A 455,842-nucleotide genomic window follows, 5' to 3' on the forward strand; every position below is an offset into this window, starting at 1 on the left:
CACGCGGTGCGCGAACCGTCGGACGTCACGGAGCGGCACGATCTGATGGCGGCCGCCGCCGTCCACCGGGAGTCGACCTGACGAGGCCCGCACCCCGGGGTCCGGGCCGGACGCCGGTCGGCCTCCGGGGAGCCGTTGACAGGCGGTGACGTGCGGACGGAGACTGCGGGCGCGCCCCACCGGGCGTGCCCGGCGGCGTGCCCCGGTGTCCACACCGGCACCGACGCGCCACCGCCCGTACGGATCCGCCCAGGAGAGACCCCATGAGCATCCGCACCGTCCGCGACGTCTACGTCGTCGACGCCGTCCGCACTCCGATCGGCAAGTTCGGCGGCGCCCTCGCCGGGGTCCGGCCGGACGACCTGGCCGCGCACGTCGTGCGCGCGCTGGTGGAGCGTACGCCGGACCTGGATCCGGCCCGCATCGACGACGTCGTCTTCGGTGACGCCAACGGCGCGGGCGAGGACAACCGGGACGTGGCCCGCATGGCGGTGCTGCTGGCCGGGCTGCCGGTGAGCGTCCCCGGGGTCACCGTCAACCGGCTCTGCGGATCCGGCCTCGAAGCCGTGATCCAGGCCGCCCGCGCCATCGCGCTCGGCGACGCCTCCGTGGCCATCGCGGGCGGGGTCGAGTCGATGAGCCGCGCCCCCTGGGTCGTGCAGAAGCCCGAGCGGTCCTTCCCGGCCGGGCACCAGCAGATGTGGTCCACCACCCTCGGCTGGCGCATGACCAACCCGCGGATGCCCGAGGAGTGGACCGGCTCGCTCGGCGAGGGGGCCGAACTCGTCGCGGACAAGCACGGCATCACCCGCGAGGCGCAGGACGCCTTCGCCCTGGAGAGCCACCGCAAGGCGGCCGCCGCCTGGGCCGCCGGCCTGTACGACGACGAGGTCGTCCCGTACTCCGGTGCGGACCTGGTGCGGGACGAGTGCATCCGGGAGGGTTCCACGCCCGAGGCGCTGGCCCGTCTGAAGCCGGCCTTCCGGACGGACGGCACGGGTACGGTCACGGCCGGCAACGCCTCACCGCTCAACGACGGCGCGGCCGCACTGCTGCTGACCGACGAGGAGGGCCTGGCGGCCACCGGCCGGGAGCCGCTCGCCCGGATCAGTGCTTCCGCCGTCACCGGCATCGAACCCCAGCTGTTCGGCCTGGGACCGGTGGACGCCGTCCAGCGGGCGCTCGCCAAGTCCGGCCGCGGGCTCGCCGACCTGACCGCCTTCGAACTGAACGAGGCTTTCGCCGCCCAGGCGTTGGGCTGCCTGGCGGCCTGGCCGGAGCTCGACCCGGCCGTGGTCAACCCGCGGGGCGGCGCCATCGCCATCGGCCATCCGCTCGGCGCCTCGGGCGCCCGCCTGGCCGGTTCGGTCGCGCACCAGCTGGCGGCCGCGGGTTCCGGCACCGGCATGGCGGCCCTGTGCATCGGGGTCGGGCAGGGCATCGCCCTCGTCCTGGAGCGCTGACCCGGACCGGTGCGGCGCGCGGGCGTCGATCGTTTCCGGTCACCGCGAGGCGTCAACTGCCCAATAACTGAACAGATGTGGAGCCTCCGGTCTGGCACGATGGCGCGTGCTGCCGCCCCCCGCCCCGCCCATCCCCACCGGAGGCCCCGCGCCATGCCGCTCCTCGATCCGACGCTCTGGCAGGACGGACCCACCCTCACCGGCGGTCCCGCCCCCGTCGTCGAACCCGCCACCGGCCGCACCCTCGCCACCATCGACCTCGCCGCGCCCGCCGACGTGGCGGAGGCCGCCGTACGGGCCGCCGCGGCGCAGCGGGACTGGGCGCGCGCCACCCACCCGGAGCGGGCGGCGGTGCTGCGCCGTGCCGGAGACCTGTTCACCGCCCACGCCGACGAGCTGCGGGGGTGGCTGGTCCGCGAGTCCGGTTCGATACCGGGCAAGGCCGACTTCGAGCTGCACGTCGCCGCGCAGGAGTGCTACGAGGCCTCCGCGCTGGCCTCGCGTCCCACGGGGCAGGTGCTGCCGAGCGAGGCGCCCCGGCTGTCCTTCACCCGCCGGGTACCGGCCGGGGTGGCCGGGGTCGTGGCCCCCTTCAACGCCCCGCTGATCCTGGCGATCCGCTCGGTCGCCCCGGCGCTGGCACTCGGCAACGCGGTGCTGCTCAAGCCGGACCGGCGCACCGCCGTCTGCGGCGGCCTCGCGCTCGCCGCGGTCTTCGCCGCCGCCGGGCTGCCGGGCGGGCTGCTGCAGGTCCTGCCCGGCGGAGCCGGTACCGGCGCCGCGGTGGTCGCCGACCCACGGGTGCGGGTGGTGTCCTTCACCGGATCCACCGCCGCGGGCCGGTCCGTCGGGGAGCTGGCCGGCCGTCACCTCAAGCGCGTGCACCTGGAGCTGGGCGGGAACTCCGCCCTCGTCGTGCTCCGCGACGCCGACGTCGAGGCCGCGGTGGCCCAGGCCTCGTGGGGGTCCTTCTTCCACCAGGGCCAGATCTGCATGACCGCCGGGCGGCACCTCGTGCACGCCTCGCTCTACGACGAGTACGTCGAGCGGCTCGCCGCACGCGCCGAGGAACTGGCCGTGGGGGACCCGTACCGCGAGCGGGTCCACCTGGGCCCGCTGATCGACCGCGCCCAGCTGGACCGGGTCCACGCCCTGGTGGAGGCCAGCACCGGGCAGGGGGCCAAGCTCGTGGCCGGAGGCACGTACCGGGACCTCTTCTACCGGCCGACGGTCCTGGCGGGGGTCGCCGACGACACCCCCGCCTACACCGAGGAGGTCTTCGGCCCGGTGGCGCCCGTACGGTCCTTCGGGACGGAGGAGGAGGCGGTGGCGCTGGCTTCGGCGGGCCCGTACGGCCTCTCCCTCGGCATCGTGACACGGGACGCGGCGCGTGGGCTCGACCTGGCGGAGCGGATCCCGACGGGCATCGCGCACATCAACGACCAGACGGTCAACGACGAGGCCGTCGCCCCCTTCGGCGGAGTCGGTGCGTCCGGCACCGGGGCCCGCTTCGGCGGCGAGGCGAACCTGGACGCGTTCACGGAACTGCGCTGGACCACGGCCCGCAGCACGCCCGCCGGCCACCCGTTCTAGACCCGCTCACCCCTGGGGGGTGTCCGCAAAGGAGCGCCGGCCGCCCGAAGGGCGTCGCGGGGCAGGCGGTCGTTTGCGGACACGACCCAGGGGCGGAATGCGCGGGGCAGGTCGTTCGTTCAAGGGAGCAGACGGCTCAATCAGGAGGTCTGGACACCGTGGCTACAGTCGAGCTCACCAAAGAGAACTTCGACCAGACGGTCAGCGAGAACCCGTTCGTGCTGATCGACTTCTGGGCGGGCTGGTGCCGGCCGTGCCTGCAGTTCGCCCCCGTCTACGAGCGCGCCTCCGAGGCCCATCCCGACCTCGTGTTCGCCAAGGTGGACACGGAGGCGCAGCAGGAGCTGGCCGGAGCCTTCCAGATCACCTCGATCCCGACGCTGATGATCGTCCGGGACCAGGTGGCCATCTTCGCGCAGCCCGGAGCGCTGCCGGAGGCGGCCCTGACGGACCTCATCCGCCAGGCCCGAGAGCTCGACATGGACGAGGTCCGCTCGAAGATCGCTGCTGAGCAGCAGGGCGCGGGCGACGGGGACGCAGGAGTGGCCCAGGCCTGACGCACGACGGTCCGCCGGGCTCGGACGAGCCCGGCGGACCGACGCCCCCCCCAGCGCCTCAGCCCGGTGTGCACACCGGCTGTGCCGGGATCCGGACCGGGAGGCTCCTGCGCTCCTCGGCGGTGAACGTCCGGTTGCCGATGGCCTTGCACAGGTCGCGCTGCCACGCCCGGGGGTCGAGCGGCAGGACACCGCCGGGGCCTGCGGGGTCGGCGTAGATCACCGTCCCCGCGTCCCTGGAGATGTCGATGAAGGAGTACGGACGCGTGGAGGCGGAGGAGAGGGGGCCGGAGTCCCCACTCGGCGGCTGACCGAATTCGTACGACTCCAGAAGGGCGCGTTCCTCGATTCCGTAGGTGCGCACGGCGTTGTTGGCGCCGATCAGGAAATGGCCGTCGCCGTCGAGGAACTGGGTGACGGTCGGCGTGGTGGAGTCCTCGGCGGTGCTGCGCAGGGGGCCGATCTCCTTGCGCAGCGGGTCGCGCCGCCACAGCTCGACGATGGAGCCCCGGCGCATCAGCCCGAAGTAGCGGCCACTCGGGTCGAACTGCACGGCCAGGACGTCCTCGGTGGTGCGGACGGTCTCGGTGACGGTGCCCGTGGTGATGTCGACGATGCGGACCGAGGGGTCGCCCCAGACGGTCACGGTCACCCTGTCCGGGGCCGGGTAGGGGCCGATGCTGGTCCGCGGCGCGGCCCCCGTGGTGGGCAGCAGGGCCTTGGCGTCGTAGTGGGCGAGTTCCCGTCCCGTACGCGCGTCCCACTGCTGGACCAGGGTCCCGGAGACGGTCAGGACGTTGCCGGCGGCGTCGAAGAAGTGCTGGAAGTCCGGTTCCGCGCCGCCGCCGCCCAGGATCGGTGCGGGCGTGCTGGTGGCCGGGGCGGGCGGCTCGGCCGCGGTGATGGTGGCCAGTCGGCGCAGGGTGGAGGCATCGAGGACGGCGACCACGTTGCTGCCCTCCAGGTCCGCGAGCAGGCGTCCGTCCTTGCTCAGCCTCAGCAGGTCGGTGCTCCCGGGTTTGCGGTACGGAGTCCGGCGCTGGGCCTCCGCGATGAGCTGGTCGTTGGCGCCCGGCGCCGAGGGCCGCACCTGCAGCGCGGATCCGTCGGCGAGCAGACTGATGGTCCTGCCGCCGTCGTGCGTGAGGATCTGCTGGCCCACCTGGAGGATGGATTCTCCGGTGGGGAGTTCGGTGTAGGTGATCAGCGAGTCCTTGAACCCGATGTAGTAGAGCCTGCCGTCGGCCGACGCCAGGTGGCGCGACCAGCGCGCGGACGGTTGGGGGACGGTGGCGAGCACCTTGTTCTGGAGCAGGTCGACCAGCCGCAGCGTGTCGTGGTGCCAGAACGCCACCCGCGTGCCGTCCGCGCTGACCGCCTGCGTGAGGCACGTCCCGCCCTTGTACCGCTCGTCCTGCTCGATGTACGGCTTTCCCTGCGGGGCGCCGTCGGAGATCCGCACCAGGCTCGACGACGTGTCCGCGCCCTGCGTGCCGCACACCACGGCTGCCGTCCGGTCCCCGGAGGGCTCGATCTCGGTCGCCCCGGCGGCGACGACACGCGACGCGTCGGTCGACGGGTCGTAGGCGAGCAGGACCGTGTCGTCCCGGCCCAGCGTGCCCCGCCGCAGCAGCAGGGTCCTGTTGTCCGCGGCGATCCACAGGTCGTCGGTGCTGCCGTCGTTCGGGTCCTTGGGCGCGCGCGTCTCGCGGGCGATGGCGCCGCTGTCCAGGTCCCACCAGACCAGGTGGTCCCGTACCCGGTGGACGATCACTGTCCCGTCCGCCGACATGTCGGGGTCCAGCCCGTTCTCCGTGCCGACGGCCGCGCCCGGGGCGGCTGCCAGCCTGTGCAGCTCGCCCATCGGCTCCGTGCGGTCGGCGTGCACCGGGAACCACGCGGCGACCCCGTCCTCCTGGACGTAGCCGGCCCGCTTCCCGTCGGCCGAGACCATCGGGTACTTCACCTGTCCGACCGAGGGAACCTGAGCGCTGCGGACGTTGCCGGTGGTGACGCCCGTGAAGAGCATCGCCCGTCCGTTCTTCGAGGTCGCCAGCACCACGTCGCCGTCACGGCTGGTCTGCAGGTCCCGTACGGTCCCCAGCAGGCCCGAGACGACCCGGCTCCTGTCCGCGTACGCCAGGTGCTGGCGCAGCAGCTGGTTGCGCGCCTCCTGGGTCGGCGAGGTCCGGTAGGCCGCGAGCGCGAGCATCACGGACTGGGCGGGGTCGGTGGCCGCGACCTCCTGTGCCGCCTGCGTCAGGGCGCGCGAGGTGGCGAGCGCGTCCCGTTCGCGGCTCTCCCGCCGCGTGATCAGGAACAGCGAGCCCAGCAGGACGGCCACGACCACGATGCAGGAGACCGCGGACCAGGCGCCGCGCACCCGGCGGGCCCGGGAGCGCTGGTGGGCCCGACCCGCGTCCAGGTAGGCGCGCTCCCCGGGGCTCAGGTCGCCGGCGCGCGCGGGCAGCCACTGCCCGGCGCCGGCGAGGGCCACGGTCGTCGGCAGCAGCTCGGACGCGTGCCCGGCCCGCTCCCAGCGGTCCATGTCATGGCGCAGGGACTCCCGCCACACCAGGAAGGACCGGTCCTTCTCGACCCATTCCGCCAGCTTCTCCCAACCGCCGATCAGGGCCTCGTGCGAGAGCTCGACCGTCTCGCCGCCTTCGGCGCTGCGGCCGGTCACCAGGAGCCGGGTGGCGGCGAGCCGCTGCGCGACGCGCCACTGCTCCTCGCCCAGGTCGCCGCGCAGGGCCGTCCGGCGGGTCGCGGCCGGTGACCCCACGGGCACCCGGATGAGCTGGGTGAACAGCCGCCGGGCCGCCGCCTCGTCGCCTTCGGGGACGTACTCGGCCCAGACCTGATCGGCGTGCCGGCTCAACGCCCCGGTGACGCCGCCGAGGTTCTCGTAGGCCTGGTGGGTGAGCAGTCCTCCGCGTTGTCGCTGCCACAGCAGGTCGAGGGTGAAGCCCAGCAGGGGCAGGGCGCCGGGCTCGGCTCCGGTGTCCTGCAGGATGCGGTCCACGAGGCCGGTTTCGTAGCGCACCGCGGGGGCGGCGTCCACGGGTGCGGTCACGACCTCGCGCAGCCGCTCGGGGCCCAGGGGGCCGAGGGCGTGGACGCGGCGGCCGATGACGGTCCCGAGCCGGGGATGCGCCAGCGCCATCTCCAGGAAGTCGGCCCGTAGCGTCGTGAGCACCCGGACCGGCTGCGGCAGGGCGTCGGCGAACAGGACGTCGGCCAGTTCGTCGACGGCTTCCGGAGCGAGGGCGAGGAGTTCCTCGAACTGGTCGACCACGACCAGCAGCCGACGGCTGCCGGACAGATCGAGTACCCGGGCCACGACATCGGCGAGGCCGCTCTGCCGCAGCACCCCGGTCAGCTCGGGGATCCGGGCGAGGCGTCGCGTCTCGGACAGCCCGGGCTCCAGCAGCGGCAGCAGCGCGGCCGCGAGGACGGCCAGGGGACTGCTGCCGTGGGTCGGCCGTACGACGATCGCATCGGCCCCCGATCGCCGCAGGCGGGGGACGACCCCGGCCAGAGCCAGGGAGGACTTGCCGCTTCCGGAGGCGCCGACGACGGACACCCACTGTTCGCCGGCCAGCGCGAGGTCCAGCTCGTCGCTCTCGGCCCGCCGGCCGTGGAAGTGCGGGGCGTCGGTCTCCCGGAACGCGGTGAGGCTCCGGAACGGTGACGGCGGGAGGGCCAGCGGGCGCAGGTCGGGCCAGGTCCGGAGGATGCCGGCCGTCGGGATCAGGTAGCTGACCGCGGGGCGGCCCGACTCGGCGACGGCGATCATGCCGACCACGCCGACGTGGTTCTCGTCCCAGACCGGTGTACCGCTGAAGCCCCGGGAGACCGGATAGCCCCCGTCGGCCAGATCCGCCTGTATCCATCCGTAGGCCTGCGACTCCCGCAGGACTCCGGAGTGCCAGACTCCGCCCGGGCGGCCCGCGGGGAAGCCGAAGGCGCGTACCGGATGCCCCCACACCCCCTCGGCCTCGATCAGCCGTACGGGGTGGGCGCCGGGCAGTGGGGCGTCCAGCCGGAGCACCGCCATGTCCCCGCCGCCCGGCTCGCGTGGCGGCTGCCAGCGTTCGACGCTCGCGGTCACCCCGGCGGCTTCCGGGGCGAAGGCGGACATCAGGGGAAGGTCGACGTGGATCCGGGAGCCGGACGCGGGCTCCTCGTCCTGCGGCGTGCCGAGTGCCGCGGACACCACGTGGGCGCACGTCAGCGCGAGCTCGGGAGAGATCAGGAAGCCCAGTCCGACGGGCTCCCCGCGAACGTCGCGGATCCGCAGCACTGCGGCGTCCAGGGCCTTCGGGCCCACGCCTTCCGATGCCTGCGGCTGCGTCACGGCGAGGGCTCCGCCGGGACGGGGCCGGTGGCCGGGTTTCCGGCAGGGCCGGCGACCTGGCCGGTGGCCGGAGCTGCCGGAGCTGCCGGACCTGCCGGGCCTGCACCGGGGCCGTCGGACGGAGACCGGGTCCAGGTGAGCGAGATCCGGAAGTTGGCCTCGGCCGCCGTACTGGAGATCACGACGTCTGCCTCGGCGGAGACGGACAGCCCGAACTCCAGGGTGAGTTCGTCGGGTGCCTGGGCCATGCCGCGGAAGCCGTCGACGAAACTCTGCGCGACCGGCCGGATCCCGGTCACCATCTCTCCCAGCGAGCGTGAGGCACGCGCCATCACCTGACCCGGCCGGGCCACCCGGACCAGGCCGTCCTCGCCGGTCTCCACGACCTCCACCCGCACCACGTCCGGCGGCCCGTCCGCCCCACCGATCGGTAACTCCACGAGATACGACACGCTTCCCCCTTTTCGCGTCCGAACCGCCCCCGCGGTGACCCCCGTTGCCGCGCGGGCGGCTCCGTTCCACGGGAACCCCCCGTCGGGACGGAGCCCAGTGTGGGCTCCCCACGCACAGGATGAAAAGTCTTTCTAGAAAAAAATCTAGTATTGGTGCTTTAGGCTGAATCCGACGAGGATCGAGGTGATCCACCGCCGTCACGAGACCGAGGACGCCTGCCCGATGCCGAAGCAACAACGCGGCGAAGCCACCGTCGAACAGGTCCTGGACGCCGCGCTCCGCATCTACGCCGCGTCCGGCGAGGCGGGCCTCACCCTCGGGGCCATCACCGGCACCAGCGCGGTCAGCTCCGGAAGCATTTATCATCACTTCGGCAGCCTGGACGGGGTGGTCACCGCCCTCGCGATGCGGTCACTGGAGCAGCTCCTGAAGGAACTGGCGGCAGCGCTGCTCCAGACGTCCGACGCCCGCTCCGGCATCCGGGCCGTGGTCCTGGCCTACCTGAACTTCGTACAGGCCCAGCCCGACGCGGCCCGCCTCATCCACTCCGTCACCGCGGATCGCGTGGGGATGGACCGCGCGCGGGAGATCCGGGACACCCAGGAGGCCCGGCTGACACCGATCACCCTCTGGATCCACGCGCACCAGGAATCGGGCGAACTCGCCCGGCTCTCCGCCCCCTTGATCGAGTCCCTCACCATGGGGCCTGTCGTCGCCGTCGTCCGGCGCTGGCTCACCGTGGGGGACGTCGATCTGGCGGAAGCCGCCCGTGAACTGCCCGACCACATCTGGCGGTCGGTCGGCGGCTGACCCGGCCGGCCCGACGGGCGCCAACGGCCGGCTGGCTGGCGGGCGGGTGAGCGGGACGGGGCCGTGGTCGCGGCGGAGCCCAGGTCCCGGGCAGGAGGGCGGCGTCACCACGCCGAACCCGGCCGTCATCCCGGGCATGTCTCGCGGAGCGCACGTAGAGTGACAGGGCATCAGTCCCCGGCCGGGATTCCCACGGGTCCTGGTGGATGCCTCTGGAACCCTTGGAAGGTGCCTGTGTCGGAAGCGGTGGAGTACGACGTAGTGGTCCTCGGCGGGGGACCGGCCGGTGAGAACATCGTGGACCGGACCCGCGCCGCCGGGCTGACCACGGCGCTCGTCGAGAGCGAACTGGTGGGCGGCGAGTGCTCGTACTGGGCCTGCGTCCCGAGCAAGGCACTGCTGCGCCCGGCACTGGCCCGGGCCGACGCCCGCCGGGTGCCGGGCCTGGCCGGCGCCGTCCAGGGACCCCTGGACACGGCGGCGGTGCTCGCGCACCGCAACTACTGGACCGGTGACTGGAAGGACCAGGGCCAGATCGACTGGGTCGACTCGACCGGCGCCCACGTGTACCGGGGCCACGGCAGGCTCTACGGGGTCCGCAAGGTCGCCGTCACCAGCCCCGAGGGTGAGCACCACATCCTTTCGGCCCGGCACGCGGTGGTCGTCGCCACCGGTACCCGGGCCGTGGTCCCGGACCTTCCGGGGATCGCCGGGGCCCGTCCCTGGACCAGCCGTGAGGCGACTTCCGCACAGGAGGCCCCCGGCCGGCTGCTGATCGTGGGCGGCTCGGTGGTGGCCGTGGAGATGGCCACGGCCTGGCAGGCCCTCGGCTCACAGGTCACCGTCCTGGCGCGCGGCCCCGGCCTGCTGCCCCGGATGGAGCCCTTCGCGGGGGAGCTGGTCGCCGACGCGCTGCGCGAGGCCGGGGCGGACGTCCGGATCGGGGTGTCCGTCGAGGCGGTCGTACGCGACGGCTCGACCGGTCCGGTGAGCGTGGTCCTGGAGGGCGGCGAGACGCTGGAGGGCGACGAACTGCTGATGGCGACGGGCCGCGCGCCGCGGACCGAGGACATCGGACTGGACACCGTCGGCCTGCCGCCCGGCCGGTGGATCGACGTCGACGACACCTGCCGGGTGCCCGGCCACGACTGGCTGTACGCCGTGGGGGATGTGAACCACCGCGTGCTCCTCACCCACCAGGGCAAGTACCAGGGGCGGATCGTGGGAGCCGTAATCGCCGCCCGCGCGGCCGGCACCCCGCTGGACACCGCGCCCTGGGGTGCCCACACGCCGACCGCCGACACCCGAGCCGTCCCGCAGGCGGTCTTCACGGATCCGGAGGCGGCCGCCGTGGGCCTGACCCTGGCCGAGGCCGAAGGAGCCGGGCACCGGGTGCGCGCGGTCGACTACGACATGTCCAAGGTCTCCGGCGCCGGTCTGTACGCCGACGGTTACAAGGGCCGGGCCCGAATGATCGTCGACCTCGACCGCGAGGTCCTCCTCGGCGTGACCTTCGTCGGCCCCGGCGCCGCGGAGCTGATCCACGCGGCCACCATCGCCGTGGCGGGGGAGGTCCCGATCCAGCGCCTGTGGCACGCGGTTCCCTCGTTCCCGACCATCAGCGAGGTCTGGCTGCGGCTCCTGGAGACCTACCGGGGGTGAGGGCCGGTCCCGGCTCCCGGAACGGCCCGGCTGTGCCATGTGGCGCAGCCGGGCGATTCCGCTGCCCGGGTGCTTTCCGGCCACGGGATCCGGATCCGCCCTCGTGGTAACGGAGTTGACGGGTCGTCACGGTACGGGAGATGGCGTGAACCAGGCGTACAGCGTTAATCGATATTAGGTTAGCCTTACCTCAGTTTCGCCGACTTTCCTGTGCCTGAAAGGTGTTCCAGTGATGCGTGCTGCCTCCCTGCCCCGTACCGCCGCCCGCGCGGCCGTCGCCGTCTCCGCCGCCGTCGCGCTCGCCGTCGGCGCGGCCGGTTCCGCCTCGGCCGCCACCGCGACGCGTACGGTCACCGACGGCGCGACCACCTTCAACCTCAGCCTCACCGCACCCTCCTCCGCAGCCGCGGCCGGCCAGAACCTCACGGTCACCGGAAGCGGCTACAACACCGCCAAGGGCATCTACGTCAGCCTCTGTGCCGTCAGCGGCGCACCGGGTGCGAGCAAGCCCACTCCCTGCCTGGGCGGTTCGGACCAGTCGGGCACCACCGGCGCCTCCCACTGGGTCAACAACGTCTTCGGCGGGACCCTGGCCAACACCTCCAAGTTCGGCACGGGCGGCACCTTCAGCGTCACCATCCACGTCAAGGCCGACCTCGGTGGCGGCCAGATCTGCGGAGAGACGGTCGAGTGCGCCATCGTGACGCGCGCCGACCACTTCAACTCCTCGAACCGCAAGTACGACGTCCACGTGCCGGTGGTCTTCAACTGAACGCCGCTCCGGGCCCGATTCCCCGACCCGTCGACGAGGAAGCCATGACACCCCGACACCCCCTCACCCCCGGTCGTACGGGCGCCGCATCCGCCGCGCTCGCGCTCGTACTGGCCGCGGCCGCCACCGGAAGTCCCGTAGCGGCAGCCGGAGGTGAGGGGGGCGACGTACCGCCGGGCACCGTCACGTACCGGCCTGTGGCGCAGTTCACCACGGTGGGCAAACCGCGGGACCTGCTGCTGCACCCGGACTCGAAGAAGCTGTACGTCGGTTCGGACGACCTGCCCGAGACCGCCGACGTCAACGAGGGCGGGCTGCACGTCCTGAACCCGGCCGACGGCAAGGTGCGCAGCACCGTCGGCCAGGCTCCCGGCCCCACCGGCACGCTCGGCCGGCGGGCGGTGCGGCAGCTGCTCGCGCCGCTGCCCGGCGACGGGGCGGTCTTCTCCTATCCGCTGCGCGGCATCGGTACCGCGAAGGACGGCGACGCCGCCGCGGCGGGCGCGTGGGTCCCGGGTGCGGCCGTCACCCACGCCACCGCCGGGCTCACCCCCTCGACGGCGCTGGTCGCGCAGGGCTCCGTACTGTCGGAGATCGACATCGCGACCGCCGCCGTGAAGCGCTCCGTCACCCTGGCGGGCGGGGACGGTTTCGCGGTCGACGCGGCACGCGGCACGGTGTGGTGCACGGACATCGGCAACCGCCGGATGTACCGGGTCGACGCGGCCGCCTTCCAGGTCGCGGCGACCGTCGAACTCCCGGCCGGCGAGGGGTTCGGCGGGTTCACGGAGGTGGACCCGGAGACCGGTGCGGTGTGGGTCGGGCTGGACTCCTCCGTCGTCGTCCACGACGCGGCGGGCAAGCGGCTGGGCACCCTCCGGGGTACGGGTACGGACATGCCCCGTGCGGTGGGCTTCGACGCCACCACGCACGAGGCGTTCGTCGTGTGGCAGGACGCGGGGGACACCTCGCAGCCGGGCAGCGACAACGACGGGGCCCTCACCGTCCACCGCACCAGTGGCCTCCAGGAGGTCGTACGGCCGGTCGTACTCCCCGGCATCCACGTGCAGTTGGGCAGTGCGGCCGTCGCCGTCGAGCCGGGTGGCGCGTCGGTCTTCGTGTCGGACCCGGTCGCCGCGAAGGTCATCCGGCTGGAGCGGGCGACCTCCCCGAAGGTCACCAGGAACCCGGCGGACCAGACGGTCACGGCCGGCTCGCGGGTCTCGCTGACGGCGGAGGCCGAGGGGACCCCGCGGCCCGGTGTCGCCTGGCAGGTCAGCACGGACGAGGGCCGGACCTGGCAGACCGTGGCGGGCGCCACCGCGCCGACGTACGCGTTCACGGCGGCGCTCTCCGACAGCGGCCGCCGCTACCGTGCGCAGTTCGGCAACGAGGCAGGCGTGAGCCGTACCGCTGCCGCCACCCTCACCGTCACCAACGCGGACCCCACGACGGGCGGCAGCGGTGACGGCGGCTCCACCACGGCCGGGTGCACCGGCGGGACGGGCTCCGCCGGCTCGGCCGGGAGCGCGGCGGGGGGCTCCGGCGGGAGCCCGGGCGGTACGGGCGCCCCGGACGGGGGGCCGGGCGGTACGGGCGCCCCGGACGGGGGGCCGGGTGGTACGGCCGGCTCGGCCGGCTCGTCCGGTACTTCCGGTACGCCCGGCAGCGTCGGCGGCGGTTCGGCCGCCGGTGCCACGGCCGGTGCCACGGGAGGCGGCGCGCTCGCCTCCACCGGAGTGGCGGTGGCCTCGCTCGCGGGGAGCGCCGTCGTCCTCACGGCGGCCGGGTGGGTGCTGATGCGCCGCGCACGGCCGCGCGGCGCCGCCTGAGGCCGGGCGGCCCGCCGCACCACGGATCCCCGGATCCCGCCGGGCGCGGGGCCCGGCGGGATCCGGGGATCCCCACTACCGGTTGGTCGCCGCCTGCCGGTAGGTACGTCCGTCACGGGTCCGTGTGAGCCGGCCCGAGGTGATCAGATAGCGCCGCAGCGCCGAGCAGTCCTCGTGCACGGTGCGCAGCGCCTCGTTCACCTCGGGCTCCGTGTAGTCCCGGTCCGGTGTGAAGAGGGTCGCCGCGAGGTGGTCGAGCAACTGCTCGCGGCGGGCCGCCTTGCGCGGGATCACGGTGAGCCGGCCGCCGGAGAAGAGGTCGGCGACGTTTCCTCGCGGCGGGCGCGGAGCGGACTGCTGTTCAGGATCGGTGCTCTCGGACATGAGGAGGAGCCTGACCGCTGGGGTCCCCCGCGGGCAACAGGATTTCCGGCTCGAAGGACCTGAGGGAGTCCTCACCGCCGGTCCACCGGACGTCGAGCTGCTGGCGGACCAGGAGCCAGCCGCGCGGTCCCCGGCGGAAGTCCCAGGCGTACGCGCCGCCCATGGAGTAGGTGGCGGCTGCCGGCCCGGACGTGGATGCCGTTCCGGGCGCGGAGGCCGTCCCGGGTGCGGAGGCCGTGCCGGACGTGGCGGCCGTGCTGGATGCGGTGAGCGCGACGAACCACATGTAGCCGATGCCGCTCGCCCGGTCCTCCTCCACCTCGAACTGCATGTTCAGGATGTGGTGCTGCATGCCCGGATAGGGCGCTTCCGCCTCCTCCACCTTCGCGCGGACGGCCTCCTTCCCGCGGGTCTCGCCCCACGGCCCGAACTCCAGCACCGCGTCCTCGGCCCAGCAGTCGCTCCAGGTCTGCCAGTCCTTGCGGTCAAGTGCCCGCCAGCCCCGGACCAGGAGCGTGCGCAGGGCCTCCTTGTCCTCCAGGATCCGCAGCCTGCGGACCAGACGGTCGTAGGCGGGGTCCGAGGGCCCGGCCTCGGCGCCGCGCTTCCCGGCGCGGGTCACCGGGCGCTCGCGGCCGGGCGGACGACGATCTCGTTCACGTCGACCTGCGGTGGCTGGGACACGGCGTAGGCGATCGCCTCCGCGATGGCCGAGGCCGGCAGTGCCACGGCACGGTAGGCCTTCATCGCCTCCCGGGCCTCGGGATCGCAGATGCCGTCCGCGAGCTCGGACTCGGTCACACCGGGGGAGACGAGGGTGACCCGGACGTCCCCGGCGGACTCCTGCCGCAGGCCGTCGGAGATCGCACGGACGGCGTACTTGGTGGCGCAGTAGACGGCGGCGGTGGGGGAGACCTCGTAGGCGCCGACGGAGGCGATGTTGACGAAGTGCCCACCGCCCTGGGCGCGCATCACCGGCAGGGCCGCGGCGATTCCGTGCAGCACCCCCCGGACGTTCACGTCGATCATGCGGTCCCACTCGCCGGTCCTGAGCGCTGCCAGCGGTGAGAGGGGCATCACGCCCGCGTTGTTCACGAGGGTGTCGAGGCGGCCGTACTCGTGGACCGCCGCCTCGACGAAGGCTCGCATGTCCGCGGCGTCGGTGACGTCCAGGGTACGGAAGGCGGCGGTACCGCCCCCCGCCGTGATCTCGTCGACCAGCTGTTCCAGCCGGCCCGTACGGCGGGCGCCGAGCAGGACCCGGTGCCCGTCCGCCGCCAGACGGCGTGCCGCGGCCTCCCCGATGCCGCTGCTCGCACCGGTGACGGCCACGGTCTTCGTCCCGGTCGTGGCGGTGTGCTTCATGTCTGTTCCTCCTCGTGGGCGGCTTCCGGCCGCCTCGCCCTCAGGAGTCTGGGCGGCGGCGGGAGGGAGGACCAGGACGGGCCGTGCCGGGGTACGGCGCACCCGGGAACGAGGCGCAGGAGAGCCTTCGGGCCGGTACGGGCAGCGGCTGGCCGACCGACCGACCTGCCGACCAGCCGCCTCGCGCCGCGCACGCGGCGCGGGCTCTCCCCGCCGGGCGGACGACACGCAACCGGCCCGTCCGGCACCGGAGTCGACCGGAGCGGACGGGCCGGGGCGTGGGGGAGCGCCGGTCGCCGGTGTCAGGGTCCGACGGTGATCTGCTGCGCCGGGTCGGTGGTGTCGGCGACCTTGTAGACCGCGTTGAAGGTGGACGAGGTCGCACTCGTCGGGCAGCCGAACCCACCGGTGACCTTGACCGGTACGGAGGCGTTGGTGAAGGTCAGGGTCGACGGGGAGCCATTGGCCCAGGTGCCGCCGACACTCGCCGGAGCCGTGGGTGCGGCGGTGACCGTACAGGAGGCGAGCCCGCTCGTCTGGACCACCAGCCCACCGACCGGCAGGCCCATGGTGGCGGTGACCGGAGCGCCGTCCTGCATCGACACCGACCAGGCACCGCTGGTGGTGACCGTGGGCGTCACTCCCCACATGCTCGACGTGCACGAGCTGTACGTGGGAGCCGAGATCGGCGCCGACACGGGCCCGGCCGGGTTGCTGTTGCCGGGGGCTCCCGGCACGCTCCCGGTGGCGACGGAGACCGTACAGGTCACCGTGACCGAACCTGCCTTGAGGGTGGCCTTCCCGCTGAGGGTGGCCTGGAACGCGTGACCGGCGGGGGTGACGGTGGTCGACCCCGCCAGGGGTAAGGGCGCCGCGGAGGCGGTGACCGAGGCGAGCGCGATGGCTCCGGCCGCGGCCGTCCCGAGGGCGAGCGCGGTGCGCGTACGGCTCATGGCTGTGCTCCTTGGGGATCGTGGTGCGGGGTGGGGGGAGGGGGTGCGGCCACGGCGGACTCCGCATTTCCGGCGCGGCGCACGGCGTACGGCTGCCAGGCGAACATCAGGCCGCCGCCGAGGATGCCGAGCAGGGTGCCGATCAGGAACCCGCCGAGGTTCGACAGGACCAGGGCGGCGGTGGCGATCAGGGTGGTGAGGACACCCGCGAGAGAGCGCTGAGCAGGGGAGAACCAGGCGGTGAGCCCGAGCACGATCATCACGATGCCCATCAGGACGGACGGGATTCCCGCCACGCCCTGCTGGAGCATGACCTTCAGCGGTGCCAGCGGCAGGACGCAGATCCACGACCCGGCGAGGACGGCGAGCAGCCCGCCCCAGAAGGGCCTGCTGCGCCGCCACCGCCCCCACCGCTGCCAAGGGCTCAGAAGCATTCCTTCTTGCCCTTGCTGATGTCCATGCCGAGCCCGGTGAGTTTGAAGGTGCCGGCGTTCGTCGCCCACGCCGTCTGCTGGAGATCGGTGATGCGGACCGTGTCCGCCTGCTGGCCGAAGAGGTCCTGCATCCCCTGGGCGTCCGCCGGACCCTTGTCGAGGGTGGAGGCGTCACGTCCGATCTCGATGTTGCTGAAGACGGCGTCACCCGAGAGCTGGGTGGCGTCGACGAACAGGTTGCTCGCCTCCACCGGGGCCTTGCGTCCGGCGGTGAGGTTGAGCGAGATGTCCCCGATCACCGGGAGCGTGGTGACCACGGACTGGCAGAGGCTGTGGAGCTTGGCCTCCCTGATGGCGGTGACGGCCACCGGGATGAGCTCCTCGCGGGCGTTGACGTCGACGCTGCCGTACTGGGCGAAGCCCTCGCCCTCCAGGCTGCTCGCCGACACCTTGAACTGCTGTCCCGACACGGCGAACGAGGCGGCCAGCACCCCCTGCGCCAGGGCGATGCCGAGGCCGGCGGTCACGGCGACGGCGGGAACGGTCAGGAGGGCGAACCGCCGCCAGCGGACGCGGCCGGAGTCACCGGGACCGTCTTCGGGCAGGGCGGACGGGTCGGATAAATGGGGAGAACCAGTCATGAGAACGTCCCTTATATCGGCTGTGCACCGTTGTTACCGACGAGTTGAATGTAAGAGTGCCAATGGGGGTTGGCAAGGTTGTGCGAGTGCACCCTTTGAGCCGACTCCTACTGCTCCGTACGCAGCAGTTCGGCGACCTCCGTATCCACCCGCCGGGCCATCGCCCGCGCGAACTCCGTGGCCACCACCTCACCGGCCACCGGCCGCAGGGCCGTGACCGCCGCCGTGATGTGCTGCAACTCAGTGGCCGAAAGTCGCTCCAGGCCCTCAGGGGTGCCCGAGCCGTCAGCGCGGCCCGAGCCGTCAGCGGCGCCCAAGCCCTCAGGGGCGCCCGAGCCCTCTGGGCGCGCGGCGCCGTCCGCGCCCGGGGCGCCGTCCGCGCCCGGGGCGCCGTCCGCGCCCGCGGCGTCGATCACGTACCGCCGGAAGAGCCCCACGAACCGGTCCGCGACCGCGGCCGCCTGCGTCTGTACGAACTCCCCGGCGTCCAGGATCTCCGTGAGCGGCACCCCCTGCCGCACCAGGGCCAGGGTCGCTTCCAGCAGCCGCCTGCTCGGGTACGTGACCAGGTCACCGTCGACCGTCACGTAGCCCAGCTCCGCCGCGCGCCGGGTGTCGGCGGAGGTCGCCGTCGGGCCGAACAGCTCCCGCAGTTCGGCCCGGGTCATGGTCACCGGCTCCTCCTGCACCCAGTCGCGGGTCATCTCCCGTTCCAGGCCCAGCAGTTGGGACAGGCCGCCGCCCTGCTCCCATGCGTCCAGGAGCTCGGCGATGCCGTTCACCGTGTAGCCGCGCCCCAGTAGATCGCTGATCAGCCGCAGCCGGGTCAGGTGATCGTCGGAGTACCAGGCGATCCGGCCCTCCCGGCGCGGCGGCGGCAGCAGCCCGCGCTCCTGGTAGTAGCGCAGGTTGCGCACCTTGACGCCGGCCGCCCGGGCCACGTCCTCGCGGCGGTAGCGACCGCCACCGCTTCCGTCCTCCACCTGGCTGTTCACGCGCCAGAGTGTAGGACGTACCGCCAGGTCACATGGGTCGTGGACGATCCTGCTTGACCGCCCGCAGGACCACGAACCGCGGCTCGCTCGCGACGACTTCGCTGTTGCCGAACAGCCGCCGCAGGTGGGTGTGGTAGCCCATGTGCCGGTTGGCGACGATCCACAGCTCGCCACCGGGCCGCAGCACCTTGCGCGACTGCGCGAACATGCGCAGCGCCGTCGCGTCCGTCGTGGCCTGGTGGGAGTGGAAGGGCGGGTTGCTCAGCACCAGGTCCACGGAGCCGGGGGAGAGCATCGCGACCCCGTCGCCGACGTGGAACTCGGCGGTGCGCCGGCCCTCGCGGATGTTCGCCCGGTAGGTCGCCCGCGCCGAGGCGACCGCCTGGTAGGACTCGTCGGTGAACACGACCTCGGCGTCAGGGTCGTGGGCCTGGACGGCCGTACCGACGACGCCGTTGCCGCAGCCCAGGTCCACGACCCGGGCGCCGTCGGTGTTCGTCGGCAGGTTCTGCAGGAAGAAGCGGGTGCCGACGTCGAGCCGGTCGGCGCAGAAGATCCCGGCGTGGTTGACGACGGACAGCCCGGAGGCCGAGCCGGCGTCCTCGTCCACCGTGTACGTCAGCGGCCACGGCCCTGCGGAGGTGGGGCGGGTCGCCCCGGGGGTGCCCGGCGTGCAGAAGATCAGCCGTGCCTTCTTCTCGGCGAGCGAGGTCTTCGTCGGGCCCAGGATCTTCTCGAAGAGGCGCAGCGTGGAGGTGTGGATCTCCTTGACCATGCCGGTGCCGACGACGACGGTGCCCGCGTGCACGTGCGGGGCCAGCCGGTACAGCTGGTCCTCCAGCAGCGCCAGACTCTTGGGTACGCGGACCAGCAGGACGTCGATCCGCTCGGGCGGCGGGTCCTGGGTGGTCAGCAGGGTCACCGTCGACTTGGCCGTCCCGATGCCGGCCCGGTCCAGGTTCGCGGCGGTGGCGGCGCGGCTCAGGGCGGAGTCGGTGATCTGCGTCGGGTGGTACGCGGCGAGCGCCGTCGTCAGCGTCCCCCAGCGGTCCCCGAGCACGACGATCCGTCCGGCGGCGGCCAGGTCCACCGGCCCGCGTTCCCCGGTACCGGAGTCGAGGTGGCGCAGCAGGTACTCGTCGGCGGCGTCCCATGCGCGGAGCCGGTCGCGCGGGTCCTCGGGGAAGCGGGTGAGCTCGTAGGAGCCGAAGGGTGTGGTGAGGCGGTTCATATGGGCCCCAGGCTATCCGAGCCGGGGGCCCGACCCCGCATGCGCGGGGCCGGGTGGCGCCCTACTCGGGGAACTCGCCCGCCATGGCGGCCGCCATCCGCAGGTACGGCCGGGCCTCGGCGGCCCGGCCGAGGCGCTCCAGCGTGCGACCGAGCATCAGCTGTGCGTAGTCCTCCACCGGCCAGCGTTCGAGGATGCCGCGCAGCTCGTGCTCGGCGCGGGAGAGCTGGGCGGAGTGGTAGTAGGCGCGCGCCAGCAGCAGCCGGGGCGCCAGCTGCTCCGATGCCTCGCCCGCCAGTGTCTCCAGGACGCGGGCGGCCGTCGCGTACTCCTTCGCGTCGAAGAAGAGCTGCGCGCGCGCCCAGCGCTCGGCTGCCGTCCCGTGCTCGAAGTACGCCGTCGGCGCGTTCATCGCATCCCTTCCGCCGTTCGGGTGGTCGATCCGCTGCATCCAACACACCTGGGGCGTGGAACATTCCGCTCTCCGCCGCCACCGCCTCGGGGCTAGGTTGTCCACATGAGCAATCTCGATCGCCAGCCCGCTCTTTCCGCCTGCGGCGGCCGCGGCTTCGTCGTGGCCGAACCGGTGCGCGAGCTCCTCAGCCCGCGCACGGTCAAGCTCGGAGAGTCCACCGAGGTCCGACGACTCCTGCCCAACCTGGGCCGCCGCATGGTGGGCGCCTGGTGCTTCGTGGACCACTACGGCCCGGACGACATCGCCGACGAGCCCGGCATGCAGGTCGCGCCGCATCCGCACTCCGGGCTCCAGACGGTGAGCTGGCTGCACGAGGGCGAGGTGCTGCACCGCGACAGCGTCGGCAGCCTGGAGACGATCCGGCCCCGGGAGCTGGGCCTGATGACCTCCGGCCGCGGCATCAGCCACTCGGAGGAGAGCCCGCGTCCGCACGCCCGCTTCCTGCACGGCGCGCAGCTGTGGGTGGCCCTGCCGGACGCGCACCGCAACGTGGAGCCGCACTTCCAGCACCACGCCGACCTGCCGCTGGTGACGGCCCCGGGGCTGACGGCGACGGTCATCCTGGGCACCCTGGACACGGCCACCTCGCCGGGCACGGCGTACAGCCCGATCGTGGGCGCGGACCTGACCCTGGCGTCGGGCACGGAGACCCGGCTCCCGCTGGACCCGGACTTCGAGTACGCGGTCCTGTCGATGTCGGGCGAGGCCCACGTCGACGGCGTCCCGGTCCTCCCGGGCTCGATGCTCTACCTCGGCTGCGGCCGCACGGAACTCCCCCTGAGGGCGACTTCGGACGCGAGCCTGATGCTCCTGGGCGGCGAGCCGTTCGAGGAGGAGATCGTGATGTTCTGGAACTGGATCGGACGGTCACACGATGATATCGCGCAGGCCCGAGAAGACTGGATGAACGGGTCGCGATTCGGTGAGGTGAAGGGCTACGACGGCCCTCCGATTCCGGCCCCAGAGCTTCCCCCAACCCACCTGAAGGCGCGAGGAAGGGTGCGTTGACCTGCTGGTTTGTGCGCGCGAGGGCTGGGTGTGGTAATTGCGCCCGGCCCTCCGGTTTTGGTTTCTCAGGGGAGGCTGTCGAATGCGGGGCGAGAGCCTTCGGCGCCGACGGTCGAGTCTCATGTGTCGCAGGCTGTAACCAGGTTTGGTCGGACGAATGCTGACCTTTTGCTGACTTTACTGACGAGTAGTTAGATCTGGTTGCCGGTTACGTCGCCGCCTCTTGGTAGTCAAGGGCGATGGTGGTCGCCGCCGGGCCGTCCCCTCCCACCACCCTGGCGGCGAACCCGGCCGGGGTCTGCGATCCATGGATGAAGGGGGGCGGGTTAGTGCGCGGCGGGTGTTGTGCACAAGTGACAAGACATTGCTCGGCCGGTCCTCTTCGCCGGGCGGAGCTGGAAACGTCGTGTGAGAGCGGGAAGCCTACGGCTCCGATGTGACGGGGCGTTCCAGTGGAGTGCCCTCTTTGAGGAATCGGGTGACCGCGTCCATGCGGTCGGAGAACCCGACCGGTGTGTGGTCCGCCAAGAGGTCGAGGTGGTCGGCGGGCCAGGCTTGGGGGTTGCCCTTCAGCAGCACGAGGCGCTGGTCGAAGGCGTAGTCCGCGCGCTCGATGCGCTGCACGAGCGACAGAGCATGCTCCAGGCCCTGCTCAGAGCCGCCGACGGCCTGCACCAGGACTGTTCGCTTGGGCAGGTTGACGCGCGCGGTGGGGCGTACCGTGGCGCCGCGGGGGAGCTCCACGGTGGGGCGCCGGTCGTAGGCGATGCGGGCATCGTCGAGGTACGCGTAGAACTGACGCACGAGCTTGCTGTCCCGGTCAGGGGCTGCGAGCCATCGCAGCCCGTCGGTGGTCAGCATCGCACTACTGATGTCCGATACGAGCGTCGCCGCCTGTTGCAGGGGCCGGCGGCCAACGATTCGTCCGTCCACTTCGCTGAGGCGGAATGCGCTGAGTGTCTCGGTCCAGGCGGTCGCTGCTCGGGTTGGGCCCCAGACGTCGACTCCAGCATCGGCCAAGCGAGAAACCATGGTGCCGCCGTCGCTGGCCAAGGCGTCGTCTCCGGACACTCGGAGAAGGACGGTCAGGCCGTCTCCGTCGGCGAAGTACGAGCGTCCTGTGAGTGCGACGGATCCCGGGCGGCCTGCCGGTGCGATGTGCCAGCAGCGCAAGTCCTCGGTGAGGCGAGGGTCGAGGGGGGAGGCGCTCATGGGTATTCCTCGAATCCCTCTAGCGTCGGGGCCGGTATCGGCGGCGTGGGCGGAACCCAAACGTAGCCTGCGGAGATGTCCATCTTGCATTCCAGGACGAAGTCCCTGACGACGCGGTCGTACTCTTCGTCCATAGAGGTCAGCGTCGCGTTGGCGATCGGGTCCGGCGCGTGACGGATGTCGTCCGGGGCGTAGACGTCCCGGTTGCCTCGCTGTTCGCTCCACCTGTGTTTGTGCGTGCGATTGATGAAGTGCTCGCCAGTTTCACGGTCGAGGTGTGTCCCCCGAACATCGAGGCGGCGGAGGACCGTGCGGCTTCCGGGGTGGAGGAGCATCAGGCTGTACTCCCACGGCTTGTCGAGGCCTATTCGGAAGCGGAGGTCGAGGCGGCAGGAGAGATCGGTGCGGACAGGAGTGTTTGCCTCGACGTGGATAGGGGAGTACGCGCGACGCGGAGCATTCTTCTGTTTCCACCGGAACGGAAGGTGGAGAGCGCCTCCGACCTTGCCCCCGAGGATCTTGTCGGCCAGGGCATCGATCATCACGTCGTCAGGGTCCATGCACTCCCCCCTCAGCATCGAGATGACGAACATAGAACCAGCACCACGGGATTGATAGTGGAACGGATCAACGTCTTGCGTCTTCCTCGAGGTCTTCGGCCACACCGCGCGCGCGAGCCTCCACCGCTCCAGCAAGCCGCCGGTGGTCTGGGCTCGGTCGACGCGGAGGGCGGTTCCTCTGTGCGTCGGCGCTGGCAGCAACTTGCCGACCGGGTTCGGAAGTCTGCGCAGTCGCCGTGACAGCCGCCGACACCAGAGAGCCGCGCCGTATGGCTCAGCAGATTCTTCGTCTGCTGGTGGTACAGCAGTTGGAATAGGGCTGACCAGGCAAAACGGTGGTTCGGGATGTCCATCCCGGCAGTATGGTCCGAGAATGGACCGGATCTTGGTCCCGGCCGACCAGACACGGGTTGCTCATCCGGAGGGCCAAGCTGCCGGGCTGGCGACGTCGTTGCAGTGCAGGATGCGGTGGGCGGTTGAGGGCGTGATCCCGGTCGGGGCGGTCACCCGCAGGGATCGATCAGGCAGCCGGTTGGCATGTCTGGTAGCGGCGCGTGGGCCGCGCGCCGCGAGTGTGTGGAGAGCCTGCTGGGGCTGGGGCTGGGGCTGGGGCTGGGGCTGGGGCCGGCCCGCGACGCGTACGGTCGGCGTCGGGTGGCGCTCGTTCCTCGCCCGGCTGCACCAACTCGGTGATCGGCACCGCCGCCAACACGGTCACCGCCTTCACCCCCGCCCGTGCGCAGCGCCTCTCCATTCCGCAGTGGGATGCTGTCGCCGGACGCCTGGCGCGCCCGGCCCTCCGAGGTGACGGAGGGCCGGGCCCAGGTCAGTTGTCCATGCCGAAGTAGCGGCTGAGGTAGTCGATGATCTCCGTGGAGTGGGGGAGGAGCTCGGGCAGCTGGGCGGCCAGGGCCGCGCGGGTGGCGGTGGCGAGGGCGCCGGTGCTGGTGGCGGCGGGGCGGACGTACGGTTCCAGGCGCTTGATCAGCTCGTAGTTGCTGTCGATGTTCTCGGCGCGCATCGCCTTCTCCAACGGCGGCGCCCCGGGCGGCGGGACGGGTGCGAGCACCCGGCTGACGTAGGTGACGCGGTGCAGGATCCGCCAGCACGGGGGCTTGGCGGAGTTCTGGCGGGTCTGCCGCAGGGCGGCGGCGTCGGGGGCGTCGCTGCCCGACAGCCAGGTGGGGTCGACGACCTTGTGGTAGAAGTCGTCGAAGTTGGCGCTGTTCTCGCCGAGGTAGAAGGTGAGGAAGCGGTAGGCGTCGACCTTGCCCGGCACCAGGACGGGCTTGCCCGCCGTGTCGTAGACGGGCTTGCCGTCCTTGTCGCGGCGCTGCAGGTCACCCGGGGGTGCGCACTGGACGTCGAGGCCGAAGGAGCGGGAGGCGTCCTTGCCCTTGGCCCGGGTGACGCTGAAACCGCCTCCCACGGAGGCCTCAAGCTGGCCGTAGAAGTTCACACCTTTGAAGCCGAAGTTGCCCCCGTAGGTGCCACCGATACTGCCGCTGAGCGCGTAGGAGCCGGAGGTGGTCTCGCTGACGGCGTCGGTGGCCTCGGTGGTCTCGGCGAAGAAGCCGCCCTGGGCCGTCCAGACGTAGGTGTTGACCAGGTCCCGGTGCGAGAAGCCGGTGGCGGCGGCGCTGCCGGCGGTGCTGCGCCCGGTCTCCTGCTGCTCGACGGACATGCCCATCGAGCGCAGGAGCGCGTTGGCCTGTCCCCGGGTCGGGTCTGGGCGCTGGGTCTCGGTCGAGACCGATTCGTAGAAGGCGTGCAGCCGCTGCTGGTCGCGGGTGATCCGGCGCTTGAGCGCGTAGGCGTCCCGCGGCTTGAAGTAGCTGTACTCGCCGTAGCCGGTGGCGGTGGGGTAGTCGGGGTCGGTGACCTTGCCGCGGTCGTCGAAGCCGACCGCGCCGTCCAGGGTGCCCTGCTTGGTGTAGCGGGGGTTGATCGGGAAGTGGATGAGGTTCCAGTCCGGCGGGATGTCCGGGTTGGGCAGCATCCGGTAGGCGACCAGGGCACCGGTGTGCGCCAGGCGCAGCGCGAAGACGTCGGCGGTCTGGGACTGCACGAGCGCCATGCCGTTGTTGGCGGGCACGTACCGGCGGCCGACGGCGGAGTTCAGCACCTTGGCGGCGTCCTCGGTGTAGCCGGTCAGGGCCAGCTTGGCCTTGCGGGCGGTGTTGGCGCCCTGGCTGACCTTGGTGTCCTCGCTCCAGGTGTTGGAGAACTCCAGGCGGCCCGTCAGGCCGACCTTCAACTGGGCGTCGGCGAGCGGGGACGCGATGCCGAAGCCGGCCGGAGCAGTGATCGACAGGACGCTGGCATCGGTCTCGAAGCCCACCGCGAAGCCGAAGGCGGCGTTGACGCTGCGGGTCTTGCTGGAGGACAGGCTCCGCACCACCTGGTTGGCCTCGGCGAACTCCACCGAGGAGGCGGCGGCGTAGCCGTCGGCCTTGTCGGTGAGGTTCTCCGAGGGCACCGGCGGGGCGCCCTCGATGTAGCCCATGAGTTGCGGGTCGAACTGGGCCTGGCCGACCCACTCGGTGGTCAGGTCACCCACCTTGTAGCCGGTGACCAGGTGCCAGCGGCCGTCGCGGACGAAGCCGTAGCAGCGCTTGAGCACACCGAGCGTCTCGCCCTTCGCGTCGTACTGGAGGTCGGCGTACTCGGTGGCGCCGGGGGCGCCGGCGATGGTGTCGTGGAAGGGAGTGCGGACGTCGGCGAGGGCCGACCGCACCTGGGCGGTGTCCGTGGACACGGGGGCGGTGGAGAGCAGGACGCGGGGCCGCTTCGCGGAGAAGGCGAGGTTGTTGCCGCGCAGGCCCTCGTCGCGCACCGAGGTGGTGCCGGGTTCGGTGGAGTCCCGGTCGAAGGGCCAGTAGCCGAGCAGGTCCCGCTTGTTCTCGCGCAGGCGGGTGAACAGGTTGTCGCTGATCTGCTCCCGGGTGCGGACGGTGCGCCAGATCCGCACCTCCTCCAGCGTTCCGGTCAGCAGCTCCGTCGGTTTGGCCCCTTCCAGGCGGGCGCCCAGGGTGAGCTGGGGATCGCCCCAGGAGGCGGTGTCCTGGGCGGTCACGGGGGCCTCGGACAGCGGCTCGCCGTTGCGGTACAGCCGCAGCGGGCTGGCCGTGGGGTCGACGTCGCGGGTCCAGCGGGCGCCCCGCAGCTTGGCCGGGAAGGAGCCGGAGACATCGACGGTGACGTTCCCGGCGTTCTCGTTGAAGGGCCAGCGGGCCAGCAGCCCCTTCTCACGCGCGGTGACCGGCTGCCCGAGCTGGACGGCCGGCCGTGCGGAGTTCCACAGCCGCACCTCGCACAGGACGCCGTGCAGCCCACGGCCGATCTCCAGCTCGCCGGAGTTGGACTGTGCACCAGGGCCGCTGTACAGGTGACTGCCGGCGGCTGCGCCGTCCAGGTAGAAGCGGATGTCCTGCTCGGACTGGATGCTCGCGTTCGCCTGGGCGGCAGCGGAGGTGTCGGGCTTGCGGCGCTGCCGCACCACGGTCACCCGCTGGAAGGCACCGACCGTCACGGCCCGGTCGGAGGTGTGCCGGACGGCTTTGCCGTCGGCCTCGGCGAAGGCGAACTCCACCCGGCCGTCGGCCAGGATGCCCAACTGGTACGGGACGCCGTCCCGGCCGCCGTCGACCACCGTGCCCTTGGCGAGCAGGCCCATCGGGGCGCCGAGCTTGTCGATCCGGACGAACGCCTCGATGGTGAGGTCCTCCAGGACGTCCAGCGAATTCTGCGGGGCCACCGACAGGCCCGCGCCGCCGTTCAGGCTCAGGGCCCAGGACTGGGCGAAGGTGGCGGCCAGGTGCGCCCATTCGTTGCACGGGAAACGCTCCGCCGAGCGCACCACCCGGTCGCCCACCCGCGCGACCACCTGGTAGCCCTTGATCGGTGAGGGCGGGCTGCTCGGCCCGTCGAAGGTCCAGTGCCCGAGCAGGCCCGGTTCGCGGCCGGAGAGCCGCTGGTGGCGCTCGGAGGAGATCTCGTGCTGGGTGCGGGCCCGGCCGAAGACGCGGACCTCGTCGATCCGGCCGTCGAGGTAGTCGCCGGTGAAGGGGAAGTGGCCCAGGATCAGCGGGCCGTTGCCGGTGTAGGCCCCGTTGGAGGTGCGGCGGGCGACCTCGACGCCGTCCCGGTAGAGGATCTGCTCGCGGGTGGCGTTCTTGTAGACCGCGGCCCAGTGGTGCCACTCCAGGTCCGGGTAGGCCTGGGTGGTCTTGAGGTCGTCGCCGTACAGCGAGAAGTAGAAGGTCTCGTCGGGGTGGACCCACAGGTGCAGGGACTGGTCGACCCGGCCGTCCGTCGCACCGTGGAACAGCAGCGGCTCGACGCGGCCCCGGGACTGGTTGCGCTTGGCCCACAGCTCGATGGTGAAGTCCCGGTTCGCCAGGTCGAGCGAGGGAGTCAGCTGGGCCTTGGTGCCGCCGACGAACTGCCAGGCCGGCAGGGCGGCCGGGGCGAGCGCCAGGGAGTAGCCCGATCCGTCCGTCCTGGCGTGGACGATCCGGCCCCCTCCGGCCTCGGGGTTGACCCAGGCCTCCAGGCTCAGGTCACCGGTCGGGGCGATGTTCTGCTGCTGGCCGGCGGGCAGGGTCAGGTACTGCTCCTTGCCGTCGAACAGGAAGGCCCGGCCGGGCATCTCGGCCCGCCAGCGGCAGCCGCGGCCGGTGATCGTCGCCTTGGCCGTGCCGTTGGGGACGGAGTCGACGCCGCCCGGGGTGAGCCCGATCAGGCGGGAGCCGGCGGACAGCAGGACCCCGGCCCGGGTGGACTCCGCCCGGGCCCAGTCGTAGCCGACCAGGCTGACCTTGTCGCCGGGCTTGATCGCGGTGCCCGCCGTCGTGAGGGTGAGCGTCTTGGCGCCGGTGAGGTTGTCGGCCTCCGCGGCGTAGCCGGTGCTGCCGATCACGAGGTGGGCCTTGGCCGGGACCGGCACGGTGGTGGCCCCGGTCAGCTCCACACTTCTGCCCGTCACCCGGGCGACCGCCCCGACCGTCACCGGCCGGCCGGGGCTCCCGGCCAGGGCGGCGGCCATCAGGTCGGCCTTGCGCGGCAGCGACCGCCAGGTCTCGGTGTCCGTCCCGACGGAGATCGTGAGGTCGCAGCGGCCGGGCGCGTCGCCGTCCGCGACCTTGATGGTGGCGCTGTCCAGGGCAACGGCCGGGTCGCGGGCGAGGAAGGTGAGCGTGCCGCCGTCCCCGGCGAGGGTCTGGGCACCGCGGACGACGCCGGTGTCGTAGTACACGGCGAAGAACTGGTTCTCGGCGCCGCGGAAGTACAGCACGACGTTGCCGGTGCCGCTGTCCAGCAGTGCGGGCCGGTCGGTGCCCCGGGCGAATTCGAGCAGGCCGCCGGACAGGCTCAGACCGGTGGAGTCCACCGCCAGCAGCGGCATCGCCACCGTCAGGTCGTCGTCCCCCCGCAGGGCGGTCGACAGGCGGGCCAGCTGGTCCCGGGCGTCCTTGAGTTCGGCCTGCTGGGCGGCCAGCACGAGCTGCAGTTCGGCGACCCGCTGTTGGGCTGTGCGCGCCTCCTGGAGGAGCTGGCGCGCGGCGTCCAGCTTCTCCTTCGCCGCGAGGTACGCCACGTCCACACCCGAGCGCATGGACAGGCGCGTCATCTTGAACAGGCCCGAGTCCGCGGTGAGGCATTCGCTCGACTGGACCAGGTGGGGTAACTGGTACGTGGAGGGCAAACCGATCGCGAGCCGGCTGCCGCGGTTGACGATGCGGACGTGCTCGCCCTCGGCGATCAGCTGGAACTGCGCGCTGACGTTGCCCGGTTCGCGGACGATCGTGCTCAGCCGGGCGGTCTCGGACGTCGAGTTGCCGGTGACGCGCAGGTCCCGGTTGCGCTCGCGGGCGACCAGGAAGTAGCAGGGCCGGCCGCCCTGGCTCTGGCCGGTGTCGTCCAACCACCAGGTCGACCGGGGACCGTTGGGGGGGACGAACTGCACTCCGGCCTCGTACTCCGAGGTGAGGATGGCGAAGAGCGACTGCGCCAGGTGGCCGCCGGCCAACTGGCGCGGTGTCTTGAGCTCCAGGCTGTAGATCCAGGAGGTGGCCAGGTCCTTCTCGGCGAGGTATCGCCGCTCCAGGTCGTCGAAGCCCGGCTTCAGCCGGTCGACTTCCGCCTGGTACTCGGCCACCCTGCCCGCGGTGCCGGCCAGCCGGGTTATCTCCGACTGAAGGGACGCGACCTCCGGCTCCAGCCGCTTGATCAGCTGCTGCAGGGCGCTGACCTGCTCCGAGTCGTGGCCCTTCGTCGGCCGCTTGAGCACCGCCGGGTCCAGCACGTCCGGCGCCTGGGCCAGCCGGCCGTCGCGGCCGACCGCGAAGTCCAGGCCCGCCAGGCAAGGGTTCTGGCCGTACCTGGCGGCGAACGCCAGCAGCACTCGGGCCTGCCGCTTGGCGGGCTTGGGGTCGGAGCGGTACCCGGCGACCACGTTCTCCTGCTGGTGGTACAGCACGGCCGACAGGCCGGACACCACCGAGCGCCCCTTGAGGACGAAGCTGTCGCGCCGCACCCCGGGGTGGTCGCCGACCGGGGCCTCCGAGCCGGTCCACTGCACGCCGCCGCCGAGGGTGCCGTGCAGCGCCCGGTCGGTCTGGTCGTTCGCGGTGCTCCCCGTGCCCTCGTCGAACCGGTAGTAGGCCACCAATCCCGGCTCGTTGCCGATCAGCCGGTAGCTCATGTCCTCGGTGAGCTCGGCGGCGGAACGCACCCGGTCCCAGATCCGGATCTCGTCGACGTCGCCCTTGAAAAGCCTGTCCGTACCACCGGAGGAGTCCTTGCCGACCAGGGTGTTCACACCGGTGGCCGGGGTGAACGGCAGCGCCCCGCTGCCGGCCGGCCTGCCGTTGACGTACAGCTTCGCGGTGGTGCCGTCGAAGGTGGCGGCGATGTGGGTGTAGGCGTCCGTCGGTACCGACTCGGTGGACAGGAGCGGCGACGGCGCGCCCCGGTGGGTGAGGCTCACCAGGCCGGCGGCGTCCACCGCCAGCAGGTACTCCCCGCTCCTGGCCAGCACCGGGCCGTCGTAGGAGGCGGGTTTGACCCAGGCCTCGATCGAGTACGCCCTGCCGCCGAACCGCAGAGCCGCCGGATCGCCCAGGTCGAGGTGGGCGTCGGTGCCGTTCAGCCGCAGCGCGGTCTCCGCCCGCCCCTCGGTGCCCGTCACCGGCACCAGCTCGCGTCCGGTGAACGGGCAGTTGCCCGGGCTGCGCTCGAACACCGCGTCGCGGTAGAGCGGGTCGGGGCTGGTGTAGAAACGGGTGCCCCGGGTGTTGAACAGGCCCTGGGCGCCCTGCTCGACGCTGAAGGAGTCGACCCGCCCGGTGGCGTCGTTGTGGGCGAACAGCTGCCAGCGCTGCACGCCGCTGATCGCGGTGGGCACCAGCACGGCGGCGAACCGGCCCTGGGTCAGGTTCCGTACGAAGGACAGCTCCTGGGTCGGCTCGTGGAAGGGGCGGCCCTCCATGTCCTCGGTGCCCAGGCTGTCCTTGGCCGACTCGGGACGGGTGGCGTGCCGGCTGCGCTTGTAGCGGACCTCCAGAACCGGCTTGAGCTTGCCGTCCACCAGCAGGAACCGGTCGCACAGCAGGGTGTCGCGCACCAGCGGCACCTTCTTCGTACCGCTGAGCACGTAGTCCGTGCGGGACGCGCTGCCCGAACAGCCGCCGCCGGTCAGCTTGTACACCGCGTCGGAGTGCGTCTCGCCGACCGACTGCCGTAACACCACCACGTACGTGCCGTCGGAGACCACGTGGAACGGGGCGTCCGCCGTCAGCCGCGCGGTGGTGGACAGGAACGGGTCGGTCTCCTGGGCCGTGGGCCGCTCGTCGACGGCCGCCTCGGCCCCGCCGCGCTTGACCGTCGGCATCGCCGTCGCGCCGACCACTGCGTACCCCACCTCGGCCAGCTCCCGGGGGAAGACCAGCTCGGCCGGGTTGTCGCTCCAGTAGGCGGTGTCCGCCTCGCCCTTGGCCGGCGGGCCGGACAGGTCCAACACCGAGTAGACGATTCGGCGGGACGCATCCATCGCGAACGCGATGGTGGTGCCCTGGTGCCGCGCCATCGTCACGTGCCGGTACGACCGGTCTCCGTAGATCTTGAGCAGGGATTCCTGCGGTGCCACTGCTTCCCCTCCCGCGAGCATGACCGCTGACCCCGGCCCTCACGGTCCGGAGCGGCGCTGAACGTGCGGATCACTCCTGACGGAGCGTCGGCCATTCTGGCACCCACAGTTACGATTGCGCGGAGGTCGTGGAGCCGCTCGGGCGGTACACGGCTTGAACACCGCTCCGGGTGGCCGGACTTCGCCGTCCGGCGACCATTGTCACGGCCGAGGGGACGCAGGCCCGGCGAAGCCGTCGGGTGGCCGCCCCGCCGTGTCGTTCCGCGTTCCACCCGCCGTCGGCACCCGTTGCGACCGGCGCCTGCTGCCGCCCGAGCGGTAGGCCGAGCGGCTCAACTCGCCCCTGCCGGAGCCGGGAAAACCGGAAACCAGCTACGACCTTGGTCTTATGGGCGTGCGCGACTGGATCGGGCACACCGGCGAGATTCCCGGCTTCACCGCGACGCTCTTCTACCACCCGGGGCTGGACGCCACTGTGGTGGTGCTGGTCAACAGCGATGTCGCGTCGGGAGGATGCCCGCCTCAGATCCCCACCTTGGCGAAGAGCCGCCGCAACGGCCCGTGCGACGTACCGGCGAACCTGATCAGTGCCGCACTCGCGGACGCCCTTGGCAAGCCCATTCCGCCGCCGCCCACCCCCTGAGAACATCCTGCGAGGCGAACGGCGACACCCCTCCGCCCGGCCGTAGCTGGAGGATCGACTTGCGCTGTTCCGCAGGGGCGCCGGCCGGGAATCTGGTCCGTGACTGGTCCGGAAGGAAGGGCTGAGCTGACCCCTTGGGTCGGTGCAGTGGTTTCACACCGGTCGGTGTCTGATCGCAAGAGAGCTCCCGGAGAGCAATCTCCGTTCAAGGAGCTCGACTTCGGGCTCTAGAAGAATCCGAGCTTCTTGGGGGAGTGGCTGACCAAAACGTTCTTCGCCTCCTGGTGGTACAGCAACTACACCTCTCCTGACCTGGTAAAAGGGCAATTGGCGTGGCTTGTTGGCGAGGGCTGGTCCGGAAATTGCCCGGATCTTGGGTCCTGGCGGTCCTGGGATGGAGGGCGTGGGGTGGGCTGGGAGGCTCCTGGCGGCCTCGCATCGGCACGGCACGGATACGGTCAAGGCCGGTCCTCCGGTACGGCGCGTGAGGCCTCCCCGGTTCGGTGGCGCCGCCATTCACGCGGTGTGACGCCGTACGTGGCCCGGAACCGACGGGTGAAGTGGCTGGGGCTGGTGAATCCGCAGCGCGCCGCCACTGCCGACACGGGGAGGCCGGCGTGCTGAGGAGAGGTCAGCAGGCGGCAGGCCGCTTCGAGTCGCTCGGATATGACCCACTGTTCGAGCCAGGGCCAGGGCATGCAGTCGTCCGAGAGCGACAGACTCTGGTCCGTCCGCGACCCCGGCTCGTGGCCCGTGCCAGGTCCGGGAAACCAGACCGAATCCCCGTCTGACTGCGCGATGTACTCGTCGATCGCTCAAGGTGTGTGGAAGCGGGGCCGCGCGAGACGGCAACACCCGCTCCGGAATCCGCCGTCGGAGGCTTCCTTGAGGACCTCGACCTTGTCGCGGATCCGGTCGACGGCGGCGTCGTCGCGGAAGGCATCCTGGTCGGGTTCGCGGCGTGTGCCTCGACGTCACATGCGCACGTACTCCTCGGTGTCCTCGGCGAAGTCTTTCAGTGCCTGGTCGGTGAGTGTGGGTCTGGTCTGGGCTATGGCCTGCAGGTAGTCCTGCGTGCCGATCGGGATGCCTTTGCGCTGGGCGACTTCGCGTTCGAAGGCGGTGGCGGCGCCCTTGCGAGCGGCGAACTCTATGTCGGCCGGCGTGAACATTGCGCTTGCCTCTACCAAAGCGTGCAGGTCGACCTGGGCGGCGGCGGGTCCGAGGTAGCGCCGCCAGATGGCCGAACGGGCCTCCGGGTCCGGCGGGCCGACGGGGATGACGTAGTCGAAGCGGCCGGGCCGAAGGAACGCCGGGTCGAGGGAGCGGACGGAGTTCGTGGCGCAGATCAGGAGGCGGTCGTCGTGGTCGCGGAAGCCGGGGATCAGCTTGAGCAGTTCGTTGGTGACTCCGTGACTGGGGTCGACAGCCGTACCGGACCGGACAGAGGCGATCTCCTCGACCTCGTCGATGAAGAGCAACACCGTCTCCAGTTCGGCCAGTTCCGTGAACACCTCCCGCAGCGAGGTCGCCAGCCCTCCCTCGTGGGACGAGGCAAGCCGGGAGGGGAAGAGTTCCACGAAGGGCCACCGCAGCCGCGAGGCGACCGCTCGGGCGAAGCTGGTCTTGCCCGTGCCCGGCGGTCCGAAGAGGATGACCGCCTTCGGCGGCCTCACTCCGTACTGCTCGGCCAGCACGGACTGTGCCAGTGGTAGCACGATCCGCCGCTCGATGGCCTCTTTCTCCCGCTCCATTCCGGCGAGGCTGTCCCACAGACCCTCCGGAAGCATCCTTCCCCCGAGTTCCGCCAGGAGGCCGGCGTCGCTTGCACCGAGGTGTTCGACCTTCTCGTAGAAGACGAGCCCGGCCCGGGGGCGGTATCCGGAATTCTCCAATGCTGCGGTTCCCGTCGCCCCCGGCGCGAGAAGCGCGCCGATCCGGCGGGCTCCCAGCGACCGCAGGCGCCGTTCAAGCTCGGCGATCAAGGAACTCCCGATTCCGCGGTTGCGCCACGTCCCGGCCAGAGCCACCACCATGATCCAACCCCGCTCGCCACAGGCCTGCGCCACGGCGACACCCACCAGCTCGTCGCCGACCACCGCCACCACGGCGGGTCCTCCGGCCCTGGCTGCGGTCACGACTTCCGAAACGGGGAAGACGGCAGGGGCCTCGTCCGCTTGCTGGTTCTGGTCCCAGATCTGGATGGCGCGGTCCAGGTCGTCGTCGTGGAAGTCCCGCAGTCGCCACGTCGGCATCGCAACCACCTTCGTGAAGGAGCCGGGGCCACCGCCGTTCCGCAGGGCAGAGAGCACGGTGCTCCCGGCAACGGATCCATGCTTCATTCTCCGTGTGCGTGCCACTTGTGTGCGCGTCGACCGATTCGGCATGGGGAGCCGCCGACAACCGCAGGCTGTCAAGTGCGCCCGCCTGCGTCGCAAGGGCGCACAGGGCGCTGCAACGTACTACATGACTACTGTGCGCGACGGTCGTCACGTCTTGTGTGTGAACAGTTCGGATAGGTCACGGACCCGAGTCGAGGGGCGCCCGATTGAGATCCGTCGGTATCGCTGTACACGAGGAGTACGGAGCCGGGCGGAAGTGTGATTTCGGTGGTGGGGTAGTCGGCCTCGGGGTCGATGCCCAGAACGAGTTCGGGGGGCAGCCTCAGGAATTCGGTCCGGCCGTCGGGGTGGCGGAGCAGGGGTGGCGGGTGTCCAGCGGTGGCGAGACGGGCGCGGTGATGGGCGAGGTCGAGCTGGGCGATCAGGCTGCTGGTGAACAGTCTGGCGTCGAGGTCGGTCAGGAGGCGGTTGGTGCGGGCGAGCAGGTCTCCGGGGGAGGCGCTTGCGGTGGCGTGCGCCTGGACAGCGGTGCGGACCTGCCCCATCAGGAAGACGGCGGTGTTGTGGCCTTGGACGTCGCCGATCGCCGCTGTGGTGGCGGTGGGAGTGTGGATGAGGTCGTAGAGGTAGCCGCCGATAGCCATGCCGTGGCCGGCCGACTGGTAGCGGGCGGCGACGTCAAGGCCGGGGACGTGGGGCAGGGCGGGGGCAGCAGGCCGGTCTGGACGGTGTGGGCGAGGGTGTGCTGGGCGTCGTAGAGGCGGGCGCGGTCCAGGGCTTGGGCGATCAGTCCGGCGAGGGAGGCGAGGAGAGCAGGTTCGGTTGGTGGGAAGGGGCGGGGCTGGTCGTAGGAGAGGACGAGGGAGCCGATGCTGTGGCCGGAGACGGTGAGGGGTAGGAAGGCCCAGGCGTTCCCGGAGGCGGAGCGGGGTGCGTCGGGGTAGGTGCGCCGGAAGTCGGCGGAGTCGGGGAAGGAGACGGCGTCGCCCGTGGCCCTCGCGTGCGCGGTCGGGGTACGGGAGGTCAGGGGCGTACCGTCGAAGCGGTTGATGAACTCCGTGCTGTAGCCGCGGTGGCCGATGACGTGCAGGCGGCCTTCGTCGGCACTCATGAGGACCAGGCCCTGGGGCTCGAAGGCGGGCACGACCTGGTCGGCAACGACGTCGGTCACGTCTTGAACGCTGTCGGCTTCGGCGAGGTGGGTCAGGTGGTACGCACCAGGGCACCGACTGATTCATCGGACTGCGTGGCCTGTGAGGTGGCCGTCCGTAGCGGGGCGGGTGTGATGTGGACGCTGATGCCAGTGCCGTCGGGGTAGAGCTGGAAGAGGAGTTGCTTGTCCGGGGAGCGCGTGGCGGTGAACGAGGTGGGCCGGCGGGTGACCGCCGCAGCTCTGTAGCTTTCCTCGCTGACCGGTGCGTGCAGCCACGGCAGTGCTTCCCAAGGCCGACGGCCCGCGAGTGAGGCGGCATCGGCGCTCTTGCATCGCCAAATGGCTCGGGGCATCACCTTCCAACCCGGCCCCATGGGTGGGACCCAGCTTGCGCTGATCTTCACCCAGCTCGTCGTGGCCGGCCCGGTCTTCTCCGGCTGGTTCGGACTGGTCCGGATGCGTAGGTCCGCCCTGCGGTGGACGTGGTGCGTGGCAGGTGTGACGAGAAGGGTTCGACAGTCGCTCACTTCTGGGCGCTGATCGCTGCCGTCTCCGGAACGGTGGGCCTCGCCAACATCGCTGGTGTCGCCGTCGCCGTGTCCATCGGGGGTTCCGGCGCGACGCTCCGGATGATCCTCCGTGGCCTCCTTGGCCTGCGATGAAGCTCGTCGAGGGACGAAGGCCAGGAGCCGGTGACGGGAGGATATTTCTTCTTCCGGGAGCTCGACTTGGCGCTCCAGAAGAACCCAATCGGGCGTGCAGAGCGCCCGCCCGCCGGGCCGCCGCGTCCCTGGCCTGAACTTCACGGGCGTGTCTGCAAGTGCCGAAGCGGCTCTGCCGCCGGACGTTGCGGCGAGGTCCCTTCTGTGCAGTGCACCCGCAGCGGGTGCGGATCGCAGGATCTGTAAATTGCAGAAATCTGCAATTTAATAGATGCTGTGATTGCTGTGTCAGTAGGTAGCCGCGGGCACGGCGCCAGGCGTATGCCCCGTTCGGGGTGGTGAGAAGGGTGCGAGACCGTGCCGGTTCCGCTGTATCAGGCGAAGGCCGAGTTCTTCCGGATGCTCGGGCACCCGGTGCGGATAAGGGTTTTGGAGCTCCTGCAGGACGGGCCGATGCCGGTGCGGGACCTGCTGGCCGCGATCGAGGTCGAGCCCTGCGCCTTGTCCCAGCAGCTCGCGGTCCTACGCCGCTCGGGGATCGTTGCCTCGACCCGTAACGGCGCTACCGTCGTCTACGCACTGGCCGGCGGGGACGTCGCTCAGTTGATGCTGGCGGCGCGGCGGATCCTGACCGAGGTCCTGACGGGGCAGAGCGAGCTGCTGGAGGAACTGCGCGAGTCCGAGGTCCCGGCCTCGTGAGCGTGAATACCGCCCTGACCGCCGTGCTCGGCCGGGTCCGCTGCGTTCTGCCCGCCCGGGCCGACTGGGCCGTCATGGCCCGCAGCCCCCGCCGGGACCTGCTGGCCGGGCTCGCGGTGGCGATCGTCGCCCTTCCCCTCGCGCTAGGGTTCGGGGTCTCCTCCGGTCTGGGCGCGGAGGCGGGGCTGGCCACCGCTGTGGTCGCGGGCGCGCTCGCCGCCCTGTTCGGCGGGTCGAACCTCCAGGTGTCCGGACCGACCGGTGCGATGACCGTCGTCCTGGTGCCGATCATCGCCCAGTACGGGCCTGGCGGTGTCCTGGCCGTCGGGCTGATGGCCGGCGTGCTCCTGATCGGTCTCGCCCTGCTGCGGGCCGGGCAATACATGCGGTACGTGCCGGCACCGGTGGTGGAGGGCTTCACCCTGGGGATCGCGTGCGTGATCGGCCTCCAGCAGATACCCAATGCCCTCGGGGTCGCCAAGCCGGAGGGCGAGAAGGTCCTGCTCGTGGCGTGGCGGGCGCTCGTGGAGTTCGTGGCCTTCCCGAACTGGACGGCGATCGGCCTCTCGGTGGGTGTCGCGGCAGTGATGCTGGCCGGGGCGAGGTGGAAGCCGACGGTCCCCTTCTCGATCGTCGCGGTCATCGCCGCGACCGTGATCGCGCAGGTCTTCCGTCTTGACGAGGCGGCCCCGATCGGTGACCTTCCCTCCGGGCTCCCCGCTCCGTCCCTGGCCTTCCTCAAGGCTTCCGAGTTCGGCTCGCTGCTGGCCCCGGCGGTCGCAGTCGCGGCGCTCGCCGCGCTGGAGTCCCTGCTGTCGGCGACCGTGGCGGACGGGATGACGGTGGGCCAGAAGCACGATCCGGACAAGGAACTGTTCGGGCAGGGCATCGCCAACCTCGCGGCTCCGCTGTTCGGCGGTGTGCCGGCCACCGCCGCGATCGCCCGCACGGCGGTCAACGTCCGCACCGGCGCCTCCTCCCGGCTGGCCGCGCTCACCCACGCCGCGGTGCTCGCGGTGATCGTGTTCGCCGCCGCCCCCTTGGTGTCGAAGATCCCTCTCGCCGCGCTGGCCGGCGTGCTTCTGGCGACGGCGATCCGCATGGTCGAGGTCGGATCGCTGCGCGCGATGGCGAAGGCGACCCGCTCGGATGCCGTCGTGCTCGTCCTGACCGCCGCGGCCACCCTGGTTCTCGACCTCGTGTACGCGGTGATCATCGGCCTCGTCGTCGCGGGAGCCCTCGCCTTGAAGGCGGTGGCGAACCAGGCCCGGATGGAGCAGGTCGACTTCCGCCCGGACCTGCCTGGCGAGCACAGCGACGAGGAACACGCCCTGCTCGCCGAGTACATCGTGGCCTACCGCATCGACGGACCGCTCTTCTTCGCCGGCGCCCACCGCTTCCTCCTCGAACTCTCCGAGGTCTCCGACGTGAAGGTGGTGATCCTGCGCATGGCGAGGGTGACCACCCTGGACGCCACCGGCGCCCTCGTCCTGAAAGACGCGGTCGAGAAGCTGAACCGGCGCGGCATCGCCGTCATGACCTCCGGTATCCGGCCCGGCCAGCGCCAGGCCCTGGACGCCGTCGGCGCCCTGGACCTGCTGCGCCTGGAGGGCCGTGAGTACGCCACCACCCCCGAGGCGATCGCCGGCGCCCGCAAGCACTTGGAGCGGGCAGGACTGCTGCCCCGTACGCACCACCGACCGCACCGCATCCGGAAGGCCGCACGATGACCGTCCCCGCCGACCTCCGCATGATCGAGGTCTCCGGCACCGAGGCTCTCTGGCTCCTCGAGGGCTCCGCCCAAGGCCGACTCGTCTACATCCAGCGGGAGGTGGCCGTCGTCCGCCCCGCCACACACGTGATGGAGTACGGACGCCTCGTCGTCCGGGCCCCCGTACAAGCCGCCACCATCCCCGGCCGGGCGCTGCTGACCTACCAGGTCGACGAGATCCGCAGCCCAGCCGGCACCGGCTGGACGGTCAGCGCCCACGGCCCGGCCGATGTCATCGCCGACCCAGACGAGGCCGCCCACTACCGGCGCACCCTGCCCGGCTGGGCCCACGGCCCCCATGACACCCTGCTGCGCCTGCACCCGCATTCCGTGTCCGGGTTCCGCCTGGCCCGCACCGTGAACGGGGTGGGCCGGTGACTGTCCAGGTCGAGGCGATGCCCCACCGGCACGTGCTGGACGTGCCGGCCATGGGGGCCGCCGTCCGCATCGCCCGCGAGACCACGGAGCTGGTCCTGGTGGAGTGCGGGGTGGGCCTTCGCCATCCGAGCGTCGGGCCGGCGCTGCTGATCGTGGCCGAGCTGGTGACCAACGCGGTCCGTCATGCCGCCGTGACGTCCCCGATGATCACGGTCACCTACGCGCACGGGCCGGGAGGATTCGCGTTCGCCGTCCACGACCGCCACCCCTACCACCCCGCCCTGTTCGGGGCGCTCGCCACCGCCCCGGGCAGCGGCTTGGCGATGGTGGTGGAGATGACGATGGAGCTCGGCGGCACCGCCGTCGTACGGGCGGATACGGACGGGCGTGGCAAGGCCATCTGGATCACCCTTCCCCTGTAAAGCCGAGGAGCTGACGATGACGATCGAATGGCGCTACACCACTCGCCAGGACCTGGGCGTGCTGTCCCTGGCCGGGTACCTCGGCGCGGACGCCACCGACCGGTTCACCGGAGCGATCGGCTGGGCGCTCGCCCGGGGCACCGGACCGGTCATCCTGGACCTGACTGGTCTGCTGGGTTGGTCGGCCGGCGGGCAGATCGCCGTCGCCCAGGCCGCCCGCCGCCTCGCCGAGAGTGGACGCCGGCTCGAGCTCGCCGCGATCCCCGCGGACGGCTCGCTCGTCCCCGACGCGACCTGCCCGCCCATGCCCGTCCACTGCGACCTCGCCGGCGCCCTGGCCGCCCACGGTGCCCCGGGCACGGTCAAGCAGTGGACCACCGACGACTGGCCCACCTCGCACTCTCCCGAGGCACCCGCCCTCACCTGAGACAGCACCACCATCCACACGAACAGCGACGAAGGACACCACCGCCATGGGCGACATCATCTTCAAGGACTCCAACGGCACCGTCCTGGAGGACGGGGACTCGGTCACTCTGACCAAGGACCTGAAGGTCAAGGGCACCTCCGAGACCCTCAAGCGCGGCACCCTGGTCAAGAACATCCGCCTCACCTCTCGCCCCGGCGAGGTCGAGTGCAACACCAAGAAGGTCAAGGGCCTGGTCCTGAAGACCGAGTTCCTCAAGAAGGCCTGACCGGCGAAGGCCCCGCCCCGGCGTGCCGAACGTCACGACGGTGCCCCGCCGGGTCCACGAGTTGCAAGGATCTGCAATTGTGGAGGTCGCAAGGTGTGAAGAGGGGCGAACGGATGCCTCTACGAAGGAACGGTTCCGGGTGGATGAGATGGGCAGTCACGACAGGGGTACCCAGGTGAGTACACCGCTGTACCAGCTGAAGGCGGAGTTCTTCAAAACGCTGGGGCACCCGGTCCGCATCCGCGTCCTGGAACTCCTGGCCGAGCGCGAGCACGCGGTCGCCGAGATGCTGCCCGAGGTCGGGGTGGAGGCCGCGAGCCTCTCCCAGCAGCTGGCCGTGCTGCGCAAGTCCAACCTGGTGGTGACCCGCCGGGAGGGCTCGAGCGTGTACTACGCGCTCACCGACCCCGAGATCGTCGATCTCCTGCGGGTCGCCCGAAGCATCCTCTCCGGCGTTCTGGAGGGCCAGGCCGAACTACTGGCCGACCTCAAGGCCAGCCGCCACGCCTGAAAGGTGCCGGCCCTGCGGGGACCGCGCCCCACGTACGCGGCCGTCTTCCGTCAGTGCGGGTTCAACGTGCTTCTGACACCGGAAGACGGCCGCTCCCTCATATGCCGAACCGCGCCGCAGGCGTTCGGGCCCACTCCGGTCCCCCTCACTTCTGGGCGTGCTGCCCCAAGTAGAACAGCAACCAGATGAACCCGGCGAACACGTGCGTGCCGAAGATGTAGAAGAAGGCCCGCATCGCAACGCCCTTCTCCTTCCACTTCTCGTGCTCCGTCGCCGTGTCCTTCTCGGGCAGGTTGTCCGTCATGACGCACCTTCCTCCTTCGTGCTCGGCTTCTCGACCGGGTGGCGGCACGGGCGGATGCGGACCTGCATGCCGTGTTCGCCGGCGTACTCGATGGCGGCCGCGACTTCGCCGGCCTCGACCGTGCGAACCTCCGACTCAGGGCCGGTTCCGAGGTAGGTGATCTTGTACAGCTGTACGGCCTTTTGGCTCCTGCTGGTCATGGTGTGCCTTCCGGCAGGATGAAGCGGACGACCACCGTTTTGCCGTGCCCGCCGGAGGAAGGCTGGATACGGATGTCGCCGCCGAACGTGCGCGCCAGGTCAGCCACCGTGCGTAGCCCCTGCCCGGAGGTCTGGCCGGCGTCGGCCAGCGCTATCGGGCGCGGGTCCAGGTCCTCGACCGAGACCACGAGCAGGTGCTCGGCCATGTGGAGAGTCACCTCCGCATCCGGGGAGTCCTGAGCGTGCCGGACGGCGTTGGTCACCAGTTCGCTGACCACCAGGAGCACGGCGCCGAAGAGGGCGCTGGAGCTCTCAAGCCCGAAGGAGACGAGGGACCGTTCGCTGCGCTCGCGCGCGGCCCGCACGGAACCCGGCACCAGCGGCACCGTCCACACGTGCTTGAGCACCTCGACGGCAGGCCGGCCGTTGGGGTGCCGGGCCATCACCGACGCCTCGGACACGCCGGTGCCACTGTCTGGTTCACCGGCCGTCTCCTGCGTCGGTGGCCATGCCGTGATCGTGGGCCACGCGCAATGCGTCCTCCAGCTCCTCTGCCGCCTGCGCCACCTCGAAGGCATCGTCAGCCTCCTGTGCAGCCTGGAGACGAGCCCGCGCCACGCGGACCCGTTCCAGCGCCGCTTCCTCGAACCCGGCCACACCGGGACCCCCGTCCACCATATCCAGAACTAGTAAATTGCATAACTCTGCAAGTCTAGCTGGTGCGGGTCCGTTGGGAAGTTCACCGGCCCAGGCTGATCAGGGCACCTTGCGCACCAACTGGCTGGTCAGCTCGTAGCGGGTGCCGACTACGGCCAGGCAACCGTCGGCGATCCGGGCGGCGAGATCCGGCTCGGCGGCAAGGCGCGCCCGGACCCGGCGGACGTTCTCGGTGACCGCCGCGTCGATCCGGGCGTCGCCCTGAAGCCGGTGGTCGATCGCCGGCCGGATCCGGTCCGCCAGGTAGCGGATGTGCGCCGGGAGTTCGCCGCCGGCCTCGGCGTGCACGGCCGCAGCGACCGCCCCGCGCCCCTGATGCCCCAGGACGACGATCAGCGGGACACCCAGTTCCAGCACGCCGTAGGCGATGGTGCCCAGGACTGCCTCGTCCAGGACTTCGCCCGCCGACCGAACGGTCAGCAGATCGCCCAGCCCCTGGTCGAAGACCAACTCCGGCGGCACGCGCGAGTCCACGCACCCGAGCACCACGGCGAACGGATGCTGCCCGCCCACCAGCGCCCGGCGCACATGCCCGGCGCGGTCCGGATGCCTCTCGTGGAACGTCCGCCAGCGCCGGTTTCCCGCCTCCAGCTCGCCCCACGCCTGCCGGGGCCCGGCAGGCCGCGGCCTGCGGACAGCTGCCTCCCCGGCCCGTGCGCCTGAGGCTGCTGACGGCCCGAACGCCAGCCCGACCCCTAACGCCAGGGCTCCGCTCAACCCCGCACGCACCATTCGGCGCCGCGCGAGGACCACCTCGGATTCGCAGTCACGATCGACACTCATGTCTGGACAAAGTAGGTGCCGGCCCTTGTCGGGCATCGGGCACAGGCCGGCCTTGAGCATGATTTGGCCCGCGCTGGAGGAGAGCGTTTCCGGGGCGGATCCGAGTTCTGTCGGGGCAGGGCGGCGAGGGCGCCGCCCTGCCGCTGTCAGCCTGTCTTGAGCATGCTGCGCATCTGGGTGATTTCGGCTGTCTGGGAGGTGATGATGTCGTCGGCCAGGGCCTTGGCGGGGCCGTAGACGCCCTGCTGCTTCTCCGTGTTGGCCATGGCAATGGCGCCTTCGTGGTGGTCGATCATCATGGTCAGGAACATGGTGTCGAAGACGTTGCCCCTGGCCTTGCCCAGCCGATCCATGTCCTGGTCGTCCATCATCCCGGGCATGCCGGATTCGTCGCCGTGGTCCATGCCGTCCATGCCGACGCCGGTGGGGACCTTCTCGCCCCACGCCTTGAGCCAGCCGGTCATGGTCTCGATCTCCGGGGCCTGCGCCTTCTTGATCTTTTCTGCGAGTGCCTTGACGTCGGGGGATGCGCCGTGGGCGGCGACCATGTCGGACATCAGGATGGCTTGGCGGTGGTGAGGGATCATCCCCTGCGCGAAGGCGACGTCCGCCTCGTTGTGCCGGTCGGCCTCCGACGGCGCCGGGGCGGTCGCGGTGGCCGGAGCACTGCCGGCCGTGTTCGTGGTGTTGTCGCCGCCGCACGCGGCAAGGACCAGTCCGGCGGCGACCGCGGTGGCCGCCAGGGCAGCCCGGCGCGGCCGGGATCGGTTCGTGTTCATGTCGCTGAGCTCCAGTGATTCGGATGCGGGAGGGGCTGGCTCTCCGTGGGCGACGCGCTCGGGCGCGTGCCACGGGAGGAGTCCCTACGTCCGCAGGACCTGGAGATCGGCGAGCGAGGGCGGCGCCCGCCCTCCGGCGGGCTGGTGGACCGGTGAGAGCGACGGTGCAGGCTGGGTAAACACGAGGCTGCCGGGCATGCTGCTGAGAGGCGTGGTATCCGGTGCGGCGACGCCGGGGGCACCGGGCAGGGCCGGGGAAGCGCACATCTGGTCCGCATGACCGGCGTCCGGGACCGGCCCCCGCTGCCCGTCGTCGCCGCACGGATACAGCGGGCCGGCGGCCGCCGCGTGGTGGGACACGTGCACCGTCACACCCGTCGCCGGCAGCGCGGCGGAGGTGCCGAGACCGTGCATCCCGAGCAACCCGATCAGGAGAGCGAGGACGAGCAGCGCTCCGAGCCGCGGCACTGGCCGCGGCTGCGGCTGCGGCTGTGTGCGGGGCTCGTGACGGGTCACATTTCCCACCGTAGGACGCACCCGCGCCTGGCGCAGCACGGCATGGGCTCGGCTAACCGGCCTGGCGATCGTCTGCGTCGGCTGGGGCCGGAGGGGTCGAACCGGGCAGGTGGAGGCGCTTGAGGGCGAGGGCGTTGACGGCGACGATGACGCTGGATCCGGACATGGACAGGGCGGCGATCTCGGGGCGGAGGATGAGGCCCGTGGCGGGCTCGAAGACGCCGGCGGCGATGGGCAGGGCGATGGCGTTGTAGCCGATGGCCCAGCCGAGGTTCTGGCGCATCTTGCGCAGCGTGCCCCGGCCGATACGCAGGGCGGTGGGGACGTCGAGAGGGTCGGAGCGCATCAGGACGAGGTCGGCGGTCTCGATGGCGACGTCGGTGCCTGCGCCGATGGCGATGCCGAGGTCGGCCTGGGCGAGGGCGGGGGCGTCGTTGACTCCGTCGCCGACCATGGCGACCTTGCGGCCGCCGCGCTGGAGCTCTGCGATCGTGGCTGCCTTGTCGCCGGGCAGGACCTCGGCGATGACGGTGTCGATGCCCAACTGCTGCGCGATCCGCTCGGCGGTGGCCCGGTTGTCGCCGGTGAGCATGACGACCTCGACGCCGAGCGCGTGGAGTTCGCGTACGGCGGACGCGGAGGTCTCCCGCGGCGCGTCGGCGATGGCGATCAGGGCGGCGGCCAGGCCGTCGACGGCGGCGATGACGACGGTACGGCCGGTGGCTGCCAGCTCGTCCCGCCGGGCGGCGAGCGGACCGAGGAACACGCCCTCGCGTTCGGCCAGCCGGAGGTTGCCCACGGCGACCCGGTGGCCGTCCACCACGGCGGTCGCCCCGTGACCGGGCACGTTCTCGAACCGCCGGGCCCGCACCTGCTCCACGCCCCGCGATTCTGCGTGGCGCACGACCGCCTCGGCCAGCGGGTGCTCGGATTCCCGCTCGACCGCCGCGACCAGGCGCAGGACCTCGTGTCCGTCACTGCCGGGTGCGGTGATCACCTCGGTGACCTCCGGTTCGCCCTTGGTGAGGGTGCCGGTCTTGTCCATGACCACGGTCTGGATGCCGGCGGACGCCTCCAGGGCCATCGCGTTCTTGAACAGGACCCCTCGCTTGGCTCCCAGCCCGGTGCCGACCATGATCGCGGTGGGAGTGGCCAGGCCGAGAGCGTCCGGGCAGGTGATGACGACCACGGTGATCGCGAACAGCATCGCGCTGCTGAAGGGCCGGTCGGTGGCCAGGAGCCAGACGGCGAGGGTGAGTCCTCCGCCGACGAGGGCGACGAAGACCAGCCAGAACGCGGCCCGGTCGGCGAGCCGCTGGCCGGGGGCCTTGGAGTTCTGGGCCTCCTGGACCAGCTTGACGATCTGGGCCAGTGCCGTGTCGGCGCCCACTTTGGTCGCCCGTATCCGGAGGGTTCCGTTGGTGTTCAGGGTGGCGCCGACTACGGCGGAGCCCGGTGCTTTGTGCACCGGCAGGCTCTCCCCGGTCACCGTCGACTCGTCGACCTCGCTCTCGCCGTCCTCCACGACCCCGTCCGTGGCGATCTTCGTCCCTGGGCGGACGAGCAGCAGGTCCCCGACGACCACCTCGGAGGTGGCGACTTCGACCGTTTCCCCGTCCCGTAGGACGAGCGCCTTGGGCGGGGCGAGGTCCAGCAGCGCACGGACGGCGTCGTTGGCGCCGCCGCGGGCGCGCATCTCGAACCAGTGGCCGAGCAGCACGAAGGACGCCAGTACGGTGGCGGCCTCGTAGAAGACCTCTCCGCCGCCCGTGAGCGTGATGACCAGGGAGTACAGCCAGCCCGCGCCGATGGCGACCGCGACCAGCACCATCATGTCCAGGGTCCGGGCGCGCAGGGCCCGGACGGCGCCGACGAAGAAGATCGAGCACGAGTAGAAGACCACCGGCAGGCTCAGCAGGAGCGCCCACACGTCCTGACGGAGCCCGAACGGCACGGGCACGTGCCAGCCGAAGACCTCCTCGCCGATCGGGGACCAGACCACGATCGGAATGGAGAAGACCAGCGCGACGAGGAAGCGGTTGCGCATGTCGGCCACCATGGCCGCCATCGACATCCCCGCATGGCCGCGATGGGCTCCGTGGCCCGTCTCCTCGTCAGGCGACGGTCCGCCCTCCGGCCCGTGCCCCGCGTGCGCGGACGGTACGGCTTCGGTCGCTTCCACCACTTCCACCACTCCGGGCGGATCCGGCTCCTCCATCGGGTCGCAGATGTGGGACGGCACCGACTGGCCCGCGCAGTGGTAGCCGCACTCGGTGACCCAGCCGCGCAGCTCGGCCAAGGAGGTCCGGCGGGGGTCGAAGACGACCGTGGCCGACTGCGCGACCGCGTTCACCTCGACGTCCAGCACACCCGGCCGGCGGCCCAGCACGGCAGCGACGGTGTTCTGCTGAGTGGCCCGGACCATGCCCCGCACGTCCAGGACCACCGTGCTGCGCTCCTTGCCCCCGTCGCGCGGCTCGTGCTTCCGCGGGTGCCGCATGCCCGTTCACCTCCCCGATCCGACAGCGGGTCCACTCGGCCAGGGCGCCTACCAGCAGCCTGTGGCCGTCGCGACCGCCGCGCAAGGGCAGGGCAGGCGCCCGGAGAGCGGGCGGTGACTGGTCCGGGCCGGGACCGCGCCGTATCGATTGCGGATCACGTGCTGCGCTGGTCGCGGGTGTCCCGGCGAAGCTGGTCCGTGTGGCGGGTGAGGGCGTCGATGCGTTCGGCGAGCTCGGCGTCCTCGGGCCGCAGGTGGGGCCGGGTGTCGGCCAGGGGGCGCACGAGGCGGGCGGTGTCGTTGTGGGCGAGGGCCTGGTTCAGGTCGCCGATGGCGCCCTCGGCGCCGGCGGGCAGGCCGGCCAGGGCGGTGATCTGGCCGGCGAGGCGGCGCAGGTCGGCGGCGCTGTCGCGGGCCCAGGCGTCCACTCTGCGGTCGGCGGCCCGGGTGTCACGGGTGGCCTGGACGCGTTCCTCGCCGGTGCTTCCGGCTTTGCCGGGGCGCATTCGGAGGTAGCGGCGTTCTGCGGCCTGGCGGCTGGCGACTCCGAGGGGGCCGGCGAGGTCGGCCCAGCTGGCGCCCTGGCCGCGGGCGGTTTCGATCAGGCCGGTTTCCCAGCCGGCGAGCTGCTCGCGGACCTCGCGGAGCATCAGCAGTGAGGCCAGGGCCGGGTGCGGGCCCGCGGCCGGTGCCGCTGCCGACGTGCTTGTGGAAGCTTGCTGCGCGTCCTTGACGGCCTGGTTGATGGTCTCCAGTGCCGCGGCGGCGGCCAGGAAGGTGACGGGTGCAGTCGGCTCTGCGGCCTCGGTCATGGCGGTCTCCGTGGTCTGTCATCCTCCAGATGACTGCTTGCTTGTCATCGTTTCGATGACATGTTACAACGGAAGCACGTTGAAGCGCATTGGCAGTTCCTGCCTGAACCAACTGGAGGTGTTTCGCGATGTTGATGCGCACTGACCCGTTCCGCGAGATGGACCGGATTGTCCAGCAGCTTTCGGGTACGTCGGGCACGTGGTCGAAGCCGTCCGTCATGCCCATGGACGCCTACCGCGACGGCGACGCGTACGTGATCGCCTTCGACCTGCCCGGTGTGAGCACCGAGGCGATCGACATCGACGTCGAGCGGAACATGCTGACCGTGAAGGCCGAGCGCCGGCCCGTGGAGAAGTCCGACGGCGTGCAGATGGAGCTCTCCGAGCGCCCTCTCGGTGTCTTCTCCCGTCAGATCATGCTGGCCGACACGCTCGACACCGAGCGCATCGAGGCCGACTACGACGCGGGTGTCCTGACCCTGCGGATTCCGATCGCCGAGCGCGCCAAGCCGCGGAAGATCGCCATCGGCGGCGACGCGGGCCGCAAGCAGATCTCCGGCTGAACCGGCCGGCACCGGCGGCGGAGGACGGGGAACCCGATCCCCCTCCGGCACCCCGTCCTCCGCACCCCTTACCCCCTTTCACCCCTCCCGCGGAGGTGATGTGAGATGTCGATGCGCCGGGAAGCGTTCCTGGACCACGTCCAGGAACGCGGCGAGTACCGGACCCGGGAGGAAGCCGAACGCGCAGCCCGCGTCGTCCTCGCCCTGCTGGGCGCCCACCTGGTCGGCACCGTGCGGGCCGAGCTCGCCGCCCGGCTCCCCGAGACCTACGCCCTGATCCTCCTCAACCCCCTGCAGGCCGCGGAGCCGCTCTCCCCCGAACGCTTCGTCCGGGCCACCGCAGCCTGGATCGAAGGCGCCACCGAGAAAACGGCCCTGTGGGACATCGGCGCGGTCCTTTCCACCGTGGCCGCCGCAGCCGGAGACACCCTGATGCGGGACGTCCTGCTCCAGCTCCCGCCCGGCTACGACCTCCTCTTCGGCCACCCCCAGCCCACCTGACCGGCCGGCGCCACCGGCCGGACACCGAACCAGCGACGAGAAAGGCAACCGCAGCACCCAGTACGACCAGCCTCGACCGCACCAGGCCCAGCCCGCCATGACGTTCGAGCAGATGCTGGAACGCGTGCGCTACGAAGGCGCCTACCCCACCCGCGAACGCGCCGAGGAATCCGTCCGCACGGTCCTCGCCGCCCTCGGCCGCCAGCTCGTCGGAGACGAACGCGTCGACCTCGCCCAGGCCCTGCCCGTCGAAGCCGCCCTGGCCCTGACCGCCCAGATCCCCGCTACCGAACGGCTCACCGGCTGGAGCTGCGCCGCACCGGTCGCCGTCGTGCCCTTCGGGTAGTCCCGGGATCCGGCTGCGAGACCCTGCTCAGCCGCGGCGGGCGGTCCGCACCTGCGAGCGCAGGGACCGTGCCACCTCCGCGTCGAACGGTTCGGTGCTGGGGGTGAGCATCGCCGCGGCGGCCGTGGCCACCCCCAGCGCGCAGGCGCTGACGGGGTCCTCGCCGGCGGCCAGCCGCGTGGTGAGGGCGGCGACCATGCTGTCTCCTGCTCCGGCGTCGCTCAGGGGCTCACCGGGCAGCGGCGGTGCGTGGAGTTCGGTGTGGCCGTGCGCGGTCGAGCACAGCGCGCCCAGCGCTCCGAGGGTGGTGACGGCGATCTCGGCGGCCCCCGTGGTGAGGAGGCGTTCGTTGAGGGATCGGGCGTCGTCGAAGCCGCTGACGGGGTGGCCGGTCAGGCTCTCGGCCTCGGTTCGGTTGCACCTGAACAGGAACACGCCCTCGGCGAGCGCTGCCGGGAGCGCCGGCCCGGAGGTGTCGAGGATCAGCCGGGATCCGGCTCTCCTGACCCGGCGGGCGACGGTCGCGTAGAAGTCGTCCGGCAGTCCGGCGGGCAGGCTGCCGCTGGCGACGACGTACGAGGGACTGCCGGCCACGAACCGCTCCAGCACATCCAGGCACCGCTCTCCCTCGCGCCGGTGCAGGCGCGGGCCGGGCGGCACGATGTGGAAACTGCGGTGCGATTGCGTTTCGAAGAGCACGAGTGCTTCGCGGGTTTCGTCGTCGATGTCGACGGCGACGTGGTCGATGCCCTCTTCGTCCAGCAGTCGGTTCAGGCGCAAGCCGACCTCGCCTCCGGCGGTGTGGAAGGCGGTGGCTCGTCCTCCGAGCCGTACGACATGACGGGCGACATTGATCCCTCCGCCCCCGACGGCCACCGACCTGACCCGCGCACGGTTCTTTCCGATGCCCTCCAGGCGATCGACCTCCCAGCAGAGATCGATTGCGGGATTCATCGTCAGGGTGAGGATCGACGGTCCGGAGGCACTCCCCGATCCCCCCGCACCGTCGGTAGTCTCGGCTGTGGAGGGGGACGGAGTCGCGGCCGTACTCATCGCGGTGCCCTGGAGGCCGCGCCGGCCCATACCTCGCGCACCACGTGCTGGGCACGGCCCCGCTCACCGCAGCCTGAGGAGACCGGGCCCTGATCCCACGCGCTGAGGTCAATCCCGACCGTGGCCGCGGCCTGGGAGAGCTTCGAGTCCTGACGATCGTGCCGACCGTTGATCGGATGAGGCATTGCCATGCCCGCTGTCCTCTCGCGCTGGCTGCCGGAGGCCGTTCTCAGCCTGGTGCTGTGGCTGCTCGGGCCTCAAGTACGGTGATCGTGAGGCCACCGGTCGGCCAGGGACGCGCTGCTGTCTTCAGCCCTCACCCCGAGGGGAGTACGGCCCGGCATCCGAATAGGCCGGAACGGCGCATGACGTACCCGTGGCCCACCCGGGAACTGGTCCGTGCGGCCGAAGGTCTCGTCCAGCTCCACTGGCCCGGCGCCGCCCGGGCGAGATCAACGTATTCACCTCCGTGACAGCGACACGTCCGACCCGGCTCCCATACTGGAACAGTCTGACGTCTCCTGCATTCCGGCTCACGGCTGGGTCTGCTCCTCGGCCGGTAGTTCTAACGGGAACATCGGGTAGCCGGTGACCGCTGCGGCATTCGGGCAAGATCCTGGTGAACTTGGTCGGACCGGTCTGGGGCGAGGCACCCTGGGACCGGGCAGGCAGCTCGGGTGGGCGCAGCGGCCATCGGCCGACTTCGCCATCGACTCGTCGACCTCGCTCTCACCCTGCTCCACGACCCCGTCCGCGGCGATCTCCGCCCCTGGACGGACAAGAAGGGGCCGGGAAGGCCATGGCCCTCGGGCGGAGCGGCGGCGCGCGGGACGATGGGGACCTTTGGTCCCGATCGCGGTCCCGGGCGGCCCTCGCCCGGGTGCGTCGGCAGTGCCAGCGTGAGTGGTGTCCCCCGTCGGCTTATCGGTTGGGAGGAAACGTGGAAAGCACCTTCCGCACCCCGGATACCAGTTCAGTGGTTGTTGGCGTCGACGGCTCGAACGCGGCACGTACGGCCGCCATGTGGGCGGCAGCAGAGGCCGCACGCCGCGACCGCCCCCTGCACATCGTCTACGGGGCCGACACCGACGGCAGGACCCTCTACCTGTCGGCGGAGATCATCGATCGGGTCCGCGCCAACGGCCGGGAACTCCTGGACGAAACGGCGAAGGCTGTTACCGACCAGTACCCAGGTCTGCGCGTGAGCACGGAGTTCAGCCGAGCCGACGCCGTCAGCACCCTCCACCGGGCCGGTGCCCTGCACGGCACCATCGTGGTGGGCAATCGCGGCCTCGGCGGATTCGACTCGCTCATGCTCGGCTCGGTCGGCCTGGACGTCGCGGCTGCCGCCATGACCCCGGTCGTCATTGTCCGGGGCCTCGACGGGGCCGAGGAGACCGGAACCGTCCTCGCCGCCATCCGTGACGAGCACGACCTCCTGTACGCCCGCTACGCCGCGTGCGAAGCCGTACTGCGCAAGGGATCGCTCCGGCTCCTGCACGTCTGGAACATCCTGCAGTTCGTAGGCCTGGTGGTCAGCATGCTCGACGACGTCGACGAGATTGCAGGGAGGCACGCGGAGGCCCTGCGTGCCGTCACCGACGCGGTCCGCGACGAGTTCCCCGACCTCGAGGTGCGGGCCGACGCCGAGAAGAGCATCTCCGTGGCCGGCGTTCTGGTCGAGGCCTCCCGCCACGCCGACCTGCTCGTCATGGGCGGCCGCCGGGTCCCCGGCGCCCTCGGGATCACCCGCAGCCTGGGCACGTCCACGCACAGCGTCCTGCACCAGGCGCACTGCCCCGTCCTCCTCATTCCCCGGACGGGCAGTGACTTCGGGAGCAGGCCATGACCGGCCGCAGGGGCAAAGACATCGTCGCCGGAATCGACCCGGCCAGGGACTGGCATCTGCCCCTCGCCTGGGCCGCCGACGAGGCGCACCGCCGTCGGCTTTCCTTGCGCCTGGTGGCGGTGGCGCCGCAGCACGACACCCACCACGTCGACGACATCACCGGCCCCGTGGACCTGCGACGGGCGGGAGCCGACAGACTCGAGCAGGCCCGCAACTGGGTACGCGACCGTCACCCGGAGGTGGACGTCACCGGCGACCTGCTCCACGGGTTCCCCGCCCCTGTCCTGGGCAGGGTGGCCAAGGAGGCCCGGCTGGTCGTGCTCGGCTCGCGACACCTGAGCCGCACCGCGGAGTTCTTCAGCGCGGGCTCCGTCGTGGTCCCCGTCAGCGCCCAGGCCAGCTGCCCGGTTGTCGTCGTGGGTGACGCGGAGCACATCAGCCAGCAGCCGCCCTACGTGGTCGTCGGCCTCGACGGCAGCGCATCCGCCACGGCCGCGCTGGCGTTCGCCTTCGATGAGGCGGACCTGCGCGGAGCAGCGCTCCGGGTCGTCTGCGTGCGGCAACCACCGCTCTTCATGTCGAACGACGAGGAAGTCGCTCTGCGAGCCCAGCGCGCATTGCTTTCCGAGGCCACCGCCGGCCTGTCGGACAAGTACCCCGACGTGCACGTCACCCACGAGGCCATGACGGGCCACCCAGTTGAGGAACTGGCGCGGGCGGCCGAGCATGCCCTGGCCCTGGTGGTAGGCCGCCGGGGTCGCGGCGGATACACCGGAATGCGCCTCGGTTCCGTCGTCCACGGCCTCCTGCACCGTGCGCACTGCCCTGTGATCACCGTGCCGAGCGAATGACGCCGCCATGACCATACGTACGACCACCACGCGGCCTGTCGGCTTCCCGGCGGGACCGGGGCTCACCCAGGCCGAAGCCGAGCGCCGCCTGGCCCGGTACGGCAGGAACGAAGTCGCACCCCCACGGTCCACGCCGCTGCACCGACGGGTGCTGGCCCAACTCCGCGACCCGTTGATCATGGTGCTCCTCGGGGCCATGGTGCTGACCATAGCGATCGGGGACCACCCGGACGCCGTCGTCATCGGCCTGGTGGTCGTCTTCAACACGACCGTGGGAGTGGCGCAGGAAGTCCGGGCGGACCGCGCTGTCGCCGCGCTCTCCGCCCTCTCCGCCCCGCACGCGAGAGTGCTGCGCGACGGCACCCCGCACGAGGTTCCGGCGGCACTGGTGGTGCCGGGCGACATCCTGCTGCTGGGGGAGGGGGACATCGTCGCCGCAGACGCCGACCTGACCGAGGCATCCGCACTCCTGGTGGACGAATCCATGCTCACGGGCGAATCCGAGCCGGTGGACAAGACGGCGGACGACACGGTCAGCGCAGGCACCGTCGTCGTCCGTGGCCGAGGGTCCGCTACCGCGACCGCCACGGGGCCGGCGAGTGCCCTCGGGCGCATCGCGGCTCTCCTCGACACGGGCCGGGACCTCACCCCGCTCCAGCGTCGCCTCGCATCACTGGGCCGGATCCTGGCGGCCGTCACCATCGCCCTGTGCGTGCTGTTCTTCGCCCTGGGCCTGGCACGCGGCCTCCCGTGGAGCACGATGGCCGTGACCTCCATCAGCCTGGCTGTCGCCGCAGTGCCGGAGTCCCTCCCCGCCGTGGTCACCCTCGCCCTCGCGCTCGGAGCGCGCCGGATGGCAGCCCGCAACGCCCTGGTCCGCCGTCTGCCGGCCGTGGAAACCCTTGGCTCCGTGAGCATCCTGGCCACGGACAAGACGGGCACCCTCACCGAGGGGCGCATGGTGGTCCAGCACCTGTGGACGCCCTCCGGCACCGCAGATGTGACCGGCAGCGGCTACGAGCCGCTGGGAAGCCTGACCCGAGAAGGGCAGCCCCTGGCGGCAGACCAGCTCCGGCCACTGCAGGAACTGCTCACGACGGCAGCCCTGTGCAACGACGCCGGCCTGCGGCCCCCCGGAAAGGGCTCGGACATGTGGACGGCTGTGGGCGATCCGATGGAGGCCGCGCTGCTGGCGGCAGCCGCGAGAGCGGGTTGCCCGGACCAGGCCGCCCTGCACCGGGACTGTCCCCGGTTCGCGGAAGCTCCCTTCGACAGCCTCCGCAAACGTATGACCACACTGCACCATCTTCCGGACGGAAACGTCCTGGTATGCCTCAAGGGCGCGCCGGAGGCGGTACTGACCGCCGAGGTGCTTGCCGCACCGCAGGAGCTTCTGGACGGGGCCCGCCGTCAGGCCGCTCTTCTGGCCGCGCAAGGCTTTCGGGTCCTGGCCGTGGCAGGAACCGAGCGACTCGTGTGGGACCGGCCGGCTCCCGAGGCCGAGCACGGACTGAGCCTCCTGGGCCTCGTCGCCATCAGTGACCCGCCCAAAGCGTCGGCCGCCACGACCCTGGAAGCATGCCGCGCGGCGGGCATCACCCCCGTCCTGATCACCGGCGACCATCCGGCGACGGCCCGTGCCATCGCCGTGCGTACCGGCCTCGTCGAGGACGGATCCGCCAGTGAGGTCCTCACCGGGCCGGAACTGGCCGCGGCCCCGGACACCGACCTGACCCGGATCCGTGTCTTCGCCCGGACCGACCCGCAGCAGAAGCTGGACATCGTCCGCGCATGGCGCGCCCGGGGCGCCGTGACGGCCATGACCGGGGACGGCGTCAACGACGGCCCCGCCCTCCACCAGGCGGACATCGGTGTGGCCATGGGTGCCCGCGGAACCGAGGTCGCCCGCCAGGCGGCGGACCTCGTGCTCACCGACGACGAGCTGTCCACCGTGGTCAAGGCCGTAGAGGAAGGCCGCCGCGTCTACGACAACATCCGGCGCTTCCTCGTCTACGCCATGGCGGGCGGAGCCGCCGAGATACTGGTGATGCTGGCAGGTCCGGTGCTCGGCCTGGCCCTGCCTCTGCGGGCAGGACAGATCCTGTGGATCAACCTCCTCACCCACGGGCTGACGGGCGTGGCCATGGGCGCCGAACCCGTCACTCCGCAGGCCATGCGACGCCCACCGCGCCCGCCCGGACAGCACATCCTGGCCGCGGGCGTGTGGCAACGCCTCCTGGTACTCGCCGCAGTTGTGACGACCTTGAGCCTGGCCGCCGGCATCGTCGCACGTGCTACGGACCTGCCCTGGCAGAGCGTGCTCTTCCTGGCCCTGCTGGCGGCCCAGCTCGGGGTGGCCCTGGGCCTGCGCGCCCGACTGCTCATCAGGCAGAACCTCTTCCTCCCCGCCTCCGTGGTGGTCTCCGCGCTCCTGGCGACGGCCGCTCTGTACGTGCCCGCACTCCAGTCCCTGCTGGACACCGAGCCCGTGGGTTGGTCCGGTGCGGGGCTCGCCGCCGCGGCCGGTCTCGGGGCGTTCATCGCCGCCCGGATCCTCCGGGGCGCGTTCCACAGAAAGGCATGATCATGAAGACGTATGTACCGGGAACCGGCGTGCACGCCGAGGTGGGCGACCAGATCGTCGTGGGCGGCCCCACCGTCGGAAAGCCGGGCCGAGACGGCGAAGTCATCGCCCTGCACCATGAGGACGGCACCCCTCCCTACGACGTGCGCTGGTCCGACACGGGTCGTACCACGGTGTTCTTCCCCGGCCCGGACGCCCATGTCCGGCACCTGCATGCGGAGTCGGGCAGGCCCCGCGGTACGGAGCAATAGCGCCGAGACCGGAAGGGACGTCCGCGCCTGCCGGTCCACCGTGGAGGTGGTCGCCCGGCACGGCCTCCGATGGCCGGAGGGCTCCTCGAAGAGCGCCAAGTCCGCATCGACGAGGTCCGGGGCACTCGCGACCGGCTGAACGGCCTGCTGGAGGCAGTCATGTCGGTCGGCCGTGAGCTCGACCTGCCACAGGTGCTGCACGGTATCGTCGAGGCCGCCGTCGTCCTCGTGGACGCCGAGTACGGCGCACTGGGTGCCAACGGTGACGACTGGAGGCTCGCCGGTTTCGTTTCGGTGCTTCGCCCAAACTGCGCTCCCGCACCGTCCAGGCCGTGGCCGAAGCCGCGGCAGCCCTCGGCTTCGCCCTGGCCCTGCGCATGGAGGGCCTCATCGACACGGACGCATCACCCGAAGTCGCGGACGAGATGCCCGCCGTCATCGGGGAGGCCCTGACGAACCACCGCCCGTCACGCCGAGGCCACCCGTTCTGAGGCGTCGATCGTTGCCGCCGACGGTGTCCTCACCGGCACCGTGCCCCCGTCGGTCGCGGGTCAGAGGAAACTGCCGCTGCCGTAGGGCGCGTACAGATCAAGCAGGCGGATCCGAGCGGCTTGTAGCCGATGGGCGAGGACCTGCCCCACCCAATGGCCCAGGGCCGAGCCGAAGGTGGTATCGGAATCCATCAGGGATCGGACCTCCACCGCGTCGAACTCGTAGGCACGGACCGGTGTCATCGCCTCGGCGCCGAGGCGCCACGTGTAGGGCTTGAACAGCCACGAGCAGCCGACCAGCTCCCCGGCCCCGAGGGTCTCGATGACAGCCGCGCGTCGACCGGGAACGTGCACGTCCAGGGTCACGGTGCCCGACCGGACGATCCAGAACCGGTCCGCACGACCCCCCTCGTGGAAGAGGCGGGTCCCCTCGTCGAGGTTGACCTCGCGGGCGAACTCCATCAAGCGCGAACGGCAGTCGGCCGGCAGCGCGGCATTGATGCGGATGGGAGAAGGAGTGCTCATGAACGGCTTCCTGATTCGGGTCCATATCCAGTTTTGGCGAGTGGGTCTGCCCGGGGTATGGGTCCTGTGGGCCCAGGCAGGGACCGAACGGCCTATGCCTGGGCGCGTCGGGAACGGGGACGCTGGAGAGCACACCGCGACCCCGCCCCGGTCCCATGGACGGAGGGTGCCAACGATGGAGAACCGCCCGGTCGGCAGCGCCGCCGTCGCTCCTGCCGGCCCTACGCCCCGGAGGCGAACGGAAGAGCTCGGCACCGAGGAGGCCTTCCGGCTGCTCGGAACCGTCGGACTGGGCCGCACCGTGTTCACCCGCCATGCTCTGCCTGCCGTGCGCCCGTTAGCCATCTCCTTGACGACGGCGACATCATCGTCCGCGTTCAGGACGGCTCGACACTGGCGGCCCTGCTCACGGCCCCGGACAGTCCGGACGTCGTCGTGGCCTACGAGGTCGACGCCATCGACCCTGATACCCGTCTGGGCTGGAGCGTGGTGGCCACCGGCTATGCCAGCGCCGTCACCGACCCGACCGAGCTGAACCGCTATGCGCAGCGCCTCAAGTCCTGGGCCGACGCACCGTCATCAGGTGCCGTTCGGATCAGACCGGGCGTGGTCACCGGCTTCAGGCTCCGGGCAGTCAATTCGTAGCTGCCCCCATCAGGATCCGCGAGAAGCGGGCGGGCTCTTTCCTTGCTTTCGTGCGCGCGGGCCGATCTCATCCCGGAGGCCGGGGGGCTCCTCGAGGACGCTCCAGGCGACCGGGCCGAGCAGGTCCGCCACCCTGCGGAAGACGTCCATGAGCAGGTCGTCCACGGTCAGCATGCCCACGACTCGATGCCCGTCCAGGACAGGGAGGCGCCGGACGCCGCTGTTGCGGAACGTCTGGTACGCCGCGTGGATGTCCTGGGCGGCATCGACGGTGACAGCCGGAGCGGTCATGACCGCTCCCACAGGATCATCGCGGTCGAACTCTCCGGCCACGGCGCGCACTGCGATGTCACGGTCGGTGACAATGCCGCGCAATACTGTTCCCTCCGTCACGACCAAGCAGCCGACGCCGTGGAGGTCCATGCATCGGGCCGCCTCCCCGATCGTCGTGGTGGCGTTGACGGACACGGCGGGGGCGGACATGTACGCGGACACGTTCATCGTCCGGCTCCTTCCCACTGGATCCATGTGGTTGACCGTAGGACGGGGTGCCGGAGTCGGCGAGGGCCGAGCGGACCCCCGGTTGTGGGACCGCATGGCCCTGTGCTGCTCCGCCCCGGCGGCGGACCATGGCATGAGGACAGACCGACCTGTTCCGAGGTGATCTGACATGGCATCCACAACATGGACCACCCCAGGGGTGTTCACCGGCTCCGGCGGGGTGCTCACCGCCGAAGCGGGATCCCTCACCGGGGAACTGACGGTCCGCACCAGCTGGGACGCAGGGCAGGCACATGTTGCCGTCCAGTACGCGGGCGCGTCGAAGTGGTGCACGCTGGTCGGCAGTCCAGTGCCCTGCCCGTCCGCCGAGGAGGCTCGCTCGGTACACCAGTGCGCGGTGGAGGCCGTGCGCACCAGGGGACCTGTCCCCTTCGCGCCGTGGCCGCTCACCCCCGCGGTTCACCGTGGAACGGACGAGGTGCCGGCTCACGCAGCCGGATGAGCGCACGTCGATGAGCCGACTTGACCGCGCATGCCTGGCCAGGGCCGGCCATGGACCGTGGGGAGATTCCACGGCCTCCTGTCGGTCCTGGATGCATGATCTTGAGCGTCGCGCAGGCGCGGCCTGCCCTTGCCTGGGGTCGGACTGCCCGCAGGGACCTGAACGCGAACGACGGCGCCGCATCACGGCCTCAGACCGGCAGTTCAGCAGCCCGTGATTGAGAGCGCACCCGGCCCGGCGTCCGAGTACAGCCGCAGCCGTGCTCTGCCGGGTGTCGCACACCAGGCCCCGTACATCCAGCACCGACGTGCTGCGCTCTTTGCCCGTCGTGTGGTGCTCAACGGGGTGTGCCATGCCCGGTTCGCCTCCGGGATGGGTTCGGCTCCGCCCGTAGAGCGGCCTGCGCTCCTGGTGAGGGAGCCGCGACGGCTGCTGCGACGCCGGGGGCCGATGGGCTCCGCTGCGGTTGGCTCTGCACCGGCAGGGGGAGATTCGGCGACTGCGGTGGTGGCCTCGCTGGTCTCGGTCCGCGACGAGGGCAGCGTGTTGTCAACCGGGTGGGCGTCGCTCCGGGCGGACACTTCTCGCATGCCCGAGGAGCAGACGGCGTCCATCCCTCCTGAACCGTTGTTGCAGGTGATCGTCAACCTGGCCCGGTTCCATCGCGAACACGAGCAGTTCTACGCACAGGCTCCGCTGCGGCAGGCGGGCGAGCTTCAGGCGCGGTCCCGGGCGCTGAAGTCGCTGGCGGACAGATGGAGTGTGACCGACGTCGGTGAGTCGGCACGGAATCCGTTCGCAGGTGCGGAGGATCTGAATGCCCCCGGACTTGTCGCGGAGTCGGGGATCCTCTTCATGGAAGGGGCGGACGAGCCCGTCGAGCTTCAGCGGCTGAAGCGGGATGTCAGGGAAATCGCGGAAGACAGTGAGCAGACCGGAATCTGGCTGGCGCACGCGATGGAGCAGGCATGGGAGGCCGTCGGCCTCTTGGCTGCATATCCAGTGCTTGCCGATCTGCTCGGGGAGCGGCACCGCATCGTCGCCAACGACTGGCAGTCGGCGGGGTTGCTGGCGCTGGTTGCCCATCTGCTGCGCCGCTCCATTGACTTGTTGGATCGGGTCAAGTTCTCTCCCGCGGCGCTGCGAGCTGACCTGGGGTCCCAGCGGAACGCCCCTGCATACCTCTTCTCGGCGTCCGAGCTGCTCGACCGGGCGGCGGACCTCCTCGCGGAATCGGCAACGCTTGTGCGCGACAATGAGCGGCGGTGGCGTGTGTTCGGCGCTCGCGTCCGCCGGCTGCGGTCCGACTGAAGCGGCTACGTCGGCTCCGTCGTGCAGCGCATCCGCTCATCTCGTAGAGACGGCAGACGATGCGCAGGCCGGCATGCGACCAGGTGTCAGGCGGTGACGACCGCAGGCCGACGTGCGGTCGACACGTTGGGCGGACTCTTGGAGCGCGGCCCCGTACGCGATCTCCTCCGGAGTCCGGGCCATGCGCTGCGCCTGGCGAGAGCGCAGCATGAGTACCACTGGCGGTTATTTTCGGGGCGCTGCCCCGGGGAGGCTCGCTGCGCGTCGGCCTGGGCCAGGGCACAGACTGGTGGGGTGGGTGCCATGGATGCGATTGAGCTCAGGGGACTGACCAAGCGATACGGGGCCGTGGTCGGGGTGGACGAACTCACGCTCGGCATCGGTCGGGGCGAGGTGTTCGGCTTCCTCGGGCCCAACGGGGCGGGCAAGACCACCACGCTCAGGTGCCTGACGGGTTTGCTGCGCCCAACCGCCGGACACGTCCGGGTGCTGGGGATGGACCCGCTCGCCGATCACCGCCGGGTGGCTGGGGAACTCGGCTATCTCCCGGGTGAGCTGCGGCTGTACCCGGAGCTCACGGGGCGCAGACCCTCGACCTCCTGTGTTCCCTCCAAGGCCGGCCCTGCACGAGGCGAGCCGAGCTGTGCGAGCGGCTGGGGCTGACGCCCGCGGTCCTGCGGCGCACGGTGGGCGGGTACTCGCGCGGCATGAAGCAGAAACTGGGCCTGGTGCAGGCGCTGCAGCACGATCCCCAGCTGGTGGTCCTGGACGAGCCGACCGAGGGGCTGGACCCTCTGGTCCAGGAAATGTTCTTCGAGTTGATGGAGCAGGCAGCGGCCGACGGCCGCACGGTGCTGTTGTCCAGCCACGTGCTGCCGGAGGTGCAGCGGGCCTGCGGACGCGTGGCGATCGTCCGGGAAGGGGATGCGCCCTTTGGGGCGCGCGGAACAGTGGGCGCCCCGCTGGGAGGGCGACCGGGTGGAGCTCCTCGTACCCCCGAGCGAGGTGGTGGAAGCACTGCGTGAGCTGCTGGCCTTGGGAGTGGCCGACGTCATCGTGGAGGAGGCGGGTCTGGACGAGGCGTTCCTGGATCTGTACCGCAACGGCCAGGCGGAGGGGGCCGCGCCGTGAAGACGCGGTGGCCCCTGCTGTGGCTGGCACTGCACCGGCGTCGGCGGATGCTGGTGGCCCTCATGGTGGGGATGGTCACCTTCGAGGCCCTGATCGTGGTGGTGGCGAACACGATCGCGCCCGGGCAGCTCTTCTCTGCGGGCGGGAAGGGCCCTCCGTCGGCGTACCGTGCGTTCAGCGGCTCGGGCGGAGACGTGTCGATCGCCAGCTACCCGGGGCTGCTCGGGGCCGGATTGGTGCATCCCTTCTGGATCGCCATGCAGCTGACCGCTATCGGGGCGCTGGCCGCGGCCGCGGTGGCGGCCGACGTGGAATCCGGGACGATCGAGCTCATCGTGGTGCGCCCCGTGAGCCGCAACCGGCTCCTCGCCGAGCGGACCGCCGCCGTGGTGATCGCCGCCCTCGCCCTCAACGCCGCGGCGACGCTGACGGTGGCGGCGGGCGTCTGGTTGTCCCCGGACATCCACCGGGACGTGCCGTTGAGCGGTGTCTTCGCGGCGGGGCTGATGGGGTGCGGCTTCGCGCTGTGCCTGGCCGGACCGGCCCTGGCCGTGTCGGCCTGGGGGAGCCGACGCGCGCAGGTGATCGGTGCGACGATCGCCATCGGGGCGGTCGGCTTCGCGGTGAACTTCATCGCGCTGGCCTGGTCGAAGGCGGCGCCCCTGCGGTTCATCAGCCCCTTCCACTACTACACACCGGGTGACGCACTGGCACAGGGACATGTGCTGTGGCCGCAGCTGGGAGTTCTGGTCGGGGTCGGAGTCGTGGGGCTTGTTCTCGGCCACGCGTTGCTGATGAAGCGGGACCTGGCCCCGTAAGGCTGACATGGCGCTTACGCAGAGGCGGGGCCTTCGAGCCGGCAGTGCACGCCGACCACACCTTCGACGGCCCGGGCGAGGCGCGTGGCCACGGGGATGAGGTGCGGGTCGCGGGTCCTTCCCGACAGGGTGACGATCCCGTGTGTGACGTCGACCGTGATGTCACGGTGCGAGAGGGGGAAGAGACGGTCGACGACCTCGCGGCGGACCTCGGCGGCCAGGTCGTCGTCGGCGCGGAGGAAGACCTTCAGGAGGTCGGCGCGGCTGACGATGCCGAGGAGGGTGCCGTCGGCGTCGACGACCGGAAGCCGTTTGATGTGGCGGTCGGCCATCAGGCGGGCGGCCTGGGGGAGCGTGGCGTCGGGGCGGATCGTGACGGCGGGTGTGGTCATCAACTGCTCGGCGCGGACCGATCCGGCCTTCGCGGTGTCGCCGAGGCGGCGCATCTGCTCGATGAGGCTCGGTCCGTGTTCGTGGAACTCCTCCTTGGTGAGGAGGTCGGCTTCGGAGACGACGCCGACGACATGGCCTTCGCCTTCGATGACCGGGACCGCGGTGACCTTCCAGCGCTCCATCGCGGTGGCGATCTCCTTGAATTCGGCGGCGGCGGTGACGGTGACGACGGTCTTCGTCATGACGTCGTTGACGGTGTACGGGGTGGAGGTCATGGCTGGTCCTCAGCGGGCGTAGGCGAGCGGCATGTCGCTGTGGTGGGGCGCGAACAGGTCGAGGATCCGGGTACGGGCCGAGTCGAGGCGACGGGCGATGACTGCGGCGACAGCGGTCGATATGCAACGGCCCACGGCGGCGTTCTCGTCGCAGAGCTTCCGTACGGCCTCGGCGTCGAATTCGAGCGCCCGAACGGGGTGGGTGGTGACGGCGCCGAGGTGCCAGGAGTAGGGCGGGACCATCCATGACCAGCCGAGGAGCTCTCCTGAGCCGAGGGTGTCGACGACGGCGGCTTTGTGGCCGGGGACGTGCAGGTCGAGGGTGACGGTGCCGTTCTCGATGATCCAGAAGCGGTCGGCCCGCTGCCGTTCCTTCAAGATGCGGGTTCCGGCGGGGATGTCCACGCGGTGGGCGTGGGCGAGCAGAGTCCGGCGTGCTTCGGGTTCCATCTCGTCGAGGAGCGTGGTCATGGCGGTCATGGTGTGCCTCCAGCCGTTCCCCTTCAGGGTCGTGCCGGTCTCTTGGGGTGCGGGAGGGCCTCGCGGGGCATACCGCAGGGCCCATACGGCCCGGGTCAGCGGACCAGGACGGCCTCGCCGGATTTGGGTACGACGGCCGTCCATCCCAGCTCGTGGTCGATGCGGTCCCGGAGGGTCTCGGCGGCGGTCTGCTCGCCGTGGACGAGGTAGGTGGTGTGTGGGGGCGGGGCGTCGCGCAGCCAGTCGATGATCTGGTCGGCGTCGGCGTGGGCGGAGAAGTGGGGTACGTCGGCCACCTCGGCGCGTACGGGGACGTACTCGCCGAACATCTTGAGGGTGCGGGCGCCGTCGACGAGGTCGCGGGCGCGGGTGCCGGCGGCGGCGAAGCCGACGATCACGACAGCGTTGCGGGGGTCGGGCAGCAGCCGGTGCAGGTGGTGCAGGACCCGGCCGCCGGTGGCCATGCCGGCGGAGGAGACGATGACCGCGGGGCCTGTGGTGCTGTTGATGTCGATGGACTCCTGGACGGTACGGGCGGCCAGGAAGGGCTCTGGGCTGAACACCGCCTCGCCCTGGGCCAGGATCTCGGGCCGCAGTTCGGGAGCGCGGGACCGCAGGGCGTCGCGGTACACGTCCAAGGCGGCCAGGGCCATGGGGCTGTCCACGTAGACGGGCACGTGGCGGGGCAGCGTGCCGTCGCCGCGCAGCTCGGCCAGCTCGTGCAGGACGACCTCGGTCCGGTCGATCGCGAATGCCGGGATGACGACGGTTCCTCCTCGCGACAGCGTTCGGGTGATCACGGCAGCGAACTCGCGCCGTGCCGTCTCGTGGTCGTGGCGGCGGTCGCCGTAGGTGGACTCCATCAGCAGCACGTCGGCGCCGGTGAAGGGCTCCGGGGGCAGCAGCAGGGGGTGCCCGGGACGACCAAGGTCGCCACTGACGGCCAGGGTGTGGCCGTCCTCCAGCGTGAGGTGGGCCCAGGCTGAGCCGAGGATGTGTCCGCCGTGGTGCAGCGTCAGCTTCGTTCCGGCCATGATCTCGATCTCGCTGCCGACCTCGACCGGGTCGAAGAACTTCAACGTGTTCTCGACGTCCGAGTCGTCGTAGAGCGGCTTGGCGGGGCGGTGCTTGGACCAGCCGTGACTGTTGGCGTGCTCGGCGGCCTCCATCTGGAGGCGGGCACTGTCGCGGAGCACGATCTCGGCGAGGCGGGCCGTTCCGGGGGTGCAGAGGATCGGACCACGGAAGCCGTGCCGAACCAGGCGCGGCAGATAGCCACAGTGGTCCAGGTGAGCATGGGTCACGACCACGGCGCGGAGGTCGGAGGCGTCGAAGCCGGGCTTGTCCCAGTTGCGACGGCGCAGGTCCGCGAAACCCTGGAAGAGCCCGCAGTCGACCAGGATGCGGGCGTGGTCGCTCTCGACGAGGAACTTGCTGCCGGTGACCGTGCGTACTGCACCGAGCAACCGGAGGAGTGCAGGTCTGGGCGAGGCGGTAGCGGGGCGCGGGGCTGTCTCGGACATGACCCGCCCTCCCTTCGGTAAGGGGATCCGGTTCTCACCATTGCACCGTGTGTAAGGGCCGACAGGGGGCCGACAGGCCCACGCAGGGGACCGACCGGCCCATGCGCGGGCGGTCGAGCCCGGTCCAGCCTGGCGGTGCAACCTCCTTAACGTATGCAAGGGAAGATGGGGAGCGTCGTGAAGACACTCGCCTTCCAGGGCCCGGACAGACGCAGCCAGCGCGATCGTCCGTGCCGACGCCGTCACCGTCCGCGGCCTCGACGAGAGCATCGCCGAAGGCGACGTGCCCGAGGTGAATTCGGTCAGGATCCTCGGCACGGGACGTATCGGCCTGGCCCCCATCGTGACCGCCGGTCTCCACAGCCCCGGCACACGTTGCCATGGTTCCGGCCACCCAGCCCTGACACCGAGAGGACGTGAAGACAATGAGGAGAACCCAGCACGGGCCGGGCGCCACAGAGGCGCCGGCCGGACGTACTGACCTCGGGCGGCGGATCGCCATGCACCGTGAGGAACTCGGCCTCACCCGGGACGAACTGGGTGAGCGCTGCGGCGCTGACGGCGCGTACATCACCTACCTGGAGGAACACGCGGCAGCGCCGGCGATCGGCTCCCTTCTGCGACTCGCCGACGCGCTCGGGACGACCGCCGCGGAACTCTCCGGCGCGACGACGGAATACCCGCCAGGCAGAGGAACGGCCGTGCGGGATGCCAAGCTGGTCGAGTTGTCCGAAGCCGAGTGCCGACGGCTGCTGTCCACGCACGGCGTGGGCAGGGTCGCCGTCTTCACCCCGGAGGGTCCGGCGATATTCCCGGTCAACTACGTGGTGGCGGGCCGCGACATCGCATTCCGGACCTCGGGTGACGCGGTGCTTGCACGGGCCGCCGGCACCGTGGTGGCCTTCGAGGTCGACCACATCGACGACGCCACGCGCCTGGGCTGGAGCGTTATGGTCGTAGGCGAGGCGGGAGGCGTCACTGACGCGGAGGAGCTCGGTCGGCTTGACGCAGTCGCGTACTCCCTGCCCTGGGCCGGCGGCCCGAGGACCCATTGGATGAAGGTCACCGCGATCCGGATCACTGGGCGCCGGGTGATCAGGCAGTGAGTCCGCTTCGAGCCGTCGTTCTGGACACCGACGGGGTCCTCCTCGATTCCGCCGCGCTGCATGCTGTTGAGTGGAAGTCCGATTTCGACAGATTAACGCCGCGGATCCGCCGGCGTGCGGCACTGCATGGACGGTCGCCGCCCGAAAAGAGCACGCGTTCACGGAAGCGCTCAGGGACGGAGCGGTCGAGACGTTCGACGAGGTCCGGCCCGCACACAACGGCGCCGCCCGGCCGCATCCTTGGGGTTCCAGGAGGCCGACGGACCACGAGAAAACCGAGGCTGAGCGCAGGCTATTTGCCGGCAACGGATATGGGCGATGACTGTGCCGGTTGCGGCTCGCTCGCTGCCTGCCCCGACAGCCCGGCGCCACGCCGGACATCCTTCGATTACTTACCGTGCATCCCACTTAACGTTGAGTAAGGAAGTGATCGATGCCCTAGGGCTGCAGAAGGCGAGAGAGATGATCGCGCGAAGAGACCTGCTCGTAGCCGGGGCCGTTGGTGGAGCGGCCCTGGTCCTTCCGGTCCCTAATGAGGCGGTGGCACTCCCGAACGAGACCGCGGTGGTTCCGGGGGCCAGGTCTGTCGGGAAATTCGCAGTCTCCACCCTGGACCCCACGACCATCCCGAAATACGTCACCAACCTGGTGATCCCGCCGGTGATGCCGAAGGCCCGGCACCCGGAGCGGCACGGCATCGATACGTATGTCATCGGCGTCCGGCAATTCAGCCAGCAGGTATTGCCTCCCACTCTGCCGTCCACCACCCTGTGGGGATACGGCTCGCTCGGGGACAACAGCACGTTCAACTACCCGTCGTTCACCATCGAGGCCAGCGTAGACAGGCCTGTCCGGGTCACCTGGGTGAACGATCTCGTCGACAGCCAGGGCCGTTTCCTCCCGCACTTGCTGGCGATCGACCCCACCCTGCACTGGGCGAACCCGCCGGGCGGAAATGCCGGGCGGGATTCGCGGCCGACCTTCACATCGACGCCGGGTCCGTACACCGGCCCCGTACCGATCGTCACGCACCTGCACGGTGGGCATTCCACCGAGGAGAGCGACGGCTACACGGAAGCGTGGTACCTGCCACGCGCGAACAACATTCCTCCGGGATTCGCCACCGTGGGCTCGTTCTACAACGAGTTCCGGGACAAGTTCGCCGATGCGCACCGCCTGAAGTGGGATCCGGGTACCGCGACCTTCCAGTACGCCAACGACCAGCGGGCATCGACCCTCTGGTTCCACGACCACACCCTGGGTCTGACCCGGCTCAACGTCTACGCCGGACCCGCCGGCTTCTATCTGCTCCGCGGCGGTGAGTGCGACCTGCCCAAGGGGGCCCTGCCCGGCCCGGCGCCCGCCTCCGGAGATCGGCCGGGTACCCGATACCACGAGATCCCCCTGGCCATCCAGGACCGCTCGTTCAATTCGGACGGCTCGCTGTTCTACCCCACGACCCGGGAATTCTTCGACGGGTTCGCGGGTCCGTACATTCCCACGACCGATGTGTCCCCCATCTGGAACCCCGAATTCTTCGCCAACACCATGGTGGTCAACGGCCGGACATGGCCGAAGCTCGAAGTCGAACCGCGTCGCTACAGGCTGCGCTTCCTCAATGGATGCAATGCCCGGTTCCTCATCCTGAAGATCGCGGACAGTCCGACCGTCAGACCGGCCCGGTCGGCCGTACCGTTCTGGCAGATCGGCAACGAAGGCGGGTTCCTGCCCGCACCAGTGCGGCTGGAGCGGCTGCTGCTGGCCAATGCGGAGCGGGCCGACGTCATCGTCGACTTCACCGGGATTGCGGAAGGTACCGAGCTGTACCTCATCAACGAGGGCGCGGACGAACCCTTCGGCCGGGGCGAACCGGGCGTGGCCTTCCCTGTGGCGGATCCGGCCACCACTGGGCAGGTGATGAAGTTCGTGGTCGGCCCTCTGGCGAGCAAGGACACCAGTGTCCCGCCGGATCGGCTCAGGCTGCCCAGGATCAGGCCACTTGGCTCGGCGAGCGTCACCCGTCGGCTGTCCCTCAACGAGGCGAACTCCAGCAACCCCTTGGTGCCACCGGGAACGCCCGTCCAGAACCTGCTCGGTACGGTCGACTCCGCCGGCAATCCGGTCTCGCTCGCCTGGGACGACCCGGTCACGGAGAACCCGAGGCTGAACGCGACCGAAACATGGGAACTGCACAACTTCACTGTGGACGCCCACCCGATCCACATCCACGAGGTGGCGTTCGAGGTGGTGAACCGGCAGCCGTTCAACGGGGCAGCCATTCCGCCGGAGAGCTGGGAGCTCGGTTTCAAGGACACCGTGATCGCCTATCCGGGAGAAATCACCCGGGTGAAGGCGCGGTTCGATCACCCCGGTCGCTTCGTCTGGCACTGCCACATCGTCGAGCACGAGGACAACGAGATGATGCGGCCGCTCCAAATCGGAGGCAGGCGCAAGGAGGGCCACTGACAGGCCGGCCGCCAGCGACTGCGGACCGGCCGCCTCGGCCGGTCCGCGTCCGGCACCTCCTTCTTCCCCCGGATGGACTGAAGCCCCGTTACGGCACTTGGGGCACGAGAATGGCAGCGGGCCCTGAGGGGTTTGGACAACAGCCCCAGGTTGCTGACCTGGGGCTCTGTCTTGGAGCGGAAGACGGGAATCGAACCCGCACGATACGCGTGGGAAGCTCTGTGCACGCTCGGCAACGGTCGGCTCGCCACGCGCGCACCCCTTCTCCCGAATAGCCCCTCCCCTTCCGCTGTACCTGCCCGGTGGACGGGCCGCGTCCGTGGCCTTGGTCGGCAGCGGTGGTTCCGCATGGAAGTCGGCCGATCAGCGGATCCCGCTCATCCGCTCCTGTCAGCGGGGGCGGCGGATGCTGCTTTGAGACGGTCCCTCACCACCGAGGTCAGGGCCTTCAACTGCGGGGAACCTGTTGGCACAGGGCTCTCGGGGCGATGGATGAGGCGTGCTGCCTCCGGCAGATCCACGAGATCAGCCTCGAAGCGGGCTCTGGCCGCGGCGAGGGTGTCGGGCGGGCCGGTCCGGCGGCCGTCCCGCATCACCGTACGGAGCAGGGGCACCGTACCGTCAGGCGGTTGCTCGTCGGACAGACCGATCACATCCGCGCAGCCGGCCGACGCGAGCATGCCCTCTCGCAGGTAGGACATCGTCACCTCGTAGAGGTCGGTGGTCGTCGTCTCGGACATACCCCCAGCCTGCACGGCCCGCAGCTTGTCGGGCATGAGCCCTTCGGTTCCCTGCTCGGCCTGCCATGGGCCGGTCGGCCCCTCCCCGGTGAGGCCCGGTCGGCCCCTTGCCGCTGCACCTCTCGGCACTGAGGCGCAGCCACCTCCCGGTGTGATCGTGGAATCCGGATACCGATGCAGGCTCCGTTCCCGTCGGAGGTGGGCACCATGCAGCGCATCCGGATCCAGTCCCGCCAGAAGCAGCCCCACAAGCTCGCGCCGCTGGACCTGCGAACCCCGTCCGGCCGCCCGCTCCCCTATTGAGCCCGGAGGTCGTCATGGCAAGCACGCGGCGAGTCATACCGTTCGCGGAACTCGGCCGGCAGGAAGTCGGCAGTGTCGGGGGCAAGAACGCCTCACTGGGTGAGATGACCGCACACCTGGCCGATGCCGGCGTGCGCGTCCCTCCGGGGTTCGCAACGACGGCCGCCGCGTACGGAGAGCTGCTGGACGGGCACGGACTCCGGGGGCGGATCGAGGAACAGATCGCGCGCCTGCACGAGGGCGCCGCGCTCGATGAGGTCGGGGCCGCGATACGGTCGATGACCCTCGCCGAGCCGCTGCCCCCAGGGCTGCGGGCCGAGATCGTCTCGGCGTACGAGCAGCTGGGGCGCGACGAAGGCCGCGCGGACCCCGAGGTCGCCGTACGCAGCAGCGCCACCGCCGAGGACCTGCCGGAGGCGAGCTTCGCTGGCCAGCAGGAGACCTACCTGAACGTGCGGGGGACCGCCCAATTGCTGGAGTCGGTGCATCGCTGCTATGCCTCCCTCTACACCGACCGAGCCATCGACTACCGGGAGCGGATGGGCTTCGACCACCTCCAGGTCGCCCTCTCGGTCGGTGTTCAGATCATGGTCCGGTCGGACCTGGCCGGTGCCGGGGTGATCTTCACCCTCGACCCGGAGAGCGGATTCCCCGAGGTCATCGTCATCAGCGCGGCGTGCGGACTGGGCGAGACGGTCGTCAGCGGGCAGGTCGACCCCGACGAGTACACCGTCTTCAAGCCGAGCCTGAAGGACCCGGATCTGGACCCGCTGATCGACGTACGTGTCGGAGCGAAGCGCCGGAAGGCGGTCTATGCGGAACATGGACTGACGCGGACCGTTGATACCACCGACGAGGAGCGCTCGCAGAGGGTCCTGAACGACGCCGAAGTGAGGCTCCTCGCCGACTGGGCGCTGACCGTCGAAGGGCACTACGGCTGCCCCATGGACCTGGAATGGGCCAAAGACGGCCTCACCGGCGACTTGTGGATCGTGCAGGCCCGGCCAGAGACCGTTCAGTCCCGCCGCGCCGCCTCCACTCTGCGCCGCTGTCGCCTGACGGCCGTGCCAGGTACGCCTCTCGTGGACGGCATCGCTGTCGGCGAGGCGATCGGCAGCGGGCCCGTCGTCGTCCTGGACTCGCCCGTCGACCTCGACCGCTTCCCGTCCGGCGGGGTGCTCGTCACCGGTATCACCGACCCGGACTGGGAACCGATCATGAAGCGGGCCTCCGCCATCGTCACCGACCACGGCGGCCGCACGTCCCACGCCGCGATCGTCAGCCGCGAACTCGGCGTCCCCGCCGTCGTCGGCACCAGCCGTGCGACTCAGGCCCTGTACGACGGACAGAAGGTGACCGTCTCCTGTGCCGAAGGCGGACGCGGCAAGGTCTACGACGGGCTGCTCGCCTACGAGGAGACCGAGACCGACCTTGCGGACATCCCCGCCACCCGGACACACGTCATGCTCAACCTCGCCGACCCCTCCGCCGCCTTCCGGTGGTGGCGCCTGCCGGCCGATGGCGTCGGCCTGGCCCGGCTGGAGTTCATAGTGGCGCACCAGGTCAAGGTCCATCCCATGGCTCTGCTGCACCCCGAGCGCCTGGATCCCGCCGACCGTTGCGCCGTCGACCAGCTCACCGAGGGATGCCTCGACCGCACCCGCTACTTCACCGATCGCTTGGCGTACGGCATCGCCCGGATCGCCGCCTCCCGGTGGCCCGCCCCCGTCGTCGTACGGACCAGCGACTTCAAGACAAACGAGTATGCGCGCCTCGTCGGCGGCCGGCCGTTCGAGCCGGTCGAGGCCAACCCGATGATCGGCTGGCGGGGCGCGAGCCGCTACTACAGCGACGGATACCGGGAGGGCTTCGCCCTCGAATGCCGGGCCCTGCGCAGGGTCCGCGACGAGATGGGCCTGACCAACGTCATCGTCATGATCCCGTTCTGCCGCAGCCTCGAAGAGGCCGACCGGGTGCTGGGCGTCATGGCCGAGGAAGGCCTCAGGCGCGGGGAGAACGGGCTGAAGGTCTACGTCATGGCGGAGATCCCCGCCAACGTCATCCTGGCCCAGGACTTCGCCGAACGCTTCGACGGCTTCTCCATCGGCAGCAATGACCTCACCCAGCTCACCCTGGGGGTCGACCGCGACTCCGAAGCCCTCGCCCACGTCTTCGACGAGACCAACCCCGCGGTCACACGGAGCATCGAGATCCTCGTCCCCCGCGCCCAGGCCGCAGGCCGCCCCGTCGGTCTCTGCGGCCAGCGCCCCAGCGACGACCCCGCCTTCACGGAGTTCCTGGTCAAGGCCGGGATCGACTCCATCTCCGTCGCCCCTGACAGCTTTGCCGCGGTGAAGCAGCACGTGGCCGCCGCCGAATCGGTCCGGTACGGGGAGGGCCGAACGGCCCCATCAGGGACCCGATGGTCTCAAGCGGAGCAGCCGTCAGCCTCGTGAAAGTGGAGGAAGACAACGTATGAAGGCGCTGATCGGGCGCCGGAACGGAGCACACCATGTCAGGAACGCACCTGGAGCGCAGGCGCAGCCCGTTCCCCGACTTCAGGGACTGGTTCGGCACCGAATTCCCACGGTTCCCGCTGTGGCGGTCGTCGTTCGACACCTTCCCGATCCCGATCGAGGTGACTAACAAGGAGGGGCAGTACACGCTGCGCGCCGAACTTCCCGGGATGGACCCCGACAAGGACATCCAGATCACGGTTGAGGGGGACACCCTCACCGTCAGCGCCGAGCACACCGAGAGCAAGGAGGAGAAGGATCACTCGGAGTTCCGCTACGGCTCCTTCCAGAGAGTTGTGCGCCTGCCCGGGCCGATCCCCTCCGACGAAGTCGAGGCAGCGTACGAGGACGGCATCCTCACCGTGCGCGTGCCCATGCCGGCCTCGCCCGAGGAGTCCCGGCGCAGCATCCCCGTCAAGCGCACCACGGCGGACGGCAAGGGAGACTCGTCATGACGTCCAAGCGCGTCCTGGTCGCCTACGGCACCAAGCACGGTGCGACCGCCGGAATCGCGTCCGAGATCGGCAGGACCCTGCGTGAGGACGGCCTCGACGCCGTCGTGGTCCCCGCCGACGACGTGAACGACGTGCGCGGGTACGACGCCGTGGTGCTCGGGGGCGCCCTGTACGCCGGGCACTGGAGCGGCAAGGCCAAGCGCTGCGTCGAACGCAACGAGCACTACCTCCAGCACCGCCCGGTCTACCTGTTCAGCAGCGGCCCCGTGGACAGTTCCGCCGAGCAGCACGACATCGCGCCGGTGCCGGCGGTGGCCCGGGAGATGGAGCGCCTCGGCGCACGCGAGCACATCACCTTCGGCGGCAGCGTCACCGCCAGTACGCCCGGCTTCATCGCCCGGGCCATGGTCCGCGCGGGCAAGGGAGGAGACTTCCGCAACCCCGAGCGGATCCGGACGTGGGCCCACCACATCAGTGCCGAACTCGCCGCTCCCCACTGAGCGGCCGGGCAGGATCAGAGCGCGGAGGTGCACGATGTCCGAGGCCGGCACGCCCGGAGACGGGCCTACGCGATCGCGCCCGGCGACGGTCGGCCGTGTGCGTCGGCTGTTCGGCGGACGTCCGAACGAGCTGCGCCGTCCGGCCGACCGGACCCGGCGCCGCTGGAACATCGCCTTCGTGCTCTCCTTCCTGATCGCCCTGTCCTGCGGGGTCGTCGTCACGACGGCCGTCTGGAACGCCGAAAGCCGCACTGCCCGCGAAGCGGCCCGCCACCGACACCGGATCGAGGCAACGACGGTCGGCGCCGTGGAGCGCGTGGAAGCCAACCGCTCCGGCGGCACCTCCCGGACGGTTGCTCCGGCCGTCTGGGAGTACCCGGCCGCTCGCCGGCACTCCGCCACGATCTCCGTCCCGTTCGGCACACCAGCAGGCCGGACGGTCACGATCTGGGTCGATGACGCGGGCAGGGAAACGCAGAAGCCGTCGTCCGAAGCCCAACGCGCCCTCGCGGCCGCAGCCGCGGGAGCCGGATCATTCGCTCTGCTCGCCCTTGCCACGGGGGCAGTGGTCCGCCTTCGTCTGCTCCGCGTCGAGGCCCGCAGCCGGGCCCAGTGGGAGGACGAGTGGGAGGCCGTGGAGCCACGCTGGTCCGGCAGGCTGAAGCGCGAACAGGAGCCCGGCGATGACTGAGGCAGCCACCCGGCCCCCCTCGCCGGCCAAGGGGCTGCCCCCGAGCCCTGACCCCCTCGAACCGTTGCCGCTCCTGAGGCGCGAACTCGGCACCGGGCCGAGCGGCCTCTCAGCACGCGAGGCGGCCCGCCGCCTCGCCGTCTACGGCCCCAACGAGGTCCGCCGCAAGGCCCGCACCTCCCTGGGCCGCGAACTCGTCCGCCAGCTCGTCCACCCCCTGGCCGTGCTGCTCTGGGCGGCTGCCGCACTGGCCTTCGTGGCGGACATAGCAGTCCTCGGCTGGGCCATCGTCGCCGTGGTCATCGTCAACGCCGCTTTCGCGCTCCTGCAGGAGCGCCAGGCGGAGCAGGCAGTGGAGACCCTGGCCCGATATCTGCCCGAGCACGCATGGGTGATCCGCGACGGCCAACCGTCGGCCGTCGAGTCGCGCGAGCTCGTGCCGGGCGACCTCATCGTCCTCGAAGAGGGCGCCAAGGTCCCCGCCGACGCACGCCTGACCGACGGCGGCATCGAGGTCGACCTGTCGATGCTGACAGGGGAGTCCGCCCCCGCCGAACGCGTCGCCGGCCCCGGTCTCGCAGGGGCTCCGCTGCTCCAGGAGCCGAACCTCGTCTTCAGCGGTACCACCTGCACCGAGGGCCAGGCCCAGGCGATCGTGTTCGCCACGGGCGACCACACCGAACTCGGACGGATCGCGGCACTCAGCCAGCGCACCCAGCGCGACCCCAGCCCCTTGGAGCGGCAGGTCAAGAAGGTCGCCTGGCTGATCGCCGCCGTCGCGGTCGCCATGGGCGTGGTGTTCCTCGTGGCAGGCGTGGCGGTAGGACTCCCGCTGACCGACTCGCTGATCTTCGCCATCGGCCTGCTGGTCGCCAACGTGCCCGAGGGCCTGCTGCCGATCATCACCCTCGCCCTCGCCGTCGGGGTACGGGCCCTCGCCCGTCAGGGGGCCGTGGTCAAGGGGCTGAGCGCCGTGGAAACCCTCGGGTCCACCAACGTGATCTGCACCGACAAGACCGGCACCCTCACCCGGAACCGCATGCGGCTCCAGACCGTGTGGACACCTGAGCACGGGACGAACACCGGCCCCTGGGCAGGCGAACTCGCCCGGACAGGCGCGCTGTGCACCACGGTCACGCGGGACGCCGAGGGCCGGCTGCACGGCGACCCGACCGAGATCGCCCTGGTCGAAGGAGCCGGCGCCCACGGCGCCCCCATCGACCTCGACAGCAGGGACGGCGGCCGCCGGGCCGTCTTCCGTTTCGACCCGCGGTTGCGCCTGATGTCGGTCGTGCAGGAGTCGGAGCCGGACGGCGCCCACGTCATCGTCAAGGGCGCGCCGGAAGCGGTGGTGGGTGCCCTTGACGGCGGGGACCCCACTGCCGCACTCGCCGCTGCGGACCGGCTCGCCCACGACGGCATGCGTGTCCTGGCCGTCGCCGTGCGCGACCTGCCGGAGGGGGCCGCGACACCGGCGCGGCGCCAGGAAGCGGAGAGCGGTCTGCGCCTTCTGGGGCTCGTCGGCCTGTACGACCCTCCGCGGCCCGAGGTCGCGGAAGCCGTCCGACGCTGTCACGACGCGGGCGTTCGGGTCCATATCGTCACCGGCGACAACGGCGCCACCGCGGCCGCTGTCGCGAGGGAGGTCGGGATCGGAGTACCAGGCCTCACGGTGGTGGCCCAGTCCGAGACGGTGGGCGACCAGGAGCTCGACCAGCTCCTGGCACACAGCGACACCGAGGTCGTTTTCGCCCGCTCCTCACCGGAGACCAAGCTGCACGTGGCCGACACCCTGCGCGCACACGGGCAGATCGTGGCCATGACCGGCGACGGTGTCAACGACGCCCCCGCACTTCACCGTGCACACATCGGGGTCGCGATGGGCCGGTCCGGCACCGACGTGGCACGTGAAGCGTCCACGATGGTGCTGACCGACGACAACTTCGCCACCATCGTCGCCGCCATCGAATCCGGGCGCCGCGTCTACGACAACGTCCGCAAGTTCATCGTCTACATCTTCGCCCACGCCACCCCCGAGGTCGTGCCCTTCCTGGTGTTCGCACTCTCGGCCGGCACCATCCCCCTGCCGCTGACCGTCCTGCAGATCCTCGCCATCGACCTCGGCACCGAGACCCTCCCCGCCCTTGCCCTCGGCCGGGAACGGGCCGAGCCGGGCGTCATGAGCCGTCCGCCGCGGCCGAGCTCGCAGGGAGTCATCTCCCGCGACATGCTCATCCGGAGCTGGGGATGGCTCGGCACGGTGTCCGCCGCCCTGGTCATGACCGCGTTCTTCTACGTGCTGTGGCGGGCGGGCTGGCACCCCGGCGACCCCACCGGCCCCGGCACACCCCTCCACCACGCGTACGTCACCGCGACCACCGCCACGTTCGCCGGCATCGTCACCTGCCAGGTCGGCACGGCCATGGCCGCACGCACCGACCACGCCGCTCTGCGCGAGATCGGCCTGTTCACCAACCACCTGCTCCTCGCCGGCATCGCCTTCGAGCTGGTCTTCACCGCGGCACTCGTCTACGCGCCGCCGCTGCAAGACCTGTTCGGCACCGCAGCCCTCTCCCTCGACGTCGTCGCGCTCATCGCCACCTTCCCGGTCCTCGTGTGGGGCACCGACGAACTCCGGCGCTGGGCCCGACGCACTCGCCGAAGCACGAACGCCTGAACCCGTCCGGAGGCTCCCATGTCACACACGGCCGAATGGAAGGTCCGCCTCTACCTCTTCGAGGAGGACCACACGACGAAGGCACGCCTGGAACTCGACACGGGCACGAACAGGCTCACGGGCCACGGCACCGCCCGCTGCGCACCCCAGGACGACGACGTCCCGGAGATCGGCGAAGAACTCGCGGTCGCTCGTGCCATGGAGGATCTCGCCCTCCAGATGAAGCGAGCCGCCTACGGCGACATGCAGGCTGCCGGAGCTCCGTCCCTGCAGGAGTCCCTCAAGCCGTACAGCGGGTGGCTGGACACCACAGGGTGACCACGGAGGAGGCCCGACCGGGACCTTTGGCCCCCATGAAGGTCCTGAGCGGCCCTCTTCCCACAGGGGCATGCGGTGTCACTGTGAGGTCAGACCCTCACTGGCCCCGGGGCGAGGAGGAATCATGGAGCACACCGTCAGCGGTTCCGAACTCGGCTCCGTCGTCGTCGGCGTCGACGGCTCCGAGCCCGCCCGTCAGGCCGCGCTCTGGGCAGCGGGAGAGGCCGAACGCCGAGGGCGTCCGCTGCACATCGTGTACGGCGCCGACACGGACGGCCGGGCCCTCTACGCATCCGTCGAGACCATCGAGCGCGTCCGTGTCGCCGGCCGCGAACTGCTCGACGACATCGCTGCTGCGGTCAAGAAGCAGCACCCCGGCCTGGTCGCCACCACGGAATTCGGTCGTGGCGACCCCGTGGCCAGCCTGCACCGGGCCGCTGGTCGTCGCGGCACCATAGTGGTCGGCAACCGGGGGTTGGGCGGATTCACCTCCCTCATGCTCGGATCCGTGGGCCTGAAGGTGGCGGCCGGTGCGAAGACGCCCGTCATCATCGTCAGGGGAACCGAAAGCGGCGCCGAGAGCGGGACGGTACTCGCCGGGGTCCGTGACGAGCGAGATCTGGACTGTGTGCGTTACGCGGCGCGCGAGGCCGAGCTGCGCAAGGCCGAGCTGCGGCTGCTCCAGGTGTGGAACGTGCTCCAGTCCGTCGGCGACGTGATGACCATGATGGACGACATCAAGGAGATCGCCGACGAGTGCGTCCGGCACCTGACCGCGCTGACGGAGCGAATCCGCCGGGAATTCCCGGACCTCACCGTGCGGGCGGATGCCGAGAAGAGCGCGTCCGTCGCCGGTGTTCTCGTAGAGGCTTCCCGGCACGCCGACCTGCTGGTCATGGGCGGTCGCAGGGCGTCCGCATACCTGGGACCCACCCTTGGGCGGCATACCCACAGCCTCGTACACCACTCGCACTGCCCTGTGCTGCTCATCCCGCGCCACCCGGACGAGCACGGGAGTGGATCGTGATGGCCACCGCCGAACGCCGCGAGATCGTCGTAGGTATCGACCCGGCCAGGGACTGGCACTTGCCCCTTGCCTGGGCGTCTGACGAGGCCCACCGTCGTGGGATCGGGCTCCGACTCGTCGTGGCTGTGCCTCCGCCGCAGCGTATGCGGCAGGTTGATGACACACCCCGCAGGACGGCTCTGCGCCAGGCGGGCTCTGAAGCCCTCGCGGCGGGTTCCGACTGGGCGAGGGACCGACACCTGGGGCTTGACGCGGCCACTGATCTGATCGAAGGATTCCCCGTTCCCGCCATCGGACGCCTGTCTCACCAGGCCCGCATGCTCGTGCTCGGATCCCGTCACCTGAGCCGGACCGCGGAACTCTTCAGCGCCGGTTCCACGGTGGTCCCGGTCGTGGCCCAGGCGCATTGCCCCGTCGTCGTGGTGGGAAACCCCGAGCACACCACCCAGGACACGCCCTACCTGGTCGTCGGCATCGACGGCAGTGAGTCCTCGAGGGGCCGGGCGGTGCCCTGGCATCAGCCGCCCTTACGAGCCCGCTTCGCGGCAGCCCGACTCGCACGGCATGCATTCCGACTCCGTCGTCGGTGACCAGTACCGGCCGGGATGGCAATTTCCACCTGGGAATGGCGGAGGGAGGTCGTCGCAGCGGGCTTCGCAGTCTCACTTAATTGGCCGGACGCCACTCCCCGCAGTCACTCAGCTTCGGCCCTTGCCGCGCTCCGGCTCGTGTTCATGGACCTGCGTGGCGATGACAGCGGCCTGCACCCGGCGCTCCACCCCCAGCTTGCCCAGCAGCCTTGAGATGTGGTTCTTGACCGTCTTCTCGGACAGGTACAGCCGCTTGGCGATCTGCGCGTTGGTGAGGCCCTCGCCGATCAGTTCGAGTACGGAACGCTCCCGCTCGGAGAGAGCGGCCAGCCGATCGTCATCCGGAGCCTTGACGGCCTCCGGGTCCCGCAGGGAGTGCATGAGGCGGGCGGTCGTCGCCGGGTCCAGCATCGACTGCCCGGTCGCCACTGTCCGTACGGCCGAGACGAGGTCGGACCCCTTGATCTGCTTGAGGACGTAGCCGGCCGCACCAGCCATGATCGCGTCGAGCAGCGCGTCTTCGTCATCGAACGAGGTCAGCATCAAGCAGGCGAGTTCCGGCATGCGCGAGCGCAGCTCGCGGCACACGGTGATCCCGTCGCCGTCGGGCAGCCGGACGTCGAGTACGGCGACGTCCGGGCGCAGCGCCGGTCCGCGGGCCAGCGCCTGCTCGGCGGTGGCGGCCTCGCCGACGACCTCGATGTCCGGCTCCGCGTCCAGCAGGTCGTACAGGCCGCGGCGTACGACCTCGTGGTCGTCCAAGAGGAAGACCCGGACGGTTCCCTCGTAGGAGGCTGCCGGTACGTCGGACATGTACGCCCCTGTGATCGATCCGCATTGTATGTTTCATGCGAATTGTCTCAGGGGACCAGGCGGACGCACCTGGGCGGCGCCCCCGGGTTCCGGGGCGGTAAGAGGCCTCAGGAGGCCCCGGTGGGCTGCCCTTCCAGTTCCATCCGCACGTCCACCACGCCTTCCACGGCACGGACCGCACGGGCCATCAGCGGCACCAGTGCGCGATCACGGAGCGATCCGCGCAAGGTGACGACGCCCTCCTTCACCGACGCCTGCAGATGTACGGGAGGAGCGAGCCCGGCGAGAACCGAGTCGCGGATCTCCTCGCCGATCTCCTCGTCCGGTCGCAGAAACACCTTGAGCAGGTCGCTCCGGCTGACGACTCCCTCCAGCATCCCCACACCGTTCACCACGGGGAGGCGTTTCACGTGCTTTCGCGCCATGATCCGGGCAGCCTCGGCGAGTGTGGCGTCGGGGTGCACAGTCACGGCTGGGCTCGACATCAGTTCCTCGGCCAGCACACCCCCTGCCTTGGAAGCCTCTTCCAGCTGATCAGGAAGCACGGGGTCATCCCGCCGGAACTCCTCCTTCGGCAGCAGGTCCGCCTCGGAGACCACTCCGACGACGCGCCCCTCGCCCTCCAGGACGGGAACAGCACTGACTTTCCACTGGTCCATCAGCTCGACGATCTCCTTGTAGGAAGCCTCGCGGCCGATGGCCACAGCCGTATGGGTCATGACGTCGCTGACGGTGTACCGGAACGCGGGCATGACGGTCTCCTCACTGCTGGCGGTTCGGGTGGACGACACCGGCCGCAGGGGATGGCTGCCACTGCCGTGCCCAAGGCGACGATGCCCGTTCGGACAATCCAGAACCTGTCCGCTCGGCCACCCCGGTAGGGCGAGTGGTCCTCATGGCGGCCTCCGGCCGATTCCGATTCAAGTCTGAGCGGCACTGCAGGCGCCGGGGATGGGCCGACCGGCCCCCGATTCCGCAGGACAGGGGACCATTCGGCCCTGGCACGGCGTGCGAGACGGAAAAGACGCTGAGTGAAGCCGAGGCCGACAAGACAGGGCCGGAGCGGAGGTCCGCGTGATGGATCACGAAACCGCCAGGAGACCGGACCACCGCCCTGCCCCGGACCCCGCGCGGTCCACGGAGCAGCTGGACCGCTCCGAAGCGTTGCGGCTCCTGGGCACCGTCTCGCTCGGCCGTATCGTCTTCACCCACCAAGCGCTGCCGGCCATCCGGCCGATGAGCCACATCGTCGACGGGGAGGACGTGCTCGTGCAGCTCGACGAAGGCGCTTCACACGCGTCGCTGGTGGCGATGCCGGGCGAGCCCGGCATCGTCCTCGCCTACGAAGCCGACGCCATCGACCCCGACACACATCTCGGCTGGAGCGTCGTAGTAGTCGGCTACACCGAGCTCGTCGTGAACCGCGACGAAGCCGAACGGCTCGCGGCCCTGCTCGATCCGTGGAGGAACGAGGCGATGCCCCGCATCCTGCGGATCCGGTCCGAACTCGTCACCGGGTTCCGCCTGTGGCCGGAACCTCGGCCGATTCCGGCCGCCGGTGAGGTCCGGCCCCGCTTCTGACACCGGGGGACGGCGTGGGCTGCGATCAGCGACCACGGAGGTGCGCGAACCTGGGCGAAATGCAGCGGAAAAGGGGTTCCGGATGGATTGGCTGGTGACGGCCACGGGCGCCGCCCTGGTACTGCTGATCCTTCGGGACGTGTTCCACACGCTGTGGCACCCGACGCGTCACGGCGGGCTGAGCCGGCTGGTCATGACCACACTGTGGCGGCTGTCCTTCGTCCTGGGCACCCGTCGCACGGCAGCCGGACTGGCCGGCCCGCTTGCCATGGTGTCCGTCGTCGCCCTGTGGGCCCTCACCGTGGCGGCGGGGTGGGCACTGATCTACTGGCCCCACATACCCGACGCGTTCGTGTACGCGGGCGGGTTGCAGCCCGACGACCATGCGGGACTGCTGGACGCGACGTACGTCTCGCTGGTCACGCTCTCCACGCTCGGTCTCGGCGACGTCGCACCTGCCGAGGGCTGGCTGCGCCTCCTCGCACCCCTGGAGGCGCTGGTCGGGTTCGCCTTGCTGACCGCGACGGTCTCCTGGATCCTCGGCATCTATCCGGCTCTGGCCCGCCGCAGGGCTCTTGCGTTGCGGCTCTCCCACCTCTCCCGTACCCACCCCTCGAAGGAACAGATCGACTCCCCGGCCGGGGCGGCCATGCTGGACGGCCTGGCCATAGCACTGTCCGTGGCAGCGGTCGACTTCCTCCAGTACGCGGAGTCCTACTACTTCCACGACGGCGACGAACGGACCTCCCTGGCCCTCCAGATCGGCTACGCCCTCGACATCGCCGATGAGGCTTCGGAGGCCGGGCACCGGGATGTCCGGCTCGCCGCCACGGTGTTGCGCTCCGCCCTGGAAGACCTCGCGGGCATCCTGGACGAGCGCTTCCTGCACACCCAGGGCCCGCCCAGGCAGGCTCTCGACGCGTTCGCGCGCGACCACGGACGGCAGGCGGGCACGGGTGATCGCGCCCTGCCGTGAGTCTCCGGCGTGGACGACCTCGCCCGTCCGCCCATCCGACGCCGCGGCGTCGAGACCGCGTTGCCTGGAAGGCGTCGTTCGTGTGCAAGCCTGTCGTTGTCGACGGCGGAGGGGTCGTGCCGCTACGGGAGTTCGTCTGGAAGCCGCCCTTTCTTACCGGCTACCGGCGTGGCTGGCTGCGATGGGACGCGCTCGCAGGTGTCACTGTCGCCGCGTACCTCGTGCCCCAGGTCATGGCGTACGCGGGCGTTGCGGGTCTGCCGCCCGTCGCCGGGCTGTGGGCCGTAGTTCCGGCCATGGCGTTGTACCAATGGTCCGGCACCTCCCGTCTGCTCTCCGTCGGCCCGGACCTGGCAGGCGTTGCCCTGATTGTGATCGTGGACCAGGTGCCCCGCCTGACCGGCGTCTCCACCACGGGCTCGGAGTTCTTCCCGCAGCTGCTCTCGTTCTTCCGGCAGGCATCCCAGGTGTACTGGCCAACGGTGTTCCTCGGTGCGGTCGGGCTGGCTCTGCTGTTCGCGTTGCCGCACGTATCGCGACTGCTGCCGGGCCCGCTGCTCGTTCTCGTGCCGGCGGCCGTTGCTGCCTTTGGACGCGAGGACGAGCACGGCATCTCCGTGATCGGCGCGGTACCCGCGGGCCTGCCCGCCCCCGCGCTTCCTGCTCTCGTGGACGTTCCTCAGCGCCAGTCGCACGGCCCTCGGCGACTCGGTGAGCGCGCGCAGCCAGGTGTACTCCCTCGTCTCCGCCGCCTGCGTGCTGACCGTCCTGCTCTTCCTCGGTCCACTCCTGGCCCACACCCCGAGCGCGATCCTCGGCGCCATTGTCGTGTATGCCGCCGTACGTCTGGTGGAGCTGAGCGAGTTCCGCCGCCTTGCCGCGTTCCCGGCGACGCGAGCTGCTCCTGGTCCTCGGCTGCACCCTCGGTGTCCTCACTTTCGGCATCCTGGCCGGAGTGCCGGTGGCGGTGGCTCTGTCCGTCGCCGAGCTGCTGGTACGGGTCGCCCGCCCGCACGACGCGATCGAGGGTCTCGTTCCCGGCGTAGCCGGAATGCATGACGTTGACGACTGTCCCCAGGCGCGAACCGTCCCCGGCCTGCTGATCTACCGTTACGGTTCGCCGCTCTTCTTCGCGAACGCAGAAGACTTCCGCCGTCGCGCCCTGGCCGCCGTCGACGTACAGTGCGAGCCTGTCCAGTGGTTCGTGCTGAACACCGAGGCCAACGTAGAGGTGGACATCACCGCCCTCGATGCTGTCGACGCCCTTCGCCGTGAGCTCGAACGCCGGGGAATCGTCTTCGCGCTGGCCCGGGTCAAGGAGGACCTGCGCGACGACCTCGACGCGTACGGCCTCACCGCGTCCATCGGAGCCGGCCGTCTCTACCCCACGCTTCCGGTGCCCTGTTGATCGGAGGGCCAGTGCCGAACGGTCCCCTTCCACGGCTGTCAGTCCCATGGTCGGCCTCAGAGCCTTGGTGCGCCGTCCCGCACTCGGTACCGCGCCATACGCCGTTTGCCCCGCGGCACAGGACCTCGTCCCGCTAGCAGGGCAGGCTGTGCCTGGAGACGCCCGGACAAGGAAGTGGGTACCTGTGAAGCCCCTCGCCGGTACTGCGGTCATCGGGATCGGAAACGAGTTCCGGCGCGATGACGGGCTGGGGTGGGCCGCCATCGCCTTGTTGCGCGCACGGAAAGCACAGCGACCTCTCCCGTCCGGCACTGACCTCGCACAGTGCGACGGAGACCCCGGCCGACTGATCGGCCTCTGGGAAGGCAAGGCCCTCACCCTCGTCGTCGACGCCTGCTTCCCACCTGCGGCTCAGCCCGGGCGAACACATCGGTGGTGTGTGGCTCCCGGCGAGATGCCGCACCCCGCTGCCGCAGGCAGGCAGAGCACCCACGGGCTGGGGCTCGCCGAGGCCCTGTGCCTCGCCGACCGCGTCGGGCGCGGCCCCGGCCCTCTCATCGTGTACGCGGTCGAGGGCGCGGACCGCTCGCTGGGCACGGGGCTCACACCGGCGGTGGCGGCCGCCCTGCCGCTTCTGGCCCTGCGTATCGAGGCGGATGTCCGCCGGCACGACGAGCGGACTCGCCGGACCGGGTTCGAACCCCGGAGCCCGGAGGTCTGACATGCTGCCGAATCCAGGCACGTGGAGACCGAGAGGTGCACCATGACCGACGCTTCGGATGCCGGAGCCGTCCTCGACCACCAGGCCGAGGCGGTTCTCGACCGCGAAGGTCTGGACGCGCTCGTGCGTGTCCTGAAGCGGCGCAGCCGCACGGTGATCGGCCCGACCGTGCGCGACGGTGCGATCGTCCTCGACGAGCTGGACTCCGCAGACGCACTCCCCTACGGGTGGGGGGTCGAACTGGAGGCGGGGCGGTACCGGCTGCGCCGCCGCGAGGACGGGGCGGCCTTCGCGCACAGTGCGGGACCCCAGTCATGGAAGTCGTTCCTGCACCCGGAGCGCGTCCGTCAGTGGTCCGCGGACCGCGGCACGGACGGTGCTCCGGTTGTCCGGGAGGAGGAGCCGGAGAGCATCTCGTACGCGTTCCTCGGCGTGCGGCCCTGCGATCTGCGTGCCATTCAGATCCTGGACCGTGTGATGAGCGGAGGCAGGTACCGGGACCCCACCTACCTGTCCCGGCGGACGGGCGCCTTCCTGATCGCAGCCGAGTGCACCGAGCCGGGTGCCACCTGCTTCTGCGTCTCGATGGGGAGCGGGCCGGCCGCCGACGCCGGGTACGACCTCGCCCTCACCGAGGTCGTGGACGATGCCGGTCACCGCTTCCTGTGCCGGAGCGGGAGTGAGGAGGGAGCCGCCGTCCTCGCGGAACTGCCGGGGCGGAGCCCCGATCGTTCCACCCGAGCGGCTGCGACCCAGGCCGTGAGCGCCGCCGCCGAACGCATGGGCCGCTCCATGCCGCCGGTGGACCTGCGCGCGCTGATGCGGGACAACCTGGAAGCGGAGCGCTGGGACGACGTCACCGCCCGGTGCCTCAGCTGCGGCAACTGCACCATGGTCTGCCCCACCTGCTTCTGCACCACCACCGAGGACGTCACCGACCTGACCGGCGATCACGCTGAGCGCTGGCGCCTCTGGGACTCCTGCTACGACCTGGACTTCTCGCTCCTCCACGGCGGTCCGGTCCGGTCCACCCCGCGCAGCCGGTACCGCCAGTGGCTCACCCACAAGCTGGGTACCTGGCACGACCAGTTCGACAGCTCGGGGTGCGTCGGATGCGGCCGGTGCATCGTGTGGTGTCCCACGGGCATCGACCTCACCGAGGAAGCCCACGCCCTGCACCAGGAGGCCACGCAGCGGGAGAACACACCGTGACCCCGCATCCGGGTGGGGCACCCGGTGGGAGTGTGCTCGCTGCTCTGACGGCGGAGCAGCACGGGAAGCTGATGACCCTCGCCCGGGACGTCGCCCTTCCGGCCGGCACGCGGATCTTCGAGGAAGGAGAGAAGGCCGACCGCTTCTGGATCATCCGCTCGGGCACGGTCGCGCTCGACATCCACATGCCCGGTCGGGGGCGAGCGGTCGTCGAGACCATCGGCGCGGGCAGCCTGCTCGGCTGGTCATGGCTGTGCCCACCTCGGCAGTGGCACCTGGCGGCCGAGACCCGGGAACCCTTCCGCGCCTGGGAGTTCGATGCCGTCGCCGTCCACGACCTGTGCGCCGAGGACACGGCGCTGGGCCTGTCACTCGTCACCGCCGTCGCCGAGACCATCGGCGAGCGGCTGCGAGCCACCCGCACCCGGTTGCTCGACCTCTACGGACCGCCGGGACCGCAGGGGAGCGGAGCAGCACCATGACACCTGCACCGCTTTCCTATCGCGTGGTGGACCGCCGCGACGAGACGCACGACACGGTCACGCTCGTACTGGAGCCTGGCGGGGACGCCCTGGACCCCTTCGCACCAGGCCAGTTCGCGATGCTGTACGCGTTCGGTGTCGGCGAGATTCCGGTGTCCGTGTCCCGGCTCGGAGACGGGCACCGGCTGACGCACACGGTCCGCGCCGTCGGGGCCGTCTCCCGCGCATTGTGCGGCCTGCGGACCGGCGGGTGGGTCGGCGTGCGCGGCCCCTTCGGTACCACCTGGGACGCAGCTGCAGCTCATGGCAGCGACCTGCTCGTCATCGCCGGCGGCATCGGGCTCGCCCCGCTGCGTCCCCTCGTCGACACCGTTCTGGCCAAGCCCCACGCGTTCGGGCGGCTGAACGTCCTCGCGGGTGCGCGGACCCCCTCCGATCTGCTCTACACGGACGAGTTCCCCGCCTGGGAGAAGCCGTTCGGCGCCGTCACGGTCGACCGGCCGTCCGGCGGCTGGACCGGCCGGGTCGGAGTCGTCACCACGCTGCTTCACGAGGCCCGGTTTACACCGTCGGACACGGTCGCCTTCGTCTGCGGTCCCGAGGTGATGATGCGCGCGACCGCGCGGGCACTGATTCATCAAGGGGTACGTCCCGACCGCATCCAGGTCTCCCTCGAACGCAACATGCGCTGCGCCACCGGCCACTGCGGACACTGCCAGCTCGGGCCCCTCCTTCTCTGCCGCGACGGCCCGGTCGTCGGCTACGACCAGGCCGAGCCCCTGCTCACCGTCCGGGAACTATGAGATGAGCACCCCCGCCCCACCCCAGCCTCCCGCCCGCCCACGCCTCGGCGTGTTCAAGTTCGCCTCCTGCGACGGCTGCCAGCTCACCCTCCTCGACTGCGAGGACGAACTGCTCGGCATCGCCGCCGAACTGGAGATCGCCCACTTCCTGGAAGCGTCCAGCGAGCCCGTGCCCGGCCCGTACGACCTCGTCCTCGTCGAGGGCTCGGTCAGCACACCCGAGCACGTGGAGCGCATCCGGCGCATCCGCGCCGATGCCCGGCACCTCGTCACCATCGGCGCCTGCGCCACGGCCGGCGGCGTGCAGGCACTGCGGAACTACGCCGATGTCGACGGCTACCTGGCGACCGTCTACGCCCGCCCCGAATACATCGAGACCCTCGCGACCTCCACGCCGATCTCCGCCCACGTACCCGTCGACTTCGAACTGCGCGGCTGTCCCATCGACCGCGGCCAGCTCGTCGAGGTCATTACCGCCTTCCTCGCCGGGCGTAAACCCGCCATCCCGAACCACAGCGTCTGCTTCTCCTGCAAGCGGCGCGGCAACGTCTGTGTCACCGTCGCCCACGGCACGCCCTGCCTCGGCCCCGTCACCCACGCGGGCTGCGGAGCCCTGTGCCCGACCTACGGGCGCGGCTGCTACGGCTGCTTCGGGCCGGCCGGAACCACGAACCTTCCCGCGCTGGTCCCGCTCATGCAGCGCGACGGGATGAGCGAGGAGGACATCGGCAGGTACCTGCACACCTTCAACGTGACCGCCTTCACCGCCGTGGAGGAGCAAGGACAGCCCGGTACGACCGAAGCGGAAGGCCCCGGATGAGCGATCCCACGCCCCGGTCCCAGGAGCTCCGCATCCCCTCACTCGCCCGTGTGGAGGGCGAGACCGCGCTGCACCTGAGGATCCACCACGGCACCGTCATCGAGGCGCGGCTCAAGATCTACGAGCCACCGCGGTTCTTCGAAGCCTTCCTCAGGGGCAGGGCGCACACGGAGCCACCCGATCTCACCTCCCGCATCTGCGGGATCTGTCCCGTCGCCTACCAGATGAGTGCCTGCCGTGCCGTCGAGGACGCGTGCGGCGTCGTCGTCGACGGACAACTGGCCGCCCTGCGCCGCCTGCTGTACTGCGGCGAATGGATCGAGAGCCAGACGTTGCACATCCACATGCTGCACGCACCGGACTTCCTCGGCGAAGACGACGTGATCGGTCTGTCCCGCTCCCATCCGGAGCACGTCAAGCGCGGACTGCGCCTGAAGCAGACCGGCAACGCCGTGGTCGAACTGCTCGGGGGCCGGGCCATCCACCCCGTCAACGTCCGGCTCGGAGGTTTCCACAGAGCCCCGACCCGCGCCGAACTCCGCCCCCTGGAAGAACGGCTGCGCACCGCCCTCGACGACGCCTGGGACACGGTGCGCTGGGTTGCCGGTTTCGAATTCCCGGACGCCGAGTGCGAAGCCGACCTGCTCGCCCTCGCCGAGGAGGACACCTACGCCATCGAGTCCGGCGTGCCCACCGTGCTCCGGTACGGCGGGACGCTCCCGCCGCACAGCTTCCCCCTGCGGGATTTCACCGACCACGTGGCCGAGGAGCAGGTGTCACACTCCACAGCCCTCCACTCCCGGCTGGACGGCCGAAGGCATCTCACCGGCTCCCTCGCCCGCTGGGCGGTCAGCGGTCACCTGCTGTCCCCGCTGGCCCTGCAAGCGGCACGGGAGGCCGGGCTGGGTGCCCCCCCGTCGCGCGCAGACGGCGGGCGGGGAGAGGTTTGCAGGAACCCGTACCGAAGCATCCTCGTCCGTGCGGTGGAAGTCCTGTACGCGGTGGAAGAGGCCCTGCGGATCATCGCGGAGTACGAGCGTCCAGCCCGCCCGTACGTAGAGGTGCCGGCCCGGGCCGGCACCGGGCACGGTGCCACGGAGGCGCCGCGCGGCCTGCTCTACCACCGCTACGTGTTCGACGGCGGCGGCCGTGTCACCGAGGCCTGCATCGTTCCGCCGACCGCCCAGAACCAGGGCGCCATCGAGGAGGACCTGCGTCGGCTGGTCCAAGCCGGGCTCGATCGGGGTGAGGGCTCCGAGGCCGAGCTCAGCCGGCTGTGCGAGCGGGCCGTCCGCAACCACGACCCGTGCATCTCGTGTTCGGCCCACTTCCTGGAACTGGACATCGAGCGCACCCACTGATCCCGCCCAGGTGCTGCTCGGGTGACATGCGACCGTGTGCTCGGCGCGTTGGCGTAGTTGCTTCGGCGAGTACCGCCTACGGTCGCTGCACGGCTACCGGCGCGAGCGCGGAGACGACAGGGCTCCGGGCAGGCCGGACGGATACCTCACGGTCATTCCAGTCATCTACCAGACGGAGCAGTCGGCATGGAGCCAGTCGTCACCGTGGGCCTCGACGGTTCACCCGAGAGCCTTGCCGCCGCCCGTTGGGCCGCTGACGAAGCCGCCCGCCGCAAGCTCACGCTGCGGTTGCTGCACGCGTGGCCCCTCCTCGCGCCGGAACCGCCCCACGTTCCCGCCGAGATGGACCAGAACTACTGGGCGAAGCGGATCGTGCACAACGCGAAGGCGGAGCTCCAGGCGCGCCACCCGGCACTCTCCATCGTCGGCAACCTGGTCGCCGATGACGCCCAGGAGGCGCTGCTGAAAGCGGCGGCCGAGTCCGAGATGACCGTGCTCGGTTCGCGAGGACTGGAGCTCGCCGAGAGCTATTTCCTGGGCGACATCAGCATGCCCGTCGTCGCACGGGCCGAGCGGCCGGTGGTCCTGGTGCGCGCCGAGATGCGCGAAAAGGGTCCTCAGTCCGCTCCAAGTGCCTCAGAGCGCGTAGTGGTGGCACTGAAACTGCACGGTCCGTGCGACGACCTGCTCGCATTCTCCTTCGCCGCTGCCGCGGCACGTGGCGTCCCCCTTCGAGCCGTCCACGGCCGAAGTGTGCCACTCCACGCGCACGCCCCCTGGGGTACGGACCATGGCGTGACCGAGAAGATCACGCAGGACGCGCAGAAGCTCCTGAGCAATGCTCTTCGCCCCTGGCGTGAGAAGTTCCCGACCGTGGAAGTGGCTGACGGCATCAGTCTTGAAAGCCCTACCAAGGCGGTGGTCAGGGCCGCCGAGGGTGCAGGACTACTGGTCGTGGGCAGACGCAGGCACCGCCCCGCCCTCGCGCCCCCGGTCGGTTCCGTGGCCACCGCCGCCATCCATCACGCGCGCTGCACCGTGGCCGTCATTCCCCATGACTGAGCCGGGCCACCCCGAGGAGTCGATGGGCTCGGCGCACCGGGCCGATGCGTCCGTGCTCCGGACCGGCGCCGGCCTCGATGGTCCGTGGCTTCCCCGGGCAGAGGTGTGCGAGACGCACACAGCCGTGCTGTTCTTCGTCGGTGACCGCGCCTACAAGCTCAAGAAGCCGGTCGACCTGGGGTTCCTCGACTACACGACCACGGCCGCCCGGCGTACCGCGTGCGAACAGGAAGTCACCCTCAACCGGCGCTTCGCCCCAGACGTGTACCTGGGGCTGGGGGAATTCCGCAGCCCGGACGCGGACACGCCCGAACCACTCGTGGTGATGCGCCGCATGCCGGCGGAACGCCGCCTGTCGCTGCTCGTGAGCCAGGGCGCCGACGTCGACGACGCTCTGCGAAGCGTTGCGCGTCTCCTCGCCTCCCGTCACGCGGACGCGCCCCGAGGCCCGGACATCGACGAGCAGGGCAGGCGGGACGCGCTGTCCGCACGCTGGGAAGCGAGCTTCATGCAGGTCAGGGAACTGACCGACGACGCCCAGCTGATCGACGGGGTGGAGGAGATCGAGCGCTTGGTGCGGCGCTATCTCGCCGGCCGCGAGGAACTGTTCGACGCGCGTATCGAGCAGGGGCGGGTGGTCGACGGCCACGGCGACCTGCTCGCCCAGGACATCTTCTGTCTCGACGACGGCCCCCGCGTCCTGGACTGCCTGGAGTTCGACGACCGCCTTCGCTCCGTCGACGGCCTCGACGACGCGGCCTTCCTCGCCATGGACCTGGAGCAGACGGGTGCCCCGGATACCGCGGCGTTCTTCCTGGCTCAGTACGGCGAGTATTCCGGTGACCCCGCACCGCCGTCCCTGTGGCACCACTACGTCGCCTACCGCGCGTTCGTCCGCGCCAAGGTGTCCCTGATCCAGGCAGCGCAAGGCGCCCGCGGCGCAGAGACGGCAGCGAGGCGCCTGGTCACCACGACGCTGCGCCACCTGCGCACTTCCGCCGTCAGCCTGACCCTCGTCGGCGGCCTCCCGGGCAGCGGAAAGTCCACGCTCTCCGGCGCACTGGCTGATCGCCTCGGTGTCACGCTGCTCAGCAGCGACCGCCTTCGTAAGGAGTTGGCAGGGATGCCGGCGGAGGAATCCGCAGCCGCCGGTTACGGCGAAGGGCTGTACACGCCCGAGTGGACCGCGAGGACGTACGCGGCGCTGCTCGACCGGGCGTCCGCCCTCCTGTCCCTGGGCGAGTCCGTCGTTCTGGACGCCACATGGTCCGATGCCGGACAGCGTGAAGCCGCCCTGCGCATGGCCGAACGCACCAGCGCCGACATGGTGGCCCTGCACTGCCAGGCTCCGGGAGACGTGTCGGCAGCGCGCCTGACCACCCGCGCCCCCGGGGCGTCCGACGCCACCCCTGAGGTGGCCACGGCCATGGCAGCCGCGGAGCCGCCGTGGGAGGAGGCCGTCCCCATCGACACCGGCGGCCCTTTGGAGGCCGCTGTCATCCAGGCGATGGCAGCCGTGCGCCCCTACGGCTCCGGCCAGGCCCCGGTCTTCCGCCGCCCCTATATGGAACCGGACTGAGGCGAGTGGCGACGCCGCGTGCAGCGGCGTGCTCACGGCAACGAAGGTCCTGGCGGAAGCCCGATGTCCGGTCTCACCGGATGTCCAGCACATCGGCTACCGGGCGCCGGGGCGTTGCCGGCCCCTGCGGTCCGTAGCCGAGGCGGATCACCATCTGGACATGGGTCATCGCCGAGCCCGGATCGCGCACCGTCCAGCGCAGCTCGGGCCATTCGAGCGGCTGCGAGGTCATGGACGTGACCAGTCCGTCGGCGGTGGCTTGAAGGAGAACCCGCTGCAGGGCCTGCCCCGCTCGTAGCCAGTCCTCGGGCCTGTCACCCGACGTTCCCAGCAGCACGATCTGCGGCTTCTGTTCGAAGGTGGCCCACCCACGCCCGGGAACGCGCCGGGAGCGACCGAAGTCGCGCACGAATCCACCCCGGCCCGAGGGCTTCGGACCGAGGGCGTTCACGGGAATTCCGTCGGGACGGGTCTGCTCGTCCGGTGTGCCGGCGTGTGTCCACGCCATCGTCTCTGCCACCAGTGAGGGATCCATCTCCTCACGATGCTCGGAGTCGTGCACCAGACCCAGCACGGTGTCGGTGTGCCAGGCGTCCGGTACGGCCAGGCGACACCCTTCGAGAAGAGCTGCGGCTCGCAGGCCGTCCACCAGTGCTGGAGGAACCTCCTCCTCCGCGAAAGGAAAACGGCTGGAGTGACGTCGCCGGACGGCTGGGCGGAGGGTTGCGAGATCGCCGTCCGTGGGCCCCGGTTCCCGGAGGCCGGCAGCGGCCAGCAACCACGGATCGTCCGGGTCGGGCAGCAACCGTACGTCAGCGCCCCAGCCTGCCGAGGCCGCGGACACCCGTAGGTTGAACAGAGCGGCGGCGCAGCCCACATGGAGGGCGCGGTGGTCCGGGTCGGCATGGGGCATGGCACGGCCCGGGTCGCCGTGCAGCTCGATGAGCCCGGAGGCCGGTCGGTAGAGGAACTTCCACGGCTGGGCGTTGTGCATGGAAGGAGCCATGACAGCGTCCTCGATGAGCGGAACAACCGCTGCCGGGTCCGGAAACGATGCGGTCATGAGACTTACCTGCCTGTGCGATGGGCTTCACTCGTGGGCGATGACGGCGACCGGTGCGACCGCGTGGTGCATCACGGCGTGTGTGATGGGGCCGATGTGAGCGCCGAAGGCGGAGTGGCGGATTCGGCGGCCGACGACGACGAGGGCGGCGGTGGAGGCCGCGTCGAGGATCTGAATCGCCGGCTGTCCGATGGTGGCCCGAGAGTCGACCTGCAGCGAAGTGTACTTCTCACGCCAGGGGCTGATCATCTCGTCCAGTGTGGTGGTGATGCCGTGGGCCATTTCCTGCTGGACCCCGGGGTCGAGCGCCGGTGCGTAGCTGAGGATGGGCGGTGGCGACCAGCCGTGGATGATCACGAGCGAGCAGCGGCGGTGGGAGGCCTCCTCGAAGGCGAAGGCGAGCAACTTGTCACAGGGCTGGTGGATGTCCACGCCGACCACGATGGGCCCTCGGTCGCGGGTACCGTCAGGCGGATTGCCCGCGCGGTCCACGGACCGGACCAGCACGACGGGGCGCACGGCCTCGATGACGGTGGCGGCGCCGGTGGATCCGACGAGGAAACCCGCGATGCTGCCGAGCGCGCGCGAGCCAAGTACGAGCATGTCGGAGTCCTCGGCGGCGCGGGCGAGGGCCAGGGAAGGTAGCCCGCCCACTCGGCGGGTGTCGACCTTCAGCGAAGGATGTGCGCGGTGCGTCTCATCGGCGGTGTCGCGGAGGACGGCCTCGGCCCACTGCCGACGTTCCTCGGTGGTCGTGACGGGAAGGGGTGGATTCTCCAGCCATTCCTCCGCGTGGACCAGGTCCAGGGAGGCACCGCGAAGCTCGGCCTCATGGGCTGCCCAGCGGGCTGCCGCCGTACTTTCCGGGGACCCGTCGAGGCCGACGGTCACTCGGTTCGCCATGGTCTCCATCTCCCTCTTCGTGGGTCGGCGCTTCTCCCGCTCACTTCAGACTGACTGTCCGACGGCCTCTTGTTGAGGGGCCGGTCGGCCCCCGGGGGACCGACCGGCCCGTCTCCGGTGCGGTGGACGAGAGGTCCGAGGTCCTGCTCGGCCACGCAGAGAAGCCATGTCTCCATGATCTCGCGTCGACGAGCGAGGCGCCGGGCCCGAGCCCAGACTGGAGACGGGTACGGATACGCATGTGAGGAGACAGTCATGACCACCGCACGGGACATCATGCACAGCGGTGCCACCTGCGTACACGAGACCGAGACGCTTATGGACGCGGCCCGGCGGATGAGCGAACTGGACGTCGGCGCACTGCCGATCTGCGGGCCCGACGACCGTCTGCACGGCATCATCACCGACCGTGACATCGTGTTGAAGTGCCTGGCCAAGGGCAAGGACCCGCACCACATGACGGCCGGACAACTGGCGCAGGGCAAGCCGATCACGGTCGACGCGAAGGCTGACACGAGCCAGGTGCTGCAGACGATGCAGGATCACCGGATCCGGCGTGTCCCGGTGATCGCCGACCACCGCCTCGTCGGCATGATCAGTGAGGCCGATCTCGCCAGGCACCTGTCCGAGGAGCAGGTGGGGCACTTCGTCGAGACGATCTGCGCTGCGCGGTGAGCCGCAGCACCATGCATGGGGTCGTCGCTATTCGTGCGCGATGACGGCGACGGGCGCCTTGGCGTGGTGGAGGACCGCATGGGTGACCGGTCCGATGTGCGCGCCGATCGAGCTCCGTCGGATGCGGCGGCCCACGACGATGAGTCCCGACTCGACGCCCCTTTCGATGAGCTCCGTGGGGGCGTGCCCGATGCTCGCGCGCGCGATGACGCCGACATCGGGGTATTTGTCCCGCCAAGGCGCCAGCACGTCGCGCAGAGAGGCCTCCGCGCTCATTTCGAGCTGGGCGTGGACTCTCGGATCGTACGTCGCGCCGTACCCCACCAGGGGAGGCAGCGACCAGCTGTGCAGGGCGTGGAGGGCGCATGAGCGCCGCGCCGCCTCCTCGAAGGCGAAGGCGAGCAGTGCATCACACGGCCGACTGATGTCAACGCCCACCAGCAGATCACGGGCCGCGTGCCGGCCGTCGGGGCGCGGCACCGCGTCCTCGCTCGCCCGCACCATGACCACCGGCCGCACCGTCGCCTGGATGACCGCCATGCCGACGGAACCGAGGACGAAGCCCGTGACAGTGCCCAGTCCCCGAGAGCCCAGGACGATCATGTGCGCGGCGGCCGCCATACCGATGAGCTCGGCGGCGGGCCTGCCGTCGATCGATCGGATGTCGACCTCCAGTTCGGGGTGGCTCGCGCGCAGTCCTTCGGCGGTCTCGTTCAGCAGTGCCTGGGCCCAGCGGCGGCGCACCTCGCTGGTCGGCACCGGGAGGTCGCGGGGAGATGCCCATTCCTCGGCGTGGACGAGGTGGAGCGGCACGCCGCGCAGAAGGGCCTCGCGAGCCGCCCAGTGGGCGGCCGCGAGGCTTTCCGCGGATCCGTCGAGGCCGACGACGATTCGATCGTTCATGATGGCTTCTCCCGGCAGGGTCCCGCATGGGTCGGGGAGTTGGTCGTCGCACGTGCCGAGGCTGCACGGCGGCTTGTTCAGACTGAGTTCGTGTCGTCGATGGCGTATCCGAGATGCTGGGTTACGGAGACGACGCCGTCGACGGTCCGGCAGAGGCGTTCGATGAGCGGGATGAGGCTCCTGAAGTCGACGGTTCCGTGCAGTTCGACCCGGCCGTCGGTGACGGTCACGGTGATGGCCGAGGGGCTCTGACGTACGCCGAGTTCGAGGACGTCACCCATGATCTCGTGACGGATGTCCTCGTCCGCCCGAAGGAAGATCCGTAGCAGGTCCCGACGGCTGACGATTCCGATCAGTACGTCCGAGTCGTCCACGACCAGGAGCCGCTTGACTCCTTGTGCTTCCATCAACCTGGCTGCTTCGGCGACGGTCCAGTCGGGTCTGGCGCACACGGGGGGCGAGGACATCAGCTCCTCGGCGCGCGTACCCGCGGCCTTGTCCTCCTGCCAGGCCTCCCGCTCGGGAAGTGACCGGAAGTAGTCGCTTTGGCCGGCGGACTTCGGCAGCAGGTCCCGTTCCGAGATCACGCCGAGCGGCCGGCCGGCAGAGTCGACGACCGGAACGGCCGACACCTTGTGCTCCGTCAGGGTGCGGGCGATCTCCTTGAACGGAGCGTTGCTGGGGACGGTGACGACCTCGCGGGTCATCAGCTCACGGATTTCCCGATGCTTCATGCTCTTCTCCTACCGCTCGGTGGGCGTTCGGGCGCCGACCGACACGTCGTCCTGCGCGTAGTCGAGCCGGTTGACCACGTCGACGACGCCGTCGACGCTCTGGCACAGGCGCAGCATGATGGGGACCAGGCTGCGTCGGCTTACGGTGCCGCTGAGGGTCACCAGCCCGTCGGTGACGTCGACGGTCAACGACGAGGGGCTGAGCCCGAGGGTGTGGGTCACCACGTCTTCGAGGATTTCCTCCTGGATCGCGTGGTCCCTGCGAAGGAAGAGCTGAAGCAGGTCGCTACGGCTCAGGATGCCGATCAGCCGGCCGGCGGCGTCCACCACGGGCAGTCTCTTGACCTGGCGCCCCCGCATGACTCGCGCCGCGCGGACGACGCTCCATTCGGTCCGGGCCGTGATGGCGGGGCTGGTCATGAGATCGGCGGCCGTGTTCGTGCCGCTGCCGGAGCTGCGCTTGCGGAGCAGGTCGGCTTCGGAGACGACGCCCACGGGACGTTCGGCCTCGTCCACCACGGGCACGGCGGAGATGTCGAACTCCTTGAGGAGCCTGGCGATTTCCTTGAACGGGGTGCCCCGCTGGACGCTGACGGCTGTCGGGGTCATCAGGTCGGCGACGCTGCGGTGCCTCATCGTCGGCCTCCTTCACGTGCGGACTTCGGTGTCGAGGCACACGGCCGTGACGTCCACGACGCCCGGTACGGTGCGTGCGACACGCACCAGCACGTCCTTCAGGGCCGGGTCGGGAAGGGAGCCGTCCAGATGCACGATGCCGTCGGCCACGTGGACCTGCACCATGCCGGATCCGGCGGGGATGAGTTCGGCCATGATCAGTTCGCGCAGCTCCTCGGCGATGTCGGCGTCGGGGCGGAGATAGATCTTGAGGAGGTCGCCCCGGCTGACGACGCCGATCAGGCGGCCGTCGCCGTCGACGACGGGCAGCCGCTTGAGGTGGCCGCGGGCCATCAGGCGGGCGGCGCCGGGGATGGTGGCGTCCTTGGTCACGGTGACGGCCGGTACGGTCATCAGCTGCCCGGCGGTGACCGCGCGGGACTCGTCCGCACCCTGGGCCTTGAGCAGCAGATCCGCTTCGGACACCACGCCGGCGACCCGTCCTTCCTCCGACAGGACGGGCAGGGCGCTGATCCGCCACTGCCGCATGGCCTCCACGACTTCCTTGAACGGTGTTCTGCGGTCGACGGAGATGACGGCATGGGTCATTACGTCCTCGACGGTGCGAAGGTGTTTCATGATGCCTCCAGAGCGGCGTCGTGGTAGCTACGACGCCGCGAGGTTCAATGTGGGGCGTGGTGAGAGTCGGCAGCCGGAGACAGGTCGTCGACCGCGTAGCCGAGGGCTTGGTCCACGCTGACGACACCGTCGACCGACCGGCACAGCCGTTCGACAACCGGAATGGTCGACCGCTCCTCGACCTGGCCGGTCAAGGAGACGACCCCTTCGCTTACGGTCACCGCGACGCCTCCCGGGGTCATCCGGAGGGTCCGGCCCAGTACGTCGTCGACGATTTCGTCGCGGATGGCGTCATCGTGGCGGAGCATGGGGCGCAGCAGGTCGGTGCGGCTGACGATGCCCACCAGGGTTCCGGTCTCGTCGACCACCGGCAGACGTTTGACGCCTCGCTCGTGCAGGAAGCGGGCCGTCTCGACGATGCCCCACTGCGGCCGGGCGGTCAGAACGGGAGTGGACATCAGATCGCCGGCGGTCCGGGCGCCGATGGAGGCACGGTCCGTGGACGTCGTGGTGTGTATGGGGTCGCGCCCTTCGGTGTCGGGCAGCCCGGCCTGCCTGCGAAGCAGGTCGGCTTCGGAGACGATGCCGATCGGGTGGCGACGGGTGTCGACGACGGGCAGGGCCGAGACCCCGTTGTCGTTGAGGCTCCGGGCGACAGTTTTGAGTGAGGCTTCGGGGCCCGCCGTGGCCACGTTTCGAGTCATGACGTCTGCGACAGTGCGATGAGACATGGTCGATCTCCTTGTGAAGGGGGCCGTCAGTCGTGAGCGATGACCGCGACGGGCGCCGCTGCATGGTGCAGGACCGCATGGGCCACGGACCCCAGATGCACGCCCAGAGGCGAGCGGCGCAGGCGGCGACCCACGACGACCAGGTCCGCGCTTGCCGCAGCATGGACGAGCTGCGCGCCTGTTGGCCCCTCGAACGCCTCGTGGGTGACGCTCACGGACGGGAACTTGTGCCGCCACGGCATCAGCATGTCGTCGAGCATCACGGTGACGCTCCGGCCGACCTCCCGCTCGTTCTCCGGGTCGAAGAAGGGCGCGTACTGATACATGGACGGCATCTTCCAGCCGTGGATCGCACGCAGGGCGCAGCCGCGGCGTTCGGCCTCCTCGAAGGCGAAGGTCAGGACCTTGTCCGCTGCCTCGTGGATGTCGACGCCCAGAACGATTTCCCCGTAGCGGATGGTCTGGGCCTCCTCGGGCGCGTCCGACACGTGTACGAGCACCACAGGCGTCTCGGTGGCCACCAGGGTCGACAAGCTCACCGAGCCGATGAGGAATCCGACCAGGCCTCCCACTCCGCGAGAGCCGAGTACGAGCAGCCCGGCGTCGGCCGCCTCTGCGGCCAAGGCTGCCGCGGGCCTGCCCGAGAGGCATCTCGTCGAGACGTCCAGCCCGGGATGCCGGCGTCGCACGTCCTGCGCTGCATCAGCGAGCGCTTCGTCGGCCCAACGACCGGCAGCTTCGCGGCCCGGCTGGGGTACCGAGGGGCTGATCAGCCAGTCGACGGCGTGGACGAGCCTCAGTGGCACTTCTCGCAGGGCCGCCTCCCGGGCACCCCACCGGGCCGCAGCCCGGCTCTCGGGAGAGCCGTCGACGCCGACGGTCACATGGTGCTTCATGGCGAGACCTCCTTGGGCGCCGCGGCACTGCGGCTCTCCTCCAGCGTCACCTGCGGCGCGGCGACCGAGGAGGGGCCGAGTGGCCCCATGTGGGACCGATCAGCCCCCGCTACTCCACGGACGAGCGTGAGGCGACGTAGTCCGCGCAGCCGTCCAGTGTGTTCAGCGCCGGATAGTCGGTCTCGGGCAGGGCGAGACCGGTGCGCTCGCTCAGCGCCTCGATGAAGTTGAGGAAGTCGAGCGAGTCCATCTCCAGGCGGTCCCGGAAGTTCTCGTCCTGCGAGACAGCCGCCGTGTCGGCGCCGGGAACCACGTCTGTCAGAACGTTCTTGATCAGCACGAGGGCCTCGTCACGGTTCACAGTTCCTCCGGTCGCTGGAGCAGGCGGTCGATGTACGTCAGGAAACGCGCCCCGGTCGCACCGTCGCTTGCACGGTGATCTGCGGAAAGCGTGGCCGTGACGGTCGGGTGTACCGTGAGCATCCCGTCCACGGCCACCGGCTGCTCGATGACACGCCCCAGACCGACGAGGGCGACCTGCGGCGGGTAGATCATCCCGAAGACCGCCTCCACCCCCTGATCACCGAGGTTGGTCACGGTCAGCGTCGGGTCGGCGGTCTCCGAGGCGCGCAGCCGGCCGCCGCGCGCCCGCGAGACCAGTCCCTTCAGCGTCGCCATGAGCTCCGGCAGCGACATCGTGTCGGCGTCCGCCAGCGCCGGCGCGACCAGGCCACCGCCGCGCAGGGACACCGCGACACCGAGTCGCACGGTGTCCGACGGCATGAACGCCTCGTCCTTCCAGTAACCGTTCAGTTCCGGTACTTGGCGTGCAGCCAGGGCAACCGATTTGAGCAGCAGGGCCGCCGGCACGAGCCGTTCCGCCACGGGCCTGTCGGCATTCCGGTCACGCATCCATGCCATCGCGACGGCCAGATCGATCTTTGTCGACAAGTAGTAGTGGGGGATCTCGCGGTTGGCGCGGCTCATCAGAGCAGCGATCGCCGCACGCGCCGGATACGCGGGCGCGGCCGTCGCCGAAGACGGGCGCGCCTGTGCGTGGCTTTCGACCGCAGGTGCCGGAGGGCCCGCCGCGGCGGCCCGTACATCGTCCGCCCGGATCGTGCCGCCCTGTCCGGTTCCCCGCAGGGCGCTCAGGTCGATGCCCGACGACTGGGCAAGCCTGCGGGCGAGCGGCGAGGCCTTCACCCGATGTGGCCCGTCGGCCGGCGCGTGCTCCACGTCGGAACGGGTGATCCGACCGCCCTTGCCGGAACCGTGTACCGACGACAGGTCGATGCCCTTGCGCTCGGCCAGGTGCCTCACCAGGGGAGTGGAAACAGCGTCCCCGCTCCCGGTGGTGGTGAGGCCCGGCGCGGCTTGCGGTTCGGAGGCCGGGGCCGCCGGCTGCTTCGCAGGGGCAGGGGCAGGGGCAGGGGCAGGGACGGCGGCCGGAGGCTCACTACCCGTGTCGATGACGGCCAACCGTGTGCCGACCGGCACGGTGGTCCCCGGGTCGACGAGGAGTGCACCGACCGTTCCCGAGTCGAAGCACTCGACCTCGATCGTCGACTTCGCCGTCTCCACGACGGCGACGACATCGCCCTTCGTCACATCGTCACCGGGCCCGACCAGCCATTCCACGAGGGTGCCCTCGTCCATGTCCGCGCCGAGGGAGGGCATGGTGAAGTCGGCCATGTCAGCTCACCGTCCGGCGAACGGCATCCACGATGGTCGCGGGCTGGGGAAGGGCCGCTTCTTCGAGCTGCCGGGCATAGGGAATGGGGACCTCCGCGCTGCATACGCGCTGAACGGGGGCATCGAGCTCGTAGAACGCCTGCTCGGTGATGCGCGACGAGATTTCCGCGGCCAGGCTGCCGCTGCGCCACGCCTCGTCGACGATCACGGCGCGGTGGGTACGGCCGACGGATGCCATGACGGTGGCGTCGTCGAGGGGGCGCAGGGCGCGTAGGTCCACGACCTCCGCGCTGATGCCTTCCCCGGCAAGGGTTTCCGCTGCGGCCATCGCCTTCGGCAGAGAGCCGCCGTATGTGATCACCGAGACGTCCGTTCCCGCACGGCGTACGGCCGCCGTGTCGAGATCGACGGCATCGACGGCCTCGTCCAGCGCGCCCTCCGCGTTGTAGAGGCTGCCGTGTTCGAAGATCAGTACCGGATCGGGGTCGGCGAGGGCGGCAGCGAGCATGTGGCGCGCGTCGTCGACCGTCGCGGGGGCCAGCACCCTGATGCCGGGGATGTGGGCGTACCAGCCTTCGAGGCTGTGGGAGTGCTGGGCCCCGAGCTGCCGGCCCGCTCCGGTCGTCATGCGGATCACGACGGGGACGCTCAGCTGCCCGCCCGACATGTGCAGCAGTGTGGCCGCGTTGTTGAGGATCTGGTCCAGGGCCAGGAGACTGAAGTTGACGGTCATGATCTCGACGACGGGCCGCATCCCTCCGAGCGCGGCGCCGATGCCCGCGCCGACGAATCCGGATTCGGACAGCGGCGTGTCGCGGATGCGGTCGGGTCCGAACTCTTCGAGCAGGCCCAGGCTGACGCCGAAGCATCCGCCGTACCGGCCCACGTCCTCGCCCATGAGGAAGACCCGCTCGTCCTGCAGCAGGGCTTCGCGCAGCCCCTCACGGAGGGCCTCCCGATAGGTGGTCGGCCGGGAAGTTCCGCTCGGTGCCTTCCGCTTGCTCATGCCGTGCTCCCGGTTTCGCTCGTGACGAAGCGGAGCAGGTCCGCGACCGGTTCGAGCGGGGCTTCCTCGGCCCTCCCTACGGCCTGGTCGATCTCGGCGAGTACTTCCATGTCGAGTTCTTCCATCATCCGGTCGTCGAGCTGCCCTTCGGAACGCATCAGTTCGGCCAGCCCTTTGAGGGGGTCGCGTCCCTTCCATTCCTCGATCTCGGACTTGGCCCGGTACCGGTCGGGGTCGTACATGGAGTGGGCGCGGAACCGGTACGTCTGCGCCTCGAGGAAGTGCGGTCCGTTGCCCGCGCGTACGGACTCCGCAGCTCTGAGTGCGGCCGCTTCGACCGCGAGGACGTCCATGCCGTCGACCGTCCACGCAGGCATGCCGTAGGAAGCGGCACGCATGGCGAGGTTGGTCTGGGCGTGCTCCCGGGCCAGGCTCGTGCCCATGGCGTACAGGTTGTTCTCGCAGACCAGCAACAGGGGTAGCCGCCACAGGGCCGCGAGGTTGGCCGTCTCGTGGAACTCGCCTTCGGCGAAAGCTCCGTCCCCGAAAAAACAGCAGGTGACGCGGGTGCTGCCGCGCATCCGGTCGGCGAGTGCGAGTCCGGCCGCCAGGGGCAGGCCGCCGGCCACGATCGCGTTGCCCCCGTAGAAGCGGTGCGTGGCGTCGAACAGGTGCATGGAGCCGCCGCGTCCGCGGCTGCAGCCGGTGGCCCTGCCGTACATCTCGGCCATCACGGCGTCGGCGGGAACTCCGCGAGCCAGTGCGTGCCCGTGTTCGCGGTAGGTGGAGACCACCGCGTCCTCCTCGCGCAGTGCCTGGTTGACGCCCACGGCGACGGCTTCCTCACCGATGTAGAGGTGGACGAACCCACGGATCTTCGCGCCGCTGTAGAGCTCCACGCACCTCTCCTCGAACCGTCTGATGGCAAGCATCCGGCGGAGCAGGGACAGGTGGTGCCCGGGTGCGGGATGCCTGTCGGGAGTGCCGCGGGCAGCGGTGGCGGGTCCCTTCTTGCGCCCGCTCCTGCGCGCTGCGCTCCGGGCCTTTCCTTCGTGCTGCGGGGTGGTGCTGCTCATGGTTCCGCCTTCTCTCACGAGCGGGTCAGCCCGGGTTCTCCAGCGTGGACAGATCCCCTTCGGGCAATCCCATTTCCCGGGCGCGCAGCAGACGGCGCATCACCTTGCCGCTGCGCGTCTTGGGGAGGTTCTGCTCGAACTCGATCTCTCTGGGCGCCACCGCGGGGCCCAGCCGCCTGCGTGCGAACGCCAGAAGTTCTCGCTTGAGGGACGCGTCGGGGGAGAGTCCCGGACGGAGCGAGACGAATGCCTTGACGACGGCTCCCACGACCGGGTCCGGGCGGCCGATCACGCCGGCCTCCGCGACGGCGGGATGCTCCATCAGCGCGCTCTCCACCTCGAACGGTCCGATGAGGTGTCCGGCCGACTTGATGACGTCGTCGGCACGGCCGACGAACCAGAACCACCCGTCCTCGTCGCGTTTCGCGAGGTCGCCGGTGAGGTACCAGCCGTCTGCGAAGCAGGCCCGGTAACGGGCCTCCTCGTTCAGATAGCCCCGGAACATGGAGGGCCAGCCCGGACGCAGCGCCAGCTCTCCCTCGACGCCCGCATCGGTGATGACCCGAACGCGGCCTTCCGTGACCTCGGCGCGTCCGTCCTCGCCGCGTTCGAGCAGCGCGGCCTCCACACCGGGCAGGGGGCGTCCCATGGAGCCGGGCCGGATGTCGCTGGCCGCGAAGTTGGCGATCATGATCGCTCCGGTCTCCGTCTGCCACCAGTTGTCGTGGATCGGCAGGCCGAGCACCTCCTGCCCCCACAGGACGGCTTCCGGGTTGAGCGGCTCACCCACGCTTGCGATGAAGCGCAGATCCGACAGGTCGTACGGCCCGGGCAGCTCTCGGGTGCCGTCCCTGGGGGTGGCGCGCATCAGCATGCGGATCGCGGTCGGTGCCGTGTACCAGACCGTGACCCGCTGGTTGGCGAGGATTCGGTACCAGCGGTGGACGTCGAAGTCCCCTTCGTCGACCACGACGGTCGCGCCGTGCGTGAGTGGGGCGATGATCCCGTACGAGGTACCGGTCACCCATCCCGGGTCCGCTGTACACCAGTACACGTCCTCCCGGCGCAGATCGAGCGCGAAGGCCGCCGTCGCGTGGTGGGCCACAACCGCTTCGTGCACGTGGACCGCGCCCTTCGGGGTACCGGTCGTGCCGCTGGTGAAGTGCAGCAGCGCCATGTCCTCCGGATCGGTGGGCGGCACCGCGTACTCCTCCGGGGCCTGTTCCATGAGTTCGGCGAAGGAGAGGGTGCCGGTCGGGAGGTCCGTGACCGGACCCACCAACAGAACGTGGTCAAGGTGAGGCAGGCGGTGCCTGTTCTCCTCGACCTTGCGCCGGTACAGCGCCTCGGTGGTGACAAGGACCCGGGCATCGCCCAGCTCCAGCCGCCGGCGCACGGGCTCGGGGCCGAAGGCCGAGAAGAGCGGGCACAGCACGCGTGTGCTGCGCAGCGTGCCCAGTACGGTCGTATACAGCTCGGGGCAGCGACCGAGGAGCGTGAAGACTCTCTCCTGTCGTCCCACGCCCAGGGCGGTGAGGACGTTTGCGAAGCGGCCCGTGAGGCTGCCGAGCTCGGCGTAGGTGAGGTGGGTGACGGTGTCGTCGGGCGCGATGCAGCGGAGTGCTTCCCGCCCGCCCTGGCCGGCCGCCAGGTGTCGGTCAATGGCCTCGTAGCCGATGTTCAGCCCGCCTCCGGGCAGCCCGGACAGCAGGGACCTGGCCTCGTCCCAGGTGAAATCCGCGCGCGCCCGATCGTAGTCCTGGAGCATGAAGGGGGCATCGGGTCCGGGCTGTTTGTGGATGATCAAGTGATCCATGGCCGGGTCCCTCTCCTCGCCTTGGAACCTTCAAGGAGACAGCGTCACGTCGTGTGACGGCCGCAAGCGCGGCGAGCGGTCTCCCGGCGTCCCCCGGACGGTCCACAACGGGACGGCGCGGCTACCCGGACATCCCGTAGACGCTGCGGTGGGGTGGGGTGAGCAGGGAGTCATCAAGGGTGGCTGTCAGGCGGGAGACGACTGCGACCACCCCGTCCAGCTGGCTGGTGAGGCGGATCAGGGAGGGAATCTGGCTTTGTCTCTCCAGTCGGCCTTCCAGTGTCACGATGCCGTCGACCACGTGGACGGTGACCGCCTCGGCGTCCAGTCCCATGGTGTCCACGAGTATGTCCGCGACCACGCGGTGTCGTATCTCCGAGTCCGGTCGCAGGAAGAGCCAGAGAAGGTCACGGCGGGTGACGATGCCGACGAGTCGGTCCTCGTCGTCCACGACCGGCAGTCGCTCGACGCCTCGGCGGGCCATCAGCCGGGCGGCTCCTGCCGCGGTCTCGTCCGCGTGAACCGTGACCGCCGGTGCGGACATGGCCTCACCAGCGGTGAAAGCCGCCTCCGAGGGGACTTCAGTCCCGGCCCGCCCGCCACCGAGCTCTTCACCCACCGGCGCGTGGTCGGCGGCTGCGCGGCCGATCAGGTCACTCTCGGAGACGATTCCGAGCACCCGCTCCTCGTCGTCGAGGACCGGCAGCCCGCTGATGTCGTGCTGAGCGAGCAGCTTGGCGACATCCTTGAAAGGGGTTGACGTCACGACCGAGACGACCTCGTCGGTCATCAGGTCTCCGACCTTGATGTGCTTCATGAGGCACCTCCTGCCGTCACGGCGATCCAGCCGGACGGGAAGCCGGAGGACGCCGATAACCACGATCCGCCCCGTGCCAGGAGAGGAGGAGGGCCGAATGGTCCGGAGCAGGGCCCGATCGGACCCGTGCCGCCCCCGAGGCGCGGATTGCGGAAACCAGGACCACCTGTCCCTGACAGGGCCTGAATGGCCCTCGTTACGGAGAGCCCGAAGAGTTGATCCGAGAGCCGGACCCCTGGCGGCTCCCTGAGGAGGAACCATGGAAGGCACCACGAGCAGCCCGGAACTCGGCGCCGTCCTCGTCGGCGTCGACGGCTCCGAGCCGGCCCGGCGGGCAGCGTTGTGGGCAGCGGCGGAGGCGGTACGCCGCGAGTGCCCGTTGCGCATCGTGCACGGGTCCGACACCGATGGCCGGGTCCTCTACGTCTCGGCGAAGAGCATCGAGCACGTCCGCCGGGCAGGCCGGGAACTACTGGATGCCACGGTGGCCGCGGTTACGGAGCAGTTTCCCGGCCTGCAGGTCAACCCCGAATTCAGCCGCAGCGCACCTGTCCCGAGCCTCCACCGGTCCGCGGGCCTTCACGACACCATCGTGGTCGGCAGCCGGGGACTGGGCGGTTTCAGCTCCCTCATGCTCGGATCGGTCGGACTCAAGGTCGCAGCGGGAGCGACGACGCCCGTCATCATCGTCAGAGGCACCGAGAACGACGCCGACACGGGTGTCGTGCTCTCCGCCGTCCGCGACGAGCACGACGTCGACTGCGCGCGCCACGCCGCACGCGAGGCACAGCTCCGCAAAGGCTCGCTGCGGCTGCTGCACGTGTGGAACATCCTGCAGTCCGTCGGCGAGGTCGTGACCCTGCTCGACGACGTGGAGGAAATCGCCAACGAGCAGGTCCACCACCTGAACGCGGTGGCGGACCGGGTGCGCCAGGAGTTTCCGGACCTGTCCGTGAAGGTGGACGCGGAGAAGAGCACGTCAGTGGCTTCTGTCCTGGTCGAGGCTTCGCGCCGGGCGGACCTGCTGGTGATGGGCGGCCGACGGTCACGCGGCTACCTCGGGCCCACCCTCGGGCGGGTCACGCACAGCCTGGTCCACCATGCCCACTGCCCCGTAGAGCTCATTCCGCGCCACACGGACGAGCAGGACGGGAGCGAATCGTGAGCGACGCGGGTGAACGTGAGGAGATCGTCGTCGGCATCGACCCGGCCAGGGACTGGCGTCTTCCCCTCGCCTGGGCGGTGGACGAGGCCGGGCGGCGCCACCTACGGCTGCGACTCGCCGTAGCCGTACCTCCCCAGCACGACACGCATCACGTAGACGACACACCGCGCAGCATCGCCCTGCACCAGGCGGCCTCGGACGCTCTTGGTACTGCTGCCGCCTGGAGCAGGGAGCGAGACCCGGAGGTCGAATCGGCTGTGGAGGTCCTCGAGGGGTTCCCCGCTCCGGAGATCGGTCGACTGTCGAGGCGGGCCCGCATGATCGTGCTCGGCTCCCGTCATCTGAGCCGGACCTCGGAGTTCCTCAGCGCCGGTTCCCTGGTTGTCCCGGTCAGTGCCCAGGCGCAGTGTCCGGTCGTCGTCGTGGGTGACGCCGAGCACGTCACTCAACAGCCGCCCTACCTGGTGGTGGGCATCGACGGGAGCGAATCCTCGAAGGCGGCTCTCGCGCTGGCATTCGAAGAGGCCGACCTCAGAAGGGCCAGGCTGCGTGCCGTGTCGGTGTGGGAGCCCCCGCTCCTCCTGCACCACGACGAGGAGGCCGCGCTCCAAGGGCAACGACGCATGATGTCCGAGACGACGGCAGGTTGGTCGCAGGAGTACCCGGACGTCGTGTTGACGCACGAGGTGCTGACCGGGCACCCGGTGGAGGAGCTCGCCGGTGCCGCCGAGCACGCCCTCGCCGTGGTCGTGGGCCGTCGAGGCAAGGGCGGTTACACGGGCATGCGACTCGGATCGGTTGTCCACGGGCTGCTACACCGGGCGCACTGCCCGGTGATCACGGTCCCCGTGCGGTGAGGGCTGAGTGACGACGCCTGTCGCCTCGTGCACCGAGCATCGGGGCGGCACGAAAGAGTTCAACCAGAACCCGGGATCGGACGACACTGGGCCTTCAGACGGTCGTCACCGTGGGACGGTCTGCGTGACGCGCCACAGCTTCCGGGGGAGGTCACCCTCCTCGAACGCGGCGACCTCGTCCAGATTCCAGCTTCTGGCGAGGGCGTCGACCAAGGCGCGGGGGAAGAAGTGGACGGCGAAGCCGCCGTGTTCCCAGATGTCGTCCCCGTGCCCGGTTCCGGCCCGGTAGTGGGAGTCCCCGGTGTGGCGGACGGTGTAGACGAACACTCCGCCCGGCCGCAGTACCCGTCGCACCTCGGCGACCAGGGCGTGGATCTCCTGGGTGGACAGTGCCATGCAGAGCAGCATGTGGGCGAACACGGCATCCACCGAGGCGTCCGCGAGCGGCAGAGGGTCGCGGACGTCGTGGACCGCTGTGGTGACCCGCTCCGTGACGTCCTGGGCCGCGGCGGCTTCACGCAGCTGTTCCAGACCCACTGGGCTGAAGTCGGTGGCCAACACGGAGAATCCCCGGCGGGCAAAGTACAGCGCGTCACGGCCATGGCCGGCACCCAGCTCCAGCACCTTCCGGGCGCCGGCGGCCCCGAAGACGGCAGCGGCGTGGATCGCCGGATCGGATGGCTCCTCCCCGTACATGCCGGGATGCCGGCCGTAGGTCTGCTGCCAGTGCGCACGCTGAACGTCGCCCAGCCCCTGCTCCCGCTCCGACATGCTGACGCCCTCCTCACCAAGGTCGGCGTCGCCTCAATCGGCCCGCGAGGCCACCCTAGAGGGACACCATGTCGTCACCGCGCCCACCCGCTGTGCCACGGCCGTCATTGCTGTCGGCACTCGGCTTCCGGCACAACTTCTGTGGTGAAGAGCCGACTCTTGCGGTGGCGCCCGGGGCGGGAAGCGGCCTCCGTTCGGGTCCCCGCTTTCCGTCTGGAGGCAGACACGGCCACAGGCATGGGACTATCGGCCCTGGTCGCGACCCCGACCGGCCCATGCCCGGACGACACGGGCCGACGGACAGTGAGGACATGGGGGACATGCCCTGCGGGCCGTGTCCCAGACCATCGCAACAGGAGCGTGAGCCATGTTCTGGTACGACCACGGAATGGGCGGATGGGGCTGGGTCGCCATGACGTTCACCATGGTCCTCCTCGTGGCCCTGGCCGTCGCGGGAGTCGTACTGCTCCTCCGCAGTGTCGACGGCTTCCCCTCGGGCCCAGGGCAGCCCCCGGCTGCGCCTTCCGCCAAGCAGGTGCTCGCCGAACGGTTCGCCCGAGGCGAGATCGACGAAGAAGAGTACGAACAACGTCTGACCGCACTACGTGCGCACGGGCCGGGTCAAGACCCGCCAGGATCGGGAGAGAGCTGAACCCATCCTTCCGGAAGGGTGGCAGGCAGCGACTGAGGACCTGCGGAATCTTGTTCGTCGGCTGACCCCGCTTGTGTTCATCCCCCCATCCGGGTGACGGCGTCTCAGAACGTGCAGCACTGGTTCCCGTGCCGATCAGTACGGCCAGGACCAGTCCGCGACCTCCGGGAGGTCGGTGCCGTGCTCGCGGATCCAGTCGTGGTGGCGGATGTGCTGGTCGGCCATGGCCTGGCGCAGGCCCTCGCCGCGGCTTGCGAGGCCGGGAACGCGGTCGATGACGTCCATGACGAGCCGGTAGCGGTCCATGTCGTTGCGCACGACCATGTCGAACGGGGTGGTCGTGGTGCCGGACTCCTTGTAGCCGCGGACGTGAAGCTGGGGGTGGCCGGTCCGGCGGTAGGCGAGGCGGTGGATGAGCCACGGGTAGCCGTGGTAGGCGAAGATCACCGGCCTGTCGGTGGTGAAGAGCGCGTCGTACTCGGTGTCGGTCATGCCGTGCGGGTGTTCCTCGTGGGGCATCAGCCGGGCGATGTCGACGACGTTGACGACGCGGACGGCCAGCTCGGGGAGGTGTTCGCGGAGCAGGGCCGCGGCGGCCAGCGTCTCCATGGTGGGCACGTCGCCGGCGCAGGCGAGTACGACGTCGGGTTCGCGGGAGCCGTGGTCGGTGCCCGCCCACTCCCAGATGCCGGCGCCGCGCGTCACGTGGGTGCGGGCCTCGTCGATGGACAGCCAGTCGAAGCAGGGCTGTTTGCCCGCGACGATCACGTTGACCTGGTCGCGGCTGCGCAGGGCGTGGTCGGCCACGGCGAGGAGGGTGTTGGCGTCCGGCGGCAGGTAGACCCGGACGACCTCGGGACTCTTGTTGAGGACGTGGTCCACGAATCCGGGGTCCTGGTGCGAGAAGCCGTTGTTGTCCTGGCGCCAGACGTGCGAGGTGAGCAGGTAGTTGAGGGAGGCGATCGGCGCGCGCCAGGACAGTTCGCGCGAGGTCTTCAGCCACTTGATGTGCTGGGCGACCATGGAGTCGACGATGTGCGCGAAGGCTTCGTAGGTGGAGAAGAGGCCGTGGCGGCCGGTGAGGAGGTAGCCCTCCAGCCAGCCCTGGCAGACGTGTTCGGACAGGATCTCCATGACCCGGCCGTCGCGGGCCAGGTTCTGGTCCGAGGCCTCCGTGATGCCCTGCCAGGCCTTGCCGGTGGCTTCGTACAGGCCGTCCAGCCGGTTGGAGGCGGTCTCGTCCGGACCGACGACCCTGAAGTCCCGTCGTTCAGCCGTGTCCCGCATGATCTGCGTGAGGAAGCGGCCGAGGACGCGGGTCGGTTCGTGGAGGGTGCGGCCGGGCTTGTCGACGGGGACGGCGTGCTGGTCGAGCGCGGGCAGGGGGAGCGGCCGCAGGAGGCGGCCCCCGTTCGAGTACGGCACGGCGCCCAAGCGGTGCTCGCCGTCCGGCACGCAGGCCAGGACCTGGGCCGTCGGCCGGCCGTCGGCGTCGAAGAGCTCTTCCGGCCGGTACGAGCGCAGCCAGTCCTCCAGCTGCCGCAGGTGTGCCGGGTTCTCGCGCACACCGGCGAGCGGGACCTGGTGGGCCCGCCACGTGCCCTCGACCGGGTCGCCGTCGACGGACACCGGTCCGGTCCAGCCCTTGGGCGTACGCAGGACGATCACCGGCCAGCGTGCGTACTCCCGGCCGGGGTCGGTGGCCGCCGTCCGTGCCTCTTGCTGGATGCGGGCGATGCGGTCCAGGGCGTGGTCCATCGCGCGGGCCATGGCGTGGTGCACCTGTGCGGGGTCGCTGCCGGTCACGTACAGCGGGTCGTGCCCGTAGCCGCGCAGCAGCGCGTCGAGCTCGTCCTCGGGGATCCGGGACAGCACGGTCGGGTTGGCGATCTTGTAGCCGTTCAGGTGCAGGATCGGCAGGACCGCCCCGTCGTGGACCGGGTCGAGGAACTTGTTCGAATGCCAGGACGCTGCGAGCGGTCCGGTCTCGGCCTCGCCGTCGCCGATGACGCAGGCGACCAGCAGGCCGGGGTGGTCGAAGGCGGCTCCGTAGGCGTGGGAGAGGGCATAACCCAGCTCCCCACCCTCGTGGACGGAACCGGGGGTCTCCGGCGCCACGTGGCTCGGCACCCCGCCGGGGAAGGAGAACTGCCGGAAGAGCTTGGCCATGCCGTCGGCATCGCGGCTCACGTCCGGATACGTCTCGCTGTACGTCCCTTCCAGCCAGGAGTTGGCCAGGACGGCGGGACCTCCGTGTCCCGGACCCCAGACGCACAGGGCCTCCAGCGCACGCTCCTTGACCACGCGGTTGAGGTGCGTGTGCACCAGGTTGAGGCCGGGCGAGGTGCCCCAGTGGCCGAGCAGCCGCGGCTTGATGTGCTCCGGCCTCAGCGGTTGGGTCAGCAGGGGGTTGCCCATGAGGTAGATCTGACCGACGGCCAGGTAGTTCGCGGCGCGCCAGTGGGCGTCCAGCTGCGAGATCGAGTGCGCGGTCAACGCGGTCATGTCCGCTCCTGCGTCTGAGGGTCCGGGACGTTCGTCGACGGGGCCGATACCGACACCCTGCCCCTGCTGTGGTGCGGCCGCGAGAGGAGGACCGGCCCTCGAGAAGGGACCGTTGGCCCTTCTGCGCCCCTGCCCGGCACGAGCAAGGTGAATCCCGGTGGCGCCGGTCCTTCCCCCGGCCGGTGCCGCCCATCCCCGCCGGCCGACCCCGATGCCTCTCGCATCAGTACGGAGGACAGACCTGTGAAGCGCACCCTCGTTGTCGGAGTGGACGGATCCCCGGAAAGCCGGGCCGCCGCGGACTGGGCCGCGCGCGAAGCCGTACGGCGTGACCTGCCCCTGCACGTGGTCCACGCCTGGCTGTGGCAGCCGCTCGCCGTCCCGATCGTCCAGGACCGCGACACCGAATCCCGTCGGGCCGACGACATCCTGAAGGAGGTCGAGCAGGAGCTCACCCACCGGTACCCGTCGCTCGCGCTCACCGCAGAAGTCCTGTGCGACACGCCCGTGCCGGCCCTGCTGCGCACCGCCAAGGAGGCCGAGATGCTGATCCTCGGCACCCGCGGGCACGGAGCTCTGCTCGGCTTCCTGCTCGGCTCCTACGGTCAGCAGGTGATCGCTGCCGCCGAGTGCCCCGTCGTCTCCGTCCGCTCCGCCCACGGCAGGCCTCTGGCCGTGCCGGAGGAGGGCGAGGTCGTCGTGGGACAGCAGGGTGGTGTGGAGGAGTCCGCCGAGGTACTGCGTGTCGCGTTCGAGGCGGCCGCGGCGCGCAAGGTCCCGCTCCGCGCCGTCCGGGCCTGGAACCTGCCCCCGGTGTACGGATACAGCCCCGGCTCGATGTGGATCGCCGAGCAGTTCGGCGGTCTGGAGCCGTTCGAGAAGGCCGCGCTGGACCAGGCGCTGGAGCCGTGGCGGCTGAGGTTTCCCGAGGTGGAGGTCGTCGCGCACGTGGAGCGGGGCAGCGCCGGCCACGTGCTGCTGTCGGAGGCTTCGGACGCCCAGCTGGTCGTCGTCGGCCGCCGGGTCCGCGAGTCGGCGGTGGGTACGCGCATCGGGTCGGTGGCCCATGCCGTGCTCCACCACGCGGCCTGCCCCGTCGCTGTCGTCCCGCACCACTGACGCCGAATCGACACTTGAAGCCGGGCTCGCCGTCGTAGGGCGTGTCCAGCAGTGCCTCCTCGTCGTCGAACGACGTGAGCATCAGGCAGGCCAGCTCGGGCATCCGTGAGCGCAACTCGCGGCAGACGCTGACCCCGTCGCCGTCCTGGAGCCGTACGTCCAGGATCGCGACCCGGGGGCGCAGTGCGGGGATGCGGATCAGCGCCTGTTCCGCCGTGCCCGCCTCACCGACCACGGTCAGGTCCGGCTTGGCGTCCAGTAGGTCGTGCACCCCTCTGCGTACGACCTCGTGGTCGTCGAGGAGGAAGATGCTGATGGGAACGGTCGCGCCGCGCGCGCTCGTCGCGTGGGAGTGGGCACCACTGCCGGTCATGACGCAACTCCTTCGCCTGGTTCGTCCTGAAGGCACGAAGACCGGCATCCCCCCTTCCGTACGGGCGGGACGGACAGGACCGATCGGCCCTCATCGGCCTGCCGCTGCGCGCGGCAGGGCCGGTGTGGGCAGAGGAGGAGGGACCTTCGGCCCTGTCCGAGGGCCTGCCGGGCCTTCCCGAGTGCACTCAGCACCCGATGAACTGCGGGTGCACGGGGAACGGCGCGACTCGACGGAGCCGCACGCAGCGCGGAGGACACCATGACGACCGCCTTGATCGACTTGCGGACCGTGGCACGCGACGACCGCGGCCTGAGGATGGCCCTGGCCGGAGAGCTCGACTTCCATACGGCGAGACGAGTGGAACCACGCCTCGCCGAACTCGCCGGATTCGGCCACCGCAACATGGTCCTGGACTTGTCCGGGATCTCCTTCTGCGACAGCTCGGGTATCGAACTCTTCCTCCGGCTCCACCAGCGCTGCCGTAGCGCGGGCACGCAGCTCCTGCTCCGCGGCGTACCACCCCTGCTGGTCAAGTCCATGCAGGTGCTCGGTGTCGACCGCGGCCTGCCGCTCGCCGTGACGTGATCGAGCGGGTGCCCGAATCTCGCCCCCTGACGGGGACCGTTCGGCCCTGGTTCTCCCGTGGATCGCGGTGAAAGCTGGGATGCGGAAGCCGCAAGGGCCCATCGGGGCCGGACGAAGGTAAGCAGCATGGATCACGAAGGCAACCCGCTACGGACCCGAGAGGTCGGTGACACGACAGCGCGCCGCTACATGCGGGAGCTGGACAGGGCCGAGGCCCTGCGGCTGCTCTCGACGGTGTCCCTGGGGCGCATCGTCTTCACTCAGCACGCGCTGCCCGCCGTCCGCCCGGTGAACCATCTCGTCGAGAACGAGGCCATCATCGTCCGGATACATGAGGACGGAGCATTGGCCTCCCTGGCGGCACCCGCCGATGCTCCCGGTGTGGTGGTCGCTTACGAAGCGGACGTCATCGATTCCGTCACGCACCTCGGCTGGAGCGTTGTCGTCACTGGTTACGCGAGGGTGGTGGCAGATGCCGACGAGATGGACCGGTACACGCACTTGCTTCGTCCATGGGTGGCGCACCGGATGACCAGCACCCTGAGGATCCGTCCGGATCTCGTCACCGGGTTCCGGCTGGAGGCGGACCCGACGCAGCCCGTGCCCGCGGCCCGGGGCTGACGCCCTGCCCCGGTCCTCAGCCCCCGGTGGGGAGGGGAGCCCGCCAGACGAGCCTTGTACCCCCGTCACCCGGAGTCTCGTGACTGAAGGAGCCGCCCAGGCTCCGCGCCCGCTCGTCGAGGTTGAGCAGGCCGCTTCTGCGGCCTTGAGCCGGAATACCTGTCCCGTTGTCCGAGACGGTCAGTACGATCTCGCCCTGGCCGGCCTTGAGGGTCACTCCGACCCGGGTCGCCTGTGCGTGGCGGGCGGCGTTGCTGAGCAGCTCGCCCAGCACAGCCATGACGTGGTCGGCGATCTGTGGAGGTACGTCGGTGTCGAGCAGGCCCTCCATGCTCAGACGCGGCGGGTGGCCGAGGGCGGTGGCCGCGTCGCCGACGGCACGGGCGGCGCGCGCCCGCAGCCCAGGGCCGCTCTCGCGGTCCTTGGTGCGCAGCCCGAAGATCGTCGACCGGATGATCTTGATCGTTTCGTCCAGGTCGTCGACGGCCCGGCCGACCCTCTCGGCCGCCCCTTCGTGCTCGACGAGCCGGGCAGCGCTCTGCAGGGTCATGCCGGTGGCGAAGAGCCGCTGGATGGCCAGGTCGTGCAGGTCGCGGGCGATCCGGTCGCGCTCCTCCAGGAGTGCTATCTGCTCGGCGTCCCGGCGCCGCTCCGCCAGCTCCAAGGCGAGCGCGGCCTGACCTGCGAAGGCGACGAGGGGCTCCAGCTCTCCCTCGCCGAACGCCGGTTCTCCCGCCGGGCGCGCGAGCAGCAGGACACCTCTGCTTTCGCCGCCCGCGGTGCCCAACGGGACTGCCACGGCGGGCCCCAACCCTTCCTGAATCTGGGACTCTGCGGGATAGTGCTCGTCGGCCCAGGCTTGCACCGCTGTGACGGGTTTGCCGGCCAGGTGCGCCGCTCCTGCGAGCGTGCCCGCGAAGGGGACGACGAGACCTTGCCGCTCGGCTCCGTCCGCATCGGCCGCGAACTCCACGACCAGGCCGTCGATACCCGGCACGGGCATGGCGATGTCAGCGAGGCGTGCCGCGGTGATCTCTTGTGCGCGGCGGGCGATGAGCTCCAGTACCGTCGGGCGGGAGCTGCCGGACAGCAGGCTCTCGGTGATCTCCGCATTGGCCCTGAGCCACCGCTGCTGGCGCTGAGAGCCCTCGTAGAGCCGCGCGTTGTCGATCGCGACACCCGCCGCCACCGACAGGGTGGAGATGACCGTCTCGTCCTCGGTGTCGAAGTCGATCCCGCCGCGCTTGTCGGTCAGGTAGAGATTGCCGAACACCTCCTCGCGGACCCGGATCGGCACACCGAGGAAGGTGCGCATGGGTGGGTGATGGGCCGGAAAGCCGTAGGAAGAGGAGTGCGCGCCGAGATCCGTCAGGCGCAGCGGTTCCGGGTGGTGGATGACCTCCCCGAGCAGGCCGTGGCCGGCCGGCAAGGGACCGATCTCGGCGATCTCCTCATCCGTGAGCCCCACGGTCAGGAACTGTGAGAGAGTCCGGCCGTCGGGGCCGATCACTCCCAGAGCGCCGTACTCGGCGTCGACGAGCAGGGCTGCCGCCTCCACGATCCGCCGGAGCACCTGGGCGAGATCCAGCTCCCGCCCCACCGACACTACGGCTTCCAGGAGGCTGTGCACCCGGTCCCGGGTGCCCCGCACCTCGTCGATGCGCGCTTGGAGCTCGTCCAGCAGCTCGTCCAGCCGCATCCGCGGTACCTGCGTCAACGGATCCCTCACACCCACGCGCTTCCCCTCCGACGGCTCGCTCGGTTCCCCGATCCACGGCCAGCGTATCGACACGCCCGGGCCCGATCGGCACCGTGGCGCGCGGATACCAGCCGAGGCCGTGACCGAAGCCCCGGACGACGACGGGGAGGACAGACGTCGTGGGTCTGAAGAAGGCGGTCTACGAGGACGAGCTGCCAGGGCTCCAGACGGAGCTGATCAAACTCCAGGAGTGGGTGCGCGCGGAGGGCGCCCGGCTCGTCGTCGTCTTCGAGGGCCGCGACGCAGCGGGCAAGGGCGGCACGATCAAGCGTGTACCAGCTCCTGCACGCACGGCCCAACGACGAAGCGGCTGGATGGTCACTCAACTGCAAGAAGACCGGATCTCGCTGCCGACTTCGACGGGGGCGAAGCCCCTCGGCGTGTTCTCGATGTCTGTGCCGTCGTAGAGGGGTTCGGCAGGTCGGTGTTCAGGATCGGGCCTCGAAGCCGGGCTTCTCCCGGTTGCGACGACGCAGGGCCGCGGAACCCTTGAAGCGCCTGCAGTGGACCAGTTGCAGGCGTGGGTGCTTTCGATGGGGAACTGCCCCTTCACGAAGCCGAGTCGACTCCGGCGGGGCAGGCTCTGACCACCAAGGAGGCCGCACGGTTCGGCCTCGGACGTCCGGCCCGTGACCTGGTCGCCGATTTACGGGACGCGGGGTCGGTCGCGCAGGACGGCTGCTGTACGTGCCGGTCACTGGTGGGCGGCGCGTTCCCGGGCGCCGTTACGCACGCCGCACGGCGCCACTGCCGGCCGCTCGCGGCCGTCGCACCGCACGCAGACGTCTGACCGAGGGTTCGCCCCGCCGCGTCCGGTTCCGACCGGCCCTGCGCAGGGCCGAAGGGCCCTGCGCAGCGACCGAACGGGACCTCCCGGAGAGTGCCGACCGGCCTGCCACCAGGGACTGTTGCCGCCGGGCACGAGGGGGCGCGAGTGACAGAGTTCAAGTGCTCCCCGAGGCGCCCCCAGAGGACGCCCGGCCGGGCGCACATCCCATGACGGCGCCCGTCGAGCGCACCTTCCGTCTCACCTCCGGGGGACCCCATGACGTTTCACGTCGACTCCGAGACCGGCCGGCTGCGGCAGGTCATCCTGCACCGCCCCGACCGCGAAATGACACGCCTCACACCCACCAACAAGGACGAGCTCCTCTTCGACGACGTGCTGTGGGCCAAGCGCGCCCGAGACGAGCACGACGCGTTCGCCGATGTCCTGCGGGACCGCGGAGTGCGCGTGCACCTCCTGGCGGACCTGCTCACCGAGACGTTGGACGGCATCGAGGCGCGGCAGCTCGTGCTGGACCGGGTCTTCGACGAACGCGAGTTCGGCATACTCGGCACCGACCAGCTCCGCACGTACTTCGACTACCTGGAGCCGGCCGCCCTGACCGCCTGCCTCATCGGCGGCGTCACCAAGGCGGAACTGCTCGAGCGCACGGGCCCGATACCGAGCGTACGACTGCACGCCATGGCGCCCGACGACTTCCTCCTCGCGCCGCTGCCCAACCATCTGTTCACCCGGGACACCTCGTGCTGGGTGTACGACGGCGTGAGCGTCAACCCGATGAACAAACGGGCACGCCGCCGTGAAACGGTTCACTTCGAAGCCCTCTACCAGCACCACCCCCTCTTCGCGAAGGGGGAGTTCCACCGCTGGTCCGACGGGCAGGCGGCCTATCCCGCCACCATCGAGGGCGGCGACGTCCTGGTCATCGGCAACGGCGCGGTGCTCGTCGGCATGAGCGAGCGCACCACGCCTCAGGCCGTGGAGAATCTCGCCCTGCGCATGTTCGCGGCGGGTTCCGCCCAGCGGGTCGTGGCCGTCAGCCTGCCGAAGAGCCGCAGCTTCATGCACCTCGACACGGTCATGACGATGGTCAGCGGCGACACCTTCACCCGATACGCCGGCCTCGGCATGCTGCCTTCCTCCACGATCGAACCGGGGACCGGCGGGGAGCGGCTGAGGGTCACCGACCACGCCCCCGAGGACATGGACCGGGCCATCGCCGACGCGCTGGGTCTGCCGTCCATCAACGTCCTCACCCCGAGCCAGGACCTGCGGTCCGCCGAGCGGGAGCAGTGGGACGACGGCTGCAACGTGCTGGCCGTGGAACCCGGCGTGGTCGTCGCCTACGAGCGCAACGTGACCACCAACACCCACCTGCGCAAGAGCGGTATCGAGGTGATCACCGTTCGAGGCAGCGAACTCGGCCGGGGCCGTGGCGGCCCGCGGTGCATGACCTGTCCCATCGAGCGCGAGGCCGCCTGACCCCCCTCCCGCGCCCCCGCGTCCCCGTCATCCGCCCGCCGCACACACCCCGTACACATCGAGGAGCCCGCCATGCACGACGACCTGCACCAGCGCCCGTTCGTCAAGGAACTCGACTTCACTCCCGAGGAGTTCCGCCACCTGCTGGAACTTTCCGCCTCCATCAAGACGGCCCGCCGCGAGGGACGCGAGGAGCAGCGGCTGCGCGGCAAGAACATCGCCGTCATCTTCGAGAAGACGTCGACGAGGACCCGATGCGCCTTCGAAGTGGCCGCGCACCAGCAGGGCGCGCACGTGACCTACCTCGACCCGGCCGGATCCCAGCTCGGGCACAAGGAGTCCATCAAGGACACCGCACGCGTCCTCGGCCGCTACTACGACGGGATCGAATACCGGGGCAGCGACCAGCGCCTGGTGGAAGAGCTGGCCCAGCACGCCGGCGTTCCGGTCTGGAACGGCCTGACGGACCAGTGGCACCCCACCCAGTCGCTCGCCGACGTGCTCACCATGTGGGAGCACACCGACAAACCGCTGAACCAGGTGTCCTTCGCCTACCTGGGCGACGCCAGGAACAACGTCGGCAACTCCCTGCTGATCGTCGCGGCGATGCTGGGCATGGACGTACGCATGGTCGGCCCGCGATCCCTGCACAACTCCTCCGAAGTCGTCGACCACGCGCGGCGGGCGGCGGCCGTCAGCGGTGCGCGCATCACCCTGACCGAGGACGTGGCCGAAGGCGTGGCCGGTGTCGACTTCGTCTACACCGACGTATGGCTCTCCATGGGAGAGCCGCCGGAGATGTGGGACGAGCGCATAGCCCTGCTCAAGCCGTACCAGGTGACAGCGAAGACCCTGGAGGCGACGGGCAACCCGGCGGTCAAGTTCATGCACTGCCTTCCGGCCTTCCACAACAGCGACACCACGGTCGGCGCCAAGATCGCTGCGCGGACCGGCATGACCGCACTGGAGGTCACCGAGGAGGTGTTCGAGTCCTCGCGCTCCATCGTGTTCGACCAGGCCGAGAACCGGCTCCACACCATCAAGGCCGTCCTCGTCGCCACCCTCGGCGACTGAACCGGCATCCCCTCGACCTCCGGAGAACACGTCATGCGTGTAGTCGTCGCATTGGGCGGCAACGCCCTGCTCCGCCGCGAGGAGCGGCCGGACGCCGCCGTGCAGCTCGCCAACATCCGCGCTGCCGTGTCCGCGCTCGCCCCCCTCGCGCACGAGCACGAACTCGTCATCACCCACGGCAACGGACCTCAGGTCGGCGTGCTCGCTCTCCAGAGCGCCGCCGACCGCTCCCTGAGCAGCCCCTACCCCTTCGACGTCCTCGGCGCGGAGACCCAGGGCATGATCGGCTACTGGCTGCTCCAGTCCCTGCAGAACGCCCTGCCCGAACGGCAGGTCTGCGCCCTGCTCAACCAGACCCTCGTTTCCGCAGCCGACCCCGCCTTCACCGACCCGGCCAAATTCGTGGGCCCGGTCTACGACCGGACCGAAGCGGAGCGACTGGCCGCCGAACGTGGCTGGACGGTCAAGCAGGACGGCGCCCACTGGCGACGCGTCGTACCGTCCCCCCGTCCACAACGCGTCGTGGAAACCCGGCTCATCCGGCTGCTGCTCAACTCGGGAGCGGTGGCCGTGTGCGCCGGAGGCGGTGGCGTACCGGTCATCCGTGACGAACAGGGGCAGCTGACCGGCGTCGAAGCGGTGGTGGACAAGGACCTCACCGCCGCCCTCCTGGCCGAGGCGCTCGACGCCGACGCGCTCCTGCTCCTCACGGACGTTCCCCACGTCTCGCTCGGCTACGGCACCCCCGGCGCCGAGCCCATCGGACGGACCACGCCCGCGGCCCTGAGAGCCCACCAGTTCCCCGCCGGATCCATGGGACCCAAGGTCGACGCCGTGTGCCGGTTCGTCGAGCTCACCGGCGGAATGGCGGCCATCGGCGCTCTCGAAGACGCCCGAGCCATCCTCGACGGAGCCGCCGGCACCGTCGTCACACCCAGCGGCAGCTACCGCGAAGCCCGCCACGACGGAACACAGGACCTGACATGACTCTGCAGAGCGCAACCGCATCCCCACAGCCGGCCAGAGCCAGAACGGACTCCGGCGCGCCCGACGCCCCACGGCGACGGCTTCGGTTCCCGTCCGCCTTCACCGTCCTGTTCGTCGTCACCGTCGCAGTCTGGGCCCTGACGTTCGTCATCCCCGCCGGCCGCTACGACACCAAGGACGGCAGCCCCGTACCGGGCACCTACCACTCCGTAGAACTGACCACAGGATTCTGGCAGCGGCTCAAAGACCTGTTCCTCGCCCCGGTCAACGGTCTGTACGGCGTCACCGATGCAGGGACCGGCCTCACCGCACCTGGCGGCACCGGCTCCTTCGCGGGCGCGGCCGGCGTGTTCCTCTTCATACTGGCCGTGGGCGCGTTCATCACCGTCACGATGCGCACCGGGGCACTCACGGCGGGAGTGGCGCGCCTCGCGCAGCGTCTGCACCACCGCAGGACCCTGCTGCTCGTGGTCCTGCTGACGGTGTTCTCCCTCGGCGGGACCACGTACGGGATGGCCGAGGAAACCCTCGGCTTCTACGGGCTGATGATCCCCCTGATGCTGAGCCTGGGCTACGACCGCATGGTCGCTGCGACGGTCGTCATGGTGGGAGCCGGGGTCGGCACCCTCGCCTCGACCGTCAACCCCTTTGCCACCGGAGTGGCTTCCGACAGCGCCGGCATCGGCACGGGAGACGGCATCGTCCTGCGACTGGTGATGTGGGCCTGCCTGACGGCCCTGGCAGCCGCTTATGTCGTGCGCTACGCCCGCCGCGTCACCGAGGACCCCTCCCGGTCGCTGACACCCCTCACCGAGGACGACCTCCGCATCAAGGCCGAGGGTGGCGAAGCGGCGAAGCTCACGAGTCGCCAGCGCACGGTCCTGTGCCTCTTCGCGACCACGTTCCTCTTCATGATCTTCGCCGTCGTCCCCTGGTCCGATCTGCACGTCACCTTCCTGCCCACCCTCGGCTGGTACTTCCCCGAACTCGCCGCCCTGTTCATCGTCGCGGCGGTCGCCGTGGGGCTGGTCGGCGGCCTGGGCGAGAAGGGAACGGTGACCGCCGTCACCGCCGGCGCAGGGGACTTCATCGGAGCGGCGTTGATCGTCATGCTGGCCCGGGGAGTCACGGTGATCATGAACAACGCCAGTGTCACCGACACCATCCTCGACGTCCTGCAGAGCGCGGTGGCCGACACATCCTCCGGCGTGTTCGCCGTACTGATGTTCGCGGTGAACCTCCCGCTGGCCTTCTTCGTCCCCTCCTCGTCCGGCCACGCGGCCCTCGCCATGCCCATCCTCGCCCCCCTGGCCGACTTCGCCGGAGTGAGCCGGGCTCTGGTGGTGACCGCGTACCAGTCGGCTTCCGGATGGGTGAACCTCGTTACGCCCACCTCGGCCGTCGTCATGGGAGGCCTCGCCCTTGCCAAGGTCCGCTACGACCGGTACCTGCGCTTCATGGCACCACTGATGGGTGCTCTGCTGGTGGCCGTCGCCGGATTCCTCGCACTCGGTGCGGCAGTGCGCTGAATCGCTACGGGGCAGGCAAGTGGCCGGCTGGTCGGGACACCGACCAGCCGGCCACCGTCGTGTGCCCAGCACGAGGCGGACCTGCGGGCTCCGCCGGACGGCGCCAACAGGGCCCTGGGCGCTCCTCTGAGCCGAGACCGTGAGCTCCTGCGGGGCATGGTGTCCGTGGTCGCTCAAGGTGGTGGGGCCTCATGCCCGGACAGCCGGCCTGTGGACGTGGACCGATCGCCCCGTCGCGCCCCTCGCCGCGGTGGCTTCCGCCTTTTCCACCTGGTACGACAAGCAACGCACCGACGGTCGCAGCACACCAGGAGCCCTCGTCGCGCAGTTGCGCGACGAGGGCTCCTGGTGTCAAGGGGCGACGGCGTCCGTCGGGGGACCGCAGCCGGGGTGTATCCGTCCTCGGTGAGGCTCGCGACGATCAGAGATGAGGGACGACCGCCACGGGCGTCGTGGCGTGGTGCAGCACTGCGTGGGTGACCGGGCCGATGTGTGCTCCGACCGCCGCCCGGCGTATGCGCCGTCCGACGACCAGCAGCGAGGCTTCCTTCGACGCTTCCACGAGGTGGCCCGCGGGCCGTCCCACCAGGCACTGCTCCTTGACCTCGACCTGGGGGAACTTGCCGCGCCACGACCGCAGTACGTCGGTGAGCGCACTTGCCTGGCGCAGTCCCAGCGCGACGCCGTGGCCGGGGTCGGCCGCCGCAGGGTCGTACCCCTCGACCACCGGTACGCTCCAGCCGTGCACGACCCGCAGGGTGGCCGCTCGGACAGCGGCGGCTTCGAATGCGTACGCGAGCAGCTCGTCGCACGGCCTGGAGAGGTCGAGGCCGAGCACCACGTCGAGGCACTGCCCCTTGGGGTCCCCGTGGTCGCCCGTCCCGGGGAGCGGTTCACACTCGGCCCGTTCCCCGGCCCGTACGGCGACGACCGGACGCTCGGCGTGCGCGATGACGGGCAGGGACACCGATCCGGTCAGGAAGCCGGCCAGGCCACCCAGCCCTCGTGAACCCACGACCAGGACTTCCGCCTTCTCTGCGGCGGACAGCAACACCTTCGCGGGGCGGCCGTGCACCTGCTCGACGCTGATCTCCAGGCCGGGGTACGCCGCCCGCAGCCGGTCGGACGCGTCGTGGGTGACCTGCTCGGCGTAGTGCTGAGCGGCGGTCGCCCCCTCACAGGGCGTGGTGTCCAGGCCGGTGAACGGGGCGTGGGCGAAGGCCCGTGACCAGTCCTGCCAGACGTGCAGGAGGTGCAGGGGCAGACGGCGTATCTGTGCCTCGTGGGCGGCCCAGTCCGCAGCGGCCAGCGACTCGGCCGAGCCGTCCACAGCGGCGATGACGGTACGTGACATGATTCCTCCGGGTGAGGGGTCTTCGGGTGGTTTGCGGCACTGGTCCGGGGACCGGCGGCCGGGCGCGCGGCGTCGCCCGGAACGTGCTACCGGGACGGAGTGATCAGCCCGTAGTGGCCGTCGTAGCGGTGGTAGAGGACGCAGCCCCGGCCGGTGGCCGTGTCGTTGAAGAAGACGAAGGGCAGCCCGGTGAGGTGCAACCGTGAAACGGCCTCGGTCACACTGCTCGTCGGCACGGGAACCGTGCTCACGCCGAGCAGACCGTCGACCTCCCGTTCCTGACCCAGAGGTCCCAGCGAAGCCATGCGATGCCGCCCGGTGCGGACGTCGCGGTAGACGACGCTGTCGCGCCCGGAGGCCAGGTCCGTGAAGAGCCAGAAGTCGTGGTCCATGGCCTCCAGGTCGATCACGGCGTCCTCAGGCGTCTGGTGGACCAGGCTGAAGGACTTGTGCCGCACGATCCGGCGCTCTTCGGCGGGAACGTGATGCCGGTGCGGACGGTGGTCGTGCGCTGCGCCGTCCCGCGATGTCCGGCTGGGCGTGCCGTTGCGGTGGGGGCCGCCCGCCGCATACCGCCGTGGCCGGGTGAGCCGGGCAGCCAGGCGCTCCTGCAGGAGGTCGACCGCTTCGAACATGCTGTTCGCGGCCACGTGGGCGCGAACCATCCGGCCGTTGACGTCCACCACGGCCTGAGCCGTGGCCGGGCGGTTCGCCGAAGTGTTGACGGCTTGCGTGAGCTTCACCCGCACGGTCAGCACGGGTCCGCGCACGTGGCCGATCACCGCGAGCATCTTTCCCTGGGCGTACACGTCCGCGCCATCGGGCACCTGCCTTCGGTTGCGGACCTGGACGTCGGTTGTCCGGCTGGTCTTGAGACCGCTCATGAGAACTCCTCCTCGATCCCTTCCAGCCTGTCTGCCGGCGGCCGCTCCCGGGCAGAGCCGTCCGGACCCCGCCACGGTGCCACTGGTACCGACACCACCCGAGAAACCGGGACTTCCGGTCGGCCGGGCAAGGCCGTTCGGCCTGCAGACCCAGAGACGGGTAAGTCGACGAGCCCTGGCCTGATATCGCGTGACGTGCCGGACGGACAGCACGGCTCGGGTCCGCGGCTCCGGGTTGCCGCGACCGGCCGCGGTGACCGCCGCCGCTCGGCCGACGGAACAGCCCGTGGTGTCCCGCCCTGTTGTCAGTGATCGCTTTCGCGGCCGGTTGTCAGCCGGTTCACCACACCCACCACACCGTCCACGCGCCACGTGACTCTGATCAACGCCGATGTATCGAGGGCAGGTTCGGATGACCCCACCATGGTGACCATCCCGTCGCGAACGTCGATGCGGAGCCCGTCGATGCGGTGGGCGGCCGGCGCCCGGCCGGAGACGGCATCGGCGACGTCCGCGAGGATCTCCTCGTCCGTCCTCAGGAAGACGCGCAGCAGATCACGTCGCGTGGTGATGCCGATCAGACGGTCTTCCTCGTCCACCACCGGCAACCGGTCGACGTGGCGACGTTCCATGATGCGCGCGGCGTCGGCGACGCGCTGTTCGGGATGCACGGTTACAGCCGGGCTGGTCATCAGCTCGCCTGCCGCCAGGGCGGGTCCCGCGACGGCGTGGGCGTCGGCCGGTCGCCGTGGTGTGAGCGCCATCCGATGCCACCCGGAGTCGTGCCGGCCGAGACAGCCCTGTTGCCTGGCAAGGTCTTTCCGGGAGATGACGCCCATGACCTTGTCGTCGTCATCCACCACCGGCAGCCCGCCGATCCGATGGGCGATGAGCAGGCGAGCCAGTTCTTCGAAGGAGGTGTCCGGGCGGGCCTGGACCACCTCGCTGGTCATGACTTGGCTCACCGTTCGTTTTTCGACCACGGTGCTCATCTCCACTCGTCTCGCAGGTTTCCGGATACCGCCGATGGCGCCCCGACCTCTGACTGCCCGCCGACCGCTGTGCTCAGCGCGCAGGGGGCCGGGAAGCCCCGGGTTCGTCTGCTCCTCATGCTTGCCGTTGCTTCCAGAGTGGGGCGGAGGACGGCCGGGGGGACAGAACCGGTCAGGACCCGCACGCCGGGCCGTTCGGCCCGTGACAGGCCGGGCCGGGCGGGGCCCGCCGGGGGAGAGGGCCCAACGGCCCTGGCGTGCACCCCGTTCGACCCCTGCCCGCGGCGCGACATGCCCCCCAGGCTGGCACCACTCGCATCGGCACCCAAGGGAAGGGGCGGCGGAGATGACCGTACGCATCGGAATCAACGGCTTCGGACGCATCGGCCGGAACTACCTGCGCTGCGTCATGGAACGCGCGGAGACGAGCAACGGCACCCCCATCGAGGTGGTGGCCGTCAACGACCTCACCTCCCCGGCTGCGCTGGCCCATCTGCTCACCTACGACTCCACCTACGGCCGACTCCACCGCACCGTTGATCACGACGGCGAATCCATTACGGTGGACGGTCACCGCATCGCGGTCACGTCCCGGCGCGACCCCGCCGACCTCCGGTGGGACGCGCTCGGCGTGGACGTCGTCATCGAGGCCACCGGACGCTTCCGCACCAAGGAGCAAGCGGGCCGGCACCTGACGGCAGGAGCACGCAAGGTGCTGCTGTCCGTCCCTGGCAAGGGCGTCGACGCCACTATCGTCATGGGCGTCAACGAGTCCGCGTACGACCCGCGCGTCGACCACGTGATCTCCAACGCGTCCTGCACCACCAACTGCGTGGCTCCCATGATGAAAGTCCTCAGCGAGCGCTTCGGCATCGTCAAGGGACTGATGACCACCATCCACGGCTACACCAACGACCAGGTCGTGCTCGACGGCCCGCACAAGGACCTGCGCCGCGGCCGCACGGCCGCGGTGAACATCATCCCGACCAGCACCGGCGCTGCCCGCGCCGTTGGCCTGGTGCTCCCCGAACTCGCGGGCACCCTGGACGGCATCGCCGTGCGCGTGCCGGTCGAGGACGGCTCGCTGACCGACCTCAGCCTGGTACTGGCACGGCAGGTGTCCGCACAGGACGTCAACGACGCTTTCCGGGAAGCCGCCGAGGGACCGCTGAAGGGCGTCCTGAGGGTGAGCGATGCCCCTATCGTCTCGCGCGACATCGTCGGCGACCCCGCCTCGTGCATCGTGGACGCCCCGCTGACTCAGGCCAACGGCGACCTGGTCAAGGTCTTCGGCTGGTACGACAACGAGTGGGGCTACACCAACCGTCTCGTCGACCTGACCCAGTACGTCGCCACGTTGCTCGACGCCCGGTGAGCCGGCGGCAGCCCGGGCGGCGGGCGCCGTAGAGGCAAGGAAGGCCAGGTGGTGGTGGCGCAAGCCTCTGCGCTGCCACAGCGGCCGGAGACCATCGGGCCCCGTTGAGGGACCTTCGGGACCTCAGCCGAGGACGCGTCCCGGGCAAGGCTGTAGGTGACAGGACGGAACGGAACGGGTGGCCACCCCGGTGGCCGGCCACGTGTGGCCACAGTGCCACCCACATCCAGGGAGCTTTCCATGACACAGGCGACCAGCGACCCCCGCACCACCACCGACGGCACCCCGTCGGACACGCTCATCGCCGTGAACCTCCTGGTCGACAACGCCTCCAAGGCGCTCGCCGACTTCGAGTCCTTCACGCAGGAGCAGGTCGACCACATCGTCGCCAAGGCGTCGGTGGCCGCCCTGGATCAGCACACCGCCCTGGCCCGCTCGGCGGTGGAGGAGACCGGGCGGGGTGTCTTCGAGGACAAGGCGGCGAAGAACATGTTCGCCTGCGAACACGTCACCCACAGCATGTCCCGGGCGAGGACGGTCGGCGTCATCGGCCGCGACGACATCGAGGGCATCATCGAGATCGCCGAACCCGTCGGTGTGCTCTGCGCGGTCACGCCCGTCACCAACCCGACCTCCACCACCATCTTCAAGGCGTTGCTGGCGCTGAAGACACGCAACCCCGTCGTATTCGCCTTCCACCCCTCCGCGCAGGCATGCAGCACCGAGGCCGCACGCATCGTGCGGGACGCCGCCGTCGCCGCCGGAGCGCCCGAGCACTGCGTTCAGTGGATCGAGGCTCCCTCCATCGAGGCCACGAGCCTCCTCATGCGACACCCAGGCGTCGCGCTGATCCTGGCGACCGGCGGCAACGCCATGGTCAAGGCCGCCTACTCGGCCGGCAAGCCCGCCGTAGGCGTCGGCGCCGGCAACGTGCCAGCCTACGTGCACCACAGCGCGGACCTGCGCCGGGCGGTCAACGACCTCGTCCTGTCCAAGTCCTTCGACAACGGCATGATCTGCGCGTCCGAGCAGGCGGTCATCCTGGACACCGACGTGTACGACGAGGCGCTCGCCGAATTCCGGCGCCTGCACGCGTACGTCGCCACGGCCGAGGAGAAGCGGAAGCTGGAGACCTACCTCTTTCCGCCCGACCCGGCCGGCCGGCAGGGCCGCGTCAACCCGGCCGCCGTCGGGCAGAGCCCCGACCGGATCGCCGAGCAGGCCGGGTTCACCGTACCTGCGGGCACCTCGCTCATCCTGGCCGAGGCGAGCCACGTCGGGCCCGACGAGCCGCTGACGCGGGAGAAGCTCTGCCCCGTCCTCACCGTGCTGCGGGCAGCGTCCACCGAGGAGGGCTTCGATCTCGCGGCCGACATGGTCGACTTCCACGGGCAAGGACACAGCGCGGTGATCCACACCGGGGACCCGGCCCTGGCCGAGCGCTACGGCCGCCGTATGAAGACCGTACGGATCATCGTCAACTCGCCGTCCTCGCAGGGAGCGATCGGCGGCATCTACAACCGTCTGGTCCCGTCCCTGACCCTGGGCTGCGGTTCCTGGGGCAGTACTTCGGTCTCGGACAACGTCTCGGCCGCCCAGCTGCTCAACATCAAGCGCGTCACCACCCGGCAGAACAACATGCAGTGGTTCAAGGTGCCGCCGAAGATCTACTTCGAGCCCCAGGCCATCCGCTACCTCGCCGCGATGCCCGACGTTCACCGCGTCACCGTGGTCACCGACGCGACCATGACCCGTCTCGGTTACGTGGAGCGCGTCAGCCGTGTCCTGCAACAGCGGCAGCAGCCCGTGACCATCCAGGTCATCGACGACGTCGAGCCGGAGCCGAGCATCGACTCCGTACAGCGTGGCGCCGCCCTCATGCGCGACTTCCGGCCGGACACCATCATCGCCCTGGGTGGCGGATCCCCCATGGACGCGGCGAAGGTGATGTGGCTGCTGTACGAACAGCCGGACGTCGACTTCGCCGACATGCGGCAGAAGTTCTCCGACATCCGTAAGCGGGCCTTCCGCTTCCCCGTGCTCGGCAAGCAGGCCCGCCTCGTCTGCGTCCCCACCACCTCGGGAACCGGCGCCGAGGTCACCCCCTTCGCGGTGATCTCCGACCCTGCGACCGGCAAGAAGTACCCGCTGGCTGACTACGCCCTGACCCCCAGCGTCGCGATCATCGATCCCGTCCTGACCGCCGAGCTGCCCGCGTCGCTCGCCGCCGACAGTGGCTTCGACGCCCTCACCCACGCCACCGAGGCGTACGTGTCCGTCTACGCCAACGACTTCACCGACGGTCTGGCGCTGCACGCCATCAGGCTGGTCTTCGACCACCTCGAGGCGGCGGTCACCGGCGAGGCGGCACGGCGGAGCGTGGCACGGGAGAAGATGCACAACGCGGGCACCATCGCCGGCATGGCCTTCGGCAACGCCTTCCTCGGCATCGTCCACGCGATGTCCCACACCCTGGGCGCCACCTTCCACATCGCCCACGGGCGGACCAACGCGATCCTCCTGCCGCACGTGATCCGCTACAACGGCACCGTTCCCGGCAAGCTGACGGGATGGCCCAAGTACGAGAGCTACCGCGCGCCCGAGAGGTTCCAGGACATTGCCCGTGCCCTCGGGCTCCCCGCATCCACCCCCGCCGAGGGCGTGGCCTCGTACGCCGCCGCGGTGGAACGCCTGCGGGACGCCGTGTGCATCGAACCGTCCTTCCGCGCCCTGGGACTTGACGAGGCCGCCTTCATCGGCGCGCTGCCGCAGCAGGCACTGAACGCCTATGAGGACCAGTGCGCCCCGGCCAACCCGCGCATGCCGATGCTGGACGACATGGAGGACATCATGCGCGCGGCCTACTATGCCGGGCCGCGGCCCCTTCCCTCCTTCTGACCGCGCGTAGGGCTGCGGCCCCTCTGCGGGCGGGCCGCCGAGACCGTGTGGGACCCGGGGTCCAGGGCAGCCATCTGGGGCGCGGCCGCGTATGAGGGCCATCCGGCCCTGGCCGAAGGTCCCGCTCGCACGGCACGATGCAGTGGATCCGCCGGCGGGCGGACGATTCGGCGAACTCGGAGTGTGCGATGACGGACAGCAGCGGCGGCCTCACCGGGAAGGAACCGGTCAGGGTCTTCCTCCTCGACGATCACGAGGTCGTGCGCCGCGGTGTGCACGATCTGCTGGACGCCGAGCCGGACCTGACCGTGGTGGGGGAGGCAGGCACGGTCGAGCAGGCGCTCGTCCGTGTGCCCGCGCTGCGCCCGCAGGTCGCCGTCCTGGATGTGCGCCTGCCGGACGGGGACGGCGTGAGTGTCTGCCGGGAGCTGCGCTCCCGCATGCCCGACCTCGCCTGCCTGATGCTGACGTCGTTCGACGACGAGGAGGCGCTGCTCGACGCGATCATGGCCGGCGCTTCCGGATACGTGCTCAAGCAGATCACCGGAACCGACCTGGTGAACGCCGTGCGGACGGTCGCCTCCGGCCAGTCCATGCTGGACCCCGGCGCTACGGCGCGGGTGATGGCCCGGCTGCGCGGCGGACCTCCGCAGGAGGAGCTTCCACAGGGTCTGCCCGGCCTGACGGAGCGCGAGAGTGAGATCCTCGCTCTTGTCGGGGAAGGGCTGACCAATCGTGAGATCGGTCAGCGGCTCTACCTGGCGGAGAAGACGGTCAAGAACAACATCTCCCGGCTGCTCGCCAAACTGGGCGTCGAACGGCGAGTGCAGGCCGCCGTCATCGCCACGCAGGCTCTGGCCGCCCAGGGAGACCAGAGCGGGCGGCTCGGCAAGGTGTAACGGCTGTGCCGGGATCTGAGCGCAGGTTCACGCGCCCGCGAAACGGCTGAGCGGCCCGGCCCGGCGTCCTTCTCGGACGTCGGGCCGGGCCGCTTCCGCATGTCTGCCGGAGAGGCCGGCCGGGGCCGTCCCCGAAGCGGGGCGGGGCCGTCAGGCATGCGACACGACAGCTACGGGGCAGCGGGCGTGGTGCCGGAACTGCATGGGCGACCGACCGCCCGGCGGTGTGCGGTCGTGTGGGGCCTACAGGACCCGCAGCAGGGACCTGTGGCCCCTCGGCGGGTGGGTCGTGGGCAGGCCACTGTGGAGATGCAAGGCCCTTCCCCGTTCTCCCGAGGAGCCGTTCATGTCCCGCACCGTCACCGTCACCGTCGGCTTCGACGGATCCCGTGAGAGCCTCGCCGCCGTGGACTGGGCTGCCGGGGAGGCAGTGCGCCGAGCGGCGCCCCTCCGGATTCTCCAGGTCTGGAACAAGGACGACGATCCGCGTACGCGCCTGGTGGCCCCGGCGACCGCTCAGGCGTGGGGTGAGCGGGCGCTCGGTACGGCGGGGAGGCGACTGCGCCGACGCCACCCGGGTCTGCGGACCGAGACGCAATGGGTCTGCGGTGACCCGGTGGAGGAGCTGTGTGCCGCCGGGGACGAGGCGGAGCTGTTGGTGCTCGGCTCCCGTGGCCTGGGCGGGCTGGCCGGCTTCCTCGCCGGGTCCGTGTCGCTGGCTGTGCTCGCCCGGACCCGGTGCTCCCTCGCCTTGGTTCGACCGCACAACCGTCCGGCTGCCGGGAAGGACGCGCCGGCCGGAGAGGTCGTGGTCGGCCTGGACGTGTCCGCACCCGGCGACGAGGTGCTCGCCTTCGGCTTCGCGGCGGCCGACCGGTACGGCTGCGGTCTGCGGGTACTGCACACCTGGGCCGTTCCGTCGCTCTACGGAGCCGACATGGGCGCCGCCCTGCAACTGATGTGGGCGGAAGTCGCGCAGGACGCGCGCCGGGCGCTCGACGAGGCGCTGGCCCCGTGGACGGAGAAGTACCCCGGTGTTTCCGTCGTCCGTGAATGCCGCCAGGGCCGGCCGGCGCAGGACCTCGCGGAAGCCTCGCGAGGGGCCCGGCTGGTCGTGGTGGGTCGCCGGAACCGGCGTGCGCGGATCGGCACGCACATCGGGGCCGTCACCCACGCCGTCATCCACCACTCCCTGGCTCCCGTCACGGTCGTGCCGCACGACTGACCGACCGAACCGGCCGCTACCGTGCGGCATGCCGCCCCGCTTCCCGGGACCCGACATCCACCGAAGAGACAGGCGAGCAGCCATGACCACCTATGTGTACGACTTCTCCGAGGGCGGCCGGGACATGGCCGGTCTCCTGGGAGGCAAGGGAGCGAACCTCGCGGAGATGGCGCGCATGGGCCTGCCCGTGCCGCCCGGCTTCACCGTCACCACCGAAGCCTGCCGGATCTTCCTCGCCACGGGGCAGGCTCCGGACGGCCTCGACCGGCAGATCAGCGAGCATCTCGCGGCGCTGGAACGAGCCGCCGGGAAGCGGCTCGGCCAGGTGGACGACCCGCTCCTGCTCTCCGTCCGCTCGGGGGCGAGGTTCTCGATGCCGGGCATGATGGAGACCATCCTCGACATCGGGCTGAACGATCTCTCGGTCCTGGGCCTGGCCAAGACCCCCGAGCGCGAACGCTTCGCCTGGGACTCCTACCGGCGCCTCGTGCAGATGTTCGGCAGTACGGTCATGGGCGTCGACGGCTCCCACTTCGAAGCGGCGCTCGCCGCCGTCAAGCAGCAACACAGCCTGGGCGACGACACGCAGTTGGACACCTGCGACCTCATCCGAATCGTCGAGACCTTCAAGGACCTGATCCACGAGCGGACCGGGGAGGAATTCCCGCAGGATCCGGCCGAGCAACTCCGGCGGGCGGTACTCGCCGTCTTCACCTCTTGGAACGGTGAGCGCGCACGTCTGTACCGCCGGCGCGAGCACATCGCGGACGATCTGGGCACCGCGGTCAACATCCAGACCATGGTCTTCGGCAATCTCGGTCCGGACTCAGGCAGCGGCGTCGCCTTCACCCGGGATCCGGCAACCGGCCGACCGGGCGTCTACGGCGACTACCTGCCCAACGCCCAGGGGGAAGACGTCGTCGCCGGCATCCGCAACACCGTGCCCCTCCAGGACCTGGCCGGTCTCGACCCTGCGTCGTTCGCGCGACTGCGCGGCTACATGGACCGGTTGGAGGCCCACTACCGCGATCTGTGCGACATCGAGTTCACCATCGAGCGCGGCACACTGTGGATGCTCCAGACCCGCGTCGGCAAGCGCACGGCCCAGGCCGCCTTCGCCATCGCCTCCCAGCTCGCCGACGAAGGACTGATCAGCGAGCGGGAGGCGCTGGGCCGGGTCGGCGGCGAGGCGCTCGCACGGCTGATGTTCCCCCGCTTCGCCACCACGGACTCGAGCGAGGTCATCGCGCGGGGCGTGCCCGCCTCACCGGGAGCGGCCGTGGGCGCTGTCGTGTTCGACTCCGCGGAAGCGGTCCGCAGGGCGGCCGCCGGCGAGAAGGTCGTTCTCGTACGTCAGGAGACGACGCCCGACGACCTGCCGGGCATGGTCGCCGCCCAGGCGGTGCTCACCAGCCGGGGCGGGAAGACCAGCCACGCCGCGGTCGTCGCGCGCGGCATGGGCAAGGTGTGCGTGTGCGGGGCGGAGGGCATCGTCGTGGACACCCGGCATCGGCGCTTCAGCGCCGGTGGCGTGACGGTCCCCGAAGGCACGGTCGTCTCCGTCGACGGGTCGGAAGGCGTGGTGCGCCTCGGCTCCGTACCCCTGGTCGACTCCGACGTCATGCGGTACTTCGAGGAGGGCGGCGTGCTGCCGGCCGACGGCACGGCCCGGCAGCCGGTGCGTGATGTGCACCGGCTCATGCGGCAGGCGGACGCCGTGCGGGGCCTGGAGGTCCGGGCGAACGCGGACACCCCCGAGGACGCGGCCCGCGCCCGTCGCTTCGGTGCCCAGGGGATCGGCCTGTGCCGTACCGAGCACATGTTCCTCGGCGACCGGCGCCCCCTGGTCGAGGCGATGATCCTCGCGCACGGCGACACCGAACGAGAGGCGGCACTCGCGGCGCTGCTGCCGCTCCAGAGGCAGGACTTCATCGGCATCCTCGAAGCGATGGACGGCCTGCCGGTCACCGTCCGGTTGCTCGACCCGCCACTTCACGAGTTCCTGCCGGACCGCACGGAACTCGCCGTCCGTCTCGCACGCGGCGAAGCGCTCGGCACACCGGCCGATCCGCACGACAGCGAACTCCTGGCGGCCGTCACACGCATGCACGAGGAGAACCCGATGCTCGGCCTGCGCGGCGTGCGCCTGGGGCTGGTGGTGCCGGGGCTGGTGGCCATGCAGGTACGGGCCCTGGCCGAGGCAGTCGTGGTGCGCAGGCATGCGGGCGGCGACCCTCGGGCGGAGATCATGGTCCCGCTGGTGGACGCGGTCGAGGAGCTCCACCTCGTACGGGAGGAAGTGGACCGGGTCCTGGCAGAGGTTTCGCTGGAGACCGGCGTCGACGTCACCTGCCCGGTCGGAACCATGATCGAACTGCCCAGGGCGGCTCTCACCGCCGGCCGGATCGCGAAGGAGGCGGCGTTCTTCTCCTTCGGCACGAACGACCTGACACAGACCACCTGGGGCTTCTCCCGCGACGACGTCGAAGCCGCGTTCTTCTCCGCGTACCTCGACAAGGGCGTCTTCCCCGTCTCCCCGTTCGAGACGATCGACCGTGAAGGCGTCGGCCGGCTGGTGCGGATCGCGGTCGAGGAGGGCCGGGCAGCTCGCCCGGACCTGAAGATCGGTGTGTGCGGGGAACACGGAGGGGACCCCGCTTCGGTCCACTTCTTTCACGGGGCCGGCCTGGACTACGTCTCCTGCTCGCCCTTCCGCGTCCCGGTCGCCCGCCTTGAGGCCGGCCGGGCAGCCCTGGAAGCGAACGGCACCGACGCGAGCGCATAGCCCCCGCACCGTGCTGCCCGGGGGCGCGTAGAGCCGCGTCGTCATGGACCCGTACCCGCCGCGGCTGCCGGGTTGGGCTCGTGACGCTCTGCGGGAGGGCCCATGGTCCCTCGCCCCGACGGGACCACAGGCCCTCTCCGCCCCGCTCACCGGGGCCGGTCAGCGGGCTCCGCCTTGCCTCTTCGACCCTGGCCGGCGACACAGCCGACGGGAACCATCAGCAGTGAGAAAGGGCGATCGCCCACCTCGCCTCCGTCCCGGCCCAGGAGATGACGACATGACCGTGACCGTCCAGCACCCTGCCGACCCCGGCCCCCTCGTCACCCGGTCGTGGCGTGGTTTCACCGGCGATGAGTGGCAGCGACACATCGATGTCCGTTCGTTCATCCAGGCCAACTACACGCCCTACGGGGGCGATGCCGCATTCCTCGCCGGTCCCACGGAGCGCACCCGCACCGTGTGGAAGACCGTCACCGCGCTCTTCCCGGAGGAGCGCCGCAAGGGTGTGCTCGACGTGGACACCGCCTTGCCGTCCACCATCACCTCCCACGCGCCCGGCTACATCGACCGCGACCTGGAACTGATCGTCGGATTGCAGACCGATGCGCCGCTGAAGCGGGCGATCATGCCCAACGGCGGGCTGCGGATGGTGGACAACGCGCTGCGCGCGTACGGCTTCGAACCGGATCCGTTCGTCACCAAGGTCTTCGGCACGTACCGCAAGACCCACAACGACGGCGTCTTCGACGCCTACACCCCCGAAATGCTGAGTGCCCGCAGGGCCGGCATCATCACCGGCCTGCCAGACGCCTACGGGCGAGGCCGCATCATCGGCGACTACCGCCGCGTCGCGCTGTACGGAACCACCCGGCTGATCGAGGCCAAGCGAGCCGAGCGGACCCGGCTGGACGAGACACCGTCCACGGCCGACGTGATCCGCGACCGCGAGGAACTGGCCGAGCAGATCAGGGCACTGGGCGAGCTGGAACGGATGGCCGTCTCCTACGGCTGCGACGTGTCCCGTCCCGCAGCCACCGCGCACGAGGCCATCCAATGGCTTTACCTCGGCTTCCTCGCCGCCGTGAAGGAGCAGAACGGCGCGGCGATGTCCCTGGGCCGCACCTCCACCTTCCTGGACGTCTACCTTCAGCGTGACCTCGACGAAGGAAGAATCGACGAGAGCCGAGCCCAGGAACTCATCGACGACTTCGTGATCAAGCTACGGATCGTGCGGTTCCTGCGCACACCGGAGTACGACGCGCTGTTCTCCGGCGACCCCACCTGGGTCACCGAGTCCATCGGCGGCATCGGAGAGGACGGCCGCCCCCTGGTCACCCGCACGTCCTTCCGCCTTCTCCAGACCCTGTACAACCTCGGCCCCGCCCCCGAGCCCAACCTGACCGTGCTGTGGTCCCCCCGACTGCCGGCGGGCTTCAAGCAGTTCTGCGCCCAGACATCCATCGACACCAGCTCCATCCAGTACGAGTCCGACGACCTCCTTCGCCCCCGCACCGGCGACGACACCGCGATCGCCTGCTGCGTCTCCGCGATGGCGGTGGGCAAGCAGATGCAATTCTTCGGTGCCCGTGTGAATCTGGCCAAGGCGCTGCTGTACGCCATCAACGGCGGCCGCGATGAGATGAACGGCGAGCAGGTCGCCCCGGCGACGGCCCCGCTGACCGGCGAGCAGCTCGACTACGCCGATGTGGCCGACGCGTACGACCGCACGCTGGACTGGCTCGCCGCGACCTACGTCAACGCGCTCAACGTGATCCACTACATGCACGACAAGTACGCCTACGAGCGCATCGAGATGGCCTTGCACGACCACCCGGTCCACCGCACGATGGCCTGTGGCATCGCTGGGCTGTCCGTGGCGGCCGACAGCCTCTCGGCCATCAAGCACGCCCGTGTCAGAGTCATTCGGGATGCCACCGGGCTCGCCGTCGACTACCACGTCGCAGGCGACTACCCGACCTACGGCAACGACGACGAACGCGCCGACCGCATCGCGGTCGACCTGGTCCGCTCCTTCATGGCCAAGGTGCGCCGCCACCCGGCCTACCGGGGGGCCGAGCACACGCAGTCGGTGCTCACCATCACCTCCAACGTCGTCTACGGCAAGCACACCGGCAACACCCCCGACGGCCGCCGTGCGGGTACGCCGTTCGCCCCGGGCGCAAACCCGATGAGCGGACGTGACCGACACGGGATGGCGGCATCGGCGCTGTCGGTCGCGAAGATCCCGTATGACCAGGCCCGCGACGGCATCTCCCTGACGTCCACCATCACACCGGAGGGCCTGGGGCACGATCCGGCCGAACGTGCGGAACACCTCGTCGGAATCCTCGACGCCTACACCGTCGCAGGCGGTTTCCACATGAACGTCAACGTCCTCGACCGAGCCACCCTCGAGGACGCCATGGAACACCCGGACAACTACCCCGACCTGACCATCCGCGTCTCCGGCTACGCCGTCAACTTCGTCCGCCTCACGCGCGAACAGCAACTCGACGTCATCAACCGCACCTTCCACGGTGCACGATGACCACGGGCCGCATCCACTCCTGGGACCTGTCCACCGGCGTGGACGGGCCCGGCACCCGGTTCGTTCTCTTCCTCAGTGGCTGTCAGCTGCGCTGCCTGTACTGCGCCAACCCCGACACCTGGCACATGCGCGACGGGCAGCCGGTCACCGTGGACGAAGTGGTGGGGCGCATTGAGCGGTACCGGCAGTTCACCACCCTGGCCGGTGGAGGCGTGACGCTGACCGGAGGCGAGCCTCTGCTCCAGTCCGCCTTCACCGCCGAGGTGTTCCGACGCTGCAAGGAGCTCGGCCTGCACACCGCACTGGACACCTCCGGCGCCCTCGGCACTCGCGCCGACGACACGCTCCTGGCCGATACCGACATGGTCCTGCTCGACATCAAGTCCTTCGACGCCGGCGTCTACCGGCGCCTGACCGGCGGCCACCTTGCACCCACCCTCAACTTCGCCACCCGGCTGAACCGTCTCGGCGTCCCGACCTGGATCCGCTACGTCCTGGTCCCCGGCTGGACCGACGATCCGGCTGCCATCGATGGTCTGGGCCGCTTCCTCGCGGAACTGGACAACGTCGACCGCATCGACGTCCTGCCTTTCCACAAACTCGGTACCCACAAGTACGACTCGCTCGGCATCCCCTTCCCGCTCCGCGACAATCCGGTTCCGGACGCCGCACTGGTCGAGCGCGTTCGCGACCAGTTCCGGGCGCACGGCTTGCGGGCACACTGAACCAGCCGGATGCGCGCCACATGAGAGGCCTCTTCCGGCCCGTGACCATCAACTTCTCCTTGCAGCCGCCTCCACGCTACGAGGAAGGTCATGCGCACCGAACGCCGAGTGTGGGGCGCAGCCCGGGTACACCGATGGCCGGCAACCCTGTTCGGGTGCAGACCCTGTGCCGAGCTGACACGACAGGCGCCGTTCTAGCTGCCGGACCCTTGCGGTAAGGCGCTTGTTGGCCTCCAGCGCGTTCGCGAGGTTGGTTTGGACGTCCGGCACACCGCCGCCATCCGCCCATCTCCCGTGGGTGCGCTGGCAGCGACGTGGACGCGTTCGAGCAGGTTGGGATGGCGGTAGAGAGGAATGTCCGGTCGACTTGAGCCGTGCGGGGCGAGGCCGGAGATGGTGATGTCCCCGCCGGACTTCACCGCGGCGTCGATGGCCTTCAGGACGCGCTCGCGGCGGCGGGCAGAGTCGGCCCGCTTCCCGTCGATCACGGGGTTGGCCATCCGGTAGGCCTTTCAGGGCGGAGACCTTCGGGCGGTCTGGTCCTGGGCAGGTCGCGGGAGACGACGCGGCGGGTGCGGCGGCAGCCGACGACGGGGCCGGTCTGCTCGACCGGCACGTCCCCCTCGACCCAGACCAAGCCGCGCGGCGGTTCGGCGGCCGCACGGTCGATTGGGCCAGGTCGTCAAGCTCGGTTTCGTCTCGCCGGAGGGCTCGGTGGAGGTAGGCCTCACCGGGACCGATCGCAGACTGGACCGCGTACCTGTCCGTCGTCCGCGAGGCGGTCGTGCCCCTGGCCGCGCTCCGAGAAGGCACGGCTAGCAGAGCAGTCTGCCTGGCAGTTGCGGCGCTGCCCCCTTCCTCGGCGAAGTCCGGAAGAGTCGCTTCCGCCGGCCCTGCGCCTGGGCACCGCCGAGGCCGAGCACGTCGTGTGCCGTTGCATTAGCGGCTGGCCGTTGAACCGGCCGCCGCCGAATCCGCTATGCGGCGGTGAGCCGCGTACGGGCATGGGGGCCGCCCCGGGCGGTGGTCCAGGGCCGCAGGCTGGCTGGGTGGGTCGGATTGGAGTCGAGAACATCTCGGCTCCAGTGACCACCGCGCGTCCATCGGGGTGGGATGCGGCGAGGATGTCGCGGGCCGCCCTGGGCCATGTTCCTGTCCTCCCACGACCTCACCGTGGTGACCACCGTCGTCGCCATGGCCGCCGCCGTGTCGCTCGGCACTGCACTCCTGCTGGGCCGGCAGGTCGTCCTGCGCTGCCGGGAACTGCTCACTGCGGCACGAAACTTCGGTGAGGAGGGGACCTTCACGGCTCCCGTGACGCAGGCCCCCGCCGAACTCGTGGCACTGAGTCGTGAACTGGCCCTCACCAGCGAGCGACTGGCTGCCTCTCGGGAACGCGAGCGGGCCCTGGAGACCTCCAGGCGTGAGCTCGTGGCCTGGATCTCACACGACTTGCGGACCCCGCTGGCCGGGCTGCGCGCGATGTCGGAGGCGCTGGAGGACGGTGTCGTGGCCGATCCCGGCCGCTACCACCGGCAGATGCGCGCGGAGGTGGAGCGCCTCAACTCCATGGTCACCGACCTTTTCGAGCTGTCCCGCATCCATGCCGGCGCGCTCTCGCTCAGCCCGACCCGGATCTCCCTCTACGACCTCGTGGGCGACGCTCTGGCAGGCGCCGACGCCCTGGCCCAGCACCACGGGGTGCGGCTGGCCGGAGGGGGAGTCGACCCGCTGCCGGTGGAGGTCGACGGCAAGGAGATGACCCGGGTCCTGTCGAACCTGCTGGTCAACGCCATCCGCCACACCCCGGCCGACGGCACCGTCGCGATTGCAGCCGAACGCCGGGCCGACGCGGTGGTACTCTCCGTCACCGATGCCTGCGGCGGCATCCCGGAGGAGGACCTGCCCCGCGTCTTCGACACCGGCTGGCGGGGGTCGCAGGCGCGCACCCCACCCTCGGGCGCGGGACTGGGGCTGGCCATCGTCCGGGGCATCGTCGAGGCGCACGCCGGGCACGCCGACGTCCACAACGTGCCCGGCGGCTGCCGCTTCGAACTGACCCTCCCGGCCCCGGCGTAAGCCGCTCGGTCCGGACCGGCCGGAAGGGCCGGGCCTGCCCCCATCGACAGGAACCGACGGGCCGGCCGACGACTTCGTCGGCCGGCCCGTGCTGCATCGGCCTGTGGCTGTCCGGGCGGCCTCAGCCGACGGCGCCCGCCGAGGCCCGCTGACCGGCCCGGGCGAACTCGGCCATGCCGTCCTCGAAGCCGACCTCCGGACGCCAGCTCAGTTCGTCGCGCAGGCGGGCGGAGTCGGCGGTGACGTGACGTACGTCGCCCAGCCGGAACTCGCCGGTCACCACCGGCGCGGGCCCCCCGTACGCCGAGGCGAGCGCCAACGCCATCTCGCCGACCGTGTGAGGTTCCCCGCTGCCGGTGTTGTACGCGGTCAGCGTCCCGGCAGCCGCGCCCCTGACGGCTTCCAGGGCCACGACGTTCGCCGAGGCCACGTCCCTCACGTGGACGAAGTCCCGCCGCTGCGCGCCGTCCTCGAAGACCCGGGGAGCCTCGCCACGGGCCAGGGCCGACCGGAAGAACGAGGCCACCCCGGCGTACGGGGTGTCACGCGGCATCCCCGGCCCGTACACGTTGTGGTATCGCAGCGACACTGCACGACCCTCCACGCACCGGGCCCAGGACGCCGCCAGGTGCTCCTGCGCCAGCTTCGTCGTGGCGTACACGTTGCGCGGATCCGTCGGCGCGTCCTCGCCGACCAGCCCCGGCGCGAGCTCGGCCCCGCAGTCGGGACAGCGGGGTTCGAACCGCCCGGCCGTCAGGTCGTCGATCCGGCGCGGCCCTGGTCGCACCGTCCCGTGCCGCTCGCAGGTGTAGCGGCCTTCTCCGTAGACCACCATCGACCCGGCGAGGACGAGCCTGCGGACCCCGGCGGCCGCCATCTCCGCCAGGACCACCGCCGTTCCGAGGTCGTTGCAGCCGACGTAGTCGGGGGCGTCGGCGAAGTCCTTGCCGAGGCCGACCATCGACGCCTGGTGGCATACGACGTCCACCCCGCGCAGCGCGGCCCGGACCGCGTCGGCGTCCCGTACGTCGGCCCGGACGAACTCCGTGTCGGGCAGGGCAGGGGGACCGGGGTGTGCGGCGGGCAGCAGGGCGTCGAGGACGACGGGGTCGTGGCCGCGGGCCTTGAGTGCGGTGACGATGTGGGAGCCGATGAACCCGGCTCCTCCAGTGACGAGTACGCGCATGCTCCGGACGTTACGCAGTGCCGCGCGGCTGAAGCATGTCCCACGCGTGGATGTAAGACTTCCGTCATGCAGGAGCCGCAGTATTCGTGAGTGGTGTCTCAGTGCTCGGCAGCTGTGAGTGGGATGCCATCGCTCACCGAGGCGACGGTGGCTCTTTCCGATGCACTCGCCCGGCAGGCAGAAGCGGGTGGTGAGCCGCTTCGCCGACCAGTTCCTCCAGGACGTCCTCCATGGTGACGAAGCCGATGACTCCGCCTTCCGGGTCCGCCACGGCCGCGAGATGGGTTCCGGCGGTGCGCATGGCGGTCATTGTGTCGTCCAGGGGTGTGGCCCGGTCGACAGTGGTGACGACGTGCAGAGACTCGCGCGGGAAGGGAGCGGTGCGCTCGGTGGCAGCCAGGGCGTCCTTGATGTGCAGGAAGCCCAGGATTTCGCCGCGGGGGCTGGTGACGACCAAGCGGGAGAAGCCGTGCTCGGCAGCGACTCGCTCCAGCCCGCGCGGGGTGACGTCCTGGTTGACGGTGACGAACTCGGAGCGCGGGATCATGATCTCGTCGACCGTGCGGGTGCCGAGTTCGAGGGCGTCCTGGAGGCGTTCGCTGTCCTCCGGGTCGAGCAGGCCGGCGTCGCGGGAGTCCTTGACCAGTCGGGCGAGTTCGTCGTCGGTGAAGACCGAGGCGACCTCGTCCTTGGGTTCGACCTTCAGCAGGCGCAGCAGGGCGTTGGCGAAGGCGTTGATGCCGAAGACCAGCGGACGCAGCGCCCGGGTGAGGGCGACCAGGGGCGGGCCGAGGAGGAGCGCGGTCGGCGCCGGGGCGGCGAGCGCGATGTTCTTGGGGACCATCTCGCCGACCAGCATGTGCAGGTACGTCGCCAGGGTCAGGGCGATGACGAAGGCGATCGGGTGGATGAGCGCCTCGGGCACGCCGAGGGAGGCGAAGGGCGGTTCCAGCAGGTGCGCGATGGCCGGTTCGGCGACCGCGCCGAGCACCAGCGAGGAGACGGCGATGCCGAGCTGGGCGGTGGCCATCATCGCGGAGAGGTGTTCCAGGCCCCACAGGGTGGTCTTCGCGCGCCGATCGCCCTTGAGGGCGGCCGGTTCGACCTGGCTGCGCCGTACGGAGATCAGGGCGAATTCCGCGCCGACGAAGAAGGCGTTGGTGACCAGCGTCAGCGCGCCGATCAGCAGCTGAACGGTGGTCATCGGACGTCCTCGTCGGTCTCGTCGATGGCGGCGGGCGCGGTGATCGTCACCCGGTCCGCCCGGTGATGTTCGACGTCGAGCACGGACAGCTCCCAGCCGTCGACGTCGACGGTGTCGCGCTCCTCGGGGATACGTTCGAGGCGGGTGGCGATCAGGCCGGCGAGGGTCTCGTACGGGCCCTCGGGCGCCTTGAACCCGAGCTCTTCCAGCTCATCGAGCCGCACGCTTCCGTCGGCTTCCCAGACCCGTCGGCCGTCCTCCTCCGGCGCCTCGATGAGGTCGGGGACCTCCATAGGGTCGTGCTCGTCACGTACCGCGCCGACGACCTCCTCGACGATGTCCTCCACCGTGGCGACACCGGCGGTGCCGCCGTACTCGTCGATCACCACGGCCATGGTGCGGGCCTGCCGGAGGCGGCCCAGGAGTGTGTCCACCGGCAGGGAGTGCGGCACCAGCAGGGGTTCGGTCATCAGGTCGATGATCGTGGTGAGGGGCCGCTTGTCCTCGTCGAGGGCCAGTACGTCCCGGACGTGGACGGTGCCGATGACCTCGTCCAGGGAGTCCCGGTAGACGGGGAACCGAGAGATGCCGGTGGCCAGGGTCAGGTTCGCGGCGTCGAGCGCGGTGGCGTGGGCCTCCAGCGCCTTAACGTCCACACGCGGAGTCATGACGTTCTCCGCCGTCAGCTCGCCCAGGTGCAGGGTCTTCACGAACAGCTCGGCCGAATCGGCCTCTATCGCGCCCTCGCGGGCCGAGTGCCGGGCCAACGCGACCAGCTCCTCGGGCGTCCGGGCGGAGGCGAGTTCCTCGGCCGGCTCCAGCCCGAAGCGGCGCACCAGGCGGTTCGCGGTGTTGTTCAGGTGGCGGATCAGCGGCGCGAACACGGCCGTGAAGGCCCGCTGCGGACCGGCCACGACCTTGGCCACGCCCAGCGGGTGGGAGATCGCCCAGTTCTTCGGCACCAGCTCGCCGACCACCATCAGCACGATGGTGGAGAGGGCCACGCCCAGCAGGGTCGCCGTGGTGGACACGGCCCCCTCGGGCAGCCCCAGCCCGGTGAGCGGGCCGTGCAGCAGCGCCGACACCGAGGGCTCGGCCAGCATGCCGATGACCAGCGAGGTCACCGTGATGCCGAGCTGGGCGCCGGACAGCTGGAAGGTCAGCCGCTTGGCGGCCTTCAGGGCGCTCTCGGCACCGCGCTCCCCGGCCGCGGCGGCGCGTTCCAGCTCGCCGCGCTCGACGGTGGTCAGGGAGAACTCGGCGGCGACGAACACCGCGCACGCCAACGTCAACGCGAGAGCGAGGAGCAGCAGCAGGATCTCGGTCACCGTGCCACCCCCACTCCCGGATCGAGAACCCCATGGGCGTCCAGGTAGGACGTGGCACGGCAGGGACTGGGAGGTTCACCCATGGCGGGCCGCTGCTCCATTCGCTCTCAGCCGGACCGGGTGGTCCGGACGATTGTTCGGTTGCGGACAGTATCCGCGCCCGTTTGGTCAAGGGCAAGTAAAGGGGGTTCTGCTCGCTGGGGCGGGGCCCCTTTCGGGCCGATTCCGTGGCGACGCCCCGTGGTCCCCTCGTTACTCCTATGCTTCTACATGTGTGTAGATTCTGTCATCGGTGATCTTCGCATGTCGAGCCCGTCCGTGCCTGTACAGGCGGCAACGATGGGCGGAGGTATGGCCGTTGGCGGCGCGCACGTGCCTGCTGGCTCGTATTCAGGGAGGGAAGATCATGGCTTCGATCGATCTCGGCGGAGTTCTCGACAAGGCGTGGGCGGACAAGAGCCTGCCGGAGATCCTGGCGGCGCCCGTGGACGCCCTCAAGGGCGTCAGTGAGCGGCAGGGCGAGCTGCTCAAGGAGGCGTTCGGCATAAAGACCGTCGCCGACCTCGCCGACCTCAAGTTCGCCCGATGGGCCCAGGCCCTCGCCGCACTGGACACCGCGAAGTAACACCGCACCCCGGGGATGCACCCCCACCCCGGGTGCACCCCCGAACGCCCCGGCGGCCTGCCGCCGCCGGGGCGCCGGCCTCTGTGAACCATGACTGAAGGAGTGAACGCCACGATGGTGTTCAAGCGACTGCTCGGCTCGATGGGCGTCGGCGGTCCCACCGTCGACACAGTCCTCGACCCCGTGAGCGCCGTACCCGGCGGCAGCCTGTCCGGCGAGGTCCGCCTCACCGGAGGCCGCGCGGACTTCGACATCGAGCGCATCACCCTCGAACTCGTCGCCCGCGTCGAGGCGGAGACCGAGCACGGCGAGCACGACGGCGTGGCCGTCTTCGAGCGCTTCACCGTCGACGGCGGTTTCCGTCTCCACGAGGGCGAACAGCGCACCGTTCCGTTCGCGGTCTCGCTCCCCTGGGAGACCCCCATCAGCGAGCTGCACGGTCAGGCCCTCGGAATCGTCCTCGGCGTACGCACCGAACTCGGCGTGGCCGGGGCCAAGGACAAGGGCGACCTTGACGCCTTCGCCGTCCGCGCGTTGCCCGTCCAGGAGGCGGTGCTGGAGGCTCTGGGGCAGCTCGGCTTCGGATTCAAGTCCGCCGACCTCGAATTCGGACGCATCGCCGGCACCGGTCAGCAGCTGCCCTTCTATCAGGAGATCGAGCTGACCCCCGCCCCGCAGTACGCCCACCAGGTCAACGAGATCGAGGTCACCTTCCTCGCCTCCCCGGCCGGCATGGAGATCGTCCTGGAGGCGGACAAGCGTGGCGGCCGCCTCTCCGGAGGGCACGACGCCCTCGCCCGCTACACCGTCCACCATGACCAAACCGACCACACGAACTGGAACGCTGAGGTCGACGGCTGGATCCGTGCCCTGCTCGAGGCGCACGGCGTGCGCACGGCCAACGGGGCTCACGGCCACGACTCCTACGGGCACGCCGGCGACAAGCACGACCACGCGGGCCATCGCTCAGGCCCGGGCATGGGTACGGTCGTCGCCGCCGGCGCGGCCGGACTGGCCGTGGGAGTGGTCGGCGGCATGGTCGCGGCCGAAGTCGTCGACGAGGTCGGTGACTTCTTCGAGGGCGACGAGGACGAGGGTGACGACGAAGCCTGACGAGTCGGCGGTCCGGACATGGGCTGACCCTCGGGGCGCCTACAGCCGGAGCTACTCGGAGGGGCGGAACCAAGACGTGAAGGGTGAACGTGCAGGAGACGGCCATACTCGACGGCGGTCCGGCGGAAGGGCTGCGTATGCGTGTCGCGGACCGGCCGGCGGTCGTGCAGGTGACATACCCCTGTGAGCTGGAGGGCCAGGCGACCGGAGTAAGGGCCGCGGCGCTCTACGTGTACCGCCTCGACCGCCGGGTTAAGGAGGAGCCCCTCCGGTACCGCTACGACGGTGCGAGCCCATGAGATGCCGTCGACGCGCGGCAGGAACAGCGGGGTCTGACCGGCCCCTTCACCAACGGACGAAAGAGAACTGATCATGTTCGACAGCCTGAAGGGCTTGGTCGGCAAGGCAACCGAGCTGGCCGCGGAGCACAGTGAGGTCCTGGCGCAGGGGCTGGAGAAGGCCGCCGACGTAGTGGACGAGAAGACGGACGGCAATTACAGCGACCACATTGACACCGGCGTGGACAAGGCAAAGGGCTTCCTCACAGGTCTGGGTGAGAAGTCCCAGTAGCGACCCGGCCAGGCCGCAGTCCGCAGGCCGCTGCCGCTCAGGCGGAGAACGTGGCCGCGTGCAGGATGAAGTAGAGGGTGACGGCCGCGTTCGCCGAAGAGAGGGCCGAGGCCGTCGCCCCGCCCGCCGCGGTCCAGACCGCCAGGCCGACCCGGGTGAACGCGGGCGGCCAGGCCCGGCCCACGGGCGCCGGACCCAACAGCGCTGCCACGCGTCGCGGTACCGGCCCGGCCACCGCGAAGTGCGCCGCCGCGGGAGCCGCCCCGCCGCGCGAGATCAACGCGGCCTTGCCGATGGCCCGTGCCACGGTCCGCCTGCTGCCGACCCGTGTCGCGGCCTCCTCGTCGGCCCATCGCTCGGAGGTGTAGGTCACGGCCGTGCGCAGCGGTCGCAGGAAGGGATTCGCCCGCGCCGCCAGCCGGACCACCAGCAGGAACAGGTGGTGGCGGCAGCAGAGATGGGCGCGCTCGTGCGCGAACAGGGCCCGCCGCTCGCGGGAGGTGAGCGCCGCGAGCATGCCCGTGCTGACCACGATCCGGTCCCGGCGGCCCGGCAGGGCGTACGCGTACGGGGCTTCGTCCGGCAACACCGCCACCGGCCCCGGCCGAGCCGTACGAAGGGCTGCCTCCGCATTGCGCCGTACCCGCCGGTGCCGGTGCGCCGTGACGGAACAGGAGACCAGTACGGTCAGCAGCGCCGGGATGGCGAGCCGTCCGGCGACCTCGTCGTACGGGACGGCCTCCCGGACCTCCGGGTCCGACCAGCTGTCGGGCAGGGGATTTCCCGGGAGTTGCGCCGTGCCCACGACCATGAGCAGGGCGAGGCACAGTGTGCTGCAGCAGGCCAGTACAGCGGCGATGACGGCCAACAGCCGGGTCGCGGTGCGCGGGTGGAGGTGCTGTTCCGCCAGGCGTGCGATCGGCCAGGCGGTGAGCGGAAGGACGAGCGGCAGGAAGACGAAGACCCCCATGGCGTCAGTCTCCCTCCTCCTCGCCTGCCTGGGCCAGCAGGTCGCGGAGCAGCTGCTCGTCTCCCGGGGGCAGGGCGGTGACGAAGCTGGTGAGCACCGCGTGGCGGTCTTCCTCGCCGTCCAGGACCTTCCGCATGCGCAGCGCGGCAAGCCCGGCCTCGTCGGCGACCGGTGTCCACTGGAACGACCGGCCGACCCGCCGGCGCGCCACGGCACCCTTGGCGTGCAGCCGGGTCAGGATCGTGATCACCGTGGTGTATGCAAGCTCGCCTCCCAGGCGCTCCTGGACCCAGGCCACGGTGACCGGTTCCGGAGCCTCGCCCAGAGCGGACAGAACGGCGATCTCGAGCTCGCCCTGCCCGCGCCGGCGCGGGTGCCGCCCGTCGCCGCCTGCTCTGTGCTCGCCCGTCATGCCGAATGGTCTCCATCTGCCGCGCCCCGGCCGTGGTGCCGGAGTGGTTCATCGTACTGACCTATGGCGCTGACCTCGCCGTGCGCTGCGGTTTCCCCTGTGTTGGTGAACCTGATCCGAGCGGGCCACGCATGTTTCTACATTGCTGTAGATTCCCTGGCGCAGTGGATGCACAAGCGTGCAGGGAATCAAGGAGTCGCCGTGTTCGGCATCAGCGAGATGGCCATCGTCCTGATTCTGCTGGTGCTGCTTCTCGGTGCCCGGAAACTACCCGAACTCGCGAGGGCCGTGGGCAAGTCCGCCCGCATACTCAAGAGGGAGGTGCGCGCGGCGGACAACGAGCCGGCCGCCGGACCGAAGCGGGTGATTGAGGTGACTCCCGCTGACGTGATTGACCCCCGGCCGGACAGCGGCGCTTCCCGAAGCTGAACCCACTGAGGAGACGAGTGTGTCGGAGACCTGGTTCGCGATCGGCCTGGCCTCCGTAGGAGTGCTCCTCTCCATCGTCGGCGCCGCGCTCTACGTGCTCCCCGGCCCTGGAATCCCGGTGCTCGCCGTCGGCGTGACCCTCCTCGTCGCGGGTGTCGGACTCCTTGGCGCGGACGTGGGGCGAGGCTGAGGCCCTGCCCAGGGGCTCGCGATGGCAGTGAGGGGTGCCGACAGGCAGCCGCGGGACGCGGATACCCCGTTGCCGGCGGCCCCGGCTCGCCGCCGGGGCCGCCTCGGAGGGGTGCGGTTCGGGGCCGTCCCCCGTTGGTGGGCCGAGAACCACCGACTGGTCCGATTCCTGCCCGGGGGCAACGGTAGCTGCATGTGTAGCCGCCTTGCCCCTGAACTCTCTTGTGGGTGATGGCTCCCTGAGCTCGGGCTCCGGCCGGCACGGCTGCTCCGAGCGCGGTGGCCGGCAAGCCGCAGCCCGACGGGAAGTTCGGCCGGTGCAGCCGATTGGCTGCAATATCCTTCTGCCGTGGTGAACTGGCGGCGCTCTCTGGTGCATGGGTTCTGGGCTTTGGACCGGGCCATGGGCGGGCAACGGCGTCCGACGCGGATCCAGAAGTGGGTGGCTCGGCACCGGCTCGGCACAGGCCTGTGCGTCGCCGTGCCCACCACCCTCCTCCTCGTGTTGCTGTCGCCCGAGGAGGGGCCGGATAATCCCCTGCTCGCTGTGCTGTTCGGGCTGCTCATGGGGCTTGTCTTTGGTCTCACAGCCGCTTCGGAGCGGCTCCGGCAACGTCGGCTCAAGCGTGTGGGGATATGGGACGGATCTTGAGAGGGCCGGTGGCTGCGCTGCGGCAGAGCCGGAGATGACTTCTGACTGCACCGTGGTGCCGATGGACGAGGGGACAGGCCCCCGCGTCCCGTGTTGCCGTTCGTAGCCTGGTTCAGGATACGGACCCGCTGGGGCAACTGCCGTTCTGGCGGTGCATTCTTGATCGGTGGCGAATCTCTCTCGGTCCCAACTTCATTTGCCCGATGGCTGGATGGTCGTATGCGGCGACGACGGTCTGGCCAGGCGGCTGGCCGGCGAACTCCGGGACGTGTACCGGGAGCGTGTGACGCTGGTGGTGCCCGAGGCCCGCGCGCCGCAGCCGGCGGTGGGGCGACAGTCCGGGCGGGCCCCCGGACTGCTCAGCCGCGTACCGGTGGCCAGGAACGCCCGCGTTCCGGCGACCGAGCAGCCGGACCCGCACCTGCGTGTCGTGGAAGGGGCCGAACCGGACGAAGAGCTGTTGGCCGCAGCCGGAGTTGAGCGGGCCGCCGCACTGGCGCTGGTGTACGAGGACGACGAGACCAACGTGCGCGCGGCTCTGGTGGCCCGTCGGCTCAACCCCAGGCTCCGGCTGGTGATCAGGCTCTACAATCGGAAGCTGGGGCAGCACCTGGAGGAGCTGCTCGACCAGGCGGCGATCATCGCGGAACCCGGACTCGATCTGCGGGAACTTGACGCGTCGACCACGGTCCTGTCCGACGCCGACACCGCCGCGCCGGCCCTGGCCGCCTCTGCTGTCGCGGGCACCAGCAAGATCGTGCAGGCGGACGGGCTGCTGCTCAGGGCGGTCGAGCGCACCCCGCCGGGCAGAGGTCAGGTCGCCGACCCGGGGTTGTGCACCCTCGCCCTGCTGTCGGCGACCACGGGCGACCCGGCCGGTACGGAGGGCTCGGAACACAGTGGTGACCGCGGGCCGCAGCTGCTGCCGGACGACCGGGCGGTCGCCGCCGCGACGGGCCGTGGCATCGTGGCCCTGGAAGCCGTTTCACATGCCGGCCCCGTCGTGTCGGCGGGCCGTTTGGCGGGGGCGACGCTGCCCGTCGCCTCGCTGTTCTCCCGTCGGCTGCGGTGGTCCCTGGCAGGGATCGTCGCGGCCGTGGCCGCGCTGGCGGTGGCCTCCTGGATCACGACCGGAGACCATCCACTGCACGCGGCCTACATCACGCTCCTCGACATCTTCGCGATCAACGATCCCGCGGTGGAGGAACCGGCCGAGCGCAAGACACTGCAGATCCTGGCCGGGTTCGTGGGCCTGCTCCTGCTGCCGGTGCTCGTGGCGGCGGCACTGGAGGGACTGGGGGCGTTCCGGACCGCGACCGCGCTGCGCCGGCCGGCCCGCCGGACTTCCGGCCATGTCGTGCTGCTGGGGCTCGGCAAGATCGGGACACGCGTGCTGGCCCGGCTGAGGGAGCTGGAGATCCCGGTGGTGTGCGTGGAGTCCGACCCGGAAGCCAGGGGCATCGAGCTCGCGCGCCGTCTGCGCGTCCCCGTCGTCCTCGGCGACGTGACCGAGGAGGGCGTGCTCGAAGCAGCCCGGGTCGGCAAGGCGCACTCCCTGCTCGCCCTGACCAGCGCGGACATCACGAACCTGGAAGCAGCCCTGTACGCGAGGGCGGTCCGGCCCGATCTGCGGGTCGTGATGCGGCTCTACGAGGACGACTTCGCCACCGCCGTGTACCGCACCCTGCGCGCCACGCACCCGGACGCCCTCACCCGAAGCCGCAGCGTGACCCACCTGGCGGCACCCGCCTTCGCTGGCGCGATGATGGGGCGGCAGGTCCTCGGGGCGATACCGGTCGAGCGCCGCGTGCTGCTGTTCGCAGCCCTGGTGGTGGCCGGTCATCCGCAGCTGGAGGGGCGGACCATCGCCGAATCGTTCCGGCCCGGTGCCTGGCGTGTGATCGCCCTGGACACCAGCGCACCCGAGGACCGGCGCCCCGATCTGGCCGCTGCACCTGGGGACAGCCGTCTTCCCGAGGCGGGCCTGGTCTGGGATCTGCACCCCGGGTACGTCCTCAAGGCTCAGGACCGGGTGGTTCTGGCGGCCACCCGCCGTGGTCTGGCGGAGTTGCTCGGGCGTGGCGCCGTTTCCGCTTCTGGGACGTGACGGCTGATACCGGGAGCCGAGCAGCCTGCCGGTCTCACAGGGCGTCAATTCTGGTGCACACGTCGATGCCGAGCGCGGTGTGTCCCCGACGGGTCAGCGCCTCCACGAGCCGGCCGGCCCCGCAGCCGATGTCCAGCACACGGCCTCTGCACCGCCGCAGTACGGCCCGGTCGCCGGCGTCCGCCCGCGCACACCACCGTCCGAGGTCCAGCGGCAGATACCAGCCCTCGGCGTGACGCAGTGAAAGCTCACCCTGCTGAGTACGGATCGCCGCCGCGTACGGGCCTGTGTTCCATCCTTCTCGGTCGCGGGCGGTCACCTTTCATGTGTCGCCACACGACCTGCTCGACTTGTGCCGGCCGAGGCGGATTCCACCCGATCGGATCGCGCTCCGATACCGCATGCCAGGGGCACGTCCCCCGCCGGGCCAGAAACCGTTCCCCGAGGTCGGACGGCTACCCGCATGCACCCCGGTGACCACCCTCCTGCTCAACATCTGGACATACCGGGCCACGAACGCCGCGGAACGATGGCTCGCGGACACCCCCGGCGATGCGGTCACCAGTGCCGACGCACAGTCCAGAACCCTGTACATCCATGTCCGCACCCCCGGAGACCTCTACCCGATCAAGGACCTGCTCGGCGACCTCGGTCGCGGGATGACGTTCCGACGGGACACGGCCTCGCCGGGCCGCGATGGCGCTGGATAGACACGTTGCCGAACGCGCCGCGACAGCCCTCGTACGTGCCTCGTCAGTGGCTACCGGCGAGTTCGCCGGTGAGCTTCCCGTGGAGGTAGGCGCTCGGGTTGTTCAGGCCGGTGATCTCGACGGACTTGCCGCGCTGGGCGTACTTGATCTCGATCGCGTCCAGGGCGGCGACGGACGAGGCGTCCCAGATGTGCGCCGCACTCAGGTCGATGACGACCCTGTCGGGGTCGGAGGCGTAGTCGAACCGGCCGACGAGATCGTTGGACGAAGCGAAGAACAGCTCGCCGGTGACCCGGTAGACCACGGTGCTGCCGTCGGGGTCGACCACGGCGGTGACCTCGGCGAGGTGGGCGACGCGCTTGGCGAAGATGACCATGGCGGTGACCGAGCCGACGACGACGCCTACCGCGAGGTTGTGGGTGGCCACCACGCAGGCAACGGTGATCACCATGACGGCGATCTCGCCCGCGGGCATCCGCTTGAGCGTCTTGGGCGCGATGGAGTGCCAGTCGAAGGTTGCGAAGCAGACCATGACCATGACGGCGACCAAGGCGGCCATCGGGATGTCGGACACGATCGGGCCGAACACGATGCACAGCACCATCAGGAACACGCCCGCGAGGAACGTCGACATGCGGGTGCGGGCGCCGGAGACCTTCACGTTGATCATCGTCTGACCGATCATGGCGCAGCCGCCCATGCCTCCGAAAAACCCGGTGACGATATTGGCGATGCCCTGGCCGATCGACTCCCGGGTCTTGTTGGAAGGGGTGTCGGTGATGTCGTCGACCAGCTTCGCGGTCATCAAGGACTCCATCAGGCCGACCAGCGCCATGGCGAATGCGTACGGGGCGATCGTCGTCAGCGTGTCCAGGGTGAACGGCACGTCCGGCAGGCCCGGCACCGGGAGGGACGAGGGCAGCTCACCCTTGTCGCCGACGGTCGGCACCGCGATGGCCGCGCCGACGGTGATCGCGGTCAGAATGACGATCGATACCAGCGGGGCCGGGATCACGGTGGTGACCTTCGGGAAGAACACCATGAGCCCCAGGCCGGCGGCGATCAGCGGATAGACGGCCCACGGAACGTCTCGCATCTCGGGGACCTGGGCCATGAAGACCAGGATGGCGAGCGAGTTGACGAAGCCGACCATGACGGAACGAGGGATGAACCGAATCAGCCGCGCGACACCCAGGGCGCCTAGGGCGATCTGGAAGACGCCGGCCAGGATGACGGCCGCGATGAGGTAGCCGAGACCGTGCTCGCGGTTCAGCGGGGCTATGACGAGCGCGACGGCGCCGGTGGCGGCTGAGATCATCGCCCGCCGGCCGCCGACGATCGAGATGACGACGGCCATGGTGAATGAGGCGAACAGGCCGAGCGCCGGGTCGACACCGGCAATGATCGAGAACGAGATGGCCTCGGGGATGAGGGCCAGAGCGACGACCAGCCCGCCGAGCACCTCGGTGCGCCAGACCTTCAGGTCCGAGATCCAGTCGGGCTTCAGGCCACGCAGGCGCGCAGCCGGGGACACAGCAGTGGCGGCAGAAGGCAAGGGAGACAAGACCTGTCGTGTTCGGGCGCATCCCGCTCGGCGGGGCGGGCGGGAGGACGCGGCGGTGCCGGGTCGGCACCCCGCAGGGGGCTCCGACGGGCTCGGAACCGGAACGCCGGGAAGGGGGGACGGTCCCTGCGGTGAGGGGTGCGAGGGTGTTACGTCCTGGCGCGAAGCGTCACGGTGGGCAGGCGGCGGCGTCGAACGGGATGGGCACGCGCACGCTTCTCTCCTGCAGCAATCGGAAATGGCCGGGGGCGTCGTAGGCCTGACGCGGCAAATGGCGGGACCAACCCTCGGTCGGCCCTCGCCGCGATCCACCATACCGGGACGCCGGGGCAGGGATCGGCGCCGCTCAGGTCTGCCGAGGTGGCGGAGGGTGCCCGCCCGCATCCCGACCTGCGGGGCCGTGCCCTGACGGATCACTCGTGGCCGAATTGCTCGGGCCAGTGCGCCCGCCGATCGATCCGCTGCATTTCCGTCGGCGGAGCTTGGGCGGCGCGCGGGTCCTCGGGCCAGCCCTCGACGATTCCGGCGGCCCACTCGGCCCACGAGGCGACGAGGCGGTAGTACTCGGTGAGGAAGCCGCCGACGAGCATGGTCTGAGCGGTTCGCTCGGGAAAGGGGCCCGTTCCGGCCCTGTAGGCCTCGATGGCGGCGAGATTGTCCTCGTTGCGTTCGTCGGCCCATGCGCGAGCGGCTCGGAGAGTGGCGAGGGTGTCGGTTCTGGTGCCGGAGTCGGCGAAGAAGATCTGGAGCAGCTGCTCGGATTCCAGGGCCGGGCCGGTTCCGGGCACGTGGAGCCAGGAGGCGAGTGCCTGGCGGCCGTCGGGGGTGATGCCGTAGACGGTGCGGGGGCGCCGGCCCACCGCCTCCCGGCTGGCTTCTGCCAGGCCGAGCCGGACGAGCTTCTTCGGCTCCTCGTAGATCTTGCTCTGCGCGCGGGGCCAGATCCGTCCCAGACTCCGGTCCATCTGCTGGGCGAGCTCGTACGTACTCCACCGCCGGACCGCCAGCAGGCCGAGGACGGCATAGGAGGTGGTGGTGAGCGTCGGGGTGGTTGACATGGTGCCCTCTGAGGCGTATGCCGGAAATGGTTAGTCCCTTTGGGAGTATATGTCACAGGTGGTGATCGGGATGCCCGAGGTGATGAGGGCCGATCCGGCCAACGTCGAGCAGGCCCGCGCGTGGGACGGTGACGAGGGCGCCTACTGGGCGCAGCACGCTGATGTGTTCGACAGAGCCCTGCGGGCCTACCACGATGCGTTCTTCGAGGCGGCGGGTATCGGGCCCGATGAGACGGTGCTGGACATCGGTTGTGGAACGGGGGAGACCGCTCGGGACGCCGCACGGTTCGCCACGAATGGACGGGTGGTCGGGATGGATCTTTCTGCCGCCATGCTTCGAGAGGCACGGCGCCGCGCGGTCACAGAAAATCTGAACAACGTCGTTTTCGAGCAGGCGGACGTCCAGGTTCACCCGATGCCGCGGGAGGTGTTCGACGTCGCGATCAGCCGGACGGGGACAATGTTCTTCGCCGACGTGGTCGCCGCCTTCCGTAACATCGCTGCGGCACTCCGTCCCGGTGGCCGGTTCGTGCAACTCGTCTGGCAGGAGCCGACCCGCAACGAGTGGTTTTCCGACTTCCGGGAGGCCATGGCCGCAGGGCGCACCATGCCCACACCGCCGCCGGGGGCTCCGGGCCCGTTCGCTCTGGCGGACCCCGACCGCATCCCTGCTGTATTGGCCGGCTCCGGATTCACCGACATCGTCATCCGGGGGCAGGACGCTCCGATGTGGTTCGGGGCGGAGGCCGACGCCGCGCACCGCTTCGTGATCGGCTTGCTCGGCTGGATGCTCGAGGATCTCGACGAGGGGGGACGGGCTGGTGCTCTACGCGCCCTGCGTGACTCGCTGACGCGGCATGAGCAGCCCGACGGCGTTTTCTACGCGTCGGCCACCTGGCTCGTGAAGGCCGTCCGCGAGGCCTGAGGGCGCGACCTCGATCGGTGCACTGATGTGTCCGAACGATGATCCGATCAGTGAATGTGTATCCCCCAGGTGCGAGGATGGAGCCTGAGGTAGTCCACTGCCTGCCAGGGGGCACGATGCCCCGCACTTCACCGATCGGTCCCGCCGCACCGTTGCTGGTCTTCGGTACGGTGCTGACCGCGGCCGGCCTCGTGATGTACCTGGACGCCGGGCCGGATTCGCTGCTCCTGGCCCTGACGGTGCTCGCCGGTGCCGCCCTGCTCGCTTTGTGGGTCGCGGCGCGGCAGCGGTGATCGGGCCGGGCATTCGGGGTCGCGGTTCTGGGCTCGCCGTCGCTCGTCGTGGCCCCGCCCGCCCGGCAGCGGAGAAACCGCGGACGGGCGGGCAGCAGCCTGCTACTTGAACGAGACCAGCTTCGTGCGGAACACGTGTCCGCGACCTTGTCGCCCAGACCAGCCCGTCCTCGGCGTCCCAGGGGAAGTGGACCCCGAGCCAGATCCGGCTGTCCGCGTCCTCGCGGGCGGCCTGGCTGAAGCTGGTGAAGGACTGGTGAACGCGATGTCGTCACTGTTGAAGTAGCGCTTCATCACCCCTGCCCAGGCAGCGCCGAAGGTGGCGTGTCCGGAGGCCCAGGCCGGGAAGCAGGGGTTGAAATTGATTCCGGCCCGGTTCTTGAGGAGGGGCTTCCATTCCGGGTCGAGGCCACCTTCGCGGATGGCGGAGACAGGCCGCCACAGGTCGACCGGAGTCAGGAACTTCACGTCCCTGACGGCGATGCCGGCGTCCGTCATGGCGATCGACACGAGGGCGAACAGCCGTGCGTTGACGTAGGTGTTCAGCTTGTGTGCGGTGGCGATGTCGCGGGTGGCCTGCAGGAGCTGGCCGGGCGGCTTGTAGGTGCCGTCCTCGTCGTTGGCCCAGAACCAGGCGGCCCTCCTGGTCCGGTGTCCGGTTGACGACGGGGGTGCGGGCGGTGGGCTTGTCGGCGCCGGCCGACCGGACCACTTCGACCTGCCGCTTGTAAGCGTCGCCGGCAAGGAGCTTCTCGTACGTGCCGTACAGGCCCGGAGTGGGGGGACGGAACTGGGAGCCGGAGGTGAGGGCGAAGGGCTTCATCTCGCCCCAGAAGGGGGTGACGGCCTGGCTGTGCCGGGCGCAGCCGGGGTCGTTCATGTCCGGGTAGCTGGTGGGCCGCCAAGCACCGGGCTTGTCGTCGCCGACGTACACCCGGGGATTCTCGGAGCCGTCACCGTTACGGTCGTTCCGCATCTGGGTCACCATCTTGTTGACGATGGTGAGGTCCAGGATGTCGCCGTCCTTGGGGCTGCTGCCGAAGCGCTCGGTGAATCTGTGGTCCAGGAAGGCGGTCTGGCCCGGGTAGAGGCTCAGCAGGATGTTGTAGGCGGTGCGGCCGATGACCGGTTCCTCCTCGTCCGGTCCCTCGATCCAGCCGGCGTATTGCTCGGCGTGAATGTAGGCGGCCGAGGTCATCCTGCCCTTCCACTTGAGTTGGTAGGACGACTCGGCGTCGTAGACCGCGGCGTTCATCATGGCGGCGGCCCGGGACATCTGGCCGGGGCCGCCGCCCTCGCGGCGGACGATCTCCAGCTGGACGTCGTTCCAATAGTGCACCGGGTCCGCGATGGTCTGCGGTGGCAGAGCGGCCTGGGCGGGCTGCGGGGCCGCGGTCAGTACCGTGCCGGTGGCGGCCAGGACGGTAGTCACGGCGAGGACGCGGCGCATGCGGCCGGCCCGTCGCCCGGAGGTGCGGGTGCTCTTGGACGTGGGTCAACTCCCCGCGATCGCGCACTCGTGGATCTCCACCGAGGAGGTGGCGGCGTGATCATGGCGGATAGGTTCGTACCAGCGGTGCCCTCTGCGAACACAGCGGGCGGAATGTGGGCGGCGGGTCCGCCCGTCCGTAATGCGGGCGTAATGGTTTGTGAACCCGGCATCCAGTTGAATGCGGTCGGAAGATACACCGCCCGTCGGGCGCGGAGCAGGGAGTCGTGGGATGAAGCTGGGTCGTGGGCGGCGCGGGCCGCTGGTGGCGGCTGTCGCCGTAGTGCTGACGGCCGCCCTAGCGGTGGGGCTCTACCTGTTCCAGCCGTGGAAGCTGTGGCAGGACGAGACGGTCAGTGAAGCCCTGCCCGCGGCCGCGCCGACCGCCACGCCCCCGGGGTCCGCGTCCGCCGCCCCGGCGCCGTCGGCCTCGCCCCAGACCCTGGCTGAGGGTTCCTTCATCAGCCATGAGCACGACACCAAGGGCACCGCGAAAGTCGTACGGCTGACCGACGGCTCCCACCTGCTTCGGCTGGAGGGGCTGGACACGAGCAACGGCCCGGACCTGCGGGTGTGGCTGACCGATGCCCCGGTGAAGGAAGGCGTGGCGGGCTGGCGGGTGTTCGACGATGGCACATACGCCAGCCTGGGCAAGCTCAAGGGGAACAAGGGCGATCAGAACTACGAGATCCCGGCGGAGGTGAACGTCGCCGATTACTCCAGCGTCACGATCTGGTGCGACCGCTTCGACGTGTCCTTTGGGGCGGCCGAACTCGCCTCGAGGTAGCGGCTGTTGGCATGTCCCCATTCCGGCGCCCGCGGCAGTCCGGTGTTGCGGCATGGTGCTCCGTAGAGCGCGGCTGAAGCTGAGGCCCGGCCTGCGGAGCCTGCCGGGCCCTCGAGGCCTGGCAGGCTGGTCCTCGGCCGATGACGGGCGTGTACCGGCCGGGCCAAGGTTGAGCGACGAGCAGCGGGCGACGGACGAGTGCTGGGAGGGCAGCGTGGACCTCCTGCGTGAGGCATGCGCCACCGGCCGCCGTTTCACCCGCGCAGAGTCGGACGCCCGCCGCGACGCGGGCGAACGGGCCGCCGAGTCCGGCATCGGGCTGCGGGCGCTCGTGCGAGCCCATCTGGCCTTGGCCCGTGAGATTCAACCGCGGCTCCCCATAAGCGAGATGACCTGTTTGCTGGGTGCGCTGGAGCAGGCGGTCGACGCGTTCTCGGAGGGGTACGAGCGGGCCAAGCAGCAGGCGGTGCGGCAGCAGGAAGCGGCACGGCGGGAGTTCATCGACGACCTGCTGTACGGCGGAAGCGACCTGGGCCGGCTCGCCGAGCGGTTCGGGCTGCGCCTGTGACAGGCCCACGCGGTGGCGGTGGCCCAGGGCCCGGAACCGTACGGCGACGGCTACAGCGTCGTGCGCGGGATAGAGGCGGCCGTTCCGGCCCGGTTCGGCAACCGCAGCATCCTGCTGACCACCAAGGAGGGAGGCTTGATCTGCGTCGCCCCCGGTGACCAGCCCGAGGTCCTCGCCCACTTCGCCGAGCAGGCGTACGCGGCCACCGACGGCCTGGTCGCCACCGGCCGACCCGGCCCCAGTGCCGGCGGAGTGGTGCACTCCTACGAGGAAGCCCTCAACGCCCTCGACCCCGACCGGCAGCTCGCGGCCCTCCCCGTCACCGGTGCCGGCGTGCGGGGCACCGCTCGGCGGGCCCACGAGGGTCACGTGCTCGCGGTAGACGCCCTCAAGCTCCGCAGCCAGCCGGTGGGCCAGCCCGTCGTCGCCACAGACCACCATCTGCTCGGTGGAATGCGTCTGTTGGTTGGATGTGGAGGTTGACGCTCACGCTGGGGGCGGTGATCGCGGCAGTTGCACGGACGGGTGGCGGCCTGTACCGCTCCGAGCCGTGGCACGCCGAATCCGCAATCGGCGGAAAGGCGAACCCTCACGGCGTGATCATGCCCGCCTTCGTCGCAGCGTGCATTGCCGATTTCCGGCAGCCTTTACGCGTTCTTGATGCCGGTTGCGGTGGACCGCAATCGGCATGGCACCCTTGGGCGGAGTCAAGAACACGTCAAGACTCATGGGGGAGCGCACGGTGGAGCGGACGGCTGCGGAGGAGTATCTGGCGAGATACAGAAAGATCCTGCTGGACGCCTGTGCCACCGGCCGTCGGCTCACCCGGGACGAGATCGAGGAGTTGCGGGCCGAGGGTGTGCAGGCGGCCGAAGCCGGCCTTGCATTGCGAGAACTCGTCCGCGCCCACCTCGCCGAGGCGCGAACGGTGCAGGGTGCGCTGCCCGCCAGGAGCCGCGATCAGTTGCTGACCGTCGTCGAGCAGGCCGTCGACGCGTTCGCCGAAGGATATGAGCGGGCACAAAGGCTCGCGGTGCGACAAGAGGAAGCCGCTCGGCGGGAGTTCATCGACGACCTCCTGTACGGCGGCAGCGACTTGGGCCGCCTCGCCGAACGCGCCGAGAGGTTCGGGCTGCGACTGTCACAGGCCCACGCGGTGGCGGTGGCCATCGGCCCGGAGCCGTACGGTGACGGCTATCCGGTCGCGCGCGGCATCGAGACCGCCGTCCTGGCCCGGTTCGGCGACCAGAGCACGCTCCTCACCACCAAGGACGGACGGCTCATCTGCGTGGCGCCGGGAGACAAGCCGGATGTTCTGGCGTTCTTCGCCAAGCAGGCGTATGCCGCAACAGACGGCGGCCGGGTTGCCGTCGGCCGCTCCCATCCAGGACCCGGTGGCGTCGTCCACTCCTATCAAGAGGCCCTGAACGCCCTCGACCTGGCGGACCGCATGGCACTGGACGACCCGGTGCTGCATGCCGCCGATCTGTTGGTCTACCCGGTGCTGGCGCGGGACCGGCAGGCCATGGCCGATCTGGTGGAGAGTACGCTCGGCCCGCTTCAGCAGGCCCGAGGCGGTGCGCAGCCCCTGATCGACACCCTCACCGCCTACTTCGACAGCGGCTGCGTGGCGGTGGAGGCAGCCCGAAGGCTCTCCCTCAGTGTGCGCGCCCTGACGTATCGTCTCGAGCGCATCCAGACCCTGACACACATCGACCCGGGTGAGCCGTCTCACCGCTACACCCTCCAGACGGCCGTCATCGGAGCAAGACTGCTGGGGTGGCCGGCGAAGGAGTGACGACGCGGCTCCCGAAGACGGTCGCACTCCAGCCAGTCGGCGGGCCGTGCTGAGGGGTTGCACCCGGTCGTTGTTGAAGGGGCTGAGTCGAACACAACCGGTCCCCGCCCGTGGGCGTTGCCGGAGTAGTACCGGTCGCGAAGGGAACAGACAGCCGTCAGCCGGGCGAGTTCCCCGCCCGGCCACCCTCGGGGTTGCACTCGGAGGTCCTAAGACGTCATCTCATTTGGCGACTTGGGTAGGTTGTCGGTCGTGGCGGGGATTGTTGAACGGCTGGTGCCGGATGAGTTGTGGGTGCTGTTCCAGCGGGTGGTGCCGGAGGTGCCGTCGCGGCCGCAGGGCGGCGGCCGACGTCGGCACGGTGACCGGGAGGTGCTCGCCGCGATTGTTTTCGTGGCCACGTCGGGCTGCACATGGCAGCAGTTGCCGACGGCGTCATTCGGGCCGTCGGGGGCGACAGCCCACAGGCGGTTCACCGAGTGGACGAAGGCCAGGGTGTGGGCCAGGCTCCACCGCCTGGTCCTCGACGAGCTCGGCGGACTGGTCCCGCTGCGCGATCGACTCAGTCAACATGCGGGCCCTGAAAAGGGGGACCTGACAGGCCCGAATCCTGTCGACAGGGGCAAGTACGGCTCGAAGATCCACTTGATCACCGAGCGGACCGGTCTGCCCCTGTCCGTCGGAATCTCGGGCGCGAACCTGCACGACAGCCAGGCCCTCGAGCCCCCCGTCCGTGGCATACCGCCCATCCGGTCGCGGCGCGGGCGCCGACGGCGCAAGCCCGGAAAGCTGCACGCGGACAAGGGGTACGACTATGCCCACCTGCGGAGATGGTTACGCGGACGCGGTAACAAGCACCGCATCGCCCGCAAGGGCGCCGAGTCCTCGCAGCGGCTGGGCCGCCACCGCTGGACCATCGAACGCACGATGGCATGGCTCGCCGGCTGTCACCGACTCCACCGCCGCTATGAACGCAAGGCCGAGCACTTCCTCGCCTTCACCAGCATCGCCTACACCCTCATCTGCTACCGCAGACTCACCAAATGAGATGACGTCTAACAAAGGCGTTGGACGTGTCGGTGGGTGATGAGGCAGGTGGCGAGGCCGAGGACGGCTTCGTGGATGTCGTCGCGTCGTTGCCCCGAGAATCTGTCAGCCCATCATGGCGCCGCCGAAGGCGGGCGCGGCCAGGTGCGTGAAGCTGCGGCTGTGGACGGCGGTGGCGAAGTCGTCCTCGTACAGTCGCATGGCGATCCGAAGGCCAGGTCTGACCGCGCGCGGCGGCCTCCAGGTTGGTGGTGTCGGCGCTCGTGAGGGCCAGGAGCGCGCGGCGCAGCGGTCGACCGATGAGCGGGCCCCCCGCCCCTCGACGCCTCCACCACGTGCGTCAAAGAGGCGTAAAGATTGCCGACAGCAGGCAATGTGCGACCCCGTGACCTCCTGCCAATCTGGTGTTGTCCAGCGGGAAGCAGCAGTCAGACGGGGAGGTGCGCATGGTCTTGTTTCTGGGTCTCGGCATCGGGGGGCTCGTGCTGCTCGCTGCCTCGCTGGTGTTCGACGGGGTCCTCGAAGGGGTCTTCGATGGCGTCCTGGACGGACTGTTCGACGGGTGGCTGTCGCTGCCGGTGATTGCGGGCTTCGTCTCGATGCTCGGTTTCACGGGGGCGATCGTGCTCGGGTCCACGGGGCTTGGGCAGGGAGCGGCAGCCGCCGCGGGGGCCGCGGCCGGGGCAGGCGCTGGCTGGGCGACGTACCGCTTCAGCCGGGCCCTGCAACGGGACGGCGACGGCAGCGCCCCGCACCAGGCGGACCTCGTCGGTTCGGCGGGCCGGGTGGTCACCGCCATCCCGGCCGACGGCTACGGCGAGGTACTGCTGTCGCTCGGCGGCCAGCCGCTGAAGTACGCCGCTACCGCTGACGCCCCGATAGAGCGGGGGGCCGAGATCTGGGTGACGGCCACGCCGTCCACGACCTCGGTCAGCGTCTGCCCCGTCAAGCGCTGAGCAGCGCCACCAAAGCCTTTCACCTTCCGATGCTCTTTCCATCAGCCCTTGAGTCTGCCCCCTTCCGGGAGGCAGGGGGGAACCGCCATGAGTCCTGTTGTCACCGCGGTCGTGGGAGTCGTCGTACTCCTCGTCCTGCTCGCCCTCGTCGTCGTCACCCGCTACAAGGTCGCTGGCCCCAGCGAGGCGTTCATCATTACCGGGCGCCGCGGCAAGAGCTCCACCGATCCGGAGACCGGGCGGATATCGACCGACAACACCGGCCAGAAGGTCGTGGTCGGTGGCGGCGTGTTCGTCGTCCCGTTCGTCCAGCAGCGCTACACGCTGGACCTGTCCAGCCGGCACATCCCGATCGCCGTCCGGGGCGCGGTCACGCTGCGCGGTATCAAGGCGAACCTCGAAGGCGTGGCGATCGTCAAGGTCGGCGGCAACGAGGACGCCATCCGCGCCGCCGCCCAGCGTTTCCTCCAGCAGCAGGACGGCATCGTCGGCTTCACCCAGGAAGTTCTGTCCGGCGCGCTGCGGGCCATCGTCGGCCGGATGTCGGTCGAGGACATCATTCGCGACCGCGCCGCGTTCGCCGGGCAGGTCGCGGAGGAGGCCGAGGCCAGCCTTTCCGGGCAGGGCCTGGTCCTGGACGCCTTCCAGATCCAGGACATCACCACCGAGGGTTCCTATCTGGAGGACCTCGGCCGCCCCGAGGCCGCCCGCGCCAAGCAGGAGGCCGACATCGCCGAGGCCAACGCCCGCCAGGCCGCTGAACAGGCCCGGCTGAAGGCCGAGGAGGAGATCGCGGTCGCGCAGCGCACCCTGTACCTGCGGCAGGCCGAGATCAAGGCCGAGACCGACGCGGCGACCGCCCAGGCGAACGCCGCCGGCCCGCTGGCCGATGCCGACCGGCAGCAGCAGATCCTGGCCGAGCAGGAGAAGGTCGCCGAACGCCAGGCGGCGCTGACAGACCGCCAGCTCGATACTCAGGTCCGCAAGCCCGCCGACGCCCGCCGCTACCAGGCCGAGCAGGAGGCCGAAGCCTTGCGGGTTGCCCGAGTGAAGCAGGCCGAGGCCGAGCGCCTCGCCGCCATCGCCGCCGCCCAGGCGGAGGCCGAGCGGGCCCGTCTGACGGGTGAGGGCGAGAAGCAGCGCCGCTCAGCCCTTGCCGAGGCCGAGGCCATCGAGGGCGCCAAGCGCGGTGAGGCCGAACGCGCCCGCCGTGCGGCCATCGCCGACGCGGTACGCCTGGAGGGCGACGCGGAGGCGGCGGCGATCGCGGCCAAGGGCGCGGCCGAGGCCGAGGCGATGCAGAAGAAGGCCGACGCCTTCGAGAGCTACGGCGACGCCGCAATGATCCAGATGATGGTCGAGGCACTGCCCCAGGTCGTGGCCAAGGCGGCCGAACCGCTGTCCGCCATCGACAAGATGACCGTCATCTCCACCGACGGCGCGAGCAAGCTCTCCCGCACCGTCACCGACAACGTCGCCCAGGGCATGGAACTTCTCTCCTCCACCACCGGAGTCGACCTCGCCCAACTCCTGGGCGGTCTGACCGCTGCCAAGGCGCCCGCCATGCCCGAGTCGAACTCCGCCAACGGCAAGATCGAAATTGTCGGATAGCTCGCACAACGTTGGGGCCTGCCGGGGAGCAGACCCCAAAGACGCGAGGAGAGCCAGACGCGAAGCGAGGGGGATGCCAGGTGAACTACGATCGTGAGCCGGTTTTCAAACGAAGCAAGTGGGGCACTCAGAGGTACTACTACAACCCGCGCAACCCCATCGGCCTCACCCTGATCATCATCTCCCTCCTCTTCGCCGGGACGATGATGCTCCTCATGGCGAACCGGGCAGGCCCCTTCGCACCGGACCCGGCGCCGACATGGAGTCCGCCACGGCACGAATACTCGTGGCCACCACCGGCGAGCACCCCCACACCCTAGCCGGCCCCGTAGCCCACCAGCAGGCCCTAGCCTTGAGCGGCCAATCCTCCGGGCGTGACTGCGGGAGCCGTCGGGCGTACCTACACGATGGAGCATGTTCCACCAGCGAACCATGTCCCCCGTATCGCTCTGGCCCGTGAGGCGGCAGTCCGCTGCTTGCCGCCCGATTGAGGCGATGCGCTCTACATCGCAAAGACGCACACCCGGCCATGACTTCTGGGGACGTCAGTCCAGGGCGCGCATCAGGCTGTGATGGACTGATGATCATTATTTGAAAGTGGAAGGAGCAAGAATGACAGCCCATGAGACGACTTTGGAAGGGTCGGTTCTATCAGGAACCGCACCAGAGGGGGCTGAGAAGAGGGCCCGGGACGCGCGCCGCATTGAGGGCTGGTCGATCGTCTGGATGCTCCTTGCCATGCTGATCTGGGGATGCTTCATCTTCCTCATGGTCGCCGACTACGGCCCCGAGGTGTCCTCGTACAAGGGGACCCACGCTGTGTGCCAGGGGCCGCTCGGCGACCCGTCGCCTCAGGACAGAGTCTGCCGTAGCGACGAATTGCGGCAGTGGCCCGCACTGATGGGCATCCTCGCACTGGCGTCCCTGGCGACTGTCACTGCGGCGGCAACCATGGTGTACGCCAAGGTCCTCTCCCGCCTGGCTCACAACGACGGGGCCGGCGTGCGGCCACAGGGCTGAGGTTTATCCTGGTGTCCACCCGGCTGGGCGGGGCCCGATGACAATCTCGTGGGTCCGATTGCGGCGCCAGGAGGTGTGCCGCTCGCTGCGGGCTCTCTCCGAGCCGTACTGCCGTGTCACAGGTCCGTTGCTATCCCAGGTGAGCTCGAAGACGCCGGGTACGCGCCGCACGCCTTGATTGTGCGGCCGGGACGGGAGCGATGCACTCCACCCCGGCCTGAAGCAGGGCGGTGATGTTGGAGTAGGACACCAGTTTGGAGTCGGCGACCATCAAAAACGTGTTGGTGCCGGCCATCGCCCGCCGGTCGTTCATCGCTCCGACAACCTGGCGGACCTCGGCCGCGGCGCCGTCGAAGAACCGGGAGTGGACGGGGATACCGCCGTCGGCGAGACACTGCGAGTCCGGCCTGGACCTATTTCAGGTCCAGGCGCCGGTCCTTGGGGTGCCCGGTGCGGGCGATGAGTGGGTACTGCTCGTCCTGGTCCCCGGCGGGGAGGGTGCCGTGCACGGACATGCTGGTCATGTCCCAGTGCAGCCGGGAGACGTCGATCCCGAACTCGGTGATCGCCCGCTGGCCGACGGTGCCCGCGATGACCTTCAGGCTGGGGGGATCGCGTCCAGGGCGCGGGCCGGACGGTCGTCGTTGAGCACGTCCACTGTGATGCCGAAGACTCCCTCCACCGCCCAGGTCCTCGCCCAGTCCCTGACCCGCACCAGCCGTGCGCGCGAGGTCAGCCGGTTGGCCACCAGCACCTTGATGACCTGCCCGTGGGTCAGATGGGCGCTCGCGCCGCCCGGACACACCTCGTCGACGATCCCGGCCGCATTCAGCCGGTGCAGAAACTCGGCAGCGACAGGCAGGGCGCCCAGACGCTTCTCCACCACGGACGTCACCACAACTTCAAGGCCTTGACGCTGAAACCGTGGCCGCGGGGACCGGGAAGTCATCGACACATCCGGGCCAACGTCATACGACCGGTCCGGGACGCTCCCGGACCGGTCACACCATACGAATCAACGACCCGCGAAGTACGGCACTAGAACCGTGTCGACCAAGATCACTGTCAGGCGGCGCAGCCGTACTTCTTGGCGAGCTTGGTGGCGGCTTCCCGTACCACGGCCGCATTGTTGCGGATCTCGGGGGCGTCCCGGTCGACGAGGTTCTTCCTCTCCTCTTCTCCTTTTTCCGAGGGCGCCGTGAGTGTCACCGTGATGTTCGGTGCCGTCGAGCCCATGCGGGCGGCGCAGCCGGTGGGCAGGTTGGCCTCGGCCTTGTCGGGAAGCGCCCAGCCGGTGAAGCCGGGGCCGAGGGGGACGGAGTTCTTGGGCTTGTAGTGAGGGTCGTTCCGGTTGTCTTCGATGATCAGGGTGTAGACCCCTCGGGGGTAGTCGCTGTCCGCGTTGGCGCGCAGCACCTGGCACCCCTTGAACACCGCGTGATCGGTGCTCTTGCCCTTTCTCTCCCACTCCTCCGTGCTGACCTCGCCCCCCTTGCCGTCGTCGATCAGTTCCGCCGTCTGCCGGCTGAGCGTCCCATGACACAGCGTCTGTGGTAGTGGCGGGTTCTCGTCGTCGGGCCAGAAGCTCGCCGTCACGACGGCCACCCCGGCGGCGCCGAGCGCGATGGTCAGCGGCAGCCACTTCCTGTCCATGTCTACGGTTGTCCCATCTTCTTCTGGGCGTCCTCGATGCCCTGCTGGTACCAGTTCTCGGCAGTCGTCTGGAGACCGTCCTCGTACTCGCCCGGGCTCGCGTCCAGCTCCTCGTTCGTGAGGCCCTTCTCGGTCGCCATCTTCCGCATCATGGCGTTCATCTGGTTCTCGCCGTTCTCGAAGTGGTTGACCATGTTCCTACGAGTTTCCTCGTCGACCTTGGCGTTGAGCTCGTTCATGTACCCGGCCGTGCCGGCGTCGACCGTGCGCTGGAGCGCGTCGCCGACGATGGGGATGGCCGTCAGGGGTGTGCCGATGGCGTGGTAATTCATCCTCTGGTTCCAGGCGTTGGTGTCCTTCTCCGCCTGGCCGAGGTCGTAGATGACGTCGCCGCGCACGCCGTCGAGGTGGCCGAGAACCGACGCCGACTGCTTGACCCAGGCTCGCATCTCGGGATCCTCCTTGCGGTAGGAGTCCGGCGGGAAGCCGTTCAGTCCCTCGGCGATCACCACGCTCTGCGAGTGGTGCATGACACCGAACGCCTTGGGGTCCTCGGCGACGCCGCGCATGAGACGGGTGAGGTCGCCCCGCTCGATCGTGAGGTTGTTGAAGTCGGTCGGCCCGTCCATGTTCTTGCCGAGGATCTGGTGCACGTCCGAGGCGTAGTCCCCGATCATGTTGCCCATGCTCGTGCGCATGGCCAGGGGCACGGAGCTCTGGGTCCCGTAGGTCTGCTCGCCGGTGTACTCCTTGGCGATCCGCTCGAAGATCGCGGCCTGCGCGCCGTCGTGGTGGGCGGGGACGCCGTGCAGCGGACTGCCCGGCTCACGGCCGGTGGCCGCGGCCTCCAGGGCGGCGCCGAACTCGGTGCGGGCCGAGGTGCGCTGCGTCTCCTCGGGCATCTTGAACTCGACCTCGCCGCCCGGCCACTTGCGGTCCTCCAGGAAGTACTTGAGGTTGTCAGTGGTGTTCGGGTCGAAGTAGTGCGTGGAGGCGGACGGGTTGCGGCTCATGGCGTTCATCAGACCCTTCATCGGGTCCTCCTGCGTGCCCTGCCAGTTCTTCATGACGCCGTCGTAGGCGTCGTCGTTGTCCGTCTCCCACTCGCGGATGGTGTCGCCGACCTCGTGCAGGAACGCCTCGCTGTAGACCGGGTCGCCCTTGTCCTTGTCGTACGGGGACGCGCTCTTGTCGTTCGGGTCGTACGCCTTGTCGCCGGCGTCGGCGGCCATCAGGTCCGTGAGGTCCTTCAGTGTCGCGGCGCCGCCCCCGATGGCGCCGGGGTGGCGCGTGGGCAGGCCGTTGCCGTCGCGGGCCGTGGTGATGAGCTTGTCGGTCCAGGCCGAGGTGACACCGCCGGGGGAACCTATCGAGGAGTCGGGTCCGGTGGCGGTGGCAAGGGAGCCGGAGAGGGCCTTGTAGAGGCGGGCATCGGCGGCGGAGAGCTGGCCGTCGCGGCCGCCCGACTCCAGGCTGCCGGCGAGCAGCAGCACGGCCTCCTGCTGGTCGCGGCCCCGGTAGCTGAGGTTCGTCATCAGCTGCTCGGCGAAAGCCGGCGAGTCCTTGCCGCCCTCGGCCAGCTTGAGGAGCCGCTCGCGCTCCTTGTCGTCGAGGTGCTCCCAGCGGGCGTACAGCTTGGCTGCCTCGCGGCCGTTCTCGGCCTGCTGCTTCTCCTCCGCGCGCATCTTCTTCGCGTCGGCGACACCGCCCAGGTCGGTGCTGCCGAAGTCGTTGGGGTGGTTCTTGATCAGCGCGCGCAGACCCCAGGCACACAGCTCATCGGCCTCGTTCGCCCGCTGCAGGATCCCTTCGATCTTGCCGCGCAGCGCCTCGAACTGCGCCTCGGTCGCGACCGGCTCGGTGCTGTCCTTCGACCGGCGGTCGGGGTGGACACGATGGCTGAGCACGCCGTTCGGGTAGATGGTGATGCCCGGCGGCGGGTTCTCGTACGTGGCCCTGAGGTCGTCATGGGCGGTCTTGAACAGAGTGTGGGCGTCCTGGACGAGGTCCCGTACGGATTCGGCCTCGGTGACGGCATCACCGAACTCCTTGGCCGTCTTCGTGACGAACACCTTCGTCACGGAGGCGTTCTCACCCCGCCAAGTGGACTTGTCGGCCTTGGACTTCATGGCCGACGCATCGGTCTTGAGCTGAGCCAGCTTGGCGATCATCTCCGTCCACTGGGTGACCGCGGTGTCCATCGGACCGAGCTTGGCGTTCAGGAGCTGCTCGAACGTGGGCATGGCTGTGGCTCCTTACCGGAAGAACTTGTCGATCTGCGACGCGGACACGGAACCCTCGCGGCCCGGCGCGACGGGGCCGACGATGCGCAGCTGCGCTCCGATCCACTCGTCGTTGGCCTTGCTGGATTTCTTCGTGTAGTCGAGGTGGTTGGAGATGTGCGCGACCGCCTGGAGGAGGGTCTTCACCTGCGTCTCCCAGGTCTTGTTCACCTCCGAGAGCGCGGCACCGGTGTCGAAGCCGTCACCCTTCAGGCTGCTCCCGGCACTCTCGCTCGCCGCGCTCGCGTGCTTGCCTGCGGGCTCCAGGCCGTTGAAGAGCCCGTGAGCGGCATGGCCGATCGCGCCGAGATCGTCGTCCTCGACCACGTAGTCGGCCGAGCCCGGCTTCGGCGCCGAACCGCCCGAACTGCCGGCCTGGTTCAATCTCATCGTCACGGCCGCCTTGTCCGCGGCCCACTCTTCCTCGAACGACACCGTCAGCACCCCCGTGTTACTCGTCGTAAACCGGCCACGTGATCGATCATCTGTGTGGTCTCTTTTTGTGTGCGCACCGGCCCGCGCCGACCATCTCGCGAGCCTGTCAACGTCGTCGGCACGAACCACGCCCGGGTCCGGACCGGCCTGGGCCGGTCCGGACGCCGCACCCGGACCAGATCCGCCCAACGGATCAGCCGGCATCAGCGGTCGCACAGGCTCACATCTGTCTGCTGACCGCAGTCGGCCAGGCGCTGTACGTGCTGCCCGACCCCGGTAGCCGACTGCTCGCTGTTGCCGCCTGCGTGCTGGCGGTCGTGGCGGCGGCGTGGGCGGCTGCCCCCTACCGCTGACGGTGCAGCCCTCCTCGACACAGGGCATTCCTTGATCCTCTCCACCGCTTCGCGGGACCGCATTGCCGTCGACCGGCAGCCCTTACCCCCCATTCGCTGCCGGTGAAGGACCTCTCTGCTGCTTATGGCAACCTGATCGCGCGTCAACCGGTTCGCCGACACGACGAGAACGGGGGAGTGCATGACGGAGCGGGAAGCACCGCAAGGCAGCTGACGGGGTATGTCGAGTGCCTGCGCGATGCCTGTACCACCGGGCGCCGGATGACGCGCACCGAGCTGGAGGCACGCCGCGCCGAGGGGGAGCGGGCCGCGGAGCTCGGCCTCACACTGCGCGTGATGATCTGCGAGAACCTGGCCGTGTCCAGGAGGTCCTCACCCGGGTGCCGATCCAGCAGGCAGGCTCCCTGCTCGCGGTATCCGAACAGGCCATAGACGCCTTGGTGGAGGGTACGAGCGCGCCCAGCACCAGGCCGTGCGTCAGGAGGAGGCCGCTCGCCGCGAGTTCATCGACGACCTCCTGCACGGGCGTAGTGATCTCGGGAGGCTGGCCGAGCGTGCCGAGCGCTTCGGGCTGCGCCTCTCCCAGGCCCACGCGGTGGCCGTGGCGAGCGGACCTGAGCCGTACGGAGACGGCTATCCGGTGGCCGCGGGATCGAATCGGCGGTGCTGAGCCGGTTCACGGGCCGGCAGATCCTGCTCACCACCATGGACGGGCGGCTGATCTGTGTGGCCCCCGGCGACCAGCCGGATGTTCTGGCGTTCTTCGCCAAGCAGGCGTACGCCGCCACGAGCTCGAAGACGCCGGGTACGCGCCGCACGCCCTTGATGCGGAGGCCGGCGGGGAACGGGCCCGGCGCGCGACGAGCGTCGACGAAGGCGTGGCGGCCTGACGGAAGGCGCGGCGATGTTCGGGAGTGAGGAGGGCGAGGGTGAAGCGTGGCAGAGCCCTCGTGCGTGGGCACGGCGAAGTCCTCCAGGACGAACGAAGCCCCCGTCCGGGACTGTGCTGCGGTACCGCACATGATCGTGACCTCGATGCGTCGCGAGTGATGCTCGCCGGCCGGCAGGCAGGCAGGCAGGCGGGCGGGGAGGGTAGGAACGACGCGCAGCCTCGTACGGGTCGTGCCTGCGATCCGTAGGTCCGCCATCAGCGCGCCGCTCGCGGCCCGGCTCCCAGGTGCGCCGCCGGGCACGCGGTGGCTCTGTGATCCCCGGGGCTGCCTGACGGTGTTCCGCCTGCCCGGCGCACCCGGACAGGACCACGGCCGCGAGCACGGTCAAAGTGGCGGCGTACGAGGGAAGCAGAGTCGTCTCGAATGGAACCTCTCCAACGGACGGGGTAGAGCCCGTCGCGCCGGGCTCGCATTCCCAGCCCGCCAGGCCTGCGCAGCCGTGCGGGTGGTCAGCATGACGAAGGTGTTGCCACGGCGGCAACCGCAGACCTGGCACCACCACCCGGGCAGAGCTGACCATGACATCTGCCGACCCGTAGGACATTGCCTGGCCCCGGCAAACCTGGAATCCGAAGACCGACAGCACCGCCCCTGCAGCGACCGGCCGCGTCGTCGATAGAGTCACCAGGCCGCACCGCGATCCGGCGACCGCCGTACCAGCGCAGTCGGCCCGCAGCATGCGCAGCCTCGTACCGCTTGCACACCTTGTAGGAGCCAGACGCATGAGATGGCACTGGATCGGCCTCGCTGTGTTCACCCTCACCCTGCTGCCGACAGGCCTGGCCATGGCCGTTGACCGAGTGCCGGAGCGGCTGCGCGGCAGGCTGACGCCCGTGAGGCCGCACGGTTGGTTCCTCCTGATGATCTATGCCACCGCACCCGTCAACGCGGTTCCCCGCCTGGCCGGGGCGTCCCCCGACGTCACGCTCGCCTGCACGGCCGTCGGCGGGGCCTTCGCCGTCACCGGCTGCCTGTTTCTGGGCTTCGCCACCTACACCCGTGAGCGCCGCCAGGTCGCCGCCCATCGCGAGGAGCCCTGAAACCGTGTCCTCCTCATCCCGTCGGACGGGCGCCAGGCGGCGTGAAGCCGTCTCGCTCGTCGTCTGGTGGACCGTGCTCGCCCTTGCCGTCTGGCTGCTGGGCCGCGCCACGGGCCGCCCGGTCGGCCTCGTGCCAAGCGTCGCGTCCGCCGCCCTCCTGGCTGCCGTCGGTGAAACCGGTGACTTGGTTCGCCGACGCTGGACGGCACGGCGGCATCAGCGGGAAGAAACGTCACGTCTGCCCTGAGGCCATACCGAAGCCTGTGCCACAGTGACAGGACGAGGAGGTTCCCACGCCGCTCGCGGACAGCCGGAATGCGCAGGACGCATCGCCCCGACGGTGAAGCCCCGCGATGTCCCCTAACGCGGCACTGCCGGGACACCGGAGCGTCGGTGCTGCCGGGGGCGACGCCCCCTTATGCTTGGTTGACGGTGCTCCCGCACTGCGCGCACGGCCGGATCCCGGCATACAGCGTCGCGGTCGTCACCGCCTGGTGCGGGCATCGCACGTGAGAGGTACCCATGAACAGCAACCCGGTGTACTACGCCCTCGCTCTCGTGGCAGCGACCCTGCTTCTGTTTCCCGTCGCGGTCGCCCTGCTTGCCGGCTGGGCGCCGCCCGGCCTACGTGCGCGGGAGGTGAGGAAGCCGTATGCCCACGCGATTCTGTGCCTCTACCTCCAGGCCCCTCTGAACGCGCTGCCGCGGATGGCCGACTTGCCGCAGGGCGTGGTCACGGCCTGCGCGACTTTGGGAGTCGCCTGCGGCGGAGTGGCGGTCGCCTTCCTGGTGCGAGCCCTCAGCGCCGGTCGCCGAATCGCCACGGGTGGTGCGCGTTGAACCCGGCCTTCTGTACCCGAGTCCGCATGTGGCTCCGCAACAACGGCACCGAACTCCGCGTCGGCATGCTGCTTGCGTTTGTGGGCGCGCCACTCTCGCTGGGGGGAGCCTTCCTCTACACCCTGCCAGAGCCCGCTTTTCCCCTTCTCTACATCGGGTTGTCCTGCTTGTTCACGGGGTTGGCCATGGTGGGCGCGAATACCTCTGGTCGACGTCGCCGCTGACGAGCGGTGCGCTGTCGGCCCGATGGCCGCTAGCGCCTGGTCTTCTCCGATCGGCCCGCCCGGCTGCCAGCGGCGGCCGCGGCAATACGGATCGCCCGGCAGGCGGCCCGTGGCGGCCGTGAGCACGCGTGGCCTGCTGCCTCGGCGGTCGGGTTGGTGCTGGCGTCCCTCTTCGTTCAGCCGACTTCGGAGGCGGAGGGTTTCGTGTCGCGCTGGTAGATGTCGGGGATGCCGTCGGCGTCGGCGTCGAGGTTCTCTTCTTCGTACAGGCGTTTGTAGACGGTGTTGCGGCGGCGCAGCAGTACGGCGGCCAGGACGGCGGCGGTGACGGAGGCAATGAGGACGGCAGCCTTGACGTGCTCTCCCACCGCTGCGCCGGGGAAGGCGAGCTCACCGATGAGGAGTGCGACGGTGAAGCCGATCCCGGCGAGGACCGACAGCCCCAGGACGTCGGCCCAGGCGAGGTCTGGATTGAGCTCGGCTTTGGTGAAGCGGGCGGCGAGGTAGGTGCCGAGGAAGATGCCGAGGACCTTGCCGACGACGAGTCCGATGACGACGCCGAGCGGTTCGGGGGTGGTGAACACCTCTGCCAGGGCGGGTCCGGAGATGCTGACGCCCGCCGCGAAGAGGGCGAAGAGCGGCACCGCGACACCGGCGGAGAAGGGGTGCAGCAGGTGCGAGACGCGGGATGCGGGTGACACGTCCTCGCCCTTGTCGCGGGTGGTGCGCAGGATGAGGCCCATGGCGACGCCGGCGACGGTGGCGTGCACGCCACCGTTGTACATGAGGGCCCAGATCGCGATGCCGAGGGGCACGTACCACCACCAGCCGCGGACGCGGTAGCGCTGGAGGAGGTAGAAGGCGGCGAGGCCGGCGAAGGCTCCGCCGAGCGCCCAGAGGTTCAGGTCGCTGGTGAAGAAGATCGCGATGATGAGGATGGCGCCGAGGTCGTCGACGACGGCGAGGGTGAGGAGGAAGGCGCGCAGCGCGGCGGGCAGGTGCGTGGAGATGACGGCGAGCACGGCCAGCGCGAAGGCGATGTCGGTGGCCATGGGGACGGCCCAGCCGTCGAGGCTGCCGCCACCGGCCGAGGCTGTTGCGGCATAGAGCGCGGCGGGCACGGCCATGCCACAGATGGCGGCGATGACCGGGAGGGCGGCCGTGGCGGGGGTGCGCAGCTCGCCGACGACCAGTTCGCGTTTGAGTTCGATGCCGGCGACGAGGAAGAAGATCGCGAGGAGGCCGTCGGCGGTCCAGTGCCCCACGGAGAGGTCCAGGCCGAGTGCGGGTATGCCGAAGTGGAAGTCGCGTATCGCCTCGTAGGCGCCGCTGAACGGAGTGTTGGCCCATATCAACGCGATCACGGCGGCGGCGAGGAGAACCAGCCCGCCTACGGTTTCGGTCCGCAGGGCGGAGGCGATGGCCTGCCGCTCGGGCCACGGCATGAGGCCGAAAACGATACGTGGGCGCTGGTCGCTCATGAGGGTGGCCTTCCGGGGGCGTCGGCTGGAAATGGGCGCACGGCCCCTAGGACGCCGACCAGACTTCCCGGCACACCGCGCATCGCGGGCAGCCAGCTGCCCCTTGACGCGTTCTTTACACCCTATCCCGGGTCACCGGATCCCACCAGAGGGGTTCTCACCTGCTGAAACGCAGATGAGCGGGCTCGTACACACCAAGGCGCAAGGTGTGTACGAGCCCGCTCAGGAGCCGGGCCGCCGGGGGGACGGTCAGACGGTGGTCTTCACCGGCTCCTGGTCTTCGTCCTCGTCTGCTTCGGTGTCCAGGCCGGCGTCGCGGCGGCGGACGTAGTCGAGGAAGGAGTTCAGCTCGCGCTTGACGACGGGGGCCAGCAGGTACAGGCCGATGATGTTGATGACGGCGAGCATGAAGAGCACCGCGTCGGCCATGTCGATCAGGGTCTGCAGGGTCAGCAGGGAACCGGCGACCGCGAACAGGGTGTACATGACCTTGAACGTCAGCTCACTGGCCTTGCTGCGGCCGAAGAGGTGGGTCCAGGCCTTCATGCAGTAGTAGCCCCAGGTCAGCACCGTGGAGATGGCGAACAGCATCACCGCGATGGTGAGGATGTACGGGAACCAGGGCAGGACCGTGCCGAAGGCGTCGGAGGTGATCGTCACGCCGCCGATGGACTCGCCCTTGCGGGCCTCGCCCCAGCTGGCCGGGTTGGCGATGACGATCGTCAGTGCGGTCATGGTGCAGATGACGACGGTGTCGATGAAGGGCTCGAGCAGGGCGACCAGGCCCTCGCTGGCGGGGTGCTTGGTCTTGACCGCGGAGTGCGCGATCGGCGCGGAGCCGAGACCGGCCTCGTTGGAGAACGCGGCCCGCTTGAAGCCGACGATCAGCGCACCGAGGACACCACCGGCGACACCCTCGGGGTTGAAGGCGCCCTCGATGATCGAGGAGATCGCGGAGGGGAGGTCCGAGACGTTGACCGCGATGACGACGAGGCAGGCGACGATGTAGATGCCGGCCATCGCGGGGACGAGCTTGCTGGTGACGGAGGCGATGGAGCGGATGCCTCCGAGGAGCACGATGCCGACGATCGCGGCGATCAGGATGCCGAAGAACAGGGCGCCGGCCGAGGAGCCCATCATGCCGGACTCGCCGCCGGTGACGGAGACCAGCTGGGCGTAGGACTGGTTGACCTGGAAGAGGTTGCCGCCGAAGAGACCGAAGAACAGGATCATCGCGGAGGCGAGGACGGCGAGAATCTTGCCGAGGGTCTTGCCACGGGCGCCGAAGCGCTCGGTCAGGCCCTTGGGCAGGTAGTGCATCGGGCCGCCGGAGACGCTGCCGTCGGCGTGCACCTCGCGGTACTTGACGCCGAGGGTGACCTCGACGAACTTCGTCGCCATGCCCAGCAGGCCGCAGAGGATCATCCAGAAGGTGGCGCCCGGGCCACCGATGGAAACGGCCACCGCCACACCAGCGATGTTGCCGAGGCCGACGGTGCCAGAGACGGCCGCGGTCAGCGCCTGGAAGTGGTTGACCTCGCCGGCCGACCCCTTCTCGTCGTACTTGCCGCGCACCACGTTCACGGCGAGGCGGAACTTGCGTATCTGCACCAGCCCGAACCAGCCGGAGAAGACGAGACCGGCGACGACCAGCCAGGCGACGATCAGCGGAAGCTGTGTCCCGGCCACGGGGACCGAGTAGAAGACGATATCTCCGAGCCATTTGGCGATGGGCTCGAAGAAGCCGCTGACGGCGTCGTCGATGGAGCTGGTGACGGTGTCGAGTGACATCAGGTTTTACCTCGATGGCGCAGGACCGGCGCAGTGCGGTGCGTCGGTGACAAGTGCGGGCTTGGCGCGAACGCCGTTGTCCGATCGGCGACCCTGATCGTCTCGATCCGCGGACTCGGATCGAAGCTCTCCTGGTCGGGCAAAGCCGGTTGTGCGTGCTGGCGCTCCGTCATCCGGCGAGTGCACCGAAACGGAGTTGCGTATTCCTAGCACACTCTTTACGGAATCTTTAGTGATGCAAATCATGTTCCCGGGGGGAGGGGCCCTGAATGCCTGGGCCAGTGATGCGATCGTTATTCGGATCCGTGCTTCTCCTGAGCGGACGCCGGTGTGGGGTGAAGGCTTTCCGGAGGTCGGCGACGGGCTGAGGAGACAAGGACGGGGTATGGGGTCCGCATGAACTGGCTGGTCACCTTGGCGGGCGCGAGCCTCGTGCTGTTGGTCCTGCGGGACGTGTTCCACACCCTGTGGCACCCCACGCGCCACGGCGGTCTCAGCCGTCTGGTCATGACAACCCTGTGGAGGCTGGCCTCTTTCCTGCCCCTGCGCCGCCGGGCCTCAGGGCTGGCGGGCCCCCTCGCGATGGTGGTCGTGGTCGCGGTGTGGGCCCTCGCGGCGGTCCTGGGGTGGACCCTCATCTACTGGCCGTACATGCCGCAGGCATTCACCTATGCCCCCGGCCTGCACCCCGCCGACCACGCGGGGTTCGAGGACGCTCTGTACGTGTCCCTGGTCCACATTTCCACCCTCGGCCTCGGGGACATCGCACCGGCCGACGGGTGGCTTCGCATCCTCGCCCCCATGGAGGCCATCGTCGGTTTCGCCCTGCTCAGCGCCACGGTGGCATGGACCCTCGGCATCTACCCCGCGCTGGCCCGCCGCCGCGCCCTCGCGCTGCGCCTGTCCCACCTCGACCGCACGCATCCCACGACCGAGCAGATCGACGCCGACGCGGGCGCGGCCATCCTCGACGGACTGGCCGGAGCGGTGTCCGTGGTCTCCGTCGACTTCCAGCAGTACGCCGAGTCCTATTACTTCCACGACGGCGACGACCGGACCTCCCTCGCCCGTCAGATCACCTGCGCCGTGAACCTGGCAGACCGGGCCGCGGGCGCCCGTCACCCCGACGTCAGGCTGTCCGCCGCCGTGCTTCGGGCAGCACTCGACGACCTGGCCGCCATCCTCGACGAGCGCTTCCTGCATACCCACGGCTCGGCGCGCGAGGTTTTCGAGGCCTTCTCCCATGACCACGGCCGCCATACTGGCGCCGGAACCTGATGTGACCAGCCGGCCTTCACTCCCGTAGGTCGTGCCCGGGCCGGGCAGCGTGCCGCCCGCCAGGGAGGGCGAGCAGGTGGCGCGTGTCCGTCGCCCGGGTGATGGCGCCCTCCACGGCGGCGACCCGGTCGGCGAGCAGGCCGAGCGCGGCGACCGCCCGGATCAGCGGGTCGTCGTCCCGGCCCCCGAGGGCCTGGGCTCGGACGTAGGAGGCGGTGATCTCGGCCCAGCGCGTCGCCTGTGGCGCGGTGAGGGTGCCGCGCAGGGCGGCGAGCTTGAGGAGATTGGCCTCGGCTTCGGTGGTGAGGGTCTGGGCCTCTGCCGCGTAGTGGTCGTCGACGAGAGCGGTCAGTTCGGCGTCGTTCATGACCGGTGCGAGCCTTGCCGTGATCTTGTTCAGGTTGCGGTAGGAGCCCTGGAGGCGGAACGGTGGTTCGGTTCGGCTCGCGTCGCTCTGGGCTGCGGAGGCGATGTAGGCGGCGTTGACCGCCAGGACCGTTGTCCGCGCGGTGAGGAGGTGACGCAGTACGGCGAGGATCTGGTCCAGTTCGGCCGGGGGATAGGGGTGGGCGAGCCGGTCGCGGCGGGCGGCGGGGTCCCCGTCGGCGAGGCGGACGAGGAGCTCCAGGTCCGCGCGGTCGCGTCCGGCGAGCGGCGCCAGGAGCGGGTTGGACGTGAGTGCGTTCTCGACGAAGCTGAGCGCGAAGGCGCCATCCTTCCCCGTGAGGACGTCGCCCAGGTTCCAGACGTCGGCGCGATTGGCGAGCATGTCGGGGATGCGGAAGCGCTGCCCGGACTCGGTGTACGGGTTGCCGGCCATGCAGACGGCGAACCGCTTGCCGCGCAGGTCGCGGCCGCCGAGCGTACGGGTCGTGTCGCACAGCGGAATGAACTTCTGGAGCAGTTCGGGCGAGGTGTGCTGGATGTCGTCCAGGTAGAGCATCACGTTGTTGCCGGCCTCCAACGCGAAGGCGATCTTCTCCAGCTCGCGGCGGGCGGTGGCATCCGGAGCCGCTTCAGGGTCGAGAGAGTTCGTGCCGTGTCCGAGGGAGGGGCCGTCGATCTTGACCAGGAGCAGTCCGAGGCGTTCGGCGACGTACTCCACGAGGGTCGTCTTGCCGTATCCGGGCGGTGAGATGAGCATCAGCAGCCCGCTGCTGTCCGTGCGCTTGTCCTTCCCGGCCGCTCCGATCTGTTTGGCGAGGTTGTCGCCGATGAGAGGGAGGTACACCTCGTCGACCAGCCGGTTGCGCACGAAGGAGGACATGACACGCGGACGGTGGGCATCGATCCGGAGGCGCTCGTTCTCAGCCGTGGTGAGGACGCTGCGCCGCCGCTGGTAGGCGCGGAAGCCCGGGACGTCCTGCGCGGCGAAGTCGGCGTTGCGGGCCAGGAATTCGTCCAGGCGTAGGACAAGGGAACGTCCGCCGATCCGGGGGTGGGTGCCGAGCAGCCCGGATACGATCGCGGTGGTGGCGCCGGCGGCGTCGTAGCGGACCAGTCCGGGGCACAGCTCGGCGGCGACGGCCTCGGTGATGTCGGCGTCGTCGATGTCCTCGCCGCAGGCTGCGGCGTAGGGGATGAGCCAACCCTCGACGAGCTGGCCGCGGGCGGCGAGATCCGGGAGGACAGTGAGGTCCTCGTCATAGGGCGAGGCACCCACGCTGCGGCGGAACTTGTCGAGGAGAGTGCGGGCCGCGCAGGACATGATAAATCCGGCCGGCTCACAGGCCAGTTCCTCGAAGAGGTACTCGGCGGCGCGAGTCGGCGCGGCCGTGTCGGGAGCGAAAGCCACGATGGCTTGGGCGAGTTCGTCCTGGAGGGCGTCGAGCGCCGTGCTGTGCCCGAAGGTGTCGCGCGCCCGGGACAGGGAGACGGCACGGCGAGTGAGAAGTGCGCGCTCTTCGGAGGTCGTGCCGTGCTCCCAGAACAGGGTGGCGGCCGCCCTCTCCCGGGGCGGGTAGCGCAGCAGCCCGGCGCTCTCGTGCAGGTTCAGCAGCACGCGCAGAATGGCGATCGCGTCATGGTCGTGCACCCCTCTCTCATAGCCCTCGTCGTACGCGGACTCGGCGGCCTGCCGGACCAGGAGATCCAGGTCGGCGGCGGCGAGCGCGGCGCTCCCGTGCTCGGCCAGCAGCCTGGACGCCAGGTACTCCGCCCGGTAGACCGCGTCCGACTCCGACGGCAGCAGCCGGTCCCAGTACGGCCGGGTGGCGGCGAACTGCGGTTCGGTGACGGGGCGACGGAAGTCGGTACCGGTGAGTGCGAACGCCAGGCCGTCCCCGTGCGGTACGAGGGTCAGCTCGGCGGACTGCCGGGTCACCGCGAATCGGTGCCGACCCAGGCGAATCGTCTCCCCACCGTCCGCGAACAGCTCCGTGCGGTCACGCAGCGCGCGCCCCGCCTCTTGACGGGCGGCCGAGAGCAGGCCTGCCAGCTCCTCCGCGCGCACGGTGTCACCCAGTTCGCGCAGCTCGTCGGCCGTGTGGCGGATCTTGGCCACCATGGAGTCGGAGGCGAAGTAGGTGTGGATGCCGTCGGCGCTGTCCAGTGCCGCAGCCCGGCGGGCAATCGTCTCCAGCACGCGGCGCGCGGAGTCGGCGAGCTTCTCGGCACGCCGGGCGCGGGCGTCCTGGAGCGTTTGCCGACGCGTCGAGAAGGCGTCGTGGACCTCGGCCCGTTTCTCGACGATCTCGGTCAGGAACCCGTCGTGCTCGGCGTAGCGCGCCTCCAGGTTCTCCAACCGAAGCAGCAAGCGGGCGAGCTGGGACGCGCACTCCTCGGGCGTGCCGACCACCGCCAGGGCGGCGTTGACGGCCTGGCCGAGCAGGGCGAACTCCGCGGTGAACCCGGCGCGTCCCTCCCGGTCGAGCAGCTCCCGGCGCCGGGCCGCGATTGCGGCGAGGGCTCGGTTCACACCTGCGAGGACCTCGGCGATGCGCGTCAGGATGGCGGTACGGACGGTGGCGTCACCGGTGTCCAGATCCGCGACCACCTCGGCGAGCGCCTGAAGGCCGAACCTCCGCTTCTCCAGGCGTTCACGGAGGGGGGCGGTCTCAGCGACGGTGGGGATCGCCCCGGCGTCGACGGCGAGCTGTCCGGCCTCGGCCGCCTGCGCGTCGAAGGCGTCCTCGCGCGCGAGGAAGGCCACGGCGCGTTGCCCGGCGGCGGCGATGTCGGCCGTCACATCCCCGCTCAGGGTTTCGATGGCCGCGGTATCGGCGTACCGCATCGCGGCGAGCGTCAGCAGGTGTCCCTGAGCCCGGCGCAGTTCGGAGATGCGCTCGATCCACTCTTCGGCGGTGGCCGGGGACTCGCCGCGGACCCGGCGTACCAGCCGGGCGATGCTCTGGGCGGATTCGGCGAGGGCGTCGGCCGCCTGCCGGGTGAGGGCCGTGACGGTCGCGAACTCGTCGAGGACCTGCTCGGCGGTGGCCTGGACCGCCTCCAGCGAGCTGCGCAGGTCACCGGCCTCCGCGTCGCCCAGCCAGGGGTGCCGGTCGGCGGCCTTGACGCAGGCGGCGAGCAGCGCCTCGTACTGCGGGCCGCCAGGTGTGGAGCCGGTCTCGGTGGCCTGCCGTGCGACAGCCAGGCAGTCGGCGATGCCCCGGACCAGGTCGGCGTTGCCGATCCGGCCGAGCGAGCCGGTTCCGGCGGGGGAGGGGTGGGTGTCGGAGGTGAAGGGGGTCTGCCAGGTCTGCACCGGGTGCGTTCGGGCTGGCTCGTCCGTACCGGCCCGCAGGACGACGAGGGCTCCGTCGTCGAACAGGGCGTGACCGTAGCAGGAGATCGGCGCGGCGACCTCCTTGCGGATCACGTTGTACGGGAGCAGCAGGGTGCGTCCTTCGGCGCGGGCGTGGAAGGCGAACAGCACGTCTTCGCCGTTGGGGGCGCGGACGGTCCGCTCGAACTCCAGGCCGGTCGGGTCCGCGACCGCGGGGTCGAAGGTCCGGACGGTGCCGGAGCCGAGGCAGTAGCCACCGGGAAAGACGATGCCTTCGTCGTCCGGTAGCCGGCGGCAGGACTGGCCGATGCCGTCGAGCCTGACCACCCTGCCCGTCACGGAGTTGAAAACGAGGTGGCGCCGCGCTTCCTCCTTGTACGGGCGGATCCGGAGCAGGACCAGCGGGCCCACGGTGGCGAATGCGATCTCGGCGTCGGCCAGTGACTGGAGCGGCTCGTGGACGGGCTCGTGGTGGACGCCCTCATCCGACTCGGTGTCGTCCTCGGTCTTCACCGTGAGCGCGCCGCCGACCGTCGAGACGAAAAGGCGGCCGTCGATGGAGACGTGCGGGTGCCGGCCCTGGACGTGGTCCTCCCGGGTGGTCTCCCGCCATTGCACGTCGTGCGCCGGCGCGAGGACGTGGTCGCGCTCGCCACGAGCGTCCAGGAACCGGGCCCGGCCGTCCGGGGTGAGGGACCAGCGCAGGACGCGGATGTCCTCGGCCTGCTCCCCGGTCCGGAACACGGCCAGCAGCTTGCCGTCCACCCGGCGCAGCTGGAGCAGCTTCGCATCCCGGAAGTAGCGGTGGAGCGCGGTGAACTCTCTGACGAATTCCGGGTCGTCGAGCAGGCCGGGGGCCGCATCGGTAGGGAGCGGGTTGAAATCGCGGTCGTAGAGGGCCAGTACGTCGGACACGGTCCGGTCCGGACCGGTGGAGGGGGCATCGTTGCAGCCGAAGAGCAGGAGGTCTCCGACCGTGACGATGTCGCGGGCCGTCCGGTTCTCCTCGGTGCGCAAGCGGGCGGAGCCCGAGAGCGTGAGCCCGGTCGATCCGAACTCCTCGATTCTGGCCTTGTTCAGCGTCTCGGTGCGGCGGGTGAGCTCCGTGGCCTGGGCCGTGAGCCGGTCGCGCAGCACCTCGTACGTTCCGGCGTCCATTGCGGCGTTCACCCCCGCGTTCGCCCCGGACGCCGTCTCCGGCTCCGTGGCCGTACTCGTAGCCATGGTCATCTGGTTCAGCTCCCGTCGTTCAAGGTGATGACGCGGTCGCGGAGCCGCCGCCCCCTCCGCGGCGGCTCTGCGACCTCTGACCGCACCCCCGTGTCGGTCAGTTCTTGGCGGTGCCGTTGGCAGCGGTGACGGCACCTGCGAGCCCGCTCACCGGCACGTCAGCCAGGCCCAGTTGGCGAGCCTTGGCGATCAGCTCGTCCAGCTGCCCCGATCCGGCGGGCATGAGCTTCATCAGCAGCGCGGACACGGTGAGGTTCTGCACGTCGGATGTGGAGACCGAGCCGAGCACCTTGGTCAGGTCCCCGGTGAAGGATTCGGAGCCGTCCAGCCAGGGCTCCGCCAGTGCCTTTGCGGTCTGGGAGTTGTCCATGAATCCGTCCACGGCGCGCCCCATCGACATCGCCCCGACGATCCGGTCGAAGAACACCGACTCGCCGCCGATGATGTTGATGTCGGCGCTCTCCAGCCCCGTCGCGAGCACGGTGGCCTGCGCTTCCGCGACGTGCCGCTGCACGTCGAGGCCGGCGAGCCGGATCTCTTTCTCGGCCTCCAGCCGCAGCCGGTACTCCTCGTGGGTGCGCGATGCCTCGTCGAGGGCGGCCATCGCCGCCGCCTTCTCGGTCAAACCCTCGGCCTCCGCCTTCAGCTTCTCGCCGATGGCGGTCGCCTCGGCCAGTGCCATCTCGCGGGCGCCGTCGGCCTCAGCCTTCAGCCGCGCCGTCGTGGCCCCGGCCTCGGCCCGGCCGGCCTTCTCGATCGCGTCCGCCTCCTTCTCCCGCACGGCGACCGCGGCCAGGCCCTCGGCGGCGGCCTCCGCCTGGATGCCCTCGGCCAGACGGATCTTGGCGCGAGCGTCGAGGTCGGCGGTCTTGTTGCGGGCCTCGGCGAGGGTGAGCTCCTCCGCCGCGCGGTGCACGGCGGCCTGCTCGGCCGCCTCCGCGGCCTTGATGTCCTTGACGAGCCTCTCCTGGGCCTCGGCCTCGGCAGCGATGACCACGGCCTGCCGGGTGCGCTCCGCCTCCTCGACCGTCCGGAGCCGCTTGATCGACTCCTCCTGCTCGGCGACTGTCCGGTCCACCGCGACGCGTTCGCGCACGACCTCGGCGATGTCCCGCTTCTGGATCTCGACCTCCTTGTCGGCAGCGATCCGGGTCAGCTCGGTCTCCCGCTCCCGCGCGATGACCTCCAGCAGCCGGTCCTTCTCGATCCGCTCGTTCTCGATGGCGATGACCCGCTCACGGTTCTTCTGCGCCACGGCCACCTCGCGGGCCTGGTTCTCCCGCTGGATACCGAGCTGCTCCTCCGTCCTGAGGAAGGCTCCCTGCGCCCGCAGGCGCTCCTCCTCCACCACGCGGGCCGTCTCGGCTTCCTCGCGGGCCCGCACGGTCTCGATCTCCCGGCGCTGCTTGGTCTCGGCGTCGGCCTGTCGGCGCTCCAGCTCCAGGATGGCCTCGCGGGCGTCCACGTTCTGCCGGGTGATCTCCTTCTGCTCGTGCTGGCGGAACTCGTTGGTACGGACGTTCTCGATGGCCGTCAACTCGGTGATCTTGCGGATGCCCTGGGCGTCCAGGATGTTGCCGGCGTCCAACTGCGCGAGGGGCGTCTGCTCCAGGTAGTCGATGGCCGCGTCCTCCAGGCTGTAGCCGTTGAGGTCGATGCCGATGATCTCGATGATCCGGGACCGCAGTTCCTCGCGCATGGTGTAGAGGTCGGTGAAGTCCATCTGCTTGCCGACGGTCTTCAGCGCCTCGGAGAACTTGGCGCTGAACAGCTCCTGCAGGGTCGCCTTGTCGCTGGCTCGTGCGGTTCCGATGGCCTGGGCGACCTTGATGACGTCCTCGGCGGTCTTGTTGACGCGGACGAAGAAGGAGATCCGGATGTCGGCACGGATGTTGTCCTGGCAGATCAGACCGTCGCGGCCGGTACGGGAGATCTCGATGGCCTTCACCGAGATGTCCATGACCTCGGCCTTGTGCAATACGGGCAGCACGACCTGTCCGGTGAAGGTCACGTCGACCTTCCGCATCTTCGAGACGATCAGGGCCTTGCCCTGCTCGACCTTGCGGAACAGCCGGGTCACCACGATCAGAGCGGCGATCGCGACGACGATGACGACGATGACGAGCGTGCCAAGGCCCGTTGATATGGCATCCACGAGAACTCCCCCATGAAAGGTGCGTAGCTGAGATGTGGCGGGTCGGCCGTGGGGCCGCACCGCCGCCGTGCGCCGTCGGACGGTGTCACGGGAACGAGCCGCCGACGTGGTCCCGGCGTGGCGCGGGGCAGCGGGGCCGAGGCGAGCCGTCCGCGAACGGAGGGCTCCGGAAGGGCCGTCCGCTGCTGGCCCGGACCCACGTCCACCCCGTCCTGACCGCCGCGTTTCAGACGGTGGAGCAGCGCCGATACGGCCCGGGTTCGTCGGGGAGGAGAGGGGCCGGGGCGCCCGAAGCGGTCTTGGTGTACTCGTCCACGTGTCCCCCTCCATGACCGACGGTTTCCGGGGCCCGGCATCACACGCCTGGGCCAGCCCTGTCCGGGCACATCTTGAATCAAGCGCAACACGTCTCACACTGCCGATCGCCGGCAATCTTTACGCCGTTTTGATGCCGCCACGCATTTCGGGCGAAGTTTGAGTTAGTGTCTAACATAAGTTAGTCAATAACGTGAGGTGTGCTGATGCCTTCGATGACCGTCGTCGTGACCGGTGCTGGGCCAACCGGCCTCGCCCTGGCCTGCGGGCTGCGCGCCGCCGGAGCCGCCGTCCGAGTCCTGGACAAAGCGGCTGGACCGGCGGTGACTTCCCGGGCACTGGGGCTGCAGCCGCGAGGGGCGGAGGTGCTCGACCGCCTCGGAGCGCTCGGCGACCTGCCGGAGCGATCCGTCCCGATCGCGCACGTCCACACGTACGTAGACGGCAGACAGCTGGCGCGCCTCCCCGTGGGGCAAAGGACGAAGCTGGTCACCAGGCCCGGTCTGCTCATGTCCCAGTCCGAGGTCGAGACGCGACTTCGTGACCGTCTGGCCGTACTCGGCGTCCAGGTCGAATGGGGTCGCGAGCTGCTGGACGTACGCCAGGAGGAAAACGAGGTCGTTCTGCGTCTCGGCGACGGTGAGGAGCGGGCAGCCTGGCTGGTGGGATGCGATGGCGCGCACAGCCGCGTGCGCAAGGCCGCCGGGATCGGTTTCCCGGGCGTCCCCGTCGTCGAACGCTTCCTGCTGGCCGACGTGACGGCCCGACTCCCGCTTCCCAGAGACTCGGTAGCGGTCTGGCTGCGTGGAAACGCGATGCTCGGGGTCTTCCCGCTTCCGGGCGAGGACGTGTGGCGACTCATGGCACCGGCACCGGCCGGAAGCGGGGAGGAGCCGGTGCCGGTGCTGACGGAGTTGCTCGTGAAGGAGGCGGGTGTCTCCCCCGACGCGGTGCGTGAAGTCCTATGGACGTCTACGTTCAGGATCCACCGGCGCTTGGCGTCGTCCTACCGCGAGGGCAGAACCCTGCTCGCCGGCGACGCCGCGCACATTCACAGTCCCTTCGGCGGCCAGGGGATGAACACCGGCCTGGGCGATGCCGAGAACCTGGCCTGGAAGCTGGCTCTCGTCGCCGACGGGCGTGCAGAGGACGGCTTGCTCGACACCTACGAGGAGGAACGCAGGCCCGTCGCCCGCGAGGTGCTGGCGTCCACGAGCGCCATGACGGACGTGGTCCTCGGACAGACCGCCTTGGCCCGGTCCCTGCGCGATCACGTGTTCGTACCCCTGCTCAACCATCCTTCGGTGCAGCGTCGGCTCTGGGAGAAGTCCTCCCAGCTGACCCTCACGTACCGGAGGGGCCCGCTCGGCGCCGGCCGCCCCTTCCGAGGCTCCGGGTCGGTGCCGGGCGATCGGGTACCCGACCGTCCCTGCATCCGGCAGGACGGAACCAGCACTCGCCTGTACGCGGAACTGCGGACGAGATGGGCTCTCCTCGCCCCCGCCGCGGTGGGCGCCGAACACGATGTAGTGGCCCGTCGGTACCTCGGCGCGGACGGCGTCGCCGCTCTCACCGCGGCGGGGAGGTGGGGGCACGTCATGCTGGTTCGACCTGACGGCCACCTGGCCTGGCACGGGACATCTCCCGAAGCTCTCGGGCGGGCGCTGGAACGCATACTCTCCAGAGGTAGCGGAAGCACGCGCAGCGATCGTCCGGAGGCGACAGGCCCATGAGTACGTCCCCCACGCCGCCCGGGCTGCGCGAACGCAAGAAGGCACAGACCAGGCGGACGATCCAGGAGCAGGCGCTGCGGCTGTTCCTGGAACGGGGGTACCAGAACACCACCGTCGAGGAGATCGCCGCTGCCGCCGGGGTCTCTCACATGACATTCTTCCGGAACTTCCCCACCAAGGAGGCGGTGGTCGAGTCCGACGACTATGACGTACTCATCGTTCGCCTCGTTCAGGAACGGCCACCGCACGAGGACGGCCTCACCGCCCTCCGCAACGCCCTGGGCCAAGGCCTGGAGGCGGTGTACGCCACCGGCAGGGACACCCTGCTCGCCCGTACCCGCCTCATCTTCGAGACGCCGGCCCTGCGCGCCCGCACCTGGGACACCCAGTACGCGACTCAGCGGCTGTTCGCGGGTGCTCTGAGGTCGCGAGATCCGGAGGCGAGCGAGCTTTCCACTCGTGTCACCGCCGCGGCCACCCTTGCCGCGGTGACCACCGCCCTCGCCGCTTGGGTGGAGAGTGACGGTGTCCTGGAGCTGCCCGCGCTGGTCGATGAGGCGTTCAGCGCCTTGCACCCCAGCTGACGGATCGGTGCGCCGAAGGGGCGACCGTCACCTCGGCTGATCCGCAGGTGGGGTCTCCGGCGGAGGGTGACGTTCCGCTTTCTCGAGGGGCAGCGGTGGCGAGCCGGCGGTGGCGCCGTCGGCCTCCGCCGCGTCGGCGAGTGCCTCTGCGGCGGCTTCCGCCGCTTTCGCCGCGTCATTCGCGGCCCGGATGGCCAAGTCGTCCGACGCGGATGCTTGGCGGGTGGCGGCCGACTGGGGGAGGACCTCGCTGAACGCCCGGGTGACGCTCTGGAGAGCGGTGGTGACCTCTCCGGGAATCACCCAGAACGTGTTCCCCGGGCCCTGCGCGAGCTGGGGCAGCACCTGGAGGTATTGATAGGCGAGCAGCTTCGGGTCGGGGTCGTTGCGGTGGACGGCCTGGAAGACCTCGTCGATGGCGAGCGCCTGGCCCTCCGCCTTGAGGATCTCGGCGGTCCGGTTGCCTTCCGCGCGGAGAACCGCGGCCTGCTTCTCGCCTTCGGCGGTGAGGATCTGGGACTGGCGCTGCCCCTCGGCTCCGAGAATGACGGCCCGCTTGTCCCGCTCGGCCCGCATCTGCTTCTCCATCGCGTCCTTGATGGACTGCGGCGGGTCGATGGCCTTGATCTCCACCCGGTTGACCCGCAGCCCCCACTTACCGGTGGCGTCGTCGAGCACGCCTCGAAGCTGGTTGTTGATAGTGTCCCGCGAGGTCAGCGTCTTCTCCAGATCCATGGATCCGACCACATTGCGCAGCGTGGTGACCGTCAGCTGCTCCACCGCTTGGAGGAAGCTGGCGATCTCGTAAGCGGCCGCACGCGGATCCGTGACCTGGAAGTAGAGGACGGTGTCGATCTCGACGACCAGGTTGTCCTCGGTGATGACCGGCTGGGGCTTGAACGAGACGACCTGCTCGCGCAGATCGATCACCGGGTACACCCGGTCGATGTACGGGATGACGACATTGAGTCCGGGCTTCAGGGTTCGGTGGTACCGGCCGAGTCGCTCGACATTACGGGCACGGGCCTGCGGAACGATGCGCACGGCCCGGATCACGGTGAAGACCGCGAAGGCCGCGATCAGCAGGCCGGCGATGAGAAACGCCGAAATCTCCATGTTCACTCCCGGGGGTAGACGAGCGCGGTGGAGCCCTTGATCTCGATGACGTCGACCGTCGTTCCGGGAGGAATGACCTGCGTCTCGTCGTACGCGCGGGCCGTCCATTCCTCGCCACCGATGCGGACCCTGCCGCTCAATCCCGTCACCTCGGCAGTCACGAAAGCGGCTCCTCCGACCAGGGCTTCCACACCGAAGCGCTCGCCCTCCCGTGGCATGAGGCGACGCATGGCCACCGGGCGCACGAACACCACGCCGACCGTCGCCACGAGTGTGAATGCCAGGAACTGCCACGGGAGGGGCAGCCCGATCGCAGCGAGGACCGCGGTGACCAGCGCTGCGCCACCGAGCAGCCCGAGCGCGGCGGTGAGGGTGAAGATCTCCGCCACACCCAACAGAACCGCGGTGATCAACCAGATCAGCCAGGGGTCCATCGCCTGCGCCTCCCGATGGAGAAAAGAGAATGCCACATACAACTCTTTTCCGACATTTTACCCGGTTTGATCGGATGGAATCGGATTCGGACTCCTGGTCACCAATTCAAGATCGCTGCTCTGTTCGGCGAACCGATCGAGAGCCTCTTCAGCCCCGACGAGCAAACGGACTGACCGCCGGTTGCGGCAGTGGCTGCGCGCGGGGCTCCGGCGGCGTTGACGCGCGTAGTTGCCCGGCAGGCCGCTGCCGACGAGCAGGCCCGCGGCCGCGTACGACTCGAAGGCCTGCGGATTGCGGCTACTCGTGCGGGGATGGGGCACGGTAACGGCGTTGATCGGGCTCGGTTTCACCGCCGTAGGTATCGTGCTCCTCGTCCGTGCCTGACCTCCGATCAGACCGACGGCCGCTCCAGCGCAGGGGTGCACCAGCCCGTGCTGACGCAGCTTCCCCGACAGCAGCCCCGATCGCCGTGATCACACACTGCTCTCGCAGTCTGCAGGCGAGCTCGGCTGCTACGGACGGCTTGTCCACCTCAACGGCGGTCTGCGGAATCCGAGGGCGTGATCAGGTACCGCATGACCGCGGTGGCGGACACCACCCCGAGCATCCTGGCCTCCTTGTCGTCGACCTGTTCCACAACGGGCACGAGCGGGATCCGTCTGCGAGCCATTACGGCGGCGATCTGGGCGGCGGTTGCATCAGGTCCCACACACCGCGGGCCGAATCCGCGACGCGGCAGCCAGTCCCCGACGGTCTGCTCCTCGAGGCTGGCGGCCAGCCGTTCCGACGGCTCGTCCCGAAGGACGGCCGCGCGCAGCGGGTCGTCCAGAGCCGGTTCGGGCACGAGCTGCCGCACGAGCTCGGAGACAGGAACCACGGCGTACGGCATCCCGTGCCCATCGACTACGAGCAGCGCCGGGAGGCTGTGCTCGGTCAGCAGCCGAATCGCGGCGTTCGCGCTTTCGTCCGTTGTGACGGACGCGTAAGGGGTGGCGAGGTCACGCGCGGACACGAGGGGCCTCCTGGCCATCGGCGGGCGCTCCGGTCGGCGCGCCGCCGGGGATCCCTGCGATGTCCTCGACGTGGAAGAGCCGGGCCACGGGGACGTCGGTGCTGCTGTGCGCGACGATCGAGAAGGCGATGCACACCGCGATGAGTGTGTACGCCTGTTCGCCCTGGGGGATGCCCGCCTGGAGGACGAGCAGCCCGTACACGACCGAGGCGAAGCCCTTGGGTCCGAACCAGGCGGCGACCAGCTTCTCCCGGCGCTCCAGCCGCGTACCGAGCAGTGACAGGAGGAGCGAGGCCGGCCGGATCAGGAAGATCGCCAACAGGACGGCCACGTATCCGCCCACGGACAGGTCGCCGAACAACTGCGGGGTCAGCAGGGCGCCGAAGACCAACAGCGCCGCGAACTTCGCCAGTTCTGCCATCGACTCGCCCAAGGCTTCGAAGGCGACCTTGGGCTCCGGCGAGACCGTGGCGAGAACCGCGCCGGCGGAGAAGGCCGCGAGGTAGGGGTTGGCGTGAGTGAGGTGACAGAGCCCGTAGAGGATGATGCCGGTGGCGAGCGGCAGCAGCGGTTGCAGCTTCGGCTCGGCGCCCAGCAACCGGAGCCGGAGGAGGCCGGCCACGAGCAGTGGCAGGAGGACTCCGAACGCGAGACCGAGGCCCAGCTCCAGGCCGATCATGCCGATGGACGCCTCGGAGTGGGCGGCCGTCGGTCCGGCAGCGGCGATGAGGACCAGGACGACGGGCAGAGCCAGTCCGTCGTTGATCCCGCTTTCCACATTCAGCAGTTGTCGGAGCTTGGCCGGAACTTCCTTCCGTCCCACGATGGCCGAGGCGAAGACCGGGTCGGTGGGCGCCAGCACGGCGCCCACCAGGAACGATGTCGTCCAGTCCATGCCTGCGACGTAATGGGTCACCAGCGCCATGCCGACCATTGCAAGGGGCATGCCCAGGCCCAGCGCACGGGCCGGGTTCTTCCAGTTCTCCCGGAGTTTGGGGAACGAGACGTGCATGCCGTCGGTGAACAGCACGGCGAACAGCGCCAAGTCGGCCGTGACGGCGACTATTTCACTGTCGGCGGTGATGTGCACCAGGCCGAGGAACCCGTCACTGACCAGCGCTCCGCCCAACAGGAAGAGAAGCGAAGTGGAAAGTACGGTTCGGGCGGCGAGCCCGGACAGCAGCACCGCCACAAGCAGTGCCACGCCGAATACGGCAACAAGAACCATGGCAGAAGCCCCCTGGTCTTCGAAGAGAGTTGTCCCCTGATCGCCGACCAGACTTCCCGGCACGCCGTGCGCTACTTTATACGACTCTTACGAGTCCTTGGCGAGATCCTGACGGCAGTCCAGGACCGAAATCGTTGCCGGACTCCGGCAGGCTGACGAGGGGATGACGCTGCCTATCGTGGGCAGTCTCATCGGAGAGGTATCTATGAACCGAAGCCCTGCCCGCCTTGCCCTCTCCGTGGCGAGGCGTCTCCTGCGCCCCTTGGCCGGCGCCGAGCCCGCCGGGCGCACTGCGCTGCGTGAGAAGCAGGCGGCCCGGCCGCATGTCTCCGCGGCTTCGAACCTGGCAGGTGGCCGATGACCGCGAGGACCCGCACCCGTCTGCGTGCCTGGTTGGTCAGAAATGCCGCCGAATTCCGCATGGGGGTACTGCTCGTGGCCGTGGGTGCCCCCGTGTCCATCTCGGGCGCTGTGCTGTACGTCCTGCCCGGACCCGGCTTTCCCGTGCTCCTGATCGGGCTGGCCTGCCTGGTCACGGGGCTCGTCATGGTGGGAGCGAACGCCTCGCGGCGCAGCCGCCGCTGATCTTGTGTGAGGGGTGGCCCTATGCGATCCGTCGCGGCGGCACCTCCTCGAGGCGCACGAACGGGATCTCGGCCCCAGCGCGGCGGAAGGCTTCATCGGTGCCGTCCACGTCGAAGGCCAGGTAACGGCACAGGGCAAGGGCGGCACGCGGGTGCCGCGCCGCGTACTCCGCCATGATCGAGGCGCCGTCATCAGGGGACACAAAGTGGGCGTTGACCGGATAGAACGTCCGGCCGACCTGGATGGTCACCTTTGGGATGTGCCGGAGGTTCCGGTACCACTGGGCACGCACACCGAAGCCCGATGCGACCGTCCACGTGCCGCGCCCACGATCGTGGGTCACGACTTCCAGGCACACCTCGCGCGTTTCCCCGGACACCAGACCGGTGTGTTGGAGCACGAGCAGCCGTTTGCCGAAGACGGGCCCCAGTCCGATGCGGAAGAGGAGGAGCGGGAGCCGGGCGATGCGCCGCTTCCATCCGGTCGGCGGGGCCGGGTGGTCCCGGAGGCGGGGCGGCCTTCTCATCCGGCGGAACCTCCTCGGGTACGCGGGGGGAGCGGGACACTCGCAGCGGGTAGGTAACAGTTCAATGGGGAAGTGCTTTGGACACAGAAGTTTTGCATAGGCTAAACCTGGCAGGTGGCGGGGGGATCCTTCAACCTCTCACCGAGGTGTCGGTCAACGGTGTTCCCCTTCGTCGCCCAGTTCGTACGAGGCACCGGAGCGCGTCATGGATCCCGACCAGTCACTCTCGGCAACAGCCGGAACCACCCTGCGGGTGCTGCCGTTCGGCGTGATGGGTGTCGTCGCGGTGGCCGACGTGACGGCGGGTCCCGGCGTCGGCCTTCTTCCCCTGGTCTCGCTGGGGCCCGCCTTCGCAGGCCTGGCCGGGGGGTGGCGCCGGACCGCGGCGGTCGGGGTCCTCGCCCTCGGCCTGTGTCTCGGGCTCGGGCTGTACGACGGTCTCTTCGACAGTCGGCGCGGCTACACGGCGATGGCGGCGGTCGTGGGCGTGACCGTGGCCGGAGTGGCCGCGGCGGTGATGCGCCGCCGCAGGGAGGACGAGCTCGCGAGCGTCCGTTCGATCGCGGAAGTCGCCCAGCGCGTCCTGCTCCGGCCCGTGCCCCGGCTGGCCGGACATGTGCGCGCGGCGGTGTCGTACACCTCCGCCGTCGCGGAGGCGCGGATCGGCGGGGACCTCTACGAGGTGGTGCAGGTGGCCGGCGGCGTGCGGGTGATCATCGGCGATGTACAGGGCAAGGGGTTGGAGGCGGTGGAGACGGCCGCGACTGTTCTCGGGGCATTCCGGGAGGCCGCGTACAACGAGCCGGACCTGTCGGCTGTCGGTGACCGTGTCGAGTGCGCCGTCCGCCGTGCCGTCGATATGGAGGGCGACGGTGAGAAGTTCGTGACCGCCTTGCTGGCCGAGATCACGGAAGACCGGGGGACGGTGTTCGTGAACTATGGCCACACCCCCGCCCTGGTGGTCCGCCGTGACCGGGAGACCTTCTTCGCCCATCCACCTGAGCACGCCTTGCCTCTGGGGCTCACCGGCGACGGTGAACGGCCGACGCCGTACCAGGTCGATTTCGGTCCCGGAGATCAGCTCCTGCTCTACACCGACGGAGTCACCGAGGCTCGTGGGCCGAGCGGATCCTTCTATCCGCTGCGGGAGCGCACGGCACTTCTGGCGGACCGTGACCCGCAGGAAGCGCTGGATGCCCTGCGCGCAGACGTCGTGTCCCATGCCGGCGGTCCCCTGCACGACGACGCCGCCATGCTGCTCCTGCGCTGCCGGTAGTGGGGCGCTCGTCGGCGTGGTGCGGTCGAGCGGTACAAAGAGATATGACCGATCACCCGCGGCCCGCTGCCGCCAGTAGTGACGAACCCGATTTCGACGACGTCACCCGCGCTGTACTGACCGCGTCCCGGTTGCTCGTCGCGGTGTCGGCGCGGTCGCTGGCGGCCATGGAGGACAATGTCACGGTTCCCCAGTTCCGTATGCTCGTCGTCCTCGCCACCCGGGGGGCGACGAAGCTCGTCGTCCTCGCGGACCAGCTCGGTGTGAGCCCGTCCACGGCCATGCGGATGGTCGACCGGTTGATCACCGCCGGTCTGGCCGATCGCCGGCACAACCCCGACAATCGCCGGGAGACGATACTGACCGTCACAGACAGCGGGCGGCGGCTCGTCGAGGACGTGACCGCCCGCCGCCGGGCCGAGATCGCGGTGATCGTCGAGCGGATGGAGCCCGCCCAGCGCTCGGCTCTGGTCACCGCCCTGACCGCGTTCAGCGAAGCCGGGGGTGAGCCGCCGGTGACCCATCCGGACGTCCTGCCGCATCCCCTCGGCTGGACCGACCCCCCTCGCTGACCGGAAGAGCGCCTTGCGCGGAGGCGCTCCGTCCCCGCCTCCTCATCTGAACCAGGCATGGGTGGACAGCTCGGGGTTCAGCCCGTGGGCGGCCCGCCCGAGCAGTACCGCCGAGGAGACGAGCCCGACATGGCTCAACCCCTGGGGGAAGTTCCCGAGGAATGCTCCGGTACCGGGATCGATCTGCTCCGGAAGCAGTCCTAGTTCGTTCGCGTGGGAGCACAGGCGCTCGAAGAGAGCTGCGGCCTCTTCGACCCGCCCCTGCCCGACCAGGTTGTCCACGAGCCAGAAGCTGCAAAGAAGAAAAGCTCCTTCCGTCCCTCCCACGCCGTCGGGCGATTCCTCGGGCAGGTAGCGGTACAGCAGCCCGCCACCGGCATCCAGTCGCGCGACTATGGCCCGGCAGGTCGCAGCCATCTTGGGATGATCGGCGGGCAGCACGCGGCGCAGCGGCAGGGCCAGTAGTGAGGCGTCCAGGCCGCTGCCCGGCCCCAAGTGCTCAGTCAGCGTACACATCTGCGGGTCCCACGCATCGGTGAGGATGCGCCGGGTGATGGTCAGGGCGTCCTGCTCCCAGCGGAGGGGGTCACCTGGCAGGCGCAGCCGTCGGGACAGCCTTGCCGCGCGATCCAGGGCGACCTGGCACATGGCGGCCGAGTAGGTGAAGGGTCGTGGCGGCGCGCGTACCTCCCAGATGCCGTGGTCGGGACGGGCCCAGGCGTCCCGGCTCGCCTCCGCCAGGGCCCGCAGCCGCCCCCACAGGCCGGGAGCGAAGGTTCCGCCGGTGGCAGCCCATTGGAAGGCGCAGTCGAGAACCTCCCCGAACACGTCGTGCTGGACCTGGTAGGAGGCGTCGTTGCCCCAGCGCACCGGTGCTGAGTCCCGATATCCCGACAGCAGAGGGTCCACGATTTCGCGCGGCGCCGCATGGCCGTCGATGTCGTACACGACGAGCGGGCTCCCCGGAGTGTCCACGGCTTCCAGCACCCAGGTGAGAAACCCGCCGGCTTCCTCGGGCAGGCCGATCCTGCGCAGTGCGAAGACCGTGTACGCGGCGTCGCGCACCCAGGCGTATCGATAGTCCCAGTTGCGGTCGCCGCCGATTCGCTCAGGGAGGGACGAGGTAGCAGCTGCGACGATCGCCCCGTTGGCGAAGTGGTCGAGGAGCTTCAGTGTGATCGCGGACCGGTGAACCAGGTCCTTGCGGGGAACCTCCAGGTGGAGAGCGGCGCTCCAGCGGCGCCACACCAGTACGGTGTCCGCAAAGGGGTCCGCTGCCGTCGGTGCTCCGGCACCCGGCTCCCACTGGAGAGCGACCCAAAACCGGTCTCCCGCACGCAGCCGCAGCACAGCAGGCCAGGCAGCCAGCGGCCGCGACCAGCGCAGCGCGACCTCGACCCGTTGTCCGGGGCAGGAAAGCCGCAGGCCGTCTCCGGTGGGATGTACGGTGGCACCACCGCGCGGCTCCAGGCTCAGGCTGATCTCGGGCCGCCCGTGCAGTACCTCCACCATCCGCAGGAAGGTCCCGGTCCCCGCGGGGGCCTCCTCCTCCAGCACCGCTCCGGCGCGCAGGAGCATGCCGTCCGTGATCCGTACCGTCCCTGCCGGCGAACGAATCTCTGTGACGAGAACGGCGGTGCCGGGCAGGTAGCGCTGTCGCCCTTCCTCAGCCGCCGCTACGACGAGCCGGAACTCCCCGCCCGCTTGTCGATCGAGCAAGGGGCACACCAGCGGAGGCGAATCGAATCTCGGGACGCACAGAAACCCGACCGAGCCGTCGCGTGCCACCAGGGCGCACGTGGCTCCGTCCCCGACCAGGCCGTGCTCCTCAATGGGCGGGTACCCCTCCACCTGATGGAGCGGACGCCAGTCACCCATCGCTGACCGCTGCTTCGGCCAGACCGACCTCGCGCGGTGGTGGCGTGTGGATGAAGGCGACGTGCGGACTCCATTGCGCTGTCGTCGGCCGCGTCGTCCGCCCGCTCGGAGACGTCCCCGCCAGCCCTCCGGAGGGAGCGGCGCACGAGCTCGGACCAGCGCTGGTGGGCACGGGTCTCACCTCCTCGTTGAGCACGCTCTACCCAGGGAGTACCCGTGTCACAGCCGGGGTACCCCCTGGGTAAGGGGCTTGCCATTGCGGACTCGGATTGGGCAGGAGACAGCGATGGATTGCTACGAGTGCCTGGCGAGCCCGAACACGGCCACCACGGCTGTGGCGGTGTGCCGCGAATGCGGAGTGGGTCTTTGCAGCCGACACCTGCACGTGGAGCAGCACGAGATGCATCTTGCCGCGGGGCTCGGCAAGAGCACTACGCGCCTACCCGCCAGGCGGGTCGTCTGTCCCGCTTGCGCCAAGGCGGAGCGCAGTCGCTGAAGCGGCGGCGGAGGCATGGAGGTGCCCGCTGTGAACCGAGACCACGAGGAGCGGGTGCTGGCCGAGATCGAGAGCCACCTGCGCGAGGAGGCTCCCGGTCTGGCCGTGCGCCTGGACCGCTTCTCCACGGGGTCCGACCCCGACGAGCGATGGACACGCAGTCGGAGGGCCGCCATGGTCCTCGTCTGTCTTTTGATCACGGCGTGGTTCGCTGCCCTCATCCTTGGTTCCAGAGGGGATCCTCAGCCGGCAGACGGGCGAGTCGAGGGTGCGCTGGCCCCCGTGGCCGCAGTCATGGCCGAGCGGAGCGCCCCCAGCACATTCGGGAGGTGAGGGAACGCGATCACTTGCGGTTGGATATTGCGCTGACCGCGAGCGCGATGAGGGCTCCTGCGACCAAGGCCCAGACCAGGCCCTCTCCAGCCGCCTGCTGCCGGCCTATGAGGCCCAGCAGGACGGCCGTGACAGCCACTGCCGTCAGGACGTAGCGGTCCGTGAGGAACCTCCGCTGCCGGCGTCCGTGCCCCGGTGCCTTGCAGTCGGCGATCGCTGTCCTGATCGCGAGCGCGGCCACGATGATGGCGGCAGTCAGGAGCGCGACGGTTGTGGAGCTGCCCAACAGGGATCCCGTGTTCGTCAGGTGCGGTCGGAAGGTGAGGCTCCTGATTCTCGCCGGTAGACGTGGGGGCTGCCAGCGGTCGGTGGCGCGGGGGAGCGGCCATGGCGGATCAGGCTCCGGGGCGTCGGCGACGACGGGCACACAGCCCACGCTCAGTGCACCGCCCGGAGAAATGTCTGGGTACGTTCGTGTTGCGGCGCCTCGAACAGCTGCTCCGGGGGGCCGGACTCCAGGACCCTGCCGTGGTCGAACATCACCACCCGGTCCGAGATGTCCCGGGCGAAGCCCATCTCGTGGGTCACGCACAGCAGGGTGACGTCGGTGGAGGCGGCGACGTCGCGCAGGACGTCCAGCACCCCTGCCACCAGCTCCGGGTCGAGTGCGGAGGTCACCTCGTCGAGCAGTAGGACGTCCGGCCGCATCGCCAGGGCACGGGCGATGGCCACCCGCTGTTGCTGCCCGCCGGACAAACGCGTCGGGTGGGCGTCGTGCTTGTCGTCCAGGCCTACCAGGTCGAGCAGCTCCCGGCCGCGCTCGGCCGCCTCCTCCCGGCTCAGGCCCAGGACGTGCACCGGGGCTTCGGTCACGTTCTCCAGCACCTTCATGTGCGGAAAGAGGTTGAACTGCTGGAAGACCATGCCGATTCGCCGCCGGGGCGCGGACAGGTACTTCTCGTCCGCCGGGGCCAAGGAGCCGGCCCGGCCGGCAGGCATGTGGGAGTACGGCTGCCCGTCTACGTGGATGACACCGTCCGTGACCCGTTCCAAGGTCATCAGCAACCGCAGGACAGTGGTCTTGCCCGAGCCGCTCGGCCCGACCAGGGTCACGCGCTCGCTCCGGCCCACGCTCAGGTCGAGCCCGTCGAGCACGGTGTGGTCGCCGAAGCGCTTCACGACCTTGTCGAAGCGGACCATCTCCGGGCGATCGGCCCCGGTTTCAACGGGCAAGGCGGTTCTCCAGACGTCGCATCAGTACGGATGTGGGGTAGCTCGCCAGCAGGAAGACGAGTGCGGCGAGGGTGAACGCCTCCAGATAGGCGAAGTGGACGCTGCCGAATTCGTTCGCCCGGTGGACCATCTCCTGGACCGCGATCACCGAGAGGAACGGCGTCTCCTTGAACATCGAGATCACGTAGTTGCCGAGAGCCGGAATCACGTTGCGGACCGCCTGGGGCAGCACCACGGCCCGCCACACCCGGCGCCTGGGCAGCGACAGTGCGACCGCCGCTTCCCACTGGCCCTTCGGTACCGCGTCGATCCCTGCCCGGTACACCTCGCTGGTGTACGTCGCGTAGTGCACGCCCAGGACCACGATGCCCAGCGTCAGCGCGTTCAGGCCGGGGACGAGCACCCAAGCGGCGAAGAGCTGGATCATCACGGGGGTGGAACGGATGAAGTCGGCAGTCCAGCGCAGGGGCAGGGTGATCCAGCGGGGCGAGGTGCGCTGGATCACGGCGAGCACCAAGCCGAGGGAAATGGCTACGGCCGAGCCCAGCACGGTGGCGTACAGGGTGGTTCTGAAACCGCTCAGGACCACGGGCAGTCCCTCGCGGGCCGTCTCCCAGGACCACATCAGGCACCCCCGGTGCCCTGCCCCATGCGGGACTTCGCAGCCGACTCCACTGCCTTCATGAGGGAGTTCAGAGCGGCGGCGAGGGCGTAGTAGATGACGAGGATGGCGAGGTAGGCCTGGGCCGTGTTCCCGGTGAGTGACCGCAGCTGGTCCATCTCGAAGGTGAGGTCGGCGATGGTGATCAGGGACAGGAGGGGCGTGGCCTTCAGCATCTGGATGAGGAGATTGCCGAAGGGCGGGATCATCTGGACCCAGGCTTGCGGCAGGATCACTCGCCGCATGCGCTGCCACGGGCTCATTCCCAGAGCGACAGCCGCCTCCCACTGGGCGCGGGGGACTGCATTCAGGGCGCCGCGCACGACTTCGGAGCCGTAAGCGCCGAAGTTGAGACCGAAGGCCACGACGGCGCAGGCCATCGGCTCCAGCCGGAAGCCGAGCACCGGAAGGGCGAAGAACAGCCAGAAGAGCTGCACGTACAGCGACGTGCCCCGGAAGAACTCGACGGTGATCCGGGTGGACCCGCGTACGAGCAGGCGTGGTGAGCGCGCCAGGAAGCCGAAGAAGAAGGCCACCACGAGCGCCACCGCGGCGCTGAACACGGTCGCCTGGACCGTGACCCGTACGCCGTCGGCGATGCTGGGGAGCGAGCGCGTGAACTCGGTGACGAAGTCAGCCATCGGGGTCCACCATCAGACCTTGCACAGATCGGCGGTACGCAGGGTGGCGGGCGGAATCTCCCGGGCCGTGAACCCGTACGCGCCGATCAGAGCGACGTACCGGTCCGGATCACCGGTGATCTTGGCGAGCTCCGCGTTGAAGGCGTCCCGGAGCCCCGTGGCCCGGGGGCGGAAGACCGCTCCGCCGGGGCTGTACTGCTTGCGGCCGTCCACCTCCGGAACGAAGGGCTCGAGCACCTCCACCGCCGCCCCGGCATTGGTCCTGGCCAGCCAGCGCAGGGAGATCCCTGTCAGGGCGAACGCATCGATGCGCCCCGCCACCAGCGCGTCCAGCCCGTCCTGCTGCTTCGCCAGGGACTTGATGGCGGACTCCGCGACCTCAGCCCCCTTCGCGTACGCCGCTTCGACCGCGGCGGTCAGTACGCCGACCGTCACGCCGGCTCCGGCGCAGGACTTCAGGTCGCTCAGCCCTCTGGGGTTGCCCTTGGGCACCATCAGAGCGGTGGGGGAGACGAACTCGGGCTCCGAGAAGATCACTTTATCGCAGCGTTCGGGGGTGATCGCCATGCCCGCGCTGACGACGTCGAACCGGTCGGCGAGCAGGCCGGGGATCAGTGCGCCGAAATCGGTCAGGGTGGGGCGCATCTCGGCAACGCCCAGCGCCGAGAAGATCTCGCGGTGCAGTGTCGGTGCTTCACCGGAGAGCTCGTCGCCGTCCTTGAAGCCGTACGGCGCCTCGCCCGCGAATCCCACCCGTACGAATCCCTGCTCGCGGAGCTTCGCGAGGAGATCGCCCTCGTCCCGGGGAGCGCCCGTCCCCGCCTCGGTGCGTGAACACGCCGTGACCAGCCCCGGCGCCAGGGCCAGGCCGCCCAGCAGTCCGGTACGGGAGAGGAACCCTCGTCGGGAGAGGGCGCGGGGGCAGGGCATGTCGTTCCTTCCGGCAGTGAACAGGAGCGTGTGTATGGTCAACGGCGAGGGACGGGCACGGGCGAGGCGGCCACGGGCGTCAGCGCACCGGCGTGAAGTCCTGGGACGCGATGAAGGACGGGCGGCGGACGGGCGCGGCGAACGGCGCCTCCGGCCGGTTGTGCACGCTGTTGAAAACGAGGAACACGTTGCTGCGCGGGTACGGCGTGATGTTGTCCCCCGAGCCGTGCATCGCGTTGCAGTCGAACCAGGTCGCGGAGCCGGCCTTGCCGGTGAAGAGCTTGATTCCGCACGCCGAGGCGAACTTGGTCAGAGCGTCGTCGGAGGGCGTCCCGGCATCCTGCATCTGGAGCGACTTCTTGTAGTTGTCCTTCGGAGTCGCTCCGGCGCAGCCCAGGAAGGTCCGGTGCGACCCCGGCATGATCATCAGGCCGCCGTTGGTCACGTAGTTGGGCGTCAGCGCGATGGACACGGAGACGGTGCGCATCTGCGGCAGGCCGTCCTCGGCGTGCCAGGTCTCGAAGTCGGAGTGCCAGTAGAAACCACTCGCACCGAACCCGGGCTTGACGTTGATGCGGGACTGGTGGACGTACACGTCGGAACCCAGGATCTGGCGGGCCCGGCCCACCACACGCGGGTCGGCGGCCAGTCGGGCGAACACCTCGCTGATCCGGTGGACCTCGAAGACGGACCGGACCTCCTGCGACTTCGGCTCGACGATCGAGCGTTCGTCCTCACGCGTCCGGGGGTCGGCGATGAGCCGGTCCATCTCGGCCTTGTAGCCGGCGACCTCCTCCGGAGTGATCAGCTGGTCCACCGGGAGGAATCCGTCGCGCTCGTAACTTTCCAGTTCGTGTGCCCAGAAGGGGCCCGCGGTGCCCGGCTCCGACCAGACGACGGGATCCTTGCGGCCGATGAGCACCTCTTCGGCGCCCCTGGTGGGATACAGGTCCGTGGTGAGGGTGGGGAACGTGGTCATGGTGGTGTCTGCCTCTCCTCTCTCTTGGGCCGGTCAGCCCTGGTCCGGCTCGGTGAGCAGCGGGTACGTGCCGTTCTGGTCGTGGTCTTCGCGGCCGGTGACCGGGGGATTGAAGACGCACAGGCAGCGGAAGTCGCTCTTGACGCGCAGGGTGTGTCGCTCGTGTCCGTCGAGGAGGTACATGGTTCCGGGCGTGATGGTGTACACCTCGCCCGTCTCCTCGTCGGTGAGTTCGCCCTCGCCCTCGGTGCAGACGACGGCCTCGACGTGGTTCGCGTACCACATCGAGGTCTCGGTGCCGGCGTAGAGCACCGTCTCGTGGAGGGAGAACCCGACGCGTTCGCGGGCGAGGATGATGCGCTTGCTCTCCCAGGTTCCCGACGCCGCCTTGACATGGCGTTCGGTTCCCTCGATGTCCCTGAACGAGCGGACGATCATGGTGTTGTGCCTCTCTTGGGTGTGGGGCGTTCAGGCGGTCTCGTGGACGGAGCGGGCCAGGAGGTCGAGTCCCTCGTCCAATTCGTCAGCCGTGAGGGTGAGGGGCGGGAGCAGCTTGACCACTTCCCCCTCGGGGCCGGAGGTTTCGACGAGCAGGCCGTGTTCGAAGGCCTTGCGGCAGACGGCCTCGGCGCGCTGCTTGTCGGTGAATTCGATGCCCCACACCAGTCCGCGGCCCCGGTAGCCGGCTCCGCTGCCCTCGTGGTCTGCGCAGAGGCGGCGCAGGGCGCTCTCGACGCGTCCGCCGTGCACCAGCGTCTGCTGGCGCAGGGCGCCGTCGCCCCAGTACGCCTGCAGGGCGGCCGTCGCGGTCACGAAGGCGGGGTTGTTCCCGCGGAAGGTCCCGTTGTGCTCACCGGGCTCCCACACGTCCAGTTCCGGCTTGAACAGGCAGAGGGCCATGGGCAGCCCGTACCCGCTGATGGACTTGGACACGGTCACGATGTCCGGGACGATGCCCGCCTCCTCGAAGGAGAAGAAGTCCCCCGTCCGGCCACAGCCCATCTGCACGTCGTCGACGATGAGCAGCATGTCGCGCCGGCGGCACAGGTTCGCCAGGCCCCGCAGCCATTCGGCGCGGGCCACGTTGACACCGCCTTCGCCCTGGATCGTCTCGACGATGACGGCGGCGGGGTGGTTCAGCCCCGAGCCCTGGTCCTCCAGCAGCCGTTCGAACCAGAGGAAGTCGGGGACCCGGCCGCCGAGGTAGTTGTCGAACGGCATCGGAGTGGCGTGCACGAGCGGGATGCCGGCTCCGGCCCGTTTGAAGGCGTTGCCGGTCACGGAGAGAGAGCCGAGCGACATGCCGTGGAAGGCGTTGGTGAAGGAGACGACCGCTTCACGCCCCTTGACCTTGCGCGCCAGCTTCAGGGCTGCCTCGACGGCGTTCGTTCCGGTCGGGCCGGGGAACATCACCTTGTAGGGGAGGCCGCGCGGCTGGAGGACGGTCGACTGGAAGGTCTCCAGGAACGCCCGTTTCGCGGTGGTCGACATGTCCAGTGCGTGAGTGATGCCGTCGCGCTCGATGTACTCGAGGAGGGCGGTCTTGAGCACCGGGTTGTTGTGTCCGTAGTTGAGGGATCCGGCGCCGGCGAAGAAGTCGAGGTAGGCGCGGCCCTGCTCGTCGTAGAGCCGGCTGCCGCTGGCCCGCTCGAAGACGACCGGCCAGGCGCGGCAGTAGCTGCGTACCTCTGACTCCACGGTCTCGAAGATGGTCGGGGCCGGGGCGGTGATGGTCAACGTATGCTCCAGTGCAGGTGTGTTGCGTGCAGACGCAGGCGGGACAGAGCCCGGACCGAACGGGGTTCAGAAGGACAGCGGACCGATGCGGTACAAGACCTCTGCTTCGTGGTCTTCGTCAGGGAACTGATCGCTTCCGAAGAGGACTTCGCGCCGTACCTGCGCGCTGTGCCGCTCGGCGTAGGAAGCGAACAGCCGCTCCGAGGCCGCGTTGTCGGGCGTCACGGTCGCCTCCAGGCATCGCAGGCCGTGCTCTTCGGCAACCCGCCGGGAGAGCGCGTCGAGAAGCGCGCCGGCGACACCCAGCCCCCTCAGGGACTCGTCGACGGCGATCTGCCAGATCAGCAGTGTCCGCGGCGCCTCGGGCCGCAGGTAGCCGCTCACGAAGCCGACCGGCTGCCCGGATGCGTCCCGGACCACCGCGGACGTGCCGGCGAAGTCGCGGCACCACAGCAGGTAGCTGTACGGCGAGTTGAGGTCGAGGGCCTTGGAGTCGCGGGCGATTCGCCAGAGGGCGGCGCCGTCACTCACGTTCGGGCGATCGAGGCGCAATCCGGTGGGAAGGGCCAGGACGTTGTCTCGGTAGTGGGCCGGTTCTGCACGAGCGGTGGTCATGCGGGCCGAAGTTACCCAGCAAAAAATGAAATTGCACCGGCTCGATGGCTTACCTGAAGCGCCGTCCTGTGGTATTTCATTCGCTTCGCAGAGGGGGGCTGACGTGACCGTTCGGCGAGGCGAGCCAGCCTAAAATGGGACATACCCCCTAATATCTTTTCAAAGTAACGAGATTGCAACACATTTGCTTCATGCTAAGTTTGCGACTTGAACGTTATGGCATTGTCGGCCGCTCGAAGGTTTGAGCAGCCAGCACCTGGATATTCGGCGCCCGAATGGTTGCGCGTCCGGCCGGACCGCGGCGACCCGAGACCGCTCAGGCCGTACCGTGGCCGACGCGCAGGCGGATCGCGTCAGTGCGGCGATGGCACGGGCCGTCCCTCGTGATGGATTCAGGCTCGCCGCTCCCCCGCCCGGCCCCGTGACCCTGGTCTCGCGGGAAGGTGTACCTGCGGGCCTTGAGGTGAGAACCTGGGTCGACCCAATCCTCCGTACGGGAGCAACCATCATGACTCGCCGGTTTCGGACTCGGGTCTCGCCCCTCTTCGCCTTCGGCGCCGTGCTCGCCGCCGCCGGTGTCGTCCTCTACGCGACGCCGCTTCCCGGCGTGCCCGTACTGGCGGCTGGAGCCTTCGTCCTGGCGACCGCGGCAGCACTCTGGGTAGCGGCGAACCAGCGCTGATCGGGACGCGCACTCGCGCTCCTACGAGAGCGTATGGGTCACCCCGAATGATCACGCTGCCACCACCGATGCGGTGGATTACTGGAACGACGTTCTGCTGGAGGTGGTCCGGCGCAACCTCGCGATGTACGACGCGGAGTCCTCGTACCAGCTGCAACTGGAAGGGCAAGATCACTTCCGAGCCCACCTCCAGGCCGAGACGTGTGCGGGCTGGCTCGAGGGGCCGGACGAGGAGGAGCGCGTCATCGGCCGCACCGCCGACCACATCCTCCGAGGAATCGACCCGGGGCAGACCCACTACCTGGACGCGCGGTTCCGTGTCCGCTTCGGCAGCGAGTCCACCGGATTCGACGTCCTCGACGCCACCGTCGTCAACAAGATGGTGGCGCCGGTGCGCACCGCACGTACGAGCGACGGCTCCGACAAGGATCTGGCCGTGGTCGGCGACAAAGGCCGGGGCCGGGTGGCTACTTCGGCTGCTCCCGGGACAGCCAGGCCGTGGCGCCCTTATGGGGGCAGGTCGAGCCGTTCGTACTGGCCTCGGCCTCACAGTTGCGGCCCCCGCCGCCCGACCTGTACGGCACGTACGAAAAGCTGCTGGCCAGCGACGACCACCAGCGGCAGGTCGGGGCGGCGCGTACGGCCGGGGCCGACAAGCCCACGGGCCGTACACCGGTGATGAGCCGGACGCCGGACCGGGAAGTCCCCGCCCGGCTCTGGGAGCACGACGAGGACGGCACCTGTAAACCTCCGGGCCAGTTCCCCCAGGCCACCCGCGAGATTGCCACCCATCGCAAGCTCAACACCGACGAGGACGCCCGCCTGTTCGTACGCCTCGACCGCGAGGGCGGACACGGGCATCGCGGTGCGGGACGCGTAGTTCCTGACCCCGATTGATCTGTGGCGGCAGGTATCGGCGATTCGCGAAAGTGGCCTGGAACCGGGGTGGGAGCCGCTGCGGAAGACACGGGCAGGAGTCAACGTCAACCGCGCTCCCCTGTCTGGACCTCCGGGCGCGCCACTTCGGCGCCGACTGGGCGGAGTGACGAGGCAATGGTTCGGCAGCGACGACGTGGCTTTCACCATGACCATTGACGCCCCCCGTCCCCGGTCAAGTCCCGCTCCCTCATCAGGTTCAGCCAGGCTGCACGCGAAGCTAATGGTGTTCCGGACCCTCTACTCGGTACCGGGACGTCCGCAACACCGGTCGGTCCCCGTGTGACCTCGCGGGCGTCACGATCAGACCGCCGAGGCCGGACCCTCGGGGACGTAAGTCAATCGTCACGATCTCGGCCGGGAGAGGGCTGTACTGGTTCCCACAGTGGAGACGCGGGGCCGTCTGGGGGAATCCGCTGCCTGGAACGCCTCACCGGCACGGCGGGCGGCGAGACATGGGGGATGACAGCTCACGAATACCGGGCATGGAACAGCCGCCCCTATGCGCGGGCGATCTACGCCCCACAGCCTGCCCCGCCCCTGTCCCTGCGCGATGCGGAGGGCTGGCACTTCCCCCTGGACCTGGAGCGGTGGTGTGGCCGGGCGGACGAGGCCGACCGGACGGTGCTGCGCCGGTGCACCGGCCGGGTGCTGGACATCGGATGCGGCGCCGGCCGGCTGGTCGAGGCGTTGACGGGTCGGGGCCGCCCAGTCCTCGGCATCGACGTCTGTCCCTCCGCCGTGATCACGACGGTGTGCCGGGGCGGGTGCGCGATGAGCGGGTCGGTCTTCGATCCGTTCCCCGACGAGGGTCGGTGGGGGACGGCGCTGCTGATCGACGGGAACATCGGCATCGGTGGCGACCCCCGACGGTTGCTCCGCCGCGTCCGGGCCCTCGTGCACCGGGAAGGCATCCTCCTGGTGGAGGTCGCCGCCACCGATGTGGACGAGCGCCGCCGCGTCCGCATCCATGCCGGTCAGAGGCCCGTGAGTGACATCTTCCCTTGGGCCATGGTCGGAGCCACGGCGCTGAACCGCCAGGCCGTGTTGGAAGGATGGACCGAGGCTGAGCGGTGGATCAGCGCCGGAGGGCGTCACTTCGTTGCACTGCGCGCCTGCCGCTGAGACCGGTTCCGTTGCCGCGTCCGTACGATCAGGACCACGGCCGAGGCGGCGAACAGCACGGCGGTGATCAGCAGCCACCGGGCCAGGAAGCCGTCCGCGGGAAGAGCGGTCGCGGCGGTGAAGTGTCCGACCTGTTCGAGGATCAGCGGCCACCAGACCAGGAGCAGGACGCCGGAGACGAACGCGGGCACGCGGACGTGGTTCACGCTCACCCGCAGCGCGCGCCGGCCTTCATCGGAGCCTCGGATGAAGAGGGTCTGAGCAGCCCGGTCGGTGAGCGAGTAGAGGGGGAGCAGGACCAGGTCGTGGAGGAGGGCCGCCCCGACGAACCACAGGGCCACGCCGACGGTGTCCCCCTCGAACAGGCGCAGTCCGGCGTAGAGCGCGAGGGCGAACGAGGCAAGGACGAGGAGCAGGTGCAGCGGGGAGGCGCCGTAGCGTCGGCGGAAAGCGGTCGAAGCGCTCATGCCGGCTCTCCGAACGTCAGGCGGGTGACCCATTTGGTGTTGTGCACTCCGGGTGCCCCCGGCACGATGATCCGCGCCGGATAGCCGTGGTCGGGCGAGAGCGTCGCCCCGTTGACCCGGAGAGCCAGGAGGGATCGGCTGTCGCGGACCTGCCTGTCGCTCAGAACGGCCGAGCGGAACGAGCCGCCACGCTGCACCGACTCCACCAGGACCTCGGGCGTGTGTACGCCGAGCCCGACGAGCGCGGCGAGATCGGTGAGCCGGACCCCGCTCCACTGCTGGTCGGTGGTGGACCAGCCTTCCACGCAGGCGATGGGCAGGGCCGCCTGGTGCTGCGTCATGGCCAGCAGCTGCCGGTACGTCAGGTCGACCTGGCCTCCGGGCCCGCGTACGGTCAGCCGCCAGGCGGGGCCGACATCGCTGGGCCGGATGCCGACCGAGGCGGCGGTCTTGTTGATCTGGAAGCCGTTCGGTCCCGAGCCCGGGTCGCGGCCGTGCGGTGCCAGCAGTGCGGTCTGCCGCCACCATCCGCCGATGCTCTGCCCCGCCGTGACCACCAGCAGTGCGACGGACCCGAGCCCGACTATGGCCAGGGCGCCCCGGCGGGAGATGGTCGGCTCCGCCGGGTGTGGCGCGACCAGCCCCGCCGCCTCCTCGGTACCCGCGGCGGGCTCCCCGAGACGGCGCCTGACGGCGCGCAGGGCCCTGGGCAGCCGGAACGTCACGTGCACGACGAAGGCGCCGATGAACACCCAGGCTCCGTAGAAGTGCAGGGTGTAGAAGGAGCCGGGGAAGATGTAGTGGAGCTGGACGTTGAGGATGCCGGTGACGAATTCGAAGCCGGCGCCGCCGACCAGCAGGAGCAGGGACAGCCGGTCGAGGGCGTGACTCGCCGAGCGGATCGGGGGCCATTCGAACAGCTTCGGGATGACCGACCACAGCTTCGCCAGCAGCACGGGCACCAGCACGACCCCGAGCGTCACGTGGACGCCCTGCGTCAGCCGGTAGAGCCAGTACGGCGAGGTCGGCCAGGAGAACAGGTAGAAGCCGAGCCACCCCTTGTCGGGGGTCTGGTCGTTCACCGCCGCGAGATCCGGGTTGTACGCGGCGTACGACAGCAGGCCCGTCACGAACAGCACCGTGATCCCGAACAGCAGGACAAGCCCGAACACCGCGGTCAGCCACGGGCCGCGGAGCGGGCTGCGCCAGAACTCCGGCCGCGTCGGCCCCGGGGGAGGCCCCTTCCCTGCAACCGAACGTACGGCTTTGCCCAGCCGTGACACCCGACCGGGCCCTGATTTCACGCTGTTTTGATTCGCGGGCCGCGGAGTTCCTGAGGCGGTTGCGGCACTGGCGTCTTCCGCCCCACCGGCCTCCAATGGCGGCATGCCATTCGGCGGCTCGTGCCCGCTACCGCTCGCACTCATCGGACACCTCTACGAAGATCCGGACCATCTCCATGGCGAGATATAGGTCATCGGAGAGAACATGCCGCACTCCGGATATGCCTGCGCCGACGACACGCCAAGGGCGGGAATGCGTACGCATCCGGGTGCTCGTTCGGACGGCCTTCGGGGAAGCTGGGTCGGCCCACGCTGGCTCCGGCTGGACCTGTCGACGAACGGTTCTCGCGTGGGTGACGGAGCCGTACGAGCGTGCACAGTGCGCGCTCCTTGTGGACAAACGGGGCAGGCGCTGGTCTGCGGACGGTTGATCTGCCGTTCCGGGACCCGCCCATCTCGGATTCCGGGTAAGTGATCCCTACGGCGGTCGGCTCGGAGTCTGGCCGTGAACTGCCGCAGGAACGAGTGGCGTTCGGCGTGCTGACAGGTGTTTCGGCCGAAGGTATTCGACCCTTCGTCGCGAAGATCGAGGAGTCGGTCACGCGTACCGCCCGCGCATGACCGAGCCGGTCTCTGGCCCAGTTCGACCGGGGTCGGGGGCCGAGTGCATGCTGCTGGCGCCGGAAGCGAGCGAGACGTTGTTGCTCTGGGCGTGGCTGGTCGTTCCCGGTGATCCCCCTATGGAACGGGACCACGCCAGCGGGTGAGCGGGAAGCTGCCCGGCTAACAGGGCGCTTGGCGAGGCGGATCAATACAGGCGGCGTCCGAACCAAAGATTTCTGCCATCAGCGCTCGCAGTGCGAGAACGGCATCCGTCGCCTCTCGGCGCACCCGTAGTGAGCGCAGGGGTGGACGTGAGGCTGCTCGACCACCGGTCCCGGCGAGCCGTGCTCACGGGTCAAGGCTGCTCGGACGGGACGTGGCCGAGGTGCCGGACGGGCCCCGCGGTACCCCGCTCCTGGGGGAATCCGAAGGGCTGAAAGAGGCGTCCGGAGCGGGACCTGGCCCTCGGGCCGGTCCCGCTCCGGTCTGAGACGCCTCTGGGCCTCGGACCCGAGGCAGTCAAACGCCGCCACCCGGGGCTGCGATTGCCGGGAGTGGCGCGCGCACTGCGCCCGCCACGCGCTACTTCTTCGGCAGCCATGCCTTCCAGGTGGACTCGTTCTCCTTGACCCACTTCTCGGCTGCCTTCTGCGGGGTCATCTTGTCGGCGGCGACGTACTTGGCGACGAGGTTCTGCTTCTCGGTCGTCCACGTGAAGTTCTTCAGGAATTGCGCCGCGTCGCTGTCCTCCTTGGCGAAGTCCGCGTTCATCCACTTCTTCAGCGCAACATCGGGGTAGGCGCAGGCGACGGCCTTCTTGTCCGCGTCACAGCCGTCCTGGTACGGCGGCAGTTTCACCTCGACCAAGTCCATGGTCGCGTTCATCCACTGCGGGGTCCACCAGTAGGTGAGGAAGGGCTTCTCGTTCTTGTAGAGCTGCTCCAGCTGTGCCAAGTGCGTGGCCTCTGCGCCGGCCTCGATCGGCTTGTAGTTCAGGCCGAGGTTCTCGATCAGGGCGTTGTCGTGCGAGACGTAGGACGGGTCGCCCTTGATGAACTGGCCCTTGTCGCCGCTCTCGGGGGTCTTGAAGAGGTCGGCGTACTTGTTGAGGTTCTTGTGGTCGGTGATGTCCGGGTGCTGGTCCGCCACGTACTTCGGGACGAACCAGCCGATGTGGCCCGTCACGCCGAGCCCGCCGGCAGCGACGACGCTCTTGTTGCCCTCGACGTAGCGCTTCTCCTCCTGGGGGTGGCCCCAGTCCTCCAGGATCGCGTCGATCTTGCCCTGACTCATCGCGTCCCAGGCCGGGTTCTCGTCCATCTGCTGTGTCTTGACCTTGTACCCGAGCTCGTGCTCCAGCAGGTAGGCGGCGACAGCGGTGTTGACCTCGGCGCCCACCCAGGACGGTGTGTGCAGGCTGACGGTCTTGGCGTCGCCACCGGTTTCGGCGGCGCTGCACGCGCCGACGGTGAGCAGGGCGAGAACGCCGGCCGCCGCGAGCCCGACTCTCGTGTTTCGGGCCGATGCTTGCCGGCGGATCTCGGAGCGGACACTGTGAGTGTGGGTGGTCATGGGTGACTGCCTTTCCTACGGGTGAGCGGGGGTGGGGGTGGGCTCGTTCGGCCCGAGCCGGTCAGTGCCGGGCGAGTACGGAAGACGGTCCGGAGGACGGCTGGGTCAGCTTGTCGAGGGCCAGGCCGAGGCAGACGATGCCCGCGCCGGCGATCAGGCCGGTGCCGAGTTCGCCAGCGGTGAGGCCTTTGACCACGTCGAAGCCCAGTGCTCCGCCGCCGACCAGGCCGCCGATGACGACGACGGCGAGGACGAGTACGACGCCTTGGTTGGCGGCGACCAGCAGTGCCGGGCGGGCCAGCGGCCACTGCACGTCGCGGATCTGCTGCCAGGTGGTGGCGCCCAGCGAGCGGGACACCTCCATGGTGACTGGGTTGACCTGCTGGAGGCCTTGGGTGGTGACCCTTACCACGGCAGGCAGGGCGTAGACGGCTGCAGCGGTGATCGCGGCGACCCGCCCGGCGTTGAAGAGCTGGACGACCGGGATGAGGTAGATGAACTGCGGCAGCGTCTGCATGGCGTCGAACACCGGGCGCAGCAGTCGTTCCACCGTCTGGACGCGGGCTGCGAGGGTGCCGATGGCGAAGCCCAGCAGCAGGGTGAGAGCGACGGCTACAAGAACCTGGGACAGGGTGTAGAGCGACTTGCCCCAGATGCCCAGCACGCCGGTGCAGGACAGGGCGAGTACGGCGGTCAGCGCGCCGCGCCAGGTGCCGACCAGCCAGGCGATCACGCCGGTCAGGAGCAGTAGGGACCACCACGGCAGTGCCTGAAGCCCTGCGTCGAGCGGGTTGAGCACCCAGCTGGTGAAATTGCCCGCCCAGACCGAGGTGCCGCCGAGGACGGGGACGTCCTGGTAGGCGGCGCCGACCAGCCAGTCCACGGCGGTGTTCAGAGGGGCGGCGATGTCCACGGTCAGGGCTTCGGGCCAGCCGGCCGCCAGGCGCGGGCCCACCAGCAGGCCGGCGGCCGCCACCGCGACGGCGAACCCTGTGCTCCGGCGGCCGACCGGGCTGCCGAGACGGGCCCCGGCCGCCGCGGTCGTCCGGTCGAGCCAGATGGCGATGAGTACGATGGCCAGTCCGGCGGTGAGACCCTGGCCGAAGTCCCGTGTCTTCAGGGCCTGGTAGACGCTCTCACCGAGTCCGCCGGCGCCCACGACGGAGGCGATGACCACCATGGACAGGGCCATCATGATGGTCTGGTTCAAGCCGAGGAGGAGTTGCGGCCGGGCGACGGGCAGCCGTGCCGTCCACAGTCGCTGCCACCCGGTCGAGCCCAACGACCGGGACGCTTCCAGAACCCCGGGATCCGCGCCGCGCAGGCCCAGGGTGGTCATCCGGACCATGGGGGGAGCGGCATAGATCACCGTGGTGATCAGCGCTGAGGGAGTGCCGATGCCGAAGATCAGGACGAGTGGGAGCAGGTAGGCGAAGGACGGCAGTACCTGCATGGTGTTCAGCACCGGGCGCAGGATCCGCTGGGCGGTGTCGGAGAGCCCGCCGGCCAGGCCCAGCAGCAGCCCGAGGACGGACGCCGCCGCGACGGACACCAGCATCAGGGCGAGCGTCTCGGTCGCCTGCTCCCACAGCCCCAGCAGGCCGCAGCCGGCGAGGGAGCCGAGAGCGACGGTGGCCGGGGCGCCACCCCTGCGCCCGCCGCCTCCGGCGTACGAGGCGAGTGCCGCGGCGACGGCGAGCACACCGGCCCAGCCGGCCGAGGTGAGCAGGCTGTGCACCCAGGCGACCGAGTCGGTGGCCGCGTTGGACAGGTGCAGGAGGAAGTAGAGGAAGACGGGGTGGCTTTCGCGGTTGTCGACCACCCAGTCGGCGAAGGAGTCCAGGGCGGGTACCAGGTCCACGCGCAGTGCCTGCGGCCAGCCGCCGTCCGCGAGCAGCGAGGCGGTCGGCAGCAGCAGGGCGAGGAACAGGAGGACCGCCGGGGCTGAGGGCCTGGAAAGTCGCCGGATCCGGCGGGCCGGGGGCGTCTCGCTGTGGGCCTGCGCTCCGTCGCGGGCGACGGGCCGGCGCGAGGCGGTGGTGCTCATGCGGTCACCGCGTCCGTGGCCTGCTCCGACTCCGGATCCGCGCCGGCCGCGTCAGGAAGCCCGGCCGCGCCCCCCGCCGGGCCGCTGTCCGCTCCGGCGTCGGCCGGCGCGAGCCCGGCCACCACGGCGAGCAGCAAAGCGTGGTCGGCGACCCCGAGGAGCTCGCCGTCGGCCATGACCCGGGCGGGCACCCCCTCCCGGGCCACGGCGGCGATGCCCTCGGCGACCGTGGCGTCCGGTGCGAGCACTGCGCCTTGGCGGGCCTCGTCGCCGATGGCCGGACGCATAGCGCGGGACACGGGCACGATCTGCTCGCGAGGCACGTCGCGCACGAAGTCGCGAACGTAGTCGTCGGCCGGCCGGGTAACGATTTCCTCGGGCGTGCCGAGTTGCACCACGGCGCCGTCGCGCATGAGTGCGATCCGGTCACCGAGCTTGAGGGCCTCGGCGAGGTCGTGGGTGATGAAGACCATGGTCCGGCCCTCCTCGCGGTGCAGGCGGGCGACCTCCTCCTGCATGTCGCGCCGGATCAGCGGGTCGAGAGCGCTGAACGGCTCGTCGAAGAGCAGGACTTCGGGATCGGCCGCGAGCGCGCGGGCCAGGCCCACCCGCTGCTGTTGGCCGCCGGAGAGCTGGTTCGGGCGGCGGTCCTCCAGACCGGCCAAGCCGACCTTCGCGACGACCTCGCGGGCCCGGGCCCGCCGCTCGGCCTTCCCCACACCCTGGATCTCCAGCCCGTACGCGACGTTGTCCAGCACGGTGCGGTGGGGGAGCAGACCGAAGTGCTGGAAGACCATCGCGGCACGGTGCCTGCGCAGTTCGCGGAGCCGTGCCCGGTCCATGGCCAGTACGTCCTCGCCGTCCATGGCGAGCTCACCGCTGGTGGGCTCGACGAGCCGGGTCAGGCACCGGACCAGTGTGGACTTGCCGGACCCGGACAGGCCCATGACGACGAACACCTCGCCCCGGCGGACGTCGAAGGAGACGTCCCGGACGGCCGCGGTGCAGCCGGTCCGCTCGCGGAGCTCGGCCGGGGAGAGCGAGGCGTACTGCGGGTCTGCGGGTACGCGTTCGGCCTTCGGCCCGAATACCTTCCACAGGCCGCGGACCGAGAAGACGGGATCGTGGCCGTCCATCAGGCGGCCTCCTTTCGGGCGGCGTCCGACACAAGCAGGTCGGCGCACTTTTCGCCCACCATCAGGACGGCGATCATCGGGTTCACGGCGGGAATGGTCGGGAAGACGGAGGCGTCGGCGATCCGGATGCCCTGAAGGCCGCGGACCGTCAGGTCGGGGGCAACCACGGCCAGACCGTCGTCGTTGGCGCCGATCCGGCAGGTGCCGGCCGGGTGGTACACGGTGTGGGCGACCTTCCGCGCGTACTCGCTCAGCTCCGCGTCCCCGGTGACCTCGGGGCCGGGGCAGACCTCACGGCCGAGCCAGGAAGCGAGCGGCTCGGCCGCCGCGATCCTCCGCGCGATCCGGATGCCATCGACCAGGGTGCGGGCGTCGTAGTCGTGGTCGTCGGTGAAGTACCGGAAGTCCAGAGCGGGTTTGGCCTCGGGGTCGGCGCTGGTCAGGTAAAGACGCCCGCGGCTCCGGGGCTTGGGTATGTTCGGTGTCATCGACACGCCGTGCGCGGGCCGTTCGTAGCCCAACCGCTCCGGGTTGTCGGTGAAGGGGATCTGGTAGAAGTGGAACATCAGGTCGGGCCCGGCAGAGCGGGGGTCGCGGCGCACGAACAGGCCGGCGTCGCTGTCCATCGCGGAGTTGTCGGGGATCGGCCTGTGCGTCTCCCAGACGATCACGGACTCCGGGTGGTCGAGGAGGTTCTCGCCGACTCCCGGCAGATCGTGGCGGACCTCGATGCCGAGTGCGGCCAGGTCCTCGCGCGGCCCGATGCCGGAGTGCATCAGCAGCCGCGGGGTGTCCACCGCGCCGGCGCAGACCACCACCTCGCGGGACGCCCGCAGCAGGATCTCCTCGCCGTTCTCGGTGCGCGCCCGCACGCCGGTTGCGCGGGTGCCATCGAGTTCCAGCCGGTACGCCCAGGTCTCCAGCAGCAGTTCGAGGTTCGGCCGGTCGAGGAAGGGGTGCAGGTAGGCGACCGATGCGGAGGAGCGCTTGTTGTCCTCCGGGTGGTACGCCAGGTCGAAGAAGCCGGCGCCCTCGTGGAAGGGCCGGCGGTTGAAGCTGTCGACCTCCGGCACGCCCAGCGCGTTTTGTGCGGCGGCGACGAAGTCCCGGGCGATGGCATTGCGGTCCTTCTCGGCGACCGGGACGATGTTGTTGAGGAGCTTGCCGAAGTACGGCTCCATGGACGAGGCGTCCCAGCCGGCGGCGCCGAGGGCGGCCCACTCGTTCCAGTCGGACGGCAGCGGCTTGAAAGCGATGAGGGTGTTGTGTGACGAGCAGCCGCCGAGGACGCGCGCTCGGCTGTGCCGGATGTGGGAGTTGCCGCGGGGCTGTTCGGTGGTGCGGTAGTCGTAGTCCAGCTCGCCGCCGAGCAGCCCCATCCAGCTTCGAAGGGTGAGGACTTCGGGGCGATCGACATCGGAGGGGCCGCCCTCGATGACGGCGACGCTGACGCCGGGATCTTCGGTCAGGCGGGAGGCGATCACCGAACCGGCGGTGCCACCGCCGACGATCACGTAGTCGTAGGTGTGGTCGGACAAGGTGCATTGCTCCAAGGGGCGTGGGGGTCTTCGGGTGCGGGCGGGGCCATGGGCCCGTCCGCCCGTGGGTGGGTCAGCCGGAGAACCACCGCACGGGACGGGGCGCCAGGTTCTGGTAGATGTGCTTGGCCTCGCGGTACTCGGCGAGTCCGGAGGGCCCGAGTTCCCGACCGATGCCCGACTTGCCGAAGCCGCCCCACTCGGCCTGGGGGAGGTAGGGGTGGAAGTCGTTGATCCACACGGTGCCGTGGCGGAGCCGGCCGGCCACACGGCGGGCCCGTGCCGCGTCCGCGGTCCAGACGGCGCCCGCGAGCCCGTACTCCGTGTCGTTGGCGAGCGCCACCGCCTCGTCCTCCGTCCGGAATGTCTCCACGGTCAGGACGGGGCCGAAAACCTCCTCGCGGACCACCCTCATCCGGCGGTGGCAGCGGTCGAGGACCGTAGGCTCGTAGAACCAGCCGCCGGCCGGCCGAGTCTTGGACGGCTCGGGGCGGGCGCCGCCGCTGCGCAGTACGGCGCCCTCGCCGAGCGCGGAGGCGACGTACTCCTCGGTGCGCTCCAGCTGGGCCAGGGAGACCAGAGGCCCGCACTCGACGTCCTTCTCGGTGCCGCGGCCCAGTCGGATGCGGCGGGCCCGGCGGCTCAGTTCGGCCACGAACCGCTCTCGTACGGACTCCTCGATGATCAGCCGGGAACCGGCCGAACAGACCTGGCCGCTGTGGATGAAGGCGGCGTTCAGAGCCTGGTCGACGGCCGTGTCGAAGCCGGCCGCGGTGTCGCAGGAGTCGGCGAAGACCACGTTGGGGTTCTTGCCGCCGAGCTCCAGAGCCACCTTCTTGACCCCGGGCGCTGCCGCCTGAGCCACCTTCACACCGCTGGTCAGGCCGCCCGTGAAGGAGACCAGGTCCACGTCCGGGTGCTCGCAGAGCCGGGCGCCGACGGTGTGACCGGGGCCGGTGACCACGTTCGCGACCCCGCTGGGCAGTCCGGCCTCGCTCAGCAGCGCGATCAGTGCCGCGGTACTGAGCGGGGTGATCTCGCTCGGCTTGACCACGAAGGTGTTCCCGGCGGCCAGAGCCGGGGCGATTTTCCAACTCGCCTGCAGCAGTGGGTAGTTCCATGGAGTGATGAGCGCGCACACCCCCACGGGCTCGTGGACGACGACGCTGTGCACGGTGTCGCTGCCGGCGTCCACGACGCGTCCCGCACCCTCTGTCAGGACCAGGTCGGCGAAATAGCGGAAGGCGTCGGCCACGCAGTCGACATCGATGCACCCCTCCCCGACGGTCTTCCCGGCGTCGCGGCTTTCCAACAGGGCGAGTTCCTCGCGGTCGCGAACCAGCAGGTCGGCCACGCGGCGCAGCAGCGCTGACCGTTCGGACACTGCCGTGCCCCGCCACACCCCCGAGTCGAAGGCGGCGCGGGCCGAGGCGACCGCGGCGTCGGCGTCCGCCGCACCGCCCTCGGCCACCACGGCGAACGGCTGCCCGTCCGCCGGGTCGAGGATGTCGCGCGTCTCACCGCTCAGTGCGCCGCGCCAGGTGCCGTCCACGTGGATGGTCGTTCGTGTCATCAGGAGCCAAGTGACTTTCTTGTTCTGAGGGGTTGGAGCAGGCGTCTCGGTGCTCTCGGAGTCCGGCCGCGGCGGCGTGCGGCCCACGAGGTACGGGTGGACACGTTCAGAGCGCCGCCCGCAGTGTGCTGCAGTCGGCGGGAACGCAGGGCGGCACGTCGGTGCACGGCGTCGGCGTCCAGGGGAGGCGGGTGGTCATGCGGGCCGAAGTTACCCAGCAGCGGTCGAAATCGCACGGAGCGAAATGCTTGCTTCAGTAGTTCTTCGGTGCTACGTCACAGCCGCCTCAGGCCTCCGGAAAGGTGACCGGAGGCACGTCCATTTCGGATATAGCGCGCTAATGCGGATGATACTGAGCGATTCATAACGAGGCTATAACACATTTGCATCATGCCAATTTTGCGACATGAACGTTATGCCATCGTCGGGAACCCGAGGGTTTGGCCAGGCCGCGAGTGGTTAGGGAGTGCCTGGAAATGCCAGCCCCGAGGTGCGAACGGGCGCCGACGGGAGGCCACGGACACGCCCCGAATGCCTGACCGGAGCAGGCTGATTGGCTCGGGTGCCGCAGCGCTGGTCGCCTGGAGAGCGGGGCCCCACGCGTCAGTTGGACGGGCATTCGGACGGGTCGGGCCCGGAGGAGGCGGGAGCAGGCGCGCGGTGTGCAAGCTGCGCTCCCTCCAACCGGCGGCGGGCAGTGCTGGCGGCCGACCGGTTAGAGAAGGAGGGGCAGTGCGCACGCTGCGGCATCCCCTGACCGTCACGGTGCCATGGCATTGGCGATCACCTGGGCGCCGATACTCGGGTTCACCCAGTCCGCGGTCGTCCAGGCAGTGGTCGCAGGTTCACCGTCGTCGCGCTGCTGCGCGATGACCGCTCCCGCACGCCGGCCACCGCCGTCGGCAGGGGTACCGCCTCCGCTTCCTGCTCGTACGACGTGGTGGCTCCGGCCCGCTCACCGTGCAGTGCGCGTCGTGCAGTTGCAGGCACTGGGCACGGTGTGCGCGCGTCTTTCCGTGCTGCCGGGTGCCCTTCGGCACCGCATGAAGTGCAGGACGAGTCCGCAGCCGAGCCCGGCTCAGCCCCGCCGCGGGTCATGCTGGAGGAGTCTCGGCCGGCTCGGCGGGCATGTTGGGCCGCTCGGACTTGAGGTGCGCGACCTCGTCTCCGTGATGGCGCAGGGCCAGCGCCAGGGCGCGCGAGGTGTACTGGAAGATCCCGGTCGCGGCGAACGGTAGCGAGAGCAGCAGGAGGCCGAGCATGTCGGCGGGGTCGCGGGCGACAGCGCAGCGGATGCCTTCGGCTTCTTCGTACGTCTGCTTTCGTGACTTCCGACCGTCGTCGCCATCGTCGTAGAAGACTCGGGATGCGCATTCGATGCTGCCGTTGGCATCCCGCTCAATGCTGAAGGGGGCGAACAACTGGTAGGCGAGGGTGAGTCAGATGCAGCCGGCCACCAGAAGCAGGAAGCTCCCCCGGGTCTCGCTGCGGGCCGCGCGCTCGCGGAAGGAGTTCTCGTGCGCGTCTGGTGTCATGACGCTGAATCTATCCCCCCGCGGTGTTCCGGTGGGCAAGCGGCCCGGCCGCGAAGGGACGGACCGCCGCACGACTGCCAGAAGACGCCCGCACAGGCGGAGGACCCCCGGCCGCCTCCGGGTGCGGCCGGCCGCAGCCGGGCGTCCTGCGTGGCCGCCCGCTGCGATGCGGCACGTCGGCGGTGCCTTAGAAGCCGAGCACCAGCTTGCCGCGCACCCGGCCCGCCTTGCTGATGCGGTGCGCCTGCGCGGCTTCCTCCAGGGGAAGCACCAACTGGACCTCGACGTGCACAGCGCCCGAGTCGATCAGCGCGCCGATGCGGCCCAGCGCCTGGCCGTCGGGGGCGACCACCACGCGGCGGGCGGTGATCCCGGGGAGGCGGTGCGCCTCGTCCAGGGGTTCCGGGAGCGTGATGAGGGCGCCGCCCGGCCGCAGGAGCCGCCACGAGGCTTGCTGTACCAGACCTCCGACGGTGTCCAGGACGATGTCGAAGGGCTCCGTGGTGGACAGGTCCGTCGTCGCGCGGTCGATCGGCTCGTCGACGCCGAGCCGACTCAGGAAGTCAAGGTTGCGGGCGGAGGCGGTGGCGGTGACGTGTGCTCCGAAGTGCCGGGCGAACTGCACGGCGAAGTGGCCGACGCCGCCGGCGCCCGCGTGCACCAGGACGCGCTGACCCGAGTCCACCCCGCCCGCCTCCAGCGCCTGCCACGCCGTCAGGGCAGCCAGCGGCACGGCGGCGGCCTGCGCGTAGGACAGCCGGTCCGGCTTGGGGGCCGCGGCGGAGACGGGCAGGACGGCCAGCTCCTGGTAAGCGCCGCCGTACGGAAGCGGCAGCATCCCGTACACGGCCTCGCCCACGGCCGGGCCGCCCGCCACCGTGGCCCGGACCACGCCCGCCACGTCCCAGCCCATGCCCAGTGGGAACGGCCGGTCGCTGCGCACCGCTCCTTCCCGGTGCTTCCAGTCGACCGGGTTCACCCCGGCGGCCATGACCTCCACCAGTATCTCGCCCTCCGCCGGCGCCGGTGCCGGCCGTCGGGTGAGTTCCAGCACGCTCTCGTCGCCGTACCGGGAGAAAACCACTGCGCGCATCGAAGCCGCTCCTGTCTTATAGGCCCTGCTCGTTGGTGTGCGTCGCTCTCGTCGTGCCGCGACGGGTCCACGGTGCTGCACCAGCGTTGGCCGAGCCACTACCCCCCGAGTACCAGGCAAGGGGTGAGCCAAGGGGTCGGAGGGGGTACTGACGGAGGAGGGCTCCGGAAGTTCGCCGATGGATACTGGCCTGCATGAACTCGGCGACCCCACTCGGTAGGTTCCTCACGTCACGGCGGGCCCGGGTGACCCCGGCGGAAGCCGGCCTGCCCGCCCTCGGCCGGCGCCGGGTACCGGGGCTGCGCCGAGAAGAGGCCGCCGAACTCGCGGGCGTCAGCGTCGTCTACTACACGCGCCTGGAGCAGGGCCGTGCAGGCAATCCGTCCGACGCCGTGCTCGACGCCCTCGCGCGGGTGCTACGGCTCGACGCGACCGAGCACGCACACCTGCACGACCTGGCACGCCAAGCGGGTCGGCGTGCCGCCCCGGCCCTTGCCGACCGTCGCCGGGACGCCATCGAGCGCGGCGACGGAGCCCCGGCCGGGCACGATCGGCCGGGCGCCGAGCCGGGCGCGTCCGTACGGGAGGAACTGCGCCGGCTCCTGACGGCCGTCGGAGCCGTCCCCGCGTACGTCCTGTCCCCTGCAATGGACGTCCTCGCCGCCAACGACCTGGCCCTGGCCGTGGTCGGCGGCCCCGACGAAGCGCAGCCCGGACAGCTGAACCTCGCGCACCACGTATTCCTCGACGCCTCCGCTCAGGAGCTGTACCCGCGGTGGGCGGAGGTGGCCCGCCAGACCGTGGGATTCCTGCGCTTCTGTGCCGGGCGCCGGCCCGAGGACGCGCGACTGGCTGCGGTGGTGGCCGAACTGAGCAGCCGTAGCCCGGAGTTCCGGGAGATGTGGGCGACTCGGGACGTGCGGGAAAAGACGTACGGCACGAAGGCTTTCCGCCATCCGGTGGCCGGAGGTTTCGACCTCGCCTACGAGACCCTCGTGCTGCCGGGTGACGAGGGCAGTGCGCTGGTCGTCTTCACAGCCCCCGACGCTGGGGCCGAGGCCGCGCTGCGACTGCTGGGCCGTTGGGCGGCGTCGGCGGGCGCGCCGGGCCTCGGGCGCCTCCCTGCCGGATCCGGTTCCTGACTCCGTTCCCACGCCGGGCCCCGAGGATCCGCTCGGGGGCGTCCTGGCCGGTTCCTCGGCGAGTCCAGGGCGCCACCACACCCGCGCTGTCCGCGGCCGCACGGCCCTCCCGGCCGGTCGGCGTGCATCAGCTCGGACTGCGAGGCTCCGCCGAGTCCGTTTGAAGCGGCGTCCCAGAATGCCGGACCGGTAGCGGCCTGCGGGATGCCTGGAAGGATGGGAAACAGGCGTGCGACGGGTGCGACGGGGCAAGAGCAGTGTACGGACCCCAAGCGTGTCACGGGATGGAGGGCCGGATCGTGGAGTGGTGGCTTTGGCTGATCGCGGTGCTCGTCATCCTGGTGGTGATCGGCATCTCGGCGGTGGTGACGCAGGCGCGCCGCCGACGCGGAGGTCCGGTGGTCGAACAGCACCCCCCGCCCCCCGAAGGCGGGGGTGAGCGGTGATGGCGTTTCTGACACGGGTGGGGGATGTCGTGGGGCGTCCCGTGGTGACTTTGGGCGGGGATGTGATCGCCCAGATCAAGGACGTGGTGCTGGACCCCGGTGACGGACGGGTAACGATGTTTACGCTGAGTGGCCGGGGGTTGCTGTCCGGGCCATTGCGCGAGGTTCTTCACTGGGAGGGCGTCCATGCCCTGGGCATGGACGCCGTCATGGTCGCTGCCCGTTCGGCCGTGGCCGGCCCGGACGAGTCCAGGTCGGTCGGGGCCCCGGATGCCGGTGTGAGCGGTGCCCGGGTCCTCACGGCGGAGGGGGAGGACATGGGGCGGGTCGCCGATGTCGTCCTCGATGTAGAGCAGGACGCGGCCCGGATGGTGGGGTACGAGGTCCGCCTCGGCGACCACGGTGCCGGGGAGGCGACGGTGCTGTTGCCCGTTCCTCTGCCGGCGGCTGCCTCGGGCGAGAACGTGGTGGTGCCCGAGGCGTCGTTCAGGTTCGCCGTCGCCGATCTGGCGGGCTTCCGCGAGGCGGCCGCCGGCTTGGAGCAGGCGCTGAAGGAGGCACGGTGAGGCGATTCGGGGAAGTGATCCGCCTTCCTGTGGTCGCGGCCGATACCGCCGAGCGGGTGGGCATGGTGACCGGACTGGTGACGGCGGCGTCACCCGCAAGGGTGGAATTCGTACGCATGCGCTCATCGCGGGGCGACGAGATCGTCCCGTGGGAGCAGATACGGGCAATCGGCCCGGACGCGGTCATGATCTTCCGTGCCTCGGGTCCCTATGCGGAGGCGGGCGCGGATGACCGCGCGTCTGACCCGGTGGGCAAGCAACTGCTGACCGATCGCGGCCAATGGCTCGGGGATGTTCAGGAATGCGCCTTCGACGAGGCGGACGGTAGGCTCATCAGCTTCTCCACGACCACTGATGTGTTCGCCGGTGACCGTCTTCTCGGCGTCGGTGACTTTGCTGTGGTGATCAGGAGCGAGGCGTCGCGTGAGAAGGTGGATGGTGAGACCGCGTCCACCTGACCGGTGCATCCGCCTGGTGGGTGCCAAGCCCGGCCACCCCGGGTGTGTCGGGAAGGAGCGGGATCACGATGAACCGGTAGGAGCGCGAGGTCGGCCCGGGACCGGCTCGCCCGGCCGACGCGGCATGCCGGGAGAGCTGCGTGAGCCTGTGCAGCGGACACCGGACACCGGACACCTGAGCGTCGAGTTGCGGGACGAGACGTGCCGGTGGTACACCGGCTCGGCCGGCACTGCCTCTTCGGGCACGTGCCGGAAGGCGGCGTTGCGGCGCCACAGTGCGACGTTGGCGGTCCACGCGGAGACTTGCGAACCGGTGAAGGCCGCAGCCTTGACGGGTTCGCCCACTCGAGCTGTCGGCTGCTCTCGCCTATTAGCTTTCCCGCTAGTGACGTTCTGTGACGCGGGCTCGCCACGGGTGTCGTCCGTGCAGAGGCTGGAGCCTCCGCATGTGATCGCCGAGCGGGTGCCTGGTGTCACCTCGCTGGCGGCGGGGCCGATGTGGGAGCCGTACTCGGTAGACCGAAGGACGTGGTCGACCAGTGGGGCAGCGGTCCTGGCTGGTCATTGGGCATGGTCGGGTGGTAGCCGCAGGTGCAGGTTCCGAACCGGGGCAGGGAATGGCCCTGCTCCTGGGACAGGGCCATGTACTCGTCCACCTCGTTCTGTGTGAGGTGGAACCCGTCGCAGGCCGCTCTCGCCGCTCACTGTCGCCCGGGCTTTCAGCCTTCTGCGGAACCAGCCCACGGCCGTCACCCCCTGTGCGAAGCCCGAGACCGCGATCGCGGTAGGAGAAGGTTGCCTCTCAGCCGGGGCTGGTACGCGCTGGGCGGCACTCCGGGCGCCGGACCGGATCCCCACGGGTTCCGAGCCGGGATCCGCGGGGGCGGGGTGAGCCGCGGGTTGCGAAGTCCCGCGCGGCTGTCTCGTGGGCCGGCCGTGACGTCGGCGTCGCATTTCCGCGTCTGTGGGGCCGCGCGCTGCGCTGGAGGCGGAGAAACCGGCCCCGTGCAAGCTTTGCGGATCAAGCCACGCCTCACATGGCCATGGCACCCAGTGGGACCGGCAGGAGCCGTTGGGAGGAATTACCCGCTGCGGCGCCCCGGACTGCGGTGTTCGCGCGATCACCGGCTGGCATCAACCCCCAAGGTAGGACAGTGTTGTTTTCAATCGGAAGGAGAGGCGTCATGGGAGCTGGCCCGCTGAGGCGTGACGCACTGCGGAGCCAGCTGTGGCCGCTGCCGACCCTGGGCGTCCTCCTCGCCGTCGCCGCAGGTGTAGGGCTGCCCAGACTGGACATGCGGATCCTGCGCCATATCCCGCCGTCCCTCACGGCGTACCTCTTCGGGGGCGGCCCGGCAGCAGCACGGACCGTGTTGGAGGCGATCGCCGGCTCACTGATCAGCGTCACGGCTCTGACGTTCTCGCTCACGGTCGTCACGCTGCAGCTCGCAAGCAGCCAGTTCTCCCCCCGTCTGCTGCGGACCTTCAACCAGGACCGCTACGTGCAGACCACACTCGCGCTGTTCCTCGCCACATTCACCTACGCACTGACCGTGCTGCGCACGGTGCGCACCGAGGCCAGCGGGCAACCGCCGTTCGTTCCGCAACTTTCAGTCACCCTCGCCTTCGTCCTCACCCTGGCGAGCGTGTTCGCGCTCGTGATCTTCCTCTCCCATCTGGCGCGCAAGATCCGGGTGGAGACCATGCTGCGCGACGTCCATATCGACGCCGACGCCACCCTCCGCAGGCTCCTGCCCGAGACCGGCCCTGCCACCACAGAAGGGACCACGGCGCCGGGACCGCCTGCCGACGCCCTGCCCCTGCTCGTCGAGACCTCGGGCTTCCTGGCCGCCGTGGACGAGAAGGCGCTCCTGGCGGCGGCGGTCGCCGCCGATGCCGTCGTCCTGATCGACCGCTGTCCGGGAAGCTCACTCATCGCCGGCACCCCCGCCGGAGTCGCCTGGTCCCGTACCGGCGCACCGTTGGCCCCGGACACCCGGCGCCTCCTGGTCGAGCAGACGGCCCGTGCGCTTGGCACCGCGTCCGAGCGCATCCCCGAGCAGGACATCTCCTTCGGCCTGCGCCAGCTCACCGACGTGGCTACCAAGGCGCTCTCTCCCGGCATCAACGATCCCACCACCGCGATCCACGCCCTCTCCCATTCCTCCGCACTCCTGTGCGAGCTGGCTCGGCGTGATCTTTCCCCCCGGCTCCTGCGGGACGACCGCGGCCAGGTCCGCGTCGTACTACGCCGGCCGACCCTCGCGGAACTCCTCCACCTCGCTGTCGCCCAGCCCATGCAATACGGTGCGGCAGACCCCGCAGTCCTGGCCCGCCTGTCCATACTGTTGCGCGAACTGGCCTGGCACAGCAGACCCGAACAGCGCCCCACCATCGCCGACCACCTCGCGCGGCTGCGTGCCACCACCGCCGCGCAGGAATTCCACCCGGGGGACAGGACCCACCTGGCCGACCTCGCCGACAGCGTCGACCAGGCTCTGAACAGGCGGTGGACCGCCGACGCCCCTTGACGTGCCTGCGGGTTCCGCTCGCACCGTCCTGCCGCTGGACCGGCATCCGCAGAGGAGCGAGGGGCGCCCTCCTCCTGCCCGCGCTAGATCAGAACTGAACCGCGATGGCGCCGGGCCCCACGAACCGACGAGTGGAAGCAGGCAGGAGTACAGCCCCTTGCGGAGCCATGAGAACGGCGAGAACGGGCGCGTGAGGGCAGAGTCTGAGGCGTACCGCGGTCAGCGGCCGTCGCCCGTCCCGGGGTCGTCGGCGCCGCCGGCGGCCGCTGCGGAGATGAGTGAGGCGATCAGTACCGCGGCTTTGACGGATTCCGCGTTGGCCCTGGCGGGGAAGGCGAGTTCACCGAGGAGCAGGGCGATGGTGAAGCCGATGCCGGCGAGCGCGGCGAGCCCGAGGACGTCGGCCCAGGCCAGTTCGGGGTTGAGCCGGGCGTGGGTGAAGCGCGCGGCGAACCAGGCACCGCCGAACGCGCCGATGACCTTCCCGGCGACGAGGGCGACCACGACTCCGAGAGGCTCGGGGGTCGTGAACACGCGGGCGAACGAGGGCCCGCGCCGGGTGTCGTGCCATCGGCGGGCTCAGGCCGGGTGCTGCCGGTGCCATCGTGGCCGGTTCAACGAGTAATCGCCCCGTGTTACAGGGTGTCCGTGGGCAGCTGCCAGCAGATGGCGAATCTCGGCTGGTGCGAGATCCACGAGGTCGGGCGTGTCCCGCTCGTCGCCCCTTTCCCTCGGGTGGCGGCGGTGACGGCCACCCGAGGCATGGGCGAGTATGCCGCGAAGCCGCGCTCGCTGGGGATATGTGACGGAGGCCCCGCTGATCCCGCCATGGTCGGCGTTCGAGGGACCTCGTGATGGAGGCGGTGGACCGGGAAGTCACTTGGCGATGGTGGAGGCGACATCGTCCAAGGTGGCATCCGTGACGAGGCCGGTGTCCTCCAGTACATCCATGTGGTCCTGGACGGTGACGTTGGCTTGGGTTGCAAGCCGTCTCACCAAGGAGTTCTTGGTGGATGCGCGGACCTCGCCGATGGTAATGAACACCTTGCCGTGGGAGGCGCGGAGCAGGTCCACGAAGAGCTGGTCGAACTCGCTGCCCTGGGTGCTTCGCAGCTGGTCGACCCAGCGTTGCTGTTCGGCTGTAGCTTGATCGGGGATGGGTACTCGTAGCGCCTCGGAGTCCTCGCGAACCAGTTGGTCGAGCTTGCTGTGTCCATCGAGAAGATGCAGGCCGGCCCGTTTGATCGCTTCGCTCGATCCGTTTGTCTGGGCGAGTCGGCCTGCCGGTATTTCCCACAGTCCGGCCTGCCGGACCTTGGCGAGGAAGCTCTTGTCCAGTTGGGTGACTGCGTTGGTGCTGGCCGCCTGAGGTACTGCCGCACCGGCGCCCACTGTCGGGGTGTGGGCTGAAGCCGACTCGTGGGTCGAGTCGTTCTTGAGGGAGAGCCATGCGGTTGCAGCGGCTGTGACCGCCACGCATGCGACCGCCGCGGCGAGCAGGCGGCCACGGCGACGACGAGACGAAGGTCGGATACTGCGTGCATGAGACTTCATCGTGGCTCCCTGGGCTTCGCGGCGTTCGCTGATGCCGGCACTGGCGTTGTGGCGCTTGGAACTGTGGGGCACGGCAAAGCTAACCTTTGCCCTAGGCAAACAAAGCGTTTTGGCGATGGTGCTCAAAAGTGGGGGGCGGGGGCCCTCATCGGCTAACATCCCGGCTCGCCGTTCGACGAGTAACCTGCACACCTGGTACCAACCCTGGTGGGGGCGCGCGCTCCGTAGCCGCCCGAGGAATCGGTCAGCGTCGGAAATGGAAGCGAAGCCATTTGCGCTACGGAGGGTCGACGATGGGGTCTCGCGAGGCAGGCGGGGGTGACGGTGGTTGCACCGCGACTGGCCGATCAAGAGGAGGATGTGGCGGGCCTCGGTGAGGTTCACGTGGGGGCGATGCTGGGGGTCCGGCTCCTGTCGAGCGAGTACAGCACTGGACCGGTGCACGATGGGCGCATCGACTCGCTGGGGCTGGACGAGAACGGTGCTCCGGTGATCGTCGAGTTCGAACGGGGCGCCGACGGCGGTTGATCTCGTACCCGGGTTCAGTAGGGACGTGAGGGCTGGGGCATCATGGTAAGGACGCCCTGGAGGTGCAGCTTCCGCCGCTAGGCGACGTCGAGCGATCGACCTGTTCATGCGAACGGGGCGGCGTCACCCGTTGGTGCGATGCCACTCCGCAGCTGTGACGGGCATGCTCGGCCGCAGACGTGCTGGCTGCCTGCGGAGGACGGCATCGAGCCCGAGCAGCAGGGTGAGGTGCCCTCAAAGGACCCGCCACCGAAGCACACGCTCCGTACCCGGCAATCGAGTTGAAGACGATCGTGGGCACCGGATCGCCCGTCGGGGAATCCCAGTAGTGATTGCAGGCCGTGCAGCGGCTGCCTACGTCGACAAGCTCCTGGGTGGGACCCGGACCCGGGAGAGGAGCCCGAAGTCCCGCGCTCCTCGCTTCGTCATCGTCGCCGCTGGGTCAGCGTTACTGTCCGCCTGCGTCTTTGGTCCAGGGGGCAAACCGACAGCGGCGAGCACGGCTGTGACCAGCACTGTGCCCCAACAACCCGAGCGCGGCGGTGAGAATGATGATCTCCACTGCGCCCAGGACCAGAGCGGCAATCAGCGAGATCAGCCAGGAATTCATGCCCATGGCTGGGGACTGAAGCGTTGAAGAGGTCCACGCCTTCGAGGGGGGCGGCCCGCGCAGGCTGTGCGTAGCCCCGATCGGGAAGGCCCCGATCCGGCGTCGTCATCCGTCTGCGGCGTTCGTGGCCGGATCGTCGGTGAGCGGGAGGGAAGCGGTGATCCGTTTGCCCACGGGTTCGCGGCGGACCTGGAAGGTCCGGGCGGAGGCCTTGACGATCTCGAGGCCGTGCTGTCCCACGCGGGTGGGGTCTGGAGGCAGGATCGTCGGCAGGGCAGGGTTGCTGTCCCAGACGGTCACATCCACGCAGCCGTTCCAGACGTGGAGGGTCAGCAGGCTGGGACCGGGCGCGTATTTGCGGGTGTTGGTGACCAGCTCGCTGACGAACAGCTCCACCAGATCCAGAACGCGGTCCGAGACCCGCAGGCCATGGACCCTTTGCATGTCGTCCAAGAAGGAGCGGGCAAGCAGCCGCGCCCTGGCAATCGGCTCACTCCCCTCGAATGCGGCAGAGAGTGACAGCGGGCGGGGGAGCAGCGTGGTGTCCGGTCCGGTCACCTCTGCCGTCTCGTCCATGTCGGGCCGGTCGAGGCCACCTTGCCCGATCCACTGCCAGGTCATGGCTTGTAAACTCCGGTCGACGTTGGGGCGGGGGACAGGGGGAAGTGACAGTGCTAGCGGCGGAGGGCTGAGGCGGCCATGGAGAGGCTGGCGATCAGCAGGGCCAGGCCGATGATGAGAGAGGGGAATCCGGGGCCGGGCAGGATGTGCATCGCCACTCCGGCCAGGGTGAGGGGCACGCCAACCGCAGCCAACACCTTTGCGATCTGCCGTTCCGGCACGGCCTGCTCCTTGCTCCGTGCCGCCGCGGATGTGGGGTCGGGAGCGTCACGGCCGGTGATGAACGCGGTAAGTGCCCCGGCGAGAAGTGCCCAGGCAGCGGCAGCCCAGCCGAAGCGCTGACCGCCGATCAAGATGATGGCTGAGGCGACCGTCGCGCCGGCCGCCATGGCCCGGGCATTGACGGCGAATGCCCACTGGCGCCGGGCACTACCCGGATCCCGGAGCTCGGTGAGCGCTGTCCGGATGACCAAGGCGGCAATGACGATCACCGGCGCCAACAGTGAGGTGCCACCATCGGCCATCAGATGTGGCGTCCGTCCGCGCTGGCATTCTCGGGCTTGGGAGCGGTGCGCCCGGGCCGGTGTGGGACACCGAGGAGCGGCGGTCGGCGGGAGGAATCACGTGGGTCGGTGGGCATCGGGATTGGCCTTCGGCGTCGGAGAGAAAGGGCGCACTGCCCTAGGGACGCCGACCAGACTTCCCGGCACACCGCGTGCCAGCTCTTGACACGTTGCTTGCACCGTATCCACCGGAGGCCGGGTTGTCTGCCCCGTACCCCGCCTACGAACGGTTCGATGTCAGGTCGTGATCACCCCTGGCGGGAGGCACACCACCAAGCGGCGATGGCTGACAGAACGAGTGCGCCGACGGCGATGGTTTCCGGCTGCTCACCAGGCGTCGTGTAAAGGGCGGCACCGGCGGTCGTGAGCGTGCGGTCCCGCGTGGAGCGAGCCGGCCCCGCCACTATCGGTGTGATCATCAGCATCGCGGGCTTCACGGAATCCGTCATCCAGCAGGTCGTCGAGTTCCGAGGGCGACAGCCCATACTGCTCATCGGTGAGAAGGAACTGCTGCAGCTCCTCCGTTCACCAGAATTGCTCGCCAACGTGTTGAAGGCAAAGCAGGCGGAGCTTGTCGCCCACGGTCGTGTCCACCTTGGCCTGGACACCGCGAGGAAGACCAAGCGCCGACCGATCAACGATCTGCCGGCAGCCAGCGTCTCCCTGCTTGGGGACACCCTGGAGCCGCTGCCGTACGTCACCGCCGACGACAGCTTCGGTGAACTCGTCTTCGTCCACGAACTGCCCGATGTCGACTGGGTGATCGCCAGCGGCAACGGGGTCACCCTGGACCTCCCGGTCCGCCGTCTGGACGAAGGCGGTCTCATTAATCTCGTCCACACGCTGAACTCCATGGGCTGGACGACATCCGAACCATCCTGGAGCATCCGACAGGCAACCACGGCGTGGCACGGAACCGGCGCTCGGGAGTTCGTCAACGCGCTGACCGGTAGGAAGAAGCGCTACGGCGGACTGGAGGACATCCACCACACCGAGCAGGTCACGTACTTCGACACCTGCCTAGGCGGAGGCTTCTACACGCTGACAGCCGATGTCTCCAGCGACCCTTCCCGCGTGGTACTGCGCTGCAATATCTCCTTCCAACTGGTGGGCATTCCGGTCGACATGGCTCCGCTCCGGCACCTCTTCGAGCGATACCACGCGATGGCCTCGGGCTTCCTCCGTCCACTTACAGGCCGCGCCGTGACCCGGGAACACCTGAAGGATCACGAGCCACTGGAGGCTGTCGGGTACCTCGTCTCCTCTGACGACGTCCCCTCGATCTCCTGGGCCGAGCGCCCCGAGAGCTCCTCGGAGGAGGCGAGAATTCCGGATAAGTGGGTCACTGGCATCGTGGCCAGAAACCCCTACTGCAAGGCAGAGCGGGGAGCGACGCCGGAGGGTTGGCCGATGGCAGTCGAGTCCAGCGAGCTCATCATCTGTGCCTTGCGGAACCACCATCCACTGGAAAAGAGGCCCGAGGGCTACTCGCTGATCTCTTGGGAACTGGCGAAGACCTCGGATGCCAAGGTATTCCGCCCAGTGGCGGACTGGTAGACGACTCATCGGGGGGCCACGGCACGAGCATGCGGGGCACCGAGCGCCGTGTTGGAGCCTGGTCGGCGAACGGGAGGGGCGGAGGAGGCGCGATTGTGGGTGGGCGGGAGTCGCTGAGGTGCGGGCAACCTCTCTTGGTCATCGGCCTGGCCGGGCGGGGGTGCGGGTGGCAGGACCGGCTCGTGCGGCTGGGGTGCGGACGGCGGGAGCACGGGGGACGGCAGGCTGGGGGGCGGTGGGCTTCTCGGCGAAGTCGCCTGTGGCTTGGTGCCAGCGGCTCCGTACTGAGGACAGTGCGGAGAGTGCCCGGCGGCTGCCGGTGGTCAGCTGGTGGACGGATGTGGCGTCGTCCGCGGTGAGCGCTTCGATTCGTGCGGCAACGGCACCAGCCTGCGCCAGGAGAGCGCGCTGGAGGACCTTCTGGCCCCAGTACTCGGGTGCCCCTGCGGGATGGGCGAGCAAGTCGAGGACCTCGGCGGGCTGGAGCCCTTCGCGAAGTAGGCCGCGCTGCTGTGCCTCCCACAGGAGGGTGATGGGGTCCACGGGTGCACCCCGGCGGGCGAGTGCCGTCAAGCAGGCGTAGAGGGCGGCGTGCGCGGGGACGGTGAAGTCGCCCTCGTGTAGCCAGTGCATCCGAGGTAGGCCATCGGGGTGTGCGGTGGCCGTGGCCAGGAGCATCCGTTCCTCGTCCTCCGCCTCTACCGATGCTTCGGCAGTCGGGGCGGGAGGCGGCGGGGTCCGGGGCATTGATCCGGGGTGCGAGGGGAAGGCCGTGGTCAGCTCGTCGAGGTAGACGGCGAGCTGGTCGGCCCGGGTGAGGACCGTCCGAGCCGGATCGGGCCCCGGGGCGTGGGCGGCCTGTGCGAGGAGACCGGCATGCCGGCGCAGAACGCGGCGGGCGTGCCCGGAACGGACCATCTGCGCGTAGGCAGGGGCGTGGGCGTCGGTGGGGCAGACGCTGATGAGGGTGTGCAGGTAGGAGGCCGTCAGGGCTCGGGCCTGGGGCTGGGCCGCTTCGAGAAGCTGGCTCGGCCATACCGGGCGGGCCCGGTGGACCTCCGGCGGGGGCGGGGACACCGTGCGCATCGCCGCGAACAGGGCGCTGTGCGCGGTGTTGGCGAAGTGCTCGGGCTCGAGCGGACCGATGGTCTTGAGCCGCTCGGGAACCAGGAGCAGGGCGCCGAGCAGGGCCTGTTCGGCGTAGTGCACCACCGGCGGCGGCGCAGGGTACTGCAGGAGATCCTCGTCGGCTTCGGTACGGGTGGCGTCGGACATCATGCCGCCAGGACGAAGTCGTCGTGGCTGAGCGTGCGTTCGACGTGCGGTGCGATCAAGCGGGCGGCGAACAACGGGGGAACGGCGTTCCCGATCTGGGAGAAGCGCTGGCCTTTATTGCCTTGCCAGGGGTAGGCGGGAGGGAAGGACTGCAGGATCCCGGCCTCCTCAGCGGTGATCCGGATCGCCGGCGGCGCCGTCTCCGCGGGGCCCGTAGTGGTCCAGACGCATTCGTTGGCGCGGTTGCCGAAGAACAGCGTCGCGGCCGGTTCAGTCACGGACCGGATGGCCGCGTTCGCCTGGCTGTTGCTGCGCAGGACCCAGTCCCGTCCGTCACCGCACCGCGGCGTCCGCGGAGAGCTTTCCGTGCAGATGCACGGAGGTTCGACCTTGGGGTTCCCGGGACGGAGCGGGGGGTTCTTCCACGCGCCGCGGTCACGGGCGTCGGAGCGGGTCTTACGGGAGCCGGAGGGGAAAGGCTCCGGTCCGCCCCCAGGGCCGCCGCCGGCGCACATGGTGGGCACGGGCCCGTCGGTGCGTCCCCAGCCTAGGGCTTCGGCCATGGACACCCACGTCCGGCGGCCGAGCCCGAAGAAGGTCTCCGGCTCGCTGAACTTGGCGTGTGTCGGCTCGGGCGGGGCCGCCGTACGGGTGCGGGAGGCGATCAGGATCGCCCGCCGCCTCGTCTGCGGCACGCCGTAGTCGGCGGCGTTGAGGATGCCGCTCCAGGTGGAGAACCCCCAGGAGCGGAGCACGGCGGCGTACTGCTTCCACAGGGGCGCGACGTCGGGGACCTCCTCCATCAGGACCCATTCCGGCTCGCCGGCCTGGTGCAGGGCGTGGAGGTAGCGCATCGGCTCGGCGGCCAGCAGCGACCGCTGGTCCTGGCAGGCTGCGAGCAGTTGGGGGCGGGTGTCCCGTCCGGCGGCCAGGTCAGCCACGGCCTGGTGGACGAGGGGCTGGTCGACCAGGCCGAGGCGCTTGCCGGCCATGCTCCACGCCTGACAGGGCGGGCTCGCTATCAGGCCGCGGGTCCGGCCGATGAAAGGGCGGACCGGGTAGAGCGCGACGTCGGTGCGGATCGTGGTCTGCCCGGTCGCCGCGCGGGTCTTGCAGGCCCATTCGTCCCACTCCAGGCCGACATCGCGCACGCCCAGGCTGTGCAGGGCGTGCCCCCAGCCGCCTGCACCAGCGAAGAGGTCCAGAACGAGGTCTTTCATACGGCCAGCCCGAAGTCGGCTTGTGGGGGTGCGGCCTTGGCGATGGCCCGGGCGGTGATGGCGTCGGAGGCGGCCTTGGAGGCGGCGGACAGCTCGCCGGCGTCCGGTTCGAGGTACCAGGGGCGAAGGTCGAGCATGGCGGCGCGCAGGCCGGTCGCGAAGAGAAGGGCGGTTCCCTTGGGCAGTGCACGGATCCGGTCCGCGGGCAGGATCCGCTCCTGCCGCATGCTGATCGAGGTGGACTTGCCCGAGTCCGAGATGGAGGTGGACTTGGTCTCCACGTCGTGATCGCCGATCAGCCTGCTGAGCTTGTCCGCGAAATCCGGGTCGTCGATACCGGACCCGATGACCTTGATGGTGGCCGCGGACCACATGGCGTCCATGCCCGCATCGCCCCACACCTTCTGGCCCTGCCGGTAGGACTGCAAGATCGTCATCGGGATGATTCCGCGCGAGCCCAGGTGCGAGTACAGGTCGGGGAGGTCGCTGATCTTGCACACGTTTGCGGCCTCGTCGAGGACCGCGAGCATGGGCGGGTCGAGACGTCCGCCGGTCCGTTCGGCTCGAGCGGTTGCGGCCCGCATCACCGAGTCGGCGCACGCTGCGATGAGCGCGGAGGCGCCGCCGCCGCCGTCCTTGGAGAGCAGGAACAGCGTGTCGGTGGAGGCCACGAACTCCGCCGGGCGGAACTCCGCTGCGTCCTTCTGCGGGGTCACCCAGGCGGCGATGTCCGCGCTGAGCAGGGCGGACGCGTACTGTCTCGCGGTCTCATAGATACCGTCTCGGGTTTCCGGCGGGCCCTCGACCGTTCCCTTCAACTGGGCTGCGACGGAGGTGAATCCGTGGTCGCGCAGGATGTCGAGCGGTCGCCGGTCGGCGGGGAACGCCAGCCACTGCATCACGTCCGTGATAGGGCGGTTGTCCAAGGCCGCGGCCAGGAACAACTGCGACAGTATGTTGCTGCCGGCCTTGGACCAGAAGTCGCCCTGCTGAGAGGCGTCCACGGACGCGGCGAGGAAGTGGCCGGCGAGCCGGTTCGCACCCTCCAGGGATTTCGCGTCCGCAAGGGGGTTCCACCACATCGTGCGCGGTGCGTGGGCGATCTGCTGGGGGTCCATCGACCACACCCGCCCCACCCGGCTGCGGGCGTCGAAGCAGGTCGTATAGGCGTCACCGGCCGCCTTGTTACTGGTCAGGAGTACGGCGCCGGGCGCGGCCAGGATGGAGGGGATCGCCAGCGAGGTGGTCTTCCCGGAGCGCGGTGCCATGATCGCCACCGCGACGTCCTCGTACCCCATGCGGACTTCGGTGCGGCTTCCCTGGAGGTTGCCGAGGAGGATTCCGGTGTCGGAGGCCGCGATGCGGTCGGCGTCCTTCAGGCTGGGGCGCAGGGAGCGGGCCTTGGCGGTGATCGCGCTGGCCAGGAGCGGCTCGATGTCTCTGGCCTTGGCGGTGCCCTGGACCCGGCGCCTGTTCTTCCCGCCGAAGGTGCCCTTGTGGCGGCTCCACCACACACCGCTGGCGGAGGCGAGGGCGATCAGGGCGAGTACGGGAAGGGTTCGAGCGCCGAGGAGCAGGGACGTTTCTCCTAGGCCGGGCCAGAGCTGGTCGGGGCGGATGAGGGCGTCGGCGGGTCGGTAGCCGGCCCAGGGGTGCCCGGTGAGCAGGGCGGTTAGGTTCCCGCCGAGCCAGGCGAGATGGGAGAGGGGGATGGCGACGGCGAAGACGCCGAGGAGGACTTTGAAGGCTATGTCGTAGCCGTCGGAGGAGGAGCTGGACTGGGACAAGGGCGCGCGGTTCCGTGAAGGGGGCGGGGGCGAAGGAGGGTCAGCGAGTGCGGCGGGGCAGCGACCCTCCGGGCGGCTGCGGCGGCAGCGGCGTGCCGGTGCGGTGGGCGGCGAGGCGGTCGACCCGGTCCCACAGGGCGTACTCGGCCTGATGTGCGGGAACGCGGTCGCGGGCGATGCGAACGCTGTAGCGCAGGAAGGGGACCATCGCCTTCTCGTCACGCAGCAGCGGCTCAGTGGAGACCATGCCGGCGAGGACGGCGGCGGTCAGGTGGGGCGGGGTGTGGTCGGAGAAGTACGCCCGCCAGGCCGGACGGGCGGTGGGCTCGGAGGCCCAGGGGCCGTCGTGGGCCGTGACCTCGATGTTCATCGCGCCGACCGGGTGCTGGGAGACGGCGACGAATCCGTCGGGCGAGGAGATCTGGTGGTCCCGTACGGGGTGCTTCCACCCGGTGTGCTCCAGGACCTGCATCGGATCGGCCATGCTGTCCGCCGGGCCGGTGGTGAGGGCGTCGGTGGCCGCGGCGACGATCTCGGCCGGGGTCCGGGCGCCGAAGCGCATGGTCCACGCCTTCTCGGTGCTGCTCCCGGTGTGGTGCAGGGTCCACCAGTGGTCGTCCGGGTCCGGTGACAGCAGCAGTTCGGCTTGGCGGTCGCGGCGGGTGAGCCGTACGGCCAGGCTCAGGGGGATGTGGGCCGGCTGCCAGCGGAATGCCTTCTGCAGCGGGGCGGTCACCCACCGGGGATCCCCGCCGCCGGCCATGTAGCGGGGAGCGACCTGGGCCAGCACCGGCGGCTTCTCGGGCCCGCTCACCGCTGTGCGCCTTCCGTGACGGAGAGGGTGATGTGGTTCGCGGTGACCGTACGGCGTGCGACGGCGAGTTCGAGGTGGTCGGCGTGCGTGGCAAACAGGCCGACCCGTGCGGAGCGGAAGACGGGAAGACGGGCGGCTATCTCCTGGTGACCGGGGACGGCGGCGCGGCCGGAGGGGACGGATTGGGGCACGGGCGGGCCTTTACGAGGGTTCAGGGGCGGGATGCGCGGGAGGGTGCCGGGCTTGCTGGGGCGGCGGCCGGTGCCGGCAGGCGGGTGGTGAGGCGGGTGCGGCGCTGGGTGCGGGCCCGGGCCCGGGCGGCGTCGATGCGGGAGAAGTGGGCTTCGACCGCCTGCTCCGGGGTGAGCGGGCTGTTCTCCTGCCGGGCGGCGTGGTGGTCGAGGTCGTGCATGCCGCGCAGGACGGGGGCGGTGGAGACGAGCTGCTCGGCCAGGCCGGCCATGAGGTGGTCCGGGACCGGGCCGCTGATCCAGATCTGCCAGATCGGGGGACCGCTGTGCTCGGGCTTGGCCTCGATGAGCCACGCGAGGTGGTCGGGTGAGTCGTTGAAGATGGGGCGCAGTTCGGCCCGGATCGGCAGCCTCGGGTCGGGCGAGATGGCCTCGCCGGTTCCGTCCCGGCGGAGGTCTACGCTCCACCCCGCCTTCCGCATGTGCTCCCACGGCCCGGTGTCGCCTCGGCGCGGGCCGCCGAAGAGGCGGTCAGTGAATCCGGCGATGATCTCCGCCGGGACCATCCGGCCGAAGGAGGCGTTCCACGTCCAGGCGACGGAGTGGATCCGCCACCAGGAGCCGGAGGCAAACGGGTCGATCACCATCTGGTGCCGGGCCTCGTCGGGACCGGCCAGGGCAATCCGGGGGTCGCCAGGGGCGGAGGTGAGGGTCCATCCGGCGGCGAGCAGGGCGTGGGTGACGTGGCGAGGGTCCCCGGGCCCCGCGAGGTGGCGGGGCGCTGTCTCGAAAGGGATCTTCGTGTGGTGGTCGTTGGCGTACGAGGCCCGCTGGGCGGGGCTTACTGCCACGGGGCCGTCTCAGCGGGGCTCGTACGGACGGGCGCGGTGCGCAGGGGGTCAAGGGTGAGGGCGAGCAGGCGCAGGTCCTGCAGAACGGATGCGGCCTCGACGTATTCGCCCAGAGTCGCCTCGACGGTGTCGGTGCGAGGGACGGTGGTCTCCTGGGCGAGGTAGCGGGCGATGCCCCGCAGGGCTTCGCCGAGGCGGACCGCGGTGCCGGTGTCCGCGTCAACGAGCGCCGCGATCAAGGAGAGCGCCTCGGTCACGTGCGGGCCGGTCCGCAGGTAGGCGGTCAAGAGGTGCAGGGTGTGTGCGGAGGCACGGACGTCCTCGGCGGTCAGCCGGGTGATGTGTCCGTCAGTCATCGAAAGCTCCGGGGAAATGAGGGCGGTTCAGCGGCGCTGGCGTGCCGGGCCGTGACCGCGAAGACGTCGTGAGGCGTGGTGAACGACGGGCCCAGGGCGCGGGAGAGGGACGGCGGGGAGGGAGCAGGGCGGATTCATCGGGTCCTTGCGTAGCCGGACGCCTTGGAGCCGGTGCGGGCGCGGGAGGAGACCCAGTTGTGGCTCCAGGCTGCGGCGCGGGCGGCGGAGATGCGGGCCTGCTGCCAGGCGCCGAGCTGGTCGGGCATGACGGACACGGAGGTGACGCGGATGCGGTTGCTGAGCGGGACGTGCCCGAGCGGGCGCATCACCGGCTCCGGGTCGGCCAGGGCCGTGGTCAGGGACTGCACCAGGTGCAGCGGGGTGCTCGCGGTGGCCTGCGCGTTCCACACAGGTCCGTGCTCGTTGCGGGCGCCGACCCACCAGTGGTTCTGGCTGCCGTCACCGCCGGGTTGGACGTACTGCACGACGGCATGCCGGTCGGGGCTCTGGGCGACGAAGTAGTCGTCCTGCTGCATGCTCCACGACTTCTCGGTGAGCGGCGCCCACACGTTCGGGGCGTGCGCCGAACGCGGCTTGGTCAGAGCATCGGTCAGGCCCGCCACGATCTCCACCGGGGTCTGCGGGGTCAGGGTGACCTGCCAGGCCGGCTGATGTCCGTGCGCGGCCCCGTGGACCTGCCAGCCGCCCGGCGCCTGATAGGCGACGCGCACCATTTGGTCGGACGAGTCGAAGGCGAGCATCGTGCCGGAGCTGCGGGTGATGTCCTTCCACCCCGACGCGCGCAGGAACTCGGTGACGTGGCGCAGGTCTCCACCGCCGGCCAGGTAGCGGGGCTCGACCAGGTAGTGCTGCTGCGCCTGCTGAGCCTGGGCCCAGCCGGTCCACTGCTGTCTCTTGCTCAACGGCGCCTCCCCCGCGCCACCAGGGCGGTGGCCTGCGTGGCCGCCGGAGAGGACGTGGTCAGGGAGCGGCGTGAGGCGATCTCCTCGAACACTTCCTGGTGTTCGTCCAGGTCGAGGCCGAGGTCGTGCAGGGTGTTGGCGGTACGCCCGAGCGCCAGCCACATCTCCGCGGGAAAGACGCCGCTCTGGGCGTGGTGCTTGGTGACGTAGGTGCCGGTGCCGACCAGGGCTGTCAGCCTGCCGAGGATGCCGTTCTCGGCGTCCAGGACCTGCTGGAGGATCTGCGCGGCCTGCTGGGGCCCGGCCTGGGACAGGTGTGCGGAGAGCTGGTCGAGCTGGTGGGTGATGCTGTCGGTGAGCGTGGTCGCGGGTGGGGTCATGGGCGGTCCAGGGGGCTGTGCCGTACCCCCGACGGTGGTCAGCGGGTGTGGCGATGGGTGGGGGCGGCCGGCCGCTCGGCGCACGTCGGCGGTGCGAGTTGGGGCCGGTCGGGGCCTGCGGCTTTGACGACGGCGGAGCGCAGGTAGCGGCGCAGCAGGAAACGGGCGAGCCGCGGGCGGCTGGCGGCGTTGAGCGGTGGGACGCGTGGCCGGTTGCCGGTGCTGTCGGCGGTTGGCTTGGCGTGGGTGGGGCGGTGCCGGAGGGTATGGGTCACCGGGCGCGGGCGGTGGTCCGGGCGCCGGGCGGCGGAGTGGGCAGCGTGGCCTCCGCGGCAGGGCGGGCGGCGGCTCGCAGCACGGTGCCGATGCCGAGGCGTGCGAGGCGGGCGCCGGCCGCTTGGACGGCGTGGGCCTGGGTGCGGGTGTCGTCCCCGGAGAGCACGTACGCGCTTGATGCGGTGTCCCACGCGAACCCTTCGGAGACCAGGGCCTCGGCTGCGGGCCGGGCGGTGGTGACGGCGGCGAGGGATCCGTCCTCGAGCCAGGTCATCACCACCTGCTGCGGCTGAGCATCGGGGGCGGGGAGAGGCTGTGTGGGGTTCATCGCGTTGTGCCGGACCTGGGCGAGCGCGATGTCGTAGCGAGGCAGCAGGTCGGCGGTGATGACGCGGGCGGCGCGCTCGGGATCGGCAGGCACGGCGATCCCGTCGGGTTCGCGGACCCCGGTGAACGCCTCCGGGGCGACGCCGGACGGAGCCATGGCGGCCGCGAGGAACTCCTCCTCGTGCCGGGGATGGAGGGTGACGTACAGGCGGGTGCCGTCGTCGCAGGTGAGGTGGGCGTCTGCGCCCAGGGTGTACTCGGCGAGGGCGGCGGCCACTTCGTTGAGGTCCCAGACGTCTTCGGCATGGAGGAACTGGTCTTCGCGCTGCTGGTGTTGGTGGTGGTGCACGGTCCAGTTCCCGGGGAGTTCCTCAGAGAGGATGGTGGCGAACGACTCCACGTCTCGGCTGTCGTCGTCGGGCAGGGCGCGGGGGGCGGGCATGGGCTCCTCGAACATGGGGCGGGGGTCATCGGGTCCGTCCGGAGGCGGTAGGGGCTGGTGCGGCCGGTGGTCCGGCGGGCAGTGACGTGCCCGGCCGGGCTGGGGCCGTGGTGCGGTCGGCGAGTTCTGCGCGGGTATGGAGCAGTCGGCGGTGATGGGCCCGAGCCGGTGCTCGGCCAGGTAGCGCATGCGGGCCGCGACGTGCCGGTCCGCAGGTCCGTCGAGGCCGTCGTAGACGGCGGCAAGGGAGTGGAGGACCTGGTCCAGGGCGGCGAGGATGCCGTCGTGCGCGGCGGTCACCTCCTCCAGCCGGTCGGACACTTCGGCCGGGCTGGCCGCCTCGCGGATGGCGGCGGCGAGGTTGGCGATGGACCGGCCGTCCGTGACGTAGCGGTCCTGTGTCGTCGCCGTCGCGCATTCGGCGTCGGCCTCGACCCGGTACCCCGCGGCTTGGAGCCGGGCGACGGCGAGCTGGGCCACTGTGGCCTGGTCCGCCGGCAGAACGGTCGGCGACATCCGATGCCAGGTAGCGGCGTGAACCTCGCGGAGGAAGAAGGTGCGTTCCGGGATGCCGTGGGCCAGCCCGTCACCGCCGCGGGCGACGATCCGGCCGGTGTCGATCTCCCGGGCGACCGTGACGGGCGGTGCCTTGCGCGGGGTGGCCGGCTCGTTCACCGGGCCGCCACCCGCGATGCGGCAGGCGCCTGTACCGGCCGGGCCGGCGCAAGGGCGGCCGGAGGCGCGGGAGGCTGGAGTCGGGAGGCGATCTCGCCCAGCTGCTCCTGCAGCCCGTACAGGCGACGGGCCGCCCAGAACAAGTCCCGTGCGGCGGCGTCGGTTTGGTCGCCGGGCAGCGAGGCGGCCTGCCGGCCGACCTCCTCCACGAGCTGTCGCACGGCGGCGATCGGGCCGGACTGCTCGGCGGCGAGCTGCCGCAGGATTCCCGCGAGAGGGCCGGTCGCGGTCGGCACCCGCGGGGCGACTACGTGCTCCAGGCCGGTCATCGGGTCCTGGCGTGCGGAGTCCTGCCGGTGGCTGGAATGCAGGAGGAGGTCGGCCTCGATTTTCCGTGCCTCGGCGACCAGGGTCTGCAGGAGGCGTCGGGGCGGGGCACTCCAGGTGCCGTCGAGGCGGATGAGGTTGGCAATCACGTCCAAGCGGCCGGGCTGGGCCTGGACCGCGATCCACTGGCATGCCTGGTCGTCTCCGGGTGGCGCTATACCGGCGACACGGGCGATCCGGTATCCGATCTCGGACCACTCGGCGTGGCTCAGCTCCCGGTCCAGCGGATGCATGTGCGCGGTGACGTGGAGGATTGCGCGCCGGTCGCCGTCGGGCCCGGAGGCGAGCGGGTGCTCCAGCGACGGGTCGGCGAGATGGTCGGCCCACGTTGCCGAGCTCCAGGTCTCGCCCGCGTCGGTGTAGTGGTCCAGCCTGTTCGAGTGGGCCACCACCGTGCCGCCGGGCTCGGTGGTCAGGCCCTCGGCCATGCTGATCTCCCGTCCGAGCGCCTCGGCGAGGGCTTCCTCGGCGGTCACGTCACGGGAGTGGATTGCAATGATCATGGTCTCGCTCGGGGATTGCATTTCGAGGGGATGGCAGAGGCCCGCGCCTTCGGGGCGGCGGTATGGCCGTGGTCAGCGCCCGGGCCGGGCGTCGGCGACGTGGAGGAGCTGGGCGTGGGCGGTCAGGGAGTACCAGCGGCAGTCCACGGCCTCCTCGCCGTCCCCGAGGCGCTTGACCAGGTACTCCCGCAGCGCTTTCTGGTGCATCAGACACTCTGGGCACCGCTTGGACAGGTGCACCAGGTAGCGGGGGTGGGCCGTGATGTAGGAGCGGTCGCCGCCGTTGGGGTCGAGCAGCCGCCACCCGTCCTCGTCGGTCGGGGTGTGCCACGAGTCGGCCACGACCTTCATCGCGTCGCCCCACAGCTCTCCACCGGCGGCGCCCTTGAGGATCACGACGTGCTCGCCGGGGCGGAAGTGATGGTGGGTGATGTCCCGCTCCGGGGTGAGCGGGTCGGGCGGCAGGTACACGGGGCGGGTCTCGGGCACGGAGGGTCCTCCACGAAGGCGCTGGGCGGCGGTGGAAGACAAAGGGTCCGGCGAATCCCCGGTTTCCGAAACCGGGGATTCGCCGCTATATTGCGCGCCGCGCGCCTACCGGAACGGGTTCTCCGTGGGCTGGTCGCCGTCGTCGGCGGCCTCCAGTAGCTCGGGCAGATCGGTCCCCTCGGCCTCGCGCTGGTCGACCCACCACCCTGCCCTCGTCAGCAGCCGGACCTGCTCCTCCAGTTGGGCCCATTCGGCTTCGTCCCAGGTGCCTTCGGTGACCAGCGCGGTGTAGGCGCGGGTCACCAGCTGGTGGCGGGTGTGCTCGGCCCAGCCTAGGATCTTTTCGGGCCCTTCCAGGGGCGGCATGTCGAACTGGGTTGCCCAGTCCGCAGCGGCGGCCTGTTCGTCTGCGCGCTTGGCGGCCAGCCACTCGGCCGTGCTGGCGGCGTCCGCCTGGTGATCGGCCCGCCAGCAGTCGGTGCACTGCCGGGTGGCGAGCCAGCGGGCGTACCCGGCGCGCTGATCCGCCGAACGGCTAGACAGATCAAGGGTGTTGCTGTGTCCACAGCTGTGGACGATCTCGAAAGACGTGGGGATGGCCATGAAGAACTCCTTGCAATAGGGGAAAGGGGGATCGGTCGGGGTGTTTCAGACCCGGCAGCGGGCGCGGGTACCGGGCAGGTGACGGGGATGTCGGGCGGACAGCGACTTGTGCGGAAGCCGGGTCAAGTCGGTGCCGTCGACGAAGCGCCTGGGATGGTCACCGGGCCGGACTCGGGCCCGTAGAGGTGCCGGGCGCTCGTACGCCTCGTGGGCCCAGCGCAGCTCCCAGGCTGCCTCTATGAACCGGTCCTGGAGGAGGGCGCTGGCAGCGACTGCTTCGGGTCTGTCCTCGCTGATGCGGATGGGGGTGTCGGTCATGGTCACCGTGTCCGTGCGACGGCCGAGGAACGGGTGACGGCGGCGGGCATTGCAGGGGCGGTGACCTGGGGGCCGGCGCCCGCGCGGTGCTGCGGTGACCGGGCAGAGGCCGCTTGGGCAATGCGAGCGCGCCGTTCGGCCAGGCAGTTGGTCTGGGCCGGGCGGGGAGGCGCTGCGGTGACGGCCGGGTCGAGGGAGAGGTCCGCGTGCACGGTGAAGCCATGGCGGCGGAGATCGTGGACGGTCTGCCGGGCCCGGCGCCGCAGGTCCTGGTCGGGACGGGCGAGCCGGTACAGGTCCGGTCGGCCGGGGACGGGCTCGAACTGCTCGTGCTGGAGGTACCAGTCGGCTAGGTGGGGCGTGATGGCCGCGGTAGCACGGGCGACCACCCCGTGCTCGGGGTGCAGCCCGAAGTGGAAGTGAGGTTGCATGGGTGCCCTGGTGGTCGGGAGAGGTCATCGGCTGCGGGGCGCCCGCTCGAGGGCGGATGGCGGGGCTTTGCCGACGGCGGGAATCGCAGGCCGGGCCGTGGTCGCAGGGCCGACGGGGCGGGTGGCGCGGGCTTGCCGCAGCAGGGCCGGTGCGTCGGTCCGCCATCGGCGGAGGGCCTCGGCCGTGCTGGGCGGCAGGGCGGCAGGCGAGGACCCTGGCGCCGGCCACGTGGAGGACGCCGCGTCCGGATGAAGGAGCTGGTGGAGCCGGTCCAGGGAGGCGGAGTCCTCGGCGTCCGCCACGGAGCGCATACGGGAGAGGAGCGCAGCGGCGTGGGGACACAGGCGGCGCCACTCCACGGAGCCCTCTTCGAGGTACTGCTGCTGGGTGTGTCCGAGCGTGGCCGGGTCCAGGCGGGTGCCGTCGCTGTAGCGGCCGGAGTGCTGGATCGCCGTCCATGTCGTGTGGAGTTCCTCGAGCCTTCCGTGTGCCGCTTCGACGGCGGCCAGCAGCCGTTCGTGGACAGCCTGTTCGTACGCGGGCAGGAACGTGCCGATGACCAGGCCGGCGGCATGGGCCGCGTCGGAGGGCAGCACGATCGAGGTGGGGGTGTGCGGGTCGGCGTAGTTGTCGTCGAAGGTGGCGCTGGTGAAAGAGCCGAGCAGGTATTCGTCGGTGCTGCCGGGCCGTTCGGCCAGGAGGAGTTCGATGCCTGCGCCGTTGGTGAGCTGGGCGGCGTACGGGATGCGGATGTGCTCCACGCAGTCGATGAGTTCGCCCGCGTCCCACAGGAGGGGGACGAGGTCTTCCTGCCACACCGGGTGTGCGTAGACCTCGACCTTCACCGTCCACTGCCCGGGCAGGCCGTCGGCGAGCGCGGCGGCATAGTCGCCGAGGTAGGTGCGGGGGCCGCCGAAGAGGTGGACGCGGTGCCGGCGTGCGGTGTCTGCGAGGGCGCGCAGGATGGGTGCGGCGGTGTCGACGTCGCGCAGGGCGTACGTGCCGTCGGGGCGTTGCTCGAATCCGGGCGTGAGCTGAAGTGCGGTGTTGGCCCAGGGGTACTGCTCGCCCACGGGGACGGCGACCAGGCCGTCGGCCGGGCTGACGGCGAGGATGATCTGTGCCTGGCCCTTGGAACGGGGTGTTGTGCGGTCGTCCATGCTCACGTCCGGCTGGTGAGGGCGTTGCGCAGGCCGTGCCCGAACGCGTGGGCATGGCGGCGGGCGGCCAGCTCCAGCTCCTCGTACTGCTCGCCGCGGGTCATCTGCCCAGCGTGCTTGCGGTACCGGTAGACGGGCAGCGGGAGCAGCACGCCGGGGGCCAGCGCGGTGACGCCGACGGTCGCCATGTAGTCCTCGCCCTGAACGAGGCCGCCCATGCCGCCGGCCGCGCGGACCAAGCGGGTGCGGGCCAGGATGGTCGTCGGCCCGACGGGGATGGTGTCGTGCGGCCGGGGCCAGTACGTCACCACGTCGCCGGCGGCGTGGTAGCCGGGCGGGGCCGGGCATTCCCACAGACGGCGGGAGCCGTCGGGCAGCCAGTCCTCGCTGTATCCGGCGACCCACCCGAGCTCGTCGGTGAAGGTCTCCAGGCGTACGCCCAGGCTCCAGTCGGGGAAGACGTCATCGTCGTCGGCCCAGTTCACGAATTCGGTGCGGACCTCGTTCAGGCCGAGGTTGCGGGCGCAGGCGGCGCCGACCGGCCGGGGCAGGGCGAGGACCCGGACCCGGGGGTCGGCGGTGACCGGGGCCGGCACGAGGGCGGGGTCGGCGCCGTCGAGGACGAGGACTGCCTCCCAGGGCACGGTCTGCCGGGTGAGGCTGGCGTGCATCTCCTGCAGGTAGGGCAGGCGCTCGGGGCGGAGTTGGGTGGCGATGACGACGGTGATCTGCGCGGCGGACAGGGACTTCTCCGGAGTGCGTTCCATGGACGGGGCGTTCAGCGGGTGATCCGCGGTCGGGCGGGTGCGGGTGCTGGGGCGAGCGGCTTGGTGATCTTCAGTGGGGTGGCGGGGGCCTGGACGGGCGCGGGCCGGTTAGAGTCCCACAGCGAGGGGGTGCCGGATATCCGGGAGAGGGGGTCGGTGTCCCAGGGCACGATGGGTCCGGCGTCGTACCAGGTCAGGGCGATGACCTCGATGCCGTGGTCGTGCAGGACGTAGCCCCATTCCAGGCCCATGGCATCAGCGTTGGCGTCGGTGACCGGGATCGGCTCCGCGGGGGTGCCGTCCACGTTGAACACGTTGTCGAAGGGCGCGCTGGGGCCGAGGTCGCCGTGGGGGTCGAGCCGCTCCAGGACGTTGTCGGGGGCCCTGTCCAGGAGGTCCATGCCGAGCTGCTTCCAGTCGTGGGGACCGTCGATGAGGTGCCGGCGCAGGGCGTCGAGGTCGCCGCCGAAGCGGTAGCGGGCGGCGCCGAGCAGGAGGGGGAGCTGGTGGTCGGGGGAGCCGTCGTAATGACAGTGGATGCCTTCGTAGCCGGTACCGGTGGGGCGGGCGATGAAGCTGCGGGTGCTGATGGCGGTTCCTTCGTGCAGGTGGTCAGCGGGCGCGGGCGGCAGGCGCTGCGGGCAGTGCGGGTACCGGCCGGGCCATGGCCGGTGGGCGAGGCGGGAGCGTGACGGTGGGCGTGGCGTGGCGCAGGTTCACGCCGATCCCGTGCGCGACGAGCCGGAGGGCGACGGCCTGGATGCGTACGGCGCGGTCGGCCTCGCCGTAGGAGGCGGGGAGGAGGAACGCGGCCTGGTGGGGCAGGTACTGGAATCCGTGGACGTACAGGGTTTCCCTGGCTTCCTCCGGGACGTCCTTGTACGGCGCTCCGAGCGCTCCGTCCTCGTACCAGGTCAGGGTGAGGGTTCGGTCGACCTGTGGCGGGGCCTTGCGGTGCGGGGACTCGGGATGGTTGACGAGGCTGCGGCGCACCGCGTCGCGGGCGGCTTCGTAGCGGGGCAGCAGCCGCCGCGCGATGTGGGCGGCAGCCCGGACGGGATCGTTGGGGACCGCGATTCCGTTGGGTTCCTCGACGCCCACGAAGTGGTGCGGCTCGATGTCGGGGCCGAGCGGGGCGACGACGAACTGACCGGGCCGCAGCGGCCGGTCGGTGACGTAGAGGTGCTGGCCGTCCGGGCCGTGGAGTACGGCCTCGTGGCCCAGGACGTACTGGCTGACGATGTACTCGACGTGGCCGCGGTTCCAGAGACGTTCGATGGTGGCGAACTGGTCTGGGTAGGTGGGATGCTGCTGGTATTCGCTTGTCCACTGCCCGGGGAGACGGGTGGCGAGCGCGGAGGCGAACAGGGACAGGTCGGCGCGTGCTGTGGGCATGGGTTCCCGGGTTGGTTGAACGTTTCTTCTCAATGCATACGGGCGTCTGTGTCGAAGAGCTGCAGCTCGGCGGGGTGCAGCTGGTGCTGGACCACGAAGCTCCGGCCGGCCACCTTCCACAGGCCTCGGCCACGGCTGAGGTGGGACAGGGCTGCGGTTTCGACGCTGGTCAGTCCGAGGAGCCCGGCGGCGGCGTGCAGCTGGTCGGTCTCCTGGCGGTAGATCACGCGGGTGCTGCAGTCGGCGAGCAACCCCTCGGCCAGCGCGCGGCTTTGGCTGCCGGCGTCGCCCGCGGTCAGCAGGTCGGACAGCCTGTGGATGACCATGGCGTTGGCGATGCCCAGGCCGCGGGAGAGCTTCCACTGGGCCTGCATGCGCATCAGGAGGGCCGGATGCCTCATCAGTCTCCACGCCTCGTCGTAGATCACCCACCGCCGGCCGCCGTACGGGTCGGTGAGCGCGGCTTCCATCCAGGCCGAGGCGCACGTCATGGCCAGGACCAGTGCGGTGTCGGTCGCTGCCGCCGAGGCGGGAGAGGTCGATGGACAGCATCGGGCTGTACGGGTTGAAGGCGCTGGTGGAGGGCGCGTCGAACATCCCGGCCAGGTCTCCGAAGACCAGGCGGCGCATGGCGTGGGCGAGGTCGCGGGCGGCCTCCCCGAGCCGTCCGGCCAGCAGGCCGCCGGCGAGGTCGAGGCCGCGCCCGTCGGCCAGGGCGTGGGCGATGTCGCCGAGCAGCGGGGGCCGGCCACTGGCCGCTGCCCGGGCGGAGGCGGCGTCGAGCGCCACGTCGAGCACGGTGTGCTCCATGGGCAGAAGGTCCCGGCCCAGCACGGTGCGGGCCAGGGAGCCGAGCAGCAGCAGACGGCGCTTGCGGACCTCGCCCTCCCACTCCGCCTCCGGCACGGACGCCGGCCTCGGCGCCGCGTCCAAAGGATTCAACCTCCCGGGCAGCCCGGGCCCCAGCGCGATGGACGTCCCGCCCAAGGCGGCGGCCACCGCGCTCCATTCACCCTTGGGATCGCACGGGACATACACCCGGTAGCCGAAGGCGACGGACCGCAGGGCCAGGCTCTTGGCCAGGGCGCTCTTGCCCTGCCCGATCACCCCCGCGAGCAACAGGTTGGGGTTGGTGAACCCCTCCACTTTTCCGTACAGGGAGAACGGGTCGAAGGTGAAACTGCCCTCCGCATGCAGGTCGCGGCCGATATAGATGCCGTCGGCGCCGAGCCCGCCTTCGGCGAGGAACGGGTACGCGGCCGAGGCGACGGCGGTGGTCATCCGGTGGGCGGGGAGTTTGAGGCGGCTGCCGCGGGCGGACGCGGGGCCGGGGCGCCCGGCGAGCGGGTAGACGGCATCGGGATAGGTGGCCTCGGTGGGCTGCTGCGCCGCGTCTGCGCCGGCGGCGGTGCGGGCGCGGGCTTCGGCTCGGGCCGTCTGCTTGCGAAGCGCCCGGCGCTGGGCGCGGTCGATGTTGTGCGGGGTGAACAAGGGGGTGGCGCTGGCGCGGCGGTGGGACAACGGTGCTCGCTCGTTTCCGGGGCGGGGTGTTCAGGACGCCGGGGTGGCGAGGTCGGCGGCCGTGGTCTTGCGCCGTATGGCGTGGGAGGCGGCCAGGTGGCGCTGGCAGATGGTCAGTACCGGCGGGCCCTCCGGGAGTCGCTCGGGGTGGCAGTCGCTGCCGCCGGGGGCCGGTGCGGGCAGCAGGTGGAAGGCTGTGTGGACGGCGTCGGCTGCCTGCCAGAGGCGGGCGTGGGCGGTGGCCAGGTGCCGTCCGGAGGCGGGACGCTCGGGCCGGGTGCGTTCAGCGATCTGGTCCAACAGCCGGTGCAGGGCGGTGAGGTGGGCGTGCAGGCTGTCGAGGTGAGGCCGGTCGGCGGGCCGGGCGCTCTCGCTGGCGGCAGTCTGTGCGGTGAGGGTGCGCGTGTGGTGGCGCAGGCCGGCGGTGGCCGCCCGCAGATACGGGTGGGCGTCGCTCGTGGGGAGGGCGTCGCTGCGGTCGTCAGGTGACAAGGGCTTCTCGCGGGGGATGGACGCCAAGATGGCGGGCGGGCGGGTTAGAGGGTGTTGCGGGCCAGCGGGAGAGCGCCGGCGGTGAAGGCGTCCGTCTGCTGGTAGATCAGGCGCCGCAGGTCGACCTGGGCGCCGGCGGCAGCCGTTTCGATCTGCGCGCAGGCGGCGTCCAAGTGGGCGTCGGTGTCGGCGGAGACGGTGAGCAGCCCGGTCAGGGCGACGTCCGCGTGCCCGGAGATCAGCTGCTTCTCGCGGGTCTTGACGTCCGCGTACTCGACGTTGTCCGCCTCGGATTCCACCTGGCCGCGGCGGCGGCGTTCGGAGGCGTCCGCGATGATCGCGGCCTTGCGGCGCTGGACATCTCGCAGGGCGGAGTCGATCCCCTGCGGGGCGTAGATGAGGGAGAAGGTGCGCCGCACACCGGTGCTGAACATGATGTTGTGCAGGAATCCGGCGTGGGTTTCGGTCCGGGGCCAGTTCTCGATCCAGTAGGTGGTGTGCCGGGCGGAGTCGGTGATCACCCGGTCGGTTTCCTCGACCTGGGCGACGGGGCCGGCGGCGGCCGGGTCGGCCTCGGCCCGGCCGGTGGAGGACCACTGCTGGAGGCGCGCGGTGGAGGCGGGGTCGTAGGCGGTGCGCAGCACGGCTGCGATCTCCCGCGGGCCCAGCCAGCCGGTCACCGTGAGACCGGCGGTGCGGGTGGCTTGGGCGACGGACGCGGTGGTCTGCGCCATGACGGTGAAGGCACCGTCGAGTCCGCCGCCGGCCTGGCTGACCAGGCGTTTGGCGGCTTTGAGGTCCAGGGCGATGGCGAGGTATGCCTCGTGCGGGGCGGCGGCCGGGCCGGCGGATTCGACGAGCGCGGAGTAGATCTGTCCGGCGACGGGTGCCTGGGGGTTGCCGTGCTCGGCCCAGTGCCGGGCGAGGCTGTCGCCGGAGTCCGGGACGGTGCGCTCCAGGACCTGGACGGTGGCGACGTGCCCGGTGCGGGCGATGCCGGCGAGCGCCCGGCCCCACGCGCCGACGTTGGCGTTCTGGGTGGCGGGATCGAGCAGGGCGAAGGCGCGGGAGCTGACCTTGGCGACGGCGGTCAGGGTCTGCCGGTGGGGGTCGTGGACGGCGGCGGCGCCTGACGCGGAGGTGGCCACCCGCAGCGACGCGGTCGTTCCGGGCAGGTGGAGCAGCCCTTCGACCCGCGGCCGGGAGACCGGCCGGGCCCGCCACACCGTCTGCCCACTCCGGCGGCGCTGGGCGTAGCGGGCGACGAGCGGCGCCCAGTCGATCAGCGACCGGCCCTCGCGTCGTACTCCGACCAAGACGGCGGTGGTGATCCACAGGGGGGCCAGGACGACGGCGCCCATCAGGCCGGAGGTCACCACGGTGACCAGGAGGAGCGCGAGGGCCGAGGAGACGAGAGCGAGCTGCGGGAGGCTGAGGCCCAGCAGGATGCCGCGCCGGGACCGGTGGGGGAATTTGACGGTGAGAGGGAGAACTTCGGAAGACAAGGTTCGGGTCCGGGTCGGGTCAGGCCGGGGCAGGGCACGCGGGAGGGCGGGCCCTGCCCCGGGCGGGGCTGGTGGGGTTACAGGCCGGTCGGCGAGGTGGACTGGAAGCTGCCACCTGCGGAGGGGGCTCCGTGGGCCGGAGGCATCGGATCGGAGGGAGCACTGCTGCTCCACTCGCCCTGCTGGCCGCCGGCGCCGCCCCAGCTCGGCGGACCGCTGTCCTGACCGCCGCCCTGCCCCGTGCTGTTCTGGGTCTGCGGGGTGCCGGACTGCTCCATGAGGTCACGGAAGCCGCCGCCGGAGCTGTCGCCGCCGGAGTCGTCCTTGTCCATGGACATTCCGCCGGTGGGATTGGCGGCGATGTCGCCGGGGAAGCCTCCGCCGCCTGCGGCCTGGGTGCCGCCCGCGGCCCCGGCCCCGGCTGCCGCGCCGCCGGTGCCCGCAGTGGCTGCTGCGGAAGCGGCCTTGCGTCCGGCGTTCTCGGCGTGCTGGCGGGCCATCTGGGCACCCGCACCGCCGGCTCGGTGAATCTGCTCACCGTCCGTGCCTTCGCTCGCCCAGTGGACGAACTTGAACACCATGTACGGGCAGAGCAGCACCAGAAGCATGATGACCATGCCTGCGGCCATGTCGGCGAGGGCGCCGACGCCGTCCTTGGCTTCGGTCTTGCTCATGGCCGCGATGCCGAGCACGAAGATGATCGTCATCAACAGCTTCGACACCACGAGGGTTGCGGTGGCTTCGATCCAGCCGCGACGCCAGCGGCGGGCGACCTCCCAGCCGCCGCCGGCTCCCGCGAAGACCGCGAGGGTCACCAAGATCAGGATGCCGACCTTGCGGACCATCATCACGCCCCAGAAGAGGAACATCCCGATCGCGCTCGCGCAGGCGGCGACGACGGCGACGAGCCAGCCCATGCCCGCGATGGCCCCAATCTGCGAGATCTTCACCAGGCGCCGCACGGCCGTGGACATGTCTGTTCCCGACGCCTTGAACAGCCCGTCGGACAGCGCGTCGACGACTTCGAGGGCCACTGTGGTGAAGGCGATGGCGCAGAACGCGAACAGCACGCCGGAGGCTGTGCCGGTGACGGCCTGGGTCAGGGCCTGGCCGTCGCGTTTGATGGCGGCGCGTACGAGCTGGGCGCAGAAGGTGGCGACCAGCAGGAGCAGGCCGATGGGCAGGATCGTCTCGTAGTTGTCGCGGAACCAGCCGGCACCGAGGTCGATGTCGGTGGTCCGGTTGATGGCCTTCGCGGCGAGGTCGGCCGCGGCGGCGGCGAGGTCGCCGGCCGACTTGGCCATCCAGTCCCCGATGGCGCCGACGGGGTCGGAGGCGAAGTCGATCACGTCACCGACCGTGCAGAGTTTGCCGGCGACGGGCAGGTCACAGAAGCCCACGGGGGCGTCCTTTCGGGGAGGGGGGAAGGGCTACGGGGCGACGCGCGGGGCTACAGCGGCCAGGCGGCAGTCCTTGCCGGGGCGGCACTGGACGGCGAGGGTGACCTGGCGGTCCTCGGCGCCGCCTCCGCCGCCGTTCCAGGCGAGTTGCGTCTTGCCGCGGACGGTGACGGCGTAGATGTAGGCCTCGGTGATCGCCTGCGGGTTCTCGGCCAGGGCCTGCTTGAACGCCGAGGGGAAGTGCGCCTCGGAGGTGGTGGCGCTGGCGTGCTGGGCGTTGTCCTTCAGCCGGGACCACAGGAGCGGGCCCGGGATCTGGGCTTGGACGGAGTCCCAGTCCGCGTATGCGGTTTCGCCGGTCATCCAGGTGTGCATGCCGGCGAGTTGGTCGTCACGGCTGGTGGTGCGGGCGTCGAAGGTCCACAGCATCACCGCGCTCGCCCGGGCGAAGGCCAGCGGGTCGGCGATCGGCGGCGGACCGGCGACCTTGGACCCGCCCAGGGGCGGCTTCGGCGCGGGGGCCGAGGTGCTCTTCGGTGGTGCGGAGGACCCGGTGTGCGGGGCGGAAGCGCTGCCGCTCTGGCCGCGGCCGGTCCACCAGGCCGCGGCGCCGGCCAGCATGAGCAGCGCGGCCAGGACGCCGGCGGCGATCATGACGCGCCGGGGCGGCTGCCAGCCGAGACCGAGAGCGTCGAGGGAACGTTTCCTCATCAGTGGACCTGCGAGCCGAGGGCGCTGAAGAACGCGACGATGCCGTTGGCCGCGCCCAGGCCGAGGGCGGCGCCGGCGCTGACGACCGCGCCCTTCTTGCCGTTGGCTTCGGCCTGGTGGCCGCCGGAGTGGTGGCCCCAGGCCCACACGCCGAGGCTGACGGCGAGCGCGCCGACCACCGCGACGATGCCGAAGAGGTTGATCGAGTTGACGACGGTGCGCAGGACTTCGAGGCCGGGCAGGCCGCCGCCCTTGGGTGAGACCCCCGGATCGTAGGCAAGCAGGGTCAGGCGTTCGGACAGGGGTGGGGTGAGGTTCGCGGGGGAGATGGGGGTGCGCTCCTTGCATGCGCAGGACACGACGGGCCCTGCCGGGGAACAGGAAGAAAGGGGGAGGGGAAGGGGGCGCTCTGCGGCGCGAAGGTGGTCCGGTCCGCCCGGTGCCTCAAGGGCCGGCCGGGCGGACCGGTGTCACGGGAGACGGCGCGCGCTGTGGGCGGCGTAATCCGCGAGGGTGCTGAAGCGGACCGGCTTTGTGGTGCGCGGGGCCTCGATGACGTAGCCGTGGCCGGCGTAGATACCGACGTGCTCAGGGACGGCGGGGGTGCCGCGGCTGAAGACCAGGTCGCCGGGGCGAAGCTGGTTCAGCGGGACGGCGTTGCCTTCCTTGACCTGGGTGTACGTGGTCCGGGTCAGGGTGATCCCGGCCTTCTTGTACGCCTGCTGGGTCAGCGAGCTGCAGTCGCACCGGCCCATGGGGTCCGGGCCGTGGGGCGCGAGACAGGAGCCGCCCCACTGGTAGAGGGTGCCGAGCTGGTTCATGGCCCACGTGATGGCCGTCTCGGCACGGGGATCGGCGTCGGCGGGGATCGAGTACCCCTTGGGGACGGCCCCTTCGGGGATCGGCCCGGAGCCGCTGCCGTCTTCGCCCGGGACGCACGGGTCTGTGGCCGGGAGGCCCGGGCTCTGGCCGTCGGCGGGCGGCCGGGCACCCTTCAGCATCGGGGCGATGGCCTGCTGCAGCGCGCGGGCGAGAGGCTCCCACTGGGCGTACGCGTCGGGGAAGCCGCTCAGCTGAACGGCCTGCGCGGCCTGCGTGATCGTCATCTGCTGCCAGCCGGGGACCTTCAGCAGGCCCTGGTAGAACTTCGTGCTGGCGTAGATGGGGTCGCGGACCTGGGCGGCAGTGCCCCACCCTTGGCTGGGCCGCTGCTGGAACAGGCCCAGCGAGTCGCGGTCGCCGTAGCCGAGGTTGCGCAGCCGGCTCTCCTGGATGGCGGTGGCCAGTGCGACGACCTGGCCGCGCTCGGGTACTTCGAGCGTGATGCCAGTGGCGACGATGGTGCGGGCGTGCGGTATCTGCTCATCGGGCAGGTCGAGGCCGTCGACGTGGACCTTCTGGGCGCCGGATCCGCCGAGAACGGCATCGACTTGGCGTCGTACGGCGTCGGTGTCGACCGACTTGGTGACGCAGGAGGTGCCCTGGCCCGAGGAGTCACTCGCGGCTGCGGCGAAGACAGCGGTGCCGGCCAGCAGGAAGGGGGAGAGGCAGAGCGCGCCGATCGCGGCGGCGATGCCTTTCACTCCCGGGCGGCCTCCGGTCGGCGGGCCGCGGGGATGTCACGTGGGGATGGGGAGGAACGGGTCATGGGGAGGTCCTCGGGGGTGGGCCCCGGCCGCACGGTGTGAAACGGGGAAGGGCCGTGCGGCCGGAGCGGTGGAGGCGGGCGAGAGGGTCCCGGCCCGGGTGCGTGTTGCCTTACGCACCCGGCGGGACGAGGGGAGTTACGGGCGGAACATGGGCGTGCCTCCAGGGGAATGCAGGGATCGGCACGCAGCGGCGGGCCGGTGAAGAAGGGGGATGCGGGGGCGTCTTACGGGCGGAACATCAGCGAACTCCTGGAGCGGGTGCCGGGCCGGGAAGGCCATGGGGATCTGGGATTGCCGGGTGGGCGTTGCCTCGCTCACCAGGGCAGTGGGGGTTACGGGCGGAACATCAGGGGGACCTCCAGGTCCTGCGGAGTTGCGGGGATGCGGGCGAGGTCAGCAGGGGCGGTACATGGGCGGTCTCCGTGTCAGGGTCTGCGGCGGGCGGGGAGCGACGGGGCGGCGGCGATGGCCGCGTGCGGGGTCACGGACGGAACACAGGGGCCTCCTGCGGGAAAGGGAAAAGGGGGAAGGGGTACGCCATCGGCGGTGTCCGCCGGGCAGTGACACGACAGTAAGCCCGAATCCCCGGTCACCGAAATCGCCGCCGAAATCCGCGAGATTCCGGGCTCCTGGTCCCGCGATGCTTCCCAACCGGGGATTGTGGCCTACAGTTTGGGCCTCCCCGCGCGCCACCGGCTTCTACTGCCGTGAGCTTCTGCGCGGTCCGGAGCCTTCCACCCGCATCCCTCATCGAATTGGGGTCCCCTTTTGTCGTTTTCCCTCCACCAGGGCGACGCGCTGACCGTGCTCGCGACACTGCCCGACGGCTGCGCCGACTCGGTCATCACCGACCCGCCGTACAACAGCGGCGGCCGGACGGCGAAGGAGCGCACCAGCCGCTCCGCCCGCCAGAAGTACGTCTCCGCGGACGCCCAGCACGCCCTGCCGGACTTCACCGGCGAGAACATGGACCAGCGCTCGTACACGCTCTGGCTGACGCAGATCATGACCGAGGCCCACCGGGCGACGAAGACCGGAGGGACGGCGCTGCTGTTCACCGACTGGCGCCAGCTGCCGGCGACCACGGACGCGCTCCAGGCCGCCGGGTGGCTGTGGCTGGGCGTGATGGCCTGGCACAAGCCGCAGGCCAGGCCGCAGAAGGGCAAGTTCCGCCAGGACTGCGAGTTCATCGTCTGGGGCGCGAAGGGCAAGATCGACGCCGCCGCGAACCCGGTCTACCTGCCCGGGATGTTCAGCGCCTCGCAGCCCTCGGGCAAGGCGCGCCGGCACATCACCCAAAAGCCTGTCGAGGTGATGCGGCAGCTGGTGCAGATCGCGCCGCTCGGCGGCACCGTGCTCGACTTCTGCGCCGGATCGGGCAGCACCGGGGTCGCAGCCCTCCTGGAAGGCCGGACCTTCATCGGCATCGAGAAGACCAGCCAGTACGCGGCCGTCGCCTCCGACCGGCTCACCGAGACCCTCCAGCAGGTGCATTCCCAGGACGATTTCGACCTGACCTCCTGACCGGACCGCATCACCGTCCGGATTGCGGCGGGGCGGAATATAGCGGCAGATCCCCGGTTTCCGAAACCGGGGATTCTCCGGACCATCGGAGCCACTGATTCCACGGCCCCGGCTGCAAGGAGAACCCTTTTCGTGTCCGAATCTGCTGAGCCCCGCCATGGCGGGGAAATAGAGCCGGTCCGTCTGCCGGAAGGCGACCTCGAATCGATCGAGGCATCCGTGCGCAAGCTCCTGGACCAGTCGGCCGAACAGGCCCGCATGATCGACACGCTGGCCTCCGCCCCGCCGGCCGACCTGATGGCCGCGAGCATGCCCTTCGCGGGATTCCCCGGCATGCCCTCGTACGCCGCCCCGGCCCCGCCGCCGGACCCCAAGCCCATCTTGGAGCTGGAGGGCGAGGAGTTCGAGGACGAACTGGCCGCGCTCACCGACTGGGTGGACGACCACCTCATGGACGTTTACGGCGCCGAGATCACCACCGCCGCACCCTGGTGCGACCAGTGGCAGGAACACCTCGACGTGGTTGCGTGGCTGCACGCGCTGTGGCTGGCCTACCAGCGGCACAAGGACCCTGAGGCCGGCCTCAGCGGCATGGCCGTGTGGCACCGGGACTACCTCACCCACTGCCTGGCCTACGTCCGCGCCCCCGGCGGACCCCTCAGCGCCTGCCAGACCGACCCGGAGCGTCCCGAGCACCGCCTGCTGCGCGGCCCGGGCCCGTCCGCGAAGTCCGCCGCCCGCGATGCCGAAGCACAGCAGACCGACGCCGGACCTTCGCCGGTCGGGGCCGCCACGTGACACACCCACCGCAGCCGCCCGCGGCGTTCGGGCTGTCCTTCCACCCCGAGGCGCTGAACGACCTGTTGGCCGCCCCGGGCGACATGCGGGACCTGGGGCTCGCCCTCATCCAGGACGTGGTCCGCGCCGAGGTCAGGGGCGGCAAGCTGACCGGGGAGCTGTCCGGGTACCGCAAGCTCTACCTCGGCTCCCGCGTCGAGTGGCGCATCGTCTACGCCCACCGCCCAGCCCCGCCCGGGTCCAGCCACCCCACCGACATCCACGTCGTCGCCGTACGCCCCCGCGCCAAGCACGACATCTACGACACCGTCCGGGCCCGTGTCGGCCGCCCCCGCCCCGCGGCCGGGCCCCGCGCGTACGCGGCTCGCTCCCTCTCGCCGCAGGTCCGCCCGCGTCCTGCCGCTATGCCGGCGCCTCCGGTTCCGGCCTTCCCGGTCCCCGGACTTCCCGTGCCCGCCCGCATCACCACGACTTCCCCGAAGGGTCCTTCGCGATGACCAACCTCACCGCCCAGTCCTCCTCCCTGCTCCAGGCCCTGATGGCGACCCTCCTCGAGCCCCGCCCGGCTCCGCACCCGCGCCATCAGGCCCTGCTGGATGCACGCGAGCGTCAGCTGGAGGTGGAGGCGGAACTGAGCGCCTGGGCCGGCCGGCCGCAGCCCATCACCGCCGCCGCCCAGGATCAGGAACTCGACGAGCTGAGCAATCTGCTCGTCGAGCACGCCAAGGCGGGCCGGCAGGTCTCGCACCTCCTGAGCGCCGACAGCTGCTGCCCGCCGTGCACCGACTCCGAGCAGCCGCCGACCACCCTTGGCCACCCCGCCGAGAACACGGTCTCCGCCTTCGCCGCCCCGTGCATCCTGGCTGCCTGCCTGGACGCCTTCGCCCGCTACGGCAGCCCGGACGCGCTGTCCTCCGCCGACCTCGTCGCGGAGCTGCGCACCCTGCCGGGCATCGCCGAGGGCCGCTGGACCTACGCCGACCTCACCCAGACCCGCCTGGCCGCCCTGCTTCGCCCCTACGAGGTGGCCAGCCGCGACATCACCCACGGCGACGGCCGGCGCCGCAAGTCCTACCGCCGCTCGGCCCTCCTGGCCGCCATCCCGGCCGACTGCGACTGCCGGCCGTCGTGACCGCCCGCGAATCCCCGGCAACCGCCCTGGACGCCGCCATCGAGCGCGTCGTCGGCGACCTGACCGTCCTGCACCACGACCACCGGAGCGGGCTGCTCCCGCCCGAGCGAGCCGCACTCGCTGCAGCGCACCGGGACCTGGCGACGGCCGAAGGCGCGATCGCCTACCACCGCAACGCGCTGATGCGCCTGTCCTCCGGCAGCTACCCCGTGGATGCCCCGCTCCTGGACCGCCTGCGCCGGACCGTTCACGACCTGGCCCAGGCCACGGCCGCCCGCGACCGGCTGCAGGAGGGTGTGGCCGCCGCCTTGGAGGAGGTCAAGGCCGCCGCCCCGGCCGCCGCCCCCGCTGACGAAGAGCTGACACCCCGCGACTTCGCCGCGCTCCTCTCGCTCGCCGGCGGCGGCACGATGCGCGAACACCTCCTCACCCACCGGGTCTCGGTCCGCACTGTCCAGGGCCGTCTCATCGAACTTCCCGCGTTCCAGCGCCTGGAAGCCCACGGGCTGGTCACCCGGGACACCTCCCGGGCCCTGACCGTCGGCCAGCCGGTCACCCTGACCGACACCGGCCGGACCGCGCTGCTCGGCACCCGCCGCCCACCGGCCATGGCCACCCCCGCGCCCGCCCGCCCGGCCGGAGCCTGGCCGACACCAGCCCGACACCACTGACCGCGCAGTGCCCGCGGTTCGTCCTCTCCCGCCTGCAGAAAGCAGTCCGCCCCACGTGTCCCTCCACGAACCCGACTACGAACTCGACGGCTTCGAGCCTGCCGACGAGGAGCACGAGCAGCACCACGACCATCTCGACATCTCGTCCTTCAAGGTGCTCGGCGAACACCGCACCGACACCGACAGCTACTTCGTGCTCCTCGACGAGGGAGCCACCTGGGGTATTCCGGGAAGCCCACAGCTCAGGGCAGTGCACGTCTCCCGCGACCTGAGCGCCCGCACCTTCGAGATTGACTCCAAGGAACTCCCGCTGTACGCGATGGCCCAGTCGTACCTGATCGCCCGCGGCTGTCCCTCCGACGCGCTCAGCCCGCAGGAAGGTGTGCACGACCCCGCCGACGACATCACCCGGGCCCTGGAGGCACGTGTCCGCGGCGACGGCGACCATTTCGCCTTGCTGGCCAGCTACACCGCCGACATGCGCGAACCCGTGGAGACGGTTGTGATGCTGCGCTCCCTTGCCCCCCAGGCGGTGCCGGAGTTCCGGATCCTGCGGGAGCGGTTCGACTGGGACTCCAACACCCACACCCTGAGGGAAGGCGGGTTCGAGACGTACGGCGCCGCGGTCGATTGGTGGGAGGCCTGGTCGGACGAGGAGGCTCCGGAGCTGCCGCCGCCGGCTCCGACCGCACGCCGCAGCCCGGTCCGCACCGCCCCGGCGACACCCGTGCCGCAGGCATCTCGACGGCCACACGGCCGCTGAACACGATCCCGCCCGGCCCCGTTTCGGCGGATCGGCGGCGCGCAATATAGCGGCGAAGTCCCGGTTTCGGAAACCGGGGATTCTCCGGACCCTTTGCAACACCACCGCCCCGCTGAGGGAGGTCACTTCCTGTTGTTCTGCCTGGTCTGGAGCCATCCGCTGTGTGCTACACACCCGCGTCCATCACCGCCACCGTCCTGGGCGGCGCCCCATCCCGTGCCGCCTCCACCGCGGCACTCCGCCCCGTCGCGCCCCGTACGGCTCGGCCGGCCGAGCAGACGCTCGCTCTCGCCGTCCATGCCCGCGCCGACGGCGACTCCACGGCCGTGGGTGTGCTGCGGCGCGGGGAGCCGTTCACAGCGTCGGTGACCGAAGGCGCCTGGCGGCACGTCACCACCGCCTCGGGCGTCACCGGCTGGGTCGACGACGGTGACCTCCGCCCGGATGACGGTCTTCGCCCGAACTGACCCGCCCGCACGTCTTCTTCTCCCAGGAGCCCCCTTTCGTGTCCGACATCCCCAACGTCTTCGACGGCGACGTGCTCGGCCTGTTCGCCGCCCGGATCGAGGCCCATTTCGGCCTCGCGATGAGCGAGCTGACCCAGGCCGTCCACGCCGCTTCCCAGGCCCATCCCGGCGCTACCCAGGCGGTCCACTGGTACGGGCTGCTCTCCCAGGCCCAGCAGGTGCTGGAGACGGCCGAGGACACCTTGGTCGCGGCGCTGGAGACAGCGGTCGGGGATCAGCTGGACGACCCGGTGATGGAGCTGGCCCACAAGGTGAACCACGCTGTTGCCGCCCGCGACGGCCGGGCCATCACGCTCCGGTTCCTCCTGCAGGCCCCTGCCGAGACGGCCCGCATCCAGCAGCGCTTCGGGCCCCGGGTCACGACCACGCTGCCCAGCCCCGTTCCGGCACAGCCCGCGCGGATCCGCGGCGGTGTCCGATGAGCGACGGGCGCCGGCCCAGCAGCCAGGATGCGCGCCTGGAGGGCGTGTTCGGCGGGCCGCTGGACGATCTCCACGAGCGGGCGGTCCGTCCGGGAGCCTCGCCCGCCCTGGTACGGGCCCTGGAGCTGCGGGTCTTCCTCGCTCTGGCAGAGGCGCAGGTCGTACGGGTCCGTGACCGCGTTCACGCGACGATGGCCCCCGACGCAGAGCTGGACTCCCTGAGCTCCGATGCGCTGCGGTTCGACGCTGAGTGGCTGGAGGCGGCGCTGGCAGCACGCAGCGGCTACCGGACCGCTCTGGACAAGCTGCTCGCCGCGATGCCACCGGCGGTCCGCCCGCTCGCCGCCCCGGCTGCCGTCCGGCCGACGGTCGCGAGCAGCAATCTTCCGCCGGCCCCCGCAGGGGCCGGAGGCGGAGTGGTAGTTCGGAGAGGCTGAGTGCCCGGTCCGTACGCTGCCTCCCAGGCTGTGGGCGAGCGGATCGAAGCCCTCTACGGCCGCCCGGTTGCCGAACTCGCCGCGGACCCCGTGCCGGGCAGCATGCGGTACGCCCTGCTCAACAGCTTCGAGGCCCTGCAGTACGCCGACCGCGCCGTCACCTTCCACGCCGAGCAGCTCCACCGGCTGACTCACCCCGACCGCGCGATCGAATCCGTGGACGTCGGCCACATCGCCGACGCCACCCGCCGCCTGGCCCACGCCGTCACCGTCCGCGACTCCCACGCCCAGGTCCTCGGCGACGTGCTGAACAGCCTGGCCCGCGTCCCCGACATCGCACCCGCGGCATCCGCTGTGCCCCAGGCCCTGGCCGTCTCCCCGGCCCCGCCTCGCGCCGCGACCACCGAGCCCGCCCGCTCGCGCTGACCCCCTCTTCCTTCTTCTCCACCATCCCGCCCGTCTGGAGTTCCCGCCATGGCTGCTGCCCGCCTGCCTTCGACCGACCTGCCCCGCGTTGCCGAGGCGCTGGAGATGATCGCGCCGCGCTGGAGCGTGTGGGTGCTGATGACGCTGGCCTCCCAGCCCGGCCCGCTGCGCTACACCAAGCTCAAGGAGCACCTGCCGTGGCTCGGCGATGGCCAGCTCCACCCCCGCCTGCGGGCGCTGTCCGAGGCCGGACTCGTCGAACGCACCGCCCAGACCCGCCTGCACGTCACCTACGGCCTGACCGCCCGCGGCCGGGACCTGATGCCGTCCCTGACCGCCCTGGCCGGCTGGGGCGATGCGCACCTGGAGAAGAACCTCGTCCTCAACCGCGTGACCGGGAAGAGTGAACCGGAGCGGATCCCGGCCGCGCAGAACGCCGAGGACACCCTCGCCGTGATCGGCCACCGGCACGCCACCGTGCTGCTGTGGACCCTCAAGGCCCGCGGGACCACGACCATGGCCGCGCTCTCCGCCGAGGCGATGGCCGACCACAGCCCCAGCGCGATCTACTCGCCGATCCGCCGGCTCATCGACGACGGGATCGTCTCCGTCTCCCGCGATGACGTCGCCTCCCTGCAGCTGACCGCCCCGGGCCAGGCCCTCGCCCCGATCTACCGGGCCCTGTCTGCGTGGGCCACCGCCCGCCCGCTGCCGGACGCCGAGAGCCACCCCGTGTGGGGCACGCCTCGCATCCCGGCTGCCGCCCGCTCCGGGCAGTGGGCAGCCCACCAGGCCCGAAAGGCCAGCCAGGCCGTTGCCGTGAGCCAGCCTCCGGCCCCCGCCCCGGTCACCGCCTGGCGGCCCGGCGAGCTGTTCTCCGCAGCCACCACGGGCCCGAGCCGATGAACCCCCGCCGCTCTCTGCCACCTTCCGGCCGCCCGCCGCCGGTATCCCCTTCGCTCCCGGCGCCCTGGCGCTGAGCCCTGATGGAAAGCCCCGCCCGTTGACCGCTCGCTCGACCGCAACCGCTCCATCGGCCACGTACGGGGCCGTACTGGGCAGCCGGTACGTGGCCCGCCTGCTGGGCGGCACCCTGATCGGGCGCCTGCCCAACGGCATGGTCCCCGTCTCGTTGGTCTTGTGGATCAGCGCGGGCGGCGGGTCGCTGGCCTTCGCCGGACTCCTCGCCGCGATCTACGGGCTGGCCTCGGGCCTCTCGCAGCCGGTCAAGGGCCGCCTGATGGACAAGTACGGGCAGACCCGCGTCTCCGTTCCGGCCGTTCTGCTCAACTCCTCCTGCCTGGTGGCGCTCCCGTGGATCGGGGCGGCTGGACAGCCGGCGGCCGTGACCGCGGTCGTGGGGTTCGCGGGGCTGATCACCCCGCCCTTGGAGGCCAGCCTCCGCGCGTTGTGGCCAGCGGTCCTGCCCGATGCCGGGCGCCGCCGCGTCGTGCAGGCCCTGGATACCGGCTCCCAAGGGCTCCTCTACATCGTGGGTCCCCTGCTCGCCTCGTGGCTGGCGACCGCGCACAACCCCGACATTGCCCTGTGGGCCACCGCGGCCCTGGGGCTCGCCGGGTCGGCCATCGTTCTGAGCGCGGGCCCCTCTCGCTACTGGTGCCCGGCCGCAGACGGGCCTTCGGGCACCGGACGGCTGATGAGTGCCGGCCTGGTCCTGCTGTTCACCGCACTGGCGGGGACCGGCTTCGCGCTCGGCGCGATGAACGTCTGGGCTGCGGACATGGCCGCCACGCACCAGATGGCCACGCTCTCCGGGGTGCTGCCGGCCGCGTTCTCCACCGGCAGCTTCCTGGGCGGTCTCGTCTATGCCCGCAGGACGTGGCCCGGCACCACGACCACCCAACTGATCACCACCAGCACGCTGTTCCTTCTCGGCTGGCTGCCCCTGCTGGCCGACCCCGGCCCCCGAGCGGCCATCGCCCTCGCCGGGATTCCGGGCCTGTTCCTCACCTTGATCATCACCAACGGGTTCCACGTGGTGGACGCCCTGGCCCCCGCCTCCCGCACCACCGAGGCGTATGCCTGGCTGATCCTGTCGGTCGGCACGGGACAGGCCGCCGGCACCGCGCTCGCCGGAGCCCTCTCGGACAGCCCGCAGATCCTCGCCGCCCTGCCCGCGGCAGGTGCCGCCACCGCGCTGACCGTGCTGATCGTCGCCCGGCCCAAGCTCGGCCCCGGCCGCCGCCTGGGCCGCCACCGGCGCACGCGCCGCTCCCGGCAGCACACCCCACTCCCGCACGACGCATTCCCTGCGCCCGCTCACAGCCCCGGCCACTAAAGGCCGTTGCCGCCCGGACCGACGGTCACCACCCCGATGATCCGGCCCCCGAACGTATCCGTCCCACCTCCCCGGAATCACGATGCCTCCCAAGCACGCCGCCTTGCGGCCACCCACCGGCCGACACGTCCGCGTCCCCGCATTCGGGCCCGTCCGCGGTGTCTATGTCCCGCGCACCGCCGATGCCGGTGCCTTCGCCATGAGCACGTACGGCATCCCGCTGCTGGTCCTGGCCGTCACCGACTCGGCCACCCTGACCGGCATCGCCTTCATGCTCGAATGGGTGCCCCGCCTCGGCGCGTTCGCCCTCGCCGGCGCCGCAGTGGACCGCTTCGGCAGCACCCGGGTCCTGCGCATCGCCTCGGTCCTGCGCGCGCTCGTCGTCCTGGCCGCCGCCCTCGTGCTCCCCACCGTCGGCGGCACCGTCGCCATCGCCACGGTCATGCTGCTCGCCGCGTTGACCGGCGTCCTCACGGAGTTCTCCTACATCGCGGCCGAGACCGCGGGCGGCGTCGCCAGCCGGGACGCCGGAGGCCACGCCCACCGCGTCCAGGCCGTCCTGCTCGGCATCGACCAGGGCGCCACACTGGCCGGCCCTGCCCTGGCCGGTGTCCTGCTGCAGTACACCGGTGCCACCGGCATGCTCCTGACCATCGCCGTCTGCTCCCTGCTCGGCGCGGCCCTGGCCCCGCGCCAGCGCCCCGCCTGGCCCCAGGACGCCCCGGTCCCCGTCGCCCAGGGACTCCGGATCGGCTGGCGGACCCTGCGCTCGCTGCCCGCGCTGGGCTGGCTGTGCGTCGGACTGGTGCTGTCCAACACCGCGATCGGCCTCGTGCAGGCCGCCGGTCCCGTGCTGGTCATCCAGCAGCTCGGCGGCACCAGCAGCCAGGTCGGCCTCGTCTGGTCGGCCGCCGCCGTCGCCTCCCTGGCCATGGTCGCCCTCGCCCGGTTCGCGATCGACCGGGCCGGTCTGTGGCCGGTCGGCGCCACCGCAGCAGCCCTCGCCTCCCTGGCCTGCCTGGCTCTGGCAGCCGCCCACACCTACACCACCTTCCTGGTCCTGGTGGCGCTGCTGATGGCCGGCGAGGCGGGCATGACCGTGGTGCTGCGCACCCTGCGCGCCCACCTCGTCCCCGCCGAAGTGTTCGGCAGCACCCTCAGCTTGATCATCCTGCTGCTACTCGCGCCGTTCCCCCTCGCCGGAGCCCTGGTCGCGCTCACCCCGCCCGACCTCCTCGGCCACGCCATCACCGCCTGCGCCGTCCTGCAGGCCGCAGGACTTGCCGTGTCCTTCGCGAAACTCCGCACCCATCCGGCCACCCGCCGCCCGCTCCCCGCCTGAACGCCCCAACCACCAACCCTGGAAAAGGACCACCATGCCCGCGACCTCCGACGTTCCCCAGCCGCAGCACCGACGCCTCCGCCTACGCGAAGTCGCCGACCTCGACGACACGGCGTTCTCCGACTACCTCCAGGACCGCTTCGATCACCTGGTGACGGCCGCGATAGCCGACGCCGCCGGCTACCTGCGCCCCGCCCAGCACGACCTCCTCCACGCTCCCGGCCGCCTCCACGACCTGCGCGATGCGCTCACCTTCGCCGAGGGCGACCTGCAGGTCGCCGTCGAGCGAATGACCTACCGCCGAGACCCGCGCACTGCCCGTACCTCCCGCCAGCTGCGGCAGGTACGCACCGCCCTCCACCAGGTCCACCGGGAAGCCGCCGCGCTACGCCGAGCCGAGAGCCGTACGCGCGACGCTGCCGCGGGGACCGCCTCCACCGACACGGTCACCACCGCCCGCGGCTGGCTCGCCCACGCCTACCCCGCCCGCTTCACCCAGCTCCTCGCCCAGGCCCAGGCCGCTGCCGGCCTGCCCGCACGCCCGCTCGCCAAGGACATCTTCGACACGATCGAGGAAGGCTGGGCCGACGGCCACCTCACCGCCCCCAGCACGCCGGGCGTCGAGCAGCTGCTGGCCAGGGGAGTTGTGGCGTTCCGCAGCGCCGTCGCCGACGACGCCCGCGACCAGAACGACCGTGACCCCGCGCTGCGCCACCCGCTGCTGCAGCGGCGCTGGAACACGGCACTGGAGGAACTCGCCACCCTGACCGTGCCGTTGGCCCGCGCCTCCAGCCCCTCCGCCCTGGGTGCCCTACCCGGCGACTTCTTCCACCTGCCCGAACAGGACGCCTTCAAGATCCTCAACGCGCGCCGGTTCCTGGTCGCGATCTGGCAGCGACGGGCCGAACAAGCCCGCCTGATCCACCAGTACGCGGGGACGGTCACCGACCGGCGCGGCGCCGCTCCCGACCACGACCTGCGATTCCAGGCCCTGGACGCTGCCCTCGACCGCCTCGTCGCCGAGCACCCGGCCGCCGCCGCCCGCATCCTGGCCCGGCTCCGGCCGTATGCCGCCGCGGACGGCAGGCTCGAGGAGGACGTCTTCACCCCGGCCCTGCGCGCCCAGGCCAAGCGTGAGGTCCTCGCCGACCTGGCCGCCATCCGCGGGCCGGACGTCTTCCTGCCCTCCGCGATCGCTTCTCGCCCGGTCCTCGCCGCCACCGCTGCCCTCGCCGTCCGCTGAATGCCACCCCTTCCGCCCTGGAGACGCCCTTGCCCGTAACCGCCCCCCGAACCACCGTTACTCCCGTGGATGGCGATGTTCACGTCACGCCCCGTTATCTCGCCGGATCACCCGGCTACGGCGATGCCGGCTTCGCGCCCGTCGCGCACTGGCCCCACCACCACCTCGACGAAGGCCCGCACCAGCTCGTCGTGACCAGTCCGGACCACCGTATCCGTATCGGCTGGGCGGGAGACGACTACGACCTGTGGACCATCAGTGCCGCGCCGGACGCCGTCTCCGGCCCCCAGTGGACCGCGATCGTCAACCAGAACACCCCGCCCGAGCTCGTCGCGGCCCTGACCGCCGTGCTCGCCCAGAACTGGGCCGACGGCCAGGACCGCTTCCTTGCGGCCCCGTCGGCGTACTGGGCTGACAGCGTGGCACCGCTGGTCGCGGCCGGCTGGGAGCGTACGGGCGCCGAGGTCGGCACCGTGGAGCTGGCTGCCCCGGACCGCAACGCGGGGGTCTACATCAACCGCTCGCGCCGCGACCTGGAGGACGGGACGCAGCTGTGGGCCGGCCCGCCGGGCTGGGGCACCCGCGCGGAGATCACCTTCAGTGGCGGTACGCCCTCCCACCTCATCGCAGCGACGGCGGCAGCTGTCACCGATCCGACTCCCGTGGCCCGTTGGCGCGAGAGCCTCCACCCGCAGCTCGCCGCCCGCGCCAGCCTCACGCCGGTGGTACCGCCCCGCCCGGCGGTGCCCACGCCCCACGACCTCCGCCCGCGCCTCGGGGTCCGCCCGCCTGTCCCGGTCGGCAGCGTTCCGCGTTGGAGCACCGCCACCCCTTCCGCAGGCCTGCCTGCGCGCCCCGCCGCACGGCGCTGACCGATCAACGAGGGAGCCCTGTGGCCCTGTTCGCCGAGCAGTTGTTCGCCGACCACCTCACGCTGCCGTACCCCGAGGCCGCCGTCGTCGGCGACGCCTACTACGCCGCCCCCGTACCGGACCTCCCGCTGCGGTTGCGCATCGACTTCGCCCCCACGATCTACGCCGGGCGCTACGACGGGCTGCGCCTGCAGGTCGTACACATGGAACAGGGGCCGATCGACACCGCGGTGCTGCGCTTCGCCGACTACGGCGCCTTCGAGGTCCGCGACCGGCGCCGCGGCAAGAAGCCCGGCCAGGACGGGTACGGCACCTTCACCGATTGGAGCCACAGCGAGCACGCGCCGTGGGCCGGGATCAACGTCACCCGGCTGCGAGCCGCGATCGACCAGTACGTACGCATGTGGATCCCCGGCGCCCCGCCGGTACGCACCGGCCCGCCTCCTTTCACGGCTCCGGTGCCGCAGGCACGGACCTCCCCGGCCCGGACACGGTAAGCCGATCCCCCGCTCGGCCGTCGGCGGCCCCAGCGTCCACTGACGCACCAGCGTCCGCACCCTCATTCCCTTCTCCACCGACAGGACCTCTTCCCCCACATGAGCCTTCGCCTCGCCCGACCCGCTCACCTGGCCGTCGCCGTCGCCGCCCTGGCCGCCGGCACCCTGCTGCCCGAGCAGGCCATGGCAGCCCCGGACGCCCCCGCGGTACTGGGCCCCGGCTACACAATTCCGGACTCCGAAGGCCACGCGGCCTCCAGCCACATCGGCGCCTACGGCCCGCCCGGCCCGGCCGTCCGCAGCGACACCGAGACATACTGCGCCGACCCCGAACGCAAGGGCCCGGCCGACGCCGGAGGCTACGGTGACCCGCAGCCGGTCCCGTCCTGGACATCGTCGGTGACCGGGAAGGCCCTCACCAAGGAGAACCTGGCACAGGCCGCCTACGTGATCGGCAAGTACGGGCAGACCCGCGACAACGCCCAGGCCGCCGCGGTCGACGCCGTGGTGTACGAGTACCTGGCCGGCGGCACTTACGCCCTCGACGGCGATCGCGGCAAGCAGCGCCTGGCGTATCCGGTGGTCTCCCCGACCGCCCGCACCCTCGCCCAGGGCTATGTCGCCGAGGCCAAGAAGCTCGCTGGCCCCTACATCCTCCAGATCACGCCGTCGGTGAAGAACACCACTGCCGGGACGAAGGTCACGGTTGTGGTGAAGGTCACCACCACCGTCGGCACGCCGGTCCCGAAGGTTGCCGTCACGCTCGCCGAGTCGAGCTCCGGCACCGCATCCGGCAAGGTCACCACGAACGACAACGGCACGGGCTCCTGGGAGTTCACCGCCGAGAAGCCCGGGACCGCCAGCGTCACCGCAACGGCCGAGGGGCTGCCCGCCGTCGGACTGCAGGTCCTCACGCCCAAGAACCCGGCCGCCCAGCGGATGCTGCTCGCCGGGGGCACCACCAGCGTCAAGGACTCCGCTGCCATCACGGTCGGCGAGGCCACCGGCGGCGTGACGATCCGCAAGAAGGACCCCGAAGGCACCCGCCTGGTCGGCGCCGCGTTCCAGCTCCTGGACTCCGACAGCAAGCAGGTCGCCGCGGGCAAGACGGATGAACACGGCAGCCTCGTCTTCGACGAGCTCCCCGCCGGCACCTACCGGCTGCGCGAGACCTCCTCAGGCAGCCCCGTTCACGACCTGGTCCCCGAGCAGACCATCACAATCACTGCCGGACGCACCGCCGAGGCCAACCCCCTCGACCTGGTCGATCCGTTCAAGAAGGCCCGCCTGTCGGTGAAGAAGACCGACAAGAACACCGGCAAGACCCTGCCGGGCGCGGTCATAGCCATCCGCTCCGACGAGACGGACAAGACCGGCAAGCACACCCCCGGCAAGGTGATCACCAGCCTCACCACCGGGACCGACGGCACCGCGACCGTCCCCCTCGACGTCACGCTCAAGGCGGGCACCCGCTACTGGGCCGGCGAGACCAAGGCCCCCGACGGCTACCAACTCGACGCCTCACCGGTCGCGTTCACCGCCCGGCCCGGAGCCGACGTCACCGTCACCCTCGCCGACAAGCCCACCGCGACCACGCCGCCGAGCCCGAGCAACCCGCCCGCGACACCCCCGGCCACCGCCCCGCCGACGACGCCGCCCGGCTCCCTCGCCCACACCGGCGCCGACGCCACCACCTGGCTGGCCGGCGGAGCCACCACCCTGCTCGCCGCAGGCGGCGGCCTCTACCTGATCAACCGCCGCCGTACGGGCGACGCCCCCAGCTGACCCCTCGCGCTGCCGGGCCCGCTTTCGGAGCCCGCACTACACCGTCCCCCCGCACCGCACGATCCCGCCCGGAGCACCCTGATGAAGCACCGTCCCCTCCTGTTCACTGCGCTCGCTCTGACCGCCGTCACCGTCCTGACCAGCCCGGCCACCGGGGCCACCGCAGCCCCCTCCCCGTCCGCCGAAGCCCCCAAGGACCAGGGCGACCCGGCGCCGGCGGACAAGGCCGGACTGCGCATCGTCAAGACGGACCCCGAAGGCCAGCCCGCCCCCGGAGCCGCATTCCAGCTGCTCGACTCCGCGGGCGAGACGCTCGCCGAGGGCAAGACCGGCTCCGACGGCACCCTGGCCTTCGCCGACCTCGCCCCCGGCGTCGTACGCCTCAAGGAGACCGCCTCCGGCAGCCCGCTGCTGGGCACCGTCCCCGACCAGGACGTCGTCGTCGCCCCCGGCGAGCCCAAGGTCCTTGCGATCACCGACCCGTACAAGTCCGCCGGCCTCACCCTCAAGGTCACCGACAAGGCCACGGGCAAGGGCCTGGCCGGGGCCATCGTCAACATCGCCCCGAAGGACGCCAAGGACGACAAGGGCGCCTTCACCCTCACCACCGGCCCGGACGGCACCGCCAAGGCACCCCTCCCCGTCGGCAAGAAGACCGGGAGCGCCTACACCGCCACCGAGACCAAGGCCCGGACGGCTACCGGCTGGAGACCACCTCCGTCGAGATCACGGCCAAGCCCGGCGCCGAGATCACCGCGGCCTTCACGAACGCGGCTACGACCAAGCCCACCGAGGAACCGACCGGGAAGCCGACGGCCAACCCCACCGGCAACCCCACCACCCAGCCCGCGCCGACCAGCTCGTCCTCGATCGGCACCGGGGAGCCCACCGCTACCGCATCCCCCTCCAGCAGCCCGGAGATCGGCACCGCCACCTCGACCCCCACCGCACCTGACGCCAAGCCCGAAGGCTCCCTCGCCCACACCGGCGCCGACAGCACCAATGGATGGCTCCTGGCAATCGGCGGCCTCCTCCTGGCCGCCGGAGGCGGCGCCGTCTACGCCGCACGCCGCCGTAAGAACGAAGAGAGCGAGACCGGCACCGGCCAGCACCGGCGCACCGACGACAACTGACGTACCAGTACGGTCACCGGCCCCGGGAACTCGATGAAGTTCCCGGGGCCGCTGCGTTCCTCGCCGCGCGGACCTGAACCACTGGACAGCCCGCAGCAGCCGAGGGGGATCAGTGCCAAGCAGAGCTGTAGCGGAAGGATGGGCGTCGATCGGTTGCGGCCCTATCGTGCTTCGCGCGCCCGTTCTGAACTTCTTGCGGTAAATGCCATGGTTCACCAGGCCGTTGTCCGCGATGATGGTGCTGTGCGAGTGACTCGACTGTTGATATCGGACTTCCGGGGCTGGAAGTCCCTCGACCTGCGCCCTCGCGATCACGTGGTTGTGGCTGGCGTGCCCCGTTCTGGCCGCAGTGATGCTATCGAGGCCCTGGCGCGCGTGCTCGACCCGGGAGCGGCGCATCCTCCGACGTTGTCGGATCTCCACCAGAGTGTGCATGCGGCCGGAGATCGCGAGGACGGTAATCCCGGGTCCGAGGCTGACTCGGAAGCGGCATCGCCTGAGTCGGCAGAGCCGCTCCGGGCGTCCGTGGCAGAGGTGGAGGTCACCCTGTCCGATCTCGACCCGGAAATCGAGCAGCTGGTCGACGGCTACCTCGAGCCGCTGGATGTGATGGGGATGGCCTCCGAGAGCGACCAGGCGGACCCGTCCGCTCCCCAGTGTGTTCGTCTCACCTATCGGCTCAGCTACGACCCCGAGACCGAGGCGCTGGAGTCCGTCGTCTACTACCCGGTGCGCAGCAATCCGGAGACCAACCAATTTGTGCGGGTGTCGGCTGCCGTGCGCCGGGCCTTTCCAGTCATCACCCTCAACGCGGGGGTGCCGCTGCAGCTTCGAGCAGGCGGGAGCCTGCGACGGTACATCGAGGACCGGGACCCCAAGGCTGCCGTGGCCGCCTTCGAAGTTCTGCGCGATGCGGTCGGCGAGGCCGTGGCCGTTCTGTCCCAGGACCCGGCCGTCACCGCAGCCGTGGACGCCGTGCTGGCCGTGGGCGGCACTGGGAAGCGGCTTGGGGACAGCCCGATCACCGCCGGGGACGTTGGCTTTTTCGCCGAGGACGGATCTGTCGGCGCACTTCTGCGTACGCTGCGGGCCGCGCTGCGTCTGGACAGCGCCGGACCGCTGACCCTGACGAACCACGGCAGCACCGTGACCGCAGTCCTCTCCATGGCCGAGGCCATGCTGCTCGCGGACGTCCCTGGCGCGGTGGTACTCGCCGATGACTTCGGAGACCAGCTCGACGCCGCCACGGCTGAGCATCTGGCGTCGCTAATCCGCAACCGGTCGGGGCAGGCGTGGCTGTCGACCCGCCGGCCTGAAGTGGCGCGCGCATTCGAACCCGGCGAGGTGGTCCGCCTGGTCCGCCACGGGAGCCAGCGGACCCACCATCAGCTTCCACAGGTCAGTGACCATAAGCAGCTCGTCGCGCACCGCCAGCTCCACACGCAGCTGCTGCCCGCGCTCACCGCGCCCGTCGTCGCGGTCACCGAAGGGCCGCACGACGTCGCGGTCCTCGGCATGGCTAACCGGCGCTACCCTCCCCACAGGCTGCCCCTGTCCGCCTATGGTGTCCGCCTGGTCGCCGCCGGGACGGGTTCCGACGGCGGCATCGACCAGGTCCCTCGGATCGCCGATCTCGCCAAGCAGCTCGGCTTCCGCGTGATCGGCGTAGTGGACGCTGACAAGCCTTCGCAGCAGTCGGCTGAACAGCTCGACAGAGTCAAGAAGGCGTGCGACGTCGTCGTCCAGCTTCCGGAGAACACAGCGATCGAACGCGCGATCACCGCCGGCGTCCAGTTGGCTAAGCCCACGGAGGCCAGTTCGCTCCTTACCGTATTCGGTCAGCCGGATCCCCTGGCTGCCGAAGCCACTGAGCAGACCGTCACGAATCTCTGCAAGACACTCCACAGGAAGGGCCTGCACGAGCCCTTCCTCGACGCCCTCTACCGCGGGCTGCAGCCTGGGGCCACGGAAGAGCAGAGCGGGGAGCCGGAAGAGGAGAATCCCGTGGTGCACCCGCCACTTTTGGCGGCCATTCTGGACGCCATCGCCACGGCAGCCGATTCCAGCTACAGCGGCCCCACGGTGATCGTCCTTGACGGTGTCAGCCGCCCAGGCGAGGACACAGCGTGACGTACGAGGCCAAGGGAGAACAGCAGGCCGTCGTCGAGAGCACCGCGCCGGTTCTCGTCGTACTCGGGGGTGCCGGAACGGGCAAGACCACAACTGCCGTCGCAGCTGCCCGCCGCCACCTCGAAGACGCTGACGAACGACTCACGCTCCGACGCCGAGCGGCCCACCAGGCTGGCCGAAGGACGAGGCTGCCCGCACCGGAGCGGGTCCTCTTCCTCTCCTTCTCCCGCACCGCGGTGGCCCAGATCATCGACCGCTCGTCCGACGTGATCGGACCGCTGGCCTCGCGCCTCGAAGTGGCTACGTTCCACAGCTTCGCCTGGCGCATCATCAACAGCTTCGGCCCGCACCACGGGTATCCCCAGCCCCTCGCCGTCCTGAGCGAAGCGCAGCGCCTCGTCGGCGGTGCCGGCCCCGGCCTCACCTATAGCCAACTTGTCCCGGCGGCCATGGAGTTGCTTGCCCTGGAAAAGGTGCGCAACCACTACAGCAAGCGGTACGGCCTCATCATCTGCGACGAGTTCCAGGATACCGACGATCAGGAATGGCAGTTCCTTCAGCAGATCGCGCCGGCCGCACGCCGCATCCTGCTGGGCGATACCAAGCAGTGCATCTACGCGGGCTTCAAGCAGATCAACGCCGAAACACGGATCGCCGAAACAATGCAAATGCCCGGTGCTGTCAGGATCATGCTGCCGCCGCTTAGCTACCGCGATCCCAGCGGAACTCTGCCAGCCGCCGCGGAAGCTGCCATGCGACGCGACTTCACCCATGACGCCATCCGCACCGCCGCCAGTGCGGGGCGCATCTCGGTCACCGACTACGCCAGCGGCCACGGCCATGCCGAGGTCATCGGCCTCGCACGCCGCGCGCGGAAGGCCGGCGACACCGTCAGCATCTTCACCCACACCAACGTGGCGACCTCCAGCCTGTCCGACGCGCTCCTCGCCGACGGACTCGTGCACGAGCAAGTCGGCCTCACCGAGGCGCACGGTGAGGCACTCGGCGCGCAGCTCTCCCTGGTGAAGTACGCGCTGGACCTTCCCGACCCTGGGGTTCTCCGTGCCCTGGCCGTCTACGTCCAGGCCACGGAACGTAAGGGCAACAGGGTGGTTCCGCTCGCCCAGCAGATGCTCAACCCGGCGACCAACCTGCCCCTACGCAATGCACTGCAGCGGCTGGCACGGGACCTGCGAGCCTCGGTCGGCGAGGGCGGGCAGCCCGACATTGCACGACTCTCCGAAGTGATCACGAGCGCCTACAGCACGGTCGGTGCCGCCCGTGGCCAGGAGACCTGGATTCAGGCAGCCCGCCAGACCAGCATCGCCCTACGCCACGCGGGCCAAGGCTCGTTCGATGCTGCCGCGGTCGGGCAGGAGCTTTTCCGCGTACGAGACGAAGCTCTGGTCGGGACATGGACAGCCCGACGAGCCCCGATCCAGGTGATGAACCTCCATCAGACCAAGGGGCGGGAAGCCGACACTACGATCTTGCTTCTCGGTAGCAATGAGTTCCACGGCTCGGAGGGAGAGCCGTACCTGACCGGCTCCAGATTGCTGTACGTCGTGATGACCCGAGCCCGGCAGAAGGCGCACCTCGTTGTTCCAAATCTGGTGCATGGTCTCTGGCAACCCCTTGTTGCGGCCCTGCGTTAAAGGCGCTGCCGTCCTCTAGTTCGTAGGTGGCCGGCGAACCATGGCTGTGGGGGCGCATCGGTACGGTGGCTGCCATAGGTGATTCAGAGCGAGACGACAGTTCGCCGATGGCAGACGGGAATGATTCCGCAAGGACTGGTGCAACGTTGCAGCGCATGTCAATCTAGACAACCTTCGCTAAGACGTGCGGTTTTCGCAGGTCAGAGAGGTGGTGCTAGTGACGGTGGAGCTTGCGAACGCTGGGTTCCGCACCACGATCGAGAAGTTGCGACTGCATAGCTGGCTTCTGGGGCCCGGTCAGCCGACCGAGGTCATCGACTGCTTCCCCGAGGCGAACGGTGATTTCACCCTCATCGTCGACGACCGGGCCGACACTCATATCTCGTCGGCCGACGGCAGGCTCTACCTCGGCTGGTTTCCCGACGGACGGCCCGGGGCCGAGGACGACGGCTGGGTCCTGGCCGTTACCGGCACCGCGAACGTTCCCGGCTACCGCATCGTCTTCGACCCACAGACCCCGGCACGGCTCGTGGCCGCTACCGTTTCCGAGGTGCTCGCCACCGCTCGACGGCAGCACTGACCATGCCGCCGCCTTCCGGCTGGGGTCCTCGCTTCCTGTCCTCCGGCGGCTCCGCTGTCCCCCGTGCTCTGTTCTCGCAGGCCGCGCGGCGTACATCCGCATCCACCACAGCGCTTTCCACCCGTGAGGAGAACCGTGGCCCCTCAGCCCGAGCCCGGCGTCGAGATGACCGTCGCCGACCTGCTGAAGCACCTGTCCCTGGCGGACCCCTCCGCCCGTGTCCGGCTCGCGATCAACCCCTTCTTCCCCATGGCCCACAAGATGGGTGCTGTGGTCGTGGGCATGGGCCATGACGGACGACCGGTCGTGTATCTCGCCGAGGACGCGAAGGCGGTGCAATACGGGAACCTGCCCAGGCCGGTCGCCGAAGCCCTCACCTGGATGCCTCCAGTCGAGCCGCCTGCACGCGGACGGCGGTTGCGAGCCGTCTCTGACGGCGATACGAGCCGCGTCGACACCCCTTGACGACAAGGAGCACTTCTGCCCCCGTCCCCTGACTTCTCTTCCCTTCCCGCGTACTGGGTCACCCCGCGCCATCTCGCCGGTGATGACGGCCTCCTCGCCGACCAGGTCGGTTCCCACCTCACTGCTGCGGGCTGGACCAGCCTCACCCTCGTCCGGGGCCGGCGCGAGCCCGACGAGTCCGACGATGCCCGGCAGGTTCTTCGCAGCACCGTCCTGTACGTCGCTCCTAATGCCCTGAGCTGGGCGCAGTGGGTACTGGCCGACGAGCCAATCCTCCTGGGCGATCAGCCGGTGGCGTGGACGGTCTCGGCCCGGGCTACCCCCGACAGCCTTCCTCAGTGGAATGCGTACTTCTCTGCCGGCACCCCGCCCGAGGCTGTCACCGACTTCCTGCTCGCCCTGGAGGACCGCCCGGATCCCGCCCACGGCTACACCGGACCGCAAGCGGTTCTCGACGCGCTGGCCGGCGGCGGCTGGGTCTGCGACATCGACACCCCCACCGCCATGTCCGATCCGCGGCTGGCCGCTGGCATGGTCTTGACGACCTTGCCGGACGACGGCATTCAGGACGGGGAACCGCTCGTTCTCGATCCCGAGGCGGAAGCGGCGGGATGGCAGGCATGGTGCGAACCGAGAATGGGCGCCGGGCTCCTGTGGGCCGCTATGTTCTCCGCCAGCACGCCACATGATCTTGTCGCGGTCTTCGCCGCTTCTCTGACCTCACCCGCACCGGTGCTGCGCCACACTTTGCCGCAGAACAGTGAGGGGCAGCTCACTGTGCAACCCACTATCTGACACGCCGACGGCCGGACCCCATGGGTCCGGCCGTCGGCCGTTGTGGTGCTGCTGGACGTGATTGGTGTCGGCGAGGCCGCTTTTTCTCCCGCGCGGTCCGCCCCAAGGCACAGAGCGATGGTGGACCACGCTCTGGCGCGAACAGGGGCTTCGAAACCACCGCGTCGCTGGCCTTGTTGGTGGTGCGCGCTAAGGTGGCCGCGTCCTGCGAAACAACCCTTCAGAATGTCAACACGCAGTTTCTACACGCCCTTTGGAGTGAAGCGCCTCGCCATCTGGATCCCGAGGTCGCTAAGGCGAACATGATCGCCAAGGGAGTGTGGCCGATATCGGTGTGGCCCACCAACGCCAAGCCTTGGCTGAGCGTGTGCATGGATTACGGCCACTTCGTCACACCGATCTATCGCAACGTAATGCAGCCTGGCAGGGGCGGCTGCGACCCGTGCGGTCGCGCTCGTGCGGCTGCGAAGCGCAAGGTCCCGGCCGACGTTGCCGTCGCGGAGATGCGCGCGGCTGGGGTGGAGCCGCTGGAGGAGTACCCGGGCGTGGACGTGCCCTGGAGGAGCCGCTGCCTGAGCGCGCTGTGCCCCGGTCTGTGGGAGGGGGCGCTAGCCGACATACGCCCGCGACTCTCAGACGCACGACTGGCGAAGAGATCGGCGTGCAAGTACTGCGCTCGGGTCGCGGTCCGGCCCGAGCGCGCCGCATTTGAGATGATCCAGCATGGTGTCGAGCCGCTGGAGCCGTACCAGACGGCCACGGCTCCGTGGCTGTGCAAGTGCCTGGCGTGCCCGGCGGTCGACATCAGCCCCACCTACGCCAATGTCGTACTTGCCGGACAGGGCGGGTGCGACCACTGCGGCGGGCGGAAGCGCGTGCCCGAAGTACAGGCCGTCAGCGAAATGCTCGCGGTCGGGGCACGCCCGCTTGAGCCCTATCCGGGAGCCAACGAACGCTGGCGTAGTAGGTGCCTGGCCACAGACTGTCCGGGGCCGTCAGACCGGACGATCTATCCGCGGCTCGGCTGGATCCGTCGCGGTGCCCAAGCCTGCAAGTGGTGCGCTGGCGTCGTGATCGACGAAGACGCCGCACGCGACACCATGATCGAGGCCGGACTGCGCCCGCTAGCGCCCTACCCGGGCGTGCGCGAGCGCTGGAAATGTGAGTGCACCAACCCGCAGTGCCAAGCCGTCACCTATCCTACGCTCGGTAGTGTGAACAGCCGCGGGAGCGGCTGTTCGGAGTGCGCTACGTACGGGTTCAAGCGGGAGCAGCCAGCACTCGTGTACCTCCTCTTCCACGAGCGGCTCCAGGCGGCGAAAGTGGGGATCTGCAACCTGGACACCGGCCGGATACAGAAGCACAAGGGGAGGGGTTGGCAGCTTCACGAGACCTTGGACTTCGAGCTTGGTCGCGACGCTGAACGCTTGGAGCGGGAGGTAATCGCAGAGTGGCGAGCCCAGGACTGGAAGCCCGTCCGCGACGGGAAGGACACCTTCGACGGCTGGACCGAGACAACACCCGTCACCGCCGACAGTTCCATCGAAGCCCTGTGGTCCGGGGTCGTGCAACTGCGAAGCTTGTTGGACCTGTAACCTCCGCGCTCCTTCAGCGCGTCAGTGAACTCTCACGCCCCCATTCCGACGGCTGTCGCGATGGGCCTGGTCCGCAGTAGACCAGGGCACCGCCCACCTTGTGCACAGGCATGCGCAGGCGAGCGGAGCTTCGGCTGATCCAGTGTCGTGCTGCTGCTCTAGCGGGCTGTTGCCTTGGCCAGGGCGGTCTGCGCGTGGACCGTGACTTCAGCCGGGCTGCCGGAGACGACCAGGAGCACAGCTCCGGCGCGAATCACGGTCTGCTGGACGATGGTGCGCCCCCCGCCGGCGGTGACGGTGAGGACCTGCCCCCACTGCTCGTCACCGAGACGGGGCACCGGCACCGTCTGGGTGCGGACCTCCGCCACGGTGGTGGCGGTGACCAGCTGGTACGACGGGCAGGCGCCCATCGCGGTCATGATCCGCCCGACCCCTGCAGACAGGTCCCTAGGCGGTGCGGAGTACAACTCCTCGGTCAGCTGGGTGCCGCCGGGGCCGTTGAAGACCCGCTTCCCCTGGTTCGGGAACATCGCATACGGGTTGTCCGCGGTGTCGCCCAGCTGCTCCAGCTGTGGGCAGCCCTCGACGGACGCCTCGGGCGAACCCGTGGTTGCGGCGGGGCGGGCGGCGTAGCCGGGGCCGAGATCGTCGGCGGTGAGCAACCTGTCCGCCAGCCGCTCCGACGGCAGCACTCCGTGGCCGCCGGCGGTAGGTACGGGTGTCTCCGCCTGTGCCGTGGAGGGCGTGCTGTCGGAGGGCGGGGCGGAACAGCCGGTCAGGGCCCAGAGGGAGAGACAGGTGTTGGTGAGGATGGCGGAATGGCGCAGGCGCATACGGCTTCCCTGGGTCGGATGCGAGTGGGCTGACCGTGGCCGCCTCCTCGGAGCGGCGGGGCAGGAATACAGGGGGTCCAGGGGCGCGGTGCCTGATCAGTGGTCGAGGGAGCGCAGGCCCTCCTCGAGCGTGCCGAACTTGCCTTTGCTCGGTCCGCTGTTGCGGTTGTACCAAGCCACGTCCAGGCGGGGCTCCAGGGTCTCGTGTCCGTCGCGGCAGCGCAGCCAGATCCGGCCCTGGGTGCACAGGATGACCCAGTCCCGGTACGCCTGGCACTGCGAGCAGGCGCGGACCTCACCCTCGACGACCAGGGGGCGCCGCCACGGCATGAACCGGCCGGCCAGATCGTCGTCGGTGTCCATCCGGAAGTCCGGCGGCAGGAAGTCGTCCACTACCGCAGCGGCCGGAGCGGGCGCGGGCGCCGGCTGGGCGGGCTCGGGCCACTGCGGCTCCGGGTACGCCAGCCACGGGACACCCGCCGGCCCCATCTCCCCACGCTCCTGCTTCGCCTTCCTGCGACCGAACACTTGGGCTCCCCTCCCAGAGTTGGCTCCCCGCACACCGCGGCGGGTCATGAAGCGTGCCCCACCGCCTCCATCCGCGGCAACTCACGAATCCCTGAAAGCCCGGTCACCTCCGGCGGCGCTGCGGGCCCTTCGTGGCCGGGTTTCCGGCCTTCCGTCCGGCGGGGTCCGACGGGACGGAGCCGCCGTCGGGCAGGGGTGTCGCCTGGGCGTCGGCCGGCAGGTCCGCGGCGCGGCGCAGCCGCCACACCAGCACGTCCGACAACGACTCGGCGCTCGCCAGCTCCCGGCGGGCAGCCGCATCGGCCAGCAGCGCGGTGGCGTCGTACCCGGCCGCCTCAGCATCGGCCAGGGTTGCCGCCAACGCCGCCCACCCGGCCTCCGCCAGGACCTGCTCCGCCAACGCCGACGGCAATGCTTCCCGGACCCGCAGGACCTGGCGGCGCAGCACCGGAGGAGCCAGCGACCGGCCCCGTACGGCCAGCACACCCATCGGCTGCGCGGCGGCGGCCCGGTAGGCCGTGCGCAGATGCTCGGCGGCCAGCTGGGCGGCGGCGGCCTGCTGCGCGTGTGCCTTCTTCCCGTGCCAGTGCGCGGCCACGGTCACCAGGAAGAACACGGCGTCGATCACCATCGCGGTCGTCGCTCCGTCCTCCCCCCGCCCGAGCGCCGGACCGCTGTAGACCAGGTCACGGGCAGCCTGACGAAGAGCCCGGTCGTGCCCGCGCTCCGCCCGCACGTGGGAGCGGGAGGCCCGCTCGAACACGAAGGCAGCTTCTCGTAGTTCGCGCCGGGTGTGTGCGGCGGACGTCTTCGCGAGCGCGTCCAGGACCTCACCGGCAGCCGCGATGTACGCCGCAGCCACCGCGTCGTCCGCCCCGTCCATGACGAGCACCGCCTGCCACAGCGCCGTGCTTGCCCGACGCCGCGCCGATGCGGGCCCCGACGGCACCGTCTGCTCAGCGACCCGGCTCTGGGTCCGGCGGCCCGACCAGCGCTCCCGGATCCGAGGCAGGGACAGGTCCGGGCCCAACTTCGAGCCCGGGTAGAAGACCGGCTCCCCTTGGGCGTTGACGTCACCGGGCAGCGCGACCGTGTACCCCAGGAGGTCACCGGACGGTGCGACGCGCGTGCGCACCAGAACGCCGGCGGCGCCCAGGCGGTCGAAGAACTCCTTCTCGCTCTCGGCTCCGGCCACAGCCCGTCGGACGGTCTCGCGCAGTTCCTCGCGGGCGGTGCGCTCACGGCCCTGGCGTGCGGCCTTGTGGCGTTCGGCGCTGGTGGGCCGCTTCGCGGCGGTGCCGTCACCGGGGTTGAGGCGGCGCAGCCCCAGCTCCTCTTCCAGACGGCGGGCTTCGGCCTGGACGCGCACGGCGTCGAAATCGAGGTCCGGCCGGTAGCCGTCCTCGCGAACCAAGGTGGCCAGGATGTGGATGTGGTCGTCGGCGTGCCGGACGGCGACCCAGCGGCAGCCCGCGCCTTGCTCCGGGTCGTCGATGCCGGCGGCGGCGACTATACGGCGGGTAACGTCGCCCCACTCCTGGTCGGACAGGATCCGGTCGGTGGGGCCGTTGCGTACGGACAGGTGCCACACGTGCTTCTTCGGGCGCTCGTTTTCGTCGAGCAGGGCCAGGGGCTGGTCCAGGAGCTGCTGCAGCTGCTTGTACGTGGCCTCAGGGTCGCGGCCGGGGTCGGGGGCGGCGTGGTCCCAGGACGCCACCAGGTGCGGGTCGACGTGTTCTTCGGCCTTGCCGGGGCCGTACAGGTAGTACAGCAGGCCGATGGTGCGCGTCCCGCGCTTGTGGATCTTGGGGACCATGACGGTGGGGTGTTCCTAGCGGTGTTCGAGGAGTCGGTCGGTGGCGGCCTGGACCCGGTCGGTGGCCCGCCGTACGGCGGTCAGCACCGCGTCGAGGTGGGCGTCCGCCGGTCGGTCGCCGGAGTTGATGGCCCTGGCCACCTGGTTGAGGTTGTTGCCGACGTGGCCGAGGTGTCTGCGGGCGGCGAACATCTCGGAGATCAGCTCACGTTCGCCAGCGATGGCGCCGGCGGCACCCTCGGGGTCGCGGGCGGCGGCGAGGGCACTGCGGGCGAGGAACGCGGGCAGGCTCGTGCGGGCTGCTGCGGCAGCTGTGGCGAGGTGGTGCTTCTCGTCGTCGTTGAGGCGGACGCTGCACACGTAGCTGCGCTTGTCGGCTGCGGTTTTCGGCGAGCGCTTGCGGGAGGCGTTCTTCGTGGCGCGGCGTTTGCGTCGCGGTGCGGGTGTTTCCTCCGGCTGCGATCCGCCCTCGGTCGCTGCCTCGTGGACCGGCGCCCCCTGGCTCCGGTCCGCTCCCGCCACTCCTGGGGCGGGTTTGGCCAAGACGCGCTTCCCCGACGGGGAAGAGTGTCTTGGCCGATAACTTGCTCCTCCTGGGTATGAGTTGGCGCCAGGCGAACAATGGTCACGTCCGGGGGGCTCGGCCGGTCGGACGGGCTGGTCCTGCTCCGCTTCGCGCGGGTTCTCGGCTGAGGTCATCGGCGTTTTCGGCTCCTTCCGGGAGGAGAGGTGCGGGAACGGGGCGGCGGCCCGGGCGCTGGTCGGTCCGGCCCGCCGTACGGGCAGGGGGCGGCTCACCCGCACAGGGGGCAATGGGTGTAATGGCGGGAGAGGGCCTTGGCCATGTTCTGCTTCACCGCCAGGGCGTGACGCGTGCTCGACTTTGAGGCGGTGCTGCCCGCGTGACGGGTGGCGTGGTTGCGCAGGAACGTGATGTCGCGTTCGTATCCGGCCTTCAGGTCGGTGAATCGGTCGCACGTCTTCATCGGCGGGTGGCTCCTTCGGAGGATGTGGTGGGGGCGGTGGCGGCCCGAAGCGCTGTCAGGACGGGACCGATGTGCTCGTTGCCGAGGGGGATTCCGCGGGCGCGCATGATGCCCCGCAGCTGCGTCCTGGTGATCTGCGCGTTCCCCTCGGCCGCCAGGACTGCGGGAACGTCGGGGAGGACCAGCTCTACGACCTCGGCCTCGGACAGGCGACGCGGTCCGGTCCGGCGGTCCGACCGTCCGGCACCCACCTTCGCCCGGACGGTCCGGGGGCGAACCGGGCCGGTCCGAGTTTGACGCGGTCCGGGTTTCGGTCCGGGGCGGGGCGGTCCGGTGGGGGTGTCGGTCCGGTCCGGTTTGGGTCCGGTCCGGGGTTCCGTGCGGTCCTGCGGTTCGGTGGTCCGGCTCGGGTCCGGGTCTGGTCCGAGTTTCGGTCCGGGGCGAGGCGGTCCGGTGGGGGTGTCGGTCCGGTCCGGGTTGGGTCCGGTCTGGGGATCTGTGCGGTCCTGCGGTCCGGCGGTCCCGCTCAGCCTCGGTCCGGTCCGGGTCTCGGTCTGGCCGTTCCGGACGGGCCTGGCGACCCGCTGCTGGATCTGCCTCATCAGGACTCCGAAGGCCAGCATCGCGCCGGTCGGTGGGACCGCCGCGACCACGTAGTCGAGGAGCGGAACAGGCCCGGCGGTGGTGCCGTTCACGCCGGCCACGTTCAGGGCGATCGATCCCAGTGACCCGACAGCCGTCAGCCCGATCGCCCACCAGTCCGTGACCCTGCGAAGTCCGGCCCGCAGCATGAGCAGTTCGCCTGCGACGATGAACATGTCCAGCGTGGCGGGCCAGGCCCACTGCCGGATGGGCGAGCGGTCCAAGCCGTGTCGCCCGGCGACTTCGGCGAGGTGGGCGTAGGAGAGCCAGAATCCGGCACCGGTCAGGACGATGATCACTGTCCCGGCAGCGATCAGGGCGTATCGGTCGGCGGTCTCCTCGGTCAAGGGCTCCCTTTCTCCGGGCTCGCTGGGGGATGTGGTGTGCGTCCGCTGGTGGGGCGGGCGGGAGGTAGCGCCGGGCAGTTCAGGCCGCCTTCTTCAGGGCGTTGATCAGTTCGTGCGTCTGGACCTGGCGGGGCACCTGGCAGAACGTTTCCTCGGGGGCGGTCTCGCTGCTGACTTCCTCGCCCTGCTCCGGGGCGCCGGCTTCTTCGCTGTCCGCAGCCGGAACCTTCCAGTACCGGTCGCGGTCGGCCACAGCGTGGCGGGCCTCGCGGAGGAGGTCGCGGGCGTGGTCGAGGTCGATGCGGAGGGCATAAGCCAGGCGTGGGGCGCTCCAGCCGCGGATGTAGGCGGCGCGGGTGACGGCGTCGCGCTCGGACGCAGTGAGGTGGACGTCACGGCCCATGAGCGCGGCGCGGACCCGGGCGTAGTCGAGGCGCTTGGCGACCTTGGCGTGCCACGGCTTGCGATCCGCCTCGGTCAGGCCGCCCCACATGCCCCAGCGAATGTCGTTGTCCAAGGCGTGCGTGAAGCAGTCCTGGCGTACGGGGCAGGCGCCGCAGAGCGACTTGGCCTCGGCGATGGCGGCGTGGGCGCGCGGTGCGGAGAAGAACAGGCGGTCGGCCTCGTCGGGGGCCAGGTCGTGGCACCTCCCGCGGGCGTGCCACGAGATGTCGGCGATGCCGCGCAGTTCCGCAAAGGGCTGGGTATTGGTGGTGATGTGGCGCATGGGAAGGGTCTCCAGGGCATGCCGGGCGGCGGCGAGCGGATGCGGCACGCGGCGGCTGCCGGCGGACCGGCTCGCGGGCCGGGCGTTGGAACGTGGTGGGCGCCGCGGGTCAGGCGGCGCGGAAGCGGCGGTCGGGGCCGTCCAGGTGGACCGGGGTGCACATGCCGGACAGGCGGCTCAGCACGCGGTCGCCGACCTTGTCCCGCAGCACCGGTGTGCCGGAGCCCGTACCCGGCATGCGGACCGGTGGCAGGTTCGAGGTGACGATCGTCGGCAGGTGGTTCTGTGCCCGCCAGTTGAGCAGGCGGTAGGTGATCTCCTCGGTCCACTCGCTGCTCTTGGCGGCGCCGAGGTCGTCCAGGAGCAGCAGCGGCATCCGCACGATCCGTCGCAGGAGGTACTCGGGATCGCTGCCGCTTCGGGCCCGCATCTCGCCGTACAGGTCGGCGGCGGTCGTGGCGTGCCAGCGCACCCCGCACCCGGCGGCGGTCAGGGCGCGGATCGCGGCGTACGCCTGGTGCGTCTTGCCGGCGCCGGTCGAGCCCCACAGCAGCAGGCTGCGGCCGTGGGTGATCTCCCGCTGCCCGGGCGTCCCCCAGTGCGGGATCAGCGGGCTCGCCGCGTGGCCGACGGCGCTGCCGGCGATGCTGTGGACCCACTCGGCTACGGCGGGATGCTCGACCTGGGCCTGACGGTAGTCGCGCGGGATTCGCAGCTGAGCGGCCTCAAGAGCGGGGATCGCTTCCGGGGTGTCCGCGACGGGAGCGGTGGGGTCGATGCCGCGTTCGGCGAGCTTGCGCCGCATCCAGGTCAGCGAAGCGTTGTCCGCGGTGGTCTCAGGGTGGGCGAGGCTGGTGCGGTTCACAGGGCGACTCCGAAGGTGCCAGTCGGCTCAGTGGGGTTGAGGTACGGCGTGTAGGCGGGGGAGGCGCTGGCCCAGAGCCCCGCGCCGGAGGCGGAGGACGGGCTCGAGCTCGACGACGGCGCCGGGCCGGCGTTGAGGAGCTCGTTGACCAGGCTCGGCAGGACGCTGGGGTTCAGCCCCTTGGCGCGCAGCCGCTCCAGCGCTGGCCTCAGGACGTCGGGGCCGTAGCCCTCGTCCAGCAGCGAGCGGAGCTCCTTGCCCAGGTGCCCGAGCACCTTCTTCGGCGGACGTCCTCCGGGGCAGGCGCGCAGATACTCGGCCATCAAGACCTTCGCCGACCACTCGCTCGCGTCGGCCGCTTCCAGCACCGTTTCCTGGGAGGATCCGAGCGCGGGCGCATCGCGCCCCCTACGGGAAGATCCAGGATCCAAGATCCTAGATCCAGACCGTGAGCCCTCAGTGAATGTGGCGCCTGCCACCTGCTCTGTCGGGGCCGCACTGCCCTGACCTGCGGATTCTCTTGCAGGGCTTGCAGGGGGCGGGCACGGGACCGATGTGGCGACGATCTCAGCCTCCTGGGCGAGAGTGGCGCGCGTCACGGTGAGGGTGGATGCGGGCGAATCGGACGGAACGGTTCGCGTGAGCACTCCATGAGCGGTCACGGAGTCGCTTCCGCCGACGGTGCCCGCGGGCGCCTGGTGGGCTTCGGGGGTTGGCTGTCGGGGGCTGTCACCCGCTCGGATCTGGGTGTGGCACTGGGGGCGGTCGCACTCGCCGCACGCCTTCGCTGCCTCGTGGGTCGGGCAGCGCGGCAGTCGTGAGTCCGAGGCGCGGTTGATCTTCTGGTGCCGGTCCCAGGTCACTATGTGCAGCCAGGACTTGCCGTCACAGCCTGTGTACCGGCACACCAGGCCGGCCTCGGCCAGCTGCTCCAGGTCGCCGGCCACGTGGGCGGGGGTGTGCTCCGGGCGCAGCGCCCACAGCCGCCCGGCGATGACGGCCGGGTGGTCGCGGAATCGTCCCGAGTCGTCCGCCTGGGTCAGCAGCCCAAAGAATGTGACCATCGCGGTGACATCGACGGCGGCGAGGTCCTCGGATTCGAACGCCTCGGGCTTGATGGTGCGAATGCGTGCCATCAGCGCTCACCCCCGTACCAGCGGCCCGAAATGGGCGGGTGGGCGGTGTTCGCGGCGCGTTCCGCGGCGACGGTCCGGAAGCCCGGCCTTTCGCGCAGGGGCGTGCCCATGCAAAACTCTCCCTGAGTGATGCCGCAGCCGGTGTGCCCCGTTGGAAGGGCCGGTGCGGTGATGACGGGTCTCTCCGGCCGTTGCCTCGGCTGGAGATACGGCTCTTCGCGTCCGGCGCCCGGGAGTTGCCTTCTCCCGGGCGTCGAGTGCTTTTACGGACTAGCCGCTTGGTGCGTCCTGCATGTGTTCCTGTCGCCGGTAACCGGGTTGCCTCCCGGTTGGGGACGACGAACATACGCAGACGTCCACGCAAGATCCAGACCTGGCTCTACAGACCGTGAAAAGTTGCCCATGCCAAGCATTTTGCTGCTGTGTCGGCGTGTGCGGATGTGGGCTGCTGTTCGACGCCGTCGTCCGCGTGCACTCCGGGCACGCCAAGAAAGATCTTCAAAAGAGCCCCCACGTTCATGAACCGGCAGGCTGTCGCGCTGTACCGGCTGGTCAGGTTTGGATTTAAGCCCGCAGGCAAAGGCTTCGTCAACGGCACCCCGACGGGAATCCACGCGCGTAGATTGATGCGTGGGATGTATGGGGGTTGCATGGAGATGCTTGCCAATCCTTCTATTTGTAAAGGGGGTTGGGAGGCGACGACCTATCTGCTGGCGTGATCGTCGGCGGCGTGAATGATCATTCGTCCCCTTGCAAGAAAAACCGGCAAGGATTTGCCGCTTTTCCGATCATGGAAAACCGCAGGCTTGGGAATGTCCAGATTCGTCACGGAAGGCGGCTGGGTGCAGGTGGGCATGGTTGCACGTTTAACCAACCGCCCTGTGGTCGACGCCACAAATTACAGAAAGGGTTCAAGGTCGTCGTATCGTCTTTGTGGGAGACATCCGGCCGGGGGGCCTGCATTCGTGCTGCCCCTCTTTTTTCATACCTTCGACCGGATGCCGCCCTGCAGACTGCGGAGACAAAGGAAGAGCCTCATGGTTGCTCAGGGGATAGTCCCCTTCGGCGATGACCGCGCCGAGAACAAGGGCGCAAACGGCGGGGAAATCGCCGGTCAGTTCATGGGGTTCGGTGGCTGGCTGAAGAGATGGCGCCAGGCGGCGGGGGTCACCCAGTCCCCGGTGGCCAAGGCCCTCGGTATGGGGGTCCGGACCTACCGCAACGTGGAGAAGGGGGCCGTCCCGCCTCGGTTCACCAAGCCCCAGTGCGAGGCGCTTGCGGACCTGCTCGGACTCGACAAGAGCGAGCGCCACGCCCTGCTGCTGTACAACATCGGTACCACGCTCGACGGCGACCCGCAGATCGACGCCAGTCCGGAGCTGCGCCGGGCACTTCGCCTTCTGATCGACAGGCAGATGCCCTCGCCTACGTACCTCACCGACCGCAACTGGAACGTCCTCGCGTACAACGCGGCGATGGCCGAGTGGTGGCCCTGGGTCATGGAGCCGCGCGCCAACCTCATGCGCTGGGCCCTGACGAACCCCGAGGCGCGCACCCAGTACCACGACTGGGAAATGCACGCTGCGGCCTACATTCGCCTGCTGAAGTTCGCCCAGGCCACCCACAAGGACAACACCGAGCTCATAGACCTGATCGCCGAGGTTCGCCAGAACCCGGACGTCGAGCGGATCTGGCGCACCGAGGCCGATCTGGAAGCCGACCGGGACGGCCACGTCTTCCGGATGATCATCCCCGCCCTGGGCTGGGAGACCGTCGAAGTCGTCTCCCACGTCCTGTACCCGGCGTCGATGCCCCACTGCCGATTCGTAGTGATCACCTGGGTCGAGACCGAGTCCTCCGATGACGAGACCGACGCCTTGGGCGGCAAGCGCAACGCCTGGGCCCATGCTGAGCCCAGCCTGTCCGCTCCTCAGCCCTCTGCCCAGGCCGAAGCCGATGCCGCCCGCCGCCGTGCGGCCCGTGCGCTCACCGCCCGCCTGGTCGTCGACAACGCCAACGAAGCCGCGGCGCTCGCAGGCCCCGACGGCGTCCCGCTCCCCGCACTCAGTGCGCTGGCAGGTCCGGAGTGCCAGCTCACCCTGTCGCCCGAGAACCACTTCGTGGTGTGGGCCATCCGGGAAGCGCCTGGAGAGTGGGGCATCACGCAGCTGGGGGCCGGAGCCGTCATCGACCGCATCCACCACCCGATCGTCGACCCCCAGGCCCGAGCGGAGCTGAAGCTGCTGCTGCGCGCCTCGCTGCCGAACTCCGTCCAAGCGGCGTTCAGCCGACTCAGTGAGCAGCTGCCCCAGGCAGACCTCCGGGCCACCCTCCTTCGCGAGATCTTCAACGACCTCCAACAGGGCGAGGACCTGCGCCGCTAACTGGTGTGGCTAGCTCGTTGACCAGAGCTAGCCACTTACTGTCACGACTGGTGCTGTCTCCGTCTGGGGGCTGGGAGGTCGGGGCGTGGTCGTCCGGACGACACGGAACGTCCGGACGGCCGATGCCCGCGGCTCCTGGGCCATCGGCAACGGGGGATGCGCCAGCCCCTCCTTGGATCGGCCGGGCGCCTCGATGGCGCGGCAGATCCCACAACTCTCAGGAGCCGCTGTGTCTCGACACATCTACCACTGCCCCATTCGCTGGTCGGACCTCGACGCGAACGGACATCTCAACAGCTCACGTTACGGCGTCCTCTTGGAAGAGACCCGCATGCGCATGTTCAGCATGCTGGTCCCCAAGGACCCCGCCGAGCGCCTGGCCCGCAACTTCCTCCTGCGCGAGCAGACCATCCGTTACAAGCACCCGCTCGAGACCTGGGAGACCCCGGTCCGCATCGAAGCCTGGGTGACCGACGTGAAGCGGGTCTCCCTCACCTTCCACTTCGAGGTGAAAGACGATGAGCGCGTCTACGCCACCGCGACCTCCGTCGTGGCGGGCTACGACTCCATCCGGGGTGGCATCCGCCGTTTCGAGCAGGACGAGCTCGACGTGTTCAACAGCTACGCCGACAGCACGCAGGACGCGGGCAACTGATCCACTTCGGGCGGGCCCATGGCTCATTCCCTGCCTTGCCGGGGGCCGGCAGACTGGCTTGCCGATCGGAGGTCAGCGCGCTCGGGCGAGGCCTGCGATCTCTGACATCCCCGGCCGAAGGGGGCAGCTCTGACCCCAAACGGTCCAGGGGGAGCGGTGGTGGCGCCGGCCTGGAGGCGGTGGCTACCGAAACTGGTCGATTCCACCGACCGGCGTACAGGCCATGAGCGGGTGCGCGGCGGCGCCGACGATCATCTTGAGGGCCAGGTCGATGTCGGAGCCGGTGGTTGTGCGGCCGAGGCCGAGGCGGAGGGTCCGGCGGGCTGCGGCCCGGGACAGGCCGATCGCGGTCAGGACGTGGGAAGGTTCGGCGGAGCCGGTGTTGCAGGCGGAGCCCGTGGAGGCGGCGAGGGTCGGCATGTGGTCCAGGAGGTCGGCGGCCTCCACGGCCGGGAGGGTGATGCTCAGGTTGCCCGGCAGTCGGCGGCGAGGGTGGCCGTTGACGGTGGCGCCCTGGATCGCGTCGCAGAGCCGCTGTGCGAGGCGGTCGCGCAGCGCCCGGATCTCTCCATTCGGGGTGACGGTGTCGGTCGTGATCAGCGCTGCGGCGGCGCCGAAGCCGACGATGGCGGGAACGTTGAGGGTGCCGGCGCGTAGCCCCCGCTCCTGCCCTCCGCCGGTCTGGAGGGCGGTAAGGCGGGTGCGGCCGCGGATGAACAGTGCTCCGATGCCCTTCGGCCCGTAGAGCTTGTGGGCGGACAGCGAGACGAAGTCGGCGTCGAGCCCGGAGGTGTCGATGAGGCCGTAGCCGGCGCTCTGCGCGGCGTCGGTGTGCATCAGGATCCGGCGGTGGTGGACGACCTCGGCGATGGCTTCGATCCGCTGGATGGTGCCGATCTCGTTGTTGGCGTGCATGACTGACACCATGACGGTGTCCGGCTTGAGTGCGGCGATGACGTCGTCGGGCCGGACGCTGCCGTGGCTGTCCACATCGACACGGGTGCAGGTGTAGCCGTGGTGGTTGACGAGGTACTGGCAGGCGGCGAGGACTGCCTTGTGCTCGATGGTGGTGGTGACGACGTGCCCGCCGTGGGGCCGGGCGGCCAGGGAACCCCCGACGATCGCGAGGTGGTTGGCCTCGGTGGCGCCGGAGGTGAACACGATCTCGACGGGGTTCTTCGCACCGATGAGGTGGGCGACGTGCCGGCGGGCGGCGCTGACCGCCCGGGATGCGGCCTGGCCGTAGGCGTGGGCGCTTCCGGGGTTGCCGAACTGGTCGGTGAGGAAGGGCATCATCGCGTCGAGCACGCGAGGGTCGAGCGGGGTGGTGGCCTGGTGGTCGAGGTAGATCGGCCGGTCGGTCATGCGGCCGCTCCCTTCGCTCGGCGGGTGGGGGTTGCGGCCGCGGCGTACTTGCGCTCGCCGTCGACGAGGTCCCAGTAGACGGTGCGCGCGTCGGCGAAGACGCTGAAGGCGGTGCCCAGGCAGCGCCAGTTGCGGTTGGGCTGGGCGCGAGTCAGGACGAAGGAGTCCTCGAACAGCCTGCCCGCGCGGCGCATCATGGCTGGCTGGGGGCTCTGGGGGCCGAAGAGGTGGAGGAACCCGCGGCCGCGGAGCCAGGCTTCGGCGTTCTCGGCGCTGGGCGTTCCGGAAAGCTGGCCGCCGTCGCTGAGGGTCTGGGAGGCGAGGCGCTCCAGGCGGCGCCGTCGGCGGGCGTCTTCGCCGCCGGGGCATTGGTCGCCGGTGATGGTCCACTCGTTCCAGCGGGGGGTGCTGAAGGTATCCCAGTCGACATCGTTGAGCTGGGCGGTGACCTGCGGGGGGAGCTCGCCGCGGGTGAGGTCGGCGACGTCGTAGCCGGGGCCGAGTCCTTCGAGGGTGAAGGTGCCCGGCCGGCCCGGGCCCGGGCGGTCCATGCGGACCATCACGGTGAGCTTGTTGGTGAAGCGGTTGGTGGGGCCGGCGAGGATGACCGCGCGCCCGGCGTCCAGGAGCGGTGCGGCGCGCTGCGCGATGTCCGCGACGGGGAAGGTGTTGCCGCCGCGGTAGTACTGCTTGCGTTCGACGCCGCCGTCGGAGCGGATCATCAGGCGGTCGGTGTCGAGGGCGGCCGCGAGGACGCGGGCAGCGGTACGGATCTCGGTGGGGGTCTGGCCGGGGCGTAAGAGGGTGGCGTTGAGGGTGGGCAGGCCAACGCTGTGCAGGACGGCCATGGTGGCCCACTTCGGCCACCGGCGGTCGCGCGCGGCGCGGTCGAGTTCCTGGTGGCCGAGGCTGTGGAGCGGGCGGGGCAGGGTGGTGGTCACAGGGTGTCCCCCCTCTGCGTCGTCAGGCGCCGGTGGCGAGGGCCGCGGTCAGGGTGTCGAACGTGAGCTGCCGGTGGTCGTTGAAGGGGTGGTCGCGCCAGTCGTACTGCTCGGGGATGCCGAGCTGGTCGGCGACCACGCGGCGGACGAACTGACGCTGGAAGCGGCCATCGGCCGGCCAGTAGTGGTGTTCGCCCGGGCGGGCCGAGAGGTAGAGGTAGGAGCTCTCCGCGGCGGCCGGGAGGTCGGTGAGGGAGTCCAGCCGCTGGCCCGGGCCGCCGACTTCCTCGTACGCGGTGAGGATGGCGTCGGCGTCCTTGACGGGGATGATGTGGAGGTGGACGTGGCTGCAGCACGACGCGCCGCGCTCGCAGTCCCGCGGGCCGTGCTCGGCGACGATGGCCGGCCCGAAGTGGCTCTGGACCAGGGCGCGCATCGTCTCCAGGCCGGCCTCGACCTTGTGGAGGTCGGTGGCGGGGAAGTCGGCGGCCGCGTCGAGGTGCTCCAGCGGCATGAAGAGGTTGTAGCCCGGGGTGAGGCAGCCGATGGTGGGCAGCAGCACCCAGCCGTCGGCCTCGGTGATGATGCGGGTCTTGGGCGCTCGCTCGTTGAACTCGGTGCAGAACTGGCAGTCGTCCATGGGTCTCACCTCTCGGACGGGCCGGCGAAGAACTCGTCGGCGTAGCGGCTTTTCAGGTGGGTGGGGTCGCCGTAGAAGGGGTGCGCGGAGGGGACGGGGCCACCGCCACGGGGGAGGAGGAGAAGGCGGGCGACCGGCATCTCGACGCGCAGGCGGAGGGTGGCCGGGCCGTGGTTGACGAGCTCCAGGGCCAGGTGGCCGGACCAGCCGGGCAGGACGTACGGGCTGGTGATGTGGACGGCGAGGCCGACGCGGGCGAGGTGGCTGAGGCCTCCGATCACCCCGTACACGTCGGGGCCGAGGGTGAGCGGCTGCGCGACGGGGACGATGACCATTTGCTGGGGGCGGAGGTTGTAGGTGGTCCAGTTGTCGATCTGTACGCCGTAGAGGGCGTCGATGCTGGCCTGGTCGGCCAGGTCGACGATGCCGTAGCGGGGTTTGTGCAGGGGCTGGATCACGTCGCCCAGCGTCAGTAGCAGGCCGTCGCCGCGGAGTTCCCCGGGCCAGGTCAACCCGCCCGTCTCGGCGAGGTGCTTGATCGACTCGGCTGAGAGCATAGGTCACCCCTGGGCGTGAGGCAGTGGAGTGGAAGGCCGCCATCGGATCGAAGGCGCCTGAGAAAATGGTCCATTGGTTAGCTCGCCATGTCTCCATGTCCGACCGAACATTTAGAGGTTTTCTCGGCGTGAAATGCGGTGAAGTCCACTACTGATGTCCGCTCGGACAGTGCAAGCTATGGGTGCCTGGCGGCGCCGCCGTCGCACAGGGGAGGGAAGCATGAGCTCGTTACCGTTCGGACCGCTGACCGTGCCCGGCCCCGAGGGGTTCAGAGGCGATCTGCTGCGCTGCTCACCGCACTTGCTGGATCTGACCTGGGACCAGATGCGCACGCTGGTCGTCGTCCACGAGGAGGGCACCGCGCTGGCCGCGGCCCGGATCCTCGGGCGGGAGCAGTCCAGCGTTCAGAAGCAGCTGGACATCCTCAACCGCAACTTTCAAGCGCTCACAGGTGAGTTGCTCGTGATCAAGCAGGGACGGGGCCGCGAGCTGCTGTTCACCCCGACCGGGCTTGAGGTCGTCGACCGCATCCGCGCGACGTTTTCCGACTGGCTCCAGGGCATCGCGGCGTCCCGCCGGCGGCTCGGCAGCCAGCTGACTGTGGGCACGACGGAGTTCACCCTGGGGTTCCTCGGGCGGGTGTGGGAGCGGATCGAGCCGGAGTTCATGGAACGCGAGGTGGAGCTCAAGGTGGTCCACGTGCGCACCCGAGACTTCCGCCAGCGGCTGGACTCCAACCAGGTGGACCTGCTCTGCGGAGGGATGGCGGCGCCGGCCGACGGCGGGCTCGTCGCCCCGGAGTACGACTTCCTGGAGTGGCACCGCGAGGGCCTGGCCCTGCTGACCAACCTGCCCGTACGCGAACTGCCGGCCCGGAAGGTCGGCGTGGAACGGCTGCGCAACCTCCCGCTGGTCATCCCCTCCCGCGGGGTGATCGCGGACTTCGTCGAGCATTGGTATGGCCCAGACTTCCGCGCGCACCTGCAGATCGTCGCCGAGATCGACGACATCTACTACGGCCTGGCCCTGCTGCGGTCCGGCATGACCTACGGCTGCATGCTCTGCGCCCGGTCGATAGGCGAAGCCGCCGTTCAAGGCCGGCTGCCCGGCGGCGAGGGCTTCCGTCTGGTCGACTTCGCCGACGACTTCGACCCCGTGCTGGAGCTGGTGAGCGGGGTGTTCGCACGGAAGGGCGAGCGGGACTCCTACGGTCCCTCCCACCCGCTGAACATTCTGTGGGAGGCCTTCCGCGAAGAGGCCGCCTCCGGCCGTCCGCTGCCCCTGTGACTCGAAGGAGCCCTTCATGATGCTCGCCTCGATCAACCTGAACAAGCGCATGGGCGCGGACGGCGCCCGAGCCCACCTCGCGGCCTGGCTGCGGTCTCGCGACGTGGCGGTCGTCGTTGCTCAGGAGCCGTACAAGCCGTACAAGCCGGCCGACCGGCGGCCTCCGGTTCTGCCGGGCTACGTCTTCGCTGGCGGCGACGGCCACCTGGCCACCTGGGTGCGCGAGGAGGTCCGCGTGCCGGTCGTGTCGGCGCCGACGGATTGGGCCCAGCGCCTGGAGCTGGGCTGGCTCACCGTCGTGCAGGTCCATCTCGACGCGTACACGAGCGCTGCGCGCGCGTCTCAGCTCGTCGACCTCGCGTCGATGGCCGCGGGCGAGAAGGGGCGGCCATTGCTGATCTGCGGGGACTTCAACCTGGCGCCCCGGCCGGAGGACGGCGTCTACGGCGACGAAGTCAGCGGCTTCACGGCCGACGCCGAGCGCAAGGCTCTGGAGCAACTGCTCGACTCCGCTGGCCTAGTGGACACCAGCAAGGGCGAGGGCGACCCCACGTTCACCTTCGAGCGCACGTTCTCCGGCCGGCTCAGCCGCTTCCGGTGCGACCTGGCACTACTCAGCGACCACCTGGCGCCCGAGACGCCGGTCACCACGGACGGCACGGTGCGGACCGGAGAGCAGTCGTTCACGGACCACTCCGCCCTGCTGCTCGATCTCCCGGTCACGCCCGACGCGGCGGACCCGCCGGAGGACGTCCTGTTCTCGATCGGGGAGCTAACCGGTGCCGATCCGGCTCCAGGCATGTACCGGGCTTACCAGCCGCACAAGACAGCCATGAGCCGCCAGGGCCCGTCCCCTGCTGCCCGGGCCGTGACGGCTACGCTGGCCGGCCCGCTCGGCGTATCGACGCTGCTGGACCACGGGTGCGGACGGGGAGCGGACGTGGCGCACTACCGGTCCGCCGGGCTGGAAGCGGACGGCTACGACCCTCATGCGGACTTCGGGTGGCCGCGGCCCGAGCGCGGCGGGTACGACCTGGTGACCCAGGCGTTCGTCCTGAACGTGTTGCCCAACCCCTGGGAACGCGTTCGTGCCCTCCAGGACGCCGCATCGTTCGTACGGCCTGGAGGGCACGTGCTGGTGGTGACTCGCTCGCCCGAGGAGATCACGAAGGCGGCGGCCGCCGGGGGCTGGGCCCGACACCATGACGGCTTCTGGTCCAGCGAGGGCAAGGGGACCTTCCAGCGCGGCATCAGCTCCGAGGAGGCGGTGCTGCTTGGCCGGCACGCAGGGCTTTCGCCCGCGGGGAACTCGGCGCCGAGGCTCTCGCTGTCCGGGGTGAGCCATGTGCTGCTCGGCACGGTGGCGGGCTAGATGCGGTCTGGGCCGGCGGCCGCTCGATCAGTGGTTGCCGGTCCAGACAATGCGGTCGGCGAAGCCTCCGCGCTGATCGGCCTTGTCCTGGCGGATCTTCTCCAGCTGCTGGTGGTCGATGCCGTAGTCGGCTGCAAGGGCGTAGACGACCTCAAGGACGTCGGCGAGTTCGTCCGGCGCAGTGGTCGCGTCCGCCTCCTGGACCTCGAGGACCTCCTCGGTCAGCTTCGCGTGGAGGCGGGCGCGGTATTCCGCCGGCTCCGCCACGTAGACCTGGGGCTCGAGTCCGTCCTCGCGGATGATCTCCGGAATTCGGTCCCGGACCAGCTTGCCTTCGAGCAGCACGTTCTCTCCCGCACCAGTTCGCCTGTGGCAGGCAGCGAGCCCACCGTCGTGTTGTTGGAGCCTAGAGACGGCGCCACGTGCGCCGCCGTGAAAACCACAAATCCCACCCGATGCAGTCATCCGGGCGCTCACTCGTCAGCAGCAGAGGTCACCTGCCGCAGCATGCCTTCGGCCCACAGCTCCGTTCCCGTGGCGACCATCAGGTCGAAGTGGTCGATGTGCTCCGGTGCGCGCTGAAGACAGGTGAGCACTCCGCTCGGATCCTGGCGCCGTCGTACGGCCGCCCAGCCACACGTCCTTTCGAGGTACCACGCGACATTCATGTCGCGGACCGAGCACCTGAGCCACGCGGGCGGCTGGTCCTGGCGGGCGGCGTAGTCGCCGGCCCACAGTGTGATCAGCCGCCCAAGGCGCCGGTGTTCCGGGTGCGTGTGGACCAGGCGGAGCCCCCAGCTCGGCTCGGTGCGCTCGTCATCGGTCCAGGCACCGCCAGGGTCGCCGTGGTGCAGAGCGAGGGAGGCAACGAGTTGCTCGTCCTCCCACATTCCGACGAGTTGGGTAGCCGGGTCGGGGGCGGACAGGAGGCGGAGAAGGACGCTGCCGTCGTCCCAGGTGGGCCTGCCTTCTCTCTCGTCGTGGTCCTGGCGGTCACGGATGAGGCGGGAGACGGGCTCCCGGTCCTCGTTGGTCAACTGCTGCATCAGGTACATGGTGGTCTTCTTCTAGGTGGAGGGTTTGATGGCGACTCCGGCGTAGCCGGCGGAGTGGAAGTCGGGGGCTTTCGATTCGTGGTGGCCGGGCTGGTGCCGCGCAGTGGGGATGACACGCACGGGACCGCCGTAGAGGTCCTCCCAGTCCCCGAACAGGTCTGTGGTGAAGCCGCGGCCGCGGGGGCGGAAGGAGAGGCCGGCCTCGGCGTACACGCCCGTGAGCCGCTGGATCCAGGTCGGGGTCATGTCAGCGGTTGCATGCGTGACGGACAGGGCGCTGCCGGGCGGCAGCCACTCACGTAGGGAGGCGACGCAGCGGCGTATGGCGTCGTTGTCCGGGATCCACGGGAAGACGTCGTGGGCAAGGACGGCGATCGGGCGGTCTCGGGTCACCGCGACGTCCCGCGTGAGCTGCTCGAGGAGGTCGACCGTGTTCGTGATGTCTGCGAGGAGCGTTCGAGTGCGAGTCTGACTGGCGGTGGCCGCGATCTCGGTGCGCCGGGCGTTGACGACGTCGGGGTCGTTGTCGACGTAGGTGACGGACGCGGCATGCCAGCGCCGTTGTACGACCTCGTGGGTGTTTTGGGACAGGAGCGGATCGGCGGCGCCGGGCTGGCCATTCGCCGGATACCCGCACCCGAGGTCCAGGATCTGAGTGATCCCTCGCTGGGCGATGGTGTCGGTGATGAGCAGGTGGTGCTCACGGTTGATCCTGGCTGCCGCGGGTTGGCGAGGGAAGACGTTCCTGACGGCGCGTGCGACGTCTTGATCGCCTTCGTGGGGGCTTCGTGTCCCGAGCCAGACAGCGGACAGTCTGGAGGAGCTGGTCTGCAGGGGAACCGGTTTCACCATGGGTAGACGTTCATCGGCGAGGCTCACGCCGTCGTCCTCTCGCAGGTGGGGTCGGGTCTGGGGCCGGCTCGTCCCCCGCAATAGCCGCCGGGACGTAGTAGCCCGGACCGTGGGGTCCATGTGCGTCGAAGCGGAGGGTCCCCTCGGCCGTGAGGAACCTCAGCGCGCGCTGTACGTGGTGCGGAAGAAGTCCGAACTCTGCGCCGAGCAGACCAGTAGGCAGAGCCTGCTCCGGCACGTAGTGGCTGGCGCGGATCCGGTCGCGGACGGCACCGTGTAGGGCCCGGTCGCGGGGGTGCGGTTCCCGCGGGCGCAGTCGTACCGGCAGAGTCCCGGTGTGCAGGGCGATCTCGCCCCGGGCGTCCAGGCGCAGGAGCCCTTGGAGCACATGCTTCTCCGGCAGCCCCAGGGCCCTGGCCAATTGCTTGGTGCTCGGGAGAGACGCACCTGGCGGGCACGTGGTGGTGACGTGCCGGTGCACGATGATGCAGGCGCGGTCCAGGACCCGCATGCTCTCCGGCCTCGGCGCAGCGGGTGGAGCGGTGTTCATACCGAGGCCGCCGGAGGTGTGACAGCGGCGGGCCCTCTGGACCATTGCCCGGCCCACCTGGTTGGAGCGGAGCCCGCTGACGTCTCGTCGGCGGTCGGCGCCGAGGTCGTGTCGGAGGGAGCCGGGTCCAGGACCTCGTCAACGACCTCTCCCGTCATCCAGGCCAGTCGGCGCAGGAGGCCAAGGTCCTCGGTGTCGCGGCGCAGCCGGTCGTGGACCTCGCGAAGGAGGAAGCGTGCTCGCGACCGAGTCTGTTCGGTGAGCCCCGTCCGGATCTGGCGGGAGGCGCGGTCCGTCAGCGAGCCGAGGGACACCGCCACGCTGGCGGTCAGCGGCCGGACGTCGCGCGGGTCGAGGGCATCGTCGAGGACCCGATTGAGGGTGTCCCACAACTGGCTGTCCTCGCCGGTGATGTCCTCGTATCGCGAGACTGCGAGGGTGCGCAGTAGACGCCAGGCCATGGCTTCCGCCTCAGGCGCTGTGTGAAGGGTCCCGGCATGCGCCCCAATGCCCGGCCGTGAAGGCGGAGAGGGTAAGCAGGCTTGCGGTGCGGGGATCGGGAGCGACAGACCCACGGAAACTCCTCGGGCAGAAATGGATGTCGGGTGCCAGCAATGGGCGGGGGAGCCGGCGGTCACCAGGTGCGGGGCGCGGTGTGAGGCCCCGGCGTGCCGCACGGTCTCGTGCCGGGTCTCGACCGCCCCCACGGGGCATGGCCGTGGAGGGTCCGGGACGTCACCCGGCGGCGCACTGCGTACCGTGCGACTGAACAAGGAGTCGCGGACCAGTTCCGCCTCAGAGTCTTCGAGCCCGGTCCAGTGGACCTGAACGTCAAAGTCGGGCAGCGTCACGAGCGATCGGTCCTGGCGCGTGCGATCGGGCAAGTGCTTCCGGTGCGAGCTGCGCACGCCGGCTGTTCGGCGATCAGTAGGTAGGCGCTGATGACCTTCCCCTTCCCGTCGGGTCTGGGGGAGGCACTCCAGTGGGCGGTCAACTGCGTGACGATGGACAGCCCGCGGCCGTGCTCCGCCAGGGTGCCCGGGAAGGTGACCTTTGGAATCGGGGGCGCGGGATGGGGGTCCGCTACCTGGGTGATCAGAGCTTCTCCGGGGACCAGGGTGAGCGCGACCATGCATTCGCTCGTTGAAGGGTCCGGATTGCCGTGCGTGACGGCATTGGTGACCAGCTCACTGCAGACCAGCGTGGCAGCGTATTCCAAGTCCGGATGGCCCCACCAGGCCAACTGGTCCGCGACGAAGTCCCGTGCGGTTTTTACGGATTCAGGGCGGCTGGGCAGATTCATACAGGCCGAGACGGCGGTGGCTGAGGCCAGTGCCTTGAGCATGTTGTCGCGCGTGATCTGGTGGGAGTTCATCGCTTCACCTCGTTCCTCTTCCGCGGTCGTGGACGGTCTTGCAGAGCGCTCGGGTGGCCGCCGGGGATGGCCGAACTGCAGCCAACGAAGTGGCTCTTGCGGCTACCGTTACGCTCAGCGAACCGTGATTCACTCGGCGTGGGTATCCCGTGGAGGGTGCGGTACCGCGTAAGGCGCGTAAAGATCGTTTCGTGGACGGGGGCTTCCGGTGCCGCGTGAGCGCAACATCCTGCTGGAGGGCGTGCTGCGGCAGCTTGGCTGGTCGCAGGCCACGACCGCCCGGCATCTGCAGCGTGTGGCGGCCGAGGTCGGTGCCGACGACTTGAAAGCGGTGTCGGCCTCGCATGTAAACCAGTGGGTTCGCGGATCGCACCCTGAGCCGTCGGCGACCCGTATCTTGTGCGAAGCGTTGTCGCGAGGGCTGAGCAGCCGAGGGACCCATCGGGTCGTCACGGCAGCCGACATCGGGCTTAAAGACCCTGATGATAAGGCAGGTTCCGCAACCCGGGACAGCGACTCGATCGCACAGCTCGTCGATCTCGGGGGGACCGACTTGGACCTGGAGCGCCGCCGCACCCTGAAGGGTGCAGCCTTCTCTCTCGCGGGGATGTTCCTGCCGTCCGACCGATGGTGGCAGGACACCGTCACTGCAGCTCAGTCGCGGAAGCCGTCGGACGCATGGCACGTCGGCCCGGACGACGTAGCCGCCGTACGGGAAATGACGCAGCTGCTTTCTCAGCGTGAACAGCGCCGCGGCGGCCAGGACGGCCGCTCCGCCCTTGTGGCCTATCTCCGGACCGACGTCGCCGGATATCTCGGCGGCCGATTCCCGGATCACCACACGCGGCAGGAGATGTTCACTGCTGCCGGCGAACTGGCCTACCTGGCAGGCTGGACCGCTTTCGACTCCTCCGAGCACGCCCTCGCCCAGAAGTGGCTCGGTGTTGCCCTGCGGCTGTCTGCCGAAGCCGACGATGCTCCTCTGGCCGGACATATCCTCCGGGCCCAGGCGCACCAGACCCTAGACCTCGGTCATCCCACACAAGCCCTCCGACTGGCCGAGGCCTCCGTCGCCCACCGCCGCTACACGGATGCGAGCCCGCGCGAACGCTCCCTCCTGGGGGTCGTTCATGCACGCAGCCTGGCGGCAGCCGGCCACAAGCAGCAGGCCATTGCCGCTCTGCTGCGTGCCGAAGACGACCTGCGCCACGCTGAAAGCGGAGACGGCGAGCCTGCCCGAGTCTTCTTCTTCTCCGAGGCAAGCCTCGCGCACGAAACGGCCCGCACCCTGCAGGGCCTCGGAGATCTCCGCGGTGCTGAACGTGAGTTCCAGCGCAGCGTCCGCACCCGCCGCGCCCAGCCTTTCGCCCGCACCCACGCGGTCACCCTCGGCCTCCTGGGCGCGGTGCAGATACAGCGCGGAGCTGTCGATGCGGCCTGCGCCACCTGGTCCCAGGCTCTGGACACCATGCAGGGAGTCCAGTCCGGTCGGGCTTTGGACACCGTGGTCCAGATGCGCCGCTCCCTGTCTCCTTACCGAGGCCGCGGAGGAACGGCGCTGGCCCAACTGGACGACCGCGCCCGTACGGTGATCGGCCGGGTATGCTGACCGCGCCATCACAGCACTGGCGCGGACCGGGGAACCCCCAGGCCTTGCTGGTAGTCGTAGGGGAGGATTTCGTGGACGACCCGATCACGTTGGAGGCCGTTGCCCATGTCGTCGGCGGCCACGAGAAGCCGGCCGATGACTACCAGGGCGGAGTCGAATCGATCATCCGCCTTCGCCCCGACCTCCCGCTGGATACCTTGCAAGGCCTTGAGGAGTTCTCCCACCTGATCGTCACCTGGCGCTTCCACCTGGGATCCGATGCCGATCTCCACCTCGGAGCCCGCAGCCCCCGGAACAACCCGGAGTGGCAGCCCACCGGCACCTTCGTGCACCGAAACCACCGGCGTCCCAACCGAATGGCGACCAGCTTTCCCCGGCTGCTCAAGGTCGAAGGACGGGATCTGCACGTTACCGACCTTGACGCTGTCAACGGCACCCCGATCTACGATCTCGGCCCCTACTTCGAGCAGATGGGACCCCGCGGCCCCATCACCGCCCCGGCCTGGCCGGCGGTGATGCTGGAGCACTACTGGGACCCTGCTGCCGAGCGACCCTGACCCTGGGAAGGAGCAGAGGACGGTGCCTGCTTGCGTCTCCATGCCCCTGACGTAGCGGGGCTCAGCGCCGTGGCCGCCAGCGAGTGAACACGCACTGGTCGGGGCCGGCGTTGACTCCGAAGGGCAGACCGATTCGGTCGAGGAGGAATCCCTGGCCGGCGGCGTGCACACCGTACCCGCAGCCGGTGTAGAGGCTGCCCAGGTCCCGTTCGGTCTCGAAAGACCCGTACAGCAGGAAGTAGTCGAGCTGTTCGTAGACCTGCCAGGCCCGTTTCATCAAAGTGCTGGCAATGCCCTGGCCACGGGCTTCATCGGCCACTGCCAACCCGTGCACCTTGCCGATGGCCACGCTCAGCGTCAACGCCTCCACGTCGCTGTACCCGTGGTCCAAGGCTCGTTCGATGACGGTTCCGGGAGCAGTGACCGACAGGACGCCGACCGGCCGGTCCTGTCGGTCGGCGGCCACCAGGGTCAGGCTGACGCTGGCCATCGAATCGGCCATAGCGTGCCCAGCGGTACGACGTGCGAAGTCCTCGAAGAACGTTTTGGTGGTGCCGTCCAAGCCGTTGAGGAGAGCCGCCCCCGCCGTGCCTTCCTCGATGGACGACCGAAGGGCTGGCATGAGCCGGACCCCGGCCGTTCCCAGCAGCGCGTCCACGACGTCCGTGTCCGCCGCCGTTGCCAGTCGTACGCGGGTGCTCCTGGGGGCAGGCCAGCCATCCCGTAGCCGACCAGCAGTCAGTCGTACGGGCCTGCTGCTGCCCTTCTTCGCCACGCGCTTGGCCACCGACGACCCCCTGGAAGCAACGAACAGGAACGGCGCTGAGCGCCACGAGGATGTTGTCCATCGCCAAGGGCGTTCAAGGAGCGTTTACCGGCCGAATGTGTACGACGTGTCGGCCAGGTAGTTCGGCACGACCGTGTCGCACAAGCGAGATCGCGGCGCGCTCGGAGCGGCAGGCGCTGACCCCGTCACCTCCTGACCTGAGCGCGCCCAACACGCTGCCCTGCTCGCCGGCGTCTGGCCCCCAGCCACAGGAAGTGCGGCACCTGGTCACCCGGTTCGATTTCCGCCGCAGAACGAGTGCAGCGGCAGCAGACGACGTCACCGGCGCTCTCCCGTGGCCGGAGCGCCGGTCCGCAGGTCTGTCTCCGCAGGCCAGCCCGGTTGGTGAGTTCAAGCTGCCAGGCCAAGGTCGAGGAGCTTCGCGGCTTGCCCGAGGGTGCCAGGCATGAGGTGTCGGTAGGTTTTGAACGTGATCTCGATGCTTTTGTGCCCCATCCACTCGGCTACATCCGTGATCGCAACGCCATGAGTTAGGCAGTTCGACGCGAAGAAGTGGCGCATGCTGTAGATGACCATGCCGTCGGGGATGTCGAGAGCCTGTGCCTTACGAAGGCGCTGCCATTGGTTCTGAAAGAAATACGGTTGGAATGCTTGGGCTTGGTCTTTAGGGTGTCGAAGTAGGTAGCCGTCGGTGGTGCCGTGCTTCTCGGCATGCCATTCGATCGTCTCTCTGACTCGCATCGGCAACGGGACGTCGCGATATTCGCCTTTCTTTCGATGTTTGATCGGGCCGTATTTCCGTGTGGTTTGGTTTACTTGCTCGGTGACTCGGTAGACGTCATCGGCCACCATGTTGTTCAGGTTGACCGCGGCGGCTTCGCCGTTGCGCAGGCCGCAGCCGCTCATGAGGTCTACGAGTAGGCGGAAGGAGTCGTCGCCCTGGCCGCGTAGCGATGCCAGCTGGGGTGCCGTAGGGATCACTGCGCGCGCGGGGGAGTATTGGGGATGCTGGACCCCAATGACCGGGCTTTCTTCGTAGACTCCTAGGCGGTGAGCGTCCAGAAGGATGGTGGCGAGCTTGTCGAAGGCGTTTGACTGAGCGGCTGAGCCTACGTCGTGTGCTTCCATGTGTCGCACGAATTCGTCCACAACTTTGTGATCGAATGAATCCATTCGTCGACTGCCGAAGAACGGCAGCAGATGACACCCAAGAAGCGAGTCGAGTTGCCTGACAGAGGACTCTGCCAAATGTCTTTGGCCACCTCGCCATTCGGTGGCGTACTCGGAGAACGTCATCCGTCCGTATCTTGTGGCGCGTTCCGCCTTTGACTGTCTTCCCGTGCCCCTCCTTGCCCGATACGCCTCGGTGAGCCTTCTCATGGCTGCGTCTTGGGTGGCGAATCCGGACTCCTGAGTTTGGCGTCCCGAGGGGTTGCGGTATCGGATCTTGTAATCGTGGGAACACTTCGACCATCTACTCATCGGGTGGTCGCAGGATTTGAAGAAGGTTCCCATTCCCCGGGGCAGGCTTCTTGCTGTCACAACTTCTTCTATCTGGTCCTGTGTGCAGTCGGTCGTGAACGTATTGCGTCTCTCAGTTGAGTGGGACGCTCTGTTGGTCGATCCATCTTTGGACCTCGGATACGCGGAACTGCATCTTGGCGTTGCGCCCGGTGCCAAACTTGTATGCAGTCAGGCCGACTCGGGCTGCCTCGCGGTACACCCATGGAACCGACATGTTCAGGTGTTGTGCCAGTTCCCTTACTGTCATGAACTGCGCTGGCATGCCGCTCCCTTCGTCGCGGACTGGGCGTTCTTGCTTTGCCATGGTCCGCAGAATCCCCGGTTTCGGAAACCGGGGATCGTCGGCTATGTAGGGAGGGCATCCTGCGCGTCGGGTACCTGTGCTCTTTGGAGGAAGTCTTCGACCGTGAGCGGCGTGCGGAGCGGTCGTGACCGTACCGGCTGCCGTGCCAGCGAAACACGCAGCCTCATGCGGTGAGCCCCAGGTCCAGGAGCTTGGCTGCGCTACCGATCGAGCCGGGCATGAGGTGGCGGTAGATCTTGAAAGTGATCTCGATGCTGTTGTGCCCCATCCATTCGGCGACGTCGGTGATGGGGATGTTGTGCCGCAGGCAGTTCGAGGCGAAGAAGTGGCGCATGCTGTAGATGACCATGCCGTCGGGTATGTCGAGATCGCCCCGTCGTTTCAATCGCTGCCATTGGTTCTGCAGCAGGTAGGGCTGAAAGGGCCGTGTGGGGTCACGGGGGTGGCGAAGCAGGTAGCCGTCGACGTTGCCGTACGTATCGGCGTACCACTCGATGGTGTTCCTCGTCCGTGCCGGCAGCGGGACGTCCCGATACTCGCCGACCTTCCGGTGCTTGAGGCGGTCGTACGTCTTCGTGGTCTGGTTGACCTGCTCCGTCACGCGGTAGACGTCATCGGCCACGAGGTTCCTGAGGTTCACTGCGGCCGCTTCGGCGTTACGGAGGCCGCAGCCGCTCATCAGATCCACCAGAAGCGTGAGGGTGTCGTCGCCGGCGACACGTACCGCCTGGAGCTGCTCAGGGGAGGGGATCACGGCCCGCTTGGGGTCGTACTGGGGAGGCTTGACTCCTTCGAGCGGGTTGTCGTCGAAGAGTCCCAGTCGATGTGCGTCGAGGAGGATCGACTTCAACTTGTCGAAGGCATTCGACTGGGCCGCGAGGCCGACACCGTTTCGCTCCATCATGCGGATGAACCCGTCGACGACCTTGTGGTCGAAGCTGCTCATCCTGCGGCTGCCGAGGGACGGGAAGATGTGGTGCTGCAGGAGTGAGTCCAGGTGACTGAGGGACGCCGGCGCCAGGTGTCGCTGGCCGTCCTTCCACTCCGCCGTGTACTCCCGCAGCTGCATGGGACCGTACTTCGCGATGCGCTCGGCCTTGGCGTTGTGCCTCGGAGCAGCTTTCCTGGCCTTGTAGAGAGTGGCCAAACGGTTGATCGCCTCGTCCTCCGTGGCGAACCCCGACTCCTCGGCCTGTCTCCCGCCGACGTCCCTGTAGCGGACCTTGTAGGGGTGGAGGCACTTGGCCCACCGGGAAGGGGAGTGCTCGCACTCCTTGAAGAAGCTGCCCATGCCTCGCGGGAGCGTCTTGGCGGCCATCGCTGCGGCCTCCTCGGATTCCGATGCTGACAGTTTGCTGACCGTCAGCGATCCGGGACCCATTTGACCTGCGAAAACGCTGTGCTGCACCGAGATGTTCTGGAACTGGATCGGGCGCAGCAACGAGGAGATCGTACAGGCCCGGAAGGACTGGATGGAGGGCACTCGCTATGGGGAAGTGAAGGGCTACGACGGCCCTCCGATCCCTGCTCCGGCACTCCCGCCGGGGCCCCTGAAGGCGCGCGGTCGGGTGCGCTGACCTGCACGTTTTCAGATCGGGCCGATCGTCCCGAGATCAGCCGGAGCGAGGGTGGCGTCCCGCGGAGATCGTTCCGGTGGGGCTCACGGCTGGGGTTCCCGGAAGCTGATTCCGCGGCTCCGTGCTCTCCCATGTGTGACCTGGTGGGGTCAGCTTTGCCAGGACCAATGCTGACCCAATGCTGACTTTGGTGACAGTTCGTCAGGTCTATGGGTGTCCCGCCATGAGGTTCTCGGTGGCGTTCGAAGCCCGGCGCTGCTCGGTACAACGTCTTGTACCGAGCAGCGGGTCTGGCGGGCGCTGGGCTCACGCGGCGTCCCTCGCGACGGGCGGCCGCCTCCGCGGGCCGAACGTGGAGTCGAAGGTGCAACAGCGAGTCGTGGGCACGAGCAGGTACGGAGCCCCTGAACCTGCGACCGAGTGGGGGCCGGTCTGCCCCGCCGCGAGGGCGTCGTGCGGCGTGAGAACGTCGAGGCTGTCGAACACGTAGTAGAGGGGCAGCACGGTCCACGCGACGAGCTGGAGGTGTGCGCGGACCGCAGCGCTTTCGATGGCGTGGCGGTGCGTCGCCCGACTAGTCATGCTGCTCTTGCAGTCGATCATTGCGACGTGGCCCTCCTTAGCGGCAAGGAGGTCGGGAGTCCAGCGGAGGGAGCTGTCCGTCCCTCGGAGTGCGGCTTGAACAGGGTGGGTGAGGACTCCCTGTCCCCACGGGTTGACCGCCCATCCGCGCGCGGTCAGTTCCTCGGTGATGCGCTGCTCGTGGGCGTCCCCCACGGCCTTCCTCTGTTGAAAGCTCGGCATGCTGTGAAGTGTTGCGCAGCTCGCTCCGGGCAAAACAAGGGGCGGATGCAGACCGGCCAGGCGGAACCGCGCAGAACCCGTCCGTCTATGTTCGCCGGCGTCCGCCTGAGTCCGGCTGTGTCTCACTGCGTCCGAACAACAATGGCTGGAAGTCGCCCACGCGGGGCACTGCTTTGCTCCGGTTGGGGTTGGTGCCAGCATGCTCGATGCGCCGCTGCCGGCCTCACGTTGACCACCCGAGGCCTTCGGGGAACGGGCCCGCTCCCCGAAAGCCTGACGGGAGTTGAGGTCAGCTGAGGCGGAGGCGGCGCAGCGCCATGACGGTGCCGTCGGGGTGGAGGGAGACGGGACCTCGCCACTTGGCGTCCCAGGGGTCGGAGTCCCAGGAGTCGCGAAGGTTGTGTGCCTCGTGGCGGTACTGCTCGACCCTGCCGTCGCGGAGGTGGTCGAAGAGGTCTTCCGCCAGGCCGGAGAACGCTTCCACGCGGACGCCGTTGAGGCGGAAGACGTGGTCGGTGCCTACGAACTTCTTGCCATGGATGGTGTGGGTGACGTCCTGGACGATGCCCGTTCCGGCGTGGGTGAAGGTCTCGAAGTGGCCCTTGCCCTGGCGCTTGGTCAGGTACTGGGCGGTGGGTTCGCCGCCTCCGGTGAAGGCCATCAGGCCGGCGGCGTCGGCCTGGGCGAGCACGCGGCCGAACCAGCCGCACTCCTCGGGGCGCACGTGGTAGCCGACCGGCGGTTCCTCGTGCGGGCCGGTCGGAGCGTCGATGCCGGGACGGATGCTTCGGTCTTCGACCGGAGGGTCGAGGTGGAGGTCCTTCGCATCCCAGAGGGTGCCGTCGCCCGGGGCCTGGAGCAGGTAGAGAGTGATGCTCTCGCTCTTCTTGGGGAGCGTGGTGCCGAAGACGAAGGCCGGCGTCTCGTTGTACGGGCCGATGTGGATGCCCTCCACGTCGGCGGAGGCGGTGGCAAGCTGCTTGTGCACCTGCGCGGCATGGCCGTGAGTGCCCTTGCAGGTGACCGGGATGACCCGCGACGGCTCACCCGGCTGCCACACCTCCAGGAAGAAGCCCGGCCGACGCGGGGCGCTGCTGCGCCCGGCCTCTTTGCCGGTCAGCGTCCAGCCGGCCCGCATGGCTATCTCGGCATCGATAACCGAGACCGAGTGGTCCGGGTACTGGGACGCGAGCACGCGTCGGGCGAGTGCCAGCGCGAAGCCGATGCCGAGCTCGCCCGACTGGGTGGCGGCGTAGTGGCGCCTGGGGTTGCGTCCCTCAGGGGACAGTGCCATGTAGCGGCCGTCATTGCCGGTGAGGGCCTGGCAGTACTTCAGGCTGGCCCAGTGCTCGGCGAGCCCGCGCCCCGCGCCTTGGCGGGCGAGCACGCTGGCCCGGCCCAGGGAGTGCAGGACGTCCCAGGGGGTGAGCTGGAGCGAGACGCCGAGTGGCTTGATGGGTAGGGGCCGGAGTTCTGGTTTGCGGCGGAGAGGGGCCTGGCCCTTCTCCCGCTTGGCCTTGTCGTCCGCGGTAGCAGCTTTCGCAACGCTGCCCGCGAGTTCCGATGTCGAGTGAACGGCCACGTTCCACGGCTGCGCGAGATCCCTCAGCACGTCTGCTCGCTTCAAGCTGCTTTCCCCCTACGTTCGTACGGGTGTTACAGGCCAACGTCGCAAGCTACGTGGGGGAGTAGGGGCGCATGAAGGGCGTAAGCGCGCACATTACCGATGTCGGCCCCCACCCTTGGATGGGGGCCGACCAGTCAGGCGTTGACCTGTGCTGCGTCGACGTCGGCGTTGCATTCGGGACTGGTCCGGTACGGGTAACGGCCCGAGCGGATGACCATCGGCATTCCTCGGCCTCGGCCGCGGGGACATCGGGTCGTCGTTGAGCACGCGCCCGGCCCGTCGAGTGGGCGGCCCGCAGGGATCGAGCCATGGCCGACGGGCGCCCTTACTGACACGCGTCGCCTTGCCCAGACTGCTGATCGGAGATGGGGAGGTATTGGGTGGCGGTACGCAAGAGGCGCCGGTCGGCATCACGGAAGCGTCGGGAGGCTCGGCTCAAGGCGGGCGCATGGGCCGGCGTCGCGGTCCTGGCGTTGCTCCTGACGTTCTGGTCGGCCATCTGGCCATACCTGGTCGGACTGTTGCTGCTTGGGGCTGTCGGCGGTGGCACTTGGTGGCTGTGGAGGACGGACCGTTTCATCCGGGGCAGTGACCGGCGGTGGCGTCACGAGGACGCGGTCAACGTCGGCCATCGAACGCTGGCCGAGGTGGACCTAATGGACGGCACCCAGTTCGAGGATTTTGTGGCCGATCTCTGCAGGCGGGACGGATGTACGGAAGTCCGCCGTGTCGGCCGCACGGGTGACGACGGCGCCGACGTACGCGGACGGCTGCCCGACGGCCGCACCATGGTGATCCAGTGCAAGCGCTACCACCCGAAGCGGAAGATCTCCAATGGGGAGGTCCGCAACCTCCTTGGCTCGCAGGTGCACTTCAAGGCCGAGGTTGCCCTCTTCGTCACCACCACGTACTTCAGCGGCCCCGCCGAACGCTGCGCCGTGCAGAACGGTGTCGTAGCCGTCCATCGTGATCACCTCGGCCTGTGGAACAACGGAGCTGCGCTCCCGTCACTCACAGCGGTGAACGGAGCCGGCCAAGGGGACCGCCTGCACCGCGCCCTGCGCAAGAACACGTACGAGTAGCGCTGTTGGCGGGTGATTTTCAGCGGCCGCCGTCTTGGGCCTGGACGAGGGGATTGCGAGCGCGGAGGGAATCGGCTTCGATCCTTGGCCTGGGACTTCGCTGGCTTGGACGGGTGGGACCCGGCAGGGGCCGAAGCCATCGCTATGGCCGCTTTCAGAAGCGTGCCTCGATGTTTTCCGTTGCGTCGTGCCTGCACGTATCCGTACCCTCTTCTCAACGCGTCGACGGAGACGAGTAGCCATGGGTCAAGCGAGCAGAGAGAGCCGCCGGTAGCTGTGAAGGCGGACTCGCACCCATGGTGAAGACCCTCCCGAGCGCGGGGAGGAAAGGCCTTCGGGCCCAATGCCCCGCCGGTTCGCCCCCGTCATCGGGCTGAATGAGGCCGCCGCTGTCTGGCGGTGGCAAAGGCGTGGTGGCACCGCGAGTCCCCTTCTCGCCCACGCTTCCAAGGGATCATGACGACGCCCCTGGAGGGCTGCGATGATCCACACCATTAGCCGCGTACTGGCTTCCGAGCTACGCGCGCACCTCGACCAGACCGTCACCGTATCCGGCTGGGTGAACGCCCTGCGGCTGCAGCGCACGATGCAGTTCGTCATCCTGCGGGACCACTCCGGCATGGTCCAGGTGACCCACAAGCGCGACGGCGGCCCGCTCGAAGCCGTCCTGGAGTCCCTCACCCCCGAGTCCGCCGTCCGGATCACCGGCCGCGTCGTGGACGCGGCTCAGGTCAAGCTGGGCGGCCTGGAGCTCGTTCCTGAGTCGGTCGAGGTGCTGAACCGGGCGGAAACGCCGCTGCCGATCGACGAGCACACCGGCCCCGAGCACCGGCTCGACTGGCGGTTCCTCGACGTGCGCAAGCGGGCCACGGCGCAGATGGTGTTCGCCGTGCAGACGACCCTGGAGCAGGGGCTGCGCGAGTACGCCATGGCGAACGGCTGCACGGAGATGCACACGCCGAAGCTGATGGGGACCGCCTCGGAGTCCGGCGCGGAGGTGTTCAAGCTCGGGTACTTCGACCGGTCGGCCTACCTCGCGCAGTCTCCGCAGTTCTACAAGCAGATGGCCGTGGCGGCCGGCATCGACCGCGTCTTCGAGATCGGGCCCGTCTTCCGGGCCGAACCGTCGTTCACCTCCCGGCACGCGACCGAGTTCACGGGCGTGGACGTCGAGCTGTCGTGGATCGACGACGTCGAGGACGTGATGGCGTTCGAGGAGCGGATGCTCGCCCACGCTATCGCCAAGGTCGCAGAGGTCCACGGTGAGGCGATCCGGGAGGTCTTCGGCATCGAGGTCGTCGTGCCGGAGGCCCCGTTCCCCAGGGTCACGATGGCCGAGGCTCAGGAGATCCTGCGGGCCGGCGGCTGGGACCCCGAAGGCGTCAAGGAGGACCTGGACCCGGAAGGTGAGCGCGCGATCGCCGCACATATGAAGGAGCAGACCGGGCACGAGTTCGTGTTCCTCACGCACTACCCGGCCAGTATCCGGCCCTTCTACCACATGCGTCCGGCAGACCGGCCGGACCTCACGCTCAGTTTCGACCTGCTCTGGAAGGGCCTGGAGATCACCACTGGGGCCCAGCGCGAGCACCGCTCCGACGTGCTGCTCAGGCAGGCCGAGAAGAACATGGACACCGGGCCGATGCAGGACTACATGAACATCTTCCGCTTCGGCTGCCCGCCGCACGGCGGACTCGGTGCCGGCCTGGGCCGGATCCTGATGGTCATGCTCGGCCTGGACTCGATCCGCGAGGCCGCGTTCCTGTTCCGGGGACCGAACCGCCTCCGAGCTCCAGCTCCTTGACGCGATGAACGTCCGTCCAGGCGTGCCCGCACCCGAGATCGTCCAGCGACGCGTCCAGCCTTCCCCATAACGGGTGTACGGCGGTGTACCCCATCAGCCCCCTCATGCGCCCCACCGCCAGCGTCCCCAGCCCAAGACGCCCTCATGCCTCTCACCCCCGGTGCGCACTCCCCGTCATCCTCCTCCCGGCGTAGAACGACATGTGTCCGGGCTGGCGTCCGCTTCGCGCGACACTCTCCGTTTCGCGCCGCGCGGACGTGTGCGGTGGGTGCTGGCAGGGACGACGACAGGACTCGGCCCTCAAGATGTTTGGCCAGTTCCGATGTGAATGACGGCAGTTGAGCCGTCCAACATCCCGGCTTCGGTCAAATCGTCGCCAACCCGACTAGTGTGTCCATCTGTTCGACTGGACCGGAAGAGGTCGGGGATCAACCCGTCCGCGGTCCCGGCCCTGGTGGCTCACTGACGGGTGCGCGTAGATTGTGATGCGTGGAGGATTTCCCCTCGTGGCTTACAGCCGCGCGCAAAGCCAGTGGATGGTCGCAGCAAGATCTGGCGCTGCGCGTTGGAGTGGCACAAACCCTTATCGCGGAGTGGGAGCGCGGGGTCACGGCGCCCAGCTCAGACGTCCTCGGGTATATCCAAGAGATGCTCGCAGTCGGTCGTGGGGTTGGTGATGTCCCAGCCAGTACAGCGGCCGTCGGTCTGCCACGGCGTACGAGCCTTCCGTTCGTGGTTCTCGACGAGTACGCCTTCGAGTCGTTCTGCGCGGACCTTGCTCTCGAACTGTTCCCAGGTGCCCATGTGCAGAGGTTCGGCTCTCGAGGGGAGAAGCAGCACGGCATTGACGTGCGCGTAGTGACTGTGAATGGGGAGCGTATCGGCATCCAGTCCAAGCACTATGCCCAGTACGGGCCTGCGCGGTTTGCCGCCGCAGTGAAAGCGCTGGACCACGCCGAGGCCTGCGTGGACCGCTGCCTCCTCTTCGTCACGGCCACCGTTAGTGTCAAGGTTCAGCAGGCAGCGGCGAATGAACCAGGATGGGAAGTTTGGGACGCCGATGTCCTCGCACGGAAGGTGGGCTCGCTGGACCCTGACGCCGCGGTCCGAGTCGTCGACAGGTATTTCCCTGGCCATCGCGAACCGTTTCTCGGAATCTCGGGGCCCTCGCCCTGGGAGACCGCCGATGAGGCCTTCGGCAGGTTCGGGCAGGGTGACCGATTCTCGCACCGTTGGAACCTTGTGGGTCGAGATGCCGAACTGGGGCAGATCGCTGCATTCGTTCGTGGCGATGCTCCTGACGCGTCCGCCATCGGTCTAGTCATTGCCGCAGCGGGAGCCGGCAAGAGCCGTCTGCTGAAAGCAGTCACCCAGAGCATCGAACGCCCGGAGGAAAGCATTCCCGCCATGTCGGTACGGGTGGCTCCCCGTGAGCCCATCACGCCGCAGGCGTACGAACTCCTGCCCCGTTCACCTGGCCTCCTCCTTGTCGTAGATGACGCGCAAGACCTCGGCGAGCAGCTGCGCTCCGTCCTAGCTGGTATTCGCCGCGAGCGCCCCGAAGCCAAGATCCTGCTTGCGACTCGCCCCTACGGGATGCCCGCCGTTCGGGAAGCCCTGCGCGCCCTCGGCATCGACCACACCTCGATCCCCACCTGGCTCCTGGGGGAACTCTCCGTCACCGAGGCCGCAGCACTGGCAACGGAAGCTCTCGGTCCCAGCAAGGCTCATCTCGCCCTCGTGCTGGCCCGCGCTGCAAAAGACTGCCCCTTGATCCTGCTGACTGCAGCAGTGCAGCTCCGCGACGGCACGCTGAGTACCTCTGTACTGAATACGGACGAACACATCCGACGTCAGCTCAGCGACGCCTTCCTGCGCGCAGCCGTCCCCGCCTCTGTGTTCCCAGACACCCGTCTTCGCGACGTGCTGCGAGCGATCGCCCTTCTTCAGCCCTTCCGGGAGGATGCCCCTGATCTCCGGGAAGCCCTCAGTAGCATCACTGGCCTTCCCTTCTACGATGTCGCACCTCACATCCAGGCCCTCGAGCAGGCTGGCCTGCTCCTTCGCCGAGGTTCGTCCCTTCGAATCGTGCCAGACCTTCTCGGTGACGCTGTCCTTGGCGAAGCCGCACTCCTCCCTGCCACGGGCTCTTCCACCGGCTATCTAGAACACGCCCACGCGTTTCTCGGCGACAAGCAAGAACCCCTACTCCACGCACTGATCAACACCAGTCGGGTTGAATGGCAGTGGCGTTTGGACCAGGTTCGAACGAGCGACCTTGTCGAACCCCTCTGGTCCGAGGTAGCCGACTCTATTCTTCGAGCTGACCCCGCGCGGCAGGTGCAATTCATGGCTTTTCTGCGCCAGGTCGGAGTATTTCAACCTGAGCGAACTCTCGCCCTAGTGCGTCAGCTATACGACCGTGATGCTGGAGTCGCTCTGCGTGGCGCGCTGCCTCCAGTCCTCGAAGCGGTGGCTCACGACCCCGGGCATACCGAAGAAGCCTGCAATCTGCTCTGGGCCCTCGGCAAGGACGATGTACGCACCCTCAACGCACACCCTGACCACGCCCTGAGAATCCTCACGTCGCTTGCCTCATACGAGGTTGGCAAGCCGCTCACGCAGCAGCGGACCGTCATCCGCGCTGTCGCCCGTTGGGTAGCCGAAGCAGAGTCATCCGTTCACCCTCGGATGCCCCTCGAACTGCTCGATCCCGTATTCGCATCCGAAGCCGAGTCCACGACGCAGGAGGGGTGGACTCTCACCTTTCACCGGATCGCACTCTCAATGGAATCGGTCTGGGAAGTCCGCCGCCAGGCACTCGATCTGCTTTTTCGAGAGTACGAACAGGGAGATGCCCGGCGGTCCGCCCGAGCGGCGCTCACCTTCGAAGAAGCCCTCCGTGGCACCCACGGGGCAGGCGAATCGTACGTAACCCAACTGCTGAACGAATTGCGCGACCGAACGCGTTCGACCAAGCCCGGGCCCTTGGCCGCTGTCGCAGTACAGCAGGCTGTCGAATGGAACTTCACGTACGGCTCTGACGACAACAGGCACGCAGCCCGTGAGGTCGTTGAGGCCCTTTCCACATCGACCGCCCACGACCTCGCCACCGCCCTCCACACCAGCTGGTGGACCAAAATCCGGCGTAGCCGTCACCACGACGACGCCGCGGACGAAGAGCTTTGGGACGCTTGGCTGCGTGCCACTGCCGAGGCCACCAACCCGCAGCCGGCCGAACAGATCTGGCAAGAGATCCGCGCCGTACTCTCAGATGGGTACGACGTGTTCGGATATCACCCCGAGCACGCCCAGCCGCTTCTTTCCCACCTGCTCGACAGCCGCCCGGAGCTAGCCCTCTTGATCTGTGAAGACGTGGCGGATTGTCCGGAACGCGTACAGCAGGCTGTGCTCCCCAGTGCCTTGGCCGCCCTGCTTCGCACTGATCCGGAACGCGGCATCGAAACGGCTGATGCGCTCACCACGACAGGGCGGGCTTCGCTCAAGCGCGCCGTGGCCACCGCGCTCACGGAACGCCGACCAGGCCACCAGGTCCCGCCGGAGGCGCTCACCATCCTCGGCCAGGTCCTTGCAGGCGATTCCGACCCTGTCGTACGACGGCTGGTCATTCAAGCCGCAGGTGTACTTGCCCGCAGGGACATGGCCGCGGCGGTCGACCTGGTCTGTGCACCCCCCTTGCTTGGCTCCGCCGAGGTGGCGGAGGAAGTTGCCAGAGCGATCACCTTGTACGAGTGGCTGTCCTGGGAGGACCTCCCAGCCGATCGGCGCTCCAGTTTGCTTGACGAGTTGTGCCTCCTTCCGCGTCTGGACGACTATCAGATCCAGAAGCTGCTGGGCCGTCTGTCTTCCGACGAGGTCTTGACGTTGCTCATGGCCCGTGTTGAGTGGGCTGAGCAGACGATGGACCACATTGCCGGGTACGCCCCCCTGCCGTACAAGTGGCACCTTCCGCTGGATCTCTCCACGTCGCCAGGGCGCATCGAACGCCTCCAGCGAATTGTCGAGTGGACGGCTCAGCCGGAGCCCGGATCCCGCCTCGCTGCCCGCCGTGCCTTCTATGCTCCCGGCCTCTTCCGGACTGCGGCCCAGCCTGTAGAGCAAGAGGTGAAGCAATTGCTTCTTCGCCACCTGGGATCCGACGAAGAACGAGAGCGGCAAGCCAGTGCTGTCCTCCTGCAAGCGCTGGGGTGCGACGTAGTCTGGCAAGACCCCAGTTTTGTCCGGGAGGCCCTCCGGGCAGCTGCAGCAACATCCGACGAGCTCGTCCATCTCGCCGAAAGTGGACTGCGCATCGCGATAACTGAAGGAGTTCGCACAACCACTCCGGGTGAGCCCTACGTCGAGGACGTCGAAGCGCGGGACGCTGCGGCACGCATCATGCCCACCTGCGAACCGGGATCTCCTGAATACCGCTTCTACCGCTCGGTGAATGAGTCCGCGCAACAGGAAATCCGGTGGACCGTGGAGCGCGACATTGAACCCGACCACCGCACCTGGTGATGCCGACATTGTGCTGCTCTCACAGTCGCAGCTTGAACAGCGCCCTAACCCCAGCGCGTTGGGCCACGCGATCGGTCTTGGCGGATTGTTAGGTTGGCGGTGCTTCCTCCGGTGGGGTGCCAAGCAGCGTTGTGGCGCCGACGCGCTGGCAGCACAGGCCAGCCAGCTCGCGGTTCAGGAGTCGACGTCGATGCCGAAGTCGACGGCAAGGCCCGCCAAGCCGGTGTCGTAGCCCTGGCCGATGGCGCGGATCTTCCACCACGTTGTATGGCGGTAGAGCTCCACCGCGATGGCGACGGTCTCGCCTGACGCGAAGGGCTCCGGAGAGAAGGACAAGGTGCTGCTGGAGTTCTGGGTGATGTCTGCCCGCCAGGTGGTCCGATGGTCGAAGACTGCGGTGGGTTCTGCTTCGAGATCGATGCTCACGATGATGTTGATGCGGCTGACGTCGGCGGGGACGCATGCCAGGTCGGCGGTGATGGTGTCCTTGGCAGCTCGAATTCCGTCTTGGAGAGGATGGTTGTAGAAGACGAGATCGTGGTCGTCGCGGACTTTGCCGTTGCGTGCGAGGAGAACCGCAGATACGTCGACGGGCGCGCCGGCAGTCGTGATGTGGACAGAAACAGGCTCTGTCTGAAGCGGGGCGTTGGCTCCCTTGGTCAGGTGCCGGATCTGCCCAATTTCGCTCCTGCCCTGACTGTGCTCCTCCCGGAGTGCTGGGATGCCCAATGGGGGAGGGAGCGGTGCGGGGGAGGCGCTGCCGTTGGTGAGGATGGAAATCGCGCGCTGCAGGATGGGCCAGCCTTCGGCTTCCTCGCCAGGCCAGGGCCACGCCAGGCGCTGGGTACCGAACTGCTTGGCACTGGGCGGCTCGCCGAGCGCTTCCTGAAGCTGGAGGTAGCGCAGGCTCTCAGAGGCTAGGCGACTGAGCTGCCACTGCCGTCTTGACTCTTCTGGGTTGTCCATCATGGTGTCGTGATCGACGGGCTTGCCGCCCAGCGCCTGATAGACGCTGCGTGCGAAGTCGTAGCCGTCGCCGCGGAGCAGGCGCGTGGGGCGCTCCTGCTGGGTCGGTGCTGGCTCACCGATGGCGGTGTACAGGGCGCCCAGGTCCCCGCCGGTCCAGTGATTGGCCGCGGTCGTGGCGAACTGGGCGAACTGGATCAGGGTGGGTGGGCGGCCCTTGGCCGCAACGAAGCGGTGGTGAGCGCGGGCTACATCCTCCAGCTCGGTACGCCAGAGCTGCTGGAGGTAGGTGTCGAGATACTTGTCGGCCCAGGCCCGTCGGTGGCGGGTGACGATGTCGCGAACTCGTTCGAAGCCTTCACGGCGGGTGGTGAAGCCGATGCTTGTCGTCATGGTGATGGAACCGAAGGACGTGTCGGCGGACAGCTGGGTGTCCTTCGTGATGGTCTCTTCCGGACCAAGGTGCTGTTCGGCGTTGCGCAGGTCGTCGAACAGGCGGGGGTCGATCGGGCAGCCAGCGGCCTGCAGCGTGCTGAGTGGCCGGCTGTAGTAATCGGCGACCCCGGACAGGGGCGCGCGGGAGTATGGGCCTTCGCAAACGAACCAGGCTGTGAGGGCCACCCCGTGCCAGAACTCCACGGCCGGGCCGAAGGCATCGGCCATCACTTGGTGAGGCAGGGGATTGCTGACGATGCTGCGGGATTGGCGTTGCAACGTCATGGTCGCCCACAACTGGTCTACCCGCTCATTCACGGTAGAAGGCATGACCTGCCGGTACAGCTGGGGAGTGGGCCCGCGGTCGTCGCCGGACAGAGTGATGATCTCCTGGTCGACCAGCCCCCACAGGGACCGCATTCCTGGAGCTTGCACGGTGTGGGCCTGGTCGAAGGCTACCCACCACTCGCGAAGAGCCTCCTGGCGTTCCTCAACAGGGGAGAGAGATGAGGCGCCTCCGAGGAATGCCGCGAGTACGGCATGGATTTCGTCCTCCGGGATCCCAGCCTCGGCCGCCATGTCCGCCGCTTGGGATGCCATGCCTACATATAGGCGCGGTTCGGGCAGCGCGGTGATGACTTCCTCGTCCGCATGAGGGGCTGCCTGAAGGTAGTCCAATACGGCCAACCAGTTGCCTGCAAAGTAGCCGGAGACCACTGGCTGCAACGCGCGCGTCAGCACACGGCGCGCCAGGGGCGTTCCCCTCTTCGCCTTCTTGGCGAAGCCCTCCATCAGCGGCTGTAGCTGCCTCATGCGGTGGCGGGCAACGAGCTGAGTGAGGTCGCCGGCGGCAAGTGAGTGCATCAGTTCAAGACGTGCATCTTGCTGTCCGACCCGGTCCAGTGCGTGCCAACCGCCACCAAAACGGAAACGCGCGAGTACATCGCCATCAAGCCCCAGATGGGCGAAGCGTTCCTCTACCCCGGACCACAACTGACGTTGTTCCTCGGTCGAACCGACCGGGCCTGCAGCGCGGATACGGACAGGCTCCATCAAGGTCTCGAACAGAGGGATCAGCAACGCCCACAACAGCACGGTGTCAGCGTTCTCCACTGTGCCGATGTGGATGTTGTCGTCTGCTGCCATCGTGAGGGCGTGAACGGGGCGTTGACGTATCAGATGGGGCAGGTTCACGGCACCTGCCTTCAGCGACAGCTTCTGCGGGAGGTACCAGGCACCGCGCTGCTGCTGTGCGTGGACCCCGAAGGCCGCCGTGCAGAGGGTTCGCTCCTCGGGCGTGAGCCCCACGACCTCGATGGCGTCCGACACCTGCGTTCCGTTGCGCTGGATGACGGTAGCCACTGCCTGGCCATTGAGAGCGCCTGCCAGGAGTCGAGCGGTGAGCATGTCGAGACCGGCGAATCGCTCTTGCTGCCCCGCAGCTGACTCCAGGGCCAGGGCGTCAGAGGTACTTGCGTCAGTGGCCTGGTGCCACCACCCCAGCTGGTTACTGGCCACTGGTCAGCCTCCGTACGTATTCCACGAACTGCTCGAACGGCATGGGGGTCGCGGTGCTTTGTGCGTACACCGCGTAGCGTTGGGCCATCAGCTGCAGCTCCCGCTCCGCCCGCCTGGCCTCCACACGGTCCAGGCCATGCACCACACGCTGCTCGACACGCCCCTGTTCGTACAGCACGAACGCATCCATGCCGACCGGGACAGCACTAGACGACTCCGCACTTCCGTTACCGTCGCTGGCTTGGGTCGCATCCAAGAGTGCAGCGGCGTCGATCAGCGGAGCGTCGAGCAGAACCGCCGGATCCATGTCGTTGTTGATACACATCGCTTCGAGATGTTCTTCGAGGCCCAGCTCGGCATGGCAGACCACGTCTAGGTACTGCTCGTCTGCCGGCCGGCTGGGGTGGCGTAGGACGCGCACGCCGCGCCCGACGAACTGGTAGAACTCGCCGAAGCTGCCGTATGGCCGCACGGGCACGACCACGCTGATGGGCGGGAAATCATAACCCTGGCCGAGCATCCGTAGCTGCACGATGCCCTGGAGGTCACCCGAGTCGGATTCGAACCGGCGTCGGGTTGCGGCGATCGCCGATGCCGACATGGTGTGGTGCAGGGTGCCGCACGGGATGCCGTGAGCCTCGGCGATGCGCGCGATCTGTTGGGCGTGGGCCTCGCCCATAGCCGAGAACAACACCCGAGGCTTGACCGGAGCGAGTAGCTTGGCCTGCGCGTCCAGACAGGCCCGTGTCACTGCCATCACCTGCCGGATCGGGGCGTCGGACTGCGCAGTGATCCGAGCCATCTTCCGTTCGTCCCCGAGTGCCGCGAGCAGCGCTTGACGTCCCACGATCTGTTCGCGCCGCCCGTCCGGCCACACGGCCTCATACACCGTCGCCGCCGTATCGGGGGCGAACCTGTGCACCCTTAGGTTTTTCGCCGAGCCGTCGGCGACGGAGTCCACCAGCCGGTAGCGGTAGACGACGTCGGCGTCGATGGGCCTGCCGTCCAGACGCTTGAAGCATGCCGACATCAACAGGGTCCGAGCATGCCGGAAATGGGCGAACAGGCGCTGGTAGGAGTCGCTGGCAGCGATGTGCGCCTCGTCCACAACGATGAAGTCGACATCATCCGGATCCAGCTTGGCCAGCAGATCCCCGGGCTTCTCTCCCGTACCCAGAGCATGGAAGTTCGTCACGAGAATGTCCGCGGCCAGCAACCGCCCGCGGCTTACCTGGCTGATCTGGGTCTCGTCCGCATCCAGCACCAGCGTGTCCGGAGGACGCGCACCGGGCAGCAAGGGTCCGTTAGCCAGTCCGTACAGGACGTTGCCTGGCACTCCAGGGTCGAGGGCCTTGGCAAACGTGCCGCGGACGACCGAGCCCGGGGTCACCACGAGCGCCCGCTGCCTACTGAACGACAGGGCGGCCGCCACTCCCAGAGCGGTCTTCCCGGCTCCGACTGCCATCACGGTGGCCGCATGGCGGCCGCCGGACGCGTAGTAGTTGGCCAGAGCCGTCAAGGCTTCGTCCTGGCATGTTCGCAGCGGCTTCCGGTCTACCAGTGCACGGGTTCCGGTGAAGTAGGCCCCGTCGGGGCCCTGCTGGCGGAGGGGCGGATCGGCCGCTCGCATCGGATCGCCGGCCATGTCCGGGACCTCAATGCGCGGAGCGGCGATTACCAGCGGTGAGAGTGCCGAGTCGCGCCGGAGCATTGCCTGCAGCTGCGCGACGCAGCGCGCGGTATCCAGGCGGACGGCATCGTAAGAGAACCGCAGGACGGTCAACCCGGTAGAGGCAAGGTCGTTCTGCCGCAGCCGGTCATAGGTGAACGCGGTCCGGTCGCTGTGGAAGGCAAAGCCGTCCAGCTCGACAGCCAGTTGCAGTGATTCACCTGCGATGAGGTAGTCCAAGCGGTAGGTGCGCTCGTTGACATTAACCGGGTGCTGGCTGTGCACTCGAGTTACGATGCCCGGCTTGACGGCAGGAGTGAGCACCCACCGGAGGAACGCCTCTTCCAGAAATGAAGAGGAAGGGATCAGCCACGCCAGCCCTGCCGTCATGCCGACCCGCCAACAGAACTCTCGGCGGCCAGTGCTTGGGTTTTGTCCACTAGCCGGGCCACAACATCCTCGCCCTGCGAGAAGCGAGCCAGACGATGCGCCAGGGTGAGTGCTTCCAGAAATGCACCCTCGCGCTCCAGCAGGGAAATAAGCCGGGGTACGGAGGTCACCCGCACGAACGTAATCGGTTCGACGTCGGGGTCGAACGACACCGCCTGTGGCGCGGCTTCCATGAGCTCCAGGTCCAGTTGGGCAAAGACCTCAAGCAACTCAAGCCCCGGGGGATAGGACCGTCGCGCAGTCCACAAGCGATCGACCGCACCTTGCAGAACGAAGTGGTAGTCCATGGCCGAGCCCGGAAGCTCTAGTGCTTCCCAGACGCGGTCGATGAGCACCGCACCGCTTGCTTCCACCGGAACATGCTGACTCGCCGGGGTCGCGGAGGTACTGCCCCCAGGCATCGGCCACATCGGCGAGCCGTACGACTCATCTGGCCGAACGCTAGCGCGCGGCAGCGATTCGCGGACGACTCCCGGGCTCCCAGCAAAGGCCATGCCCGGGATTGCTGCCATACGTTCGAACCACGCCCTCAACGTCCCCCACCTCTGTGTCGGCTTCCGTGTAGCCCAGCAGACCCTCTCGGCTACGCAGCGCTCCATTGTCACAATCTTCAGCCTCGATGGCAGGCCCAACTGCCAAACCCTCCATGCTTCGGGCCATGCGCGATTCCCGGTGGAAGCGCGCAGGTGAGCGGCTGGGAGCCGTACGAGGAGGGATCCGACCGTCGCGGTACGTCAGCGACTGCCACCAGGACGCCACGAAACTGCTCGTGCAGGTCGGCAGGCATTGTGGGCGAAGTTCGTCCAGACTGCGGTCGGATTTGCTGGCCGTAATCCATGGAGGTTCTCCGACTTCCTCTGTCCGACTTGGGGGACCTGCTGCTTCACGCTGACTTCTTGATGCCCACCAGGACTGGTCCGGCCGATCACGTTCGGAGCCGGACGGCGCCAGCGGCCGCCGTGGCAGTGCTGACGATGACGTAGCCGCGCTTGGAAAGGCCGCAGCCGCTCCCACTCGGCATCGGTCAGATACCGTCCCACGCCACCCGTGCGGCCTTGGGCAACGGCAACCCTTGGAGCTGAGGCCGATCCACTCATGCAAGCCGGCCCGGGCCGCTCCACGGCTGCCGTTAGCCTTCAGTCCCGCAGTCAGCTGAGCTCGGCGAGGGCCTCGTGGATCGCGCCGCGCAGGCTCACTTCGACACCGCGTTCCTCGATGAGCTCGTGGAAATGACGTGCGCTGTATGGGTGTTGACGGAGGACTGATGCGACCACGGTGGCTGCTTGCCCGGCCAGGGTGCGTAGCCACTCCCTGATGGAGTTCTGCGGCTTCCACTGATCGCACGATCCGTCCCACACGCACATGCTGTCCACGGCTGAATCCAGGAGCATCCACTGCTCCTCGCGACTAGCCGCCGCTGCAGCGGCCAGGAGCCACCAGATAGCCCGGTCCGTCTCCTCAAATTGCGGCCAGTTGCCGCGCTCGTCTCCGCGGGCATGCGAGGCCATCGCCTTGAACACTGCAACGGCCCGTGGCACGTCCGACAGCAATACGGGGCCAGCGACCTCGATGTCGAGGGCTGCGACGGCTTCCAAGTAGAGCTCGTAGTCGCCGGGCCGGTCGGCCGCCAGGTCGAGCAGCTGCCCGACGGCCGAGCCCTGGTCGGCCGCAGCCTTGAGGAGCTGCCGGGCCTGGACGATGGGCAGCCCGGCGGCCGGGGTGGTCTCCTTCTCGACCAGATCGAGGAAGGACGCGATGTTCTGGGGCCGCAGGGAAGGGGTGAGGTGCGTGGCCCGGCGTACGACTCCGTACCAGGGGCCCGGCGGCGGGAGCAGCGGGACGTTGGGCTGGGGCCAGGTGCCGGTCAGGATCCACCCGATGAGCTGACCGAGGCTGTAGATGTCGCTCGCGAAGGTGGCATCGTGCGCGTCGGACGCCAGCTCCGGGGCAGCGAACCCCTCGGTGCCGAGGGCGCCATTGGTGAGGACGCCGAGGTCGCTGGTCTGGCCGCGCGGGCGACGTACGATGCCCCAGTCGGCCAGCACCCACCGGTCCTCCAGATAAAGGATGTTGGAAGGCTTGATGTCCCGGTGTAACCACCCGTCCCCGTGCTCGTGTGCCGCGGAGAGCGCCGAGGCGACGGCATCCACCAGCTCTCGCAGCCGGCCGGGCTCCAGGAGGTTTGAGCGCCGGTCCTCGGCGGTGGCCTGTGCCATCGGCATCACGAACCAGGCGTGGTCCGGACTGAAATCGAGCACCGGCATCACGTGAGGGTGGTCGCCCAGCCGTTGCGCGAACTCGATCTCCCGGGCCATGCGCCGGCGCTCCCGGGCCCCCTTGCCCAGGCGGCGCTTGAATGCCACGTCGACGCGCGATGCCTTGTGCATGGCTCGGAAGACCTCGGCCTGCCCACCCTCGGCCAGCGGCAGCCGTTCAAGCCGGTAGTCCTTCTTCTCCCCACGAGCGGAGCCGCTCACCAGCTCGTACCTTTGCAACCGCGCCCGAGCCGGATCAGTGTCCCCCTCGGAGGCCAGCTGGTCGCTGGAGAGCTTGACCACGACTGGGCGCATCCTGGAAGGATCGTTGTCCGGGAGGGAGGCGAGCAGATAGACGGGCCCGTCGGCTCTGTCGGTCTGGGCGAGGCCGAAGACCTGGGCGAGCCGGAGATCGGCCACGGTTTCGGACGCGCGGTCTGCCACGAGGGTGCGGTGCAGCAGGACGTGGTTGCCCGACCCGTCGGGGGAGGCGCTGAGCACATGTCCGCTCCCGTCGGCCAGCAGGTGCGCCGGGTAGTGCCCGGCGGTGGGAATCCACTGCTCGCGCCGCCCGGCATCCGTGCTCCGCCCCAGGTCCACCACAGTGCTGTGCCCGCCCGCGGCAAGGAAGAAGCGACGCCCGTCCAGCCAGACGGCCGACCGGACCGCCGCCTCGAAGGCGATGGGATATCGCAGCTGGTCGCCGAGCGCACTGCCGACGCGGGTCAGGGCGAGTGTGCCGTCGCCGGCGCCGAACGTGACGCCGGAACCGGAGAGCACCCACGGCTCCCCGCTGGGGCCCGCCAGCAGTTGGGCTCCCTCCTCGAAGGCACCGGCCAGGACCGTCAGGGCGCCGTCGTGCCAGCGGACCAGCGCAGGCCCACACATTACGAGCAACGCGTCGTCGGGCTGGAGGAGCGGGATCCCGTGACACCCGGAGAGCTCCAGGCGCCAGCGCGCCGCACCACGCGTGCCGACTTCCATCACGCCGTGGGCCCCGGTGATCAGCAGGCTGGTGCCGCCAGGCCACGAACGAGCTGCAAGGCCCGAGGGGGGATCCGTCAGGGCTCGCACGCCCACGAAGAGCAGCTCAGCGGCCAGCGGCGCCTGGGCCTGCATCTCCACCCGGACCGCGGGGCTGATCCGCGCTGCGGGCGTCATCGGCCATGGACGGTCCGGAGGGAGGGAGGCGGTGAGCAGCCGGGCGAGCGGGATGTGCGGCTGACGTTGCCGGAATGTGTCGCGGATCAGCTCCGGCAGGGACCGCAGGCCGCCCACGGCCGCGTCCAAGTGGGTTCGGTCCAGCACCACACCGAAGGCCCGCACGGCGTCCTCGACCTGATCCAGATCGTCGACGTCCGGCGTGATCGTGGCCGTCCACCACAGCAGAGCCCACCGCTCGAACTCAAGCCCCGACTGGCGTGCGGAAAGCACCGCCCGGCCCCTGGCGTGGTTCGGCCCGATGGCCAGGCTGAGCAGGTAGTCCCGCCCCTCGAACTCGAAGCCGAGCCCGGGCAGCCCCTCAAGGTCGACGCGCCGCACGGCGTCGTCGGTGATCACCTGCTCCAGGAGAGAGGCCACCAGTTCGGTGAGCGCCTCGTACCTCGCCGCATCGGTCGCGGTGTCGTCCTTGGCCCACTGGCCGTAGTCGGCCAGTAGTGCCCGTGCCTCGTCCACGCTGTTCGTCTTCTCCCACGCCCTGGTGCCGGCACCGGGGTAGTGGCCAGCGTGAGCGCATTGTTTCCCATCGAGGCTGCTCGGCGCCGGAGTTCGCCGGTGTCCACTTTCACCAGCTACCCACCAGCGGCATAAGGCGGCCCCCAACCTGTTGAAGGAACCTTCCACAACGGCTCGCCCTGGTGTTTCCCAGCGCGTCCCCTTTGAGGCGGGGGGCTGCGGCGGATCGATGCGGGCGCCCGCAGCATGCTGATGGGCTCGCACGGTGGTGGAGGCGACGGACATGTCCCAGTCGATTTCACCTGCCGCATCGGCCTCGGCCTGGACCTGCTTGACCAGGCGTTCCCAGGTTCCGTCAGCCGACCACTGCTGGTGTCGTGCATGGACCGCCTTCCAAGAACCATTGCGGCAGGTCACACGCCACTGCTCGCCGGTCCGGACCAGCTGAATCCCGTCAGTTTCCCGCTGATGGTCCCGCCACGTGTCACAACGCCTTTGCTGACCACTAGGAACGGCCGCAACCCTTCCCACTCGGCATCACGAAGATCAACCTGCCCCACATCCCAGACAAAGAGTCGGCCACGGGGTAGTCGCATGATCGCCCCTAGCTGCGCCGACATTTCTAGATCGCCAACCATGTTAGTGGGTGTGTATCTGCTTGAATTGGTGGCCGACTGTTGCCAATCACCTGGCGGACTCCAGGAGGGAACGGGAGGGAATTTTTCGCGGGACGAACTCTATTCTTCACTCGCGAGTGTGTCGGAAAGCAATTCTCGTGCGCGACGTTCGACGCTGTCGAAATTCCGCGCCGACATTATCACGGTCTGGAGGTCAAGGCGCGCTTCAGAGGTTGCACCGTCAATCAAGAGCCATTCGGCTCGTAGTAGCCGTGCCGACATTTTCTGTTCTGAGGAAATATCGACGGTCTGGAGAATGGATTCGATGTCCTGATAGGCGTGGTCTTTATTGCCGATTTTCCGCTGAGTGATTACTCTGCGCCCCAGGGCGATATAGCGTCGATTGTGAGATGTCGCGGAGAGGGCGAGCACCGCCGTTCGGTCTGCGATGGCAGCTGGCAGGTCCTCGTCGTCATCATGGATGTCGGCCCGGTTATTGAATGAGCAGGCGCGTGCCTCGTCATCTGCCATTTCGTCATCAATGACCGCTGTGAAGTCCGCTTTTGCGGACTTCTGATCGTCGAGCTTCAGCCAAGTAATCCCCCTGTTGTTGAGGAGGCTTGTGTGTACCGGCCAGCGAGGATTGCATTCTGAGAGTGCTTCCGTGAAAATGGAATTCGCCCTGCGTGTGTCGCCCTCATTGAGTACGAGGTTGCCGAACTGGAAACGTGCGGTAATGGCTTGTTCTTCTATGCCTTGCTCCTCAAAAGATATGCGTAGATCGTCGAGTCGGGAGAAAATCCATTCGAGCGCTGGGTGATCGCTCCGTTGGAGAAGTGGCACAGTGCTCGCCATGAGGCGTGCGCACGCTAGAGGAGATTCGTTCGGGTGCGCCACGCCGAGCAGGTCGACTAGCCGATCATGTTCTCTATGGTCCCCAGCCGTCCGCTCGACGAAGGCTAGGTACGCTTGCTCATCCGCCTGCCAAGCGAGTTGCAGCAGGTCCACTGTGGCGGCGCGTTCCACTCCCGTTGCGGCGAGTCTGTCAAGGACGTAGAGCTCACCGAGAATGTCTGGCCGAAGGCCGTCCAGGAGGTCATCCAGCGATGCCGGGCCGAAATCCTCATACATGCCAGGTAGGAGTCCAACCGGCTGAGGGACATCTCGGAGGAGGCGGGCGTACGCATCCACCGAAAGGCCGCCCAATGCGGTGGCCAGAGTTACCACGTTCTGCGCGGCGCGTTGTGGGCGCGGTAAGTTGCCAAGGCTCGGCATCATCTGGCCATTCATGCGCGCGATGAGGCGCCGCAACGCTCCGTTGCGGTCGGCGCTCACGCCGTTGCTGTCGAGCCAGTCCATCGCCGCCACTATCGCGAAGAGCGGCCGACGCCTCGCATCTATCCTCTCGGCGTGGTCAGCAATATCTTCGATGTTTGTTGATGATAGATCAGCGTGAGCATGTACCGCCACGGCTGTGATAAGTCTGCGGACATTTCCCCGCGATAGACCCCCGAGCTCACGCGGCAAGCCGAAGCTGCTTGCCTGAACGTGTGAAGACTCCTCCATGCGATGAGTACGCTGCACCGTGTCCCACCAGGGGCCTGCGGCTTGGCGCTCCAAGACAAGGACGCGCACGGGTGCACTCAAGGCTTGTTGGCTGAGACGGAAGAGAGCTTCTGAGAGCCACTCGCTACGTTGCGCTGCGTAGTCAACCACGACAAGTGTCGGTCGCGTCGGCTGCAGGCCACTCAAGGCGGACTGGTCATCCTCACGAAGGAATCCCGCGTGCCATTCGCCCGACATCGCCCGGCAAAGTTCGATCGCCAAACGACTCTTCCCAACGCCGGCAGCACCGGTCCACAACCACCACGAGAACGCTTGGGTCGACTCCAAGAAGGTGGTTAGTTCGCGCAGTTCGTCATCCCGGCCGACCCGGGCAATTGCCGTGTTGGCAAATGCGAGTAGAGATTCAGGGGAGTCGAGTTGTGGCAGAGCCAAGGTGAGTCGATCTACAGACGGTCCGACACCAGCTAGCATCCTGAGCGTTTCATGCTCAGCCTCGAGCTTCCACTGATGAAGCGTCGCGGAGGTGTAGCGGGGCGCGTCGCTGTCGATGAGCTTCCCACAGTTCTGACAGAGCCAAATGCCGTTCTGCCCGGACGCGCGCTCTGTCGGTGTCAGTGAGGGGTCGTAACGGGGGCCGCCAGGACTAGCTGCTGTGATATGAGCGGCAACACCGACGTTAACCACACCACTTGACCCCAACTTGGGTCCGAACGTGACGGCTCTGCACTCCGGGTTGCTGCACCTGGTAGCAACCCTCCGGGCCAGATCGTCCTTGACCCCCTTGCTGAAGTCATCCCTTGCCGTGCTTGCACTCTTACGGGTCACGAACTTCTCCCCTCAGGCCTCTGTTGAGGACCATGCCCTGCGGCGCCCGCTCCTGCACCCGAATTGCCCGCGACAAGCTCGAGCCGTGGTTGGAGGGGGTACGGAGCGTGCTCTTGCCTCCGCTCTGAGTGCAAGGGCCGGCCCCCCCCCTGCGGAGCGGGGGAGTGCCCTCAGGAAGTGGCGAGCGCCGCGATGTGCGCTGGGAGGTCCGCGATGCTTAGGGGGCAAGCGTCTGTGACGCCTGTCCACCAGCGGCTGGCATCCGGATTCCAGACGTTGCCACTCTTGGCGGTCAAGGACTGGGCACGGGTCACGACAACTCCATGCCGTGCTCTGGAGAGGATGACGAGGACAATGCGAAGCTCTTCTTTCAACTGTTCCTGAGTCACAGCCCTGTTACCGGGGATGTGGAAATCCTCGAGGCCGGGGAGGAAGACCCAATCGAACTGCTGACCCTTTCCTGTGTGGGCATTCAGGAGGTGGACGCCAGGCTCGATAGCACCATGGTCACCCTGGGGCCGAAGCTGGGCAACAGCTTGACTCGGCGTGCCTACTTGGGCTACGAGGGTCTCGAAGTCTGCGAGTGCATCGAGGGTCTGAGCAAGGGCCTCGACGTCGTTGCGGTCGACATCATCGAGCACGGCTCGTCGGACGGCGTCCATGGTGGCTTGCCGTGGTAGCAAGCCGACTCTGGCGACAATCCGCTTTATGACCTCGCCATCCTCGATTGCGAGATCCCAGCGCTGGCGCGGCAGATTGGACGCGTCAGTGAAGGCCGCGTCGATGGGCTCGCGCCGCCAACCCAGCCGGGTGATCACCCCGATCGTGGCTTGCGGGTTGGAGGCAAGGACCTGCGTTGACGTATCGACGATCCACCGCGCCTCATCCTGCCCAGTTTTGAACACGCCAGAAGCGGCGGCTCCGCCCTCTTGCCAGGCGTCTGGACTTACCGCGCGTAGCGTAGAGCCACCTAGAGCCGCGGAGACGCGGTTAACAACACTGAGCACGGCAGGCGACGAGCGATAGGACATGTCAAGCCTCTGTGGCTCGCCGCACAAATCCCGCAGCGCCAACTCCACCTCGGTCGGGCTGGCGCCGGCCCAACTGTAGATGCCCTGTAGAGGGTCGCCGACGAAGGTCCGGCTTGTCGAAGATGACGAGAGCGCGATCTCTAGCTGCTGGAGAGAGAGGTCCTGGAATTCGTCGACGAGCACCGCTCCGTAGTGCTGTTGATACATGCGGGCTACTGCCTCAATACCGAGGAGGCGCTGAGCGTGCCTGAGTAGATCCTCGTAGTGGAGGATTCCCTCCTCCCGGCGGTCGGCCTCGATTTGCTGGGCGTAGGCGTTGCCGCTCAGGACGAGTGCCCTGCGTACCTGGTCATCGTCATAGGGCCCCTGCTTGGCCTCGGACAAGGCCTTAGCGATTCCGTCTCTACGCTTGCCTGCTGGCCCGGGACCTAGCCCTCGGGTGTACACCGCAATGGCGTTGTCGAGAGTAGAGCGCCCAGGCATCGGCGCGCTGGGGTCTAGACCGATCGTTCGCCCATGTGCTCGGATGATCTCGGCCGCATGGCCATGAAAGTTGGTGACACGGACGTAGTGTCGGAAGCGTTGCGGGCCGAGGGTAACCAACAGCCGTTCGCGCAGGTTGCGCTTTGCTCGGTTGGAGAAGGTCAGGGCGAGGATGCGCTGGTGCTGCTCAAGCTGTGCAACCAGGTGCTGGGCACGGCGGGCGAGCAGCTCGGTCTTCCCGCAGCCTGGCGGGGCGATGGCCAGAAGGTTGGCGACGGGGCTCTGTGCCGGATCAGGCTCGGCTTCGGTCGTCATGCTCCAGCGAGTTCCTCGGCCTTGGCGAGGATTCCGGCGACGCTAGTGATCTTCTCGGCGATCTCCCGTGTCATCGCCGCTGCCACGGCGGTTGCGGCGTCAGTCTTGTTCTTACCCTTGCGGCAATATGTGGCAACGGCAGGCGCAGTGAGTTCGCTCTCACTGGCCACACCTGCCGACTTCAAGATGTCCTCCATCTTGCAAACCCCGGCCTCGACGAGGAGACGAGCCATGGTGGAGCCCGTAAGTGCCCTGCAGTACTCATCCTCCAGGTCCTCGCAGCTGGCCCAGACCTGCGTCCCCATCAGGAGTTTCGAGCTCCCGCCGATGGCCCCAGTGAAGATGCCTGTCTCCTTCTCGTCCACCAGACCGAGTACGTGGACCCCGAACCCGTCCTTGCCCAGCATCTTGTAGACGTGCGTGAATTTGTTGGCACCGTCCAGTTCGAAGACCACTACACCTAGCCTGTCGAGCCCGATGCCCAACGCTCGGGCGGCGGCCTCGACGATAATTCGGTCGGCCACGCCTTCAACGGCAATGACGTATCGGGCTGTCAGCGCTTCGAGAAGCCGCGGCGACCACCATTGGGATCGCAGCTTTCCGATCGCATCGAGCTTGTCCTTGTCTACCTGATGGACGCTGCTGTCTGGTGAGACCACCAGCACCTGCTCGGGCTCGAACCGTTGCAGGATGTAAGGCGAGTGAGTACAGAGGATCTTCTGGTTGGAGGCTCCGGCGAACAGTTCGGCGACGGTTCGCTGACTGGCGGGGTGGAGATGGAGCTCGGGTTCATCCACGGCGATGATGTTGGCGTTGTTCTCGGCCAGGTCGAACAGAGTCAGTGCCATCAGCTGTCGCAGGCCGTCCGATTGCTCTGTGATCGGAACATACTGCTCGCCTTGCTGGAAGAACATCGAGACGCTCTGCAGCACGGAGGCTGCGGGGTCCGCCGAGGTGCGAACGGCGAGGTCGTCGCTGACGATCCGACGTGGCATGGATCTCGCCAAATGTGCGGCGATCTTGTCGCGGAGTTCGGTAAGCCGCTCGCTGGTGTGGAGCTTCTCGTTGAAGTCGCCGAGGAGGCCCGTGAGGTCAGCCTTTTCCGTGCCCATATCGATGCTGTCGAGAAGGAGTCGTAGAGCACTGTTTGGGCCGTCGAGTTGAGCGCTACCTGCACCGCGGGTGGCGGGCAGGTAGCGCCAGCCCAGGGCGCTCAGCTGCTCTCGGGTGGGTGCGCGGCGGTCGGCTGTTCCAGTCAGGACGCGTTCGATTACCACAGCGTCCGGGTCGTCATCGGCTGGGGTGACATTGAGTCGTATCGTCAGGGACCTTTCCGCCGTCACAGGGTCTATGTCTATCTCGCGGTGGAAGAGTCGAACCTCGGTTTCAGAGAAGTCGACCAGCACAGCCTCGACGCTGAGAGGGTGCTCAGTGTTTCGCAGATCTGTGCGCGAGAGGGTTTGGTACAACTGCCCGAAAGTTGCGGAGAGGGTCAGGTTGAGCAGACGGAGCAGGGACGTCTTACCGACGTCGTTCGCGCCGACAACGACGAGGTGCTTACGGATCTCAATCTCGAGGTCCTGCAACCGGGCATAGTTCGTGATCTTGAGGCGGTGGAGTCTCACAGCGGCAGCCCCTTTCGCATGCGCGGCCCGACCTGCGAGGTTGGGCAGCTTCCGGAAGGGGCCCATGGCCTCAGGATCGTGCTACAAATCACCCGGACAGGCTACGCAGCCTCCGGCGTTCCGGATACTCCGTTTTCGCATCTGCGTCCGACCTGCTGGCTCGTATGACTGTGCCGGGAGCGGGGTGGGAACTGCTTCGGCTGCTCGTCCCCAGCCTGGCCGTTGAGCCGGGGGTTCCGGGGTAGTACCGCGTTCACCGACTGTGGATCTCCGGTTCAGTGCCTCCCGCTTCCAGGTGTAGGTGGCTGAAGACGATGTTCCGAACCTGCAGCAGCGCTTCTGGCGCGAGGCGGGCCAGCGCCGGAAGGGCGTGGTGCCAGCCACCGTCCGCCAGAGCCTCCGCCACGAATTGGCGTGCCTGCTCCACAGCCCCGGCAACGACTGGGGGTGACTGGGACACCGCGAGCGTGCGCAGCATCTCCGTGAAGGCGGTGTCTTCGTTCCATGACGTCAGATGGGCGTTCTCCGGGGCTCCCGCGAGGTACCCGGCGACCGCTGCGTACGCTTCCGCCCTGTCGCTGGGGACGTTGTGACGCGCCGAGACCCGCCGTGCGGCGTCGTGGTCGCCGAGAACGGCGTACCCGAGGGCGATGCCCGCTGTTGGAAGTTCCCATGGAGGCACGCTTCGACTGTTGCGCTCCCGCGTTTCCAGAGCGCGCAGGGCATCCTGCTGCTGATTCTTGCCCTCCAGAACGACCACGACCAGGAAGTCCTGCCAGTCCACCCCTTGTCCCTTTGCTGTCAGTTGCAGGGACCATGCCTCGTCGATGGCTTGCCGGAGTCCCGCCTCGCAGGCATGGTCCGCGTCGCCGATCGCCGCGATGAGGTTCCCGAGTGCGGCGATGCGGCCCCTGACATCGGACTGGTCAGGGGCCCGTGTCATCAGGCGTTCCCGCTCCGCCTCGACGAGTTTTGCCGCCGTCACGGGGTCGGGCCCGCGCAACCCGGCCGCCACGAGAACGGTTGCGCGCCGCCTCCCGGAGCCTTCCGGCTTGCCTAGCTCCGCAGCTAGTTCCAGGGCACGCTCGCCTTCTCCGGCATGCGCCAACGCGTACGCGGCCGCCCTCTTCGAGTGCCCCACAATCCAGTCGGGAGCGATGCGACGTGAAGCGGAGTCGCCCTTGTTGCGATTCTCCCGGGTCAGGCCGGCAGCTTCGTGTGCCAGAGGCTGCGCCAGCGTGAGATTCCCTGCGCCGGCCAGGGCGACGGACACGGCTGCCAGGGCCCGCGCCTGCTCAGCAGGGGTAGGCAGACTCCTCGCGAGCCGTGTGCCGTCGGCAGGCAGGCCCGACGCTGCGAGTGCAGCGGACAGCGTCACCAGCTTCGCCTCCCACACGCCTCCGCGGCGGGTCGTGACAAAGGCCTCCAGCGCCTCGTTCAGGCAGCGCAGTGCCTCACCTGGATCCCTCTGCTCTGCGAGTAGGAGGGCCTTCCGGGCAAGTGCCTCCGGACGTGTCGTCCCGGCTCCTCGGGGTACTCCGCTGATCGCGGCTCGCGCGCCAGCGAGTAGGTCGAGACCGAACCAACTTGTTGCCAGGCCCTCGGGAACGGCTTCGACGAGACGCCTGGCCTCGTCCACCGCGCCAGTTGCGACCAGCGCGTACGCCACGTCCGTCAGCATCAGCTCGGGGTAGCCCTGCGAACCGGTCGTGTCTGCTCGTGTGCGGAGCGCCGACCTCAGCGTGCCGGCGGCCTGCTGGGCCAGCTCCACCGCCTCTTCCGGGTGTACGTCGACCAGCGCCAGGGCGGCGGTCGCCCACACTGCGACTGACTCCGGACCGGCCGGGGCGGCGCGCGCGTAGTCGCTGATGCGCGCGTGGATCCCGGCGGCTCGTACGGAGCCGGGGGATCCCGCGGCCTCAGCGATGGCCGACCATGCCGTAACGAGGGCGGCCGGCTCCGCGTGTCGGTCGGCCCGCAGCGCCTCGGCGAGCACCTCGGCCTGGTCGAGGAGTTCCTCTGCCAGCTGCGGATGCCAGGCGCGGGCGGCCGCGGCTGCCTTTGCCGCCGTCGTGCACGGAAACGCTCCGTTTTCGAGCACGGCGTACGACCGGAGGGTGTTGAGCAAGTTCCGGCCTTCCCGCTCCTGCCCAGTCGCGACCAGCGCCACGGCTGCGCCGGCTACGGCGTACTCGGCGTCGGACTCGTCGCCGTTCGACGGCGCCGATTCTTCACGGGCACGAGCGGCCCAGCGTGCGGCCTCACGAGCGGTCTCAGCGGCGCGTTCGTCATGGACTCCCACCAGCGCCCTGGCCACCTTTGCCAGAGCGACCGCCTTGTCCTCCGGGTACGGGGCAGTGAGCGCGAGGTCCGTCGCGCGCCGCCAGTGCCCCAGCCTGGCGAACCCCGCAGGAATCTCCGAAGGGAGCCCGCGGGCGCTGTGGGTGAGCACGTCTCGGGACACCGCGAGCGCGGCGCGCGTCGCGAGGTCGTCCGGAGCGTCCCGTTCCACCAGCCGGGCCGCCTGCTCAACCTCCGATACCGCAGCATCAATGGAGTTGAGGCCGAGCAGGGCCCGCTGGCGGCGGGGATCGAGCACGAGGGACGCCAGCCGCTCGGTGGCGAAAGCAACACCACCCGCCCGCCGGAGCAGGCGCGGATAGTCGTACAGAAGGTAGTCAGGGGTCTCGGGGGGCCAGCCCTTGGCCCGGTACTCTTCCGCCCAGTCGTGTAGCCGTGCCTCGTACCCGATTGCCGCGGTTTCCCCCAGCCACGCGAGGGCCTCCCGGTGCAACTCCGTGTGGCCGAGCACCCGCGTCCGCGAGCCACCGCCTGCCACTCGTTGCGGAAGGTGATTCCGGTCGCCGTCCCCGGGGAGGAAGCTGCGGCCCGTGACGCCGCGCAGCAGCACGTCCACCTCGTGAGGAATCGTGTTTGCCAGGTGGGCCAGGTCCCCGGCCGTGAGCCCGCCCTGGGAGACGGTCACCAGAGCGAGGACATCACGGCCCACCGGCCCACCGCTCAGCAGTTTGTGCAGTTCTCGCCGGGCCAGGTCGCTGACGTCCGAGGCGAAGGGCGACGGGGCGAGGAGCCGCACGATGCCGGCTCCGCGCAGGGGGTGGTCCGAACGGACCCCCACAGGTACGGGCGGGTTGGGGCGGCCCGCGACGATCACCCTCATGCTGGCGGGCGGCTTCGTCGGCAGCAGAGCCGCGATGCTCAGGCCGTCGGGGCCGGAGCCCAAGTCCTCGTCGATCCCGTCCACCACCAGGACCAGCCGCCTTCCGCGTCCTCGGCAGGCCTCGGCAGCCTCGGTGAGCAGCCAGGGAAACTCCTCCTCGGCCCGGCCGCTGCCGGGCTGCGTTCCCTGGCGGGCCAGAACCGACAGTTGCCGGTTCACGGTCTGCAGGAACGAGTCGCGGTCGTTGTTGCCGAGATGGTCACCGATGAAGCAGCTCACGAAATCCACGCCGGCCGGGCGTCGGCGCAGCACCAACTCGGCCATCAGGGCGGACTTGCCCGCCCACGGTCCCGCCTGCCACCAGGCGTACCCCGGGACGATGTCCGTGTCCGGGGCAGTGCAGAAGTCTTCCAGCTCCCGCAACTCGCCCTCACGGTCACGCAGCCGGGCGGGCAGGACGTACTGTCCGATCCACGCCGCATGGCTACGGAAGACGCCGCGCGGGTCATCGGATCCGGCGCCGTCCGGATCGGTGCGGGGCTTCGCAGTGCGCACTGGCTGTGCCTCATCGAGCAGGGTCCGCCAGTAGCGCTCGTCGAAGTCCGCCCCGGCCCAGCAACTCCACACCCGGACAACGCCGATGAGCTGGTCGCTGCTGGAGGTACCAGGCACCTTCGCCTTGGCCGGGTCCTTGTGCAGCCACTCGCCAATCCGGCGGTCGAGCCCGGCCACCCCGGTGAGACGTGCGACCTCCCGCCGCGAGGGCGGAGGCTTGCTTTTCTTCCGCGCGGACATCGCCCTGGCTTCCAGAGCGCGCAGCGCCTCGTACAGCTCACGAGACTTGTCCGTCCGCACTGCTCGCCCCCGATTCCGCCGCACATCGGCCTGCCCGCCGCGGGCAGTGCGGGCACCCCGTCGGCCTGCACCGTAGCGGCGGATCTACCGCACCGCCCGCTCTTTCGGACAACGCCCCCTCCAAGCCCGGAACCTGAACCCGACGCCGCGGCCACACGGGCCGGGCGAACCCGTAGGGGGACTCGCAGATGCCGAAGACAACGACGAGAACCGCTCGCCGCCTGGGCCGCGCCGCACTGTTTAGTCTGGTACGAGGCGCCTTCTATGCCGCGGGAGCCGCGCTAGCTGGCTATGCGACGTGGTGGCTGCAGAGCTGATACTCGAAGACGGGCTAAGCCCGGCGGTGTGCCATCCGGGCGGCGGTGCTTCGTCACCTCCACCGGCTGATGCGGCGGTAGCCGACCCGGATACGGTGCAGTGAGCAGCGGCATAGCGATTCGGTGGCCTCTCGCCTGCCCGTGACGTGGACGAACCACAGTTCGGTTCGGACAGGGTGGCGCGTGGGCCGCCCGAACAGGCAACCGGCGACGGCGGTCGTGGGCTTGTCAGGGCGAAGATGACAGAGTTCTGGAGGGAACTGGACAGGATGGTCTGCTCTCCACCCCGACGCGGCCAACGGTCAGGCCGCCAGGCCTACGTCGAGGATCTTGGCGGCCTTGCCGATGGAGCCGGGCATGAGGTGGCGGTAGATCTTGAAGGTGATGTCGAGGCTCTTGTGGCCCATCCACTCGGCTACGTCGGTGATGGGGATGCCGTTGGTGAGGCAGTTCGAGGCGAAGAAGTGGCGGAGGCTGTAGATCACCATGCCCTCGGGGACGTCGACCTCGCTGGCGCGCTTGATGCGCTGCCACTGGTTCTGGAGGTAGTAGGCGAGGAACGGCCTCGTGGGATCCATGGGGTGGCGCAGGAGGTAGCCGTCGACCGTGCCGTGTGTGTCGGCGTACCACTCGATCGTCTCGCGGACGCGGGCCGGGAGGGGGACGTCGCGGTAGTCGGTGGGCTTGCGGTGCTTGAGACGGCCGTAGGTCTTCGTGGTCTGGTTGACCTGCTCGGTGATGCGGTAGACGTCGCTCGCGACGAGGTTGTTGATGTTGACGGCGAAGGCCTCGCCGTTGCGCATGCCGCAGCCGCTCATCAGGTCGGCGATGAGGAGGAACCGGTCGTCACCGGCAGTGCGTATGTCGCGGAGCTGGGCGGGGGAGGGGATCACCGCGCGCTCGGGGTCGTACTGCGGGGGCTTGACGCCCAGGACGGGGTTCTCCGTGTAGATGCCGAGGCGGTAGGCGTCGAGGAGGACCGACTTGACCTTGTCGAACGCGTTGGACTGGGTGGCCAGGCCGGCGCCGTTGCGCTCCATGGTCCGGATGAAGCTGTCGACGACCTTGTGGTCGAAGGTGCTCATCCGGCGGCTGCCGAGGGTGGGGAGGATGTGGTGCTGGAGGAGTGACTCCAGGGTGCGGAGCGAGGACTCTGCGAGGTCGCGCTGGCCAGCCTTCCACTCTGCGGTGTACTCGCGGAACTGCATCGCGCCGTACTTCTGGATGCGCTCGGCCTTGCCCTGGTTCCTTGGGGCGGCCTTCTTCTCCTGGTAGACCGTCGTGAGGCGGTCGATGGCCTTCTCCTGGGTGGAGAAGCCGGCCTCCTCGGTCTGCTTACCGGCCGCACTGCGGTAACGGATCTTGTACTCGTGCGGGCACTTCGACCAGCGGGACTGGGCGTGCTCGCAGTCCTTGTAGAAGGTGCCCATGCCGTGGGCGAGTGACTTCGTTGCCATGCGGTGCGGGACTCCTCGGGCGCCAATGCTGACCTTTTGCTGACGCCGGAGGGTCCACCACGTTCCTGACCTGCACGAAGACGGATATCTCGTGTTACGTTCTGGAACTGGATCGGCCGGTCCCACGAGGAGATCGCCCAGTTCCGCGAGGACTGGACGAACGGCACCCGCTACGGCGAGGTCAAGGGCTACGACGGCCCCCCGATCCCGTCCCCCGCCCTCCCCCCGACCCACCTGAAGCCCAGGGGAAGGGTTCGCTGACCTGCTGATTTCAGGGGCCGAGGGCTGGGTGTCGTGCTCGCACCCAGCCCTCCGTTTTTTGGTCTCGCAGGGGAGGCTTTCGGGCAGGTTGTGAAAGCCTTCGGTGGCGACGGCCGAGTCTCATGTGCAGCAGGCTGTTACCAAATTTGACCGAACGAATGTTGATCCTTCGCTGCCTCTGCTGACGAATAGTCAGGTCGGCTATTTTCCGGGTCTCGCTGAGTCGGGTTGCTTGCAAACCGCTGCGTCGGCGGCCGTTGCGCGGCCGACTCCTACGACTCGACGGGGATCCTGCGAAGGCTTGCGATCCGCCGCTGGAGCGCGTACGTGGATGCACGGTGGCTCTTGTGGGCAGATGAACACCCCCGCGGGTGCGGGGAGCAGACCGCTCCCTGACGCGGCCCCTCGGCCTGGGCGCTGCTCCCCGCGCCTGCGGGGATGAACCTAATGTTGACCGAAATCGTTGCTGGCCGGCTCGCCTGGGCAGGGGTCTGGAGTCCGTCTGCGGCCAGAAAGAACCCACGCCAAGATCCGCCGCCTCGACGAGCAGGCCATGGCTAAGCCGAAGGGATGGCGTGCGTCTCCTGTCGGGATGCCGTCTGGTCATCGCAGAAGGTGACGTCCGGCCGCTGCGAGTTCGGGAGCCAAGGATCGCTGGCACACCGTGCATCGCAGGGCGCCGTGCGCCAGCCGAGGGGCCGGCAGTGGCATCGGGTGCCCGTCGGCCTCCTCGCGCCGCACCGCTGCCTCCTCGCGGGCTTCCCGCTGGGAGTCGCTCAGGTTCCATCGCAGGTTCCGCGGGAGCACAGCGCCCTGCTGGTCCGGAATCAGCTCGCCGACGGGTACGGCCTGCCGTTCCAGGTCGTCCAGCGGGTAGAAGGGACGGTGCGACCGAACACCGCAGGGTTCTTCACCTCCCGCCACCCGGTGCACCTTCTGGTACGCCCGGTCGAACGCCGTCCAAGCCATGCGTGTGAGGGGACGTAGAACCACACCGGCAGGCCCTCGGACAGGACTATGTGGGGGAAGAGGACACGGGGCCGCCAGAACCAGACGACGATGATGCCCTGCCGCCGGTAATCGCGGTGCCTGGTCCGCCACGCCTCATCGGTCATGAGCATCCGCGACGCCGCCAGCGCGAGACGTGTGCCGTCCTCCAGCCGAAGGCCATCCCAGGACTCCTTGTTGCAGTCGGCCCCTGCCCTGCCACACCAGTCACCGAAGCCGGGGCCGGACCACTACATCAGGTCGCCGGGGAGCTCCATGTACAGCTTGCGAAGCGTGTCGATGATTGCGTGGGATTCGGACAGCTCGATGCCGTCGATGCGGCTGATCGCTCGGACCCCGATCGCTGCGTTTGTGGCGAAGGCGGCCTGCATGTTCGGCAGATCGGTCAGCCGTACAGGCGTGGAGACGTGGTCGTGGGCTTGCTTCAGGAGCTCCATCGTCACGCCGACGAGGCAGTCGGCGGCTGGCCAGACCACTTGGGTGCCGTCGAAGAAGCCGATGTTCCAGGTGCCGCCCTCGGAGACGACCTGGTCCTGGTCGACGAAGAGGGCGTCGTCGAATCCTGCCAGCTGGGATTGCCGCCGGTGATGGATGCTGGCGAAGAGGCCGACGCTCTTCACGCCGGCCACGTCGCGTACGTACGTCGTGGACCGTACGCGGAGAGGTGGGAGCGGGATCGAGCCGGCAGTTCGAGAGGTGACGAGTACGTGAGGATCGTTCGCGGCGCCCGGATTCCCGAGGTCGAGCCGCGGGTCGAAGACGGTGACGCGGACCGTGGTGGATCCGGTGGCGGGAGCAACACGGCGTGCCAGCTCGCGGACGCGCCGCAGGTCGAGGTCGACACCGAAGAGCGTTCGGCAGTCCCGCTGAAGACGGTCCATGTGCAGGGACAGACCGCGGACACGTCCGTCGTCGACGCGCATGGATGTGAAGTGACCGTAGTTGGTCAGCGCCAACGTCTGCAGCTGTCCGAGCTCGACCGGTTCTCCATTGAGTTCTGCCATGCCGTCAGGATGCCACCCGGTCGGTGCGACGAATGCGGTCTGGCCGGCGAGGAGGCGGGCGGACCATGTGGCGTAGTCTTCGGCCGCCCAGTTGACGCGGCGGAACGGTACGGGCACGGGTACGGCTGAGAGTTCAGGGTCCACGGACGAGTTCCCCGTGCGGGGTGCGCCGGCATTATTTATGGCTTCGGCGTGGGCATCGGTGGCGCGGACGGTGAGCGAGAGCCGCAGGGGGCGGCCCCGGGGCAGGAGTTTCAGGAGCGTGTCTCGATGTTTTCCGTTGCGTCGTGCCTGAACGTATCCATACCCTCTTCCCAACGCGTCGACGGAGACGAGTAGCCATGGGTCACGCGAGCAGAGAGAGCCGCCGGTAGCTGTGAAGGCGGACTCGCACCCATGGTGAAGACCCTCCCGAGCGCGGGGAGGAAAGGCCTTCGGGCCCAATGCCCCGCCGGTTCGCCCCCGTCATCGGGCTGAATGAGGCCGCCGCTGTCCGGCGGTGGCAAAGGCGTGGTGGCACCGCGAGTCCCCTTCTCGCCCACGCTTCCAAGGGATCATGACGACGCCCCTGGAGGGCTGCGATGATCCACACCATTAGCCGCGTACTGGCTTCCGAGCTACGCGCGCACCTCGACCAGACCGTCACCGTATCCGGCTGGGTGAACGCCCTGCGGCTGCAGCGCACGATGCAGTTCGTCATCCTGCGGGACCACTCCGGCATGGTCCAGGTGACCCACAAGCGCGACGGCGGCCCGCTCGAAGCCGTCCTGGAGTCCCTCACCCCCGAGTCCGCCGTCCGGATCACCGGCCGCGTCGTGGACGCGGCTCAGGTCAAGCTGGGCGGCCTGGAGCTCGTTCCTGAGTCGGTCGAGGTGCTGAACCGGGCGGAAACGCCGCTGCCGATCGACGAGCACACCGGCCCCGAGCACCGGCTCGACTGGCGGTTCCTCGACGTGCGCAAGCGGGCCACGGCGCAGATGGTGTTCGCCGTGCAGACGACCCTGGAGCAGGGGCTGCGCGAGTACGCCATGGCGAACGGCTGCACGGAGATGCACACGCCGAAGCTGATGGGGACCGCCTCGGAGTCCGGCGCGGAGGTGTTCAAGCTCGGGTACTTCGACCGGTCGGCCTACCTCGCGCAGTCTCCGCAGTTCTACAAGCAGATGGCCGTGGCGGCCGGCATCGACCGCGTCTTCGAGATCGGGCCCGTCTTCCGGGCCGAGCCGTCGTTCACCTCCCGGCACGCGACCGAGTTCACGGGCGTGGACGTCGAGCTGTCGTGGATCGACGACGTCGAGGACGTGATGGCGTTCGAGGAGCGGATGCTCGCCCACGCTATCGCGAAGGTCGCAGAGGTCCACGGTGAGGCGATCCGGGAGGTCTTCGGCATCGAGGTCGTCGTGCCGGAGGCCCCGTTCCCCAGGGTCACGATGGCCGAGGCTCAGGAGATCCTGCGGGCCGGCGGCTGGGACCCCGAAGGCGTCAAGGAGGACCTGGACCCGGAAGGTGAGCGCGCGATCGCCGCACATATGAAGGAGCAGACCGGGCACGAGTTCGTGTTCCTCACGCACTACCCGGCCAGTATCCGGCCCTTTTACCACATGCGTCCGGCAGACCGGCCGGACCTCACGCTCAGCTTCGACCTGCTCTGGAAGGGCCTGGAGATCACCACGGGGGCCCAGCGCGAGCACCGCTCCGACGTGCTGCTCGGGCAGGCCGAGGAGAAGGGGATGGACACCGGGCCGATGCAGGACTACATGAACATCTTCCGCTTCGGCTGCCCGCCGCACGGCGGACTCGGGGCCGGCCTGGGCCGGATCCTGATGGTCATGCTCGGCCTGGACTCGATCCGCGAGGCCGCGTTCCTGTTCCGGGGACCGAACCGCCTCACCCCCTGAGCCAGGGGTAGACGCGCCGCTGTCCCACCGCCTGTCTGGCGGTGGGACAGCAGTGGTTTGCTCAGTACCGGTGCGCCCCGAGAGGGATTACAGCCCTGCAGGACCCTGGCCATATTCGTCACTGTGACGTGAAATGGCCCGAACCAGACTTTATTTCAACCTGGTTCCGCGATGCTGGAAGCCGATCGAGAGGGTCCGCAGCGATGCAGTGGAAGATCCACGGTGAACGTCCGATCTACGAAAACAAGAGATCCGGACCCGGATGTGATCAAGCTCAGGCGGGTGCGCTCCTAGACGAGTAGGTCCGAAGTACTGGTCAGTGTCGTAGGCGATCGGTGTTCCGTTGGCTCGGTTGTGCCAGATTGCCGCCGTCAGGGCCAGGATGCGTTGCCCGACGCGGGCCAGGACGTCATCTGGCCTCGGAGACGGAGCCGAGGGCGGCCTGCACCACCGCGAGCGTCAACAGCTCGGCATCCGAGTCTCGGAGGACGCGCTGCCCGCCGCGTTTGCGTCAGTAAGTCATCGATCCTCACGTGCAGTGCTGTCGCGTGGGTCTCCAGGTGCGTCGTGACAAACGAACCAACGAGACCCTCGCTTCATGCGCGCAAAGACTTCGGACCTACCCGTCTAGGCCGGTGGCCTTGTCCGGTGCTGTGTTCGGTCAGCCCTGTACACGTCGACGGACCGCCCCGAGGCCTGGCTGTTGAACTTGGCCCGAAGGAGCTCGAACAGGGACACTCCCTGATCGGGTCGTTCGAGGAGGATCCATGCAGCACTTCGCCGTTCGCGAGAATCCGCGTGTGGGGAGCGTCCGGGGGTACGTGTCGAAGCACGGCGTTCGGAAAGCATCGTGCACGGTACTCGCTGCCGCAGCCGTTCTGGCGCCGTCCGTCGCGCTGGCGGCTCCTGCCGCACCCGGCACGTACGCATACGTCGCCAACACGGGCCAGAACAAGGTCGAGGTGTTCGACACCGCCACCAACGCCCTCGTGACGAGCATCGACACCGGAGCGTTCAGCGGGCCCCTGCAGGTCGCCGCCACCCGAAACGGCAAGAAGGTCTACGTGACGGAGCGGGACTCGGGCGCCGTCTCGGCGATCGACGCCCTCACCAATACCGTGGTGGCCGAAATCCCCACGGGGAACGGCACTCCGGAGAGTGTGGCCATCTCGCCGGACGACCGTCGCGCCTATGTCACCGTGGAGGGGAACGGACTGGCCAACCGCGTGGTGGCGATCAACACCGCCACCGATGCCGTCGTGGGCACCCTCGAGACGGGGGAGGACACGCTCCCCAACGGGCTGGCGGTGTCCCCGGACGGGAAACGCCTCTACGTCGCCTACCGGGGCGCAGGTGTGGTGGCAGTGATCGACTCCGCCACCATGACGCTCATCACGACGGTGGACGTCGGACCGAGCGCACCGCGAAAGGTGGCCGTCTCGCCGAGCGGCGCACGTGTCTACGTCACCGAGAACAACTCGGGCGAGGTGTCGGTCATCGACACCGCCACCAACACGGTCGTGGTGCCGATTCCGGTCAACCAGGGGCTGGACGGCGTGAAGGTCTCGCTGGACGGAAAGCGCGTCTACGTCGCCGACCGGAACAACGCCCGGGTGGCGGTCATCGATGCCGCCACGAACAGTGTCGTCACGTCGATCCCCACCACCGGGGATCCCGCGGAGATGGCGGTTTCCCCCACCGGCGCCCGGCTGTACGTCAGCCACCCCAACGGCACGCAAGGGGTGTCGGTCATCGACCTCGCCACCAACTCCGTCTCGGCGACCTTCGACAGCCCCGAAGGCGCGCCCATCGGAATCGACCTGGGCTCGGTGCCGGGGACCTCGAAGGTGTCCTGCCCGGCCGGCAGCGTGCTGACGGGCGGCGGCTTCGGATCCATCGGTCCCGCACCGGATCAGCTCGTCAGCAGGCCGGTACCCGGCACCAACGACTGGGAGGTGAACGGGCAGAACAGGACGCGGGACGACGTCACCCTCACCCCGTACGTCGTCTGTGCCGCGCCATGACGGCCTCGCGACGGCCCGAAGGCAGCCGCCGACCGCCCTCGGGCGCCGGGTCCACCTCCAGCGGACAATGATCAGGAGTAAGTGCATGCCGTCTGAAAGCACAGCAGCAACGCGGCGGAGCGGTCCGCCGCGCCGGACCGGATGGGTCGCCGGAGCGGTTGTCTCGCTCGCCCTCACGGGTGCCGGTTTCGCGGCACCCGCAGCCGCCGCCATCCCGCAGGATCCGTCGGACGCGCAGTACCTGACGGTGAATCCGCCTCCGCAGCACGACGAATGCGCCGAGGGGCGGCCATGGGCCGAGTCGTGCGACCCCCACCCCGGCGAGCCTCCGTTTCCTCCCGGACCTCCCGGACCTCCCGGACCTCCTGGACCTCCCGGACCGGCTGGAGCACCCGGTCCTCCGGGAGCCCAGGGCGCTCCTGGGGTCCCCGGCCCGGCCGGCACCCCGGGATCAGCCGGTCCCGCCGGACCCCAGGGAGTAGCCGGACCTGCGGGCCCTCCCGGTCCCCCCGGAAGCGTTTTCACCCTCGTGGTCACGGGCCAGCCCGTCTTGATCCCCGCGGCCCCGTAGCGGCACCTGGCCCCGCGCGGGCTGCCGCACCGCACGGCCGGCACGACCACGTGCTGCCGGCCGTGCGGCGCACTGGCGGCACGAAACCACGGGCGGGAGCGGCTTTGACGACCACCAGCCGGCGTACTTCGAGGCGGCACGCCAACCGGGGCCGCATCATGGACCGCGGCCTGTGTTCCCTGCCTGTCAGGGATCCGTGACCAGCCCGGCCCAGCTGGCTGCCGCGCGGTCCAACTCCGCGTACGTGCCACCCCGGTAGCCGTGCTCGGGCAGGAGGAGCGCCTCCAGCCCGGTGGTGCGCCTCGTCGAGCATCCGGTACGTCGTGCCGACGGAGGGAGCCGCGCGCAGGAAGACCTTGAATCTCTCGGTTCGCAGGACCGGCTCGGTCACCGCTGCCGGCCCCGACCCGTCCACGGTCGTCACGTTCAGAACCTCTCGGGGAAGAGGTACGCCAGGACCAGGTACCCGATCAAGCTGACCGCAATGATGATGCCGACGATGTTCTCCGTGCTCACCCGCACCCGACTCCTCCGCGCGTCCTCGACCTGACCAGCGAACAGCAGCTGAGCCGCCCTGGGAACGCCCCTGATGCGCTCCTGACGGTTCCGGGGCGGGACTTTGACGGTGCATCGATGATGCGGAGGCACGTGCCCGGTGGGCTCCTTGACGACCTTCTGATTCGCCTCCATCAGGGCCGTGTCAAAGATCGGCTTCCATGCGGAAGGAACCCGTCAAAGGGTGCTGTCAGAGCCATCGGCCGGGCGCAGACTGGTGTGGCGACGGAGCCGGACGACGGACCGGCGGCATGCGGCCATCGGGCGGTGACCTGAACACCCCCGAAGACGCGCATGGTCCCACCGTGGGGGTACGGACCTGTGCGACCGCGTGTCGGTCACCCGTCGCACCACACATGGGCCGTCCGGCTCTCCGGTGGGGACACCGGGGCCGGACGGCTCGCGTGCTTCGGCCGCCATCCCGTACATGGCGGACCGAGTGGTGGTGCCGGTCACTTCGACTTCATGTGACGGCAGACGTCGGGAGCTCCGGCGACACCGGGGGGCCGTCGCCCGCTGTGGGGAGGGTGATGACCATCGTGAGACCGCCGCCCGGGGTGTCCTCGGCGGTGAGGGTTCCCCCGATGGCCTCGGTGAAGCCGCGGGCGACCGCGAGGCCGAGGCCGACGCCGGCTCCGCGCGGGGCGTCGCCGTGGCGCTGGAAGGGTTCGAAGATACGGTCCTTCGCCTCGTCGGGGACGCCGGGTCCGCGGTCGACGACCCTGAGCTCGACGCGGCTTCCCAGGGCGCTCGCGGAGACGATGACGGGCTGTCCGCCGGGGCTGTACTTGACGGCGTTCTCGACGATGTTGGCGACCGCCCGTTCCAGCAGGCCCCGGTCCACGGCGATCATCGGGAGCGTTTCGGGGATGTCGAGTTCGACGCTGTCCTCGGGTACGCCGCCCAGCGCCATCGGCACCACCTCGTCGAGGCCGGTTTCCCGGATGAGGGGGACGACGGTGCCGGTGTTGAGGCGTGACATGTCGAGCAGGTTGCCGATCAGGGCGCCGAGGCGGTCGGCACCGTCCTCGATGCCTTCGAGCAGTTCGGCCTTGTCCTCCTCGGACCACTCGACGTCGTCGGAGCGCAGGGAGGATACGGAGGCCTTGATACCGGCCAGCGGGGTGCGCAGGTCGTGGCTGACGGCGGCGAGCAGGGCGGTGCGGATGCGGTTGGCCTCGGCGAGCTCGCGCGACTTCTCCGCCTCGTCGACGAGGCGTTGGCGGTCGAGCACGACGGCCGCCTGGGCGGCGAAGGCGCCGAGGACGCGGCGGTCCTCGGCGGGCAGGACCCGGCCGGTGAGGGCGAGCGCCATGGTGTCGCCGATGGGCAGGTCCACGTCCGCGTCCTCGGGGCGGGCGACCGTGCCGGTGCCGACCGAGGCGGCCGTGGTCCAGGGGTCGACCTCGCTGGTGCGTTCCAGGAGGACCACCGACTGCATGGCGAAGGTCTCGCGGAGTCGCTCCAGCAGGGCGTCCAGGGAGTCTTCGCCGCGCAGGACGCTGCCCGCGAGGAAGGAGAGGATCTCGGATTCGGCGCGCAGGCGGGCGGCCTGGTGGGTGCGGCGGGCGGCGAGGTCGACCACGGAGGCGACGGAGACGGCCACGCCGACGAAGATCGCGATGGCGACGATGTTCTTGGGGTCGGAGATCGTGAACTCGTGCAGCGGCGGGGTGAAGTAGTAGTTCAGGAGGAGGGACCCGAACGCCGCCGAGGCCAGGGCGGGGAGCAGTCCGCCGAGCAGAGCCGCCGCCACCGTGCAGGTGAGGAAGAGCAGCATGTCGTTGGCGAGGCCGAGGTCGGGCACGAGCTGGTTCAGCAGCACGGTGAGCAGGGCGGGGCCGGCGATGCCGGTGATCCAGCCCCAGATGACGCGGGGGCGGCCGAGCCGGGCGCCGCGGGTGACGGGCAGGCGGCGGCCCTTGGCGGCCTCGTCGTGGGTGACGATGTGGACGTCGAGGTCGGGGCCCGACTCGCGGGCGACGGTCGCGCTGACGCCCGGGCTGAAGGCGTACTGCCAGGATCGTCTCCGGCTGACGCCGAGGACGATCTGGGTGGCGTTGCAGCCGCGGGCGAACTCCAGCAGCGCGTCCGGGATGTCGTCGCCTATGACGTGGTGGAAGGTGCCGCCGAGGTCCTCGACCAGGGTCCGCTGGACGGCGAGTTCCTTGGGCGACGCGGAGGTGAGGCCGTCGCTGGCGGCGATGTAGACGGCGAGCACCTCGCCTCCGGCTCCCTTCTCGGCGAGGCGGGCGGCACGGCGGATCAGGGTGCGGCCCTCGGGCCCGCCGGTGAGGCCGACGACGATGCGCTCCCGGGCCTGCCAGGTGGAACGGATGTTGTGCTCGCCGCGGTACTCCTGGAGGTACTCGTCGACCCGGTCGGCCACCCAGAGCAGCGCGAGCTCCCGCAGCGCGGTCAGGTTCCCGGGCCGGAAGTAGTTCGAGAGGGCCGCGTCGACCTTGTCCGGCTTGTAGACGTTGCCGTGGGCCATGCGGCGGCGCAGGGCCTGCGGGGACATGTCGACGAGCTCGATCTGGTCGGCCCGGCGTGCGACCTCGTCGGGGACGGTCTCGCGCTGGCGGACCCCGGTGATCGTCTCGACCACGTCACCGAGGGATTCGAGGTGCTGGATGTTGACGGTGGAGATGACGTCGATGCCGGCCTGGAGGAGTTCCTCGACGTCCTGCCAGCGCTTGGCGTTGCGCGAGCCGGGCACGTTGGTGTGGGCCAGCTCGTCCACCAGCGCGACAGCCGGGCGGCGCGCGAGGATCGCGTCCACGTCCATCTCGGTGAAGGCCGAGCCCCGGTACTCGATCTCGCGCCGCTCGACGAGTTCGAGGCCGTGCAGCATCACCTCGGTCCGCGGCCTGCTGTGGTGCTCGACGAAGCCGACGACGCAGTCGGTGCCCCGCTCGACCCGGCGGTGCGCCTCGGACAGCATGGCGTACGTCTTGCCGACGCCCGGTGCCGCGCCGAGGTAGATGCGGAGCTTGCCGCGTCCCATGTTCAGACTCTTCTTCTTGGTCGACGATCGGACGATCGGACGGTCGGGTGGGGATCAGGGTTCGAAGCGGTACCCCATACCCGGTTCGGTGATCAGGTACCGCGGGTGCGACGGGTCCGGTTCCAGCTTGCGCCGGAGCTGGGCCATGTAGACGCGCAGGTAGTTGGCGTTCTCCCCGTAGGTCGGGCCCCAGACCTCCAGCAGCAGTCGGCTCTGGGTGATCAGGCGGCCCGGGTGGGTGATGAGGATTTCCAGCAGGTGCCACTCGGTGGGAGTGAGCCGTACCGTGCGTTCGCCGCGGTACACCTTCTTCGCGACCAGGTCGACGGTGAACTCGTCGGTCGTGACCACGGCAACCTCGTCGGCCCGCGAGGAGCCGGCCGGCTCCCGTCTGCGGGCGGCCGCCCGCAGACGCGCCAGGAGCTCGTCCATGCTGAAGGGCTTCGTCACGTAGTCGTCCGCGCCCGCGTCCAGCGCGCGGATCTTGTCCTCCGAGGTGTGGCGGGCGGACAGCACCAGGATGGGCACCCGACTCCAGCCGCGCACGCTCCTGATCACGTCGACGCCGTCCATGTCGGGCAGCCCGAGGTCCAGGACGATGACGTCCGGCTTGCGCGCGGCCGCGAGCCGCAGGGCCGAGCCTCCGTCCGGAGCCTCTTCGACCTCGAACTTGCGCGCCTGGAGGTTGATCCTCAGTGCGCGGACGAGCTGGGGATCGTCCTCCACCACCAGCACCCGGGTCATTGGTGTGCAGCCTTTCCTTCGTTGGGAACAGCAGGACGGTCAGGACGGTCAGGACGGTAAGGAGCCGGCAGGGCGCGAGTGGTCCGCGTCCTGCCGGCTCCCGGTCCGTGCGAGGGGCGACATCAGCTCTTGGTCAGTGCCTTGAGGGCGGTGTTGAGTTCGAGCACGTTGACGCGGGGTTCGCCCATGAAGCCGAGGGTCCGGCCGGTGGTGTGGTCGGCGACGAGCTTCTCGACCTGCTTGACGTCGAGCTCGTTCCGTTCGGCGACCCGGTGGATCTGGAGCTTGGCGTACTCCGGCGAGATGTTCGGGTCGAGGCCGGAGCCGGACGAGGTGACGGCGTCGGCCGGGACGTCCTGCGGCTCGACCGTGTGGCCGGGCGTGGAGTTGTCGGTGATGACGGCTTCCTTCGCGGCGATGACCTGGGCGCAGAGGGTGCCTTCCGCGGCCTCCTTGGTGCACTGGCCGTGCACGGCGCCGTTGTCGGCGGAGCGGTTGGTGGCACCGGAGAGGATGAGGGAGTACCGGGTGTTGACGCTGTTGGTGCCCAGGCCGTTGGACGGGCGGGGCTGGAACCACTTCAGGTCCGGCTTCGCCGCCTCTTCGGGGTCGTTCGGATCCTTCTTCGGCAGGTTGTACGTCTGTCCGATGAGGGAGGAGCCGACGACCCGGCCGCTCTTGTCCTTGATCTCGGAACCGTTGGCCTTGTCGTTGAACAGGGCCTGGGCGATGCCCGTGACGGCCAGCGGGTAGAGGACCCCGCAGATCACCGTCAGGACGAGCAGGGCCCGCAGGCCCGCGCCGATCAGACGCGCCGTGTTGCCTACAGAGTTGTTCATCGCAGATCAGCCGATTCCGGGGATGAGGGAGATGAGGAGGTCGATGAGCTTGATGCCGATGAAGGGGGCGATCAGACCGCCGACCCCGTACAGCCCCAGATTGCGGCGGAGCATCCTGTCGGCGCTGGTCGGCTTGTACTGCACGCCCTTGAGGGCGAGCGGGACGAGGGCGATGATGATCAGCGCGTTGAAGACGACCGCGGAGAGGATCGCCGACTCGGGGGAGTGCAGGCCCATGACGTTGAGCTTGTCGAGGCCCGGGTAGACCACCGCGAACATCGCCGGGATGATCGCGAAGTACTTGGCGACGTCGTTGGCGATGGAGAAGGTCGTGAGGGCGCCCCGGGTGATGAGGAGCTGCTTGCCGATCTCGACGATCTCGATGAGTTTGGTGGGGTTGGAGTCCAGGTCCACCATGTTCCCGGCCTCCTTGGCGGCCGAGGTGCCCGTGTTCATGGCGACGCCCACGTCGGCCTGCGCCAGTGCGGGGGCGTCGTTGGTGCCGTCGCCCGTCATCGCGACGAGCTTCCCGCCGGCCTGCTCCCGCTTGATGAGCGCCATCTTGTCCTCGGGCGTTGCCTCGGCGAGGAAGTCGTCGACACCGGCCTCTTCGGCGATGGCCTTGGCCGTCAGCGGGTTGTCACCGGTGATCATGACGGTCTTGATGCCCATGCGCCGCAGCTCGTCGAACCGCTCGCGCATGCCCTCCTTGACCACGTCCTTCAGGTGGATGACGCCCAGGACACGGGCGCCCTTCCCGTCCTTGACGGCCACCAGCAGCGGGGTGCCGCCGGCCCCGGAGATGCGGTTGGCGAGCAGGTCGGCGTCGTCGGAGACCTGGCCGCCCTGCTCCCTGACCCAGGTGATCACCGATCCGGCCGCGCCCTTGCGGGTCTGCTTGCCGTCCACGTCCACACCCGACATACGGGTCTGGGCGGTGAAGGCGATCCACTCGGCGTGCGAGAGCTGGCCCTGGTGGCGCTCGCGCAGCCCGTACTTCTCCTTCGCCAGGACGACGATGGAACGGCCCTCGGGGGTCTCGTCCGCGAGGGAGGACAGCTGGGCGGCGTCCGCCAGCTCGGCCTCCGTCGTCCCCTTGACCGGTACGAACTCGGAGGCCTGGCGGTTGCCGAGGGTGATGGTGCCCGTCTTGTCGAGCAGGAGGGTGGAGACGTCGCCCGCGGCTTCGACGGCCCGGCCGGACATGGCCAGGACGTTGCGCTGCACGAGGCGGTCCATGCCGGCGATGCCGATGGCGGAGAGCAGCGCGCCGATCGTGGTCGGGATCAGGCACACCAGCAGGGCCGTCAGCACGATCATCGACTGCTCGGCGCCCGCGTAGATCGCGAACGGCTGGAGGGTGACGACGGCCAGGAGGAAGACGATCGTCAGGGACGCGAGGAGGATGTTCAGCGCGATCTCGTTCGGCGTCTTCTGCCGGGCCGCGCCCTCCACCAGGGCGATCATGCGGTCGATGAACGTCTCGCCCGGCTTCGTCGTGATCTTGACGACGATCCGGTCGGAGAGGACCTTCGTTCCGCCGGTCACCGCGCTGCGGTCGCCGCCGGACTCCCGGATCACCGGGGCGGACTCGCCAGTGATCGCCGACTCGTCGACCGAGGCCACGCCTTCGACGACGTCACCGTCGCCGGGGATGGTGTCGCCGGCTTCGCAGACCACCAGGTCGCCGATCTTCAGGTCGGTGCCCGGGACCTGTTCCTCGCCCCTGCCGTCCGTGGTCAGGCGGCGGGCGACGGAGTCGGTCTTGGCCCTGCGCAGGGTGTCCGCCTGGGCCTTGCCGCGGCCCTCGGCCACGGCCTCGGCGAGGTTGGCGAAGATCGTGGTCAGCCACAGCCAGGCGGTGATCGCCCAGCCGAACCACTCCGTCGGGTCCTTGACGGCCAGCACGGTCGTGACGACCGAGCCGACGAGGACCACGAACATGACCGGCGACTTGATCATGATGCGCGGGTCGAGCTTGCGCACCGCGTCGGGGAAGGACTTCAGCAGCTGCTTGGGGTCGAACAGGCCCCCGCCGACGCGGCCGGCGGGCGGCTTGTGGCCGGTGGGCAGGTCCTCGTGCGGGGCACGGGTCTCAGTGGCGGTGCTCATGATGCGAGCCCTTCGGCGAGCGGCCCCAGCGCGAGGGCGGGGAAGTAGGTCAGACCGGTGACGATGAGGATCGTGCCGACGAGGAGGCCGGTGTAGAGCGGCTTGTCGGTACGGAGGGTGCCCGCCGTCTCGGGGACGGGCTTCTGCTCGGCGAGCGAACCGGCGAGCGCCAGGACGAACACCATGGGCAGGAAGCGGCCCAGGAGCATGGCGATGCCGATCGTGGAGTTGAACCACTGGGTGTCCGCGTTCAGGCCCGCGAACGCGGAGCCGTTGTTGTTGGCGCCCGAGGTGTAGGCGTACAGCACCTCGGAGAAGCCGTGCGCCCCGGAGTTCAGCATCGAGTGCGGTGGAGTCGGCAGGGCCATGGCCGCGGCCGTGAAGCACAGCACCAGCGCCGGGGTGATCAGGATGTAGCAGGCCGCGAACTTGATCTCGCGGGTGCCGATCTTCTTGCCCAGGTACTCGGGGGTGCGGCCGACCATCAGACCGGCGATGAACACCGCGATGATCGCCATGACCAGCATGCCGTAGAGGCCGGAGCCGACACCGCCGGGGGCGATCTCGCCGAGCTGCATGCCCAGTAGCTGGATGCCGCCGCCGAGGCCGGTGTAGGAGGAGTGGAAGGAGTTGACCGCGCCGGTCGAGGTCAGTGTCGTGGCGACCGAGAAGATCGCGGAGGCGCCGACGCCGAAGCGGGTCTCCTTGCCCTCCATCGCGCCGCCCGCGACCTCGAAGGCCGGGCCGTGGTGCGAGAACTCGGTCCACATCATCAGTGCCGTGAAGCCGAGCCAGATCGTCGCCATCGTCGCGAGGATCGCGTAGCCCTGCCGCAGGTTGCCGACCATCCGGCCGAAGGTACGGGTCAGCGCGAACGGGATGACGAGGATCAGGAAGATCTCGAAGAGGTTGGAGAACGGGGTGGGGTTCTCGAAGGGGTGGGCGGAGTTGGCGTTGAAGTAGCCGCCGCCGTTCGTTCCCAGTTCCTTGATGACCTCCTGGGAGGCCACGGCCCCGCCGTTCCACTGCTGGGTGCCGCCCGTGAACTGGCCGACCTCGTGGATCCCGGCGAAGTTCTGGATCGCGCCGCAGGCGACGAGGACGATCGCGCCGACGACGGCGATGGGCAGGAGGATGCGGACGGTGCCGCGTACCAGGTCGGCCCAGAAGTTGCCGAGTTCACCGGTGCGGGAGCGGGCGAAGCCCCGTACGAGGGCCACGGCGACGGCCATGCCGACGGCGGCCGAGACGAAGTTCTGCACCGCGAGGCCGCCGGTCTGCACGACGTGGCCCATGGCCTGCTCGCCGTAGTACGACTGCCAGTTCGTGTTGGCCACGAACGAGGCGGCGGTGTTGAACGCCTGGTCGGGATCGATCGCGGCGAAGCCGAGCGAGCCGGGCAGGACGCCCTGGGCGCGCTGGAGGCCGTAGAGGAAGAGCACGCTGACTGCGGAGAAGGCGAGGACGCCGCGCAGGTAGGCGGGCCAGCGCATCTCGGCGGAGGGGTTGGCGCCGATCGCCTTGTAGATCCACTTCTCCGGCTCGTAGTGCTTCTCGGAGGAGTAGACGCGGGCCATGTAGTCGCCCAGGGGGCGGTAGGCCAGCGCGAGCGCGGCGATCAGTGCGAGGAGCTGGAGCACACCAGCGAGAGCGGGACTCATCTGTGGCTAGAACCTCTCCGGCTTGACGAGGGCGAGGACGAGGTAGCCCAGCAGGGCGACGGCCACGACGAGGCCGACGATGTTCTCGGCGTTCACAGCTTGGTCACCCCCTTGGCGATGAGAGCCACCAGCGCGAACACCGCGACCGTGGTGACGACGAAGGCCAGATCGGCCATCGCGAGCTCCTGAGTGAAGTGGGAAGTAATGAATCGGCCAGATGGCCGATGACGAGGTAACCGTGTCTTCATCCCGGCGTTAAGACGCCTTGACGGTGTCCATACGGGCGCACGGGGACTCTTGACGCCACCCTGACGGGCAGGGACGGAGAAGGCTCGCGGTCAGCCCGGGTGGGACAGGCCGGCAGTGTCCAGGGCGGCGCCGGCCTGCGCGGCCTGCGCGGCCGGCGTGAAGGCCGCCGACGGCGCGGCGACGGCTCCGGCGATCCGCGTGCCGATGGCGGCAAGCGCCACCACCGCGACGGCGAGGACCAGCGCCGCGTGCGTCGCCGAAAGATCCGTACGGACGGCCACGAGCGCGAGCGCCACGAGGAAGGGGGCCAGCGGTGTGAAGCCCCTATGAAGTGTCCCCCCGCCGGAAGGGGAAGCACCCGTCGCTGCGCGGTCTTGACACCCCTCATACGACTGGCCCGCCCGGGCATCAAGGGCGCGTGAAGACTGGCGTGGCGGTCGTACGGATGACGCCAAGAACACTGGTGATCCGGCCATGGCGCTCGGACGCTGTCCTCACTTTGGTCCGACGGAGGAACAGCGAGAGATGTCCATAGACATGGGAAAGCCGAGCGCGGCAGGACGGGCCCCGGGCACGGAGGATCCTCCTGATACCGGTGTGAGGACACCGGCGGACGGCGACCGCCACCGGCTGACCGCCCTCCAGGGGCTGGCCGCGCTGTCCCTGGACGCGATGGCGTCCGTGGCCTACGGGCCGGAGTCGATCGTGCTCGTCCTGGCCGCGGCCGGTGCCCACGGCCTGGGCTTCACCCTTCCCGTCACCCTGGCGATCGCCGCGCTGCTCGCGGTGCTGGTGGCCTCGTACCGGCAGGTGATCGCCGCGTTCCCGGACGGCGGCGGCTCGTACGCGGTCGCCAGACGGCACCTGGGCCGGCGCACGAGCCTGGTCGCGGCGGCCTCCCTGATCCTGGACTACGTCCTGAACGTCGCCGTGTCCGTCACGGCCGGCGTGGCCGCCCTCACCTCGGCCTTCCCCGAGCTGTACGGGGAGCGGGTGTGGATCTGCCTGGGCGTCCTCCTCCTGGTCACCGCGGTGAACCTGCGCGGTGTCGTGGAGTCCGCCAAGGCGTTCCTCGTGCCGACCGCAGTGTTCGTCGGGTCGATCCTCGCGATGGTCGTCGCCGGGCTCTTCCGCAGCGGTCCCGTCAGCACCGCGTCCGCCGCCGGGCACGCCACCGCCCTCGGCGAGGGCGCGACCACCGTCGGCGCGCTGCTGCTGCTGAAGGCCTTCGCCGCCGGCTGCTCCGCCCTGACCGGGGTCGAGGCCGTCGCCAACGCCGTTCCCTCCTTCCGGGCTCCGGCCGCTCGCCGGGCCCAGCGCACCGAGGTCGCGCTCGGCGCGCTCCTGGGCGTGATGCTGATCGGCCTGTCGGTCCTCATCGGGCGCTTCCACCTCCAGCCCGTCGAGGGCGTCACCGTCCTCGCCCAGCTCGCGGACGCCTCCTTCGGCCACAACGCCGCTTTCTACGTGGTCCAGTTCGCCACGATGGTGCTGCTCGCGCTCGCCGCGAACACCTCCTTCGGCGGACTGCCCGTGCTGATGAGCCTGCTCGCCCGGGACAACCACCTGCCGCACGTCTTCGCCCTCAAGGCCGACCGCCAGGTCCACCGCCACGGCGTGGTCTGGCTGGCCCTGGTCTCCGCGCTCCTGCTCGTCTTCTCCGGCGGCGACACCAACACCCTCGTCCCGCTCTTCGCCATCGGCGTCTTCGTCGGCTTCACCATCTGCCAGCTCGGCATGGTCCGGCACTGGTACGGGGAACGGCCGCGCGGCTGGCGGGCGAAGGCGGCCCTCAACGGCTTCGGCGCCCTGCTGACCGGCGTCTCGGCCCTCGTGGTCACCGCCACCAAGTTCACCGAGGGCGCCTGGCTGATCGTCGTCGCGCTGCCGCTGCTCGTCCTCGGCTTCGGACGCGTCCACCGGGCGTACGCCGAGATCGGCGAACGCCTGGAGCTCGGCCGGATCCCGCAGGCACCGCGCCGGTCCCGCTCGCTGGTCGTGGTGCCCGTCTCCGGTCTGTCCCGCCTGACCAGCCAGGCGCTCACGGCCGCCCGCTCACTGGGCGACGAGGTCCTCGCCGTGACCGTCACCCACCCGTCTCCCGAGGACCGTGAAGCGGCCGAAGCCCTGCGGCGCGACTGGGAGCTGTGGAAGCCCGGCGTCGAGCTGATCGAGCTCGCCCCTCAGACCCGATCGCTCGGCCGCCCCCTGTCGGCGTACGTACGGAAGCTGGCGCAGACCCATCAGGACGCGCAGGTGACCGTCCTGATCCCGGAGACCGAACCCGCCCGCCTCTGGCAGCGGCTGCTGCAGAACCAGCGCGGCTCCGTCGTCGCCCACGCGGTCCGCCGCGACACCGACGCCGTGATCTGCCGACTCCGCTTCCGCGTCACGGCCGAGGCACGTTGACGCCCCTCTGACGGCTGTTCGACGGGTCTCGTGCGCCCGCATGGTGATCGGGCGCCGCGCCGGGACGGTGTCGTCGAGCGGGCCGTCGGCCCGCTTCGGCCAGGAGGAGGGCTGGCTGCTGCCGGCACCACCCGGCGGGTGGGCTCTGCCGCCAGAGCGCGGGGCTGTGCTACGCCACCAGGAGGAAAGGCGTTAAGAGGGCGTCAGGATTCCGTCAGACGAGGCTATAGACGTATTGGCTGCGTTCTCGCTGCGTACGCTGGCCCAGCCGTCGACTCCGATGGCCGAATCCACGCTGCACGACGGGAGCGCCCCACGATGGCCACCCCTGCCCGCTCCTCGCGCCTGCGCGCGTGGATGCTGGAAGGCTTGACCGCCGAGAACAGTTCGCCCGCTGCCAAGGAGGCGGCGGCCCAGCCGCACGGCCGGCCCTGGTGGCGGGTGATGTGCCTGACGGGTCTGGACTACTTCTCCACCCTCGGCTACCAGCCCGGCATCGCCTTCCTCGCGGCCGGTCTGCTCTCGCCGCTGGCGACCATCGTGCTCGTCCTGCTGACCCTCTTCGGCGCCCTGCCCGTCTACCGGCGGGTGGCCGAGGAGAGCCCGCACGGCGAGGGCTCCATCGCCATGCTGGAGAAGCTCCTCTCCTTCTGGAAGGGCAAGCTCTTCGTCCTGACCCTGCTCGGGTTCGCGGCCACCGACTTCCTCATCACCATCACCCTCTCCGCCGCGGACGCGACCGCGCACATGGTGGAGAACCCGCACCTCACCAGTACCCTCCACGGCCACGAGGTCCTGATCACCCTGATCCTGATCGCGCTGCTCGGCGGCGTCTTCCTCAAGGGGTTCAGCGAGGCCATCGGCGTCGCCGTGGTCCTCGTGGGCACCTACCTCGGCCTGAACGTCGTGGTGGTGGCGGTCGGGCTGTGGCACGTGTTCACCGCACCGCAGGTCATCACGGACTGGACGGCCGCGCTGACCGCGGAGCACGGCAACGTGTTCATGATGATCGCCATCGCACTCGTCGTGTTCCCGAAGCTCGCACTGGGCCTGTCCGGGTTCGAGACCGGTGTGGCGGTCATGCCGCACGTGAAGGGTGACCCCGACGACACCGAGGAGAAGCCCGCCGGGCGGATCCGCGGCGCCAAGAAGCTGCTGACCACGGCTGCCGTGATCATGAGCGTCTTCCTGATCTGCTCCAGCCTGATCACCACGCTGCTCATCCCGGCCGCCCAGTTCGAGCCCGGCGGCGAGGCCAACGGCCGCGCCCTCGCGTACCTGGCCCACGAGTACCTGGGCTCCGCCTTCGGCACCGTCTACGACATCTCCACGATCCTGATCCTGTGGTTCGCGGGGTCCTCGGCGATGGCGGGCCTGCTCAACCTGATGCCGCGCTACCTGCCCCGCTACGGCATGGCCCCGCAGTGGGCCCGCGCCCTGCGCCCGATGGTCATCGTGTTCACCCTCGTCGCGTTCCTCGTGACCTGGCTCTTCGACGCCGACGTCGACGCGCAGGGCGGCGCCTACGCCACCGGTGTCCTGGTCCTGATCACCTCGGCGGCGGTAGCCGTGACCATCGCGGCCCGCCGTGCCGGGGAGCGCGGCTGGACCATCGGCTTCGGGATCATCTCCGCCGTCTTCATCTACACCACGGCCGTCAACGTCGTGGAGCGCCCGGACGGTGTGAAGATCGGTGCCTGCTTCATCGGCGGCATCATGGCGCTCTCCCTGCTCTCCCGCCTGGCCCGCGTCTTCGAGCTGCGCGTCACGCACATCGAGTTCGACGACATGGCGCAGCGGTTCATCCGTGACACCGCCAACCGCACGATCCGGTTCATCGCCAACGAGCCCGACAACCGGGACCTGGAGGAGTACCGGCAGAAGAAGGCGCAGATCCGCGCGGACAACGACATCCCGGCCGAGGACGACGTGATGTTCGTCGAGGTCACGGTCCTGGACGCGTCCGAATTCGAGTCCGGGATGCGCGTACGCGGCGAGGTCCTGCACGGCCGCTACCGCGTCCTGACCCTGGAGAGCTCCAGCATCCCCAACGCGCTGGCCGCCCTCCTCCTCCACGTCCGCGACGAGACCGGCCAGCGGCCCCACATCTACTTCGAGTGGACGGAAGGCAACCCGATGGCCAACTTCTTCCGCTTCTTCCTCTTCGGCCAGGGCGAGGTCGCCCCGGTCACCCGCGAGGTCATCCGCGAGGCCGAACCGGACCGCAGCCGCCGCCCGCACGTGCACGCCGGCTGACGGGCGCGCACGGGCATTCCCCGCCTTCGCAGTTGGTCAGGCACTGCAGAAGATCGCGGTCTCGCTCCCCGTTCGGCGGGGTGGCGCGGTGGACCCGATGGCCGGTGTCACGTGTCTCCTGGAGCAGGGGACCGGGCCCACGCCGATCGGCCGGAAGTGCCACTCCCACCGACCGCACCACGCCCTAGACTGCGACCGCTCCAGGACCTGGCGATCATCGGGAGGGCGTGCAAGATGAAGCGAGCACTGATCAGCACATTCGCGGCTTTGGCGTTAGTCGTGTCCGGGGGAGGTGTGGCCACCGCTTCCGACGGCGCTCCGCCGCGCACCACGCACGGTCCTTGCCAGTACACGCAGACCCCGGACGAACCGCCCGCGCGCCGTGTTCCGCTGCCGCCCGACCCGCGGCGCACCCCCAGCCGTGGCACGGTGGACATGGCCGTTCCGACCAGCCAGGGCCCCCTCCCGCTGCACTTGGACCGGGCCAAGGCGCCGTGCACGGTGCAGAGTTTCCTGCACCTGGCCCGGCACGGGTTCTACGACCGCACGGTGTGCCACCGTCTGACGGCGTATCCGACGCTGAAGGTCCTGCAGTGCGGTGACCCGACCGGAACCGGTGAGGGCGGGCCCGGGTACAAGTACAAGGACGAGCTGCCGGTGGACCTGCCCCCGGCACCGACCGATCCGACCGGCACCCGCCGCCTCTACGGGCGTGGCCTGCTGGCGATGGCCAACGCCGGTCCGGACACGAACGGTTCGCAGTTCTTCGTCGTCTACGGAGACTCCGCGCTGCGGCCGAACTACACGGTGTTCGGCACGGTCGGCGCCGACGGCCTGACGACACTCGACAAGACCGCCGCCGGAGGTATCGAGCCGACCGCGGAGGACCCGGCGCCGGTCGACGGCACCCCCGTGCTGCGGACCGAGCTGTTCCGTGTCCGGCAGTCCTGCGAGCACTGACGCTCCGCGACGTGGCTCGCAGGTGGCGGCCGGGCGCCTGCTCCGGCGGCGCCCGCCTCGGGCCGATCACGGGCGGGTGATCCGCGGGGGCGGCGGATCACCCGCCCCCGCGGATTCCGGCGCGGACACGTCGACGCCCGCCTCGCCCGGGGCCCCTCGCCACGGGTGGACGGGGACCGAGGTGTCGGTGAACGCCCCGCCGATCGTGCGACCGTGACCGCGTGGTCGGCGCGGGAGGCGGCCTCCCCCGTCGCGCCCTGGGCCGTCGCTACTCCGCCGCCGCAGACGGCTGGCGGCCGGGCGGGGTCAGGGCGTGGCTGGCGATCACGGCGGCCTGGACGCGTCGTTCCACCCCGAGCTTGACGAACAGCCGCGAGATGATGTTCTTCACGGTCTTCTCCGCCAGGTACAGCCGCTTGCCGATCTCCCGGTTGGTGAGCCCCTCGCTGACCATCAGGAGGATCTCCTTCTCCCGGTCCGTGAAGCCGGGCAGCCCCGGTGCCCGCTGCTCCTGCCGGGGCGCGTCTCCGCGCATGCGTGCCATCAGCCGGGCGGTGGCCCCCGGGTCGAGCATCGACTGGCCGGCGGCCACCGTCCGGACGGCGGTCACCAGGTCGGTTCCGGTGATCTGCTTCAGAACGTATCCGGAGGCCCCCGCCATCACGGCGTCCAGGAGTGCCTCCTCGTCGTCGAAGGACGTGAGCATCAGGCACGCCAGCTCCGGCATCTGCGAGCGCAGCTCACGGCACACGCCCACGCCGTCCCCGTCCTGGAGCCGCACGTCCAGGATCGCGACCTGGGGACGCAGCGCCGGGATGCGGACCAGCGCCTGCTCGGCCGTGCCCGCTTCGCCGACCACGGTGAGGTCGGGCTCGGCGTCCAGCAGATCGTGCACTCCCCGGCGTACGACCTCGTGGTCGTCGAGGAGGAAGACGCGGATCGGTTCCGTCGCGGGGGAGGGGGCACTGCTGCCGGTCATGACGCAACTCCTTCGCCTGTGTTCGTCCCGGGACGCACGAACACCCCAGGCATCCTCCCCCCGGACGGGCCGGAGGGACAGGGCCGATCGGCCCTCAGGGGACGGCGGTTCCCGGCCACGGGCAGCGGCCGGGCCCTCGGGAAAGGGACCTTCGGCCCTGCCACGAGGGCCTGCCGGACCTTCCCGGACGGGCGCGGCACCGGATGGACTGGTGGCGCACGGGGAAGGGCGCGACTCGACGGAGCCGCACGCAGCGCGGAGGACGCCATGACGACCGCTTTGATCGACCTGAAGACCGTGGCCCGGGACGACCGCGGTCTGCGCGTCGCCCTGGCCGGAGAGCTCGACTTCCACACGGCCGGGCAGGTGGGGCCGCGTCTGCGGGAACTCGCCGGATCCGGGCACCGGTGCCTCGTCCTGGACCTGTGCGGGCTCTCCTTCTGCGACAGCGCGGGCATCGACCTCCTGACCCGTCTGGACCGCCACTGCCGGGCCGCGGGAACGCGGCTCCTCCTGTGCGACGTTCCGCCCCTGGTGGTCAAGTCCATCCGGGTGCTCGCCGCCGACCGCGAGCTGACGTTCGCCGTGTCGTGAAGGAACCGTTCGGCCCGGTCGCACCAGTGGACCGGGAGGGGCGCCGCGAGACCGGAAACCGCAGACGACCGAGCCGCGCCGGACGAAGGTACGCATCATGGACCAGCAGGGCACACGGCGACCGGCCGGGCGGACCGGCGCCGCCACGGCTCCCCGGCACATGCGGGAGCTGGACAGGGCGGAGTCCCTCGGGCTCCTCGCCACGGTGTCCCTGGGCCGCATCGTCTTCACCCAGCACGCGCTGCCCGCCGTCCGACCCGTGAACCACCTCGTCGAGGGCGGGGACATCGTCATCCGGATCCACGACGGCGGGGCCCTCGCCTCCTTGGCCGCGCCCGCCGAAGCCCCCGGTGTCGTGGTGGCGTACGAAGCGGACGCCATCGACCCCGACACCCACCTCGGCTGGAGCGTCGTCGTCACCGGCTACGCGCGGCGGGTCGCCGACGCCCGGGACGCCGACCGGTACGCGGACCTGCTCCGCCCCTGGGTGGTACCTCCGACGACCAGCGCCCTGCGGATCCACGCGGATCTCGTCACGGGAATCCGGCTGGAGGCCGCCCCCGCGCCCGCACCGTCGCCCGCCCCGGCGGTCTGCGGCCGACCCGCCCCCGTGTCGTCGCCCCTCAGCTGCTGCGGGGAAGCGGCGCCCGCCACACGAGCCTGCTGCCGCCCTCCTCGGGAGTCTCGGCGGTGAAGGTACCGCCCACCCCGCGGGCCCGCTCGTCGAGGTTGCGCAGTCCGCTCCTGCGCCCCTGCGGGGGAATGCCCGTTCCGTTGTCCGAGACGGTCAGTACGATCTCGCCCTGCCCGGCCCTGAGGGACACCCCGACCCGGGTCGCCCGGGCGTGGCGTGCCGCGTTGCTGAGGAGCTCGCCCAGCGCCGCCACCACGTGGTCGGCGATCTGCGCGGGTACGTCGGTGTCGAGGAGTCCCTCCATGCTCAGGAGCGGCGGATGGCCGAGGGAGGCGGCCGCGTCGCCGACGGCCCGGGCGGCACGGGCCCGCAGCCCGGGCTCGCCCTCCCGGTCCCGGGTGCGGAGCCCGAAGATCGTCGATCGGATGATCTTGATCGTCTCGTCCAGGTCCTCGACCGCCCGGCCGACCCGCTCGGCAGCCCCCTCGTGTTCGACGAGCCGGGCGGCGCTCTGCAGGGTCATGCCGGTGGCGAACAGCCGCTGGATGGCCAGGTCGTGCAGGTCGCGGGCGATCCGGTCGCGCTCCTCCAGCAGGGCTATCTGCTCGGCGTCCCGGCGGCGTTCCGCCAGCTCCAGGGCGATCGCGGCCTGACCCGCGAAGGCGACGAGCGGCTCCAGCTCACCCTCGCCGAAGGCCGGATCTCCAGGAGAGCGCGACAGCAGCAGCACCCCCCGGCCGGCCCCGCCTCCGGTGCCGAGCGGAACCGCCACGGCCGGTCCCAGCCCCGCCCGTCCCCGCATTCCGGCCTCGGCCGCGTAGCGACCGTCGTCCGAGGCCTGCAGGGTCGTGACGGGCCTGCCCGCGCGGTGCGCGGCCCCGGAGAGCGTCCCCTCGAACGGGACGACGAGGTCCTGCCACGCGGCCCGGTCCGCTCCGGCCGCGAACTCCACCACCAGGCCGTCCACACCGTCCACCGGAACGGCGATGTGCGCGAGCCGCGCCGCGGTGATCTCCTGGGCGCGCCGGGCGATGAGTTCCAGTACCGCCGGGCGCGAACTCCCGGACAGCAGGCTCTCGGTGATCTCCGCATTCGCCCTGAGCCAGCGCTGCTGGCGCTGCGCCCCCTCGTAGAGCCGTGCGTTGTCGATCGCCACGCCTGCCGCCACCGAGAGGGTGGAGATCACGGTCTCGTCCTCGGTGTCGAAGTCGACGCCGCCCCGCTTGTCGGTCAGGTAGAGGTTCCCGAACACCTCGTCACGAACCCGGATCGGCACGCCGAGGAAGGTGCGCATCGGCGGGTGATGGGCCGGGAACCCGTGGGAGGAGGAGTGCGCTCCGAGATCGGTCAGGCGCAGCGGCTCCGGATGGTGGATGACCTCACCGAGCAGGCCGTGGCCGGCCGGCAGCGGACCGATGTCGGCGATCTCCGCGTCGGTGAGGCCCACGGTCAGGAACTGCGCGAGCCTGCGCCCGTCGGGACCGATCACGCCGAGGGCGCCGTACTCGGCGTCCACCAGCAGCGCGGCCGCCTCCACGATGCGCCGGAGCACCTGGGCGAGGTCCAGCTCCCGTCCCACCGAGACGACGGCCTCCAGCAGGCTGTGCACCCGGTCGCGCGTGCCGCGCACCTCGTCGATGCGTACCTGGAGCTCGTCCAGCAACTCGTCGAGCCGCATCCTCGGCACCTGCGTCAACGGATCCCCCACACCCACGCCCTGCTCCTCCGCCCACCCGATGGCACGCCAAGCGGCCAGCGTATCGACACGCCGGGGCCCGGAGGGCGTCGTTGCGTGCGGACGCCTGCCGTGACTGACTGGACCGAAGCGCCCGGCGACGATCGGCAGGTACGGACATGGGACTCGGCAAGGCGGTCTACGAGGCGGAGCTGCTGCGACTGCAGACGGAGCTGATCAAGGTCCAGGAATGGGTGCGCGTCCAGGGGGCCCGGCTGGTCGTCGTCTTCGAGGGGCGGGACGCGGCGGGCAAGGGAGGCACGATCAAACGGGTCGCCGAGCACCTCAACCCCCGCGTGGCCCGCATCGCGGCCCTTCCGACGCCTACGGAGCGGCAGCGCACGCAGTGGTACTTCCAGCGCTACGTCGAGCACCTGCCGGCCGCGGGCGAGATCGTCCTGTTCGACCGCAGCTGGTACAACCGTGCCGGAGTCGAGCACGTCATGGGCTTCTGCACGCCCGCGGAACACCAGCTCTTCCTCCGGCAGTGCCCGGTCTTCGAGCGGATGCTGGTGGAGGACGGGATCCTGCTCCGCAAGTACTGGTTCTCCGTCAGCGACGCGGTCCAGGAGGAGCGGTTCCGGCGCCGGGCGCAGGATCCGCTGCGGCGATGGAAGCTCTCCCCGATGGACCTGGAGTCCCTCACCCGCTGGGAGGCGTACTCGCGGGCCAAGGACGAGATGCTGGTGCACACGGACACGGCCGACGCCCCCTGGTACGTGGTCGGGAGCGACGACAAGCGCAGCGCGCGACTCAACATGATCGCCCACCTGTTGTCCTCGATCCCCTACGAGGACGTGGCCGTGCCTGAGCCCGTCCTGCCGGCCAGGCCCCCGTCGACGGGATACGAGAGGCCTCCCAGGGAACTGCAGACCCTCGTGCCCGATCACGCGGCCACACTCCGGAAGGACTGAGCCGCCGCGGGCCGGGGCCGCCCGGTGACGCCGCTCGCCGCTCGCGCAGCCGTCAGTAGCCCTCCAGGGCCTCCCGTACGAGGCGGTGCGCGTACGCGGAGTCGAGGCCGCCGGGCCGGAAGAGGATGCGGTACATCATCGGTGCGACGACCTGGTCGAGGACCTTCTCGACGTCCGGAGCGGCTTCGCCGCGCTCCGCGGCCCGGTCGAGGATGACGCGGATCTGGTCCGCCGCGTACGTGGAGCACTGGCCGGCGTTCGTACCGTCCGGATCGCCCAGGAGGGCGTCGCGGACGTAGGACTGGCCTGCCGGGGAGGCCATCTCCTCGAGGAACTGCTCGGCCCAGTTCTCCAGCTCCGCCGACAGCGATCCCAGTTCCTCCGGCGCAGTGTCCGGACGCAGGTGCTCGACGGCCACGTCGGACAGCAGTTCCTGCAGGTCGCCCCAGCGGCGGTAGATGGTGGACGGGGTGACGCCGGCGCGGGCGGCGACGAGAGGGACGGTCAGCGCCGAGCGGCCCGCCTCCGCCTGGAGCTCGCGCACTGCGGCATGGACCGCCTCCTGCACCCGGGCGCTGCGACCGCCGGGGCGAACCATGGGTTTTGGGCTCATGGGGCCAAGGTTAAAGCAAATCCGTAGCTTCATGGCACGAGATGACGCGCTAAAGCTAAATGATTGCCTTAAGGGCATCGGGGAGGTACGGTCCTCGATCGAGGGCCTCCGGGGCTCGCGTCCGACGCGAGCGGCGTACCCGTCGCATGGCCCGATCGGGATCTTCCGGGAGTACGGGATGACGCACAGCAACAGGGTCTTACGCTCCATGAGCCGACGCGGATTCATGGGGGCGGCCGCGGGTGCCGGCGTGGGTGTCGGCGCCGCCGGTGTGCTCGGTGCGGGTGAAGCCCTTGCGGGTACCAGGCCGGGCACCGCCTCCGCCGCCTCGGGGTCCAGGACGCAGGTGTCCACGATCGCCCTGGGCAGGATCACGGTCACCCGTGTGGTCGAGTTCCACGGCGAGTTGGGGCTGACGTCGCGCGACGTGCTCCCGGAAGGGGGGAAGGAGCTGTGGCAGGAGAACAGGTCCTGGCTCAGCCCGGACTTCTGGGACCCCGGTACCGACATGCTCTCCATGGCGTTGCAGACCTGGGTCGTGCGCAGCGAGGGCAGGACGATCCTGATCGACACGGGAGCCGGAAACGACAAGTTCCGCCCCTACGCCAAGCACTGGCAGTACCTGGACACGGGCTTCCTGCGCCGCCTGGCCCAGGCCGGTGTCAGGCCTCAGGACGTCGACATCGTGGTCAACACCCACCTGCACAACGACCACGTCGGCTGGAACACCCGGCGGGAGGGACGGGCCTGGGTGCCCACCTTCCCCCGTGCCACCTATCTCATCCCCCGAATCGAATTCGACTACTGGAACCCCCGAAACCCCTCGGGGCCCGACAACCCGGCCGGCCAGAACGTCTGGGAGGACAGCGTGCTGCCCGTCCACGAGGCCGGACTGGTGGAACTGTGGGACGGCGCCCACACCATCGACTCCGGCCTTCAGCTCGATCTGGCGCCCGGGCACACCCCCGGATCGTCCGTGGTCCGGCTCCGGTCGGGAACCGACCGGGCGGTGTTCGTCGGCGATCTGCTGCACACGCCCCTCCAGCTCGAACACCCGGAGCTCAACAGCTGCTTCGAGGAGGACGCGAAGCAGGCCCGTGTCACCCGGCGGGCCATGCTGGAGTGGGCCGCCGACCACAACGCCCTCCTCCTGCCGGCGCACCTTCCCGGCCATGGCGCCGCCGAAGTGGCGCGCGACGGCAGCAACTTCAGGATCAAGGAGTGGGCGGGCTTCAGCCGCATCTGACGCGGCCGGGAGACCACATCGGCCGGCGGTCCGCGCCGTCCGGGACCGGACGACGGGGACCGCCGTGAAACGCAGGGCCGTGAAACTGGGCCGGGGGCCGGGGGCCGGGGGCCGGGGGCCGGGGGCCGGGGGTCGGGGACGGGGCGACGACAACGCCCGGACCGGCCGGTCAGCTCACTTGGTCCGCGTCGAGACGCTCACACCGCTGAAGTCCCGCGCGGCCGCGAGGCTGAAGTAGACCCAGCCGGACGGCGGGTTCTCGATCGTCAGGGTCTCGCCGTTGCCGGCGCCGGTGGACTTCGCCTGGTGGCTGCCGGTGGTGGCCCAGCTGCCGCCGCCGTAGTAGAGGTCGGCGTTGCCGGTGCCGCCGCTGCTGGTGATGGTGAGCTCCTTGACCCCCGCCGGCAGGTACAGGAAGTGGTAGCTGTAGTTGCCGACGGTGGCCGCGAGGTTGTCCCGGCGGCAGTTCCGGTCGAACTGACGGGGGTCAACGGCGGTGCAGAGCGGTGTCGTCGGGGCCTCCGGCAGGGGGCCGCAGTCGTCGGTCGCGCAGGTGGTCGTCAGCCAGGTGGCGAAGTCGGCGTCGTAGCCGGTGCCGATGGTCTGCTTCAGGAAGGTGCGGGCGCCGTTCCAGTCGCCGGCGCGGTACTTGTCGAGGACGGTCCCGATGTCGGCGGGGTGCTTCTGGAGCATGTAGCGGACCGCGAGGAAGCCCCAGCGGTAGACCCGGTTCGAGTTGACCTCGGGGTTCTCGTCCTGGTCGTAGACGGTGTCGAACAGGTCGCTGAGCTTGTAGGTCCTCCTGCCGGCCTCGGCGATGGCCTCGGCGTTGCGCTCGCCGCGGTACCCGAACGAGATGTTCTCGGCGATGCCCTCGACCCACCAGATGGTCGGCGTGGTCATGCCGGCCTCGAAGTCGCCGTACATGTCGTACCGGCCGTCGAGGTAGTGGGTGTACTCGTGGTTGAGGTTCCAGATCTGGAAGTCAGGGCGCAGCCAGTGGGCCTCGTGGGCGATGAAGCGGGCCTGGTTGCCGGCCGCCGCCGGATCGCCCTCCTCGTACATGCCGCCGTTGTCGACGTCGATGTCGTAGATGGCCCAGGCGTACAGCGCGTACTGGGTGTAGTCGTCGAAGACGACGACCTCGAGGTTGGTGTTCACGTCGCCGGGGATGGCGCCCCTGTCGCCGATGACCCGGTGGAAGTACGCGTCCTGGTTGACCAGGCTGGTGCAGGTGCCGCCCAGCTGGCCGGGGGACATGTCCTGGGCGCGGATCTTCAGGCCCGGGGTGCACGCGTGCTGGATCGGCAGGATCGCCGGGAGCACGCGCCCGCCCAGGTCGCAGATGGCGTAGGCCGCGCAGTTGTTCCGGTCGTACTGGCGCGTGTACCAGCCCAGGTTCATGGTGATCGGCGCGGTGGGGCCGACGTTCGGGTACCGGTTGATCAGGTCCTTCAGCAGCGGCCGGACCCGGTCCTTGAGCTCGGGGACGTCGAGGGCGTAGCCGAGGTAGCGGCCGACGTTGCTGACGACGTCCAGGCGGTTCAGCTGCGCGCCGTTGCGCGTGACGAAGCCGGCCCAGGTGTCGAGGACGGTGGGGTCGGCCTTGAGGGCGGCCCGCCAGCCGCGGCCGTCGTCCTCGGCTTTGAAGCCGTTCTCGACGACCCGTTCGACGTGCTGCATGGCCAGGTTCATCTGGGCGGGCCACGTGCCGTCGTAGCTGCCGAGCATCCACTTCACGACGCCGGCGTACCGGCCCGCGGCGTGGGCGCTGTCGATCAGCGTGACGACCTCGTTGAGGATCTCGCCGTTCGCGTCGGTGACGTCCTTGCTCCGCGGGGCGGCGAAGAAGGCGTCCAGCGCGCCGCGCGCCGCGCCGTCCAGCGCGGTGCCGTAGTCGCCGACGACGTCGGCGTTGTTCTCCTGCACGTAGTAGCCGGCGCGCAGGAACATCACCAGCTGCCCGACGGAGGCGCTGTTGCTGCCCGAGTACGTGGCGGAAGCGTCGCGCAGCGCGTCGGCGACGGTCACCATCTGGGCCTCGCGGAAGGCCTTTCGCGCGTTCTCCCCGGTGAGGTCGAACAGCGGATAGGTGCAGGTGATCCGGGGGAGGGCCGTGAGCTGCCGGACCAGCGCGCTGCCGGCGGAGTTGATCACGCCGGAGAGGTCGCCGCACTCGTCCCCGGCGGCGGCGGACGACCGCTTGTCGGCCTTGCCGGCCTTGTCGGCGGGGAGGGTCGGGGCGGGTGCCGAGGCGGACTCCTCGGGGCTGTCCTGGGAGGAGATCCGGAAGCGGGAGCCGTTGCTCAGGGCATCGGGCGACTTGGGGACGGGGATCGACCGCGGCGCCGAGGCCGCGGTGCCACGTGCGTTCGCGCCGGCGGCAGCTGGGGCGCCGCCGGAAGCTGCCTGACTCTGCGGTGCGAACAGGCCGAGCACGAGGAAGGCGGCTGCGCCGAGCGCGGGGAGTCTGCGCGCACCGGCCTTCGATATCCGGAAGGGAAGCATCTGTGGGGGCCTCCGGGGCCGTTGTGGCCACGTGATGGGGACACGAGGTCGTTGACATGTGACATGTAAAATTTCACATGTTCCGTCGCGCTGGAAGTGCTTGGACAGGATTCACCTCCGGACACGCCGGCGTCCCACGCGGTGCGGAGCTCCGTCTGGCAGGCTCGCAACGGGCCCCCGGGGCGTGGTTCCCCGGGGGAGTGCCGCCGTCTCTGAGGGAGACCCAGTGCAGACGTTCCTTCCGTTTCCGTCCTTCGACGCCTCGGCGGCCGCACTGGACGCGCGCCGCCTCGGCAAACAGCGGGTCGAGGCCGTGCAGGTGCTGCGCGGCCTGGTCGTACCCGGGTACGGATGGAGCAGGCACCCGGCGGTGCGGATGTGGGCGGGGTACGAGGAGGCCCTGGTCCGCTACGGATTGGAGATCTGCGGGGTGTGGACGGCCGAGGGGCGTGCCGACACCTGCGCCGCCACCCTGATCCAGGACTACGGGGCCTGGCGGCCGGGGGACGCACCGCGGACGCAGGAGCGGTTGGCCACCACCGGGGACCTGCCTCCGTGGCTCGGCGCACCGGACTTCCACCGGAGCCACCAGTCCGCGCTGGTGCGCAAGGACCCGGCCTTCTACCGGGAGCGCTTCCCGGGCGTACCGGACGACCTGCCGTACGTATGGCCCCGGTCCGACCGTGAAACGGGCGGAGCGTCGTGACGTGCCGACTCCGCCCGGAACGCGGCGCGGTGGAGCTCGGACGCAACGGGTTCCGAGGACGGCCGCTCCTCAGCGTCACAGACCGGTCACAGGCGCCACACGCCACCCTCCGTCCCGGCAGCATGGCGTGATGCGCACCCACCACATCGCCCTCACCCTCATCGCGGCTGCCACCGCCGTCCTCGGCCTCACCGCCTGCAACCCGCAGACCACCGACACCGGCAAGCCCACGGCCCCCGGCACGCCGGCCGCGAGCGTCCCGGCGACGGCCGGTTCGGGCTCCTCCTCCGCGACCAAGAAGACCGCCACCCTGCCCCATCTCGTCGGCAAGGGGCTTCAGAGCGCCCAGGACGAGGCGCAGGCCGCCGGGTTCTACTCCCTCAAGTCGCACGACGCGCTCGGCCGCGACCGGCTCCAGGCCCTCGACCGGAACTGGAAGGTCTGCTCACAGACCCCCGCCGCCGGCGCGGGCATCGACACCGGCACGGCGATCGACTTCGGCGCGGTCAAGCTGGAGGAAACCTGCCCGGCGGCCGACGCACCCGCCCCCAAGCCCGCGGGCGACACGATGCCCGACTTCGTGGGCCAAGGCATGAAGGCCGTCCGCGGCGCCCTGCCGTCCAACGCGAGCATCACCGTGAAGGACGCGTTGCAGGGCCGCATGGTCCTGCAGGAGTCGAACTGGAAGGTCTGCGCCCAGGACCCGAAGGCCGGGACGGCGCTGTCCGGACAGCCGGTCTCCTTCACCGTCGCCAAGACGGAGGAATCCTGCCCCTGAGGCGCTGCTGTCCCCGCCGGCGCCGGGCGAGCCCGCCGCCGACGACATGGCCGAACCACCGGGCACGAGGAGGGGACGCGCGCTGGGCCGCGCGCATCGACGGGTTGTTCGCGGCGCGCCGGTCCGTACGCGCGAGACCGACGCACGGAAGGCTGGCGCCATGCGGAAACTGATCTACGGCATGAACCTGACCCTGGACGGCTACATCACCGCGCCCGGCGACGACATCGGCTGGAGCGTCCCGAGCGACGAGCTGTTCCAGTTCTGGTCCGACCAGTTGCAGGCCACCGAGCTGTCGCTGTACGGGGGCAGGCTGTGGCAGACGATGAGCTCCTACTGGCCGACCGGCGACCAGCAGCCCGGTGCCACGCCGGCGGAGATCGAGTTCGCGCGCCGCTGGCGGGACATGGCGAAGGTGGTGTTCTCCTCGACGACCGGCACGGTCGACTGGAACACCCGCCTGGTCACCGGCGACGCGGTCGCCGAGATCACCCGACTCAAGGCCGAGGACGGCGGCCCGATGGACATCGGCGGCGCGACGCTCGCCGGGGCGGCCATGCGCGCCGGGCTGGTCGACGAGTACGTGCTGGCCACCGCGCCGGTCCTGGTGGGCGGCGGCACGCCGTTCTTCACCGCCCTGGACAACTGGGTGAACCTGAACCTGGTGGAGACGCGGACGCTTCCCTGCGGCGTGGTCCTGACCAGGTACGAGACGAGGCGCTGAGCAGACGGACGGACGGACGGGCCGCCCGTGCCGTACCGGCCCGGCAGGGCCAGTACGGCACCGCCCGGCCGGCGGCCGGCGGGCAGGCGGGCCGCTCAGGCGGTGTCGGCCGCCAGAACGGCGTCGATCAGCTGCCGTTGCTCGTCGGTGAGGTACGGATCCTGTAAGTTCACCAGCTTGCTGTCGACGTGGACGACGTAGCTGAAGCCGTCCGGTACGGGGTCCAGCCCCACGGGGCCCTCACCACTGAGTGCCAGCTCGGCCAGCCGTTCCAGCTCGGGCCCGTCGCTCCGGCACTCGGTTTCGAGGGAAACGCTCCGCTGTCCGCCCGCGAACCCGCCGGTGCGTGTGACGGTGATCAGCATGGTGAGACCTCCTTGAACAGAACACCGCCCGTCGGTCGTTCGCCCGGGGAGGGCCCGGAGGCGGTGTGTGGCTGCGGTCAGCCCTCGTCTGCCCCGCGAAAGCGGTCCATGCGCCCCGCCGCGTACATCGGGTGAGAGATGTCCGAAAGCGGCCCCTGCCGGCAAGCTGGACCAACTCCACACCGAGGCAGCCCGCCAATCCACGGCCGTCAATCTCGGCATGCCGAAGTTCGGTTGGAGCGATTGTCGGTTGGCTTTCTCCTGCCTCGGTGAACAGAGTCGGATATTTCGCGCAACTCAGCCATCGGGAGGTCCGACGTGATTCAACCGGAATCGGCGTTTCTGAGGGAAGCGTTCTCGCTCCGGGTCAAGATGGTCGATCAAGTCCATCAGGGCCACTTGCAGGTCCACCAAGCGTGGATGCCGTCCTGGAAGTGAAGCCAGCTCGACGACACTGTCGGACAGGCGGGAGAACCAAGCGGCGAACTTCGGGTCAGATTCCAGGCGGGCGCAGAACTCCGCGTATCCGATGCAGCGATCAGCTTCTTCGTCGTCGGCGAGGACCAGTTCCCCGATAGCCCTCTGATCACTCCGAAAGAGCTGAAAGTGAGCGTCCGGATAGGTGTCGTCATTCAGGACGTTTCCGATACGCGCAAACAGCTCCACAACTCGACGGTTGGATTCCTGGTTACCGAGATCAAGGAAATAGATGCGACGCCTGAGAATCTCAACCCAGCCGAGGTACTCGGCGAGCACATGCAGGGTGCTGCGGACTGCGTAGACCTGGTCATGACGTTGGACGAAGTGGACTCTCAAGAAGGCTTGACCGGCGATACTGAAGAGGCGCGACTGGAAATCAAATGCAGCCCAAAGCAGCGGGTCGCGATACCGGCCCATGACGTCCTGCCGCTCCTGAATGCGATGGCGCTCGGCCGACTGTCGCTCCAGGTCGTCCCTGAGGAGGGAATTTGTTCTGTTTACCCGGGCGCTGTAAGCGACGCTTGCGAGGGCTGCAAATCCGGAAATGGAGGCAACGATCAGTTCAGTGTTCACGTCATCGCATTGGGTGAGGTCGAAGCAGATAAGGATCGAGGGGTCTGTGCATCGCGAACTCTGCTACCCGAAGCGGTCATCTTCGCAAACAGTGTTTACGCCAGATGAACTATTCTTGCGCTTCCTAGGATCTTCTACCGCAGACCATCGGTGAGCTTCGTGACTGTGCTGGGAGTCGACGCGACGGCCGGCTCCGGCACCGTCCTGATACCTGGCCGAACACGCGCTCGTACTCGACGTAGTTCAGAGAAGCATGCATCCGATGCCCCATGCCGCAGGCCGGGCACCCGTCGCCCTCGGCATCCCTGCCACCCGCCGGCCCGAGTGAGCCTCAAGCTCGTCGATCCGGACGTTCGATCTCTGCTGGCGCCTGATCGACGTGGCTGACCGCAACTGCCCATGGCACCGGGACTGTCTCTCGGTCCCAGGGTGGGAGCCGGCCGAATGGACGCTCCCTGCCACCTTCCCGCTCTCAGCCGGCCAAGAGCCCTTCCTCGGAATTCTGCACTGTGACGGATACATGAGCCCGCGGTGTGCGACCCGCCTCGCCCAGGGAATCACCCGAGAGCAGAGCAACCGCCTGGCCCGCGCACTCGGCACCTGGCCCGCCTGAACGGCCCACCCACAACAACGGGATGGGAGCGGCATCAAGCAGGCAGGCCGGGAACCTCCGATGCCGTTCAGCCCGGCTCGCCTTGACCAGTGCAGAGAAGCGAACGGCTCCCCCCTCGGTGTGAGGGGGGAGCCGTTCGCATCCGGTACGGCGGTCCGCCGTCCGGGGTCAGGCGTGCCGGTGGGAGCGCCGGTTGCCGGTGACGAGACGGTAGAGGGCCAGCAGGATGACGGAGCCGACGATGGCGGCGACCCAGGTGGACAGGTCGAAGAAACCGTCGATGGAGTCGACGCCGAAGAGGACCTTGCCGAGCCAGCCGCCGAGCAGCCCTCCCGCGATGCCGATGAGCATGGTGATGATGATGCCGCCCGGGTCCTTGCCCGGCATGATCGCCTTGGCGATGAGGCCGGCCAGCAGCCCGATGAGGATCCAAGCGATGATGCCCATGATGCGTCTCCTGCCGTGCGTCGTGACGTCGGTGTCACGTCGCTTGTGCGCGCTGCTCGCGATTCCAAACGTCGTCCGTTCCGCACGGAACGGACGGGACTGCCCGCAGGCGTGCACGGAACCGGGGTTCCGGCGCATGTGCGGCCTGTGGAACGCGTGGTGTACGAGGAGGGGGCGGGCCGGTCGGAGACGGTCGAGTGCGGCATCGACGACGAGGCGAAGACGGAACGCTTCGGCGACGTCCGGCCGTCGCGCTGAAGACCCTCTGGTACGTCGAGGGGCAAGCGGCTCTGGAGACGGGCGAGTTGGTGCTCCTCGTCGGTCCGCGCTACGTGCTCTCCGTCCGCCACGGCGAGAGGCTCCGGCAGCCGAGGCGGCCCGCCGGCTGGATGCCGACCGGTCCGTGCTGCGCTTCGACACCCCGCCGACACGCCGAGACCCGCGGTTCCGGAGTCGCGCGGCGTACGTGGGAGTTCGTTTCCCGTGTGCCGTACGGGCATGAGTGGCGCGGGTCGGGAAAGCCGCCGGGTATGAGACCCATACCGAGCCGAGGACGAGGCCGTGGCGGCGACCACGAGCCTGCCGGAACCGAGCGGGACGATGTCGCGGGCCCGAGCCAGCCGGTCGAGGAGCGGGCTCCGGATCGGCCCACCGAGCTGTCCGCCCGTTCCTGGAAGGCGGTACTGCGCGGCACGGCCCGGGAGTTCCGCGACGACGAGCTGGCCGACCGCGCCGCGGCCCTCACCTACTACGGGGTGCTGGCGGTCTTCCCCGCCCTCCTGGTCCTGGTGTCCCTGCTGGGCCTGGCCGGAGAGCCGACAGCCGAGCGGCTGACGGACAGCCTGCGGCAGCTGGCCCCCGGCTCAGCCCGGGACGTGATCACGGACGCCGTCGAGCAGTTGCAGGGCCGCAGCGGCGTCGGGTCGCTGATGGCGGTCGTCGGCCTCGCCACGGCGCTGTGGTCCGCCTCCGGCTACGTGGCGGCCTTCATCCGCTCCGCGAACGCCGTCTACGACATACCGGAGGGCCGTCCGGTATGGAAGGTGCTGCCGCTGCGTCTGGCGCTGACCGTCACGCTGATGGTCCTCACCTGCGCGGGTGCGCTGATCGTCGTCTTCACCGGAGGCCTGGCACGGCAGGCGGGCGAGGTCCTGGGGATGGGTGACACCGCGCTGACGGCGTGGTCGATCGCGAAGTGGCCGGTCCTCGTGCTCCTCGTCACGATCATGATCGCGCTGCTGTACTGGGCCGCACCGAACGCCAGGAACCGCGGATTCAGGTGGGTGACGCCCGGCAGCTTCCTCGCTCTGCTGATCTGGATGACCGCCTCGGCCGGATTCGCCTTCTACGCCGCGAACTTCGCCTCGTACAACAAGACGTACGGCACGGTCGCGGGCGTGATCGTCTTCCTGGTCTGGCTGTGGATCAGCAATCTCGCGATCCTCCTGGGGCTGGAGTTCGATGCGGAGACGGCCCGCCGACGGGCGATCGCGGGGGGACTGCCCGAGGACGAGGAACCGTACGTCCGGCCCCGCGAGACCCGTGCCTGGAGCGACCAGGACCACCGCCGCATGGAGCAGTGATCGCATACGGCCGGGCCGCCCGGCCCGGCACTGCATGGTGGGTGTTGAGAATCGGCGGTGCCGGCTGACATGGTCGGATCCATGGAGTCACGGAATCTCGGTGCGGACGACTACGCGTCGATCCACGGGGCGGGGCGGGCGCTCGCCGGACGTCATGGCGGCGTCTTCACGATCAACGCCATGCTGGAGAGCTGGGCGTCGTTCGTCGAGGACGTCGAGGACGGCTTCGATGCCCAGGGCGCCTTCGAGTACGACCACGACCTGCGCTGCCGGGACTGGCTGGCCGAGGCATGGCCGATGCTGACGGAAGCCGTGCGGTCGCTTCGAGGCGGGGAGTTGAAGGAGCTGGACGCCCGCTACCTCGCCGCGACGGCCGCTCTCGAAGGGGTCGGCGCCGAACGTGCGGAGCCGGGCGGCGGACGCTGGTGGCGCTACCGGCGACCCCGACTCGTCGAGGACACGTACGGCACGGGGCTGCCGTTCGGGTGGTAGGTGGCCAAAGGCGCCCCCGGGTCGGTCCACGGGCCGTGCCGGGTCCTCGCGCCGGACGCGTGTCCCCGGCCGGGGCCCGCACGACGCCGGTCCCGGCACCCTGGTGAGGGTGCCGGGACCGGCGTCGACGCACGGGACGCGATCAGGCGAAGGGGCCGCCGAACGGGGCGCCGGCGCCGTAGTACGTACCCAGCTCCTCGCGGTAGCCCACGTCGCCGAGGTGCTTCTCCCGCTGGAACTCGGGGGCGTTCTTGATCTGTTCCTTCGTCCGGTCCACGAAGACCTTCCGTTCCTCCGGGTCGATCCTGACGACCGTGCTCGCCGGCAGCAGGACCTCCTTGCCGAAGATCCACACGCCGGTGTCGACGACCAGATAGGCGTCGGTGACCTCGTCGGAGTGCTTGTCGACCTTGCCGATACTCCCGTCGGTCGCCTCGACCTTGTACCCGGTCAGGTCCGTACCGGCCACATGGCCGGAGGTCGAGCGGTAGCTCCACAGATTCTCAGTCACGCGAATACAACTCCTCGGTCAACGGCGGCCGGCGGGAAAGACGTGCCCGCCGGTCCTCCTTGTTCCGGATGTCATGCTCGGCGGTTCCGGCGTTCCGCCTGGACTTCGCCTGCCCCGCTTCCTCCGCTTCACGCACCCGGAAGCGGGAGGGCGGTACTTCCTCCGGTGCCGGGCCCGACGAGGCCCGGCACCGGCCGCCACCCTCGCCCGTACGCGACGCTCTGTAGCGGAAAAGTTGCGGAATGTGACGCATGTGTCAATCTGGTGAGCGTAGGGATTCCTCCCTCGCCGTCAGAAGGAGTCGCCGTCATGGGCGGTATGCGGGACAAGCGCCAGGAGCCGGGCAAGGGCCGTGAGGAGCAGCGGCGTCCGCAGGGCTCCGGTCAGGACCCGGCGCACCCCGAGCCCGGCCGGTCGACGCGTCAGCCGGACCGCGAGGGGAAGACGCGCCGTCGCGAGGAGGACCTCCCGCGCGAAGACGGTCTGCGCGACGGAGCCGCCTGACCCGAGTACCACCACCCCCGCACGCAGAGCCCGGCCGGAGCCCGTAGTCACCCCGGCCGGGCTCTGTCCGTTCCGGGCACCGTTCAGGCACCGGGTCAGGCGGGCGGAACGCCGAACGGCATGCCGGAGAGGTAGTGCGTGCCCAGGGCCTCGCGACCGTCGGTGTCTGCGAGGGGCTCCCCCCGGCGGAACTCCGGAGCCGCCTCGATCTGTTCCTTCGTACGGTCCACGTGGATCTTCTGCACCGCATGGTCGATACGGGTCACCAGGCCGGCCGGCAGCAGGACCTCCTCGCCGGGGATCCGTCCGCCCGTGTCGACGACCAGATAGGCGTCGGTGACCTCGTCGGAGTGCTGGTCGACCTTGCCGATGCTGCCGTCGAGCGCCTCGACCTCGTAGCCGGTGAGGTCGGCCGCGAGGTAGTCGACGCTGATGCGGTAGGCCCACATGTTCTCCGCCATGGAACAACTCCTTCGATCGGATCCGTGGCCCCTCCGGCCCGTCGTCCGGGCGCGCGGGAACCTCCGTCGACGGCGCGCCTGCCCAGCGATCCGCGGCTTCACTCCCCGGTGGGCGAGGCCGCCGGACCGGGTGTCCGGTGCCGGGTCAGAACGGCGGGTCCGCGCTGTAGCCGCCGCCTGCCCAGTCCCCTTCCGAGGAAGCGCGTGCGGCTCTGAGCAGGGCGTAGCGCTCGCGGGCCGCGATGTCGGACGCGTCCTCCAGCTCGCTGGTGTCGTGCCCCCAGGCCTTCAGCGCGTCCAGAGCCCGGTCCCGGTGGCGCCGGTCGGTGCTCGTGGCCAGGAGACGTCCGGCGTGTCCGGCCAGATCGGTCTGGTGAGGGGTCAGGAGGGGGTGCTCCACGAGGGGGACGGCGGCCACGAGGGCGGCGTGGCGCACGTCGGCGACGTGATGAGCGAGGAGGGGGCGTACGGCGGAGAAGAACGCCGGGCGCGCGTCGCGGAAGGCGCGCATCTCGGTGTCCTCGTCGAGACAGCCGTCGTCTCGGCAACCCTCGCCGCAGGGGTGTTCCGCGAGGGCGAAGCATGCGTCGTCGGCGTCGTAGGCGGTGTCGCCGAGCCAGTCGAGCAGCCGTACGAGGGTCGGGCGGTTCGCAGGCGCCCCGGGCTCGCCGTCGAAGTCGCCTGCGGTGATGTCCGGATGGCCGAGGACCGCCGAGACGTACAGCGCCACGGGCACGGTGGCCTCGTAGATGCTGTTCTGGTGGGTCACGGGTTCCAGCGCATCCCGTAGGGCGGACTCCCTGACGAGCGGATCGGGGCTGGTCAGGAGTGCCAGGGCGACCGGCAGGGACTCGCCCGTGCCGCAGGCCGTGGCGAGCGAGGCCCAGTCCGTACGCTCCAGCAGTGTCCGGCAGGGCGGGAGTTCGCAGGGGTGCTGCTGCTCGGACCGGCTGCGGCTGCCGTGGCTGTGGCTGTGGGTCACGGATTGAGGCTATGGCGTCGACGAACCACCGTGGTGTCCGGGTGGTGCTTCGGCACCGAGATCCGGTTGCCACGGCCCACGACGCCCGGGGTTCCACGGCTGCCCGGCCCGGCATCCGCGGCGGCATCGGCTGTCCTCGGTTCGCCGCCCGTCTCCCGTGACGGATGGATCGGCCGGCCCCCGGGCCGACGGTCCAGGGGGCCGCTCCTTCGCCTCAGCCGGGGGTTCCGCGCCTCGCGGCATCGGCCTGGCGCCATTCCTCGGCCGCCTGGATCATGGTCCGGCCGACGTGCTCGAAGAAGTGGCCGATGTCCTGCATCCGGGTGCCGGCCGGTGTCGCCGAGCCGAGTACCTCGGCGCCGCGCAGGGCGAAGTCGGCCAGCATGGCGTTCTGGCGGGCGCTGGCCATCCAGCCGCGGAACCAGGCGTCGGCGTCGATGACGTACCGGTCGCGCCGCCGACCGGGGTCGCGCTCGCGCCTGATGAGTTCCTGCTGTTCGAGTTCGCCGACGGCCTTGGAGACCGAGGCGGGGCTGACCTGGAGGCGCTGGGCGAGCTCGGTGGCGGTCAGGCTGCCTCCGTCGGTGACGTACAGGCTCGTCAGTACCCGGGCGGTCATCCGGGGCAGACCCGTACCGACCATCATCGCCGTGAACTGTTCCTCCAGTTCGTGGACGGCCTCCGGGTCGCGTCCGTGGACCGCGCCGGTGGCCGCGGTCGTGGCCGCGGAAACCGTCGGGGAGATGCCCGGAGGCGCCGTGCGGCGGCGCGCGCGACCCGCGGTGGCGCGATGGGCGGTGTCGGCGCGGTAGGCGGCGGGACCACCGTTGCGGGCCACCTCCCGGGTGACGGTGGAGACGGGCCTGTCCAGGCGCCCGGCGATGTCGGTGTAGCTGAGTCCTTCCCTCAGCCCCTCGGCGATCTCCAGCCGCTCGTGGTGGGTCAGTCTGCCTCCGGGCATCGGCATTGCCTCCGTCTCAGGTCCGTCCGTGTGGCCAGTATTGCTTTCACGTCCAGCTCATTGCAAATCGTACAAGGCCCCTTTTGCATTCGACCCCAGTGTCATTGCAAGACTGTGCAGCATCGCACCCGCTTTGAGCAGGCAAAATGCAGATCGGGCAAATTTTGTGATTGACGAAAGAGTGAAAGCAATTTAGCTTTTAGTCATTCGCGAACAAGCGATCCGAACCGAGCGGGCCCGGACGAGGGCCGCTCGACGCCCTGATCGGAGTCCCGATGACGTACCTGCTCGCACCCGTGCGTGCCTGGCACCGGCCGCTGATGGTCTGCGCCGTCCTCATGTTCGGCCTGGTGCTCGTCTCCGCCGTCGGCACCGCCGTCGACGGACGGACGCTCCTGGGCGAGTCGGTGTGGGTCAAACCGCTCAAGTTCGGCTTCGCCTTCGGCCTCTACGCCGGCACGCTGGCATGGCTGCTGACCAAACTGACCCGGGGCAGGCGGCTGGGGCGTTGGCTGGGCACCGTCTTCGCGGTGGCCGCCACCGTGGAGGTGGGCGCCATCACCGTCCAGGCGGCGCGCGGCACCTTCAGCCACTTCAACGCGGACCAGAGCGACCCGGTCACCCTGGCCCTGGTCCCTCTCCTCAGCTTCGGCGTGATGGTCATCGTCGTCGCCCAGCTGATCCTCGCGGTCGTCGTCCTGATCCAGCGCACGGGCGGAGCGGCGCTCAACCGCGCCATCCGCTCCGGTCTCGCGCTCGCCACCTTCGGCATGGTCGTGCCGGTGTTCTGGATGGTCACCGAGATCCACTCCCGCACGGTGACCGACGCCAACGGCCACCCCGTGCAGATGTACCAGGGACACGGCATCGGTGATCCGGACGGCCACGGCATGCCCCTCACCAACTGGAGCGTGACCGGCGGCGACTTCCGGGTGCCGCACTTCTTCGCCCTGCACGGCATCCAGGTGCTCCTCCTGATCGCCGCGGTACTGGCCGCCCTGGCTGCCGAGCGCGTCTGGCTGCGCGACGAGAAGGTACGGGCCCGACTCGTCGGCAGTGCGGCCCTCGGCTACACCGGCCTCGTCGCGGTGGTGACCTGGCAGGCGTGGCGCGGACAGTCCCTGATCCATCCGGACACCGCGACCCTCCTCGCTCTCGCCGCGGTGCTGCTGCTCACGGTGGGGACCACCGCCCGTGTGGTCGTGACCGCCCGGCGGGCCAGCGCCCGGCGAGCCCCCGCCGAGCCCGTCACGGCGTCACCGGCTGGCCGTCCCGAGCCTTCGCACCTGGCGCGCTGACGCCACACCGCTGATCCGCCCAACCGAAACCCAACCCCGAAAGGAAGACCGACATGACCAGTCACTTCTCCACCGAGGCGACCACCGAAGCGACCACCCGGGCGACCACCGGGGGAACGCCGGCGGTCCCGGCAGCGCCCGCCGCGGCCACCCCCGACCGCTCCGCGATGCAGACCGTCCTGGACCGTGCCGCCGCCCCGGGCGGGACTCCCGGCATCGTCGTCGAGGTCCGTGACCGCCACGGCGCCTGGTTCGGTTCGGCCGGCGTCTCCGACACCGCGTCCGGGGAGAAGCGCCACCCGTCCGAGCGGTTCCGGATCGGGAGCACGACGAAGGCCTTCACCGCCACGCTCGTCCTGCAGCTGGCGGCCGAAGGCCGGCTGAGCCTCGACGACACGATGGAGCGGTGGCTGCCCGGGATGGTGACGGGCAACGGATACGACGGCCGTTCCATCACCATCCGGCACCTGCTCAACCACACCAGCGGCATCTTCAACTACGGCAACGACGCGGAGTTCTTCAAGAAGGGCATCGGCGCGGAGTGGTTCCAGCACCGCTACGACAGCCACACCCCAGCACAGTTGATCGGGATCGGGCTGGCCACCCCGGCTCCCTTCGCTCCGGGCGAGGCCTTCCTGTACTCCAACACCAACTACTTCCTGGCCGCGCTGATCGTCGAGAAGGTCACGGGCGGGACGCTCGCCGAAGCCCTCACCCAGCGGATCGTCGACCCCCTGGCGCTGACCGGGACCTACCTGCCGGGCGAGGAACCGACGATCCGAGGGCCGCACCCCCGGCACTACTCCACCCTTTTCGCCTCCGAGACCCCACCCCGGATCCACGACGCGACCGAGATGAACCAGTCCTTCGCGTGGGCGGCCGGCGGCATCATCTCGACCACGGGTGACCTGCAGCGCTTCTTCGGCGCACTGCTCGGGGGCCGGCTGCTGCCCGCCGAACAGCAGCGGGAGATGTTCACGACCGTCGACACCACGGGCCCCGTCCCGTGGATCCCGGGCACCGGGTACGGCCTGGGCGTCTTCTCCTGGACGCTGCCGTCGGGCGTCACGGTCTGGGGCAACGCGGGCGCGACGTACGGCTCGTGGACCTGCGCCATGGGCTCCCGGGACGGCGAGCACCTGCTCACCAGCCAGCTGGGCGGCGACTGGTGCGGCCTGGCCCCCTTCGTGGACGTGCTCGGCACCGAATTCGGCCCGGCCGCAGGGAACTGACGGCCCGACCGCGCCGCCCCCGCACGGGCGACCGCCGCCCCGGTCCGGGCGCTGCCACCGGCGAGGACGACCTCGCCGGCGGTGGTCCCCCGGCCGGGGCGGCGCAGGCGCGCCCGGCGCCTGTGCGAGGAGCCCCCGTCGACCGGGGTCTCTGACGGCACGCGCCGCCCGCGGGGCGTCAGGCCTGGTGCGGCAGGTCGGCCGAGTCCAGGGCGGCGCCGGCCTGAGCGGCCAGCGCGACGGCCACCAGACGGGCCTCCTCGGGCGGCAGCGGCCGGCCGGGGGACGGGTCGAGGAGGAAGCGGCCGTAGTAGTGCCCACCGCCGACGGCCCGCAGCTCGGTCTCGCCGTCCGGCCACTCGGTGTACTCGGTGATCCGCCGGCCACGGCGCAGCCAGACGCTGCCGTCGTGCTCCAGCCGCGGCAGCTGTCCCATCAGGGTTCCGTACTCGAAGCGGCAGCCGCGCAGCCCCAGCAGGCCCACCAGCTCCCGGCGCACGTACTCGACCACCACCTCCGGCGAGCCACCGTCCTCGGCGAGGCGGACGGTCGCCTGGAGGCTCGACAGGTGCGCCGAGTCCGTGACCGCGACCGCTTCGAGCCGGCGGGTACGGACCGCCAGCTGGGAGACGATCAGCCCGACGAGGAGCAGCAGGACCGCCGTCTGGATCTCGTCACCGCCGGCGATGCTGAACCGCTCGTAGGGCCTGGTCAGGAAGAAGTCGAACCAGGCCGCCGCCGACAGGGCGGCCAGCCCGCCCGCCGCCCGCGTACCCAGGGAGGCGACCGCGACCACGACGACGACCATGATCAGGGCCTCGTTCGTCGCCGAAAGACCCGACCGGAAGGGCACGAGCGCGAGTGCGACGAGGAAGGGGGCCACGAGCGCCGCGACGAGGGCGAGGGGGTCGTGGAGCCGGATCCAGTAGCCGGACATGTGAGGCCTCCCGTCCGGACGGGCCGATGGTGACGATACGCGCGGCTCAGTACCTCCCGGGCCTGGTCGGTGCGACCACGGGAGGGCCGGCAGTGCGCGGCGACGAGCCGGCCGACCACGTTCTCCGCGGTCAGGGGATCTTCTCCCTCATGCCGCGGCCGGGCCTGCCCGCCCCCAGCTCAAGCCTGCCCGTCCACGGCAGCGGCGCAACACGTGGCCGGCCCTCCTGACGGACCTCTGACATGCCCCCGACCACGCGTGCGGAACGCGCGAAGAGCCGCGGACCGGGGGAGCCGCTCGGTAAAATCCGGCGCCGGGTCTCGAAGGGGCGGCGAGTACCGGGCCCGGGGGACCGGGCGGGATTGCGGGGGCCTGTGAACGTCGCGGGAATGCACATCGGCGGCCGGTACCGGCTGGAGGCGCTGCTCGGACGCGGCGGGATGGGCGAGGTGTGGCGGGCCCACGACTCCCGGCTCGATCGCAAGGTGGCGATCAAGTTCCTCGCCCAGGATCTCGCCGACGGCCGGGTCGCCGAGCGGTTCCACCGCGAGGCCCGGGTCACGGCGCGGCTCCAGCACCCGGGTATCACCCAGGTCTTCGACAGCGGCGCGCAGGACGGGCGGCTCCACCTCGTGATGGAGCTGCTCGACGGGGCGAACCTGGGCGCGGTACTGCGGGGACGGACCTCCGGGCTCCCCGTGCACCGGGCGGTGGACCTGACCGCGCAGGTCGCCGACGCGCTCTCGTACGCGCACGGGGCGGACATCGTGCACCGGGACATCAAGCCCGCCAACCTCATGCTGGTCGCCGGAGGCCGGGTGAAGGTGTGCGACTTCGGCATCGCCCGGTTCGTCCATGCGGACTCCGGTCTGACCCGTGAGGGCACCCTGCTGGGGACGCCCGACTACATGGCACCCGAACAGTGCCAGGGCCGGCGGGTCGACGGCCGGGCCGACCTCTACGCCCTGGGCTGTGTTCTGTTCGCCCTGCTCACCGGGCGGCCGCCGTTCACCACGCACGGCGATTTCCGGGTCGTGATGCTGGATCACCTCCACACCCCGCCCCCGTGCCCGGCCTCGCTGCGGCCCGGCGTGCCCGCCGGGATCGACCGGATCGTCTCGGAACTGCTCGCGAAGGACCCCCGTGACCGCCCGGCCCATGCCGGGGCCGTGGCCGACCGGCTCAGGGACCTGGCATCCCGGCGCACCCGCGCACCGCTCTCCGCGCCCCGACCGGGCGCCACCGTCCCGCACGCCCCCCGACCGGATCCCCGGTACGCGTACGCCGGCCGCCCCGCACCGGCTGCGCCCGCCTCCGGTTTCACCCTGGAGGCGCACCACGACGAGCGTCCTCACCCGGCGGCGACCGAGGTCAACGCGATCGTGACGGTGACAGCCGCGGGAGCGGCTCCCCACGACGCGGTGACGGCGGCGCCCCGGGCCCTGGTCTTCCTGCTCGGGCTCTCCGACGGGCTTCCCGCAGCGGACTTCGACGCCGTCCGGGCCGCGGTCGGGGCTGCCGTCGACGGCCTGGACGAGGGCGCCTCCTTCGCCGTCGTCACGGGCGCGGCACATGCCCGGATGCTCTACCCCGACACCATGCGCCTGGTCCGGGCGAACGCGCAGACCAAGGCCGAGGCGCGCGCCGCGCTGGCCCGGCTGGAGCCGATCGGGGCGGTCGCCCTCGGCAGCTGGCTGCGGCTCGCCGACCGGCTGCTGGCCGCGCACGGCGACGCCGTGCGCACCGCGGTCCTCCTCGTCGACCTGACCACCACGGCCGAGAGCCCCGAGGAGCTGCCGGCCGTGCTCGCCTCGTGCGCGGGCCGCTTCTCCTGCCACGCCCGCGGCATCGGAACCGACTGGGAGGTCGCCGCGGTCAGAGCCGTCACGACGGCACTGTCCGGCACTCTGGACATCGTCGCGCATCCCTCACGGCACACGTCGCACCTGACAGGGGAACTGGCCTCGCTCGTTGCCCGGACCCGCCAGGCCTTCGCCCGTGACCTCGCCCTGCGGGTCGCGCTGCCCGGAGGCGGGCGGCTGCGGTGCGTCAAGCAGCTCACCCCGTCCGTGGACGACCTCACCGGCCACGGGTACCAGGTCGGCCCCGGCACCGGTGAGTACCCCATCGAGGTTCCGGACGGCGAGTCCCGCGAATACCACCTCCTGCTGGAGCTGCCACCCGGCCGGCGTCAGGACCGGGCGGTCGCGGTCGCGGCCGAGCTGAGCATCGTCGCGCGTCCCCCGTCCGGCGACGGACAGACGCTCGCCCGGCTGCCGATACCGGTCCGGCGGGCCCGGCAGGATCCGCACGGGACGGGCTAACCGGCGACGTCCCGGCTGCGGAGGTCCTCCAGCGTCTCGCGGCGGACCAGCAGCCGTGAGGTGCCCTCGTGGACGGCTATCACCGGAGGACGCCCGACCATGTTGTAACCGGAGGCCATGGACAGCTGGTACGCGCCCGCCACCGGTACGGCGAGCAGGTCACCGGGGTGGACGTCCCCCGGCAGCTCCACATCGGCCGCGAGAACGTCCCCGGCCTCGCAGTGCCGGCCGACGACCGTGGCCGTGCGGGCCGCGGCAGCGGAGTGCCGGCCGACCAGCCGGGGCGCGTAGCGCACCCCGTACAGGACGGGCCGCGGATTGTCGCTCATCCCGCCGTCCACGGCGACGAACACCTTCCGGCCGGTGCGCTTGACGGCGAGCACGCGGTACAGGGCGACCCCCGCGGGACCGGCGACGGCACGCCCGGGTTCGATGACGAGCCGGGGCACGGGCAGGCCCGCGGCGGCGCAGCTTTCGCCGAGTTCGGTACGCAGGCCGCGGGCCAGGGCCGTGAGGTCGAGGGCGGACTCGCCCGGCCGGTAGGCGATGCCGTGGCCGCCGCCCATGTCCAGTTCGGGCAGGACGACGCCGTGTGCGTCACGGACGAGGGCCATCAGCCCGACCATGGTGCGCAGGGCGACGAGGTAGGGCTCCACCTCGGTGATCTGGGAGCCGATGTGACAGTGCAGGCCGGTCAGTTCGAGCCGGGGCTGGCCGAGGATCCGGGCGACGGCGTCCTGCGCCGATCCGTCGGCGGGGGAGAGGCCGAACTTCTGGCCCTCGGTACCGGTGCGGATCTTCTCGTGGCCCCCGGCCGAGACGCCCGGCACCACCCGCACCATCACCCTCTGGCGCCCCTGCGGTCCGACGGCGGCCGCGATCCGGGCGATCTCGGACGGTCCGTCGACGACGATACGGCCGACCCCGAGCCGCAGCGCCGCCCCGATGTCCCGGGGCGCCTTCGCGTTGCCGTGCAGCACGATCCGCTCCGGCGGGAACCCGGCGGTGACGGCGAGTTCCAGCTCCCCGGCGGAGCAGACGTCCAGGCCCAGTCCCTCCTCCTCCACCCAGCGCACCATCGCGCGGCAGAGGAAGGCCTTGGCGGCGTAGAGGACGTCGGCCTCGGGGAGGGCCGCCCGGTAGGTACGGCACCGCTCGCGGACCTCACCCTCGTCCAGAACGTAGGCCGGGGTGTCGAACCGGTCGGCGATCTCCGCCAGCGACACCCCGCCGACGGCCATGTCACCGTGCGGAAGCCGGGTGGTGGAGGCGGGCCACACGGACAGTTCACCGGCTCCGGCCGGAATCTCGGAAAGCGAGGCGATGGCCATGGTGCGGTTCCCTTCAGGCGGTCCGGGCAGTGGTCTCGGGAGCCTGCGCCACCGAAGCGGTGACCGCCCCGGCAGCCGCGTCAGGAGCGGGCCCGGCAGCCGTCCCGGTCACCGCGGGCGCCGTGAGGGTCGGGTCGACGGTCAGCAGCGACGCTCCGACCGGTTCCGCCATCGCGCGGAGCGCGGACCCGGAGAGCCGGATCCACTGCTGGCCGGCGCCGAGCGTCGCGGCCAGCCGCTGCGCACTGGTGAAGCCCACGGCGGTGCGTGCTCCCAGCGGGGTGCGGAACAGCCGTACCACCACCCCCGGCCTTCCCGGCAGGACCCGTACGTACAGGGGCCCGGCCGGGACGCGTTCCTCGGGCTCCGGGTCGTCGTCGTACTGGAACAAACACATGAGGCCCTCCCAGAGGAACCACGAGTGACGGGTGGGGCCCCGGACACGGGGAGGCGTCCGGGGCGCGACAAGGACGCTATCCCCGCCGGTACGCACCTGTGGCCGCCCCATGACGGGTCCTTGACGGCCGCGGACCGAGCCCATACGGAACGCTGACGGCCCCGCCCCGGCCGGAGAGGCCCGGCCCCGGCCGCAGAGGCCCGGCCCCGGCCGCAGAGGCCCCGCCCCGGCCGCAGAGGCGGCACCCCGGCCGGGCGGGCCCACGTACGCCCGCGTGACCAGCGCGGTCCACCCGGAAGGCAGCACCCGGAAACGGCTGCGAGGACATCTCCGCCGAGTCGGAGGAGCATCTAGTGCTGTGAGGCTGGTACGGCGCGCCGTGCCCCGGCGGGTACGAGGCGGCGCACATCGGCCGGCCCTGAGGAGGAAGGCCATGATCGTCGACTGCGCACACTACCGGGACGGGCGTCGACAGCACGAGGGCGCGATGCCACTGGAGCAGGCGGCCGCACGCTGCCGGCAGGGCGGGTTCGTCTGGCTGGGCGTCTTCGAACCAGGTCCCGAGGAACTGGACCGGGTCCGCGGGATCTTCGGGCTCCACGAGCTCGCCGTCGAGGACGCCTCGGCCTTCCACCTGCGACCGAAGGCCGAGCAGTACGAGGACGGCACCGAACTGATCATCCTGCGCACGGCACGCTACGACGACGAGCGCGAGGAGATCGACACCGGCGAGATCAGCGTCTTCCTCGCCGACCACTTCGTGATCACCGTCCGCCAGGGCATCGCGAGCGAGCTGCACGAGGCCCGGAGCCGGCTCGAAAGCCGCCCCGAGCTGCTCAAGGCCGGCAGCGCCGCCACGCTGTGGGCGATCCTCGACCAGGTCGTCGACAGCTACGCTCCGGTCGTCGGCGAACTGGAGCGCGACATCGAGCAGATCGAGGCCACGGTGTTCTCCGGGGAGGTCGCCCCGACCGAACGGATCTACTCCCTGCGCCGCGAGGCCACCGACTTCTACCGGGCCGTCCACCCGCTGCTCGCCGTGCTCACCAGGCGGCTGCAGCCAGGCAGGACCCCGCCCGCGCTCCGGCCGTACATGCGTGACGTGCACGACCACCTGCTCCTGGTCAACGAGGAGGTCGCCGCCCAACGCGACCTCCTGGCCACGGTCCTGGAAGCCAACATCGCCGTGATCTCCGTGGAGCAGAACAAGATCAACCTCCGGCAGAGCGCCACCATGGAACGGCTCACGATCCTCGCGAGCGTGTTCCTCCCGCTGTCCTTCGTGGTCGGCTTCTTCGGACAGAACTTCCCCTGGCTGATCGCCCACATCAGCGGCTTCACGGCGTTCCTCACCCTCACCGTCCTCGGGCTGCTCCTGCCGTGCCTGATGCTGTACGTCTGGCTGCACCGGCGCCGCAGCCGTCCGACACCGCCGGCGCCCGGGGCGAGCCGCGCCGCCCGGCACGCCCCGGCGGCGTCCGCGAAGTGAGGACGGAGCCCCGTTCCATACAGGAACGCGCTCCGAGCTGGGCCTTCCGTGCCGTCCTTTAGCCGAAGTTGCTTAACCGGCGCCGTCCCGGGGCCGACGGCACTATCGTCCACATCCCGTCATGACCTGCAGCCCTGCCGGAGTCCGTCCCCTCGCACCCGCCCCGGCGCGTCCTGCCGTCAGACCGCTGTCCGTACCACCGGGGCCGGGGCGGCGGTGGTACCGCCGACCGCCCCTTCGGAGACTGACCGTCCATGCACACCGGATCACCGACCGCGAGGACGTCACCGACGGTCCTGGCGCGGGTCGCCGCCCTGCTCGTCCTGCTCGCCCTGATCCTCGGCGGGGCGGGCCCGGCCTTCGCGCACGCCGGCCTCAGCGGTTCCGATCCCGCGGACGGCACCGTCCTCAAGACGGCTCCGAAGCAGGTCACGCTCACCTTCACGGAGTCGGTCAGCTTCTCCGAGGACTCGCTGAGAGTGCTGACCCCGCAGAACGAGCGTGCGAACCCGCGTCCGGCACAGTACGCGGACGGCAAGGACAACACGGCGCGGGTCGAGCTGTCCGGCGAACTCCCCGAAGGCACCTACACGGTGGCCTGGCGGGTCGTCTCCGCCGACGGCCACCCGATCGCGGGAGCGTTCGTCTTCTCGATCGGCAAGCCGTCCGACACCGCCGCCGTGGTGGCGACCGGCTCCTCCGACGACACGGCGGCCGGACGCCTGTACGGCTTCTTCCGCTACGTCGCCTACAGCGGCCTCGCCCTTCTGGTCGGAGCCGCCGCCTTCGTCCTCGTGTGCTGGCCCTCCGCAGGCGCCCTTCGTCCGGTACGCCGCCTGCTGGCAGTGGGCTGGGCGGCACTGGCGGTGTCCACCGTGGCCCTGTTGCTGCTGCGCGGCCCGTACGAGACGGCCGGCGCGCTGACCTCGGCGTTCGATCCGTCCCGGCTGGGCCGAACCGTCACCGGGAGGTCCGGGATCGCGCTGATCGCCCGGCTCGTGCTGCTCGCGGCCGCCGCGGTGGCGCTGCGGCGGCTGGCCGTACGATCCGACCACCGCGACGACGGATCGCCGCTGCCTGACCTCGGTGCCCGGGTCCGCGCGGGCGGGGCGGTTCTCGCCCTGGCCCTGGCCTTCACCTGGGCTTCCGCGGAACACGCCTCCGCCGGCATCCAGGTGCCGCTGGCCATTCCGGTCTCCGTGCTGCACCTGCTGGCCATGGGGGTCTGGCTGGGCGGCCTGATCACCCTGCTCGTCCTCCTGCGGCGTCGTGGTTCCGGCAGCCGTGCCCTCCCGGCGTCCGCGATCGGCCGCTTCTCCTCCCTGGCCTTCACCGCCGTCGCCGTTCTGGCCGGCACGGGGATGTACCAGTCCTGGCGGCAGGCCGGCTCGTGGGAGGCGCTGTCCAGCACGTCGTACGGCAGGATCCTCGCCGTGAAGATCGCCGCGGTGGTCCTCGTGCTGTGCGTGGCCTTCTTCTCCCGCCGCTGGACGGCCCGCCTCCTTCACGAGGCGCCGCCCGCCGTGGAACCGGTGACGGTACCCGAGCCCGTACCCGTACCCGTGCCGGTGATGGCCGTTCAGACGGCCGGCGCGGAGCCTGCCCCGGAGGCGACCGACCACGGCGGCACGTCCGGTGTGCCCGGCGGGGGTGAGCCGGGGGAGGGCGCCGAGCCGCCCGTCTCCGGGGCCGACGGATACCGGCGAGGCCTGCGCCGCACCGTGGCCGTCGAGGCCGTACTCGGTGTCGTGGTCCTGGCGATCACGACCCTGCTCACCGGAACCCAGCCCAGCCGTGCCGCCGGTCCGGCCCCGACGGCGGCCGCGCCGCAGCTGCAGGTGAAGGTGGTGACGATCCCGTTCGACATGGGAACGGCCAAGGGGCGCGGCACGGTGCAGATCACGCTGGATCCGGGGCGCGTCGGGGAGAACACCGTCGAGGCCGTCGTGTACACCGCGGACGGCGGACTCGCCACCGTCCCCGAACTCCGCCTCACCCTCACGCAGAACGACCTCGGCATCGGCCCGCTGGACGCCGACCTCAAGGACCAGAAGGGGTACTGGGCCACGTACGACCTGCGGCTGCCCATGCCCGGTGTCTGGACCCTGAACGTCACCGTGCGCACCACCGACATCGATCAGGTCACCGTGCGCGAGAGCGTCCGCATCACGTAGCCGCGGCGGGCCGGGGCCGGCACACGGCGTGAGCCGCGGCCGGCCCCCGAGGGGCCGGTCAGGCTCCGCCGCGGTTGCGGCGTACCCACCAGAATCCGGCGGCGGCGAGCAGGAGCGCGGTGGCTCCTGCGCCGACGGCCAGGCCGGTGGTGTTGCCCGTCTCCTGTCCGCCCGCCTCCTCCTCGCCGGTCGCCCGCGCGCCGGCGGGCGCGACAGGACCGGACGGCGCCGCGGACGGCTGGACGGACGGGGCGGTGCTCGGCGTCGGAGACGGTGACGGGCTCGGGGCGATCGCCCGGGCCCCGGGAGCCGCCGCCTTCAGCTCCAGCACGGGAGCCGGGTTGTCGACCTTCTCGCCGCCTGCGGGCACTTCGATCCAGCGGGAGACCTTGCCGTCGCCGTAGGTCTCCAGGGTCTTGAACGCCAGGGACTTCGCGTCGGGCAGCTGGCGCACGGTGATGCTGTATTCGGCATCGGTGCCGGTGGCCAGAGCGGGGCCACCGATCGCGTAACCGTCCGGTGTGGCCGTCAGCTTCCACTCCTCGGGAGCGTCCTTGAGTGCCACGGCGTCCGGAGCGATGCCCTGGGGGAGGACCACCCTCAGCTCCGCGATGCCCGCGGTGTCCGACTCCGCCTCGGATGTGAAGGACAGGGTGACGTTCTCGGCGAGCGCGCGCGGGTCGGAGGCGGTGACCCCGGCGTGCGCGACGGCCGGCCCGGCGGCCAGGCCCAGGACCACGAGGGCGGCGGCGGCCGTGAACACCGGCCTGGAGAGCGGGAGGCGGATGCGCGACCTGTTCGTGCTCATGTTCGTGTTCGTGTTCGTGTGCATGAAGGAAGGACCCTCTCGGTACGCGGAACGGGACTCACCCTGCAGGTGAAGAGCCCGCCAGGATCAGGGAGACGTCTCCTGCACCCCGGGCGGGAGGCCCCCGGCGCACCACGGCATGACAGAGCATCGCCGTCACCGTCGGTCGTGGAGCGGGGCCGCCGGGCGCCACGGGTACGGCCCGCGGACCGGGCCGGAGCCCGGTACGGCGGCTCGCGCCGAGGGCCGCTGCGGCAACCCCGACCGCGGTGCGGGCCCATCGGCCGAGGGTCTGCGGCAGGCGGCTCAGCACCTCGTCCGCCCGGTACATGAGCAGAGCCAGCCCCCACGCCACCAGGCAATGGGCCGCCGTCACGGTCCACTGCGCGTGGTGGGGGCCGTGACCGGCCCCCGGCAGCACACCGTGGTGCGCCTCGGCGTGCCCGTGGCGTACACGCCACTGCACGGACAGAGCCCCGTGCAGCAGGAGCTGGGCGAGCCCGGTCGCCGCGAGAACGTGCCGTGCGGGCAGGGCCGGACGGGCCGCCGGCCACGCGAGGGCGAAGACGGCCAGCGCCCCGGCCGTCGCCCGCCGCCAGGAAACCGGGTCCTCCGTGGCCAGGTGATGGCCTACGACGGCCGGCCCCGAGCCGAGCAGAGTGAACACGGCAGCCCGCAGCCACCGTCCGCTCCGCCTCGCGGGCCGCGGACACGAGCGCATTCCCGCACGGGTTCCGGCCATGTCGGGCTCATCATCCGTCGCCCCTGTCGAGGCGATCCCACAACTGTCAATTGTGAAACAGTTTTTCGGACCGGTGTGTGAGCGGGCCGGCCGGGGGAGCCGTCCGCCGAGGGGCTGCCCGCGGGGGACGCAACCATCGGAATGACGCGCTGCCGCCAGTCGTGGTGACGCCCCCGCACGCCTCCGGCACCCCGGCGGGCATCGGCCCTAGCGTGCAGACGACCCGTCCGCACAGCGGACCACGTCCCGCCGCCCAGGCGTTTCCCACGGAGGTCACGATGCCCAGTCCAGCCCAGCCGTTCGGTACGGTCGTCAGCAGCAGCGGTGTGAACCTGCGGAGGTATCCGAGTACCGATTCCTCCCTCGTCGGCAACCTGAGCCAGGGCGCCCAGATCGGTCTGCACAGCAAGGTGCACGCGCAGACCGTCGACGGGAACAGCGTCTGGTACCTGCTGCGCGACCAGGCCGTGTGGGTCGCCGCCCGGCACGTCGACAACACCGGAGAGGTGCCGCTGTCCAAGGACGCCCAGCCGGCCGCCCCCCAGGGCTGACGGCGGGCCGGCCCCCACGCCCCCAGGCTGCCCGGGGACAGCCGGTGGCTGTCCCCGGACGGGCCGGGGCGACCCTCTGCCGACGTGCGGTGGCGCGGCGATACTGAAGGTATGCCGACTGCCCGACCCGTGGTCTCCGGTCACTCCGGGTAGTCATCGTGGCAATGCCCGCTGTGCGGTCCGTTCGGCAGGTCGAAAGGTGGCAGCGATGGACGCACCGGCGCCGGGAACGGGCGAGGTGCCCGAGGACCCGTTCGCGCTGCACAACTCGGCCTCGGCGGTACTGGACGAACACGGCAGGGTCGTCGGCTGGAGCGAGCGCGCACAGGAACACCTGGGCTATCCGCCCGGCGAGGTGCTGGGCCGCAGGGCGATCGAGTTCCTGTGCGACTCCCGTGATCGTGAGGCGGTCCTCGACGCGGTGGCCGCGTCCGAGCGCGACCGGGCCTGGTCCGGCGTCCTGCCCGTCCTGCACCGCAGCGGGCGACGGGTGGAGCTGGCGTTCCGCGCCCGTGCCGTCATCCGCGCCGGCCCGTCCCGCGAATGGTTCCTCGTCGTCGCCCCCGCGCAGGAGGTGCTCCGGTGGGAGACGGACCGGTCGGTCCTGGACGGCCTGTTCCGGCGCTCCCCGATCGGTCTGTCCGTCCACGCCCCCGATCTGAGCATCCTGCGGATCAACCGGGCACTGGCCCGGTTCACGCAGCTTCCCGCCGCGGAGATCCGGGGCCTGCGCATCGGCGACTTCCTCATCGGACCGGACGTGGAGACCATCGAGACCCGGCTGCGACGCGTACTGGAGACGGGCGCCCCCCTGATCTTCACCGAGCAGCCCTGCCGGCTGAGGAGCGACCCCGACCACGAGCGGGTCGTGTCGGTGTCGGCGTTCCGGATGCAGGACCCCTCCGGCGGGATCCTCGGGGTCACCCAACTGGTGGAGGACGTCACCGACCGCTACCGGGCCAGGCGGCGGCTCGCCCTGCTGAACCGGGCCAGCGCCCGTATCGGCACCACGCTGGACCTCGGCCAGACCACCCGGGAACTGGCCGACGTCGCCGTCCCCGACCTCGCGGACGCCGTCTCGGTGGATCTGCTGGAGTCGGTGGCCCGCGGCGACGAGACCGCCGGGGAGGACGGCGGACAGGTCCGCAGGATGGCCGTCAACTCGGTCGTCGCGGAGGCGCTGCAGGTGATGCACTCCGCCGGAGAGGTCTTCCGCTTCGACCCCCGTACCCCGCACGCCAGGTGCCTCGCCGAACAGCGGTCCATCCTCGAACCGGTGCTCCGGAGCAGCCCCGGCTGGTACTTCCGGGACGCGGAGCGCAGACGGCGCGCGCTCGACCTGGACGCCCACTCGCTGATCGTCGTACCGCTGACGGCCCGCGGTCTGCTCCTCGGCCTGCTCAGCCTGTGGCGGGCCGAGCGGCCCGAGCCCTTCGAGGAGGACGACCTCACGCTCGCGGAGGAGTTCGCCGCGCGGGCCGCCCTGTGCATTGACAACGCCCGCCGCTACACCCAGCAGCACCAGGCCGCGCTGACCCTGCAGCGCAGCCTGCTGCCGCAGACGCTGCCCGAATACAGTGCGGTCGAGGTCGCGCACCGCTATCTGCCGGCCGACCCGGCCACCGGCGTCGGCGGCGACTGGTTCGACGTCATCCCCCTGTCCGGAGCGCGCGTCGCCCTCGTCGTCGGCGATGTCGTCGGCCACGGTCTGCACGCCGCGGCCACCATGGGCCGCCTGCGGACGGCCGTACACACCCTGGCCAGCCTCGACTACGCGCCGGACGAGGTCCTCTCCCACCTGGACGACCTGGTCGACCGCCTCGCGGACGAGCAGGAGCCCGCCGACGGAAGCGCGCCCGGCCGCCAGATCGTCGGCGCGACGTGCCTCTACGCGGTCTACGATCCCACCTCCCGGCGCTGCACCCTGGCCCGGGCGGGCCACCTGCCCCCCGCCGTGGCGACCTCCGACGGCACGGTGAGCCTGCCCGACCTTCCCGAGGGGCCGCCGCTGGGTCTGGGCGGACTCCCCTTCGAGTCCGCGGAACTGGAACTCGCCGAGGGGAGCCTGCTGGTGCTGTACACGGACGGCCTGGTCGAGGCCCGTGGCCTCGACCTCGACGAGGGACTCGCGCGGCTGCGGGAGGCCCTGTCCCGGCCCGGCCGCTCGTTGCAGGAGACCTGCACGGCGGTGCAGGACGCCCTGCTCCCGGATCACCCGCCGGACGACGTCGCGCTGCTCCTCGCCCGCACCCGCGTGCTGGCACCGGAGCGGGTCGCCTCCTGGGAACTGCCGGCGGAGCCGACCGCAGCCGCCCGGGCACGGCACCTGACGGAGACCACGCTGACCGGGTGGGGCCTGGAGGAGCTGGCCTTCACCGCCGAACTCGTCGTCAGTGAACTGGTCACCAACGCCTACCGGTACGGCGGCGGCACGCCGCTGACCCTGCGGTTCATCCGGGACCGCAGCCTGATCTGCGAGGTCTCCGACCGCAGCAGCACCGCTCCACACCTGCGGCGGGCGCGCACCACCGACGAGGGCGGGCGCGGTCTCTTCCTGGTGGCCCAGTTCACCGAACGATGGGGCACCCGCTACACCCGGGACGGCAAGACCGTGTGGACGGAGTTCTCGCTCGCCGCGGCCGCGGAGGGACGCTCCACGGCCGCGGCCGGCCTCGCTCTTCGCTAGGCCGTCCCTTCCGGATCCTGCCGGCGGATCACCAGGGGACCTGCCGGTAGTCCTTCAGGAGGACGCCGTGGACGGGGGTACCGGCCTGCCCCTGCACGATGGGGTGGTAGACGCGGGCGGCGCCGTCGACCACGTCCAGCGGCGGTCGCCAGCCGGTGGCGGCGCGCCGTTCCCGGGCCGGGAGGGGCTTCTCGTCGGTGACCCAGCCGGTGTCGACGCTGCAGGTGTGGATGCCGCGAGTGGCCAGTTCGGCGGCACTGGTGCGGGTGAGCATGTTCAGGGCGGCTTTGGCCATGTTGGTGTGCGGATGGTTGGCGGCCTTGTCGCGCACGGTGAACTGGCCCTCGACCGCCGAGACGTTGACGAGGTAGCGGTGGGGGTGCGGGGAGGCGTCGAGGAGGGGCAGCAGGCGGTCGGCGAGCAGGAACGGGGCGACGGCGTTGACCAGCTGGACTTCCAGGAGTTCGGCCGGGTCGATCTGGCCCAGCCGCAGCGTCCAGGAGTTGGCCGCGGCGGTCTCGGGCAGCAGCCCCGCCTCGTCGACGGCCTCCGGCGGCAGCGTGGTGGCCACCGCGGTGTCGGCGGTGTGCGTCGTACCGGCCAGGGCGTAGGGCGCCCGGACGCGGGGGGCGAGCTCCGCCGTCCACGGCAGGGGCGTGGTGAGCGGGCCGGGTACGGCGAATCCGGGAGCGGTCCAGATCGGTGGCGCCGGGAGCGACACGGGGGCCGGCGCCGGTTCGGCGGCGGCCAGCGCGGCGTACGCCTGCGGGGAACGGCGCAGCGTCTGCGCCGCGTTGTTGATCAGGACGTCCAGGGGCAGTCCCTGCGCGAGCACGTGGTCCGTGAAGGCGAGGACCTGCCGGGGGTCGCGCAGGTCCAGGGCGGCGATCCGCAGCCGGTGCCACCAGTCCGCGGCATCCGGGGCCGCCGCGAACCGGCGCACCGTGTCCTGGGGGAAGCGGCTGGTCACGGTGAGCTCGGCGCCGTCCCGCAGGAGCATCAGCGCGACCTGGTGGCCGATCTTGACGCGCCCGCCGGTCAGCAGCGCCCGCCGGCCCGTGAGGTCGGCGCGGGCCGTGCGGTGGCGGAGGTTCTCGTCGGCGCACGCCGGACACAGCAGGTGGTAGAAGTCGTGGACCTGCCGGTAGTGCGTCTTGCAGACGTAGCAGCGTTGCGGGCGGTTCAGCAGCCGGGGCCACTCGGCACCGTCCGGCGTACGGTCCGTCAGCGGGCGCGCCGCAGCAGGACCGGGGCCGATCGGAGCGTGTTCGCGGACCGCCAGCCCCCGTTCGATCGGGGCCGGGGTGGGCAGAGCGGCGTCCATGACACGGTCGCGTGCGCCCGTGGCCGTGGCGGCGAGCACCTTCGCGTCGGCCGCCGCCCGTTCCGCGCGCCGCTCGGCACGGCGCCGGAGCCGGCCGTCACGGACGAGTTGACCGGCAGCGCGTTCCAGCAGGAGGCGCTGAGCATCGTCCACGGGTAGCCGCCGGGCCTGGTCGATCAGGCCCACGCAGGTCTGTATGTGCTCACTGTCCATGGGTGCCTCGGGAGTCATAGGTCGTTCGCGGGTCTCGCCCCCGCCTGATGGCGTTCCCCGCACGTGGACGACCGGGCCACGCAGGGTGAAGGGCAGCCGGACGCCCGTGGGACGGGACGGCGTGTGGCGCCCGGAGTGATGATCAGAATAGGCCGTAGGCCGGAAAGGGCAGGTGCCTTTTCCGCCCTGCGGGAGGCGGGGCGCGACGAGCGCCGGGACGCCTCCTGCCGTGCGAGGGCGGTCAGCGGGACGCCGCCAGCGAGAAGGCTTCGGCGGTACCCGCACACGTCCCGCCGTCCCGGACGCCGAGGGACCGGTCGTGTTCGGTCCGGCCGCGTCGCCGACGCCGGGCCTTGACGATTCGCACCCAAAGAGATGACACTCGGAGTGCAAGTTGTTTTGGTCGTATTTGTAGCCACAACATGCCCTCTGTAAAGGAAGGCGAGACATGTCCGTCTACAGCGCCCTGGTGTGTTCCCGGCCGAGCCGAGCGGGGACGCGTACGAGGTCGGCCCGGCCCGCGCGCACGCTCGCCTACGCCGCCGCGGGCGCGGCCGTGGGCGGCGTCTGGGCCCTCGGCGGGGACATGCCCGCGTGGGAACACGCACTGCGCGTCCTCGCGGTGGTGCTCTGTGTCAGCGTCGCCGCACGCCTCGTCGGCCCCCGCCTCGCCCGCGCCGGGCGGACCCCGGTCGACCGCGGCCTGTTCTTCGGCCTGGTGGCGGCCAAGGTGCTGCTCGTGGCCGTGGCCCTGCTCGTCGACCAGCTCGTGGGCCTGTGGTTCCCGGATCCGGCTCTGATCACCGCGGGGTTCCTGTTCGTCCTCGTGGCTGCCGGCGGCCCCGTGCTGCACGGCCGGCTGTCGCGCGGCGCCAGGGGCCGGGCAGCGCGTCCCGCGCGCGCCTGACGTCGGCCCGGCCGCGCTCCCCGCGCCGCCTGCCTGCCGGTGCCCGATCCCCGCCCGCAGGGCGGGGATCGGCTGCGTACCGGCCGACGACACGCCGTTACCGAGGGAGACCTCGTGACCTCGTGGCCTCAGTCCGCGGTGGCGAGCAGGGCGTGTACCGCCGTCCCCATCGTGGCGGCCGCTGCTTCGGCGCTCAGGCCACTGCTGCGCCAGTGGTACCAGGCGCCCCAGGTCGTCACCGCGTCCAGTCCGTAGAGGACTTCGGCCCTGCGTGCGGTGGGCAGACGTTCGAGTTCCTCCGCGAAGATCTCGGCGAGGCGCGCCCTGGCGAGGTCCAGCACCTCCCGGGTGACCTCGGCGACGCGGCCTCCAGGGGCTTCCAGGCGCATCAGGGTCAGCTGGGCCGGGGTGATCCACTCCAGGATCCGGGCCCGCTGTTCGGTGAGGGCGGCCACCCGGGTGTCCCGCGGACCGGTGGTGGGAAGCGGCCTGATCTGCTCGATCAGCTGCTCCAGCCGACGGGTGATGGCCGTCTCCACCAGCTCGGACATGTCGGCGAAGTGATGGAACACCAGGCGCCGGGACACGCCCGCGCGTTCGGCCACCCGATCGGCGGGGAAGGTGGACTCCCCGTCGTCTAGCAGGGACAACACCGCTTCGGCGATCTTCACCCGGGACTGGCGGCCCCGCTCGGCACGGCCGTCCGTGGCGCGTTCCCCGGACCGCGGTCGTCGGGCCGGCTGGTTCACGGCGCCCCTCCCCACTTCGCTGGCTGCCATTGTCGCAAACGGACCGGCGCAACTCCCCCCGGCGCCGCGGGGACGCCCGCCCGGAGCCCGTCCGCACCCTCGGGATGCCGACCGTACGGGTGGCGGCGCGCGACCGTCCCGGGGAGCGGTGTGGCGCGCCCGTTTCGTCCGGGGCGTACGTGTCTACGCATCGCGGGCCGGTGTTCGAGGAACGGGCCGGCGTCCCTCCGCTCTCGAAGGAGACCTCCCCACCATGCCCAGAAGCCCACGATGGCTCGTCGCCCTGGCGGCCGGCGCCGCAGTACTGAGCGCGGGCCCGGCCGTGGCGTCGGCAGCGCCGCCGGCCGTGGTCAACCCGACCCCGTTCTCCACCATCGTCGTCGACCGCAGCACGGTGGCACACGGTGAGAGCTTCACCGTGGCCGCCAGCCGCTACTGGCCGAACGAGGAGGTGTACGTACGGCTGATCCCCGAAGGCCGGGCGGACGAGACGCGCGCCCTGGGAGGGTTCGACGGGGACGGCGACCCGCGCGCGGGCAGGCGCATCGTCACCCTCGCCATCCTCCTCGCGAACGGCGACGGAGAGGTCTCCGGCACGGTCAGGGTCCCCGGGCGGCACGGCCGTTACCACCACCTCCGGGGCGAGTACCGCCTGGAACTCGCCGGGCACGGCTCCCAGCTGTGGCAGTCGATCCCCTTCCGGGTGGTCGCGGCCGAGTTCGGCGAGCACCACAGGCCCGGTCACGTCCCGGCCGACAAGCCCGGCCGGGAGCCGGGCCGGGAGTACGGTCAGGGCCCCGACGGGGACCCGGGCACCAAGCCCCGTGAGGACGCACCGCTGGACATGCCGGCGGAGGCGCCCGAGACCGCACGTGAGGACGCGCCGGAGAAGACCCCCGGGGACTGACCCGGTACGGCGGCGCACCCCGAACGGCGGTCGGCGGTGTTCCCCGGCCCGTGCGCGAACGGCGTGCGGCGCCGCCGAACGCTCCTGCACCGTCTTAGGCCGGGCGTCGTATGACAGTCACTCAAAAGGCAGTGGAACCGACGCGGACGACCCCTCCGAGGGTATCGATGCCGCGACCTCTCCCCTCCTCCCCTGGAAAGCAGAAGCTCTTTGATGCGCTCTGACCTCCTTCGGCGCGGCCGTCCGGGGTCGCCGCACGGCCGGCGGATCCCCCAGGTCTGCGGGGTGTTCGTCGTGCTCACCGCCGCCGTGGCGGCCGTCGCGCAATGCGCTCCCTGACCGCACTCCGGGCCCATCCGCCCGCCCCTGAAGGGAATTCCATGCTCAGATCGGCAAGGGTCGCCAAGGTTGTGGGGGCCGGCGCATGCCTGGTCTCCGTCCTGGCACTCTCCGCACCGACCGCCTCGGCCACGACCACCGACGTCGACTGCGGCGAGATCCAGACCGGTGTGGTGTCCTGCCTGCTGCCGGACGGTGCGTCCTCGTACGACACCACGGCTCTGCTGGCGGCCGCGCAGGCGGCGACCCAGACGGCGCTGTCCACGACCACCCCCATGGTCATCACCGCCTACGGCGGTGCCGGGCGGTACGGCAGCAACGGTGGAGGCCTCTACCGCGGCGGCGACGGCGGCTACGGCGGCAAGGCACAGACCGTGACCTCGGTCGCCAGCTTCCAGACCGCGTTCGGCCAGACGCTCCACTACTACGTCGGTCAGCTGGGCGCGACCTCCGCCGGCGGACGCGGCGGAGCCTCGACCCTGGTCTCCGGCGTGGACCTGACGACGCAGAACCCGTGCATCGCCGGCTACGGCACCTGCACCGCGACCACGCTGCTCGTCGACGCCGGCGGCGGCGGTGGCGGCGGCCAGGGCAACGCCAACGGGAACGGGGGCGCCGGAGGAAACGGCGGCACCGCGGTCTCCGGGCAGATCATCTCGGGCGGCTCGGCGGGCGGTGACGGCAAGGCGACCACCGGCAGCCTGACGCGCACCGGCGCGGGCGGCAGCGGAGGCAGCAACGGTGACGGCGGCGACGGCGGCCGCGGCGGCTCCGGGGTGGACCACAAGTCCGGTACCAGCGGTATCGACGGCATCGGCGGTCTGGGCGGTCCGGTCCACACGAGCAACGGCCCCAACGCCGGGGCGAGCTGGACGAACAACTCCTCCCTCTTCCTCGGCAACGCCGGGCAGGGCGGCGAGGGCGAGTGGCGCACCAACGGCACCAACTACGGCAGCGGCGGTGGCGGCGGCGGTGGCTGGGGTGGTGGCGGCGGAGGCGGCGGTGGCGGTGAGGCCATCACCGGCGGCGGTGGCGGCGGTGGCGGCAGTTGGGCGGTGGCCAACACCGACACGGCCACGAGCGTCCCGGTGATCTCCAACGGCAACGCCGGCGGGAACGGCGCCGTCTACGCCACGTTCGTCGGAACCTCCGGCTGACACACGGCGGACACGGCCGGCGGAGGAGCCCCCGGGGCCCTCCGCCGGCCGTGCTGTGCCGACGTTCTTCTGGACGGCGACCGGTCGCGGCGCGACGGCGTGACCGGTGAAGGGGGACAGCTCCGCTCCGCGCGGGTCGCCGGGGATCGGCACGGCGGGCAGGGTCACCGCCCGGGCCGGGACCGCGGCGGTGAGGGGCGGTAACAGGGCGGCTGTCACGAGGACGGCCGGGGTTCGGAGGAACGCGGAGCCCGGCACGCTGTCGAGGGTCCGGACGCGTGCGGCGGCCCGCCGTCTGCCCTGCGGCTTGTGACCGAGCGGGTGACCTGCGGCTTTGCCGTCCGGCAGGCGGCCCCCGGAGCCTTTGTGCATGCTGGGGGAACCGCCGGTCCCGCGAGCCTACGAGGACACACCATGAGCCAGGCCATGCTCCGGCAGATCATCGACTACTCCAGCCGTGCCGACCCGTACCCGCTGTACGAGGAGCTGCGCAGAACGCCGGTGCTCCACGACGCGGACGGTCCGTACGTCGTCAGCACGTACCACGAGATACAGAGCCTGTTGCACGATCCGCGCATCAGCTCCGACCCCCGCAACCTGACGCTGCCGTCCAGCGATCCGCTGACGCAGGAGGACGGTGGGGACTCGGCGCTGCCCCCGGTGTTCCTCAAGCTCGACCCGCCGGACCACGACCGGCTGCGCCGCATAACGAACCGGCCGTTCGGACCGCCGCACTCGCCGCACAAGGTCCACGACATGCGCGGCGAGCTCGGCGACATCGTCTCGGGCCTCGTCGAAGGCATCGTCGAAGCGGGCTCCCCGGACCGGATCGACCTGGTCGACCAGTTCTCCTACCCCTTCCCGGTGACGGTGATCTGCCGGTTGCTGGGCGTACCGCACGAGGACGAGCCCCGCTTCCACGGCTGGGCCGACACCATCGCCGCGGCCCTGGACCCCGATCCCGACGCCGACCCCGGCGAGAAGCCGAAGGGCGCCGCCGACGCGCAGATGGAACTCGGCATGTACCTGGCCGGGCTGATCGAGGAGCGCCGCAAGGACCCGGGCGAGGACATGCTGTCCCAGCTGGCGGCTGCCACCGAGGACGCGGACGGGTCGATGAGCACGCTGGAGGCCATCAGCACGGCCGCGCTGCTGCTGATCGCAGGCCACGAGACCACCGTCAACCTGATCACGAACGGCATGCTGACCCTGCTGCGCCACCCGGACGTCCTCCAGCGGCTGCGCGAGGACCCGCGGCTGTCGGTACCGATCGTCGAGGAACTGCTGCGGTACGAACCTCCCGTGCAGATGCTGCCGCGGCGCAGCACGCTCGACGACATCGAGATGGCCGGGGTGAACATCCCCAAGGGGGCCACGGTTTCGCTGATCCTGGCTTCCGGCAACCGCGACCCGAAGCGGTTCGAGAACCCGGACCGCTTCGACCCCGACCGCGGGGACATCCAGCACCTCGGTCTCGGCAGCGGCATCCACAGCTGCTTCGGCGCCCCGCTGGCGCGGATGGAGGCCCAGCTGGCCCTCAGCGAGCTGGCCCGCAGACTGGAGAACCCGCGGCTGCTGGAGGACCCGCCCCCGTACCGTCAGAACGCGGTGCTCCGCGGCCCCCGCCACCTGCCGATCGCCTGCGACGGCATCCGTCCCTGACATCTGCCCCACGGCATCCGCTTCTGCCCCCCGGGATCCCGGGGGGCAGAAGCGGATGACGTCACCGGTGTTCGCCCACGCCCTCGGCGACGAGAGCGACCCCGATGCCCAGCAGGAAGACGTCCTTGGCCAGCGCGATTCCCTGCTCGGTCGGGCGCAGACTGCCTTCCTCCCGCATCCCCGGCGTACGCAGGTAGAGCCCGAGGGTGCCGGCGGCGAACGCGGTCAGCGCAGTGCCGGCGACAGCGGCCGGGACGACCGGTACGAGCAGCGCGGCGGCGATGGCGAGCTCCCCGGCGGAGAGCAGCGTGGTGAATTTCGCGGCGTCCTGCTTCTTCAGGAACGGGTAGGTCGTGGCGGCGAACTGATGCAGCTTCTCGGCGGTGGCCTCGTCCGCACCGAGCTTGGAGATCCCGGAGTTCAGGAAGAACGTGCCGGCCGTCAGCCGGAGGGGAAGTTGCCGCGCGGCGGAACGCCGTGCCGGTCCGGATAGCATGCGGAGCCTCCGATCGTGGGCCCCACGTACCACCCTGCCACCCCTCCAGGGCGTGTCAAACGGGGCTCGGACCCGGCCGTCGCCCTGGAGGTGAGCGGGAGCAAGGGCGTGTCCACGGCGAGGACCGCCCGGAGGGCGGGGACGTCCCTCAAGGTGAGGCCGAGGGAGCGGGCGGCGCGGCGGAGGGTGATGTGGTCCGCCCCGTGGGCGACGGGCTCCCCGATAGGGTCCGGCCATGGCCACGCACGAACGTGAGATCGTCGCGCCCGTCGACCTGTGCCGTGCCGACGGACGGCTCGCCCCGGCCGCGATCGGCTGGTCGCGCCGACCGCTGCACCGCTGCCGGATTCCCGGCTGGGGGCGGACGAAGCGGTGGGAATACTGGTGCGTGACCACGCCCACGCACGTGGTGGCCCTGACCGTGAGCGACCTCGACTACCTGGCCCTGAACTCCGTCTACGTCCTCGCATACGGGGCGGTCACCAGGGAGTTCGAGCGCACCGCGCTCGTGCCGGGCGGATTCGGCGTCCGCCTCCCCGACACCATTGCCGGAGCCCCGGATCCGGGGTCCCGCCCCCTCGTGGTCGGACCGCCGCGGCCGACCGGGGGCCAGGTAAGGATCGAGATCCGCGGCGAGGGATCCGGCACCCGCCTGCGGGCGCGCTGCCTGAGCCCGCAGGGCCTGCCGGTGGAGGCGGACCTCCTCGTCGGGATGCCCGACGGGCACGAGACCCTCTCGGTGGTGGTGCCCTGGGACGAACGCCGCTTCCAGTACACGTCCAAGCACACGGCCCGGCCCGCGTCCGGCACCCTGCGCATCGGCGACGACGTGGTGGTCCTCGGCGACGGTGCCTGGGGCACCCTCGACCACGGGCGCGGCCGGTGGCCCCGCACGGTGGAGTGGAACTGGGGCGCCGCCTCCGGACGTACGGACGGCCGCACCGTCGGGCTGCAGTTCGGCGGCCGCTGGACGCGCGGCACCGGAGCGACGGAGAACGCGGTATGCGTGGACGGCCGGATCAGCAAGATCGGCCAGGAGCTGGAATGGCAGTGGTCCCGGGGCGACCACCTGGCGCCGTGGTCGATCCGCACCCCGGGATCGGACCAGGTGGACCTGGTGTTCACCCCCTTCCACAACCGGTCCACCCGCACCGGCGCCGGTCTCCTCGCCAACCGGACGGACCAGTGCTTCGGCCACTACACGGGCTCGATCCGCACGGACGACGGCGAGCCGGTCGCGGTGGACCGGCTGCTGGGCTGGGCCGAGGACGTCCGCATGCGCTGGTAGTCGGCCGCGCCGGAGGTCCCGGCGGCGAAGGGGCCGTCGTCCGCGAAGGCGAGCCGCGCGAAGTTCTCGGCGATACGGCGGTGCCCTTCGGGGCTCGGGTGGATCGCGTCCGGCAGCGGGAACTCGGCGTGGTCGCTCTCGCCGTACAGCCGGCGTCCGTCGAGGTAGTGGAGGTTCGGGTCGTCGGCCGCCCGCTGTTCCACGATCGCGGCGAGCGCGTCACGGACGATGGTGAGGGTGAGCCGCCCGGCAGCGCGTTCGGCCGGATCGCCCGTGGCCTCGAACCGCAGGGTCCCGCCGTCGAGGACGGGCGCGAGGGGCCCGGGGGTGTCTTCCTGGACGGGACACAGCAGGGGGGAGACCACGAGAAGCGGTGTCGTCGGACGGCCCTCCCGGATGGTGTCGAGGAAGCCGTGGACGGCGGGGACGAAGGCCCGCAGGCGCATCGTGTCGCCGTTGACGACATTGATGCCGATCTTGAGGCTGATCAGGTCCGCGGGGGTGTCCCGCACCGCACGCGCGGTGAACGGGTCCAGCAGCGCGCTGCCCCCGAACCCCAGGTTGACCAGCTCCACTCCGCCCCGGGCGGCAGCCAGGGCCGGCCAGATGGCGGTCGGATGTGCGGCGTTGGAGCCGTGGCTGATGGAACTGCCGTGGTGCAGCCACACCTTGCGCCCGCTGTCGCGCGCCGGTTCCACGGGGGCGTCGGTGCGCAGGGCGATCAGCTCGGTGATCTCCGTGTGCGGCAGCCAGATCTCGACGTCCTTGTCGCCCGCCGGGAGACCGGTGAACAGGGCGGTGCCCGGGGGTCCCTGGGTCAGCTCCGAGGTCTGGCCGACCAGGTCGGTGACGGTGCGGACGTTGCCGCCGGACACCGTGGCCTGGGCGGTGAGACGGCCGTCGACGAGCAGGTCGTACACGCCGTCCGCCGGGGGCGGGAAGCCGCGGTAGACCCGCTTGGTGGGCAGCGTGTCGAGTGCGACGACGGTGGCCCGGGTACGGAAGACCAGCCGTACGCCGGAGGGCTGGGCCTGCGCCACCGCCAGCCGGTCGTCGGGGATCTGCCGCCGCGCCCGGGCCGGCAGCCGGTGCGGCAGCAGGCCGTGCGCGGTCCTCTCCACGTCGAGGTGTCCGCGCAGCATGTCCGCGGTGACGGGTGTGGTGACAGGTGTGGTGATCCAGCCCTGTTCCGTCGGTTCGGTCTGTTCGGTCGGTTCGGTGCTCATTGCCTCAGCCTGCTGATCCGGGTGGTCGGTGAGTACGCGTACTCGGGCGCGTACGGGGTGGGGGTCCGGGCCGGCGCGCGGAGCGCCGCCGGTCAGGGGGTGCCGCGCTGCCGCAGCATGGCGTCGAGGGATTCCAGGGTCCAGGCCCAGGAGTCCTGCGAGTCGACGGCGGTGTGGCTGAAACCGCCGGCCGCCTCCAGGCTGGCGTAGCCGTGGAAGACGCTCCCGAGCATGCGGACCGCGTGCGTCTGGTCCGGTTCCGTCAGGTCGTAGCCGCGCAGGATCGCCCGCGTCATCTGCGCGTGCCGCACCCCCGCGCTGGCCGCAGCCGTCTGCGGGTCCAGCCTGAGCCGGGCGGCGTCGTAGCGGCCGGGGTGCGCCCGGGCGTAGTCGCGGTAGGCGTTCGCGAAAGCGATCAGGGCGTCCTTGCCCGCGCGGCCGGCCACGGCGGCGGCGACCAGGTCGGCGAGTTCCTCCAGCGCGAGCAGGGCGATCCTCGTCCTGAGCTCCTGGGAGTTCTTCAGGTGCGAGTACAGACTCGCGACCTTGACGTCGAACCGCCGGGCGAGCGCGGACAGGGTCACCTGGTCGAATCCGGCCTCGTCGGCCAGCTCCGCCCCGGCCCGGGTCAGCCGCTCCGAGGTCAGCCCCACTCGCACCATGCCTTCACCTTCCTTCGATTCGGCGATAGCGATTATGCAGTTGCCTAAAGCCTATAGGCAACGATCGGATCGGGCGAATCCGGTGCCCGCGCGGCGATGAGTCCGCGGGCGCCGACAGGTCTATCCCTTGACCAGGAACACCGACTCAGCGGGAGCACGCCATGGGCCTCATCCACATCGAGACGTTCGCGACCCTCGACCTCGTCGGGCAGGCGCCCGGCGGCCCCGGCGAGGACCCGGTGGGGTTCCCGTTCGGCGGCTGGCAGGCACCCCTGCTGGACGAGGTCTCCGGGGCGCAGGTCGGCGCCGCCTACGAGGGCACGGACGCCCTCCTGCTCGGCCGCCGGACGTACGACATCTTCGCCGCCTACTGGCCCCACCAGGAGGGCGGTGAGGACGACGGGATCGCCACGCTCTTCAACCGCGTCCCGAAGTACGTGGCCTCCCGCGGCAGGCCCGACCTCTCGTGGGCCGGGTCCGTACAGCTCGGCCCGGACCTGGCCGGCGCGGTCCGTGAACTCCGCGACCGCCACGAGCACGTGAGGGTCGTCGGCAGCCTGAACCTCGTGCAGAGCCTCCTGCGCGAGAAGCTCTACGACCGCCTCGACCTGTGGCTGCACCCGATCGTGCTCGGCGTCGGGAAGAAGCTCTTCGACGGGGGAGCGGTGCCCACGAACCTCACGCTCCTCGCACCCCCGGCAGCCGGCCCGAACGGCATCGTCTACCTGCGCTACGGGCTCGCCGGCGGCGTTCCCGCGACGGGCGACATGAGCGCCCCCGACCGCGGTGCCGCAGGCCGGGGCTGAGGCCGCCCCACAGAGGGCCGGGGCGGCCGGCGACCCCTGCGGCGTACCGCGTCCGCCCGGGGGTCCCGGCTCGGCGGGACGCTGCCGCGGGCCCGGCATACGCTGGTTCGGGGGGCCGAGAGCCGGGCGGCGACGCATGGCCGGAAGGGACGCCCTGATGGACGAGTACCCGCTGATCGAGAACCACGGCCTGATAGGCGACCTGCAGACCGCGGCGCTGGTGACCTCCGACGGGGTGGTCGACTGGTTCTGCTGCCCGCGCTTCGATGCGCCCAGCGTGTTCGGAGCCCTGCTGGACAAGGGCAAGGGCGGCCACTGCACGGTCCGCCCGGCCCACACGACGTACGCGACCAAGCAGTTGTACCTGCCCGACACCGCGGTCCTGGTGACCCGCTTCATGACCGAGGCCGGCGCCGGCGAGGTGGTCGACTTCATGCCGCTGACCGGCACCACGGTCACCAGCCGGCACCGGCTGGTCCGCATGGTCCGCTGCGTACGCGGCAGCATGACCTTCGACGTCGACATCGCCCCCCGGTTCGACTACGGGCGCAAGCCGCACGACCTGAACCTCACACAGAACGGCGCGGTGTTCACCGCGGACGACACGACCCTGACCGTGCACACCATCCGGGAACCCGACGACGAGCGGCTGGGCCGCCTCCTCACGGCGGGCGACCGCGACGTCCATCTCACCTTGAACCTGCAGGCGGGACAGCAGCGCGGGCTCATCCTGGAATCCGCCGCCGACGGGCCGCCCCGGCAGATCCGCCTCACCGAGTACGAGGAACTCTTCCACGCCACCATCGGCTTCTGGCGGAACTGGCTGAACACCTCCCGCTACACCGGCCGCTGGCGCGAGGCGGTGGAACGCTCCGCCGTCACCTTGAAGCTGATGACCTACGCCCCCACCGGCGCCGTCATCGCCGCCCCCACCACCGGCCTGCCCGAGCAGCTCGGCGGCGAACGCAACTGGGACTACCGCTACACGTGGATCCGCGACGCCTCGTTCTCCGTGTACGCCCTGCTCGGCATGGGGTTCACGGAGGAGGCGAAGGCGTTCATCGGATGGCTCGGTGACCGGATCGCCGAACGGGCGGGCGGCGAGGGCGACACCGGGCCGCTGAACATCATGTACGCGGTCGACGGCTCCTCCGACCTGAAGGAGGAGACCCTGGACCACTGGGAGGGCTACGAGCGCTCGGCGCCGGTCCGGATCGGGAACGGAGCGGCCACCCAGCTGCAGATGGACATCTACGGCGAGGCGCTGGACAGCATCTCCTTCGCGCAGAGGCACGGCATCCACCTCGGCTACCGGGGATGGACCGGCCTGATCCGCGTGCTGGAATGGCTGGCGGACCACTGGGACACGGCCGACGAGGGCCTGTGGGAGACCCGTGGCGGGGCCCAGGACTTCACCTACGGGCGCGTCATGTCCTGGGTGGCGTTCGACCGCGCCCTGAGACTCGCCGACTTCAGCGGCCGCCCCGCCCCGGCACAGCACTGGAGCGCCACCCGGGACCGGATCTTCGAACAGGTCATGGCGAAGGGGTGGAGCGACGAGCGCGGCGCGTTCGTCCAGCACTACGGCAGCGGGGTCCTGGACTCCTCGCTGCTGCGCATGCCGACCGTCGGCTTCCTCACCCCCCAGGACCCGATGTGGGCCTCCACCCTCGACGCGATGGAGCAGGAACTGGTCAGCGACAGCCTGGTGTACCGCTACAACCCGGAGGCGTCGCCGGACGGCCTGCGCGGCTCCGAGGGCACCTTCTCCCTGTGCACCTTCATGTACGTCGACGCACTCGCCCGGGCCGGACGGATCGACCAGGCCCGGCTCGTCCTGGAGAAGATGCTGGGCTACGCCAACCACCTGGGCCTGTACTCCGAGGAGATCGACCTGACCGGACGCCAACTGGGCAACTTCCCGCAGGCGTTCACCCACCTCGCCCTCATCGACGCGGCCATCACCCTGGACGCGGCCCTGAACCGGGGCTCCGCGCCCTAGGCAGCGGAAACCCGCGCGTCAGGCCTCGCGTTCCGGGCCGCCCCGGCGCAGGTCGGCGTCGGAGAGGGGCTCCAGCGCACCGCGGGTGTCGAGCCGGTACAGGAAGGCCACGGCAGGGAAGACCAGCACCGCGGCCACGACGGTCACGACGAGCAGCCAGTGCAGGGTGCTGGGCGCCCCCGCCGCCTCGGCCACCGTCAGCCGGCCGGGGACGAGGTACGGGCGCTGCGCCACCCCCCACGCGAGCACCGCCGAGGCCATCAGGACGACGGCCGCCGGCCGGGACCACGCCCCGGACGTGCGCAGCAGCAGCCACGCCGTGACGAGCGTGGCCACGACGGACAGGATCAGGAGGACGAGCCCGGCGCCATGGGTCAGGCCGTGCCACAGGTGGGGCGCGTCCTCGTGGGCGACGGTCAGGGTGACCGCCCCCAGCACGGCGAAGACGGCCAGGGCGGCCAGCGCCCGGCGCCGGAAGTAGGCGTGCAGGTCGGGGGCCTCGTAACGGACGGCGTCCGCGGCCAGGAACACCGCCCCGAGCAGCGCCGTGCCGACGACCGCCAGCAGGCCGAAGAAGACGGAGGTCGGGTTGAACCAGGCGTGTGCCGTCGGCTCGGTGCCCGGTCCCACGCGCCCCGAGGCGATCCCGCCCGCCGCGGCACCCAGGAAGAACGGGGTGAGGAGCGAGGAGACCGCGAAGACGGCCCCGTAGACGCGTCGTCCGGCGAGCCTGCGGGTCGGCTTGCGCAGCGCGAAGCCGGCGCCGCGCAGCACGATGCCGACGGCTGCGAGGGCCAGCGGCAGCCACATCGCGGAGAACACGGTCTGGAAGAACACCGGGAACCCGGTCCACATGATGACCAGGACGAAGATCAGCCAGACGTTGTTGACCTCCCAGACCGGGGCCATGGCGTGGTCGATGAGCCACCGGGGGCGCTTGCCGCGTTCCGCGCCGCCCGCCGTCAGGTCCCAGAAGCCCGCCCCGTAGTCGGTGCCGCCCGCGCAGGTGTAGGCGGCCACCGCGAGGAGCAGGACGGCGGCGACCACCCCGGCGGCGGTCACGGCCGGCCGTCCTCGGCCGGTGCCGCGCCGGGGCCGTCGCCCGGGGCGGGAGCGTCCCCGGCCGCAACGGCGGAACGGGGGCCGTAGGGGGTGTCGGTCTCCGGTGTCGCCATCGTGCCCGCCTCGTCGAGGTTCCGTTCGTCGTCCTGGCGCCATCGGGTGCGCATCTTCAGGAGCACGGCCAGGAAGGACCCGAAGATGAGGACGTACACGACGACGACCACCCCGAACATGGTCCACAAGGACCCGGAGCGCGCCCCGGTCACGGCTTCGGCGACCCGCATGTTCTGGTACACGATCCACGGCTGGCGGCCCACCTCGGTGGTGATCCAGCCGCACTCGACGACGACGACGCTCGCCACACCGGCGCAGGCGGCGCTGCGGTAGAACCACGGCGAGGCGGGCAGCCGCCGCTTGCGCCACCAGACGAACGCGTACCAGACGACGAGCAGCAGGAGCACCGAACCGATGCCCACCATGATGTCGAAGGTCCAGTGGATGAGGGTGGCCTGGGCCACGGTGGGCCGGTTCTCCGCCGGTACGTCCGCCAGCCCGTGCACCTCGGTGTCGGGGCTGAAGCCGGCCAGGATGGAGTCGAGTTGCGGGATCTTGATCCCGCCGGTGACGGTCCCGTCGGGGTGGAGACGGCCGAAGAGGTACTCCGGGACGTGCGTGTCGGTGTTCCAGACGATCTCCATCGCCGCGAACTTCACCGGCTGCTTCTGGAACACCGCCCGCGCGATGGCGTCTCCCAGCATGAACTGGACGGGCGTGAACACGGCCGCGACCGTGAACGGAACGGTGAAGCCGAGGCGGTGGTAGCGGTCACGGCGCCCGCGCAGCCAGCCGACGGCGTACACCCCGGCCACCACGAACCCGGCGGTGACCAGCATCGCCACGACGAAATGCCAGTACTGCGGCCCGAACATCGGCGTGAAGATCGCCTTGCGGACGTCCACGTCCACCGGATTGCCCTCGGAGTCGAGGGAGAAGCCCTGCGGGGTGTTCATCCACGAGTTGGCCGCCAGGATGCCGAAGGCGCCCAGCAGGGCCGTCACCGGCAGCGGCAGCCCGAGCAGGAAGTGGGTACGGGCGGGCAGCCTGCGCCACCCGTACAGGTAGATGGCGATGAGGACGGCCTCCAGGAAGAAGGCCCAGGCCTCGACGCCGAAGCCGATCCCGAACACGTCGCCCCACCGGCCCATCAGACCCGGCCACAGCAGACCGAACTCGAAGGACAGGACGGTGCCCGTGACGACGCCGATGGCGAACTGCACCGCCATGACCGCCGACCAGCGGCGCGCCAGCAGCAGCGCGGTCGCGTCGCCGCGACGCAGCCCGTAGCCGTGCATGATCAGGGTGATCAGCGGCAGGGCCACGCCCATGGGCACCAGGATGATGTGCGAGGCGAGGGTGAAGGCCATGAGCGAGCGGGCCGGCAGCATCTGCGGCGGGGCCGCCTCCGCCAGCAGGTGGAGCGTGGTGTGCATGCGTCCCTCCCCGGGGCCGACGAGGAACGAGGTCAGCCGCCGGTGGCGAAGCCCGGGAAGAGGGTCATCCCGCCGTCCACGTAGAGCGTGGCGCCCACGACGTAGTCCATGAGGTCGGAGGCGAGGCCCACGGCCGCGTGGGCGATGTCCGCAGGGTCACCGACCCGGCCGTACGGGATCAGCTTGAGCAGGTCCTGCTCGGCCTGCTCGGTGTCCCAGGCGCTGCGGTTGATGGGCGTCCGGATCGCGCCGGGGGCGATCGCGTTCACGCGGATCTTCCGCGGGGCGAGCTCCTGCGCCAGGGTCTCCATCATCATCTGCACGCCGCCCTTGGAGGAGGCGTAGTTCACGTGCCCGGCCCAGGGGATGATCTGGTGCACCGAGCTCATGCAGATGATCTTTCCTGCGGAGTTGGAGACCTCCGGGACGACCCCGCGCCGCAGGAACTCCTTGGTCGCCTCGCGGGCGCACAGGAACTGGCCCGTCAGGTTGACGTCGATGACCTTCTGCCACTGGGCGAGCGTCATCTCGGTGAAGGCGGAGTCCCGCTGGAGGCCGGCGTTGGCGACGAGGATGTCGATGGTCCCGAACTCCTCGACCATCCGCTGCGTCATGGCCACGACCTGGGCCTCGTCGGACACGTCCGCCTCGTACGCCGCCGCGCGCACCCCGAAGGAGGCGATCTCCTCGACGACCTTCTCGGCCTCCTCCCGCCCGGCCACGTAGTTCACGACCACGTCCGCCCCGGCCCGGCCCATGCCGATCGCCGTGGCCTTGCCGATCCCGGAGTTCGCACCCGTCACCAGTGCCTTCTGGCCCCGGAGCAGGTGCGCGGGGATCACACCCCGGGGTACGCCCTCGGTGGAACTCACGGCGGACTGCCTCCTTCGCACCGCCACCCCGCGCCGTCGGGACGACGGCGCCCCTGGCGGGTCCGGCGTCACCCAATCACCGTATCCGGGGCGCGGCGGCCCGCCGCGATCCGTGTTGCGCCACCCGGTGCAGGATCTTCGCCCGGTCGGCGGTGTCCCCGCCGCGGGTCAGCCCATCCGTTCCAGGAGGTGGTCGCCGACCCGCAGGGCGTTCGCGATGGCCGTCAGCGACGGGTTGACCGCGCCGATGCTCGGGAAGAAGCTCGTGTCGACCACGTACAGGTTGTCCAGCTCGTGCGCCTTGCAGTTGAGGTCCAGCGCCGACGACGCGGGATCGGTGCCGAAGCGTACGGTGCCGGCCTGGTGCGCGGTGGCCCCGATGGGCATGCCCTTGTGCAGGTAGAGGCTGTGGTCCAGCAGGTGGTGCTCGTGCATGCCGAGACGGCCCAGCATGCCCTGGAGCTTGTGCCGCAGCCGCTTCAGCCCGGCCGTGTTGTGGGACTCGTCGAGCGCGAGGTGGATACGGCCGTCGCCGTCCAGGGTGACGCGGTTGTCGGGCAGCGGCAGGTCCTCCCCGCACAGCCAGAAGTCCACGGCGTGGTGGGCCATGACCTCGAAGGGCATGTCCGGGGACACCGCCCCGGCCCAGCGCGGGGCCTCGCCGTGGATCTGCTCGGCGTCCGACTTGCCGAGCATCTGGATCCCGCCGAGGGGGTACTCCCAGTCGTCCGCGCCCAGGTACCAGTCGTGCAGGGCGAGGGTCTTCTGGAACTGCGTGTCGTTCGGCTCCCGTGAGACGGCCATCAGCGCCAGGTTGTTGTGGCGCATGTAGAACCGCCCGACCACGTCCGAACCGTTCGCGAGGCCCCGCGGATGCCGGTCGTTCGCCGAAGCGAGCAGCAGCGCCGCCGAGTTGACCGCGCCACAGGCCACGACCACGAGGTCGGCGGAGAAACGGGCCTCCTCGCCGCCGTCGATCCGGGCGACGACCGAGCTGACCGTGCGTCCCGTCGGATCGGTCTCCAGCCGCAGCACATGGGCGTGGGTGACCAGCTCGACTCCCGGGTGCCGCAGCGCGGGCTCCACACAGATCACCTGGGCGTCGGACTTGCCGCGCACCAGGCACGGGAAGCCGTCGACCCGGTTGCAGCGGATGCAGACGCTGGACGGGGTCGCCCGGCCGGTCGCGTCCTGGTCCAGGTCGACCCCGATGGGCAGGTGGAAGGGGTGCAGGCCCTGCTTCTCCAGGTCGTCGCTCAACTGCTGGATCCGCGGCTCGTGTTCCACCGGCGGGTGAGCGTACTGGGCACTCGCCGGACCCTCCGTGGGGTCCTCTCCGTGCCGGCCGTGCACCCGGTAGAGGTGCTCCGCCTGGGTGTAGTACGGCTCCAGGTCCTCGTAACGGACCGGCCAGGCGGGCGAGATCCCGTCGTGGTGCCGCAGCTCCCCGAAGTCCTCCGGGCGCAGCCGGAACAGGGCCGCGCCGTAGAACTTGGTGTTGCCGCCCACGTAGTAGTTGACCTCGGGCGGGAACTCACGGCCGTGCCGGTCGAACCAGAACTCGGGCGCGCGGTACTTCCCCTTGACGAACACCGCCGTGGAATCCCAGTTGTCGCGTTCGCGGGGCAGGTAGCCACCGCGTTCGAGGATCAGCACCCGCTTGCCGGACGGGGCGAGGCGGTGGGCGAGCGTGCCGCCGCCCGCGCCCGTTCCGATGACGATGACGTCGTAGTGCGGAGCGTCGTTCAACCGGATCACCGTCCTCGGCTCGCGGCGGCGCCGCCCCGGCGGACCGGTCGCGGCAGGATCCCCCTTCGAACGTATACGCCCCCCGCCGGTGCGGCACCCGGGGGCCGTGAGGTGCCCCTCACAGGACGGCGATCGGGTTCACCGGCGAACCGGTGGCTCCCGGCAGCCGCAGCGGTGCCACCGTGCACAGGAACCGCCGGCGCCCGAGCCCGGCGCAGGCGTCGGCCAGTTCCTCCAGGTCCAGGTAGTCCATCAGGTGCATGCCGAGGGCGTGCAGGGCCAGGACGTGCACGGGGAAGGAGACGCCGGGAACCGGGCTCGGAGCCGTGTCGTTGTTGCCGTCCGAGCCGAGGAGGGCGACCTGCCGCTCGGCCAGCAGCCGCATGCACGCCGGATGCAGGCCCGCCCGCGCGTGCGCCGCGTTCCACGCCCCGGCCTCCTGGCGCCGGCGCCGGTGGCCGACCCGTACGAGCAGCAGGTCACCCGGCCCGAACCGGACGCCCTGGGCCTCCTCGGCCGCCGTGAGGTCCTCCGGGGTCACGAAGTCCCCGGGCTCCAGCCAGGGGACCCCGCGCAGGCGCGGGACGTCCAGCAGGACCCCGGGGCCGACGATGCCGTCGCGCACCAGGTCGAGGGTGATCCCGTGGGCGCCGCCCGCGGCCAGCCGGCTCTCCGGGACACCGCCGTGGAGCTCGCCGTCGAACACGACGTGACACAGGGCGTCGAGATGGCTGTGGGCGTCCCCGTGCACGTTCATGGCGAACCGGTCCAGGGCGAAGTGCACGCCCGGGGTTCCGGTTTCCGGCGCGGTCGGGGCCGTCAGACGGTAGACCGCGGGCTGCGGATCGTCCGGCCCCGGCTGCGTCTCGATGGGGGCGGCCAGCGACACGGTGCGCCCGAGGCGCACCTCGGCCGCGGCCGCGGCCACCCGCTCCGGGGTCAGGTGGGCGAGGATGCCGCGCCGGTGCCCGGCGCCGGCGGACGCCCGGCGGCACAGCTCGGCGTGCAGGGACCGGAAGGCCGCCTCCGCCATGAAAGGCGAAGCCGTCCGGTCGGGCGTCGGGTCGTCGTCCGTCACGCGGGTCCTCCCGGTCTGCCGAAGGCCCCGCCTCCACTGTCCGCCGCCGCGGCGCCCCGTGCATCCCGGCAGTCTCAGGGGCGGTGTCCGGCGACCGACCGGTGCGCGACGGGGAAGTCGAAGTAGGTGTCCGGGAACAGCTCCGGCTTGTGCGTGAAGTGCCACCACTCCTCGGGCAGGTTGACGAATCCCTCCGCCGCCAGCGCCGACCTCAGCAGGTCCCGGTTGGCGCGCTGTGTCCCCTGGACGCGCGGGTCGTCGGTGTGCGACAGCGTGTCGAAGCAGTCGAAACCCGTTCCCATGTCGACCGAGTTGTCCGGGTACCGCTCTGCCTGGGGCGCATGGCAGGGCACCGACTCCTGCCCCGGCCGCGGGCGGGGCGCCGGCAGCGCGGGCAGCCGTACCAGCGTCACGTCCGTCGTGCTGCCCCGGCTGTGCCCCGATTTCTTCGCGATGTATCCGTCCTCGAACAGCCGGGACTTGTCGACGCGCGGGTAGAACTCCGCCTTCCGCCGCTCGTCGCCGAGGTCCTCGGCCCACCGTACGAAGTGGTCGACGGCCCGCTGCGGCCGGTAGCAGTCGTACACCTTGAGCGAGTACCCCTGGCGCAGCAGGCGCACCTGGGCCCGGTGCAGGGCCTGCGCGGCCGGGCGCGTCAGGATGCAGACGGGCTGCCGGTAGCCGTCGACCGGATCGCCGACGAAGTTGTGCGGACGCACGTACCGCATCTCCTGCAGGATCGTGGGGTCGACCGAGCTCAGCGCCACGAACGCGCGCGGGGCCTTCTCCCCGGGCGGCGGCGCGCTCGCCCCGGCGGTGGCCGCCCCGGCCGTCGTGAGCACGGTGGCGGCGGCCGCCACGGCCACGGCGAGACGTGCCCTCATCGGCGGTAAGGACGTGGAACTTCCCATCGGACCCTCCATCGGCGGTGCTGCGGCGACGTGATCGCCCCCATGCTGCCCGACGCCGGGTCCGTCCGGTCCCGGTCCGGCCGAACTGCGCCGGCCGTGGTGCGGACCTACGCTGATCAGGTGACCGGCTGCGCCCGCGGAGCGGTGATGCCCGCCGCGGCCCGGGAGCCGCCCGAGAGAGGTGACGTGCCATGTCCGGACCCCGGGCGGCGATGGCCCGCTGCACGACCGCCGGAGCCGCCTGCCTGCTGGTGTTCGCGGGCGCGGGCGCGGCGGAAGCCGATGACAACGGCATGGCCGACAAGAGTGCCCAGGCCATCGCCCAGGCCTCGCGCGAGGCCATGACCGGGCTCACCTCCATGCGCATGGTGGGCAAGGTGACCGACGCCTCGGGCACCACCGGCCTCGATCTCCGGTTCGACGAGCAGGGCGACTGCGTCGGTACCGTCACGCCGCCCGGCGACGCGGGCAAGGCGGACATCGTCAAACGCGGCGACGACGTCTGGATGAAGCTGGACGACGACCTGCTCAGATCCCAGGTACCGGGTCCCGCGGCCGAGGACGCGATCGCGCTCGTCGACGGCCGATACCTGCACGGCACCACGGACAGCCCCATGCTGAGCGATTTCGCCCAGGTCTGCGACCTGGGCTTCTTCAAGAAGGAGTTTTCGTCGAAGTCGCCGGGCGAACAGCTGACCAAGGGTTCCGAGACCACGGTCGACGGACAGCCGGCCATCACGGTCACCAGCCGGAGTGCCACCGGGACGGGCGTCTACCAGGTTTCCACCGAGGACGAACCGTACCTCCTGAAGGTCGAGGGCAGCGAGAAGTCCGGCAAGCGGGTGGTGGCCTCCTTCTCCGACTTCGACGAGCCCGTCACGGCCGAGCCCCCGGCGGCCGCGGACTCGGTCGACCTGTCCGAACTCCGGTAGCGGAGCCCCCGGATCCCCGGGGAGCCCCGGGGTCGCGGTGCCCGCGGTGCACGCCCGTCAACGCAGCTGGCGGCGGACCAGGCCGTGGAAGACACCGTTCGTGTCGGCGAGGAGCTCGGCGGGCGGGCCCTGCTGGACGATCCGGCCGTCCGACATGACGATCACCCGGTCGGCGTCCATGACCGTGGAGAGCCGGTGGGCGATCACCAGACGGGTGGCCCGCAGGGCGCCGGTGGATGCCGTGACCACCCGCTGGGCCTCGTTGTCCAGGGCGCTGGTGGCCTCGTCGAGGAACAGGACGCGCGGCTTGCGGATGAGGGCCTGGGCGATCATCAGCCGCTGGCGCTGTCCGCCCGAGACGGTCCCGCCGCCGTCGGACAGGATGGTGTGCATGCCCATCGGCATGGCCTCGATGTCCGCGGCCAGGCCCGCCATCGCGGCGGCCTCCCACGCCTCCTCCAGCGCGTACGTCCCGGTGCCGCGGATGCAGTCCAGGATCGAACCGGTGAGGGGCTGGGCGTTCTGCAGCACGACGCCGCACTGGCGGCGGACGGCCGCCCGGTCGAGCGCCGCCAGGTCCTGGCCGTCGTAGAGCACGTTGCCCGAGACGGGCCCGTCGAAGCCGATGAGCAGCCGCAGCAGAGTCGACTTGCCGCAGCCACTGGCCCCGACGACCGCGACGAACTCGCCCGCGGCGATCTTGAGGCTGACGTCGTCGAGGACGAGCGGGCCGTCGTCCGTGTAGCGGTAGGACAGGTTCCGGGCCTCGATGGCACCGGTCAGCCGTCCCGGTCGGGTACTGGAGCGGTCCACCTCGGGGATCTCCCGCAGGAGCGGCCGGATCTGCTCGAACATCGGCAGGACCGCGGCGGCCGAGACGAGCGCACCGGTCATCTGTGTGACCGACGACAGCAGCATCGTCAGCGCGGTGCTGAAGGTGAGGAACTCGCTGGCGGACATGGCGCCGCGTGCCGGACCGGCCAGCAGCACGAACATCACCAGCGTGCACAGCGGCAGACAGACGGCGCCGAGGACCGTGCTGACGTTCTGCGTCCGGCCGATCCGCTGCTGGAGGTCGCGGGTACGGGCGAACTCCCTCGCCCAGGCGGCGTACGCGAAGCTCTCGGCCGCGGCGACGCGGAGCTTGGGCAGACCGCGCAGGGTCTGGAAGGCCTGGTTGCCGAGCCGGTGGCCGAGCGTGTTCAGCCTGCGCTCGTACCGCAGCTGCCACAGCCCCAGGCCCAGGAAGACCGCCGCGACGACGACCAGCATGCCCAGTGCCGCCATCGCCAGCGGCACGCTGTGGACGAGCAGCAGGACGAAACTCACCCCGCCGACCGCGCCTGCCTGTACGCAGACCGGACCGATACCGGACAGCACGCGGCGCATCGCGCTGACGCCCATCGCCGCGCCGGCCAGCTCGCCGGTGGAGCGGCCGGCGAAGAACGTGGTCGGCAGCCGCAGCAGCCGGTCCCACACGGCCGGCTGCAGGGTGGCCTCGACACGGCCCTCCATGCGCAGCAGCGAGGTGTTCTGCAGCAGCATGAAAACGGCTGCGACCACGGCCGTCGCGACCAGCGCCAGCCCGGTTTGCACGATCAGACCGCTCTCGCCCTGCGGGACGTACCGGCCGAGGACCTGGCCGGTGGCGACCGGCACCAGTGCCCCCAGCACGACCGCGACGAGCCCGCCCAGCAGCAGGTTGCGCAGCTCGGGGAGGGTGCCGCGCATGCTGAAGCGGAGCAGCGCGGGCAGGCCCACCCGTCCCTCGGGCAGGGGGCGGTACAGCATGACGGCGCGGGGTTCGAAGGCGGCCCCGCCGGCCTTGCCGACGCGCTCGCGCCGGCCGGTGGCGGGGTCGACCGCCTCGTAGCCGCCGCGCCGCCACAGCAGGGCGACCGGCGAGCCGTCCTTCTCACGCCGGCCCACCAGCGGTCCGCAGTTCTCCCGCCACCAGCTCCCGCGGAGAGCGACCGTGCGGGTGCGGATCCGGGAGGCGAGCGCGATGCGTTCGACGGGGTCCAGCTGTTCCGGGCTGCTGTCCGTCCCGCCCGGCGGGGACAAGGCGATCCCGGCGGCGCCGGCGACGATGCGGCACGCCGCGAAGGTCGCGTCGACGTCCGCACCCCGGTGGCGCTCCCGGTCGCCGGCGCGGACGATGGACGCCAGCAGCGTCCGGTCGGCCTGCGTACGGGCCGCCCGGCCCGCCTCCAGCCCGGCGGCCGTCCGGTCCTCGTGGGCCCGCTCCAGCTGTTCGATCCAGCCGTCCAGGGCGTACAGCAGCCGGTACTGCTGGTCGACCATGCCCTGCCACATCGCCGCGTCGACGAGGAGGGTGCCGACCGCCTCCGCCTCGTACACGGCGCCGTAGCGCACGCTGCCGGGGGTGACGTGCATCCACAGGATGTCGTCGTCGGCTCCCTGGTGCCCGGTGCGGGCGGTGCCGTCCAGCGGTGCCTCGCAGAGCACGCGCAGACCGCGGCCGATGCCGCGCGCGAAGGCGTCCTCCAGCGGGCTCGGTCCTTCCGCGGCGGCGGCGTACGGGCCTTCACCGGCGTACTGCTGGTGCTGCGGGTACTGCGGAAACGGGGCGTACTCCGAGCGGTACAGCTCGCGCAGTCCGATACGGCGCAGCAGGCACCCGGGCAGGGGCCGGCCGACCAGCGTGTGGCCGGGGCCCTCGGCGGGCCCGAGCAGCAGCGTGCCCGGCTCCAGCCGGCCCAGGAAGTGCCAGTGCCCACCCTGCGCGGCGTCCACCGCGAACAGGTCCAGCCCGCCCCGGACGACCAGCCACAGGACGAGCGGGCCTTCCAGGGACAGGCTGCGCATGCCCGTGCAGTCCACCGGGGAGCCCAGCGCGCCCAGGGCCGCGACGACCGGATCCGGAGCCCCGGCCGGCATACCCCCGGCGGCAGGGGTGGCGGTGGCATGGTCCGCGTACGTCACCTCAGTGCTCCTTGACCAGTGCGGCATACGGACCCTGCGCGGCGACCAGATGTTCGTGCCGGCCGCGTTCCACGACGGTGCCCCGGTCGAGCACGACGATCTCGTCGCTGTCGCGCACCGTGCTCAGCCGGTGGGCGATGACCACACAGGCGCAGCCGCGGCGGCGCAGGTTGTCGATGATGATCTGTTCCGTCTCCGCGTCCAGGGCGCTCGTCACCTCGTCGAGCACCATGACGCTGGGACGGCGCACCAGAGCCCGCGCGATCTCCAGACGCTGGCGCTGGCCGCCGGAGAAGTTGCTGCCGTCCTGCTCGACGCGGCTGTGGACACCACCGGGGCGGCGGGCCACCACGTCGTACACGGCGGCGTCCTGGAGGGCGGCGACGACGGCCTCGTCCGAGAGGGAGGGGTCCCACAGCGTGACGTTGTCGCGGACGGTCCCCTCGAAGAGGAAGACGTCCTGGTCGACGAAGGAGACGGAAGCGGCCAGCGCCCCGCGCGGGATGTCCTCCAGCCGCATCCCGTCGATGCGGATGGCCCCGGCCCAGGGGGCGTGGAGGCCGGAGACCAGCCGGGAGACCGTGGATTTGCCGCTGCCCGAGCCACCGACGAGCGCGACCTGCTGCCCGGGTCCGACCGTCAGCGAGAAGTCCCTGAGCAGGGGGGCGTCCAGCGGGTTGTAGCCGAACGTGATGCCGTCCAGCTCCACGTGCCCCTTCAGACGCCGGGTGGAGGCCGCGGGCTCGCGCCGTGAGTAGACCCGGTCGACCGGGAAGTTCTCGACGTCGCCCAGGCGGGCTACGTCGGCCGCGAAGTCCTGGATCCTGCCCGCGACACCGCCCAGCCGGGAGATCGGGGTGGTGAAGCTGGTCACCAGGGCCTGGAACGCGACGAGCAGGCCCACGGTGAGATGGCCCTCCACCGCCCGCAGGCCGCCGATCGTCAGGATCAGCGCGCTGTTGAACGCCGCCAGCGTGGGCGCGACGATCCCCAGCCACGCGCTGGGCACGCCGAGCCGCTGCTGCACGTCGAGGGTGACGGCGTGCTGTCCGGCCCAGCGGCGGAAGAAGCCGTTCTCGCCGCCCGTCGCCTTCATCGTCTCGATGAGCTGCAGACCGCTGTACGAGGTGTTGGTCAGGCGGGCGCTCTCGGCGCGCAGCTTCCGGGTGCCGGTGGCCCTCAGCCGGATCGCGATCCGCAGGGCGACCACGTTCAGGAGTGCCACGGCCACGCCGACGAGGGTGAGCTGCGGATCGTACGTCCACAGCAGCACCGCGTAGAGCACCACCACCACGGCGTCCACCGCCGCGGCGGACAGGTCCCGCGCGAGGGTCTCGGCGACCGAGTCGTTGGACTGCAGGCGCTGGACCAGGTCGGCCGGGCTGCGCTGGGAGTAGAAGGTGACGGGAAGCCTGAGCAGGTGGCGGAAGAAGCGGGCACTGCTCAGGGTCGAGGAGATGATGCGCCCGCGCAGCAGATTGGCCTGGAGCAGCGCGGTGAGCGTCGCGGTGAGGACGAGGGCGACGGCCATCGCGGCGAACAGCACGCCGAGCAGGGACGTCTGCCGGCCGATCAGGAACATGTCGATGTACGTGCGGCTCAAGGCCGGCACCGTCGCGCCGACGGCGACCAGGAGGAGGCTGGCGGCCACGGCGGCGGCCATGGTGCCCGAGGTACCCCGCATGCGGCCCGGCACGGTCCCGAGGACGCCCGGCCGGTGACCGCCGCGGCGGAAGCCGTCACCCGGCTCGAAGGTGAGGACGACCCCGGTGAAGCTGGTGTCGAACTCGTCCATGGGGACGAACCGGCGTCCCTTGGCCGGGTCGTTGACGTACACGCCCGTGCGGCCGAGCCGCCGGGCCGTGCCCTCGTAGACGACGTAGTGGTTGAACTCCCAGAAGAGGACGGCCGGGACGCGGACTTCGGCGAGCGCGGCCAGGTCCATCTGCATGCCCCTGGCCGTCAGCCCGTACCCGCGGGCGGCCTTGAGGAGGCTGCTGGCGCGGGAGCCGTCGCGGGAGACACCGCACGCTACGCGCAGTTCTTCGAGCGGGACGAAGCGGCCGTGGTGGCCGAGCACCATGGCCAGTGCGGCGGCGCCGCACTCCACGGCCTCCATCTGCAGCACGGTGGGGGTGCGGACGGGGCGGGGCGTCCTGCCCGTCGGTACGGGCGCGGGTGCGGACCCGCGGCGGGAGCGGCCCTGCGGCCCGGGGCGGTGGCGCCGGCGCCCGGCGGGCGTCAGGTGCGGGGCGGTCACGGCAGCAGCCAGTCGACCGGCCGCTGCGCGGCGAGGTGGACCGCACCGGTGACCGGAGTCCTGGAATCGACGGCGTACGGGGGCCCGTCCGCGGAGGACCAGCGGTAGCCGGACGGGGTGGCGGAGGAACGCTCCAGACGTACGACCACGGCCACCGGGCTGCCGTGGCGGGAGAACTGTTCGGCGAGACCGCTGTCGGCGAGGAAGCCGCCGATCTGGGCCCGCGTCAGCGGTGCGCGGCCGACCGAGGCGACGCGGCCGCGCAGCATGCCGAACCGCTGCTGCGGGACGGACTGGACGCTCAGGTCGACCGGGGTGCCCACGGCGATCTCCGAGCCGCTTGCGCCCGGCACGTACAACACCGCGACCATCGGGTCCTTCGGATCCGCCGCACGTTCCACGGTGGCCACGTCCGCACCCGTGGCGATGACCGAACCCACCTTGGCCACCAGGGTCGTGAGCGTGCCGCCGGTCACCACGCGCACGGGCCGCTCGCCCTGCTCCGTACGGACGTTGAGCAGGGGCGCACCGGCGGCCAGCAGCTGGCCCTCCTCGGCGAGGACCGCGGTCACCTGGCCCGCGACCGGCGTCTGCAGCACGTAACTGCCCTCCGGCCGGGTGAGGACGCCCGGTGCGCTCAGCTTGGACGACACGGTGCCCGTGAAGGCCCAGTAGGCCGCGGCCGCCATGACGGCGACCGTGACCGCGAGGACCAGCCGACCCTGCGGGCGGGCGAAGCGGACGGGCAGGTCCAATTCCTCGGGCGATTGCAGCTTGGAAAGAGCCTTTTGGCGAAACTGCACGGACTGTTCCTTCGGCTGCATTCGTATCGTGGGGCTGACGGCGGGACGGCCGTTAACCCCGGAGCCGTGGGGGACGCTCCGGGGTTCACGGGTATTTCCCGATCAGAGACCGGCGCGACCGGCGTTCACCGAAACACCGGTGATGCCCGTGACGAGACCGGGGACGTGGGAAACGATGCCCGTCGCGGCCTGGACGGTGTGCAGGGAGCCCACGACCCCCACGACATTGCTGACATCGCTGGTCACGGCGCCGGCCAGGCCGCCGGACACGCTGATGATGCCGCCGGACACGGCGTCCAGCTCGGTGTCGTCGATTTCGCGGGTCTCGATGTCGTTACGCATGGTGCGCACCTTTCATTGGGGGGAGGAATTCATCGCCGTGCGGGCGGCGGCACGAAACTCCGGCGCCGTTCCCGACTGCTGCGATGCGCAAGATGAAAGCACGCGAACGCGTCCTCCTCCCAATCCCGCTGACTTCCCGTCACGGGTGGACGACCACCTCTGCCGACGGACGTGCAGCTTGATTCACGGAATAGTGGCGACTTCTTCACAGAAACGAGTAACAGATAGGGGAGATGCGTTGCTTACATGGAGCGAAGTGGGGTGAATCGCCACTTAAGAGACAGGATGTATCGGGCAAATCGCTCCACGGAGGAGGCCGGCTGTCGGGATCGCGTACACGGTGTGCAGGTTTTCGGAGGACGCGCGGGGTGAGCACCCCGTCACTCCCGGTGGGTACGCGGAAGGGCCGGGGCCGTCGTCCGACGGGCCCGGCCCTTCGGGGCGGATGCGATCCGGCCGCCGGCCGCCCCCGGGGCGGCCGGCGAACTCCTACGGGACCAGGGCGTCCACCAGTTCGGTCAGCGCGGCCGCCAGTGCGAGGAGACCGGGCCCGGCGGGACCGCCCGGCTCGGACATGTACAGGGCCCGGCGGATCTCGACCATCAGGGCACCGACCCGCGGGTCCCGGCCGTAGTGGCGCAGCGGTACGTACGTGCCCGCGAAGGGGCTGTCGAGCCCCGTACCGCCGAAGTCCGCGAAGGCCTTCCCGGCCGCGGCGAGCAGATCGGCCGGGGTGTGGAAGGGGTCCGTGCCCAGGCAGACCGGCGGCCGCGGGCCGGTGCCGTGCAGCTCGTAGGGCAGGGCCCGCGCCGGGTACGAGTGCACGTCGATGATCACGGCCCGGCCGACGGTCTCCAGCCGGTCCGCCACGGCCCGCGTCATCGCCTCCGCATAGGGGTGGAAGTAGCGGTCGAGCAACGGCCCGCCGTCGAAGCCGTCCGCCCGCAGACGCTCCCGGTGGGTGGTGCGCGTGTACACCGCCCCCATGCCCACCGCCAGCATCTCCTCCCGCTCGTCGGGGAAGCGCTCGGGGTCGACGACGAGGCGGGACAGCCCGTTGACGAACCGCCACGGGGTGAGGGCGCAGCCGGCGGCGGCTCGCGCGGCGATCTCCGCGGTGTGGGAATCGGTGATGTGGTCCAGTTCCCGCCGCAGAGCCGCGTCGTCCAGCAGGATCCCCTCGCGTACGGACTCCGGTACGACGCGCGAGGAATGCGGTACGTGCAGGATCACCGGCGACGCGGCGGCGCCGGGGAGGAGCCGGAAGGGCTCGGCGGTGTGGTTCACGGGGTCCCTTCCTGTCACGGGGTGCCGGACGCCGGCTCCAGGGCCTTCTTGAGGTTGCGCAGGGTGACCGCGATGTTCCGGCGCTGGAAATCGGCGAAGGTGTGCCCCCGCGTGGCGATCCGGTCGAAGGCGTGGGCCGCGAAGTCCGGCCACGAGCGGCGGTCGTCGGTCCAGGTCTCCGTCACCCGGGTGCCTTCCGGGACGGGCTCGAACCGGTACTCCCAGGTGGCGATGGAGCCGGGCACGCGCGGGCGCCGGATCCCGATGGCGTGCACGCGGAACCGGAACAGGCGGTCCTGCTCGACCGCCGTCACCGTGCACCGGGTGGTCCAGCGGAAGGCCCCGCGCTTGTTGCGGCCGTCGAAGACCGTCCCGACACGGGCCTCCCCGGGCTCTCCGTGCACGGTGGCCCCGAGGTTCTCCGGGCTCCAGTCGCCCATCCGGGCAGGATCGGAAACGTGCCGGTAGACGTCGGCGGGACGGACGTGGACGACGATGCTGTCGGACACGGTGAACGTACGAGGCATGGCTCTCCCCTCCAGGCCGCCGACGCTACCGTCCCTCCGCACCCGTGACTACCCCTCGGTAACTTCACTGGTGAGCAGGAGGACGGCCGGCTACTGCCAGTCGTCGTAGGGCGGCGGGTCCATCTCGTCCCAGTCGAACGGCGGCTCGTCGGCCTCCTGCGCGACCGCCCGGGCGGGCGGGGCCGACGGCGCCGGCGAGGCAGAGGGTGCCGGCGAAGCCGACGGTGCCGGCGAAGCCGTCGGCGCGGTCACCGGGGCGGCGGAACCGGCCTCCGGCGTGACGGCGGGGGCCGAGGCCGTGGCGCCGCACTCCGCCAGGGTGGCGAGGACGCCCTCGGCGTACTTGGCGAGCTTGGCCTCGCCCACGCCGCCGATGGTGCCCAGTTCCTCCGTCGTGGCGGGCACCCGCGTCGCGATCTCCCGCAGTGTCGCGTCGTGGAAGACGACATACGCCGGCACGCCCTGCTCCTTCGCCGTCTCGGCCCGCCAGGCGCGCAGGGCCAGGAACACCGGCTCGGCCGCGGCCGGCAGGTCGACCGGCACCCGGGCGCCCTTCCCCGAGCGGGATCCGGACTCCTTGCGGGCGGGTCCGGCGGGCGCCTTCTCCTTCCGCATCGGGACGCTGCGGCGTCCGCCCAGCACCTCGCCGCTCTCCTCGGTCAGCACCAGCGTCCCGTACTCGCCCTCCACCGCCAGCAGCCGCTGCGCGAGCAGTTGGCGTACCACGCCCCGCCATTCCGCCGTCCCCAGGTCCGACCCGACGCCGAACACCGAGAGCGCGTCGTGGTCGAACTGGATGACCTTGGCCGTCTTCTTGCCCTGGAGGATGTCGATGATCTGGCCGGCGCCGAACTTCTGCCGCCGTTCGTTCGCCAGCCGCCACACCGTCGACAGCAGCTTCTGCGAGGCGACCGTCGCGTCCCAGGACTCGGCCGGTGCCAGACAGGTGTCGCAGTTGCCGCACGGCGTGCCCGTCTGACCGAAGTACGCCAGCAGCCGCACCCGGCGGCAGTCGACCGTCTCGCACAGCGCCAGCATGGCGTCCAGGTGCATGGCCAGGGAACGGCGGTGCGTCTCGTCGCCCTCGGAACCCTCGATGAGCTTGCGCTGCTGCACCACGTCCTGCAGCCCGTACGCCAGCCACGCCGTGGCCGGCTCGCCGTCGCGGCCCGCACGGCCGGTCTCCTGGTAGTAGCCCTCGACCGACTTCGGCAGGTCCAGGTGCGCGACGAAGCGCACGTCCGGCTTGTCGATGCCCATGCCGAAGGCGATCGTGGCCACCACCACGACCCCGTCCTCCCGCAGGAACCGCGCCTGGTTCGCCGCGCGCGTCCGGGCGTCCATGCCGGCGTGGTACGCCACGGCATCGATGCCCTGCTCCACCAGGAAGGCCGCGGTCTTTTCCACGGAGGCCCGCGAAAGGCAGTAGACGACGCCGGCGTCACCGGCGTGCTCGCTGCGGATCAGCTCCAGCACCTGCTTGAGCGGATTGTTCTTCGGGGCGATCCGGTACTGGATGTTCGGCCGGTCGAAGCTGGCGACGAAGTGCCGGGCCTCGTCCAGGCCGAGCCGCGCCACGATCTCGGCGTGGGTGGCCTCGGTGGCCGTCGCGGTCAGCGCGATCCGCGGCACCTTCGGCCAGCGCTCGTGCAGCATCGACAGTGCGAGGTAGTCGGGCCGGAAGTCGTGACCCCACTGGGCGACGCAGTGTGCCTCGTCGATCGCGAAGAGCGAGACCGTCCCCCGGTCGAGCAGCCGCTGGGTGCTCTCGGTGCGCAGGCGCTCGGGGGCCAGGTAGAGCAGGTCCAGCTCGCCGGCGAGGAACGACTGCTCGACGGCCTGCCGCTCGTACGTGTCCTGCGTCGAGTTGAGGAATCCGGCCCGCACCCCGAGGGCGGTCAGCGCGTTCACCTGGTCCTGCATCAGCGCGATGAGCGGCGAGATGACGATGCCCGTGCCTTCTCTGACCAGCGCCGGGATCTGGTAGCAGAGCGACTTGCCGCCACCGGTCGGCATCAGTACGAGGGCGTCGCCGCCGCCGACGACCTGCTCGATGATCTCCTGCTGCTCACCGCGGAAGGAGCTGTAGCCGAACACGCGGTGCAGTACCTGCAGGGCGTCGGAGGTCTCGGAGGTCTCGGAGGTGTCGGGGGAAGCGTCGGGGAGTGCCATCCGTGAAGCCTATCGACACCCGCCGACACCGGCTGCCCTCCGCCCGGACCCGGGAAATCGAGAGGGCCCCGCCGGGCGGCCCCCAGTAGCCTCCCGGGATGCGGAAGACGATCAAGGCGCTGAGCCCGGAAGCCGGACGGACCGACGCCGCGGCCCTGCGCGCGTACGAAGCGGACGCCCTCGCGCGGTGCGCGGCCGACACGCGGCAGCCGTGGTGGCGCCGCCGGGCCTGCGCGGAGGCACTGGCCGGACGGGTGCCGCAGCGGCGCGTGGCCGAGCTGATCGCCCGCGTCCAGGACACCGGTGACGTGAGCGAAGTGCGCATCGCGCTGCTGGGACTGCTCACGGACCGCCCCGAACTGCTGCCCTGGCTGTGGCACGAGGACCGGCAGCGGGACGGCGCGTACGGCATGGCCGAGGCGGTCCTGGGGGCCCGCGGCGCGCTCGGCGACCTCTCGGCGGCCCCCGCCCTGGCGGCTCTTGCCTTCGATTCCTGGCGGCACCGGCGGGAGAGGGGCGAGGCGGGGCTGGACGCACTGGCCGCACGCCACGGGCTCGAAGCCGTGCTGGCCGAACTCGGCGAGGACCGGCCCGAGGACCGCTCCACCCGCGTCCGCCTGCGGGAGCGGGCCGGCGAGGACGTCACCGATGCGCTCGCCGATCCCGACCGGGCCGTCGCGTACCGCGCGCAGGCGCTCCTGACCGACCCCGAACGGCTGCGCGGCCACCTCGCCGTGGCACCCACCGAGGAGGCGAAGCTGTGGACCCTGTACGCGCTGCACCGGCTGACCGATGACACCGCCGAGACCCGGCGACTGTACGACGAGCTGGGGCGGCCCCGGGTCGAGGTGGCGGGCCTGGACGAGGAGCTGCGTGCGGCGATCGTCCACGAGTACGGGCAGTGGGCCGAGGAACGGAGCGATCCGCGGTGGCGGATCGAGGCCGTGTGCACCGAGCCGCCGCCGCCTTCCGACCCCGCCGAGCGGCTGCGGCGGGCCACGGCCGCCCTCACCGCCGCGGGCCTCGCACCGAAGCCGCCCGTCTCCTGCGGAGAGGAGAACGGGTCGGGCGACGGTACGTACGACGTGATCGGCTACGGCGGGAGCGACGCCGTGGTGTTCATCAGCACCCTCGGCCGGTTCGCCACCGGTGAGGACGACGATCCGGACGTGCGCCGTGCCCTCGAATCGGCCGGCTTCCGCTGGATCGACGGGGCCGTCCGCTCGACCTCGGTCACCGGCCTCTGCGTCTACTACTTCGGCAGCCGCGACCCGTTGACGGTCGACACCCTGCTCTTCTACTGGCAGGACTAGCAGGACCACCAGGGCTGGCAGGAGCCTGTCGGCCCGGTAGGCGCCCTCCCGGCGCGGTCGCTCACCGCCCTATGATCGTCACTCCGCGTACGAGGGGGCTGGGTATGGGGGCAGGCGGGGCGGCATCGCAGCGGGCGCAGGACGCGCGGCGGCAGGAGCGGTTGCTCCGGGAGCAGTGGCAGGCCGCCCGGCGGCAGGCCCTGCGGTGGAGTGCGGTCGGCGAGGGCGAACAGCGGGTTCTGGCACAGCTGTTGGTACTGACCGCCCGCGGGTGGCGGCTGCTCGTCGACCGGCGGTGGTCCGGCACGCGGACCAGCGGCGCGGACATGCTGCTGGTGGGGCCCGGCGGTGTCTTCGTCATCGACGTCACCGCCGGCGGCCGACCGGACGACGGACAGGCGGCCGGGCTGCTCGCCGCCACGAAGGCGGCCGAGAGCGCGGTGGCGTCCCTCGGCATGTCACCGGTCGCGGTCCAGCCGCTCATGGTCTTCGCCGGGCAGCGCCTCGACACGAGCCGAGGCCGGATACGGCTCCTGGGCGAGCACGAGATCGGCCCCGCGCTGCTGTCGCAGCGGCACCGGCTGCGCCCCGAGTCGGTCCGGGCGATCGCCGACCATCTGGAGCGGGTGTTTCCGGGCCATGCCGGGTCGGCGGTCGACCAGCGGACGCCGCCGGCGCCCGAGCAGCACCGGCCCGGCCCCCCGGACGGACTGTTCGACCTGGAAGGGCTGCGCGACGCGGCCCTGAAGGGTGCGATGCGGGCCCCGATCGAGCAGTGGATGACCTTCCTCCACCCCGATCAGGTGGCCCTGGTGCGCCGCGACTGGGCGGGCCCGGCCCGCATCAGCGGACCGGCCGGCACCGGCAAGACGGTCGTCGCCCTGCACCGTGCGGCCTACCTGGCCCGGCGGACGACCGGCCGCATCCTGTACGTCACCTTCGCCAACAACCTGCCCCGCGTGCAGAGCACCTTCCTGGAGGCCATGGCCCCGGCCGTCGCCGACCGGGTGGACTTCCGAAGCCTGCACTCCTGGGCGCAGGAGTTCCTGCAGGAGCGGGGCATTCCGGTACGGCTGCACGGGGACAAGGCCGAGACCGCCTTCAGCCTCGCCTGGAAGAACGTCGGCCGCGAAAGCCGCCTGGCCGAGCTCGACCCGGCTCCCACCTACTGGCGCGAGGAGATCGACTACGTCATCAAGGGACGAGGGCTCACCCGCTTCGAGGAGTACGTGACCGTCCCCAGGCGGCGGCGGAAGGCCCGCCTCCACCGTGCCCACCGGCAGGCGGTGTGGGAGCTGTACGAGGCGTACGAATCGCTGCGCGGCGAGCGCGGCGTCCACGACTTCAACGACGTCCTCTCCCTGGCCCTGGCCGAAACGGCACGCCGCCGCGAGCGGCCCCCGTACGCGGCCGTCATCGTCGACGAGGTCCAGGACCTCACCCTCGTCGGCGTCCGCCTCCTGCACGCGCTCGTCGGTGACGCGCCCAACGGCCTGCTGCTCGTCGGCGACGGCCAGCAGACCGTGTACCCGGGCGGCTTCCGGCTCACCGACGCGGGCATCGACATCCGCGGCGACCGCGGACAGGTGCTGCGCACCAACTACCGCAACAGCGAGCGGATCCTGGAGGCGGCCCTCTCCGTCGTGGCCGACGACGCCTTCGAGGACATCGACGGCCTGCGCACCCCGGGCCGCCGCGACGTCGACCTCACCTACCACGACGGGGACGTCGTACGCGTCACCAGGTCCACGGTGGAAGCCCATGACGGCGAACTCCTGGACGCCCTGCGTGCCCTGCCCGACGGCGGGCGGGCCGACACCGCCCTGCTGTGTCCCTCCATGCGCGCCATCGGCCACTACCAGCGGTTGCTCACCCAGGCGGGCATCCCGGTCTGCCAGTTGGAGCACTACGACGGCCGTGCGGTCGACGCGGTGAAGCTGGGAACCTATCGCCGGGCCAAGGGCCTGGAGTTCAAGTACGTGTTCCTGCCCCGGTACGACGCGGTGTTCGCGAAGGGGACGCAGGCCGGGACGCCTGCCGGGCCCCCTGCCGGCACGTCGGGCGGCACGCCGGGTGGCACGGAGACCTCGGAGACGGCCCGGGAGCGCGAGGAACTGCTCCGCAGCCGGCTCTTCGTGGCGATGACCCGGGCCCGTGACCTGCTCTGGCTCGGCAGCGTCGGCCCGTAGGGGAGAGGCCCGCGGCGCGGCCGGTCGGGGACACTCCGGGGGGTCGCGCGGTGTGTCTGCGCGGCCGGTGCGGGTGGAGTCCCCTTCAATGGCGCGGCATGACCTTCTCCGCACTGCACCGGCCGCCCGCGCGCGCCGCCGCCCCGTACACCCGCCGGTCGGTCCTCACGGGAGCCTTCGCCCTGGCCGCCGCCACGGCACTGCCGCTCGCCACGGCGGGGCGGGCCTACTCCGCCGCCACCCCGGACATCATCGGCTGCGCCGCCTGGGGTGCGCGGGCGGCCTCCGAACCCGTCGTCGTCCTCGCCAACCGGCCGGAGCGGATCATCGTCCACCACACGGCGACGGCGAACGTGACGGACTACTCGAAGCAGCGCGCCCTCGCTCTCGCCCGTGCGATCCAGACGTACCACATGGACGCGCAGGGCTGGATCGACACCGGTCAGCATTTCACCGTCAGCCGCGGGGCCTTCGTGCTGGAGGGGCGCCACAACAGCCTCGCGGAGCTGCGCACCGGAACCCGGCAGGTGCGGGCGGCGCACTGCGTCGGCCAGAACACCGTGTCGATCGGCATCGAGAACGAGGGCACGTACACCTCCGAGGCCCCGCCGGCGGCCCAGTACGCGGCCCTGGCCGACCTGTGCGCCCACATCTGCGACCAGTACGGCCTGCCCGCCTCCGAGATCTACGGCCACCGCGACTTCAACGCCACGTCCTGCCCGGGCGACCACCTGTACTCCCTGCTCCCGACCCTCCGCAAGGACGTCGCCGCCCGCCTCGGCGCGCCCGCGCCGCAGGAGGCCACCGATCCGCTCGGGGACCTGGTCCGCCAGGTCACCGGACGGCCGGCCGCGGAGTACGAGGAGTACCTCCCGGCGGGCCTCCTGCCCTGACGGTGGGCCGCCCGCGGCCGGCCCGGTCTACAGGCGCCAGTACGTACCGGCACCGGAATCGACGTGCACCACGTGGCGGCCGACCCGCACCACGTGGTGGTCCGGGCCGGACCAGGAGCCGCAGGCACCGTCGGCGGCGGGCAGCGGGGTCCAGATCTCCAGGAAGGTGGAGCCGTCCGTGTTGGTGCCCCGCTCGACGAGGCTCGCACCGTCCCGCCGGAAGGTGCCGGCGTCCTCGCCGGGCTCGCCCGTCAGATGGTGGAAGTGCACCTGGGAGCCGTCGAAGGACGTGGTACCGGCGAAGCCCCGGCTGTCGGCGTAATACGACCCGGCCTGCAGCCACACCACTTCGCGGTCCTCGACCAGGGGTCCGCCGTCACGGCTGATGCCCCGCCGCAGCCAGGCACCGCGCTCGGGCACCGCAATGCCGGGCCCGTCCGGGACGGGCCCGCCCGGCCCGGGCTCAGGCGCGGTCATCGGCGGCGGGTGCGACGGGCCCGGCGGGCTCCTCCACGGCCAGCAGCGTCAGCGGTACGTTGCCGCGCACGGCCTGCGCGTACGGGCAGACCGCGTCCGCCCGGTGCAGCAGGGGCAGGAGGTCCGCCGCCGGCCACCCGGGCAGGCTGACGGTGAGCGTCACCGCGAGGCCGTAGCCCGCGGGGGTGTCCGTGGTGCCGAGCTGGACCTCGCAGGCCACGCGCGCGGCGGAGGCGTCCGCCCCGAACTCGGCGGCGACCTCCGCGAGCGCGGAGGTGAAGCAGGCGGCAAAACCGGCCGCGAGCAGCTGCTCGGGGTTGGTGGTGCCGGGCACGTTCTTGCGCGGCGGGGCGAGGCGGACGTCCAGGCGTCCGTCGTCCGTACGGACGGATCCGGTACGGCCGCCCGCGGCGTGCGCGGTCGTGCGGTAGAGGCTGCGGGTGAGTGGCACGGTCATGACGTACGGCCCATCTTGCTCGACGAGGACGCTGCCCGGGTGCGGACAGCGGACGGCGCTGCTCGTGCAGCACCTCGCGCGTCGTCGTGCGTAACCGGGTACGGCGCATCTCGTCCGGGGCCTTGGACCGGCCGCCGGACAATCTAGCAACGCGGGTGGAGGTCCGGGGACATCCCCGCCGTGAACTTCCTCACGGGCTCCGGCACCGGCCCCGGACCCCGGCGGCCGACCCCGCGGCCCGCTGCCTAGACTCGCCCCCGTGGACACGATGACATGCACGTACTGCGGTGGCGTCGGCCTGGAGCCGGGTTTCGTCGAGGACGCGGGGGAGGGGGCCCGGGGGTACGCGCGCTGGATCTCCGGGGCGCTGGAACGCGGCGTGTTCGGTGGTGCCAAGCGGCTGGGCCGCCCCCGGCGGCGCATCGAGGCCTACCGCTGCCCGCGCTGCGCCCACCTGGAGCTCTTCGCCACCGAATCCGTCTGACGGCCCGGCCGCCGTGCACCGGCGTCAGGGCGCGTGGTGCTGGATGCCCCGCTGACCGGGTACCCGGGTCGACCGGGGAGCGTCCGTGCGGCGGTGGTCGGCTCGCTGCCGGCGGCCCGGGAACGGGTTGCGCCGCGCGGTGGCGCTGGGGGCCGCGATCAGAAGGCCGACAAGTGCGAGGACCGCGACGAGGATGAGCACGTTGACGAGGTTCATGGTCCTGCCTTTCGTCGAGTATTGACTTCCTGTCACTACATCTTGTTACCGAATCCTGAAGTGTTAAACACAGAGGGTGACAGGAGGTGGTCCCGTGCGCCGAGTCGGCGTCGCCGCTCCGGCAACGCCGGGCGTGGATGCGGGCATTGGCGCGGCACGGGCGGCGGCCGTTCGCCGACGGCGGCGGACCGGTGTGTTCCGCGCCGGTGTCGTACGTACAAGGCCCGCCGGGCACCGGCCACTTGGCGCCGCCCGGCCGCGATCACGTGGCCGGTTCGACGCGTACGCTCTCCACCCACGCCGGGGGCGCGGGCGGGTCGTCGCCGATCAGCGCGGCGATCAGCCGGCAGGACGGATTCTCGTCCGGCCAGGGCGTGTACCCGTCGGTCAGCACGACCACGATGCCCGGCCGGTCGGGCAGAGCCAGTGCCGCGTCGATGCCGACCCGCAGGTCCGTGCCCCCGCCACCGGCCAGGGTCACTTCGCCGGCGCTGCGGACCCGGCTCACGGCGTGCACGTCGGCGTCGCACGCGAGGACGGCCACCCGGTTCCCGCCGACGCCCACCTCCCGCAGCACGCCGGTGACTTCGGCGAGGGCCGCCGCGATGTCGTCCGGGCCCATCGACCCCGAGGTGTCGACGACGACGGCCACCCGCGGCAGCGGTCTGCGCAGACTGGGCAGCACCACCCGGCCGCCGAGCGCGGGCGTCCGGCGCGAGGGGCGGCGGTACGTGTAGTCCACCGCGCCGGCCGCCCAGGCGGCGGCCTCGCGGACCGCACCCGCGAGAGCCTGGCGCCAGTCGACGCAAGGCTCCAGGAGTTCCTCGGCCCACCGGGCCCAGCCCGCGGGGACCTGCCCCCGGGTGCGCCGGTGGGCCCGTACGGCCTCGGCGGTCTGCCGGCGCAGTGCCTCCGCCTCCACCGGGCCGACCCGGGCGGGTCCGCCGTCCTCGCCCAGCTCCCACGGCGTGGGGGTGCCGTGCGCGCCGGAACCGCAGTCCGGCCCGTGGGGCGTCGGAGGGATCGCCGGCAGATAGCCCTCGAACAGGCCTCCCGCGGGCAGCCCGTAGAGCCTCGGCTCCATCCGGCCCTCAGGCAGTACCAGCCCGTCGGCCAGCAGATCGTCGTTGATCTCGCAGTCCTGGGCGATGTTGACCCGGACGTGGTCGCACTGGTCCGCGGCCGGCAGCCGCTCGGCCCGGCCGTGGTGGTCGCGCAGCAGGTGCGCCACCTCGTGGATCCACACCCCGGCCAGCTCCACGACCGGGGTCGCCCCGACGAAGGCGGGCGAGACGTAGCAGCGCCAGTGCCGGTCGACGCCCATGGTGCGCACCCCGGCCGAGGGGACCACGGTCAGGGCGTACAGCGCGGAAGCGAGATACGGACGGGTCTCGGCGGCCTTGTAGCGGGCCGCCAGCAGCTTCGCGCGGTCCAGCTCCGGGCGCACGGCGGACCGGGCTCAGCCGCCGCCCGGCAGCGAGCCGGACAGCTGGAGCAGTTCCACGAACGCGTCGATGCCGGCGGGCACCGGCCAGTCGAGGTCGCGCATCGCGGCGAGGTCGGCGGCGGCCCGGGCGGCGACGTCGGGCACGCCCGCGTCCACGGCCTTGGCGAGGACCGCCCAGCCGGCCTCCCAGCGGGGGCGGGTGAGTTCGCTCTGCACGGCGGCGACCACGGCGATGAGGAAGGCCAGCTGCCGGTCGCCGCGCTCGGGCAGGGCGAAGGCGTCGGGGTCGGCCAGTACCCGGTCCGGGTCGGGCAGGTCGAGGTGTTCCAGGTACGAGAGCAGTTCGATCCCGGCGGCCTCGCCCACGGCCCCGGTCAGCGCCGCCGCCAGCGCCTCCCGGCCCGTCGAGGACGCGTACCCCGTGGCCAGCAGCCGCAGGGCCATCTCCCAGGTACGCGGGGACGGCCAGCCGCGGCCCCGGCCGGCGGCCTCGGCCGGCATGTGGTGGACCAGCCCCGGCCGGGCGGTGAGGAAGCCGGAGACGGCACCGCGGGCCCGGGCGACGGAACCGGAGGCCTTGGCGGGATCGACGGCCGGTATCGCCACCTCGGGCCAGGTTCCGGCCATGCCGCGGGCCACGGTGCGCGGGTTGTGCGTCCAGTCGAGGTGGACGAAGCGGTTGGCGAGCGGCGGGCTGAGGTGCCAGCCGTCGGCGGCACTTGCGGGCGGATTGGCCGCGGCGACGATCCGTACCGCCGGCGGCAGTGCGAGGCTGCCGACCCGGCGCTCCAGGACCACGCGCAGCAGGGCCGCCTGCACGGCCGGCGGGGCGGAGGACAGCTCGTCGAAGAACAGCAGGCCGTGACCGGTGCGGGCGAGCCGCACCGCCCAGTCCGGCGGGGCCATCGGGACGCCGGTGGTGGCCGGGTCCTCGCCGACGACGGGCAGCCCGGCGAAGTCGGAGGGTTCGTGGACGCTGGCGATGACGGTCTCCAGCGGCACGCCGAGCGCGGTGGCGAGCTGCTGCATGCCGGCGGACTTGCCGATACCCGGCTCGCCCCACAGGAGGACGGGCTGGTTGGCCGTCACGGCCAGTGCCAGCGCCTCCAGTTGGGGATGGGCGGCGGGCTCGGTACGGGTGGCGCTCAGCCGGGCACCCAGGGCGTCGGCGGCCGCCAGGGCCCGGGCGGGCTGCGACGGGGTGGCACTCATGCGTCGTCTTCTTCTTCGCCTTGGTCCTCTTGGTCTTCGCCCTCTTGGTCTTCGTCCTCTTGGCCTTGCTCCTCGCCGTCCTCTTCCTCGTCCTCCCAGTACTCCATGTACTCGTCGAACCAGTCCGCGCCGACGTCCGGGAACTCCTCGTCGACGCGTTCCCGGAGGAAGGCGAGGTCGGTGCGCTTGTAGCGGAGGATCTCCTGGGAGACGGACAGGTCCATCTCGTCCATGACGTCGATCCGGGAGCCTGCCGCCACCAGGGCCTTGACCAGGTCGACCGAGCCACCCCAGTGAACGGCCGACAGGAGCGGGGTGCGGTACGCCTTGTCCCGCGCCTCCAGGTCGAGCCCTGCCGCCAGCAGCCGCGGCAGCAGCACCTCGTGATCGAGCAGGTGGAGCGCGTGCAGCAGCCCGCGATGGCGGCCGTCCCGGATCCGGGGGTCCACACCCGCGTCCAGCAGCGCCACGACTCCGGGGGTGTCGCCGTGCTGGACGCGCAGGAAGAACGCGTGCCGCTGGGCCTGGAGGCCGCGCGGCAGCCGCCCCTCGCCCGAGGTCCAGGACTGCTGTACGGCGAAGCACCCCGAGACCGCACCGCCGAACGCTCGCATCGCGCGCTCCCGTTGCTGCTCCTCGGGGGTGTGCGGCACGTCGAGTACGCCGCCTCGCGAGCGCACCTCGTGCCACCCGCCGCGGCAGCGCACCCGCACCAGCCGGGTCTCCGTGTCGGGCCCGGGCGGGCCCGCCGCCGGGCCGGTGCCGGGGAACAGCGCGGCGGCCACCAGCGGGTGCAGCTCGCGGGGCGAGATCCGGCCGGTCCGGACCAGTTCGAGGTCGGGCAGCCGCTGCCAGGCGTACCGGGGCAGGACGGGGAGGGAGGCCGCCTCGGCCTGCTGGACGACGCGGGCCCGGAGCCTGCCGGGGCCGGAGTGTTCCAGCACGACCGAGTAGGGCCAGGAGGCCCCGAGCCGGTACCGTTCGCCCGAACCGGCCGCCACGAGCCGCGTCACCTCCGGCGCGATCCGCGCGAGCTCGGCGGGCAGCCGCGCGAGGAGCGCCTCCGGGTCCGCGGGGCGCTGGTACCGCTGCACCGGGGGGACCGTCAGGTCGCACGTGATGCCGGCGGCCTCGTACGCACCGATCGTGTCCCCGGCGGCGCGGAGCTCCGCGATCCGCTCGGCGAGGCCGTCCGGGTCGGCGAAGCGCGCACCGAGCCCGGGGGCGTGGCGGGCGTCCCAGAACGGCCGCATGGCCGTCCAGGGCTCCGGGACGAAACCGCGTCCCGTGTACTTGTTCCGCTCGATCACGACCGGCGCGCAGTGCAGGCGCAGCCGCTGCGAACCCTCGGTCATGACGGGCGTGGTGACCGACAGAGCCGGTCCCCCGGGCCCGCCGTACGAGGCGAGCACGATCCGCAGATCGGGGGCGATGGTGGTACGGCCGCCCAGGAGCCGGGGCAGGTGCCAGCGCAGCAGGTCCGGGGCGAGGTGCGACAGGTCCTCCGCGACCGCCTCGGCCACTTCGGCGCCGTAGCGGACCGCGAGCCCGGCGAGGTCGAAGTCGACGTCCACGGCGGCGGCCGCGCAGGCCGCCCGCCAGTCACCGGCCAGCCGGTGCGCGGTGGCCTGCTCGATCATCCAGCCGGGCACGGCGTAGCGGCGGATCCGCTGCCATGCCGGGCCGTCCTCCTGCCGGAAACCGCCCAGCGGTTCGGCGCCGGCCGGGCTCACCGGTACACGCTGCCGATGGCGCGCACGTCCGGGTGCGCCGCCCGGGCGGGACGCAGCCGTTCGGTGAAGGAGCGCTTGACGCGGCGGGGCAGGCCGGGGCCCAGGCCGACGTACTCCAGGGGGCTGTCCGCGGGCACCGCCGCGAGCAGGCCCTTCGCACCGCGCCCGGTGAGGCCGGTGTGGCGCAGCTCCAGCCGGCGCAGGGGGCTGCCGGGCAGAGCCGCGGCCAGGGCGTACGCCCCCTCGTCGCCGGGGTGGTTGCCGGGGGCTCCGAGGCTGCGCTCCGACAGGGTCCGGCCGAGGTCGAGCGCTTCGATGCCGCCGAGCGAGGCGGCCAGCGCACGGGCTCCGGCGGCGCCGATCCCGTTGCCGCCGAGCCCGAGGCGGACCGGGTGCGCCGCGAGGGCCGCGGCGGAGGCGAGGGCCGCGGCGCCCTCGTCGCCGAGGTGGTTGGCGGGGACGTACAGCTCGCGTACCCCGGCCTCCCGGATCAGTGCGGCGAGCAGCGGGGCGGCGTCGGGGCCGAGGCCGTTGCCGCCGAGGAAGAGCCGTTCCAGGGGCTGCTCGCGCTCCAGCAGCGCGTCGAGCAGGAGGCGTACGCCTTCGGCGCCGATCCCGGTGTTGACCAGGTCGAGGGTGCGCAGGGCGGTGTTGCGCCGCAGCAGCGCGGCCACGGTGCGGGCGCCGTCCTCGAAGAGCGGGTTGCGCTTGAGCCAGAGGGCGCGGACGGTCGTGTCGTCGCCGAGGGCGCCGGCGAGGGAGCCCGCCCCGTCGGGGCCGATCCGGTTGCAGCCGAGGTAGAGGGTGTGCAGCCCGTGGTCGCCGGTGAGGGCCTCGGCCAGGGTGCGGGCGCCCGCGTCGCCGATGGCGTTGGTGCCGAGGAGCAGGTGCCTGGCGTGCGCGGAGGCGGTGGCGGCCGGCAGCAGGCGGGCCGCTCCCGCCGGGCCGAGCCCCTGCTTGCAGAGGTCGACGCGGCCGTCGGTGCGCAGGGTGCCGAGCGGGAAGGTCTCGTCGGTCTCGACGGGGCGGTCCGCGGCGAGCCGGGCGAGCAGCGGGTCCAGGCGCGCCGGGTCGGCCGGCGGCAGGTCGGGGTGCTCGATCGCGGGGCACCGTACGGGTGTCGGCTGTGTCATCACCACTCCACCGGTTTCATTCGCCGGTGCCCGGCGTCCATCACGACTTGAAGCGAGAACTGCGGAAGGAGACGCAAGACCGGTCGGATTCGAACCGACGTCCTCCAGCTCGATGCGTGGGCGCGACGACCTCTGCGCTACGGCCTTGCTGCCGGTGATCATACCCATGGGACGGCCGGAAATCGATCACCAGTTTGGCCGGTTGATGCCGGGTGTGCCCCGCGGCGGCCGTGACGCCCCGCGACATGGACCGAGTGCTTCCGGACAGGTTTTCGAGGGCGCGAGTGCGGCCGGCAGGAGCGGAGGGTCGGATTCTGCTTGATGTCGCGGCGGTGACGGGAAACGGCGACGGGCGACGGGTGGCCGATATTCGCCCATATTTATCCGATGTGCGAAGCCCTGACACATCGTCGACATCTCCGTACGCTACGGTAACTTGACTGTCCGTTATTCCCCGGACGCCCTTTGCATCCCTCTGTCAACCACCGCCCTGGCACTCCCATGTCCCGGGCGGACCGCCACGGAGAGCCACACACATGAGCACCACCAGGTACAGCCGAATAGAAGCCTTAGGCCTCTGCCTTCCGGCAACGGTCCAGACCACCCCGCAACTCGCCGCCCTGGTCCCGGGGCTGGGGGAGGTGGACATCGAGAAGATCACCGGGATCACCGAGCGGCGCGTGTACGACCCCGAACCGGCCGCCGGCGAGGACTCGTTCGGGATGGCCCTGGCCGCCGCCCGGGACGCGCTGGCATCCTCCCGCCACGCGGCCGCCGACCTCGACGTCGTCATCTCCGCGTCGATCACCCGTTTCAAGGACGGCGGCCGCTTCACCTTCGAGCCGTCCTTCGCCGCGATGCTGGCCGGGGAGCTGGGCGCCCGCTCCGCCATCCACTTCGACGTCTCCAACGCCTGCGCCGGCATGATGACCGGCGTATGGCTGCTCGACCGGATGATCCGCTCCGGCGCCGTGCGGAGCGGACTGGTCGTCAGCGGCGAGCAGGCCACCCGCGTCGCACAGACCGCCGCACGCGAGCTGACCGACTCCTACGACCCGCAGTTCGCCTCGCTCTCCGTCGGGGACTCGGCGGCCGCGGTCGTCCTGGACGTCTCCGCCGACGCCGCGGACCGCATCCACTACATCGAGCTCATGACCTGCTCCGAGTACTCCCACCTGTGCATGGGCATGCCCAGCGACCGCACCCCGGGCATCTCGCTCTACACGGACAACAAGAAGATGCACAACCGCGACCGGCTCAAGCTGTGGCCGCGCTTCCACGGGGACTTCCTGGCCAAGAGGGGGCGGGAGTTCACGGACGAGGAGTTCGACTACGTCATCCAGCACCAGGTCGGCACCCGCTTCATCGACTACGTCAACCAGACGGCCGAGGCCGAGTTCGCCGCCCCCATGCCGGACTCCCTCGCGGTGGTCGAACGGTACGGAAACACCGCCACGACCTCGCACTTCCTGACCCTCTGCGAGCACCTCAGGGCGGGCGGCGCCCGCCCCGGGGCCAAGTACCTGCTGGTGCCCGCGGCTTCCGGTGTGGTCACCGGCGCCCTGTCCGCGACGCTCACCCACGTGGGGGTCTGAGCCATGGGCATGATCATCACCGCTGCCGCGACCGCCCTGCCCGACCCGCAGGCCGCCACGGCCTCCGTCGTGGACCTCGCGGGCCGGGCCGCCCGCGAGGCCCTGGCCCGGGCGCAGGTTCCGGCGTCCTCGATCGGCGTGCTCATCAACGTCGGCGTCTACCGCGAACACAACACCTTCGAACCGGCCATGTCGGCCCTGGTCCAGAAGGAGGTCGGCATCAACCTCGACTACGTCGCCGACCCGGAACCGGCCGCCGGCTTCTCCTTCGACCTGATGAACGGAGCCTGCGGCGTGCTCAACGCCGTCCAGGCGGGCCAGGCACTGCTGGAGACGGGAAGCGCCGAGCGGCTCCTGATCACCGCTGCCGACGTGCACCCCGGCGGCGACGCGGACCGCGACCCCGGCTACCCGTACGCGGACCTGGGCGGCGCCCTCCTGCTGGAGCGCAGCGCCGACCCCCACGCCGGATTCGGGCCGGTGCGCCACTACACCGCCGACCGGCCCACCGACGTCGAGGGCTACCTCGACACCGACACCATGGGGCGGCACGGGCGGACCGCGATCACCGTCCGGCGCGAGCCGGACCACGCGGAACGGCTGGACGAGTTCGCGGCCAGCGCCGTCGCCGACTACGCGCACGAGACCGGCATCGACCTCGACCGGACGCTGGTGATCGGCCCGTCCGCGGCCTCCGACGGCACCGGGGCGAGCGGAGAGCCGCACACGGCGGCGCCGGTCATCGGCTACCTCCGGGCGATGGACGGGGAACGCCCCGACGGCCACGACCAGATCCTGTTCGTGACGGCCGGCGCCGGCCCCAGCGCGGCGTGCGTCCTCTACCGGCCCGAGGGGTGGTGAGCCCCGTGCCGCAGACGCGACCGAACGTCGCCGGCCCCGCCGCGGAGCAGCCGGCCGCCACCAGTACGCACAGCGTGGCCGGGTGGCTTGAACGCAACGCCCGTGCCTTTCCCGGCAAGCCGGCCGTCATCCATCCCGACGGCCGCGGTTCCGGCGGCTACGCCACCGTCACCTACGGCCAGTTGCAGGAGAGCGTCGAGGAGCTGGCCCGCGGGTTCCGGCGCGCCGGGATCACCCGGGGCACCAGGACCGTGCTGATGGCCCCACCCGGGCCGGAGCTGTTCGCCCTCTGTTTCGCGCTGTTCCGGGTCGGGGCCGTGCCCGTCGTCGTGGACCCCGGCATGGGCGTACGGCGCATGCTCCACTGCTACCGGGCCGTGGGCGCCGAGGCGTTCATCGGCCCGCCCCTCGCCCAGCTCGTGCGCGTACTGGGCCGCCGCACCTTCCGCGGGGTACGCGTGCCCGTCACCCTGGGGCGGCACCGGCTCGGCCGCGGCCACACGCTGGCCGCGCTGCGCGCCACCCCCGCGACCGGCGGGAACGCGGACCCGGACGGGCCGGCCGGCGGGGACGACCTGCTGATGATCGGCTTCACCACCGGAAGCACCGGCCCCGCCAAGGGAGTCGAGTACACCCACCGCATGGCCCTGTCGATCGCCCGCCAGATAGAGGCCGTGCACGGCCGCACCCGCGACGACGTCTCCCTGGTCACGCTGCCCTTCTACGGGGTGCTCGACCTGGTCTACGGATCCACCCTGGTCCTGGCGCCCCTCGCGCCCGCCCGGGTCGCCCAGGCGGACCCCGCGCTGCTCGTCGGCGCGCTGGAACGATTCCGCGTCACCACGATGTTCGCCTCGCCCGCCCTGCTGCGGAACCTCGCCGTGCACCTCACCGGCCCTGCCCGCGGCCGCCACCCGCTGCCCGACCTGCGCTGCGTCGTCTCCGGCGGGGCACCGGTGCCCGACGCGGTCGTGGCCGCGCTGCGCTCCGTCCTCGACGAGAAGGCACGGATCCATGTGACCTACGGAGCCACGGAGGTCCTGCCGATCACCTCGATCGAGGCGGCCGAGATCCTCGGCGACGACGAGGACGGCACCGGCCGCGAAAACGGCACCCCTCGCGAGGACGGCACCGGCCACGAGGACGGCACCCCTCGCGAGGACGGCACCGGTCGCGAGGACGGCGGCACCGCGGCCCGTTCCGCCGCGGGTGAGGGGACCTGCGTCGGCCGGCCCGTCCCCGGCACCCGGGTGGCCATCGCCCCCGTCACCGACGGCCCCCTCGCCCGCTTCGACCCCTCGACCGCCCTGCCGGCCGGGCGCGTCGGCGAGATCCTGGTCCACGGCGAGTCCGTCAGCCCGCGCTACCACCGGGCACCCCGGTCCGACGCCGCGCACAAGGCGACCGAGGAACGCCCCGGCGGCGAGGCCCCCCGCGTCTGGCACCGCACCGGCGACCTCGGCCACCTCGACGCGGCAGGACGGCTCTGGTTCTGCGGGCGCGCCGCCCAGCGGGTCCGCACCGAACACCGGGACCTGCACACCGTCCGCTGCGAGGGAGTCTTCAACGCCCATCCGCTGGTCCGGCGCACCGCCCTCGTCGGCATCGGGCCGGCGGGCGCACAACGGCCCGTCGTCTGCGTGGAGACCGAGCCCGGAGCCGACGGGACGGCCCTCGGCGAGGACGCCTGGACCGCACTGGTCACCGAACTGCGCGCGATGGCCGAGGAACACGCCCCGACCACCGGCCTCCAGGAGTTCCTGCGCCACCCCGGCTTCCCCGTGGACATCCGGCACAACGCCAAGATCGGTCGCGAGGAGCTGGCCCGCTGGGCGGGACGGCAGCAGGCCCGGCCCACGTCCTCCGCGGGGCGACGGGCGGCCCGGATCGTACCGCTCGCCGGATGGGCGTACCTCGTCGGCGGGGCCGTGTGGGCCGCGGCCGGCACCGTCCCCGACGTGCCGGTGCTGCGCTGGCTGTGGTGGACCGACGCCTTCCTCAGCATCGGCGTGCACGCCGCGCAGATCCCGCTCGCGCTGCCGCGCGGCCGGGAGGCCGGACACGGGACCGCCTCGGTGGTCGGGCGCACCATGCTCTACGGCGCGACCTGGTGGCGGACCCTGTGAAGATCCTGGTCACCGGCGCGTCCGGATTCCTGGGCGGGCACCTCGTCGACGGCGCCCTGAGCCAGGGCCATCAGGTCCGCGCCCTGGTCCGCCCCGGCAGTGACGCCGTACGGCTGGGCTCCCTGCCCGGCGTCGAGCTCGTCACCGGCGACCTCACCGACGGGGACTCGCTCCGGCGGGCGGCCGAAGGCTGCGGGGCCGTCCTGCACAGCGCGGCCCGGGTCGTCGACCACGGCAGTCGCGCGCAGTTCGAGGCCGCCAACGTCACCGGCACCCAGCGGCTGCTGGCGGCGGCACGTTCGGCGGGGGCGCGACGGTTCGTGTTCGTCTCCAGCCCGAGCGCGCTGATGCGGGTACGGGAGGGGGACCGGTTCGGCATCGACGAGAACACCCCGTACCCGCGGCGGTGGTTCAACCTCTACTGCGAGACGAAGGCGGTTGCCGAACAACACGTACGGGCGGCCGACGGCCCGGAGTTCACCACCTGCGCCGTACGCCCGCGCGGTATCTGGGGACCGCGCGACCACGCGGGGTTCCTGCCGCGCATGGTCGACGCCATGCGCGCGGGCCGCCTGCCCGACCTGTCCGGCGGCAAACCGGTGCTGGTCTCGCTCTGCCACGTCGACAACGCCGTGGACGCCTGTCTGCGGGCCGCGCTCGCCCCCGCCGGGCAGGTCGGCGGCAAGGCCTACTTCGTCGCGGACCGCGAGGAGACGGACCTGTGGCCGTTCCTGGCCCGGGTCGGCGCCCTCTTCGACTGCCCGCCGCCCGCCCCGCGCATCCCGCTCCTCCTCGGCCGCGGGCTGGCCGCGGCGGTCGAGACGGGATGGCACCTGCGCCACCGGTCCACGGCGGGCGGTACGGACGCGACGCCGCCGCTGAGCCGCTACATGATGGCGCTGCTGACCCGCTCGGCGACGTACGACACCACCGCCGCCCGCCGCGACTTCGGCTACGCGGCTCCGCGCACCCAGGCCGACGGGCTGCGGGCACTGCGGGAGTGGGTGAACGAGGCGGGCGGCGTCGCCGCCTGGACCGCCGGTCCGGCCGCCCGCGCCCGTACCGCCGCACCGGTCGGCACCGCACCCGCCGGTCCCGCATCCGACCACACCGAACAAGGGAACACGCAGTCATGACATCCCATCAGGCCGGCACCGGCACCGGCACCGGCACCGGCACCGGCACCGGCACCGGCACCGGCACCGGCACCGGTGCCGGCCCCGGTTCCGGTGCCGCCACCGCGACCGGCGGACGCTACCGGCGCCCGGTGTCACCCACCGAACGCCTCTACCTCGCCGCCGGGGACGCCCGGGGGGACATGGCCCTGCGTGTCGTCGTCGAGGGCGCCGGGGTACCCGCCGCCGAGGACCTCCGGGCAGCCCTGGCACGGGCCGCCGAGTCCTGCCCCGGGTCACGGCTCGTACGCGCCGGGGCGATGTGGAGCGCCTGCGGACCGCTGCCGCAGGTGCGGTACGACGTACCGCGTGCCGGCGCGTACACCGACTCGGCTCCGGGGACGGTCGCCCTGCCCGCCGGGCCGTCGCGGCGAACGGAGCCGCCGGGCTGCGAGGTGCTGATCGTGCCCGGTGCCGACGGGACGGCCACTACCGCCGTCTTCAGCGCCTCGCATGCCGTCATGGACGGTCACGGCGCCCTGACCTGGGTACGGGAGGTTTTCCGAGCCCTGCGCGGCGAACCCGCCCGGCCCGCGCTCGACGCGGACACCGACGCCGGTCTGCTGCGCCGGCTCGGCAGCACCCGGACGCGGCCCGCACCGGTGCCTCCCCGGCGCTCCCCGCTCGGCCCGGCCGACGGCAACGGCCGCCCGCTCCGGACGCTGTGGCTGCGCCGCACCCTGCCCGGCCGCCGTCCCGCGCTCACCGCACGCCTCGCCCAGGCCCTGACCGACGCCGCGGGGCTCGACACCCGGGTCATGGTCCCCGTCGACCTGCGCCGCCACCGCCCCGGGATCGCGGCCACGGGCAACCTGAGCCTGCCGCTGTTCCTGGACCTGCGCCCCGGGGAGGACTGGACGGGCGCGCACACCCGTCTGCTGACCGCCCTGGCCGGGGACCGCGAACTCGCCGCCGGATTCGAGACGGCCCTCGCGCCGCTGCCGCGGCCCGTGACCGCCGCTCTGCTGCGTAGCGCGCAGGCCGTGGCGTCGCGTACCGACCGCCACCTCGCTTCGGCCGTCGTCTCACACCTGGGCCGCCTGGACCTCGCGGACTTCTCCGGCGGCGGCTTCACGGCGTCCACGGTCTACGCGCTGCCGGTGCACGCGCCGCTGGTCCCGCTCTCCCTGGTCGCCGCCGAGAGCGGTACGGCGACCGAGATCACGCTCGGTGTCCGCGGCGGGGGCCCGGATCTCGCCGCCCGCGCCGCGCGGTTGCTGGACACGGCCCTGGCCGCCCTCGGAACCGAGGAGACGGCCGCGGACGCGGGCCCGGCCCCACGGGCGGAGCAAGCGGCTCCGGTCCTGGCTCCGGCCGCCCCCGCCCTGGTGGTGCCTGCTGCGGCCGTCGCGGCTCCGGCCGTCGCGGCTTCCGCTGTCCCGGCTGCGGCCGTCCCGGTTCCGGGCGGCGCGGCTCCCGCCGTCCTCCCGGCCCCGGCGGTGCCCGAGCTCACCGTCGTGGACGCCTTCCGCGCCCAGGCCGCCCGCACCCCCGACGCGCCCGCGCTCGACGGGCCCGAGGGCGTGGTCACCTACGCCGAACTCGACCGGCGCTCCGACACCGTCGCGGCCGCGCTCCGGCGCCGCGGCGTGGGACGCGAGGACCTGGTGGGACTGGTCGTCGACCGCACCTCCGCAGGCGTGAGCGCCCTGTGGGGCATCCTCAAGGCCGGTGCCGCCTACGTGCCGTTCGACCCCGGCCATCCGGGCGCACGGACCGGAGAGATCCTCCGGGGGGCCGGCGTCGGCCTCTGCCTGACCGGACGGCACCTGGCCGGGGAACTCGCCCCCCTCGTGCCGGGAACCCTGCTCGTCGTCGAGGACCTCCTCGACGGCCCCGGCCCCGAGGCGGATGAGCCCGACGCGGTCCGCGCCGCCGAAGCGCGGGTACGGCCCGCGAACCTCGCGTACGTCATCCACACCTCCGGTTCCACCGGCCGCCCCAAGGGCGTGCAGATCGAGCACGGAAGCCTCATGGGCTTCGTCCGCTGGATGACCGGCGTCTGCCAGGTCACCGCTCGCACCCGTTTCGGCTTCGCCTCCTCCTACGCCTTCGACATCTCGTGCTTCCCCCTCTTCCTGCCGCTGCTGGCGGGCGGTACGGCCGTCCTCGCCCCCGGCGCGCCCTCGCCCGCCGCCCTGCGCGAGCTCGTCACGGGGCACCGCGCCGACACCCTCGCGCTCACGCCCTCCCACCTCGCGCTCCTCGGCGGAACGGGCGGCAGCGGCACGGGCCACGGCCCCGCGCCGCGCCTGCGCACCCTGCTGCTGGGCGGCGAGTCCCTCACGCCCACCGCCGTACGGTCCGCGCGCGCCGCCTTCGGGGCCGACTGCCGTGTGGTCAACGCGTACGGGCCCACCGAGGCGACCGTCGCCGTACTCGCCCACACCGTGGACGGCGAGGAGAACGGGGCCACGGTCCCGATCGGCCGCCCCGGCCCGTACGCCCGGGTCGACCTCGTCACCGAGGACGGCGAGACCATCGGGAGCGGACCGGGCGACACCGGCCGCACCGGCGAGATCGTCGTGCGCGGGATCCAGGTGGCCCGCGGCTACCTCGGTCCGTCCGACGGCCGACCCTCACCCTTCACCACCGGGACCGACGGCGTCCGCGCGTACCGGACCGGTGACCTCGGACGCCGCCTGGCCGACGGCGCCGTCGAGTTCGCCGGGCGCATCGACGAGCAGGTGAAGATCGCCGGGCACCGCGTCGACCCCGCCGAGGTCGTCGCCGCCCTCGAAGCCCATCCGGCCGTGCACCGCGCCGTCGTCGTGCCCCGGCACCGCCCGCACTCGACGGCGGCGGTGCTCTGCGCGTACGTACTGCCGCACGCCGGTGATCCCGCGGTGGGTGCGGACCTGGGCGGGGCCCTGCGGACCGAGCTCACCCGGACCCTCCCGGCGTATCTCGTGCCGGCCCATGTCGTCGTGATCGACTCCCTGCCCAGCACGGTCAGCGGCAAGGCCGATCTCGACGCCCTCCCCGACCCCTTCGCCCCCGCCACACCAGTCGCGCCCGCGCCCGCACCCGTCACCCTGGAGGCACGCGTCAGGCACCACTGGGCGGAAATCCTCGGCGTCGACGGCGCGCTGCTGTCGGCGGACTCCGAATTCCACGCCCTCGGCGGAGATTCCCTGGCCCTGGTCGAGATGCTCGCGGCCGTCTCCTCGGACCTGCTCACCCCCGGTCAGGCCCAGCGGTTCACCGGGCGTCTCGACTGTCTCGTGGGCAACCTGACGCTGGAACAGGTATGCGCACACCTGACCGCCGCCCGCGAGGAGGCATCCGTATGATCTTCGTAGGAGAGGGAGCCCTGCTCCGCCGCGCCGTCACCCACGCGGCCACCCGCGGCCACCCGGTCGACCTGGTCTGCTCCGCCGACCCGCTGGACGCCGCGGCCGCCGGTGCGCCCCACCTCGCGGGCGCGGACGTCAACGCCCACGCGGCCACGCTGGCCGGGGCCTGCACCGACGGCATCGTCTGGTCCCTCAACAACCGGCAGATCTTCCGGGAGCCCCTGCTCCGGGCCGACGGCCTGCGCATCGTCAACATCCACAACGGGTTGCTGCCGCGGCATCGCGGACTGCCCTCCGTGGCCGTCCTGTTCGCCGTGCTGCACGGCGACACCGAGTACGGAGCCACGGCCCACGAGGTCGACGCGGGCATCGACACCGGCCCGGTCCTGGCCGAACACCGCTTCCCCGTCGGGCCCGAGGACCGCTACCACCAGGTCATGCTGCGCGGTGTCCGGGCCTGCCAGGCCCTGTTCGAGCAGATCCTCCCGGCGGTCACCGCCGGAACCGCCCAACCCGTAACCACGGCGGCGGGACCGTCGGCCTACTACGGCCTGCGCGCCCTGGACCGGCTCGACGCCTACCGCGACCATCCCGCCTACCCTCGCGCCACCGACCTCGGCCCGTTCACCGCCCATGCCCCCGAGGTCGCCCGTGCCCTGTCCCGCCCGCCCTCGCCCGGACTTCCTCGCCGGCGTTGAGGCGGACGATCCCGGCGGGTGATCCCGGCGGAACTGCTGGTGTTGTCCGCGGCCCCGGGCAGCCCCGCCGAGGACGGCCTGCGCCTGCTGGACGGCCTGGGCGCGGACGGCGGTGCCGAGCCGGGGCCGGCCCGCCCGGCGGTCACACCGCCCGCACCATCCCCGGCCGCCCCGCGTGTCCCGTCGTGACAGCCGCGGCCGGGACGGAGAGGGCGGGCCACCCCCGGGCCACCCGGGCCGGCACCCGAGGCGCCCGGAACGGCCCTGAGGCACTCGGGCCGGCCCGGTCGGCGCCCGGGACGGCCCCGGTCACGCGCCCGCGCCGGCACCCGCCCTGGCCGGTGCGGGCACCGGACCGCCGGCCATCGCGCGGGCCATCCACGCGGAGGAGCGCAGGGTCTGCGCGACGAACGCGCCACGGCCCACCCCGAGGGCCCGCAGGGCCGGACCGTGGTCGACCGCGACCAGGGTGGCGGCCCCGGCCAGCAGTCCGCGCCACCCGGCCGTCACCGCCCGGCGGGCGGGCCGGGGCAGCCCGGCGAGGCCGTCCCGCAGGCGCAGGCAGTGGAAGGGGACGTGCCGCTCCTCGTCCGCCAGGATCCGGCCCGCGACCTCGGTGGTCAGCGGGTCGGCGGCGCCGTCGCGCAGGGCCTGGTAGTACCCCAGGGCCACCACCTCGGCGATCATCAACACCAGGAGTTCCAGCCGCAGTCCGAGGAGCCGCCGGACCCGGACGAAGGCCGCGTCGCTCCAGTGCCCGTCGAGCGTGCCCGCCCCGCCGGCCGCCAGCAGCAGCTTCAGCATCCGCGCGTGGTTCTGTTCCTCGGCGATGAAGAGCCGGACGGCCTCGGAGTAGACCGGGTCACCCGCGAGGTCGGCCTTGCCGGAGAGCGCGGAGCCGTCGCCGTCCTCACCGACCTGGAACTTCTGGATGCTGCGGACGATCTCGGCGGGCAACTGCGCGCCCCGCGCCCAGTCGGGGTCGCCCAGGGCCGCCCGGCGTTCCCGTTCGGCCTCGAACTCGCCCACCCATGCCCCGTACTCACTTTTGATCATGTTCAACAATCTAGCCATTGTTGATCGTGTTCAAAAGTGCCTGAATGTCATGGCCGCGTAACAGAACGGTGCGGACCGCGCCCGCGCGGGTCGACCGGGGTGAGGACTCCGAGCCGGTCCTCGACCGCCTGGGCCGCGTCCAGGCAGAGGTCCTCCCGGAACGCCCGCCCGGCGATCTGGACGCCGCAGGGGAGCCCGTCGGTGATCCCGGTCGGTACGGCCACCCCGGGTACGCCCACGAAGCTGGTCACCGTGCACAGGCGCATCCCCGCCGCGACCCGGTCCCGGCCGGCCCGGTCGCGCGACTCCAGTCCCGGCTCGACCGGCGGCTCGGTGAAGACCGGGCCGAGCAGCAGCGGGTACTCGTCGAGGAACGCGGCCCAGGAGCGGCGGATGTTCAGCCAGGTTCCCATCAGCTTCATGAGCACCTCCGCGCTCGCGGGCGGGGTCCGCTCCATCATCATCTCGACATAGCGGCCCCCGCCCTTGCCGAGCAGCTCGCGCACCACCGGCCAGGTCGGGGCGAACTCGGTCACGGTGATCCGGCCGTAGGCCTCCAGGGCCTCGTCCAGCCGGGGCACGTCCGCCACCTCGCGCACGTCGTATCCGGCGTCGCGGAGCGCGTCGGCGGCCGCCGAGACGGCTGCGCGAACCGCCGGGTGGACGCCGTGCCCGCCGGGGTCCGCGACGACCGCCACCTTCAAGCGCCCCGGGAGCGGCTCGCCGTAGGCGGGCACCGGTACGGCTCGCGGGTCTCGCGGATCGGTTCCGGCCAGCACCTCGTAGGCGAGCCTCAGGTCGCCCACGCTCCGGGCCATCGGGCCGTCGGTGACCAGCATCTGGGACGCCGGGCCGGGGTCGTCCGGGCCGAGGACGCGATGGTCGGCGGGGAAGCGGCCCGCGGAGGGCTTCAGCCCGGCCACGCCGCAGAACTGGGCCGGGATGCGCACCGACCCGCCGGAGTCGTTGCCGAGCCCGAGCGCCGCCATGCCCGTGGCGACGGCCACCGCGTCGCCCCCGCTGGAGCCGCCCGGAGTCCGGCTGCAGTCCCACGGGTTGACCGTGTCGCCGAACAGTTCGCTGCGCGTGTGCATGCCCGCCAGGATCAGGGTGGGGATGTTGCTGTGCCCGAGGGGAATGGCCCCGGCCGCGCGCAGCCGCGCTACCGGCGGTGCGTCGGCGGACGCCACCAGATCGCGGAAGCGTGCCGTGCCGAAGGTGGTCGGCACGCCTTCCACGGCGGTGCTCTCCTTCACCGTGAAGGGCACGCCCGCCAGCGGCCCCAGCGTTTCACCGGCTGCCCGCCGCCGGTCCAGCCGTGCCGCGGCCTCGCGCGCCCGCTCCGCCAGCAGCTGAGTGACCGCGTTCACCTGCGGGTTGATCTCGGCTATGCGCTCCAGATGACTGTCGATCAGTTCGACGGCCGAGACCTCGGCGGTGCGTACGGCCTCCGCCTGCCTGGCGGCCGGCATCTTCCACAGGGCGTCCTGCATGACCCCACCTTCCTCGTCGGTAGCGATGCATGTGCATCGGTACCGAAGCGTATCCCTGGATCCGATACGGCCGCATCGAATAAACTGCGCAGCGGAACACCGAGGAGCAGGGAGGCGCCCGCCATGCCCAGGCAGGTGGATCACGAGGGCCGACGCCGTCTCATTGCCGACGCCGTGTGCCAACTCGCCGACGAGCACGGACTGGAGGGTGTGACCCTGCGCGACGTCGCCGCTCGTGCACAGGTGTCGATGGGAGCCGTACAGCGGTGCTTCCGCACCAAGGAAGAGATGCTCGTGTTCGCTCTCGGGCACATCGGCGAGCGGATCGGCGAGCGCGTACGGGCCCGCCTCGTCCGCAGCCCGGCCCAGTCGGCCGGCACCGCCCTCGGGCACGCGGTCACCGAGATCTCGCTGCTGCGGGAGGAACACCGTGCCGAGGCCAGGGTCTGGCTCGCCTTCGTCGCGCAGGCGGCTGTCAGCGAGGCGCTCGCGAGCACGTTGAAGGCGAACTACGCGGCCCTGCAGGACGCGCTCACCCGGCTCGTCGCGGAAGCCTTCGAAGGCACCCGCCGGGCCGGGTCCCCAGATCCGCAGCGCGAGGCGCGCACGCTCCTCGCCCTGGCGGACGGCCTCACCACGCACGTCCTCGTCGGCCACCTCACTCCGCAGGAAGCGCTCGACGTCCTGGACGCGCACCTGGCCGGCCTCTGGGAGTGACCGGCCCGGCGCCGCCGGCCCTCGCCGGGGAGTACCGGCCCGCGCCGCTCAGGCCTGGGCGGCAGGAGGCGAGTTGATCAGCCCGAAGGGTACGTGGACGCTCGGAGTGCCCTGCGCCGTGCCGTTGAGGTGGGAGACCTGGTCGTCGAAGAAGATGTGCGGGTCGAGCGCCCGCATGACCGCGGACTTGTCGACACCGCCGAGAAAGAAGGCGTCGTTGACCCGCAGGCCCCATGCCTTCAGGCTCAGCAGGGCGCGCTCGTGAGCGGGGGCGTCCCGGGCGGTCACCAGCGACACGCGCAGGCGGGGCCGGTACGCGGAGTCCTCGCGGCGCCTCTCGTCCTCGACGCGCTGGATGCGGTTGACGCCGGCCAGGAAGTCGCGGAGCGGTCCCGGATCGTGGGGGGTGCCGGCGTGGCCGACCTCGTAAGCGCGGAACGCGTCGATGCCACCGTTCTGGAAGACCTGCTCGGCGGTGTCGCCCGCCACCACGCCGTCGAAGTCGAACGCGATACGGAGTTCGGGGTCGCTCTCGTCGTCGATCCGCCCCGTTCGCAGGACGTGACCCGCGGGCAGCCCGGCCGCGACCGCGTCCCGGACGTCAGGTCCGTCGGCCGACAGGAACAGCGACATGTTGAGCGCCGGCATGAACTGGTGCGAGGGACGGCCCTGCCGGAACACCGCCCGGCTGATCGGCAGACCGTGCGCTTTGATCGAACGCATGACGCGCATCCCGGTGCCGGGGTCGTTGCGCGAGAGGATGATGACCTCGACCAGGGGGTCGGCCCGATCCGCGAGGTCGTTCAACGACAGCAGGCGTCTGACGAACGGGAACGCCACTCCTTTGGCCAGCAGTTCGTCGACATGGGCTTCCTGGTGGGCCCGGTAGGCGTCCTCTCCCCGCTCCCGGAACACCGCGTCGCACTCGGTCAGGTCGAACAGGGCACTGGAGGCGATCCCCACCACCAGGCGATCGGACAGGTCGTACCTCATGGCGCCCCCTGCTGGCACATGTGCACCGTCTGGATGCTTATCACCCTTTGGCATATGCAGGAAACGTCTTCCGGTCTGCCGTTCGAGCGGACCGGGGGCGTCAGACACCCCTGGCTGCCGCGGATAGTGTCGGTGGCCGGACACGAAGGCCGGGAAGTACGAGGTGCGCATGAAGACCCATCGTCCGGGGCGACCGGAGGACCTTCCGGAAGCGGGGGTGCTGTGGGCACGCTGGGCCGCTCTGGCGGCGGCGACCTGGAACGCCGACGAGGAGAAGGAGCGCTTCCGGTACGGGTACTGGCTCGGCGTCGACGGCGTCGAGGACGGCGGCAGCGAGCTGCGCTACGACGACGGCGCGTGCAGCCGCTGGGCGCTGATCCGGGCCGGCGCCGGCCGCGCCGTGCTCTTCGGACAGGACGATTCCAGCAAGGTCGCGCGGCACGAGCCGCCGATCGATCTCCTCGCCGGGGCGCCCCTGTGGGTGCGCGGAGAGCGCTTGCGCGACTTCCTGGAGCAGGGAAGGGCCGAGTGCGTCTACTGGTTCGAGGACGGCCGCTGGCACCGTGTGCCGTACCCCGACGACCTCGGCGACGACGGGCTCGACTGCGGGATCGGCCATCTGACCTCGCGTGAGTCCGCCGTCGAGGCGCTCTGCGCGCTGTTCGAGTTCGACGAGGACTGCGCGGGCGCCGTGGAGGCCTGCGAGCGGTTCCTGGAGCATGCCGAGCGGGACACGGTCACCGACGGGGTGGTGCGCTCCTTCGCCGACGAGGTCTTCCGGATCCAGAGTGCATACGAACTGCTCTGGCCCCAGGTCCCGGTGGCCCGTTCGGAGACGGACCTCGCCGCGATGACGGCGCTCGCCCGCCACCGGTGAAAAGGGGGCGATCCCGCCGGTGGATCCGGCGATCCTCGGGCGACGGCGACGGCGACGGCGACGGCGACGGCGATGGCGACGGCGTCACGGCCGGCCCGGGCGGTCCGCACGCGACGACCCGGAACGCCGCCGGGGCCCGTCGGGAAGACGGGCCCCGGCGGCGAGCCGTTCGCCTCAGGCCGTGACGGGGGCAGGGGCCTCCGGGGTCTCGGCGGGGGCCCCTGCCCCCGCTTCGGCGTCGGGACGGGGGATGCGGTGCAGCCCCTTGCGGTCGTAGAGGCGGGTGACGGCGAAGCCGAAGGCCAGCGCGGCGACGAGGGCGACACCCATCGAGGCCCAGGCCCGGGTCAGACCCGCGTCGGCCTGAGCTCCGTAGTAGAGGAGGGAGCGCAGACCCTCGGTGATCTGGCGCAGCGGCTCGAACTCGGAGAGGGCGCGGAAGAACCCGGGGAGGGCCTGGACGGGCACCGTGGCGCCGGAGGAGGGCACGGCCATCGCGACGAAGACGATGGTGGCCAGCAGCATGCCGGGCGTGCCGAAGGCGGCGAACAGGGCGAGGCTTCCGACGCCGACCACGGCGATGGTGGCGACCGAGTAGAGCCACAGCAGGCCCAGGTGGGAGGCGTCCATGTCGAGGATCCCGACCGTGGCGACCTCGACCAGGGTGCCCATCACCAGGGACAGGCCGAGCATCAGCACGATGCCGATGGCCAGGGTGCGGACGCGGCTGGTGTGCTGGACGGGTTCGCGCTTGCGGACGGGGCCGTAGTCGGTGTGCAGGTAGCCGAGCGCCGTGTCGACCTGGGAGTTGACCACGTTGGCGCCGAGCATGCCGCAGACGACCAGGACCAGCGCGTAGTAGAAGGCGCTCAGGCCCATCGCGCTGCGGGAGCCCACGGGGTGGCCGTCGGCGACGTTCACGGTCACCGGGTCGGCCAGCTTGAGCTGGGCAGCCGTCGGCAGCGGGGTCTTCTGGGCACCGGCCTGCTTGAGGAGCTCCTGGCCGATCTGGGCGGACGCGGCGTGGGCGGCCTTCTGCGCGGCCTGGGAGGACATGGAGGAGCCGATGCTGCCGGCCGCCTGGTTGGTCAGCACGGTCAGGGTCGGCGGGGCGGCGGCCTTGCCCTGGGGTGCGGGCTGCGGGGCGGTGAGCGCGGCCACGGTGGCGGAGTAGTCGGCGGGTATGACGAGGGCGCCGAAGACCTTGCCCCGGCCCAGCCGCTTGTCGGCCTCCTCGCGGCTGACGACCTGCCAGTCGATGCTCTTGTCGCCCTTGGCGGCCTTCTGGATGCCGGCGACGGCCTGCTCGCCCAGGTTGACGTGGCGGCCGCCCATGTCCGCTCCGCCGTCGCTGTTGACCAGGGCCACGGGCAGGTCGCGCAGGTTGCCCCTCGGGTTGACGTTGCCGCCGACGTAGAGGAGGGCGAACAGCATCGAGACCACTGCGGCGATGAGACCCGTTCCGATCCACAGCTTGGGTCGGCGGAGCACGGAGGGGGGCGTGGGATGAGGCATCGATTCTCCGGTGCGGCTGCGTTCCTAGGGCTGGATACTTATGGTATCCAGTCACTGGATAGTGGCAGTATCTTGCTGTGGTGTCCAATCGCCGACACCGGATGCCGGATGCCGGACCGCATGACCAGCAGGGAAGCCGTATGAAGATCTCGGAGCTCAGCCGGCGGACCGGCGTGCCGGTCGCCAGCATCAAGTACTTCCTGCGGCAGGGACTGCTGCCCGCGGGGCGGGCCACGGCCGCGACCCTGGCCGAGTACGGGGACGAGCACGCGCAGCGGCTGCGGCTGATCAAGGCCCTGACCACGCTCGGCGGCCTGTCCATCGCCGCCACCCGTGAGGTGCTCGGAGCCGTCGACCAGGCCCACAGCTCGGAGAGCGCCCTCGGAGCGGTCAGCTACGCGCTCCCGGTGCCGGTCGCGGCCCAGGCCGCGGCGGACCAGGAGGAGCGGGCCGCAGCCGACGCGAGCGCCGGTACCGAGGTCGCCGACCTGCTCGCGGAGCTGGACTGGCAGGCACCCGGCACCTCACCGCACGTCAAGGGGCTGACCGCGGCGCTGGAGGAGCTGCGCCGGCTGGACGCCCAGTACGCACCGGGAGAACTCGCCGCCTACGCGCGGCTGGCCGAGTCCGTGGCCCGGCTGGACCTGCAGCGCGCGGCCGGCCTGGACGACCCGGTGGCCCTGGCCGAGCGGGCCGTCATCGTCTTCGCGATCTGCGCCCCGGTCTTCGAACTCCTGCGGCGTCTCGCGCAGGAGGACCAGGTCCGCCGCCGGGTCGCGGGCGCCGGCCGGGGCGGGGGCGGTGAGGACACGGCGCCGCGTTAGGCCGTCTCCGTCGGATCCTGCCGGGCCCGCGCGGCCCGGCACCGTACCTCGCCGCGCTGTCGGGGCACCCGAGTACGTCCGGTACGAGGGAGCCCTTCCGCCTCGCGATGCACGGCACCGGACGACGCGGGCCAGGCCGGCACGATCCGGAAGAGACGGCCCGAGCCGCCTCGTCCGGATCGTGCCGGGCGCCCGCGCCGCGCCCGTAGACCGGCCGCCCGGACGTCGTCGGCGCCTGCGGCCCACCCGTCGGCCCCGCCCGGCGGCCGGCGGGATCCGGGTGCCGCCCGTCCGCCGCCCCGCGGCGGACGGAACGGGCTCAGGGAGCCTGGCCGCGTTCTACGGGCCGGCCGTCACGGCGGGCTTCGGGGACCACCGTGACCTGCGGGATCCTGGTCCCCGGATGCAGGGAGACCTCCGCTTCGACGCGGTAGGTCCCGGCCAGCAGCTCCCGGGTGAGGACCTCCTCCGGTGTTCCGGTCGCGACCACGCGGCCGCCGTCCAGCACGCAGATCCGGTCACAGAAGGACGCGGCGAGGTTGAGGTCGTGCAGGGCGATCACGGCGGTGACCCCGACCCTGCGGACGAGCCGGAGCGCGTCGAGCTGGTGGCGCAGGTCCAGGTGGTTCGTCGGCTCGTCCAGCACCATCGTCCCCGTGCGCTGGGCCAGCGCGCGGGCGATCAGCACCCGTTGCTTCTCGCCGCCCGAGAGGCGGTCGAAGGGCGCGTGCGCCAGGGCGGCGACGTCGAGCTCCTGCAGGGAGCCCATGACGATGTCGCGGTCGTTCGCGTCGTCGCCCGCGAAGGCGCGCTTGTGCGGGGTGCGTCCCATCGCCACCACGTCGTAGACGCTGAGCTCGAAGTCGCCCCCGGTCTCCTGCAGTACGGCCGAGAGGCGCTGCGCGAGCCGCTTGCCGGGCATCCGCCACACGTCCTCGCCGTCCAGCAGGACATGTCCGGACGTGGGGCGCAGCACCCGGTAGAACGTGCGCAGCAGCGTCGACTTGCCCGCGCCGTTGGGACCTACGAGCGCCAGCACCTCACCGGGTGCCACGCGCAGGGAGACGCGGTCGACGAGGGTCCGGCCGTTCACCACGACGGTGACGTCCTCGGCATCGAGGGCGCCGGGCCCGGGCCCGGGCACCGTCCGTACAGGTCGCTCAGGTCGCTCAGGTCGCTCCGGGTCCACCGGTCGCTCCGGGTCCACCGGTCGCGTCGGTCCGTCCGTCACCGCGCCGCCTTCCGTCGCATCAGCCAGAGGAAGAAGGGTCCGCCCACGAGGGAGGTGAGAATGCCGACGGGTATCTCCTCCGGGCTCATGAGCGTGCGCGCGCCCAGGTCGGCGGCGATCAGGAAGCTCGCGCCGAGGAGCGCGGCGGCCGGCAGAGCGCGGCGGTGGTCGGCGCCCACCAGCAGGCGCACCACGTGCGGCATGATCAGCCCGACGAAACCGATCTGGCCGCTGACCGCGACGATGGTGCCGATCATCAGGGCGATCAGGGTGAACAGGGCGCCGCGGAAACGGTGGACGTCCAGGCCGAGCGCCGCGGCGGCCTCCTCCCCGGCCAGCAGCAGGTTCAGCGACCGGCACACCCCGAGCAGGACGGCGGTGCCGAGCAGCACGGCGCCGACGGGGATCCACACCGTCGTCCAGGTGGTGCCGGCCAGTCCGCCGAGCATCCAGCGCAAGGCCGACTGGGTCTTCTGCGGGTCGTCGGAGGTGACGATCAGGAAGCTGGCCACGGCGGAGAGGACCTCGGCCATGGCCACACCGGCCAGGACCAGCCGTACGGTGGTCATCCGCCCGCCGGAGCGTGCCAGGAAGTACACGGCGACCAGCGCGGCGAGCGCCCCGCAGAACGCCGCCACGGGCAGCGAGAACATCCCGAACACGGTCACGTGGAAGACCAGCACCAGCACCGCGCCGACCGACGCGCCGGAGGAGACCCCCAGCAGCATCGGATCGGCCAGCGGATTGCGGACCAGGGCCTGCAGCGCCATGCCCGACACCGACAGGCCCGCGCCCACCACGCCGGCCAGCAGTACCCGGGGGAGCCGGACGTCGACGACGATCGTCTCGCGGACCGGCGTCCAGGCCGGTTCGGCGAGGACCGGGTGGATCCGGTGCAGCAGGATCCCCCACACCTGGTCGGCCGGGACGCCGATCGAGCCGATCGCGATACCGGCCGTCGCGGTCCCCGCCAGCAGGACTCCCAGGCAGACGAGCAGCAGGGCGTAGGGAACGGCCCGGCGGCGGGCCCCGGCCACCGGGGGCGCTGCCGGAGCGGCGATCGTCCCGGCCGCCTCCGCCTCCGCCTCCGCCTTCGCCTCCGTCACCCCGGTCACCGGAACCGGTCCGGGTGGATCTGCCGGGCCAGGGACTCGACGGCCGCCGGGACGCGGACACCGAGCACGGTCGACGACAGCGGAAGTACCGCGAACCGCTCGTTCCTGATCGCGGGCACGTCCCTGAGGGCAGGGTTGGAGAGGAGGAACTTCTTCTTCTCCTCGACCGGCTGGTTGCCGTAGTCGTAGATGACGATGACCTCGGGGGCGCGCTCGGCCACCTGCTCGAACGACACGTCGCCGAAGGCCTTGTCCAGGTCGGCGAAGAGGTTGACCCCGCCGGCCCGCTTGATCAGCTCGTTGCCGATGCCCTTCCCGCCCGCGGTGAAGGCGGTCTTGTCTCCGCTGTCGTAGACGAAGAGCCTGGCCGGGGTGACGCCGGCCAGCTTGCCGTCGACCAGGTCGAGCGTGCCGTGCAGCTTGTCCACCTGCTGCTCGGCCCGGTCCGGTACGCCGAAGATCTTGGCGACGGTGCGGATCTCCTCGTCGACGGTGGCCATGGTCACCGGCCCGGCCGGGCACTCCTCGATGTTGAGATGGGTGTTGATGCCGGCCTTGCCGAGGGCCGGACGGCCGCGGCCCTCCTTCTCGTCGAAGGTGGAGCCGAACCCGCCGTAGACGAAGTCCGGTTCGGCCGCCAGCAGGGTTTCGAAGGACGGGTACTCCTTCGACAGCACCTTCACGGAGTCGAAGGCGGCCTGGTACTCCGGCAGGATCCTGTCGTCGAGGTAGCCGGTGCCCACCATCGACTTCTCCAGGCCGAGCGCGAGCATGACCTCCGTGGCGTGCTGGTTCAGGGAGACCGCGCGCTGCGGCGGCCGCCGGTAGGTGCTCTCCACCCCGCAGTTGGACACCGTGACGGGGAATCCGGCCGCCGCGGGCCCCGAGGAGGCGGAGCCCTCCTGCGCCTTTCCGCCGCAGGCCGGGACGAGCAGTACGGCGGCGACGGTCAGGAGCGTGGACAGCGGACGCGTGCCCCTCATGTGGTGGGTCCTCTCAGCGGGTCTGTCGGGTGGTCACGGAACTTCACGAGGCGATCCGGCGCGGCCCACGGCGGGGCTCCGGCCGGGCCGGGGGCGCCGGCGGTGCATCCGTCAGCGGACTGCTGCCGCCGGCGCGGGGAGCGGGGTCAGGGAGGCGAACTCCAGTGGCGCGGACGGGTCGACGGACACGTTCAGCGGGGCCGGCTCCGCCCCGGAGCGGACCAGCAGGTCTCCGACGGCCGCGATCATGGCGCCGTTGTCGGTGCACAGGGTCATCGGCGGCACGCGCAGTTCGATGCCGGCCGAGGCGCACCGACGCTCCGCGAGGGCCCTGACCCGCGAGTTCGCGGCCACACCGCCGACTACGACCAGCGTCCTCACGTCGTACGCGCGGCAGGCCGCGAGCGCCTTGCGGGTCAGTACGTCCGCGACCGCCTCCTGGAGCGCGGCGGCCCCGTCGGCCACCGGCGGCTCCTCACCGCGCTGCCGGTGCTTCTCGGCCCAGCGGGCCGCGGCCGTCTTCAGCCCGGAGAAGGAGAAGGCGTACGGATCGTCCCCGGGCCGGGTCAGCGGGCGGGGGAAGGCCACGGCTTTCGGATCGCCGTCGCGGGCGGCCCGGTCGATGGCCGGACCGCCCGGATACGGCAGGCCCAGGATCCGGGCGACCTTGTCGAAGCACTCGCCCGCCGCGTCGTCGAGGGTGTCCCCGAGGTGCAGGATCGGATCCCGGACCAGGTCCCGGACCAGGAGGAGCGAGGTGTGGCCGCCGGAGACGATCAGGACCACGCACGGGTCGGGCAGCGGTCCGTGCTCCAGGGTGTCGGCGGCGACGTGCCCGGCCAGGTGATGGACGCCGTACAGCGGCACCCCCGCCGCGTACGCCAGCGTCTTGGCCCCGGCCAGGCCCACCTGCAAGGCGCCCGACAGGCCGGGCCCGGTGGTGACCGACACCGCGTCGATCTGGTCCAGTCGCAGCCCGGCCTGGTCGAGGGCCTGCCGGACGACCGGGTTGAAGGAGTGCAGGTGCGCGCGGGCGGCGATCTCGGGCACGACCCCGCCGAAACGGGCGTGTTCGTCCATGCTCGAAGCCACCACGTGCGCCAGCAGCCTGCCGTCCCGCACGATGCCCGCGCCGGTCTCGTCGCACGACGACTCGATCCCCAGCACCACTGGTCCGCTCACTGCTGTCCACCTTTTCTGCGCAACACCCGCAACTGCGAACTATATGCAATAAAGCGGAGGCGGGTCCGGCCGGGGGAGTGCCCCCGGCCGGCCCCACGGGCGTCATAGGGGCGAAGTGGGTGGAGCCGCGGCCGGTCTCCGGGCGCAGACGCGTGGCGAGCTGGAGGGCGAGGTGGAGGGCGAGCCGGCACCGGAACCGCTCGCCCACACCGGCGCGGACGGGGCGGGTCCGGGCGGAGCCGGCGCGGCCGGCCAGGTTCTTCGTCGGCCGCCCGTGGCCCGGGCAGTGACGCCGGAAAACTGAACACAAGTGGTCAGATTGCATCCAAACTCGCACAGTCGATGCCGCGCGTGAGGGGAACTGCGTAGTTTTGGTCTTGGTTGCGGTGAGCTCACATGTCACCCGGCCCGGGAAGGTCACTCACTGGGGAGGGGGCCTGTCTTGTCCTCGGGTCCGGCGTCCGGCGGAGTGTCGCGGCGCTGACCGGCTGGCGAGGGACGGCCCATCAGTGCGAACTAAGGGGTAGCTCATGCCTGACATCGATCTCGGACTCGCGACGGACTGGGAAGAGGGCGACAGCCACGGCCGCGTCAAGCTGCGGCAGAACCAGGTCTACCCGACCTCGCCCAAGAAGGACGTGCTCATCAGCTCGCCGGTGAGCATCGAACTGTCCGTGAACACGAACTTCTCCACCAGTCAGGAAGCGGACAAGATCTACTTCACCACCCACCACGGCAACCAGAAGAAGATCATCGCGGTACTCGACTCCAACGGCGATCTGCGCATCGCCGGCCGGGTGATCCCGGACCAGAAGAACCTCTCGTACTGACCCGCGCGGCCGGTACCTCCCTGGTGAGTTCCGGCCGGACACGGGCAGCGTCACCGCCGTACGAGGAGGGGCCCGCCGACCGAGTGGTCAGCGGGCCCCTCACGCACCCCGCACCGCTCACGTCCCTCATCGGGCGATTGCGGCTCTCAGCTGAAGACGTCCAGGAGGTCCGGCCAGGAGCCGTCGCCGGCTTCGCCGGAGCGGGCCCGCATCGGGAGCGGATCCGGGTAGGCCTCCGCCGCTGCGCGTGCGCGTACGATGTCCGGTCCGCCGCACGCAGCGACCGCGAAGGCGCCGAAAACCCCGGCGAACGCCGCCGGGTCGCGGAACTCCACGCCGTACGCCCGGCCGTCCCGCAGCGGCACCCACACCACCCGGTCGGACCGTCGCCACTCCGGCACCGGCTGGTCGTCGGCGGTCGACCGCCCCTCCAGCCACAGCCGCGCCACGTGCAGCAGGTTCACCTTCTCCATCGGCAGCCGTCGGCGCCGTACCCGCAGTTCACGCGCCGTCAGCGAGACCTTCTGGTCCTTCCTCGGGTACCAGACCACGCCGATCCCGAAAGTCGCCCAGAGCAGGATCCCGATCATCGGCCAGGTCACGGCGTCCCCCCACGACCGGATCAGCCCGCCGTCCAGCAGGTACACGGCCCCGAACACCAGCACCCACTTCGCGGTCATCCGCCAGAACCCGCTGCCCTGCCGGTACAGGACCCGCCGTTTCCCCGTCATCGCCATGCCCGCACGCTATCCGCACCCCGGCACCGCACGGCAGGCGCCCTCGCGAACGCGACGGGCACCGGATCTCCGAGCGCCGGGGGCGGCTCCAGCACGACTGCCGACGGTCCACGAGCCCGGCGCAGGCTTCAGCGGTCCGCGACCACCGGGTACGGCACGTGGGTGCGCAGGTCGGGATCCACGGAGAGGATCCCGCCGGCCGGGGGACGAGCCCGTTGGGCGCAGTCCCGGCGTTCACAGATCCGGCAGCCCAGTCCGATGGGGGTGGCGGCGCGGGGCTCGTGCAGGGCGACGCCCTCCGCGTAGACCAGCCGCGGGGCGTGGCGCAGCTCGCAGCCCAGGGCGACGGCGAAGTCGGCCCGGGGCGCGTGGTGGCCGAACCCGCCGCGGCTGACCGTGCAGGCGATCCAGAAGTACTTCTTCCCGTCGGGCATCTCGGCGACCTGGGTGAGGACGCGGCCGGGGGAGGAGAAGGCACCGTAGACGGTCCACAGCGGGCAGGTGCCGCCCAGCCGGGAGAAGTGGAAGTCGGTGGCGGACTGGCGCTTGGAGATGTTGCCCGCGCGGTCCGCCCGCAGGAAGGAGAAGGGGACTCCCCGGTTCCCGGTGCGCTGGAGGGTGGACAGCCGGTGGCAGACCGTCTCGAAGCCGACGCCGAACCGCGCCTGCAACAGCTCGATGTCGTAGCGGAGCCGTTCGGCGGCCGCGTGGAAGGCGGTGTACGGCATGAGCAGCGCGCCCGCGAAGTAGTTGGCGAGCCCGATCCGGGCGAGACCCTCCGCCTGCGGTGAGGACAGGCCGGCCGCGAGGACCAGCCCGCTCAGCAGGGGGCCGTGCTCCAGCAGCGCGAGCTGCGTGGCCAGCTGGAAGGCGCGCTGCCCTTCGCTCAGCCAGGGGGAGAGCAGGATCAGTCCGCTGTCGGCGTCGAAGCGCCGCGCGTCGGCGGAGCGTTCGGGGCCCGCCTGGAGCACTCTGATCCCGTGCCGGGTCGCGAGGCGGCTCGTGAGGGCGTCCGCCGCGCGGCCGACCCGGACGGGGCCGAGTGCTCCGGCGGTCTGCTCGGCCTCGGTTTCCAGGGAGGCGAAGTGGTTGTGGTGGGCGTAGAAGAAGTCCCGCACCTCGTCGTGGGGTTCGGCGGGCAGCAGGCCGGCGGTGTCCTCGGGGGAGGCCAGGGCGACGACCCGCTCGGAGACGTCCCGGTAGCGCTGGTGGAGGGCGACGAGGGCCCGGGCCACCTCGGGATGGTCACGGGCGACGTCGGCGATCTCGTCCTGCGGGACCGGGGCTCCGCACG

The 455,842-nt window shown here is 70.5% G+C and carries 405 protein-coding genes, 19 pseudogenes and 1 riboswitch (2 of these 425 only partly in view); of the genes and pseudogenes, 199 read left to right on the top strand and 225 right to left on the bottom strand.

Going from position 1 to position 455,842, the window contains the following annotated elements; all coding sequences use genetic code 11:
- The 4 genes from DEJ51_RS29665 to DEJ51_RS29680 form a co-directional block, all read left to right on the top strand.
- Window positions 1-81, top strand: the end of a protein-coding gene (locus DEJ51_RS29665; protein ID WP_150260666.1) for a LacI family DNA-binding transcriptional regulator. Its footprint begins 969 nt before the window's first position; the window shows 81 of its 1,050 coding nt (coding positions 970-1,050); its start codon lies beyond the left edge, outside the window; its stop codon occupies window positions 79-81.
- Window positions 82-263: 182 nt separating this feature from the next.
- On the top strand, window positions 264-1,463 hold the full coding sequence (locus DEJ51_RS29670; RefSeq protein WP_150260668.1) for a thiolase family protein: 1,200 nt from the start codon (window positions 264-266) through the stop codon (window positions 1,461-1,463).
- Between the two features lie 153 nt (window positions 1,464-1,616).
- Window positions 1,617-3,056 (top strand): aldehyde dehydrogenase family protein, encoded by a 1,440-nt coding sequence (locus tag DEJ51_RS29675; RefSeq protein WP_150260670.1) that lies wholly within the window; start codon window positions 1,617-1,619, stop codon window positions 3,054-3,056.
- A 158-nt stretch (window positions 3,057-3,214) separates the two neighbouring features.
- The gene (locus DEJ51_RS29680; RefSeq protein ID WP_150260672.1) at window positions 3,215-3,613 is read left to right on the top strand and encodes a thioredoxin family protein; all 399 of its coding nucleotides are present in this window, start codon (window positions 3,215-3,217) and stop codon (window positions 3,611-3,613) included.
- A 58-nt stretch (window positions 3,614-3,671) separates the two neighbouring features.
- On the opposite strand, the gene DEJ51_RS29685 is transcribed toward DEJ51_RS29680, so the two are convergent.
- Together DEJ51_RS29685 and DEJ51_RS34710 are read right to left on the bottom strand one after the other, a co-directional pair.
- Window positions 3,672-7,973, bottom strand: a complete 4,302-nt coding sequence (locus DEJ51_RS29685) for a serine protease (protein ID WP_190620739.1) — start codon at window positions 7,971-7,973, stop codon at window positions 3,672-3,674.
- A complete protein-coding gene (locus DEJ51_RS34710; protein ID WP_190620741.1) occupies window positions 7,970-8,425 on the bottom strand; it encodes a CU044_2847 family protein in 456 nt (151 codons plus the stop codon). The genes DEJ51_RS29685 and DEJ51_RS34710 overlap by 4 nt, the downstream gene beginning before the upstream one ends.
- Before the next feature lie 223 nt (window positions 8,426-8,648).
- Between DEJ51_RS34710 and DEJ51_RS29690 the strand changes: the two genes are divergently transcribed.
- The 4 genes from DEJ51_RS29690 to DEJ51_RS29705 all read left to right on the top strand — a co-directional run bounded on the left by DEJ51_RS29690 (window position 8,649) and on the right by DEJ51_RS29705 (window position 13,502).
- A complete protein-coding gene (locus DEJ51_RS29690) occupies window positions 8,649-9,236 on the top strand; it encodes a TetR/AcrR family transcriptional regulator (protein WP_150260676.1) in 588 nt (195 codons plus the stop codon).
- Window positions 9,237-9,470: 234 nt separating this feature from the next.
- Window positions 9,471-10,898 carry a dihydrolipoyl dehydrogenase family protein gene (locus DEJ51_RS29695; RefSeq protein ID WP_411757407.1) on the top strand — a complete coding sequence of 476 codons (1,428 nt, stop codon included), beginning with the start codon at window positions 9,471-9,473 and terminating at the stop codon, window positions 10,896-10,898.
- A gap of 232 nt (window positions 10,899-11,130) precedes the next feature.
- Complete coding sequence (locus tag DEJ51_RS29700) at window positions 11,131-11,670, top strand: hypothetical protein (RefSeq protein ID WP_150260680.1); 540 nt, start codon at window positions 11,131-11,133, stop codon at window positions 11,668-11,670.
- Window positions 11,671-11,714: 44 nt separating this feature from the next.
- On the top strand, window positions 11,715-13,502 hold the full coding sequence (locus DEJ51_RS29705) for a hypothetical protein (RefSeq protein ID WP_150260682.1): 1,788 nt from the start codon (window positions 11,715-11,717) through the stop codon (window positions 13,500-13,502).
- A 75-nt stretch (window positions 13,503-13,577) separates the two neighbouring features.
- Here the strand turns inward: DEJ51_RS29705 and DEJ51_RS29710 are convergent, their stop codons facing one another.
- From DEJ51_RS29710 to DEJ51_RS29755, 9 genes are all read right to left on the bottom strand, one after another.
- Window positions 13,578-13,886 (bottom strand): DUF2087 domain-containing protein, encoded by a 309-nt coding sequence (locus tag DEJ51_RS29710; RefSeq protein WP_150260684.1) that lies wholly within the window; start codon window positions 13,884-13,886, stop codon window positions 13,578-13,580.
- Window positions 13,864-14,508 carry a nuclear transport factor 2 family protein gene (locus tag DEJ51_RS29715; protein ID WP_150260686.1) on the bottom strand — a complete coding sequence of 215 codons (645 nt, stop codon included), beginning with the start codon at window positions 14,506-14,508 and terminating at the stop codon, window positions 13,864-13,866. Before DEJ51_RS29715 ends, DEJ51_RS29710 begins: the two co-directional genes overlap by 23 nt.
- On the bottom strand, window positions 14,505-15,251 hold the full coding sequence (locus DEJ51_RS29720; protein ID WP_150260688.1) for an SDR family oxidoreductase: 747 nt from the start codon (window positions 15,249-15,251) through the stop codon (window positions 14,505-14,507). Before DEJ51_RS29720 ends, DEJ51_RS29715 begins: the two co-directional genes overlap by 4 nt.
- A gap of 302 nt (window positions 15,252-15,553) precedes the next feature.
- A complete protein-coding gene (locus tag DEJ51_RS29725; RefSeq protein ID WP_150260689.1) occupies window positions 15,554-16,204 on the bottom strand; it encodes a hypothetical protein in 651 nt (216 codons plus the stop codon).
- Window positions 16,201-16,638: a DUF6114 domain-containing protein gene (locus DEJ51_RS29730; protein ID WP_223836025.1), complete on the bottom strand. Its 438-nt coding sequence runs from the start codon at window positions 16,636-16,638 to the stop codon at window positions 16,201-16,203. Before DEJ51_RS29730 ends, DEJ51_RS29725 begins: the two co-directional genes overlap by 4 nt.
- Complete coding sequence (locus DEJ51_RS29735; RefSeq protein WP_150260693.1) at window positions 16,629-17,279, bottom strand: DUF6230 family protein; 651 nt, start codon at window positions 17,277-17,279, stop codon at window positions 16,629-16,631. The genes DEJ51_RS29730 and DEJ51_RS29735 overlap by 10 nt, the downstream gene beginning before the upstream one ends.
- A 107-nt stretch (window positions 17,280-17,386) precedes the next feature.
- On the bottom strand, window positions 17,387-18,274 hold the full coding sequence (locus DEJ51_RS35300) for a MerR family transcriptional regulator (protein ID WP_223836026.1): 888 nt from the start codon (window positions 18,272-18,274) through the stop codon (window positions 17,387-17,389).
- 28 nt (window positions 18,275-18,302) lie between these two features.
- Window positions 18,303-19,505, bottom strand: coding sequence for a methyltransferase (locus DEJ51_RS29750; protein ID WP_150260696.1), 1,203 nt, complete (start codon window positions 19,503-19,505; stop codon window positions 18,303-18,305).
- 61 nt (window positions 19,506-19,566) lie between these two features.
- Window positions 19,567-19,956: a tetratricopeptide repeat protein gene (locus DEJ51_RS29755; protein ID WP_223836027.1), complete on the bottom strand. Its 390-nt coding sequence runs from the start codon at window positions 19,954-19,956 to the stop codon at window positions 19,567-19,569.
- Window positions 19,957-20,022: 66 nt separating this feature from the next.
- On the opposite strand from DEJ51_RS29755, the gene DEJ51_RS29760 reads away from it, so the two are divergent.
- Entirely contained in the window at window positions 20,023-20,988 is a 966-nt protein-coding gene (locus DEJ51_RS29760; protein ID WP_150260698.1) for a pirin family protein, read from the top strand.
- A gap of 423 nt (window positions 20,989-21,411) precedes the next feature.
- On the opposite strand, the gene DEJ51_RS29765 is transcribed toward DEJ51_RS29760, so the two are convergent.
- From DEJ51_RS29765 to DEJ51_RS29775, 3 genes are all read right to left on the bottom strand, one after another.
- Window positions 21,412-22,041: a hypothetical protein gene (locus tag DEJ51_RS29765; protein WP_150260700.1), complete on the bottom strand. Its 630-nt coding sequence runs from the start codon at window positions 22,039-22,041 to the stop codon at window positions 21,412-21,414.
- A 155-nt stretch (window positions 22,042-22,196) separates the two neighbouring features.
- The gene (locus DEJ51_RS29770; protein ID WP_150260702.1) at window positions 22,197-22,793 is read right to left on the bottom strand and encodes a hypothetical protein; all 597 of its coding nucleotides are present in this window, start codon (window positions 22,791-22,793) and stop codon (window positions 22,197-22,199) included.
- A gap of 793 nt (window positions 22,794-23,586) precedes the next feature.
- On the bottom strand, window positions 23,587-30,909 hold the full coding sequence (locus DEJ51_RS29775) for a LamG domain-containing protein (RefSeq protein ID WP_150260704.1): 7,323 nt from the start codon (window positions 30,907-30,909) through the stop codon (window positions 23,587-23,589).
- Window positions 30,910-31,297: 388 nt separating this feature from the next.
- Here DEJ51_RS29775 and DEJ51_RS29780 point away from each other — a divergent pair, with 388 nt between their 5' ends.
- Window positions 31,298-31,552: a hypothetical protein gene (locus tag DEJ51_RS29780; protein ID WP_030648714.1), complete on the top strand. Its 255-nt coding sequence runs from the start codon at window positions 31,298-31,300 to the stop codon at window positions 31,550-31,552.
- Between the two features lie 458 nt (window positions 31,553-32,010).
- Here DEJ51_RS29780 and DEJ51_RS29785 read toward each other — a convergent pair whose 3' ends face one another.
- The 4 genes from DEJ51_RS29785 to DEJ51_RS35310 form a co-directional block, all read right to left on the bottom strand.
- A complete protein-coding gene (locus DEJ51_RS29785; protein WP_078658368.1) occupies window positions 32,011-32,250 on the bottom strand; it encodes a helix-turn-helix domain-containing protein in 240 nt (79 codons plus the stop codon).
- 276 nt (window positions 32,251-32,526) lie between these two features.
- On the bottom strand, window positions 32,527-33,807 hold the full coding sequence (locus tag DEJ51_RS29790; RefSeq protein WP_150260706.1) for an ATP-binding protein: 1,281 nt from the start codon (window positions 33,805-33,807) through the stop codon (window positions 32,527-32,529).
- Between the two features lie 215 nt (window positions 33,808-34,022).
- Window positions 34,023-34,439 carry a PP2C family protein-serine/threonine phosphatase gene (locus tag DEJ51_RS35305; RefSeq protein WP_234349608.1) on the bottom strand — a complete coding sequence of 139 codons (417 nt, stop codon included), beginning with the start codon at window positions 34,437-34,439 and terminating at the stop codon, window positions 34,023-34,025.
- Window positions 34,439-35,065: a GAF domain-containing protein gene (locus DEJ51_RS35310; protein ID WP_223836028.1), complete on the bottom strand. Its 627-nt coding sequence runs from the start codon at window positions 35,063-35,065 to the stop codon at window positions 34,439-34,441. The genes DEJ51_RS35305 and DEJ51_RS35310 overlap by 1 nt, the downstream gene beginning before the upstream one ends.
- Before the next feature lie 262 nt (window positions 35,066-35,327).
- On the opposite strand from DEJ51_RS35310, the pseudogene DEJ51_RS29800 reads away from it, so the two are divergent.
- The 8 genes and pseudogenes from DEJ51_RS29800 to DEJ51_RS29835 all read left to right on the top strand — a co-directional run.
- A pseudogene (locus tag DEJ51_RS29800) lies at window positions 35,328-35,703 on the top strand (alanine:cation symporter family protein); the annotation flags it as partial.
- A 363-nt stretch (window positions 35,704-36,066) separates the two neighbouring features.
- Window positions 36,067-36,408 (top strand): ArsR/SmtB family transcription factor, encoded by a 342-nt coding sequence (locus DEJ51_RS29805; protein ID WP_030648705.1) that lies wholly within the window; start codon window positions 36,067-36,069, stop codon window positions 36,406-36,408.
- Between the two features lie 74 nt (window positions 36,409-36,482).
- Complete coding sequence (locus tag DEJ51_RS29810) at window positions 36,483-38,138, top strand: SulP family inorganic anion transporter (RefSeq protein ID WP_078944031.1); 1,656 nt, start codon at window positions 36,483-36,485, stop codon at window positions 38,136-38,138.
- The gene (locus DEJ51_RS29815) at window positions 38,135-38,557 is read left to right on the top strand and encodes a pyridoxamine 5'-phosphate oxidase family protein (protein WP_223836029.1); all 423 of its coding nucleotides are present in this window, start codon (window positions 38,135-38,137) and stop codon (window positions 38,555-38,557) included. The genes DEJ51_RS29810 and DEJ51_RS29815 overlap by 4 nt, the downstream gene beginning before the upstream one ends.
- Window positions 38,558-38,574: 17 nt before the next feature.
- Window positions 38,575-38,979, top strand: a complete 405-nt coding sequence (locus tag DEJ51_RS29820; protein ID WP_150262245.1) for an ATP-binding protein — start codon at window positions 38,575-38,577, stop codon at window positions 38,977-38,979.
- A gap of 16 nt (window positions 38,980-38,995) precedes the next feature.
- Entirely contained in the window at window positions 38,996-39,406 is a 411-nt protein-coding gene (locus DEJ51_RS29825) for an STAS domain-containing protein (protein WP_030648697.1), read from the top strand.
- A 46-nt stretch (window positions 39,407-39,452) separates the two neighbouring features.
- Complete coding sequence (locus DEJ51_RS29830; RefSeq protein ID WP_150260708.1) at window positions 39,453-39,674, top strand: alkylphosphonate utilization protein; 222 nt, start codon at window positions 39,453-39,455, stop codon at window positions 39,672-39,674.
- 175 nt (window positions 39,675-39,849) lie between these two features.
- Window positions 39,850-40,185, top strand: coding sequence for an ArsR/SmtB family transcription factor (locus tag DEJ51_RS29835; RefSeq protein WP_030648691.1), 336 nt, complete (start codon window positions 39,850-39,852; stop codon window positions 40,183-40,185).
- Between the two features lie 145 nt (window positions 40,186-40,330).
- Here DEJ51_RS29835 and DEJ51_RS34715 read toward each other — a convergent pair whose 3' ends face one another.
- Genes DEJ51_RS34715 through DEJ51_RS29845 form a run of 3 tightly spaced genes read right to left on the bottom strand, consistent with a single transcriptional unit; the run spans window position 40,331 to window position 41,150 of the window.
- A complete protein-coding gene (locus DEJ51_RS34715; protein ID WP_158718350.1) occupies window positions 40,331-40,489 on the bottom strand; it encodes a DUF6126 family protein in 159 nt (52 codons plus the stop codon).
- A complete protein-coding gene (locus DEJ51_RS29840) occupies window positions 40,486-40,689 on the bottom strand; it encodes a hypothetical protein (protein WP_150260710.1) in 204 nt (67 codons plus the stop codon). The genes DEJ51_RS34715 and DEJ51_RS29840 overlap by 4 nt, the downstream gene beginning before the upstream one ends.
- Complete coding sequence (locus DEJ51_RS29845; protein WP_190620744.1) at window positions 40,686-41,150, bottom strand: ATP-binding protein; 465 nt, start codon at window positions 41,148-41,150, stop codon at window positions 40,686-40,688. The genes DEJ51_RS29840 and DEJ51_RS29845 overlap by 4 nt, the downstream gene beginning before the upstream one ends.
- A gap of 58 nt (window positions 41,151-41,208) precedes the next feature.
- Here DEJ51_RS29845 and DEJ51_RS34720 point away from each other — a divergent pair, with 58 nt between their 5' ends.
- Window positions 41,209-41,379 (top strand): hypothetical protein, encoded by a 171-nt coding sequence (locus DEJ51_RS34720; protein ID WP_190620746.1) that lies wholly within the window; start codon window positions 41,209-41,211, stop codon window positions 41,377-41,379.
- A gap of 66 nt (window positions 41,380-41,445) precedes the next feature.
- Here the strand turns inward: DEJ51_RS34720 and DEJ51_RS29850 are convergent, their stop codons facing one another.
- The 5 genes from DEJ51_RS29850 to DEJ51_RS29870 form a co-directional block, all read right to left on the bottom strand.
- Entirely contained in the window at window positions 41,446-42,189 is a 744-nt protein-coding gene (locus DEJ51_RS29850) for a carbonic anhydrase (RefSeq protein WP_150260714.1), read from the bottom strand.
- Between the two features lie 146 nt (window positions 42,190-42,335).
- Window positions 42,336-42,968: a DUF305 domain-containing protein gene (locus DEJ51_RS29855; RefSeq protein WP_150260716.1), complete on the bottom strand. Its 633-nt coding sequence runs from the start codon at window positions 42,966-42,968 to the stop codon at window positions 42,336-42,338.
- Window positions 42,969-43,052: 84 nt separating this feature from the next.
- The gene (locus DEJ51_RS29860; protein ID WP_150260718.1) at window positions 43,053-43,484 is read right to left on the bottom strand and encodes a DUF6153 family protein; all 432 of its coding nucleotides are present in this window, start codon (window positions 43,482-43,484) and stop codon (window positions 43,053-43,055) included.
- Window positions 43,485-43,536: 52 nt separating this feature from the next.
- Window positions 43,537-45,984: a heavy metal translocating P-type ATPase gene (locus DEJ51_RS29865; RefSeq protein WP_150260720.1), complete on the bottom strand. Its 2,448-nt coding sequence runs from the start codon at window positions 45,982-45,984 to the stop codon at window positions 43,537-43,539.
- Between the two features lie 155 nt (window positions 45,985-46,139).
- Window positions 46,140-46,796 (bottom strand): HSP18 transcriptional regulator, encoded by a 657-nt coding sequence (locus tag DEJ51_RS29870; RefSeq protein WP_150260722.1) that lies wholly within the window; start codon window positions 46,794-46,796, stop codon window positions 46,140-46,142.
- A gap of 128 nt (window positions 46,797-46,924) precedes the next feature.
- On the opposite strand from DEJ51_RS29870, the gene DEJ51_RS29875 reads away from it, so the two are divergent.
- From DEJ51_RS29875 to DEJ51_RS29885, 3 genes and pseudogenes are all read left to right on the top strand, one after another.
- Window positions 46,925-47,359: an Hsp20/alpha crystallin family protein gene (locus DEJ51_RS29875; RefSeq protein WP_030648670.1), complete on the top strand. Its 435-nt coding sequence runs from the start codon at window positions 46,925-46,927 to the stop codon at window positions 47,357-47,359.
- A gap of 105 nt (window positions 47,360-47,464) precedes the next feature.
- The gene (locus DEJ51_RS29880) at window positions 47,465-47,860 is read left to right on the top strand and encodes a DUF2267 domain-containing protein (RefSeq protein WP_030648667.1); all 396 of its coding nucleotides are present in this window, start codon (window positions 47,465-47,467) and stop codon (window positions 47,858-47,860) included.
- Between the two features lie 97 nt (window positions 47,861-47,957).
- Window positions 47,958-48,188 (top strand): annotated as a pseudogene (locus DEJ51_RS29885) (DUF2267 domain-containing protein); the annotation flags it as partial.
- Between the two features lie 45 nt (window positions 48,189-48,233).
- On the opposite strand, the gene DEJ51_RS29890 reads toward DEJ51_RS29885, so the two are convergent.
- On the bottom strand, window positions 48,234-49,289 hold the full coding sequence (locus DEJ51_RS29890; RefSeq protein ID WP_078658366.1) for a 1-phosphofructokinase family hexose kinase: 1,056 nt from the start codon (window positions 49,287-49,289) through the stop codon (window positions 48,234-48,236).
- A gap of 946 nt (window positions 49,290-50,235) precedes the next feature.
- Here DEJ51_RS29890 and DEJ51_RS29895 point away from each other — a divergent pair.
- The 6 genes and pseudogenes from DEJ51_RS29895 to DEJ51_RS34725 all read left to right on the top strand — a co-directional run bounded on the left by DEJ51_RS29895 (window position 50,236) and on the right by DEJ51_RS34725 (window position 55,285).
- Complete coding sequence (locus DEJ51_RS29895; protein ID WP_223836031.1) at window positions 50,236-51,108, top strand: universal stress protein; 873 nt, start codon at window positions 50,236-50,238, stop codon at window positions 51,106-51,108.
- On the top strand, window positions 51,105-51,959 hold the full coding sequence (locus DEJ51_RS29900) for a universal stress protein (protein ID WP_030648655.1): 855 nt from the start codon (window positions 51,105-51,107) through the stop codon (window positions 51,957-51,959). The genes DEJ51_RS29895 and DEJ51_RS29900 overlap by 4 nt, the downstream gene beginning before the upstream one ends.
- Window positions 51,960-51,966: 7 nt before the next feature.
- The gene (locus DEJ51_RS29905) at window positions 51,967-54,543 is read left to right on the top strand and encodes a cation-translocating P-type ATPase (protein ID WP_053613068.1); all 2,577 of its coding nucleotides are present in this window, start codon (window positions 51,967-51,969) and stop codon (window positions 54,541-54,543) included.
- Window positions 54,544-54,545: 2 nt separating this feature from the next.
- A complete protein-coding gene (locus DEJ51_RS29910; RefSeq protein ID WP_317852430.1) occupies window positions 54,546-54,794 on the top strand; it encodes a DUF1918 domain-containing protein in 249 nt (82 codons plus the stop codon).
- Between the two features lie 69 nt (window positions 54,795-54,863).
- Window positions 54,864-55,091: pseudogene (locus tag DEJ51_RS35315) on the top strand (histidine kinase); the annotation flags it as partial.
- Window positions 55,092-55,126: 35 nt separating this feature from the next.
- Window positions 55,127-55,285 (top strand): hypothetical protein, encoded by a 159-nt coding sequence (locus DEJ51_RS34725; RefSeq protein ID WP_185559107.1) that lies wholly within the window; start codon window positions 55,127-55,129, stop codon window positions 55,283-55,285.
- Between the two features lie 60 nt (window positions 55,286-55,345).
- On the opposite strand, the gene DEJ51_RS29920 is transcribed toward DEJ51_RS34725, so the two are convergent.
- On the bottom strand, window positions 55,346-55,810 hold the full coding sequence (locus tag DEJ51_RS29920) for a Crp/Fnr family transcriptional regulator (protein ID WP_030648648.1): 465 nt from the start codon (window positions 55,808-55,810) through the stop codon (window positions 55,346-55,348).
- A gap of 57 nt (window positions 55,811-55,867) precedes the next feature.
- Here DEJ51_RS29920 and DEJ51_RS29925 point away from each other — a divergent pair, with 57 nt between their 5' ends.
- The gene (locus tag DEJ51_RS29925; RefSeq protein ID WP_308217956.1) at window positions 55,868-56,455 is read left to right on the top strand and encodes a pyridoxamine 5'-phosphate oxidase family protein; all 588 of its coding nucleotides are present in this window, start codon (window positions 55,868-55,870) and stop codon (window positions 56,453-56,455) included.
- A 9-nt stretch (window positions 56,456-56,464) separates the two neighbouring features.
- Here DEJ51_RS29925 and DEJ51_RS29930 read toward each other — a convergent pair whose 3' ends face one another.
- The gene (locus DEJ51_RS29930; RefSeq protein ID WP_078658365.1) at window positions 56,465-56,956 is read right to left on the bottom strand and encodes a CBS domain-containing protein; all 492 of its coding nucleotides are present in this window, start codon (window positions 56,954-56,956) and stop codon (window positions 56,465-56,467) included.
- 169 nt (window positions 56,957-57,125) lie between these two features.
- Here DEJ51_RS29930 and DEJ51_RS29935 point away from each other — a divergent pair, with 169 nt between their 5' ends.
- From DEJ51_RS29935 to DEJ51_RS29955, 6 genes are all read left to right on the top strand, one after another.
- Window positions 57,126-57,458: a hypothetical protein gene (locus DEJ51_RS29935; protein WP_223836032.1), complete on the top strand. Its 333-nt coding sequence runs from the start codon at window positions 57,126-57,128 to the stop codon at window positions 57,456-57,458.
- A gap of 588 nt (window positions 57,459-58,046) precedes the next feature.
- Window positions 58,047-58,769 carry a hypothetical protein gene (locus DEJ51_RS29940; RefSeq protein ID WP_030648641.1) on the top strand — a complete coding sequence of 241 codons (723 nt, stop codon included), beginning with the start codon at window positions 58,047-58,049 and terminating at the stop codon, window positions 58,767-58,769.
- A gap of 303 nt (window positions 58,770-59,072) precedes the next feature.
- Window positions 59,073-59,432 carry an ATP-binding cassette domain-containing protein gene (locus DEJ51_RS35645; protein WP_150260726.1) on the top strand — a complete coding sequence of 120 codons (360 nt, stop codon included), beginning with the start codon at window positions 59,073-59,075 and terminating at the stop codon, window positions 59,430-59,432.
- Between the two features lie 23 nt (window positions 59,433-59,455).
- Entirely contained in the window at window positions 59,456-59,794 is a 339-nt protein-coding gene (locus tag DEJ51_RS35650) for an AAA family ATPase (RefSeq protein WP_372449467.1), read from the top strand.
- Window positions 59,778-59,900 (top strand): hypothetical protein, encoded by a 123-nt coding sequence (locus DEJ51_RS35655; RefSeq protein WP_263411722.1) that lies wholly within the window; start codon window positions 59,778-59,780, stop codon window positions 59,898-59,900. The genes DEJ51_RS35650 and DEJ51_RS35655 overlap by 17 nt, the downstream gene beginning before the upstream one ends.
- The gene (locus DEJ51_RS29955; protein ID WP_030648638.1) at window positions 59,897-60,718 is read left to right on the top strand and encodes an ABC transporter permease subunit; all 822 of its coding nucleotides are present in this window, start codon (window positions 59,897-59,899) and stop codon (window positions 60,716-60,718) included. The genes DEJ51_RS35655 and DEJ51_RS29955 overlap by 4 nt, the downstream gene beginning before the upstream one ends.
- 14 nt (window positions 60,719-60,732) lie before the next feature.
- On the opposite strand, the gene DEJ51_RS29960 is transcribed toward DEJ51_RS29955, so the two are convergent.
- From DEJ51_RS29960 to DEJ51_RS29970, 3 genes are all read right to left on the bottom strand, one after another.
- Entirely contained in the window at window positions 60,733-61,386 is a 654-nt protein-coding gene (locus tag DEJ51_RS29960; protein ID WP_053613062.1) for a CBS domain-containing protein, read from the bottom strand.
- A 9-nt stretch (window positions 61,387-61,395) separates the two neighbouring features.
- Window positions 61,396-61,866 (bottom strand): Crp/Fnr family transcriptional regulator, encoded by a 471-nt coding sequence (locus tag DEJ51_RS29965; RefSeq protein WP_150260730.1) that lies wholly within the window; start codon window positions 61,864-61,866, stop codon window positions 61,396-61,398.
- Between the two features lie 95 nt (window positions 61,867-61,961).
- Window positions 61,962-63,332, bottom strand: a complete 1,371-nt coding sequence (locus DEJ51_RS29970) for an MBL fold metallo-hydrolase RNA specificity domain-containing protein (protein WP_107091886.1) — start codon at window positions 63,330-63,332, stop codon at window positions 61,962-61,964.
- A gap of 482 nt (window positions 63,333-63,814) precedes the next feature.
- Here DEJ51_RS29970 and DEJ51_RS29975 point away from each other — a divergent pair, with 482 nt between their 5' ends.
- Together DEJ51_RS29975 and DEJ51_RS29985 are read left to right on the top strand one after the other, a co-directional pair.
- Window positions 63,815-64,495, top strand: coding sequence for a helix-turn-helix domain-containing protein (locus DEJ51_RS29975; protein WP_053613059.1), 681 nt, complete (start codon window positions 63,815-63,817; stop codon window positions 64,493-64,495).
- A gap of 540 nt (window positions 64,496-65,035) precedes the next feature.
- Window positions 65,036-66,961, top strand: a complete 1,926-nt coding sequence (locus DEJ51_RS29985; protein WP_223836033.1) for a multicopper oxidase family protein — start codon at window positions 65,036-65,038, stop codon at window positions 66,959-66,961.
- Window positions 66,962-67,338: 377 nt separating this feature from the next.
- On the opposite strand, the gene DEJ51_RS29990 is transcribed toward DEJ51_RS29985, so the two are convergent.
- Window positions 67,339-67,737, bottom strand: coding sequence for a hypothetical protein (locus DEJ51_RS29990; protein WP_030648611.1), 399 nt, complete (start codon window positions 67,735-67,737; stop codon window positions 67,339-67,341).
- 281 nt (window positions 67,738-68,018) lie between these two features.
- Here DEJ51_RS29990 and ppsA point away from each other — a divergent pair, with 281 nt between their 5' ends.
- The 8 genes from ppsA to DEJ51_RS30030 all read left to right on the top strand — a co-directional run bounded on the left by ppsA (window position 68,019) and on the right by DEJ51_RS30030 (window position 76,778).
- Window positions 68,019-70,460 carry a phosphoenolpyruvate synthase gene (ppsA, locus tag DEJ51_RS29995; RefSeq protein ID WP_030648607.1) on the top strand — a complete coding sequence of 814 codons (2,442 nt, stop codon included), beginning with the start codon at window positions 68,019-68,021 and terminating at the stop codon, window positions 70,458-70,460.
- A gap of 56 nt (window positions 70,461-70,516) precedes the next feature.
- Window positions 70,517-70,975: an Hsp20/alpha crystallin family protein gene (locus DEJ51_RS30000; protein ID WP_030648591.1), complete on the top strand. Its 459-nt coding sequence runs from the start codon at window positions 70,517-70,519 to the stop codon at window positions 70,973-70,975.
- Window positions 70,972-71,475: a flavodoxin domain-containing protein gene (locus DEJ51_RS30005; protein WP_053613058.1), complete on the top strand. Its 504-nt coding sequence runs from the start codon at window positions 70,972-70,974 to the stop codon at window positions 71,473-71,475. The genes DEJ51_RS30000 and DEJ51_RS30005 overlap by 4 nt, the downstream gene beginning before the upstream one ends.
- 97 nt (window positions 71,476-71,572) lie before the next feature.
- Window positions 71,573-72,166: a hypothetical protein gene (locus DEJ51_RS30010; protein ID WP_053613057.1), complete on the top strand. Its 594-nt coding sequence runs from the start codon at window positions 71,573-71,575 to the stop codon at window positions 72,164-72,166.
- Window positions 72,159-74,843 (top strand): cation-translocating P-type ATPase, encoded by a 2,685-nt coding sequence (locus DEJ51_RS30015; RefSeq protein ID WP_150260732.1) that lies wholly within the window; start codon window positions 72,159-72,161, stop codon window positions 74,841-74,843. Before DEJ51_RS30010 ends, DEJ51_RS30015 begins: the two co-directional genes overlap by 8 nt.
- 18 nt (window positions 74,844-74,861) lie before the next feature.
- A complete protein-coding gene (locus DEJ51_RS30020; protein ID WP_053613055.1) occupies window positions 74,862-75,161 on the top strand; it encodes a DUF1876 domain-containing protein in 300 nt (99 codons plus the stop codon).
- A 124-nt stretch (window positions 75,162-75,285) separates the two neighbouring features.
- Window positions 75,286-76,188: a universal stress protein gene (locus DEJ51_RS30025; RefSeq protein WP_053613054.1), complete on the top strand. Its 903-nt coding sequence runs from the start codon at window positions 75,286-75,288 to the stop codon at window positions 76,186-76,188.
- A complete protein-coding gene (locus tag DEJ51_RS30030; RefSeq protein ID WP_223836034.1) occupies window positions 76,188-76,778 on the top strand; it encodes a universal stress protein in 591 nt (196 codons plus the stop codon). Before DEJ51_RS30025 ends, DEJ51_RS30030 begins: the two co-directional genes overlap by 1 nt.
- 108 nt (window positions 76,779-76,886) lie before the next feature.
- On the opposite strand, the gene DEJ51_RS30035 is transcribed toward DEJ51_RS30030, so the two are convergent.
- Together DEJ51_RS30035 and DEJ51_RS30040 are read right to left on the bottom strand one after the other, a co-directional pair.
- The gene (locus DEJ51_RS30035) at window positions 76,887-77,591 is read right to left on the bottom strand and encodes a response regulator (protein ID WP_053613052.1); all 705 of its coding nucleotides are present in this window, start codon (window positions 77,589-77,591) and stop codon (window positions 76,887-76,889) included.
- A gap of 107 nt (window positions 77,592-77,698) precedes the next feature.
- Complete coding sequence (locus DEJ51_RS30040) at window positions 77,699-78,343, bottom strand: CBS domain-containing protein (protein WP_053613051.1); 645 nt, start codon at window positions 78,341-78,343, stop codon at window positions 77,699-77,701.
- Between the two features lie 325 nt (window positions 78,344-78,668).
- On the opposite strand from DEJ51_RS30040, the gene DEJ51_RS30045 reads away from it, so the two are divergent.
- From DEJ51_RS30045 to DEJ51_RS30095, 11 genes and pseudogenes are all read left to right on the top strand, one after another.
- The gene (locus DEJ51_RS30045; protein ID WP_053613050.1) at window positions 78,669-79,172 is read left to right on the top strand and encodes a pyridoxamine 5'-phosphate oxidase family protein; all 504 of its coding nucleotides are present in this window, start codon (window positions 78,669-78,671) and stop codon (window positions 79,170-79,172) included.
- Between the two features lie 82 nt (window positions 79,173-79,254).
- Entirely contained in the window at window positions 79,255-80,148 is an 894-nt protein-coding gene (locus DEJ51_RS30050) for a potassium channel family protein (protein ID WP_150260734.1), read from the top strand.
- 176 nt (window positions 80,149-80,324) lie between these two features.
- Window positions 80,325-81,556: pseudogene (locus DEJ51_RS30055) on the top strand (SulP family inorganic anion transporter).
- 46 nt (window positions 81,557-81,602) lie between these two features.
- Complete coding sequence (locus tag DEJ51_RS30060; protein ID WP_078963048.1) at window positions 81,603-82,277, top strand: hydrogenase maturation protease; 675 nt, start codon at window positions 81,603-81,605, stop codon at window positions 82,275-82,277.
- A 42-nt stretch (window positions 82,278-82,319) separates the two neighbouring features.
- Entirely contained in the window at window positions 82,320-83,489 is a 1,170-nt protein-coding gene (locus DEJ51_RS30065) for a 4Fe-4S dicluster domain-containing protein (RefSeq protein ID WP_150260736.1), read from the top strand.
- Window positions 83,486-83,971, top strand: coding sequence for a cyclic nucleotide-binding domain-containing protein (locus DEJ51_RS30070; RefSeq protein ID WP_150260737.1), 486 nt, complete (start codon window positions 83,486-83,488; stop codon window positions 83,969-83,971). The genes DEJ51_RS30065 and DEJ51_RS30070 overlap by 4 nt, the downstream gene beginning before the upstream one ends.
- The gene (locus DEJ51_RS30075) at window positions 83,968-84,774 is read left to right on the top strand and encodes an FAD/NAD(P)-binding protein (RefSeq protein WP_053613047.1); all 807 of its coding nucleotides are present in this window, start codon (window positions 83,968-83,970) and stop codon (window positions 84,772-84,774) included. The genes DEJ51_RS30070 and DEJ51_RS30075 overlap by 4 nt, the downstream gene beginning before the upstream one ends.
- Before the next feature lies 1 nt (window position 84,775).
- Entirely contained in the window at window positions 84,776-85,594 is an 819-nt protein-coding gene (locus DEJ51_RS30080) for an oxidoreductase (RefSeq protein ID WP_150260739.1), read from the top strand.
- Window positions 85,591-86,955, top strand: coding sequence for a Ni/Fe hydrogenase subunit alpha (locus DEJ51_RS30085; protein ID WP_150260741.1), 1,365 nt, complete (start codon window positions 85,591-85,593; stop codon window positions 86,953-86,955). Before DEJ51_RS30080 ends, DEJ51_RS30085 begins: the two co-directional genes overlap by 4 nt.
- Before the next feature lie 186 nt (window positions 86,956-87,141).
- The gene (locus DEJ51_RS30090) at window positions 87,142-88,017 is read left to right on the top strand and encodes a universal stress protein (RefSeq protein ID WP_150260742.1); all 876 of its coding nucleotides are present in this window, start codon (window positions 87,142-87,144) and stop codon (window positions 88,015-88,017) included.
- Between the two features lie 103 nt (window positions 88,018-88,120).
- Window positions 88,121-89,596, top strand: coding sequence for an AAA family ATPase (locus tag DEJ51_RS30095; protein ID WP_030648552.1), 1,476 nt, complete (start codon window positions 88,121-88,123; stop codon window positions 89,594-89,596).
- 73 nt (window positions 89,597-89,669) lie between these two features.
- Here DEJ51_RS30095 and DEJ51_RS30100 read toward each other — a convergent pair whose 3' ends face one another.
- Both DEJ51_RS30100 and DEJ51_RS30105 read right to left on the bottom strand, forming a co-directional pair.
- On the bottom strand, window positions 89,670-90,659 hold the full coding sequence (locus tag DEJ51_RS30100; protein ID WP_053613044.1) for an Acg family FMN-binding oxidoreductase: 990 nt from the start codon (window positions 90,657-90,659) through the stop codon (window positions 89,670-89,672).
- 27 nt (window positions 90,660-90,686) lie between these two features.
- Window positions 90,687-91,562, bottom strand: coding sequence for a universal stress protein (locus tag DEJ51_RS30105; protein ID WP_223836035.1), 876 nt, complete (start codon window positions 91,560-91,562; stop codon window positions 90,687-90,689).
- A 255-nt stretch (window positions 91,563-91,817) separates the two neighbouring features.
- On the opposite strand from DEJ51_RS30105, the gene DEJ51_RS30110 reads away from it, so the two are divergent.
- Window positions 91,818-92,237 (top strand): CBS domain-containing protein, encoded by a 420-nt coding sequence (locus tag DEJ51_RS30110; RefSeq protein WP_053613042.1) that lies wholly within the window; start codon window positions 91,818-91,820, stop codon window positions 92,235-92,237.
- A 27-nt stretch (window positions 92,238-92,264) separates the two neighbouring features.
- Here DEJ51_RS30110 and DEJ51_RS30115 read toward each other — a convergent pair whose 3' ends face one another.
- The 12 genes from DEJ51_RS30115 to DEJ51_RS30170 form a co-directional block, all read right to left on the bottom strand.
- The gene (locus tag DEJ51_RS30115) at window positions 92,265-93,140 is read right to left on the bottom strand and encodes a universal stress protein (protein ID WP_030648548.1); all 876 of its coding nucleotides are present in this window, start codon (window positions 93,138-93,140) and stop codon (window positions 92,265-92,267) included.
- Between the two features lie 77 nt (window positions 93,141-93,217).
- Complete coding sequence (locus DEJ51_RS30120; RefSeq protein WP_150260746.1) at window positions 93,218-93,874, bottom strand: CBS domain-containing protein; 657 nt, start codon at window positions 93,872-93,874, stop codon at window positions 93,218-93,220.
- Between the two features lie 9 nt (window positions 93,875-93,883).
- Window positions 93,884-94,510, bottom strand: coding sequence for a CBS domain-containing protein (locus DEJ51_RS30125; RefSeq protein WP_053613039.1), 627 nt, complete (start codon window positions 94,508-94,510; stop codon window positions 93,884-93,886).
- A 12-nt stretch (window positions 94,511-94,522) separates the two neighbouring features.
- The gene (locus DEJ51_RS30130; RefSeq protein WP_053613038.1) at window positions 94,523-95,128 is read right to left on the bottom strand and encodes a CBS domain-containing protein; all 606 of its coding nucleotides are present in this window, start codon (window positions 95,126-95,128) and stop codon (window positions 94,523-94,525) included.
- A 44-nt stretch (window positions 95,129-95,172) separates the two neighbouring features.
- Window positions 95,173-95,859: a CBS domain-containing protein gene (locus DEJ51_RS30135; RefSeq protein WP_030648542.1), complete on the bottom strand. Its 687-nt coding sequence runs from the start codon at window positions 95,857-95,859 to the stop codon at window positions 95,173-95,175.
- Window positions 95,860-95,885: 26 nt separating this feature from the next.
- Window positions 95,886-96,755 carry a universal stress protein gene (locus tag DEJ51_RS30140; RefSeq protein ID WP_185559138.1) on the bottom strand — a complete coding sequence of 290 codons (870 nt, stop codon included), beginning with the start codon at window positions 96,753-96,755 and terminating at the stop codon, window positions 95,886-95,888.
- Between the two features lie 109 nt (window positions 96,756-96,864).
- The gene (locus tag DEJ51_RS30145; protein WP_030648538.1) at window positions 96,865-97,116 is read right to left on the bottom strand and encodes an acyl carrier protein; all 252 of its coding nucleotides are present in this window, start codon (window positions 97,114-97,116) and stop codon (window positions 96,865-96,867) included.
- The gene (locus DEJ51_RS30150; protein WP_150260748.1) at window positions 97,113-98,450 is read right to left on the bottom strand and encodes a dihydrolipoamide acetyltransferase family protein; all 1,338 of its coding nucleotides are present in this window, start codon (window positions 98,448-98,450) and stop codon (window positions 97,113-97,115) included. Before DEJ51_RS30150 ends, DEJ51_RS30145 begins: the two co-directional genes overlap by 4 nt.
- Before the next feature lies 1 nt (window position 98,451).
- Complete coding sequence (locus DEJ51_RS30155) at window positions 98,452-99,456, bottom strand: alpha-ketoacid dehydrogenase subunit beta (protein ID WP_150260750.1); 1,005 nt, start codon at window positions 99,454-99,456, stop codon at window positions 98,452-98,454.
- A complete protein-coding gene (pdhA, locus tag DEJ51_RS30160) occupies window positions 99,453-100,532 on the bottom strand; it encodes a pyruvate dehydrogenase (acetyl-transferring) E1 component subunit alpha (protein ID WP_190620748.1) in 1,080 nt (359 codons plus the stop codon). The genes DEJ51_RS30155 and pdhA overlap by 4 nt, the downstream gene beginning before the upstream one ends.
- Window positions 100,533-100,557: 25 nt before the next feature.
- A complete protein-coding gene (gene acsA / locus DEJ51_RS30165; protein WP_030648534.1) occupies window positions 100,558-102,348 on the bottom strand; it encodes an acetate--CoA ligase in 1,791 nt (596 codons plus the stop codon).
- A gap of 121 nt (window positions 102,349-102,469) precedes the next feature.
- A complete protein-coding gene (locus DEJ51_RS30170; RefSeq protein WP_030648531.1) occupies window positions 102,470-103,165 on the bottom strand; it encodes a CBS domain-containing protein in 696 nt (231 codons plus the stop codon).
- A 259-nt stretch (window positions 103,166-103,424) separates the two neighbouring features.
- Here DEJ51_RS30170 and DEJ51_RS35895 point away from each other — a divergent pair.
- Window positions 103,425-103,847, top strand: a pseudogene (locus tag DEJ51_RS35895) (universal stress protein); the annotation flags it as partial.
- Here DEJ51_RS35895 and DEJ51_RS35900 read toward each other — a convergent pair.
- Window positions 103,745-103,996, bottom strand: coding sequence for a hypothetical protein (locus tag DEJ51_RS35900; protein ID WP_223836237.1), 252 nt, complete (start codon window positions 103,994-103,996; stop codon window positions 103,745-103,747). The pseudogene DEJ51_RS35895 and the gene DEJ51_RS35900 overlap by 103 nt on opposite strands.
- Here DEJ51_RS35900 and DEJ51_RS35905 point away from each other — a divergent pair.
- Entirely contained in the window at window positions 103,890-104,330 is a 441-nt protein-coding gene (locus DEJ51_RS35905; protein WP_223836238.1) for a universal stress protein, read from the top strand. The genes DEJ51_RS35900 and DEJ51_RS35905 overlap by 107 nt on opposite strands.
- Window positions 104,327-105,187 (top strand): universal stress protein, encoded by an 861-nt coding sequence (locus tag DEJ51_RS30180; protein ID WP_150260752.1) that lies wholly within the window; start codon window positions 104,327-104,329, stop codon window positions 105,185-105,187. The genes DEJ51_RS35905 and DEJ51_RS30180 overlap by 4 nt, the downstream gene beginning before the upstream one ends.
- Window positions 105,188-105,292: 105 nt before the next feature.
- On the opposite strand, the gene DEJ51_RS30185 is transcribed toward DEJ51_RS30180, so the two are convergent.
- Window positions 105,293-105,958, bottom strand: a complete 666-nt coding sequence (locus tag DEJ51_RS30185; RefSeq protein ID WP_053613034.1) for a class I SAM-dependent methyltransferase — start codon at window positions 105,956-105,958, stop codon at window positions 105,293-105,295.
- Between the two features lie 367 nt (window positions 105,959-106,325).
- On the opposite strand from DEJ51_RS30185, the gene DEJ51_RS30190 reads away from it, so the two are divergent.
- Window positions 106,326-106,610 carry an SHOCT domain-containing protein gene (locus DEJ51_RS30190; RefSeq protein ID WP_053613033.1) on the top strand — a complete coding sequence of 95 codons (285 nt, stop codon included), beginning with the start codon at window positions 106,326-106,328 and terminating at the stop codon, window positions 106,608-106,610.
- 135 nt (window positions 106,611-106,745) lie between these two features.
- On the opposite strand, the gene DEJ51_RS30195 is transcribed toward DEJ51_RS30190, so the two are convergent.
- Window positions 106,746-109,115: a phosphoketolase gene (locus DEJ51_RS30195; RefSeq protein ID WP_150260754.1), complete on the bottom strand. Its 2,370-nt coding sequence runs from the start codon at window positions 109,113-109,115 to the stop codon at window positions 106,746-106,748.
- Window positions 109,116-109,358: 243 nt separating this feature from the next.
- On the opposite strand from DEJ51_RS30195, the gene DEJ51_RS30200 reads away from it, so the two are divergent.
- Window positions 109,359-110,234: a universal stress protein gene (locus DEJ51_RS30200; protein WP_030648513.1), complete on the top strand. Its 876-nt coding sequence runs from the start codon at window positions 109,359-109,361 to the stop codon at window positions 110,232-110,234.
- A gap of 16 nt (window positions 110,235-110,250) precedes the next feature.
- Here the strand turns inward: DEJ51_RS30200 and DEJ51_RS30205 are convergent.
- Window positions 110,251-110,607, bottom strand: a pseudogene (locus tag DEJ51_RS30205) (response regulator transcription factor); the annotation flags it as partial.
- 261 nt (window positions 110,608-110,868) lie between these two features.
- Between DEJ51_RS30205 and DEJ51_RS30210 the strand changes: the two are divergent.
- Together DEJ51_RS30210 and DEJ51_RS30215 are read left to right on the top strand one after the other, a co-directional pair.
- The gene (locus tag DEJ51_RS30210) at window positions 110,869-111,195 is read left to right on the top strand and encodes an STAS domain-containing protein (protein ID WP_051734335.1); all 327 of its coding nucleotides are present in this window, start codon (window positions 110,869-110,871) and stop codon (window positions 111,193-111,195) included.
- 126 nt (window positions 111,196-111,321) lie between these two features.
- On the top strand, window positions 111,322-111,816 hold the full coding sequence (locus DEJ51_RS30215; RefSeq protein WP_150260756.1) for a pyridoxamine 5'-phosphate oxidase family protein: 495 nt from the start codon (window positions 111,322-111,324) through the stop codon (window positions 111,814-111,816).
- Window positions 111,817-111,832: 16 nt separating this feature from the next.
- Here the strand turns inward: DEJ51_RS30215 and DEJ51_RS30220 are convergent, their stop codons facing one another.
- Window positions 111,833-113,515, bottom strand: a complete 1,683-nt coding sequence (locus tag DEJ51_RS30220) for a GAF domain-containing sensor histidine kinase (protein WP_053627960.1) — start codon at window positions 113,513-113,515, stop codon at window positions 111,833-111,835.
- 185 nt (window positions 113,516-113,700) lie between these two features.
- Between DEJ51_RS30220 and DEJ51_RS30225 the strand changes: the two are divergent.
- The 5 genes and pseudogenes from DEJ51_RS30225 to DEJ51_RS30245 all read left to right on the top strand — a co-directional run.
- Window positions 113,701-113,850, top strand: a pseudogene (locus DEJ51_RS30225) (polyphosphate kinase 2); the annotation flags it as partial.
- Window positions 113,851-114,620: 770 nt separating this feature from the next.
- A complete protein-coding gene (locus tag DEJ51_RS30230) occupies window positions 114,621-115,844 on the top strand; it encodes an arginine deiminase (protein WP_150260758.1) in 1,224 nt (407 codons plus the stop codon).
- Between the two features lie 72 nt (window positions 115,845-115,916).
- Window positions 115,917-116,918, top strand: coding sequence for an ornithine carbamoyltransferase (argF, locus tag DEJ51_RS30235; RefSeq protein WP_053613028.1), 1,002 nt, complete (start codon window positions 115,917-115,919; stop codon window positions 116,916-116,918).
- 33 nt (window positions 116,919-116,951) lie between these two features.
- Window positions 116,952-117,905, top strand: a complete 954-nt coding sequence (gene arcC / locus DEJ51_RS30240; protein ID WP_053613027.1) for a carbamate kinase — start codon at window positions 116,952-116,954, stop codon at window positions 117,903-117,905.
- Entirely contained in the window at window positions 117,902-119,434 is a 1,533-nt protein-coding gene (locus DEJ51_RS30245; RefSeq protein WP_053613026.1) for a YfcC family protein, read from the top strand. The genes arcC and DEJ51_RS30245 overlap by 4 nt, the downstream gene beginning before the upstream one ends.
- A gap of 421 nt (window positions 119,435-119,855) precedes the next feature.
- Here the strand turns inward: DEJ51_RS30245 and DEJ51_RS30250 are convergent, their stop codons facing one another.
- The 3 genes from DEJ51_RS30250 to DEJ51_RS30260 all read right to left on the bottom strand — a co-directional run bounded on the left by DEJ51_RS30250 (window position 119,856) and on the right by DEJ51_RS30260 (window position 122,664).
- The gene (locus DEJ51_RS30250) at window positions 119,856-120,788 is read right to left on the bottom strand and encodes a universal stress protein (RefSeq protein ID WP_053683396.1); all 933 of its coding nucleotides are present in this window, start codon (window positions 120,786-120,788) and stop codon (window positions 119,856-119,858) included.
- An 86-nt stretch (window positions 120,789-120,874) separates the two neighbouring features.
- Window positions 120,875-121,672, bottom strand: a complete 798-nt coding sequence (locus DEJ51_RS30255; protein WP_150260760.1) for a sigma 54 modulation/S30EA ribosomal C-terminal domain-containing protein — start codon at window positions 121,670-121,672, stop codon at window positions 120,875-120,877.
- Window positions 121,673-121,977: 305 nt separating this feature from the next.
- Window positions 121,978-122,664: a CBS domain-containing protein gene (locus tag DEJ51_RS30260; protein ID WP_051734353.1), complete on the bottom strand. Its 687-nt coding sequence runs from the start codon at window positions 122,662-122,664 to the stop codon at window positions 121,978-121,980.
- A 346-nt stretch (window positions 122,665-123,010) separates the two neighbouring features.
- Here DEJ51_RS30260 and gap point away from each other — a divergent pair, with 346 nt between their 5' ends.
- From gap to DEJ51_RS30300, 8 genes and pseudogenes are all read left to right on the top strand, one after another.
- Window positions 123,011-124,039: a type I glyceraldehyde-3-phosphate dehydrogenase gene (gap, locus tag DEJ51_RS30265; RefSeq protein WP_030648484.1), complete on the top strand. Its 1,029-nt coding sequence runs from the start codon at window positions 123,011-123,013 to the stop codon at window positions 124,037-124,039.
- A gap of 240 nt (window positions 124,040-124,279) precedes the next feature.
- A complete protein-coding gene (gene adhE / locus DEJ51_RS30270; RefSeq protein ID WP_053626421.1) occupies window positions 124,280-126,937 on the top strand; it encodes a bifunctional acetaldehyde-CoA/alcohol dehydrogenase in 2,658 nt (885 codons plus the stop codon).
- Window positions 126,938-127,125: 188 nt separating this feature from the next.
- Window positions 127,126-127,836, top strand: a complete 711-nt coding sequence (locus DEJ51_RS30275) for a response regulator (RefSeq protein ID WP_030648478.1) — start codon at window positions 127,126-127,128, stop codon at window positions 127,834-127,836.
- Window positions 127,837-128,182: 346 nt separating this feature from the next.
- Window positions 128,183-129,061 (top strand): universal stress protein, encoded by an 879-nt coding sequence (locus tag DEJ51_RS30280; RefSeq protein ID WP_150260762.1) that lies wholly within the window; start codon window positions 128,183-128,185, stop codon window positions 129,059-129,061.
- A gap of 82 nt (window positions 129,062-129,143) precedes the next feature.
- Window positions 129,144-131,846: a pyruvate, phosphate dikinase gene (gene ppdK / locus DEJ51_RS30285; protein ID WP_150260763.1), complete on the top strand. Its 2,703-nt coding sequence runs from the start codon at window positions 129,144-129,146 to the stop codon at window positions 131,844-131,846.
- A 277-nt stretch (window positions 131,847-132,123) separates the two neighbouring features.
- The gene (gene pflB, locus DEJ51_RS30290) at window positions 132,124-134,394 is read left to right on the top strand and encodes a formate C-acetyltransferase (protein ID WP_053627952.1); all 2,271 of its coding nucleotides are present in this window, start codon (window positions 132,124-132,126) and stop codon (window positions 134,392-134,394) included.
- Window positions 134,391-135,119, top strand: coding sequence for a pyruvate formate-lyase-activating protein (gene pflA / locus DEJ51_RS30295; RefSeq protein ID WP_150260765.1), 729 nt, complete (start codon window positions 134,391-134,393; stop codon window positions 135,117-135,119). The genes pflB and pflA overlap by 4 nt, the downstream gene beginning before the upstream one ends.
- Before the next feature lie 1,137 nt (window positions 135,120-136,256).
- A pseudogene (locus DEJ51_RS30300) lies at window positions 136,257-137,198 on the top strand (sensor histidine kinase); the annotation flags it as partial.
- Between the two features lie 121 nt (window positions 137,199-137,319).
- Here DEJ51_RS30300 and DEJ51_RS30305 read toward each other — a convergent pair.
- The 3 genes from DEJ51_RS30305 to DEJ51_RS30315 form a co-directional block, all read right to left on the bottom strand.
- On the bottom strand, window positions 137,320-138,384 hold the full coding sequence (locus DEJ51_RS30305; protein WP_150260768.1) for an NAD-dependent epimerase/dehydratase family protein: 1,065 nt from the start codon (window positions 138,382-138,384) through the stop codon (window positions 137,320-137,322).
- 133 nt (window positions 138,385-138,517) lie between these two features.
- Window positions 138,518-139,588: a hemolysin family protein gene (locus DEJ51_RS30310; protein WP_150260770.1), complete on the bottom strand. Its 1,071-nt coding sequence runs from the start codon at window positions 139,586-139,588 to the stop codon at window positions 138,518-138,520.
- Entirely contained in the window at window positions 139,585-140,916 is a 1,332-nt protein-coding gene (locus DEJ51_RS30315) for a hemolysin family protein (protein ID WP_150260772.1), read from the bottom strand. The genes DEJ51_RS30310 and DEJ51_RS30315 overlap by 4 nt, the downstream gene beginning before the upstream one ends.
- A 406-nt stretch (window positions 140,917-141,322) precedes the next feature.
- Here DEJ51_RS30315 and DEJ51_RS30320 point away from each other — a divergent pair, with 406 nt between their 5' ends.
- The 4 genes from DEJ51_RS30320 (at window position 141,323) to DEJ51_RS30335 (ending at window position 143,224) form a co-directional block, all read left to right on the top strand.
- A complete protein-coding gene (locus tag DEJ51_RS30320) occupies window positions 141,323-141,541 on the top strand; it encodes a hypothetical protein (protein ID WP_150260774.1) in 219 nt (72 codons plus the stop codon).
- A 114-nt stretch (window positions 141,542-141,655) separates the two neighbouring features.
- A complete protein-coding gene (locus DEJ51_RS30325; protein WP_150262248.1) occupies window positions 141,656-142,654 on the top strand; it encodes a sporulation protein in 999 nt (332 codons plus the stop codon).
- 83 nt (window positions 142,655-142,737) lie between these two features.
- Window positions 142,738-142,953 (top strand): hypothetical protein, encoded by a 216-nt coding sequence (locus DEJ51_RS30330; RefSeq protein WP_150260776.1) that lies wholly within the window; start codon window positions 142,738-142,740, stop codon window positions 142,951-142,953.
- A 73-nt stretch (window positions 142,954-143,026) separates the two neighbouring features.
- Window positions 143,027-143,224: an antitoxin gene (locus DEJ51_RS30335; protein ID WP_150260778.1), complete on the top strand. Its 198-nt coding sequence runs from the start codon at window positions 143,027-143,029 to the stop codon at window positions 143,222-143,224.
- 37 nt (window positions 143,225-143,261) lie between these two features.
- Here the strand turns inward: DEJ51_RS30335 and DEJ51_RS30340 are convergent, their stop codons facing one another.
- Together DEJ51_RS30340 and DEJ51_RS30345 are read right to left on the bottom strand one after the other, a co-directional pair.
- Window positions 143,262-144,194 carry a M56 family metallopeptidase gene (locus DEJ51_RS30340; protein ID WP_150260780.1) on the bottom strand — a complete coding sequence of 311 codons (933 nt, stop codon included), beginning with the start codon at window positions 144,192-144,194 and terminating at the stop codon, window positions 143,262-143,264.
- Window positions 144,195-144,198: 4 nt separating this feature from the next.
- Window positions 144,199-144,606: a BlaI/MecI/CopY family transcriptional regulator gene (locus tag DEJ51_RS30345; RefSeq protein WP_150260782.1), complete on the bottom strand. Its 408-nt coding sequence runs from the start codon at window positions 144,604-144,606 to the stop codon at window positions 144,199-144,201.
- Between the two features lie 201 nt (window positions 144,607-144,807).
- On the opposite strand from DEJ51_RS30345, the gene DEJ51_RS30350 reads away from it, so the two are divergent.
- From DEJ51_RS30350 to DEJ51_RS30360, 4 genes are all read left to right on the top strand, one after another.
- The gene (locus DEJ51_RS30350; protein WP_150260784.1) at window positions 144,808-145,035 is read left to right on the top strand and encodes a twin-arginine translocase TatA/TatE family subunit; all 228 of its coding nucleotides are present in this window, start codon (window positions 144,808-144,810) and stop codon (window positions 145,033-145,035) included.
- Between the two features lie 19 nt (window positions 145,036-145,054).
- Window positions 145,055-145,225, top strand: coding sequence for a hypothetical protein (locus tag DEJ51_RS34730; RefSeq protein WP_190620749.1), 171 nt, complete (start codon window positions 145,055-145,057; stop codon window positions 145,223-145,225).
- A 348-nt stretch (window positions 145,226-145,573) separates the two neighbouring features.
- Window positions 145,574-145,876, top strand: coding sequence for a hypothetical protein (locus DEJ51_RS30355; RefSeq protein ID WP_150260786.1), 303 nt, complete (start codon window positions 145,574-145,576; stop codon window positions 145,874-145,876).
- A gap of 211 nt (window positions 145,877-146,087) precedes the next feature.
- A complete protein-coding gene (locus DEJ51_RS30360; RefSeq protein ID WP_150260788.1) occupies window positions 146,088-147,983 on the top strand; it encodes a potassium channel family protein in 1,896 nt (631 codons plus the stop codon).
- Window positions 147,984-148,041: 58 nt separating this feature from the next.
- Here the strand turns inward: DEJ51_RS30360 and DEJ51_RS35340 are convergent.
- Window positions 148,042-148,302 (bottom strand): annotated as a pseudogene (locus DEJ51_RS35340) (class I SAM-dependent methyltransferase); the annotation flags it as partial.
- 154 nt (window positions 148,303-148,456) lie between these two features.
- Between DEJ51_RS35340 and DEJ51_RS30370 the strand changes: the two are divergent.
- A complete protein-coding gene (locus tag DEJ51_RS30370) occupies window positions 148,457-148,693 on the top strand; it encodes a hypothetical protein (RefSeq protein WP_150260791.1) in 237 nt (78 codons plus the stop codon).
- Between the two features lie 43 nt (window positions 148,694-148,736).
- Here DEJ51_RS30370 and DEJ51_RS30375 read toward each other — a convergent pair whose 3' ends face one another.
- Together DEJ51_RS30375 and DEJ51_RS30380 are read right to left on the bottom strand one after the other, a co-directional pair.
- Entirely contained in the window at window positions 148,737-150,227 is a 1,491-nt protein-coding gene (locus tag DEJ51_RS30375) for a SulP family inorganic anion transporter (RefSeq protein ID WP_150260793.1), read from the bottom strand.
- Between the two features lie 443 nt (window positions 150,228-150,670).
- The gene (locus DEJ51_RS30380) at window positions 150,671-151,315 is read right to left on the bottom strand and encodes a PadR family transcriptional regulator (protein WP_150260795.1); all 645 of its coding nucleotides are present in this window, start codon (window positions 151,313-151,315) and stop codon (window positions 150,671-150,673) included.
- Window positions 151,316-151,385: 70 nt separating this feature from the next.
- Here DEJ51_RS30380 and DEJ51_RS30385 point away from each other — a divergent pair, with 70 nt between their 5' ends.
- The gene (locus DEJ51_RS30385) at window positions 151,386-152,240 is read left to right on the top strand and encodes a class I SAM-dependent methyltransferase (RefSeq protein ID WP_150262249.1); all 855 of its coding nucleotides are present in this window, start codon (window positions 151,386-151,388) and stop codon (window positions 152,238-152,240) included.
- 116 nt (window positions 152,241-152,356) lie between these two features.
- Window positions 152,357-152,533, top strand: coding sequence for a hypothetical protein (locus DEJ51_RS34740; protein WP_190620753.1), 177 nt, complete (start codon window positions 152,357-152,359; stop codon window positions 152,531-152,533).
- A 271-nt stretch (window positions 152,534-152,804) separates the two neighbouring features.
- Here DEJ51_RS34740 and DEJ51_RS30390 read toward each other — a convergent pair whose 3' ends face one another.
- Window positions 152,805-153,965 (bottom strand): hypothetical protein, encoded by a 1,161-nt coding sequence (locus DEJ51_RS30390; RefSeq protein ID WP_223836036.1) that lies wholly within the window; start codon window positions 153,963-153,965, stop codon window positions 152,805-152,807.
- A gap of 289 nt (window positions 153,966-154,254) precedes the next feature.
- Here DEJ51_RS30390 and DEJ51_RS30395 point away from each other — a divergent pair, with 289 nt between their 5' ends.
- The 7 genes and pseudogenes from DEJ51_RS30395 to DEJ51_RS30435 all read left to right on the top strand — a co-directional run bounded on the left by DEJ51_RS30395 (window position 154,255) and on the right by DEJ51_RS30435 (window position 161,809).
- Window positions 154,255-154,809, top strand: coding sequence for a DM13 domain-containing protein (locus DEJ51_RS30395; RefSeq protein ID WP_150260797.1), 555 nt, complete (start codon window positions 154,255-154,257; stop codon window positions 154,807-154,809).
- A gap of 169 nt (window positions 154,810-154,978) precedes the next feature.
- Window positions 154,979-155,668: pseudogene (locus DEJ51_RS35345) on the top strand (PucR family transcriptional regulator); the annotation flags it as partial.
- A 436-nt stretch (window positions 155,669-156,104) separates the two neighbouring features.
- Window positions 156,105-157,175 carry a PucR family transcriptional regulator gene (locus DEJ51_RS30405; RefSeq protein ID WP_150260798.1) on the top strand — a complete coding sequence of 357 codons (1,071 nt, stop codon included), beginning with the start codon at window positions 156,105-156,107 and terminating at the stop codon, window positions 157,173-157,175.
- Between the two features lie 252 nt (window positions 157,176-157,427).
- On the top strand, window positions 157,428-158,222 hold the full coding sequence (locus tag DEJ51_RS30410) for an IS5 family transposase (protein WP_411757365.1): 795 nt from the start codon (window positions 157,428-157,430) through the stop codon (window positions 158,220-158,222).
- Between the two features lie 446 nt (window positions 158,223-158,668).
- Entirely contained in the window at window positions 158,669-159,178 is a 510-nt protein-coding gene (locus DEJ51_RS30420) for a hypothetical protein (RefSeq protein WP_150260800.1), read from the top strand.
- Between the two features lie 87 nt (window positions 159,179-159,265).
- The gene (locus DEJ51_RS30425) at window positions 159,266-160,789 is read left to right on the top strand and encodes a flotillin family protein (RefSeq protein ID WP_150260802.1); all 1,524 of its coding nucleotides are present in this window, start codon (window positions 159,266-159,268) and stop codon (window positions 160,787-160,789) included.
- Window positions 160,790-161,401: 612 nt separating this feature from the next.
- Window positions 161,402-161,809, top strand: coding sequence for a hypothetical protein (locus DEJ51_RS30435; RefSeq protein WP_150260806.1), 408 nt, complete (start codon window positions 161,402-161,404; stop codon window positions 161,807-161,809).
- 598 nt (window positions 161,810-162,407) lie between these two features.
- Here DEJ51_RS30435 and DEJ51_RS30440 read toward each other — a convergent pair.
- From DEJ51_RS30440 to DEJ51_RS30455, 4 genes are all read right to left on the bottom strand, one after another.
- Entirely contained in the window at window positions 162,408-162,695 is a 288-nt protein-coding gene (locus DEJ51_RS30440) for a DUF4277 domain-containing protein (RefSeq protein ID WP_190620755.1), read from the bottom strand.
- Between the two features lie 179 nt (window positions 162,696-162,874).
- Window positions 162,875-163,462, bottom strand: a complete 588-nt coding sequence (locus DEJ51_RS30445; protein WP_150260810.1) for a hypothetical protein — start codon at window positions 163,460-163,462, stop codon at window positions 162,875-162,877.
- Between the two features lie 2 nt (window positions 163,463-163,464).
- Entirely contained in the window at window positions 163,465-165,705 is a 2,241-nt protein-coding gene (locus DEJ51_RS30450; protein WP_150260812.1) for a DUF6571 family protein, read from the bottom strand.
- 12 nt (window positions 165,706-165,717) lie between these two features.
- On the bottom strand, window positions 165,718-166,179 hold the full coding sequence (locus DEJ51_RS30455; RefSeq protein WP_150260814.1) for a hypothetical protein: 462 nt from the start codon (window positions 166,177-166,179) through the stop codon (window positions 165,718-165,720).
- A gap of 614 nt (window positions 166,180-166,793) precedes the next feature.
- Here DEJ51_RS30455 and DEJ51_RS30460 point away from each other — a divergent pair.
- The 3 genes and pseudogenes from DEJ51_RS30460 to DEJ51_RS30475 form a co-directional block, all read left to right on the top strand.
- Window positions 166,794-167,321: pseudogene (locus tag DEJ51_RS30460) on the top strand (PucR family transcriptional regulator); the annotation flags it as partial.
- Window positions 167,322-168,207: 886 nt separating this feature from the next.
- Entirely contained in the window at window positions 168,208-168,525 is a 318-nt protein-coding gene (locus DEJ51_RS30465; RefSeq protein WP_150260816.1) for a hypothetical protein, read from the top strand.
- A 522-nt stretch (window positions 168,526-169,047) separates the two neighbouring features.
- Window positions 169,048-169,365 (top strand): hypothetical protein, encoded by a 318-nt coding sequence (locus DEJ51_RS30475; protein WP_150260820.1) that lies wholly within the window; start codon window positions 169,048-169,050, stop codon window positions 169,363-169,365.
- Between the two features lie 400 nt (window positions 169,366-169,765).
- Here DEJ51_RS30475 and nhaA read toward each other — a convergent pair whose 3' ends face one another.
- Both nhaA and DEJ51_RS30485 read right to left on the bottom strand, forming a co-directional pair.
- Complete coding sequence (gene nhaA / locus DEJ51_RS30480) at window positions 169,766-171,070, bottom strand: Na+/H+ antiporter NhaA (RefSeq protein ID WP_150260822.1); 1,305 nt, start codon at window positions 171,068-171,070, stop codon at window positions 169,766-169,768.
- A 249-nt stretch (window positions 171,071-171,319) separates the two neighbouring features.
- Window positions 171,320-172,861 (bottom strand): alanine/glycine:cation symporter family protein, encoded by a 1,542-nt coding sequence (locus tag DEJ51_RS30485; RefSeq protein WP_150260824.1) that lies wholly within the window; start codon window positions 172,859-172,861, stop codon window positions 171,320-171,322.
- 396 nt (window positions 172,862-173,257) lie between these two features.
- On the opposite strand from DEJ51_RS30485, the gene DEJ51_RS30490 reads away from it, so the two are divergent.
- Window positions 173,258-174,139 carry a potassium channel family protein gene (locus tag DEJ51_RS30490; protein WP_150260826.1) on the top strand — a complete coding sequence of 294 codons (882 nt, stop codon included), beginning with the start codon at window positions 173,258-173,260 and terminating at the stop codon, window positions 174,137-174,139.
- A gap of 16 nt (window positions 174,140-174,155) precedes the next feature.
- On the opposite strand, the gene DEJ51_RS30495 is transcribed toward DEJ51_RS30490, so the two are convergent.
- Window positions 174,156-179,093 carry a DNA repair ATPase gene (locus tag DEJ51_RS30495; RefSeq protein ID WP_150260828.1) on the bottom strand — a complete coding sequence of 1,646 codons (4,938 nt, stop codon included), beginning with the start codon at window positions 179,091-179,093 and terminating at the stop codon, window positions 174,156-174,158.
- Between the two features lie 97 nt (window positions 179,094-179,190).
- On the bottom strand, window positions 179,191-181,239 hold the full coding sequence (locus DEJ51_RS30500; protein ID WP_390136499.1) for a flotillin family protein: 2,049 nt from the start codon (window positions 181,237-181,239) through the stop codon (window positions 179,191-179,193).
- Between the two features lie 530 nt (window positions 181,240-181,769).
- Here DEJ51_RS30500 and DEJ51_RS30505 point away from each other — a divergent pair.
- Entirely contained in the window at window positions 181,770-183,296 is a 1,527-nt protein-coding gene (locus DEJ51_RS30505; RefSeq protein WP_223836037.1) for an FAD-dependent monooxygenase, read from the top strand.
- Entirely contained in the window at window positions 183,293-183,880 is a 588-nt protein-coding gene (locus DEJ51_RS30510) for a TetR/AcrR family transcriptional regulator (protein ID WP_150260832.1), read from the top strand. The genes DEJ51_RS30505 and DEJ51_RS30510 overlap by 4 nt, the downstream gene beginning before the upstream one ends.
- A gap of 27 nt (window positions 183,881-183,907) precedes the next feature.
- Here DEJ51_RS30510 and DEJ51_RS30515 read toward each other — a convergent pair whose 3' ends face one another.
- The 4 genes from DEJ51_RS30515 to DEJ51_RS30530 form a co-directional block, all read right to left on the bottom strand.
- Complete coding sequence (locus DEJ51_RS30515) at window positions 183,908-184,996, bottom strand: SPFH domain-containing protein (protein WP_190620758.1); 1,089 nt, start codon at window positions 184,994-184,996, stop codon at window positions 183,908-183,910.
- Window positions 184,997-184,998: 2 nt separating this feature from the next.
- Window positions 184,999-185,430, bottom strand: a complete 432-nt coding sequence (locus tag DEJ51_RS30520) for an NfeD family protein (RefSeq protein WP_033219850.1) — start codon at window positions 185,428-185,430, stop codon at window positions 184,999-185,001.
- 533 nt (window positions 185,431-185,963) lie between these two features.
- Window positions 185,964-186,443: a CBS domain-containing protein gene (locus DEJ51_RS30525; RefSeq protein ID WP_190620760.1), complete on the bottom strand. Its 480-nt coding sequence runs from the start codon at window positions 186,441-186,443 to the stop codon at window positions 185,964-185,966.
- Window positions 186,430-187,671 carry a cation:proton antiporter gene (locus tag DEJ51_RS30530; protein WP_150260838.1) on the bottom strand — a complete coding sequence of 414 codons (1,242 nt, stop codon included), beginning with the start codon at window positions 187,669-187,671 and terminating at the stop codon, window positions 186,430-186,432. Before DEJ51_RS30530 ends, DEJ51_RS30525 begins: the two co-directional genes overlap by 14 nt.
- 357 nt (window positions 187,672-188,028) lie before the next feature.
- Between DEJ51_RS30530 and DEJ51_RS30535 the strand changes: the two genes are divergently transcribed.
- Complete coding sequence (locus DEJ51_RS30535) at window positions 188,029-188,256, top strand: hypothetical protein (protein WP_150260840.1); 228 nt, start codon at window positions 188,029-188,031, stop codon at window positions 188,254-188,256.
- A 19-nt stretch (window positions 188,257-188,275) separates the two neighbouring features.
- On the opposite strand, the gene DEJ51_RS30540 is transcribed toward DEJ51_RS30535, so the two are convergent.
- The gene (locus tag DEJ51_RS30540; protein ID WP_150260842.1) at window positions 188,276-188,782 is read right to left on the bottom strand and encodes a nitroreductase family deazaflavin-dependent oxidoreductase; all 507 of its coding nucleotides are present in this window, start codon (window positions 188,780-188,782) and stop codon (window positions 188,276-188,278) included.
- 205 nt (window positions 188,783-188,987) lie between these two features.
- Between DEJ51_RS30540 and DEJ51_RS30545 the strand changes: the two genes are divergently transcribed.
- Entirely contained in the window at window positions 188,988-190,058 is a 1,071-nt protein-coding gene (locus DEJ51_RS30545; RefSeq protein ID WP_150260844.1) for a PP2C family protein-serine/threonine phosphatase, read from the top strand.
- A 44-nt stretch (window positions 190,059-190,102) separates the two neighbouring features.
- On the top strand, window positions 190,103-190,630 hold the full coding sequence (locus DEJ51_RS30550) for a MarR family winged helix-turn-helix transcriptional regulator (protein ID WP_150260846.1): 528 nt from the start codon (window positions 190,103-190,105) through the stop codon (window positions 190,628-190,630).
- Window positions 190,631-190,672: 42 nt separating this feature from the next.
- Here the strand turns inward: DEJ51_RS30550 and DEJ51_RS30555 are convergent, their stop codons facing one another.
- Window positions 190,673-192,508, bottom strand: a complete 1,836-nt coding sequence (locus tag DEJ51_RS30555; protein ID WP_150260848.1) for a glycoside hydrolase family 15 protein — start codon at window positions 192,506-192,508, stop codon at window positions 190,673-190,675.
- Between the two features lie 286 nt (window positions 192,509-192,794).
- Between DEJ51_RS30555 and DEJ51_RS30560 the strand changes: the two genes are divergently transcribed.
- Entirely contained in the window at window positions 192,795-193,004 is a 210-nt protein-coding gene (locus tag DEJ51_RS30560) for a DUF2180 family protein (RefSeq protein ID WP_150260850.1), read from the top strand.
- Between the two features lie 15 nt (window positions 193,005-193,019).
- Window positions 193,020-193,337, top strand: coding sequence for a DUF3040 domain-containing protein (locus DEJ51_RS35910; RefSeq protein ID WP_150260852.1), 318 nt, complete (start codon window positions 193,020-193,022; stop codon window positions 193,335-193,337).
- Between the two features lie 10 nt (window positions 193,338-193,347).
- Here the strand turns inward: DEJ51_RS35910 and DEJ51_RS30570 are convergent, their stop codons facing one another.
- From DEJ51_RS30570 to ectA, 9 genes are all read right to left on the bottom strand, one after another.
- A complete protein-coding gene (locus DEJ51_RS30570) occupies window positions 193,348-193,623 on the bottom strand; it encodes a hypothetical protein (RefSeq protein WP_150260855.1) in 276 nt (91 codons plus the stop codon).
- 152 nt (window positions 193,624-193,775) lie between these two features.
- Window positions 193,776-194,537: an ectoine/hydroxyectoine ABC transporter ATP-binding protein EhuA gene (ehuA, locus tag DEJ51_RS30575; protein WP_150262251.1), complete on the bottom strand. Its 762-nt coding sequence runs from the start codon at window positions 194,535-194,537 to the stop codon at window positions 193,776-193,778.
- A gap of 22 nt (window positions 194,538-194,559) precedes the next feature.
- Window positions 194,560-195,195 carry an ectoine/hydroxyectoine ABC transporter permease subunit EhuD gene (gene ehuD, locus DEJ51_RS30580; RefSeq protein WP_150260857.1) on the bottom strand — a complete coding sequence of 212 codons (636 nt, stop codon included), beginning with the start codon at window positions 195,193-195,195 and terminating at the stop codon, window positions 194,560-194,562.
- Entirely contained in the window at window positions 195,195-195,872 is a 678-nt protein-coding gene (gene ehuC, locus DEJ51_RS30585) for an ectoine/hydroxyectoine ABC transporter permease subunit EhuC (RefSeq protein WP_150260859.1), read from the bottom strand. Before ehuC ends, ehuD begins: the two co-directional genes overlap by 1 nt.
- 12 nt (window positions 195,873-195,884) lie before the next feature.
- Window positions 195,885-196,802, bottom strand: coding sequence for an ectoine/hydroxyectoine ABC transporter substrate-binding protein EhuB (gene ehuB, locus DEJ51_RS30590; protein WP_150260861.1), 918 nt, complete (start codon window positions 196,800-196,802; stop codon window positions 195,885-195,887).
- Window positions 196,803-196,881: 79 nt separating this feature from the next.
- Window positions 196,882-197,781, bottom strand: coding sequence for an ectoine hydroxylase (gene thpD, locus DEJ51_RS30595; RefSeq protein ID WP_150260863.1), 900 nt, complete (start codon window positions 197,779-197,781; stop codon window positions 196,882-196,884).
- A gap of 33 nt (window positions 197,782-197,814) precedes the next feature.
- The gene (locus DEJ51_RS30600) at window positions 197,815-198,219 is read right to left on the bottom strand and encodes an ectoine synthase (protein ID WP_150260865.1); all 405 of its coding nucleotides are present in this window, start codon (window positions 198,217-198,219) and stop codon (window positions 197,815-197,817) included.
- Between the two features lie 30 nt (window positions 198,220-198,249).
- Window positions 198,250-199,518: a diaminobutyrate--2-oxoglutarate transaminase gene (gene ectB, locus DEJ51_RS30605; RefSeq protein WP_150260867.1), complete on the bottom strand. Its 1,269-nt coding sequence runs from the start codon at window positions 199,516-199,518 to the stop codon at window positions 198,250-198,252.
- A gap of 66 nt (window positions 199,519-199,584) precedes the next feature.
- Window positions 199,585-200,133: a diaminobutyrate acetyltransferase gene (gene ectA / locus DEJ51_RS30610; RefSeq protein WP_051763202.1), complete on the bottom strand. Its 549-nt coding sequence runs from the start codon at window positions 200,131-200,133 to the stop codon at window positions 199,585-199,587.
- Window positions 200,134-200,641: 508 nt separating this feature from the next.
- On the opposite strand from ectA, the gene DEJ51_RS34750 reads away from it, so the two are divergent.
- The 3 genes from DEJ51_RS34750 (at window position 200,642) to DEJ51_RS30620 (ending at window position 202,876) form a co-directional block, all read left to right on the top strand.
- The gene (locus DEJ51_RS34750; protein ID WP_190620762.1) at window positions 200,642-200,815 is read left to right on the top strand and encodes a hypothetical protein; all 174 of its coding nucleotides are present in this window, start codon (window positions 200,642-200,644) and stop codon (window positions 200,813-200,815) included.
- A gap of 498 nt (window positions 200,816-201,313) precedes the next feature.
- Entirely contained in the window at window positions 201,314-201,712 is a 399-nt protein-coding gene (locus DEJ51_RS30615; RefSeq protein ID WP_150260869.1) for a hypothetical protein, read from the top strand.
- A gap of 501 nt (window positions 201,713-202,213) precedes the next feature.
- Complete coding sequence (locus DEJ51_RS30620) at window positions 202,214-202,876, top strand: methyltransferase domain-containing protein (protein WP_150260871.1); 663 nt, start codon at window positions 202,214-202,216, stop codon at window positions 202,874-202,876.
- Here DEJ51_RS30620 and DEJ51_RS30625 read toward each other — a convergent pair.
- The 9 genes from DEJ51_RS30625 to DEJ51_RS30665 all read right to left on the bottom strand — a co-directional run bounded on the left by DEJ51_RS30625 (window position 202,846) and on the right by DEJ51_RS30665 (window position 215,723).
- Window positions 202,846-203,343 carry a hypothetical protein gene (locus DEJ51_RS30625; protein WP_150260873.1) on the bottom strand — a complete coding sequence of 166 codons (498 nt, stop codon included), beginning with the start codon at window positions 203,341-203,343 and terminating at the stop codon, window positions 202,846-202,848. The two genes, DEJ51_RS30620 and DEJ51_RS30625, sit on opposite strands and share 31 nt — an antisense overlap.
- Window positions 203,340-204,515 carry a molybdopterin-dependent oxidoreductase gene (locus tag DEJ51_RS30630; protein WP_390135840.1) on the bottom strand — a complete coding sequence of 392 codons (1,176 nt, stop codon included), beginning with the start codon at window positions 204,513-204,515 and terminating at the stop codon, window positions 203,340-203,342. The genes DEJ51_RS30625 and DEJ51_RS30630 overlap by 4 nt, the downstream gene beginning before the upstream one ends.
- A gap of 1,296 nt (window positions 204,516-205,811) precedes the next feature.
- The gene (locus DEJ51_RS30635) at window positions 205,812-206,801 is read right to left on the bottom strand and encodes an ABC transporter substrate-binding protein (protein WP_150260876.1); all 990 of its coding nucleotides are present in this window, start codon (window positions 206,799-206,801) and stop codon (window positions 205,812-205,814) included.
- 61 nt (window positions 206,802-206,862) lie between these two features.
- Window positions 206,863-208,848 carry an ABC transporter permease subunit gene (locus DEJ51_RS30640; protein ID WP_150260878.1) on the bottom strand — a complete coding sequence of 662 codons (1,986 nt, stop codon included), beginning with the start codon at window positions 208,846-208,848 and terminating at the stop codon, window positions 206,863-206,865.
- Entirely contained in the window at window positions 208,845-209,984 is a 1,140-nt protein-coding gene (locus DEJ51_RS30645; RefSeq protein ID WP_150260880.1) for a glycine betaine/L-proline ABC transporter ATP-binding protein, read from the bottom strand. The genes DEJ51_RS30640 and DEJ51_RS30645 overlap by 4 nt, the downstream gene beginning before the upstream one ends.
- The gene (locus DEJ51_RS30650) at window positions 209,984-211,522 is read right to left on the bottom strand and encodes a GMC family oxidoreductase (protein ID WP_150260882.1); all 1,539 of its coding nucleotides are present in this window, start codon (window positions 211,520-211,522) and stop codon (window positions 209,984-209,986) included. Before DEJ51_RS30650 ends, DEJ51_RS30645 begins: the two co-directional genes overlap by 1 nt.
- A 73-nt stretch (window positions 211,523-211,595) precedes the next feature.
- On the bottom strand, window positions 211,596-213,095 hold the full coding sequence (locus tag DEJ51_RS30655; protein WP_150260884.1) for an aldehyde dehydrogenase family protein: 1,500 nt from the start codon (window positions 213,093-213,095) through the stop codon (window positions 211,596-211,598).
- A 1,094-nt stretch (window positions 213,096-214,189) separates the two neighbouring features.
- Window positions 214,190-214,516, bottom strand: a complete 327-nt coding sequence (locus tag DEJ51_RS30660) for a hypothetical protein (RefSeq protein ID WP_150260886.1) — start codon at window positions 214,514-214,516, stop codon at window positions 214,190-214,192.
- A 301-nt stretch (window positions 214,517-214,817) separates the two neighbouring features.
- On the bottom strand, window positions 214,818-215,723 hold the full coding sequence (locus DEJ51_RS30665) for an NADP-dependent oxidoreductase (protein ID WP_150260888.1): 906 nt from the start codon (window positions 215,721-215,723) through the stop codon (window positions 214,818-214,820).
- 194 nt (window positions 215,724-215,917) lie between these two features.
- Here DEJ51_RS30665 and DEJ51_RS30670 point away from each other — a divergent pair, with 194 nt between their 5' ends.
- The 5 genes from DEJ51_RS30670 (at window position 215,918) to DEJ51_RS30695 (ending at window position 220,866) form a co-directional block, all read left to right on the top strand.
- Window positions 215,918-216,865, top strand: coding sequence for a helix-turn-helix domain-containing protein (locus DEJ51_RS30670; protein WP_150260890.1), 948 nt, complete (start codon window positions 215,918-215,920; stop codon window positions 216,863-216,865).
- A 299-nt stretch (window positions 216,866-217,164) separates the two neighbouring features.
- Window positions 217,165-217,311: a cytochrome c-type biogenesis protein CcmH gene (locus DEJ51_RS30675; protein ID WP_150260891.1), complete on the top strand. Its 147-nt coding sequence runs from the start codon at window positions 217,165-217,167 to the stop codon at window positions 217,309-217,311.
- Window positions 217,311-217,877, top strand: a complete 567-nt coding sequence (locus DEJ51_RS30680) for a PRC-barrel domain-containing protein (RefSeq protein ID WP_150260893.1) — start codon at window positions 217,311-217,313, stop codon at window positions 217,875-217,877. The genes DEJ51_RS30675 and DEJ51_RS30680 overlap by 1 nt, the downstream gene beginning before the upstream one ends.
- Window positions 217,874-218,335, top strand: a complete 462-nt coding sequence (locus tag DEJ51_RS30685; protein ID WP_150260894.1) for a hypothetical protein — start codon at window positions 217,874-217,876, stop codon at window positions 218,333-218,335. Before DEJ51_RS30680 ends, DEJ51_RS30685 begins: the two co-directional genes overlap by 4 nt.
- A 1,184-nt stretch (window positions 218,336-219,519) precedes the next feature.
- Window positions 219,520-220,866 (top strand): DUF2254 domain-containing protein, encoded by a 1,347-nt coding sequence (locus tag DEJ51_RS30695; RefSeq protein ID WP_150260895.1) that lies wholly within the window; start codon window positions 219,520-219,522, stop codon window positions 220,864-220,866.
- A gap of 219 nt (window positions 220,867-221,085) precedes the next feature.
- Here DEJ51_RS30695 and DEJ51_RS30700 read toward each other — a convergent pair whose 3' ends face one another.
- The gene (locus DEJ51_RS30700; protein ID WP_150260896.1) at window positions 221,086-221,400 is read right to left on the bottom strand and encodes a Na+/H+ antiporter NhaA; all 315 of its coding nucleotides are present in this window, start codon (window positions 221,398-221,400) and stop codon (window positions 221,086-221,088) included.
- 342 nt (window positions 221,401-221,742) lie between these two features.
- Window positions 221,743-222,492 (bottom strand): DUF4142 domain-containing protein, encoded by a 750-nt coding sequence (locus DEJ51_RS30705; RefSeq protein ID WP_223836038.1) that lies wholly within the window; start codon window positions 222,490-222,492, stop codon window positions 221,743-221,745.
- A gap of 198 nt (window positions 222,493-222,690) precedes the next feature.
- Between DEJ51_RS30705 and DEJ51_RS35355 the strand changes: the two are divergent.
- Window positions 222,691-222,945 (top strand): annotated as a pseudogene (locus DEJ51_RS35355) (hypothetical protein); the annotation flags it as partial.
- 718 nt (window positions 222,946-223,663) lie between these two features.
- Here DEJ51_RS35355 and DEJ51_RS30715 read toward each other — a convergent pair.
- Window positions 223,664-224,134, bottom strand: a complete 471-nt coding sequence (locus DEJ51_RS30715; RefSeq protein ID WP_150262253.1) for an ATP-binding protein — start codon at window positions 224,132-224,134, stop codon at window positions 223,664-223,666.
- Window positions 224,135-224,232: 98 nt separating this feature from the next.
- Window positions 224,233-224,703 (bottom strand): hypothetical protein, encoded by a 471-nt coding sequence (locus tag DEJ51_RS30720; RefSeq protein ID WP_223836040.1) that lies wholly within the window; start codon window positions 224,701-224,703, stop codon window positions 224,233-224,235.
- 450 nt (window positions 224,704-225,153) lie between these two features.
- On the opposite strand from DEJ51_RS30720, the gene DEJ51_RS30725 reads away from it, so the two are divergent.
- A complete protein-coding gene (locus DEJ51_RS30725; RefSeq protein ID WP_150260897.1) occupies window positions 225,154-226,299 on the top strand; it encodes a hypothetical protein in 1,146 nt (381 codons plus the stop codon).
- Between the two features lie 138 nt (window positions 226,300-226,437).
- On the opposite strand, the gene DEJ51_RS30730 is transcribed toward DEJ51_RS30725, so the two are convergent.
- The 27 genes and pseudogenes from DEJ51_RS30730 to DEJ51_RS30860 form a co-directional block, all read right to left on the bottom strand.
- Entirely contained in the window at window positions 226,438-227,577 is a 1,140-nt protein-coding gene (locus DEJ51_RS30730) for a DnaB-like helicase N-terminal domain-containing protein (RefSeq protein WP_223836041.1), read from the bottom strand.
- Entirely contained in the window at window positions 227,574-228,794 is a 1,221-nt protein-coding gene (locus tag DEJ51_RS30735; RefSeq protein ID WP_150260898.1) for a DNA cytosine methyltransferase, read from the bottom strand. The genes DEJ51_RS30730 and DEJ51_RS30735 overlap by 4 nt, the downstream gene beginning before the upstream one ends.
- Window positions 228,791-230,581, bottom strand: coding sequence for a type IV secretory system conjugative DNA transfer family protein (locus DEJ51_RS30740; RefSeq protein WP_150260899.1), 1,791 nt, complete (start codon window positions 230,579-230,581; stop codon window positions 228,791-228,793). Before DEJ51_RS30740 ends, DEJ51_RS30735 begins: the two co-directional genes overlap by 4 nt.
- 40 nt (window positions 230,582-230,621) lie before the next feature.
- Window positions 230,622-231,395: a DUF317 domain-containing protein gene (locus DEJ51_RS30745; protein ID WP_150260900.1), complete on the bottom strand. Its 774-nt coding sequence runs from the start codon at window positions 231,393-231,395 to the stop codon at window positions 230,622-230,624.
- The gene (locus tag DEJ51_RS30750; protein WP_150260901.1) at window positions 231,392-231,586 is read right to left on the bottom strand and encodes a hypothetical protein; all 195 of its coding nucleotides are present in this window, start codon (window positions 231,584-231,586) and stop codon (window positions 231,392-231,394) included. Before DEJ51_RS30750 ends, DEJ51_RS30745 begins: the two co-directional genes overlap by 4 nt.
- A 20-nt stretch (window positions 231,587-231,606) precedes the next feature.
- Window positions 231,607-232,437 (bottom strand): DUF317 domain-containing protein, encoded by an 831-nt coding sequence (locus tag DEJ51_RS30755; RefSeq protein WP_150260902.1) that lies wholly within the window; start codon window positions 232,435-232,437, stop codon window positions 231,607-231,609.
- Window positions 232,428-232,793 carry a hypothetical protein gene (locus DEJ51_RS30760; RefSeq protein ID WP_150260903.1) on the bottom strand — a complete coding sequence of 122 codons (366 nt, stop codon included), beginning with the start codon at window positions 232,791-232,793 and terminating at the stop codon, window positions 232,428-232,430. Before DEJ51_RS30760 ends, DEJ51_RS30755 begins: the two co-directional genes overlap by 10 nt.
- Window positions 232,794-232,927: 134 nt before the next feature.
- Window positions 232,928-233,716 carry a DUF317 domain-containing protein gene (locus tag DEJ51_RS30765; RefSeq protein ID WP_150260904.1) on the bottom strand — a complete coding sequence of 263 codons (789 nt, stop codon included), beginning with the start codon at window positions 233,714-233,716 and terminating at the stop codon, window positions 232,928-232,930.
- A complete protein-coding gene (locus DEJ51_RS30770) occupies window positions 233,713-234,096 on the bottom strand; it encodes a hypothetical protein (protein ID WP_150260905.1) in 384 nt (127 codons plus the stop codon). The genes DEJ51_RS30765 and DEJ51_RS30770 overlap by 4 nt, the downstream gene beginning before the upstream one ends.
- A gap of 38 nt (window positions 234,097-234,134) precedes the next feature.
- Window positions 234,135-234,371, bottom strand: coding sequence for a hypothetical protein (locus DEJ51_RS30775; protein WP_150260906.1), 237 nt, complete (start codon window positions 234,369-234,371; stop codon window positions 234,135-234,137).
- Window positions 234,368-235,816 (bottom strand): hypothetical protein, encoded by a 1,449-nt coding sequence (locus DEJ51_RS30780; protein WP_150260907.1) that lies wholly within the window; start codon window positions 235,814-235,816, stop codon window positions 234,368-234,370. Before DEJ51_RS30780 ends, DEJ51_RS30775 begins: the two co-directional genes overlap by 4 nt.
- Window positions 235,813-236,706, bottom strand: a complete 894-nt coding sequence (locus DEJ51_RS30785; protein WP_150260908.1) for a relaxase/mobilization nuclease — start codon at window positions 236,704-236,706, stop codon at window positions 235,813-235,815. The genes DEJ51_RS30780 and DEJ51_RS30785 overlap by 4 nt, the downstream gene beginning before the upstream one ends.
- Before the next feature lie 72 nt (window positions 236,707-236,778).
- Complete coding sequence (locus tag DEJ51_RS30790) at window positions 236,779-237,195, bottom strand: hypothetical protein (protein WP_150260909.1); 417 nt, start codon at window positions 237,193-237,195, stop codon at window positions 236,779-236,781.
- 105 nt (window positions 237,196-237,300) lie between these two features.
- A complete protein-coding gene (locus DEJ51_RS30795) occupies window positions 237,301-237,798 on the bottom strand; it encodes a hypothetical protein (RefSeq protein WP_150260910.1) in 498 nt (165 codons plus the stop codon).
- Between the two features lie 45 nt (window positions 237,799-237,843).
- Window positions 237,844-238,116: a hypothetical protein gene (locus DEJ51_RS30800; RefSeq protein WP_150260911.1), complete on the bottom strand. Its 273-nt coding sequence runs from the start codon at window positions 238,114-238,116 to the stop codon at window positions 237,844-237,846.
- A gap of 2 nt (window positions 238,117-238,118) precedes the next feature.
- A complete protein-coding gene (locus tag DEJ51_RS30805) occupies window positions 238,119-238,547 on the bottom strand; it encodes a hypothetical protein (protein ID WP_150260912.1) in 429 nt (142 codons plus the stop codon).
- A gap of 24 nt (window positions 238,548-238,571) precedes the next feature.
- Complete coding sequence (locus tag DEJ51_RS30810; protein ID WP_150260913.1) at window positions 238,572-239,708, bottom strand: hypothetical protein; 1,137 nt, start codon at window positions 239,706-239,708, stop codon at window positions 238,572-238,574.
- Window positions 239,709-239,710: 2 nt separating this feature from the next.
- Window positions 239,711-240,475 carry a glycosyltransferase family 2 protein gene (locus DEJ51_RS30815; protein WP_150260914.1) on the bottom strand — a complete coding sequence of 255 codons (765 nt, stop codon included), beginning with the start codon at window positions 240,473-240,475 and terminating at the stop codon, window positions 239,711-239,713.
- 11 nt (window positions 240,476-240,486) lie between these two features.
- Window positions 240,487-240,876, bottom strand: a complete 390-nt coding sequence (locus DEJ51_RS30820) for a hypothetical protein (RefSeq protein WP_190620767.1) — start codon at window positions 240,874-240,876, stop codon at window positions 240,487-240,489.
- Window positions 240,877-241,087: 211 nt separating this feature from the next.
- On the bottom strand, window positions 241,088-241,870 hold the full coding sequence (locus tag DEJ51_RS30825) for a hypothetical protein (protein WP_150260915.1): 783 nt from the start codon (window positions 241,868-241,870) through the stop codon (window positions 241,088-241,090).
- A gap of 29 nt (window positions 241,871-241,899) precedes the next feature.
- Window positions 241,900-243,391, bottom strand: a pseudogene (locus DEJ51_RS30830) (ATP-binding protein).
- Window positions 243,392-243,421: 30 nt separating this feature from the next.
- Complete coding sequence (locus DEJ51_RS30835; RefSeq protein ID WP_150260916.1) at window positions 243,422-243,883, bottom strand: DUF6238 family protein; 462 nt, start codon at window positions 243,881-243,883, stop codon at window positions 243,422-243,424.
- A 44-nt stretch (window positions 243,884-243,927) separates the two neighbouring features.
- Window positions 243,928-245,388, bottom strand: coding sequence for an SCO6880 family protein (locus DEJ51_RS30840; protein WP_150260917.1), 1,461 nt, complete (start codon window positions 245,386-245,388; stop codon window positions 243,928-243,930).
- 77 nt (window positions 245,389-245,465) lie between these two features.
- Window positions 245,466-246,788, bottom strand: a complete 1,323-nt coding sequence (locus tag DEJ51_RS30845) for an ATP-binding protein (protein ID WP_150260918.1) — start codon at window positions 246,786-246,788, stop codon at window positions 245,466-245,468.
- 30 nt (window positions 246,789-246,818) lie between these two features.
- Window positions 246,819-247,499: a hypothetical protein gene (locus tag DEJ51_RS30850; protein WP_150260919.1), complete on the bottom strand. Its 681-nt coding sequence runs from the start codon at window positions 247,497-247,499 to the stop codon at window positions 246,819-246,821.
- Complete coding sequence (locus tag DEJ51_RS30855) at window positions 247,499-247,801, bottom strand: DUF6112 family protein (RefSeq protein WP_030861899.1); 303 nt, start codon at window positions 247,799-247,801, stop codon at window positions 247,499-247,501. The genes DEJ51_RS30850 and DEJ51_RS30855 overlap by 1 nt, the downstream gene beginning before the upstream one ends.
- A 168-nt stretch (window positions 247,802-247,969) precedes the next feature.
- Window positions 247,970-249,082, bottom strand: coding sequence for a C40 family peptidase (locus tag DEJ51_RS30860; RefSeq protein WP_150260920.1), 1,113 nt, complete (start codon window positions 249,080-249,082; stop codon window positions 247,970-247,972).
- Window positions 249,083-249,916: 834 nt separating this feature from the next.
- Between DEJ51_RS30860 and DEJ51_RS30865 the strand changes: the two genes are divergently transcribed.
- The 18 genes and pseudogenes from DEJ51_RS30865 to DEJ51_RS35915 all read left to right on the top strand — a co-directional run.
- Window positions 249,917-250,672 (top strand): DNA-methyltransferase, encoded by a 756-nt coding sequence (locus DEJ51_RS30865; RefSeq protein ID WP_150260921.1) that lies wholly within the window; start codon window positions 249,917-249,919, stop codon window positions 250,670-250,672.
- Window positions 250,673-250,804: 132 nt separating this feature from the next.
- Entirely contained in the window at window positions 250,805-251,470 is a 666-nt protein-coding gene (locus DEJ51_RS30870; RefSeq protein WP_223836042.1) for a DUF4913 domain-containing protein, read from the top strand.
- A complete protein-coding gene (locus DEJ51_RS30875) occupies window positions 251,467-251,967 on the top strand; it encodes a hypothetical protein (RefSeq protein WP_150260922.1) in 501 nt (166 codons plus the stop codon). Before DEJ51_RS30870 ends, DEJ51_RS30875 begins: the two co-directional genes overlap by 4 nt.
- The gene (locus DEJ51_RS30880; RefSeq protein ID WP_150260923.1) at window positions 251,964-252,602 is read left to right on the top strand and encodes a DUF3631 domain-containing protein; all 639 of its coding nucleotides are present in this window, start codon (window positions 251,964-251,966) and stop codon (window positions 252,600-252,602) included. Before DEJ51_RS30875 ends, DEJ51_RS30880 begins: the two co-directional genes overlap by 4 nt.
- Complete coding sequence (locus DEJ51_RS30885) at window positions 252,599-253,273, top strand: hypothetical protein (RefSeq protein ID WP_150260924.1); 675 nt, start codon at window positions 252,599-252,601, stop codon at window positions 253,271-253,273. Before DEJ51_RS30880 ends, DEJ51_RS30885 begins: the two co-directional genes overlap by 4 nt.
- A gap of 55 nt (window positions 253,274-253,328) precedes the next feature.
- Window positions 253,329-254,036: a hypothetical protein gene (locus tag DEJ51_RS30890; protein WP_150260925.1), complete on the top strand. Its 708-nt coding sequence runs from the start codon at window positions 253,329-253,331 to the stop codon at window positions 254,034-254,036.
- Window positions 254,037-254,197: 161 nt separating this feature from the next.
- A complete protein-coding gene (locus DEJ51_RS30895) occupies window positions 254,198-254,503 on the top strand; it encodes an SH3 domain-containing protein (RefSeq protein ID WP_190620768.1) in 306 nt (101 codons plus the stop codon).
- A gap of 38 nt (window positions 254,504-254,541) precedes the next feature.
- Window positions 254,542-254,985: a hypothetical protein gene (locus tag DEJ51_RS30900; RefSeq protein WP_150260927.1), complete on the top strand. Its 444-nt coding sequence runs from the start codon at window positions 254,542-254,544 to the stop codon at window positions 254,983-254,985.
- Window positions 254,982-255,422, top strand: coding sequence for a hypothetical protein (locus DEJ51_RS30905; protein ID WP_150260928.1), 441 nt, complete (start codon window positions 254,982-254,984; stop codon window positions 255,420-255,422). The genes DEJ51_RS30900 and DEJ51_RS30905 overlap by 4 nt, the downstream gene beginning before the upstream one ends.
- On the top strand, window positions 255,423-255,848 hold the full coding sequence (locus DEJ51_RS30910) for a hypothetical protein (protein WP_223836043.1): 426 nt from the start codon (window positions 255,423-255,425) through the stop codon (window positions 255,846-255,848). It begins immediately after the preceding gene.
- A 48-nt stretch (window positions 255,849-255,896) separates the two neighbouring features.
- The gene (locus DEJ51_RS30915) at window positions 255,897-256,754 is read left to right on the top strand and encodes a winged helix-turn-helix transcriptional regulator (RefSeq protein WP_150260930.1); all 858 of its coding nucleotides are present in this window, start codon (window positions 255,897-255,899) and stop codon (window positions 256,752-256,754) included.
- Window positions 256,755-256,851: 97 nt separating this feature from the next.
- Window positions 256,852-258,147 carry an MFS transporter gene (locus tag DEJ51_RS30920; RefSeq protein ID WP_223836044.1) on the top strand — a complete coding sequence of 432 codons (1,296 nt, stop codon included), beginning with the start codon at window positions 256,852-256,854 and terminating at the stop codon, window positions 258,145-258,147.
- A gap of 199 nt (window positions 258,148-258,346) precedes the next feature.
- The gene (locus DEJ51_RS30925) at window positions 258,347-259,489 is read left to right on the top strand and encodes an MFS transporter (protein WP_263411723.1); all 1,143 of its coding nucleotides are present in this window, start codon (window positions 258,347-258,349) and stop codon (window positions 259,487-259,489) included.
- A gap of 34 nt (window positions 259,490-259,523) precedes the next feature.
- Window positions 259,524-260,732 carry a hypothetical protein gene (locus tag DEJ51_RS30930; protein WP_150260932.1) on the top strand — a complete coding sequence of 403 codons (1,209 nt, stop codon included), beginning with the start codon at window positions 259,524-259,526 and terminating at the stop codon, window positions 260,730-260,732.
- A gap of 65 nt (window positions 260,733-260,797) precedes the next feature.
- Window positions 260,798-261,604 carry a DUF317 domain-containing protein gene (locus tag DEJ51_RS30935; RefSeq protein ID WP_150260933.1) on the top strand — a complete coding sequence of 269 codons (807 nt, stop codon included), beginning with the start codon at window positions 260,798-260,800 and terminating at the stop codon, window positions 261,602-261,604.
- Window positions 261,605-261,624: 20 nt separating this feature from the next.
- Window positions 261,625-262,101 carry a hypothetical protein gene (locus tag DEJ51_RS30940; protein WP_150260934.1) on the top strand — a complete coding sequence of 159 codons (477 nt, stop codon included), beginning with the start codon at window positions 261,625-261,627 and terminating at the stop codon, window positions 262,099-262,101.
- A gap of 99 nt (window positions 262,102-262,200) precedes the next feature.
- Window positions 262,201-263,886, top strand: coding sequence for a SpaA isopeptide-forming pilin-related protein (locus DEJ51_RS30945; protein ID WP_150260935.1), 1,686 nt, complete (start codon window positions 262,201-262,203; stop codon window positions 263,884-263,886).
- A gap of 81 nt (window positions 263,887-263,967) precedes the next feature.
- Window positions 263,968-264,225: pseudogene (locus tag DEJ51_RS35915) on the top strand (hypothetical protein); the annotation flags it as partial.
- A 358-nt stretch (window positions 264,226-264,583) separates the two neighbouring features.
- Here the strand turns inward: DEJ51_RS35915 and DEJ51_RS35370 are convergent.
- Entirely contained in the window at window positions 264,584-264,832 is a 249-nt protein-coding gene (locus tag DEJ51_RS35370; RefSeq protein WP_223836045.1) for a hypothetical protein, read from the bottom strand.
- A gap of 73 nt (window positions 264,833-264,905) precedes the next feature.
- Between DEJ51_RS35370 and DEJ51_RS35920 the strand changes: the two genes are divergently transcribed.
- From DEJ51_RS35920 to DEJ51_RS30980, 7 genes are all read left to right on the top strand, one after another.
- On the top strand, window positions 264,906-265,019 hold the full coding sequence (locus DEJ51_RS35920; protein WP_260616561.1) for a hypothetical protein: 114 nt from the start codon (window positions 264,906-264,908) through the stop codon (window positions 265,017-265,019).
- Window positions 265,020-265,268: 249 nt separating this feature from the next.
- The gene (locus DEJ51_RS30955) at window positions 265,269-267,149 is read left to right on the top strand and encodes a hypothetical protein (protein WP_190620771.1); all 1,881 of its coding nucleotides are present in this window, start codon (window positions 265,269-265,271) and stop codon (window positions 267,147-267,149) included.
- Window positions 267,146-268,804 carry a UvrD-helicase domain-containing protein gene (locus DEJ51_RS30960; protein ID WP_150260936.1) on the top strand — a complete coding sequence of 553 codons (1,659 nt, stop codon included), beginning with the start codon at window positions 267,146-267,148 and terminating at the stop codon, window positions 268,802-268,804. Before DEJ51_RS30955 ends, DEJ51_RS30960 begins: the two co-directional genes overlap by 4 nt.
- A 217-nt stretch (window positions 268,805-269,021) precedes the next feature.
- Window positions 269,022-269,384: a DUF317 domain-containing protein gene (locus DEJ51_RS30965; protein WP_150260937.1), complete on the top strand. Its 363-nt coding sequence runs from the start codon at window positions 269,022-269,024 to the stop codon at window positions 269,382-269,384.
- 165 nt (window positions 269,385-269,549) lie between these two features.
- A complete protein-coding gene (locus DEJ51_RS30970) occupies window positions 269,550-269,849 on the top strand; it encodes a hypothetical protein (protein WP_030861854.1) in 300 nt (99 codons plus the stop codon).
- A gap of 234 nt (window positions 269,850-270,083) precedes the next feature.
- Window positions 270,084-270,644, top strand: a complete 561-nt coding sequence (locus tag DEJ51_RS30975) for a DUF317 domain-containing protein (RefSeq protein ID WP_317852450.1) — start codon at window positions 270,084-270,086, stop codon at window positions 270,642-270,644.
- Between the two features lie 302 nt (window positions 270,645-270,946).
- Window positions 270,947-272,239, top strand: a complete 1,293-nt coding sequence (locus DEJ51_RS30980; protein ID WP_150260938.1) for a hypothetical protein — start codon at window positions 270,947-270,949, stop codon at window positions 272,237-272,239.
- A gap of 158 nt (window positions 272,240-272,397) precedes the next feature.
- Here DEJ51_RS30980 and DEJ51_RS30985 read toward each other — a convergent pair whose 3' ends face one another.
- The 9 genes from DEJ51_RS30985 to DEJ51_RS31025 all read right to left on the bottom strand — a co-directional run bounded on the left by DEJ51_RS30985 (window position 272,398) and on the right by DEJ51_RS31025 (window position 280,119).
- On the bottom strand, window positions 272,398-273,072 hold the full coding sequence (locus tag DEJ51_RS30985) for a hypothetical protein (protein ID WP_150260939.1): 675 nt from the start codon (window positions 273,070-273,072) through the stop codon (window positions 272,398-272,400).
- A 96-nt stretch (window positions 273,073-273,168) separates the two neighbouring features.
- Entirely contained in the window at window positions 273,169-273,600 is a 432-nt protein-coding gene (locus DEJ51_RS30990) for a hypothetical protein (RefSeq protein WP_150260940.1), read from the bottom strand.
- Between the two features lie 103 nt (window positions 273,601-273,703).
- On the bottom strand, window positions 273,704-275,416 hold the full coding sequence (locus DEJ51_RS30995; protein ID WP_150260941.1) for a relaxase/mobilization nuclease domain-containing protein: 1,713 nt from the start codon (window positions 275,414-275,416) through the stop codon (window positions 273,704-273,706).
- 15 nt (window positions 275,417-275,431) lie between these two features.
- Window positions 275,432-275,959, bottom strand: a complete 528-nt coding sequence (locus DEJ51_RS31000) for a plasmid mobilization protein (RefSeq protein WP_223836046.1) — start codon at window positions 275,957-275,959, stop codon at window positions 275,432-275,434.
- Between the two features lie 251 nt (window positions 275,960-276,210).
- Entirely contained in the window at window positions 276,211-276,402 is a 192-nt protein-coding gene (locus tag DEJ51_RS31005; RefSeq protein ID WP_150260943.1) for a hypothetical protein, read from the bottom strand.
- Window positions 276,399-277,391: a DUF2637 domain-containing protein gene (locus DEJ51_RS31010; protein ID WP_150260944.1), complete on the bottom strand. Its 993-nt coding sequence runs from the start codon at window positions 277,389-277,391 to the stop codon at window positions 276,399-276,401. Before DEJ51_RS31010 ends, DEJ51_RS31005 begins: the two co-directional genes overlap by 4 nt.
- Before the next feature lie 79 nt (window positions 277,392-277,470).
- A complete protein-coding gene (locus tag DEJ51_RS31015; RefSeq protein WP_150260945.1) occupies window positions 277,471-278,118 on the bottom strand; it encodes a WhiB family transcriptional regulator in 648 nt (215 codons plus the stop codon).
- A gap of 109 nt (window positions 278,119-278,227) precedes the next feature.
- Complete coding sequence (locus tag DEJ51_RS31020; RefSeq protein WP_150262259.1) at window positions 278,228-278,923, bottom strand: ATP-binding protein; 696 nt, start codon at window positions 278,921-278,923, stop codon at window positions 278,228-278,230.
- A gap of 56 nt (window positions 278,924-278,979) precedes the next feature.
- The gene (locus DEJ51_RS31025; protein ID WP_150260946.1) at window positions 278,980-280,119 is read right to left on the bottom strand and encodes a hypothetical protein; all 1,140 of its coding nucleotides are present in this window, start codon (window positions 280,117-280,119) and stop codon (window positions 278,980-278,982) included.
- A 1,037-nt stretch (window positions 280,120-281,156) separates the two neighbouring features.
- Between DEJ51_RS31025 and DEJ51_RS31030 the strand changes: the two genes are divergently transcribed.
- Both DEJ51_RS31030 and DEJ51_RS31035 read left to right on the top strand, forming a co-directional pair.
- Window positions 281,157-282,503 carry a helix-turn-helix transcriptional regulator gene (locus tag DEJ51_RS31030; RefSeq protein ID WP_150260947.1) on the top strand — a complete coding sequence of 449 codons (1,347 nt, stop codon included), beginning with the start codon at window positions 281,157-281,159 and terminating at the stop codon, window positions 282,501-282,503.
- A gap of 193 nt (window positions 282,504-282,696) precedes the next feature.
- Window positions 282,697-283,158: an acyl-CoA thioesterase gene (locus tag DEJ51_RS31035; RefSeq protein ID WP_223836244.1), complete on the top strand. Its 462-nt coding sequence runs from the start codon at window positions 282,697-282,699 to the stop codon at window positions 283,156-283,158.
- A gap of 183 nt (window positions 283,159-283,341) precedes the next feature.
- Here DEJ51_RS31035 and DEJ51_RS31040 read toward each other — a convergent pair whose 3' ends face one another.
- From DEJ51_RS31040 to DEJ51_RS31055, 4 genes are read right to left on the bottom strand one after another with little or no spacing between them, the layout of a single operon-like run.
- A complete protein-coding gene (locus DEJ51_RS31040) occupies window positions 283,342-284,523 on the bottom strand; it encodes a cysteine desulfurase family protein (protein WP_150260949.1) in 1,182 nt (393 codons plus the stop codon).
- Window positions 284,520-285,464, bottom strand: coding sequence for a hypothetical protein (locus tag DEJ51_RS31045; RefSeq protein WP_150260950.1), 945 nt, complete (start codon window positions 285,462-285,464; stop codon window positions 284,520-284,522). Before DEJ51_RS31045 ends, DEJ51_RS31040 begins: the two co-directional genes overlap by 4 nt.
- 22 nt (window positions 285,465-285,486) lie before the next feature.
- Complete coding sequence (locus tag DEJ51_RS31050; protein WP_223836047.1) at window positions 285,487-286,104, bottom strand: hypothetical protein; 618 nt, start codon at window positions 286,102-286,104, stop codon at window positions 285,487-285,489.
- Between the two features lie 5 nt (window positions 286,105-286,109).
- Window positions 286,110-286,661: a dCTP deaminase domain-containing protein gene (locus DEJ51_RS31055; RefSeq protein ID WP_150260952.1), complete on the bottom strand. Its 552-nt coding sequence runs from the start codon at window positions 286,659-286,661 to the stop codon at window positions 286,110-286,112.
- Between the two features lie 220 nt (window positions 286,662-286,881).
- On the opposite strand from DEJ51_RS31055, the gene DEJ51_RS31060 reads away from it, so the two are divergent.
- On the top strand, window positions 286,882-287,949 hold the full coding sequence (locus DEJ51_RS31060; RefSeq protein ID WP_190620775.1) for a LysR family transcriptional regulator: 1,068 nt from the start codon (window positions 286,882-286,884) through the stop codon (window positions 287,947-287,949).
- A gap of 16 nt (window positions 287,950-287,965) precedes the next feature.
- Window positions 287,966-289,321 carry a methyltransferase domain-containing protein gene (locus DEJ51_RS31065; RefSeq protein ID WP_150260953.1) on the top strand — a complete coding sequence of 452 codons (1,356 nt, stop codon included), beginning with the start codon at window positions 287,966-287,968 and terminating at the stop codon, window positions 289,319-289,321.
- A 27-nt stretch (window positions 289,322-289,348) separates the two neighbouring features.
- Here DEJ51_RS31065 and DEJ51_RS31070 read toward each other — a convergent pair whose 3' ends face one another.
- The 3 genes from DEJ51_RS31070 to DEJ51_RS31080 form a co-directional block, all read right to left on the bottom strand.
- A complete protein-coding gene (locus tag DEJ51_RS31070) occupies window positions 289,349-289,666 on the bottom strand; it encodes a nucleoside triphosphate pyrophosphohydrolase (protein WP_223836048.1) in 318 nt (105 codons plus the stop codon).
- Between the two features lie 128 nt (window positions 289,667-289,794).
- A complete protein-coding gene (locus DEJ51_RS31075; RefSeq protein ID WP_190620783.1) occupies window positions 289,795-290,376 on the bottom strand; it encodes a hypothetical protein in 582 nt (193 codons plus the stop codon).
- A 12-nt stretch (window positions 290,377-290,388) separates the two neighbouring features.
- The gene (locus DEJ51_RS31080; protein ID WP_190620785.1) at window positions 290,389-291,255 is read right to left on the bottom strand and encodes an SAM-dependent methyltransferase; all 867 of its coding nucleotides are present in this window, start codon (window positions 291,253-291,255) and stop codon (window positions 290,389-290,391) included.
- A 91-nt stretch (window positions 291,256-291,346) separates the two neighbouring features.
- Here DEJ51_RS31080 and DEJ51_RS34755 point away from each other — a divergent pair, with 91 nt between their 5' ends.
- Window positions 291,347-291,508, top strand: coding sequence for a hypothetical protein (locus DEJ51_RS34755; RefSeq protein ID WP_190620787.1), 162 nt, complete (start codon window positions 291,347-291,349; stop codon window positions 291,506-291,508).
- Window positions 291,509-291,774: 266 nt separating this feature from the next.
- On the opposite strand, the gene DEJ51_RS31085 is transcribed toward DEJ51_RS34755, so the two are convergent.
- The gene (locus tag DEJ51_RS31085; RefSeq protein ID WP_150260956.1) at window positions 291,775-292,239 is read right to left on the bottom strand and encodes a hypothetical protein; all 465 of its coding nucleotides are present in this window, start codon (window positions 292,237-292,239) and stop codon (window positions 291,775-291,777) included.
- A gap of 386 nt (window positions 292,240-292,625) precedes the next feature.
- The gene (locus DEJ51_RS31090) at window positions 292,626-293,153 is read right to left on the bottom strand and encodes an ATP-binding protein (RefSeq protein ID WP_150260957.1); all 528 of its coding nucleotides are present in this window, start codon (window positions 293,151-293,153) and stop codon (window positions 292,626-292,628) included.
- A 208-nt stretch (window positions 293,154-293,361) separates the two neighbouring features.
- Between DEJ51_RS31090 and DEJ51_RS31095 the strand changes: the two genes are divergently transcribed.
- Together DEJ51_RS31095 and DEJ51_RS31100 are read left to right on the top strand one after the other, a co-directional pair.
- Window positions 293,362-294,762 carry a Tat pathway signal protein gene (locus tag DEJ51_RS31095; RefSeq protein ID WP_150260958.1) on the top strand — a complete coding sequence of 467 codons (1,401 nt, stop codon included), beginning with the start codon at window positions 293,362-293,364 and terminating at the stop codon, window positions 294,760-294,762.
- A gap of 71 nt (window positions 294,763-294,833) precedes the next feature.
- On the top strand, window positions 294,834-295,319 hold the full coding sequence (locus DEJ51_RS31100; RefSeq protein ID WP_223836049.1) for a TrmO family methyltransferase: 486 nt from the start codon (window positions 294,834-294,836) through the stop codon (window positions 295,317-295,319).
- A gap of 61 nt (window positions 295,320-295,380) precedes the next feature.
- On the opposite strand, the gene DEJ51_RS31105 is transcribed toward DEJ51_RS31100, so the two are convergent.
- The 4 genes from DEJ51_RS31105 to DEJ51_RS31120 all read right to left on the bottom strand — a co-directional run bounded on the left by DEJ51_RS31105 (window position 295,381) and on the right by DEJ51_RS31120 (window position 299,375).
- On the bottom strand, window positions 295,381-295,977 hold the full coding sequence (locus DEJ51_RS31105) for a GNAT family N-acetyltransferase (RefSeq protein ID WP_223836050.1): 597 nt from the start codon (window positions 295,975-295,977) through the stop codon (window positions 295,381-295,383).
- Window positions 295,978-296,496: 519 nt separating this feature from the next.
- On the bottom strand, window positions 296,497-297,402 hold the full coding sequence (locus tag DEJ51_RS31110) for a tyrosine-type recombinase/integrase (RefSeq protein WP_223836051.1): 906 nt from the start codon (window positions 297,400-297,402) through the stop codon (window positions 296,497-296,499).
- A 298-nt stretch (window positions 297,403-297,700) separates the two neighbouring features.
- A complete protein-coding gene (locus DEJ51_RS35925) occupies window positions 297,701-297,934 on the bottom strand; it encodes a helix-turn-helix domain-containing protein (protein WP_150260961.1) in 234 nt (77 codons plus the stop codon).
- Window positions 297,935-298,097: 163 nt separating this feature from the next.
- On the bottom strand, window positions 298,098-299,375 hold the full coding sequence (locus DEJ51_RS31120) for a tyrosine-type recombinase/integrase (RefSeq protein WP_223836052.1): 1,278 nt from the start codon (window positions 299,373-299,375) through the stop codon (window positions 298,098-298,100).
- Between DEJ51_RS31120 and DEJ51_RS35380 the strand changes: the two are divergent.
- Window positions 299,347-299,511: pseudogene (locus DEJ51_RS35380) on the top strand (pirin); the annotation flags it as partial. The gene DEJ51_RS31120 and the pseudogene DEJ51_RS35380 sit on opposite strands and share 29 nt — an antisense overlap.
- Before the next feature lie 306 nt (window positions 299,512-299,817).
- Here DEJ51_RS35380 and DEJ51_RS35385 read toward each other — a convergent pair.
- Both DEJ51_RS35385 and DEJ51_RS31135 read right to left on the bottom strand, forming a co-directional pair.
- Window positions 299,818-300,114, bottom strand: coding sequence for a hypothetical protein (locus DEJ51_RS35385; protein ID WP_223836053.1), 297 nt, complete (start codon window positions 300,112-300,114; stop codon window positions 299,818-299,820).
- A gap of 490 nt (window positions 300,115-300,604) precedes the next feature.
- The gene (locus DEJ51_RS31135) at window positions 300,605-301,942 is read right to left on the bottom strand and encodes a hypothetical protein (protein ID WP_150260964.1); all 1,338 of its coding nucleotides are present in this window, start codon (window positions 301,940-301,942) and stop codon (window positions 300,605-300,607) included.
- A gap of 380 nt (window positions 301,943-302,322) precedes the next feature.
- Here DEJ51_RS31135 and DEJ51_RS31140 point away from each other — a divergent pair, with 380 nt between their 5' ends.
- The 4 genes and pseudogenes from DEJ51_RS31140 to DEJ51_RS31155 all read left to right on the top strand — a co-directional run bounded on the left by DEJ51_RS31140 (window position 302,323) and on the right by DEJ51_RS31155 (window position 309,349).
- Entirely contained in the window at window positions 302,323-303,024 is a 702-nt protein-coding gene (locus DEJ51_RS31140) for a restriction endonuclease (RefSeq protein WP_223836054.1), read from the top strand.
- 481 nt (window positions 303,025-303,505) lie between these two features.
- Window positions 303,506-304,828 (top strand): aspartate--tRNA(Asn) ligase, encoded by a 1,323-nt coding sequence (aspS, locus tag DEJ51_RS31145; protein WP_150260966.1) that lies wholly within the window; start codon window positions 303,506-303,508, stop codon window positions 304,826-304,828.
- A 489-nt stretch (window positions 304,829-305,317) separates the two neighbouring features.
- Window positions 305,318-305,449 (top strand): annotated as a pseudogene (locus DEJ51_RS35930) (helix-turn-helix domain-containing protein); the annotation flags it as partial.
- A 111-nt stretch (window positions 305,450-305,560) separates the two neighbouring features.
- Entirely contained in the window at window positions 305,561-309,349 is a 3,789-nt protein-coding gene (locus tag DEJ51_RS31155) for a hypothetical protein (protein ID WP_223836259.1), read from the top strand.
- A gap of 174 nt (window positions 309,350-309,523) precedes the next feature.
- Here DEJ51_RS31155 and DEJ51_RS31160 read toward each other — a convergent pair whose 3' ends face one another.
- From DEJ51_RS31160 to DEJ51_RS31200, 9 genes are all read right to left on the bottom strand, one after another.
- Window positions 309,524-312,268: a TerD family protein gene (locus DEJ51_RS31160; protein ID WP_223836055.1), complete on the bottom strand. Its 2,745-nt coding sequence runs from the start codon at window positions 312,266-312,268 to the stop codon at window positions 309,524-309,526.
- Window positions 312,258-314,327: a DEAD/DEAH box helicase family protein gene (locus DEJ51_RS31165; protein WP_150260969.1), complete on the bottom strand. Its 2,070-nt coding sequence runs from the start codon at window positions 314,325-314,327 to the stop codon at window positions 312,258-312,260. The genes DEJ51_RS31160 and DEJ51_RS31165 overlap by 11 nt, the downstream gene beginning before the upstream one ends.
- Window positions 314,324-314,740, bottom strand: a complete 417-nt coding sequence (locus DEJ51_RS31170) for a hypothetical protein (RefSeq protein ID WP_223836056.1) — start codon at window positions 314,738-314,740, stop codon at window positions 314,324-314,326. Before DEJ51_RS31170 ends, DEJ51_RS31165 begins: the two co-directional genes overlap by 4 nt.
- Window positions 314,741-315,535: 795 nt before the next feature.
- Window positions 315,536-318,319: a protein kinase domain-containing protein gene (locus tag DEJ51_RS31175; protein WP_190620789.1), complete on the bottom strand. Its 2,784-nt coding sequence runs from the start codon at window positions 318,317-318,319 to the stop codon at window positions 315,536-315,538.
- Window positions 318,320-319,056: 737 nt separating this feature from the next.
- Window positions 319,057-321,186 carry a hypothetical protein gene (locus DEJ51_RS31180; RefSeq protein ID WP_150260972.1) on the bottom strand — a complete coding sequence of 710 codons (2,130 nt, stop codon included), beginning with the start codon at window positions 321,184-321,186 and terminating at the stop codon, window positions 319,057-319,059.
- A gap of 311 nt (window positions 321,187-321,497) precedes the next feature.
- Window positions 321,498-323,156, bottom strand: a complete 1,659-nt coding sequence (locus DEJ51_RS31185) for a UvrD-helicase domain-containing protein (RefSeq protein WP_150260973.1) — start codon at window positions 323,154-323,156, stop codon at window positions 321,498-321,500.
- Window positions 323,153-324,781 (bottom strand): ATP-dependent nuclease, encoded by a 1,629-nt coding sequence (locus DEJ51_RS31190; protein ID WP_150260974.1) that lies wholly within the window; start codon window positions 324,779-324,781, stop codon window positions 323,153-323,155. The genes DEJ51_RS31185 and DEJ51_RS31190 overlap by 4 nt, the downstream gene beginning before the upstream one ends.
- Before the next feature lie 253 nt (window positions 324,782-325,034).
- Window positions 325,035-328,817, bottom strand: coding sequence for a hypothetical protein (locus DEJ51_RS31195; protein ID WP_150260975.1), 3,783 nt, complete (start codon window positions 328,815-328,817; stop codon window positions 325,035-325,037).
- 619 nt (window positions 328,818-329,436) lie between these two features.
- Window positions 329,437-330,591: a tyrosine-type recombinase/integrase gene (locus DEJ51_RS31200; protein WP_223836057.1), complete on the bottom strand. Its 1,155-nt coding sequence runs from the start codon at window positions 330,589-330,591 to the stop codon at window positions 329,437-329,439.
- Between the two features lie 93 nt (window positions 330,592-330,684).
- Here DEJ51_RS31200 and DEJ51_RS35395 point away from each other — a divergent pair.
- Window positions 330,685-330,852: pseudogene (locus DEJ51_RS35395) on the top strand (pirin family protein); the annotation flags it as partial.
- Window positions 330,853-331,455: 603 nt separating this feature from the next.
- On the opposite strand, the gene DEJ51_RS31210 reads toward DEJ51_RS35395, so the two are convergent.
- Window positions 331,456-331,821: a hypothetical protein gene (locus DEJ51_RS31210; RefSeq protein WP_150260976.1), complete on the bottom strand. Its 366-nt coding sequence runs from the start codon at window positions 331,819-331,821 to the stop codon at window positions 331,456-331,458.
- 269 nt (window positions 331,822-332,090) lie between these two features.
- A complete protein-coding gene (locus DEJ51_RS31215) occupies window positions 332,091-332,864 on the bottom strand; it encodes an aminotransferase class IV family protein (protein ID WP_150260977.1) in 774 nt (257 codons plus the stop codon).
- Between the two features lie 581 nt (window positions 332,865-333,445).
- Here DEJ51_RS31215 and aspS (DEJ51_RS31220) point away from each other — a divergent pair.
- Both aspS (DEJ51_RS31220) and DEJ51_RS31230 read left to right on the top strand, forming a co-directional pair.
- On the top strand, window positions 333,446-334,762 hold the full coding sequence (gene aspS / locus DEJ51_RS31220; protein WP_150260978.1) for an aspartate--tRNA(Asn) ligase: 1,317 nt from the start codon (window positions 333,446-333,448) through the stop codon (window positions 334,760-334,762).
- A 767-nt stretch (window positions 334,763-335,529) separates the two neighbouring features.
- On the top strand, window positions 335,530-336,786 hold the full coding sequence (locus tag DEJ51_RS31230; protein WP_150260979.1) for a beta-propeller fold lactonase family protein: 1,257 nt from the start codon (window positions 335,530-335,532) through the stop codon (window positions 336,784-336,786).
- Window positions 336,787-337,783: 997 nt separating this feature from the next.
- Here the strand turns inward: DEJ51_RS31230 and kdpF (DEJ51_RS31245) are convergent.
- From kdpF (DEJ51_RS31245) to DEJ51_RS31280, 8 genes are all read right to left on the bottom strand, one after another.
- Complete coding sequence (kdpF, locus tag DEJ51_RS31245; RefSeq protein WP_150260981.1) at window positions 337,784-337,873, bottom strand: K(+)-transporting ATPase subunit F; 90 nt, start codon at window positions 337,871-337,873, stop codon at window positions 337,784-337,786.
- A 502-nt stretch (window positions 337,874-338,375) separates the two neighbouring features.
- Window positions 338,376-340,919: a sensor histidine kinase gene (locus tag DEJ51_RS31250; protein WP_150260982.1), complete on the bottom strand. Its 2,544-nt coding sequence runs from the start codon at window positions 340,917-340,919 to the stop codon at window positions 338,376-338,378.
- A gap of 54 nt (window positions 340,920-340,973) precedes the next feature.
- Complete coding sequence (locus DEJ51_RS31255) at window positions 340,974-341,663, bottom strand: response regulator (RefSeq protein ID WP_150260983.1); 690 nt, start codon at window positions 341,661-341,663, stop codon at window positions 340,974-340,976.
- Between the two features lie 122 nt (window positions 341,664-341,785).
- Window positions 341,786-342,502 (bottom strand): potassium-transporting ATPase subunit C, encoded by a 717-nt coding sequence (locus DEJ51_RS31260; protein WP_150260984.1) that lies wholly within the window; start codon window positions 342,500-342,502, stop codon window positions 341,786-341,788.
- 6 nt (window positions 342,503-342,508) lie between these two features.
- Entirely contained in the window at window positions 342,509-344,614 is a 2,106-nt protein-coding gene (kdpB, locus tag DEJ51_RS31265) for a potassium-transporting ATPase subunit KdpB (protein WP_150260985.1), read from the bottom strand.
- Window positions 344,611-346,275, bottom strand: a complete 1,665-nt coding sequence (gene kdpA, locus DEJ51_RS31270) for a potassium-transporting ATPase subunit KdpA (RefSeq protein ID WP_150260986.1) — start codon at window positions 346,273-346,275, stop codon at window positions 344,611-344,613. Before kdpA ends, kdpB begins: the two co-directional genes overlap by 4 nt.
- 6 nt (window positions 346,276-346,281) lie before the next feature.
- Complete coding sequence (gene kdpF / locus DEJ51_RS31275; protein ID WP_037884112.1) at window positions 346,282-346,371, bottom strand: K(+)-transporting ATPase subunit F; 90 nt, start codon at window positions 346,369-346,371, stop codon at window positions 346,282-346,284.
- 242 nt (window positions 346,372-346,613) lie between these two features.
- On the bottom strand, window positions 346,614-346,820 hold the full coding sequence (locus DEJ51_RS31280; RefSeq protein WP_190620793.1) for a hypothetical protein: 207 nt from the start codon (window positions 346,818-346,820) through the stop codon (window positions 346,614-346,616).
- A gap of 229 nt (window positions 346,821-347,049) precedes the next feature.
- Between DEJ51_RS31280 and DEJ51_RS31285 the strand changes: the two genes are divergently transcribed.
- The 3 genes from DEJ51_RS31285 (at window position 347,050) to DEJ51_RS31295 (ending at window position 352,149) form a co-directional block, all read left to right on the top strand.
- Window positions 347,050-348,933, top strand: a complete 1,884-nt coding sequence (locus tag DEJ51_RS31285) for an APC family permease (protein ID WP_150260987.1) — start codon at window positions 347,050-347,052, stop codon at window positions 348,931-348,933.
- A gap of 318 nt (window positions 348,934-349,251) precedes the next feature.
- Window positions 349,252-351,189 carry an APC family permease gene (locus DEJ51_RS31290; protein WP_150260988.1) on the top strand — a complete coding sequence of 646 codons (1,938 nt, stop codon included), beginning with the start codon at window positions 349,252-349,254 and terminating at the stop codon, window positions 351,187-351,189.
- A gap of 294 nt (window positions 351,190-351,483) precedes the next feature.
- Entirely contained in the window at window positions 351,484-352,149 is a 666-nt protein-coding gene (locus tag DEJ51_RS31295) for a peptidylprolyl isomerase (RefSeq protein WP_223836058.1), read from the top strand.
- A gap of 268 nt (window positions 352,150-352,417) precedes the next feature.
- On the opposite strand, the gene DEJ51_RS31300 is transcribed toward DEJ51_RS31295, so the two are convergent.
- Window positions 352,418-353,128 (bottom strand): response regulator, encoded by a 711-nt coding sequence (locus DEJ51_RS31300; protein WP_150260990.1) that lies wholly within the window; start codon window positions 353,126-353,128, stop codon window positions 352,418-352,420.
- 267 nt (window positions 353,129-353,395) lie between these two features.
- On the opposite strand from DEJ51_RS31300, the gene DEJ51_RS31305 reads away from it, so the two are divergent.
- Window positions 353,396-353,722, top strand: coding sequence for an STAS domain-containing protein (locus DEJ51_RS31305; protein ID WP_150260991.1), 327 nt, complete (start codon window positions 353,396-353,398; stop codon window positions 353,720-353,722).
- 97 nt (window positions 353,723-353,819) lie between these two features.
- Window positions 353,820-354,284, top strand: a pseudogene (locus DEJ51_RS31310) (pyridoxamine 5'-phosphate oxidase family protein); the annotation flags it as partial.
- A gap of 61 nt (window positions 354,285-354,345) precedes the next feature.
- On the opposite strand, the gene DEJ51_RS31315 reads toward DEJ51_RS31310, so the two are convergent.
- The gene (locus tag DEJ51_RS31315) at window positions 354,346-356,034 is read right to left on the bottom strand and encodes a GAF domain-containing sensor histidine kinase (protein WP_150262265.1); all 1,689 of its coding nucleotides are present in this window, start codon (window positions 356,032-356,034) and stop codon (window positions 354,346-354,348) included.
- A 176-nt stretch (window positions 356,035-356,210) separates the two neighbouring features.
- Between DEJ51_RS31315 and ppk2 the strand changes: the two genes are divergently transcribed.
- Window positions 356,211-357,005, top strand: coding sequence for a polyphosphate kinase 2 (gene ppk2 / locus DEJ51_RS31320; RefSeq protein ID WP_150260993.1), 795 nt, complete (start codon window positions 356,211-356,213; stop codon window positions 357,003-357,005).
- 52 nt (window positions 357,006-357,057) lie between these two features.
- Here ppk2 and DEJ51_RS31325 read toward each other — a convergent pair whose 3' ends face one another.
- A complete protein-coding gene (locus tag DEJ51_RS31325; RefSeq protein ID WP_150260994.1) occupies window positions 357,058-357,618 on the bottom strand; it encodes a TetR/AcrR family transcriptional regulator in 561 nt (186 codons plus the stop codon).
- Window positions 357,619-357,964: 346 nt separating this feature from the next.
- On the opposite strand from DEJ51_RS31325, the gene DEJ51_RS31330 reads away from it, so the two are divergent.
- Window positions 357,965-358,864, top strand: a complete 900-nt coding sequence (locus DEJ51_RS31330; RefSeq protein ID WP_190621027.1) for an MBL fold metallo-hydrolase — start codon at window positions 357,965-357,967, stop codon at window positions 358,862-358,864.
- A gap of 174 nt (window positions 358,865-359,038) precedes the next feature.
- On the opposite strand, the gene DEJ51_RS31335 is transcribed toward DEJ51_RS31330, so the two are convergent.
- Entirely contained in the window at window positions 359,039-361,372 is a 2,334-nt protein-coding gene (locus tag DEJ51_RS31335) for a M9 family metallopeptidase (protein WP_150260995.1), read from the bottom strand.
- 226 nt (window positions 361,373-361,598) lie between these two features.
- Between DEJ51_RS31335 and DEJ51_RS31340 the strand changes: the two genes are divergently transcribed.
- The 3 genes from DEJ51_RS31340 to DEJ51_RS31350 all read left to right on the top strand — a co-directional run bounded on the left by DEJ51_RS31340 (window position 361,599) and on the right by DEJ51_RS31350 (window position 363,580).
- Window positions 361,599-362,078: an MSMEG_6728 family protein gene (locus tag DEJ51_RS31340; RefSeq protein ID WP_150260996.1), complete on the top strand. Its 480-nt coding sequence runs from the start codon at window positions 361,599-361,601 to the stop codon at window positions 362,076-362,078.
- A gap of 130 nt (window positions 362,079-362,208) precedes the next feature.
- The gene (locus DEJ51_RS31345) at window positions 362,209-362,856 is read left to right on the top strand and encodes a hypothetical protein (RefSeq protein WP_150260997.1); all 648 of its coding nucleotides are present in this window, start codon (window positions 362,209-362,211) and stop codon (window positions 362,854-362,856) included.
- A gap of 160 nt (window positions 362,857-363,016) precedes the next feature.
- Window positions 363,017-363,580, top strand: coding sequence for a dihydrofolate reductase family protein (locus DEJ51_RS31350; protein ID WP_150260998.1), 564 nt, complete (start codon window positions 363,017-363,019; stop codon window positions 363,578-363,580).
- A 95-nt stretch (window positions 363,581-363,675) separates the two neighbouring features.
- Here DEJ51_RS31350 and DEJ51_RS31355 read toward each other — a convergent pair whose 3' ends face one another.
- From DEJ51_RS31355 to DEJ51_RS31370, 3 genes are all read right to left on the bottom strand, one after another.
- Window positions 363,676-363,945: a protealysin inhibitor emfourin gene (locus DEJ51_RS31355; RefSeq protein WP_150260999.1), complete on the bottom strand. Its 270-nt coding sequence runs from the start codon at window positions 363,943-363,945 to the stop codon at window positions 363,676-363,678.
- A gap of 297 nt (window positions 363,946-364,242) precedes the next feature.
- Window positions 364,243-364,998 (bottom strand): hypothetical protein, encoded by a 756-nt coding sequence (locus DEJ51_RS31360; RefSeq protein WP_150261000.1) that lies wholly within the window; start codon window positions 364,996-364,998, stop codon window positions 364,243-364,245.
- A gap of 781 nt (window positions 364,999-365,779) precedes the next feature.
- Window positions 365,780-366,058: a GlsB/YeaQ/YmgE family stress response membrane protein gene (locus DEJ51_RS31370; RefSeq protein WP_150261001.1), complete on the bottom strand. Its 279-nt coding sequence runs from the start codon at window positions 366,056-366,058 to the stop codon at window positions 365,780-365,782.
- Between the two features lie 530 nt (window positions 366,059-366,588).
- Here DEJ51_RS31370 and DEJ51_RS31375 point away from each other — a divergent pair.
- Window positions 366,589-367,641, top strand: a complete 1,053-nt coding sequence (locus tag DEJ51_RS31375; RefSeq protein WP_150261002.1) for a YihY/virulence factor BrkB family protein — start codon at window positions 366,589-366,591, stop codon at window positions 367,639-367,641.
- A gap of 81 nt (window positions 367,642-367,722) precedes the next feature.
- On the top strand, window positions 367,723-368,133 hold the full coding sequence (locus DEJ51_RS31380) for a hypothetical protein (protein ID WP_150261003.1): 411 nt from the start codon (window positions 367,723-367,725) through the stop codon (window positions 368,131-368,133).
- Window positions 368,134-368,275: 142 nt separating this feature from the next.
- Here the strand turns inward: DEJ51_RS31380 and DEJ51_RS31385 are convergent, their stop codons facing one another.
- Window positions 368,276-368,644 (bottom strand): PRC-barrel domain-containing protein, encoded by a 369-nt coding sequence (locus DEJ51_RS31385; RefSeq protein WP_150261004.1) that lies wholly within the window; start codon window positions 368,642-368,644, stop codon window positions 368,276-368,278.
- 309 nt (window positions 368,645-368,953) lie between these two features.
- Between DEJ51_RS31385 and DEJ51_RS31390 the strand changes: the two genes are divergently transcribed.
- Window positions 368,954-369,148, top strand: coding sequence for a hypothetical protein (locus tag DEJ51_RS31390; protein ID WP_150261005.1), 195 nt, complete (start codon window positions 368,954-368,956; stop codon window positions 369,146-369,148).
- 95 nt (window positions 369,149-369,243) lie between these two features.
- Here the strand turns inward: DEJ51_RS31390 and DEJ51_RS31395 are convergent, their stop codons facing one another.
- From DEJ51_RS31395 to DEJ51_RS31405, 3 genes are all read right to left on the bottom strand, one after another.
- On the bottom strand, window positions 369,244-369,609 hold the full coding sequence (locus DEJ51_RS31395; protein WP_150261006.1) for a PRC-barrel domain containing protein: 366 nt from the start codon (window positions 369,607-369,609) through the stop codon (window positions 369,244-369,246).
- A gap of 145 nt (window positions 369,610-369,754) precedes the next feature.
- Window positions 369,755-370,591: a hypothetical protein gene (locus tag DEJ51_RS31400; RefSeq protein ID WP_150261007.1), complete on the bottom strand. Its 837-nt coding sequence runs from the start codon at window positions 370,589-370,591 to the stop codon at window positions 369,755-369,757.
- A 214-nt stretch (window positions 370,592-370,805) separates the two neighbouring features.
- Window positions 370,806-371,552, bottom strand: coding sequence for a GbsR/MarR family transcriptional regulator (locus DEJ51_RS31405; RefSeq protein ID WP_150261008.1), 747 nt, complete (start codon window positions 371,550-371,552; stop codon window positions 370,806-370,808).
- Between the two features lie 275 nt (window positions 371,553-371,827).
- Here DEJ51_RS31405 and DEJ51_RS31410 point away from each other — a divergent pair, with 275 nt between their 5' ends.
- Both DEJ51_RS31410 and DEJ51_RS31415 read left to right on the top strand, forming a co-directional pair.
- A complete protein-coding gene (locus DEJ51_RS31410; protein WP_150261009.1) occupies window positions 371,828-372,850 on the top strand; it encodes a hypothetical protein in 1,023 nt (340 codons plus the stop codon).
- Window positions 372,851-372,903: 53 nt separating this feature from the next.
- The gene (locus DEJ51_RS31415; protein ID WP_150261010.1) at window positions 372,904-374,082 is read left to right on the top strand and encodes a serine hydrolase domain-containing protein; all 1,179 of its coding nucleotides are present in this window, start codon (window positions 372,904-372,906) and stop codon (window positions 374,080-374,082) included.
- Between the two features lie 178 nt (window positions 374,083-374,260).
- Here DEJ51_RS31415 and DEJ51_RS31420 read toward each other — a convergent pair whose 3' ends face one another.
- Window positions 374,261-375,019 carry a DUF4118 domain-containing protein gene (locus tag DEJ51_RS31420; RefSeq protein WP_150261011.1) on the bottom strand — a complete coding sequence of 253 codons (759 nt, stop codon included), beginning with the start codon at window positions 375,017-375,019 and terminating at the stop codon, window positions 374,261-374,263.
- A gap of 374 nt (window positions 375,020-375,393) precedes the next feature.
- Between DEJ51_RS31420 and DEJ51_RS31425 the strand changes: the two genes are divergently transcribed.
- The gene (locus DEJ51_RS31425; protein ID WP_190620795.1) at window positions 375,394-377,343 is read left to right on the top strand and encodes a serine/threonine-protein kinase; all 1,950 of its coding nucleotides are present in this window, start codon (window positions 375,394-375,396) and stop codon (window positions 377,341-377,343) included.
- Here the strand turns inward: DEJ51_RS31425 and lysA are convergent.
- Window positions 377,340-378,674 carry a diaminopimelate decarboxylase gene (lysA, locus tag DEJ51_RS31430; protein WP_150261013.1) on the bottom strand — a complete coding sequence of 445 codons (1,335 nt, stop codon included), beginning with the start codon at window positions 378,672-378,674 and terminating at the stop codon, window positions 377,340-377,342. The genes DEJ51_RS31425 and lysA overlap by 4 nt on opposite strands.
- 13 nt (window positions 378,675-378,687) lie before the next feature.
- Window positions 378,688-379,071, bottom strand: coding sequence for an SAV_915 family protein (locus DEJ51_RS31435; protein ID WP_150261014.1), 384 nt, complete (start codon window positions 379,069-379,071; stop codon window positions 378,688-378,690).
- Between the two features lie 433 nt (window positions 379,072-379,504).
- Between DEJ51_RS31435 and DEJ51_RS31440 the strand changes: the two genes are divergently transcribed.
- Both DEJ51_RS31440 and DEJ51_RS31445 read left to right on the top strand, forming a co-directional pair.
- Window positions 379,505-380,560 carry a magnesium and cobalt transport protein CorA gene (locus DEJ51_RS31440; RefSeq protein WP_150261015.1) on the top strand — a complete coding sequence of 352 codons (1,056 nt, stop codon included), beginning with the start codon at window positions 379,505-379,507 and terminating at the stop codon, window positions 380,558-380,560.
- Between the two features lie 254 nt (window positions 380,561-380,814).
- Entirely contained in the window at window positions 380,815-382,734 is a 1,920-nt protein-coding gene (locus DEJ51_RS31445) for a copper resistance CopC/CopD family protein (protein ID WP_150261016.1), read from the top strand.
- Between the two features lie 58 nt (window positions 382,735-382,792).
- Here the strand turns inward: DEJ51_RS31445 and DEJ51_RS31450 are convergent, their stop codons facing one another.
- Together DEJ51_RS31450 and DEJ51_RS31455 are read right to left on the bottom strand one after the other, a co-directional pair.
- Window positions 382,793-383,542, bottom strand: a complete 750-nt coding sequence (locus tag DEJ51_RS31450; RefSeq protein ID WP_150261017.1) for a DUF1775 domain-containing protein — start codon at window positions 383,540-383,542, stop codon at window positions 382,793-382,795.
- A gap of 58 nt (window positions 383,543-383,600) precedes the next feature.
- Window positions 383,601-384,209 (bottom strand): hypothetical protein, encoded by a 609-nt coding sequence (locus tag DEJ51_RS31455; RefSeq protein ID WP_150261018.1) that lies wholly within the window; start codon window positions 384,207-384,209, stop codon window positions 383,601-383,603.
- A 353-nt stretch (window positions 384,210-384,562) separates the two neighbouring features.
- Between DEJ51_RS31455 and DEJ51_RS31460 the strand changes: the two genes are divergently transcribed.
- Together DEJ51_RS31460 and DEJ51_RS31465 are read left to right on the top strand one after the other, a co-directional pair.
- Window positions 384,563-384,835, top strand: a complete 273-nt coding sequence (locus DEJ51_RS31460; protein ID WP_150261019.1) for an SH3 domain-containing protein — start codon at window positions 384,563-384,565, stop codon at window positions 384,833-384,835.
- 208 nt (window positions 384,836-385,043) lie between these two features.
- Window positions 385,044-387,521: a SpoIIE family protein phosphatase gene (locus DEJ51_RS31465; protein ID WP_150261020.1), complete on the top strand. Its 2,478-nt coding sequence runs from the start codon at window positions 385,044-385,046 to the stop codon at window positions 387,519-387,521.
- Window positions 387,522-387,549: 28 nt separating this feature from the next.
- Here DEJ51_RS31465 and DEJ51_RS31470 read toward each other — a convergent pair whose 3' ends face one another.
- Window positions 387,550-389,058 carry an SDR family NAD(P)-dependent oxidoreductase gene (locus tag DEJ51_RS31470; RefSeq protein WP_150261021.1) on the bottom strand — a complete coding sequence of 503 codons (1,509 nt, stop codon included), beginning with the start codon at window positions 389,056-389,058 and terminating at the stop codon, window positions 387,550-387,552.
- Window positions 389,059-389,506: 448 nt separating this feature from the next.
- Between DEJ51_RS31470 and DEJ51_RS31475 the strand changes: the two genes are divergently transcribed.
- The gene (locus DEJ51_RS31475) at window positions 389,507-389,965 is read left to right on the top strand and encodes a hypothetical protein (RefSeq protein ID WP_150261022.1); all 459 of its coding nucleotides are present in this window, start codon (window positions 389,507-389,509) and stop codon (window positions 389,963-389,965) included.
- 128 nt (window positions 389,966-390,093) lie between these two features.
- Here DEJ51_RS31475 and DEJ51_RS31480 read toward each other — a convergent pair whose 3' ends face one another.
- A complete protein-coding gene (locus DEJ51_RS31480) occupies window positions 390,094-390,714 on the bottom strand; it encodes a TetR/AcrR family transcriptional regulator (RefSeq protein WP_223836059.1) in 621 nt (206 codons plus the stop codon).
- Between the two features lie 253 nt (window positions 390,715-390,967).
- Here DEJ51_RS31480 and DEJ51_RS31485 point away from each other — a divergent pair, with 253 nt between their 5' ends.
- The 3 genes from DEJ51_RS31485 to DEJ51_RS31495 all read left to right on the top strand — a co-directional run bounded on the left by DEJ51_RS31485 (window position 390,968) and on the right by DEJ51_RS31495 (window position 394,779).
- On the top strand, window positions 390,968-391,621 hold the full coding sequence (locus DEJ51_RS31485) for a hypothetical protein (protein WP_150261024.1): 654 nt from the start codon (window positions 390,968-390,970) through the stop codon (window positions 391,619-391,621).
- Window positions 391,622-392,001: 380 nt separating this feature from the next.
- Window positions 392,002-393,117, top strand: coding sequence for a hypothetical protein (locus DEJ51_RS35665; RefSeq protein WP_190620796.1), 1,116 nt, complete (start codon window positions 392,002-392,004; stop codon window positions 393,115-393,117).
- 414 nt (window positions 393,118-393,531) lie between these two features.
- Window positions 393,532-394,779, top strand: coding sequence for a cytochrome P450 (locus tag DEJ51_RS31495; protein ID WP_150261025.1), 1,248 nt, complete (start codon window positions 393,532-393,534; stop codon window positions 394,777-394,779).
- 61 nt (window positions 394,780-394,840) lie between these two features.
- Here DEJ51_RS31495 and DEJ51_RS31500 read toward each other — a convergent pair whose 3' ends face one another.
- Entirely contained in the window at window positions 394,841-395,275 is a 435-nt protein-coding gene (locus tag DEJ51_RS31500; protein ID WP_150261026.1) for a hypothetical protein, read from the bottom strand.
- 235 nt (window positions 395,276-395,510) lie between these two features.
- On the opposite strand from DEJ51_RS31500, the gene DEJ51_RS31505 reads away from it, so the two are divergent.
- On the top strand, window positions 395,511-396,563 hold the full coding sequence (locus tag DEJ51_RS31505) for a DUF2804 domain-containing protein (RefSeq protein ID WP_150261027.1): 1,053 nt from the start codon (window positions 395,511-395,513) through the stop codon (window positions 396,561-396,563).
- Here the strand turns inward: DEJ51_RS31505 and DEJ51_RS31510 are convergent.
- Window positions 396,473-397,789: a GDSL-type esterase/lipase family protein gene (locus DEJ51_RS31510; protein ID WP_150261028.1), complete on the bottom strand. Its 1,317-nt coding sequence runs from the start codon at window positions 397,787-397,789 to the stop codon at window positions 396,473-396,475. The two genes, DEJ51_RS31505 and DEJ51_RS31510, sit on opposite strands and share 91 nt — an antisense overlap.
- A gap of 92 nt (window positions 397,790-397,881) precedes the next feature.
- A complete protein-coding gene (locus DEJ51_RS31515; RefSeq protein ID WP_150261029.1) occupies window positions 397,882-398,451 on the bottom strand; it encodes a TetR/AcrR family transcriptional regulator in 570 nt (189 codons plus the stop codon).
- Window positions 398,452-398,612: 161 nt separating this feature from the next.
- Between DEJ51_RS31515 and DEJ51_RS31520 the strand changes: the two genes are divergently transcribed.
- Complete coding sequence (locus DEJ51_RS31520) at window positions 398,613-399,257, top strand: dihydrofolate reductase family protein (protein WP_150261030.1); 645 nt, start codon at window positions 398,613-398,615, stop codon at window positions 399,255-399,257.
- 157 nt (window positions 399,258-399,414) lie between these two features.
- Window positions 399,415-401,259 carry a glycoside hydrolase family 15 protein gene (locus DEJ51_RS31525; RefSeq protein ID WP_150262267.1) on the top strand — a complete coding sequence of 615 codons (1,845 nt, stop codon included), beginning with the start codon at window positions 399,415-399,417 and terminating at the stop codon, window positions 401,257-401,259.
- An 18-nt stretch (window positions 401,260-401,277) separates the two neighbouring features.
- Here DEJ51_RS31525 and DEJ51_RS31530 read toward each other — a convergent pair whose 3' ends face one another.
- The 6 genes from DEJ51_RS31530 to DEJ51_RS31555 form a co-directional block, all read right to left on the bottom strand.
- Window positions 401,278-402,321 (bottom strand): cytochrome d ubiquinol oxidase subunit II, encoded by a 1,044-nt coding sequence (locus tag DEJ51_RS31530; RefSeq protein ID WP_150261031.1) that lies wholly within the window; start codon window positions 402,319-402,321, stop codon window positions 401,278-401,280.
- Window positions 402,318-403,811 (bottom strand): cytochrome ubiquinol oxidase subunit I, encoded by a 1,494-nt coding sequence (locus tag DEJ51_RS31535; RefSeq protein WP_150261032.1) that lies wholly within the window; start codon window positions 403,809-403,811, stop codon window positions 402,318-402,320. Before DEJ51_RS31535 ends, DEJ51_RS31530 begins: the two co-directional genes overlap by 4 nt.
- A 32-nt stretch (window positions 403,812-403,843) precedes the next feature.
- Entirely contained in the window at window positions 403,844-404,638 is a 795-nt protein-coding gene (locus DEJ51_RS31540) for an SDR family oxidoreductase (protein ID WP_150262268.1), read from the bottom strand.
- A gap of 213 nt (window positions 404,639-404,851) precedes the next feature.
- Window positions 404,852-406,432: a GMC oxidoreductase gene (locus DEJ51_RS31545; RefSeq protein ID WP_150261033.1), complete on the bottom strand. Its 1,581-nt coding sequence runs from the start codon at window positions 406,430-406,432 to the stop codon at window positions 404,852-404,854.
- Window positions 406,433-406,550: 118 nt separating this feature from the next.
- Window positions 406,551-407,465 carry a cyclase family protein gene (locus tag DEJ51_RS31550; RefSeq protein WP_150262269.1) on the bottom strand — a complete coding sequence of 305 codons (915 nt, stop codon included), beginning with the start codon at window positions 407,463-407,465 and terminating at the stop codon, window positions 406,551-406,553.
- 119 nt (window positions 407,466-407,584) lie between these two features.
- Entirely contained in the window at window positions 407,585-408,394 is an 810-nt protein-coding gene (locus DEJ51_RS31555) for a M15 family metallopeptidase (protein WP_150261034.1), read from the bottom strand.
- A 218-nt stretch (window positions 408,395-408,612) separates the two neighbouring features.
- Here DEJ51_RS31555 and DEJ51_RS31560 point away from each other — a divergent pair, with 218 nt between their 5' ends.
- Complete coding sequence (locus DEJ51_RS31560; RefSeq protein ID WP_150261035.1) at window positions 408,613-409,353, top strand: hypothetical protein; 741 nt, start codon at window positions 408,613-408,615, stop codon at window positions 409,351-409,353.
- Window positions 409,354-409,410: 57 nt separating this feature from the next.
- Here DEJ51_RS31560 and DEJ51_RS31565 read toward each other — a convergent pair whose 3' ends face one another.
- The 7 genes from DEJ51_RS31565 to recQ all read right to left on the bottom strand — a co-directional run bounded on the left by DEJ51_RS31565 (window position 409,411) and on the right by recQ (window position 419,690).
- Window positions 409,411-412,254, bottom strand: coding sequence for an NHLP bacteriocin export ABC transporter permease/ATPase subunit (locus DEJ51_RS31565; RefSeq protein WP_150262270.1), 2,844 nt, complete (start codon window positions 412,252-412,254; stop codon window positions 409,411-409,413).
- A 46-nt stretch (window positions 412,255-412,300) separates the two neighbouring features.
- Window positions 412,301-414,559: an NHLP family bacteriocin export ABC transporter peptidase/permease/ATPase subunit gene (locus tag DEJ51_RS31570; protein ID WP_150261036.1), complete on the bottom strand. Its 2,259-nt coding sequence runs from the start codon at window positions 414,557-414,559 to the stop codon at window positions 412,301-412,303.
- The gene (locus tag DEJ51_RS31575) at window positions 414,556-415,362 is read right to left on the bottom strand and encodes an HlyD family efflux transporter periplasmic adaptor subunit (protein ID WP_150261037.1); all 807 of its coding nucleotides are present in this window, start codon (window positions 415,360-415,362) and stop codon (window positions 414,556-414,558) included. The genes DEJ51_RS31570 and DEJ51_RS31575 overlap by 4 nt, the downstream gene beginning before the upstream one ends.
- A gap of 102 nt (window positions 415,363-415,464) precedes the next feature.
- Window positions 415,465-415,704, bottom strand: coding sequence for a hypothetical protein (locus DEJ51_RS31580; protein WP_150261038.1), 240 nt, complete (start codon window positions 415,702-415,704; stop codon window positions 415,465-415,467).
- Between the two features lie 489 nt (window positions 415,705-416,193).
- Complete coding sequence (locus DEJ51_RS31585) at window positions 416,194-416,991, bottom strand: N-formylglutamate amidohydrolase (RefSeq protein ID WP_150261039.1); 798 nt, start codon at window positions 416,989-416,991, stop codon at window positions 416,194-416,196.
- Between the two features lie 14 nt (window positions 416,992-417,005).
- Window positions 417,006-417,518, bottom strand: coding sequence for an SRPBCC family protein (locus tag DEJ51_RS31590; protein WP_150261040.1), 513 nt, complete (start codon window positions 417,516-417,518; stop codon window positions 417,006-417,008).
- 90 nt (window positions 417,519-417,608) lie between these two features.
- Window positions 417,609-419,690, bottom strand: coding sequence for a DNA helicase RecQ (gene recQ / locus DEJ51_RS31595; protein WP_150261041.1), 2,082 nt, complete (start codon window positions 419,688-419,690; stop codon window positions 417,609-417,611).
- 98 nt (window positions 419,691-419,788) lie between these two features.
- Between recQ and DEJ51_RS31600 the strand changes: the two genes are divergently transcribed.
- From DEJ51_RS31600 to DEJ51_RS31610, 3 genes are all read left to right on the top strand, one after another.
- Window positions 419,789-421,003 carry a hypothetical protein gene (locus DEJ51_RS31600; RefSeq protein WP_150261042.1) on the top strand — a complete coding sequence of 405 codons (1,215 nt, stop codon included), beginning with the start codon at window positions 419,789-419,791 and terminating at the stop codon, window positions 421,001-421,003.
- A 104-nt stretch (window positions 421,004-421,107) separates the two neighbouring features.
- Window positions 421,108-423,192, top strand: a complete 2,085-nt coding sequence (locus DEJ51_RS31605) for a nuclease-related domain-containing DEAD/DEAH box helicase (RefSeq protein WP_150261043.1) — start codon at window positions 421,108-421,110, stop codon at window positions 423,190-423,192.
- 98 nt (window positions 423,193-423,290) lie between these two features.
- Window positions 423,291-424,085 (top strand): peptidoglycan recognition family protein, encoded by a 795-nt coding sequence (locus DEJ51_RS31610; protein WP_150261044.1) that lies wholly within the window; start codon window positions 423,291-423,293, stop codon window positions 424,083-424,085.
- Between the two features lie 27 nt (window positions 424,086-424,112).
- On the opposite strand, the gene DEJ51_RS31615 is transcribed toward DEJ51_RS31610, so the two are convergent.
- Window positions 424,113-424,562, bottom strand: a complete 450-nt coding sequence (locus tag DEJ51_RS31615) for a hypothetical protein (protein WP_150261045.1) — start codon at window positions 424,560-424,562, stop codon at window positions 424,113-424,115.
- Window positions 424,549-425,019 (bottom strand): Ohr family peroxiredoxin, encoded by a 471-nt coding sequence (locus DEJ51_RS31620; protein WP_150261046.1) that lies wholly within the window; start codon window positions 425,017-425,019, stop codon window positions 424,549-424,551. Before DEJ51_RS31620 ends, DEJ51_RS31615 begins: the two co-directional genes overlap by 14 nt.
- 75 nt (window positions 425,020-425,094) lie before the next feature.
- Window positions 425,095-425,157, bottom strand: a riboswitch (guanidine-III (ykkC-III) riboswitch).
- A gap of 130 nt (window positions 425,158-425,287) precedes the next feature.
- On the opposite strand from DEJ51_RS31620, the gene DEJ51_RS31625 reads away from it, so the two are divergent.
- Window positions 425,288-425,503, top strand: coding sequence for a hypothetical protein (locus tag DEJ51_RS31625; protein WP_150262271.1), 216 nt, complete (start codon window positions 425,288-425,290; stop codon window positions 425,501-425,503).
- 24 nt (window positions 425,504-425,527) lie between these two features.
- Here the strand turns inward: DEJ51_RS31625 and DEJ51_RS31630 are convergent, their stop codons facing one another.
- The 6 genes and pseudogenes from DEJ51_RS31630 to DEJ51_RS31655 all read right to left on the bottom strand — a co-directional run bounded on the left by DEJ51_RS31630 (window position 425,528) and on the right by DEJ51_RS31655 (window position 431,391).
- Window positions 425,528-425,719 carry a hypothetical protein gene (locus tag DEJ51_RS31630; protein WP_150261047.1) on the bottom strand — a complete coding sequence of 64 codons (192 nt, stop codon included), beginning with the start codon at window positions 425,717-425,719 and terminating at the stop codon, window positions 425,528-425,530.
- 262 nt (window positions 425,720-425,981) lie between these two features.
- On the bottom strand, window positions 425,982-427,166 hold the full coding sequence (locus tag DEJ51_RS31635) for a DUF2201 family putative metallopeptidase (protein ID WP_150261048.1): 1,185 nt from the start codon (window positions 427,164-427,166) through the stop codon (window positions 425,982-425,984).
- 12 nt (window positions 427,167-427,178) lie between these two features.
- Window positions 427,179-428,378, bottom strand: coding sequence for an AAA family ATPase (locus tag DEJ51_RS31640; RefSeq protein WP_150261049.1), 1,200 nt, complete (start codon window positions 428,376-428,378; stop codon window positions 427,179-427,181).
- On the bottom strand, window positions 428,375-430,111 hold the full coding sequence (locus DEJ51_RS31645; protein ID WP_190620799.1) for an ankyrin repeat domain-containing protein: 1,737 nt from the start codon (window positions 430,109-430,111) through the stop codon (window positions 428,375-428,377). Before DEJ51_RS31645 ends, DEJ51_RS31640 begins: the two co-directional genes overlap by 4 nt.
- Window positions 430,108-431,244: a gala protein gene (locus tag DEJ51_RS31650; protein ID WP_150261050.1), complete on the bottom strand. Its 1,137-nt coding sequence runs from the start codon at window positions 431,242-431,244 to the stop codon at window positions 430,108-430,110. Before DEJ51_RS31650 ends, DEJ51_RS31645 begins: the two co-directional genes overlap by 4 nt.
- 74 nt (window positions 431,245-431,318) lie before the next feature.
- A pseudogene (locus DEJ51_RS31655) lies at window positions 431,319-431,391 on the bottom strand.
- Window positions 431,392-431,780: 389 nt separating this feature from the next.
- Between DEJ51_RS31655 and DEJ51_RS31660 the strand changes: the two are divergent.
- From DEJ51_RS31660 to DEJ51_RS31690, 7 genes are read left to right on the top strand one after another with little or no spacing between them, the layout of a single operon-like run.
- Complete coding sequence (locus tag DEJ51_RS31660; RefSeq protein WP_150261051.1) at window positions 431,781-432,839, top strand: 3-oxoacyl-ACP synthase III family protein; 1,059 nt, start codon at window positions 431,781-431,783, stop codon at window positions 432,837-432,839.
- Between the two features lie 3 nt (window positions 432,840-432,842).
- Complete coding sequence (locus tag DEJ51_RS34770; protein ID WP_190620801.1) at window positions 432,843-433,700, top strand: hypothetical protein; 858 nt, start codon at window positions 432,843-432,845, stop codon at window positions 433,698-433,700.
- Between the two features lie 5 nt (window positions 433,701-433,705).
- A complete protein-coding gene (locus DEJ51_RS31670; protein WP_223836061.1) occupies window positions 433,706-435,826 on the top strand; it encodes an AMP-binding protein in 2,121 nt (706 codons plus the stop codon).
- Window positions 435,811-436,962 (top strand): NAD-dependent epimerase/dehydratase family protein, encoded by a 1,152-nt coding sequence (locus tag DEJ51_RS31675; RefSeq protein WP_223836062.1) that lies wholly within the window; start codon window positions 435,811-435,813, stop codon window positions 436,960-436,962. Before DEJ51_RS31670 ends, DEJ51_RS31675 begins: the two co-directional genes overlap by 16 nt.
- On the top strand, window positions 436,959-440,294 hold the full coding sequence (locus DEJ51_RS31680) for a non-ribosomal peptide synthetase (RefSeq protein ID WP_150261053.1): 3,336 nt from the start codon (window positions 436,959-436,961) through the stop codon (window positions 440,292-440,294). Before DEJ51_RS31675 ends, DEJ51_RS31680 begins: the two co-directional genes overlap by 4 nt.
- Window positions 440,291-440,995 (top strand): formyltransferase family protein, encoded by a 705-nt coding sequence (locus tag DEJ51_RS31685; RefSeq protein ID WP_150261054.1) that lies wholly within the window; start codon window positions 440,291-440,293, stop codon window positions 440,993-440,995. Before DEJ51_RS31680 ends, DEJ51_RS31685 begins: the two co-directional genes overlap by 4 nt.
- Before the next feature lie 18 nt (window positions 440,996-441,013).
- Window positions 441,014-441,184, top strand: coding sequence for a hypothetical protein (locus tag DEJ51_RS31690; RefSeq protein WP_223836260.1), 171 nt, complete (start codon window positions 441,014-441,016; stop codon window positions 441,182-441,184).
- Between the two features lie 120 nt (window positions 441,185-441,304).
- Here the strand turns inward: DEJ51_RS31690 and DEJ51_RS31695 are convergent, their stop codons facing one another.
- Together DEJ51_RS31695 and DEJ51_RS31700 are read right to left on the bottom strand one after the other, a co-directional pair.
- Window positions 441,305-442,051, bottom strand: coding sequence for a ferritin-like domain-containing protein (locus DEJ51_RS31695; RefSeq protein ID WP_150261055.1), 747 nt, complete (start codon window positions 442,049-442,051; stop codon window positions 441,305-441,307).
- Between the two features lie 47 nt (window positions 442,052-442,098).
- On the bottom strand, window positions 442,099-443,544 hold the full coding sequence (locus DEJ51_RS31700) for an amidase (RefSeq protein WP_150261056.1): 1,446 nt from the start codon (window positions 443,542-443,544) through the stop codon (window positions 442,099-442,101).
- A gap of 123 nt (window positions 443,545-443,667) precedes the next feature.
- On the opposite strand from DEJ51_RS31700, the gene DEJ51_RS31705 reads away from it, so the two are divergent.
- Entirely contained in the window at window positions 443,668-444,261 is a 594-nt protein-coding gene (locus DEJ51_RS31705) for a TetR/AcrR family transcriptional regulator (protein WP_150261057.1), read from the top strand.
- Window positions 444,262-444,309: 48 nt separating this feature from the next.
- On the opposite strand, the gene DEJ51_RS31710 is transcribed toward DEJ51_RS31705, so the two are convergent.
- A complete protein-coding gene (locus DEJ51_RS31710; protein WP_150261058.1) occupies window positions 444,310-445,254 on the bottom strand; it encodes a 5'-nucleotidase in 945 nt (314 codons plus the stop codon).
- 169 nt (window positions 445,255-445,423) lie between these two features.
- Between DEJ51_RS31710 and DEJ51_RS31715 the strand changes: the two genes are divergently transcribed.
- Entirely contained in the window at window positions 445,424-446,131 is a 708-nt protein-coding gene (locus tag DEJ51_RS31715) for a hypothetical protein (RefSeq protein WP_150261059.1), read from the top strand.
- A gap of 174 nt (window positions 446,132-446,305) precedes the next feature.
- On the opposite strand, the gene DEJ51_RS31720 is transcribed toward DEJ51_RS31715, so the two are convergent.
- Window positions 446,306-447,646: a YhgE/Pip domain-containing protein gene (locus DEJ51_RS31720; protein ID WP_150261060.1), complete on the bottom strand. Its 1,341-nt coding sequence runs from the start codon at window positions 447,644-447,646 to the stop codon at window positions 446,306-446,308.
- Between the two features lie 140 nt (window positions 447,647-447,786).
- Between DEJ51_RS31720 and DEJ51_RS31725 the strand changes: the two genes are divergently transcribed.
- Window positions 447,787-448,470: a MerR family transcriptional regulator gene (locus tag DEJ51_RS31725; protein ID WP_150261061.1), complete on the top strand. Its 684-nt coding sequence runs from the start codon at window positions 447,787-447,789 to the stop codon at window positions 448,468-448,470.
- Between the two features lie 319 nt (window positions 448,471-448,789).
- Here DEJ51_RS31725 and DEJ51_RS31730 read toward each other — a convergent pair whose 3' ends face one another.
- The 4 genes from DEJ51_RS31730 to tsaD all read right to left on the bottom strand — a co-directional run bounded on the left by DEJ51_RS31730 (window position 448,790) and on the right by tsaD (window position 452,981).
- Window positions 448,790-449,614, bottom strand: coding sequence for an ABC transporter ATP-binding protein (locus DEJ51_RS31730; RefSeq protein ID WP_150261062.1), 825 nt, complete (start codon window positions 449,612-449,614; stop codon window positions 448,790-448,792).
- A gap of 83 nt (window positions 449,615-449,697) precedes the next feature.
- Entirely contained in the window at window positions 449,698-450,738 is a 1,041-nt protein-coding gene (locus DEJ51_RS31735) for a FecCD family ABC transporter permease (RefSeq protein WP_150262272.1), read from the bottom strand.
- 74 nt (window positions 450,739-450,812) lie between these two features.
- Entirely contained in the window at window positions 450,813-451,799 is a 987-nt protein-coding gene (locus tag DEJ51_RS31740) for an ABC transporter substrate-binding protein (RefSeq protein ID WP_150261063.1), read from the bottom strand.
- Between the two features lie 111 nt (window positions 451,800-451,910).
- Window positions 451,911-452,981, bottom strand: coding sequence for a tRNA (adenosine(37)-N6)-threonylcarbamoyltransferase complex transferase subunit TsaD (gene tsaD / locus DEJ51_RS31745; RefSeq protein ID WP_223836063.1), 1,071 nt, complete (start codon window positions 452,979-452,981; stop codon window positions 451,911-451,913).
- 530 nt (window positions 452,982-453,511) lie between these two features.
- Here tsaD and DEJ51_RS31750 point away from each other — a divergent pair.
- Entirely contained in the window at window positions 453,512-453,811 is a 300-nt protein-coding gene (locus tag DEJ51_RS31750; RefSeq protein WP_150261064.1) for a DUF6342 family protein, read from the top strand.
- Window positions 453,812-453,957: 146 nt separating this feature from the next.
- On the opposite strand, the gene DEJ51_RS31755 is transcribed toward DEJ51_RS31750, so the two are convergent.
- Both DEJ51_RS31755 and DEJ51_RS31760 read right to left on the bottom strand, forming a co-directional pair.
- A complete protein-coding gene (locus DEJ51_RS31755) occupies window positions 453,958-454,548 on the bottom strand; it encodes a hypothetical protein (protein WP_150261065.1) in 591 nt (196 codons plus the stop codon).
- A 128-nt stretch (window positions 454,549-454,676) separates the two neighbouring features.
- Window positions 454,677-455,842, bottom strand: the 3' portion of a protein-coding gene (locus tag DEJ51_RS31760) for a short-chain fatty acyl-CoA regulator family protein (RefSeq protein ID WP_223836245.1). It continues 265 nt past the right edge of the window; 1,166 of the gene's 1,431 nt are visible here — the last part of the coding sequence; its start codon lies beyond the right edge, outside the window; it ends in the stop codon at window positions 454,677-454,679.

Origin of the sequence: Streptomyces venezuelae (genome assembly GCF_008642275.1) — a bacterium.
In the GTDB taxonomy this organism is placed as follows: Bacteria; Actinomycetota; Actinomycetes; order Streptomycetales; family Streptomycetaceae; genus Streptomyces; species Streptomyces venezuelae_E.

Bases quoted from the DNA above. Each gene is read 5' to 3' on its own strand.
- DEJ51_RS30385 (WP_150262249.1), top strand. From the start codon at position 151,386: ATGCCCGAGGTGATGAGGGCCGATCCGGCCAACGTCGAGCAGGCCCGC.
- DEJ51_RS31110 (WP_223836051.1), bottom strand. From the start codon at position 297,402: ATGACGTTCTCCGAGTACGCCACCGAATGGCGAGGTGGCCAAAGACAT.
- DEJ51_RS30495 (WP_150260828.1), bottom strand. From the start codon at position 179,093: ATGACCATGGCTACGAGTACGGCCACGGAGCCGGAGACGGCGTCCGGG.
- DEJ51_RS35385 (WP_223836053.1), bottom strand. From the start codon at position 300,114: ATGATCGACTGCAAGAGCAGCATGACTAGTCGGGCGACGCACCGCCAC.
- DEJ51_RS30080 (WP_150260739.1), top strand. From the start codon at position 84,776: ATGAGCACCCCCGCCCCACCCCAGCCTCCCGCCCGCCCACGCCTCGGC.
- DEJ51_RS30195 (WP_150260754.1), bottom strand. From the start codon at position 109,115: ATGACCGCGTTGACCGCGCACTCGATCTCGCAGCTGGACGCCCACTGG.
- DEJ51_RS31355 (WP_150260999.1), bottom strand. From the start codon at position 363,945: ATGCTGATCACCGTCACACGCACCGGCGGGTTCGCGGGCGGACAGCGG.
- DEJ51_RS30465 (WP_150260816.1), top strand. From the start codon at position 168,208: ATGAGATGGCACTGGATCGGCCTCGCTGTGTTCACCCTCACCCTGCTG.
- DEJ51_RS30045 (WP_053613050.1), top strand. From the start codon at position 78,669: ATGGATCACGAAACCGCCAGGAGACCGGACCACCGCCCTGCCCCGGAC.
- DEJ51_RS30880 (WP_150260923.1), top strand. From the start codon at position 251,964: ATGACCAACCTCACCGCCCAGTCCTCCTCCCTGCTCCAGGCCCTGATG.
- DEJ51_RS29780 (WP_030648714.1), top strand. From the start codon at position 31,298: ATGGGCGTGCGCGACTGGATCGGGCACACCGGCGAGATTCCCGGCTTC.
- DEJ51_RS31705 (WP_150261057.1), top strand. From the start codon at position 443,668: ATGCCCAGGCAGGTGGATCACGAGGGCCGACGCCGTCTCATTGCCGAC.
- DEJ51_RS31055 (WP_150260952.1), bottom strand. From the start codon at position 286,661: ATGCTCTCAGCCGAGTCGATCAAGCACCTCGCCGAGACGGGCGGGTTG.
- DEJ51_RS31450 (WP_150261017.1), bottom strand. From the start codon at position 383,542: ATGAGCACGAACAGGTCGCGCATCCGCCTCCCGCTCTCCAGGCCGGTG.
- DEJ51_RS30520 (WP_033219850.1), bottom strand. From the start codon at position 185,430: ATGGACCCCTGGCTGATCTGGTTGATCACCGCGGTTCTGTTGGGTGTG.
- DEJ51_RS31460 (WP_150261019.1), top strand. From the start codon at position 384,563: ATGCCCAGTCCAGCCCAGCCGTTCGGTACGGTCGTCAGCAGCAGCGGT.
- DEJ51_RS30060 (WP_078963048.1), top strand. From the start codon at position 81,603: ATGGTCGGCCTCAGAGCCTTGGTGCGCCGTCCCGCACTCGGTACCGCG.
- DEJ51_RS30210 (WP_051734335.1), top strand. From the start codon at position 110,869: ATGACGACCGCCTTGATCGACTTGCGGACCGTGGCACGCGACGACCGC.
- pflA (WP_150260765.1), top strand. From the start codon at position 134,391: ATGACCACGGGCCGCATCCACTCCTGGGACCTGTCCACCGGCGTGGAC.
- DEJ51_RS30260 (WP_051734353.1), bottom strand. From the start codon at position 122,664: ATGAGCACCGTGGTCGAAAAACGAACGGTGAGCCAAGTCATGACCAGC.
- DEJ51_RS30050 (WP_150260734.1), top strand. From the start codon at position 79,255: ATGGATTGGCTGGTGACGGCCACGGGCGCCGCCCTGGTACTGCTGATC.
- DEJ51_RS30110 (WP_053613042.1), top strand. From the start codon at position 91,818: ATGACCACCGCACGGGACATCATGCACAGCGGTGCCACCTGCGTACAC.
- DEJ51_RS31720 (WP_150261060.1), bottom strand. From the start codon at position 447,646: ATGCCTCATCCCACGCCCCCCTCCGTGCTCCGCCGACCCAAGCTGTGG.
- DEJ51_RS30810 (WP_150260913.1), bottom strand. From the start codon at position 239,708: ATGGACGACCGCACAACACCCCGTTCCAAGGGCCAGGCACAGATCATC.
- DEJ51_RS29810 (WP_078944031.1), top strand. From the start codon at position 36,483: ATGGCCCGCAGCCCCCGCCGGGACCTGCTGGCCGGGCTCGCGGTGGCG.
- DEJ51_RS29725 (WP_150260689.1), bottom strand. From the start codon at position 16,204: ATGAGCCGTACGCGCACCGCGCTCGCCCTCGGGACGGCCGCGGCCGGA.
- DEJ51_RS31405 (WP_150261008.1), bottom strand. From the start codon at position 371,552: ATGCCCGGAGGCAGACTGACCCACCACGAGCGGCTGGAGATCGCCGAG.
- DEJ51_RS31435 (WP_150261014.1), bottom strand. From the start codon at position 379,071: ATGTGTTTGTTCCAGTACGACGACGACCCGGAGCCCGAGGAACGCGTC.
- DEJ51_RS31390 (WP_150261005.1), top strand. From the start codon at position 368,954: ATGGGCGGTATGCGGGACAAGCGCCAGGAGCCGGGCAAGGGCCGTGAG.
- DEJ51_RS29880 (WP_030648667.1), top strand. From the start codon at position 47,465: ATGTCGATGCGCCGGGAAGCGTTCCTGGACCACGTCCAGGAACGCGGC.
- DEJ51_RS31015 (WP_150260945.1), bottom strand. From the start codon at position 278,118: ATGCGCCACATCACCACCAATACCCAGCCCTTTGCGGAACTGCGCGGC.
- DEJ51_RS30155 (WP_150260750.1), bottom strand. From the start codon at position 99,456: ATGAGCAAGCGGAAGGCACCGAGCGGAACTTCCCGGCCGACCACCTAT.
- DEJ51_RS31580 (WP_150261038.1), bottom strand. From the start codon at position 415,704: ATGCGTAACGACATCGAGACCCGCGAAATCGACGACACCGAGCTGGAC.
- DEJ51_RS30025 (WP_053613054.1), top strand. From the start codon at position 75,286: ATGGAGCACACCGTCAGCGGTTCCGAACTCGGCTCCGTCGTCGTCGGC.
- DEJ51_RS34740 (WP_190620753.1), top strand. From the start codon at position 152,357: ATGCCCCGCACTTCACCGATCGGTCCCGCCGCACCGTTGCTGGTCTTC.
- DEJ51_RS31020 (WP_150262259.1), bottom strand. From the start codon at position 278,923: ATGCGGCGCAAGCTCGCCGAACGCGGCATCGACCCCACCGCTCCCGTC.
- DEJ51_RS35925 (WP_150260961.1), bottom strand. From the start codon at position 297,934: ATGGCAAAGCAAGAACGCCCAGTCCGCGACGAAGGGAGCGGCATGCCA.
- lysA (WP_150261013.1), bottom strand. From the start codon at position 378,674: ATGGCCATCGCCTCGCTTTCCGAGATTCCGGCCGGAGCCGGTGAACTG.
- DEJ51_RS31700 (WP_150261056.1), bottom strand. From the start codon at position 443,544: ATGCAGGACGCCCTGTGGAAGATGCCGGCCGCCAGGCAGGCGGAGGCC.
- DEJ51_RS29850 (WP_150260714.1), bottom strand. From the start codon at position 42,189: ATGAGTGTCGATCGTGACTGCGAATCCGAGGTGGTCCTCGCGCGGCGC.
- DEJ51_RS29755 (WP_223836027.1), bottom strand. From the start codon at position 19,956: ATGCAGCGGATCGACCACCCGAACGGCGGAAGGGATGCGATGAACGCG.
- DEJ51_RS31625 (WP_150262271.1), top strand. From the start codon at position 425,288: ATGACATGCACGTACTGCGGTGGCGTCGGCCTGGAGCCGGGTTTCGTC.
- DEJ51_RS30510 (WP_150260832.1), top strand. From the start codon at position 183,293: ATGAGTACGTCCCCCACGCCGCCCGGGCTGCGCGAACGCAAGAAGGCA.
- DEJ51_RS30140 (WP_185559138.1), bottom strand. From the start codon at position 96,755: ATGAAGCACCATGTGACCGTCGGCGTCGACGGCTCTCCCGAGAGCCGG.
- DEJ51_RS31510 (WP_150261028.1), bottom strand. From the start codon at position 397,789: ATGAGCACCGAACCGACCGAACAGACCGAACCGACGGAACAGGGCTGG.
- DEJ51_RS31210 (WP_150260976.1), bottom strand. From the start codon at position 331,821: ATGGCTTGGACGGCGTTCGACCGGGCGTACCAGAAGGTGCACCGGGTG.
- DEJ51_RS30505 (WP_223836037.1), top strand. From the start codon at position 181,770: ATGCCTTCGATGACCGTCGTCGTGACCGGTGCTGGGCCAACCGGCCTC.
- DEJ51_RS29735 (WP_150260693.1), bottom strand. From the start codon at position 17,279: ATGACTGGTTCTCCCCATTTATCCGACCCGTCCGCCCTGCCCGAAGAC.
- ehuA (WP_150262251.1), bottom strand. From the start codon at position 194,537: ATGGTCCGCTTCGACAAGGTCGTGAAGCGCTTCGGCGACCACACCGTG.
- DEJ51_RS31555 (WP_150261034.1), bottom strand. From the start codon at position 408,394: ATGAGGGCACGTCTCGCCGTGGCCGTGGCGGCCGCCGCCACCGTGCTC.
- DEJ51_RS30735 (WP_150260898.1), bottom strand. From the start codon at position 228,794: ATGAAAGACCTCGTTCTGGACCTCTTCGCTGGTGCAGGCGGCTGGGGG.
- DEJ51_RS29920 (WP_030648648.1), bottom strand. From the start codon at position 55,810: ATGAGCACTCCTTCTCCCATCCGCATCAATGCCGCGCTGCCGGCCGAC.
- DEJ51_RS31260 (WP_150260984.1), bottom strand. From the start codon at position 342,502: ATGAACAACTCTGTAGGCAACACGGCGCGTCTGATCGGCGCGGGCCTG.
- DEJ51_RS31620 (WP_150261046.1), bottom strand. From the start codon at position 425,019: ATGACCGTGCCACTCACCCGCAGCCTCTACCGCACGACCGCGCACGCC.
- DEJ51_RS30625 (WP_150260873.1), bottom strand. From the start codon at position 203,343: ATGAGCGCTTCGACCGCTTTCCGCCGACGCTACGGCGCCTCCCCGCTG.
- DEJ51_RS30310 (WP_150260770.1), bottom strand. From the start codon at position 139,588: ATGACCACCGTTCAGCTGCTGATCGGCGCGCTGACGCTGGTCACCAAC.
- DEJ51_RS30785 (WP_150260908.1), bottom strand. From the start codon at position 236,706: ATGATCATTGCAATCCACTCCCGTGACGTGACCGCCGAGGAAGCCCTC.
- DEJ51_RS30680 (WP_150260893.1), top strand. From the start codon at position 217,311: ATGGCGTTTCTGACACGGGTGGGGGATGTCGTGGGGCGTCCCGTGGTG.
- DEJ51_RS30015 (WP_150260732.1), top strand. From the start codon at position 72,159: ATGACTGAGGCAGCCACCCGGCCCCCCTCGCCGGCCAAGGGGCTGCCC.
- DEJ51_RS31470 (WP_150261021.1), bottom strand. From the start codon at position 389,058: ATGGACAGTGAGCACATACAGACCTGCGTGGGCCTGATCGACCAGGCC.
- aspS (WP_150260966.1), top strand. From the start codon at position 303,506: ATGATCCACACCATTAGCCGCGTACTGGCTTCCGAGCTACGCGCGCAC.
- DEJ51_RS29670 (WP_150260668.1), top strand. From the start codon at position 264: ATGAGCATCCGCACCGTCCGCGACGTCTACGTCGTCGACGCCGTCCGC.
- DEJ51_RS30425 (WP_150260802.1), top strand. From the start codon at position 159,266: ATGAGTCCTGTTGTCACCGCGGTCGTGGGAGTCGTCGTACTCCTCGTC.
- DEJ51_RS31650 (WP_150261050.1), bottom strand. From the start codon at position 431,244: ATGACACAGCCGACACCCGTACGGTGCCCCGCGATCGAGCACCCCGAC.
- DEJ51_RS30325 (WP_150262248.1), top strand. From the start codon at position 141,656: ATGGTGTTCAAGCGACTGCTCGGCTCGATGGGCGTCGGCGGTCCCACC.
- DEJ51_RS31485 (WP_150261024.1), top strand. From the start codon at position 390,968: ATGCCCAGAAGCCCACGATGGCTCGTCGCCCTGGCGGCCGGCGCCGCA.
- DEJ51_RS29930 (WP_078658365.1), bottom strand. From the start codon at position 56,956: ATGAACGTGTCCGCGTACATGTCCGCCCCCGCCGTGTCCGTCAACGCC.
- DEJ51_RS31725 (WP_150261061.1), top strand. From the start codon at position 447,787: ATGAAGATCTCGGAGCTCAGCCGGCGGACCGGCGTGCCGGTCGCCAGC.
- DEJ51_RS30560 (WP_150260850.1), top strand. From the start codon at position 192,795: ATGGATTGCTACGAGTGCCTGGCGAGCCCGAACACGGCCACCACGGCT.
- DEJ51_RS30485 (WP_150260824.1), bottom strand. From the start codon at position 172,861: ATGTCACTCGACACCGTCACCAGCTCCATCGACGACGCCGTCAGCGGC.
- DEJ51_RS30255 (WP_150260760.1), bottom strand. From the start codon at position 121,672: ATGAGCGGTCTCAAGACCAGCCGGACAACCGACGTCCAGGTCCGCAAC.
- DEJ51_RS29875 (WP_030648670.1), top strand. From the start codon at position 46,925: ATGTTGATGCGCACTGACCCGTTCCGCGAGATGGACCGGATTGTCCAG.
- DEJ51_RS31535 (WP_150261032.1), bottom strand. From the start codon at position 403,811: ATGCACACCACGCTCCACCTGCTGGCGGAGGCGGCCCCGCCGCAGATG.
- DEJ51_RS30420 (WP_150260800.1), top strand. From the start codon at position 158,669: ATGGTCTTGTTTCTGGGTCTCGGCATCGGGGGGCTCGTGCTGCTCGCT.
- DEJ51_RS30995 (WP_150260941.1), bottom strand. From the start codon at position 275,416: ATGGTCCCCAAGATCCACAAGCGCGGGACGCGCACCATCGGCCTGCTG.
- DEJ51_RS31315 (WP_150262265.1), bottom strand. From the start codon at position 356,034: ATGCGGCTCGACGAGTTGCTGGACGAGCTCCAGGTACGCATCGACGAG.
- DEJ51_RS30115 (WP_030648548.1), bottom strand. From the start codon at position 93,140: ATGAACGATCGAATCGTCGTCGGCCTCGACGGATCCGCGGAAAGCCTC.
- DEJ51_RS30085 (WP_150260741.1), top strand. From the start codon at position 85,591: ATGAGCGATCCCACGCCCCGGTCCCAGGAGCTCCGCATCCCCTCACTC.
- DEJ51_RS30445 (WP_150260810.1), bottom strand. From the start codon at position 163,462: ATGGACAGGAAGTGGCTGCCGCTGACCATCGCGCTCGGCGCCGCCGGG.
- DEJ51_RS30135 (WP_030648542.1), bottom strand. From the start codon at position 95,859: ATGTCTCATCGCACTGTCGCAGACGTCATGACTCGAAACGTGGCCACG.
- DEJ51_RS31415 (WP_150261010.1), top strand. From the start codon at position 372,904: ATGACCAGTCACTTCTCCACCGAGGCGACCACCGAAGCGACCACCCGG.
- DEJ51_RS30450 (WP_150260812.1), bottom strand. From the start codon at position 165,705: ATGCCCACGTTCGAGCAGCTCCTGAACGCCAAGCTCGGTCCGATGGAC.
- DEJ51_RS29675 (WP_150260670.1), top strand. From the start codon at position 1,617: ATGCCGCTCCTCGATCCGACGCTCTGGCAGGACGGACCCACCCTCACC.
- DEJ51_RS30075 (WP_053613047.1), top strand. From the start codon at position 83,968: ATGACACCTGCACCGCTTTCCTATCGCGTGGTGGACCGCCGCGACGAG.
- DEJ51_RS34750 (WP_190620762.1), top strand. From the start codon at position 200,642: ATGACTCGCCGGTTTCGGACTCGGGTCTCGCCCCTCTTCGCCTTCGGC.
- ehuC (WP_150260859.1), bottom strand. From the start codon at position 195,872: ATGGCTGACTTCGTCACCGAGTTCACGCGCTCGCTCCCCAGCATCGCC.
- DEJ51_RS30170 (WP_030648531.1), bottom strand. From the start codon at position 103,165: ATGAAGCACATCAAGGTCGGAGACCTGATGACCGACGAGGTCGTCTCG.
- DEJ51_RS31090 (WP_150260957.1), bottom strand. From the start codon at position 293,153: ATGAACTCCCACCAGATCACGCGCGACAACATGCTCAAGGCACTGGCC.
- DEJ51_RS31640 (WP_150261049.1), bottom strand. From the start codon at position 428,378: ATGAGTGCCACCCCGTCGCAGCCCGCCCGGGCCCTGGCGGCCGCCGAC.
- DEJ51_RS31215 (WP_150260977.1), bottom strand. From the start codon at position 332,864: ATGGCAGAACTCAATGGAGAACCGGTCGAGCTCGGACAGCTGCAGACG.
- DEJ51_RS31075 (WP_190620783.1), bottom strand. From the start codon at position 290,376: ATGTACCTGATGCAGCAGTTGACCAACGAGGACCGGGAGCCCGTCTCC.
- acsA (WP_030648534.1), bottom strand. From the start codon at position 102,348: ATGGATCACTTGATCATCCACAAACAGCCCGGACCCGATGCCCCCTTC.
- DEJ51_RS30380 (WP_150260795.1), bottom strand. From the start codon at position 151,315: ATGTCAACCACCCCGACGCTCACCACCACCTCCTATGCCGTCCTCGGC.
- DEJ51_RS31395 (WP_150261006.1), bottom strand. From the start codon at position 369,609: ATGGCGGAGAACATGTGGGCCTACCGCATCAGCGTCGACTACCTCGCG.
- DEJ51_RS30020 (WP_053613055.1), top strand. From the start codon at position 74,862: ATGTCACACACGGCCGAATGGAAGGTCCGCCTCTACCTCTTCGAGGAG.
- DEJ51_RS30100 (WP_053613044.1), bottom strand. From the start codon at position 90,659: ATGACCGCATCGTTTCCGGACCCGGCAGCGGTTGTTCCGCTCATCGAG.
- DEJ51_RS31030 (WP_150260947.1), top strand. From the start codon at position 281,157: ATGGTTGCTCAGGGGATAGTCCCCTTCGGCGATGACCGCGCCGAGAAC.
- ppsA (WP_030648607.1), top strand. From the start codon at position 68,019: ATGGCAAGCACGCGGCGAGTCATACCGTTCGCGGAACTCGGCCGGCAG.
- DEJ51_RS30620 (WP_150260871.1), top strand. From the start codon at position 202,214: ATGACAGCTCACGAATACCGGGCATGGAACAGCCGCCCCTATGCGCGG.
- DEJ51_RS30820 (WP_190620767.1), bottom strand. From the start codon at position 240,876: ATGGACCTCCTGGACAGGGCCCCCGACAACGTCCTGGAGCGGCTCGAC.
- DEJ51_RS34755 (WP_190620787.1), top strand. From the start codon at position 291,347: ATGTGCGTCGAAGCGGAGGGTCCCCTCGGCCGTGAGGAACCTCAGCGC.
- DEJ51_RS31590 (WP_150261040.1), bottom strand. From the start codon at position 417,518: ATGCCTCGTACGTTCACCGTGTCCGACAGCATCGTCGTCCACGTCCGT.
- DEJ51_RS30120 (WP_150260746.1), bottom strand. From the start codon at position 93,874: ATGAAGCATCGGGAAATCCGTGAGCTGATGACCCGCGAGGTCGTCACC.
- ectA (WP_051763202.1), bottom strand. From the start codon at position 200,133: ATGACCACCGCTCGTGCAGAACCGGCCCACTACCGAGACAACGTCCTG.
- DEJ51_RS31250 (WP_150260982.1), bottom strand. From the start codon at position 340,919: ATGGGACGCGGCAAGCTCCGCATCTACCTCGGCGCGGCACCGGGCGTC.
- DEJ51_RS30000 (WP_030648591.1), top strand. From the start codon at position 70,517: ATGTCAGGAACGCACCTGGAGCGCAGGCGCAGCCCGTTCCCCGACTTC.
- DEJ51_RS34715 (WP_158718350.1), bottom strand. From the start codon at position 40,489: ATGACGGACAACCTGCCCGAGAAGGACACGGCGACGGAGCACGAGAAG.
- DEJ51_RS30215 (WP_150260756.1), top strand. From the start codon at position 111,322: ATGGATCACGAAGGCAACCCGCTACGGACCCGAGAGGTCGGTGACACG.
- DEJ51_RS31035 (WP_223836244.1), top strand. From the start codon at position 282,697: ATGGCGCGGCAGATCCCACAACTCTCAGGAGCCGCTGTGTCTCGACAC.
- DEJ51_RS29840 (WP_150260710.1), bottom strand. From the start codon at position 40,689: ATGACCAGCAGGAGCCAAAAGGCCGTACAGCTGTACAAGATCACCTAC.
- DEJ51_RS30720 (WP_223836040.1), bottom strand. From the start codon at position 224,703: ATGGCCGATGGTGGCACCTCACTGTTGGCGCCGGTGATCGTCATTGCC.
- DEJ51_RS29830 (WP_150260708.1), top strand. From the start codon at position 39,453: ATGGGCGACATCATCTTCAAGGACTCCAACGGCACCGTCCTGGAGGAC.
- DEJ51_RS30475 (WP_150260820.1), top strand. From the start codon at position 169,048: ATGAACAGCAACCCGGTGTACTACGCCCTCGCTCTCGTGGCAGCGACC.
- DEJ51_RS31465 (WP_150261020.1), top strand. From the start codon at position 385,044: ATGGACGCACCGGCGCCGGGAACGGGCGAGGTGCCCGAGGACCCGTTC.
- DEJ51_RS31525 (WP_150262267.1), top strand. From the start codon at position 399,415: ATGGACGAGTACCCGCTGATCGAGAACCACGGCCTGATAGGCGACCTG.
- DEJ51_RS29815 (WP_223836029.1), top strand. From the start codon at position 38,135: ATGACCGTCCCCGCCGACCTCCGCATGATCGAGGTCTCCGGCACCGAG.
- DEJ51_RS31375 (WP_150261002.1), top strand. From the start codon at position 366,589: ATGAGACCCATACCGAGCCGAGGACGAGGCCGTGGCGGCGACCACGAG.
- DEJ51_RS30945 (WP_150260935.1), top strand. From the start codon at position 262,201: ATGAGCCTTCGCCTCGCCCGACCCGCTCACCTGGCCGTCGCCGTCGCC.
- recQ (WP_150261041.1), bottom strand. From the start codon at position 419,690: ATGGCACTCCCCGACGCTTCCCCCGACACCTCCGAGACCTCCGAGACC.
- DEJ51_RS31660 (WP_150261051.1), top strand. From the start codon at position 431,781: ATGAGCACCACCAGGTACAGCCGAATAGAAGCCTTAGGCCTCTGCCTT.
- DEJ51_RS29700 (WP_150260680.1), top strand. From the start codon at position 11,131: ATGCGTGCTGCCTCCCTGCCCCGTACCGCCGCCCGCGCGGCCGTCGCC.
- DEJ51_RS30130 (WP_053613038.1), bottom strand. From the start codon at position 95,128: ATGAAACACCTTCGCACCGTCGAGGACGTAATGACCCATGCCGTCATC.
- DEJ51_RS30125 (WP_053613039.1), bottom strand. From the start codon at position 94,510: ATGAGGCACCGCAGCGTCGCCGACCTGATGACCCCGACAGCCGTCAGC.
- DEJ51_RS30925 (WP_263411723.1), top strand. From the start codon at position 258,347: ATGAGCACGTACGGCATCCCGCTGCTGGTCCTGGCCGTCACCGACTCG.
- DEJ51_RS29910 (WP_317852430.1), top strand. From the start codon at position 54,546: ATGAAGACGTATGTACCGGGAACCGGCGTGCACGCCGAGGTGGGCGAC.
- DEJ51_RS30275 (WP_030648478.1), top strand. From the start codon at position 127,126: ATGACGGACAGCAGCGGCGGCCTCACCGGGAAGGAACCGGTCAGGGTC.
- ehuD (WP_150260857.1), bottom strand. From the start codon at position 195,195: ATGTGGTCCTGGGAGACGGCCCGCGAGGGACTGCCCGTGGTCCTGAGC.
- DEJ51_RS31165 (WP_150260969.1), bottom strand. From the start codon at position 314,327: ATGACGGCAGGGCTGGCGTGGCTGATCCCTTCCTCTTCATTTCTGGAA.
- DEJ51_RS30035 (WP_053613052.1), bottom strand. From the start codon at position 77,591: ATGTCCGACGTACCGGCAGCCTCCTACGAGGGAACCGTCCGGGTCTTC.
- DEJ51_RS30980 (WP_150260938.1), top strand. From the start codon at position 270,947: ATGATCGCCAAGGGAGTGTGGCCGATATCGGTGTGGCCCACCAACGCC.
- DEJ51_RS31065 (WP_150260953.1), top strand. From the start codon at position 287,966: ATGATGCTCGCCTCGATCAACCTGAACAAGCGCATGGGCGCGGACGGC.
- DEJ51_RS31410 (WP_150261009.1), top strand. From the start codon at position 371,828: ATGACGTACCTGCTCGCACCCGTGCGTGCCTGGCACCGGCCGCTGATG.
- DEJ51_RS30245 (WP_053613026.1), top strand. From the start codon at position 117,902: ATGACTCTGCAGAGCGCAACCGCATCCCCACAGCCGGCCAGAGCCAGA.
- DEJ51_RS31680 (WP_150261053.1), top strand. From the start codon at position 436,959: ATGACATCCCATCAGGCCGGCACCGGCACCGGCACCGGCACCGGCACC.
- DEJ51_RS31025 (WP_150260946.1), bottom strand. From the start codon at position 280,119: ATGGCACGCATTCGCACCATCAAGCCCGAGGCGTTCGAATCCGAGGAC.
- DEJ51_RS29770 (WP_150260702.1), bottom strand. From the start codon at position 22,793: ATGTTCGTCATCTCGATGCTGAGGGGGGAGTGCATGGACCCTGACGAC.
- DEJ51_RS30545 (WP_150260844.1), top strand. From the start codon at position 188,988: ATGGATCCCGACCAGTCACTCTCGGCAACAGCCGGAACCACCCTGCGG.
- DEJ51_RS29785 (WP_078658368.1), bottom strand. From the start codon at position 32,250: ATGCCCTGGCCCTGGCTCGAACAGTGGGTCATATCCGAGCGACTCGAA.
- DEJ51_RS31440 (WP_150261015.1), top strand. From the start codon at position 379,505: ATGATCGTCGACTGCGCACACTACCGGGACGGGCGTCGACAGCACGAG.
- DEJ51_RS29790 (WP_150260706.1), bottom strand. From the start codon at position 33,807: ATGCCGACGTGGCGACTGCGGGACTTCCACGACGACGACCTGGACCGC.
- DEJ51_RS31550 (WP_150262269.1), bottom strand. From the start codon at position 407,465: ATGGCGGAGGCGGCCTTCCGGTCCCTGCACGCCGAGCTGTGCCGCCGG.
- DEJ51_RS31600 (WP_150261042.1), top strand. From the start codon at position 419,789: ATGCGGAAGACGATCAAGGCGCTGAGCCCGGAAGCCGGACGGACCGAC.
- DEJ51_RS30360 (WP_150260788.1), top strand. From the start codon at position 146,088: ATGGTCGTATGCGGCGACGACGGTCTGGCCAGGCGGCTGGCCGGCGAA.
- DEJ51_RS29720 (WP_150260688.1), bottom strand. From the start codon at position 15,251: ATGAAGCACACCGCCACGACCGGGACGAAGACCGTGGCCGTCACCGGT.
- DEJ51_RS30190 (WP_053613033.1), top strand. From the start codon at position 106,326: ATGTTCTGGTACGACCACGGAATGGGCGGATGGGGCTGGGTCGCCATG.
- DEJ51_RS31325 (WP_150260994.1), bottom strand. From the start codon at position 357,618: ATGAGCCCAAAACCCATGGTTCGCCCCGGCGGTCGCAGCGCCCGGGTG.
- DEJ51_RS31495 (WP_150261025.1), top strand. From the start codon at position 393,532: ATGAGCCAGGCCATGCTCCGGCAGATCATCGACTACTCCAGCCGTGCC.
- DEJ51_RS31695 (WP_150261055.1), bottom strand. From the start codon at position 442,051: ATGATCAAAAGTGAGTACGGGGCATGGGTGGGCGAGTTCGAGGCCGAA.
- kdpB (WP_150260985.1), bottom strand. From the start codon at position 344,614: ATGAGCACCGCCACTGAGACCCGTGCCCCGCACGAGGACCTGCCCACC.
- argF (WP_053613028.1), top strand. From the start codon at position 115,917: ATGCACGACGACCTGCACCAGCGCCCGTTCGTCAAGGAACTCGACTTC.
- DEJ51_RS31505 (WP_150261027.1), top strand. From the start codon at position 395,511: ATGGCCACGCACGAACGTGAGATCGTCGCGCCCGTCGACCTGTGCCGT.
- DEJ51_RS35305 (WP_234349608.1), bottom strand. From the start codon at position 34,439: ATGGGGCAGGTCCGCACCGCTGTCCAGGCGCACGCCACCGCAAGCGCC.
- DEJ51_RS31285 (WP_150260987.1), top strand. From the start codon at position 347,050: ATGTCCATAGACATGGGAAAGCCGAGCGCGGCAGGACGGGCCCCGGGC.
- DEJ51_RS30970 (WP_030861854.1), top strand. From the start codon at position 269,550: ATGACCGTCGCCGACCTGCTGAAGCACCTGTCCCTGGCGGACCCCTCC.
- DEJ51_RS29750 (WP_150260696.1), bottom strand. From the start codon at position 19,505: ATGAACCGCCTCACCACACCCTTCGGCTCCTACGAGCTCACCCGCTTC.
- DEJ51_RS30670 (WP_150260890.1), top strand. From the start codon at position 215,918: ATGAACTCGGCGACCCCACTCGGTAGGTTCCTCACGTCACGGCGGGCC.
- DEJ51_RS30040 (WP_053613051.1), bottom strand. From the start codon at position 78,343: ATGCCCGCGTTCCGGTACACCGTCAGCGACGTCATGACCCATACGGCT.
- DEJ51_RS29760 (WP_150260698.1), top strand. From the start codon at position 20,023: ATGAGCAATCTCGATCGCCAGCCCGCTCTTTCCGCCTGCGGCGGCCGC.
- DEJ51_RS31185 (WP_150260973.1), bottom strand. From the start codon at position 323,156: ATGACGACCGAAGCCGAGCCTGATCCGGCACAGAGCCCCGTCGCCAAC.
- DEJ51_RS31630 (WP_150261047.1), bottom strand. From the start codon at position 425,719: ATGAACCTCGTCAACGTGCTCATCCTCGTCGCGGTCCTCGCACTTGTC.
- DEJ51_RS30640 (WP_150260878.1), bottom strand. From the start codon at position 208,848: ATGAGCACCACCGCCTCGCGCCGGCCCGTCGCCCGCGACGGAGCGCAG.
- DEJ51_RS31520 (WP_150261030.1), top strand. From the start codon at position 398,613: ATGGGCCTCATCCACATCGAGACGTTCGCGACCCTCGACCTCGTCGGG.
- DEJ51_RS31230 (WP_150260979.1), top strand. From the start codon at position 335,530: ATGCAGCACTTCGCCGTTCGCGAGAATCCGCGTGTGGGGAGCGTCCGG.
- DEJ51_RS31350 (WP_150260998.1), top strand. From the start codon at position 363,017: ATGCGGAAACTGATCTACGGCATGAACCTGACCCTGGACGGCTACATC.
- adhE (WP_053626421.1), top strand. From the start codon at position 124,280: ATGACACAGGCGACCAGCGACCCCCGCACCACCACCGACGGCACCCCG.
- DEJ51_RS31305 (WP_150260991.1), top strand. From the start codon at position 353,396: ATGACGACCGCTTTGATCGACCTGAAGACCGTGGCCCGGGACGACCGC.
- DEJ51_RS30815 (WP_150260914.1), bottom strand. From the start codon at position 240,475: ATGGAACGCACTCCGGAGAAGTCCCTGTCCGCCGCGCAGATCACCGTC.
- gap (WP_030648484.1), top strand. From the start codon at position 123,011: ATGACCGTACGCATCGGAATCAACGGCTTCGGACGCATCGGCCGGAAC.
- DEJ51_RS30800 (WP_150260911.1), bottom strand. From the start codon at position 238,116: ATGACCGACACCCCCATCCGCATCAGCGAGGACAGACCCGAAGCAGTC.
- DEJ51_RS31715 (WP_150261059.1), top strand. From the start codon at position 445,424: ATGAAGACCCATCGTCCGGGGCGACCGGAGGACCTTCCGGAAGCGGGG.
- ehuB (WP_150260861.1), bottom strand. From the start codon at position 196,802: ATGCCCTGCCCCCGCGCCCTCTCCCGACGAGGGTTCCTCTCCCGTACC.
- DEJ51_RS30345 (WP_150260782.1), bottom strand. From the start codon at position 144,606: ATGACGGGCGAGCACAGAGCAGGCGGCGACGGGCGGCACCCGCGCCGG.
- DEJ51_RS31420 (WP_150261011.1), bottom strand. From the start codon at position 375,019: ATGTCCGGCTACTGGATCCGGCTCCACGACCCCCTCGCCCTCGTCGCG.
- DEJ51_RS30655 (WP_150260884.1), bottom strand. From the start codon at position 213,095: ATGACACGAACGACCATCCACGTGGACGGCACCTGGCGCGGCGCACTG.
- DEJ51_RS30230 (WP_150260758.1), top strand. From the start codon at position 114,621: ATGACGTTTCACGTCGACTCCGAGACCGGCCGGCTGCGGCAGGTCATC.
- DEJ51_RS29890 (WP_078658366.1), bottom strand. From the start codon at position 49,289: ATGGGCCGGCGCGGCCTCCAGGGCACCGCGATGAGTACGGCCGCGACT.
- DEJ51_RS30930 (WP_150260932.1), top strand. From the start codon at position 259,524: ATGCCCGCGACCTCCGACGTTCCCCAGCCGCAGCACCGACGCCTCCGC.
- DEJ51_RS29960 (WP_053613062.1), bottom strand. From the start codon at position 61,386: ATGACCTCCACCCCGTACACCGTCAACGACGTCATGACGAAGACCGTC.
- DEJ51_RS30530 (WP_150260838.1), bottom strand. From the start codon at position 187,671: ATGGTTCTTGTTGCCGTATTCGGCGTGGCACTGCTTGTGGCGGTGCTG.
- DEJ51_RS29855 (WP_150260716.1), bottom strand. From the start codon at position 42,968: ATGAACACGAACCGATCCCGGCCGCGCCGGGCTGCCCTGGCGGCCACC.
- DEJ51_RS35900 (WP_223836237.1), bottom strand. From the start codon at position 103,996: ATGTTCCACACGTGCAGCAGCCGCAGCGAGCCTTTGCGGAGCTGTGCC.
- DEJ51_RS30555 (WP_150260848.1), bottom strand. From the start codon at position 192,508: ATGGGTGACTGGCGTCCGCTCCATCAGGTGGAGGGGTACCCGCCCATT.
- DEJ51_RS29690 (WP_150260676.1), top strand. From the start codon at position 8,649: ATGCCGAAGCAACAACGCGGCGAAGCCACCGTCGAACAGGTCCTGGAC.
- DEJ51_RS30065 (WP_150260736.1), top strand. From the start codon at position 82,320: ATGACCGACGCTTCGGATGCCGGAGCCGTCCTCGACCACCAGGCCGAG.
- DEJ51_RS30335 (WP_150260778.1), top strand. From the start codon at position 143,027: ATGTTCGACAGCCTGAAGGGCTTGGTCGGCAAGGCAACCGAGCTGGCC.
- ppk2 (WP_150260993.1), top strand. From the start codon at position 356,211: ATGGGACTCGGCAAGGCGGTCTACGAGGCGGAGCTGCTGCGACTGCAG.
- DEJ51_RS29710 (WP_150260684.1), bottom strand. From the start codon at position 13,886: ATGTCCGAGAGCACCGATCCTGAACAGCAGTCCGCTCCGCGCCCGCCG.
- DEJ51_RS30795 (WP_150260910.1), bottom strand. From the start codon at position 237,798: ATGGCCATCCCCACGTCTTTCGAGATCGTCCACAGCTGTGGACACAGC.
- DEJ51_RS29925 (WP_308217956.1), top strand. From the start codon at position 55,868: ATGGGTCCTGTGGGCCCAGGCAGGGACCGAACGGCCTATGCCTGGGCG.
- DEJ51_RS31255 (WP_150260983.1), bottom strand. From the start codon at position 341,663: ATGACCCGGGTGCTGGTGGTGGAGGACGATCCCCAGCTCGTCCGCGCA.
- DEJ51_RS31050 (WP_223836047.1), bottom strand. From the start codon at position 286,104: ATGGACGACTGCCAGTTCTGCACCGAGTTCAACGAGCGAGCGCCCAAG.
- DEJ51_RS31200 (WP_223836057.1), bottom strand. From the start codon at position 330,591: ATGGCAACGAAGTCACTCGCCCACGGCATGGGCACCTTCTACAAGGAC.
- DEJ51_RS31500 (WP_150261026.1), bottom strand. From the start codon at position 395,275: ATGCTATCCGGACCGGCACGGCGTTCCGCCGCGCGGCAACTTCCCCTC.
- DEJ51_RS31005 (WP_150260943.1), bottom strand. From the start codon at position 276,402: ATGAAGACGTGCGACCGATTCACCGACCTGAAGGCCGGATACGAACGC.
- DEJ51_RS29865 (WP_150260720.1), bottom strand. From the start codon at position 45,984: ATGCGGCACCCGCGGAAGCACGAGCCGCGCGACGGGGGCAAGGAGCGC.
- DEJ51_RS29935 (WP_223836032.1), top strand. From the start codon at position 57,126: ATGGCATCCACAACATGGACCACCCCAGGGGTGTTCACCGGCTCCGGC.
- DEJ51_RS30105 (WP_223836035.1), bottom strand. From the start codon at position 91,562: ATGGCGAACCGAGTGACCGTCGGCCTCGACGGGTCCCCGGAAAGTACG.
- DEJ51_RS31335 (WP_150260995.1), bottom strand. From the start codon at position 361,372: ATGCTTCCCTTCCGGATATCGAAGGCCGGTGCGCGCAGACTCCCCGCG.
- DEJ51_RS35645 (WP_150260726.1), top strand. From the start codon at position 59,073: ATGGATGCGATTGAGCTCAGGGGACTGACCAAGCGATACGGGGCCGTG.
- DEJ51_RS31475 (WP_150261022.1), top strand. From the start codon at position 389,507: ATGTCCGTCTACAGCGCCCTGGTGTGTTCCCGGCCGAGCCGAGCGGGG.
- DEJ51_RS35665 (WP_190620796.1), top strand. From the start codon at position 392,002: ATGCTCAGATCGGCAAGGGTCGCCAAGGTTGTGGGGGCCGGCGCATGC.
- DEJ51_RS31300 (WP_150260990.1), bottom strand. From the start codon at position 353,128: ATGACCGGCAGCAGTGCCCCCTCCCCCGCGACGGAACCGATCCGCGTC.
- DEJ51_RS30340 (WP_150260780.1), bottom strand. From the start codon at position 144,194: ATGGGGGTCTTCGTCTTCCTGCCGCTCGTCCTTCCGCTCACCGCCTGG.
- DEJ51_RS30770 (WP_150260905.1), bottom strand. From the start codon at position 234,096: ATGACCCCACCCGCGACCACGCTCACCGACAGCATCACCCACCAGCTC.
- DEJ51_RS30005 (WP_053613058.1), top strand. From the start codon at position 70,972: ATGACGTCCAAGCGCGTCCTGGTCGCCTACGGCACCAAGCACGGTGCG.
- DEJ51_RS31710 (WP_150261058.1), bottom strand. From the start codon at position 445,254: ATGAGGTACGACCTGTCCGATCGCCTGGTGGTGGGGATCGCCTCCAGT.
- DEJ51_RS30825 (WP_150260915.1), bottom strand. From the start codon at position 241,870: ATGCCCACAGCACGCGCCGACCTGTCCCTGTTCGCCTCCGCGCTCGCC.
- DEJ51_RS31060 (WP_190620775.1), top strand. From the start codon at position 286,882: ATGAGCTCGTTACCGTTCGGACCGCTGACCGTGCCCGGCCCCGAGGGG.
- DEJ51_RS31290 (WP_150260988.1), top strand. From the start codon at position 349,252: ATGGCCACCCCTGCCCGCTCCTCGCGCCTGCGCGCGTGGATGCTGGAA.
- DEJ51_RS35910 (WP_150260852.1), top strand. From the start codon at position 193,020: ATGGAGGTGCCCGCTGTGAACCGAGACCACGAGGAGCGGGTGCTGGCC.
- DEJ51_RS30515 (WP_190620758.1), bottom strand. From the start codon at position 184,996: ATGGAGATTTCGGCGTTTCTCATCGCCGGCCTGCTGATCGCGGCCTTC.
- DEJ51_RS30540 (WP_150260842.1), bottom strand. From the start codon at position 188,782: ATGAGAAGGCCGCCCCGCCTCCGGGACCACCCGGCCCCGCCGACCGGA.
- DEJ51_RS31605 (WP_150261043.1), top strand. From the start codon at position 421,108: ATGGGGGCAGGCGGGGCGGCATCGCAGCGGGCGCAGGACGCGCGGCGG.
- aspS (WP_150260978.1), top strand. From the start codon at position 333,446: ATGATCCACACCATTAGCCGCGTACTGGCTTCCGAGCTACGCGCGCAC.
- DEJ51_RS31755 (WP_150261065.1), bottom strand. From the start codon at position 454,548: ATGGCGATGACGGGGAAACGGCGGGTCCTGTACCGGCAGGGCAGCGGG.
- DEJ51_RS30635 (WP_150260876.1), bottom strand. From the start codon at position 206,801: ATGACCACCCACACTCACAGTGTCCGCTCCGAGATCCGCCGGCAAGCA.
- DEJ51_RS31345 (WP_150260997.1), top strand. From the start codon at position 362,209: ATGCGCACCCACCACATCGCCCTCACCCTCATCGCGGCTGCCACCGCC.
- DEJ51_RS30150 (WP_150260748.1), bottom strand. From the start codon at position 98,450: ATGGCCGACTTCACCATGCCCTCCCTCGGCGCGGACATGGACGAGGGC.
- DEJ51_RS30915 (WP_150260930.1), top strand. From the start codon at position 255,897: ATGGCTGCTGCCCGCCTGCCTTCGACCGACCTGCCCCGCGTTGCCGAG.
- DEJ51_RS31685 (WP_150261054.1), top strand. From the start codon at position 440,291: ATGATCTTCGTAGGAGAGGGAGCCCTGCTCCGCCGCGCCGTCACCCAC.
- DEJ51_RS30600 (WP_150260865.1), bottom strand. From the start codon at position 198,219: ATGATCGTCCGCTCGTTCAGGGACATCGAGGGAACCGAACGCCATGTC.
- DEJ51_RS30985 (WP_150260939.1), bottom strand. From the start codon at position 273,072: ATGCGCCTGCGCCATTCCGCCATCCTCACCAACACCTGTCTCTCCCTC.
- DEJ51_RS31445 (WP_150261016.1), top strand. From the start codon at position 380,815: ATGCACACCGGATCACCGACCGCGAGGACGTCACCGACGGTCCTGGCG.
- DEJ51_RS30550 (WP_150260846.1), top strand. From the start codon at position 190,103: ATGACCGATCACCCGCGGCCCGCTGCCGCCAGTAGTGACGAACCCGAT.
- DEJ51_RS31515 (WP_150261029.1), bottom strand. From the start codon at position 398,451: ATGGTGCGAGTGGGGCTGACCTCGGAGCGGCTGACCCGGGCCGGGGCG.
- DEJ51_RS30850 (WP_150260919.1), bottom strand. From the start codon at position 247,499: ATGAGGAAACGTTCCCTCGACGCTCTCGGTCTCGGCTGGCAGCCGCCC.
- DEJ51_RS31740 (WP_150261063.1), bottom strand. From the start codon at position 451,799: ATGAGGGGCACGCGTCCGCTGTCCACGCTCCTGACCGTCGCCGCCGTA.
- DEJ51_RS31565 (WP_150262270.1), bottom strand. From the start codon at position 412,254: ATGCCGGCCGGGGCTCCGGATCCGGTCGTCGCGGCCCTGGGCGCGCTG.
- DEJ51_RS31380 (WP_150261003.1), top strand. From the start codon at position 367,723: ATGGAGTCACGGAATCTCGGTGCGGACGACTACGCGTCGATCCACGGG.
- DEJ51_RS29975 (WP_053613059.1), top strand. From the start codon at position 63,815: ATGAGGAGAACCCAGCACGGGCCGGGCGCCACAGAGGCGCCGGCCGGA.
- ppdK (WP_150260763.1), top strand. From the start codon at position 129,144: ATGACCACCTATGTGTACGACTTCTCCGAGGGCGGCCGGGACATGGCC.
- DEJ51_RS31615 (WP_150261045.1), bottom strand. From the start codon at position 424,562: ATGACCGCGCCTGAGCCCGGGCCGGGCGGGCCCGTCCCGGACGGGCCC.
- DEJ51_RS30250 (WP_053683396.1), bottom strand. From the start codon at position 120,788: ATGTCACGTACCGTCATCGCCGCTGTGGACGGCTCGGCCGAGTCGCTG.
- DEJ51_RS29820 (WP_150262245.1), top strand. From the start codon at position 38,575: ATGCCCCACCGGCACGTGCTGGACGTGCCGGCCATGGGGGCCGCCGTC.
- DEJ51_RS30715 (WP_150262253.1), bottom strand. From the start codon at position 224,134: ATGGACGAGACGGCAGAGGTGACCGGACCGGACACCACGCTGCTCCCC.
- DEJ51_RS34770 (WP_190620801.1), top strand. From the start codon at position 432,843: ATGGGCATGATCATCACCGCTGCCGCGACCGCCCTGCCCGACCCGCAG.
- DEJ51_RS30535 (WP_150260840.1), top strand. From the start codon at position 188,029: ATGACCGCGAGGACCCGCACCCGTCTGCGTGCCTGGTTGGTCAGAAAT.
- DEJ51_RS30760 (WP_150260903.1), bottom strand. From the start codon at position 232,793: ATGACTGACGGACACATCACCCGGCTGACCGCCGAGGACGTCCGTGCC.
- DEJ51_RS30730 (WP_223836041.1), bottom strand. From the start codon at position 227,577: ATGATGTCCGACGCCACCCGTACCGAAGCCGACGAGGATCTCCTGCAG.
- DEJ51_RS29870 (WP_150260722.1), bottom strand. From the start codon at position 46,796: ATGACCGAGGCCGCAGAGCCGACTGCACCCGTCACCTTCCTGGCCGCC.
- DEJ51_RS30665 (WP_150260888.1), bottom strand. From the start codon at position 215,723: ATGCGCGCAGTGGTTTTCTCCCGGTACGGCGACGAGAGCGTGCTGGAA.
- DEJ51_RS31610 (WP_150261044.1), top strand. From the start codon at position 423,291: ATGACCTTCTCCGCACTGCACCGGCCGCCCGCGCGCGCCGCCGCCCCG.
- DEJ51_RS30320 (WP_150260774.1), top strand. From the start codon at position 141,323: ATGGCTTCGATCGATCTCGGCGGAGTTCTCGACAAGGCGTGGGCGGAC.
- DEJ51_RS30695 (WP_150260895.1), top strand. From the start codon at position 219,520: ATGGGAGCTGGCCCGCTGAGGCGTGACGCACTGCGGAGCCAGCTGTGG.
- pdhA (WP_190620748.1), bottom strand. From the start codon at position 100,532: ATGAGCAGCACCACCCCGCAGCACGAAGGAAAGGCCCGGAGCGCAGCG.
- DEJ51_RS30645 (WP_150260880.1), bottom strand. From the start codon at position 209,984: ATGGACGGCCACGATCCCGTCTTCTCGGTCCGCGGCCTGTGGAAGGTA.
- pflB (WP_053627952.1), top strand. From the start codon at position 132,124: ATGACCGTGACCGTCCAGCACCCTGCCGACCCCGGCCCCCTCGTCACC.
- kdpA (WP_150260986.1), bottom strand. From the start codon at position 346,275: ATGAGTCCCGCTCTCGCTGGTGTGCTCCAGCTCCTCGCACTGATCGCC.
- DEJ51_RS30805 (WP_150260912.1), bottom strand. From the start codon at position 238,547: ATGCAACCTCACTTCCACTTCGGGCTGCACCCCGAGCACGGGGTGGTC.
- DEJ51_RS30405 (WP_150260798.1), top strand. From the start codon at position 156,105: ATGGGGGAGCGCACGGTGGAGCGGACGGCTGCGGAGGAGTATCTGGCG.
- DEJ51_RS29990 (WP_030648611.1), bottom strand. From the start codon at position 67,737: ATGCCCGACAAGCTGCGGGCCGTGCAGGCTGGGGGTATGTCCGAGACG.
- DEJ51_RS30280 (WP_150260762.1), top strand. From the start codon at position 128,183: ATGTCCCGCACCGTCACCGTCACCGTCGGCTTCGACGGATCCCGTGAG.
- DEJ51_RS31370 (WP_150261001.1), bottom strand. From the start codon at position 366,058: ATGGGCATCATCGCTTGGATCCTCATCGGGCTGCTGGCCGGCCTCATC.
- DEJ51_RS30305 (WP_150260768.1), bottom strand. From the start codon at position 138,384: ATGCGCGTACTCGTCACTGGAGGAGCCGGGTTCATCGGCTCCCACATC.
- DEJ51_RS29940 (WP_030648641.1), top strand. From the start codon at position 58,047: ATGCCCGAGGAGCAGACGGCGTCCATCCCTCCTGAACCGTTGTTGCAG.
- DEJ51_RS29900 (WP_030648655.1), top strand. From the start codon at position 51,105: ATGACCGGCCGCAGGGGCAAAGACATCGTCGCCGGAATCGACCCGGCC.
- DEJ51_RS30185 (WP_053613034.1), bottom strand. From the start codon at position 105,958: ATGTCGGAGCGGGAGCAGGGGCTGGGCGACGTTCAGCGTGCGCACTGG.
- DEJ51_RS29965 (WP_150260730.1), bottom strand. From the start codon at position 61,866: ATGACCGCCATGACCACGCTCCTCGACGAGATGGAACCCGAAGCACGC.
- DEJ51_RS30490 (WP_150260826.1), top strand. From the start codon at position 173,258: ATGAACTGGCTGGTCACCTTGGCGGGCGCGAGCCTCGTGCTGTTGGTC.
- DEJ51_RS30030 (WP_223836034.1), top strand. From the start codon at position 76,188: ATGGCCACCGCCGAACGCCGCGAGATCGTCGTAGGTATCGACCCGGCC.
- DEJ51_RS30905 (WP_150260928.1), top strand. From the start codon at position 254,982: ATGAGCGACGGGCGCCGGCCCAGCAGCCAGGATGCGCGCCTGGAGGGC.
- thpD (WP_150260863.1), bottom strand. From the start codon at position 197,781: ATGACCACGTTCCCCACCCTCACCACGGACCTGTATCCCACCAGGGGC.
- DEJ51_RS30435 (WP_150260806.1), top strand. From the start codon at position 161,402: ATGACAGCCCATGAGACGACTTTGGAAGGGTCGGTTCTATCAGGAACC.
- DEJ51_RS29825 (WP_030648697.1), top strand. From the start codon at position 38,996: ATGACGATCGAATGGCGCTACACCACTCGCCAGGACCTGGGCGTGCTG.
- DEJ51_RS31750 (WP_150261064.1), top strand. From the start codon at position 453,512: ATGCCTGACATCGATCTCGGACTCGCGACGGACTGGGAAGAGGGCGAC.
- DEJ51_RS30395 (WP_150260797.1), top strand. From the start codon at position 154,255: ATGAAGCTGGGTCGTGGGCGGCGCGGGCCGCTGGTGGCGGCTGTCGCC.
- DEJ51_RS30090 (WP_150260742.1), top strand. From the start codon at position 87,142: ATGGAGCCAGTCGTCACCGTGGGCCTCGACGGTTCACCCGAGAGCCTT.
- arcC (WP_053613027.1), top strand. From the start codon at position 116,952: ATGCGTGTAGTCGTCGCATTGGGCGGCAACGCCCTGCTCCGCCGCGAG.
- DEJ51_RS31560 (WP_150261035.1), top strand. From the start codon at position 408,613: ATGTCCGGACCCCGGGCGGCGATGGCCCGCTGCACGACCGCCGGAGCC.
- DEJ51_RS31040 (WP_150260949.1), bottom strand. From the start codon at position 284,523: ATGACCGACCGGCCGATCTACCTCGACCACCAGGCCACCACCCCGCTC.
- DEJ51_RS30220 (WP_053627960.1), bottom strand. From the start codon at position 113,515: ATGCGGCTGGACGAGCTGCTGGACGAGCTCCAAGCGCGCATCGACGAG.
- DEJ51_RS31085 (WP_150260956.1), bottom strand. From the start codon at position 292,239: ATGGCCTGGCGTCTACTGCGCACCCTCGCAGTCTCGCGATACGAGGAC.
- nhaA (WP_150260822.1), bottom strand. From the start codon at position 171,070: ATGAGCGACCAGCGCCCACGTATCGTTTTCGGCCTCATGCCGTGGCCC.
- DEJ51_RS29705 (WP_150260682.1), top strand. From the start codon at position 11,715: ATGACACCCCGACACCCCCTCACCCCCGGTCGTACGGGCGCCGCATCC.
- DEJ51_RS29730 (WP_223836025.1), bottom strand. From the start codon at position 16,638: ATGCTTCTGAGCCCTTGGCAGCGGTGGGGGCGGTGGCGGCGCAGCAGG.
- DEJ51_RS29905 (WP_053613068.1), top strand. From the start codon at position 51,967: ATGACCATACGTACGACCACCACGCGGCCTGTCGGCTTCCCGGCGGGA.